Origin of the sequence: Pseudomonas putida (assembly GCF_030159595.1) — a bacterium.
In the GTDB taxonomy this organism is placed as follows: Bacteria; Pseudomonadota; Gammaproteobacteria; order Pseudomonadales; family Pseudomonadaceae; genus Aquipseudomonas; species Aquipseudomonas putida_AC.
In genome coordinates this window covers 394,974-854,989 of sequence record NZ_BSKJ01000001.1, presented here as the reverse complement: position 1 = coordinate 854,989, position 460,016 = coordinate 394,974, and the positions used below count along the sequence as shown (strand labels likewise).

417 protein-coding genes, 5 tRNA genes, 4 pseudogenes and 1 riboswitch (1 of these 427 only partly in view) are annotated in these 460,016 nt (G+C 62.2%); of the genes and pseudogenes, 159 read left to right on the top strand and 267 right to left on the bottom strand.

All coding sequences use genetic code 11. The annotated features are described in order from the left end of the window. Positions 1–531, bottom strand: partial view of a LysR family transcriptional regulator gene (locus QQL85_RS03920; RefSeq protein WP_284355261.1) — the 5' portion only. The gene continues 354 nt to the left of window position 1, outside the view; the window shows 531 of its 885 coding nt (coding positions 1–531); the start codon lies at positions 529–531; its stop codon lies beyond the left edge, outside the window. Positions 532–637: 106 nt separating this feature from the next. Here QQL85_RS03920 and QQL85_RS03915 point away from each other — a divergent pair, with 106 nt between their 5' ends. The 3 genes from QQL85_RS03915 (at position 638) to QQL85_RS03905 (ending at position 4,522) form a co-directional block, all read left to right on the top strand. Further along, positions 638–1,807 (top strand): MFS transporter, encoded by a 1,170-nt coding sequence (locus QQL85_RS03915; protein WP_284355260.1) that lies wholly within the window; start codon positions 638–640, stop codon positions 1,805–1,807. Positions 1,808–1,923: 116 nt separating this feature from the next. Further along, positions 1,924–2,304, top strand: coding sequence for a hypothetical protein (locus QQL85_RS03910; protein WP_284355259.1), 381 nt, complete (start codon positions 1,924–1,926; stop codon positions 2,302–2,304). Between the two features lie 76 nt (positions 2,305–2,380). Next, positions 2,381–4,522, top strand: a complete 2,142-nt coding sequence (locus QQL85_RS03905; RefSeq protein WP_284355258.1) for a TonB-dependent siderophore receptor — start codon at positions 2,381–2,383, stop codon at positions 4,520–4,522. A gap of 197 nt (positions 4,523–4,719) precedes the next feature. Here the strand turns inward: QQL85_RS03905 and QQL85_RS03900 are convergent. Then, a tRNA-Ser gene (locus tag QQL85_RS03900) sits at positions 4,720–4,809 on the bottom strand. 198 nt (positions 4,810–5,007) lie between these two features. Here QQL85_RS03900 and QQL85_RS03895 point away from each other — a divergent pair. The 3 genes from QQL85_RS03895 (at position 5,008) to QQL85_RS03885 (ending at position 7,633) form a co-directional block, all read left to right on the top strand. Next, the gene (locus QQL85_RS03895; RefSeq protein WP_284355257.1) at positions 5,008–5,697 is read left to right on the top strand and encodes a crotonase/enoyl-CoA hydratase family protein; all 690 of its coding nucleotides are present in this window, start codon (positions 5,008–5,010) and stop codon (positions 5,695–5,697) included. Positions 5,698–5,878: 181 nt separating this feature from the next. Then, positions 5,879–6,592: a lysophospholipid acyltransferase family protein gene (locus tag QQL85_RS03890; protein WP_284355256.1), complete on the top strand. Its 714-nt coding sequence runs from the start codon at positions 5,879–5,881 to the stop codon at positions 6,590–6,592. Between the two features lie 69 nt (positions 6,593–6,661). After that, entirely contained in the window at positions 6,662–7,633 is a 972-nt protein-coding gene (locus QQL85_RS03885; protein ID WP_156859385.1) for a magnesium and cobalt transport protein CorA, read from the top strand. Positions 7,634–7,751: 118 nt separating this feature from the next. Here QQL85_RS03885 and QQL85_RS03880 read toward each other — a convergent pair whose 3' ends face one another. Further along, positions 7,752–8,465 (bottom strand): amidotransferase, encoded by a 714-nt coding sequence (locus QQL85_RS03880; RefSeq protein ID WP_284355255.1) that lies wholly within the window; start codon positions 8,463–8,465, stop codon positions 7,752–7,754. 528 nt (positions 8,466–8,993) lie between these two features. On the opposite strand from QQL85_RS03880, the gene QQL85_RS03875 reads away from it, so the two are divergent. Further along, entirely contained in the window at positions 8,994–9,794 is an 801-nt protein-coding gene (locus QQL85_RS03875; RefSeq protein ID WP_284355254.1) for a cytochrome c, read from the top strand. Positions 9,795–9,839: 45 nt separating this feature from the next. On the opposite strand, the gene QQL85_RS03870 is transcribed toward QQL85_RS03875, so the two are convergent. The 4 genes from QQL85_RS03870 to QQL85_RS03855 form a co-directional block, all read right to left on the bottom strand. Further along, the gene (locus QQL85_RS03870) at positions 9,840–10,172 is read right to left on the bottom strand and encodes a ribonuclease E inhibitor RraB (RefSeq protein WP_016715077.1); all 333 of its coding nucleotides are present in this window, start codon (positions 10,170–10,172) and stop codon (positions 9,840–9,842) included. A 179-nt stretch (positions 10,173–10,351) separates the two neighbouring features. Beyond that, a complete protein-coding gene (locus tag QQL85_RS03865; RefSeq protein ID WP_016715076.1) occupies positions 10,352–10,588 on the bottom strand; it encodes a hypothetical protein in 237 nt (78 codons plus the stop codon). Positions 10,589–10,792: 204 nt separating this feature from the next. Continuing rightward, a complete protein-coding gene (locus QQL85_RS03860) occupies positions 10,793–12,850 on the bottom strand; it encodes an LTA synthase family protein (protein WP_284355253.1) in 2,058 nt (685 codons plus the stop codon). Positions 12,851–12,991: 141 nt separating this feature from the next. Beyond that, positions 12,992–13,183: a PLDc N-terminal domain-containing protein gene (locus tag QQL85_RS03855; RefSeq protein WP_012271091.1), complete on the bottom strand. Its 192-nt coding sequence runs from the start codon at positions 13,181–13,183 to the stop codon at positions 12,992–12,994. A 126-nt stretch (positions 13,184–13,309) separates the two neighbouring features. On the opposite strand from QQL85_RS03855, the gene QQL85_RS03850 reads away from it, so the two are divergent. Then, complete coding sequence (locus QQL85_RS03850) at positions 13,310–14,248, top strand: ZIP family metal transporter (protein WP_284355252.1); 939 nt, start codon at positions 13,310–13,312, stop codon at positions 14,246–14,248. Between the two features lie 62 nt (positions 14,249–14,310). Here QQL85_RS03850 and QQL85_RS03845 read toward each other — a convergent pair whose 3' ends face one another. Together QQL85_RS03845 and QQL85_RS03840 are read right to left on the bottom strand one after the other, a co-directional pair. After that, the gene (locus QQL85_RS03845) at positions 14,311–14,841 is read right to left on the bottom strand and encodes a hypothetical protein (RefSeq protein ID WP_284355251.1); all 531 of its coding nucleotides are present in this window, start codon (positions 14,839–14,841) and stop codon (positions 14,311–14,313) included. A gap of 60 nt (positions 14,842–14,901) precedes the next feature. Beyond that, the gene (locus QQL85_RS03840; protein WP_284355250.1) at positions 14,902–15,426 is read right to left on the bottom strand and encodes an ankyrin repeat domain-containing protein; all 525 of its coding nucleotides are present in this window, start codon (positions 15,424–15,426) and stop codon (positions 14,902–14,904) included. Between the two features lie 265 nt (positions 15,427–15,691). On the opposite strand from QQL85_RS03840, the gene QQL85_RS03835 reads away from it, so the two are divergent. Next, positions 15,692–15,964 carry a DUF3509 domain-containing protein gene (locus tag QQL85_RS03835; protein ID WP_016715071.1) on the top strand — a complete coding sequence of 91 codons (273 nt, stop codon included), beginning with the start codon at positions 15,692–15,694 and terminating at the stop codon, positions 15,962–15,964. A 123-nt stretch (positions 15,965–16,087) separates the two neighbouring features. Here the strand turns inward: QQL85_RS03835 and QQL85_RS03830 are convergent, their stop codons facing one another. From QQL85_RS03830 to aroC, 3 genes are all read right to left on the bottom strand, one after another. Further along, the gene (locus QQL85_RS03830) at positions 16,088–16,624 is read right to left on the bottom strand and encodes an oxidase (protein WP_284355249.1); all 537 of its coding nucleotides are present in this window, start codon (positions 16,622–16,624) and stop codon (positions 16,088–16,090) included. Beyond that, a complete protein-coding gene (locus QQL85_RS03825; RefSeq protein ID WP_284355248.1) occupies positions 16,624–17,778 on the bottom strand; it encodes an MFS transporter in 1,155 nt (384 codons plus the stop codon). Before QQL85_RS03825 ends, QQL85_RS03830 begins: the two co-directional genes overlap by 1 nt. A gap of 132 nt (positions 17,779–17,910) precedes the next feature. Beyond that, complete coding sequence (gene aroC / locus QQL85_RS03820) at positions 17,911–19,002, bottom strand: chorismate synthase (RefSeq protein ID WP_284355247.1); 1,092 nt, start codon at positions 19,000–19,002, stop codon at positions 17,911–17,913. A 175-nt stretch (positions 19,003–19,177) separates the two neighbouring features. Between aroC and QQL85_RS03815 the strand changes: the two genes are divergently transcribed. Then, on the top strand, positions 19,178–20,140 hold the full coding sequence (locus tag QQL85_RS03815; protein ID WP_284355246.1) for an alpha/beta hydrolase: 963 nt from the start codon (positions 19,178–19,180) through the stop codon (positions 20,138–20,140). Positions 20,141–20,205: 65 nt separating this feature from the next. Next, on the top strand, positions 20,206–20,988 hold the full coding sequence (locus QQL85_RS03810; protein WP_284355245.1) for a hypothetical protein: 783 nt from the start codon (positions 20,206–20,208) through the stop codon (positions 20,986–20,988). A 112-nt stretch (positions 20,989–21,100) separates the two neighbouring features. Here QQL85_RS03810 and prmB read toward each other — a convergent pair whose 3' ends face one another. Next, positions 21,101–22,009 (bottom strand): 50S ribosomal protein L3 N(5)-glutamine methyltransferase, encoded by a 909-nt coding sequence (gene prmB, locus QQL85_RS03805; RefSeq protein ID WP_284355244.1) that lies wholly within the window; start codon positions 22,007–22,009, stop codon positions 21,101–21,103. A gap of 180 nt (positions 22,010–22,189) precedes the next feature. On the opposite strand from prmB, the gene QQL85_RS03800 reads away from it, so the two are divergent. From QQL85_RS03800 to QQL85_RS03780, 5 genes are all read left to right on the top strand, one after another. Continuing rightward, a complete protein-coding gene (locus QQL85_RS03800; RefSeq protein WP_284355243.1) occupies positions 22,190–22,780 on the top strand; it encodes a cysteine hydrolase family protein in 591 nt (196 codons plus the stop codon). Positions 22,781–22,866: 86 nt separating this feature from the next. Then, positions 22,867–23,187: a hypothetical protein gene (locus tag QQL85_RS03795; protein WP_060497502.1), complete on the top strand. Its 321-nt coding sequence runs from the start codon at positions 22,867–22,869 to the stop codon at positions 23,185–23,187. A 123-nt stretch (positions 23,188–23,310) separates the two neighbouring features. Then, entirely contained in the window at positions 23,311–23,871 is a 561-nt protein-coding gene (locus tag QQL85_RS03790) for a Smr/MutS family protein (protein WP_043201135.1), read from the top strand. A 70-nt stretch (positions 23,872–23,941) separates the two neighbouring features. After that, positions 23,942–24,487, top strand: a complete 546-nt coding sequence (gene folE / locus QQL85_RS03785) for a GTP cyclohydrolase I FolE (RefSeq protein ID WP_012271077.1) — start codon at positions 23,942–23,944, stop codon at positions 24,485–24,487. A 59-nt stretch (positions 24,488–24,546) separates the two neighbouring features. Next, positions 24,547–24,918 (top strand): glutaredoxin family protein, encoded by a 372-nt coding sequence (locus tag QQL85_RS03780; protein ID WP_012271076.1) that lies wholly within the window; start codon positions 24,547–24,549, stop codon positions 24,916–24,918. A gap of 69 nt (positions 24,919–24,987) precedes the next feature. On the opposite strand, the gene QQL85_RS03775 is transcribed toward QQL85_RS03780, so the two are convergent. Beyond that, positions 24,988–25,590 (bottom strand): glutathione S-transferase family protein, encoded by a 603-nt coding sequence (locus QQL85_RS03775; protein WP_012271075.1) that lies wholly within the window; start codon positions 25,588–25,590, stop codon positions 24,988–24,990. 145 nt (positions 25,591–25,735) lie between these two features. Here QQL85_RS03775 and QQL85_RS03770 point away from each other — a divergent pair, with 145 nt between their 5' ends. Further along, positions 25,736–26,926: a benzoate/H(+) symporter BenE family transporter gene (locus QQL85_RS03770; RefSeq protein WP_284355242.1), complete on the top strand. Its 1,191-nt coding sequence runs from the start codon at positions 25,736–25,738 to the stop codon at positions 26,924–26,926. An 84-nt stretch (positions 26,927–27,010) separates the two neighbouring features. Here the strand turns inward: QQL85_RS03770 and QQL85_RS26700 are convergent, their stop codons facing one another. The 3 genes and pseudogenes from QQL85_RS26700 to QQL85_RS03760 all read right to left on the bottom strand — a co-directional run bounded on the left by QQL85_RS26700 (position 27,011) and on the right by QQL85_RS03760 (position 29,890). After that, positions 27,011–27,874, bottom strand: a complete 864-nt coding sequence (locus QQL85_RS26700; RefSeq protein WP_434482147.1) for a methyl-accepting chemotaxis protein — start codon at positions 27,872–27,874, stop codon at positions 27,011–27,013. Then, positions 27,872–28,399 (bottom strand): annotated as a pseudogene (locus QQL85_RS26695) (HAMP domain-containing protein); the annotation flags it as partial. The pseudogene QQL85_RS26695 and the gene QQL85_RS26700, both read right to left, overlap by 3 nt. Before the next feature lie 729 nt (positions 28,400–29,128). Continuing rightward, positions 29,129–29,890 carry an SDR family oxidoreductase gene (locus QQL85_RS03760; protein WP_284355240.1) on the bottom strand — a complete coding sequence of 254 codons (762 nt, stop codon included), beginning with the start codon at positions 29,888–29,890 and terminating at the stop codon, positions 29,129–29,131. Positions 29,891–30,067: 177 nt separating this feature from the next. Between QQL85_RS03760 and QQL85_RS03755 the strand changes: the two genes are divergently transcribed. Beyond that, positions 30,068–31,069 carry an NADP-dependent oxidoreductase gene (locus QQL85_RS03755; RefSeq protein WP_284355239.1) on the top strand — a complete coding sequence of 334 codons (1,002 nt, stop codon included), beginning with the start codon at positions 30,068–30,070 and terminating at the stop codon, positions 31,067–31,069. 98 nt (positions 31,070–31,167) lie between these two features. Here the strand turns inward: QQL85_RS03755 and pyrF are convergent, their stop codons facing one another. Further along, a complete protein-coding gene (pyrF, locus tag QQL85_RS03750) occupies positions 31,168–31,869 on the bottom strand; it encodes an orotidine-5'-phosphate decarboxylase (protein WP_284355238.1) in 702 nt (233 codons plus the stop codon). A 182-nt stretch (positions 31,870–32,051) separates the two neighbouring features. Between pyrF and QQL85_RS03745 the strand changes: the two genes are divergently transcribed. Next, a complete protein-coding gene (locus QQL85_RS03745) occupies positions 32,052–32,219 on the top strand; it encodes a DUF2897 family protein (RefSeq protein ID WP_003252762.1) in 168 nt (55 codons plus the stop codon). Between the two features lie 223 nt (positions 32,220–32,442). Here the strand turns inward: QQL85_RS03745 and QQL85_RS03740 are convergent, their stop codons facing one another. Next, a complete protein-coding gene (locus QQL85_RS03740) occupies positions 32,443–32,778 on the bottom strand; it encodes a ComEA family DNA-binding protein (protein ID WP_284355237.1) in 336 nt (111 codons plus the stop codon). A gap of 687 nt (positions 32,779–33,465) precedes the next feature. Here QQL85_RS03740 and wecB (QQL85_RS03735) point away from each other — a divergent pair. The 7 genes and pseudogenes from wecB (QQL85_RS03735) to QQL85_RS03705 all read left to right on the top strand — a co-directional run bounded on the left by wecB (QQL85_RS03735) (position 33,466) and on the right by QQL85_RS03705 (position 47,617). Then, positions 33,466–34,608, top strand: coding sequence for a non-hydrolyzing UDP-N-acetylglucosamine 2-epimerase (gene wecB, locus QQL85_RS03735; protein WP_284355236.1), 1,143 nt, complete (start codon positions 33,466–33,468; stop codon positions 34,606–34,608). Beyond that, positions 34,605–35,868 (top strand): annotated as a pseudogene (gene wecC / locus QQL85_RS03730) (UDP-N-acetyl-D-mannosamine dehydrogenase). Before wecB (QQL85_RS03735) ends, wecC begins: the two are co-directional and overlap by 4 nt. Before the next feature lie 13 nt (positions 35,869–35,881). After that, entirely contained in the window at positions 35,882–42,808 is a 6,927-nt protein-coding gene (locus QQL85_RS03725) for a glycosyltransferase family protein (protein WP_284355235.1), read from the top strand. 31 nt (positions 42,809–42,839) lie between these two features. Beyond that, complete coding sequence (locus QQL85_RS03720) at positions 42,840–43,280, top strand: hypothetical protein (RefSeq protein ID WP_284355234.1); 441 nt, start codon at positions 42,840–42,842, stop codon at positions 43,278–43,280. 60 nt (positions 43,281–43,340) lie between these two features. After that, on the top strand, positions 43,341–44,570 hold the full coding sequence (locus QQL85_RS03715; RefSeq protein ID WP_284355233.1) for a glycosyltransferase: 1,230 nt from the start codon (positions 43,341–43,343) through the stop codon (positions 44,568–44,570). 55 nt (positions 44,571–44,625) lie between these two features. Beyond that, positions 44,626–45,747, top strand: a complete 1,122-nt coding sequence (locus QQL85_RS03710; RefSeq protein WP_349816496.1) for a glycosyltransferase family 4 protein — start codon at positions 44,626–44,628, stop codon at positions 45,745–45,747. A 223-nt stretch (positions 45,748–45,970) separates the two neighbouring features. Continuing rightward, positions 45,971–47,617 (top strand): hypothetical protein, encoded by a 1,647-nt coding sequence (locus tag QQL85_RS03705; protein ID WP_284355232.1) that lies wholly within the window; start codon positions 45,971–45,973, stop codon positions 47,615–47,617. Positions 47,618–47,912: 295 nt separating this feature from the next. Here QQL85_RS03705 and QQL85_RS03700 read toward each other — a convergent pair whose 3' ends face one another. The 3 genes and pseudogenes from QQL85_RS03700 to QQL85_RS03690 all read right to left on the bottom strand — a co-directional run bounded on the left by QQL85_RS03700 (position 47,913) and on the right by QQL85_RS03690 (position 51,843). Further along, a complete protein-coding gene (locus QQL85_RS03700) occupies positions 47,913–48,995 on the bottom strand; it encodes a DUF6270 domain-containing protein (RefSeq protein WP_284355231.1) in 1,083 nt (360 codons plus the stop codon). Between the two features lie 482 nt (positions 48,996–49,477). Beyond that, positions 49,478–49,636: pseudogene (locus QQL85_RS03695) on the bottom strand (transposase); the annotation flags it as partial. A gap of 65 nt (positions 49,637–49,701) precedes the next feature. Beyond that, on the bottom strand, positions 49,702–51,843 hold the full coding sequence (locus tag QQL85_RS03690; RefSeq protein ID WP_284355230.1) for a heparinase II/III domain-containing protein: 2,142 nt from the start codon (positions 51,841–51,843) through the stop codon (positions 49,702–49,704). A gap of 1,067 nt (positions 51,844–52,910) precedes the next feature. On the opposite strand from QQL85_RS03690, the gene QQL85_RS03685 reads away from it, so the two are divergent. Then, positions 52,911–53,990, top strand: coding sequence for a DUF6270 domain-containing protein (locus QQL85_RS03685; RefSeq protein WP_284355229.1), 1,080 nt, complete (start codon positions 52,911–52,913; stop codon positions 53,988–53,990). A gap of 311 nt (positions 53,991–54,301) precedes the next feature. On the opposite strand, the gene rfbA is transcribed toward QQL85_RS03685, so the two are convergent. The 6 genes from rfbA to QQL85_RS03655 form a co-directional block, all read right to left on the bottom strand. Continuing rightward, positions 54,302–55,183 (bottom strand): glucose-1-phosphate thymidylyltransferase RfbA, encoded by an 882-nt coding sequence (gene rfbA / locus QQL85_RS03680; protein ID WP_284355317.1) that lies wholly within the window; start codon positions 55,181–55,183, stop codon positions 54,302–54,304. Positions 55,184–55,188: 5 nt separating this feature from the next. After that, a complete protein-coding gene (gene rfbD / locus QQL85_RS03675) occupies positions 55,189–56,085 on the bottom strand; it encodes a dTDP-4-dehydrorhamnose reductase (protein ID WP_284355228.1) in 897 nt (298 codons plus the stop codon). After that, complete coding sequence (rfbB, locus tag QQL85_RS03670; RefSeq protein WP_284355227.1) at positions 56,082–57,152, bottom strand: dTDP-glucose 4,6-dehydratase; 1,071 nt, start codon at positions 57,150–57,152, stop codon at positions 56,082–56,084. The genes rfbD and rfbB overlap by 4 nt, the downstream gene beginning before the upstream one ends. Positions 57,153–57,345: 193 nt before the next feature. Then, positions 57,346–59,349, bottom strand: coding sequence for a polysaccharide biosynthesis protein (locus QQL85_RS03665; protein ID WP_284355226.1), 2,004 nt, complete (start codon positions 59,347–59,349; stop codon positions 57,346–57,348). Positions 59,350–59,409: 60 nt separating this feature from the next. Further along, positions 59,410–60,423 (bottom strand): MraY family glycosyltransferase, encoded by a 1,014-nt coding sequence (locus tag QQL85_RS03660; protein WP_284355225.1) that lies wholly within the window; start codon positions 60,421–60,423, stop codon positions 59,410–59,412. Next, complete coding sequence (locus tag QQL85_RS03655) at positions 60,420–61,382, bottom strand: UDP-glucose 4-epimerase family protein (protein WP_434482145.1); 963 nt, start codon at positions 61,380–61,382, stop codon at positions 60,420–60,422. Before QQL85_RS03655 ends, QQL85_RS03660 begins: the two co-directional genes overlap by 4 nt. A 325-nt stretch (positions 61,383–61,707) precedes the next feature. Here QQL85_RS03655 and QQL85_RS03650 point away from each other — a divergent pair, with 325 nt between their 5' ends. From QQL85_RS03650 to QQL85_RS03640, 3 genes are all read left to right on the top strand, one after another. After that, complete coding sequence (locus QQL85_RS03650; protein WP_284355223.1) at positions 61,708–63,081, top strand: lipopolysaccharide biosynthesis protein; 1,374 nt, start codon at positions 61,708–61,710, stop codon at positions 63,079–63,081. Then, on the top strand, positions 63,071–63,976 hold the full coding sequence (locus tag QQL85_RS03645; protein ID WP_284355222.1) for a glycosyltransferase: 906 nt from the start codon (positions 63,071–63,073) through the stop codon (positions 63,974–63,976). The genes QQL85_RS03650 and QQL85_RS03645 overlap by 11 nt, the downstream gene beginning before the upstream one ends. A gap of 149 nt (positions 63,977–64,125) precedes the next feature. Beyond that, positions 64,126–65,760: a hypothetical protein gene (locus tag QQL85_RS03640; RefSeq protein ID WP_284355221.1), complete on the top strand. Its 1,635-nt coding sequence runs from the start codon at positions 64,126–64,128 to the stop codon at positions 65,758–65,760. Positions 65,761–65,786: 26 nt separating this feature from the next. Here the strand turns inward: QQL85_RS03640 and QQL85_RS03635 are convergent, their stop codons facing one another. From QQL85_RS03635 to mtnA, 17 genes are all read right to left on the bottom strand, one after another. Beyond that, positions 65,787–66,950: an O-antigen ligase family protein gene (locus tag QQL85_RS03635; protein WP_284355220.1), complete on the bottom strand. Its 1,164-nt coding sequence runs from the start codon at positions 66,948–66,950 to the stop codon at positions 65,787–65,789. A gap of 233 nt (positions 66,951–67,183) precedes the next feature. Then, the gene (locus QQL85_RS03630; protein ID WP_284355219.1) at positions 67,184–68,314 is read right to left on the bottom strand and encodes a glycosyltransferase family 4 protein; all 1,131 of its coding nucleotides are present in this window, start codon (positions 68,312–68,314) and stop codon (positions 67,184–67,186) included. Beyond that, positions 68,311–69,237 carry an NAD-dependent epimerase/dehydratase family protein gene (locus tag QQL85_RS03625; protein WP_284355218.1) on the bottom strand — a complete coding sequence of 309 codons (927 nt, stop codon included), beginning with the start codon at positions 69,235–69,237 and terminating at the stop codon, positions 68,311–68,313. Before QQL85_RS03625 ends, QQL85_RS03630 begins: the two co-directional genes overlap by 4 nt. A 124-nt stretch (positions 69,238–69,361) precedes the next feature. Next, the gene (gene wecB, locus QQL85_RS03620; RefSeq protein ID WP_241106367.1) at positions 69,362–70,486 is read right to left on the bottom strand and encodes a non-hydrolyzing UDP-N-acetylglucosamine 2-epimerase; all 1,125 of its coding nucleotides are present in this window, start codon (positions 70,484–70,486) and stop codon (positions 69,362–69,364) included. Continuing rightward, positions 70,479–71,489 (bottom strand): polysaccharide biosynthesis protein, encoded by a 1,011-nt coding sequence (locus QQL85_RS03615; RefSeq protein ID WP_284355217.1) that lies wholly within the window; start codon positions 71,487–71,489, stop codon positions 70,479–70,481. Before QQL85_RS03615 ends, wecB (QQL85_RS03620) begins: the two co-directional genes overlap by 8 nt. Positions 71,490–71,510: 21 nt before the next feature. Further along, positions 71,511–72,371 (bottom strand): dTDP-4-dehydrorhamnose reductase family protein, encoded by an 861-nt coding sequence (locus QQL85_RS03610; RefSeq protein ID WP_284355216.1) that lies wholly within the window; start codon positions 72,369–72,371, stop codon positions 71,511–71,513. Continuing rightward, complete coding sequence (locus QQL85_RS03605; protein WP_284368762.1) at positions 72,368–73,600, bottom strand: glycosyltransferase family 4 protein; 1,233 nt, start codon at positions 73,598–73,600, stop codon at positions 72,368–72,370. Before QQL85_RS03605 ends, QQL85_RS03610 begins: the two co-directional genes overlap by 4 nt. 527 nt (positions 73,601–74,127) lie before the next feature. Then, entirely contained in the window at positions 74,128–75,561 is a 1,434-nt protein-coding gene (locus QQL85_RS03600) for an MBL fold metallo-hydrolase (RefSeq protein ID WP_284355214.1), read from the bottom strand. Positions 75,562–75,663: 102 nt separating this feature from the next. Continuing rightward, the gene (locus QQL85_RS03595) at positions 75,664–75,927 is read right to left on the bottom strand and encodes a lipopolysaccharide assembly protein LapA domain-containing protein (RefSeq protein ID WP_003260859.1); all 264 of its coding nucleotides are present in this window, start codon (positions 75,925–75,927) and stop codon (positions 75,664–75,666) included. Between the two features lie 19 nt (positions 75,928–75,946). Beyond that, positions 75,947–76,243, bottom strand: a complete 297-nt coding sequence (ihfB, locus tag QQL85_RS03590) for an integration host factor subunit beta (RefSeq protein ID WP_003252675.1) — start codon at positions 76,241–76,243, stop codon at positions 75,947–75,949. A gap of 215 nt (positions 76,244–76,458) precedes the next feature. Beyond that, on the bottom strand, positions 76,459–78,135 hold the full coding sequence (rpsA, locus tag QQL85_RS03585) for a 30S ribosomal protein S1 (RefSeq protein ID WP_003252673.1): 1,677 nt from the start codon (positions 78,133–78,135) through the stop codon (positions 76,459–76,461). A gap of 124 nt (positions 78,136–78,259) precedes the next feature. Beyond that, positions 78,260–78,946, bottom strand: a complete 687-nt coding sequence (gene cmk, locus QQL85_RS03580) for a (d)CMP kinase (RefSeq protein ID WP_284355213.1) — start codon at positions 78,944–78,946, stop codon at positions 78,260–78,262. Continuing rightward, positions 78,943–81,162: a bifunctional prephenate dehydrogenase/3-phosphoshikimate 1-carboxyvinyltransferase gene (locus tag QQL85_RS03575; protein WP_284355316.1), complete on the bottom strand. Its 2,220-nt coding sequence runs from the start codon at positions 81,160–81,162 to the stop codon at positions 78,943–78,945. The genes cmk and QQL85_RS03575 overlap by 4 nt, the downstream gene beginning before the upstream one ends. Positions 81,163–81,271: 109 nt before the next feature. Next, the gene (gene pheA, locus QQL85_RS03570) at positions 81,272–82,366 is read right to left on the bottom strand and encodes a prephenate dehydratase (RefSeq protein WP_016485356.1); all 1,095 of its coding nucleotides are present in this window, start codon (positions 82,364–82,366) and stop codon (positions 81,272–81,274) included. Beyond that, entirely contained in the window at positions 82,366–83,451 is a 1,086-nt protein-coding gene (gene serC, locus QQL85_RS03565; protein ID WP_284355212.1) for a 3-phosphoserine/phosphohydroxythreonine transaminase, read from the bottom strand. The genes pheA and serC overlap by 1 nt, the downstream gene beginning before the upstream one ends. A gap of 147 nt (positions 83,452–83,598) precedes the next feature. Beyond that, positions 83,599–86,364, bottom strand: a complete 2,766-nt coding sequence (gyrA, locus tag QQL85_RS03560) for a DNA gyrase subunit A (RefSeq protein ID WP_284355211.1) — start codon at positions 86,362–86,364, stop codon at positions 83,599–83,601. Positions 86,365–86,665: 301 nt separating this feature from the next. Then, positions 86,666–87,742, bottom strand: a complete 1,077-nt coding sequence (mtnA, locus tag QQL85_RS03555) for an S-methyl-5-thioribose-1-phosphate isomerase (RefSeq protein WP_284355210.1) — start codon at positions 87,740–87,742, stop codon at positions 86,666–86,668. A gap of 110 nt (positions 87,743–87,852) precedes the next feature. Here mtnA and ubiG point away from each other — a divergent pair, with 110 nt between their 5' ends. Genes ubiG through QQL85_RS03540 form a run of 3 tightly spaced genes read left to right on the top strand, consistent with a single transcriptional unit; the run spans position 87,853 to position 89,995 of the window. Next, positions 87,853–88,551 (top strand): bifunctional 2-polyprenyl-6-hydroxyphenol methylase/3-demethylubiquinol 3-O-methyltransferase UbiG, encoded by a 699-nt coding sequence (gene ubiG, locus QQL85_RS03550; RefSeq protein WP_284355209.1) that lies wholly within the window; start codon positions 87,853–87,855, stop codon positions 88,549–88,551. Positions 88,552–88,553: 2 nt separating this feature from the next. Beyond that, positions 88,554–89,225 carry an N-acetylmuramic acid 6-phosphate phosphatase MupP gene (gene mupP / locus QQL85_RS03545; protein ID WP_284355208.1) on the top strand — a complete coding sequence of 224 codons (672 nt, stop codon included), beginning with the start codon at positions 88,554–88,556 and terminating at the stop codon, positions 89,223–89,225. Between the two features lie 29 nt (positions 89,226–89,254). Beyond that, entirely contained in the window at positions 89,255–89,995 is a 741-nt protein-coding gene (locus QQL85_RS03540) for a YciK family oxidoreductase (RefSeq protein WP_284355207.1), read from the top strand. Between the two features lie 126 nt (positions 89,996–90,121). Here the strand turns inward: QQL85_RS03540 and QQL85_RS03535 are convergent, their stop codons facing one another. From QQL85_RS03535 to QQL85_RS03505, 7 genes are all read right to left on the bottom strand, one after another. After that, positions 90,122–90,907 (bottom strand): TenA family transcriptional regulator, encoded by a 786-nt coding sequence (locus QQL85_RS03535; RefSeq protein ID WP_284355206.1) that lies wholly within the window; start codon positions 90,905–90,907, stop codon positions 90,122–90,124. 30 nt (positions 90,908–90,937) lie between these two features. Then, the gene (locus QQL85_RS03530) at positions 90,938–93,394 is read right to left on the bottom strand and encodes an EAL domain-containing protein (RefSeq protein ID WP_284355205.1); all 2,457 of its coding nucleotides are present in this window, start codon (positions 93,392–93,394) and stop codon (positions 90,938–90,940) included. Between the two features lie 124 nt (positions 93,395–93,518). Next, the gene (locus tag QQL85_RS03525; protein ID WP_284355204.1) at positions 93,519–95,351 is read right to left on the bottom strand and encodes an ABC transporter ATP-binding protein; all 1,833 of its coding nucleotides are present in this window, start codon (positions 95,349–95,351) and stop codon (positions 93,519–93,521) included. Then, positions 95,344–95,976: a DsbA family protein gene (locus QQL85_RS03520; protein ID WP_284355203.1), complete on the bottom strand. Its 633-nt coding sequence runs from the start codon at positions 95,974–95,976 to the stop codon at positions 95,344–95,346. The genes QQL85_RS03525 and QQL85_RS03520 overlap by 8 nt, the downstream gene beginning before the upstream one ends. A 3-nt stretch (positions 95,977–95,979) precedes the next feature. After that, positions 95,980–96,912 (bottom strand): rhodanese-related sulfurtransferase, encoded by a 933-nt coding sequence (locus QQL85_RS03515; protein ID WP_284355202.1) that lies wholly within the window; start codon positions 96,910–96,912, stop codon positions 95,980–95,982. 220 nt (positions 96,913–97,132) lie between these two features. Next, positions 97,133–97,429 (bottom strand): BolA family protein, encoded by a 297-nt coding sequence (locus QQL85_RS03510; RefSeq protein ID WP_003252644.1) that lies wholly within the window; start codon positions 97,427–97,429, stop codon positions 97,133–97,135. A 10-nt stretch (positions 97,430–97,439) separates the two neighbouring features. Continuing rightward, on the bottom strand, positions 97,440–97,964 hold the full coding sequence (locus tag QQL85_RS03505) for a DUF2059 domain-containing protein (protein ID WP_284355201.1): 525 nt from the start codon (positions 97,962–97,964) through the stop codon (positions 97,440–97,442). Positions 97,965–98,118: 154 nt separating this feature from the next. Between QQL85_RS03505 and QQL85_RS03500 the strand changes: the two genes are divergently transcribed. Further along, positions 98,119–99,513: a class II fumarate hydratase gene (locus QQL85_RS03500; protein WP_284355200.1), complete on the top strand. Its 1,395-nt coding sequence runs from the start codon at positions 98,119–98,121 to the stop codon at positions 99,511–99,513. 123 nt (positions 99,514–99,636) lie between these two features. On the opposite strand, the gene QQL85_RS03495 is transcribed toward QQL85_RS03500, so the two are convergent. Both QQL85_RS03495 and pap read right to left on the bottom strand, forming a co-directional pair. Next, complete coding sequence (locus QQL85_RS03495; RefSeq protein WP_284355199.1) at positions 99,637–100,599, bottom strand: DMT family transporter; 963 nt, start codon at positions 100,597–100,599, stop codon at positions 99,637–99,639. 179 nt (positions 100,600–100,778) lie between these two features. Further along, positions 100,779–102,272: a polyphosphate:AMP phosphotransferase gene (gene pap / locus QQL85_RS03490; RefSeq protein WP_284355198.1), complete on the bottom strand. Its 1,494-nt coding sequence runs from the start codon at positions 102,270–102,272 to the stop codon at positions 100,779–100,781. A gap of 135 nt (positions 102,273–102,407) precedes the next feature. Here pap and mnmC point away from each other — a divergent pair, with 135 nt between their 5' ends. The 5 genes from mnmC (at position 102,408) to QQL85_RS03465 (ending at position 109,767) form a co-directional block, all read left to right on the top strand. Continuing rightward, complete coding sequence (gene mnmC, locus QQL85_RS03485; protein WP_284355197.1) at positions 102,408–104,372, top strand: bifunctional tRNA (5-methylaminomethyl-2-thiouridine)(34)-methyltransferase MnmD/FAD-dependent 5-carboxymethylaminomethyl-2-thiouridine(34) oxidoreductase MnmC; 1,965 nt, start codon at positions 102,408–102,410, stop codon at positions 104,370–104,372. Between the two features lie 232 nt (positions 104,373–104,604). Continuing rightward, positions 104,605–106,392 (top strand): N-acetylglutaminylglutamine amidotransferase, encoded by a 1,788-nt coding sequence (locus tag QQL85_RS03480; RefSeq protein ID WP_284355196.1) that lies wholly within the window; start codon positions 104,605–104,607, stop codon positions 106,390–106,392. A gap of 3 nt (positions 106,393–106,395) precedes the next feature. Next, positions 106,396–108,141: an N-acetylglutaminylglutamine synthetase gene (ngg, locus tag QQL85_RS03475; RefSeq protein WP_284355195.1), complete on the top strand. Its 1,746-nt coding sequence runs from the start codon at positions 106,396–106,398 to the stop codon at positions 108,139–108,141. Positions 108,142–108,273: 132 nt separating this feature from the next. Beyond that, positions 108,274–109,458 carry an osmoprotectant NAGGN system M42 family peptidase gene (locus QQL85_RS03470; RefSeq protein ID WP_284355194.1) on the top strand — a complete coding sequence of 395 codons (1,185 nt, stop codon included), beginning with the start codon at positions 108,274–108,276 and terminating at the stop codon, positions 109,456–109,458. Positions 109,459–109,539: 81 nt separating this feature from the next. Beyond that, positions 109,540–109,767 carry a YheU family protein gene (locus QQL85_RS03465; protein WP_004575803.1) on the top strand — a complete coding sequence of 76 codons (228 nt, stop codon included), beginning with the start codon at positions 109,540–109,542 and terminating at the stop codon, positions 109,765–109,767. Between the two features lie 4 nt (positions 109,768–109,771). Here the strand turns inward: QQL85_RS03465 and csrA are convergent, their stop codons facing one another. After that, the gene (csrA, locus tag QQL85_RS03460) at positions 109,772–109,951 is read right to left on the bottom strand and encodes a carbon storage regulator CsrA (RefSeq protein WP_019096990.1); all 180 of its coding nucleotides are present in this window, start codon (positions 109,949–109,951) and stop codon (positions 109,772–109,774) included. Positions 109,952–110,071: 120 nt separating this feature from the next. Next, the gene (locus QQL85_RS03455) at positions 110,072–110,881 is read right to left on the bottom strand and encodes an SDR family oxidoreductase (RefSeq protein WP_284355193.1); all 810 of its coding nucleotides are present in this window, start codon (positions 110,879–110,881) and stop codon (positions 110,072–110,074) included. 220 nt (positions 110,882–111,101) lie between these two features. Here QQL85_RS03455 and QQL85_RS03450 point away from each other — a divergent pair, with 220 nt between their 5' ends. After that, positions 111,102–111,254, top strand: coding sequence for a DUF3309 family protein (locus QQL85_RS03450; protein ID WP_012271016.1), 153 nt, complete (start codon positions 111,102–111,104; stop codon positions 111,252–111,254). Here QQL85_RS03450 and QQL85_RS03445 read toward each other — a convergent pair. The 9 genes from QQL85_RS03445 to QQL85_RS03405 all read right to left on the bottom strand — a co-directional run bounded on the left by QQL85_RS03445 (position 111,237) and on the right by QQL85_RS03405 (position 121,018). Then, positions 111,237–111,959, bottom strand: coding sequence for a response regulator (locus QQL85_RS03445; protein WP_284355192.1), 723 nt, complete (start codon positions 111,957–111,959; stop codon positions 111,237–111,239). The genes QQL85_RS03450 and QQL85_RS03445 overlap by 18 nt on opposite strands. Before the next feature lie 45 nt (positions 111,960–112,004). After that, positions 112,005–112,631, bottom strand: a complete 627-nt coding sequence (locus tag QQL85_RS03440; protein WP_019096993.1) for a response regulator transcription factor — start codon at positions 112,629–112,631, stop codon at positions 112,005–112,007. Positions 112,632–112,654: 23 nt separating this feature from the next. Next, on the bottom strand, positions 112,655–113,851 hold the full coding sequence (locus tag QQL85_RS03435) for a hypothetical protein (RefSeq protein WP_284355191.1): 1,197 nt from the start codon (positions 113,849–113,851) through the stop codon (positions 112,655–112,657). Beyond that, entirely contained in the window at positions 113,848–114,579 is a 732-nt protein-coding gene (locus QQL85_RS03430) for a molecular chaperone (protein ID WP_284355190.1), read from the bottom strand. The genes QQL85_RS03435 and QQL85_RS03430 overlap by 4 nt, the downstream gene beginning before the upstream one ends. 111 nt (positions 114,580–114,690) lie before the next feature. Continuing rightward, positions 114,691–117,189 carry a CS1-pili formation C-terminal domain-containing protein gene (locus QQL85_RS03425; protein WP_284355189.1) on the bottom strand — a complete coding sequence of 833 codons (2,499 nt, stop codon included), beginning with the start codon at positions 117,187–117,189 and terminating at the stop codon, positions 114,691–114,693. An 86-nt stretch (positions 117,190–117,275) separates the two neighbouring features. Further along, positions 117,276–117,755 (bottom strand): CS1 type fimbrial major subunit, encoded by a 480-nt coding sequence (locus tag QQL85_RS03420; RefSeq protein ID WP_284355188.1) that lies wholly within the window; start codon positions 117,753–117,755, stop codon positions 117,276–117,278. A 194-nt stretch (positions 117,756–117,949) separates the two neighbouring features. Continuing rightward, a complete protein-coding gene (locus QQL85_RS03415; protein ID WP_284355187.1) occupies positions 117,950–119,608 on the bottom strand; it encodes a cation acetate symporter in 1,659 nt (552 codons plus the stop codon). Further along, complete coding sequence (locus tag QQL85_RS03410; RefSeq protein ID WP_284355186.1) at positions 119,605–119,916, bottom strand: DUF485 domain-containing protein; 312 nt, start codon at positions 119,914–119,916, stop codon at positions 119,605–119,607. Before QQL85_RS03410 ends, QQL85_RS03415 begins: the two co-directional genes overlap by 4 nt. A gap of 241 nt (positions 119,917–120,157) precedes the next feature. After that, entirely contained in the window at positions 120,158–121,018 is an 861-nt protein-coding gene (locus QQL85_RS03405; protein WP_016715534.1) for a glycine betaine ABC transporter substrate-binding protein, read from the bottom strand. A gap of 197 nt (positions 121,019–121,215) precedes the next feature. Between QQL85_RS03405 and QQL85_RS03400 the strand changes: the two genes are divergently transcribed. Then, the gene (locus QQL85_RS03400; RefSeq protein WP_284355185.1) at positions 121,216–122,781 is read left to right on the top strand and encodes a beta (1-6) glucans synthase; all 1,566 of its coding nucleotides are present in this window, start codon (positions 121,216–121,218) and stop codon (positions 122,779–122,781) included. A gap of 43 nt (positions 122,782–122,824) precedes the next feature. On the opposite strand, the gene QQL85_RS03395 is transcribed toward QQL85_RS03400, so the two are convergent. Continuing rightward, complete coding sequence (locus QQL85_RS03395; RefSeq protein ID WP_284355184.1) at positions 122,825–123,178, bottom strand: hypothetical protein; 354 nt, start codon at positions 123,176–123,178, stop codon at positions 122,825–122,827. Positions 123,179–123,368: 190 nt separating this feature from the next. On the opposite strand from QQL85_RS03395, the gene QQL85_RS03390 reads away from it, so the two are divergent. Both QQL85_RS03390 and QQL85_RS03385 read left to right on the top strand, forming a co-directional pair. Beyond that, positions 123,369–124,667, top strand: a complete 1,299-nt coding sequence (locus tag QQL85_RS03390; RefSeq protein WP_284355183.1) for a serine/threonine protein kinase — start codon at positions 123,369–123,371, stop codon at positions 124,665–124,667. Then, positions 124,660–125,484 (top strand): MlaA family lipoprotein, encoded by an 825-nt coding sequence (locus QQL85_RS03385; protein WP_284355182.1) that lies wholly within the window; start codon positions 124,660–124,662, stop codon positions 125,482–125,484. The genes QQL85_RS03390 and QQL85_RS03385 overlap by 8 nt, the downstream gene beginning before the upstream one ends. A gap of 115 nt (positions 125,485–125,599) precedes the next feature. Here QQL85_RS03385 and QQL85_RS03380 read toward each other — a convergent pair whose 3' ends face one another. Both QQL85_RS03380 and QQL85_RS03375 read right to left on the bottom strand, forming a co-directional pair. Then, positions 125,600–126,748, bottom strand: coding sequence for a patatin-like phospholipase family protein (locus tag QQL85_RS03380; protein ID WP_284355181.1), 1,149 nt, complete (start codon positions 126,746–126,748; stop codon positions 125,600–125,602). A gap of 64 nt (positions 126,749–126,812) precedes the next feature. Next, positions 126,813–127,748: a lipid A biosynthesis lauroyl acyltransferase gene (locus QQL85_RS03375; protein ID WP_284355180.1), complete on the bottom strand. Its 936-nt coding sequence runs from the start codon at positions 127,746–127,748 to the stop codon at positions 126,813–126,815. Between the two features lie 111 nt (positions 127,749–127,859). On the opposite strand from QQL85_RS03375, the gene minC reads away from it, so the two are divergent. The 7 genes from minC to QQL85_RS03340 all read left to right on the top strand — a co-directional run bounded on the left by minC (position 127,860) and on the right by QQL85_RS03340 (position 134,543). Then, a complete protein-coding gene (gene minC, locus QQL85_RS03370) occupies positions 127,860–128,621 on the top strand; it encodes a septum site-determining protein MinC (RefSeq protein WP_060514534.1) in 762 nt (253 codons plus the stop codon). Positions 128,622–128,730: 109 nt separating this feature from the next. After that, positions 128,731–129,543 (top strand): septum site-determining protein MinD, encoded by an 813-nt coding sequence (gene minD, locus QQL85_RS03365; RefSeq protein ID WP_012271005.1) that lies wholly within the window; start codon positions 128,731–128,733, stop codon positions 129,541–129,543. Positions 129,544–129,546: 3 nt separating this feature from the next. Continuing rightward, positions 129,547–129,801, top strand: a complete 255-nt coding sequence (gene minE, locus QQL85_RS03360) for a cell division topological specificity factor MinE (protein WP_003252572.1) — start codon at positions 129,547–129,549, stop codon at positions 129,799–129,801. A 156-nt stretch (positions 129,802–129,957) separates the two neighbouring features. Next, positions 129,958–130,593, top strand: coding sequence for an RluA family pseudouridine synthase (locus QQL85_RS03355; RefSeq protein WP_284355179.1), 636 nt, complete (start codon positions 129,958–129,960; stop codon positions 130,591–130,593). 107 nt (positions 130,594–130,700) lie between these two features. Further along, on the top strand, positions 130,701–131,990 hold the full coding sequence (locus QQL85_RS03350; protein WP_284355178.1) for a M18 family aminopeptidase: 1,290 nt from the start codon (positions 130,701–130,703) through the stop codon (positions 131,988–131,990). A 187-nt stretch (positions 131,991–132,177) separates the two neighbouring features. Continuing rightward, positions 132,178–132,345 carry a hypothetical protein gene (locus QQL85_RS03345; protein WP_016501052.1) on the top strand — a complete coding sequence of 56 codons (168 nt, stop codon included), beginning with the start codon at positions 132,178–132,180 and terminating at the stop codon, positions 132,343–132,345. A 44-nt stretch (positions 132,346–132,389) separates the two neighbouring features. Continuing rightward, a complete protein-coding gene (locus QQL85_RS03340; RefSeq protein WP_284355177.1) occupies positions 132,390–134,543 on the top strand; it encodes a mechanosensitive ion channel family protein in 2,154 nt (717 codons plus the stop codon). A gap of 117 nt (positions 134,544–134,660) precedes the next feature. Here the strand turns inward: QQL85_RS03340 and QQL85_RS03335 are convergent, their stop codons facing one another. Beyond that, positions 134,661–135,374: a UTRA domain-containing protein gene (locus QQL85_RS03335; protein WP_284355176.1), complete on the bottom strand. Its 714-nt coding sequence runs from the start codon at positions 135,372–135,374 to the stop codon at positions 134,661–134,663. 328 nt (positions 135,375–135,702) lie between these two features. Between QQL85_RS03335 and QQL85_RS03330 the strand changes: the two genes are divergently transcribed. The 6 genes from QQL85_RS03330 to QQL85_RS03305 all read left to right on the top strand — a co-directional run bounded on the left by QQL85_RS03330 (position 135,703) and on the right by QQL85_RS03305 (position 141,006). Beyond that, positions 135,703–136,761, top strand: coding sequence for an ABC transporter substrate-binding protein (locus QQL85_RS03330; protein WP_284355175.1), 1,059 nt, complete (start codon positions 135,703–135,705; stop codon positions 136,759–136,761). A gap of 147 nt (positions 136,762–136,908) precedes the next feature. Then, complete coding sequence (locus tag QQL85_RS03325) at positions 136,909–137,715, top strand: alkaline phosphatase family protein (RefSeq protein WP_284355174.1); 807 nt, start codon at positions 136,909–136,911, stop codon at positions 137,713–137,715. Continuing rightward, a complete protein-coding gene (locus QQL85_RS03320) occupies positions 137,712–138,563 on the top strand; it encodes an ABC transporter permease (RefSeq protein ID WP_284355173.1) in 852 nt (283 codons plus the stop codon). The genes QQL85_RS03325 and QQL85_RS03320 overlap by 4 nt, the downstream gene beginning before the upstream one ends. Next, positions 138,553–139,347, top strand: coding sequence for an ABC transporter permease (locus tag QQL85_RS03315; RefSeq protein WP_284355172.1), 795 nt, complete (start codon positions 138,553–138,555; stop codon positions 139,345–139,347). Before QQL85_RS03320 ends, QQL85_RS03315 begins: the two co-directional genes overlap by 11 nt. A gap of 1 nt (position 139,348) precedes the next feature. Beyond that, positions 139,349–140,338 (top strand): ABC transporter ATP-binding protein, encoded by a 990-nt coding sequence (locus tag QQL85_RS03310; protein WP_284355171.1) that lies wholly within the window; start codon positions 139,349–139,351, stop codon positions 140,336–140,338. 14 nt (positions 140,339–140,352) lie between these two features. Continuing rightward, positions 140,353–141,006, top strand: a complete 654-nt coding sequence (locus QQL85_RS03305; protein ID WP_284355170.1) for an HAD family hydrolase — start codon at positions 140,353–140,355, stop codon at positions 141,004–141,006. A 122-nt stretch (positions 141,007–141,128) separates the two neighbouring features. On the opposite strand, the gene QQL85_RS03300 is transcribed toward QQL85_RS03305, so the two are convergent. Beyond that, positions 141,129–142,091 (bottom strand): NAD(P)H-quinone oxidoreductase, encoded by a 963-nt coding sequence (locus QQL85_RS03300; protein WP_284355169.1) that lies wholly within the window; start codon positions 142,089–142,091, stop codon positions 141,129–141,131. 140 nt (positions 142,092–142,231) lie between these two features. Between QQL85_RS03300 and QQL85_RS03295 the strand changes: the two genes are divergently transcribed. After that, complete coding sequence (locus tag QQL85_RS03295; protein ID WP_284355168.1) at positions 142,232–144,313, top strand: carboxy terminal-processing peptidase; 2,082 nt, start codon at positions 142,232–142,234, stop codon at positions 144,311–144,313. Positions 144,314–144,431: 118 nt separating this feature from the next. After that, complete coding sequence (locus tag QQL85_RS03290) at positions 144,432–145,361, top strand: EAL domain-containing protein (RefSeq protein ID WP_284355167.1); 930 nt, start codon at positions 144,432–144,434, stop codon at positions 145,359–145,361. Positions 145,362–145,382: 21 nt separating this feature from the next. Here the strand turns inward: QQL85_RS03290 and QQL85_RS03285 are convergent, their stop codons facing one another. The 8 genes from QQL85_RS03285 to QQL85_RS03250 form a co-directional block, all read right to left on the bottom strand. Beyond that, positions 145,383–145,751: a hypothetical protein gene (locus QQL85_RS03285; protein ID WP_003252539.1), complete on the bottom strand. Its 369-nt coding sequence runs from the start codon at positions 145,749–145,751 to the stop codon at positions 145,383–145,385. Continuing rightward, positions 145,748–146,086: a helix-turn-helix domain-containing protein gene (locus tag QQL85_RS03280; RefSeq protein WP_284355166.1), complete on the bottom strand. Its 339-nt coding sequence runs from the start codon at positions 146,084–146,086 to the stop codon at positions 145,748–145,750. The genes QQL85_RS03285 and QQL85_RS03280 overlap by 4 nt, the downstream gene beginning before the upstream one ends. A 111-nt stretch (positions 146,087–146,197) precedes the next feature. Continuing rightward, positions 146,198–146,638 carry a YkvA family protein gene (locus QQL85_RS03275; RefSeq protein ID WP_284355165.1) on the bottom strand — a complete coding sequence of 147 codons (441 nt, stop codon included), beginning with the start codon at positions 146,636–146,638 and terminating at the stop codon, positions 146,198–146,200. 288 nt (positions 146,639–146,926) lie between these two features. After that, positions 146,927–147,703, bottom strand: coding sequence for an FKBP-type peptidyl-prolyl cis-trans isomerase (locus QQL85_RS03270; RefSeq protein ID WP_019097094.1), 777 nt, complete (start codon positions 147,701–147,703; stop codon positions 146,927–146,929). A 229-nt stretch (positions 147,704–147,932) separates the two neighbouring features. After that, complete coding sequence (gene pcaQ, locus QQL85_RS03265; RefSeq protein WP_284355164.1) at positions 147,933–148,865, bottom strand: pca operon transcription factor PcaQ; 933 nt, start codon at positions 148,863–148,865, stop codon at positions 147,933–147,935. 54 nt (positions 148,866–148,919) lie between these two features. Further along, the gene (nirD, locus tag QQL85_RS03260) at positions 148,920–149,282 is read right to left on the bottom strand and encodes a nitrite reductase small subunit NirD (protein ID WP_284355163.1); all 363 of its coding nucleotides are present in this window, start codon (positions 149,280–149,282) and stop codon (positions 148,920–148,922) included. Next, positions 149,282–151,834, bottom strand: a complete 2,553-nt coding sequence (nirB, locus tag QQL85_RS03255) for a nitrite reductase large subunit NirB (protein WP_284355162.1) — start codon at positions 151,832–151,834, stop codon at positions 149,282–149,284. Before nirB ends, nirD begins: the two co-directional genes overlap by 1 nt. A gap of 303 nt (positions 151,835–152,137) precedes the next feature. After that, positions 152,138–156,154: a bifunctional nitrate reductase/sulfite reductase flavoprotein subunit alpha gene (locus QQL85_RS03250; RefSeq protein WP_284355161.1), complete on the bottom strand. Its 4,017-nt coding sequence runs from the start codon at positions 156,152–156,154 to the stop codon at positions 152,138–152,140. A 319-nt stretch (positions 156,155–156,473) separates the two neighbouring features. On the opposite strand from QQL85_RS03250, the gene map (QQL85_RS03245) reads away from it, so the two are divergent. Then, complete coding sequence (gene map / locus QQL85_RS03245) at positions 156,474–157,265, top strand: type I methionyl aminopeptidase (protein WP_284355160.1); 792 nt, start codon at positions 156,474–156,476, stop codon at positions 157,263–157,265. 87 nt (positions 157,266–157,352) lie between these two features. Here map (QQL85_RS03245) and QQL85_RS03240 read toward each other — a convergent pair. The 4 genes from QQL85_RS03240 to QQL85_RS03225 all read right to left on the bottom strand — a co-directional run bounded on the left by QQL85_RS03240 (position 157,353) and on the right by QQL85_RS03225 (position 157,854). Continuing rightward, positions 157,353–157,429: transfer RNA gene (locus tag QQL85_RS03240), tRNA-Asp, on the bottom strand. Positions 157,430–157,442: 13 nt separating this feature from the next. Further along, positions 157,443–157,518 (bottom strand) — tRNA-Val (locus QQL85_RS03235). Positions 157,519–157,688: 170 nt separating this feature from the next. Next, positions 157,689–157,765, bottom strand: a tRNA-Asp gene (locus QQL85_RS03230). A 13-nt stretch (positions 157,766–157,778) separates the two neighbouring features. Further along, a tRNA-Val gene (locus tag QQL85_RS03225) sits at positions 157,779–157,854 on the bottom strand. A gap of 215 nt (positions 157,855–158,069) precedes the next feature. Between QQL85_RS03225 and rdgC the strand changes: the two genes are divergently transcribed. After that, on the top strand, positions 158,070–158,990 hold the full coding sequence (rdgC, locus tag QQL85_RS03220; RefSeq protein WP_003252510.1) for a recombination-associated protein RdgC: 921 nt from the start codon (positions 158,070–158,072) through the stop codon (positions 158,988–158,990). A gap of 368 nt (positions 158,991–159,358) precedes the next feature. Then, entirely contained in the window at positions 159,359–159,676 is a 318-nt protein-coding gene (sugE, locus tag QQL85_RS03215; protein ID WP_012270979.1) for a quaternary ammonium compound efflux SMR transporter SugE, read from the top strand. Between the two features lie 9 nt (positions 159,677–159,685). On the opposite strand, the gene QQL85_RS03210 is transcribed toward sugE, so the two are convergent. The 4 genes from QQL85_RS03210 to QQL85_RS03195 all read right to left on the bottom strand — a co-directional run bounded on the left by QQL85_RS03210 (position 159,686) and on the right by QQL85_RS03195 (position 164,636). After that, positions 159,686–161,563 (bottom strand): 1-acyl-sn-glycerol-3-phosphate acyltransferase, encoded by a 1,878-nt coding sequence (locus QQL85_RS03210; RefSeq protein WP_284355159.1) that lies wholly within the window; start codon positions 161,561–161,563, stop codon positions 159,686–159,688. Positions 161,564–161,672: 109 nt separating this feature from the next. After that, entirely contained in the window at positions 161,673–162,506 is an 834-nt protein-coding gene (locus QQL85_RS03205; RefSeq protein ID WP_284355158.1) for an amidohydrolase family protein, read from the bottom strand. Between the two features lie 24 nt (positions 162,507–162,530). Further along, positions 162,531–163,805 (bottom strand): MFS transporter, encoded by a 1,275-nt coding sequence (locus QQL85_RS03200; RefSeq protein ID WP_284355157.1) that lies wholly within the window; start codon positions 163,803–163,805, stop codon positions 162,531–162,533. Positions 163,806–163,904: 99 nt separating this feature from the next. Continuing rightward, positions 163,905–164,636 carry a GntR family transcriptional regulator gene (locus QQL85_RS03195; RefSeq protein WP_284355156.1) on the bottom strand — a complete coding sequence of 244 codons (732 nt, stop codon included), beginning with the start codon at positions 164,634–164,636 and terminating at the stop codon, positions 163,905–163,907. 153 nt (positions 164,637–164,789) lie between these two features. Between QQL85_RS03195 and QQL85_RS03190 the strand changes: the two genes are divergently transcribed. Both QQL85_RS03190 and QQL85_RS03185 read left to right on the top strand, forming a co-directional pair. Then, positions 164,790–165,965 carry an MFS transporter gene (locus tag QQL85_RS03190; RefSeq protein ID WP_284355155.1) on the top strand — a complete coding sequence of 392 codons (1,176 nt, stop codon included), beginning with the start codon at positions 164,790–164,792 and terminating at the stop codon, positions 165,963–165,965. 125 nt (positions 165,966–166,090) lie between these two features. Next, positions 166,091–169,564: a hybrid sensor histidine kinase/response regulator gene (locus QQL85_RS03185; protein WP_284355154.1), complete on the top strand. Its 3,474-nt coding sequence runs from the start codon at positions 166,091–166,093 to the stop codon at positions 169,562–169,564. On the opposite strand, the gene rmuC is transcribed toward QQL85_RS03185, so the two are convergent. Both rmuC and QQL85_RS03175 read right to left on the bottom strand, forming a co-directional pair. After that, a complete protein-coding gene (gene rmuC, locus QQL85_RS03180; RefSeq protein ID WP_284355315.1) occupies positions 169,536–170,906 on the bottom strand; it encodes a DNA recombination protein RmuC in 1,371 nt (456 codons plus the stop codon). The genes QQL85_RS03185 and rmuC overlap by 29 nt on opposite strands. A gap of 231 nt (positions 170,907–171,137) precedes the next feature. After that, positions 171,138–171,557 (bottom strand): tetratricopeptide repeat protein, encoded by a 420-nt coding sequence (locus QQL85_RS03175; RefSeq protein ID WP_284355153.1) that lies wholly within the window; start codon positions 171,555–171,557, stop codon positions 171,138–171,140. Positions 171,558–172,506: 949 nt separating this feature from the next. Here QQL85_RS03175 and QQL85_RS03170 point away from each other — a divergent pair. The 3 genes from QQL85_RS03170 to QQL85_RS03160 all read left to right on the top strand — a co-directional run bounded on the left by QQL85_RS03170 (position 172,507) and on the right by QQL85_RS03160 (position 174,876). Next, on the top strand, positions 172,507–172,731 hold the full coding sequence (locus QQL85_RS03170; RefSeq protein WP_284355152.1) for a hypothetical protein: 225 nt from the start codon (positions 172,507–172,509) through the stop codon (positions 172,729–172,731). Positions 172,732–172,980: 249 nt separating this feature from the next. Continuing rightward, the gene (locus QQL85_RS03165) at positions 172,981–173,463 is read left to right on the top strand and encodes a hypothetical protein (protein ID WP_284355151.1); all 483 of its coding nucleotides are present in this window, start codon (positions 172,981–172,983) and stop codon (positions 173,461–173,463) included. A 147-nt stretch (positions 173,464–173,610) separates the two neighbouring features. Continuing rightward, complete coding sequence (locus QQL85_RS03160; protein ID WP_284355150.1) at positions 173,611–174,876, top strand: OmpP1/FadL family transporter; 1,266 nt, start codon at positions 173,611–173,613, stop codon at positions 174,874–174,876. A 42-nt stretch (positions 174,877–174,918) separates the two neighbouring features. Here QQL85_RS03160 and QQL85_RS03155 read toward each other — a convergent pair whose 3' ends face one another. Next, entirely contained in the window at positions 174,919–175,848 is a 930-nt protein-coding gene (locus QQL85_RS03155) for a LysR family transcriptional regulator (protein ID WP_284355149.1), read from the bottom strand. Positions 175,849–175,962: 114 nt separating this feature from the next. On the opposite strand from QQL85_RS03155, the gene QQL85_RS03150 reads away from it, so the two are divergent. Next, positions 175,963–176,223: a DUF2798 domain-containing protein gene (locus QQL85_RS03150; RefSeq protein ID WP_284355148.1), complete on the top strand. Its 261-nt coding sequence runs from the start codon at positions 175,963–175,965 to the stop codon at positions 176,221–176,223. Between the two features lie 122 nt (positions 176,224–176,345). Here QQL85_RS03150 and QQL85_RS03145 read toward each other — a convergent pair whose 3' ends face one another. The 14 genes from QQL85_RS03145 to cobO all read right to left on the bottom strand — a co-directional run bounded on the left by QQL85_RS03145 (position 176,346) and on the right by cobO (position 187,570). Further along, positions 176,346–176,897, bottom strand: coding sequence for a glutathione peroxidase (locus QQL85_RS03145; protein WP_284355147.1), 552 nt, complete (start codon positions 176,895–176,897; stop codon positions 176,346–176,348). A 46-nt stretch (positions 176,898–176,943) separates the two neighbouring features. Beyond that, positions 176,944–177,066 carry a hypothetical protein gene (locus QQL85_RS03140; RefSeq protein WP_284355146.1) on the bottom strand — a complete coding sequence of 41 codons (123 nt, stop codon included), beginning with the start codon at positions 177,064–177,066 and terminating at the stop codon, positions 176,944–176,946. Beyond that, positions 177,063–178,265 (bottom strand): MFS transporter, encoded by a 1,203-nt coding sequence (locus QQL85_RS03135; protein ID WP_434482144.1) that lies wholly within the window; start codon positions 178,263–178,265, stop codon positions 177,063–177,065. The genes QQL85_RS03140 and QQL85_RS03135 overlap by 4 nt, the downstream gene beginning before the upstream one ends. A 62-nt stretch (positions 178,266–178,327) precedes the next feature. Further along, complete coding sequence (locus QQL85_RS03130; RefSeq protein ID WP_284355145.1) at positions 178,328–178,732, bottom strand: MarR family winged helix-turn-helix transcriptional regulator; 405 nt, start codon at positions 178,730–178,732, stop codon at positions 178,328–178,330. A 71-nt stretch (positions 178,733–178,803) separates the two neighbouring features. Continuing rightward, on the bottom strand, positions 178,804–179,538 hold the full coding sequence (locus QQL85_RS03125) for an adenosylcobinamide-GDP ribazoletransferase (RefSeq protein WP_284355144.1): 735 nt from the start codon (positions 179,536–179,538) through the stop codon (positions 178,804–178,806). Between the two features lie 2 nt (positions 179,539–179,540). Next, positions 179,541–180,107 carry a histidine phosphatase family protein gene (locus tag QQL85_RS03120; protein WP_284355143.1) on the bottom strand — a complete coding sequence of 189 codons (567 nt, stop codon included), beginning with the start codon at positions 180,105–180,107 and terminating at the stop codon, positions 179,541–179,543. Continuing rightward, positions 180,104–181,159, bottom strand: a complete 1,056-nt coding sequence (gene cobT, locus QQL85_RS03115; protein WP_284355142.1) for a nicotinate-nucleotide--dimethylbenzimidazole phosphoribosyltransferase — start codon at positions 181,157–181,159, stop codon at positions 180,104–180,106. The genes QQL85_RS03120 and cobT overlap by 4 nt, the downstream gene beginning before the upstream one ends. After that, a complete protein-coding gene (gene cobU / locus QQL85_RS03110) occupies positions 181,156–181,677 on the bottom strand; it encodes a bifunctional adenosylcobinamide kinase/adenosylcobinamide-phosphate guanylyltransferase (RefSeq protein ID WP_284355141.1) in 522 nt (173 codons plus the stop codon). Before cobU ends, cobT begins: the two co-directional genes overlap by 4 nt. A gap of 1 nt (position 181,678) precedes the next feature. Next, positions 181,679–183,133, bottom strand: coding sequence for a cobyric acid synthase (locus QQL85_RS03105; RefSeq protein ID WP_284355140.1), 1,455 nt, complete (start codon positions 183,131–183,133; stop codon positions 181,679–181,681). Beyond that, the gene (gene cobD / locus QQL85_RS03100; protein WP_284355139.1) at positions 183,130–184,122 is read right to left on the bottom strand and encodes a threonine-phosphate decarboxylase CobD; all 993 of its coding nucleotides are present in this window, start codon (positions 184,120–184,122) and stop codon (positions 183,130–183,132) included. The genes QQL85_RS03105 and cobD overlap by 4 nt, the downstream gene beginning before the upstream one ends. Beyond that, the gene (cbiB, locus tag QQL85_RS03095) at positions 184,115–185,023 is read right to left on the bottom strand and encodes an adenosylcobinamide-phosphate synthase CbiB (protein WP_284355138.1); all 909 of its coding nucleotides are present in this window, start codon (positions 185,021–185,023) and stop codon (positions 184,115–184,117) included. Before cbiB ends, cobD begins: the two co-directional genes overlap by 8 nt. Continuing rightward, positions 185,020–185,670 (bottom strand): 5,6-dimethylbenzimidazole synthase, encoded by a 651-nt coding sequence (bluB, locus tag QQL85_RS03090; protein WP_284355137.1) that lies wholly within the window; start codon positions 185,668–185,670, stop codon positions 185,020–185,022. The genes cbiB and bluB overlap by 4 nt, the downstream gene beginning before the upstream one ends. Beyond that, positions 185,667–186,962, bottom strand: coding sequence for a cobyrinate a,c-diamide synthase (locus tag QQL85_RS03085; protein ID WP_284355136.1), 1,296 nt, complete (start codon positions 186,960–186,962; stop codon positions 185,667–185,669). The genes bluB and QQL85_RS03085 overlap by 4 nt, the downstream gene beginning before the upstream one ends. Beyond that, positions 186,959–187,570, bottom strand: a complete 612-nt coding sequence (gene cobO / locus QQL85_RS03080; protein ID WP_152954129.1) for a cob(I)yrinic acid a,c-diamide adenosyltransferase — start codon at positions 187,568–187,570, stop codon at positions 186,959–186,961. The genes QQL85_RS03085 and cobO overlap by 4 nt, the downstream gene beginning before the upstream one ends. A 120-nt stretch (positions 187,571–187,690) precedes the next feature. Further along, positions 187,691–187,909: riboswitch (cobalamin riboswitch) on the bottom strand. A 159-nt stretch (positions 187,910–188,068) separates the two neighbouring features. Between cobO and QQL85_RS03075 the strand changes: the two genes are divergently transcribed. Continuing rightward, the gene (locus tag QQL85_RS03075; RefSeq protein WP_284355135.1) at positions 188,069–188,647 is read left to right on the top strand and encodes a hypothetical protein; all 579 of its coding nucleotides are present in this window, start codon (positions 188,069–188,071) and stop codon (positions 188,645–188,647) included. A gap of 9 nt (positions 188,648–188,656) precedes the next feature. Here the strand turns inward: QQL85_RS03075 and QQL85_RS03070 are convergent, their stop codons facing one another. The 6 genes from QQL85_RS03070 to QQL85_RS03045 all read right to left on the bottom strand — a co-directional run bounded on the left by QQL85_RS03070 (position 188,657) and on the right by QQL85_RS03045 (position 195,791). After that, positions 188,657–191,200 carry a dermonecrotic toxin domain-containing protein gene (locus QQL85_RS03070; protein WP_284355134.1) on the bottom strand — a complete coding sequence of 848 codons (2,544 nt, stop codon included), beginning with the start codon at positions 191,198–191,200 and terminating at the stop codon, positions 188,657–188,659. 143 nt (positions 191,201–191,343) lie between these two features. Next, entirely contained in the window at positions 191,344–191,877 is a 534-nt protein-coding gene (locus tag QQL85_RS03065) for a C40 family peptidase (protein ID WP_284355133.1), read from the bottom strand. A gap of 140 nt (positions 191,878–192,017) precedes the next feature. After that, complete coding sequence (locus QQL85_RS03060) at positions 192,018–192,659, bottom strand: C40 family peptidase (RefSeq protein WP_284355132.1); 642 nt, start codon at positions 192,657–192,659, stop codon at positions 192,018–192,020. Between the two features lie 127 nt (positions 192,660–192,786). After that, positions 192,787–193,494, bottom strand: coding sequence for a DnaA regulatory inactivator Hda (hda, locus tag QQL85_RS03055; RefSeq protein WP_003252443.1), 708 nt, complete (start codon positions 193,492–193,494; stop codon positions 192,787–192,789). Between the two features lie 152 nt (positions 193,495–193,646). Then, positions 193,647–194,720, bottom strand: a complete 1,074-nt coding sequence (locus QQL85_RS03050) for an AI-2E family transporter (RefSeq protein ID WP_284355131.1) — start codon at positions 194,718–194,720, stop codon at positions 193,647–193,649. Between the two features lie 12 nt (positions 194,721–194,732). Continuing rightward, on the bottom strand, positions 194,733–195,791 hold the full coding sequence (locus tag QQL85_RS03045) for a DUF2066 domain-containing protein (RefSeq protein ID WP_284355130.1): 1,059 nt from the start codon (positions 195,789–195,791) through the stop codon (positions 194,733–194,735). Between the two features lie 255 nt (positions 195,792–196,046). Between QQL85_RS03045 and purM the strand changes: the two genes are divergently transcribed. The 4 genes from purM to QQL85_RS03025 all read left to right on the top strand — a co-directional run bounded on the left by purM (position 196,047) and on the right by QQL85_RS03025 (position 198,844). Further along, entirely contained in the window at positions 196,047–197,105 is a 1,059-nt protein-coding gene (gene purM / locus QQL85_RS03040) for a phosphoribosylformylglycinamidine cyclo-ligase (RefSeq protein WP_056796553.1), read from the top strand. Continuing rightward, on the top strand, positions 197,105–197,758 hold the full coding sequence (gene purN, locus QQL85_RS03035) for a phosphoribosylglycinamide formyltransferase (RefSeq protein WP_284355129.1): 654 nt from the start codon (positions 197,105–197,107) through the stop codon (positions 197,756–197,758). The genes purM and purN overlap by 1 nt, the downstream gene beginning before the upstream one ends. A gap of 8 nt (positions 197,759–197,766) precedes the next feature. Beyond that, complete coding sequence (locus tag QQL85_RS03030; RefSeq protein ID WP_284355128.1) at positions 197,767–198,477, top strand: DUF3108 domain-containing protein; 711 nt, start codon at positions 197,767–197,769, stop codon at positions 198,475–198,477. A 184-nt stretch (positions 198,478–198,661) separates the two neighbouring features. Next, positions 198,662–198,844 (top strand): hypothetical protein, encoded by a 183-nt coding sequence (locus tag QQL85_RS03025; RefSeq protein WP_016715461.1) that lies wholly within the window; start codon positions 198,662–198,664, stop codon positions 198,842–198,844. A 46-nt stretch (positions 198,845–198,890) separates the two neighbouring features. Here QQL85_RS03025 and QQL85_RS03020 read toward each other — a convergent pair whose 3' ends face one another. From QQL85_RS03020 to QQL85_RS02990, 7 genes are all read right to left on the bottom strand, one after another. Beyond that, complete coding sequence (locus tag QQL85_RS03020) at positions 198,891–199,430, bottom strand: DUF2058 domain-containing protein (protein WP_284355127.1); 540 nt, start codon at positions 199,428–199,430, stop codon at positions 198,891–198,893. Between the two features lie 26 nt (positions 199,431–199,456). After that, positions 199,457–200,287, bottom strand: a complete 831-nt coding sequence (mazG, locus tag QQL85_RS03015) for a nucleoside triphosphate pyrophosphohydrolase (RefSeq protein ID WP_434482146.1) — start codon at positions 200,285–200,287, stop codon at positions 199,457–199,459. A gap of 127 nt (positions 200,288–200,414) precedes the next feature. Next, the gene (gene relA / locus QQL85_RS03010; RefSeq protein WP_284355125.1) at positions 200,415–202,655 is read right to left on the bottom strand and encodes a GTP diphosphokinase; all 2,241 of its coding nucleotides are present in this window, start codon (positions 202,653–202,655) and stop codon (positions 200,415–200,417) included. 96 nt (positions 202,656–202,751) lie between these two features. Further along, complete coding sequence (gene rlmD / locus QQL85_RS03005) at positions 202,752–204,110, bottom strand: 23S rRNA (uracil(1939)-C(5))-methyltransferase RlmD (protein WP_284355124.1); 1,359 nt, start codon at positions 204,108–204,110, stop codon at positions 202,752–202,754. Further along, entirely contained in the window at positions 204,111–205,010 is a 900-nt protein-coding gene (gene cysM / locus QQL85_RS03000) for a cysteine synthase CysM (RefSeq protein WP_025754883.1), read from the bottom strand. A 94-nt stretch (positions 205,011–205,104) separates the two neighbouring features. Further along, on the bottom strand, positions 205,105–206,478 hold the full coding sequence (locus tag QQL85_RS02995) for a sensor histidine kinase (protein WP_284355123.1): 1,374 nt from the start codon (positions 206,476–206,478) through the stop codon (positions 205,105–205,107). 3 nt (positions 206,479–206,481) lie between these two features. Continuing rightward, positions 206,482–207,201: a response regulator transcription factor gene (locus QQL85_RS02990; protein ID WP_284355122.1), complete on the bottom strand. Its 720-nt coding sequence runs from the start codon at positions 207,199–207,201 to the stop codon at positions 206,482–206,484. A gap of 193 nt (positions 207,202–207,394) precedes the next feature. Here QQL85_RS02990 and QQL85_RS02985 point away from each other — a divergent pair, with 193 nt between their 5' ends. Genes QQL85_RS02985 through QQL85_RS02970 form a run of 4 tightly spaced genes read left to right on the top strand, consistent with a single transcriptional unit; the run spans position 207,395 to position 212,039 of the window. Then, entirely contained in the window at positions 207,395–210,148 is a 2,754-nt protein-coding gene (locus QQL85_RS02985; protein WP_284355121.1) for a response regulator, read from the top strand. A gap of 31 nt (positions 210,149–210,179) precedes the next feature. After that, positions 210,180–211,169, top strand: coding sequence for a 2-hydroxyacid dehydrogenase (locus tag QQL85_RS02980; RefSeq protein ID WP_284355120.1), 990 nt, complete (start codon positions 210,180–210,182; stop codon positions 211,167–211,169). A gap of 31 nt (positions 211,170–211,200) precedes the next feature. Continuing rightward, the gene (locus tag QQL85_RS02975) at positions 211,201–211,638 is read left to right on the top strand and encodes a hypothetical protein (protein ID WP_284355119.1); all 438 of its coding nucleotides are present in this window, start codon (positions 211,201–211,203) and stop codon (positions 211,636–211,638) included. After that, the gene (locus tag QQL85_RS02970; RefSeq protein ID WP_019099308.1) at positions 211,635–212,039 is read left to right on the top strand and encodes an META domain-containing protein; all 405 of its coding nucleotides are present in this window, start codon (positions 211,635–211,637) and stop codon (positions 212,037–212,039) included. Before QQL85_RS02975 ends, QQL85_RS02970 begins: the two co-directional genes overlap by 4 nt. Positions 212,040–212,073: 34 nt before the next feature. On the opposite strand, the gene QQL85_RS02965 is transcribed toward QQL85_RS02970, so the two are convergent. Continuing rightward, positions 212,074–212,538, bottom strand: coding sequence for a TlpA disulfide reductase family protein (locus QQL85_RS02965; protein WP_016715449.1), 465 nt, complete (start codon positions 212,536–212,538; stop codon positions 212,074–212,076). Between the two features lie 85 nt (positions 212,539–212,623). On the opposite strand from QQL85_RS02965, the gene arsC reads away from it, so the two are divergent. The 3 genes from arsC to QQL85_RS02950 are packed head-to-tail and all read left to right on the top strand — an operon-like array spanning position 212,624 to position 213,985. Beyond that, positions 212,624–212,977 (top strand): arsenate reductase (glutaredoxin), encoded by a 354-nt coding sequence (gene arsC / locus QQL85_RS02960; RefSeq protein WP_284355118.1) that lies wholly within the window; start codon positions 212,624–212,626, stop codon positions 212,975–212,977. Next, a complete protein-coding gene (gene wrbA, locus QQL85_RS02955; RefSeq protein ID WP_284355117.1) occupies positions 212,974–213,579 on the top strand; it encodes an NAD(P)H:quinone oxidoreductase in 606 nt (201 codons plus the stop codon). The genes arsC and wrbA overlap by 4 nt, the downstream gene beginning before the upstream one ends. After that, the gene (locus tag QQL85_RS02950) at positions 213,572–213,985 is read left to right on the top strand and encodes a DUF2069 domain-containing protein (protein ID WP_284355116.1); all 414 of its coding nucleotides are present in this window, start codon (positions 213,572–213,574) and stop codon (positions 213,983–213,985) included. Before wrbA ends, QQL85_RS02950 begins: the two co-directional genes overlap by 8 nt. A gap of 122 nt (positions 213,986–214,107) precedes the next feature. Here QQL85_RS02950 and QQL85_RS02945 read toward each other — a convergent pair whose 3' ends face one another. Then, on the bottom strand, positions 214,108–214,779 hold the full coding sequence (locus QQL85_RS02945) for a DNA-3-methyladenine glycosylase I (RefSeq protein ID WP_284355115.1): 672 nt from the start codon (positions 214,777–214,779) through the stop codon (positions 214,108–214,110). 4 nt (positions 214,780–214,783) lie between these two features. Further along, entirely contained in the window at positions 214,784–215,608 is an 825-nt protein-coding gene (gene ttcA, locus QQL85_RS02940) for a tRNA 2-thiocytidine(32) synthetase TtcA (RefSeq protein ID WP_019472621.1), read from the bottom strand. A gap of 261 nt (positions 215,609–215,869) precedes the next feature. Between ttcA and QQL85_RS02935 the strand changes: the two genes are divergently transcribed. Next, positions 215,870–216,469, top strand: a complete 600-nt coding sequence (locus QQL85_RS02935; protein ID WP_284355114.1) for a Yip1 family protein — start codon at positions 215,870–215,872, stop codon at positions 216,467–216,469. Positions 216,470–216,600: 131 nt separating this feature from the next. Next, positions 216,601–217,095 carry a SprT family zinc-dependent metalloprotease gene (locus QQL85_RS02930; protein WP_284355113.1) on the top strand — a complete coding sequence of 165 codons (495 nt, stop codon included), beginning with the start codon at positions 216,601–216,603 and terminating at the stop codon, positions 217,093–217,095. Between the two features lie 186 nt (positions 217,096–217,281). Here the strand turns inward: QQL85_RS02930 and fpr are convergent, their stop codons facing one another. Further along, entirely contained in the window at positions 217,282–218,061 is a 780-nt protein-coding gene (gene fpr / locus QQL85_RS02925) for a ferredoxin-NADP reductase (protein WP_016501130.1), read from the bottom strand. Between the two features lie 118 nt (positions 218,062–218,179). Between fpr and finR the strand changes: the two genes are divergently transcribed. After that, positions 218,180–219,106, top strand: coding sequence for a LysR family transcriptional regulator FinR (finR, locus tag QQL85_RS02920; RefSeq protein WP_284355112.1), 927 nt, complete (start codon positions 218,180–218,182; stop codon positions 219,104–219,106). Here finR and QQL85_RS02915 read toward each other — a convergent pair. The 3 genes from QQL85_RS02915 to QQL85_RS02905 form a co-directional block, all read right to left on the bottom strand. Then, on the bottom strand, positions 219,103–219,468 hold the full coding sequence (locus QQL85_RS02915) for a diacylglycerol kinase (RefSeq protein ID WP_010952700.1): 366 nt from the start codon (positions 219,466–219,468) through the stop codon (positions 219,103–219,105). The genes finR and QQL85_RS02915 overlap by 4 nt on opposite strands. A 73-nt stretch (positions 219,469–219,541) precedes the next feature. Then, positions 219,542–220,192, bottom strand: coding sequence for a response regulator transcription factor ErdR (gene erdR, locus QQL85_RS02910; RefSeq protein WP_003252375.1), 651 nt, complete (start codon positions 220,190–220,192; stop codon positions 219,542–219,544). A gap of 179 nt (positions 220,193–220,371) precedes the next feature. Next, positions 220,372–221,082: a tRNA-uridine aminocarboxypropyltransferase gene (locus QQL85_RS02905; RefSeq protein ID WP_284355111.1), complete on the bottom strand. Its 711-nt coding sequence runs from the start codon at positions 221,080–221,082 to the stop codon at positions 220,372–220,374. A gap of 217 nt (positions 221,083–221,299) precedes the next feature. On the opposite strand from QQL85_RS02905, the gene QQL85_RS02900 reads away from it, so the two are divergent. Then, positions 221,300–221,719: a quorum-sensing-regulated virulence factor family protein gene (locus QQL85_RS02900; protein WP_284355110.1), complete on the top strand. Its 420-nt coding sequence runs from the start codon at positions 221,300–221,302 to the stop codon at positions 221,717–221,719. Between the two features lie 10 nt (positions 221,720–221,729). On the opposite strand, the gene QQL85_RS02895 is transcribed toward QQL85_RS02900, so the two are convergent. Continuing rightward, positions 221,730–221,939: a hypothetical protein gene (locus QQL85_RS02895; RefSeq protein ID WP_284355109.1), complete on the bottom strand. Its 210-nt coding sequence runs from the start codon at positions 221,937–221,939 to the stop codon at positions 221,730–221,732. A gap of 160 nt (positions 221,940–222,099) precedes the next feature. Here QQL85_RS02895 and QQL85_RS02890 point away from each other — a divergent pair, with 160 nt between their 5' ends. Beyond that, the gene (locus QQL85_RS02890) at positions 222,100–223,218 is read left to right on the top strand and encodes an LOG family protein (protein WP_284355108.1); all 1,119 of its coding nucleotides are present in this window, start codon (positions 222,100–222,102) and stop codon (positions 223,216–223,218) included. Positions 223,219–223,269: 51 nt separating this feature from the next. Here QQL85_RS02890 and recX read toward each other — a convergent pair whose 3' ends face one another. From recX to QQL85_RS02870, 4 genes are all read right to left on the bottom strand, one after another. After that, on the bottom strand, positions 223,270–223,740 hold the full coding sequence (recX, locus tag QQL85_RS02885; protein WP_284355107.1) for a recombination regulator RecX: 471 nt from the start codon (positions 223,738–223,740) through the stop codon (positions 223,270–223,272). A 21-nt stretch (positions 223,741–223,761) separates the two neighbouring features. Next, positions 223,762–224,829: a recombinase RecA gene (recA, locus tag QQL85_RS02880; RefSeq protein WP_284355106.1), complete on the bottom strand. Its 1,068-nt coding sequence runs from the start codon at positions 224,827–224,829 to the stop codon at positions 223,762–223,764. Between the two features lie 103 nt (positions 224,830–224,932). After that, a complete protein-coding gene (locus tag QQL85_RS02875) occupies positions 224,933–225,415 on the bottom strand; it encodes a CinA family protein (RefSeq protein WP_284355105.1) in 483 nt (160 codons plus the stop codon). Between the two features lie 198 nt (positions 225,416–225,613). After that, positions 225,614–226,267 (bottom strand): hypothetical protein, encoded by a 654-nt coding sequence (locus QQL85_RS02870; RefSeq protein ID WP_284355104.1) that lies wholly within the window; start codon positions 226,265–226,267, stop codon positions 225,614–225,616. 264 nt (positions 226,268–226,531) lie between these two features. Here QQL85_RS02870 and mutS point away from each other — a divergent pair, with 264 nt between their 5' ends. Both mutS and fdxA read left to right on the top strand, forming a co-directional pair. Then, positions 226,532–229,105: a DNA mismatch repair protein MutS gene (gene mutS / locus QQL85_RS02865; RefSeq protein WP_284355313.1), complete on the top strand. Its 2,574-nt coding sequence runs from the start codon at positions 226,532–226,534 to the stop codon at positions 229,103–229,105. 140 nt (positions 229,106–229,245) lie between these two features. Beyond that, entirely contained in the window at positions 229,246–229,569 is a 324-nt protein-coding gene (fdxA, locus tag QQL85_RS02860) for a ferredoxin FdxA (RefSeq protein WP_012270863.1), read from the top strand. A gap of 522 nt (positions 229,570–230,091) precedes the next feature. Here the strand turns inward: fdxA and rpoS are convergent. From rpoS to QQL85_RS02820, 8 genes are all read right to left on the bottom strand, one after another. After that, on the bottom strand, positions 230,092–231,099 hold the full coding sequence (gene rpoS, locus QQL85_RS02855; protein ID WP_009686059.1) for an RNA polymerase sigma factor RpoS: 1,008 nt from the start codon (positions 231,097–231,099) through the stop codon (positions 230,092–230,094). A 108-nt stretch (positions 231,100–231,207) separates the two neighbouring features. Next, the gene (locus QQL85_RS02850) at positions 231,208–232,071 is read right to left on the bottom strand and encodes a peptidoglycan DD-metalloendopeptidase family protein (RefSeq protein WP_284355103.1); all 864 of its coding nucleotides are present in this window, start codon (positions 232,069–232,071) and stop codon (positions 231,208–231,210) included. A gap of 215 nt (positions 232,072–232,286) precedes the next feature. After that, on the bottom strand, positions 232,287–232,925 hold the full coding sequence (locus tag QQL85_RS02845) for a protein-L-isoaspartate(D-aspartate) O-methyltransferase (RefSeq protein WP_003252348.1): 639 nt from the start codon (positions 232,923–232,925) through the stop codon (positions 232,287–232,289). Between the two features lie 35 nt (positions 232,926–232,960). Then, positions 232,961–233,710 carry a 5'/3'-nucleotidase SurE gene (surE, locus tag QQL85_RS02840; protein WP_284355102.1) on the bottom strand — a complete coding sequence of 250 codons (750 nt, stop codon included), beginning with the start codon at positions 233,708–233,710 and terminating at the stop codon, positions 232,961–232,963. Next, positions 233,698–234,756, bottom strand: a complete 1,059-nt coding sequence (truD, locus tag QQL85_RS02835; protein WP_284355101.1) for a tRNA pseudouridine(13) synthase TruD — start codon at positions 234,754–234,756, stop codon at positions 233,698–233,700. Before truD ends, surE begins: the two co-directional genes overlap by 13 nt. Beyond that, entirely contained in the window at positions 234,753–235,226 is a 474-nt protein-coding gene (ispF, locus tag QQL85_RS02830) for a 2-C-methyl-D-erythritol 2,4-cyclodiphosphate synthase (protein WP_016501146.1), read from the bottom strand. Before ispF ends, truD begins: the two co-directional genes overlap by 4 nt. A gap of 76 nt (positions 235,227–235,302) precedes the next feature. Then, positions 235,303–236,157, bottom strand: a complete 855-nt coding sequence (gene fghA, locus QQL85_RS02825; protein ID WP_284355100.1) for an S-formylglutathione hydrolase — start codon at positions 236,155–236,157, stop codon at positions 235,303–235,305. 8 nt (positions 236,158–236,165) lie between these two features. After that, positions 236,166–237,278: an S-(hydroxymethyl)glutathione dehydrogenase/class III alcohol dehydrogenase gene (locus QQL85_RS02820; RefSeq protein WP_016712915.1), complete on the bottom strand. Its 1,113-nt coding sequence runs from the start codon at positions 237,276–237,278 to the stop codon at positions 236,166–236,168. Positions 237,279–237,385: 107 nt separating this feature from the next. Here QQL85_RS02820 and QQL85_RS02815 point away from each other — a divergent pair, with 107 nt between their 5' ends. Further along, entirely contained in the window at positions 237,386–238,282 is an 897-nt protein-coding gene (locus tag QQL85_RS02815) for a LysR substrate-binding domain-containing protein (protein ID WP_284355099.1), read from the top strand. A gap of 131 nt (positions 238,283–238,413) precedes the next feature. Here QQL85_RS02815 and ispD read toward each other — a convergent pair whose 3' ends face one another. From ispD to rpsB, 23 genes are all read right to left on the bottom strand, one after another. Continuing rightward, positions 238,414–239,121 carry a 2-C-methyl-D-erythritol 4-phosphate cytidylyltransferase gene (gene ispD, locus QQL85_RS02810; protein WP_284355098.1) on the bottom strand — a complete coding sequence of 236 codons (708 nt, stop codon included), beginning with the start codon at positions 239,119–239,121 and terminating at the stop codon, positions 238,414–238,416. Continuing rightward, positions 239,118–239,399, bottom strand: a complete 282-nt coding sequence (ftsB, locus tag QQL85_RS02805; RefSeq protein ID WP_016712918.1) for a cell division protein FtsB — start codon at positions 239,397–239,399, stop codon at positions 239,118–239,120. The genes ispD and ftsB overlap by 4 nt, the downstream gene beginning before the upstream one ends. Positions 239,400–239,567: 168 nt before the next feature. After that, positions 239,568–240,857: a phosphopyruvate hydratase gene (gene eno, locus QQL85_RS02800; protein ID WP_016485223.1), complete on the bottom strand. Its 1,290-nt coding sequence runs from the start codon at positions 240,855–240,857 to the stop codon at positions 239,568–239,570. Between the two features lie 152 nt (positions 240,858–241,009). Beyond that, the gene (kdsA, locus tag QQL85_RS02795) at positions 241,010–241,855 is read right to left on the bottom strand and encodes a 3-deoxy-8-phosphooctulonate synthase (RefSeq protein ID WP_284355097.1); all 846 of its coding nucleotides are present in this window, start codon (positions 241,853–241,855) and stop codon (positions 241,010–241,012) included. Between the two features lie 3 nt (positions 241,856–241,858). Continuing rightward, complete coding sequence (locus QQL85_RS02790; protein WP_284355096.1) at positions 241,859–243,487, bottom strand: CTP synthase; 1,629 nt, start codon at positions 243,485–243,487, stop codon at positions 241,859–241,861. 268 nt (positions 243,488–243,755) lie between these two features. Further along, the gene (gene tilS, locus QQL85_RS02785) at positions 243,756–245,039 is read right to left on the bottom strand and encodes a tRNA lysidine(34) synthetase TilS (RefSeq protein ID WP_284355095.1); all 1,284 of its coding nucleotides are present in this window, start codon (positions 245,037–245,039) and stop codon (positions 243,756–243,758) included. A 146-nt stretch (positions 245,040–245,185) separates the two neighbouring features. After that, positions 245,186–246,133 carry an acetyl-CoA carboxylase carboxyltransferase subunit alpha gene (locus QQL85_RS02780; RefSeq protein ID WP_284355094.1) on the bottom strand — a complete coding sequence of 316 codons (948 nt, stop codon included), beginning with the start codon at positions 246,131–246,133 and terminating at the stop codon, positions 245,186–245,188. Positions 246,134–246,240: 107 nt separating this feature from the next. After that, a complete protein-coding gene (dnaE, locus tag QQL85_RS02775) occupies positions 246,241–249,765 on the bottom strand; it encodes a DNA polymerase III subunit alpha (protein WP_284355093.1) in 3,525 nt (1,174 codons plus the stop codon). A 187-nt stretch (positions 249,766–249,952) separates the two neighbouring features. Next, positions 249,953–250,576: a ribonuclease HII gene (gene rnhB, locus QQL85_RS02770; protein WP_284355092.1), complete on the bottom strand. Its 624-nt coding sequence runs from the start codon at positions 250,574–250,576 to the stop codon at positions 249,953–249,955. 1 nt (position 250,577) lies between these two features. After that, positions 250,578–251,705, bottom strand: coding sequence for a lipid-A-disaccharide synthase (gene lpxB / locus QQL85_RS02765; RefSeq protein ID WP_284355091.1), 1,128 nt, complete (start codon positions 251,703–251,705; stop codon positions 250,578–250,580). Between the two features lies 1 nt (position 251,706). Further along, the gene (gene lpxA, locus QQL85_RS02760) at positions 251,707–252,483 is read right to left on the bottom strand and encodes an acyl-ACP--UDP-N-acetylglucosamine O-acyltransferase (protein WP_284355090.1); all 777 of its coding nucleotides are present in this window, start codon (positions 252,481–252,483) and stop codon (positions 251,707–251,709) included. Beyond that, positions 252,480–252,920 carry a 3-hydroxyacyl-ACP dehydratase FabZ gene (fabZ, locus tag QQL85_RS02755; protein ID WP_284355089.1) on the bottom strand — a complete coding sequence of 147 codons (441 nt, stop codon included), beginning with the start codon at positions 252,918–252,920 and terminating at the stop codon, positions 252,480–252,482. Before fabZ ends, lpxA begins: the two co-directional genes overlap by 4 nt. A 114-nt stretch (positions 252,921–253,034) precedes the next feature. Continuing rightward, positions 253,035–254,090, bottom strand: a complete 1,056-nt coding sequence (gene lpxD, locus QQL85_RS02750; protein ID WP_284355088.1) for a UDP-3-O-(3-hydroxymyristoyl)glucosamine N-acyltransferase — start codon at positions 254,088–254,090, stop codon at positions 253,035–253,037. A 1-nt stretch (position 254,091) separates the two neighbouring features. Next, complete coding sequence (locus tag QQL85_RS02745) at positions 254,092–254,595, bottom strand: OmpH family outer membrane protein (RefSeq protein WP_012270843.1); 504 nt, start codon at positions 254,593–254,595, stop codon at positions 254,092–254,094. Positions 254,596–254,639: 44 nt separating this feature from the next. Further along, a complete protein-coding gene (gene bamA, locus QQL85_RS02740; RefSeq protein WP_284368761.1) occupies positions 254,640–257,000 on the bottom strand; it encodes an outer membrane protein assembly factor BamA in 2,361 nt (786 codons plus the stop codon). 73 nt (positions 257,001–257,073) lie between these two features. Continuing rightward, positions 257,074–258,426: an RIP metalloprotease RseP gene (rseP, locus tag QQL85_RS02735; protein ID WP_284355081.1), complete on the bottom strand. Its 1,353-nt coding sequence runs from the start codon at positions 258,424–258,426 to the stop codon at positions 257,074–257,076. A gap of 33 nt (positions 258,427–258,459) precedes the next feature. Beyond that, positions 258,460–259,650 (bottom strand): 1-deoxy-D-xylulose-5-phosphate reductoisomerase, encoded by a 1,191-nt coding sequence (gene ispC, locus QQL85_RS02730; protein WP_284355080.1) that lies wholly within the window; start codon positions 259,648–259,650, stop codon positions 258,460–258,462. Then, positions 259,647–260,462: a phosphatidate cytidylyltransferase gene (locus tag QQL85_RS02725; RefSeq protein WP_284355079.1), complete on the bottom strand. Its 816-nt coding sequence runs from the start codon at positions 260,460–260,462 to the stop codon at positions 259,647–259,649. The genes ispC and QQL85_RS02725 overlap by 4 nt, the downstream gene beginning before the upstream one ends. Then, positions 260,462–261,217: a polyprenyl diphosphate synthase gene (gene uppS, locus QQL85_RS02720; protein ID WP_284355078.1), complete on the bottom strand. Its 756-nt coding sequence runs from the start codon at positions 261,215–261,217 to the stop codon at positions 260,462–260,464. Before uppS ends, QQL85_RS02725 begins: the two co-directional genes overlap by 1 nt. 15 nt (positions 261,218–261,232) lie before the next feature. Further along, positions 261,233–261,790: a ribosome recycling factor gene (gene frr, locus QQL85_RS02715; protein WP_060512640.1), complete on the bottom strand. Its 558-nt coding sequence runs from the start codon at positions 261,788–261,790 to the stop codon at positions 261,233–261,235. Then, on the bottom strand, positions 261,787–262,530 hold the full coding sequence (gene pyrH / locus QQL85_RS02710; protein WP_012270836.1) for a UMP kinase: 744 nt from the start codon (positions 262,528–262,530) through the stop codon (positions 261,787–261,789). Before pyrH ends, frr begins: the two co-directional genes overlap by 4 nt. 180 nt (positions 262,531–262,710) lie before the next feature. After that, positions 262,711–263,574, bottom strand: a complete 864-nt coding sequence (tsf, locus tag QQL85_RS02705; RefSeq protein WP_284355077.1) for a translation elongation factor Ts — start codon at positions 263,572–263,574, stop codon at positions 262,711–262,713. A gap of 185 nt (positions 263,575–263,759) precedes the next feature. After that, a complete protein-coding gene (gene rpsB, locus QQL85_RS02700; RefSeq protein ID WP_012270834.1) occupies positions 263,760–264,497 on the bottom strand; it encodes a 30S ribosomal protein S2 in 738 nt (245 codons plus the stop codon). A 345-nt stretch (positions 264,498–264,842) separates the two neighbouring features. On the opposite strand from rpsB, the gene map (QQL85_RS02695) reads away from it, so the two are divergent. Genes map (QQL85_RS02695) through dapC form a run of 3 tightly spaced genes read left to right on the top strand, consistent with a single transcriptional unit; the run spans position 264,843 to position 269,596 of the window. Next, positions 264,843–265,625 carry a type I methionyl aminopeptidase gene (gene map / locus QQL85_RS02695; RefSeq protein WP_152959005.1) on the top strand — a complete coding sequence of 261 codons (783 nt, stop codon included), beginning with the start codon at positions 264,843–264,845 and terminating at the stop codon, positions 265,623–265,625. Between the two features lie 41 nt (positions 265,626–265,666). Continuing rightward, positions 265,667–268,369, top strand: a complete 2,703-nt coding sequence (locus QQL85_RS02690; protein WP_284355076.1) for a [protein-PII] uridylyltransferase — start codon at positions 265,667–265,669, stop codon at positions 268,367–268,369. Between the two features lie 30 nt (positions 268,370–268,399). Continuing rightward, on the top strand, positions 268,400–269,596 hold the full coding sequence (gene dapC, locus QQL85_RS02685) for a succinyldiaminopimelate transaminase (protein WP_284355075.1): 1,197 nt from the start codon (positions 268,400–268,402) through the stop codon (positions 269,594–269,596). Positions 269,597–269,736: 140 nt separating this feature from the next. On the opposite strand, the gene QQL85_RS02680 is transcribed toward dapC, so the two are convergent. Then, on the bottom strand, positions 269,737–271,383 hold the full coding sequence (locus QQL85_RS02680) for a Na+/H+ antiporter (RefSeq protein WP_284355074.1): 1,647 nt from the start codon (positions 271,381–271,383) through the stop codon (positions 269,737–269,739). Positions 271,384–271,624: 241 nt separating this feature from the next. Between QQL85_RS02680 and QQL85_RS02675 the strand changes: the two genes are divergently transcribed. The 6 genes from QQL85_RS02675 (at position 271,625) to QQL85_RS02650 (ending at position 275,441) form a co-directional block, all read left to right on the top strand. After that, entirely contained in the window at positions 271,625–271,903 is a 279-nt protein-coding gene (locus QQL85_RS02675) for a type II toxin-antitoxin system RelE/ParE family toxin (RefSeq protein WP_284355073.1), read from the top strand. Between the two features lie 8 nt (positions 271,904–271,911). Continuing rightward, complete coding sequence (gene graA / locus QQL85_RS02670; protein WP_105946806.1) at positions 271,912–272,211, top strand: type II toxin-antitoxin system antitoxin GraA; 300 nt, start codon at positions 271,912–271,914, stop codon at positions 272,209–272,211. A gap of 125 nt (positions 272,212–272,336) precedes the next feature. Next, on the top strand, positions 272,337–272,684 hold the full coding sequence (locus tag QQL85_RS02665; protein ID WP_003252272.1) for an ArsC family reductase: 348 nt from the start codon (positions 272,337–272,339) through the stop codon (positions 272,682–272,684). Positions 272,685–272,715: 31 nt separating this feature from the next. Beyond that, a complete protein-coding gene (gene dapD / locus QQL85_RS02660) occupies positions 272,716–273,750 on the top strand; it encodes a 2,3,4,5-tetrahydropyridine-2,6-dicarboxylate N-succinyltransferase (RefSeq protein ID WP_284355072.1) in 1,035 nt (344 codons plus the stop codon). An 81-nt stretch (positions 273,751–273,831) separates the two neighbouring features. Continuing rightward, positions 273,832–275,037, top strand: a complete 1,206-nt coding sequence (locus QQL85_RS02655; RefSeq protein ID WP_284355071.1) for a cysteine desulfurase — start codon at positions 273,832–273,834, stop codon at positions 275,035–275,037. Further along, complete coding sequence (locus QQL85_RS02650) at positions 275,034–275,441, top strand: SufE family protein (RefSeq protein WP_284355070.1); 408 nt, start codon at positions 275,034–275,036, stop codon at positions 275,439–275,441. The genes QQL85_RS02655 and QQL85_RS02650 overlap by 4 nt, the downstream gene beginning before the upstream one ends. A gap of 110 nt (positions 275,442–275,551) precedes the next feature. Here the strand turns inward: QQL85_RS02650 and tcdA are convergent, their stop codons facing one another. Beyond that, a complete protein-coding gene (gene tcdA, locus QQL85_RS02645; protein WP_284355069.1) occupies positions 275,552–276,361 on the bottom strand; it encodes a tRNA cyclic N6-threonylcarbamoyladenosine(37) synthase TcdA in 810 nt (269 codons plus the stop codon). Between the two features lie 119 nt (positions 276,362–276,480). Between tcdA and QQL85_RS02640 the strand changes: the two genes are divergently transcribed. From QQL85_RS02640 to QQL85_RS02625, 4 genes are all read left to right on the top strand, one after another. Continuing rightward, complete coding sequence (locus tag QQL85_RS02640) at positions 276,481–279,072, top strand: glycosyltransferase (protein ID WP_284355068.1); 2,592 nt, start codon at positions 276,481–276,483, stop codon at positions 279,070–279,072. A gap of 97 nt (positions 279,073–279,169) precedes the next feature. Further along, positions 279,170–280,321 carry a succinyl-diaminopimelate desuccinylase gene (gene dapE, locus QQL85_RS02635; protein ID WP_284355067.1) on the top strand — a complete coding sequence of 384 codons (1,152 nt, stop codon included), beginning with the start codon at positions 279,170–279,172 and terminating at the stop codon, positions 280,319–280,321. Beyond that, entirely contained in the window at positions 280,321–281,133 is an 813-nt protein-coding gene (locus tag QQL85_RS02630; RefSeq protein ID WP_284355066.1) for a putative RNA methyltransferase, read from the top strand. The genes dapE and QQL85_RS02630 overlap by 1 nt, the downstream gene beginning before the upstream one ends. Before the next feature lie 17 nt (positions 281,134–281,150). After that, the gene (locus QQL85_RS02625; protein WP_284355065.1) at positions 281,151–281,528 is read left to right on the top strand and encodes a hypothetical protein; all 378 of its coding nucleotides are present in this window, start codon (positions 281,151–281,153) and stop codon (positions 281,526–281,528) included. 64 nt (positions 281,529–281,592) lie between these two features. On the opposite strand, the gene QQL85_RS02620 is transcribed toward QQL85_RS02625, so the two are convergent. Further along, positions 281,593–281,802: a cold-shock protein gene (locus tag QQL85_RS02620; RefSeq protein WP_284355064.1), complete on the bottom strand. Its 210-nt coding sequence runs from the start codon at positions 281,800–281,802 to the stop codon at positions 281,593–281,595. A gap of 233 nt (positions 281,803–282,035) precedes the next feature. Between QQL85_RS02620 and plsB the strand changes: the two genes are divergently transcribed. From plsB to QQL85_RS02605, 3 genes are all read left to right on the top strand, one after another. Then, positions 282,036–284,522: a glycerol-3-phosphate 1-O-acyltransferase PlsB gene (gene plsB / locus QQL85_RS02615; RefSeq protein WP_284355063.1), complete on the top strand. Its 2,487-nt coding sequence runs from the start codon at positions 282,036–282,038 to the stop codon at positions 284,520–284,522. Positions 284,523–284,599: 77 nt separating this feature from the next. After that, complete coding sequence (locus tag QQL85_RS02610; protein ID WP_284355062.1) at positions 284,600–284,998, top strand: YbaY family lipoprotein; 399 nt, start codon at positions 284,600–284,602, stop codon at positions 284,996–284,998. A 33-nt stretch (positions 284,999–285,031) separates the two neighbouring features. Beyond that, positions 285,032–285,721: a DUF4197 domain-containing protein gene (locus tag QQL85_RS02605; RefSeq protein WP_012270813.1), complete on the top strand. Its 690-nt coding sequence runs from the start codon at positions 285,032–285,034 to the stop codon at positions 285,719–285,721. 136 nt (positions 285,722–285,857) lie between these two features. Here QQL85_RS02605 and QQL85_RS02600 read toward each other — a convergent pair whose 3' ends face one another. Both QQL85_RS02600 and QQL85_RS02595 read right to left on the bottom strand, forming a co-directional pair. After that, positions 285,858–288,923: an efflux RND transporter permease subunit gene (locus tag QQL85_RS02600; protein WP_284355061.1), complete on the bottom strand. Its 3,066-nt coding sequence runs from the start codon at positions 288,921–288,923 to the stop codon at positions 285,858–285,860. A 6-nt stretch (positions 288,924–288,929) separates the two neighbouring features. Continuing rightward, positions 288,930–290,030 carry an efflux RND transporter periplasmic adaptor subunit gene (locus tag QQL85_RS02595; RefSeq protein ID WP_284355060.1) on the bottom strand — a complete coding sequence of 367 codons (1,101 nt, stop codon included), beginning with the start codon at positions 290,028–290,030 and terminating at the stop codon, positions 288,930–288,932. Between the two features lie 283 nt (positions 290,031–290,313). Here QQL85_RS02595 and QQL85_RS02590 point away from each other — a divergent pair, with 283 nt between their 5' ends. After that, the gene (locus QQL85_RS02590) at positions 290,314–291,555 is read left to right on the top strand and encodes an acyl-CoA dehydrogenase family protein (RefSeq protein WP_284355059.1); all 1,242 of its coding nucleotides are present in this window, start codon (positions 290,314–290,316) and stop codon (positions 291,553–291,555) included. Between the two features lie 44 nt (positions 291,556–291,599). Here QQL85_RS02590 and QQL85_RS02585 read toward each other — a convergent pair whose 3' ends face one another. The 11 genes from QQL85_RS02585 to QQL85_RS02535 all read right to left on the bottom strand — a co-directional run bounded on the left by QQL85_RS02585 (position 291,600) and on the right by QQL85_RS02535 (position 303,614). Next, positions 291,600–291,977, bottom strand: coding sequence for a hypothetical protein (locus QQL85_RS02585; RefSeq protein ID WP_284355058.1), 378 nt, complete (start codon positions 291,975–291,977; stop codon positions 291,600–291,602). 10 nt (positions 291,978–291,987) lie between these two features. Further along, on the bottom strand, positions 291,988–293,223 hold the full coding sequence (locus QQL85_RS02580; RefSeq protein WP_284355057.1) for an SfnB family sulfur acquisition oxidoreductase: 1,236 nt from the start codon (positions 293,221–293,223) through the stop codon (positions 291,988–291,990). 168 nt (positions 293,224–293,391) lie between these two features. Beyond that, positions 293,392–294,735, bottom strand: a complete 1,344-nt coding sequence (locus QQL85_RS02575; RefSeq protein WP_284355056.1) for an OprD family porin — start codon at positions 294,733–294,735, stop codon at positions 293,392–293,394. 207 nt (positions 294,736–294,942) lie between these two features. Next, a complete protein-coding gene (locus QQL85_RS02570) occupies positions 294,943–295,719 on the bottom strand; it encodes an ABC transporter ATP-binding protein (RefSeq protein ID WP_284355055.1) in 777 nt (258 codons plus the stop codon). Next, the gene (locus tag QQL85_RS02565) at positions 295,716–297,065 is read right to left on the bottom strand and encodes an ABC transporter substrate-binding protein (RefSeq protein ID WP_284355054.1); all 1,350 of its coding nucleotides are present in this window, start codon (positions 297,063–297,065) and stop codon (positions 295,716–295,718) included. The genes QQL85_RS02570 and QQL85_RS02565 overlap by 4 nt, the downstream gene beginning before the upstream one ends. Positions 297,066–297,094: 29 nt before the next feature. Continuing rightward, positions 297,095–298,435, bottom strand: a complete 1,341-nt coding sequence (locus QQL85_RS02560; RefSeq protein WP_284355053.1) for an ABC transporter substrate-binding protein — start codon at positions 298,433–298,435, stop codon at positions 297,095–297,097. A 79-nt stretch (positions 298,436–298,514) separates the two neighbouring features. Then, positions 298,515–299,579 carry a branched-chain amino acid ABC transporter permease gene (locus QQL85_RS02555; protein ID WP_284355052.1) on the bottom strand — a complete coding sequence of 355 codons (1,065 nt, stop codon included), beginning with the start codon at positions 299,577–299,579 and terminating at the stop codon, positions 298,515–298,517. Between the two features lie 4 nt (positions 299,580–299,583). Next, positions 299,584–300,465 (bottom strand): branched-chain amino acid ABC transporter permease, encoded by an 882-nt coding sequence (locus QQL85_RS02550; protein ID WP_284355051.1) that lies wholly within the window; start codon positions 300,463–300,465, stop codon positions 299,584–299,586. After that, entirely contained in the window at positions 300,462–301,232 is a 771-nt protein-coding gene (locus QQL85_RS02545; protein WP_284355050.1) for an ABC transporter ATP-binding protein, read from the bottom strand. The genes QQL85_RS02550 and QQL85_RS02545 overlap by 4 nt, the downstream gene beginning before the upstream one ends. Further along, positions 301,229–302,191: an AMP-binding protein gene (locus QQL85_RS02540; RefSeq protein WP_284355049.1), complete on the bottom strand. Its 963-nt coding sequence runs from the start codon at positions 302,189–302,191 to the stop codon at positions 301,229–301,231. Before QQL85_RS02540 ends, QQL85_RS02545 begins: the two co-directional genes overlap by 4 nt. A 19-nt stretch (positions 302,192–302,210) precedes the next feature. Then, positions 302,211–303,614: an LLM class flavin-dependent oxidoreductase gene (locus QQL85_RS02535; RefSeq protein WP_110742236.1), complete on the bottom strand. Its 1,404-nt coding sequence runs from the start codon at positions 303,612–303,614 to the stop codon at positions 302,211–302,213. A 239-nt stretch (positions 303,615–303,853) separates the two neighbouring features. On the opposite strand from QQL85_RS02535, the gene QQL85_RS02530 reads away from it, so the two are divergent. Continuing rightward, positions 303,854–304,495, top strand: coding sequence for a TetR/AcrR family transcriptional regulator (locus QQL85_RS02530; RefSeq protein ID WP_284355048.1), 642 nt, complete (start codon positions 303,854–303,856; stop codon positions 304,493–304,495). 194 nt (positions 304,496–304,689) lie between these two features. Here QQL85_RS02530 and QQL85_RS02525 read toward each other — a convergent pair whose 3' ends face one another. Beyond that, positions 304,690–305,466 (bottom strand): class I SAM-dependent methyltransferase, encoded by a 777-nt coding sequence (locus QQL85_RS02525; protein ID WP_284355047.1) that lies wholly within the window; start codon positions 305,464–305,466, stop codon positions 304,690–304,692. Between the two features lie 104 nt (positions 305,467–305,570). Between QQL85_RS02525 and QQL85_RS02520 the strand changes: the two genes are divergently transcribed. Beyond that, complete coding sequence (locus QQL85_RS02520) at positions 305,571–306,191, top strand: energy transducer TonB (protein WP_284355046.1); 621 nt, start codon at positions 305,571–305,573, stop codon at positions 306,189–306,191. 2 nt (positions 306,192–306,193) lie between these two features. Here the strand turns inward: QQL85_RS02520 and QQL85_RS02515 are convergent, their stop codons facing one another. From QQL85_RS02515 to ppc, 6 genes are all read right to left on the bottom strand, one after another. Next, complete coding sequence (locus QQL85_RS02515; RefSeq protein WP_284355045.1) at positions 306,194–307,024, bottom strand: isocitrate lyase/PEP mutase family protein; 831 nt, start codon at positions 307,022–307,024, stop codon at positions 306,194–306,196. Positions 307,025–307,052: 28 nt separating this feature from the next. Continuing rightward, positions 307,053–307,922 carry a DUF72 domain-containing protein gene (locus tag QQL85_RS02510; RefSeq protein ID WP_284355044.1) on the bottom strand — a complete coding sequence of 290 codons (870 nt, stop codon included), beginning with the start codon at positions 307,920–307,922 and terminating at the stop codon, positions 307,053–307,055. 3 nt (positions 307,923–307,925) lie between these two features. Continuing rightward, a complete protein-coding gene (locus QQL85_RS02505) occupies positions 307,926–308,216 on the bottom strand; it encodes a hypothetical protein (RefSeq protein WP_284355043.1) in 291 nt (96 codons plus the stop codon). Positions 308,217–308,347: 131 nt separating this feature from the next. Continuing rightward, positions 308,348–309,022 (bottom strand): tRNA (adenosine(37)-N6)-threonylcarbamoyltransferase complex dimerization subunit type 1 TsaB, encoded by a 675-nt coding sequence (gene tsaB, locus QQL85_RS02500; protein ID WP_284355042.1) that lies wholly within the window; start codon positions 309,020–309,022, stop codon positions 308,348–308,350. Between the two features lie 91 nt (positions 309,023–309,113). Beyond that, positions 309,114–309,764, bottom strand: a complete 651-nt coding sequence (adk, locus tag QQL85_RS02495; protein WP_284355041.1) for an adenylate kinase — start codon at positions 309,762–309,764, stop codon at positions 309,114–309,116. 257 nt (positions 309,765–310,021) lie between these two features. Further along, complete coding sequence (gene ppc, locus QQL85_RS02490; RefSeq protein ID WP_284355040.1) at positions 310,022–312,649, bottom strand: phosphoenolpyruvate carboxylase; 2,628 nt, start codon at positions 312,647–312,649, stop codon at positions 310,022–310,024. Between the two features lie 165 nt (positions 312,650–312,814). Between ppc and QQL85_RS02485 the strand changes: the two genes are divergently transcribed. The 3 genes from QQL85_RS02485 (at position 312,815) to QQL85_RS02475 (ending at position 314,691) form a co-directional block, all read left to right on the top strand. Continuing rightward, positions 312,815–313,159: a pilin assembly protein gene (locus QQL85_RS02485; RefSeq protein ID WP_105946832.1), complete on the top strand. Its 345-nt coding sequence runs from the start codon at positions 312,815–312,817 to the stop codon at positions 313,157–313,159. 276 nt (positions 313,160–313,435) lie between these two features. Then, entirely contained in the window at positions 313,436–313,849 is a 414-nt protein-coding gene (locus QQL85_RS02480; RefSeq protein ID WP_284355039.1) for a DUF4398 domain-containing protein, read from the top strand. A gap of 50 nt (positions 313,850–313,899) precedes the next feature. Then, on the top strand, positions 313,900–314,691 hold the full coding sequence (locus QQL85_RS02475; RefSeq protein WP_284355038.1) for an OmpA family protein: 792 nt from the start codon (positions 313,900–313,902) through the stop codon (positions 314,689–314,691). Positions 314,692–314,869: 178 nt separating this feature from the next. Here QQL85_RS02475 and QQL85_RS02470 read toward each other — a convergent pair whose 3' ends face one another. The 15 genes from QQL85_RS02470 to QQL85_RS02400 form a co-directional block, all read right to left on the bottom strand. Further along, the gene (locus tag QQL85_RS02470) at positions 314,870–315,196 is read right to left on the bottom strand and encodes a hypothetical protein (protein ID WP_198753276.1); all 327 of its coding nucleotides are present in this window, start codon (positions 315,194–315,196) and stop codon (positions 314,870–314,872) included. Then, on the bottom strand, positions 315,193–316,116 hold the full coding sequence (locus QQL85_RS02465) for an alpha/beta hydrolase (RefSeq protein WP_284355037.1): 924 nt from the start codon (positions 316,114–316,116) through the stop codon (positions 315,193–315,195). The genes QQL85_RS02470 and QQL85_RS02465 overlap by 4 nt, the downstream gene beginning before the upstream one ends. Next, on the bottom strand, positions 316,088–317,365 hold the full coding sequence (locus QQL85_RS02460) for a flavohemoglobin expression-modulating QEGLA motif protein (RefSeq protein WP_284355036.1): 1,278 nt from the start codon (positions 317,363–317,365) through the stop codon (positions 316,088–316,090). Before QQL85_RS02460 ends, QQL85_RS02465 begins: the two co-directional genes overlap by 29 nt. Positions 317,366–317,500: 135 nt before the next feature. Then, entirely contained in the window at positions 317,501–318,049 is a 549-nt protein-coding gene (locus QQL85_RS02455; protein ID WP_284355035.1) for a hypothetical protein, read from the bottom strand. A gap of 29 nt (positions 318,050–318,078) precedes the next feature. Next, the gene (locus QQL85_RS02450; RefSeq protein ID WP_016712971.1) at positions 318,079–318,783 is read right to left on the bottom strand and encodes a TetR/AcrR family transcriptional regulator; all 705 of its coding nucleotides are present in this window, start codon (positions 318,781–318,783) and stop codon (positions 318,079–318,081) included. A gap of 204 nt (positions 318,784–318,987) precedes the next feature. Next, entirely contained in the window at positions 318,988–320,490 is a 1,503-nt protein-coding gene (lysS, locus tag QQL85_RS02445; protein ID WP_012270790.1) for a lysine--tRNA ligase, read from the bottom strand. A 93-nt stretch (positions 320,491–320,583) separates the two neighbouring features. Beyond that, positions 320,584–321,679 (bottom strand): peptide chain release factor 2 gene (gene prfB / locus QQL85_RS02440; RefSeq protein WP_284355034.1). Its coding sequence is split into 2 segments (ribosomal slippage): positions 320,584–321,606 and positions 321,608–321,679, totalling 1,095 coding nucleotides; the frame shifts between segments, so codons are not numbered across the junction. Positions 321,680–321,879: 200 nt separating this feature from the next. Further along, positions 321,880–322,884 (bottom strand): Wsp signal transduction system regulator diguanylate cyclase WspR, encoded by a 1,005-nt coding sequence (gene wspR, locus QQL85_RS02435; RefSeq protein ID WP_284355033.1) that lies wholly within the window; start codon positions 322,882–322,884, stop codon positions 321,880–321,882. A 51-nt stretch (positions 322,885–322,935) separates the two neighbouring features. Continuing rightward, on the bottom strand, positions 322,936–323,949 hold the full coding sequence (gene wspF, locus QQL85_RS02430) for a Wsp signal transduction system protein-glutamate methylesterase WspF (protein ID WP_284355032.1): 1,014 nt from the start codon (positions 323,947–323,949) through the stop codon (positions 322,936–322,938). Further along, the gene (locus QQL85_RS02425) at positions 323,946–326,249 is read right to left on the bottom strand and encodes a hybrid sensor histidine kinase/response regulator (protein ID WP_284355031.1); all 2,304 of its coding nucleotides are present in this window, start codon (positions 326,247–326,249) and stop codon (positions 323,946–323,948) included. Before QQL85_RS02425 ends, wspF begins: the two co-directional genes overlap by 4 nt. After that, entirely contained in the window at positions 326,246–326,911 is a 666-nt protein-coding gene (locus QQL85_RS02420) for a chemotaxis protein CheW (protein ID WP_284355030.1), read from the bottom strand. The genes QQL85_RS02425 and QQL85_RS02420 overlap by 4 nt, the downstream gene beginning before the upstream one ends. Continuing rightward, positions 326,908–328,182: a CheR family methyltransferase gene (locus tag QQL85_RS02415; RefSeq protein WP_284355029.1), complete on the bottom strand. Its 1,275-nt coding sequence runs from the start codon at positions 328,180–328,182 to the stop codon at positions 326,908–326,910. Before QQL85_RS02415 ends, QQL85_RS02420 begins: the two co-directional genes overlap by 4 nt. Beyond that, positions 328,179–328,685 carry a chemotaxis protein CheW gene (locus QQL85_RS02410; RefSeq protein ID WP_284355028.1) on the bottom strand — a complete coding sequence of 169 codons (507 nt, stop codon included), beginning with the start codon at positions 328,683–328,685 and terminating at the stop codon, positions 328,179–328,181. The genes QQL85_RS02415 and QQL85_RS02410 overlap by 4 nt, the downstream gene beginning before the upstream one ends. Positions 328,686–328,690: 5 nt before the next feature. Continuing rightward, positions 328,691–330,313: a methyl-accepting chemotaxis protein gene (locus QQL85_RS02405; RefSeq protein ID WP_284355027.1), complete on the bottom strand. Its 1,623-nt coding sequence runs from the start codon at positions 330,311–330,313 to the stop codon at positions 328,691–328,693. A 156-nt stretch (positions 330,314–330,469) separates the two neighbouring features. Further along, positions 330,470–331,153: a tellurite resistance TerB family protein gene (locus QQL85_RS02400; RefSeq protein ID WP_284355026.1), complete on the bottom strand. Its 684-nt coding sequence runs from the start codon at positions 331,151–331,153 to the stop codon at positions 330,470–330,472. 216 nt (positions 331,154–331,369) lie between these two features. On the opposite strand from QQL85_RS02400, the gene ydcS reads away from it, so the two are divergent. From ydcS to QQL85_RS02375, 5 genes are all read left to right on the top strand, one after another. Beyond that, the gene (gene ydcS / locus QQL85_RS02395) at positions 331,370–332,521 is read left to right on the top strand and encodes a putative ABC transporter substrate-binding protein YdcS (RefSeq protein ID WP_284355025.1); all 1,152 of its coding nucleotides are present in this window, start codon (positions 331,370–331,372) and stop codon (positions 332,519–332,521) included. Between the two features lie 74 nt (positions 332,522–332,595). Then, the gene (locus tag QQL85_RS02390) at positions 332,596–333,627 is read left to right on the top strand and encodes an ABC transporter ATP-binding protein (protein WP_284355024.1); all 1,032 of its coding nucleotides are present in this window, start codon (positions 332,596–332,598) and stop codon (positions 333,625–333,627) included. A 1-nt stretch (position 333,628) separates the two neighbouring features. Next, positions 333,629–334,540 (top strand): ABC transporter permease, encoded by a 912-nt coding sequence (locus tag QQL85_RS02385; protein WP_284355023.1) that lies wholly within the window; start codon positions 333,629–333,631, stop codon positions 334,538–334,540. Next, positions 334,530–335,336, top strand: coding sequence for an ABC transporter permease (locus QQL85_RS02380; RefSeq protein WP_264361975.1), 807 nt, complete (start codon positions 334,530–334,532; stop codon positions 335,334–335,336). Before QQL85_RS02385 ends, QQL85_RS02380 begins: the two co-directional genes overlap by 11 nt. A gap of 17 nt (positions 335,337–335,353) precedes the next feature. Further along, the gene (locus QQL85_RS02375) at positions 335,354–336,778 is read left to right on the top strand and encodes a gamma-aminobutyraldehyde dehydrogenase (RefSeq protein ID WP_284355022.1); all 1,425 of its coding nucleotides are present in this window, start codon (positions 335,354–335,356) and stop codon (positions 336,776–336,778) included. 63 nt (positions 336,779–336,841) lie between these two features. On the opposite strand, the gene QQL85_RS02370 is transcribed toward QQL85_RS02375, so the two are convergent. The 3 genes from QQL85_RS02370 to QQL85_RS02360 form a co-directional block, all read right to left on the bottom strand. After that, the gene (locus QQL85_RS02370; RefSeq protein WP_284355021.1) at positions 336,842–337,948 is read right to left on the bottom strand and encodes an NADH:flavin oxidoreductase/NADH oxidase; all 1,107 of its coding nucleotides are present in this window, start codon (positions 337,946–337,948) and stop codon (positions 336,842–336,844) included. Positions 337,949–338,105: 157 nt separating this feature from the next. Beyond that, positions 338,106–339,815 (bottom strand): single-stranded-DNA-specific exonuclease RecJ, encoded by a 1,710-nt coding sequence (recJ, locus tag QQL85_RS02365; protein ID WP_284355020.1) that lies wholly within the window; start codon positions 339,813–339,815, stop codon positions 338,106–338,108. An 8-nt stretch (positions 339,816–339,823) separates the two neighbouring features. Further along, positions 339,824–340,366, bottom strand: a complete 543-nt coding sequence (locus tag QQL85_RS02360) for a YaeQ family protein (RefSeq protein ID WP_049275619.1) — start codon at positions 340,364–340,366, stop codon at positions 339,824–339,826. Positions 340,367–340,497: 131 nt separating this feature from the next. Between QQL85_RS02360 and QQL85_RS02355 the strand changes: the two genes are divergently transcribed. Next, positions 340,498–341,697, top strand: coding sequence for a CaiB/BaiF CoA transferase family protein (locus QQL85_RS02355; protein WP_284355019.1), 1,200 nt, complete (start codon positions 340,498–340,500; stop codon positions 341,695–341,697). 21 nt (positions 341,698–341,718) lie between these two features. Next, positions 341,719–342,594, top strand: a complete 876-nt coding sequence (locus QQL85_RS02350) for a TIGR02285 family protein (RefSeq protein ID WP_284355018.1) — start codon at positions 341,719–341,721, stop codon at positions 342,592–342,594. Between the two features lie 138 nt (positions 342,595–342,732). Here the strand turns inward: QQL85_RS02350 and QQL85_RS02345 are convergent, their stop codons facing one another. The 6 genes from QQL85_RS02345 to xerD all read right to left on the bottom strand — a co-directional run bounded on the left by QQL85_RS02345 (position 342,733) and on the right by xerD (position 348,386). Then, positions 342,733–343,014: a DUF3509 domain-containing protein gene (locus QQL85_RS02345; protein ID WP_284355017.1), complete on the bottom strand. Its 282-nt coding sequence runs from the start codon at positions 343,012–343,014 to the stop codon at positions 342,733–342,735. Between the two features lie 79 nt (positions 343,015–343,093). Then, positions 343,094–343,513, bottom strand: a complete 420-nt coding sequence (locus QQL85_RS02340; protein ID WP_284355016.1) for a histidine kinase — start codon at positions 343,511–343,513, stop codon at positions 343,094–343,096. Between the two features lie 220 nt (positions 343,514–343,733). Next, entirely contained in the window at positions 343,734–345,143 is a 1,410-nt protein-coding gene (thrC, locus tag QQL85_RS02335) for a threonine synthase (RefSeq protein ID WP_284355015.1), read from the bottom strand. A gap of 61 nt (positions 345,144–345,204) precedes the next feature. Continuing rightward, positions 345,205–346,509: a homoserine dehydrogenase gene (locus QQL85_RS02330; protein WP_060485691.1), complete on the bottom strand. Its 1,305-nt coding sequence runs from the start codon at positions 346,507–346,509 to the stop codon at positions 345,205–345,207. An 83-nt stretch (positions 346,510–346,592) separates the two neighbouring features. Then, positions 346,593–347,336 (bottom strand): thioredoxin fold domain-containing protein, encoded by a 744-nt coding sequence (locus tag QQL85_RS02325; protein WP_284355014.1) that lies wholly within the window; start codon positions 347,334–347,336, stop codon positions 346,593–346,595. Between the two features lie 153 nt (positions 347,337–347,489). After that, positions 347,490–348,386: a site-specific tyrosine recombinase XerD gene (xerD, locus tag QQL85_RS02320; protein WP_190870029.1), complete on the bottom strand. Its 897-nt coding sequence runs from the start codon at positions 348,384–348,386 to the stop codon at positions 347,490–347,492. Positions 348,387–348,454: 68 nt separating this feature from the next. Between xerD and QQL85_RS02315 the strand changes: the two are divergent. Further along, positions 348,455–350,261: pseudogene (locus QQL85_RS02315) on the top strand (cation:proton antiporter). A 3-nt stretch (positions 350,262–350,264) separates the two neighbouring features. Here QQL85_RS02315 and QQL85_RS02310 read toward each other — a convergent pair. The 6 genes from QQL85_RS02310 to ffh form a co-directional block, all read right to left on the bottom strand. Continuing rightward, on the bottom strand, positions 350,265–350,672 hold the full coding sequence (locus QQL85_RS02310) for an acyl-CoA thioesterase (protein ID WP_284355013.1): 408 nt from the start codon (positions 350,670–350,672) through the stop codon (positions 350,265–350,267). A gap of 94 nt (positions 350,673–350,766) precedes the next feature. Continuing rightward, positions 350,767–351,117: a 50S ribosomal protein L19 gene (gene rplS / locus QQL85_RS02305; RefSeq protein WP_003252148.1), complete on the bottom strand. Its 351-nt coding sequence runs from the start codon at positions 351,115–351,117 to the stop codon at positions 350,767–350,769. Positions 351,118–351,159: 42 nt separating this feature from the next. Further along, the gene (trmD, locus tag QQL85_RS02300; RefSeq protein WP_003252146.1) at positions 351,160–351,912 is read right to left on the bottom strand and encodes a tRNA (guanosine(37)-N1)-methyltransferase TrmD; all 753 of its coding nucleotides are present in this window, start codon (positions 351,910–351,912) and stop codon (positions 351,160–351,162) included. A 3-nt stretch (positions 351,913–351,915) separates the two neighbouring features. Beyond that, positions 351,916–352,452 carry a ribosome maturation factor RimM gene (rimM, locus tag QQL85_RS02295; RefSeq protein WP_284355012.1) on the bottom strand — a complete coding sequence of 179 codons (537 nt, stop codon included), beginning with the start codon at positions 352,450–352,452 and terminating at the stop codon, positions 351,916–351,918. Positions 352,453–352,457: 5 nt separating this feature from the next. Then, complete coding sequence (gene rpsP / locus QQL85_RS02290; protein ID WP_008094480.1) at positions 352,458–352,709, bottom strand: 30S ribosomal protein S16; 252 nt, start codon at positions 352,707–352,709, stop codon at positions 352,458–352,460. Between the two features lie 248 nt (positions 352,710–352,957). Next, entirely contained in the window at positions 352,958–354,334 is a 1,377-nt protein-coding gene (gene ffh / locus QQL85_RS02285) for a signal recognition particle protein (RefSeq protein WP_103445462.1), read from the bottom strand. A 256-nt stretch (positions 354,335–354,590) separates the two neighbouring features. Between ffh and QQL85_RS02280 the strand changes: the two genes are divergently transcribed. The 3 genes from QQL85_RS02280 to QQL85_RS02270 all read left to right on the top strand — a co-directional run bounded on the left by QQL85_RS02280 (position 354,591) and on the right by QQL85_RS02270 (position 358,190). Beyond that, on the top strand, positions 354,591–355,400 hold the full coding sequence (locus QQL85_RS02280; protein ID WP_284355011.1) for a cytochrome C assembly family protein: 810 nt from the start codon (positions 354,591–354,593) through the stop codon (positions 355,398–355,400). 9 nt (positions 355,401–355,409) lie between these two features. Next, positions 355,410–356,615: a transporter associated domain-containing protein gene (locus tag QQL85_RS02275; protein WP_284355010.1), complete on the top strand. Its 1,206-nt coding sequence runs from the start codon at positions 355,410–355,412 to the stop codon at positions 356,613–356,615. A 273-nt stretch (positions 356,616–356,888) separates the two neighbouring features. After that, positions 356,889–358,190 carry an MFS transporter gene (locus QQL85_RS02270; protein ID WP_284355009.1) on the top strand — a complete coding sequence of 434 codons (1,302 nt, stop codon included), beginning with the start codon at positions 356,889–356,891 and terminating at the stop codon, positions 358,188–358,190. 39 nt (positions 358,191–358,229) lie between these two features. On the opposite strand, the gene purT is transcribed toward QQL85_RS02270, so the two are convergent. The 5 genes from purT to QQL85_RS02245 form a co-directional block, all read right to left on the bottom strand. Further along, positions 358,230–359,411, bottom strand: coding sequence for a formate-dependent phosphoribosylglycinamide formyltransferase (gene purT / locus QQL85_RS02265; RefSeq protein WP_016501237.1), 1,182 nt, complete (start codon positions 359,409–359,411; stop codon positions 358,230–358,232). 76 nt (positions 359,412–359,487) lie between these two features. Then, a complete protein-coding gene (locus QQL85_RS02260) occupies positions 359,488–359,955 on the bottom strand; it encodes a VUT family protein (protein WP_284355008.1) in 468 nt (155 codons plus the stop codon). 64 nt (positions 359,956–360,019) lie between these two features. Next, on the bottom strand, positions 360,020–360,217 hold the full coding sequence (locus tag QQL85_RS02255) for a DUF1289 domain-containing protein (RefSeq protein ID WP_284355007.1): 198 nt from the start codon (positions 360,215–360,217) through the stop codon (positions 360,020–360,022). Beyond that, the gene (locus QQL85_RS02250) at positions 360,207–360,731 is read right to left on the bottom strand and encodes a gamma carbonic anhydrase family protein (protein ID WP_016713007.1); all 525 of its coding nucleotides are present in this window, start codon (positions 360,729–360,731) and stop codon (positions 360,207–360,209) included. The genes QQL85_RS02255 and QQL85_RS02250 overlap by 11 nt, the downstream gene beginning before the upstream one ends. A 44-nt stretch (positions 360,732–360,775) precedes the next feature. Then, a complete protein-coding gene (locus tag QQL85_RS02245) occupies positions 360,776–361,375 on the bottom strand; it encodes a CoA pyrophosphatase (RefSeq protein ID WP_284355006.1) in 600 nt (199 codons plus the stop codon). Positions 361,376–361,499: 124 nt separating this feature from the next. Here QQL85_RS02245 and QQL85_RS02240 point away from each other — a divergent pair, with 124 nt between their 5' ends. Both QQL85_RS02240 and QQL85_RS02235 read left to right on the top strand, forming a co-directional pair. Continuing rightward, positions 361,500–362,057, top strand: a complete 558-nt coding sequence (locus QQL85_RS02240) for an NUDIX hydrolase (protein ID WP_284355005.1) — start codon at positions 361,500–361,502, stop codon at positions 362,055–362,057. 25 nt (positions 362,058–362,082) lie between these two features. Next, positions 362,083–362,637, top strand: coding sequence for a L,D-transpeptidase family protein (locus tag QQL85_RS02235; RefSeq protein WP_284355004.1), 555 nt, complete (start codon positions 362,083–362,085; stop codon positions 362,635–362,637). A 144-nt stretch (positions 362,638–362,781) separates the two neighbouring features. Here QQL85_RS02235 and QQL85_RS02230 read toward each other — a convergent pair whose 3' ends face one another. From QQL85_RS02230 to QQL85_RS02175, 12 genes are read right to left on the bottom strand one after another with little or no spacing between them, the layout of a single operon-like run. Further along, positions 362,782–363,441 (bottom strand): general secretion pathway protein GspN, encoded by a 660-nt coding sequence (locus QQL85_RS02230; RefSeq protein WP_284355003.1) that lies wholly within the window; start codon positions 363,439–363,441, stop codon positions 362,782–362,784. Continuing rightward, positions 363,438–363,824 (bottom strand): type II secretion system protein GspM, encoded by a 387-nt coding sequence (gene gspM, locus QQL85_RS02225; RefSeq protein ID WP_284355002.1) that lies wholly within the window; start codon positions 363,822–363,824, stop codon positions 363,438–363,440. The genes QQL85_RS02230 and gspM overlap by 4 nt, the downstream gene beginning before the upstream one ends. Next, the gene (gene gspL, locus QQL85_RS02220; RefSeq protein WP_284355001.1) at positions 363,821–364,897 is read right to left on the bottom strand and encodes a type II secretion system protein GspL; all 1,077 of its coding nucleotides are present in this window, start codon (positions 364,895–364,897) and stop codon (positions 363,821–363,823) included. The genes gspM and gspL overlap by 4 nt, the downstream gene beginning before the upstream one ends. Continuing rightward, complete coding sequence (locus tag QQL85_RS02215) at positions 364,894–365,484, bottom strand: prepilin-type N-terminal cleavage/methylation domain-containing protein (protein WP_284355000.1); 591 nt, start codon at positions 365,482–365,484, stop codon at positions 364,894–364,896. The genes gspL and QQL85_RS02215 overlap by 4 nt, the downstream gene beginning before the upstream one ends. Then, complete coding sequence (locus QQL85_RS02210; protein ID WP_284354999.1) at positions 365,481–365,849, bottom strand: type II secretion system protein GspI; 369 nt, start codon at positions 365,847–365,849, stop codon at positions 365,481–365,483. The genes QQL85_RS02215 and QQL85_RS02210 overlap by 4 nt, the downstream gene beginning before the upstream one ends. Beyond that, positions 365,846–366,283 carry a type II secretion system minor pseudopilin GspH gene (gspH, locus tag QQL85_RS02205; protein ID WP_284354998.1) on the bottom strand — a complete coding sequence of 146 codons (438 nt, stop codon included), beginning with the start codon at positions 366,281–366,283 and terminating at the stop codon, positions 365,846–365,848. Before gspH ends, QQL85_RS02210 begins: the two co-directional genes overlap by 4 nt. A 2-nt stretch (positions 366,284–366,285) precedes the next feature. Then, the gene (gene gspG, locus QQL85_RS02200) at positions 366,286–366,720 is read right to left on the bottom strand and encodes a type II secretion system major pseudopilin GspG (RefSeq protein WP_284354997.1); all 435 of its coding nucleotides are present in this window, start codon (positions 366,718–366,720) and stop codon (positions 366,286–366,288) included. A 17-nt stretch (positions 366,721–366,737) separates the two neighbouring features. Continuing rightward, positions 366,738–367,940, bottom strand: a complete 1,203-nt coding sequence (gene gspF / locus QQL85_RS02195; RefSeq protein WP_284354996.1) for a type II secretion system inner membrane protein GspF — start codon at positions 367,938–367,940, stop codon at positions 366,738–366,740. Positions 367,941–367,943: 3 nt separating this feature from the next. Then, on the bottom strand, positions 367,944–369,392 hold the full coding sequence (locus QQL85_RS02190; protein ID WP_284355087.1) for a GspE/PulE family protein: 1,449 nt from the start codon (positions 369,390–369,392) through the stop codon (positions 367,944–367,946). Beyond that, positions 369,392–371,146, bottom strand: coding sequence for a type II secretion system secretin GspD (gspD, locus tag QQL85_RS02185; RefSeq protein ID WP_284354995.1), 1,755 nt, complete (start codon positions 371,144–371,146; stop codon positions 369,392–369,394). The genes QQL85_RS02190 and gspD overlap by 1 nt, the downstream gene beginning before the upstream one ends. A gap of 3 nt (positions 371,147–371,149) precedes the next feature. After that, positions 371,150–371,575 (bottom strand): pilus assembly protein PilZ, encoded by a 426-nt coding sequence (locus tag QQL85_RS02180; protein WP_284354994.1) that lies wholly within the window; start codon positions 371,573–371,575, stop codon positions 371,150–371,152. Next, positions 371,572–373,212, bottom strand: a complete 1,641-nt coding sequence (locus tag QQL85_RS02175; protein WP_284354993.1) for a lipoprotein UxpA — start codon at positions 373,210–373,212, stop codon at positions 371,572–371,574. The genes QQL85_RS02180 and QQL85_RS02175 overlap by 4 nt, the downstream gene beginning before the upstream one ends. Before the next feature lie 224 nt (positions 373,213–373,436). On the opposite strand from QQL85_RS02175, the gene QQL85_RS02170 reads away from it, so the two are divergent. After that, on the top strand, positions 373,437–375,512 hold the full coding sequence (locus QQL85_RS02170; RefSeq protein WP_284354992.1) for a PhoX family protein: 2,076 nt from the start codon (positions 373,437–373,439) through the stop codon (positions 375,510–375,512). Between the two features lie 139 nt (positions 375,513–375,651). Here QQL85_RS02170 and gspK read toward each other — a convergent pair whose 3' ends face one another. Further along, positions 375,652–376,617, bottom strand: coding sequence for a type II secretion system minor pseudopilin GspK (gene gspK / locus QQL85_RS02165; RefSeq protein WP_284354991.1), 966 nt, complete (start codon positions 376,615–376,617; stop codon positions 375,652–375,654). Positions 376,618–376,762: 145 nt separating this feature from the next. Here gspK and tatA point away from each other — a divergent pair, with 145 nt between their 5' ends. Genes tatA through tatC form a run of 3 tightly spaced genes read left to right on the top strand, consistent with a single transcriptional unit; the run spans position 376,763 to position 378,044 of the window. Further along, entirely contained in the window at positions 376,763–376,996 is a 234-nt protein-coding gene (gene tatA, locus QQL85_RS02160) for a twin-arginine translocase TatA/TatE family subunit (RefSeq protein ID WP_284354990.1), read from the top strand. Continuing rightward, complete coding sequence (gene tatB / locus QQL85_RS02155) at positions 376,996–377,286, top strand: Sec-independent protein translocase protein TatB (RefSeq protein WP_284354989.1); 291 nt, start codon at positions 376,996–376,998, stop codon at positions 377,284–377,286. The genes tatA and tatB overlap by 1 nt, the downstream gene beginning before the upstream one ends. After that, the gene (gene tatC, locus QQL85_RS02150) at positions 377,283–378,044 is read left to right on the top strand and encodes a twin-arginine translocase subunit TatC (protein WP_284354988.1); all 762 of its coding nucleotides are present in this window, start codon (positions 377,283–377,285) and stop codon (positions 378,042–378,044) included. The genes tatB and tatC overlap by 4 nt, the downstream gene beginning before the upstream one ends. A gap of 103 nt (positions 378,045–378,147) precedes the next feature. Here the strand turns inward: tatC and QQL85_RS02145 are convergent, their stop codons facing one another. Together QQL85_RS02145 and purL are read right to left on the bottom strand one after the other, a co-directional pair. Continuing rightward, the gene (locus tag QQL85_RS02145) at positions 378,148–378,459 is read right to left on the bottom strand and encodes an NGG1p interacting factor NIF3 (RefSeq protein WP_284354987.1); all 312 of its coding nucleotides are present in this window, start codon (positions 378,457–378,459) and stop codon (positions 378,148–378,150) included. A 3-nt stretch (positions 378,460–378,462) separates the two neighbouring features. After that, positions 378,463–382,362, bottom strand: coding sequence for a phosphoribosylformylglycinamidine synthase (gene purL / locus QQL85_RS02140; RefSeq protein WP_284354986.1), 3,900 nt, complete (start codon positions 382,360–382,362; stop codon positions 378,463–378,465). Positions 382,363–382,595: 233 nt separating this feature from the next. On the opposite strand from purL, the gene mltF reads away from it, so the two are divergent. Continuing rightward, positions 382,596–384,053: a membrane-bound lytic murein transglycosylase MltF gene (mltF, locus tag QQL85_RS02135; protein ID WP_284354985.1), complete on the top strand. Its 1,458-nt coding sequence runs from the start codon at positions 382,596–382,598 to the stop codon at positions 384,051–384,053. An 11-nt stretch (positions 384,054–384,064) separates the two neighbouring features. Here the strand turns inward: mltF and tadA are convergent, their stop codons facing one another. The 3 genes from tadA to QQL85_RS02120 form a co-directional block, all read right to left on the bottom strand. Next, positions 384,065–384,544: a tRNA adenosine(34) deaminase TadA gene (tadA, locus tag QQL85_RS02130; RefSeq protein ID WP_284354984.1), complete on the bottom strand. Its 480-nt coding sequence runs from the start codon at positions 384,542–384,544 to the stop codon at positions 384,065–384,067. Further along, positions 384,544–385,926, bottom strand: a complete 1,383-nt coding sequence (locus tag QQL85_RS02125) for a multicopper oxidase family protein (protein ID WP_284354983.1) — start codon at positions 385,924–385,926, stop codon at positions 384,544–384,546. The genes tadA and QQL85_RS02125 overlap by 1 nt, the downstream gene beginning before the upstream one ends. A 148-nt stretch (positions 385,927–386,074) precedes the next feature. Further along, entirely contained in the window at positions 386,075–387,112 is a 1,038-nt protein-coding gene (locus tag QQL85_RS02120; protein WP_284354982.1) for an NAD(P)/FAD-dependent oxidoreductase, read from the bottom strand. A 216-nt stretch (positions 387,113–387,328) separates the two neighbouring features. On the opposite strand from QQL85_RS02120, the gene QQL85_RS02115 reads away from it, so the two are divergent. Beyond that, positions 387,329–387,796 carry a GNAT family N-acetyltransferase gene (locus QQL85_RS02115; RefSeq protein ID WP_284354981.1) on the top strand — a complete coding sequence of 156 codons (468 nt, stop codon included), beginning with the start codon at positions 387,329–387,331 and terminating at the stop codon, positions 387,794–387,796. A 75-nt stretch (positions 387,797–387,871) separates the two neighbouring features. Here QQL85_RS02115 and guaA read toward each other — a convergent pair whose 3' ends face one another. The 4 genes from guaA to QQL85_RS02095 all read right to left on the bottom strand — a co-directional run bounded on the left by guaA (position 387,872) and on the right by QQL85_RS02095 (position 392,444). After that, entirely contained in the window at positions 387,872–389,449 is a 1,578-nt protein-coding gene (gene guaA / locus QQL85_RS02110; RefSeq protein ID WP_284354980.1) for a glutamine-hydrolyzing GMP synthase, read from the bottom strand. A 78-nt stretch (positions 389,450–389,527) separates the two neighbouring features. Beyond that, positions 389,528–390,997: an IMP dehydrogenase gene (gene guaB, locus QQL85_RS02105; protein ID WP_016501267.1), complete on the bottom strand. Its 1,470-nt coding sequence runs from the start codon at positions 390,995–390,997 to the stop codon at positions 389,528–389,530. A gap of 86 nt (positions 390,998–391,083) precedes the next feature. Continuing rightward, entirely contained in the window at positions 391,084–391,641 is a 558-nt protein-coding gene (locus QQL85_RS02100) for a sugar ABC transporter ATPase (protein ID WP_284354979.1), read from the bottom strand. Between the two features lie 47 nt (positions 391,642–391,688). Next, positions 391,689–392,444, bottom strand: coding sequence for a sulfite exporter TauE/SafE family protein (locus QQL85_RS02095; protein ID WP_284354978.1), 756 nt, complete (start codon positions 392,442–392,444; stop codon positions 391,689–391,691). A gap of 97 nt (positions 392,445–392,541) precedes the next feature. Here QQL85_RS02095 and QQL85_RS02090 point away from each other — a divergent pair, with 97 nt between their 5' ends. The 4 genes from QQL85_RS02090 to leuA all read left to right on the top strand — a co-directional run bounded on the left by QQL85_RS02090 (position 392,542) and on the right by leuA (position 397,784). Then, a complete protein-coding gene (locus QQL85_RS02090) occupies positions 392,542–393,498 on the top strand; it encodes a LysR family transcriptional regulator (RefSeq protein WP_434482143.1) in 957 nt (318 codons plus the stop codon). Further along, positions 393,458–394,837 carry an exodeoxyribonuclease VII large subunit gene (xseA, locus tag QQL85_RS02085; RefSeq protein ID WP_284354977.1) on the top strand — a complete coding sequence of 460 codons (1,380 nt, stop codon included), beginning with the start codon at positions 393,458–393,460 and terminating at the stop codon, positions 394,835–394,837. The genes QQL85_RS02090 and xseA overlap by 41 nt, the downstream gene beginning before the upstream one ends. A 3-nt stretch (positions 394,838–394,840) precedes the next feature. After that, entirely contained in the window at positions 394,841–395,668 is an 828-nt protein-coding gene (locus tag QQL85_RS02080) for a M23 family metallopeptidase (RefSeq protein WP_284354976.1), read from the top strand. A gap of 442 nt (positions 395,669–396,110) precedes the next feature. Next, positions 396,111–397,784, top strand: a complete 1,674-nt coding sequence (gene leuA, locus QQL85_RS02075) for a 2-isopropylmalate synthase (RefSeq protein WP_284354975.1) — start codon at positions 396,111–396,113, stop codon at positions 397,782–397,784. A 137-nt stretch (positions 397,785–397,921) separates the two neighbouring features. Here the strand turns inward: leuA and QQL85_RS02070 are convergent, their stop codons facing one another. From QQL85_RS02070 to zwf, 3 genes are read right to left on the bottom strand one after another with little or no spacing between them, the layout of a single operon-like run. Next, positions 397,922–398,602, bottom strand: coding sequence for a bifunctional 4-hydroxy-2-oxoglutarate aldolase/2-dehydro-3-deoxy-phosphogluconate aldolase (locus QQL85_RS02070; protein WP_049275724.1), 681 nt, complete (start codon positions 398,600–398,602; stop codon positions 397,922–397,924). 17 nt (positions 398,603–398,619) lie between these two features. Continuing rightward, on the bottom strand, positions 398,620–399,333 hold the full coding sequence (gene pgl / locus QQL85_RS02065; RefSeq protein WP_284354974.1) for a 6-phosphogluconolactonase: 714 nt from the start codon (positions 399,331–399,333) through the stop codon (positions 398,620–398,622). Beyond that, complete coding sequence (gene zwf, locus QQL85_RS02060; protein ID WP_284354973.1) at positions 399,320–400,789, bottom strand: glucose-6-phosphate dehydrogenase; 1,470 nt, start codon at positions 400,787–400,789, stop codon at positions 399,320–399,322. Before zwf ends, pgl begins: the two co-directional genes overlap by 14 nt. Before the next feature lie 211 nt (positions 400,790–401,000). Between zwf and hexR the strand changes: the two genes are divergently transcribed. Next, positions 401,001–401,864, top strand: a complete 864-nt coding sequence (gene hexR / locus QQL85_RS02055; protein WP_284355086.1) for a DNA-binding transcriptional regulator HexR — start codon at positions 401,001–401,003, stop codon at positions 401,862–401,864. On the opposite strand, the gene QQL85_RS02050 is transcribed toward hexR, so the two are convergent. From QQL85_RS02050 to edd, 10 genes are all read right to left on the bottom strand, one after another. Next, positions 401,857–402,711, bottom strand: a complete 855-nt coding sequence (locus tag QQL85_RS02050; RefSeq protein WP_284354972.1) for a D-hexose-6-phosphate mutarotase — start codon at positions 402,709–402,711, stop codon at positions 401,857–401,859. The genes hexR and QQL85_RS02050 overlap by 8 nt on opposite strands. Before the next feature lie 117 nt (positions 402,712–402,828). Continuing rightward, on the bottom strand, positions 402,829–404,172 hold the full coding sequence (locus QQL85_RS02045; protein ID WP_284354971.1) for a carbohydrate porin: 1,344 nt from the start codon (positions 404,170–404,172) through the stop codon (positions 402,829–402,831). Positions 404,173–404,213: 41 nt separating this feature from the next. Beyond that, positions 404,214–405,368, bottom strand: coding sequence for an ABC transporter ATP-binding protein (locus QQL85_RS02040; RefSeq protein WP_284354970.1), 1,155 nt, complete (start codon positions 405,366–405,368; stop codon positions 404,214–404,216). Between the two features lie 3 nt (positions 405,369–405,371). Then, positions 405,372–406,217, bottom strand: coding sequence for a carbohydrate ABC transporter permease (locus QQL85_RS02035; RefSeq protein WP_284354969.1), 846 nt, complete (start codon positions 406,215–406,217; stop codon positions 405,372–405,374). Further along, positions 406,210–407,118: a carbohydrate ABC transporter permease gene (locus tag QQL85_RS02030; RefSeq protein ID WP_284354968.1), complete on the bottom strand. Its 909-nt coding sequence runs from the start codon at positions 407,116–407,118 to the stop codon at positions 406,210–406,212. Before QQL85_RS02030 ends, QQL85_RS02035 begins: the two co-directional genes overlap by 8 nt. Before the next feature lie 133 nt (positions 407,119–407,251). Then, a complete protein-coding gene (locus QQL85_RS02025) occupies positions 407,252–408,538 on the bottom strand; it encodes an ABC transporter substrate-binding protein (RefSeq protein WP_284354967.1) in 1,287 nt (428 codons plus the stop codon). A gap of 145 nt (positions 408,539–408,683) precedes the next feature. Continuing rightward, positions 408,684–410,138, bottom strand: a complete 1,455-nt coding sequence (locus QQL85_RS02020) for an ATP-binding protein (protein ID WP_284354966.1) — start codon at positions 410,136–410,138, stop codon at positions 408,684–408,686. Continuing rightward, a complete protein-coding gene (gene gltR / locus QQL85_RS02015; protein WP_284354965.1) occupies positions 410,119–410,844 on the bottom strand; it encodes a two-component system response regulator GltR in 726 nt (241 codons plus the stop codon). The genes QQL85_RS02020 and gltR overlap by 20 nt, the downstream gene beginning before the upstream one ends. A 70-nt stretch (positions 410,845–410,914) precedes the next feature. After that, positions 410,915–411,874: a glucokinase gene (locus QQL85_RS02010; RefSeq protein WP_284354964.1), complete on the bottom strand. Its 960-nt coding sequence runs from the start codon at positions 411,872–411,874 to the stop codon at positions 410,915–410,917. Continuing rightward, entirely contained in the window at positions 411,871–413,697 is a 1,827-nt protein-coding gene (gene edd / locus QQL85_RS02005; protein ID WP_284354963.1) for a phosphogluconate dehydratase, read from the bottom strand. The genes QQL85_RS02010 and edd overlap by 4 nt, the downstream gene beginning before the upstream one ends. Before the next feature lie 264 nt (positions 413,698–413,961). Here edd and gap point away from each other — a divergent pair, with 264 nt between their 5' ends. From gap to QQL85_RS01975, 6 genes are all read left to right on the top strand, one after another. Beyond that, the gene (gene gap, locus QQL85_RS02000) at positions 413,962–414,963 is read left to right on the top strand and encodes a type I glyceraldehyde-3-phosphate dehydrogenase (protein ID WP_284354962.1); all 1,002 of its coding nucleotides are present in this window, start codon (positions 413,962–413,964) and stop codon (positions 414,961–414,963) included. A 190-nt stretch (positions 414,964–415,153) separates the two neighbouring features. Beyond that, complete coding sequence (locus QQL85_RS01995) at positions 415,154–415,666, top strand: RNA polymerase sigma factor (RefSeq protein WP_284354961.1); 513 nt, start codon at positions 415,154–415,156, stop codon at positions 415,664–415,666. Positions 415,667–415,754: 88 nt separating this feature from the next. Next, entirely contained in the window at positions 415,755–416,717 is a 963-nt protein-coding gene (locus QQL85_RS01990; protein WP_284354960.1) for a FecR family protein, read from the top strand. A gap of 126 nt (positions 416,718–416,843) precedes the next feature. Next, positions 416,844–419,432, top strand: coding sequence for a TonB-dependent receptor (locus QQL85_RS01985; RefSeq protein ID WP_284354959.1), 2,589 nt, complete (start codon positions 416,844–416,846; stop codon positions 419,430–419,432). 203 nt (positions 419,433–419,635) lie between these two features. Next, positions 419,636–420,229 (top strand): biliverdin-producing heme oxygenase, encoded by a 594-nt coding sequence (locus QQL85_RS01980; RefSeq protein WP_264316854.1) that lies wholly within the window; start codon positions 419,636–419,638, stop codon positions 420,227–420,229. Positions 420,230–420,283: 54 nt separating this feature from the next. Continuing rightward, on the top strand, positions 420,284–420,697 hold the full coding sequence (locus tag QQL85_RS01975; RefSeq protein ID WP_284354958.1) for a YbaN family protein: 414 nt from the start codon (positions 420,284–420,286) through the stop codon (positions 420,695–420,697). Here QQL85_RS01975 and arcD (QQL85_RS01970) read toward each other — a convergent pair. Next, entirely contained in the window at positions 420,677–422,104 is a 1,428-nt protein-coding gene (gene arcD / locus QQL85_RS01970) for an arginine-ornithine antiporter (RefSeq protein WP_284354957.1), read from the bottom strand. The two genes, QQL85_RS01975 and arcD (QQL85_RS01970), sit on opposite strands and share 21 nt — an antisense overlap. A 435-nt stretch (positions 422,105–422,539) precedes the next feature. Between arcD (QQL85_RS01970) and arcD (QQL85_RS01965) the strand changes: the two genes are divergently transcribed. From arcD (QQL85_RS01965) to gltS, 7 genes are all read left to right on the top strand, one after another. After that, positions 422,540–423,967: an arginine-ornithine antiporter gene (gene arcD, locus QQL85_RS01965; protein ID WP_284354956.1), complete on the top strand. Its 1,428-nt coding sequence runs from the start codon at positions 422,540–422,542 to the stop codon at positions 423,965–423,967. Positions 423,968–424,000: 33 nt separating this feature from the next. Beyond that, complete coding sequence (gene arcA / locus QQL85_RS01960) at positions 424,001–425,254, top strand: arginine deiminase (RefSeq protein ID WP_284354955.1); 1,254 nt, start codon at positions 424,001–424,003, stop codon at positions 425,252–425,254. Positions 425,255–425,323: 69 nt separating this feature from the next. Then, positions 425,324–426,334, top strand: a complete 1,011-nt coding sequence (locus tag QQL85_RS01955; RefSeq protein ID WP_284354954.1) for an ornithine carbamoyltransferase — start codon at positions 425,324–425,326, stop codon at positions 426,332–426,334. 70 nt (positions 426,335–426,404) lie between these two features. Further along, the gene (gene arcC, locus QQL85_RS01950; protein ID WP_284354953.1) at positions 426,405–427,334 is read left to right on the top strand and encodes a carbamate kinase; all 930 of its coding nucleotides are present in this window, start codon (positions 426,405–426,407) and stop codon (positions 427,332–427,334) included. Positions 427,335–427,390: 56 nt separating this feature from the next. Further along, positions 427,391–427,759: a DUF5064 family protein gene (locus QQL85_RS01945; RefSeq protein WP_284354952.1), complete on the top strand. Its 369-nt coding sequence runs from the start codon at positions 427,391–427,393 to the stop codon at positions 427,757–427,759. Positions 427,760–427,841: 82 nt separating this feature from the next. After that, entirely contained in the window at positions 427,842–429,350 is a 1,509-nt protein-coding gene (locus QQL85_RS01940; RefSeq protein WP_284354951.1) for a sigma-54-dependent transcriptional regulator, read from the top strand. 127 nt (positions 429,351–429,477) lie between these two features. Next, positions 429,478–430,683, top strand: a complete 1,206-nt coding sequence (gene gltS, locus QQL85_RS01935; protein ID WP_284354950.1) for a sodium/glutamate symporter — start codon at positions 429,478–429,480, stop codon at positions 430,681–430,683. A gap of 53 nt (positions 430,684–430,736) precedes the next feature. Here gltS and QQL85_RS01930 read toward each other — a convergent pair whose 3' ends face one another. Beyond that, positions 430,737–431,231, bottom strand: coding sequence for a RidA family protein (locus QQL85_RS01930; protein ID WP_284354949.1), 495 nt, complete (start codon positions 431,229–431,231; stop codon positions 430,737–430,739). Positions 431,232–431,309: 78 nt separating this feature from the next. Continuing rightward, complete coding sequence (locus QQL85_RS01925; protein WP_284354948.1) at positions 431,310–432,725, bottom strand: NAD(P)/FAD-dependent oxidoreductase; 1,416 nt, start codon at positions 432,723–432,725, stop codon at positions 431,310–431,312. A 595-nt stretch (positions 432,726–433,320) separates the two neighbouring features. Between QQL85_RS01925 and gcvH the strand changes: the two genes are divergently transcribed. The 6 genes from gcvH to QQL85_RS01895 all read left to right on the top strand — a co-directional run bounded on the left by gcvH (position 433,321) and on the right by QQL85_RS01895 (position 440,389). Further along, a complete protein-coding gene (gcvH, locus tag QQL85_RS01920) occupies positions 433,321–433,704 on the top strand; it encodes a glycine cleavage system protein GcvH (protein WP_284354947.1) in 384 nt (127 codons plus the stop codon). 11 nt (positions 433,705–433,715) lie between these two features. Beyond that, the gene (gene gcvP / locus QQL85_RS01915; RefSeq protein WP_284354946.1) at positions 433,716–436,571 is read left to right on the top strand and encodes an aminomethyl-transferring glycine dehydrogenase; all 2,856 of its coding nucleotides are present in this window, start codon (positions 433,716–433,718) and stop codon (positions 436,569–436,571) included. 142 nt (positions 436,572–436,713) lie between these two features. Further along, positions 436,714–438,090 carry an L-serine ammonia-lyase gene (locus tag QQL85_RS01910; RefSeq protein WP_284354945.1) on the top strand — a complete coding sequence of 459 codons (1,377 nt, stop codon included), beginning with the start codon at positions 436,714–436,716 and terminating at the stop codon, positions 438,088–438,090. A gap of 27 nt (positions 438,091–438,117) precedes the next feature. Beyond that, entirely contained in the window at positions 438,118–439,239 is a 1,122-nt protein-coding gene (gcvT, locus tag QQL85_RS01905) for a glycine cleavage system aminomethyltransferase GcvT (RefSeq protein ID WP_284354944.1), read from the top strand. Between the two features lie 356 nt (positions 439,240–439,595). Next, positions 439,596–439,808 (top strand): cold-shock protein, encoded by a 213-nt coding sequence (locus tag QQL85_RS01900; protein WP_284354943.1) that lies wholly within the window; start codon positions 439,596–439,598, stop codon positions 439,806–439,808. A gap of 92 nt (positions 439,809–439,900) precedes the next feature. Further along, complete coding sequence (locus tag QQL85_RS01895; RefSeq protein WP_284354942.1) at positions 439,901–440,389, top strand: RDD family protein; 489 nt, start codon at positions 439,901–439,903, stop codon at positions 440,387–440,389. A gap of 67 nt (positions 440,390–440,456) precedes the next feature. Here the strand turns inward: QQL85_RS01895 and lptG are convergent, their stop codons facing one another. Further along, positions 440,457–441,518 (bottom strand): LPS export ABC transporter permease LptG, encoded by a 1,062-nt coding sequence (lptG, locus tag QQL85_RS01890; protein ID WP_284354941.1) that lies wholly within the window; start codon positions 441,516–441,518, stop codon positions 440,457–440,459. Continuing rightward, positions 441,511–442,626: an LPS export ABC transporter permease LptF gene (gene lptF, locus QQL85_RS01885; RefSeq protein WP_284354940.1), complete on the bottom strand. Its 1,116-nt coding sequence runs from the start codon at positions 442,624–442,626 to the stop codon at positions 441,511–441,513. Before lptF ends, lptG begins: the two co-directional genes overlap by 8 nt. 301 nt (positions 442,627–442,927) lie before the next feature. On the opposite strand from lptF, the gene QQL85_RS01880 reads away from it, so the two are divergent. The 5 genes from QQL85_RS01880 (at position 442,928) to rlmF (ending at position 449,308) form a co-directional block, all read left to right on the top strand. After that, entirely contained in the window at positions 442,928–444,421 is a 1,494-nt protein-coding gene (locus QQL85_RS01880) for a leucyl aminopeptidase (protein ID WP_284354939.1), read from the top strand. A gap of 50 nt (positions 444,422–444,471) precedes the next feature. Beyond that, the gene (locus QQL85_RS01875) at positions 444,472–444,900 is read left to right on the top strand and encodes a DNA polymerase III subunit chi (protein WP_284354938.1); all 429 of its coding nucleotides are present in this window, start codon (positions 444,472–444,474) and stop codon (positions 444,898–444,900) included. A gap of 5 nt (positions 444,901–444,905) precedes the next feature. Further along, a complete protein-coding gene (locus tag QQL85_RS01870; protein ID WP_284354937.1) occupies positions 444,906–445,271 on the top strand; it encodes a DNA polymerase III subunit chi in 366 nt (121 codons plus the stop codon). Positions 445,272–445,393: 122 nt separating this feature from the next. Then, the gene (locus QQL85_RS01865; protein ID WP_284354936.1) at positions 445,394–448,240 is read left to right on the top strand and encodes a valine--tRNA ligase; all 2,847 of its coding nucleotides are present in this window, start codon (positions 445,394–445,396) and stop codon (positions 448,238–448,240) included. Between the two features lie 117 nt (positions 448,241–448,357). Then, positions 448,358–449,308 (top strand): 23S rRNA (adenine(1618)-N(6))-methyltransferase RlmF, encoded by a 951-nt coding sequence (gene rlmF / locus QQL85_RS01860; protein WP_284354935.1) that lies wholly within the window; start codon positions 448,358–448,360, stop codon positions 449,306–449,308. Between the two features lie 50 nt (positions 449,309–449,358). On the opposite strand, the gene QQL85_RS01855 is transcribed toward rlmF, so the two are convergent. Then, complete coding sequence (locus QQL85_RS01855) at positions 449,359–449,640, bottom strand: HU family DNA-binding protein (RefSeq protein WP_003255106.1); 282 nt, start codon at positions 449,638–449,640, stop codon at positions 449,359–449,361. A 370-nt stretch (positions 449,641–450,010) separates the two neighbouring features. Between QQL85_RS01855 and yejK the strand changes: the two genes are divergently transcribed. Then, complete coding sequence (gene yejK / locus QQL85_RS01850) at positions 450,011–451,018, top strand: nucleoid-associated protein YejK (RefSeq protein WP_284354934.1); 1,008 nt, start codon at positions 450,011–450,013, stop codon at positions 451,016–451,018. Here yejK and QQL85_RS01845 read toward each other — a convergent pair. From QQL85_RS01845 to QQL85_RS01830, 4 genes are all read right to left on the bottom strand, one after another. Next, entirely contained in the window at positions 450,966–451,307 is a 342-nt protein-coding gene (locus QQL85_RS01845) for a GIY-YIG nuclease family protein (RefSeq protein ID WP_284354933.1), read from the bottom strand. The genes yejK and QQL85_RS01845 overlap by 53 nt on opposite strands. Next, positions 451,300–451,776: a nuclear transport factor 2 family protein gene (locus QQL85_RS01840; RefSeq protein WP_284354932.1), complete on the bottom strand. Its 477-nt coding sequence runs from the start codon at positions 451,774–451,776 to the stop codon at positions 451,300–451,302. The genes QQL85_RS01845 and QQL85_RS01840 overlap by 8 nt, the downstream gene beginning before the upstream one ends. A gap of 176 nt (positions 451,777–451,952) precedes the next feature. Continuing rightward, positions 451,953–453,233: a CynX/NimT family MFS transporter gene (locus tag QQL85_RS01835; protein ID WP_284354931.1), complete on the bottom strand. Its 1,281-nt coding sequence runs from the start codon at positions 453,231–453,233 to the stop codon at positions 451,953–451,955. Positions 453,234–453,245: 12 nt separating this feature from the next. Next, positions 453,246–453,896, bottom strand: coding sequence for a FadR/GntR family transcriptional regulator (locus QQL85_RS01830; RefSeq protein ID WP_284354930.1), 651 nt, complete (start codon positions 453,894–453,896; stop codon positions 453,246–453,248). A gap of 139 nt (positions 453,897–454,035) precedes the next feature. On the opposite strand from QQL85_RS01830, the gene QQL85_RS01825 reads away from it, so the two are divergent. Next, a complete protein-coding gene (locus QQL85_RS01825) occupies positions 454,036–455,220 on the top strand; it encodes an alkaline phosphatase family protein (RefSeq protein WP_284354929.1) in 1,185 nt (394 codons plus the stop codon). Positions 455,221–455,259: 39 nt separating this feature from the next. On the opposite strand, the gene hisC is transcribed toward QQL85_RS01825, so the two are convergent. The 5 genes from hisC to QQL85_RS01800 all read right to left on the bottom strand — a co-directional run bounded on the left by hisC (position 455,260) and on the right by QQL85_RS01800 (position 460,016). Further along, a complete protein-coding gene (gene hisC / locus QQL85_RS01820; RefSeq protein WP_284354928.1) occupies positions 455,260–456,306 on the bottom strand; it encodes a histidinol-phosphate transaminase in 1,047 nt (348 codons plus the stop codon). Between the two features lie 2 nt (positions 456,307–456,308). Then, positions 456,309–457,634 carry a histidinol dehydrogenase gene (gene hisD / locus QQL85_RS01815; RefSeq protein WP_284354927.1) on the bottom strand — a complete coding sequence of 442 codons (1,326 nt, stop codon included), beginning with the start codon at positions 457,632–457,634 and terminating at the stop codon, positions 456,309–456,311. A 126-nt stretch (positions 457,635–457,760) separates the two neighbouring features. Continuing rightward, the gene (gene hisG / locus QQL85_RS01810) at positions 457,761–458,396 is read right to left on the bottom strand and encodes an ATP phosphoribosyltransferase (RefSeq protein ID WP_284354926.1); all 636 of its coding nucleotides are present in this window, start codon (positions 458,394–458,396) and stop codon (positions 457,761–457,763) included. Between the two features lie 91 nt (positions 458,397–458,487). Then, positions 458,488–459,753: a UDP-N-acetylglucosamine 1-carboxyvinyltransferase gene (gene murA / locus QQL85_RS01805; RefSeq protein ID WP_284354925.1), complete on the bottom strand. Its 1,266-nt coding sequence runs from the start codon at positions 459,751–459,753 to the stop codon at positions 458,488–458,490. Positions 459,754–459,776: 23 nt separating this feature from the next. Next, positions 459,777–460,016 (bottom strand): BolA family protein, encoded by a 240-nt coding sequence (locus QQL85_RS01800; RefSeq protein ID WP_003255121.1) that lies wholly within the window; start codon positions 460,014–460,016, stop codon positions 459,777–459,779.

The window sequence follows — 460,016 nt, the reverse complement described above, 5'->3', positions numbered from 1 at the left end:
CAGCCGATGCCCCAATGGCAACAATGCCACCAGTTCCTCCCTGGCCAGCAAACGATGCTGCACACCCTGCACCACCTCACCCTGCCACAGACCAATAAAGCCCACGTCCAGGCGCCGCTCGATCACATCGGCGATCAGCAATTCGCTCTTGGCCGTGAGCCAGCGTACATCCACGTCCGGATAGCGACCGTGGAACACGGCCAGCAGGTCAACCAGATCCAGTGCGGTAAGCGAGCTGATTTCACCAATCGCCAGCCGCCCGCGCACCTGCCCGCAGGCCGCCGCCACGTCATCGGCAATGCGCCAGGCCGCTTCCACCGCCGGCCGGGCACTGAGTACGAACGCTTCCCCGGCAGGCGTCAGGCGCACTCGCCGCGAACTGCGCTCGAACAGGCTCACCCCCAATTGTGCCTCAAGCCTCGCCACCTGGTGGCTGAGCGCCGACTGCACCACATGACAACGCTCGGCTGCGCGGGTAAAGCTGCCGGTGTCGGCCACGGCAAGGGCGTACTCAAGCTGCTTGAGATTCATGCATCTATCTGCTTTCAAGATGGATAAGTTGAAAACTATACATTGGTGTCATGCCTGACACTTCTTGATAATCCACCCACTGACTACTGCCCGCCACGAGAACCGCATGAAAGCCCCCACTCTCAGCCGCGCCCTGATCCTGCTGATGGCCACCGCCACCGGCCTGGCCGTGGCCAGCAACTACTACGCCCAACCGCTGCTGCATAGCATCGCCGAGCAGTTTGGCCTGAGCACTGCCAGCGCCGGCAGCATCGTGATTGCCGCGCAACTCAGTTATGGCGCCGGCCTGTTACTGCTGGCACCGCTGGGTGACCTGTTCGAACAGCGCCGGCTGATTACCGTGATGACCGTTATCTCCACCCTAGGGCTGGTCATCAGCGCCTGTGCGCCAAGCCTGCCCTGGCTGATCCTCGGCACAGCGCTGACCGGGCTGTTCTCGGTGGTGGCGCAGATCCTCGTGCCGATGGCCGCTACCCTGAGCGAGCCGCATCAGCGTGGGCGCGCGGTCGGCACGCTGATGAGCGGCCTGCTGCTGGGCATCCTGCTGGCGCGCACCGCAGCCGGCTTCATGGCCGAGTTGGGCGGCTGGCGCAGCATCTATGTGCTGGCCGCCGTACTGATGGCGATCACCGCCGTGGCGCTGTACCGCAGCTTGCCACAGCATCACAGCCACGCCGGGCTGAAGTACCCGGCGTTGATCGGCTCGGTGTTCCGCCTGTTCCTCGAAGAGCCCGTACTGCGCCTGCGTTCACTGCTCGGCCTGCTGTCGTTCAGCCTGTTTGCGCTGTTCTGGACACCGCTGGCGTTTCTGCTGGCAAAAGGTCCCTACCATTATTCGGATGCCGTGATCGGCCTGTTCGGCCTGGCCGGCGCGGCGGGTGCGCTGTCGGCCAACTGGGCCGGGCGACTGGCCGACCGTGGCAAGGGCTCACTGGGCACCACCGTGGGCCTAGTGGTGTTGCTGCTGTCGTGGGTGCCGTTGGGGTTTGCCGAACAGTCACTGCCAGCGTTGCTGCTGGGCGTGCTGATGCTCGACCTGGCAGTGCAACTGGTGCACGTCAGCAACCAGAACGCAGTCATTGCCCTACGGCCCGAGGCGCGTACACGGCTGAATGCCGGGTACATCACCTGCTACTTCATTGGCGGGGCGCTGGGGTCGCTGCTGGGTACACAGTTGTTCCAGCACCAGGGTTGGAAGGGCATTGTAGTAGCAGGCCTGGTGATAGGCGGGCTGGCGTTGCTGGCGTGGGGATTGGCTAATCGAAAGGCAGCTTGATCCTTACAAGGGCGACATCGTACCGCACTACCCTCCGTCGTATTGCCGTTGACTTGCCTGCCCGGGCAGCGCTCAGTAGGCGCTGGTCAATGCCCTTTCCCTGACAGGACGACGTTATGACAAGACTCACGGTGCAATCCGGCGATTTCTTGCAAGGTGAAGGCGAGTATCGCAACGGATCGCTCACACTCAAGACCCCGCGCAGCCCCTCCCCGGGTGAGCGGATTTCCCTGGCCCGCATCAGCGACTTGCGGTTGGCCAGCCTGGAACCCAGCCGCAGCCTGGGCAGCGCCCTTGGCTGGGGCGTGGCCGGCGCCCTGGTGGCCGGGCCCGTGGGCTTGCTGGCCGGGCTGTGGCTGGGTGGCAAGGAAGAAGAAGCCACCTTCCTGGCCACCTTCAAGGATGGGCGCAAGCTCATGGCGATAACTGACGGCAAAACCTGGTCAAAAATCGATGACAGTTGGCGGCAGCACAAGCGGCCAGCCAACCAGGACTGAATATCGCGGGGCCCGGATCGTTTTATGCTGAGGGCGGCTGTTAAGATGCCGCCTTTTTCATGGTCGGAGCCCTCGCATGCCCCCGCGTCACCCCCGCCTGCCCCTGAGCCTGCTCAGCCTGGGCCTGGCCCTGCATTGCCCCCATGTGCTTGCCGAAGACAGCGTGGTGCTGGCGCCGCTGCAGGTATCCGACACCTATTCCAACGATGGCTACCAGGCACGCCAGGCAGCAGTGGGTGGCTTGCAGCCCGCACCCTTGCTCGATACGCCCGCCTCGGTCAGTGTGTTCAGCCAGCCACTGCTGGAAGACCGCCAGGTGCGCAAGCTCAGCGAAGTCCTGCAAAGTGACGCCTCTGTGGGCGAAAGCTATGCCCCCATCGGCTACTACGAAAACTTCAACGTGCGCGGCTTCGAGCTGAATGCCGCCAGCAGCTACCGCATCAATGGCCAGACCATCGCCGGCGAGCAGAACGTGGCGCTGGAAAACAAACAGCAAGTAGAACTGCTCAAGGGCCTGTCAGGTTTGCAGAGCGGCGTGTCTGAGCCAGGCGGCCTGGTCAACTATGTGACCAAGCGCGCCGAGGAGGTGCGCAGCGTTACCGTGTCGACCAACGCACAAGGCGAACGCTACCTGGCCACCGACCTGGGCGGTTGGTTCGGCAGCGAAAAGCAGTTTGGCCTGCGCGCCAACCTGGCCCATGAAGACATCCGCGCCTACGTCGACCACGCCGACGGCAAGCGCGATTTCGCCTCGCTGGCCTTCGACTGGCAAATCAACCCGGATGCCACCTTGCAGCTGGATGCCGAATACCAGCACCGCGAACAGTACTCGGTGCCGGGTTACCAACTGCTGGGCGGTACCGACGTGCCCCACGGCATAGACCCGGCTGACCGCCTGGCTTACCAGGATTGGGCCAAGCCCGTGCAGAACGACTCGCTGAACCTGGGCGGGCGCTTCGAGTACCGCTTCAACGAGGCCTGGACGGGCACTTTGAGCGCCTCTCGCAGCAAGGTGGTGATCGACGACTACAGCGCGTTTGCCTGGGGAAGCGAAGATGGCTGGCAGTCTCATTTCAGCCCGGAAGGCGACTACGATATCTATGATTTCCGCAGCCCTGACGACACCAGGCGCGTCGATGAGGCACAGGCGATGGTCAACGGACGGTTTGACGTTGCCGGCAACAGCCATGAGTTGACCGTGGGGACCAGCGCTCAACGTCGGACGCTGGATCAACGCACCTACTACAACGAGCTTCTGGAACACCCCGGAAATATCGACACAGGCTCCCCAGCCCAACCACCTTCCGACAAACCCATTGGCGCCAGCGAACGCCGCCTGGACAGCCGCCAGTATGGCCTGTTCGTCAGCGATCGCATCAGCTTCAACGAGCAATGGCAAACTGTACTGGGCGCCCGCGAAGTGCGCCTGGATGAAAAGACCTGGGACGAGAACGGGGTTGCCGGGCGCCATACCCGCCAGTATGAGTTGCTGCCCAATGCTGCGCTTATCTATAAGCCGCAGCCGAACACCACGGTATACGCCAGCTATGCCAAGGGCCTGTCGGCCGGCGGCACAGCGCCGTGGTTTGCGCTGAACAAATTCGAAATCCTTGCCCCCACGACCTCCCACCAACTGGAACTGGGCCTCAAACATGACTGGCAAGGCCTGAGCCTCAGCGCCGCGCTGTTCCAGATCCGCCAGGCCTACCAGTACGCACGCCCCGACGACACGGGCTACTTCACCTATGTGCAGCAGGGCCAGCAGAAAAACACCGGCCTGGAACTGGGCGCCAGCGGCTGGGTGACCCGGAACCTGCAAGTGCAGGCCAGTGCCGCAGCCATTCGGGCGCGGGTGCAGAACAGCGGTACCGATGCTTATGAAGGCCATCAGGCAATCAATGTGCCCAGGTTCCGGGCAGCGCTGCACGCGGAATACACGTTGCCGGTGCCGGGGCTGGCGCTGCTGGGCGGGGCACGGTACAGCGCCAGCAAGTATGCAAGCCAGGCGGGGAACGTGGAGGTTGGCGGGTATACCGTGTTCGACGTGGGTAGCCGCTACCGCACACATATCGGCGGGTATGACACGGTGCTGCGCCTGACCGTGGATAACGTGTTCGACAAACGCTATTGGCGCGATGTGGGGGACTACCTGGGGGATAACTACCTGTTCCAGGGCGCGCCACGTACCGCTCGGCTGTCGGCTTCGGTCAGCTTTTAGCTAGCAGGGGCTACCTGTGGGAGCGGGCTTGCCCCGCGAACACCGGCAAAGCCGGTGCCATACACCGCGTCGCCTGCTTCGCGGGACAAGCCCGCTCCCACAAACAGGTATCCCGCCGGCCTTTGAGTATTGCCCGCCCAAAGGCCCAGAATGCAAAAAGCCCCCGGCTTTTCAGCGCGGGGGCTCTTCGCAGAATGTGGCGGTGAAGAAGGGATTTGAACCCTTGATACGATTTCTCGTATACACACTTTCCAGGCGTGCTCCTTCGACCACTCGGACACTTCACCGTTTCTCTTCAAGCCTTGCAGCCCGTCGAGGTGCGCTAATTTAGTGAAAGCGCTTTCCTTTGGCAAGCATTTTTTTCAGTTTTTTCATGTATTTGCATTTGAGCCACGGTGAACACTGACCGACCAGTCAGCCTTGCTGCTTTACCTGGCCTCTGGCGCTGGGTAACGTCGTCGCCACGCCAACAAAAGGACTCTGCCATGAGCGAGCTGATTACCTACCACGCCGAAGACGGCATCGCCACCCTGACCCTGAACAACGGCAAGGTCAACGCCATCTCGCCGGACGTCATCACCGCCTTCAACGCCGCGCTCGACCGCGCCGAACAGGAGCGCGCCGTGGTGATCATCACCGGGCAGCCGGGCATTCTGTCTGGCGGTTACGACCTCAAGGTGATGACCAGCGGCCCGAAAGAAGCCATCAGCCTGGTCACTGCTGGCTCCACCCTCGCCCGCCGCCTGCTGTCGCACCCGTTCCCGGTGGTGGTCGCCTGCCCTGGCAATGCCGTGGCCAAGGGCGCCTTCCTGCTGCTGTCGGCCGACTACCGCATTGGCGTCGAAGGGCCGTTCAAGGTGTGCCTGAACGAAGTGCAGATCGGCATGACCATGCACCATGCCGGCATTGAACTGGCTCGCGACCGCCTGCGTCGTTCGGCTTTCCATCGTTCGGTGATCAACGCCGAGGTGTTCGACCCGCACGCGGCGGTGGATGCCGGATTCCTCGACAAGGTGGTGCCGGCTGAACAATTGCAGGAAGCGGCGCTGGCGACGGCGCGGGAGTTGAAGAAGCTGAACATGCTGGCGCACAAGAACACCAAGTTGAAGGTGCGCAAAGGGCTGCTGGAAGCGCTGGACAAGGCGATCGAGCTGGACCAGCACCCTATGGGCTAACCGCACCGGCCCTTTCGCGGGTAAACCCGCTCCCACAGGGATAGCGCCAGACCTGAAGGCAGCGCAGCACCTGTGGGAGCGGGTTTACCCGCGAAGAGGCCGGAACAGGCTCACACCAGGGTTTGCCGCAGCCAGTGCACACCCGTACACTGCCCGGCGACTGTCTGGTGTGAGTCGTACCATGCTTTATTCGTTGCGCATGCTCCTGCTGGCGCTGCATTTTCTTGCCGTTGGCGCCGTGGGCCTGGTCATTGGCCTGTGCCGCCCCTTCAATCCCGACAACAGCCGGGTGTTTGCCCACCTCTACAGCCGGCCAGCCACCTGGCTGATGCGCATCAAGGTCAAGGCCGAGGTCGGGCCGCTATGGGACCAGCCGCCCGGTTGCGTGATCATTGCCAACCACCAGTCCAACTTCGACCTGTTCGTGATCGGTCAGGTGGTGCCGCAGCGCACCGTGGCTATCGGCAAGAAAAGCCTGGGCTGGATCCCGCTGTTCGGCCAGCTGTTCTGGCTGGGCGGCAACGTGCTGATCGACCGCAAGAACGCCTACCAAGCGCGCAAGGCGCTGCAGAAGACCACCCGCGTGCTGCATGACGACACCTCGATCTGGATTTTCCCTGAAGGCACGCGAAACGCTGGCGAACAGTTGATGGCCTTCAAGAAAGGCGCGTTTCACATGGCCATCGAGGCTGGAGTGCCCATTGTGCCAGTGTGCGTCAGTCGCTATGCCAAGCGCATGAGCCTCAATAGCTGGCGCCAGCGCTCGGTGATCGTGCGCTCGCTGCCACCCATTGCCACCACTGGCATGACCCAACAGGACATCCCGGCACTGATCGAGCAGTGCCGGGTGCAGATGCAACAGTGCATCGACCGCATGGAGCACGAGCTGGCCTGATGCGGGTTGCTCTTGGGCCGGGTACGGCCCAAGCTGTAACCCGTGTTCAACCGGAATAAGCGGGCAACCATGGGGCGAGTCGTGGCATCGGCGGTGTATAGCGCCGGTAGAAAGGTCACCAACATCAGTATCGATGAAGGCAGCGAGTGGGCACGCAAGCCGGGGCACTTCGTGTGGATCGGCCTGGAAGAGCCCAACGCCGAGGAGCTGGCCAACCTGCAGTGCCAGTTCAACCTGCACGAACTGGCCATCGAAGACGCCCTCGAAAAGCACAGCCGACCAAAGCTTGAAACCTTCGGCGATGCGCTGTTCATCGTCACCTACTCGCCTGTGCGCCACGAAGGCAAGCTTGAGTTCATCGAAACCCATATCTTCGCGGGGAACGGCTACATCATCACTTGCCGCAACGGCCACTCCAAGTCCTACGCCCTGGTGCGCCAGCGCTGTGAAGCGCGGCCATTGCTGCTGGAACACGGTGAAGACTTCGTGCTGTACGCCCTGCTCGACTTCGTGACCGAGAACTACCAGCCGGTCAGCGAAGCCATTCATGGCGAGATCGAAGCGCTGGAGCAAAGCGTGCTCGGCGGCTCGCTTCAAGAGGATGACATCCGTCGCCTGCACAGCCTGCGCCGCGATATCCTGCGCCTGCGCCGCTATGTGGCACCGATGGTGGAAGTAAGCGAGGAACTGCAACGCCTGAGCTTCCCGTTCATCGACAAGAACATGCGGCCATACTTCCGTGATGTGCAGATTCATGTGACGCGGCAGATGGAAGACCTGGCCGGCATCCGCGACATCGCCAGCCAGACCATCGAGATCGGCATGCTGCTGGAGTCGTCACGCCAAAGCATCGTGCAGCGCAAGTTCGCAGCCTGGGCGGCGATCCTGGCGTTCCCTACAGCGATTGCCGGGATTTACGGGATGAACTTCCAGAACATGCCAGAGCTGGGGTGGCACTACGGGTATTTCGGGGTACTGGGGGTGATCGTGCTGGGATGTACGGGGTTGTTTGCCAGCTTCAAGAAGTCAGGCTGGCTTTGAGAATACCGGGGGCGTTGTGGGAGCGGGCTTGTCCCGCGAACACCGGCGAAGCCGGTGCCATCCACCGCGCCGCCTGATTCGCGGGACAAGCCCGCTCCCACAGGGTAGGTAGCCGCGCCTACGCCGACTGCTGGATAAAGCGCAACATCCACTCCCCCACCAGGTCGCCCTGGTGCTCGCTGGCCAGGCTGGCCACGGCCTTGTGGTACACCTCATCCCCCAGGGATTGCTGGCGCGCATCCAGCAGCGCACGGGAATAGTCGTGCACGAACTCCGGATGGCCCTGGAAGCACAGCACCTGGTCACGAATGTGGTACGCCGCGTTCGGGCAGAAATCGCTGGAAGCAATCACCGTGGCGCCTTCCGGCAATTCGGTCACCTGATCCTGGTGGCTGATCAGCAAGGTCAGCTCCGACACCTCCGGGTCCATCCACGGCGCATGGGCCGCCAGCGAGTAGCGATGGATACCTACGCCCCAGCCCTTATCGGCCCGCTCGGCCTTGCCACCCAGGGTCAACGCCAGCAACTGATGACCAAAACACACCCCCAGCAGCTTCTCGCCACGCTCGTACAGTTTCAGCAGGTAGGCCTTGAGCGTCTGGATCCATGGATCGGCCCCGAACGAATCGGCCTTGCTGCCCGTCACAAGGTAGGCATCGAACACCTCATTGTCGGCGGGGTAATCGCCGTGCATCACGTTGTACACACAAAATTCGGCGGCAATCGGCTGACGCGAGAAGAGCTGCTCGAACATCCTGCCGTAGCCCTGGTACTGCGGGGTCAACTCCGGTCGCAGGACATCGGTTTCAAGGATGCAGACGCGTAACGACATAGGGGTAGTCCTGAACGACATGGGTGGGAATCTGCTGTAGAGACTGACGCGAAAGACACGTACAAGCAAGTAGGCTGTACTGACGAACGGTCACATTTTGTCGGCACCCGCCTGGCACTTGCGCCACTGTCTAGTCAGAGCATGCCAGCCGACTGGCACATGGCCTCATAGCGAAAAGAAATCATCGACCAAACCCATTAGAAGAAAGGGTTCTCAAACATGGATGCCGCACCCCCTACTGTTGGTTGTATATCCACGTTCAAGAGGCAGGCAGTCCAAGCGCCACGCCGCGCCGTTGCGATCGACCCGAAGTGCGACAAGGAAGCCAACGGGTATTCAGGAATAACAAAAAGAAGGCGGTCCGCCATGTTCAGACAATCAAAAATTCGCCAAGCTGGGCTTATTCTCTTCGCCACCACTTTGTTGCTGATATTGCCGAACCTGACACGTTTGTTCGGCTGACAGTCGCGATGGCGCCAATGGGCAGGACACAGGTAACCTGCTGGCCTTGATGGTCGGAGATTGCCCATGCGTCACTGCCTTGCCCTGTTAGCGTTGCTCCTGAGCCTGCCGCTGTCGGCGGCGCAACTGCACCTTGAACTGGGCGCTGATGCGCGCCATTGGAGCAGCGCCGAACTGCTTGGCCATCCGCAGGCTCGGGATATCAGCATCGAACAAGACGTTTCCTACAAACGCCCCATGCGCTATCGGGCGGTGCCGTTGGCCACGCTACTGAAAGGCGTGAACGCCAGCGATCACCTGCAAGCCGTGGCCGAGGACGGCTTTGCCGCCGAAATGCCCGCTGCGCCACTGCTGCAGCAAGGGCCGGCACAGGCCTGGCTGGCTGTAGAAGACCCCGCCAGGCCATGGCCACCACTGGGCCAGGGCAAGCCGAGCGCGGGGCCGTTCTACCTGGTGTGGACCGCGCCGCAGGCCAGCGGCATCCGCCCGGAACAGTGGCCGTTCCAGATTTCCACCCTTCGCAAGTTGGCGCCGGTGGCGCAGCGTTTTCCGGCGCTGCTGCCCGACCCGAAGTTGCCGGCCGACAGCCCGGTGCGCCTAGGCTTTGCCTTGTTCCAGCAGAACTGCCTGGCGTGCCACCGGCTGAACGGCGCTGGCGATGCGCAGGTGGGACCGGATTTGAATGTGCCGCATAATCCTACCGAGTATTTTCAGCCGCAATACCTGCGCAAGCTGATTCGGGACCCGCAAAGTCTGCGGCGATGGCCGCAGGCGAAGATGCCGGGTTTTGCTGAACGTGTGTTGAGTGAACAGGAGCTGGATGCGTTGTTGGCCTATTTGGGGCATATGGCCAAGCGTAAGCCTTGAGGCCCTCTTCGCGGGCAAACCCGCGAATCAGGCCACACACAACCTTCAGGCAATCGGCCGTTCATGCTTGACGCCCCACCCTTCCACCTCCCCTCCATAAGGTGTCACCAACTGCTCGAAGGCCTCTTCAAAGTCGCCAATCCCGCCATAGGTGGCATACATGACCTTGCTCAGTTCCAAGTGCCAGGCACCGTCGCCCAGCTCCTTCACCTGGGCATTGAGCGATTCACCACGAAACTGCCCGGCCGCGCGGCGGGCCCCTGCTTCGTCGGGGAATACGGCATAGAACTCGATGGGGTGGATCTGGGTGAAGTCGAACCCGCCTGCTTTCATCTGGCGCAGGACGTTGCTGCTGATATCGTCGTTCTGGCTGCTCATGAATCGTCCTCCTGAATAAAGCTATGGATAGACTTTCCGTGCACTACGCACCTGCCGGCAGTCATTGGCCGGGCAGTTCGAGCTGATGCAAGACGCGAATTGAAGCGGTGCCAACCCGCAGAATAGGCGGCACCCTCCAGTAGCGTAGTGCCTGCAAAGGCACCACGCAAACGTGTGGGTCAGGGCGCTTCGTGAATGCTGGTGATGGTCACCCCGCTATGCTCTTTCAGCCAGCGGGCGGTGGGGGAAATGGTGCGGTCCTGGAAGTCGTTGAGGTCCAGCTCGTCCATCACCGGGAACAGGTGCGAACGGATGGCCCGCGCGGCGTCCTCTTCGCTGGGGCAGTGCTCGGCCCGCAGGGTCATGGTGGACGGTTCGCCTTTCTGATCGGCAAAGATGACTTCCCACGCTTTCATTGAACGAGCCCTCTCAATTCAAGAACACCAGTTGGTGTGATGCCTGAATAACTGACCTTTGGGCTGAGAGAATGTTCAGTCTGTGCTGGCCTCTTCGCGGCTAAAGCCGCTCCCACAGGGGTATCACAGGCCTCGAAGGCGATGATATCCCTGTGGGAGCGGCTTTAGCCGCGAATGGGCCGCAATGCGGCCCTTGTTGCAGCGTTACTTCGGTGTGCCGTGCACCACGCCAGCGGTGTTATCCAGCAGGCTCTTGGTCGCGGTCTGAATGTACGCTTCGAGCTTCTTGAGCATTTCCGGCTGGTCCGGGCTTTCGATCAGCTCAGCCTTGAACTCGCTGCCCAGCTGGTAGCGGTACATGCGCGGGCTCATGTCCTTGGACTCGATCAGGATGCGGTCGCCTTGCACCAGGCCAACAATCTGCTCGCTACCCGACGGTTTGATCATGCCCACGCCCTGATCGCCCTCAGGCAGGTTGAGCAGGTCGCGGCCCCAGCACTGGTGGCGGGCCTGGCCACCCAGGCGGCCCATGATGGTCGGCACGATATCGACCTGCGTGCCCACGGTGTGGTTTACCGCACCGAACTTATCCTGAATGCCTGGGGCAATCAGCAGCAGCGGCACGTTGAAGCGGCCCAGATCCAGCTCGGTGACCTGCTGGTGGTTGCCGAAGCCATGGTCGCCGACGATGACGAACAAGGTTTCCTTGAAGTAAGGTTCTTTACGCGCCTTCTCGAAGAACTGGCCCAGCGCCCAGTCTGAATAGCGCATGGCGGTCAGGTGCTCGTCCAGGCGGCCCTGGCCAGTTACCTTCTCGACCGGCAGGTCCTTCGGCAGCGCATACGGGGTGTGGTTGGACAGCGTCTGCAGCAGCGCGTAGATCGGTTTCTTGCCATCGTGCTTGGCCAGTTCCTCGTTGCCGCGGTCGAACATGTCCTGGTCGGACACGCCCCAGGTCGGGTCGGAGAACACCGGGTTGACGAAGTCGTTACGGCCGATGAAGGTGGTCATGCCCTGATTGCCGAAGAACCCGGACTGGTTGTCCCAGGCAAAGTCGCCGTTGTAAACGTATACGTCGTCGTAGTCGCGGGCGCTGAGCAGGGCCGGCAGGCCAGACAGCTTGTGGCCGCCTTCCGGGGTCTGCATCAGGTATTCGAAGCCTGGCAGGTTGGGGAAGCAGGCCATGGTGGCGAACATGCCCTGGTGGGTATGGGTGCCGTTGGAGAAGAAGCGGTCGAACAGCAGGCCTTCTTTGGCCAGCTTGTCGAAGTACGGGGTGATGTTGTTGGGGCTGCCCAGCGCGCCCACCGAGTGGCCGGCAAAACTCTCCATCAGGATCACCACCACGTTCTTGATCGGCAAGGTGCGCTCAGCCGGCGGCACGAAGTCGCGACGGATGGCAGCCTCGTCGGCATCGACCAGGGTGTCGTTGGCGGTCAACAGCTGTTCGCGCACGCTTTGCGTGGCCACGTTCTGCTCCAGCACCGGTTTCCAGATGTTGGCGCGGTCCTCACCGAAGCGGCTCTTGGCAGCGTCGATCAGGGTCAGGGTACCGTTCAGGCCCAGCTGGTTGACGAAGTTGGAATCGGTCGTGAAGGCATCACCCCAGCGCATCGGCGGGCCCTGGCGCAAGGTGCCACGGGCGGCGACCACAGCCACCAGCAAAATGACCATGAACACCGCCAGGCGGTTGTACCACGGTGCAACGCGCTGCACGCCGTCACCCCGGGTGATACGGTCGATGCCCTTGAACAGCAGGCTCAGCAGCCAAGTGCCGAAGGCCCAGGCCAGCAGGTAGCGCACCACCGGGAAGCCGTACCAGAGCATGCTCATGACGGTTTTCGGGTCTTCCTTGATGTACTGGAAGACCAGGCCGTTGAGGCGCTGGTGGAACTCGCGGTAGAAGTCCATTTCCATCAGACCAAGGAACATCACCACGCTCGAGGTGAGGGTCAGCCAGAAACGGAACACGCCACGACGGGCCATGGCCCACGGACTGAGGATAGCCAGCAGCAGCGGGATGCTCAGGTACACCACCACCCGCAGGTCGAAGCGCAAGCCGTTGAGGAAGCCTTCGGCAACGGTGGAATACGGCGTATCGCCGACCATGTCGCTGTTGTAGACCAGCAGCGCCAGGCGCACCAGGCTGAGCATCAGCATGATCACCAGGCCGCTGAGCAGCGTGTAGGCCAGGTGGGATTTCAGGGTCGGCGAAAACGACGTTCGCGCGCCCTGTTGCTTCAAGGCGTCCGTGTTAGCCATGAATGGGAGGATCCTAGGATTGCGGTTTGCGGAGAGGCGGTGGCGCTAGACCAACGCAGCATTGTGCGGGTGCGGATTCTGTTTAAACCAATGTGAAAATTTTGTCACTGGGGTGTTGCGGGTTTTGTCTGTGCCAGCCTTTCAGATGCGCACATTCCCCCGCGGCCCCGCGATGGCCCAAATCACCAGGCCCACCACCGGCAACAAAGCGATCAGCAAGATCCACAACACCTTGATACCCACCTCGCTGCCACTCTTGATCACATTGAGGATGGCCCAGATATCCAGCGCCAGGATGATCAGCCCGACCAGGCTGTTGAATGTCGACCCCATGCTAAAACTCCTGTCAAAAGGCTTTGCTGCACAGCATAGTCAGCTATCGCGCCAATAGAAGCGAATCCTTGGCGGCTGGCGCAGGTCTCTGAGTAGACTGCCGGTATTCATTGATTCGAGGTTCGTATGCCCCCCGCCCACACGCAAAGCGCCGCCCCACCCTCACTGCTGCACGCCTGGCGCCAGCAAGCCGTGAACACCCCCTGGCTCAGCGCCGGCCTGGGCCTTAGCCTGCTGGCGGTGGTCGTGCTGCTGGGCGCCAGCGTGTGGAACGCGGTAAACGGCGACCACGCCGACAACCTGCACCTGGCCTTGCTGGGCGGGCTCTCGGGCTTTGGCGCCACGGCTTTGGGCGCTGTGCTGGCGGTGGTGCTGCGTGACGTTGGCGCACGCGCCCAGGACGTGATGCTGGGCTTTGCCGCCGGCATGATGCTGGCGGCCAGCTCGTTTTCGCTGATTCTGCCGGGCTTGGATGCGGCCCGCGAGATTACCGGCAACGGCCCGGCTGCGGCCTTTACCGTGGTGCTGGGCATGGGTTTGGGTGTGCTGTTGATGCTGGGACTGGACCGCTTCACCCCGCACGAGCATGAAAGCACCGGCCCGTGTGGCCCCGAAGCCGAGCGCATCAGCCGGGTGTGGCTGTTCGTGCTGGCGATCACCCTGCACAACCTGCCTGAAGGCATGGCCATTGGCGTGAGCTTCGCCAATGGCGACATGAGCATCGGCTTGCCGCTGACCAGCGCCATCGCCATCCAGGACATCCCCGAGGGGCTGGCCGTGGCGCTGGCCTTACATGCCACTGGGCTGTCGAGCCTGAAGGCTGCGCTGGTGGCGATCGGGTCGGGGTTGATGGAGCCGCTGGGGGCGGTGATCGGGCTGGGGATTTCCACCGGCTTTGCCCTGGCTTACCCGATTAGCATGGGCCTGGCAGCGGGGGCGATGATCTTTGTGGTCAGCCACGAGGTGATACCCGAAACCCACCGTAATGGGCACCAGACAGCAGCGACGCTGGGATTGATGGGTGGGTTTGCGGTGATGATGTTTCTGGATACGGCGCTGGGGTGAAGTTAAAAGTCGCCTGTGCCGGCGTCTTCGCGTGCTTGCCCGCGAAGACGCAATCGCCGAAATCAGATGTGGACAGCGACTTTCAGTGCTTCCAGCGCCGGTTCGACCTTGATGCCCACCTCTGCCCCCAACGCCAGCACCCGCGCCAGGTCATGCTGCCCGACCATCACCACCTGCAATTCATCATCCAGCAACTGGCTGAAGTTAAGCAGCACATAACCGCCGGCCTCTTTGTTCAACGCCCCCATCTGCACCTGAATGCGGTTAAGGGCGGTCAGTGGCTCGGTACGGGCCAGCTGTTTGGGCTTGAGGGTGAACGGCACGCTGTTGTCGAACGAGTCGCTGATCTGCTGGAACAGCGCTTGATAGCTGTCAGCCTGGAACACCACGGTGTCCGGCAGGCTGCCCAGCACCACCCATTCGCCCAGCGGGATCGGGAAGGAGTCGTCGTAGTTGATATCTGGGTTGGCAGCCAGGAAGGCAACCGGGTCGGCGTAAGCCTGGGCGGCCTCGTCGGCGATGCGCTCGATGTCGGCCTCGCGCATGCAGCCGGCACCAATGAGGCTGATGAGTTCGAGCAACTGAGTTTTCATGAAAGGGGGCCTGCGACGGGTGAAAAGTCGCCAAGGATAGCCGCAAATGCCCCCAGATGGTTAGCCGGCCAGCGTTTGCAGGCGTGCGGCGGCGTCTACCGCCCCCATGGTTTGCGCCGCCATCAGCGCAGTGGCGCCGCGGGCATCCTGACGCGCCGGGTCGGCGCCTTGGGCCAGCAGATAATCGAGGATCTCGCTGCGGTTGAACATGGCCGCCAGCATCAGCGCGGTACGCCCATCCTGTGCGGCAGCGTCCACCGGCACGCCATGCTCCAGCAGCAGGCAGATCATCGTCAGGTCCCCCTTGAACGCAGCCCCGGCAATAGGCAACTGGCCGCTGTCGTTGGCAATCAACGGGTCGGCACCGTTGGCCAGCAACACACGCACTGCGTCGTGGTGGCCGTGGTAGCTGGCCAGCATCAGCAGAGTATCGCCCTTATGGTTGCGCAGGTTGGCCGGCAGGCCGCTGGCGAGCAGGCGCCCAAGCATTTCGGCATCGCCCTGGCGGGCACGTTCGAATACCTGTTCGGCGAATGCGGCGGTTTCGTCGTCGGTCATGGTGGCGGGAGCGGTTTGGCGGGTCATCGGAACCTCCTGGCATAAAGGATTGCCCAAGTGTTTGTCAGGCACGCCAGTGGGGTCAAAGGTTCAGTTTCTATGGGGCCGATAGGCAATGCCTGACTCGTGCAAAATGCACTGTGCAAAATGCATGACCATGCAACCTGCACGGTGGCGCCTTCGTAGAGCTTCCGTAAAACCCTGTATTTACTGGATTTTTTATGGATTCAGGATCTGGCACGGTCGCTGCAATTATCTACTCATGTCTGCCACACAACAGCCAGGAGTTGATATGGACCTCATCCAGCAAAAGTTCGTCTCGGTATTTTCTGCTTACCAGGTCAATACCCAGGCCCGCCCCGATGGCGGCGTGCTGCTGACCCTGCGCGCAGCCGATGGCAAGGTTACCCGCCGGGTGCTCACCTATGCGCAACTGCACAGTGCCGAGCAGTTGTCCTGGGCGATCAGCGCCATTCGCCGTGACCTGGCTGAACAGGCCAGTGAACTGCCGGTGATTTCGATGCTGCAAAGCCAGCAGCGGTTTGCCCTGCCGACCTATCGCTGAGTTTTGTGTTGCTTCACCTGGCCTCTTCGCGGGCAAGCCCGCTCCCACAGGTACAGCGCTGTCCTCAGGTCTTGCGCAATCCCTGTGGGAGCGGGCTTGCCCGCGAAGAGGCCAGCAAGGCCACTACAACTCATCAATCCCCAGAAACGCCCGCGCAGTCACATCCCCGGTAAACCGCGCCTGCACACCCTGCTCGCTGCCATACAACCGCAGCGCCAAGCAAAACGGCGTATCCCCCAGCTCTACCCAGCGCCGCGTCCCCGCCGGCACCACCAACCGGTCACCCTTCTCGCACAGCACCGAATACACCCGGTCGCCCAAACGCAGGCCAACCTGCGCACGCCCGCTGACTACGGCAAACACCTCTTCGGCATCATGCACATGTTCATCGCGCACATCGACCTGCGCCGGGTCTTCACCGTCGCGGTTCAACAGCACGAATGCCTTGCAGCCATGCGCCGTCATCAACTGGTCCAGATGCTCACGGCATGCGTCCAGCGCCTCGCCTTCGGCCGTACCAGGGCGCACCCGCAAGCCATGCCCGGCATGCACAAAACGCACGCCCTGCTCGGCCAAGGTGGCGACGATATCGTCGTGGTGGGTCAGCACCTTGTTCGGCAGTTCCGGGCTGGAGGGGTGGAAAACACTGAGAATGCTCATCAGGGACGGGTCCTGGTCGGTTGCGAACAAAGGGCAATGATAACGGCTGCGGCCAAGGCTGCGGCACTGGCCATACCAAAGGTGAAGGTGGGGCCCAGCAGTTTCCAGCTGTAGCCCGAATACAAAGCCCCCAATGCCCCCCCGGTACCCGACAACGCCGCATACAACGCCTGCCCTTGGCCCTGCTGACGTGCGCCGAAGCTGGACTGCACGAACGCAATGCTGGCAGCGTGGAAGCAGCCAAAGGTGGCCGCATGCATTAACTGGGCAAGGATAAGCACCGCCGGCTCACCTGCCAGGTTGCCCAACAGCAGCCAGCGCACGGCCGCCAACAGGAAACTGGCCAGCAACACCCGCTGCACGCTGAAGCGGGCAAACAGGCGGCTCATGACCATGAACATCAGCACTTCGGCCACCACCCCCAGCGCCCACAGCAAGCCGATGGCTCCACGGCTATAGCCCAGGTGCTCCAGGTGAAGGGTCAGAAAGGTGTAGTAAGGCCCATGGCTGAGCTGCATCAGCGCCACGCAAGCGTAGAACGCGATCACCCCGGGGGCGCGCAACTGCTGCAAAAAACCACCGGCGCTGCTGCGCTCACCTTGCTCCACCGGCTGGGCATTGGGTACCCACAGGCTGGCGGCGACAATGCCGGCCATGATGGTGACCAGCGCCACCGGGTAGATGTCCAGGCTCAACCATTCGAACAGGCGGCCCAGGCCGACCACGGTCAGGATGAAGCCGATCGAGCCCCACAGGCGCACCTGGCTGTAGCGCGACGTTTGCCCGTGCAGGTGAGCCAGGGTAATGACCTCGAACTGGGGCAGTACCGCGTGCCAGAAGAACGCGTGCAGGGCCATTACCAGCGCCAGCCACGCGTAACTTTTGCCGAAGAAGATCAGGGCGAAGGTGGCCAGGGTGCACAACGCCCCCAGGCGCACGATCAGCAGGCGCTGGCCGGTGCGGTCGCCCAGCCAGCCCCACAGGTTGGGGGCAACGCAGCGCATCAGCATGGGGATGGCCACCAGCTCGCCGATGCGTGCCGGGGAGAAACCCAGGTGGTCGAAGTACAGCGCCAGGAAAGGGGCAGTGGAGCCTAGCAGAGCGAAGTAGAAGAGATAGAAGCTGGACAGGCGCCAGTAGGGAATGGGTTGCATGGGATGGCCTTGTGGGGACCTGGGCCGGCCTCTTCGCGGGTAAACCCGCTCCCACAGGGATTTCGCTGCCCTCAGGGTTTGCGAGATCCCTGTGGGAGCGGGTTTACCCGCGAAGAGGCCGGTACAAGTGAATCAGAGCTGGCCCAGCACCGGGGTACTCACTTTTACATCAGCATTCTGCGCACGGTGACGCAGCAGGTGGTCCATCAGCGCGATGGCCATCATCGCCTCGGCGATCGGCGTAGCTCGGATGCCCACGCACGGGTCGTGGCGGCCTTTGGTGATGACGTCCACCGGGTTGCCGTCGATGTCGATCGAACGGCCCGGGGTGGTGATGCTGGAGGTCGGCTTCAATGCCAGGTGAGCAACGATCGGCTGGCCCGACGAAATGCCACCCAGGATGCCGCCGGCGTTGTTGCTGAGGAAGCCTTCCGGGGTCAATTCGTCACGGTGTTCAGTACCACGCTGGGCAACGCTGGCGAAGCCGGCGCCGATTTCCACGCCCTTGACCGCGTTGATGCTCATCAGCGCGTGGGCCAGCTCTGCGTCCAGACGGTCGAAGATCGGTTCGCCCAAACCCGGCATCACGCCCTCGGCCACCACGGTAATCTTGGCACCCACCGAGTCCTGGTCACGGCGCAGCTGGTCCATGTAGGCCTCAAGCTCCGGCACCTTGTCCGGGTCGGGGCTGAAGAAGGCGTTCTGCTCTACCGACTCCCAGGTCTTGAACGGGATTTCGATCGGGCCCAGCTGGCTCATGTAGCCGCGCACGGTGATGCCCTGGGTGGCCAGGTACTTCTTGGCGATGGCACCGGCAGCCACGCGCATGGCGGTTTCGCGGGCCGAGCTGCGGCCACCGCCGCGGTAATCGCGGACACCGTATTTGTGGTGATAGGTGTAGTCGGCGTGGGCGGGGCGGAACAGGTCCTTGATGGCCGAATAGTCCTTGGACTTCTGGTCGGTGTTGCGGATCAGCAGGCCGATCGAGCAGCCGGTGGTGCGGCCTTCGAACACGCCGGAGAGGATTTCCACCTCGTCGGCTTCCTGCCGCTGGGTGGTGTGCCGGCTGGTGCCGGGCTTGCGCCGGTCCAGGTCGTGCTGCAGGTCGGCCAGGGAAATTTCCAGGCCCGGAGGGCATCCATCGACAATGGCGACCAACGCCGGGCCATGGCTTTCGCCAGCGGTGGTGACAGTGAACAGCTTGCCGTAGGTATTGCCGGACATGGACGCTCCGCGAGTTCTGCCTGAAATGGACGAAAGGAGCAGTATACAGATGCTTTGCTCGCCTGTGCTGGCCTCTTCGCGGACTGGCCCGCGAAGAGGCCGGGCCTGCCATGCACACGGCGAGAACCTTCCCACAAACATTGGGTCAAACCACCATCTCCCCATGTAGTACCGCATGATGTCGCGCCTCGTCGCCCTCCTCTTCCTGCTATGCACCGGCCTGGCCCAGGCGGCCGCCCCTACCGTGCTGCAACGCCCCATCGACCTGGACACCGGCCAGGGCGTGCTGCACGGCAGCCTGCTGTTGCCACAACAGGCCACCCCACCACCAGTGGTACTGATCATCGCCGGCTCCGGCCCCACCGACCGTGACGGCAACAACCCCGCGTCGGGCCGGGTCGACAACCTCAAGCGCCTGGCCCTGCTACTGGCCAACGAGCACATCGCCAGCGTGCGCTACGACAAGCGCGGTGTGGCCGCCAGCCAGCCGGCCACGCCCGACGAGCGTGACCTCAGCGTGGAGCGCTATGTGGCCGACGTGGTCGCCTGGAGCCACAAACTCAAGGCCGACTCGCGCTTCGGCCCGCTGATCCTTATCGGCCACAGCGAAGGCGCGCTGATCGCCAGCCTGGCCGCCGAGCAGGCAGGTGCCAGCGCGGTGATCACCCTGGCCGGCAGCGGGCGGCCGCTGGCCGAGGTGCTGCGTGAACAACTGGCCCATCGCCTGCCGCCTGCCCAACTGGCGGGTGGCAGCGCCCTGCTCGACCGCCTGCAGGCCGGGCAGACCAGCCTGGAAGTGCCCGCACCGCTGCGCCAGGTGTTCCGCCCCAGCGTGCAGCCGTACCTGATTTCGCTGTTCCAGCAAAACCCGGCGGCCGCCTTTGCCCGCCTGCCCATGCCCGCATTGATCGTACAGGGGCGCAACGATGTGCAAGTGGACGTGGCCGATGCCGAACGGCTGAAGGCAGCCAAGCCGGATGCACAGCTGGTGCTGATCGACGGCATGAACCACATGCTGCGCATCAGCCCCAAGGGCATGAGCCAGCAGCGTGACAGCTACCTCAACCCGGAGCTGCCTCTGGCACGCGAGTTGGGTGAGCGAATTGTGACGTTCATCCAGCATTTGCCTTCGGCATAAGCGATACGGGCTCAGGTCCCGGGCATGCCTGCCGATACAGCAGGCATAGCCGAGGACAAGCCCTGATGACCACAGCCCCCGCCGCCGTAGAGCCGGCCGAAGACCCCCAGCCAAGCGCCGCCCTGCCCTGGGCCGACCTTGCCCCCGAACATTTCCAGCTGCTGCGCCTGGCAGCCCTGCCCACCGACCGCAGCACTGGCGCACGACCACTGCGTTTTGTGCAGTTCGGCTATGCCGAGCGCCACGACAAGGCGCACAGCCTGCTGCGCCTGGAAATCCAGCTGCCCGGACAGAAAGTGCACAAAGAGCAGAACCGCCTGGACATCCGCGTCGACCATGCCGAACGCCTGGTGCGTATCGGCAATGAGCATGGCCTGCAACTGGAGCCGGTGAACCGTGGTATCGGCCGCTTCATGCTGGCCCAGGCCGTGCAGTGGCTGCAGCGCAAGTGGTCGCACTACCAGGTGGAGGGTATGACGCTGCCAAGCAAGGATGCGTTGAACGAGGACTCACGCCTACGCCGTGACCACTGCTTGCGCGGGGTGGGTATCGAGGTGGAGTACGAGGACAGCCAGCATTTGAAGGGCCGTACCGTGGGCATGACCGTGGGCCAGCTCAAGGCCGCCTGGAGCAGCGAGCGCCTGCAACGCGTGGAGATTCTGGATGCCGCCAACCTGCTGCAGCAGGCCGACCACCAGTTGCAGGAAAAGGAAGGGCAACTGCGCGAGCGCGATGAGCGGGTGGCCAAGTACCAGCGCGAAGACGGCGGGTTGCGCTTTACCATCACCTGCCTGGTGGCGTTTGCGGTGTTCCAGGCGGGGTTGTTGATCTGGATTGCTACACGTTAGAAAAAATCGCGTCGTCTGCTTCGCGGGCAAGCCCGCTCCCACAGAAATACCACAGGCTTGAAGATTGTGGTTTACCTGTGAGAGCGGGCTTGCCCGCGAAGGGGCCTTACAGTCAGACCCGGGCTTTGAACAGTTCCTGATGCTGGCGGCACTGCTCGGCCGTCAGCATGAACACTCCATGCCCGCCACGCTCGAATTCCAGCCAGGCGAAGTCCACCTCGGGGTACAGCGCCTCGACATGCACCTGGCTGTTGCCCACTTCAACAATCAGCAAGCCCTTTTCAGTCAGGTGGTCGGCCGCTTCGGCCAGCATGCGCCGCACCAGGTCCAGGCCGTCGTTGCCGCAGGCCAGGCCCAGTTCGGGTTCGTGGTGGTACTCAGCCGGCATGTCGTCGAAGTCTTCGGCATCGACATACGGCGGGTTGGACAGGATCAAATCGAAACGCTGTCCTGGCAAACCGGCAAAGCCATCGCCCTGCACGGTGTACACACGGCCGTCGAGGCCGTGGCGCTCGATGTTCTGGTTAGCCACTTCAAGGGCCTGGAACGACAGGTCGGCCAGCACTACCTCGGCCTCGGGGAACACGTCGGCGGCAACGATACCGATGCAGCCCGAGCCGGTGCACAGGTCGAGAATACGCGCAGGCTCGCTCGCCAGCCACGGCTCGAAACGTTTTTCGATCAGTTCGCCAATGGGTGAGCGCGGCACCAGCACCCGTTCGTCGACGACGAACGACATGCCGCAGAACCAGGCCTCGCCCAGCAGGTAGGCGGCCGGCACACGCTCTTCGATACGGCGCTTGAGCAGGTGCTGCAGGCGTACCCGCTCGTCGTCCTCAAGCATGCAGTCCAGGTAGCTGTCGGCCACCTCCCATGGCAGGTGCACCGCACCCAGCACCAGCAGACGGGCCTCGTCCCAGGCGTTGTCGGCTCCGTGGCCGAAGAACAGGTCGTGCTCGTGGAAGCGGCTGACCGCCCAGCGGATGTAGTCGCGCAACGTGCGCAGACGGGATGTGATCACGGGGTACTCCTATTTCAGACCGGACAAAAGTCTAACAGCCCCACCCGCACATTTGTTCCTTTGCCTAACCCAAAGGCTAGCCACAGGCCAGTAACCATGCCGCTTGCGTTGTCAACCATTCCCATTGACGCCAAGGCAGGGGACAATAGGTATACAAAAGCCCTATCCAAGGAGCCCTTGATGTCCGTTCCAACCACGATGCTCCGCCTCACTGGCCGCGACTACCCGCCGGCCAAGCTGAGCCACGCCAGCCTGATCATCATCGATGCGCAAAAGGAGTACCTCAGTGGACCCCTGCAGCTGTCGGGCATGGACGAGGCCGTGGCCAACATCGCCAGGTTGCTCGACGCCGCGCGCAAAAGCGGCCGTCCGATCATCCATGTACGCCACCTGGGCACTGTCGGTGGCCGCTTTGACCCCCAAGGACCTGCTGGCCAGTTCATCCCGGGGCTGGAGCCGCTCGACGGTGAAATCGTCATTGAAAAACGCATGCCCAATGCATTCAAGAACACCCCGCTTCACGAGACGCTGCAGGCGCTGGGCCACCTGGACCTGATCGTGTGCGGTTTCATGAGCCACTCCAGCGTCAGCACCACCGTACGCCGCGCCAAGGACTATGGTTACCGGTGCACCCTGGTGGAAGACGCCTCGGCAACCCGCGACCTGGCCTTCAAGGATGGGGTTATCCCAGCCGCGCAGATCCACCAGTGCGAAATGGCCGTGATGGCCGACAACTTCGCTTGCGTGGCCCCCACCGCCAGCCTGATCTAAGCGGCTGGGCACGACCGCCCGGCAGCCGGGCGGAACCCGATGGGCGGCAGCAGGTCGAATTCCGGATATCCACAGAGGAGAGCGGAATGAAGCTTAAAGGCAGTTTCGACGCCAAACGCCTGCGCCCGCGCCAACCGCGTAACTGGGGCGCCCGCCTGGCGGCCGGCCTGTCGGCCCTGCTGGCGACCCTGGGCGTGCTGCTGGCCATGGCCGGCGTTGCCGGCCTGCTGGGCAACTACCCTGCCCTGCAAGAACTCAATACCAACAAGCCGTTGTCCAGCATCCTCACCGGGGCTGGCCTGTTGCTGCTTTGGCTGGGGGTGCGCTTCTGGCGGCGCAGCCGTATCCGCTTGCGTCGTGGGCGGGAGTTGAACCTGTCGCCGCACCTGATGAAAAAACACGACTGACCGTTTTTTATCGCCTGTGCGGGCCGCTTCGCGGGACAAGCCCGCGATGCGGCCCGCACAGACGACACAAGGCTGCGCACTCACCTCCTCTCGGGTAAACTACGCCGCCCATGTGGAGGCATCATGCAAGACGACGATTTTTCCCTGTTCAAGGCCGAAGTGCGCGGCGTAAAGCAAATCCGCCACGACCGCGCCGAAGTCGGCAAGCCCAAGGCAGACCGCCAGAAGCTGGCCGGCCTTCGCCAGGCCGCAACCGTGCGCAGTGACAAGGCCCTGGTCATCGACGGCATGTCCGACCAGTTCGTCATCGACGTTGGCGCCGAAGACGAGCTTATGTGGCGCCGCGATGGCGTGCAGGAAGGCCAGCTACGCAAGCTGAAACTGGGTCAGATCCCGTTCGAAGGCAGCCTCGACCTGCACGGCATGACCGTGGAAAAGGCCCGTGAAACCTTGTGGGACTTCATCGCCGAAGCCACCAAGCTGGAAGTGCGCTGCGTGCGGGTGACCCACGGCAAGGCTGCACGCCTGGACGGCAAGCGCCCAATGATCAAGAGCCACGTCAACACCTGGCTGCGCCAGCACCCGCAGGTGCTCGGTTTTGCCTCGTGCAGTGCCCGCCACGGTGGCACCGGCGCGGTGTATGTGATGCTCAAGCGAACCATGCTCGAAGGCCGCGACGAGTAACGCCGCGCTTGCAGCGCCGCCCGCACCGCCGTACCCTTCGTTTTTGCGATTTTTTCCCACAGGTAGATCCATGTCCCTGGAACAGAACTACACCGAGATCCTCAGCCAGATTGGCGAGGACGTCTCCCGTGAGGGCCTGCTCGACACGCCCAAGCGGGCTGCAAAGGCGATGAAGTACCTTTGCCGCGGTTATGAGCAAACACTGGAAGAAGTCACCAACAACGCTTTGTTCAGCTCTGACAACAGCGAAATGGTGCTGGTCCGGGACATCGAGCTGTATTCGATGTGCGAACACCACATGCTGCCGTTCATCGGCAAGGCACATGTTGCCTACCTGCCCAAGGGCAAGGTGCTGGGCCTGTCCAAGGTCGCGCGTATCGTCGACATGTACGCCCGCCGCCTGCAGATCCAGGAAAACCTCAGCCGCCAGATCGCCGAAGCCGTGCAGCAAGTTACCGGTGCTGCCGGTGTGGCCGTGGTGGTCGAAGCCAAGCACATGTGCATGATGATGCGCGGTGTCGAGAAGCAGAACTCGACCATGATCACCTCGGTGATGCTGGGTGAGTTCCGCGAGAACGCCGCCACCCGCAGCGAGTTCCTCAGCCTGATCAAGTGATTGGCTGCTGACCCCAAGCCGACCCTTGTGGGTCGGCTTTTGCATTTCAGGAGTTGCCCATGATCGTCAAAGCCCTGCGGGTTGGCCTCGGCCAGCTCATCGTGTTCGGTGACTGGATCAGCCGCCCGGCCAAGCGCAAACGCGACGCCGCCGCCCAGGCGCGCGTCGAGCAAGCGGCCAAGGGCCTGGCGCTGTACCAGTTCCACGCCTGCCCGTTCTGCGTCAAGACCCGCCGCACCCTGCACCGCCTGAACGTGCCAGTGGCGCTGCGCGATGCCAAGAACGACCCGGTGCACCGTCAGGCCCTGCAGGAAGGTGGCGGCCGGGTGAAAGTGCCATGCCTGCGCATTGAAGAAGCCGGCAAGGTGACCTGGATGTATGAATCCAAGGCCATCATTGCTTACCTGGATGAGCGGTTTGCTTCGGTCTGATGGTTAGTCGTTTGCCTGTACCGGGCTCTGCGCGGATTCATCCGCGAAGAGCCCGGTACAGGCTGAAGATCAACCCACCATTGGCACATGCCGCGGGTGGCTGCTGACCCGCTCCAGCCAAGCCCTTACCGCCGGGTAATCGGCCAGGTCGAACCCGCCCTGCTGTGCCACATGGGTGTAGGCATACAATGCCACATCGGCAATCGAGTACTGCTCACCCACCAGGTACGGCGTCATCTGCAACTGCCGCTCCATCACCTTCAATGCCTTGTAACCGCCCTTGTGCAGCTTGCGGTACTCCTCCAGGCGCTCGTCCGGCAGCCCCAGGTAGAACTGGATGAAGCGCGCCACGGCAATGTACGGCTCATGGCTGTACTGCTCGAAGAACTGCCACTGCAACACCTGCGTACGCAGGCGCGGCTCGCTGGGCAGGAACTCGCTGCCATCGGCCAGGAAGTTGAGAATGGCATTGGACTCCCACAGGTAGCTGCCGTCTTCCAGCTCCAGCACTGGCACCTTGCCATTGGGGTTCATCGCCAAGAACTCAGGCGTTTCGGTCTCGCCCTTGAGGATGTCCACCGGGTGCCATTCATACGGCCGGCCCAGCAGGCTCAACATCAGCTTGACCTTGTAGCAGTTGCCCGACTGGTAGTCGCCATAGACCTTGTACATCGCACCTCCCCTCCCAAGCAGTTTTGCATTTGCGCCCAATAGTTGGCGACTGTACGGCTAAAAGCAATGGCCGCTGTATGGCAAGGATCAACCTTACGCGCTGTAGTCTGAAAAAACTGCTTACACCTTTACAAGGACTTTGTTCATGACCGATGCCACTTCCGCACGCCTGCGGCCCCTGGCAGACAGCTCCCCGTCGGCGGTAGTCGCCGGCTTTATCGCCATGCTTACCGGCTATACCAGTTCGCTGGTGCTGATGTTCCAGGCCGGCCAGGCAGCCGGGCTTACCACTGCGCAAATTTCCTCATGGATCTGGGCGCTGTCAATCGGCATGGCGGTGTGCAGCATCGGCCTTTCGTTGCGCTACCGCACGCCTATCACCGTGGCCTGGTCCACCCCCGGCGCTGCCTTGCTGATCACCAGCCTGGGCGGGGTGAGCTATGGCGAGGCCATTGGCGCCTACATCACCTGTGCCGTGCTGGTGCTCATCTGCGGCCTCACTGGCAGCTTCGAGCGCCTGGTCAAACGGATCCCGGCCTCACTGGCATCGGCACTGCTGGCAGGCATCCTGTTCAAGATCGGCAGCGAAATCTTCGTTGCCGCCCAACATCGGACGCTGCTGGTGCTGGGCATGTTCTTCAGTTATCTGCTGGTCAAGCGCCTGTCACCACGCTACTGCGTACTGGCCGCGCTGCTGGTGGGCACTGCGTTGTCCGGCGCCCTGGGCCTGCTGGACTTCAGCGGCTTCCACCTGGAAGTGGCCAAGCCAGTGTGGACCACGCCGAGCTTCTCGCTGGCAGCCACCATCAGCATTGGTATTCCACTGTTCGTGGTGGCCATGACCTCGCAGAACATGCCCGGCGTGGCCGTGCTGCGTGCCGACGGCTACCCGGTGCCAGCCTCGCCGCTGATCTCGGCTACCGGCTTTGCCTCGCTGCTGCTGGCGCCATTTGGCTCGCACGGGGTCAACCTGGCGGCGATCAGCGCGGCGATCTGCACCGGGCCGCATGCCCATGAAGATCCGGCCAAGCGCTACACCGCAGCAGTGTGGTGCGGGATTTTCTACGGCATTGCCGGGGTGTTCGGGGCGACCTTGGCGGCGTTGTTTGCGGCGCTGCCGAAGGAGCTGGTGCTGTCGATTGCCGCCTTGGCGCTGTTTGGTTCGATCATGAACGGGCTGACCGTGGCCATGAGCGAGGCGCGTGAGCGGGAGGCAGCGCTGATTACCTTCATGGTCACGGCTTCGGGGCTGACACTGTTTTCGATTGGCTCGGCGTTCTGGGGGATTGTGGCGGGGGTGTTGACCTTGATGATCCTGAATCCGCGTAAAGCCTGACAGTTTTATGTCGCCTGAACCGGCCTCTTCGCGGGACAAGCCCGCGAAGAGGCCGGTTCAGGCAATAGACATTCCGGGCCAGGCTCACAACCTGAAATGCCCCACCATCCCTTTCAAATCCGTACCCAACTGCGCCAGCTCCACACTGGACCTGGCATTGTCCTGCATCGCCAACGCCGCCTGATCCGCACTGCCGCGAATCTGCGTGACGCTGCGGCTGATCTCCTCCGCCACCGAGCTCTGCTGCTCGGCCGCTGCGGCAATCTGCTGGTTCATCTGCTGGATCAATGAAACCGCTGCGGCAATGCTGCCCAGCGCGCGCTCAGTCTGCAGCGCATCGGCCACCGCCAACCGTACAAGCTCGGTACTGCCGCGAATCTGCGCCACCGACTGCTGGGCGTTGCCGCGCAGGCTGGCGACCAGTGTCTCGATCTGCTCGGTAGACTGCCGGGTACGCCGTGCCAGCGCGCGTACCTCGTCGGCCACCACGGCAAAACCACGCCCCTGCTCGCCAGCGCGGGCGGCCTCGATGGCAGCATTCAGCGCTAGCAGATTGGTCTGCTCGGCCACGCTCTTGATCACTTCCAGTACGTCACCAATGGTGTGGATTTCGGTACTGAGGCTGTCGATACCGGCACTGGCCGTTTCTGCCGCCGCCGCCAACTGCTCGATCCGCTGCATGCTCTGGCGCACCACCTGCTGCCCCGACTCGACCTTGTCGTCCGCTGCCTGTGCCGCCTGCGCCGCTTCCTCGGCATTGCGCGCCACATCGTGCACGGTGGCGGTCATCTGCTGCATGGCGGTGGCCACCTGTTCAGTTTCTTCCTTCTGGCTACCGACCTCGCGGTTGGTCTGCTCGGTCACTGCCGACAACGCCTGGGCGTTCCCCGCCAGTTGCTCGATGCCTTGTTGCAGGCCACTTACAATACCGGACAGGCCCGCCGCCATCTGCTGCATGGCTTGCATCAGCTGCCCCACTTCGTCACGACGCGGCGCCTGGGCGTCAAAGCCCAGCTCGCCAGCGGCAATGCGCTGGGCGCGGGCGATCACATGCTTGAGCGGGCCGACTACCGCACGGGTAATCAGCCAGGCCGCCAGCAAACCGACAACCAGTGCCAACGCCGTGGCCAGGCCAATCGCAATAGCATTGCGCTGCAGCTCGCCCTGCAGAACCTGCTCCTGCCCCAGATAAGCCTGGTCGACCCTCCCGGTGACTTGTTCGGCGCTGGCTTGCAACTGGGCCTTGAGGCCCTGCTCGCGAGCCAACTGGTCGGTGTATTCGTTGAGTTTTTCCGAGAAGCTGCCAATGTGCCCGGCCACCTCCCCCAGCACACTCTGGTAGCCGGCATCACTGACAGCGCCCTGCAACTGGCCAACCAGGCTGGCGGCCTCCACCGTCTGGGCAATACGTTCCTGGCTTACGTCATCTTCGCCCTTGCGGCTTTTTTCCAGGCGTACCCGCGCTTCGTCCATGGCCTGCAACATCAGCCGCGACACCTGCGCCACCTGCGCGGCCTGCTCCAGAAACTCGCCGCCCTGCTGGCCCTGGGACTGCTTGAGGGTATACACACCGTCATCGGCCAGGCCGGCCTGCAGCACATCGAGGTTATTGGCCACGCTGGACACCGACCAGCTGGCCATGTCCAGCGCCAGCTCTTTGGCCTGCACCGCCGCCACAAAGGCCTCGAATGCCTGGCCATAGGCTGCCAGGTCACTTTCGGCCGCCGCCAGCAACGGCAAGCCACGGGCGCGTTCGGCCAGGCCCTGCAGGCCGCTGCGCAAGGCCTCGGCCTGCTGGATGTCGGAGCGCAGGGCAAACGCCTGCTCGTGCTGGCGCAGGCGCAGCAGGTCAGTATTGAACTGGGCCAACTGGCGCAAACTGTCAAAGCGCTGACCAACGCTATGCAGTGCCGCAATACCGATGGCCGCCACTGCCAGGGTAAGCACCAACACCAGGGCAAAGCCCAGGCCGAGTTTGCGGGCCATGCCCAGGTTGGCCAGCACACCGTGCTTGCTCGCGCCCATGCCGATTCCCCTTCTGCGTGCGAGGTTATCCCGAAGGCCAAGGGTGGCAACGTTGCCAACCGGTGGACAAGGGCCTGGCGTCAGAATAGTGTCAAATAGCTATATGCATGTCGCTATCAGCTTGCTGGAAGTCGTACTGCGTGCTGTAGGCAGGCCTGGCCTTTATACGGTATCCGCTCAAATCGCCGTCGCCCCACCATCCACCGTCAGGCAATGCCCGGTGGTAAATGCCGCGCCGTCACTGCACAGGTACAACACGGCGCTGGCAATTTCCTCGACCTTGCCGATCCGCCCCACCGGGTGCATGGCGGCGGCGAACTCGGCCTTGCGCGGGTCAGCCTCATAAGCACGGCGGAACATGTCGGTGTCGATCACTGCCGGGCAAACGGCGTTCACGCGGATGCCCTTCTTCGCGTACTCGATGGCCGCCGACTTGGTCAGGCCGATTACCGCATGCTTGCTGGCGCTGTAGATGCTCATCTTCGGTGCCGCCCCCAGCCCCGCCACCGAAGCGGTATTGACGATTACCCCACCGCCCTGGGCCAGCAGCAAAGGCAGCTGGTATTTCATGCACAACCACACGCCCTTCACGTTCACGCCCATGATGGCATCGAACTCAGCCTCGCTGCCCTCGGCCAAGCGGTTTTGCTCTATCTCGATGCCGGCGTTGTTGTAGGCGTAGTCCAGCCGCCCGTAAGCGGCAATCAGCCGCTCATGCAACTGACGCACTTCGGCGTCGCGGGTAACGTCGCAGGCAATGAACCGTGCTTCACCGCCCGCCGCGTGGATCAGCGCCACGGTCGCTTCGCCGCCAACCGGGTCGCGGTCGGCCACCACCACTTTCAGGCCCTCGCGGGCGAAAGCCAGGGCAGTTGCCCGGCCAATACCGGCGGCGGCGCCGGTAACCAGTGCTACCTGGCCAGAAAAGGTCATGCTCATCGCGTGCTCCTGTGAGGACTGTGTGGGGGTTCAGAGCATAGTCAGCCACCGCTGGGCCGGGCAGCATCATCACACCAACAGTTGGGCTACCATGCTTGTCAGTGATGTTAAGGACCTGCCTACATCAACAAGGTAGATTGAACGCCTGATTCCCTCCACTGCCCACAAGGACCCGCCATGACCCAGACCAACCGCCGCTTCCTGCTCGCCAAACGCCCGGTCGGCGCCGTGCGCCGTGAAGACTTCAGCTTCGAGAGCGTGCCCGCCGAACAACCCGGCGAAGGCCAGGTACTGGTGCGCAACCTGTACCTGTCACTGGACCCGGCCATGCGTGGCTGGATGAACGAAGGCAAGTCTTACATCCCGCCCGTGGCCCTAGGCCAGGTGATGCGTGCGCTGGGCGTGGGCGAGGTAGTTGCTTCCAACCATCCCGCTTTCCAGCCAGGCGACCACGTTAGCGGCGCACTTGGCGTACAGGACTACTTCACTGGCGAGCCCCAGGGCCTGCACAAGATCGACCCCCACCTGGCGCCCCTACCCCGCTACCTTTCGGCACTGGGCATGACCGGTATGACCGCCTACTTCGCCTTGCTGGACGTCGGCCAGCCCAAGGCCGGTGACACCGTGGTCATCTCCGGCGCAGCCGGTGCGGTGGGCAGCATTGTCGGGCAAATTGCCAAGCTCAAAGGCTGCCGCGTGGTCGGTATTGCCGGCGGCGCCGAGAAATGCCAGTACCTGAAGGACGAACTGGGCTTCGACGGGGTGATCGACTACAAGGCCGAAGACGTGCTGGCCGGCCTGAAGCGAGAATGCCCCAAAGGCGTGGACGTGTATTTCGACAACGTGGGTGGCGACATCCTCGATGCCGTGCTGACGCGCATCAACTTCAAGGCGCGTATCGTGATTTGCGGTGCGATCAGCCAGTACAACAACAAGGAAGCGGTGAAAGGCCCAGCCAACTACCTGTCGCTACTGGTGAACCGTGCGCGCATGGAAGGTTTTGTAGTGATGGATTACAGCAAGGACTACGGCAAGGCCGCGCTGGAAATTGCCGGGTGGCTGGCGAGTGGCCAGGTGAAGAGCAAGGAGGATGTGGTGGACGGGCTGGAGACGTTTCCCGAGACGCTGTTGAAGCTGTTCAGTGGGGAGAACTTTGGCAAGCTGGTGTTGAAAGTTTAACCCTTGGCAAGCCTGCTGGCCCCATGTGGGAGAGTGAGACGGTACCCATGAAAAAGGCCAGCACGCTCGTGCTGGCCCTTTTCATTAACGCAGGCTATTTACCCACGAATCTCCGCCACCACCGCCGCCAGCGCTTGTGCCGGGTCTGCCGCCTGGCTGATCGGCCGGCCGATCACCAGGTAATCCGAACCCGCATCCAGTGCCTGGCGCGGGGTGAGGATACGGCGCTGGTCATCCTGCGCACTGCCCGCCGGGCGAATACCCGGGGTTACCAGTTGCAACGACGGGTGCGCGGCCTTCAGCGCCGGGGCTTCCAGCGCCGAACACACCAAACCGTCCATGCCCGCCTTCTGCGCCAATGCCGCCAGGCGCAGCACCTGCTCTTGCGGGTCGATATCCAGGCCGATACCGGCCAGGTCTTCACGCTCCATGCTGGTCAGCACGGTCACGCCAATCAGCAACGGCTGCGGGCCGCTGCGCTTGGTCAGTTCTTCACGGCAGGCGGCCATCATGCGCAGGCCACCAGAGCAATGCACGTTGACCATCCACACGCCCATCTCGGCAGCCGCTTTAACCGCCATGGCCGTGGTGTTGGGAATGTCGTGGAACTTGAGGTCCAGGAACACTTCAAAGCCCTTGTCGCACAGGGTTTCGACAATGCCCGAGGCGCTGCTGGTGAACAGCTCCTTGCCAACCTTTACCCGGCACAGCGCAGGGTCAAGCTGGTCAGCCAGCTTCAGGGCGGCCTCACGGGTAGGGAAATCCAGGGCGACGATCAGGGGCGTCTGGCAGGCGGACATGAGCAGGGTCTCTTGGCAAGTCGAAAACGGCGCGCATTGTAAACGAAGTCACGCAGGCTTTGGGGCCCGCGGGTCACTGAATTGGCCCGACAGCGGCTGACTCCTATAATTGAACCAACGGAACGGGCTACGGCTCAAATTTCGTACAAACACTGCTCCCCACCCGCTTAAGGAGAATGACAATGCCCTGGTATGCCTGGCTGATCCTCATCATAGCCCTTGGCTCCATCGTCGGCGGGCTAATGATGCTGCGCGACACAGCAAAAAAACTGCCACTGACCGAAGAGCAACTGCGCAAGGTGCATGAGCGCAATGCCGAAGCGGATGCCAAGGATGCGCAGGACCGCTAAATGTCCAAGCAACGGGTTTAAAACCCAAGATTACGGGCAACTTTTTGACGCCCGCAAAAATAATGGCTAAGCCATTGTTTTATTGAATTTTTATGACCGTAAGCCTTACCCCGTCAAAACATAAAGCCGCCCCCACATAAACCACCCATTCAACAATGAACGCGGTCCCTGCAGGAGCGGCCCTGTACCGCGATGGGCTGCAAAGCAGCCCTTGCTACCCCGCTTACTCCACCATCACCTTATCCCGGTTGCGCTCCAGCAACGCGTTCCCGATCCCCTTTATCTCCAGCAGCTCATCCACCGAAGCGAACGGCCCATTGGCCTCGCGGTAGGCCACGATGGCCTCGGCCTTGGCCTTCCCGATGCCGCTCAGCTCCTTCTGCAAGGTCAGCGCATCGGCCTTGTTCAGGTCCAGCCGTGTCGCCTCCTGGGCCTTCACTTGCGCCACGACCGGCACCGGCTCGGGCGACGTCGTGGCGCTGGCTGGGGCCGCGCTAAGGGAGAACGACAGGCTGGCGAACAGCGGCAGCAGCAGGTACGACAGAACGTTGTTACGCATGAGTGAACACTCCTTGGGTTGGTCATTTCCAGCAGCCGTTTTCCTTCGGCTGCGCAATCAACCCTAGCGGTTCTGCCATTTTGCAAACAGGTACTTGGCCTGGTTAATCGTTACCGAATCAAACATTAAAAAAACCAACTTCGACCACCCAAAAATGATGGCGTTCAGCCATATTTCGAGTTAACTTCATGAAAAAAAAGCGATAGCAAATCGCCGCTAGGTAAATTCCCGTTTAACCTGGCTTTCATTCAGACCAAACGCTGTTGTTTTTCCTACAAGCCTTGCTGGACAAGGCCCCCGCCCGTTCGTCGCATACGATAGTGATATTGACTTCGTTGGCATGATGTCTGTATAGCATCAAACAATCGTTTTATCCGATATATATAACTGCGATAGGATCCAATCATTCGATGTTTAAGGTCAAATTCGCTAGAACAGGGGAAAAAAACGTGCCAGACGGGATGCCATACTGATGACAAAATGATAAATTCGCGGCCATAGGACAGCCGCTTCGCTTGAAGGATCCGAGCAGAATGAATTTTTTTTCACCTCCCCCCACTGGCCCTGCCCGATTTCGGTCGTGCTGCGCCAGTCAGGCCAACCCCCGGCCGACTTGAGCAACAACCGAGATCCTCACCCGTAGTCCCTGTCTCAACCGCCTTTACTCACATACAGAAGACCGTCGCCGTGTCCCTCAAGACCCTCATCGTATTTGGCACCCGCCCAGAAGCCATCAAAATGGCACCACTGGCCCTCAACCTTGCCCAGGACGACCGTTTCGAGTCGCGCGTCTGCGTAACCGGCCAGCACCGCCAGATGCTTGACCAGGTACTGGAACTGTTCGAGATCACGCCCGACTACGACTTGAACATCATGAAGCCAGGCCAGGACCTGACCGACGTGACCACTGCCATCCTGCAGGGCCTGAAACCTGTGCTGGCCGAGTTCAAGCCCGACGTGGTGCTGGTGCACGGCGACACCGCAACAACCCTGGCCACCAGCCTGGCCGCCTACTACCAGCAGATTCCGATCGCCCATGTGGAAGCAGGCCTGCGTACCGGCAACCTGTATTCGCCGTGGCCGGAAGAAGGCAACCGCCGCCTGACCGGCGCCCTGGCCGCCCTGCACTTCGCGCCAACCTCCACCTCGCAGGACAACCTGCTGCGTGAAGGCACTGACGCCGCGACCATCTACACCACCGGCAACACGGTGATCGATGCGCTGCTGGAAGTCGTCCGCAAGCTGGAAAGCCCAGCCCTGAAAAACCATTTCGAAGCCCAGTTCGGCTTCCTGAACCCTGAACGCCGCATGGTGCTGGTCACTGGCCACCGCCGCGAAAACTTTGGTGACGGCTTCGAGCGCATCTGCCAGGCGCTGGTACACACCGCACGTCAATTCCCTGACGTGGATATCGTCTACCCGGTGCACCTCAATCCGAACGTGCGCGAACCGGTGAACCGCCTGCTGGCCGACGTCAACAACATCCACCTGATCGAGCCGCTGGACTACCTGCCGTTCGTCTACCTGATGACCCGCTCGTACCTGATCCTCACCGATTCCGGCGGCATCCAGGAAGAAGCCCCAGCCTTGGGCAAACCAGTGCTGGTCATGCGTGACACCACCGAGCGCCCGGAAGCCGTGGCCGCTGGCACCGTCAAGCTGGTGGGCACCGACGTGGAATCGATCACCGAAAACCTGGCAAAACTGCTCACCGACGATGCGACCTACCGCGAGATGAGCGTCGCCCACAACCCCTACGGCGATGGAAAAGCGTGCGCGCGAATCCTCGACGCACTTTCCGCATTCTCTAACTCCAAGGACGCAGCATGAGCTTCAACAAGATTTCCGTCGTAGGCCTGGGCTATATCCGGCCTGCCAACCGCCGCCGTTTTCGCAGCACGCAAAAAGCACGTGATCGGTATCGATGTGAACCAGCACGCGGTCGACACCATCAACCGCGGTGAAATCCACATCGTCGAGCCTGAGCTGGACATGGTGGTACACGCCGCCGTAACCGAAGGCTACCTGCGCGCCTCCACCGTGCCAGAAGCTGCCGACGCCTTCCTGATCGCCGTGCCGACCCCGTTCATGGATGACCACCAGCCGGACCTGAGCTACATCGAGTCCGCCAGCAAGGCCATTGCGCCCGTGTTGAAAAAGGGCGACCTGGTCATCCTGGAGTCCACCTCTCCGGTCGGCGCCACCGAGCAGATGGCCTTCTGGCTGGCACAAGCCCGCCCGGACCTGAGCTTCCCGCAAACCCACGGCGAAGCCTCCGACATCCGCGTTGCCCACTGCCCTGAGCGCGTACTGCCAGGCCATGTGCTGCGCGAACTGGTGGAAAACGACCGCATCATCGGCGGCATGACCAAGAAGTGCTCGGAAGCGGCTGTACGCCTGTACCGCACCTTCGTTGAAGGCGAGTGCATCGTCACCAACGCCCGCACTGCCGAAATGTGCAAGCTGACCGAAAACAGCTTCCGTGACGTGAACATTGCCTTCGCCAACGAGCTGTCGATCATCTGCGACAAGCTGGACATCGACGTGTGGGAGCTGATTCGCCTGGCCAACCACCACCCGCGCGTAAACATTCTGCAGCCAGGCCCAGGTGTTGGCGGCCACTGCATTGCGGTAGACCCATGGTTCATCGTCAGCCAGACCCCAGAGCAGGCTCGCCTGATCCGCACTGCCCGTGTGGTCAACGACAGCAAACCTGAGTGGGTGATCGACAAGGTCAAGATGGCCCTGGCCAACTTCCTGATCAAGAACCCGGGCAAGTCGGCCCAGGAAGTGAAAGTCGCCTGCTACGGCCTGGCCTTCAAGGCCGACATCGACGATCTGCGCGAAAGCCCGGCCCTGAGCATTGCCGAGCGCCTGGGCAACGAGCTGGAAGCCACCCTGCAACTGGTCGAGCCGAACATCGAAGCCCTGCCGCAGCGCCTGGCGCGCCACGAGCATGTGGACTTCGACTTTGCCCAGGACAGCGCCGACATCCATGTGCTGCTGGTGAAGCACCGCGAATTCCGCGGCACCTTCAACGTACGCGAAGCAGCCTTTGTGATCGACGCCGCTGGCGTTACCCAGGCCTGATGGACCCAACCGCATGAACAACCCCACGCTTGAGAAACCTACCGTGAACACAGAGCTGCCTTCACCTTTGGCCGATATTCATGACCGCGTGATGGAAGCCTATTACGGCAAGCTGGGGGATCAGTTCATGCGGGAAACGCAGTCCCGCATCCACTGGATCTGCGCCCAGGTCAAAGGGCGCCGGATCCTGGATGTCGGCTGCTCGCAGGGCATCGTGCCCCTGCTGCTGGCACGTGAGGGTTGCCAGGTCACCGGCGTGGACACCAGCCCGCAGGCCATCGAAGAGGCCAAGGGTTACCTGTCTACGGAACCTGCCCACATCCAGCAAAACGTCACGTATATCAATTCAGACTTCCTCGCGCTGGATACGCTCGAGGTTGAACCGGACACCGTTGTCATCAGCGAAGTGCTCGAACACCTGGTACGCCCGGAGCTGTTCGTCGAAAAAGCCTACGACCTGCTCAAGCAGGGTGGCCGGCTGGTGATCACTGTACCGTTCGGGGTCAATGACTTCATTGACCACAAGCACACGTTCTACCTGATGGAGCCGTTCCGGCTGCTGGCCGAGTACTTGCAAATCATCGAAGTGAAGATGCTTGGCAAGTGGCTGGGCATTGTGGCCGTCAAGAACGAAGCGCATAAGCCGGGGACCATCGACTCGCTCACGGTTGATCGAGTACGCGAGCTTGAAAAGGCGTTTGAGTCTATTGAGCGCACCTTGCGGGAGAATCTGGGGTCGATAGGCGCCCGGCTGGCAGATGCGAACAAGAAGTACCGCAGCGCCAACGAGCAGATTGCCCAACTGAAGCCTGAAGCGCAGAAAGCCGAAGCGCTCGCCAAGCAACTGCAAACGCGTGACGCAGACATTACGACGTTACAGCAGGCTAACCGCGAGATTCTCGACGCCAAGGCAAAGCGGGTGCAAGAACTTGAGGAAATCAAGGAGCGCCTGGACGACGCCAACAGAAAGTATCGCCTGGCTACTGAGCAGCTCTCCCTGCTGAAGCCTGAGGCCCAGAAGGCCGAGTCCCTGACTCGCCAGCTTCAAGATCGCGACGCGCATATCGTCTCTATCGAGAAAGCGAACCGGGAAGCACTCGAAGCCAGCGCCCGTAGCATTCAAGAGCTGGATGCAGAGCTGGACTCGCTTAAATCCCAACTGGGTGAGGCTAATGAAAAATGCCTCGCGACAGCAGAGCAGTATGCCCAGCTGCAGCAGCAGATCGCAGTGCTTGAAGAAGCTCAGGGGCAACGGGATCAGGAACTGGACACGCTACAGCAGTCACTGCTTTCTCTAGAGGAACAATTGCTGGCTACTGACCAGCAACGCGCGGTTGCAGAAGAGCTGGCCGCCAACGAGACGGCAAAGATTGCAGCATTGCAGGCTCAGCACGAGGCGCTGGAAAGCCAGCTTCTGCAAATGACTGAGCTTCAAGCCCAAGGGCAAGCGGACAACACGGCACTGAACGAAACCGTGTCAGGACTGCAGGAGCAGCGTAACGAGCTGGAAAACCAGCTTGAAGTGCTATCTGAACAGCTCGTCCAGGCTCAGCAGCTCAACGATGGTCATGTAGAAACCATCACGATGCTCCGAGCGCAGCAGGCTGCCTTGCAAGCCAAACTGGATAATCAGCGGCAAGCTGCAGTTGAACTGCAGTCGCAAGCTGAGCAGACCAATGCAGGCCATGTAGACACCATCACTGCTCTGCGTGCTCAGCAGGCCGCGCTGCAGGCTGCCCTGGAAAATCAGCGGCAAGCTGCTGTCGAACTGCAGTCGCAAGCTGAGCAGACCAACGCAGGTCATGTAGATACCATCACTGCATTGCGCGCTCAGCAGACCGCGCTGCAAGCTGCACTGGAAAATCAGCAGCAGGCTGCAGTTGAACTGCAGTCGCAAGCTGAGCAGACCAACGCAGGTCATCTAGATACCATCACTGCACTGCGCGCTCAGCAGACCGCGCTGCAGGCTGCACTGGAAAACCAACAGCAGGCTGCAGTTGAACTGCAGTCGCACGCTGAGCAGACCAATGCAGGCCATGTAGATACCATCACTGCACTGCGCGCTCAGCAGACCGCGCTACAGGCTGCACTGGAAAACCAACAGCAGGCTGCAGTTGAACTGCAGTCGCACGCTGAGCAGACCAATGCAGACCATTTAGACACCATCACTGGTCTGCACGCTCAGCAGACCGCGCTGCAGGCTGCACTAGAAGACCAGCAGCAGGCTTTAGCCAATGCCCAGGCCAAAGCAGATGAGGCGAATGCAGCGTATGAAGGCACTATTGCGGCCCTGCAGGCCCAACAAGTAGAGCTGCAAGCCGAATTAGAACGTCGGGCTGAACTGCAGACTCAAACAGAACAGACGAATACCGGCCATGTAGAAACAATCACTACCCTGCGCGCCCACCAAACAGCTTTGGAAGCTGAACTGGAAGGCCAAGCACAGGCAATGCTTGAACTACGCGAACACGCCGAGCTCGTCGATGCATCCCGTCTCGAAACCATTTCTTCACTGCAATCCCGTGTCGACGAACTGGATGCGCTGATAGGCACCGCCGTCGAGTCAAGAGACAAGACGCTTCAAGCCAACACCGATTACGTCAATACCATTGAAAGCTTGCGCGAACTCCAAACGGCGATGGAGACCGCGCTAGAGAATCAGAAACAGGCATTGAGCATCCTGCAAACCGAGAGCAGCCAGGATATTGCCGAGAAAGACGAATGCATCGCCACGCTACGCAAGCGCCAAGCGGAACTGGAAGCCGAACTTGAAAGCGAGTTGGAGTATATGAACGAATTGCAGGCCCAAACCCAGCGGGCCGACGCTGCACAGGCCGAAACCATTGCCCTGTTGAAAGCACGTCAAGCTGAACTGGAAGCCGATCTGGGTGATCAGCGCCAAGCGATGAAACAGGCTTATGCAGCCCAGGCGGAAACAGTAACTGCTCTGCAAAACCGCCAGACTGAACTGGAAAGTCAGTTGCTGGAAATGAGCGAAGCGCAAGCACGCGGCGAGCGTGAGCATGCTGCCCAGGCGAACACCATCAATACACTGGTGGAACTGCGCAATGGCCTTGAAGAGCAAGTGCATGCACTGACCCACGCCAACGCGCAGGCGCAAGAAGCGCAGGCTGAACAAGCAGAAATGATCGCCTCGCTGAATCAGGCCAAGGACACACTGGTCGAGCAGCTGACGCTCGAAACCGCCAGCCGTGAGGCAACAGAAGCGAGCCTGGCAGCCACCAATGAGCAGTGGCAAGGCCTGCGCATGCAACTGGAGAACGAGCTCAACTCCTCGAAAGCAGGCCTGGGTGCGGCTAACATGAAGTACCGCGCTGTCAGCACTGAGCAGATCCCTCAACTGAAGGCGAATCTCAATCAGTTGCTTGAGCGTAGTGCCGCGCAGCAGCGCAAGATCGACGAGCTCAATGCCAACCTGGAGCGAGCCAATACGCAGCGCCATCTGGCAGAGCAGCGTCTGGTCAAGACGCGCACCAGCATGACCTACCAGTTGGGCTATCAGATCAAGAACAGCGCCAGCTCGCTGGGCGGGCTGGTCAAGCTGCCCGCACGCCTGCTGCGCCTGTACCGCAAGGCCAACCAGCAACGCCAGCAGAATGAACAGAAGCGCATCGCCAACGAGCCGATGAAGGCGCTGCTGCCTCCAGCACCAGCCATTCAGGATGAGAACTACCTGAAGTTGCCTGAAGCCCTGCCGACCAGCGAGCAGAGCCGCTCTATCCTGCTGCGCCAAGCCGACCAACCCGCAAGCCGCCTGAAAGTGGCATGTGTAATGGACGAGTTCACCTTCGGCTCCTACCGCTACGAATGTGACCTGATGCAACTCACACCTGCCAACTGGAAAGCAGAACTGGAAGGTTTCCGTCCTGAGCTGCTGTTCATCGAATCCGCCTGGCGTGGCAAGGATGAACTGTGGGGCAGCAAAGTTGGCCACAACAGCCAGGAACTGCAGGACATCCTGAACTGGTGCCGTCAGAACAAGGTACCGACCGTATTCTGGAACAAGGAAGACCCGGTTCACTTCGAAACCTTCCTGACCACCGCCAAGCAGTTCGACCATGTGTTCACCACCGACATCGACTGCATTCACCGCTATAAAGGTGCGCTCGGCCACGACCGCGTCTACTTGCTGCCATTCGCTTGCCAGCCAGCGCTGCACAACCCGATCGAGCTGTACGAGCGCAAAGACGCGTTCTGTTTCGCCGGCGCCTACTACGCCCGCTACCCAGAGCGTACCCGCGACTTGGGCAACTTCGTATGCGAGCTGCCGAAGTTCCGCCCACTGGAAATCTTCGACCGCAACTTCGGCAAGAACGACGCCAACTATCAGTTCCCCGAGGAATATCAGCCGTACATCGTCGGCACCCTGCCCTTCGAAAAAATCGACACGGCTTACAAAGGCTACCGCTACGCGATCAACCTGAACTCGATCAAGCAGTCGCAATCGATGTTCGCGCGTCGGGTGTTCGAGCTGCTGGGCTGCAACACCATCACCGTCAGCAACTTCTCGCGCGGTGTACGCCTGCTGTTCGGTGACTTGGTAGTCACCACCGACAACGGCGAAGAAATGCTGCGCCGCCTGCAGCTGCTGGCCGAAGACCCGCTCAACAGTGACAAGCTGAAGCTCGCTGCCCTGCGTAAGGTGATGCAAGAGCACACTTATACCCAGCGCCTGGAATATGTGCTAAGCAAGGTTACTGGCACCGTTAAGGCTCAGCGCCTGCCGGAAATCGTGGTCGTTGCCGAAGCACAGGATCGTCAGCAGTTCGACATGCTGCGCGCCCACCTGAACCGCCAGACCTACAGCCAGGTACGCATGGTCATCATCACCGATGCTTACCAAAGCAGCATCGTGAGCGACGACCCACGCATTCTGGTGCTCAAGCCTGCCCAGTTGAAGAAAACCAGCCTTGGCGAGTTGGTCGGTAATACACCTTGGGTTGCCGGCTTTGTACCAGGAGACTACTACGGCCCTAACTACCTGCTGGACCTGGCGCTTGCTACCCGCTACAGCCAGGCGCAGGTTGTTGGTAAAGCCGCTCACTTCACCTGCAATGGGCAAAATGCACAATTGCAATCGAATGGGTTGGCGTACCGCCCGGCTCAATCGCTGAGCGCGCGCCGCTCGCTGGTGGCGACCGAGATCGTTGCCGGCCAGCCACTGCGCAGCTGGTTGAAGAGCCTGCCTTCACTGCAATACACCCACGAGCAGGGCTTGGCGATCGACCCGTTCAACTACTGCGAGAACGGGGCAGCACAGCACGCGGTTATCAGCGCCAAGGTGGACGACCTGGAGCTTAACCTTGGCATGACCATCGACCAGCTTCAGGCTCGCGCACAGGCCATTGCCCCCTTGGAGGACAGCCACGACTCTCCGGAAATCACCGGCCGTGAGTTGGCTGAGATGTTCGGTGCCAAGCACAGCAAGTTCCTTAACCTGTCGGTCGATGTAGATAACTGGCGCGTGAGCTCCACGCTGGCAGACGGCAAGCATGAATATGTGTACGCCCTCAAGGAAGTCAGCCTGGACCAACTGAATCTCGAGGACCGCCAGCTCAAGCTGTACCTCGACTGCACGCCTGGCCTGAACCTGCAATTGGTGGTGCTGTTCCTCGATGCTGAAAAGCAGCGGATCAGCCATGTGATGCAGCATGCCAACCGCAACCAAACCTCCGAGGTACCGCCGGAAGCCGCCTTCGTGCGCTTTGGCCTGCGTGCCTACGCGGCTGGCAGTAGCGAAATCAAGGCACTGGTGCTTGGCCACCGCGACCTGCAACCTTCGGAGATGCTGGGCCGCTCGAAACACCTGGTCGTTACCAACCACTACCCGGCTTACGCGGACCTGTATCGCAACGGCTTTGTACATAGCCGAGTGATGGCTTATCAGGAACAGAACCTGAATGTGGACATCTTCCGCCTGCGCAAGAACGAGGCTGTCAGCTATCACGAGTTCCAGAACGTAGACGTGGTAACCGGTTGCCAGGCTACCCTGACCAAGATGCTCGAAAGTGGTCAGTACAAGAGCGTACTGGTGCACTTCCTGGACCCGGAAATGTGGGAGGTGCTCAAGCGCTTCACGCACATGGTCAAAGTAGTGGTTTGGGTACACGGTGCAGAAGTACAGCCTTGGTGGCGTCGCGAGTACAACTACTCGGACGAGAGCCAGTTGGCAGTGGCGAAAGTCGAAAGCGAGAAACGCATGGCGTTCTGGCGCGAGACGCTGAGCAACATGCCAGCCAATCTGAAGCTGGTCTTCGTATCCCGCTACTTCGCCGAAGAAGTGATGGAGGATGTGGGCTTCCGGATTCCGGAGGAGAGCTACGAGATCATCCACAACCCTATTGATACCGACATTTTCGATTACAAGAAAAAGCCTGAGAACCAACGCTTCAAGGTGCTTTCCATCCGCCCTTATGCCTCAGCAAAATATGCAAATGACTTGAGCGTCGCTGCAATCAAGCTGCTTTCGAAAGAGCCATTCTTTGAAAAAATGGAGTTCCGAATGATTGGCGATGGCGCCCTTTTCGAGGAAACCCTGGAGCCACTAAAAGGCTTCTCAAACGTCAAAATCGAGCGTGGCTTCTTGAAGCACAACCAAATCGCGGCATTGCACAAAGAGTATGGGATGTTCCTGTGCCCCACTCGCATGGATGCCCAAGGTGTTTCTCGCGACGAAGCGATGTCATCCGGGCTCATTGCAGTGACCAACGGTGTTACAGCCATTCCGGAATTTGTAAGCAACGACTGCGGCGTTCTTGCAGGCGCAGACGATGCACAAGGGATGGCCGATGGCATTAAGAGAGTTGTCGACTCTCCGGAGTTGTTCAACAAGATGTCCGCTGCCGCTCATCACCGCGTCATGAGCCAAACAGCGAAGAAAAATATTATCGACAAAGAATTGGCACTGATCGCCCAATAAAACCCACCCCTCACTTTTAATGACGAATAACATGACCATGAAAACCAACATCAAAACCGCAGCAGCACTTCTTATGTCCCTGGCTCTTTTCGGCTGCGGAGCTGAGAAAGAACAAAAAGCAGCCCAAGCGCCTTCCTCGCAAAGCGCTCAAAGCAACGCTATCGTTCTTCAGACCGGTGAAAAGCTGAATACCAATGGCGAGGTGCTCAAAGAGTACGAGAAAGAAACCTCGAACGGTAAGATGAAGCACTATGAAGTCAACGCCAACACGCTTGCCAAAGTGGCTGAGAACGCCATCTACAGTCAATTGAAGAGCCAAGGCTTCCAGCGCACCGTAATGGAAGATAGCCCAACCCAGTTCAAAGTTCACTACAAGAAATCCGGCTACGCCACCATTGGTGCAATTTACACAGAATCCAGCGTCAACAACGTCAACACGACAAAAATGAAAATCTACTGGACCGAGAGCTGAGTCTTACCAGAATAACGCCCTGAATACCCTAGCGGGCATAATCGAACAGCAGGTAAAGCAGTGAAAAAAGTTGCAATGATTGTGTGGAATGAATTCGTCAATGACGCACGAGTATTAAAAGAAGCACAAACACTTGCTAACTCAGATTATGCCGTTAGGGTCTTCGCACTGCATACGCCAGGGAAAACTGCGAAAACAGAGACCCTACAAAAGAACCTGGATGTATGCCGGGTAGAAAGGTCGCCTTTGTGGCGCTGGAGGAAATCGAAACAACTCGATTCCAAAACACCATCGTCTTCAACTGGAAAAGCCTCTAATAATGCCCACCTCTCAGCTTTCAGGGTGATCAGTCGCGCCTGGACTCATTTGATGCTGCTTCTCAACATCATACGTTTTCGGCCGACTGTCGTTCATTCCCACGATGTAAACACCCTGCCTACTGCCTGGCTGGCCTCGATCATCAGCCAAGCCAAACTCATTTATGATGCACACGAAATAAGCACGAGCAGAGAAGGCTACGGAAAACTCTCAAGGCTCGTTGCGCACGTTGAAAAACTATTGATTCCTCGCGCTTCCGCGGTCATTACGACAACTGAAACCCGAGCCAAATACCTTGCTCGACTTTATAAAATAGCGAGACCAGCAGTACTTCAAAACCGCCCCAGATATGTGGCCAGCCAGAAAAGCCGCTTACTTCATCAAGCGCTAGGCATACCAGAAGCGTGCCCAGTGGTCCTTTACCAAGGCGGACTTCAAAGCGGCAGAGGCTTGGAAAAATTAGTGCGTTGCACTTCACGCCTAAAAAACGCTCACGTCGTACTTATTGGCGGGGGACGTTTAACACAGCCTCTTATCGACTTGCGTGACAGTCTTGGTTTACAGGACCGTGTTCATTTCATTCCAACGGTAGCACTGTCCGAACTTCCAAAATACACTGCAGCGGCCGACATCGCTGTGCAGCCAATAGAAAACACTTGTTTCAATCATTTCAGCACTGATTCCAACAAACTGTTTGAGTACATCATCGCAGGTGTGCCATCAGTAGCCACTAACTTCCCTGAAATCCGGAAGATAGTAAATCAATATGGCATTGGACTGTTGGCTACCGAAGGCAACGAAGACGACCTCGTGAACTGCCTTAACAGGCTCATCGAGGATCCTGAGTTACGCGCAAAGCTGGCCGAAAACTCAATGATTGCTGCAAAGGACCTCTGCTGGGAAAGTCAGGAAAACCTATTGGCAGAAATGTACAAAAAAGCCACCTCTAACGGCAAATTTGAAGCGGCCTGAACGTGAACATCCTGATACTGAGTTTTTACTATCCTCCTGATCTTTCTGCTGGTTCATTCAGGACGAAAGCATTAGTCAATTCACTTTTGCAAAATTCTCAGAAAAAATCACGATAACCGTACTGACGACACAACCGAGCAGATACGATAATTATGCCCCGAGTGCTTCCTCTATAGAAAGCCGCGAGGGGCTAACGATCAAACGAATTCCAGTTTTTTCGCGTGGTGGTGGAATCCTTGGCCAGGCCCATCTATTCGCCCAATATGCGCGAGGTGTACTGAAAGCGGTCAAATCGAATGAGTATGATCTTATCTTTGCTACCTCCTCACGCATGATGACCGCTACCTTAGGTGCCTGGGTAGCCAAACGTGTCAATGCACCGCTTTATTTAGATTTTCGAGACCTACTGACTGATATATTGCCAGATATGCTACCTTATCCAATCGGAGCGCCCACAGCATGGTTCTTCCGCCACATTGAGCGTTGGACAGTGAAGCAATCACACTCAGTCAACTTAGCCTCTCCAGGGTTCGTCAACTACTTTAAATCACAGTACCCGAACAAACCATTTACTGTTTACACAAACGGCGTTGATGACCTATTCATTGAGAACCCAGCCGCAATGGAAGAGCGCACCTCACGCCAGATCCGTATTTTATACGCAGGCAACATAGGCGCGGGACAAGGTCTGCATCATATTTTGCCAAAATTGGCAAATAGACTTTCCAACAAAGCAAAATTTATCGTAGTCGGCAGTGGCAGTGCAATGAAGCAACTGAAAACTGCTCTGCTTCAGCACAACGTTACAAATGTAGACCTCATTGAACCCATGAAACGAACTGACTTGCTGTCATACTACAACACGGCAGACGTTTTGTTTTTGCACCTCAATGATCTTCCCTCGCTGAAGAATGTAATACCTTCAAAATTGTTTGAGTACGCCGCCACCGAGAAACCTATTCTTGGAGGGCTTAGCGGCTACTCTGCGAAGTTTGCAACTGACAACATCAAAAACATGAGCATTTTCCCCCCTTGCGATATAGAGTCAGCAATTACGGCACTCGAAAGCTTGAATATTGAAAAAACTGATCGGCGCGATTTTGTAAAAAAATATTCGCGAAAGTGCATTGTGGCAAGTATGGCGACTGAACTTCTAAACCACACACAAAACACTTAATATTTTTTCTTATCAGGCACCGCACTGAGAAGGGGAGCTTCAATTGGTGACAAGAGATCTCAAGAGTGAATTTTTTGAGCCATTCAAATCGACGTATATATTCTGCGCCAAAACACCGGTCATTTGTTAAACAATCCTTATGAAAGCACACCTTAATACAGAGCTAAGCCAATGCTTGCGCTGGTCTTATTCCTTAGGAAAAAAATTCCTGAGGAAAGCGCCCTTGCATACCGTATCAGTGCAGTTCATCTACATACTTAGCCAATTACTTTTGCTTTTAGCCTTCTTTCTTCCTTTAAAAGCAATTATCGTCCTCAGCTCTGGCGGCATCCCGAGTTACTTCCCTGAATTCCTGAAAGCTTACGCTCAGGACACCGTGGTAATCTGGTTGAGTTTAAGCTCCCTGGTGGCATTTGCAGCACACCTGACACTTGAATTAGCTGCCACCAAAATTACTGCACGGGGCGCACGCCTACTTATAATCAGAACAAAGAAAATTGTTCTTTTCGACAACCAAGACTCCATCGCAATCAACGCATATTCAAAATTCACGCGCGGACTTTCAGAATTACTGTTCTTTTTAATATCAGTCGCAATTTTATGCGCAATTTACCCGCTAATTTTCTCCTTGATCGCCACAAGCATCACTGTCTTTTATATATTGACCTGCTTGGCATACAGCACCTCATCGAGAGTACGAGCCGCGCTAACAATTCACCACCAGGTAGTGCTCAACTCAATATCCGGATTTATTTTTTTAGTTGTATTTTTCGGAATAATCGGGGATTTTCTTTACTTATCCCCACCGTCAGCTTTCATGGCGATAATATCACTACTACTTATCAGGCAAGCCCTGCAGCGACTCGTGGGCTTTTCTAGCAAACTGATTTTATTGAGATCGCAACATTCGCGAGTCAGTGCACTATTCTTCCACAACCAGCCACTATTACTGGAAACCGCTCAAAAAAGTGATGAAATTCACTCTCTCTTCTCACCAGAGCAGCGCGAGCGCTGGATTCCGCAGGTCTTATCCCCTCTTTTCAAAACTGCATTCACTGTCGAAGGCGTTAAAAACTTTCAGTTAGGCCAACCTGACATATATTGCTATGAAGTCAACTGCAGCTCCGAGAGCACACTAAAAACTTACATTATCAAACTTTTTGATGAGAGCCGAACTTACCCTGCCACTCAAGAGAGCGCACTAATCGCTCAATTCAAAGATTTGCCCTGTCCACCTCTTAGAGAGACTGGGAAATTACAGAATGTGACTTATCATATCTTTGAGTGGTCTAAAGAATGCAAGATGACCGGCAGGGAGTATAATCAAGGCGCCTTGACGCTTCTCGGGGACTTGATGAAGCTGACGCCACCCAAGTCTCTTCTCAATAAATACGAGCGTTCCAAAAGCTATTTAGAGTCTCGCCTAAACATCGAGATGCTGGAAAGCCTAAAACTCTATGCCGTGACCGCAGACGACCAGAAAAACATAGAACAACTGGCAGACAGCCTTGGCAGTATAAAACTACACCTCAGCAAACTTCCGAGGCAGCTTATTGCTCTTGACCTCAGCACTGATTCTTTGCTCAAGAAGGAGACTGGAGAGCTATCAGTTCTCCATTGGGGAAACTGGCTTCTAGAGCCCGCAGGTACATATTGGCCTCTTACCGCCCACTCGAAACTTATTGAGTATACCCGAGAAGCTCAAGGTACCAGAACTGACGCACAGAGCCTAAGCAGTGACGGCACCATACTTGCTTCTTATATGTTCTCTTTTGAAAGACATATCAATCGACGCGATTACCAGGCGGCGCTGAACCTCATTCCGGATGTGTTAAAACATGCACAAAACCTCGACGAGCAAAAAATATAGCTCGTCGCCACATAGCCGGACGCACTACACAACATCCTCTTTTGCTTGAGCGGTTTCCTGAGCAAATGAGGATGTGGCCACCGATTACTTATTGACCTTTTCGTCATTACCAACGTCGCAACAGAGGCAGCGCCACAACACGTCTACTTGACTGTACGTCCGAAATAAATTAATTACGACTAAAAATCCTTTAGGCGTACGCCAGTGCAAAACATCGGGCACACTGCTGAGATGATTTGGTACTGATCACTATCAAGAGCAATAACTACATGCTGTGAACAACCTGCAGCACCTTTCAAGAAGAAGACGCCAACGTTATATTCTCTTTAGAACATAACTTTTCATCAAACTCATCCTTATAAAATGCGGCAACTTCCAACTTCCCAGGATGATCAGGGATAGCAAAGCGAGCATTCGGTGACTTTTCATACCATCGCGCGGCATGACGAACGCCATCAACCAAGAGATAAAATGCAAAATCACCGCCCTCACACGCCTGATCATTCATACTCAAAGAGCAGTGCGCATAGATTTCATCATCAACAATGTGTGCAGCCACATTAAGCTCGACCCCAGAACAAACCGGAGGAGGCTTTATCGGCGCACGTTCCACACCGGGGGATAGCACAGCCCTATTTTTCTCAGATTTCTTTACAATCTGAGCCAGTGCTTCACGGTAATACATTTCGCAATAATGAAATGGCGACACACCCCAACGATGGAATTCATCCGCTGTCAAAAGGGCCTTATCAAAATTCAAAAACTGACTGCTATCAAGCACCCTTTCCATGGCACCATACATCCACTCAAGATCTTCGTTAGCCTTATCGATTTCCCCACGACCCACAGGGAAAACAGACTGAGTATCAAACTCAAAGCTCGATGCCCAATACACCTTATTGACCAGCACAGCGTCAAGCTTGTTAAGGCTCTTCAACAAACCGAGAAACCTATGCATTCCTTGCAGCCACAGCTCACGGCGTTCGAAACTGCCTTGTGGTATAACCTTATACCCTGCAACCCCCTCCTCAGCTAACAAGCCGCTTTCAGCAAGCTCATTTGAATGAGTAATCATTTCACCTGTAGGCAATGCTACGAGATCAAATCGCTCATCAATCAAATCGATAAGAATCAAGTCTGCAGACGCTAGCTTATCAACCGCAGCTAGCAAGTCTTTGGAGAAATCATTGGCGACCATCCTTCGCCGGAAAGCTGACTGGATACGCTCTAGTGCCTCTGTATTGCTGTAAGGTGCGCTACACAAGGAAGCCATCGAAGATCTAGCGAAATAATCTGAAATCTTGAAACTGGAGCTTTCTTCCAGATTAAAAATATCTCTCGAAACACAGCTACCATAAATTAATAAATTCTTGACCACTACTAACGACCTTATAGGATTTATACTTGACAACTAAATAACCTAGCCAAATCGCAACATCAACAACCTACCAAACCGCAGAGTTCTGCTCATCAACTACACAAAGACTGACTGGAGCACAAGCATACGGTTGATTATAGCACCAAGCCCCCCCCTCCCTGACAGCTTTGAGTTCCACTGAGAGCCAGACCCCATAGTGGTGTGGCATACCATGAACATCTTGCGTTTGGTATGAGAGCGACTGCCGCAGACAGCGCAGCAGCTGCGCAACCGGACCAGCGAGGCTTAGGTGTTCAGTTCCAGAGAGTCATGATGCATCCTTGACACCTCACGAGGAGGATGCATTTTGGAAGGACGTATCCATGGCTCAGCCCGAACGACACCGCGAATCCGAGCCGAGCTCCAAACGTCGAAAGACGTCGAATCGAAAGCTCAGCACTACCGCCAGGTACAGCCATCCTGCTCGGCTTGCTGGTCATCGTCTGCTGCTCTTGGGGGTTGCTGTAGAGCTTGATCCAGGCGTAGAGGTTGTGAGCGGACATACCTAGGCGCTGGGCAACATCGGCGACAGGATTCCCTTTCTCGGTCACTTGCTTGATCGCTTCGATCTTGAATTCTTTGGGGAAACGCTCACGACTCATGACACCTCCTATTTGGGCCTCATTATGAGACCTGGAGGTGTCTACGAAACCAGAGGCTATTCACCTTACATGCGATCAGTTGAAAGGCGCTCGAATGCATGCCGAGAAAGCTGGCTCATTGTTGCTCCCTCCGACAACTTCAAGGCGACAGTGAAACTAGCGACAGGTTCGGTGGAAATAAATTCTAGACAAGCATTTTCACGAGTCTCTCCAAACTTAATGGAATGCCACCCACGGATGTCGGGCTCGGTCTGACCGAAGATTAGTCGACCACCGACGGAGTTGAGCGAAAACAAACGTCCACTGATGCCGCCTCCGTGGAGAGTGAAAGTTTCCGGGCCGCATTGACTGATCATGACATCAGGTCCAAAAAGAAATCTTTGGACTTTGGCCTCCGAAAGCCTCCAAGAGGATAACGTTGTATCTATTTTAATAATGTCGTTTATCCAAATTTCATCGGGCCAACAGACTATTATGTTTCTAGCCGCTAAAACAGTGCCATCCTGCGTGGCGTAGTGGCACTTCAGCTCAAAGCCTGAATCAGTCTCGCAAAAATGATCAATCGCCCCCAGAACCCGGCCGAAGGTCTTGATAATTTCTCTTCGACGAAGGTGATCGAAAGCTAATGGATATACACCTGTGTGTCCAGTCGCTGACTCAACATACCTACCAAAACCAGCCTCTCTATCGTAAGAGTAAGAGCCCGCATCAATTAGAACATCTACACCTTTATACCTTAACGTAATGCTGGCGTCGTCCATCTGTTTATGGACTTCTGCCCTAGACCCGCACTGCAAGGAAAGATAGAAATCATCGTTCTTAACAACTGCAAATCCAGAGTCTGGGAAAAAAATTGACTGGTTGATAGATGATTTTTTCAAAAAAAATACAGGAGAATCCCCTATGGGGGGAACACTGCCGTCTTGGCGCACGCAATGGCGCAACGCAATTTCGGCGCGATTTGTGATATTTCTTAAATTTGAAAACTCAGGTGATATCAATTCCTCTGCATCAAGTAAACTGCAAAAGATCTGATAAAGCTGGAGATTGTAATTATGGTAACCTATGGTGTTTTCATTACATAATCCGTCTTTACAAAAAGCTTTCGCTGCAAGCTTTAAGGTTCTTGACGCGGCGATGTCATAATATTTTTTCCTTAAGTCACTGGACAAAGAGAAGCAATGACTTGCAGCGGCAAGTGCTATGTTGCACATGAGCCCGTGATTATTTTCATGGAAGTTATCATCAGAAGAGAGCCACTCCAAACATCGGTAAAGTTCACAAAAAACTTGAAAACGCATGTCTTCGCATTCTATCCCAGCGCCATGCGTGACTTGCAGGTATTTAATAAGCACCTTAACGCGGGTGGCTGCCGAGTGATCGCCAGACGGAATCGATTCAACATACACCCTATTTTCTGGCACAGTTACAAACCGCAAGAAACTTTCAATGCTTTGAGTTGCCATCGAAAGAAAAACTGGCTTACTACTCACTTCAAAAGTTGACAACAAGCAGCCTGCGAAGTTAAGGGATAGCAGCCACATGACATTGGAATTATTGCTATTCTTAAATTTTCGCCTCCAATCGATCCGCGTCAACTCTCCGAGTTCAATTTTTTCGCAATATTTAGCCAGAGCGAAGCGTAGAAAACCGCTTTCGTTGAAGTTTTGATTGACTATAGGATCAAAATCTTGCGGAATTCTAATGAAAGACTGAGAAAATGAAGCGCTAAACTCAGCTGTTAAATCTTGTAGATTTTTCCGTGGAATCTCATTGTGATTGGATTCATATAAATCCATGAGAACCCGATTAGACTTTTCAACCTCGACGATCTCTTTTTCGACTCTCAAAAAGCCTACAACTTGATAATCGCCTGTAAAATTTTCGACGTCAAAGTCAAATGATGGACTTGGTGAATACCAGGAAGTATGAATCCTCTCATCATTCCTCAAAATATAGTATGCAAACTGGGCATTCTCTAAGCCTTCATTTAGCAGAATTAAGCATTTTATCTTCCCGTCAATGAACTCTGCTTGCACCTTTTTGATTCTCTTCATTTTCCTTCCTGGATGACTTTGAGTTTCTGTGTGATCCATTTTATAGAAAAAATGATCACACAACGCAATGCAGCTTGCGTTCTGATCGTGTAGTGCGTGGCCGTTTGCTGCTGCCGGGCGAAGAGAAATGACTGGAGTGGGGCGGCGCACCTAGGGATTCTCCGATCAAGTCATTACAGGTCGCCTGACCTGTGCTGAAAATGCCCCCCATTCAACCAGCCCCGTACAAGCCTTACCCATGAGTCAGATGAGCTTTTCCGATTTCGAGTACGCCGGTGAGCGCAAGCAGACCCGCGGTAAGCGTTTCCTGGCCAAGATGGAACAGGTATGGCCGACGCAACGATTGTGCCGTCGGGACGTTGGTTATTCCGGGTTCAGGGAAACTTATTCGGCGTTTCCCTAGCGAAACCAGGGCGCCGTCAGCGGCGCCTCAAGTTTGTCCCAATATCCAAAATCGGTTACCGGGCCCGCGGGCAAGCGCTTTCAACATCTGCACGCGGGTTTCATCGCAATGAATGATGCGACCGCACAGCAGACTCTCACACATCAAATTCAGCAGCAGCTGAAAGCATTGCGAGAAGATGAGATCGACTTATCGTGCAAAGTACACTGACGAATTAAATGAAGACAACGGATTGAACCGCACCCAAAACCAATAGCTCACTCAACACAGAGACAAATACACATTTAGCACAATGAAAATGCGACTTCGATTACTACGCCTTACCAGAAGCACAAATGACGATACCCCAATTCAACGTCAACATCCTTACTTAACAGTTAGACTATTGGAACCACTCTCTCCTCTTTATTTAACCATAAATTTCCTTGAGCAACCCTCACACCACAAAGCCGCTATCAATGTGACAGACTTCACACATTTTACCTGCGCTAACGCCCCGCTGACGATAATTGTGGGCAGCATCGCGCGAACCGACAATTTTCATACCGAATGGTTCAAATATCGTTCAACACCTACGTCAATTGGATCCGATATTTTCTGATTTCTACTGTCCAACCAGAAAAATCGTCAGGTTGTCGCAGGGCCCGCGTTGCATTCCTAAGCCACCTATGGATAATGAAATTCTGCTACCGCTGCGTGACATTTTGGTTACTGCCATGCTGCCCTACACGTTGGGCACAGAGCAAACTGAAAGACCTGATGGAACAGGACCCACACCCTTTTATGTGAAGCAAGAAAAAGGCTGAAGAAGACAGTGATCAAAAACTTAACTATTTACGGCAGCTGCGTATCTAGAGACATATTCAATCTAGAGGAAAGCCAATCATTTAAGTTAACAGATTACTTTGCAAGATCTTCAATGGCTTCGCTATGCAGCGCTTCATACGAAAATGAAGAAGCACTTAACCGCATACCTTCTGCATTCAGACGGCGCATGGTTGCATATGATTTTTCTAAGCAAATCCTCACGCAGCCTACAGCATTTCAGGATGCCGACTTAATACTAATAGACCTAATCGATGAGAGGTTTGATCTTGTAGCCCTGCCCTCCGGACATCTCATTACGAACTCTAACGAACTCGCTGAGAGCGGTCTATTAAATGACAGCAGCGCCAAAGGCTTCCAATTAATTAAATCCGGCTCACCTGAGCGCCGAGACCTGTGGATTCAAGGAATGCACAAGTTTCTTGCAGTCCTAAGTCAGCACAATAAGCTTGACCGCCTGATCATTAACAAAGTCTATTGGGCTTCATGTTTTGAAAATGCAAGCGATACAAATTTCCCAGTTTCTTTAGCGACCATTGAAAAGGCCAACCAAGAGCTGGACTGGATGTACAATGAACTGGCAAAGAAGCTCCACAAGCATCAGTTCTTACATTTCTCGCCACAGACTTTAACATCAGATGAACATCACCACTGGGGTGTCTCCCCCTTCCACTATTGCAAGCAATACTACAAAGACGCTCTCGCACAGTTAATTTCGATAACATCTGAAAACAGCACCAAGGGCCTGTTGCGTGAAGGTCCTGCACCGGAGAAATCGCTACTTATTTCTGAAGGTGCAACCATCACTGTCGCTGCATACAAATCTGAGCATGGTATCTTCGCGCAGTGCTCATTGGTAATGAATGGAAGCATACACGAGAGCGGCGAATTTGCGTTCTATTTACTAGTCGACGGCGATCGACATGACGTCCGTTGGTATGAAGCACTACCGAATGCGTGCTTCCCTATTCCTGACACGCTTGGAGAGCTAACGGTAATAGCTTTCTATCAGGACTCTTCAGGTGAAAAATATTCTTGCCAATGCAGCGTAAGCGCTCTAAATCTCTAAGCGAGTAACCATTGACCATTGTATCGACGGCATATAAGTGGCACTCACCACTGAGCGTTAGGGACACTCCGAAAAAGGCGTCCAGCAACCGGCATGGACGACTTTGGATATCAGGAGAGCTCGAACCCTAAGGCGCTGACGTTTGAAAAAACCGGACAGAACCTTGGTTATCAGGCCATACGGGCGAATCGCTCCTGCAGCAGCCAATAAGTACCAGATCAGACAAAGAGCAGACGATGAAGGCGTGTATGCACGCTCATACTTCATCGTCACCTTCACAGAGTCGCATATATTAGGGTTACGGGCCTGTTTCAATAAACCCTATCCCCCACCAACCGCTTCAAATACTGCCCATACCCATTCTTGGCCAACGGCTCCGCCAGCTTCAACAACGCCTCCGCCCCAATCCACCCCTGTCTGTACGCCACTTCTTCCGGGCAAGCCACCTTCAACCCCTGCCGTCGCTCAATCGTGGCGATATACCCGCTGGCTTCCAGCAACGAGTCATGTGTCCCGGTATCCAGCCAGGCATACCCACGTCCCATGATCTCCACCGACAGTCGGTGCTGCTCCAGGTAGGTGCGGTTCACATCGGTAATTTCCAGCTCACCGCGCGCGGAAGGCCGAATGCCTTTGGCAATCTCGATCACGTCGTTGTCGTAGAAATACAACCCGGTCACAGCATAGTTGGACTTGGGTTTAGCCGGTTTTTCTTCCAGGCTGATGGCATTGCCCTGCCCGTCGAACTCGACCACGCCGTAACGTTCAGGGTCTTGTACATGGTAGGCAAAGACGCTGGCGTTGCCGCGGCGGTCCATGGCGCTGCGCAGCAGCTGCTGGAAGTCGTGGCCGTAATAGATGTTGTCGCCCAATACCAGCGCGGTGGGGTCGTTGCCGATGAAGTCCTCACCAATCAGAAAGGCCTGGGCCAGGCCATCGGGGGATGCCTGCACGGCGTAGGTGATGTTGATGCCCCAGCGGTGGCCGTCACCCAGCAGTTGCTCGAAGCGTGGGGTGTCTTGTGGGGTGGAGATGATCAGGATGTCCTGGATGCCCGCCAACATCAGGGTAGTCAGCGGGTAGTAGATCATCGGTTTGTCGTACACCGGCAGCAGCTGCTTGGAAATTGCCAGGGTCGCCGGGTGCAGGCGGGTACCCGACCCGCCCGCCAGAATGATGCCTTTACGGTTCATGGTGGTCATTTCTCGTAAATTTCCGTGAGCATGCGGGCCACTCCCTGGCGCCAGTCCGGCAGGGTCAGGGCAAAAGCCTTTTGCAGTTTGTTGGTATCAAGACGCGAGTTGGCCGGCCGCGTGGCCGGGGTCGGGTAGGCGTCGGAGGTCAAGGGACTGACCTGCTCGGCCTGGGCTTTCAACGCCACGCCTTTTGCCGCCGCCTGCTCCAGCACGAAGCGGGCGTAACCGCACCAGGTGGTTTCGCCAGCGGCCGCCAGGTGATACAGGCCGGCCAGCGCCGGGTTGCGACGGGTAGCGGTAATGGCGTGGGCAGTGATGTCGGCGATCAGTTCCGCGCCGGTGGGGGCACCGTGCTGGTCGTCGATCACACCCAGGCTGTCGCGTTCGGCAGCGAGGCGCAGCATGGTCTTGGCAAAGTTGTTGCCGCGGGCGGCGTACACCCAGCTGGTGCGCAAGATCAGGTACTGGCAGCTGGCGGCCTGGATGGCTTGTTCGCCAGCCAGTTTGCTTGCGCCGTAGGTGTTCAGCGGGCCGACGTTATCGTCTTCGCGCCAGGGCTGGCAGCCCTGCCCGGGGAAGACATAGTCGGTGGAGTAATGCACCAACAATGCGCCGCAGTCGGCGGCAGCGTGGGCGAGCACGCCGACGGCTTCGGCGTTTACCTTGAAGGCTTGCTCGCGGTCGCTTTCGGCCTTGTCCACGGCGGTGTAGGCGGCGGCGTTGACGATCACATCGGGGGCATAGGCGCGCACGGTTTCGGCCAGGCCTGGCAGGTTGGCCAGGTCACCGCAGTGCACCTGGCTGCGGCGGTTCAGTGCCAGCACCTGCCCAAGCGGGGCCAGGCTGCGTTGCAGCTCCCACCCTACCTGGCCATCCTTGCCCAGTAGCAGAACCCTCATGCCGAGCGCCCTGCGTAGTTTTTTTCAACCCACTTCAGGTAACTACCCGACTGCACGTTCTGCACCCACTCCTGGTTTTCGAGGTACCAGGCAACGGTTTTGCGAATGCCGGTTTCGAAGGTTTCTGCGGGTTTCCAGCCCAGCTCACGCTCCAGCTTGCGGGCGTCGATGGCATAGCGGCGGTCGTGCCCGGGGCGGTCGGTCACATAGCTGATCTGCTCGGCGTAGGGCTTGCCGTCGGCGCGGGGGCGCAGTTCATCCAGCAAGGCACACACGCGGTTGACGATTTCCAGGTTCGGTTTTTCGTTCCAGCCGCCCACGTTGTAAACCTCACCGGTGGTGCCGGCCTCCAGCACACGGCGGATGGCGCTGCAGTGGTCCTTGACGTACAACCAGTCGCGAATCTGTTGGCCGTCACCGTATACCGGCAGTGGCTTGCCAGCCAGGGCGTTGACGATCATCAGTGGGATGAGCTTTTCCGGGAAGTGATACGGGCCGTAGTTGTTCGAGCAGTTGGTGGTGAGCACCGGCAGGCCGTAGGTGTGGTGGTAGGAACGCACCAGGTGGTCGCTGGCGGCCTTGCTGGCCGAATACGGGCTATTGGGCTGGTATTGGTGGGTTTCAGTAAAGGCCGGTTCGTCGGCGGCCAGCGAGCCGTACACTTCGTCCGTGGACACATGCAGGAAGCGGAACGCCTGGCGCGCGGACTCATCCAGGCTGCTCCAATAGGCGCGCACGGCTTCCAGCAGCTGGAAGGTACCGACCACGTTGGTTTCGATAAAGGCTTGCGGGCCGTGGATCGAGCGGTCGACGTGGGACTCGGCGGCGAAATTGACGATGGCGCGGGGCTGATGCGTTTTCAGCAGCTCTTCGACCAGCCGGCCATCCGCTATGTCGCCGTGCACAAAAATGTGGCGCTTGTTGCCTTGCAGGCTGCTCAGGGTTTGCAGGTTGCCTGCGTAGGTGAGTTTATCGAGGTTGACCACGGATTCATCGCAGCCGCCCAACCAGTCCAGAACGAAGTTTGCGCCAATAAATCCTGCACCGCCGGTTACCAGAATGGTCATTGTTGTCTGCTTCCGCTGTCGTTATGTGCGCTTCCACTTTCAGGATTCTAGCCTGTCGGCGGTAGATTCGAGAGCGAAGACGATGTCAATGTGACATTCAAGGAGGGATAGAGGAACGGGAAGGCCGCGAGTGGGATGCATTGAGCATGCGCTCCCACTAGGCCCTGCCAGTTCGATGAGGTATCTCGGCAGGTCAGGGCTCCAGACGCCGTTGCTGGTAAATCCAGTCAACGATCTCGCCTTCCGGCGAATAACCGCTCACCGTCTCGCGCAGCAGCTGACGTACCCGCACAAAATCATCAGCCGCCGCTGCCGCCATCAGTTGCCGCAGGGACTCTTTGAGCGTGTCCCAGGCCAGGAGATCCTCGTTGGCACTCATGATCATCGGGTGACGCGTGGCAATCACGTTGTCGCCGATCAGCAGTTCCTCATACAACTTTTCCCCTGGCCGTAGCCCGGTAAACTGGATGGCGATGTCACCCATCGGGTTACGCTCGGAGCGCACGCTGAAACCAGACAGGTGAATCATCTTCTCGGCCAGCTCCACGATTTTTACCGGCTCGCCCATGTCCAGCACAAACACATCACCCCCCTTGCCCATGGAGCCAGCCTGAATCACCAGCTGCGCGGCCTCGGGAATGGTCATGAAGTAGCGGGTGATCTTCGGATGGGTGACGGTCAGAGGGCCGCCTGCCTTGATCTGTTTATGGAACAGTGGAATCACCGAGCCCGACGACCCCAGCACGTTGCCGAAGCGCACCATGGTGAAGCGCGTCTTGTTGACCTGGGAAACGTTGCCGCTGTCGCCGAACAGTACCGGCGCCACTTCGCGGCTAAGGGCTTGCAGGGTCATTTCGGCCAGGCGTTTGGTGCTGCCCATCACGTTGGTCGGCCGCACGGCCTTGTCGGTGGAAATCAGCACGAAGTTGGCAACCCCGGCCTGCAGCGCGGCCTGGGCGGTGTGCAGGGTGCCGATGACGTTGTTCATCAGACCTTCGGTGATGTTGTGCTCCACCATCGGCACATGCTTGTAGGCGGCGGCGTGGTAGACGGTATCGACCCGCCAGGTCTTCATGATGTCGAACAGTTGCTGCTGATTGCGTACCGAACCCAGGATCGGCACCAGGCACACCGACAGCGATTCACGCGCAATGCGCTGCTCCAGCTCGGAGAGAATGCTGTAGAGGTTGAATTCGCTGTGATCGAACAGCAGCAGCGTTTTTGGCGACTGGCCCAGAATCTGCCGGCACAGTTCCGAGCCGATCGAGCCGCCGGCACCCGTCACCATCACGGTCTGTTCGACAATGCAGCGCTCCAGCAGGTCGGATTGCGCAGGCACCGCATCGCGGCCCAGCAGGTCGGCAATGTCCACTTCCTGGATGTCGTCCACCTTCACCTTGCCGCTGGCCAGGTCCATGAAGCTGGGGATACTGCGCACATGCAGTGGGTAGCCTTCGAGGAAGTTGAGAATCTCGCGGCGGCGAGTGCGGGTGGAGGACGGTATGGCCAACAGGATTTCCTGGGCGCCGGTGGCGTCGATCATGTCTTGCAGTTGGTCGGGGCGGTAAACCTGCAGGCCGGCAATTACCCGGTCGGTGATGCTGGGATCGTCATCGATGAAGGCCACCGGGCGCAGCGCTCGGTCGGACCGCAGGGCAGCAACCAGCTGGTTGCCCGCGCCGCCGGCGCCGTAGATAGCCACCCGCGGCAAACCGTCGCCACGGCCTGTACCCGTAAAGGGTACATGCTGCACCGCCGCAGCAAACCAGTCGCCAAGGAAGTATTGGCGCATGGCCAGGCGCAGGCCGCCAATCATGATCAGGCTCAGCCACCAGTAGTTGAAGGTGATGGAACGTGGCACCACGTTCTGGTGGTTGCTGGCCCAATAGATGATGAAGCCGAGGATAAGCGCAGACAGCGTAACGGCCTTGGTGATGGCAATCAGTGCGTCGGTGCCGAAATAACGCATGACCGCCCGGTACAGGCCAAAGCGGATGAACAGGGGGATGCCTACCACCGGCGCGGTGAGGAACAGCCAACCGTGGTCGCGGATGGGGTTGGCCAGGTCGTCGATGCCAAGGCGCACCACGAATGCAAGCCACAGTGCGACCCAGATCAGCACGACGTCGGTCAACACCTGCAGCAAGCGTTTGTGCCTACGAGGTAGAGCAAGCAGTTTAGCGCGCACCTTATCCATCGCTCCTCTGAGACGTTTCCAGAAATTCCCTGACATCGACTCGCTCACATTACCTTAGTGTCAATCTTCAATTTCGCCCGCGCGAAAGCGCACTGCCAGCAGCACCAGCGGGATATAGGCCAGCACCACGCCCACTGCGCCATCCAGGCCCAGCCGCGCAACGCAAAAGGCTATCGGCAGCAGCCAGCACAGATTCAGTCCGGCAACCGCCAATGTCACCGGCAAGTGCTTGCCGAATTTGCGCGAGGCGAACTGATAGGCATGGCTGCGGTGGGCCTCGTATACCTTGTCACCACGAAGCAGGCGGCGCACCAAGGTGTAGGTTGCGTCGACAATGAACACGCCGAGCAGGATCAACCAGCACCAGAGCATCTCTGGCGCCACCCAGGCGGCCTGCAGCGACAGGCCGCCGAGGACGATGCCGAGGAAACCACTGCCGGCGTCACCCATGAAAATCTTGGCCGGAGGGAAGTTCCAGAACAGGAACCCGGCCACTGCGGCGGCCAGCAGCATGGGCAGCACCGCGTGGCTGCCCAGCCCCGCCAATGAGTATAGCGAGGCTGCGCCCAGGCACACAGTGATAGCCTCGATGCTGGCAATGCCGTCGATACCGTCCATGAAGTTATACAGGTTCAGCAACCACACCAGGTACACGGCGGCGAGCACGCCCCCCAACCAGCCCAGGTCCACTTGCCAGCCGAACAGCGTCAGCGGCGGCAGGCCGCCCATCCACGCCAGCATCCACGCAGCCGCGATGAAATGCCCCAGCAGGCGCCAGCGAGCCGGGATGTGACCATGGTCGTCCATGAAACCAATGATGGCGATCAGCGCACCGCCACCGCCCAACGCCACCAGCGCGCGACTGTCCCCTGCTCCGCTGAGCATGAGGCCTGCAATGGCCAACAGAAACGTCAGCACGATGGCGACTCCGCCTCCGCGCGGTGTCGGTACGGTGTGCGAGCTACGCGCATTGGGCACGTCGATGACACTTCGCGCCAACGCGTAGCGACGCAGGCCAGCGGTCATCAGCAAAGACAGCAGCAGTACGGCAGGTAAAGCCCACAAAAGCATCATTGGTCGTTGTTTTCCTGATAGTGCCTGGCAGCAGCCAAAAGGGCCGCGTCCACCTGCACCGGGGGTTGCCAGCCTAGCAGTTCACGCGTTTTGCCGATGTCCACCTGCAACGAGCCGCACAGCCGCTGGGACAGGGCGCCTTTGCCTAACGCCTTGGCGCCACTGCTCAGGAGCCAGGCCGGCACCGGCAGCAGGCGCGCGGGCTTGCCCAACGCGTTGGCCATGCGCGCCAACAGTTGTGTGGTGGACAGGTCTTCGCCATCACTGACCAGAAACACCTGGTTGGCCGCCGCCGGGTGCTCGATACAGGTCAGCACCAAGTCCACCAGGTTGTCCAGCGCCACCAGGCTGCGGCGGTTGTGAATGGCACCGAATGGCAACGGCACGCCACGGTCCAGCCAGCGCATCATGCTGAGGAAGTTGGCCTTCACACCTGGGCCATACACCAGCACCGGGCGGATGATGACGATCTCCATGCCGGTTTGCGCACCCAGCGCCAGCAAGCCCTGCTCTGCTTCATGCTTGGAGATGCCATAAGGGTCGACTGGATGCGGCGTGTCATCGGCACGGTAAGCATGGCCAGGACGAGTCTGTTCACCATTGACCTTGATCGAGCTGACAAACACGAAACGGCGGGCACCCGCCGCACTGGCGGCACGGGCGAAGGCCAGGGTGCCGTCGACGTTGATCCGGCGAAACTCAGCCAGCGGGTCGGCGGCAGTGTCCATCATGATGTGCACGCGTGAAGCGCAGTGCACCACCACGTCGGGCCGGTGGGCGAGCAACTGTGTGCTCTGGTCATCGGTGAGGTCGCCAATCGGGTAACTGACCACGCCAGCAGGCATGTGGCGCAAAGGTGAACGCAAAGGTACGACTGTTTCAACGTTTGCGTTGCGACTGAGCGCTTTCAGTACAGCCCCCCCGACAAAGCCGGACGCACCCGTCAAAATTACTCTCATTCTCACCTGATCGCTTTTCTTGGTTTATTGATTATTAACTATCGGACAGATCGCATGAAAACAGAAGGCGCACACGCAACTTACAGAAATTTCTCACAAAATTGGCTCTGAGACGCCCACACAATAGCTTATTGCACAGGTTTGAACAGCGTGATTACACACGACCCTAATGAATCCGGAGCAAAACCACAAATCGGCTGTCAACATCCCCGTTCATATCGCTGACCGATATCAAAAGGCCGCGATGTCGATGCATGCAGAGCATGGACAGCCTATGCAAAACAAAACAGAATCCCTCCTCCCCTCCAGGTACCTATAAGAACTCATGTCCACAGGGAAAGTCACCAACGCGCTCTCCTCCCCCATTGCCGCAAGTATCGCCGCCATATTTGGCCGCTTCCTGCTGTTGGGCACCGGCGCCCTGACGGGCATCATCATCCCCCTGACCATGCCACAAACTTCGGTGGGGCTGTTCTTTCTGGCCCAATCGCTGATTGCAGCGCTAGCGACTCTGGGCCAGCTAGGCCTGAGCATCACGGCACCGGCCTGTATTTCCACGGCGCAGGGGCACCGCGACGGCGGGCAGGTCAAACAAGTGCTGCGCCGCTCCTTGTTGCTGGCAGTGCTGTCGACCATTGCCCTGGCCATCGGTTTCAACGTTTTCATGCAGGTGCTGTCGCGTTACGAAGGGGCCGACCTGCTGCGGCTGCTGCACGGTATCGCCCCGCTGGTGTCGCTAAGCATGATCCTGGCGGCGTTGAGCACCATCCTGTCCGAGCAGCACCGGGCTCTGGGCCACTTCGTGCAGGCCAGCTTCCTGACCACCGGGGCCAGCCTGGCCAGTGCGGCAACGGTGATCCTCGCCTGGCGCGGCGAGCTGCACATCGATCTCGACACCCTGATCCTGGCCGGCGTGATCGGGGCCGGCTGCACCACCCTGCTCGGCGCCTGGAGCCTGCGCCGCTGGTACCGGGCGCAGCGCCAGGACCCGCCAACCACCAGCATCGGCTATGCCACGCTGCTGCGCGAAACCCGCCCCAACCTTACCACCACAGTGGTGCTGTTCGTCATGTCGCAAGCCGACCTGTGGATCATTGCCTGGTTTGGCGATGCGGCCGGGCTGGCCATTTATGGCCTGGCTTCGCGCCTGGCAGCCTTGGTACTGATACCACTGGCGGTCATCAATACCGTGGTGGCCCCTTCCATCGGGCGCATCTGGGTGCGGGGCAAGAAGCGCTACCTGCAGCGCGTCATGGGGGTGGGTGCCGGCGCAGCGACTGTACTCGGCCTGACGGGCTACCTGCTGTTCATACTGTGTGGCCAGTTCCTGCTGGCCCATGTGTGGTCCAGCGAATACGCCAATGCGTACTATATTTTTGCCATCCTCGGGGTTTCGCAACTGGCGCAAACTTATGCTGGCCCTGCCGGCTTCGTCCTGATGATGTTGCAGAAACAACATGTGGCCATGCGTATTTCGGTGGTCAGCGGGGTTTGCATGATTGCCGCCGGGCTACTGGCTATGGGGTTGTATGGAATCATCGGTTTGGCCGTGGTATACAGCCTCGGCGGGGTGTGCCAGTCGCTGGCGCAAATCTACTGCGTAAACCGCATATTCAACCTCAGCACCACCGCGAATTACTCTTCATTGCGCAGGTTCGTGCGCTTCTATTACCGTCGAAAGGTATCTCATGGTCGCTAGCAACATAATGCCCAAGGTTTCGATCGTCATCCCTACCTACAATACCGGGCGCTATGTGCTGGATGCGATCGACAGCGTGCTGCAACAGACCTACACGAACGTGGAACTGATCGTCGTCGACGATGGCTCCAGCGACGACACACCGGCACTGCTGGAGCAACACCCGGGCAACTTCATTCGTTTCCGCCAAACCAACGCCGGGCAGAGTGCCGCAATGAACTTTGGCTGGCAGCAGAGCAGCGGCGAGCTGCTGGGCTACCTCAGCGCCGACGACCGCTTGCACCCGCGTGCCGTGGAGGCCATCGTCGCGGCCATGGCCAAGGCACCCGAGGCTGTGCTGGCCTACCCGGACTTCTGCGTCATCGACGAAGACTCCAAGCTTGTACGCACGGTGCAGACACCCGATTACGAAGAGCGCCTACTGATCGCCAACTTCCAGTGCCTGCCAGGCCCCGGGGCATTGTTCCGCCGCTCGGTGTGGGACAAGGTTGGCGGCTGGAACACTGGCCTGCGAAACATCCCGGACATGGACTTTTTCCTGCGCCTTTGCCAGTACGGGCCCTTCACCCGGGTAGCCGAACCGCTGGCGGACTTCCGCATCCACTCCGGCTCGACCACTTACAACCCGTGCAACGCCGAACGCTCCGATGAGCCGTTGCGCGTCATCAACAGCCTCTACCAGACCAGCGGGCTGTCGCCGTCTATCCTGGGCTGGAAGCGCAAGGCGGTTGCCAATGCGCATATGTTGTCTGGTTTCATGCATGGCTTCTCCGGGCGCTATGCGATGTTCGTGGTACGCATGGGCAAGGCCGCCCTGCTCGATCCACCATCGATCATTTCACGCAAGATGGTCAGTTATGTGCTGACCATCTTCAGGCCCAAGTCCAAGGCCTGAGTAACCAAGGCAAGCACTGGCTTGCCCAAGACCCAGGGATGGCTCCCGCTCCCAGCCAGCAATGCAATTACTCATTGCCGGCTGGGAGCCCAAGTGACTGCGAACAGCAACAATAATTCAGTCAGCACGGGTAACCTTGGAGCACGTCAATGAGCCAAACTGTTCATGGCCACCTGCTGGGCAACCACTACCTGCATGCCACTGCGATGCTGGTGGTTGCCGTAGCCACGCTCGCAGCCGCCGTACATTACCCAGCGTCCCTGCCGCTGCTGTTGCTCAATGGTTTACTGACCGGCTTGCTGGTGCGCAGCGTGCTTAACAACCGCTCCAGCTTCTTCTCGTTCTTCCTGTTGGCATTCCTGATTCTCGGTTGCTGGGCAAAGCTGGTGTTGCATTTCATCCTCGGCACGCAATTCATCGAGCCCATCGGGGCCTTCGATGAGTCACCACAGGCCTGGGACTCGGCCATGCTGGCGCTCAACATCGCATTCGCCACGCTGCTGGCCTGCCAGGCCATTGTCGCGCGCCTGCCCCCGCCAGCCGTCATCCACATCAAACACCCGCGCGCACTGCTCATGCCATCCATGTGGCTGGCCATGCTGCTTACCGCCCTGCTGCTGGCATTCAACTTCAAGTTCGCCATTCTCAAGGTTGGCACCGAACCGCTGCTGAAGCTGCACAGCTATGCCTATGTGTTGGTGTCGTTCATGCTTGCCTGGGGCAACCTGATCCTGCTTGCCACGTTGGGCTATTGGCTGGTGCAGGCGCGGCAGATGAAGCTGGAGACGCTGTTCTACATTCTCATTCTGGAAGGCGCTGTAACAGCGGTGTCGATGGGCAGCCGGGCACAGATGATCTTGCATGTCGCGGCCCCGTTTGCCGTGTATCTGGTGCATGGCCGCGAACTGGTCAGTGGGCTGCGCCTGGCTCAATGGGTAAGGATCCTGCTGGTAACCGCAGCGCTCTTTGTGGCTTCGCTGCTACTGGTGTCTGCCGACCGCCTGCAGTCGTTTGCCCAAGCTCGGCCGGTTAGCGCCCCGGCTGCCACTTCGGCAAGTAGCCCCAGCTTTGCGCCGGGCGCTTCCCCATCGTCCAAACTGCTCGTCGCCCCCGCTGACGCCGCTCAAGCGGTCGCAGGAGCGCTGTTACCGGCCATGCCATTGCTACGCATCGCCGCTCAGGGCATGCCGTTGCCACCTGTATCCAACGAGGCAGCCTCTGTGCCTGTCGTTCGCCCGGAAGTCAGCGAAGAGGTCGAGCGCGCCCGCTGGAAAGGCATGCTTATGGAAATGAGCAAGCTGGTAGTAGATCGCTGGATCGGCCTGGAAGGGGTGCTGGCGGTGGTCAGCCATGATAGCACCGGCTGGCCGCTGTTCCTGCGCAGCCTGGTAGAGCTCCCGGAAAGCGGTACCGAGGCCATCTACCAACGAATGTCGAATGCCCAGTATCAGGCTTTCGAAAACTTCACCTTCATGACCATCCCCGGCCCAATGGCCATCCTTTTATACAGTGGCAAATTGACGGTATTGGCTGGCGGTCTGGCGATGTTGTTTCTGACCGGAATCCTGGCCGAGCGCCTGGCCAACTACCTGGTCGGCAATATTTTTGCCCGCGCGACCATCGGGGTGGCCCTGGCCTATCTGGTGGTGCAGACCAACTTCCCGCGCGTGCAATTCTTTTTCCTCATCGAACTGCTCGGGTTCATTGCAGGGCTATACCTTGCGCGGATCATAGTAACCGCCCCCCGCAGTGGAAAGGCCACCCCAGCGCCGGCTTTTGAGTGACCACCCGTGTGAGCGACAAACGCCCACTACCTAGGCACGACTTGACCAACAGAAGGCGCTTCAACCTCAAGCGCGGCTGGCGAGGGCGCCGCGCCGAGCCGCGAGCTTCGGGCGATGGCCAGCGCAAACAGAGAGGCCAGCAACGTATCAAAAGCCGGCGTGAGCAAAATGACTTCGAAGCAACTCCACAGCAACGTAACAGCTGATGCCATGAACACCGAACGCCAAAACCTTGAGCCCCTTGCCATCTGCGAGAACAGGCTCATTACGCAGTAAAGGTAGAACAGATAGATGGCCGTACCGCCCACCCCCAGCAACAGAAGCATGTTAAGAATCGAATTGTGCGGGTCCCATGCCAAACCATTGAATATATAAAAATATTCTGAGCGTGGCGCACCGATCAGCGGATTGTCTGCAATGTGATACAGCGCCGCATGCCACAGCCCCACGCGGATGGACAGGGACTCGGGCAGCCCGCTCTTCATGAAAAATGCTGCGAGGAAAACTGCAAGGCCGCCGCTAATGAACGCAAAGGCAAACAATTTGGGGTATCGGGCAAGCAGGGCTGTTCTCGTGTCCAGCAACCAGATGGCCACAGCGAGTATCAACATCGCGTACCCAGTGCGAGAAAAGGTCAGCATGAAAGCTCCGACCAGTGCAACTGCACACAGGTACTGCCTGGCGTACAAAGCCACCACAGTGCCAACCAGCAGGAAGACGGCCAGATAGTTGGAGCTTCCCAACGGGGTAGCGATCAGATTCTTCAGTGTGTAGAAATCCAGGTGCTCCCGATAGCCGAAAGCGGCATTTGCAAGCATGATGAACGCGGTCAACACACTCCCGAACAAGATGCAATTCTGTACCAACGACTCATCCGCGTGGCACCTGCTTAGCACCAGAATCGACACCGCTGAATAGAAGAAGCAGAAATAAACCGAGATATCATTCTTGATAGGCGGGTACGGGCCGAAGAATTGGAACACCACCGGAAGGCAAGCCAGCGCAGGCACCACGGCCTGCCATTTGATCGTTCGGATCTTCAAGCGCAGTGCCAGCATCGGCAAAATGTACATCGCAAGTGGCAGCGTCACCCTTGCATAGATGTTTCCGTAGAAGATCGCCAGGAAAAACGCCGCGAGCAGCACATGCTCTTGGGTAGCATTTCTGTAATAACGCGCTAGCACCGACATTTTCAAACCTATCAGGTATCAATCATTGATGAAGAACGCTTTGCGCTGACCGGCGGTAAGGCTAGTGTCCGGCCATCCTGTGCAATCGACTTGGCGCATCTGTCAACAGCCGTGGAATCTTGGCGTTATTTACGTTGGCGATAAAGCTCCATCCATCTATAAAATTCAGTTAGCCCGCTTTACTGACGATGACTGCAACAGCGTCACCCGTCGCCCTGCCCGACGGGTAACACTTATTCGGTCATGGAGCCCGTGTTTAGCAGCCGACTAAAACGCCGCAGCATGACCTGCACTGTGGCAGACCAGGTGTAGTGCTCCAGAATGAAGGCTTTGAGCCGCCCCCCCTTGGCTTTCAGCTCCGCAGGGTCGGCCAGCATGCGTTCCAGGCCCTGCGCGATACCTGCAGCACTGGCAGGGACAACCAGGCCGCCCTGCACCTGCTCGACCTGGTCGAAACCGCAGGTGTCGGTCAACAACACCGGCAAACCGACCACTCCGGCCTCCAGGGCCACAAGCGACATCGCCTCCGAGCGCGAAGGAATGACCAGCATCATCGCCTGGCGATACACCTGGGTACGCTGAGCCTCGTCGAGAAAACCGATGAAGTGAATGCGCCCTGCCAGCACTGAGGCGTTCACCAGAGCCTGCAGCTCTTGTTGCATGCCAAAGTCAGGCCCGGCCATCACCAACGGATAACGCTGCGCCGCTGGCGTATCGAGGTAGGCCTGGATGAGAAAATCAGGCCCTTTTACCGGAGCCAATCGCCCCATGAACAGAATGAAAGGCTCATCTGGCAGCGGCACATTGCTGGCTTGTTGCACCGCGCCGGGCTCGGCTACGGCATTGCCGATGACCGGGATCGAAGCAACCGGTACGCCGGCCACTTGGGCGATCAGTTCCTGTTCCAGGTCGGTGATCGCGATAAAGCCCGAGGCCGCCTTGATCAGCCAGCGGCCCAGCAACAGGTGAAACACCTTCATGATCGGCCGCGGAGAGGCCACCGAGGCAAACTCGCCTGCCGGGCACAGAATGTAGGGGCGCCTGCCGATCAGGGCCAGCAGGCCCATCGCAACGCTCAGCAGATTCCAATAGCCCATGATGTGCAGCACATTGGCTTTGCGCACTGCACGCCAGGCGCGCCAGGGGTTGACTAGCGGAATGGGGAAACGGTGGCCTATACGGCCGGTTATGTAGCTTTTCACCCCAAGCTCATCGAAGTCGCGCTGCCAGGAGTTACCAGTCATGGCTATGGCTTCACAGTCACTCCCCGCCTTTGCCAGATGAAGCGCCAAATGACGGGTGCGTTCGGCTGTGCCGCCGCCAAGTTTGGCATCCAGCGAAATATTGACCAGCAGTACCCTCATGCCGACGCCCTCAGCAGTGCAATGTAGCGCTGCAGTTGCTGCTTGAAGTCGGCCGTGGCGGGCTGTTGCCACTCGGCAAGGCGCTGCTCGCTGAAGCGGCGCATGGGGTTGGCATTGCTGATACGGCGCAGCCGCAACAGCAGGCCGAGCAAGGCCTGCGGCAGGTGCGGCAAGTAGCTGATCGAGGGGCGGCCAAACGCCTGCATCAAGGCATCCTGCAGGTAACCAAAATTATTCTCCGGCGCGGCGTCGTCGGTAACCAGCACCACTTCGCCCTGCCGTACCTGTGCCACCTGAGCCACGAATGCCAAGGTCTGCGCCACCTTCTCGACGCTGACCAGGTGCATGCGGCGCGGGCCATACAGCACGCGCCGCAATGCCAGCTTCCACGCCGGCGCACCCGACACTTCACGCACAAACGACACGATGTTCAGCCCACCGTCGCCAAACACGGCTCCCAGACGCAACACTACCACCTCGAAACTGGCCGCCGGCACTGCGCGCGCCAGCGCTTCTGCCCCTGCGTGCTCACGCTCATAAGGTGTTCTGGGCTCCAGTTGAGTGTTGGCATCGACCACTGCGTCCGGCGCGGCACCAAACACGTCAATGCTCGACACATGCACATAACGCTTGATATGTGACTGTTCGCAGGCCTTGAGCACATTGACGATGCCCGGTTCGAACCAACCACTGCCATCGGGCCGCAACAGGTTGATCACCGTGCAACCTGGAACAAGGATCGCCGCGAGCGTACCGGGGTCATCCACGTCAAAGCGCGCAACACGGACCTTGGCAGCGCTCAACCAGTCGGGTTCGGTACGGTGGATTGCATAGATGACCTCGGTGTCATCCAGCCCGTTGCATACATCCAGGAAGTGCCGGCCAACAAAGCCGCTTCCCCCAATCACCACCAGCGTGTTCATAGGCCGTTCGCTTCTCCATCAGCCAGGGCGGGGTTCAATCGAGGGCACGCCGAAGGCATGCCAATACCAGGCGGGTACTCAAAAGGGCTGCAGGTGATCGCTCGCCATGCAGCCCATGGCCTGGTTACTTGGACCAGACCGTGCGGTTGATGTAATCGGTGTAGCTGTAGACAATCCGCACCACTTGCTTGGAGACCGGGCCGCCCAGATAGTCCTGCACCACCGGGATCACTCGCTGGTTGCGGTCATGCTGACTGATGACCACGCGCACGGCATCCAGCACGCGATCCGGGGTCAGGCCGCACATGATCAAAGTACCCTCGTCCATGCCTTCCGGGCGCTCGTGGGCATTGCGAATGGTGACCGCCGGCAGGTTCAGCAGCGACGCCTCTTCGGTGATGGTGCCGCTGTCCGAGAGTACACACAGGGCGCCCATCTGCAGGCGGATGTAGTCCAGCAAACCGTAAGGTTTGACGAAGCGGATCAACGGATGTTCCAGGCTTTCGCCCAGGTCTTCGAGGCGCTTACGGGTGCGCGGGTGGGTGGAGACAATGATGGGGTGGCCATAGGTGTCGGCCAGCGCACGCAGCGATGCCAGCAGGTCTCGCAGGTTTTGCGGAGTGTCGACGTTTTCTTCGCGGTGGGTGCTGACGATAAAGTACTTGCCCTCTTCCAGCCCCTCGCGCTCCAGCACCGTGGAGGCGTCGATCCGCGGCCGGTAGTAGTCCAGCACTTCCTGCATGTGCGAGCCGGTCTTGATGATGGTTTCCGGGCGGATGCCTTCATCCAGCAGGTAACGCCGGGCATGCTCGGTCAACACCATGTTGATGTCGCTGAGGTGATCGAGCACCTTGCGGTTGAGCTCTTCGGGTACGCGCTGATCGAAGCAGCGGTTACCCGCTTCCATGTGGAACACCGGAATCTTCCGACGCTTGGCGGCGATCACCGCCAGGCAGGTGTTGGTGTCACCGTACAGCAACAGGGCATCGGGCTTCTCCAGCTCGAAGATTTCATCCGACTTGGCGATGACCTCGGCAATGGTGCCGGCTGCCGTGGCCCCGACCGCACCCAGGAAGTGGTCCGGCTTGCGAATGCCCAGGTCATCGAAAAATACCTGGTTGAGCTCGTAATCGTAGTTTTGGCCTGAGTGCACCAGCACATGGTTGGCCTGCTCGTCGAGTTCGGCGATAACACGGCTCATCTTGATCAGTTCGGGCCGTGTGCCGACCAGGGTCATGACCTTAAGCATTGAGTTGTTCCTGGATATAGTCGAGTTTCAGCAGCAGGGCCTTGATGCCCTCGATGTCGAGCCGCTCGGTATTGTGGGAGGTGTAGTCATCCAGCTCGGAGATATGCTGCTCGCCTTCGACAAAGTACTTTTTGTAGTTCAGGTCGCGGTTATCGGCAGGGATACGGTAGTAACGGCCCATGTCGTCGGCCTTGGCCATTTCCTCACGGGAAATCAGCGACTCATACAGTTTTTCACCATGCCGGGTACCGATCACCTTGATCGGGTTTTCCCGCTTGAACAGCTGGCGCAACGCTTCTGCCAGCTCCTGCACGGTGGAGGCAGGCGCTTTCTGCACGAAGATATCGCCTTGCTGGGCGTTCTCGAAGGCGTGCAACACAAGATCAACGGAGTCTTCCAGCGACATGAGGAAACGGGTCATGTTCGGATCGGTCACGGTCAGTTCGTTGCCAGCCTTGAGCTGATCGACGAACAGAGGAATCACCGACCCCCGCGAGGCCATGACATTTCCGTAACGGGTCGCGCAGATAACGGGCCCCTGCTGCGGGATCATCCGCGACTTGGCCACCATCAGCTTTTCGGCCATGGCCTTGGAAATGCCCATCGCGTTGATCGGGTACACCGCCTTGTCGGTGCTCAGTACCACCACCCGCTTCACGCCATTGGCGATGGCCGCGTTCAGCACGTTTTCCGTACCGATGACGTTGGTCTTCACTGCTTCCATCGGGTAGAACTCGCAGGACGGCACCTGTTTCAACGCCGCTGCATGGAAGATGTAATCGACCCCGACCATGGCCTCTGCCACGCTCTGATAATCCCGGACATCGCCGATATAGAACTTCACCTTGTCGTTGGACAAGGCAATACGCATGTCTTCCTGCTTTTTCTCGTCACGGCTGAAAACGCGGATTTCCTTGACGTTGGTATTGAGAAAACGCTTGAGTACCGTATTACCGAAAGAACCGGTACCCCCGGTGATCATGAGAATCTTGTTATCGAACACGTGTGCGCTCCTTGTAATTCGTTATTGACGCTGTTCGTGCATGAATTTTATGAGCGCCGGCCAGGTTGGCGGCTGATAGCCTGCATCCGCACGGAAACGGGAAGAGTCCAGCGAACGATCGATCACCAGTTTGTCATCTGGCACGATCTGGATGTCCTTGCCATAAACCTTCGCCACCTGCTTGAGCAGTTCGTACTTATCGATAGGCTCGGCAGACACATGGTAAAGCCCTTTCAGCGAAGGGTTGGGAATCACGTAATCCAGCATGACCCTGGCAAGCTCGGCAGTTGGCAAGCCCGAGAAGATGGCCTGGGTGAAGCCTTTGACACTGCCTTGCTGGGACAGGAACCAGTCGACCAGCGATGCATTGCTCTGCAGTTCGTGACCGATGATGGAAGTACGCAGGGTCACGGCATCGTCCAGGTCGTGCAACTCACCAATGTACTTGGACTTGCCATACAGGTCGGTGCAATCGGACTCATCCTGTTCACGGTACATGCCCTTGGTACCCGAAAACACGCAGTCGGTACTGACATGGATCAGTCGCGCGCCGGCCACGCGGCACAGGGTGGCCAAGCGGTGCGGCAGCATGGCGTTGATCGGCAACGCAGTGAGCGGGTCTTTGGCATCGGCCAACTGCTTGATCAGGCCCACGCAGTTGATCACCACATCCGGGCTGGCCTTGGCGAACGCAGCCATCAGTGCGTCAGCATCGAGCACATCGACACCGCACAGCAACTGCTCAGCCTGTTCTGGCGAGAAAAACCTGCGCCCGGACGACGAACGCAGCGTGCCCATGACGCGGTGTTGCGAATTCGCCGAAAAATAGCGGAAGACGGCGTTGCCGAGCATGCCCGAGACACCCAGTACCAATATGTTCATTGCGTCGCCTTGTCCTGTTCAATCCGTTGTTCGAACATGCGCACCAGTGTCTTGCACTGGGCCTTGAGCTCGAAGTGTTTCAAGAAATAAGCCCTTGCCTGTATGCCCATCTGCTCACGCCGCGCTTGCGGCAACGCCTGCATCGACCGTATGCAGGCTGCAAGCCCGGCCGCGTCCTCTGCCGGGCAGGTAATGCCAGCAGCAGCATCGTTGATGACCCGCGCGCCCTCACCGTCGAGGCTGCCAATGATCGGCCTGCCAGCTGCCAGGTAAGCCTGCACCTTGCTCGGGATGGTAAAACTGAAAATCTCGTCGCGTTTGAGTGTAACCAGCAATGCTGCACTGAGCTCGAACAGTTCAGCCATGGCCGTGCGTGGGTAGGCGCCGGCAATGATCAAGTTGTCCAGCCCCCATTTTAGTTTCTGTTCGGCCAGCCAGTCCGCCTTGCTGCCGGTGCCAACCATTACGATACGGACCTGCGACTGTTCGGCCTGCAGCAGTTGTGCGGCTTCCACGACTGTTGCCAACCCTTGTGCGCTACCCAGGTTGCCGGCGAACACTACGCAGAAATGGCTACGCAACAAACGGGTCAGCGATTCTGGCAGCTTGCAAGCGTCACCGGATTCTTCCTGCTGCAGGTAGGAGTTGGGGTAATAGTTGATTTTGTCAGCGCGCGCATAGCGCTTGACCGGGTCGATGAACGCCCGCGACTGCACCAGCAATACATCCACAGCCCAGTAAAGGCCACGCACCAGCAAACCGACAATCGACAGCAGGAATTTGTTACGAACGAAGCCCGTAGCGGCGAGGCTTTCCGGCCACAGGTCCTGCACCCACAGGAACACCGGTGCCCGATGGGCACGCTTCATGGCCAGCGCAGGAATCACGGAAATGATCGGCGACGGTGCAAACACGAAATACACATCGAACTTGCCGCGCTTTGCATGGCGGGTGAAGTACCTGATGCCATTCGCCACAAATGAAAAATAATTAAGGATGAGGTTTTTTGCACCGCCCTTTTTGCGCGGACGCAGGGGTGCCCGATGCACAGTAATCGTTTCAGCAAATCGGTCTTCGATTGCACCGTGGGCGGTATAACCCGGAAAAACCTCACCACTTGGGTAGTTAGGCTTACCGGTAAAAACTTCAACATGCACACCCAACGCACTCAGTTCCCGAACAATATCATTGATGATGAAGTTCTCTGGAAAGAAATACTGGCTGACCACAGCAATTTTCAAAGGTGCTTGCGTCACACTGACTTATCCTTCTGGGCGTGGCGATATCGGTGCTGCATGAAATGCCCTGAACCCTCATGGTGGCGCGCACGGCCATTAACAAGTCGCAAACGCTGACCCGCTGGATACCGGCACTGCGCCGTGGTAACTGCCCCGCCGGCATTCCGCAAAGCTCGGAATACCAGAAGACAAGCACCCCACTACTATTGTCCATGTCACTTTCCGATGTTGGCGCATGTTATTGTAGTTATCCAGGCTTCGCCATCCTTTGGCCATCATTTAAAATATGTAGCTAGCTATTGTTTTGCCACATCCAATGCGTCGTTACGGCCAACAAGCTACTATCCTGCGCGACCGGCTTCAAGTCCTCGGCCGACACCCTCGATAAGTCACCGGGTTCCTTTGGCAAGTTCCTCAAAAAACTGTAAAAATGCCGCCATTCATCGGATGCCCCATGGCACAGCCATAAACCCCAAACACCCGCAGCCCCATGAATGCCCGTACCCCACCCGGCGTTATCACCTTGGCACAGTGACCGTAGCTACGCGCCCTCGCTGACTGAATGCCGCCTCGATGGCCCGGCCCAGCGCCACCTTGGCATTGCCGTCCCCGTGAACCAGCACCACACGCCTGGCCACTTCGCTGCCCTGCGACGCGAAAGCTACAAGCCCCGCCTGGTCGGCATGCCCTGAATAGCCGTCCACCGTCAGTACCTTTGCACGAATCTCATACATCTGCCCGTCCAGATCCAGCTGTACGAACCCCTGCGCGCCCTCACTCGCCTGGATTACCGCACCTGGTGTGCCTTTCGCCTGGTGCCCGACAAAAAGCACCTCATGACGCGGGTCACCCAACATCGCCTTCAGGTAATTGACAATACGCCCACCCGAACACATACCATTGCCCGCTATGACGATCGCCGGGCGACCGGTACTTTTCAGGTAATTGACTACCTGCAGGTGCTGGGCGTGACTATCGACTGTAATCAGCTGGCCAAACCCGAGCGGCTTGCGTCCTTCACCCAGGCGCGCTCTCGCCTCTTCGCTCCAGTAGGCATGTAACTCACGATAGGCACCAGTGATGCGCTGGGCCAATGGTGAATCGAGAATAACCGGCAACTGTGACCAATCGAGTGGATTATCGCTGTTTTTCTCAGCGGCTTTTCCCGGCAAAACCTTGCGATGAAGGATGTCCTCAAGCTCGTACAGCAACTCCTGGGTGCGACCAAGGCTGAACGCGGGTATAAGCAAAGTGCCGCGATCTGCCAGAGCACGGTCGATGGCGGCCTCCAGTCGGCCTGGGCGCTCGTCGCTCAAAGGGTGCAGACGATTGCCGTAGGTACTCTCAAGCACCAGCAGGTCAGCACGCACGGGTGGCTCGATGGCTCGAAGCATCGGGTTGCGGCCACTCCCAAGGTCCCCCGAAAACACCCAGCGCAAGTTCCCTTCACCCACTACCAAGTCACACTCGACGTAAGCAGAGCCTAGCAGATGGCCAGCACGCTGCAGGCGAATGCGACAGCTCAGGCCAGGCTGGTCGACAATGCCATGCCAATGCCCGAAAGGCAGAGGCACGATAAGATCGCGAATGAATTCGAGGTACCTCGCCACTTGGGCGGGCTGGCTACTGATGTTCAGTTTGTACGCATCTTCCAGCACCAATGGCAGTAGCTTGGCGGAAGGCTCACTGCACAGGATGGGACCCCGGTAGCCAGCGGCCAGCAGCGCAGGGATGCGCCCAACGTGATCCAGATGCACATGGGTGATGATCAAGGCCCGAATGCCCTGCACGTCAAAACCGAGCGGCGCAGCTTCTGCACCGTGCGCTGCCTCGGCGCCCTGTTCGAGACCACAGTCGACCAGCAGACTGGTGAATGGGTCGAGGTGCAGCTGGTGGCAAGACCCGGTAACGCTGCGGGACCCACCGTGATGGGAAAGGCTGGGATATTCCATGCTGCGCACACTCACCTGAAGCGAAAATGAAGTGCGCTATTACTCCACGACGCCCCGTGCATGCACAGGTGAGACTTTCCTAAGTGAGCGTAGGAAATGTCCTTAGTTACCGTTCAGTGCCGCCTGCCGGGCAGACGCCCTGATCTTGCGCTTGCTGCGCTGCACACCGTAGGCACCCAGCAAAGGCCCGACGGCCAAGCCAATGACCAGCGCGGCCAATACCAGCACGGCAACCGGCATTGCCGGCGCAGCCCAGCCGAACAGGACCAACGACACGGTTTGCTGGTTCTCCAGCACGAAGAACAGCACCACAGCCGCCAACAGCAGCACAAATACCGCCGCCAGGGCGCGCTTGAGGTTACGCATCAGATTGCTCCTTGATTGATCAGGCTTCAGCCTCGTCTTCTTCGTTGACCCGGTCTCGCAGCTCTTTGCCGGGCTTGAAGTGCGGCACGAACTTGCCTTCGAGGCTGACCGACTGCCCGGTCTTCGGGTTACGCCCCACGCGAGGGGCACGATAGTGCAGCGAGAAGCTGCCAAAACCGCGAATCTCGATGCGATCGCCGGTAGCCAGGCATTGCGACATCTGTTCAAGCATGGTCTTGATGGCCAGCTCCACATCCTTGGACGAGAGCAGCCCCTGATGGGTGACAATACGTTCGATCAGCTCCGACTTCGTCATATTTTTCCCTTCGTTATCAAGCAGCTAGATCATTGCTTAACCAGTTTGTAGCACGCCGGGAAGGATTTGAACAGGGTGGTTCTTGACTTAATAAAAAAATTCAAGATTGAAGTTTTACAAGAATGGTCTAGCCAGAGGGTGACGCCAGGGCCACTTTAACGGACGCACAAAAAAGGGCGACCCGAGGGTCGCCCTTTTTACCGATCAAACAGAACTCAGTTCTGCTTGGCCATTGCTTCGCGCAGCAGCGCAGCCATGGTGGTATCGGCAGCCGCTTCCGGAGCGTTTTTCAGGCTCTGGATGGCTTCGCGCTCTTCAGCGTCGTCTTTCGATTTGATCGACAGGCTGATAACGCGGGACTTGCGGTCAACGCTGATGATCTTGGCTTCGATCTCTTCGCCTTCCTTCAGGACGTTACGCGCGTCTTCAACGCGGTCACGGCTGATTTCGGAAGCTTTCAGAGTGGCTTCGATGTCGTCGGCCAGGGTGACGATGGCGCCTTTGGCGTCAACTTCTTTCACGATGCCCTTGACGATAGCGCCCTTGTCATTGACAGCAACGAAGTTGGAGAACGGATCGTCTTCCAGCTGCTTGATGCCCAGGGAGATGCGCTCGCGCTCTGGGTCGACCGACAGGATGACGGTTTCCAGCTCGTCGCCCTTCTTGAAACGACGTACGGCTTCTTCGCCGGTTTCGTTCCAGGAGATGTCGGACAGGTGAACCAGACCGTCGATGCCGCCGTCCAGACCAATGAAGATACCGAAGTCGGTGATCGACTTGATGGTACCGGTGATCTTGTCACCCTTGTTGAACTGGCCGGAGAAGTCTTCCCATGGGTTGGACTTGCACTGCTTGATGCCCAGGGAGATACGACGACGCTCTTCGTCGATGTCCAGAACCATGACTTCCACTTCGTCGCCAACCTGAACGACTTTCGACGGGTGGATGTTCTTGTTGGTCCAGTCCATTTCGGAAACGTGTACCAGACCTTCAACGCCTTCTTCCAGCTCAGCGAAGCAGCCGTAGTCGGTCAGGTTGGTAACGCGAGCTTGTACACGAGTACCTTCTGGGTAACGGGCAGTGATAGCTACCCACGGATCTTCGCCCATTTGCTTCAGACCCAGCGAAACGCGGTTGCGCTCGCGGTCGAACTTCAGAACGCGTACGTCGACTTCGTCGCCAACGTTAACGATTTCCGATGGGTGCTTGATGCGCTTCCAGGCCATGTCGGTGATGTGCAGCAGGCCGTCGATACCGCCCAGGTCCACGAATGCGCCGTAGTCGGTGAGGTTCTTGACGATACCTTTGACTTGTTGGCCTTCCTGCAGGGTTTCCAGCAGGGCTTCGCGCTCGGCGGAGTTCTCGGCTTCCAGCACGCTGCGACGCGAAACAACAACGTTGTTGCGCTTCTGGTCCAGCTTGATGACCTTGAATTCCAGCTCTTTGCCTTCCAGGTGGGTGGTGTCGCGCACTGGGCGGACATCAACCAGGGAGCCCGGCAGGAACGCACGGATGCCGTTAACGTCGACAGTGAAGCCGCCCTTAACCTTACCGTTGATAACGCCCTTGACCACTTCTTCGGCGGCGAAAGCTGCTTCCAGAACAATCCAGCACTCGGCGCGCTTGGCTTTTTCACGGGACAGTTTGGTTTCGCCAAAGCCGTCTTCGACCGCGTCCAGCGCAACGTGAACTTCGTCACCGACCTTGATGGTCAGCTCGCCAGCTTCGTTGTAGAACTGCTCGAGCGGGATGACACCCTCGGACTTCAGGCCAGCGTGTACGGTAACCCAGTCGCCGTCGATGTCGACAACGATACCGGTGATGATCGCACCCGGCTGAAGATTGAGGGTTTTCAGGCTTTCTTCAAAGAGTTCTGCAAAGCTTTCGCTCATTTTAATTCCTGTAGATTCGGGCGAAACAAACGCCCCTCGCCACATTCCAGACAATGTGGGTCTGTTTTAAGTAAAGGAACGCCGGCAAGACGTTGACTGGTGAACCTGCCTGCTTTCCTGGCTATCAGAGAAGGTCGCGCTGGGCGATCTCGCTCCTGATACGTTGCAACACCTGCTCGATGGACAACTCGGTAGAGTCCAACTGAATGGCATCAGCCGCTGGCTTCAGCGGGGCCACTGCACGTTGGGTGTCGCGCTCATCACGCGCACGAATCTCATCCAGCAGACTCGACAGACTAACATCTTCACCCTTGCCCTTCAACTGCAAGTAGCGTCGACGTGCACGCTCCTCCGCACTGGCGGTGAGGAAGACCTTCAACGGGGCGTCCGGGAACACCACGGTACCCATGTCACGACCGTCAGCAATAAGGCCCGGCGACTCGCGAAACTCGCGCTGACGCACCAGCAGCGCGTCACGCACTGCCGGCAACGAAGCCACCATCGACGCACCCGCACCGACAGTTTCGGTACGGATGACATTGCTGACGTCTTCACCCTCAAGGATGATCTGTTGAAGCTTACCGGGCTCGGCAGCCTTGAACTGCACATCCAGATGGGCGGCAAGTTTGGTCAACAGCTCTTCGTTGGTGAGGTCGACGCCGTGATTGCTGGCGTTGAACGCCAGCAAGCGGTACAGCGCGCCAGAGTCCAGCAGCTTCCAGCCCAGCTCGCGGGCCAGCAGGCCGGCGACCGTGCCCTTGCCCGAACCGCTAGGCCCGTCGATGGTGATGACCGGTGCCAGCGAACTCACGACTTGCCCTCTTCCGCCACGCGGATACCCACTTCGGCACACAACGCCAGGAAGTTGGGGAACGAGGTGGCGACGTTGGCGCAGTCATGAATACGGATTGGCGCACTGGCGCGCAGCGAGGCAACACTGAAAGCCATGGCAATACGGTGGTCACCGTGACCATGCACTTCGCCACCACCCAACTGACCGCCGTCGATGATGATACCGTCCGGGGTCGGCTCGCACTTGATGCCGAGGGTGATCAGGCCGTCAGCCATCACCTGGATACGGTCGGACTCCTTCACCCGCAGCTCTTCGGCGCCACGCAGCACGGTGCGCCCTTCGGCGCAGGCGGCGGCCACGAACAGCACCGGGAATTCGTCGATGGCCAGCGGCACCAGCGCTTCCGGGATGTCGATACCCTTAAGCTTCGCACCGCGCACGCGCAGGTCAGCCACAGGTTCGCCGCCGACTTCACGCTGGTTTTCCAGGGTGATGTCGCCGCCCATCAGGCGCAGGATGTCGATTACGCCGGTACGGGTCGGGTTGATGCCAACATGCTCCAGCACCAGCTCGGAGCCTTCAGCGATCGAAGCTGCCACCAGGAAGAACGCTGCCGAGGAGATGTCGGCCGGCACTTCGATGCGGGTAGCGGTGAGCTTGCCACCAGACTGCAGCGAGGCGACCGGGCCGTTCGACTCGACTGCATAGCCAAAGCCGCGCAGCATGCGCTCGGTGTGGTCGCGGGTAGGTGCAGGCTCGGTGACAGTGGTTTTGCCTTCGGCGTACAAGCCGGCCAGCAGCAGGCAGGATTTGACCTGGGCACTGGCCATCGGCAGCGTGTAGGTCAGCGCCTTGAGCTTGCTGCCGCCGCGGATGGTCAGCGGCGGGCGGCCTTCCGGGCCAGTCTCGACCACAGCACCCATTTCGCGCAGCGGGTTGGCCACACGGTTCATCGGGCGCTTGGACAGCGAGGCGTCGCCAGTCATGGTCACGTCGAACGACTGACCAGCCAGCAGACCCGACAGCAGGCGCATCGACGTGCCGGAGTTACCCACATAAAGCGGCCCAGGTGGCGGCTTGAGGCCGTGCAGGCCAACGCCGTGAATGGTCACGCGACCGTGATTGGGGCCTTCGATGACCACACCCATGTCACGGAATGCTTGCAGGGTCGCCAGCGCGTCCTCACCCTCGAGGAAGCCTTCAACCTCGGTAGTACCTTCGGCCAGCGAGCCGAGCATGATCGAGCGGTGAGAAATCGACTTGTCGCCCGGTACGCGGATCCGCCCGTTCAGGCGGCCACCCGGTTGGGCCAGGAAAATCAGATCGTTGGCGTTCATAGCGTCCACATAGGCCCGGCGGGCCAGGATTTTACTGAAATGCTCGCGGGCAACCCGTGCGCGGGTGAACACACCCAGCAGCTGGTGCCCGTCCCCTTCAGCGATCGCGTCGCGCAAGGCATCGAGATCGCTGCGATATGTATCTAGTGTGCGCAGGACAGCATCGCGGTTGGCGAGGAAGATGTCGTGCCACATGGTCGGGTCGCTGCCCGCGATTCTTGTGAAATCGCGGAAGCCTCCCGCAGCGTACCGGAAGATCTCGAGGTTTTCATTGCGCTTGGCCAACGAGTCGACCAAGCCAAAGGCCAGCAAGTGCGGCAAGTGACTGGTGGCTGCCAGCACTTCGTCATGGCGCTCGACCGACATGTGCTCCACGTCGGCATCCAGTGCACGCCACAAGCGGTCGACCAAGGCCAGTGCGGCCGGGTCGGTTTCCGCCAACGGCGTAAGGATGACCTTGTGGCGGCGGAACAGGGTGGCGTTGGAGGCCTCTACCCCGCTCTGCTCGGAACCGGCGATGGGATGACCGGGGACGAAGCGCGGCAGGCGCTGACTGCTCTCGTTAACAAAAACGGCTCGCGCCTCACGGACGACGTTGCCCTTGGCGCTGCCGACATCGGTGATGATGGCATCACCCAGGTCAAGCCGGGCCAGGCGGGCCAAGACTTTTTCCATGGCCAGGATCGGCACGGCCAGCTGGATGACATCGGCCCCCACGCAGGCTGCAGCGAGGTCTTCTTCGCAGCGGTCGACCACGCCCAGGGCCACGGCTTGCTTGCGCGAAGGGGCATCCAGGTCGACACCGACCACTTCGTGGCACAGGCCGCTTTCACGCAGGCCCTTGGCGAAGGAGCCGCCGATCAGGCCGAGGCCGACCACGACCAGGCGGTTGATGATGGGTGCGGGTTTGGTTTTTGCTGCATTTACCACTGGTGCGAACCCTGTTCTGAAATCTGGACAGCCTGCGAGACCGTAGGGGCTGCTTTGCAACCCCGTCAATCTTGAATCAAAGCACCGCCTTCGGATACGAACCCAGCACCTTCAGCGCCACAGCCTCCTGGCTGATCTGCTCCAGCACCGCCTTGATCAGCGGGTCGCGGTGATGGCCAACGAAGTCGATGAAGAAGACGTAGGTCCACTTGCCACTGCGCGACGGACGGGTCTCGATGCGAGTCAGGTCGATACCGTTCTGGTGGAACGGCACCAGCAGCTCGTGCAAGGCACCTGGCTTGTTGCTCATCGAGACAATGATCGAGGTCTTGTCGTCACCGGTCGGCGGCACTTCCTGGCTACCGATCATCAGGAAGCGCGTGGAGTTGTCCGGACGGTCTTCGATCTTTTCGGCCAGGCGGGTCAGACCATACAGGTTGGCCGCCATGTCACCGGCGATCGCCGCCGAGTTCCACTCACCCTTGACGCGCTTGGCCGCCTCGGCATTGCTCGACACAGCCACGCGCTCCACGTTCGGGTAGTGCGCGTCCAGCCACTTGCGGCACTGGGCCAGCGACTGGGCGTGGGAGTAGATGCGGGTGATGCTGTCGGTCTTGGTGTTCTCGCCCACCAGCAGGTGATGGTGGATACGCAGTTCGACTTCGCCGCAAATCACCATGTCGTGTTCGAGGAAGCTGTCCAGGGTGTGACTGACCGCGCCTTCGGTGGAGTTTTCCACCGGCACCACGCCGAAGTTGACGGCGCCAGCCGCCACTTCACGGAACACTTCGTCGATGGCCGCCATCGGTCGGCTGATCACCGCGTGGCCAAAGTGCTTCATGGCCGCTGCCTGGGTGAAGGTACCTTCAGGGCCGAGGTAGGCGATTTTCAGCGGCTCTTCCAGGGCCAGGCACGACGACATGATTTCGCGGAACAGCCGCGCCATCTCTTCGTTGCCCAGCGGCCCCTTGTTGCGCTCCATCACGCGCTTGAGCACGGCGGCCTCACGCTCGGGACGGTAGAACACCGGCTTCTCGCCTTCTTTAAGCGAGGCGGTCTTGACCCGAGCCACTTCTTCAGCGCAACGGGCGCGGTCGCTGATCAGCTCGAGGATTTTCTCGTCGAGGCTGTCGATGCGTACGCGCAGCGCCTTGAGCTCCTGTTCGGACATCAGCCGTGCTCCTTCTCGAATTCAGCCATGTAGCCCACCAGTGCTTCCACCGCCTCCAGGCCCAGGGCGTTGTAGATGGAGGCGCGCATGCCACCCACCGAACGGTGACCCTTGAGGTTGAGCAGGCCACGCGCATCGGCACCCGCGAGGAAGGCCTTGTCCAGGCGCTCGTCAGCCAGGCGGAACGGCACGTTCATCCACGAACGGGCGTTGACGCTGATCGGGTTGGTGTAGAAATCGCTGTTATCGATGAATCCGTACAGGCGCTCTTTCTTGGCGCGGTTGCGCTGCTCCATGGCATCGACACCACCTTGCTCTTTCAGCCACTCGAAGACCAGGCCCGAGAGGTACCAGGAGTAAGTGGCGGGGGTGTTGTACATCGAGCCGTTGTCGGCCGAAACCTTGTAGTCGAGCATGGTCGGGCAGCTGCTGCGGGCGCGACCCAACAGGTCTTCGCGCACGATCACAACCACCAGGCCGCTAGGGCCGATGTTCTTCTGTGCGCCGGCATAGATCAGGCCGAACTGCGACACATCGATCGGGCGCGAGAGGATATCGGACGACATGTCGACGACCAGCGGCACATCACCGGTTTCTGGCACCCAGTCAAACTGCAGGCCACCGATAGTCTCGTTGGACGCGTAGTGCACATAGGCGGCGTTTTTGGTCAGGCTCCACTCGTTCTGACCCGGGATGGCCAGGTAGTCGTAGGGCTTGGCGCTGGCAGCAACGTTGATGTTGCCGAAGCGACGCGCTTCCTCGATGGCCTTTTTCGACCAGATGCCGGTTTCGATGTAGTCGGCAGTGCCGTTTTCCGGCAACAGGTTCAGCGGAATCTCAGCGAACTGCTGGCTGGCGCCGCCTTGCAGGAACAGCACCTTGTAGTTGGAGGGGACGGACAGCAGGTCACGCAGGTCCTGCTCGGCCTTTTCGGCGATGGCCACATAGTCGTCGCTGCGATGGCTCATTTCCATCACGGACAAACCTTTGCCGTTCCAGTCCAGCATCTCGGCCTGGGCGCGCTGCAACACAGCGTCAGGAAGCGCGGCAGGGCCTGCGCAGAAGTTAAAGGCTCGTTTGCTCACATCCACTCTCGCTCTAATAGATCTAAACAGCTAGTTCTGCGGGAACCCCGTGGGAGCGGACAAGCCCGCTCCCACGGGGCCAGGCATTGCCCGGCCTAATCAGTCAAACGGGGCGACCTTGGTCGCCCCGCTCGGGTTTACGCTTGCTTACTCCTGCGGGGCCTCTTCGGCACCAGCAGCTTCGTCATTGTCTGGCGCTTCAGCCTCGACGCCCTCCGCGTCCGTCTCGATCACATCATCGAGTTCGTCCTCGGACGGCTCCTGGATACGCTCCAGACCTACCAGTGTCTCGTCAGCCGCCAGCTTGATCAGCGTAACACCCTGGGTGTTACGGCTCAGGCTGGACACCTCGCCAACCCGGGTACGCACCAGCGTGCCCTGGTCGGAGATCAGCATGATCTCCTCGCCTTCCTGCACCTGGATAGCCCCGATCAGCAGGCCGTTGCGCCCCTTGGTACCCATGGCGATCACACCCTGGCCACCACGGCCGCGGCGCGGGAACTTGGACAGCGGAGTGCGCTTGCCGAAGCCACGCTCGGAAGCGGTGAGGATTTGCGAGCCGGACTCCGGGATCAGCATCGAAATGATCTGCTGGCCTTTGCCCAGCTTCATGCCTCGCACGCCACGCGCAGTACGACCCATTTCACGCACCACGCTTTCGGCGAAGCGGATGACCTTGCCGGCGTCGGAGAACATCATGACTTCTTTGGCGCCGTCGGTGATGGCCGCCGCAATCAGGGTGTCGCCTTCCTTCAGCTTCAAGGCGATCAGGCCGTTGGAGCGCGGACGAGCGAACTGCACCAGCGGGGTCTTCTTGACGGTACCGGAGGCGGTGGCCATGAAGATGTAGGCGCCAGTCGGCTCTGCAACCCACTCCGGGGTGTCGCCGTCTTCTTCGTCGACTTCCTCGGCCTCTACCAGCTCACCCTCGAGCACGGCGTCATCAGCGTCTTCCAGCTCTTCGTCGAGGTCGGCGTTCTGCTGCAGCGCTTCGAGGTCGATCTGCAGCATGGCGGTGATGCGCTCACCCTCCTCCAGCGGCAGCAGGTTGACCAGCGGACGGCCACGGGCTGCGCGCGACGCCTCGGGGATTTCGTAGGTCTTCTTCCAGTACACCTTGCCCTTGCTGGAGAACAGCAACAGGGTGGCATGGCTGTTGGCGACCAGCAGGTGCTCGATGTAGTCCTCGTCCTTCACGCCAGTCGCCGACTTGCCTTTGCCGCCACGGCGCTGGGCCTGGTAAGCGGACAATGGCTGGGTCTTGGCATAACCACCGTGGGAGATGGTTACCACGCGCTCTTCTTCCGGGATCATGTCACCGTAGTTGAGGTCGTGGCTGGCATTGAGGATTTCGGTGCGGCGGGCATCGCCGTACTCGGCACGGATGGCTTCCAGCTCTTCGCGGATCACTTCCATCAGGCGCTCGGCGCTGCTGAGGATGCGGATCAGCTCGCCGATCTGCTCGAGGATTTCCTGGTACTCGGCCAGCAGCTTCTCGTGCTCCAGACCCGTCAGGCGGTGCAGGCGCAGGTCGAGAATGGCCTGAGCCTGTTCCGGCGACAGGAAGTACTTGCCATCATGCAGGCCATACTGCTCCGGCAGGTCCTCAGGGCGGCAGGAGTCGGCGCCAGCGCGCTCGACCATGACCTGCACGGCACTGGATTCCCACGGCGTGGAAACCAGGGCTTCCTTGGCTTCGGACGGGGTCGGCGAGGCCTTGATCAGGGCGATGACCGGGTCGATGTTGGACAGCGCGACCGCCTGGCCTTCAAGGATGTGGCCGCGCTCACGGGCCTTGCGCAGCTCGAATACGGTACGGCGGGTCACCACTTCACGGCGGTGACGAACGAACGCTTCAAGCAGGTCCTTGAGGTTGAGCAGGCGCGGGCGACCGTCGACCAGGGCCACCACGTTGATACCGAACACGCTCTGCAGCTGGGTTTGCTGGTAGAGGTTGTTGAGCACCACCTCCGGCACTTCGCCGCGACGCAGCTCGATGACGATGCGCATGCCATCCTTGTCGGACTCGTCGCGCAGTTCGGTGATGCCTTCGATCTTCTTCTCTTTGACCAGCTCGGCGATCTTTTCGATCAGGCGTGCCTTGTTCAGCTGGTACGGCAGCTCGGTCACGACGATCTGCTGGCGGCCGCCAACCTTGTCGATGTCTTCGATTTCGGAACGGGCACGCATGTAGATGCGGCCACGGCCGGTACGATAGGCCTCGATGATGCCCTGGCGACCGTTGATGATGCCGGCAGTCGGGAAGTCCGGACCCGGGATGAACTGCATCAGCTCATCGATGGTGACTTCGGGGTTGTCGATCAGCGCCAGGCAGCCGTCGATGACTTCACCAAGGTTGTGTGGCGGAATGTTGGTCGCCATACCCACGGCGATACCGCTGGAACCGTTGACCAGCAGGTTGGGAATACGGGTCGGCATGACCGCCGGGATCTGCTCGGTGCCGTCGTAGTTGGGCACCCAGTCGACGGTTTCCTTGTGCAGGTCGGCCAGCAACTCGTGGGCCAGCTTGGTCATGCGCACTTCGGTGTATCGCATGGCGGCGGCGTTGTCGCCGTCCACCGAACCGAAGTTGCCCTGGCCGTCGACCAGCAGGTAGCGCAGCGAGAACGGCTGGGCCATACGCACGATGGTGTCGTAGACCGCAGTGTCGCCGTGCGGGTGGTACTTACCGATCACGTCACCGACCACACGGGCGGATTTCTTGTACGGTTTGTTCCAGTCGTTGCCCAGTTCGCTCATCGCATAGAGAACGCGACGATGCACGGGCTTCAAGCCGTCACGCGCATCGGGCAGCGCTCGCCCGACAATCACGCTCATCGCGTAGTCGAGGTAAGACTGTCTCAGTTCGTCTTCGATATTGACCGGGAGGATTTCTTTGGCCAGTTCGCCCATGAGAAGCCTGATTCCTTTTTCTGGTGAAACTTCGCAGCTCCATCAAGGGCCGAACGAAGCTCGCCGCCGCAACGCATAAGGGTGCGACGACTTACGACAAATCAATGAGTTGTGCCATGGATCTGCGCAATGAAGGCCGCCGTGATGGGCGGTCTTGGAAACTGCCGGATGTTATCACAAAGGCGGGGGCGGTGGGGAGATGTGGCAGGTGGCCTCACACTGGCATGAATCCAGGAAACCTCATCGCCTGTGCCGGTGCTTTCGCGGGCTTGCCCCGCGAAAGCACCGGCACAGGCAAAAATCAGTGCAGGCGCTTGCGGCAAATCAGCTGGGCCAGCTTGGCGGCATCCGGGCGCTCTACGATGCCACGTTCGGTCACGATCACGTCGATCAGGTCGGCCGGGGTCACATCGAACACCGGGTTGAACACTTCGACATCCGGCGCCACCCGGGTACCGGCAATGTCCAGCAACTCGTCGGCCGCGCGCTCTTCCAGCGGAATATCCTCACCCGTGGCCAGGTTAAGGTCGATGCTGGTACTCGGTGCCACCACCATGAAGCGCACGCCGTGGTGCATGGCACTGACCGCCAGCTGGTAGGTGCCAATCTTGCTGGCCATGTCGCCATTGGCCGCAATGCAGTCCGCGCCCACCACCACCCAGGTGATGCCCTTGGTCTTCATCAGATGAGCCAGCGCCGAGTCCGCGCACAGGGTCACCGGGATCCCTTCGTTGGCCAGCTCCCACGCGGTCAGGCGCGAGCCTTGCAGCCAGGGGCGGGTTTCGCCGGCATACACCCGCTCGACCATGCCTTCGAGGTAGCCGGCACGAATCACCCCCAGCGCAGTGCCAAAGCCGCCACTGGCCAGCGCACCGGCATTGCCGTAGGTCAGCAGGGTCTGGGCATTTCCCTGGTGACGGCGGATCAGTTCGATGCCTTGCTGGGCCATGGTCAGGTTGGCTTCGCGGTCGCTTTCGTGGATAGCCACCGCTTCAGCCTCCAGCGCCGCCAGCACATCTTCGTCCGGGCGCAGGCGCTGCAGGCGCTCACGCATGCGGTTCAACGCCCAGAACAGGTTGGCAGCCGTGGGGCGCGCTTCGGCAAGGCAGAGGAAGTCTTCTTCCAGGTCCATTTCCCAATCGCCACCTTCGGCCAGCCGCTCTTCAAGGGCCAGCACCAGGCCATACGCTGCGGCAATGCCGATCGCCGAAGCACCGCGCACGGCCATGTCGCGGATCGCCGTCGCCACCTGCGCGACATTGTCGCAGGCCAGCCAGCGTTCATCCGACGGCAGCAGGCGCTGGTCGAGCAGGTGCAAGATGCCGCCCTGCCAGCGGATCCCGGTCACCTTCTCCGCCGCCAAAAGTCGCTCGCGCATCGCCTCTCCCCGTCGTTCGGATATCAAAAGCCGGCGATTATAGCGACCCTCGGGGCCGAGCGCTCGGGTATACTCCGGCGCAATTTTGCGAAGTTTCAGAGGACTGTTCAATGAGCAACGTCGACCGCGCCGAAATCGCCAAGTTCGAAGCGCTGGCCCACCGCTGGTGGGACCGCGAAAGCGAGTTCAAGCCGCTGCACGAAATCAACCCGCTGCGCGTCAACTGGATCGACGAACGCGCCAGCCTGGCCGGCAAGAAAGTGCTGGACGTAGGCTGCGGCGGCGGCATCCTCAGCGAAGCCATGGCCCTGCGTGGCGCCACGGTGACCGGTATCGACATGGGCGAAGCCCCCTTGGCCGTGGCCCAGTTGCACCAACTGGAGTCCGGCGTGCAGGTGGAATACCGGCAGATTACCGCCGAAGCCCTGGCCGAGGAAATGCCCGAACAGTTCGACGTGGTCACCTGCCTGGAAATGCTCGAGCATGTGCCCGACCCGTCGTCGGTGATTCGCGCCTGCTACCGCATGGTCAAGCCGGGTGGCCAGGTGTTCTTTTCCACCATCAACCGCAACCCCAAGGCCTACCTGCTGGCCATCGTCGGCGCCGAGTACATCCTGAAGATGCTGCCGCGCGGCACCCACGACTTCAAGAAGTTCATCCGCCCATCCGAACTGGGCGCCTGGAGCCGCGATGCCGGCCTGCAGGTGAAGGACATCATCGGCCTCACCTACAACCCGCTGACCAAGCACTACAAGCTCAGCAGCGACGTTGACGTCAACTACATGATCCAGACCCTGCGCGAGGAATGAGCATGCGTTTGCGAGCAGTACTCTTCGACATGGATGGCACCTTGCTCGACACGGCGCCAGACTTCATCGCCATCTGCCAGGCCATGCTCGCCGAGCGCGGCCTGCCGGCGATTGACGATAACCTGATCCGTGGCGTGATCTCTGGCGGCGCCCGCGCCATGGTCGCCACCACGTTTGCCATGGACCCGGAGGCCGAAGGCTTCGAGGCCCTGCGTCTGGAGTTCCTCGAGCGCTACCAGCGCGACTGCGCGGTGCACAGCAAGTTGTTCGACGGCATGGCCGAGCTGCTGGCCGACATCGAGAAAGGCAACCTGGTGTGGGGCGTGGTCACCAACAAACCGGTGCGTTTCGCTGAGCCGATCATGCAGCAACTGGGCCTGGCCGAGCGTTCGGCACTGCTGATCTGCCCGGACCATGTGAAAAAAAGCAAGCCTGACCCCGAGCCGCTGATTCTGGCCTGCAAAACCCTGGACCTGGACCCGGCCAGCGTGCTGTTCGTCGGCGACGACCTGCGCGACATCGAGTCTGGCCGCGATGCCGGCACCCGTACGGCGGCGGTGCGTTACGGCTATATTCATCCAGAGGACAACCCGAACAACTGGGGTGCCGACGTGGTGGTGGACCACCCGCTGGAACTGCGCAAAGTGATCGACAGCGCGCTGTGCGGCTGCTGAACCCCGCCAACGAACACGAAGGACCTACCATGTTCGACTACAACGCCCGCCCCGATCTGCTGCAAGGCCGGGTCATCCTGGTTACCGGTGCCGGCCGCGGCATCGGCGCTGCTGCTGCCAAGGCCTATGCCGCGCTGGGCGCTACCGTGCTGCTGCTGGGCAAGACCGAGGCCAACCTGAACGAGGTCTACGACCAGATCGAAGCCGCCGGTCACCCGCAACCGGTGGTCATCCCGTTCAACCTGGAAACCGCCCTGCCCCACCAGTACGACGAGCTGGCCGTGATGATCGAAGACCAGTTCGGCCGCCTCGATGGCCTGCTGAACAATGCCTCGATCATTGGCCCGCGCACGCCGCTGGAGCAGTTGTCGGGCGACAACTTCATGCGCGTGATGCACATCAACGTCGATGCCACGTTCATGCTCACCAGCACCCTGCTGCCACTATTGAAGCTGTCGGAAGACGCCTCGGTGGTGTTCACCAGCAGCAGCGTTGGGCGCAAGGGGCGGGCCTACTGGGGCGCCTATGGCGTGTCGAAGTTTGCCACCGAGGGGCTGATGCAGACCCTGGCTGACGAGCTGGAAGGCGTGGCACCGGTGCGCTCCAACAGCATCAACCCGGGCGCCACACGCACGGCGATGCGTGCCCAGGCCTACCCGAGCGAGAACCCGCAGAACAACCCGCTGCCTGAAGAAATCATGCCGGTGTACCTGTATCTGATGGGGCCGGACAGCAAAGCCGTGAACGGTCAGGCGCTCAACGCCCAGTAAGCTCTGCGTTGCCTGTACTGGCCCTATCGCCGGCAAGCCAGCGCCCACAGGGATCCCACATTGCCCTGGCCTGTGGTGATCCTGTGGGCGCTGGCTTGCCGGCGATAGGCCGGTACAGGCAAATGATCAGCCCGCCGCCAACGCCGGGCGCAAACGGCCCTGCTGGCGCCCTTCCAGCTGCATGCACCGCTCCAGGAACAGGAACATGCAGTCGTAACTCTTGCAGATCGCCCTGCGCAACTCGGTGCGCAGCCCCAGGGTCGGATTCTCGCCCGCCAGGGTACAGATGATCTCCAGCGCCTCCCACGGGTGCGCGTCGTCATACTGGGCATGCATCTTCAGCCACTTCATCGCCCGCTTACGCTGATCCTCCGGGAAGCCCAGTGCATAGGTATCGGTCGAGCACACCACCGCCGACCACTCTCCGGTCGCGCCTTCAATGGCGTAGTTGGTCGCCGCCATGGAAATGGCCAGGTTCTCAGTGGCACACACACGCCAGCACCAGTCGTTCAACCCGTTCAGCTCGGGCGGCACTTCCTGGGCCTGCAGCTCATGCAGGTGCACCCCATGCGCCTGGCACCAGTTCACCCAATAGTCGGCATGGTTGAGCTCTACCCGGATATTGCGCATCAGCCAGCGCCGCGCCATGTCTTCGCCTTGATGGCGGCCATAGCGGGTCTTGGTCAGGTTGTGGGCCATGTACAGAGAGAACTGTTCCACCACTGGCCAGCCACCGATCAGGTACTGGCGAATGGTCGACGGCTTGAGCTGGCCGTCGCGCAGGCGCGCGTAGAACTCATGCTCAACCACCCGGCGCTTGCTCTCGCGACAATCTTCAATCAGTTGCTGGGCCCATTGGGGATAGCTGGCGGGGTCCATCAAAGGCCCGATACGAACGAATGCATCAATCACTTTCAGCTCCTTGATCCTTGTGATTTCTAGCTAGCGAAACGTGCCAGGTGCCCGCTGCAACAGAGGCCGGGCGGCGATCCGTTGGCGCTGCAGACTGTCACAGGTGAACACCTGGGGGCGTTCGATCAGGTAACCCTGGGCGTAATCCACGCCTATTTCCTGTAGGGCCTGCTCGATCAAGGGTGTTTCGACGAACTCGGCGATGGTGCGTTTTCCCATGACATGGCCGATATGGTTGATGACCTCGACCATGGCCCGGTTGACCGGGTCGTCGAGCATGTCCTTGACAAAACTGCCGTCGATCTTCAGGAAGTCCACGGGCAAATGCTTGAGGTAGGCGAACGAAGACATGCCAGCGCAAAAATCATCGAGCGAGAAGCGGCAGCCCAGCCCCTTCAACTCGTTGATGAAGCGGATGGCGCTGCCCAGGTTGGCAATGGCGCTGGTTTCGGTAATTTCGAAACAGATCATCCGTGGCGGGATGGCGTATTCGATAAACAGCCGCTGCAGGTATTCGAGGAACTTGTCATCGCCGATGCTCGACCCTGACAGGTTGATCGCACAGATCGACAGCGGCCCTTCGCGCCCTTCGTCCAGGCACTGGCGGATGACCTGGAACACATTGCGCACCACCCAGCGGTCCAGCGCGGTCATCAGGCCGTAGCGCTCGGCCGCCGGAATGAAGCTACTGGGCAGGATGGTACGGCCGCTTTCGTCATGCAGGCGCAGCAGGATCTCGATATGCCCAGGGCCCTCGAAGGTTTTCAGCGGAGCAATTTCCTGGGCGTACAGGCAGAAGCGGTTTTCCTCCAGGGCCACATGCAAGCGCTGGATCCAGGCCATTTCACCAAAGCGCATGGACAGTTCGCTGTCATCGGCGTGGTACACCTGCACGCGATTGCGCCCCTTCTCCTTGGCCATGTAGCAGGCCATGTCGGCGGCGCGTAGCGAGGTTTCGAGTGTGCCGGGGGCCTGGGCCATGTGCACCAAGCCAACACTGACCGTGGTGACGAACGGCCGCCCCTTCCACACGAAATGCAGGCTTTGCACCATCTGGCGCAATTGTTCGGCAATGCGCTCGGCCTGGTCGGGCGGGCAATTCTCCAGCAGTACACCAAATTCGTCGCCGCCCAGCCGCGCCAAGGTGTCGCCTTCGCGCAGGCCGGATTGCAGCACGGCGCAGATGTGCCGCAGCAACTCGTCGCCGGCGGCATGCCCACAGGTATCGTTCACCAGCTTGAACTGGTCGAGGTCGAGGAACATCAGCGAATGCCGACCAGCCTGTCGCGCCAGGCCGTTCAGCGCCTGCTCCAGGCGGTATTCGAACTCGCGGCGGTTGGCCAGGCCGGTCAGCGCGTCGTGGGTGGCCTGCCAGGACAGGTTGGCGATGTACTGACGCTCCTGGGTCATGTCGTGCAACACCAGCACGATACCGCTGACTTGGCCATCACTGACGATCGGCGAGCCCACCAGATTGATCGACACGGTGCTGCCGTCCAGGCGCTGGATCAGCCGGGCATGCTCCGCACCACCCTTGAGGCTGCCGCTGAGCACCTGCTCTACCAGGCTTCGGCCATCGTCCTCGGCCGGCTCATCCACCAGGCTGAACAACGCCGACAGCGGCAGACCCTGGGCCTGACCGGCCTGCCAGTGGGTCAATTGTTCGGCGGCCGGGTTCATGTAGCCGATGCTGCCGTCCACATCAGTGGTGATCACCGCGTCACCAATGGCCTGCAAGGTGATCTGCGCCCGCTCCTTTTCTTCCTGCAAGGCACTGGCAAAGGCCTGACGCTGGGCCAGCAGCTTGCTGGAGCGGCGCCAGGCGATGGTAATGAGGAACATCGCCGTCAACAGGTTGGTGATCATCAGCACCCGCAGCAGCATGCGCGAGCCTTCACCCAAGGCATCGCTGAAGGCCTTGGCGGCGGGTGTGACGCCCTCGTTGATGGTGACGATACGGGCCTTCCAGGCGCTAACGGTCTGGGCATCGACCGGGGCAGTGGCAAAGCTCAGGCGCATCTCGCCAGCCAGCACATCCAGCTTGGCCAGGTAATCGTCACCGATGTCCCAGTAGTCGATGGCTGTCTGCATGTAGCTGACATTGCGGAAGTTGCGGTAGAACCAGATGATCCGCGTGACATCCTCGGGGTGGTTACCGCCTTGCAGCACCGCTTGGCGCGCGGCCTCCAGGTCAGGGCTGGGCTGGTCTAGCACCTCGCGCAACTGGTGGTCGCCCTGAGGCACGGTGATGGCCTGGCGATAGCGCTGGTAGGTGCTGTCGTCGCGGGTTTCGGCGTACAGGTTGAGGTAGTAGATGGCGTCTTTCTGCGCCTTGGACCACAGGCTTTCGCCCGCGACATAGGCGCGCACGGCCGACAGCGTATAAAGGCTGAGGCTGCCCAGCGCCACCTGGAAGACCACGACGGCGATGAAGGGCCAGGTGATACCGAGCAACTTTGGCGCTTCTAGAGTGCGATGTCCCTTCATGGATTCCCTGTCACAGAGCAGATAAGGCGCAAATCAACCCAGACAAGCACAGCGTAGGCCATTTGCCATCGTTGTGGAGGGGATTTTTATGACAGGGAATCGGGGGATTTGTACAGTTTGAACGTCAGCTTTGCTGCAGGTGCCCATAAAGTTTGGCATACAACCCACCCTCGGCAATCAGTTGCTGGTGGTCCCCCTCTTCGGCCACATGCCCGCCATCGAACACCAGCACCCGGTCGGCCTGTTTCACCGCCGACAGGCGGTGGGCGATGATCAGCGTGGTACGGCCGCTGAGAAAGCGCGCCAATGCCTGATGCAGGTTGTACTCGGTGGCAGCATCCAGCGCCGAGGTGGCCTCGTCGAGGATCACCACCTTGGGCTCTGCCAGCACCATACGTGCAATGGCCAGGCGCTGACGCTGGCCGCCGGACAAGCGCACACCCGAGCGCCCCACCACGCTGTCCAGGCCCTGCGGCAAAGCAGCGATGGTGGCGTCCAGCTGGGCGATGCGCAGCGCTTGCCAGCAGGCATCGTCGCTGCAGTCACGGCCCATGGCCAGGTTGGCGCGCACGGTATCGTTGAACAACGACGGGTGCTGCAACACCACCGCGACGTTTTCGCGCAGGGTTTCCAGGCCGATCTCCTGCAAACTGGCGCCGCCGAAGCGAATGGTCCCGGCCTGGGCGCTGTACAAGCCCAGCAGCAGCTGCACCAGGGTGCTCTTGCCGCCACCACTGGCACCGACGATCGCTACCTTCTCGCCCGGGGCGATGGACAGGTCGAGGTTGTCCAGCACCGGCTCATCGGCATAGGCAAAACGCAGGTCGCGCACGTCGATGCCCACCGTTTCGCGCCCGGCGAACGGATCGCTGGCGGCCGGGTACTGCGGCTCGTCGGCACGCGCCAGCAACTCGTTGAGGCGGCTAAGCGCACCGCCAGCGGCGTAGTAGGCGTATTGCAGGTTGAGCAGTTGCTCCACCGGGCCGATCATGAACCACAGGTAGCTGAACACCGCCAGCATCTGGCCGATCGACAGGTCAGAGAACAGCACGGTGAGCATCGCCGCAGCGCGGAAGATGTCGATGCCGAACTGGAACAGCAGGCCACTGGCACGGCCACTGGCGTCGCTTTTCCACTGCGAATCCACGGCGTAGTCGCGCACTTCGCGGGCACGCAGGCCCAGGCGACCGAGGAAATAACCCTGGCGGTTACCGGCGCGGATTTCCTGGATAGCGTCGAGGGTTTCCGCCAGCGCCTGGGTAAAGCGCGCGGTGCTGTCATTTTCGAGCTTTTTCAGGTGTTTGACGCGCTTGCCCAACTGCACGGTGAAATAGATCACCAGCGGGTTGAACAGCAAGATCAGCAAGGCCAACTGCCAGTGCATCCAGATCAGGATGGCCGCCGTGCCGGTCAACGTCAGCATGGCCACCAGGAAACGGCTGAGGGTTTCGCCAACGAACTTGTCGAGGGTGTCCAGGTCGGTGACCAGGTGGGTGGTGACCGTGCCGCTGCCCAGGCTTTCGTATTCCTTCAGCGAAATGCGCTTGAGCCGCTCAATCAAGCGGATGCGCAGGCGGTAGACGATGTCCTTGGCCAACCCGGCAAACAGCTTGGCCTGCACCACGTTGAACGCCAGGGCAGCCAGACGCAGGCACAAGGTGAGCGCCAGCATCAGCCCGATATAGCCCGCGGCCACCTGCCAGCTGGACGGCAGCAGGTGATTCATCCACTTCAGCGCGGCATCGCCATGGCCCAGTAACACTTCGTCCACCAGCAGCGGTAGCAGCAGCGGAATCGGCACGCTGCAGCAGGCTGCCAGTACGGCGATGAAATTGGCGGACCAGAGGTTCTTCTTGTGATGCAAAGCCAGGCGACGGATTTCCGCCCAGCTCAGTCGATCGCCCGCAGTGTGAGGCTTGCCCGGCACCGGGTCGGGTGACCCAGGCACATCAAGCACAGGCGGCCTGCTGCAGCCAGCGGCCGAGCAAAGGTTGCAGGCGCTCCAACGGCTGGTAGCCGTTGGTCAGCAAGGCCAGCTGGCCTTTACGCTCGGCCAGCAGGGTCGGGAAACCGGCGATACCCAGGTCCTGGGCCCAGCTGAAGTCGGCCGCAGTGACAGCACGCGTGTCGGCACGGGCGAAGGTCTCGGCGAACACGGCACGGTCGAAGCCTGCCTGTTCAGCCAGCTCCACCAGCTGTGGTGCGGTGGTCACATCCACGCCCTGCTCGTAGAACGCGCGCTGGATCAGCGCGAGCAGCGGCCAGGCGCGCTCGGCATCCAGCTCGCGGGCAGTGACCAGGGCGCGACAGGCCGGCTCGGTGTCGTAGACGAAGCCGTCGGGCATGGCCCCCTCGAAGCGAAACGGCTGGCGGGTAGCGTCAGCCACTGCCTGCCAGTGTTCGAGGATGTACTTGCGGGTCGAGTTGTCGAGCGCACTGCCGCCGGTGCGCAGCCCACCCACCACCAGGCGGGTGGCAACGCCCGACTCACGCGCCTGGGCGATCAGGGCCGCCGCCACTGGCGCGAAACCCCAGCACCAGGAGCACATCGGGTCCATCACATAGATCAGGCGTGCAGACATGCATCAAGCCTCGGCTTTGTAGTTGTAACCGATCGGGTGCGGCAGGTTGCGGGCCTTGGCCAGCTCGATCTGCTTCTGCCGGTCGATGGCACTGCGCCGGGTCTTTTCGCTCAGGGTGTCCCAGCAATGCGGGCAGCTGACACCTGGCGAATAGTGCTCGGACGCGCGCTCCTCTGCATTGATCGGGTGGCGGCAGGCGTGGCACTGGTCGTACTCGCCTTCGCTCAGGTCATGGCGCACCGTGACGCGGTTGTCGAAGACGAAGCAGTCGCCATCCCACAGGCTTTCTTCCTGAGGTACTTCCTCGAAGTATTTCAGGACGCCGCCTTTAAGATGATAGACCGCCTCGAAGCCTTCACCGAGCATGTAGCTGGAGGCTTTTTCGCAACGGATGCCGCCGGTGCAGAACATGGCGACCTTCTTGTGCTTGCTCGGGTCGAAGTTGGCCTTGATGTAGTCCGGGAATTCGCGGAAGGTTTCGGTCTTCGGGTCGATGGCACCCTTGAAGGTACCAATGGCCACTTCGTAGTCGTTACGGGTGTCGATCAGCAGCACTTCGGGGTCGCTGATCAGGGCATTCCAGTCCTTGGGCTCGACATAGGTGCCGACCGTCTGGTTCGGGTCGACGCCCGGCACGCCGAGGGTGACGATCTCTTTCTTGAGCTTGACCTTGGTGCGGTAGAACGGCTGCTCGTCGCAGTACGACTCTTTATGGTCGACATCGACCAGACGTGGGTCATTGCGCAGCCAGGCCAGTAGGCCATCGATGCCTTCGCGGGTGGCCGACACGGTGCCGTTGATACCCTCGTGGGCCAGCAGCAGGGTGCCTTTGACGTCATTGTCGAGCATGGCCTTGAGCAGCGGCTCGCGCAGCTCGACGTAGTCTTCCAGGGTGACGAACTTGTACAGCGCCGCAACGACGATGGCTTGGGACATGAAGCAGGTTCTCCAGGTGGTTGCCCTCGTAAGGGGCGGACCGGGTTTCACAATAAACAAGGGGGCCGCTGCGCGCCCCATCGCCGGCAAGCCACCTCCCACAGGTACTGCGCCACTTTCAAGAAGGGTGCCTTACCTGTGGGAGCTGGCTTGCCGGCGATGGGCTGCACAGCAGCCCCCTTTGGGATGAAGCGGATTCTACCAGAACAACAGCAAGGTTTCAGTGCCCGCCGCCCGCACACACCGGCGAGGCCGGTGCAACGCCGACCTTGGCCCACTCTTCGGCGGTGTAGGTATGGATGGCCAGGGCATGGATCTCGCCCATCAGCTCACCCATGGTGGCGTATACCTTCTGGTGGCGCTTGACGCTGTTCAACCCGGCAAACTGCTCGCTGACGATCACTGCCTTGTAGTGGGTCTCCTGACCACGACTGTGCATGTGGCTTTCGTTGAGCACTTGCAGGTGTTGCGGCGCCAAGGCGGCCAGTTGCTGTTCGATACGCTGTTGCATGGTCATTGCGGCGTGCTCACTTCTTCGCCGGGACGGCGGCCTTGCCTGCGTTCGGGTCCAGTTCCTTGGTCATGTCTTCCAGCAGCTTGTTCACCACCGGCACCGCAGGCTCCAGGCTCTGTTGAGTCAGCTGCGCCGACTGCTGGGTGACCTTGGGCATTTCACGCAGCACTTTCTTGCCCAGCGGCGACTCGTAGAACTTGACCAGGTCTTTCAATTCCTGCTCGGTGAAGGTCTGGGTGTACAGGTCGACCATCTTCGGCTTCAGCTTGTTCCAGCCGATGGCGTTGTCCAGCGCGGCGTTGGCCTTGGCCTGGTAGCTTTCCAGTACCGGCTGCTTGGTGGCCGGGGCCTTGGTCTGGGCGAAACGCTGGGCAAACATCTGCTGCACTTGCATGTACACCGGGGTGCCCAGCTTGTCGGCGTTGGCCAGGGTCAGGAATTTCTCGGCAGCAGCGTTGTGGCTGGCGGTGGCAGCGAGTACCTGGCCGCTGGCGCAAACCAGGGCAACGGCGGCACAAAGGACACGGAGACGGGTCATTGCATTTCCTTCAAGGAGAGGGAGGCGGGTACCTCAGAGTAGAGCATTCTGCGCCGTGGTGGCGATGTGCTCAAGTGGCACGACGAGCGACGGAACCGCTCGGTCGATTCAGGGCCTAAACTGCGAATTCGAACTACACAGGAGTGAGTACAGAATGAGCCGTATCGAGACAGACAGCCTGGGCCCGGTCGAAGTTCCGGAGGACGCCTACTGGGGTGCGCAGACCCAGCGTTCGCTGATCAACTTCGCCATTGGCAAGGAACGCATGCCCCTCGCGGTGCTGCACGCCCTGGCGCTGATCAAGAAGGCCGCTGCACGCGTCAACGACCGCAATGGCGACCTGCCAGCCGACATCGCCCGGCTGATCGAACAGGCTGCCGACGAAGTGCTCGATGGCCAGCACGACGATCAGTTCCCGTTGGTCGTCTGGCAGACCGGCAGCGGCACGCAAAGCAACATGAACGTCAACGAAGTGATCGCCGGGCGCGCCAATGAGCTGGCCGGCAAGGGCCGTGGCGGCAAAGCGCCAGTTCACCCCAACGACCACGTCAACCGCTCGCAAAGCTCCAACGACTGCTTCCCCACGGCCATGCACATTGCGGCGGCCCAGGCAGTGCATGAAAAACTGCTGCCAGCCATCACCGAACTGTCGTCGGGCCTGGCCGAGCTGTCGGCGCGCCACCAAAAGCTGGTGAAGACCGGCCGCACGCACATGATGGATGCCACGCCGATCACCTTCGGCCAGGAGGTATCGGCCTTCGTCGCCCAGCTCGACTACGCCCAGCGCGCCATCCGCGCCACCCTGCCGGCGGTGTGCGAGCTGGCCCAGGGTGGCACCGCCGTGGGCACCGGGCTCAATGCCCCGCATGGCTTTGCCGAAGCCATCGCTGCCGAGTTGGCGGCGGAGTCTGGCCTGCCGTTCGTCACGGCACCGAACAAGTTCGCCGCCCTCGCCGGCCATGAACCGCTGACCAGCCTGGCGGGCGCCCTGAAGACCCTGGCCGTGGCCCTGATGAAAATCGCCAACGACCTGCGCCTGCTAGGGTCCGGCCCGCGTGCCGGGTTGGCCGAGGTACGCCTGCCAGCCAACGAGCCAGGCAGTTCGATCATGCCGGGCAAAGTCAACCCAACCCAGTGCGAGGCGCTATCGATGCTGGCCTGCCAGGTGCTGGGCAATGACGCAGCCATTGGTTTTGCCGCCAGCCAAGGGCATTTGCAGCTGAACGTGTTCAAGCCGGTGATCATCCATAACCTGTTGCAGTCAATCGAGCTGCTGGCCGACGGCTGCAGCAACTTCCAGCTGCACTGCGTGGCGGGCATCGAGCCGGATGCCGGGCAGATGGCTGCGCACCTGGAACGCGGCTTGATGCTGGTGACGGCGCTTAACCCGCATATCGGGTATGACAAAGCGGCGGAGATTGCCAAGAAGGCCTACAGCGAGGGCAAGACCTTGCGCGAGGCTGCGCTGGAATTGAAGTACCTGACCAATGAGCAATTTGACCAGTGGGTAAGGCCGGAGAACATGCTGGCACCGGGTGGCAAGGAGTGAACCCGCTGTAACCTGTCCCGGCCTCTTCGCGGGCAAGCCCGCTCCCACAGGATCACCACAGGGCTGAATGTTGTGCAGTCCCTGTGGGAGCGGGCTTGCCCGCGAAGAGGCCGGGACAGGCAATCAGTGAACTTGAGCCAACCGCGCCTTCCGCGCCCGCCACCCGGCCACCAGCGACGGCCCCAGCGCCACCAGCGCCGAGCCGAACACCACGGTCACCGCCCCCACATACCCCAGGGCATTGATGTCCTCAGCCTGCACATACTCAGGCCACACCAAGGCCGCCACGGCCACCGCGACAAAGGTCACCAGCGGCGTCAACGCCAGCGTGGCACTCACCCGCGATGCCTCCCAATGCGCCAGCGCCTCGGCGAACGCGCCATAGGCCACCAGTGTGTTCAGGCAGCAGGCCAGCAGCAGCCACCCCTGCACCGGGGTCAGTTGCAACGCCTCCAGCGGGTGTACCCAGGGCGTGAGCAGCGCGGCGCAACTGAGGTAGATCACCATCATCACCTGCTGCGAATGCCACACGGTCAGCAACTGCTTTTGGCTCAGTGCATAGAACACCCAGATGCTGGTGGCCAGCAGAATGGTCAGCACGCCGGTGGTGTAGGTGCCCAGCGAGGTCAGCAGTTCTTCCAGGCGCTGGTTGAAGAACAGCCCGAACCCAGTCAGTAAAATCAGCAGGCCCACGCCCTGCCCCAGACTGAAGCGCTCGCGGAACACGAACACGCTGGCCACCAGCAGCAACACTGGGCCGATCTGTACCACCAGCTGCGCGGTGCCCGGGCTAAGCAGGTTGAGCCCGATCAGGTACAGCACGTAGTTACCCATCAGGCCAAACACGGCAACCGCCACCAGGGCTTTGCCCTTGGGCGCCAGTTTGCGTATGGACGGCAAGCGCCGCTGAGCCGCCAGCCAGGCAAACAGCAAGCCACCTGAAACCAGCAGGCGGTACCAGGTGACGGTGATCGGGTCGACCACTTGCAGCACCTGCTTGAGCTTGATTGGCAAAATACCCCAGAGCAGCGCCGTCAGAAGCGCCAGGAACAGGCCATAGCCCCAGCGGCCGGAAGTAGTGTGCATAGTGTCCTCGATCAAGCCCGTGGTGGGGGGTGGTTGAATTCTACGGGCTTCGAGGGTAACGACGGTGGGGAGTGCCGAGAAAAGAATTCATCAGGTCATTCTTTCGGGGCATGGCTTGGCGGGTGTGTTGCCTGCATTGGCCCTATCGCTGGCAAGCCAGCGATAGGGCCAATGCAGGATTACTTCTTGTCCTTGGCAAACGCCGCCTCAAGCGCCTGGTTGATGGTGCGCAACACCTTCACCCGCGCCCATCGCTTGTCGTTGGCCTCCACCAACGTCCACGGCGCGATCTCGCTGCTGGTGCGGTCGACCATGTCGCCTACGGCCTGGACGTAGTCGTCCCACTTGTCGCGGTTGCGCCAGTCGTCCTCGGTGATCTTGTAACGCTTGAACGGGATCTGCTCACGCTCCTCGAAACGTTCCAGCTGGGTCTGCTGATCAATCGCCAGCCAGAACTTGACCACCACCACGCCGGCATTCACCAACTGCTCTTCAAAGTCGTTGATCTCGCTGTAGGCGCGCATCCAGTCGGCCGGGCTGCAAAAGCCCTCGACGCGCTCCACCAGCACCCGGCCATACCAGGAGCGGTCGAAGATGGTGAACTTGCCGCGTGCCGGGATATGTCGCCAGAACCGCCACAGGTAAGGCTGCGCGCGCTCTTCTTCGGTGGGCGCGGCAATCGGTACGATACGGTACTGGCGCGGGTCCAGCGCCGCCGCCACACGGCGGATGGCGCCGCCCTTGCCGGCGGCGTCGTTGCCTTCGAACACCGCCACCAGAGCGTGTCGGCGCATGTGCTTGTCGCGCAGCAGGCCGGCCAGGCGGGCCTGTTCGGTGACCAACTGCTCCTGGTAGTCGGATTTGTCCAGCCGCAGGGTCATGTCCAGGGCGCCGAGCAGGCTGCGGTCGTCGATGGCTCGGCCGAGCGGGGCCACGTTACCCTTGTGCTTGCCCTTGGGGTTGTTGGCCAGCGCGGCTTGCAGGCTTTCCAGCAGGATGCGCCCCACCGCCAGGCTACGGTAGTTCGGGTCGACGCCCTCGATGATATGCCACGGTGCATAGTCGCGGCTGGTGCGGCGCAGTACGCGCTCGCCGAAGCGCACGAAACGGTCGTAGGTTTCTGACTGCTGCCAGTCCAGCGGGCTGATCTTCCAGCTGTGCAGCGGGTCATCCTTGAGCGACTTCAGCCGTGCCTTCATCTGCTTCTTCGACAGGTGGAACCAGAATTTGATGATCAGCGCGCCTTCGTCGCACAGCATCTGCTCCAGGCGCTCGGCGCCCATGATGGCCTGGTCGAGCACGGCATCCTTGAATACCCCATGCACCCGCCCCTGCAGCATCTGGCTGTACCAGTTGCCGAAGAACACGCCCATCCGCCCCTTCGGTGGCAAGGCCCGCCAGTAGCGCCAGGCGGGCGGGCGAGCCAGCTCTTCGTCGGTCTGCTGGTCGAAGGTGAGCACATCGATCATGCGCGGGTCCATCCACTCGTTGAGCAGTTTTACCGTCTCACCCTTGCCGGCACCTTCGATGCCGTTGATCAGCACGACTACCGGAAAGCGCGCCTGCTGCTTGAGTTCGTACTGGGCTTCGAGCAGGGCCTCGCGTAAAGCGGGTACCTCGGCGTCGTAAGCCTCCTTGTCGATGCTGTGGCCGATTTCGGCGGATTCGAACATGCACTGGCTCCTTCAATGGATAAGCAAGACTAGCGGATTTCATTTCTGCCTGTAGGCCCTCTTCGCGGGCGAACCCGCTCCCACAGAGCAGGCGGATGGCATAAAATCCCGCCATCCGCTGCAACCGAGCCCACCATGTCCACCCTCCTCCAGCACGCCCAGATCGACTGGGACGACCAGGGTCGCCCCCATTCGCGGCAATACGACGACGTCTATTTCGCGGTTAACGAAGGCATCGAAGAAACCAAGCATGTGTTCCTCGGCCAGACCCGCCTGGCCGAGCGCTTCGCCAACCTTGAGCCGCACGCCTGCATGGTGATCGGCGAAACCGGTTTTGGCACCGGCATGAATTTTTTCTGCGCCTGGCAGCTGTTTGACGAACATGCGCACAGCAACGCGCGCCTGCACTTCGTCAGTGTCGAAAAATACCCCCTCGGCCACGACGACATGGCCCGTGCAGTGCGCCTGTGGCCAGAGCTTGCCGCCTATACCGAGCCGCTGCTGGCGCAATATGTGGCGGTACACCAAGGCTTTCAGCAGTTCACGTTTGCCGATGGCAGGGTCACGCTGACGCTGCTGGTCGGTGATGTACTGGAACAGCTGCCGCAGCTCGATGCACAGATTGACGTGTGGTTCCTCGACGGTTTCGCCCCGGCCAAGAACCCCGAAATGTGGACCCCGGAACTGTTCGCGCAACTGGCGCGGTTGTCGCACGCAGGCACCGTACTGGGCACCTTCACCACCACCGGCTGGGTACGCCGCAGCCTGGTCGAAGCCGGTTTTGCCATGAAGAAAGTGCCGGGCATCGGCAAGAAGTGGGAGGTGATGAGCGGCGCTTATGTCGGCCCCCTGCCCGGCCCCTGCGCGCCTTGGTATGCGCGCCCGCCTGCCGCATCTGGGCCGCGCGAGGCCCTGGTGATTGGTGCCGGGCTCGCGGGCAGCACAACCGCTGCCAGCCTGGCCCGGCGTGGCTGGCGAGTGACCGTGCTGGAACGCCACGACGCTCCGGCTCAAGAGGCTTCGGGCAACCCGCAGGGGGTGCTGTACCTCAAGTTGTCTGCCCATGGCACAGCGCTGTCGCAGATGATCCTGTCCGGTTTCGGCTACACCCGGCGCCAGCTCGAGCGCCTGCAGCGTGGTCGTGACTGGGATGCGTGTGGGGTGCTGCAACTGGCTTTCGATGGCAAGGAAGCTGAGCGCCAGGGCAAGCTGGCCGCCGCCTTCGACCACAACCTGCTGCAATCACTGCAACGTGAACAGGCTGAAGCCGTCGCCGGGGTGGCCTTGCCGGCAGGTGGGTTGTACTACCCCGAAGGCGGCTGGGTGCATCCACCGGCGCTGTGCCAACAGCAGTTGCTGCACCCGGGCGTCAGGCTGGTGACGCACCAGGAAGTGCTTGAGCTGCGCAAGGTCGATGAGCAATGGCAAGCCTCGGCGGGTGACCGCCTGCTGGCCAGCGCACCCGTGGTTATCCTCGCCGGGGCCGCCGAGGTACAGCGTTTCGAGCCTTGCGCACAGCTGCCGCTCAAGCGTATTCGCGGACAGATCACCCGCCTGCCGGCCAATGCCAGCAGCCGGGCGCTACGCACCGTGGTGTGCGCGGAGGGTTATGTTGCGCCGCCGCGCGAGGATGAACATACCCTGGGCGCGAGCTTTGATTTCCACAGCGAAGACCTGGCACCGACGGTTGCCGAGCACCAGGGCAACCTGACGTTGCTGGACGAGATCTCCGTCGACCTGGCGCAGCGCCTGGGTGTGGCCGAGCTGGACGCTGAGCAGTTACAGGGCCGCGCGGCGTTCCGCTGCACCAGCCCGGATTACCTGCCAATCGTAGGGCCGGTGGCTGATGCGCAGGCGTTTGCCGAGGCCTATGCAGTGCTGGGCCGGGATGCCCGGCAGGTGCCGGAGATGGCCTGCCCCTGGCTGGAGGGGTTGTATGTGAACAGTGGGCACGGTTCGCGTGGGTTGATCACGGCGCCGTTGAGTGGCGAGTTGGTGGCGGCCTGGGTGTGCGGGGAGCCGCTGCCGTTGCCGCGGTCTGTCGCAGAGGCTTGTCATCCGAACCGGTTTGCGCTGCGTAAGCTGATTCGAGGCAAGTGATCGGGCCGGGGGTCTGCTTCGCAGACCAATCGCCGGCAAGCCAGTTCCCACAGGGATCGCGCAAGGCTCAGGCCTGTGGTAATCCTGTGGGAGCTGGCTTGCCGGCGATTGGGCCGCGAACCGAAAACATATAACAAATTGTTCTAAAACTCTCAAAAAGCACACAGGTCAGTTCCTGAAGGTGCCCTGATCCGGGGTACCCCCTCCCCAACGGAAAAACCGGTAAGGACTTATGTGCGGATTAGCAGGAGAGTTGCGTTTCACCCCCATCGACCAAGCCCCTCGCCCAGCCGACCTGGCTGCGGTAGAGCGCATTACCCATCACCTGGCGCCTCGCGGCCCGGATGCCTGGGGCTTCCATAGCCAGGGCCCGATCGCCCTGGGCCACCGGCGCCTGAAAATCATGGACCTGTCCGATGGCTCGGCACAGCCCATGGTCGACAACACCTTGGGCCTGTCACTGGCGTTCAACGGTGCCATCTACAACTTCCCCGAACTGCGCCAGGAACTGCAGGACCTGGGCTACACCTTCTGGTCCGACGGCGACACCGAGGTGCTGCTCAAGGGCTACCACGCCTGGGGCGCGGCCTTGCTGCCCAAGCTCAACGGCATGTTCGCCCTGGCCATCTGGGAGCGTGACAACCAGCGCCTGTTCCTGGCCCGCGACCGCCTGGGCGTCAAACCCCTGTACCTGTCACGCAACGGTGAACGCCTGCGCTTTGCCTCGACCCTGCCGGCCCTGCTCAAGGGGGGCGATATCGACCCTGTGCTCGACCCGGTCGCGCTCAACCACTACCTGAACTTCCACGCCGTGGTACCCGCGCCGCGCACCTTGCTGGCCAATGTGCAGAAACTGGAGCCCGGCACCTGGATGCGTATCGACCGCCATGGCGAAGTGGAGCGCCAGACCTGGTGGCAGCTGAAATACGGCGCCAACCCGGACGAGCGCGAGCTGGACCTGGAGGGCTGGACCACCCGCGTGCTCGACGCCACCCGCGACGCCGTGGCCATCCGCCAACGTGCCGCCGTCGACGTCGGTGTGCTGCTGTCCGGCGGGGTCGACTCCAGCCTGCTGGTCGGCCTGCTGCGCGAAGTGGGCGTGGACGACCTGTCGACCTTCTCCATCGGCTTCGAAGATGCCGGCGGCGAGCGTGGCGACGAGTTCCAGTATTCGGACCTGATCGCCAAGCACTACGGCACCCGCCACCATCAGTTGCGTATCGCCGAACACGAGATCATCGACCGACTGCCAGCAGCATTCCGCGCCATGAGCGAGCCGATGGTCAGCCACGACTGCATCGCCTTCTACCTGCTGTCGCGGGAAGTGGCCAAGCATTGCAAGGGCGTGCAAAGCGGCCAGGGCGCGGACGAGCTGTTCGCCGGTTACCACTGGTACCCGCAGGTGGACGGTGCCGACGATGCCTATGCGGCCTACCGCGACGCGTTCTTCGACCGCAGCCATGCCGAGTACCGCGACACCGTGCAGGCGCCCTGGCTGCTGGAAACCGACGCCGCAGGCGACTTCGTGCGCGAGCACTTTGCCCGCCCCGGCGCCCGTGATCCGGTGGACAAGGCCCTGCGCCTGGACAGCACCGTGATGCTGGTGGACGACCCGGTCAAGCGCGTAGACAACATGACCATGGCCTGGGGCCTGGAAGCGCGCACGCCGTTCCTCGACTACCGCCTGGTGGAGCTGTCGGCGCGCATCCCGGCGCGCTTCAAGCTGCCCGATGGCGGCAAACAGGTGCTCAAGCAGGCAGCGCGACGGGTGATCCCGCATGAGGTGATCGACCGCAAGAAGGGCTACTTCCCGGTGCCGGGCCTGAAGCACCTGGAAGGCGCCACCTTGGGCTGGGTACGCGAACTGCTGACCGACCCCAGCCAGGACCGTGGGCTGTTCAACCCGGCCATGCTCGACCGCCTGCTGAGCAACCCGCACGGCCAATTGACGCCGCTACGCGGATCCAAGCTGTGGCAACTGGCGGCGCTGAACCTGTGGTTGAGCGAACAAGGAATCTGACCGATGAAAGCCCACGAAATCGCTTACGGTCAGCGCCTGCTGCGGGGCCAGACGCCGTCCTATGAGCGTCTGCAGGCACGCCTGGCCGGTGATGGCAGCCAGCCCCACGACCAGCCGCGTGCCGTGCATTGCGGCTGGGGCCGGCTGCTGATCGGCCACACCTACCCCAACCCTGCCGACCTGGCTGCGGACCTGCTCGATGAACGCCCCGGCGAGCGCGACATCGCCCTGTATGTGGCGGCGCCGCAGCAGTTGCTGGCCCAGGCCCCACAACAATTGTTCCTCGACCCGTCCGACACCCTGCGCCTGTGGTTCACCGACTACCGCCCCGCTCAGCGAGTGTTCCGAGGCTTTCGCATACGCCGGGCACAGAACCCGGCCGACTGGCAGGCCATCAACACCCTGTACCAGGCACGCGGCATGTTGCCGGTCGACGCCGAACTGCTCACCCCCAGGCACCTGGGTGGCCCGGTGTACTGGTTGGCCGAGGACGAAGACAGCGGCGCGGTGATTGGCAGCGTCATGGGCCTGAACCACGCCAAGGCCTTCGACGACCCGGAGCACGGCAGCAGCCTGTGGTGCCTGGCGGTGGACCCGCACTGCACCCGCCCCGGCGTGGGTGAGGTGCTGGTGCGCCACCTGATCGAGCACTTCATGAGCCGTGGTCTGGCCTACCTGGATTTATCGGTGCTGCACGACAACCGCCAAGCCAAGCGCCTGTACCAGAAACTGGGGTTTCGCAACCTGCCCACCTTTGCGGTCAAGCGCAAGAACGGTATCAACCAGCAGCTGTTCCTGGGCCCTGGCCCTGAGGCCGAGTTGAACCCCTACGCACGCATCATCGTTGACGAGGCCCTGCGCCGTGGCATCGATGTACAGATCGATGACGCCGCTGGCGGCCTGTTTACCCTGTGCCTGGGCGGGCGTCGCATTCGCTGCCGTGAATCGCTCAGTGACCTGACCAGCGCCGTGACCATGACCCTGTGCCAGGACAAACGCCTGACCCGGCACACGCTGCACAACGCCGGGTTGCTGGTACCGGCGCAGCAGCTGGCGGGCAATGCCGACGACAACCTGGCCTTTCTTGACGAGCATGGCGCGGTGGTGGTGAAGCCGGTGGATGGCGAGCAAGGCCAGGGCGTGGCGGTGAACCTGACCTGCATCGATGACATCACCCGCGCCGTGGCACACGCCCGCCCGTTCGACAGCCGCGTGCTGCTGGAGAGCTTCCATGCGGGGTTCGACCTGCGCATCGTGGTGATCGGCTACGAAGTGGTGGCCGCCGCCATCCGTCACCCGGCCCAGGTGCTGGGCGACGGCAGGCACAGCGTCCGCCAGTTGATTGAAGCCCAGAGCCGCCGACGCCAGGCCGCGACCGGGGGGGAAAGCCGCATTCCGCTGGATGACGAAACCGAGCGCACCCTGCGTACGGCGGGCTTTGCCTACGACGACGTGTTGCCCACTGGCCAGCGCCTGGCCGTGCGGCGCACCGCCAACCTGCACACCGGCGGCACCCTGGAAGACGTGACCGACCGTTTGCACCCGGTGCTGGCCGATGCAGCCGTGCGCGCAGCGCGGGCACTGGAGATACCGGTGGTGGGGCTGGACTTCATGGTGCGCGATGCCGGGCAGCCGGAATATGTGATCATCGAAGCCAACGAACGTGCCGGGTTGGCCAACCATGAACCACAGCCAACGGCCGAGCGCTTTATTGACCTGCTGTTTCCGCATAGCCGGCCTTTGACGTAACCGCTGATGGCCCTATCGCCGGCAAGCCAGCTCCCAGAGGCCCTCCCAGGTCTTGAAGTCTGTGGGGACCTGTGGGAGCTGGCTTGCTGGCGATAGGGCCAGTCTGGTCAGCACAAAATCCAAGGAGCACCCATGTCCGACCGACACCCCGAACCCGATCTCGACTACCTCAAACGCGTGCTGTTGGAAATGCTCGCCATCCCCAGCCCCACCGGTTTCACCGACACCATCGTGCGCTATGTGGCCGAACGCCTGGACGAACTGGGCATCCCCTTCGAGCTGACCCGTCGCGGCACCATCCGCGCCACCCTCAAGGGCCGGCAGACCTCCCCCGACCGTGCCGTGTCCGCCCACCTGGACACCATCGGCGCCAGCGTGCGCCAGCTGCAGGACAACGGTCGCCTGGCTCTGGCACCCGTGGGTTGCTGGTCCAGCCGCTTTGCCGAGGGCAGCCGGGTCAGCGTGTTTACCGACACGGGCGTGGTGCGTGGCAGCGTGCTGCCGCTGATGGCCAGCGGGCACGCCTTCAATACCGCCATCGACCAGATGCCGGTCAGCTGGGACCATGTGGAGCTGCGCCTGGACGCTTACTGCGCCACCCGTGCCGACTGCGAGGCATTGGGCGTGAGCATTGGTGACTTCGTCGCCTTCGACCCATTGCCCGAGTTCACCGAGAGCGACCATATCAGCGCCCGCCACCTGGACGACAAGGCAGGCGTGGCGGCGCTGCTGGCAGCACTGAAAGCCGTGGTGGAAAGCGGCCGCCAGCCGCTGATCGACTGCCACCCGCTGTTCACCATCACCGAGGAGACCGGCTCGGGCGCTGCCGGCGCCCTGCCCTGGGATGTGAGTGAATTCGTCGGTATCGACATCGCCCCGGTAGCCCCTGGGCAAGCCTCCAGCGAGCATGCGGTTAGCGTGGCCATGCAGGATTCGTCGGGGCCTTACGACTACCACCTGTCCCGGCATTTGCTGAAACTGGCCGGCGATCACGACCTGCCGGTACGGCGCGACCTGTTCCGTTATTACTTCAGCGATGCCCACTCGGCGGTGACCGCAGGGCACGATATTCGTACAGCGTTAGTGGCATTCGGTTGCGATGCCACCCACGGCTACGAGCGCACACACATCGACAGCCTGGCGGCGTTGAGCCGGTTGCTGTCGGCGTACCTGCTGAGCCCACCGGTGTTCGCCAGCGACTCGCAACCGGCCAATGCCTCACTCGAACGCTTCAGCCACCAGCTGGAACATGATGCGCAGATGGAGAGCGATACACGCGTGCCGGCGGTGGACAGCCTGGTTGGCAATAAAGGCTGAGGGCCCCGAGGGCTGCTTTGCAGCCCCCAATCTCGGATGTTTCGCGTAGCATGCCCACACTTACCTCAGACAACACCCACCATGCTGATCCCCTACGACCAACTGCAAGCCGAAACCCTGACCCGCCTGATCGAAGACTTCGTCACCCGCGACGGCACCGACAATGGCGACGACACCCCACTGGAAACCCGCGTGCTGCGGGTACGCCAGGCATTGGCCAAGGGGCAGGCGTTCATCCTGTTCGACCTTGAGAGCCAGCAGTGCCAGTTGCTGGCCAAGCATGACGTGCCGCGTGAGCTACTGGAGTAGCGGGTCAGGCCTTGCCCTGCTTCGCCGCTTTGATGCGCTTGTACACCTCGGCCCGATGCACCGGCACCTCACGCGGGGCATCGACGCCAAAGCGCACGACCCCGTCCCGGGTCTCTACCACCATTATCCGGATGTCATCACCGATCACGATGATCTCGCCTACTTCGCGCCCGATTACCAGCATGTTCCGTTCCTCCAGCGAAAGGGAAAAACGGAGCCTGACGCGTAAGTATTCGGCTACTCAATAGCTCCACTGCGATTCAGAAGAGCCCTACATTTCTGAGTAACTTCTCCTACAGAAGATTCATCGCGGCAGGGCTTTTACCCGCATTTTTACGGCCATTTCGGCCATCTCGTCATACAGCCGCTCCGGGGCCTGGCGCTTCAATTGCCAGGCCTGTCGCCCTGCCTCGTGAGGCAGGATGAGGAACTCGCCAGCAGCGACTTGCTGGTAGAGGTATTCGGCAATGTCCGCCGCGCTGATCGGCGAGCTTTCCAGCAACTTGCCAACCTGCGCCTTCATCGCCGGGTTCGGGCCACGGAACGAGTCCAGCAGGTTGGTCTGGAAGAACGAGGGGCACACCACATGCACCGCCACCTCCAGCTGGCGCAGTTCCACCAGCAGGCTTTCCGACAGGGCCAGCACGCCGGCCTTGGCCACGTTGTAGTTGCTCATGCCTGGGCCCTGCATCAACGCGGCCATGGAGGCGACGTTGATGATGCGTCCCTTGCTGCGCTCCAGCAGTGGCAGAAAGGCCTTGCAGCCCTTGACCACGCCCATCAGGTTGACCGCGATCTGCCAGTCCCAGTCTTCCAGCGACAATTCGGCGAAGAACCCGCCCGAGGCGACACCGGCGTTGTTGACGATCACGTCGATACCACCGAACTGCTCGGTGCAGGCCTGGGCCAGGGCAGTCAGCTGGCTATAGTCCCGCACGTCACAACGCTGAACGAAGCCATCGCCGCCCGCTGCACGGGCCAGCGCCAAGGTTTCGCGCAGGCCGGTTTCGTTGACATCGGCCAGCGCCAGGCGCCAGCCCTCACGCGCCCAGCGCAGGGCGATCTCGCGACCGAGGCCGGACCCGGCGCCAGTAATCATGATGCGGTTTTGCATGGTGGCTGGCCTTGTTCCAAGTGGTTGTGCAGCGAGTCTAATCAAGACCAGGATCACAGGCAGGGTTCATCAGGGTAGTGAATGGGGGGGCATGACTGCATGGTCAGTTCCGGCCACTTGGCTGCACACAAATGGAATCTTTCACAAGCGGCGCGGGTCCTTACTTACAAGAGGCCAGCAGTCAAAGGCCCTTGAACCTCAACCACGCAAGGATTCCGTCATGACCACGATTCTCATCATCATCCTGATCCTTCTGCTGATTGGTGGCTTACCGGTCTTCCCGCACTCGCGCAGCTGGGGCTACGGCCCTTCGGGCATCGTGGGCGTGGTACTGGTGATTCTGCTGGTGCTCTTGTTACTCGGCATGATTTGACCACCCGGCGTGTGAGGCCAGTTGGCGATCCAGGTACAGCATCGCTTGGCGAAGTGCCTCCACGTCCCTTTTCAGGTCTTCGGGTGCGAGCGTCTTGTCGCTACATCGGCGTTCCAGGCACTCGCACTGGTAAACCACCTCCCTGGCGCGGGCGATGCGTGCGGCCCCCTTGATGCGATGGGCGAGTAGGCCCAAGGCCTCAACGTTCTCCTGTAACTTGCTCAGTTGCTGAAGGTCTTGAACGTTGCTGGTGCGCAACGCTTCCAGTAACGCGTGCAGTGCCGCCTTGTCGTAACCCACAAGGCGCTGCACATGTTCAATGTCGAGCACTGCCGGGCTGATCGGGGCCAACATTTGCACCAGGCGCTTCAGGCTCAGCGGCTTCAACAGGCAGTCATCCATCCCGGCTGTTCGGCAACGCGCCCGAACCGCGGGTGTAAACGTAGCCGTCATGCCGATAACCCGGCACTGTGGCCGGCCACTGCGCCGCTCGTGCTCACGGATGGCGCGCGCCAGGGCATACCCGTCAAGCCGGGGCATGCTGCAGTCAGTGATCACCCCATCAAAATGACCACCAAGCCACAGGCGCAGCGCCTGTGCGCCGTCCTCGGCCAGTTGAACCTGATGCCCGAGATGATCGAGCTGTTGTGACAGCAACAAGCGGTTGATCAACGCATCATCTACCACCAGTACACGCAACGACATGGATCAACGCCAACGACATGGCTTCAGCGTCACGCAAAAGCACGTTCAGATCAGTTGATTGCGGCGAGCGAAATCCGCCAGGTCAACGACCGAAGTGAGCCTGAGCTTTTCCAGCAGGCGCGTTTTGTAGGTGCTGATGGTCTTGTTGCTCAACAGCATGGTTTCACCGATGGCCTTGTTGCCATAGCCACGGGCCAGGTACAGCAGCACCGTCAATTCACGGTCGGTGAGGCTGGCAATGCACTGGGCTTCACTGGTGCGCAGGTCGCGCCTGCAAACCGAGCTCATCGCCACTTCAGGGTAGTAGGTGAAGCCCGACAGCACGGCAGCGACGGCCTTGCCCAGTTCGTCCAGGTCATCGGTCTTGGCCACATAACCTGCGGCACCGGCCTGCAGGCAACGCAGTGAGTAAGCTTCGGCCAGTTGCGAGGTCAGCACCACGACCTTGCACGCAAGGCCGCAGGCCTTGATCCGGGCGATCACTTCCAACCCGTCCAGGCCTGGCATCGCAATGTCGAGGATCACCAGGTCCGGCGCCAACTCGCGTACCAGGCGCACGGCGTCTATGCCATTGTCCGCCTGGCCAACCACCTGCACACGCTGCTGGCGCAACAGCATGCAGACGGTAGCGCGGATAAAGGGGTGGTCATCGACCACCAGGGCTGTGTGCATGGTGCCTCTCTCGTTGGTGATGCCTACAGTTCAGCATCGAAGACGACGGTTACCTGCCCGGTGTAAGTACTGCCGGGATGCTTCAGCATGTTTTGCACCTGGCTCCTGTCAACGTCGAAATGCAGCTGGCCGCGACGGTTGAGGGTCGGTGTCACAGCGTCGAACTGCAGCGCCGCCTGAGCGCCGCTTGGCAGGGCAAGGCGTTCAACCTGCCCCCCAGCGTGCTGGATACCCCCTGGGAGCGTGAGTGCGACCAGTACTGGCACCTGATCATTGTGCTCGTTGCGAATCCCGCACTCGGGACCCACATCGTACTGGCAGAGCTTGTAAACCTTGAACGGGCCTGTCGACCAGGCCCTGAATGGCAGGTCGCGATTGAGCCGCTGCGGTGGCTTGCCGCCGGCCAGCCAGGCTTGCCAGCCACCTGGCGGCTCCAGCACCGCACGCTCGGAGCCTGGCGGGAACTCGAAGAGGAAGGCGTGCTGCACATCAAGCACAAAGTTCACGGTCAGGCTGTTGCCACTGAGGGCAGTAACGTCGTTGCCGAAGTCGAAGTCGCCGCCAGGGCCGATGCTGTAAGTTACGCTGCCACGGTATATGCCGCTTGGCATGCGAAAAGGCGGCGTGACGGTCATTTCATAGGCGACGCTGGTTTCCAGCACCGAGGCGATTTCCACCCGTCCTTCCGGGGCTGTTCGACTGTAGCTCCAACAGGGAGAAGGGGCTGCCGGCTCGATGACGTCCCAGAGGTAACTGACTTTGGCAGGACGCTCCTGGGACACGGACCCTACGCCACGGCACCCACCGTTAAGGGTACGATTGTAAAGCGGATGATGGTACAGGGAGCCGCCGGTCTGTACACGTTGACTGAGCGCAGTCCACTCGAAAGCCAAACGACGTGATTCACCCGTGGTGTCGTGATACACATCCACCTCACGCTTGGTCGGCAAACCGACGTAGAAATTATCGCGAGGGTCGACAGCGCCCTTGGTGGTCTTCTTGTCATAGGTGATGGGTAACGTCACCGTAGTACGTTTTTTGCAGGTACTGACCCAACTGCTACATAGCCCGCCTGGCGGGGTAGTGTTGTCGAACCGCCCCGTTCCTCCTCCCAGATACTGTGCCGAGATCGTCACATCGAGTGCCATGGCGACGGACGCGACCAGCCAGAGGGCGGCTCCTAACCCGGTACATCCCAGGTGCTTGATCGACACATTCATCGCTCCACCATGGCCGTGCGCTTGTCACCTTCGTAAAGCTCGAATTGGTGAACATGTGCCGCATCCCCCTCGAACTGGCGACTACGCCCCGGCAGCAAGTGATGCTTGGTGGCTGGTTCACAAGCCTCCTGCGGTGCTCGGCACTGACGGAAGTGGTCAAGCACGACGGTGGCATTGCCCTCGTTAGCCACGGTCAACTGCCCGCCGTCCCGCCTGACCGGCGTCTGGTAGTGCGCCTGCGCAGGCCTGACGAACAGCAGCGAGCCAAAGCCGGCCAGCAGGTTGACGCCTGCCCTGAGGCTGTCGCGGTACTGTTGTGACTGCTGCTCGTCCACGGCAAACCCGTCACCCAACTCTGGCAACACGGGCATGAAGCGCAGGCGGAAGTAGCGTTCTTCGGCCCGCGAGCCGCGGTACAGCAGGCGCACCGCCTGCATGCCCTTGGCCGGCACGATCAGCCGGGCGGGGCTGGCCACCAGGCCGCGTTGCTCCAGCGGCAGGCCTTCGGTGTCGACCTCCCGCGCTACACCGGCTTCGTCATACACCAGCTCGACGACACTGACCTTGACGAACGCCGTGCTGTCGCCACCATTGCGCACCTTCTTGAGCAGGGTACTTCTGTTGCCGTCCAGGTAGTCATACAAACCACCTATATTCAGCTCGGGGGCGGCCGCTGCAGCCAGCGGCATGGCCAACAGTGCGATGGCCAGTAACTGGGGCACTCTCATTGCTAAGCTCCCTGGGTCCATTGGGTTAGGGTATTGCTCTGCGCAGCCTGCGGCCACGACAAAAGCAGTAAGAAGTTTCTGAAAACTCATCGAAAAAGGCGCTGCCGGTATTCATTGCGCTTGCTCCCCCGCCATGCCCACCGACGTCGCATACTCAGGCAGGCAACGCTGATCGCCGGCCAGCAGCACATCGCCTTCACGAGGCAGGGCGGCCAGGTCCAGGCGCAACAGACACAGCGCCTGGCCACGCAGGCGAACGTCCAGAGTGGGTGTGGCGTGGCTCATTTCCACGGCGAAGAAGCCATCAGCCTCGCTGACACTGCGGCTGGCGTGGTTGACCACCTGGGCGCCGCGCAGCGGTTGCCCCTGGCCATCGAGCAAACGCCCCAGTACAGTCACCGTGCGCAACACACGCAGCTGGCGGTATTCGATGCCCCCACGGTTAAGGTGATAATCCATGCTCGACGGCTGGATCACCGCCGCCGTGGTATCGCCATCGTCGAGATCGAATTGCACATGCCCAGCCTTGTATGGCGTCACCGGGATAATGTTGCGCCCTGGGTGCAAGTGGGCGCCCAGCGCATCGTCGGCACGCAACTTCAGGCCGTCGATGTCGCTGTCCACATCAACGATCAGTGCCGCCTGGTGGGGCAGGTACTGGCCACTGACGGCAGCTTTGCCAGCACCGATCGCGAGCATGCTCTCCAGGTTCAGGCCACCGCTGAAGTCACCGTTGAACGAGGAACGCTGCACATAGGCATCGCCATGCAGCACTTGGCTCTCGAACTGTGTCTCGCCCCCCAGCCCTGCGCCATAGCGATCGGCACTGAGGGTGGCGCCAACGCTGCGCAGGGGCCCAAGTTCGACGTCCTGCTGATAGCCAAGCGATGTATTGAGATCGCGGCCGCCATCGCGTGATGTACGGCTGCCGACGCTGGCAGAAACACGCCGACCATTGCCACCCAGGCTCATGCTGAGGCTGAGGTTGATGCCTCGGCTGCGCGCATCACCGGTGGCGCTGTTGCCGGGGCGGTCGAACAGCGTCAGGCGCCAGTTGGCGTCAGAGCCCAGCAGCCGACCGTAGTAGGACCAACCCAGATCGACACCCGTACCGGCGTCACCGCCACTGCTGTGGGACAGGCGCACACTGGCGGTGTTGCGCGGGTCCAGCCGGTGGCTCAGCGACAAGGACGATTGCGTCTGGCGCGTCTGGAATGGCCGCGTCGGCTGGTCGTCCGGTCGATCCCGTTGCGGCCGGGCCAGCCAACTGCGGCTGTGGCTGGCGACCAGCGAACCACCTTCATAGGCATGGATCAGCTGCAAGTCATAGCCGTTGCCCTGGCCCTGGACCTGGAACAGGTTGCCGTACAACTTGAAACGGTCACGCACGTCCCAGTCCAGCGACGTTCCATACTGCATGGCATCGTCGATACGCTGGGCAGACAACCCAAGGACTGCGCGCGGGTGCAACAGGTAATTGGCCAGCACCCCGGCAGCGAGGGTGTCGTCTTTGTCATGCTGCCAGTTGCTGAACTGGCGGGTCTGCTGCCCGAGGTACAGGTTGTAGCGCCAAGGGGCATCGGTGCTGCGCCAGTTGCCTGGTTTGTAGATGAATGCCTGGCTGCGCGAGCTTTCCTGGCCATCTTCGACCAGGCGTACCTCGACTTCGTAGATGCCGCCAGGCAGCACCTTGGTGTCGAGTGTCTGCAAACCGGGTTGCACGGGCTGGCTGTTGATCAGCACGCCGTTGCGATAGATTTCGGCGATTGCCGGGCGGTTGGGGGTGACATAAATCGGCGTGGCGCTGGGCGCGGCACTGTCGACCAGCAAGCTGTCGCTGCTGCCGAACATCACCCCCACGGTCGTTTCGGGGCTGGCTCCCATCAGCCTGGGCTGGCGGGTCAACCCTTGGGCGCCCGGGGTGAAATACCCCAGGCGGTAAAAATGGTCCTCCACCAGGCGCTCACCATACAGCTGGTCGACCCGGTAGCGGGTGCCCTGGCGGTTGTCACTGCCACGGTCGAGCTGGCCTTCGGCCATGGCGGTCCATTGCCCGACACTGCCCTGCCCTTGCAAGGCATAGCGGCCACTGGTGGCCTGGCCGTCATTGAGCAGGTTGAGCTGGTTGCGCAACAGCAGGCCATGGCTGCCCTGTTCCGGCAGGCGATGATAGCGCTGTTCAGCATCGGAAACTTCGGCCTGGTCGGTCAGCAAAGACAACTGCGAATTGACTAGGCTGTAATGCACGGCACGCAAGCCGTCAGGGCAGTCTCCCCGGCAATCCCCCAGGTATCGAGGATTGGCCAGCCGCTCCCGCCAGCGGCGGCGCAGGCTTTCGGGCTCGCGGCTTTCGAGGGTGTCGGTGAATTCAAGTAGCTGCACACGCTGATCGCGGTCGAGGACTACCATGGCGTCGCCCAAGTAGCGGCCATCCAAGTCGACCCGAACGGCCAATGGCACGTCGAAGAAATGCGACTCGAATTCCTTCGGCAATCCTTCGGCCGCCCCCAGGGTAGCACTCACTGCCGGGCCTGTTACGGACCACAGAGCAAGGATGGCAGCCAGCGTCAGCCGGCAGCGTGTGGCAGCGATGAAAGAGTGATCGGTCATGGGCATCGCTTGCAGGCAAGACCTGCCCGCCCCTCGCTAGAAGCGAAGGCCGGTGCAAGAAACGTTGATGAACGCTGGGGGCGGAATCAGGGCGCAGCGGTTTCGAAAATCATGCTCACCAAGCCCTGGTAGTTGCCTGGCTCATACCCGGTCGAGGGGGCCGCCTGGGCCGCGACGTTGAAACCGACGGTGGCGCCCGAGGCCGCTTGCGCAGCGCTGACGACCTCAGCTGGCGTTGTCTGCAGGACGGTATCGCCCACTGTTACGTCCAGGCCGATGTTGTGGGTGCCGCTGGCGATCACTGCCGGCGATACCAGGTAGGCACTGATCGGGCCGACGGTGCTCTTGACCTGCAATTCCTTGCGGATTGGATCTAGTTTTTGCTGATAGGAGTTCCAGGCCATTTCTTGCGGGTCATTCATCCAGTTGCCGCCGACGGGCTCAACGAAGAAGGCGTCGGTCGGCACCTGCGCGACGATTTGCACTTGTTTCTCGATAGGGTCAACGGCAAAGGCCGCACCGGCAAACAACAGGGTCAGGGGCAGGGCAAGCAGCGAACGATTCACGGGGGACTATCTCCTTGACAAAGTAATGCCTACCGGACATTTCCGGTGAGCAAGGAGATTGTTCAACATTGCAGCCCGCCACCCACTAGGACCGTTCCGAACGGGCCTCGGAAATTTCCCAACGGCTTTAACGACGATCAGCCAGAAACGACAACGCCCCGACGGGCGGGGCGTTGTGTATCAGCGTTCAAGCGTTAGTGAGACACCGCCCCACTGGCACCCAGGCCTGTTTGCGAACGCACGAACTGCGGGAAGAACAGCGCGCGTTCGTCTTCAGCCGCCTTGGACTTGTCGGTGACGGAGAAGAACCAGATGCTGACGAAGGCAATGGCCATCGAGAACAGCGCCGGGTACTCGTACGGGTAGATGGCTTTCTCGTGGCCGAGGATCTGCACCCAGATGGTCGGGCCGAGGATCATCAGGCCCACTGCACTCACCAGGCCCAGCCAGCCGCCGATCATGGCGCCACGCGTGGTCAGCTTCTTCCAGTACATCGAAAGCAGCAGTACCGGGAAGTTGCAGCTGGCGGCGATGGAGAACGCCAGGCCGACCATGAAGGCAATGTTCTGCTTCTCGAACAGGATACCCAGGCCGATCGCCAGCACGCCCAGGGCGACCGTGGTGATCTTCGACACGCGGATCTCGTCCTTGTCGTTGGCCTTGCGCCATACGCTGGCGTACAGGTCGTGGGACACCGCCGAAGCACCGGCCAGGGTCAGGCCGGCAACCACCGCCAGAATGGTGGCGAAGGCCACGGCCGAGATGAAGCCGAGGAACACGCTGCCACCCACGGCATTGGCCAGGTGCACCGCTGCCATGTTGTTGCCACCCAGCAGGGCGCCTGCGGCGTCCTTGAATTCCGGGTTGGTGCTGACCAGCAGGATGGCGCCAAAGCCGATGATGAAGGTGAGGATGTAGAAGTAGCCGATGAAGCCGGTGGCGTACAGCACGCTCTTGCGCGCTTCCTTGGCGTCACTGACGGTGAAGAAGCGCATCAGGATGTGCGGCAGGCCGGCGGTACCGAACATCAGTGCCAGGCCCAGGGAGAACGCCGAGATCGGGTCTTTGACCAGGCCACCCGGGCTCATGATCGCTTCGCCCTTGGCGTGTACCTTGATGGCTTCTGAGAACAGGGTGTTGAAGTCAAAGCCCACATGCTTCATCACCATCAGTGCCATGAAGCTGGCACCCGACAGCAACAGCACGGCCTTGATGATCTGTACCCAGGTGGTGGCCAGCATGCCGCCGAACAGCACATACAGGCACATCAGGATACCCACCAGGATCACCGCCACATGGTAGTCCAGGCCGAACAACAGCTCGATCAGCTTGCCGGCGCCGACCATCTGCGCGATCAGGTAGAACGCCACCACCACCAGCGAACCGGAAGCCGACAGGGTGCGGATTTCCTTCTGCCCGAGGCGGTACGAGGCCACGTCGGCAAAGGTGTACTTGCCCAGGTTGCGCAGGCGTTCGGCAATCAGGAAGAGGATGATCGGCCAGCCGACCAGGAAGCCGATGGAGTAGATCAGGCCGTCATAGCCGGACGTGAACACCAGCGCGGAAATACCCAGGAACGAGGCGGCCGACATGTAGTCACCGGCAATCGCCAGGCCGTTCTGGAAACCGGTGATCTTGCCACCAGCCGCGTAGTAGTCGGCGGCCGACTTGTTGCGCTTGGAAGCCCAGTAGGTGATGCCAAGGGTGAAGGCGACGAAGGCCACGAACATGGCGATGGCGGAAACGTTCAGCGGTTGTTTCTGCACCTCGCCGGTCAGGGCATCGGCGGCCCACACGGCGGGTGCGAAGGCTCCGCAGGCCAGTACGGCCAGGGTTTTGGCGTGGCGAATCATTGTTGCGCCTCCTTCAGGATGGCCTTGTTCAGCTCATCGAATTCGCCGTTGGCGCGGCGTACATAGATGGCGGTCAGGACGAATGCCGATACGATCAGGCCAACGCCCAGGGGAATGCCCCAGGTAATCGACGACTCAGGGCTGAGCTTGGCGCCCAGTATGTGAGGACCATAGGCGATCAGGAGGATGAAAGCGCAGTACAGGCCGAGCATGATCGCCGAGAGAATCCAGGCGAACCGTTCGCGTTTGGTGACCAGCTCCTTGAAGCGGGGGCTGTTTTGTATCGAGAGGTAAATGCTGTCGTTCATTGTTTTTGTCCTAGCAGCACAGGTAGGGGATATAACCCACACCCTTACTTTATGCGGCTGTTGGACGCCAACCAGACGACCTTAGTCTTAGATGCAACGGTGTTTTACCGATTGCGTAACAAAGTGACGGCCCTTTCGCGGGTAAACCCGCTCCCACAGAGACATCACAGGCCCGAGAGCATTGATATTCCTGTGGGAGCGGGTTTACCCGCGAAGAACCAAAACTGGCCCTTGAACGTGATTACTTGCCAGTCCACTCCTTCACACGATCAGGGTGCTTGGCTACCCAATCCTTGGCCGCCGCTTCAGGCTTGGCGCCTTCCTGGATCGCCAGCATCACCTCGCCAATCTCGTCCTTGGACTGCCAGTTGAACTTCTTCAAAAACTCCGCCACTTCCGGCGCCTTGGTCGCCAGTTCCTTGCTGCCGATGCTGTTCACGGTTTCCGCCGCGCCATACACGCCTTTCGGGTCTTCGAGGAACTTCAGCTTCCACTTGGCGAACATCCAGTGCGGCACCCAGCCAGTGACCGCGATCGACTGCTGCTTGGCATAGGCTCGGCCCAGTTCGGCGGTCATCGCCGCGCCGGAGCTGGCCTGCAGCTTGTAGCCGGTCAGGTCGTAGTCCTTGATCGCCTGGTCGGTCTTCAGCATGACGCCAGAGCCGGCGTCGATGCCGACGATCTTCTGCTTGAAGCTGCTGTCGGTCTTGAGGTCGGCGATGCTCACCGCCTTGACATACTCGGGGACGATCAGGCCGATCTTGGCGTCCTTGAAGTTGGGGCCATAGTCGACCACGTTGTCCTTGTTCTTGGTCCAGTACTCACCATGGGTCACCGGCAACCAGGCCGACAACATGGCATCGAGCTTGCCGGTTGCCACGCCCTGCCACATGATGCCCGTGGCCACGGCCTGCAACTTCACGTCGTAGCCGAGTTTCTGCTTGATCACTTCTGCAGCCACGTTGGTGGTGGCCACACTGTCGGCCCACCCATCCACGTAACCGATGCTTACTTCTTTGGCCATTGCCTGTGCAGCGCTCATGGCCATTACCAGGGCGGTGCCCACACCCAGGAAACGTCGCATTCTTTTCATAGCAGCCATCAAAGCATCCCCTCGTCAGGTCTAGGAGATTGCATCATCTGCCTGCAACACAGGGCGACCTGATCCACCTGCGACCTGTAGCCGCCCCATATGCGACAGCACTGTGCCATTAGCGCCATCGGCTTACGCCGGCCTGCGCGATCCTTGCATGCCAAAGCTTTGGCGCCGGGCTACTATCTACCCTTTTGCGCCTGACGATGGACCGCCCGATGCCCAGCTCTACCCGCCTGCTGTTGCCGTTGTACCTGTTCGCCTGCCTGTTGGCCCTGCTCGGGCTTGCAGGGCTCTGGTACGGGCTTGGCAAGCCGGTGCACCTGCCGGATGCGGCCAGCCCGACGCACAAGTTGCAGTGTGCGTCCTACACGCCGTTCGACAAGGACCAGTCGCCCTACGACCATCCATTTCGCCTGCGCCCGGCCCGTATGGACGCCGATCTCGCGTTGCTGGCTGAGCGATTCAAGTGCATCCGCACCTATTCCCAGACCGGTCTTGAGGCAATCCCGGCGTTGGCCCGCAAGCATGGCCTGAAAGTGATGCTGGGCGCCTGGGTCAACGCCCACCCGGCCGACACCGAAAAGGAAATCGAGCTGCTGATTGCCGCCGCCAACGCCAACCCCGACGTGGTCAGCGCGGTGATCGTGGGCAACGAGACATTGCTGCGCAAAGAAGTGACCGGTGCGCACCTGGCCACGCTGATCGCCCGGGTGAAAAGCCAGGTGCAGGTGCCGGTGACCTACGCGGATGTATGGGAGTTCTGGCTGCAGCACCCGCAGGTGGCGCCGCAGGTGGACTTCTTGACTATCCACCTCTTGCCCTACTGGGAAGATGACCCACGCGGCATCGACGAAGCCTTGGCCCATGTGGCCGATGTGCGCCGGGTGTTCGGCACGCGCTTTGCGCCCAAGGATATCCTGATCGGCGAAACCGGCTGGCCCAGCGAAGGCCGCCAACGCGAGACCGCGGTACCCAGCCGGGTCAACGAGGCGCGCTTCATTCGCGGTTTCGTGGCCATGGCCGAGAGCAACGGCTGGCACTACAACCTGATCGAAGCGTTCGACCAGCCCTGGAAGCGCGCCAATGAGGGGGCGGTGGGTGGTTACTGGGGGCTTTACGATGCCGACCGGCAGGACAAAGGCGTGCTGGAGGGGCCGGTGAGCAACCTGCATTACTGGCCGCAGTGGTTGCTGGCGAGTGCATGGTTGATGGCGGGCATGCTGCTGCTCGCCGGGCGCCCTGCGACGTCGCAGGCGGCCTTGCTGCTGCCATTGCTGGCGGCGTTTGGCGCGGGCTGCCTGGGGTTGTGGGGCGAGCTGATGCGCACCCACGCGCGCTTTGCCGGGGAGTGGGTGTGGGCCATTGCGCTGGCCGGGCTGAACGTGCTGGTACTGGCCCACGCGCTGCTGGCGTTGGCACAGCGGGCCGGTTGGCGCGAGCGCCTGTTCGCCTGGCTGCAGGCGCGGGCCGGCTGGCTGTTGCTGACAGCGGGCTTTGCCGCGGCAGTGAGCATGCTGGCGATGGTGTTCGACCCGCGCTACCGCAGCTTCCCTAGTGCGGCGCTGGCGTTGCCAGCGCTGGTCTATGTGCTGTGGCCGGTACGGGCACGGCGAGCTAAGGTGGCATTGCTGGCGTTCATTGTCGGGGCCGGGGTGGCGCCGCAGTTGTTTGTCGAAGGACTGGAGAACCAACAGGCCTGGGCTTGGGCGGTGGTGAGTGTGCTGATGACAGCGGCTTTGTGGCGAAGCTTGCGGCTGCGTCCAGCCTGATATCCTTGGGGCCGCAAAGCGGCCCCTGTCAGCCTTGCTCCGGTTACCTGACCAGCCGCAATCCCGCCAGCACCAGTGCAAACACTGCAAGGCTGGCGGTGTACAACACCAGCGCCGGCACCGCCAACACCAATGCCAACACTGCCAGCCACCAGCCGGCCCGCGCGGGAACGAACTGCGCCAACAGTGCCAGGCCCAGCCCGCCCCAGGCCATCACCTGATGGTGAATGCCCAACCCCAGCAACGACCGCACCTCACACTGCCAGTACGCCGCCGGTGGCGTGCACAACCCCACCCACTGGCCATCCTCCATCAGCCCATAGCGCACGCCATAACTGGCAGCGAGCCACAACGCCAGAAACAGTAGCAGTAGAGCTGCCGGCAGCGAACGAGACATCCTGTTCTCCAATAGCGGTAATCGAAAGCATCCATGATCGCTTATGCCTCGTAGTAAGGCAAAATCACAACCCTGCAGCTATGTTGCAGATAACCAGCACACCAAAGGCCACCGCGCCCGGCAACTTTGCCTGCGTTGATGTGGTCCTAGCCTGCACACTGCTCGACCTTGCGTTCTTTTGGGGGATTACATGCTTCGATCTTTGCGCCTCGCTGCCTTGCTCGGCAGCCTGCTCATGGCTGTGGCCGCTTCGGCGCGGGATATCGACGCCGCGAGCTACGGCTACCCCTTGACCAACCCGTTCGAGGCCACCATCGCCACCACGCCGCCGGACCAGCGCCCTACCCTGCCCAGCGATGATGAAATCAACCAGTCGGACTACAGCCTGAACCTGCGCCCGGAGCGTGAGTTCACCCTGCCCGACAATTTTTGGGCCGTGAAAAAGCTGAAGTACCGGCTGGCCCGTCAGGACCGCGAGGCGCCGCTAATCTTCATCATCGCGGGTACCGGCGCGCCGTACACCAGCAGCATCAACGAATACCTGAAAAAGCTGTTCTACCAGGCCGGCTTCCATGTAGTGCAGTTATCGTCGCCCACCAGCTACGACTTCATGAGCGCCGCTTCGCGCTTTGCCACCCCTGGTGTCAGCAAAGATGACGCCGAAGACATGTACCGGGTGATGCAGGCCGTGCGCGCCCAGCACCCGCGCCTGCCGGTCAGTGACTTCTACCTCACCGGCTACAGCCTGGGTGCGCTCGACGCTGCCTTCGTCAGCCACCTGGACGAAACCCGCCGCAGCTTCAACTTCAAGCGCGTGCTGCTGCTGAACCCGCCGGTCAACCTGTACACCTCGATCAACAACCTCGACAAACTGGTGCAAACCCAGGTCAAAGGCATCGACCGCAGCACCACCTTCTATGAGCTGATGCTGAAAAAGCTCACCCGCTACTTCCAGGACAAGGGCTACATCGACCTGAACGATGCCCTGCTGTACGACTTCCAACAGTCGCGCCAGCACCTGTCCAACGAACAGATGGCCATGCTGATCGGCACCTCGTTCCGCTTCTCGGCGGCCGACATTGCCTTTACTTCCGACCTGATCAACCGCCGTGGCCTGATCATTCCCCCGAAGTTTCCAATCACCGAGGGCAGCAGCCTCACCCCGTTCTTCAAACGCGCCCTGCAGTGCGACTTCGACTGCTACATGACCGAGCAAGTGATTCCCATGTGGCGCGCCCGCACCGACGGCAACAGCATCCTGCAACTGATCAACCAGACCAGCCTCTATGCACTGGAAGGTTACTTGCGCAGTACTGACAAGGTCGCCGTGATGCACAACGCCGACGACCTCATCCTCGGCCCCGGCGACATCGGTTTCCTGCGCAAGGTGTTTGGTGACCGCCTGACCCTTTACCCCCATGGCGGCCATTGCGGCAACCTCAATTACCGCGTCAACAGTGACGCCATGCTGGAGTTCTTCCGTGGTTAACAAACTCCTCTTCGCCACTGTCATGCTTGCCGCCGGCCACACGCTGGCCGCCGAAACCGCTCCCCGGGCCAGTGTGGTCGAGGCCGACCCGCAGGTGACTGCAGCACCGCTGGCGCCCGAAGCCGATGGCTTTCTCGACCCACTGCGCGAGCTGAAATTCAACCCCGGGCTGGACCAGCGCGAATTCGAGCGCTCCACCCTGGAAGCGCTGAACGTGTACGACCCGCTGGAGTCGATCAACCGGCGCATCTACCACTTCAACTACCGCCTGGACCAATGGGTACTGCTGCCACTGGTGAGTGGTTACCAGTACGTCACCCCGCGCTTCGTGCGCACCGGGGTGAGTAATTTCTTCAACAACCTGGGCGATGTGCCGAACCTGTTCAACAGCGTGTTGCAGTTGAAAGCCAAGCGCTCGGCGGAGATCACGGCGCGGCTGATGTTCAACACCATCATTGGTGTGGGTGGGCTATGGGACCCGGCCACCCGCATGGGCCTGCCGCGCCAGAGTGAAGACTTCGGCCAGACCCTGGGCTTCTACGGCGTGCCGGACGGGCCGTACCTGATGTTGCCGGTGCTGGGGCCATCGAACCTGCGCGATACCACCGGGCTGGTGGTGGACTATGCGGGCGAGCAGGCCATCAACTACCTGAACGTGGCCGAAGCCAGCACCGACCACCCGGAAATCTTTGCCTTGCAGGTGGTGGACAAGCGCTACACCACCAAATTCCGCTATGGGCAGCTGAACTCGCCGTTCGAGTATGAAAAGGTGCGGTATGTGTATACCCAGGCGCGCAAGTTGCAGATAGCCGAGTAAGCAGGCCCGGCCTCTTCGCGGGCAAGCCCGCTCCCACAGGGACTGCACAATGCCTGAAGGTTGTGCGGTTCCTGTGGGAGCGGGCTTGCCCGCGAAAGGGCCAGTGCAAGCAATATCAAATCCCCAGGAACTGACAAAGTTCCCGCTTCTTGGCCAGGGCATCCCTTCGCCCAAGCTCGATCAGCTCACTGCAATAGCTCGCCTCGAACAGCAAATAGCTCAACACCCCCGCCCCGCTGGTCCGCGTCGCCCCCGGCCCACGCAGGAACAAGCGCAACGCCGCCGGCAGCTCACGCCGGTGCCGCGCGGCAATCTCGTCCAGCGGCTGGCTGGGCGCCACCACCAGTACGTCGATCGGCGCCAGCCCCAGGCGCCGGGCATCCAGGTGCGCCGGCAGCAGCCGGCTCAGGTGGTTGAGCCGCTGCAGCAGTTCGATATCGTCTTCCAGGCTGTCGATGAACGTGCTGTTGAGCATGTGCCCGCCAATCTGTGCCAGGCTCGGCTGCTGCCCGCTGAACACGCGCTGGGTCGGCAACGGCGGCGCTGGTCGCTGCGGGTTGCCACTGACCCCGACCACCAGCACCCGGCTGGCCCCCAAGTGCAAGGCCGGGCTGATGGGCGCTGACTGGCGCACCGCGCCGTCGCCGTAATACTCGTCGCCCAGTTGCACCGGGGCAAACAGCAGCGGGATAGCCGCGCTGGCCAGCAGATGGTCGATGGTCAATGGCGTGGGTACACCGATGCGGCGGTGGCGCAGCCAGGCCTCGATGGTGCCGCGGCCCTGATAGAAGGTCACTGCCTGGCCAGACTCGTAGCCAAAGGCGGTGACTGCCACGGCGCGCAACTGCTCGGCGGCCAGGGAGTGGCCGATGCCATCCAGGTTCAGGTGCGCTTCCAGCAGACCGCGTAACGGGCTGCTGTCGAGCAACGCCACCGGCGCCTGGCCGCCCAGGCCAAGCAGGCTGTGGCCGACGAAGCGGCTGGCCTGGCGCACCACGCCGGGCCAGTCACTGCGAATGACCAGGTGGCTGCGAAAGTTCTGCCAGAAGGCGGTGAGCCGTTGCACAGCGTCGTTGAACTGGGTCGCGCCGCTGGCCAAGGTGACGGCGTTGATGGCTCCGGCGGAGGTGCCGACGATAACCGGAAAGGGGTTGTGCGCACCGGCAGGCAGCAGCTCGGCGATGCCGGCCAGTACGCCGACCTGATAGGCAGCGCGGGCGCCGCCGCCAGAAAGGATAAGACCGGTTACCGGGGGTGGGGCCATGGATTCCTTCCTGGGTCAGCTGTTTTCAGGTCCGGCCCTATCGACGGCACTGGCAGCACCTGATTCAGCGCTTCTTCTTGTCATACAGCCGCGGCGCCCCTTCGGGCCGCGACTTGAACCGGCGGTGCGCCCACAGGTACTGCTCGGGGCACTCGCGCAACACACTTTCAACCCACTGGTTGATGCGCAGGCAATCAGCCTCTTCACTCTCGCCAGGGAAGTCTTCCAGCGGCGGGTGGATCACCAGACGATAGCCGCTGCCATCCTCCAGGCGCTTCTGGGTGAACGGAATCACCTGCGCCTTGCCCAGCCGGGCAAACTTGGTGGTGGCCGTTACCGTCGCCGCCGGGATACCGAACAGCGGCACGAAAATGCTCTGTTTGGCGCCATAGTCCTGGTCCGGTGCGTACCAGATCGCGCGGCCCGAGCGCAGCAGCTTGAGCATGCCGCGCACGTCCTCGCGCTCTACCGCCAGCGAGTCCAGGTTATGCCGCTCGCGGCCGCTTCGCTGGATGAAATCGAACAGTGCGTTGCCATGTTCGCGGTACATGCCATCGATGGTGTGCTGCTGGCCCAGCAACGCCGCGCCGATTTCCAGGGTGGTGAAGTGCACCGCCATGAGGATGGCGCCCTGCCCCGCCTGCTGGGCGGCCTGCAGGTGCTCCAGCCCCTCGATATGGGCCAGGCGCGCCAGCCTGGCCTTGGGCCACCACCAGCTCATGGCCATTTCGAAGAAGGCGATGCCGGTGGAGGCGAAGTTGGCCTTGAGCAAACGCTGCCGTTCGTCGACCGACAGCGCCGGGAAGCACAGCTCCAGGTTACGCGCGGCGATACGTCGACGCTCACCGGCAAAGCAATACATAACGGCACCCAGCCCGGCACCGATTTTCAACAGGACCTTGTACGGCAACTGGACCACCAGCCACAGCAGGCCCAGGCCCAGCCACAGGCCCCAGAACTTTGGGTGAAGGTAATAGGGACGAAAACGCGGGCGTTCCATTGAAGCTTCCGGAAAGACAAAGGCTGCGCATTCTACAACGGATCAGCGTATGTTGCGGGCAACCGATGTTCTCGTTATAAGTCAGGGCACTTTTTTCGCAACAAGCCGTCTATGCAGACCATGAGCCCAAACCACACACCCGACACCGCCTCCGTGTTCCAGCTCAAGGGCAGCATGCTCGCCATTACAGTGCTGGAACTGGCGCGCAATGACCTTGAAGCCCTCGACCGCCAGCTGGCGGCCAAAGTCGCCCAGGCACCGAACTTCTTCAGCAACACGCCGCTGGTGCTGGCGCTGGACAAGCTGCCCGCCGACGAAGGGGCAATCGACCTGCCCGGCTTGATGCGGATCTGCCGCCACCACGGCCTGCGTACCTTGGCGATCCGTGCCAACCGCATCGAAGATATCGCGGCGGCCATCGCCATCGACCTGCCGGTGCTGCCGCCTTCCGGCGCCCGCGAACGGCCGCTGGAGCCCGAACCCGAGGTTGTCAAGAAGCCCGAGCCGGCCCCCGCGCCCCCCCCCGCCCCCGAGCCTGAGGTGCGCCCGACCCGGATCATTACCGCGCCGGTGCGCGGCGGCCAGCAGATCTATGCTCAAGGGGGCGATCTGATCGTTACCGCCTCGGTCAGCCCGGGCGCGGAACTTCTGGCCGATGGCAACATCCATGTGTACGGCGCCATGCGCGGTCGCGCTTTGGCCGGCATCAAAGGCAACACCAAGGCGCGTATCTTCTGCCAGCAGATGACCGCCGAAATGGTCTCCATCGCCGGCCAGTACAAGGTCTGCGAAGACCTGCGCCGCGACCCGCTGTGGGGCACCGGCGTGCAAGTCAGCCTGTCTGGTGACGTGTTGAACATCACCCGTCTTTAACGGATACTTGCCAGCATTTTTAGAGCAACTTTTTTACCGTTGCCGTTATTTAAGCTATTTCAGTTATTTGCAGGGACCCGTGTCCCGACTATTTTAGGGGTGAAACACCTTGGCCAAGATTCTCGTGGTTACTTCCGGCAAGGGGGGTGTGGGCAAGACCACCACCAGCGCCGCCATTGGTACCGGTCTCGCACTGCGTGGCCACAAGACCGTCATCGTCGACTTCGACGTGGGCCTGCGTAACCTCGACCTGATCATGGGCTGCGAACGCCGCGTGGTGTACGACTTCGTCAACGTGGTCAACGGCGAAGCCAACCTGCAACAGGCCCTGATCAAGGACAAGCGCCTCGAGAACCTGTATGTGCTGGCCGCCAGCCAGACGCGTGACAAGGACGCGCTGACCCAGGAAGGCGTGGAAAAGGTGCTGATGGAGCTGAAGGAAACCTTCGACTACGTCATCTGCGATTCGCCGGCCGGTATCGAAAAAGGCGCGCACCTGGCCATGTACTTCGCCGACGAAGCCATCGTGGTGACCAACCCCGAGGTTTCCTCGGTACGTGACTCCGACCGCATGCTGGGCATCCTGTCGAGCAAGTCGCGCCGCTCCGAAAACGGCGAAGAGCCGATCAAGGAACACCTGCTGATCACCCGCTACCACCCCGAGCGCGTGGAAAAGGGCGAAATGCTGAGCATCGCTGACGTCGAAGAAATCCTGGCGATCAAGCTCAAGGGCGTGATCCCCGAGTCCCAGGCCGTACTCAAGGCATCCAACCAGGGTATCCCGGTCATCCTCGACGACCAGAGCGATGCCGGCCAGGCCTACAGCGATACCGTCGACCGTCTGCTGGGTAAAGAAAAGCCCCTGCGGTTCATCGAAGTGCCGAAGCAAGGATTCTTCGCGCGCCTGTTTGGAGGCAAGTAAACCATGAACCTTTTTGACTTCTTTCGTGGCAGACAGAAACAGACCAGCGCGTCGGTAGCGAAAGAGCGTCTACAGATCATCGTGGCGCACGAGCGCGGCCAACGCAGCGAACCGGACTACCTGCCGGCGCTGCAGAAAGAACTCCTGGAAGTGATCCGCAAGTATGTGAACATCGGCAACGATGACGTGCACATCGAGCTGGAAAACCAGGGCAGCTGCTCGATTCTGGAGCTGAACATCACCCTGCCGGATCGCTGATTCAGCGACCTGCCTGGATCATTGGGGCTGCTTTGCAGCCCATCGCCGGCAAGCAAGCTCCCACAGGGTCCGCGCTGCACCTGTGGGAGCTGGCTTGCCGGCGATGGGCCGCAAAGCGGCCCCAATGGTTTTCCCCGATATCTCAGAGATACTGCAATGCCGCTGTCCAACATCCAGATCCTGCACGAAGACGCCGCCATCCTCGTGATCAACAAACCGACCCTGCTGCTGTCGGTACCTGGCCGCGCCGAAGACAACAAGGACTGCCTGATCACCCGCCTGCAGGAAAACGGTTACCCCGATGCGCTGATCGTGCACCGTCTGGACTGGGAAACCTCCGGCATCATCCTGCTGGCCCGCGATGCGGATAGCCACCGCGAACTGTCGCGCCAGTTTCACGACCGCGAAACCGAAAAGGCCTACACCGCGTTGTGCTGGGGCCAACCGGTGCTGGACAGCGGCAGCATCGACCTGCCACTGCGCTACGACCCGCCAACCAAGCCGCGGCATGTGGTGGATCACGAACAGGGCAAGCACGCATTGACCTTCTGGCGCATCGTCGAGCGCTGCGGTGATTACTGCCGGGTGGAACTGACGCCGATTACCGGGCGTTCTCACCAGCTTCGCGTGCACATGCTGTCGATCGGGCATCCGCTGCTGGGTGACCGGCTGTATGCCAACCCCGAGGCGCTGGCGGCCCACGAGCGACTGTGCCTGCATGCCTCGATGCTGAGCTTTACCCACCCGGTGTCCGGGGAGCGGTTGAAGTTCGAGTGCCCTGCCCCCTTCTGATTATCGGTTGGCTGTACCCGCCTCTTCGCGGCTTGCCCCGCGAAGAGGCAGACACAAATTGTCGACTTAATACGCTAAACTCGCGCCACTGCTGTCTGGAGTGAGCTATGCGCGACGCACTGAATACTGGCCTTATCGACTTCCTCAAGGCCTCCCCCACGCCCTTCCACGCCACCGCCAGCCTGGCCCAGCGTCTGGAGGCTGCCGGCTACCAGCGCCTGGACGAGCGCGACAGCTGGGCCACCGTGCCTGGCGGCCGCTATTACGTCACCCGTAACGACTCCTCGATCATCGCCATCAAGCTGGGCAAGCAAGCCCCACTGCTGAATGGCATCCGCATGGTCGGCGCCCACACCGACAGCCCGTGCCTGCGGGTCAAGCCGCAGCCGGAGCTGCAGCGCCAGGGCTTCCTGCAACTGGGTGTGGAAGTGTATGGCGGCGCCCTGCTAGCGCCGTGGTTCGACCGCGACCTGTCTTTGGCCGGACGCGTCACCTACCGCCGTGACGGCAAGGTTGAAAGCCAGCTGATCGACTTCAAGCTGCCGATCGCGATCATCCCCAACCTGGCCATCCACCTGAACCGCACCGCCAATGAAGGCTGGGCAATCAACCCGCAGAACGAGCTGCCGCCAATCCTGGCCCAGGTGGCGGGTGACGAGCGTATCGACTTCCGCGCCCTGCTCACCGAGCAACTGGCCCGTGAGCACGAACTGATCGCCGACGTGGTGCTGGACTACGAGTTGAGCTTCTACGACACCCAGGACGCCGCACTGATCGGCCTGAACGGCGACTTCATCGCCGGCGCCCGCCTGGACAACCTGCTGTCGTGCTACGCCGGCCTGCAAGCCCTGCTGGCTGCTGACAGCGACGAGACCTGCGTCCTCGTGTGCAACGACCACGAAGAGGTCGGCAGCTGCTCGGCCTGCGGCGCCGATGGCCCGATGCTGGAGCAGACCCTGCAGCGCCTGCTGCCGGATGGCGACGCTTATGTGCGCACCATCCAGCGCTCGCTGATGGTGTCGGCGGACAACGCCCACGGCGTGCACCCCAACTACGCCGACAAGCACGATGGCAACCACGGGCCCAAGCTGAACGCCGGGCCGGTGATCAAGGTGAACAACAACCAGCGCTACGCCACCAACAGCGAAACCGCCGGCTTCTTCCGCCACCTGTGCATGGCCGAGGAAGTACCGGTGCAGAGCTTTGTGGTGCGCAGCGACATGGGTTGTGGTTCGACCATCGGGCCGATTACCGCCAGCCACCTGGGTGTGCGCACGGTGGACATCGGTTTGCCGACCTTTGCCATGCATTCGATTCGCGAGCTGTGCGGCAGCCATGACCTGGCGCACCTGGTGAAGGTGCTGACAGCCTTCTACCGTAGCCGCGAGTTGCCTTGATGTAAGCAGGTCCGGCCTCTTCGCGGGTAAACCCGCTCCCACAGGATGATCACAGGATTCAGGCCTGTGCGGTCCCTGTGGGAGCGGGTTTACCCGCGAAGAGGCCGGACCTGCTCAAGGTCAATTCCGCTTCACTCGCTACCCGCTATGCTTGTTACATGGCCCCACTGCAAAAGGATTGCTGTCCATGTCCCCGTTTCTGTCCCTGTTCGTGCCGGTGTTCCTGTTCCTGATGCTGCTGACCATCGGCTTCAGTATGCGCGAGCGCAATATCGGTGTACTGATGATGTGGATCGGCACCTTGGGTATCTTCGGCCTCACCTGCTGGAAGATCCTTGAGAAACTGCCGACATAAACCTCTACACTCGGTCAATCGTTTGACCTGAGGTAGATTTGCCAGTGCCTGCCCTCCTGCGTTACCTGTTCCTGCTGCTATTGCTGTTCATCACACCGGTACAGGCGGCGGGCCTGCCCGGCCTGCTGGGTGGCAGCGCCCCCGCACAACCGGAGGCCACCGAGCCGCTGGGCAAGTCGCTGGACGAAGTCATCAAGAACCTGGAAAACGACCAACAGCGGGCCAAGCTGCTGGCCGACCTGAAAAAGCTGCGCGACGCGACCAAGCAATCGCAACCCAGTGTCGAGCAGGGCGTGCTCGGGCTGATCGGCGGCGCCCTGCATGATTTCGAAAAACAGTTCAGCGGCGATGCCAGCCCTTTCCACCGCTGGGCGGCGGAAATCGAACAGGCCCAGGCGGAATTGACCGAACTGATGGTGCCGGTGCACCAGTGGCCAGCAATCCTGTTCGGCTTTGCCGCTGTCATTGCCGTGTGGAGTGTGCTGGCCTACGCCTTCAACTGGGTCGGCCACCGGATACGCCTGCGCTTTGGCCTGAGCGAAGAACTGCCTCAGCACCCGCGCACCTGGGACCTGGTGCGCTTTGCCTTGCGCAAGCTCGGCCCATGGCTGGTGGCGTTGGTTTTCACCGTGTACCTGAGCTTCGTGCTGCCGCCTTCGCTAGGCAAATCGCTGGCCATGGTGCTGGCCTACGCGCTGGTGGTGGGCACTTGCTTCTCGGCCATCTGCGTCATCGCCTTCTCGCTGCTGGACGGCCCGCACCGCCACCGCGCCCTGCATATCCTGCGGCGCCAGGCATTCCGCCCGTTGTGGCTGATCGGCAGCTTCGCTGCGTTCGGCGAGGCGATGAGCGACCCGCGCATGCTGGTTGCACTGGGTACCCACCTGGCCCATGCCCTGGCGACCCTGGCCAACGTCATCGCCGCGCTGTGCACCGGGCTGTTCATCCTGCGCTTCCGCCGCCCCATCGCCCACCTGATCCGCAACCAGCCGCTGTCGCGGCGACTGACCCGGCGGACCCTGAGCGACACCATCGAGATTCTCGGCAGCTTCTGGTTCATTCCGGCGCTGATCCTGGTGGCCGTCTCGCTGTTCGCCACCTTCGTCTCGGCTGGCGACACCAGCACCGCCCTGCGCCAGTCACTGATGTGCACCGTGCTGGTGGTGGTGTGCATGGTGCTGAACGGCCTGGTACGCCGCCATGCTGCCAACCCCAAGCGCGCCAACAAGCGCCAGGCCGTGTATGCCGAGCGCCTGCGCAACTTCGGCTACCTGCTGGTGCACCTGTTCATCTGGCTGGTATTCATCGAGCTGGGGCTGCGCGTGTGGGGTCTGTCGATGATCCGTTTCGCAGAGGGCGACGGCCACGACATCAGCCTGCGCCTGCTGGGCCTTGCCGGCACGCTGATCGTCGCCTGGCTGGTGTGGATTCTTGCCGACACCGCCGTACACCATGCCCTGGTGCGCTCGCGCCGGGGCCTGGCCAACGCCCGCGCGCAAACCATGATGCCGTTGATCCGCAACGTGATGTTCGTGGTCATCTTCATCATCGCGGTGATCGTCGCCCTGGCCAACATGGGCATGAACGTCACCCCGCTGCTGGCCGGTGCCGGTGTGATCGGCCTGGCCATCGGCTTTGGCGCACAGTCGCTGGTGGCCGACCTGATCACCGGGCTGTTCATCATCATTGAGGACTCGCTGGCCATCGACGACTATGTGGACGTGGGTGGGCACCTGGGCACGGTAGAGGGGCTGACCATTCGTACCGTGCGCCTGCGCGATATCGACGGCATCGTGCATACCATCCCGTTCAGCGAGATCAAGAGCATCAAGAACTACTCGCGGGAGTTTGGCTACGCGATCTTCCGCGTGGCGATCCCGCACAGCATGAACATCGACCAGGCGATCACGCTGATTCGCGAGGTGGGACAAAAGCTGCGCAATGACCCGCTGATGCGCCGCAACATCTGGTCGCCGCTGGAGCTGCAGGGGGTGGAAAGTTTCGAGTCGGGGTCGGCAATCTTGCGGGCACGGTTCAAGACCGCGCCGATCAAGCAGTGGGAAGTGTCGCGGGCGTTCAACCTGGCGCTGAAGCGGCAGCTGGATGAGGCGGGGCTGGACCTGGCCACGCCGCGGTTGTCGGTGCAGGTGGTGACTGCCGGAGGTGGTGGAGCAACAGAGGCCAGTGCCTCCAGTTAGGGCCCTATCGCCGGCAAGCCAGCTCCCACAGGTACTGCACTGATCCTGAAGCCAATGCAGTACCTGTGGGAGCTGGCTTGCCGGCGATGGGCTGCAAAGCAGCCCCAAAATCCACTATCAACCCGCCTGGGCACGAATGCGGATGGCATCATGCCGCCAGTACTCCAGGTCACAGTCGATCAGGTGCCCATGCTGATCACTGTTGACCCGCGTGATGTGCAGCCCCGGGCTGCCCGTCGACACCTTCAACGCCCCCGCCGCCTCCACCGGCAACGCCGTCGGCAGGATCTCGAAGCACACCTGCCCGTACCGGATGCCATACACCCGCCCATATATCTCGGTCAGCGACTGTGCCAGGTCCTGTTCGAGAATCCCCGGGAAGTACCGGGGGTTGAGGTAGTGCTCGGCATACAGCACCGCACGCCCGTCAATCCGCCGCAACCGGCAGATACGCACCACGCTGGACAACGCCGGTAGCTGCAAGCGCGCACATATTGCTGCCGAGGCCGGTTGCAAACGCGCCGACAGCAGTTCGGTACTGGCCGCCCGCCCTTGCTCGCGCACCATGGCATGGAAGTGACTGCGCTCGATCAGGTCATAGGTCAGCCGCTCGGGCGCGACAAACCAGCCACGGCGCTCTTCACGGTAGATCAAGCCCTGGGCCTCCAGTTGCGCCAGCGCCTCGCGCAGGGTGATGCGCGTGGTGTCGAACACCTCGCTAAGCTTGCGCTCGGCTGGCAGCTTGCCCCCTGGCGCCAGCAGGCCGTGCTCGATCTGCTCCTGCAGGGCATGGCAGATGGCTGTTACCGCACGCGGTGGCATCGACTGCATCAAAGGTTACCTATCTGGACTAGTCCAGCCCCAGAACAGGGCACTTGGAGAATAGTGCAAGCCTAGGCAGGGCTGATGAACATCGCGTGACAAAGCTGCGAACGGGGTACTGCCAGAATCGGGCCAGCCCAGCAAAACCGGGGCTGTGGCATGGTCTACGCTGTACTGCCAAGGGCTCGAAGTCACCTGTACAGGCCCTTCCCTACATCAAACTGTCACGCAAGCGGCCTACCTTGGCTCAAGGTTTGCTGACCTAGACCAAAGGTTCCAGGCAACGGTCTCACTCATAACAACGATCAGTAAAAGGCACCCACCCAAGGAGCTACGGATGAAAAAGTTGTTCATGGCGTCACTGCTCGGTTCGGCCATCGCGTTCTGCACCTCGGCCATGGCCGAGGACCTCAAGGCCCTGGAAGATGCCGCCCGCAAGGAAGGCACCGTCAACAGCGTGGGCATGCCCGATGCCTGGGCCAACTGGAAAGGCACCTGGGAAGACCTGGCCAGCAAGTACGGCCTCAAGCACAGCGACACCGACATGAGCTCTGCCCAGGAAATTGCCAAGTTCGAAGCCGAGAAGGAAAACGCCAGCGCCGACATCGGCGACGTGGGCGCCGCCTTCGGCCCGATCGCCGTGACCAAGGGCGTCAGCCAGCCGTACAAGCCAAGCACCTGGGACCAGGTGCCAGCGTGGGCCAAGGACAAGGACGGCCACTGGGCGCTGGCCTATACCGGCACCATTGCCTTCATCATCAACAAGGACCTGGTGAAGGAGGGCGAACGCCCGACTTCCTGGCATGACCTTGAAAAAGGCAAGTACAAGGTCGCCATCGGTGACGTCGGCACCGCCGCACAAGCCGCCAACGGTGTACTGGCGGCGGCCATTGCCTACAAGGGCGACGAAACCAACGTGGCGCCGGGCCTGCAGCTGTTCACCAAACTGGCCCAGCAGAAGCGCCTGTCGCTGGCCAACCCGACCATCCAGACCATCGAGAAAGGCGAGGTCGAGGTCGGCGTGGTGTGGGACTTCAACGGCCTGAGCTACCGCGAGCAGATCGACCCCAAGCGTTTCGAAGTGCTGATCCCGTCGGACGGTACGGTGATCTCCGGCTATACCACCATCATCAACAAATACGCCAAGCACCCCAATGCGGCCAAGCTGACGCGTGAATACATCTTCAGCGATGCTGGGCAGATCAACCTGGCCAAGGGACATGCCCGGCCGATCCGTGCCGAGCACCTGACGCTGCCGGCGGATGTGCAGGCCAAGTTGCTGCCAAACGAGCAGTACAAGGCGGCGCAGCCGATCAAGAATGCCGAAGCGTGGGAAGCGACCTCGAAGAAACTGCCGCAGATGTGGCAGGAGCAAGTGATCATCGAGATGGAGTAAGGGCCTAGTTTCTCTAGCGCCTGGACGGGCCCTTTCGCGGGTGAACCCGCTCCCACAGGTACAGCGCACAGCTCAAAACTGGCGCATATCCCTGTGGGAGCGGGTTTACCCGCGAAGAAGCCAACGCGGTTTACGACTGGAGCAATCATGCAACACAACGTCATCCTGGTCCTGCTCGACGGCCTCAACTACCAGGTCGCCCACCACGCCATGGGCCACCTGCACGCCTACGTCGAGGCCGACCGCGCCGCACTGTACCGCGTGGAATGCGAACTGCCGTCGCTGTCGCGCCCGCTGTACGAATGCATCCTCACCGGCGTGCCGCCCATCGACAGCGGCATCGTGCACAACAACGTCAACCGCCTGTCCAACCAGCGCAGCGTGTTCCACTACGCCCGCGAGGCCAACCTGGGCACCGCAGCAGCGGCCTATCACTGGATGAGCGAGCTGTACAACCGCTCGCCCTTCGACCCGCAGCGCGACCGCCACACCCACGCGCCGAAGCTGCCGATCCAGCACGGGCTGTTCTACTGGGACGACCGCTACCCCGATTCGCACCTGCTGGCCGATGGCGAATACCTGCGCCGCCGGCACGCACCGAACTTCCTGCTGGTACACCCGATGAGCGTCGACGACATTGGCCACCGCCACGGTCTGGACAGCAGTCAGTATCGCAACGCCGCACGCAGCGTCGACATCCTGCTGGCCGACTACCTGCCGGGCTGGCTCGAAGAGGGCTACCAGGTACTGGTCACCGCCGACCATGGCATGAACAACGACCGCTCGCACAACGGCCTGCTGGCCGAGGAGCGCGAAGTGCCGCTGTTCGTCTTTGGCGAGGCCTTCAGCCTGGACCCGGCAGCCAAACCGCTGCAGACCGAGCTGTGCGGCACCATCTGCGAGCTGCTTGGCGCTGCGCACGACAAGACCGTCTGCCGGGAGCTGTTGAAGTGACCACACCCAAGCGCAGCGGGGCCCGTGGCCGCTACCTGGCCCTGCTCTGCCTGCTGCCGTTTGCAGTGTTCTTCGTCATTTTCCAGATCGCCCCGCTGGCCTGGGTGGCAGTGAGCAGCCTGCAATCGGAAGCTGGCTGGGGCGTGGACAACTTCAGCAAGGTGTTCGCCTCGAAGTTCTACCTGCAAGCGCTGCAACGCAGCCTGGAGATCAGCTTCTGGTCGAGCCTGTTCGGCATCGTCATCGCCACCCTCGGCGCCTATTCGTTACGCCGGGTGGATTCGAAGCTGCGCGACTTCGTCAGTGCCTTCGCCAACATGACCAGCAACTTTGCCGGGGTGCCGCTGGCCTTCGCCTTCATCATTCTGCTCGGTTTCAACGGCGCGCTGACCCTGTTGCTGAAGCAGGTCGGCCTGCTGGAAGACTTCAGCATCTATTCCAAGAGCGGTCTGATCCTGGTGTACACCTACTTCCAGATCCCGCTGGGGGTGTTGCTGCTGTACCCCGCCTTCGACGCCCTGCGTGAAGACTGGCGCGAGTCGGCCGCACTGCTCGGCGCCAGCCACTGGCAATACTGGCGACACATCGGCCTGCCGGTACTGACCCCGGCACTGCTGGGCACCTTCGTCATCCTGCTGGCCAACGCACTCGGTGCCTACGCCACCGTGTACGCGTTGACCACTGGCAATTTCAACGTACTGCCGATCCGCATCGCCGGCCTGGTGGCCGGCGACATCAGCCTCGACCCCAACCTGGCCAGCGCCCTGGCGATGGTGCTGGTGGGGCTGATGACGCTGGTCACGGTGGTGCATCAATGGCTGCTGAAGAGGAGCTACCATGCGCGCTGACGCCCGTTCCGGCGGCGGGTACCACCGCGCCGTGGTCTACCTGCTGTTCCTGATCCTGCTGCTGCCACTGGCCGGCACCCTGCTCTACTCGCTGGCCACCAGTTGGTCGGCCAGCCTGTTGCCCAGCGGCCTGACCCTGAAATGGTATGCGGCGCTGTGGAGCGAGCCGCGCTTCCTGGCGGCCTTCGGCCAGTCACTGCTGGTGTGCGTTGGGGCGCTGCTGCTGTCGGTTGTGCTGATTTTGCCACTGCTGTTCGTGGTGCATTACCACTTCCCGCGGCTGGACGCGCTGATGAACATCCTCATCCTGCTGCCCTTCGCGGTGCCGCCGGTGGTGTCGTCGGTGGGGTTGCTGCAGCTGTACGGCAGCGGGCCGATGGCAATGGTTGGCACGCCGTGGATCCTGATCGGCTGCTACTTCACCATCGCCTTGCCGTTCATGTACCGGGCCATCACCAACAACCTGCAAGCCATCAACCTGCGCGACCTGATGGACGCCGCCCAGTTGCTGGGCGCCAGCACCTGGCAGGCCGCGCTGCTGGTGGTGCTGCCAAACCTGCGCAAGGGCCTGATGGTGGCGCTGCTGCTGTCGTTCTCGTTCCTGTTCGGCGAGTTCGTGTTCGCCAACCTGCTGGTCGGAACCCGCTACGAGACCCTGCAGGTGTACCTGAACAACATGCGCAACAGCAGCGGCCACTTCAACAGCGCGCTGGTGATCTCCTATTTCGCCTTCGTGCTGGTACTGACCTGGGTCGCCAACCGCTTGAACAAGGACAAGACCTGACATGAGCTTCGTCAGCGTACAGAACCTGCAAAAAAGCTACGCCGGCAGCCAGGTGTTCGAGAACATCGACTGCCACATCGAACGCGGCGAGTTCGTCACCCTGCTCGGCCCGTCCGGTTGCGGCAAGTCTACCCTGCTGCGCTGCATCGCCGGGCTGACCCCGGTAGACAGCGGTCAGATCCTGCTCGACGGCCACGATATCGTGCCCGTGAGCCCGCAAAAGCGTGGCATCGGCATGGTGTTCCAGAGCTATGCGCTGTTCCCCAACATGACCGTGGAGCAGAACGTGGCCTTTGGCCTGCGCATGCAAAAAGTGAAGGCCGACGAAAGCCAGGTGAGGGTGCGCGAGGCGCTGGACCTGGTGGAGCTGGGCACGTTTGCCGGGCGCTACCCTCACCAGTTGTCCGGCGGCCAGTGCCAACGCGTAGCCCTGGCCCGTTCGCTGGTCACCCGCCCACGCCTGCTGCTGCTCGACGAGCCGCTGTCGGCACTGGATGCGCGTATTCGCAAGCACCTGCGCGAGCAGATCCGGGCCATCCAGCGTGAGCTGGGACTGACCACCATCTTCGTCACCCACGACCAGGAAGAAGCGCTGACCCTGTCTGACCGCATCTTCCTGATGAACCAGGGGCGCATCGTCCAGAGCGGCGATGCCGAAACCCTCTACACAGCACCGGTGGACCTGTTTGCCGCCGGTTTCATCGGCAACTACAACCTGCTCGACGCCGACAGCGCCAGCCGCCTGCTACAGCGTCGGGTGGCCAGCCGCCTGGCAATCCGCCCGGAGTCGATCACCCTGAGCGTCAATGGCGAACTGGACGCAGAAGTCCGCAGCCACAGCCTGCTGGGTAACGTGATTCGCTACCGCGTGAAAGTACGCGAGGTGGAGCTGGTGGTCGACGTGCTCAACCGCTCGCCGGCCGACCTGCACGCGGACGGAAAACGGGTAAGCTTGTCGATCGACCCCACGGCGCTGCGGGAAGTGGCCTAAGGAGATTCAACACGATGGCACTGGCAATTTTCGATCTGGACGAAACCTTGATCCACGCGGACTGCGCGTCGCTGTGGAGCGAGCAGATGGCCCGGCTGGGCTGGGTCGACGGCAAGGACTTCCTGCGCCGTGACCGTGAACTGATGGAAGCCTACGGCAAGGGCCACCTGCAGATGGAGGAGTACATGGCCTTCAGCCTGGAGCCGATGGCCGGGCGAACCCTGGAAGAAGTCGAGCATCTGGTGGAGCCCTGGGTCGAAGAAATGATCGAGCCGATCATCTACGGCGACGCCTGCCGCTGCATTGCCGAACACCGCAAGCGCGGGGACCGCATTCTGATCATTTCCGCTTCGGGCACGCACCTTGTCGGGCCGATTGCGGCGCGCCTGGGGGTGGATGAATACCTGGCGATCGAGCTGGAGGCGGTGAACGGGGTGTATACGGGCAGGACCCACGGAGTGCTGACCTACCGCGAGGGCAAGATCACCCGGTTGCTGGAGTGGCTGGATCAGGAGCAGGAGAACCTGGAGGGGGCGAGTTTCTATTCCGACTCACGGAATGATTTACCGTTGTTGTTGAAGGTGGATCACCCGCATGCAGTGAACCCGGATGCGGTGTTGCGCGAGCATGCCCAGACCAATGGCTGGCCCATTCTGAGCTGGACCTGAGAGTAATTTATTGCCTGAACCGGCCTATTCGCGGGTGAACCCGCTCCCACAGGGATCGCACACATTTCGAATCTGTGGTGATCCTGTGGGAGCGGGTTTACCCGCGAAAGGGCCAGGCCTGCTTACACCAGGCTAGGGTCGATCACCATCACCAGCTTGCCAGAGACCTGATTAGTCTCAAGCTCGGCATACGCCGCCTGAGCAAACGCCACCGGGTAGGTATCCACCAGCTGCGGCGACAAGCGCCCTTCGGCAAACAGCGGCCACACCTGCTGTTGCAGCTCGCGCAGCAACTCGGCCTTGAAGCCGTCATCGCGGTTACGCAGCGTGGAGCCGGTAATTTCCAGGCGTTTGCCCAGCACCTGGGCCAGGTCCAGCTCAAACTTGCGCCCGCCCATCAGGCCGATGATCACCCAACGCCCGTCACGGGCCAGCAGCTTGAGGTTGAGTTCGCCGTAGCTGGCGCCCACCGGGTCGAGAATCACATCGAACGGCCCGAAACCCTCCAGTGCATCCAGGTTCTCGTTACGCACCACACCACCCGCAGCACCCAGCGCTTCGCAGTAGGCCAGGCGATCCGGCGAACCGACACTGACCCACACCGGGCTGCCGAATGCCTTGCACAGCTGGATGGCGGCCGAGCCGACACCACTGGCGCCAGCGTGCACCAGCACCTTCTCACCTGCCTTCACAGCCCCAAGCTGGAAGATATTCAGCCAAGCGGTGGCGTACACCTCCGGCAGCGCCGCTGCCTCATGGAGGCTCAGGCCCTCAGGCACCGGCAAGACGTGGCGTGCATCGACCACCACTTCCTCGGCCATGGCGCCACTGGCCAGCAGTGCACAAACGCGGTCGCCCACACGCCAATCCGCACCAGCGCCCACCTCTTCAACCACCCCGGCACACTCCAGGCCCATGTAAGGGCTGGCACCTGGCGGTGGCGGGTACAAACCTTTCATCTGCAGCAGATCGGCGCGGTTCAGGCCCGCAGCAGCCACGCGAATGCGCACTTGGCCCGCGTCACAGGCCGGGCGCTCGGCCTCAACCCACTCCACATGTCCGTCAACGCCTTGCAATGCCTTCACAGTGCCTCCATAGTTGAATCATGACTGGGCCTGGGGAACGCACACCCCAGGCTTTTTGCAGTATTTGCCCGGTTCCATGGAACCGGCAACGGAAAAGACGGCCTACTATGCGTGATCAATTGCCTCCACGTCGAATCAGCATGAAGCATTTCCTCCCAAGCACCGCCCTCGCCGTCATGATCGGCCTGGGCAGCCTCACGCTCGGCGGCAATGCGGCGGCCGCCAACAAGTGGGACAGCCTGCAGCCGGATCGCGACGAGATCGTCGCCAGCCTCAACGTGGTGGAGTTGCTCAAGCGCCACCACTACAGCAAGCCGCCGCTGGACGATGCACGTTCGGTCATCATCTATGACAGCTACATCAAGCTGCTGGACCCGGCTCGCAGCTACTTTACCGCCGCCGACATTGCCGAATTCGACAAGTGGAAAACGCAATTCGACGATTTCCTCAAGAGCGGTAACCTGGACCCGGGCTTCACCATCTACAAACGCTACCTGGACCGCGTCAAGCAGCGCCTGGACTTCGCCCTGGCCGAGCTGAACAAAGGCGTGGACAAGATCGACTTCAACACCAAGGAAACCTTGCTGATCGACCGCAAGGACGCACCGTGGATGAAGGACCAGGCCGAGCTCGACGACTTGTGGCGCAAACGCGTGAAAGACGAAGTGCTGCGCCAGAAGATCGCCGGCAAAGAACCCAAGCAGATCCAGGAAACCTTGACCAAGCGCTACAAGAACCAGCTGGCGCGCCTGGACCAGACCCGTGCCGAGGACATCTTCCAGGCCTACATCAACACCTTCGCCCAGTCCTACGACCCGCACACCAATTACCTGTCGCCCGACAACGCAGAAAACTTCGACATCAACATGAGCCTGTCGCTCGAAGGCATCGGCGCGGTGCTGCAAAGCGACAACGACCAGGTCAAGATCGTACGCCTGGTGCCGGCAGGCCCGGCGGCCAAGACCAAGCAGGTAGCCCCGGCCGACAAGATCATCGGCGTGGCCCAAGGCAACAAGGAAATGGTCGACGTGGTCGGCTGGCGCCTGGACGAAGTGGTCAAGCTGATCCGTGGCCCGAAAGGCTCGGTGGTGCGCCTGGAGATCATCCCGGCCAGCAATGCGCCAAGCGACCAGACCAGCAAGATCGTGTCGATCACCCGTGAAGCAGTGAAGCTTGAAGAGCAGGCGGCGAAGAAGTCGGTGCTCAAGCTGAAGCAGGACGGGCGTGACTACAAGCTAGGCATCATCGAGATCCCGGCCTTTTACCTCGACTTCAAGGCGTACCGCGCTGGCGACCCGGAATACAAGAGCACCACGCGTGACGTGAAGAAGCTGCTCACCGAACTGCAGAAAGAGAAAGTCGACGGCGTGGTCATCGACCTGCGCAACAACGGTGGCGGCTCGCTGCAGGAAGCCACCGAGCTGACCAGCCTGTTCATCGAGAAAGGTCCGACCGTGCTGGTGCGCAACAGCGATGGCCGCGTCGACGTGCTGGAGGACGAAAACCCGGGTGCCTTCTACAAAGGTCCGCTGGCGCTGCTGGTGAACCGCCTGTCTGCTTCGGCATCGGAAATTTTCGCCGGTGCCATGCAGGACTACCACCGCGCGTTGATCATCGGTGGCCAAACCTTCGGCAAAGGCACCGTGCAGACCATCCAGCCGCTCAACCATGGCGAGCTGAAGCTGACCCTGGCCAAGTTCTACCGGGTTTCCGGGCAGAGCACCCAGCACCAGGGCGTGCTGCCGGACATCGACTACCCGTCGATCATCGACACCAAGGAAATTGGCGAAAGCGCCCTGCCCGAGGCCATGCCATGGGACACCATCCGCCCGGTGGTCAAGCCTGCGGTCGACCCGTTCAAGCCGTTCCTGGCCCAGCTCAAGGCGCAACATGAAGCCCGCAGCGACAAGGATGCCGAGTTCACCTACATCCGCGACCGCCTGGCCCTGACCCAGAAGCTGATGAACGAGAAGACTGTCAGCCTCAACGAGCAGGAGCGCCGCGCACGCCACGATGATATCGAGGCCAAGCAGTTGGCACTGGAAAACATCCGCCGCAAGGCCAAGGGTGAAGAGCCGCTGAAAGAGCTGAAGAAAGAGGACGAGGACGCACTGCCAACCGAGGATGAAAACACCAAGCCGGAAGACGACGCCTACCTGTCCGAAACCGGTCGCATCCTGATCGATTACCTCAGCGCCAGCACCAAGGTGGCCAAGAAATAAGGCGTTGTGGCAATGATGGCAGAATAGTGTGACCTGTCATCAAACAGTCATCGCGCTGTCGTGAAATACAGGGGCCGGGCATGCAGATGCCTGGCCCTTTCATTTTCAGGAATACGTCATGACCGTCGCCGAACAGCTCAGTGCCTTGAGTGCCATTTTGGCTCAACGCAGCATTCACAGTCTGTTCCAGCCGATCATGTGCCTGAGTGAGCAGCGGGTGTTCGGCCACGAGGCACTTAGTCGCGGCCCGTCCAACAGCCCGCTGCACGCGCCGCTGAACCTGTTTACCATCGCCCGCCAGGCCGGCCTCCTGACCGAGTTGGAGGCCGCCTGCCGGGAAAGCGCCTGCCGGCGCTTCAGCGAGCAGCAGCTGCAGGGCAAGCTGTTTCTCAACATCTCGCCAGAGTCGCTGCTGGAGCCACACTACCCGTCCGGCCAGACCCTGAAACTGCTGGAGCAAGTCGGCCTGCCGCCAAGCCGGGTGGTGATCGAACTGACCGAACACACCCCCACCGACGACTTCCAGTTGTTGTCCAATGCCTTGCACCACTACCGCGACATGGGCTTTTCGATTGCCATCGACGATCTTGGAGCGGGCTATTCCAGCCTGCGCCTGTGGTCGGAGTTGCGCCCCGAATACGTGAAAATCGACCGCCATTTCATCGACGGCATCCACCGCGACCCGCTCAAGCGCGAATTCGTCGGCTCGATCCTGCAGATCGCCCGGGCATCGAAGGCGCAAGTGATTGCCGAAGGGATCGAGCTGGCGGAGGAGCTGGCGGTGCTGACCGAGATGGGCGTGGACCTGGTGCAGGGCTACCTGCTGGGGCGACCACAAGCGACGGGGGTGCGCGCGCTACCGGCACTGATGAAAACACCGCCGGCCGAGCAGCCGACAGTGCGGTTGAATGCCACGATCGGGCAGTTGCTGGAGCTGTTTGGCCAGCATCAACACTTGGATGCATTGCAGGTGCTGGATGCTGATGGCAGGGCTTGCGGAATGATCCACAGGCATGCACTGCCCCTAACGACGGCGCACAGCCTGTAGGACCGCGTCCCACGCAGAAACTCAGGCTGTTTCGGGGTAGCTGTACTCGAACACCCGAACCACCTCAGAGGCATGCCACGAGGCAGCCTCCATGCCATCGACCGGCCCGGTAAACCGCCCCAGTCGTTCAACACATTCAAAGAAGCCGGTACGCGGCAAGCGGCTGGCGCCCTGGCTGATCACCAGCGAGCTGCGCAAGGGCTGCTCGGCACGGGCATCCAGCACCGCCAGGTATTCCAGCGCAGCGGTCAGCGTTTGCATGGCCGGGCTGGGCAGTTGCAGGCGCTCGATCAGCGCTCGGTAAGTCAGCAAGTGACGTTGACGACGGGCCAGGTCAAGCTCGCCCAGCAGGTTATCCCAGTGCTGACGGCTGATCCTGACCTGGCTCATGATGGCTCGCTCCAGCCAGCCACGCCCAGATGCCAAGCCAAGGCGCGGCGGATGGCTGCGTCCGGTAGGCGTTCGCCCGACTCGATCATGGCCAGATACGCCGGGCTTACCCCGACATTGCGCGCCAGTTGCTCTGGGGCAATGCCCTTGGCCTGACGAATCCGTGAAACTTCACTGAACGCTGGCAGCGGCGCAACGTCGGCGGCAGCGGCCTGTTCACTGACAACCACTTCGGCAGGCGCCTGCCCTGCCGCCTTGAGCAACGCCTGGTACTGCTCCCAGGGAACTACGGCGTACTCGGGTTGACCGTCCCGGCTGATTACCTGAATACCCATTACAAACCCCTTTAAAAAGGATTACAGCATGTAATCCGTAGGCATAACCCTTATGCCAATTATATTACCAACTCCGGGGTCTGTCCGGTTGAGGTGCGGTTCAGTCTGTCTTCACTGCGTATTGCGCTCCAGCTGCAGCGTTTCCTGGCTTGCCGGAAGGCGCTCGACCACGCGCAGCCGCTCAGGTGCCTGGCTTTCACGCCAGGCCTTGAAGCGCGCCAACTCGTCGGCCACGGTCTTCAGCACCCAGCCCAGTACCGCAATGTCATCAAGGAAGCCCACGCCCAGCAGCCAGTCCGGGATGGCATCGATGGGGCTGACGAAATACAGCAGGCCGGCCACGATGGTAACCAGTGCCCCGGGGCTGATGGCACGGTACTCGCCACGCCACCACGCCAGGCACAGTGACTGCAGCAGTTTCACATCCTCGCGCAGTTGGCCGAGGCGTGGCCCTTTGCGGGCCACGGCGAACAGCAGGGCCGGCAACCGGCCACGGCTGAGCAGGCGCTCGGCCAAGGGCAGGAAACGGGCGAAATTCCAAGGTGCGCTCATGAAGCCTCCACGCGGAACAGGTTATCCACATTTATTGTGGATAACCTTGTGAACAGGGCCACGATTCTGACCCCGGGTGCCTGCCAGGCAAGGGCCCCGGTCAGATCGGGCGTTTTTTACACAGCCGTTTCAATTCGTGGGCAGCTGGCCGCAAACGATTTGCACCAGAAACATCCTACAGCAACAAGCTGCATTTCCTCGGACAGTATCAGCTGTTGCAGGTTCGTCCAATCGCCACAAACGAAAACGCCCCGTCAGGACGGGGCGTTTTGCAAGAACCTGCCAGTGTTACTTGGCGGGTGCTTCAGCGGGTGCTTCTGCAGGCGCTTCGGCCGGGGCCTCGGCTTCCGGCTCGGCGCCTTGCAGCTGGGCCGGGTCCTTGATGGCGATCAGTTCCAGATCGAACACCAGTACCGAGTTGGCCGGGATCAGCGGGCTTGGGCTTTGTGCGCCGTAGGCGAGTTCAGCCGGGATGAACAGCTTGTACTTTTCGCCAACGTGCATCAGTTGCAGGCCTTCGACCCAACCCGGGATCACGCCGCTGACGGGCAGGTCGATCGGGCTGCCGCGCTCGACGGAGCTGTCGAACACCTTGCCATCGATCAGCTTGCCTTCGTAGTGGACGGTAACCACATCAGTTGGTTTGGGCTGTGGGCCGTCGGCCTTCTTGACCACTTCGTACTGCAGGCCCGAGGCGGTGGTGACCACGCCTGGCTTCTTGGCGTTTTCTTCGAGGAACTTCTTGCCTGCGGAGGCAGCTTCTTCGCTGGCCTTGGCCAGGCGTTCTTCGGCACGTTTCTGCAGCGCAGTGAAGGCTTCTACCAGCTCTTCGTCCTTGATGCGTTGTTCTTTCTTGCCAACGGCGTCTTCGATACCAAGTGCCACTGCTTTCGAATCAAGGTCTTCCATGCCTTCCTGAGCCAGGCTCTTGCCCATGTTCAGGCCGATACCGTAGGAGGCTTTCTCTGCCGGAGTCTTCAGCTCGGGGCTGCTAGCTTGTTGGTCGCAGCCAGCCAGTACCAGGCCTACCAGGGCAACCGCAGCCGCCAAACGATGCTGTTTCATGCTATTTCCTTGTTCATGCGCCATGAGGGCAATCAGGGTAAAGCCGCGAGCTTAGCAGGCGGCCATGACCAATGGCTACCGGCATAGGAGCGGGATTTGGTAAGGAAGTTCAGTAGTTAAACGCTTATTCATGAATGCGTTTGCAGCCATTGGCCAGTATTGCCCGATTGTGTCGATTTTGCCCGGTACTGCAGGGGATTTATTTCGTTGAATGCTCAGAGGCCTGCACTCAAGGGTAGTGACCTTCGCGGTACTGCCCCGCTACCTCGCGCAGCACTTCGCACACCCACTGCCCTGGCAGGCTCTGCGGCAAGGCGGCATTGCGACAGATGCCGACCGAGCCACCCGGCTCACGCACGCCTAGGTCAAGCTCGACCAGCTCGCCACGGCGCAGGTCGAGCAGCACCGCATCGCGTGGCGCTACCCATAGCCCATCGCTGCCCAGCAGGTAGCGCCGGCTCAGCGCCAGCGACAGGGTTTCCAGGCGCTGCGCCGGCATCTGGATGCCGCATTGCACGAACAGGCTGTCGGCATGCTGGCGGATGGTGGTGCCCGCCGGCGGCAACACCAACGGGTAACACCCCACCTGGCCCCGCTCGACAGGCGAGGTGGCCAGCAGCGGGTGGCCCGGGCGTACCACCAAGCTCATCGACTCGCTGTACAGGTGCTCGAACGACAGGCCCTGGATCTGCGGGCTGTCGGTCATGCGCCCGACCACCAGTTCCAGTTCGCCCAGGTGCAGCTGGCCGAGCAGTTGCGCGCTGACCCCGGTGACCACACTGATCACCAGCGCCTCATGGCGCTGGTGCAGGCGGCACAGCACTTCGGGCATAAGCAGGCCTTCGACCGTCGACAGCACGCCGATGCGCACCTGCGACGGTGCCCGCGCCTCGCCACGCAGGCTGCTGACGCCATCGCGCAGGGCCTGCACACTGGGCCCGGCATAGCGCATGAAACGCGTGCCGGCCGGGGTCAGTTCGACACCTTGGCGGCTGCGCGCGAACAGGCGCGCTTCCAGCAGGTCTTCAAGTTCCTTGAGGGTTTTGGAAATGGCCGGCTGGCTGATGGCGAGCACGTCGGCAGCCCTTGCTAGGCTGCCCTGCCGGGCAATCTCCAGGAAGCACAGCAGGTGGCGGTACTTGATGCGGGTGTCGAGGTTCATGCAGCAAGCTTAACGCATTGCCGCATGCAGATAACCTGCGCCGGCAGATGAATATCAGGCCACCGCCAATTCCACAGCCTCACCGTTCAAGCGCACCGGCCACACCCGCAGCTGCTGTCCGGCGTCCTCCAGGCACACCCCGCTCTGCAGGCTGAAGTGCTGCTTGTACAACGGCGCCGCCACCACCAACTCGCCCTGCACACTGCCCACCAGCCCACGGCCGATGATGTTGGCGCCGGAACGCGGGTCACGATTGTCCACCGCGTACAGCGGCTGGGCGTGCCCCGGCAGGTAGAACAGCGCCACCTGTGCCCCGTCGTGCCACACCACCACCCCGGAATCGGCCACCAGGTCTTGCGCCAGGCACACCACCTGCCAGTTCTCACGGGCTTTCACAGCAACATTGGACAGGTTCATCAGACAGCCTCCTCGACAGTGGGGATCAGGTGCAGCGGCGCAGCAGGCCGGCGTTGTTCGCGTTCACGCACGAAGTGCACGTCCGGGTCGGCGCGTCGGTCGTTGACGAAGGTACGGAAGCGCTTGAGCTTCTCGGGGTCGTTGAGGGCGTTGGCCCATTCGCATTCATACTGGTCGACCACATGCTGCATCTGCGCTTCCAGCTCGCTGGCCAGGCCCAGGCTGTCGTCGAGGATCACTTGCTTCAGGTAGTCCAGCCCGCCTTCCAGGTTCTCGCGCCACACCGAGGTGCGCTGCAGCTTGTCGGCCGTGCGGATGTAGAACATCAGCACGCGGTCGATCAGGCGTACCAAGGTTTCGTCGTCCAGGTCGGTGGCGAACAGCTCGGCATGCCGTGGGCGCATGCCGCCATTGCCGCACACATACAGGTTCCAGCCTTTGTCGGTAGCGATCACGCCGATGTCCTTGCTCTGCGCTTCGGCGCATTCGCGGGTGCAGCCGGACACCGCGAACTTGAGCTTGTGCGGGCTGCGCAGGCCTTTGTAGCGGTCTTCCAGGCGCAGGGCCATGCCGACACTGTCCTGCACACCGTAGCGGCACCAGGTACTGCCGACGCACGACTTCACCGTGCGGGTCGACTTGCCGTAGGCGTGGCCGGTTTCGAAGCCGGCCTCGATCAGCTCGCCCCAGATCAGCGGCAGCTCGTGCAGTTGGGCGCCGAACAGGTCGATACGCTGGCCGCCGGTGATCTTGGTGTACAGGTCGTACTTCTTGGCCACCTGGCCGATGACGATGAGCTTGTCGGGGGTGATTTCACCACCGGGAATGCGCGGCACCACCGAGTAGGTACCGTTCTTCTGCATGTTGGCCATGAAGGTGTCGTTGGTGTCCTGCAGCGGTACCAGCGCCGGGTCCATGATCGGCTGGTTCCAGCACGAGGCGAGGATGTTGCCCACTGCCGGCTTGCAGATGTCGCAACCCACATGGCCCTTGCCATGGCGTCCGAGCAATTCGCTGAAGGTGCGGATGCCTTCCACGCGCACCAGCCCGTACAGCTCCTGTCGGGTGTAGGCGAAGTGCTCGCACAGGCTCTTGTCCACCGCGACGCCTCGGGCAGTCAGTTCATGCTCGAACACCTGCTTGAGCAAGGCTGCACAACCACCGCAGCCCGTGGCGGCCTTGGTACAGCCCTTGACCGCAGCCAGATCGCTGCAGCCGTTGTCGATGGCGGCGCACACCGCGCCCTTGCTGACGTTGTGGCATGAGCAGATGGTCGCGCTGTCGGGCAGCGCATCGGCGCCCAGTGCCGGTGCACCACCGCCTTGCGGCAGAATCAGCGCGGCCGGGTCGGCCGGCAGGGCAATGCCGTTCTGGGCGTATTGCAGCAGGGTGTCGTAATAGCTGTTGTCGCCGACCAGCACCGCGCCGAGCACATGCTTGCCGCTGGCATCCACCACCAGCCGGCGGTAGGCGCTGTTGGCTTCGTCGATGAAGCGGTAGCTGCGCGCACCTGGGGTGGCGCCATGGGCATCGCCGATCGAGCCGACATCCACGCCCAGCAGCTTGAGCTTGGTCGACATGTCGGCACCGGTGAACGCGACCGCTGCTTCCCCCATCAGCAACGCTGCCAGGTTGCGCGCCATGCTGTAGCCCGGGGCGACCAGGCCAAACACGCTACCGTTCCACGAGGCGCACTCGCCGATGGCAAAGATGCGCGGGTCGCTGCTGCGGCAGTGGTTGTCGATCACAACCCCGCCCCGCGCGGCAATGTCCAGTCCACAGGCCCGGCCCAGGGCATCCTGCGGGCGAATACCGGCGGAGAATACGATCAGGTCGGTTTCCAGGTGCTCGCCGCCGTCGAAGTTCATGCGGTAGCGGTAGGCGTCACCGGCGCTGATCGACTGGGTGGCGCGTGACAGATGCACACCGACGCCGAGGGCTTCGATCTGCGCCTTGAGCGCGGCACCGCCCTCTCCGTCCAACTGCACCGGCATCAAGCGTGGGGCGAATTCCACCACATGGGCCTCCAGGCCCAGTGATTTGAGCGCGTTGGCAGCCTCCAGGCCGAGCAGGCCACCGCCGACCACCACGCCACGGCGGGCACTGGCTGCGGCCGCACGAATGCCGTCGAGGTCGTCGAGGGTGCGGTAGACCAGGCGGGCGTTGCCGCTGGAGCCTTCGATCGGCGGCACGAAGGGGTACGAGCCGGTGGCCAGCACCAGTTGATCGTAGCCGTAACGGCCCTCGGCGGTGACCACCTCACAGCGCTCGCGGTCGATTTCCAGTACGCATTCGCCGAGGTGCAGGTGCACGCCGTTGGTGGTGTAGAAGTCGTGCTCGCACAGGGCCAGGGTTTCGGCACAGCTGCCGCCGAAGTATTCGGACAAGTGCACGCGGTCGTAAGCGCGTTGGCGCTCTTCGCCGAAGACATGCAGTTCGAAGCGCTCGTGGGCGCCGCGGCTGACCAGTTGTTCGACACAATGGTGGCCGACCATGCCGTTGCCGACGATGACCAGTCGCTCTCGTTGCCCGCTGCTCGCTGTTGCCTTCATAAGCCGATCCTCGATCAAAAAAAAAGCGCCTGGAGCCGAAGCTCCAGGCGCCTTTGCCTGTATTCATCACGGTGTGCCCCCAGGTTGATCGCCGTTGATCAGCGGGGCTTGTTGTAGTGCAGATAAAGCAGGGACTGTGCCAATTGTTTACCTGTACCGGCCTCTTCGCGGGCAAGCCCGCTCCCACAGGGACTTCCACAGGTCTACAGGCTTGCACCATACCTGTGGGTGCGGTTTTACCCGCTAAGAGGCCGGTGCAAGCCGTGCACACTCAAGGTGCAACGCTCCCCATCCTGGAGCACTTCAGTAAACATCCCGCCGATACCGTTTGGCCTTGCTCAAGGCCTCCATATAGGCATCCGCATCCACGCGCCCATGCTCGACAATGACCGCGCGCAGCGCCGCATCGACATCCTTGGCCATGCGCTGGGCATCACCACAGACATAAAAATACGCACCGGCTTCCAGCCATTGCCAAAGCTGCGCGCCCTGCTCAAGCATGCGCTGCTGCACATAAATCTTCTCGGCCTGGTCGCGGGAAAACGCTGTATCCAGCCGCAGATGGCCGCTTGCCTGCCAGGCCTGCAACTGCGCCTGGTAGTAGAAGTCGGTCGCCGCGTACTGCTCGCCAAAGAACAACCAGTTCGCGCCTTTCGCCCCCCGCGCCTCGCGCTCTTCGAGGAACGCACGAAACGGCGCGATGCCGGTACCCGGGCCGACCATGATCACCGGCACGCGGTCGTCCTCGGGCAGCCGGAAATGCTTCGACACCTGGGGGAAAATGGCCACTTTCAGCGCCTGTGCACGGTCGGCGAGGAAGGTTGAACACACGCCTTTGCGCTCGCCATACCGCACCGTGGAAACCGTCAGGTGCACTTGGCCCGGATGCGCCAGTGGGCTGGAGCTGATCGAGTAGAGCCGTGGCTGCAAGGGCTTGAGCAGGTCGAGCCAGCCGGCCAGCGGCAACTGCTGAGGGAAGGCGCGCAACACATCGACCAGCTGCCGGCCCCACAGCCAATCCTGCAGTTCGGCCTTGTGCTCGGGCTGCATCAGGCGCTGCAGGTCCGGGGCGTTGCCAGCGAAGGCCTGCAATTGCTGTGAGGTGACCTTGGCAATTTCCAGATGCGCTTGCAGGGCTTCGGCCAGTGGCATAACGGGCAGGCCTTTCAACTCGACCAAGGTCTGGCCATCGAGCTGCATCAGTGCCAACAGTTCCTCAACCAGGCTCGGGCAGTTGCGCGGCCATACGCCCAAGGCATCACCGGCGGCGTAGGTAAAGCCGCTACCACTCAGGTCAAAGACCAACTGGCGGGTTTCCTTGCTGGCACCGGGGCCGTTCAGCAGCCGGTTTTCCAGCAAGGTAGCGGTCCAGGGTTGCTGCTTGCTGTAAGCCGCCACGGCTGCGGGCTCAGTCGCCGGTTGCGGCGCGCTGGCATTGCCCAGCGTGGGTAGCAAGGCATCGAGCCAGCCCGCAAAGGCCTCGTCAAAGTCCGGCTCGCAGTCCACCCGTTGCAGCAGGCGCCGCCCACCCAACTCGGCCAGACGCTGGTCGAGCTTGCGGCCGAAACCGCAGAACTGATCGTAACTGGAGTCGCCCAAGGCCAGAACGGCATAGGGCAGTTCGGCGCAGTGGCTGCCCTCCTCGCCCTGCAAGGCCTGCCAGAACGTCGCAGCACTGTCTGGCGCATCGCCATCGCCAAAGGTGCTGGCAATCAGCAGCACGCTGGCGGCCCCCAGCAGTTGGCCTGGGCTGACCGCCTCCATGCAACTGAGCTGCACGTTCAAGCCAGCACTGCGCAAGCGTTCGGCGCAACGCTCCGCCAGCAGTTCACCGTTGCCGGTCTGCGAGGCCCACAGCACCTGATGCCGTGGCGCCACCAACGCCGCAGCGGGCAATGCCGTAGCCTGGGCAAACAGACCGGCCAGCAAGCCGTCGACGAACAGCCGGCGGTTGGCTGCCAGCGGTGCATGGGCCGGCAGGCTGGGCACGCCCTCAGCTCGGCTTTGGTCCAGGCCCAGCAGAAAACCGTGCAGGTAATGGCGCTCTTCCTCGGTAAGCACCGGAGTTGGCAGGGTGTTCAGGCCTAGCAGACGAGACAGGGTGGCAGTCGGCATACGGGCTGGCTCCGCAACGGAAGTGTTCAGTTCAAGGGCATCGATTCGCTCGCCTGCGACCCGTTGCAGGACCACGGCGCAGTGTTTGAAGGCGGGCTGCAGTGACAGCGGGTCGACCGCATCGCAGGTGACGGCATTGATTGCCAACTGCTCGCCAATCAGATCGTTCCAGTGGAACGGCGCGAAGCAGTTGCCTGGCATGACCCGGTCGCTGATGCGGGCGGGCAGCACGGCATGGCCACGACGGGAGCGAATGGCCACTTGGTCCTTTTCTGCGATGCCCAAGCGTGCGGCGTCGTCTGGGTGAATCTCGACGTAGGGGCCGGGCTCCAGCTTGTTTAGTGCCGGCACTTTGCCGGTCTTGGTCAGGGTGTGCCATTGGTGCTGCACGCGGCCGGTGTTCAACACCATGGGGTAGTCGTCATCCGGCAACTCCGGTGCCGGCAACCAGGGCCGGGCGAAGAAACGGGCCTTGCCGCTGGCGGTGGGGAAGGCCAGCGCCGGTCGCTCGCCTTGGGCATCGCGCCGCAGCGTCTGGCTGCTGCCGTCGTTCAGGTAGCGCAACGGGCTGCGGGGGTTGTCACGCCCTGGCGCGCAAGGCCACTGATGCGGTTGCTGACGCAGTTCGGCATAACCGATGCCACGCAGGTCGTAACCCGTCGCCGGGTTGTTGAAGCGGCGGATTTCTTCATACACCGCTTCGGCATCGGGGTAGTCGAACGCTTCGGCGTAGCCCATGGCACAGGCCACGCGGGCAATGATCTGCCAGTCTGGCAGGCTCTGCCCCGGCGGTTCGACGGCGCGGGGCATCAGGGAGAGGTTGCGCTCACTGTTGATCATCACACCCTCGCCTTCGGCCCACAGCGCAGCCGGCAACAGGATGTCGGCGTAGCGGTTGGTTTCGGTGTCGAGGAAGGCATCTTGAGTGATCACCAGCTCGGCCTGGTGCAGGCCGTCGATCACTTGCTGGCGGTTGGCGACACTGGCCACCGGGTTGCTGCAGATGATCCAGCAGGCTTTCACTTCACCAGCTTTCATCTGTTCGAACAGCGCCACCGTGCCCTCGCCGCCTTCACTGCGCAGGCTGCCGGGCGCCAGTTGCCATTGCTGTTCGACGAACGCACGGTCTGCCTCCACCAGTGCCGAGCGCTGGCCCGGCAGGCCGGGCCCCATGTAGCCCATCTCGCGGCCGCCCATGGCATTGGGTTGGCCAGTCAGCGAAAACGGCCCGCTACCCGGGCGGCAGATGGCGCCCGTGGCCAGGTGCAGGTTGCAGATCGCATTGCTGTGCCAGGTACCGTGGATGCTCTGGTTCAGGCCCATGGTCCAGCAGCTCATCCAGTTGCTGGCGCCGCCGATCCATTCGGCGGCCTTGATGATGTCGGCCTCGGCCAGCCCGGTGATGGCGGCCACGCGCTCGGGACTGTAGTCGTCGAGAAAGGCTGGCAGTTCGTCCCAGCCTTCGGCGTGGCGGGCAATGAAGGCGGGGTCGGTGTGACCGTTGCGGTGCAGCAGATGCAACAGGCCGTTGAGCAAGGCCATGTCACTGCCGGGGCGCACTTGCAGGAACAGGTCGGCCTTGTCGGCGGTCGCACTGCGCCGCGGGTCGACGACGATCAGCTTGGCGCCGGCCTTTACCCGGTCGAGCAGGCGCAGGAACAGGATCGGGTGGCAGTCAGCCATGTTGGCGCCGATCACCAGGAACACGTCGGCGTGCTCGAAGTCCTGATAGCTGCCGGGTGGGCCGTCGGCACCGAGCGACAACTTGTAGCCGCTGCCGGCGCTAGCCATGCACAGACGCGAGTTGGACTCGATGTGGCGGGTACGGATGAAGCCCTTGGCCAGCTTGTTGGCCAGGTACTGGGCTTCCAGCGACATCTGCCCGGACACATACAGCGCCACGGCGTCGGGGCCGTGCTGGTCGACGATGCCGCGCAACCGTGCAGCGGTTTCGGCGATGGCCTGATCGACGCCGGTGCGTACCGGCTGCTGGTTGCGCTGCTGGCGTACATAGGCGTCTTCCATGCGTCCGGCGGCGGTCAGCGGCAGGTGTGCGGTGAGGCCTTTGGTGCACAGCCGGCCAAAGTTGCTGGGGTGTTGTTTGTCGCCGCTGATCTTGCTGACCTTGCCATCGGCAACGCTCATGACGATGCCGCAGCCGACGCCGCAATAGGGGCAGACGCTGCGTACTTCGCTGTTGGCCATGGGCGGGCTCCTGTTGGAAACGCAAAAAGGCGCCGGCTGCCCCGGCTTGCTGAAGCAAGCGGGGCAACACGGCGCCTTTGTCGTGAGGTTTTGTGGGCTGTCGACGTTGATAGCCCTGGGTGAGGGGTTAGTCAGCAATTAATAGGCCAGCTGTGCCGGCCCTTTCGCGGGCAAGCCCGCTCCCACAGGGATATCACAAGGCCTGAGGGCGGTGCTGTACCTGTGGGAGCGGGCTTGCCCGCGAAAGGGCCGGCACAGGCTACGCACCATCCAGTGGCAACCTCATACCCCCTGGCGCTATGCTGGGGCACATTCCAACATGAGCCACTGCCCTCCCCCCATGTCCCAGGTGATCCTCAAAACCCCCGCCCAACTCGACCTGATGCGCCGCGCCGGCCAACTGCTGGCCCAGGTGTTCGCCGACCTCGACAGCTTCATCCGCCCCGGCGTCACCACCCTGCAGATCAACGACCGCGCCGATGCATTCATCGTCAATACCCTCAAGGCGCGGCCAGCGAGCAAGGGCCAGTACGGCTTCCCCTACTCGCTCAATACCTCGGTGGACCATGTGGTGTGCCATGGCATCCCCAAAGCCGATGAAGTCTTGAAAGAAGGCTCGATCATCAACGTCGACATCACCCTGGAGCAAGGCGGCTACATCGCCGACTCGTCGAAGATGTACTGCATCGGGCAAATCAGCGATGACGCCCGGCGCCTGGTCGACACCACCTACGAGGCGCTGTGGAAAGGTATCGAACAGGTGCGCCCCGGGGCCACGCTGGGCGATATCGGCCATGCCGTCCAGGCCCATGCCGAGGCGGCGGGTTACAGCGTGGTGCGCGAGTATTGCGGGCACGGGATTGGCCAGCAGATGCATGAAGGGCCTGAGGTACTGCACATTGGTCAGCGCGGCATGGGCATGAAGCTGAAGCCGGGGATGGTGTTTACCATCGAGCCGATGATCAATCAGGGTGGGCGTGGGACGCGAGAGCTGAAAGATGGCTGGACGGTGATTACCCGAGACCACAGCCTGTCAGCGCAATGGGAGCATACGGTGGCGGTGACTGAAGACGGGTTTGAGGTGCTGACGTTGCGGGAGGAAGAACGCTGACGCCCTGAATGCAGAAACAAAATAAGCGACCCTTAGGTCGCTTTCTTTGTTACTTCCGGGTGTTCAGTGGGCCCTGGAAGTGGAATATGGCGCAGCGGACGGGACTCGAACCCGCGACCCCCGGCGTGACAGGCCGGTATTCTAACCGACTGAACTACCGCTGCGCTATACATCGAGTGGTGGGTGATGACGGGATCGAACCGCCGACCCTCTGCTTGTAAGGCAGATGCTCTCCCGGCTGAGCTAATCACCCATGTCTCTCGGTGTGGCGCGCATTCTACGGGCGACTTGCAGCTCTGGCAAGCACTTATCGCAGTTTTTTCAAACTTTGATCAAACATCAAATTTCAGGCACAAAAAAAGCGACCCTAAGGTCGCTTTCTCTGTTACTTCCGGGTGTTCAGTGGGCCCTGGAAGTGGAATATGGCGCAGCGGACGGGACTCGAACCCGCGACCCCCGGCGTGACAGGCCGGTATTCTAACCGACTGAACTACCGCTGCGCTATACATCGAGTGGTGGGTGATGACGGGATCGAACCGCCGACCCTCTGCTTGTAAGGCAGATGCTCTCCCGGCTGAGCTAATCACCCTTCGTCTCGGTGTGGCGCGCATTCTACGGACGGCCCTGCACCCTGGCAAGCACTTTTTAAACTTTTTTCAAAAAAAACTTTATGCCTTTCAAAGACCTAGCGTTGCCGGGTGTTTCTTTGAGGCAGAAGCCGCTGCTGGCCCTGTGACAGGGCTGGCCTCAGATCACCACACGGAGAATAATGCCCGCCTTATGCATTAAGGAGAGTTGCCCCTCATGTGGTTCAAGAACCTGCTGACCTACCGCCTGACCCAGGAAGTCCCGTTCGAGCCTGAAGCGCTGGAAGCCGCACTGGCCAGCAAGCCGGCCCGCCCCTGCGCCAGCCAGGAGCTGACCACCTATGGTTTCGTCGCGCCGTTCGGCAAAGGCGAAGACGCTCCCCTGGTGCATGTCAGCGGCGAGTACCTGTTGATTGCCGCGCGCAAGGAAGAACGCATCCTGCCGAGCAGCGTGGTCAACGACGCGGTCAAGGAAAAGGTCGAAGAGATCGAGACCGAGCAGATGCGCAAGGTCTATAAAAAGGAACGCGACCAGATCAAGGACGAGATCATCCAGGCCTTCCTGCCGCGCGCGTTCATCCGCCGCTCGATGATTTTCGCCGCCATCGCCCCGCGCCTGGGTGTGATTCTGGTGAACTCGGCCAGCGCCAAGCGTGCCGAAGACCTGCTGTCGACCCTGCGTGAAGTGATGGGCTCGCTGCCGGTGCGCCCGGCCACGGTCAAAATTGCACCGGTTGCGACCATGACCGACTGGGTCAAGTCGCAACAGGCCGCCGAAGGCTTCTATGTGCTGGACGAATGCGAACTGCGCGACACCGCCGAAGACGGCGGTATTGTGCGCTGCAAGCGCCAGGACCTGACCGGCGAGGAAATCCAGCTGCACCTGAGCACTGGCAAGGTGGTGACGCAGTTGGCCCTGGCTTGGCAGGACAAGCTGTCGTTCATCCTGGACGACAAGATGGTGATCAAGCGCCTGAAGTTCGAAGAGCTGCTGCAAGAGCAGGCCGAGCAGGATGGTGGTGACGAGGCGGCGCAGCAGTTCGATGCCAGCTTCCAGTTGATGATGATGACCTTCGCCGAGTTCCTGCCGGTGCTGTTCGAGGCGCTGGGTGGAGAGGAAATTCCACAAGGGGTCTGATGTGACTTGAAGTGCCGGTGCTGGCCTGAAAGACATGTTTCTGCCCGTACCGGCCTTCCCGCCAGCGGAGGCTGACTGATCCTCCGATAATTTTAGCGTTCCAGGAAAAGCTTCTGTCTGCGTATCGTTCTGCCATGTAGATACGTTCGGTGTGCGGTGGCGGGCGCCGTTGCCTGCCGTTTTAACCACATGACTGAATGGTGGAGATGACAATGGATTGTGCCGATTCTGATCGGCTGGCGCTCAACGGGAACTTGCCTCGCGGGGAACGGTTGGGCACCATGGCGTCCACTGTGAGGACGGCCTCACGACGCACCGCGTGACCATTCCGGGGACGGCCCCATCATTCAAACGATGGAGACACACACATGTCCTGGATCATCCTGTTCTTCGCCGGCCTGTTCGAGGTCGGCTGGGCCGTTGGCCTGAAATATACCGACGGCTTCAGCAAGCCGATTCCCACTGTACTCACGGTTGGCGCCATGGTCATCAGCCTTGGCCTGCTGGGCCTGGCCATGAAAGAGCTGCCGCTGGGCACTGCCTATGCCATCTGGACCGGCGTTGGCGCAGTCGGCACGGTCATCGCCGGGATTATCCTGTTCGGCGAATCCATGGCTCTGGTGCGGCTGGTCAGCGTGGCGCTGATCGTCTGCGGCCTGGTCGGCCTCAAAGTCAGCGCCAGCTAACCCCCTCCCCTAGCGCAGGTTGCCGCGCAAGCGGCTGACCTGCTCGCGCAATGCTTCTGGCTGCGCCGCCTCCACCTGGATGGCGGCGCCCGCCACGATGGTCACCCGCGACCACAGTCGCTTGAAGAAGCCCTTGGCCGGGTCACGGCTGAAGAAACTCCCCCACAGCCCCTGCAACGCCAATGGGATCACCGGCACCGGCGTCTCCTCAAGGATACGGTTGACGCCGCCCTTGAACACATCGATCTCTCCGTCGCCGGTCAGTTTGCCTTCCGGGAAGATGCACACCAGCTCGCCATCGGCCAGGTATTGGGCAATCCGCGAAAAAGCGCGTTCGTAGGTAGCAGCGTCTTCATTGCGCCCGGCAATCGGGATGGCACCGGCAGTGCGGAAGACGAAGTTGAGCACCGGCAGGTTGTAGATCTTGTAGTACATGACAAAGCGGATCGGCCGACGGATCGCCCCGCCCAGCAGCAGTGCATCGACGAACGACACATGGTTGCACACCAGCAGCGCCGCGCCTTCATCGGGGATGCGTTCCAGATCGCGGTGCTGCACGCGGTACATCGAATGGCTCAGCAGCCAGATCAGGAAGCGCATGGTGAACTCGGGCACGATCCTGAAAATGTAGGCGTTGACCGCGATGTTGAGCAGCGACACCACCAGGAACAGCTGCGGGATGGTGAAACCTGCCAGCCCCAGCAGGATGATGGTGAGCACCGCCGACACCACCATGAACAGGGCGTTGAGGATGTTGTTGGCCGCGATCACCCGGGCGCGCTGGTCTTCGGCCGTGCGCGCCTGGATCAGCGCATACAGCGGCACGATATAGAAACCGCCGAATACGCCCAGGCCAACGATCGACAGCAGGATCCACCAGGCCTGCCCCAGGCCCAACAGCGCCAGCCAGTCGTGCGGCGCCGCAGCAACCGGCACATCGCCCGAATGCCACCACCACAGCAGGCCGAACAGGGTCAGGCCGAACGAGCCGAACGGCACCAGGCCGATCTCCACTTTGCGCCCGCTCAGCCGTTCACACAGCAACGAACCCAAGGCGATACCCACCGAGAACAGCGTCAACACCAGGGTCACTACCGTGCCATCGCCGTGCAGCCAGTCCTTGGCGTAGGCTGGGATCTGCGTAAGGTAGATGGCACCGACAAACCAGAACCACGAGTTACCCACGATCGAGCGCGACACGGCGGGCGGCTGGCCCAGGCCCATGCGCAGGATCGCCCACGACTGCCTGAAGATGTTCCAGTCCAGCGGCATGTGCGGCGAGGCGGCCGCAGCCCGCGGGATCCAGCGGCTGGCCAGGTAACCGAGTACTGCAGTGCCGACCACGCCACCCGCCACCACGGTGGCATAGCTGTCGGCCGACATCATTACCCCGGCACCGATGGTGCCGGCCAGGATGGCCAGGAAGGTGCCGGTTTCCACCAGCCCGTTGCCGCCGACCAACTCCTCTTCGCGCAGGGCCTGCGGCAGGATCGAGTACTTCACCGGGCCGAACAAAGCCGAATGGGTACCCATGCCGAACAGCGCCACCAGCATCAGTGCCAGGTGGTTGGTGATGAAGCCGAGCGCGCCGATTGCCATGATCACGATCTCGGCCAGTTTGATCGCACGGATGAGCGCGTCCTTGGCGAATTTCTCACCAAATTGCCCGCCCAGCGCCGAGAACAGGAAGAACGGCAGGATGAACAGCAAGGCGCACAGGTTGACCCAGATCGAACGGTCACCGTCGCCCAGGCTGAGCTTGAACAGGATCGCCAGGATCAGCGACTGCTTGAACAGGTTGTCATTGAAGGCACCCAGCGACTGGGTGATGAAAAACGGCAGGAAGCGCCGCTTGCCGAGCAAGGTGAATTGCGAGGAATGACTCATCGTCCTTGGTCCTGGGGGCTTTTCAATTGGAGGCACGCCGGGCGCGTCAGGCCACAAATCTGCATGGAAAATGCCTTGGCTGGCAAGCATGGCCAGAACAGGCGCTGCCTCACTCGAAGCCGAACAAAGCCCGAGCAGTATCCACCAACAACGCCCGGCGCAACTCCGCCGAACAACCCAGCGCCTCGAACTGCTCCACAACAGCACCAAAACTCACCGCCGACTCGTGCTGGGTATGTGGCCAGTCACTGCCCCACATCAGCCGCTCGGCGCCGTAATGCGCTTCCAGCGCGCACAGTGCCTGCCGGGCGAAGGCAAGGTTCTGTTCAGGCGAGCCTTCCAGCCGATAAATACCCGATACTTTCACCCATACCTTGCCCCGCCCGCCCAGGGTCAGTAACTCGGCGAACCCCGGCTGGCCCAACCCTCGGCGGGCATCAGGCCGGCCGAAATGGTCTACCACAATGTCCAGACCATAAGGTTCGAGCGCCCGCACCAGCGACGGAATATCCGCCACATGGCGGTGCAGCTCCAGGTGCCAGCCCTGCTCGCCAATACGCTCCAGCAAGGGCCGCCACTCAGCACCGGTGAGGTCGGGAAACGCCTGGCCCATGAGATTCAGGCGCACGCCCCTCACCCCCAGCCGGGCCATTTCATCCAAGGTTTCGCGCTCGACGTCTTGCGCCAGCATCACCACCCCGCGCAACTGCCCCGGCACCGTTTGCAAGGCGCTGAGCAAGTAGCGGTTATCGGTACCCAGGAAGCTGGGCTGAACCAGCACGCCATGGCTGAAACCCTGGGCCAGCAACTGGCCCAGGTAGTCGCCCAGCGGCGCATCGTAGCTGGGCGCGTAACGCCGCTCACTGGCCAGGTTCAGCCCACGGCTGAAGACATGGGCGTGGCTGTCGATGGCGGTCAGGTGTAAAGCAGGAGCGTCGGGCATGGTTCTCATACAAACAAGGTGAAGTTATTTGGTGACAGCGCCAGCCATTTCCGGGGCAGGTGCAGACTCAAGGTTACGGCCACGCGTTTCCGGCAGGCACAGAGCGGCGATCACAGCCACGCCATAGGCAATGCCGGCGTCGATGCCGATGGCACTGCCCAGCGACATCGATTCACTCATGTGGCCGACCAGGAACGGGAACACCGCCGACAGTACGCGGCCGAAGTTGTAGCAGAAGCCCACCCCGGCGCCGCGCACATCGGCCGGGTACAACTCATTGAAGAACGCGCCCAGGCTGGCCGGAATACCGGCGGCGAAAAAGCCCAGCGGGAAGCCTAGGAACAGCATCTGCATGTTGCTCAGCGGGAAGAACACATAGGCCTGCACGGTGAGCACACAGCACAGCGCGAACAACAGGATGTTCTTGCGCCGACCGATGCGGTCGATCAGTAGGCCGCTGACCACGCAACCACACCAGAAGGCCAGGATGATCACCGCCAGGTAGCCGCCCGAGTTCAGCACCGAGAGGTTACGCTCGGTCTTGAGGAAGGTCGGCAACCAGGTCATCACCGCGTGGTAGCCACCGTGGGCACCGAGGCCGAGCAAGCCGCCAAGCAGGGTCACGCGCAGCAGTTCCGGGCGGAAGATGCCGGCCATCGACTGCAAGAAGCTGGCGGGGATGGCCTTCTCTTTTTGCAAGCGCTGGAAGCTGTCCGGTTCAGGCACGTTGCGGCGTACCCAGATGATCAGCAGCGATGGCAGCAAGCCGACGAAGAACATCACCCGCCAGGCGAACTCCTGCGGCACCAGCGAGTAGATCAGCGTGAACAGCGCCACGGCCAGGCCCCAACCCACGGCCCAGGCGCTCTGCACCGTGCCCATGACCTTGCCACGGTATTTCGGGTTGATGGTTTCGGCCATCAGCACCGCGCCGGCAGCCCATTCGCCACCAATGCCGAAGCCCTGCATGGCCTTGACGAACAGCAGCGGGTAGAAGCCTGTGACAAACGCCGAGAGGAAGGTGAAGAAGGAGAACCAGAGGATCATCCACTGCAGGGTACGCACACGGCCATAGCGGTCAGACAGGGTACCGCCCAGCCAGCCGCCGATCGCCGAGGTCACCAGGGTCAGGCCGCTGATCAGGCCTGCATCACCCTTGGTCAGGGAGAAGGCCGCGATCAGCGCGGGGATGGCCAGGCCGAACATCTGCACTTCCAGCGCGTCGAGCGACCAACCGCCGAAGCAGGCCCAGAACGTTTTGCGTTCCCGCGAGGTGATCTGGCGATACCAACTGAACATGATTGTTATCCTTCTAATTGTGTGTGTTACGGCCGGGCAGGCAAAACCACTGCGCCGTGGCAGCACGGCGCAGACAGGTAAAAGGGTGAAGCAGCCGGCTTAGCGGATGTCGATGCGGTAGCGGAAGTGCTGCGCATGGCCGCGCGAGCGGCGCCATTCCAGAGGCTTGCCGGCGTAATCTCGGGCCAGCCGCTCGATCACCACCACCGGGCTATCGGCCGGCAGTTGCAGCAAGCGGCCATGCACCGCGTCGACCGCTTCGGCAGTCAGGGTCTCCTCGGCATAGGCAACCACCTGACCGCACAGTGCTTCGTAGATCGGATACAGCAGCGGCCCCTTGCTGTTCAGCTCCACCTCCAGCAGTGGCTGGAAGGTCTGGCGCGGCAGCCAGATTTCTTCGGCCAGCACGGGTTGGGCGCCGAGCAGACGGGTACGGACGATGCGGATCACTTCGGCGTCCACCGCCAGCCCCAGGGCCTCGGCCACCGCCGATGGCGCTGTCAGTGGCTCGATGGAAAGGATGCGGCTTTCGGGCATCACGCGCTCGCCATTGGCGGCCTCGAAGCGAAAGAAGCGGAACAGCGAAGACTGGAACTGCGGGCGGCGGATGAAGGTGCCACGGCCCTGCTGGCGTTCCAGCACGCCTTCGGCGACCAGCACATCGACGGCCTTGCGCACGGTGCCGACCGACATGTCGAACTCGGTGGCCAGGGCCGCTTCGGTCGGGATCGCCTCACCCGGGCGCCAGCGGTTATTGGCAATCTGCTCGACCATGTGGTCGCGCAGTTGTTGGTAGCGGGGCAGTCGAGCATCACCGGTCAATGGGTGCATGGGTCTCGCTCTCGTCTTGTTATATAAACATATATATGAATCTGGCGAGAGTATTCCCCCTGGGTGATGGGCTGTCAATCCTCCGCCTGTCGCCAATGCCTGCGCCTGGCTTATGCTTGTGGCCGGGAAACCCAGAACAACAAGGACGTGGCAATGCTCGCCGCCATCAAACGCTACCCGCACACCGTACGCCTGTTGCTGTTGACCACATTCACCCTCACCGTCGCCCGTGCCATCACCCTGCCCTACCTGGTGGTGTACCTGGCCGACAATTTCCAGCTGCCGATCAGCCAGATCGGCCTGCTGATCGGTGGCGCGCTGATCATCGCCTCGCTGCTGAGCCTGTATGGTGGCCACCTGGTCGACACCTTGCGTAACCACACCCTGGTCAGCGCCAGCACCCTGCTGTTCGCCCTGGCCTTCGTCGGCGCGGTTGCCAGCCGTTCGGCGCTGTTGTTTTTCCTGTGCCTGGTTCTGATCAACTTGGCCCTTGCGGTGGTCGACATCGCCGCCAAGGCCGGCTTCTGCGCCCTGCTGCCGGTAGAGGAACGGGCCGAAGTGTTCGCCATCAAGTACACCCTGAGCAACGTTGGTTACGCCGCCGGCCCTTTACTGGGTGTGGCCATGCTGGAACTGAACGACCACATGCCATTCATCGCCTCTGCCCTGCTTGGCCTGGCCATGTGCCTGGCCTATTGGCGCCTGGGCGATCGCAACCTGCAGGCGAGCGCAGACAAGCCCGCGGCCGGTTTCGGTCAAGTGGCGCTGGGGCTGGCGCGTGACCGCCGGCTGGTGTGTTTCACGTTGGGCGGGGTGTTGAGTGCGGTGGTGTTCGGCCAGTTCACGGCCTACCTGTCGCAGTACCTGGTCGTCACCAGCAGCCCGGCCGAAGCGGCGCGACTGGTGGGCTACCTGGTGACCACCAACGCAGTCACGGTGATTGCCCTGCAGTACCTGATTGGCCGGCGTATCAGCCGCCAGCGCCTGATGCCCTGGTTGCTGGCCGGTATGGCCCTGTTCATCGCCGGGCTGCTGGGCTTTGCGGCGGCAGGCTCGGTGCTGGCCTGGTGCCTGGCGATGCTGGTGTTCACCTTGGGCGAGATCATCGTGATCCCCGCCGAGTACATGTTCATTGACCTGATTGCGCCGGAAAACTTGCGCGGGGTGTATTACGGCGCGCAGAACCTGTCCAACCTTGGCGCGGCACTGGGGCCGGTGATGGTGGGGTTTGCCCTGGTGCACCTGTGGCCGGGGGCGATCTTCTACCTGCTGGTGTCGTCGGTGATACTGGCAGGGGTGTTTTATGGGTTGGGTACCCGAAAAGATTGATGTGTTGTTTCAGGTCAATCGCGAGCAAGCTCACGCCTACAACCATCGTCTGCGCTGACGAAGCGGCACCTGCGTGCCAGACTGATTGATCGGGACCGCGTTATCTTTTTTGCTTCGGAGTCTTCATGTCGTTGTCCAGTGGGCTGATCGCCGTGGTCGCCCTGGCCTATATGGCCGTCATGTTCGCCATCGCCTTCTATGGCGACCGCCGCAGCACGCCGTTGCCGCCGAAGCTGCGTGCCTGGGTCTACAGCCTGTCGCTGGCCGTGTACTGCACCAGCTGGACCTTCTTCGGTGCGGTCGGCCAGGCCGCGGAACAGCTCTGGGCGTTCCTGCCAATCTACCTGGGCCCGGTGCTGCTGCTGATCTTCGCGCCCTGGGTGCTCCAGAAGATGGTACTGATCAGCAAACAGCAGAACATTACCTCGATCGCCGACTTCATCGCCGCCCGCTATGGCAAGTCGCAGTCCCTGGCGGTAGTGGTAGCGCTGATCTGCCTGGTTGGCGTGCTCCCGTACATCGCCTTGCAGCTCAAGGGCATCGTGCTGGGCGTCAACCTGTTGATTGGTGCCAATGCCGACGCCACCGGTACCCGCGTGCAAGACACCGCACTGGTGGTGTCGCTGGTGCTGGCGCTGTTCGCCATCGTGTTCGGCACCCGCAGCCTGGACGTGACCGAGCACCACCGGGGCATGGTGCTGGCGATTGCCTTCGAATCGCTGATCAAGCTGCTGGCCTTCCTGGCCGTGGGCATCTTCGTCGTCTTCAACCTGTATGACGGCTTCGACGACCTGTTCAGCCAGGCCCGCCAGTCGATCCACTTGCAGGACTATTGGCAAGAAACCATCAACTGGCCGTCGATGGTGGTGCAAACCGCCGTGGCGATGATGGCGATCATCTGCCTGCCTCGGCAATTCCATGTCACCGTGGTGGAGAACATCGAGCCCCAGGACATGCGCCTGGCCCGTTGGGTATTCCCGATGTACCTGGCGCTGGCCGCGCTGTTCGTGGTGCCGATTGCCCTTGCCGGGCAGATGCTGCTGCCGGGCACGGTGATTTCCGACTCGTTCGTCATCAGCCTGCCACTGGCCGAGGCACACCCAAGCCTTGCCCTGTTGGCGTTCATTGGCGGCGCTTCGGCGGCCACCGGCATGGTCATCGTCGAAGCCGTGGCGCTGTCGACCATGGTGTCCAACGACATGCTGCTGCCCTGGCTGCTGCGCCGCAACAACGCCGAGCGGCCGTTCGAGGCGTTCCGCCACTGGATGCTCTCGGTACGCCGGGTAACCATCGTGGTGATCCTGTTGCTGGCCTACGTCAGCTACCGCCTGCTGGGGTCCACCGCAAGCCTTGCAACCATCGGCCAGATCGCCTTCGCCGCCGTCACCCAGCTCACCCCGGCCATGCTCGGCGCGCTGTACTGGAAGCAGGCCAACCGTCGCGGCGTGTTCGCCGGGCTGGCTGCAGGCATCTTCCTGTGGTTCTACACCTTGGTACTGCCGATAGCCGCGCACAGCCTGGGCTGGTCGCTGCAACTGTTCCCGGGGCTGGCATGGCTGCACGGCAACCCGCTGAACCTGCCGATCAGCCCGCTGACCCAGGGCGTGGTGCTGTCACTGGCGGGCAACTTCACCCTGTTTGCCTGGGTCTCGGTTCTGTCGCGAACTCGAGTTTCCGAGCACTGGCAAGCCGGCCGCTTCATTGGCCAGCAAACCGCGCGGCCCAGCAGCAAGCCGCTACTGGCGGTGCAGATCGACGACCTGTTGACCCTGGCCTCGCGCTTTGTCGGCGAAGAACGCGCGCGGCAGAGCTTCATCCGCTTCGCCTACCGCCAAGGCAAGGGCTTCAACCCCAACCAGAATGCCGACGGTGACTGGATCGAACACACCGAACGCCTGCTGGCGGGGGTACTTGGCACCTCGTCAACCCGTGCAGTGGTCAAGGCGGCCATCGAAGGCCGTGACATGCAGCTGGAAGACGTGGTGCGCATCGCCGACGAAGCCAGCGAGGTGCTGCAGTTCAACCGCGCGCTGTTGCAAGGTGCCATCGAGAACATCAACCAGGGTATCAGCGTGGTCGACCAGAACCTGCACCTGGTGGCCTGGAACCGACGCTATCTGGAACTGTTCAATTACCCCGACGGGTTGATCAGCGTGGGCCGGCCGATTGCCGACATCATCCGCTACAACGCCGAGCGTGGCCTGTGCGGCCCGGGTGAAGCGCAAGTGCATGTGGCGCGGCGCCTGCACTGGATGCGCCAGGGCCGCGCACACTCCTCCGAACGGCTGTTCCCCAATGGCCGGGTGATCGAGCTGATCGGCAACCCGATGCCTGGCGGCGGCTTCGTCATGAGCTTCACCGACATCACCCCGTTCCGTGAGGCCGAGCAGGCCCTGCGCGATGCCAACGAAGGCCTGGAACAACGGGTGGCAGAGCGCACCCATGAACTGTCGCAGTTGAACCAGGCGTTGTCTGAAGCCAAGAGCCAGGCCGAAGCGGTAAGCAAGTCCAAGACCCGTTTCCTGGCTGCGGTCAGCCATGACCTGATGCAGCCACTGAACGCCGCACGGCTGTTCTCCGCCGCCTTGTCGCAGCAGGCCGAAGCCATGAACGAAGAGGCCCAGCAGCTGGTGCAGCACATGGACAGTTCGCTACGCTCGGCCGAAGAGCTGATCAGTGACCTGTTGGACATCTCGCGCCTGGAAAACGGCAAGATCACCCCAGACGCCAAGCCCTTCGCCCTCAACGAACTGTTCGACACCCTGGGGGCCGAGTTCAAGGTGCTGGCCGCCGAAAAGGGGCTGGAGTTCCGCCTGCGTGGCAGCCGTCTGCGGGTGGACAGCGACATGAAACTGCTGCGCCGGGTACTGCAGAACTTCCTCACCAATGCCCTGCGCTACGGCAAGAGCCCGATCTTGCTGGGCGCTCGACGCCAGGGCGAACACCTGTGGCTGGAAGTATGGGACCGTGGGCCGGGCATTGCGGACGACAAGCTGCAGGTGATCTTCCAGGAATTCAAACGCCTGGACAGCCACCAGACTCGCGCCGAGAAGGGGCTGGGCCTGGGCCTGGCGATTGCCGATGGCCTGTGCCGAGTGCTGGGCCATACGCTGGAAGTGCGCTCATGGCCGGGCAAGGGCACGGTGTTCCGCGTCTGCGTACCGATTGCCCGCCAGGCCGCCCCGGCGCCAAGCGCCCCGGTGGAACAGGGTGGCCAGCCGCTGGCCGGGCTTCAGGTGCTGTGCGTGGACAACGAAGACAGCATTCTGATCGGCATGAACAGCCTGCTCAGCCGTTGGGGTTGCCAGGTATGGACCGCGCGCGACCAGGCCGAATGCGAGGCCCTGCTGGCCAAAGGCATGCGCCCGCACCTGGCGCTGGTGGACTATCACCTGGATGACGGCGAGACCGGCACCGGGCTGATGGGCTGGCTACGTGCACGCCTGGGTGAACCGGTGCCAGGCGTGGTGATCAGCGCCGACGGCAGCAAGGAAACCATCGCCATGGTGCATGCGTCAGGGCTGGATTACTTGGCCAAGCCGGTCAAGCCGGCAGCCCTGCGCGCCCTGCTCAATCGCCATCTGAGCCAGGTTCAGTAACCGCTGCATCCGGCACTTCATCGGACAGCGCCCGCTCCAGCAAGTCTGCCGGCAGGCTCTTGCTAGCGCGGGCGCCCAACAGCTTCAACTGCTCGCTGCGGCTGACCAGGTTGCCGCGCCCTTCGCACAGCTTGTTACGCGCAGCAGCATAGGCCTTGTCCACCTGCTGCAAGCGGTTGCCCAACTCGTCCAGGTCCTGGATGAACAACACGAACTTGTCGTACAGCCAACCCGCACGCTCGGCAATTTCCCGGGCGTTCTGGCCTTGGCGCTCCTGCTTCCACAGGCTGTCGATAACCCGCAAGGTCGCCAGCAAGGTGGTGGGACTGACAATCACGATCTGCCGGTCGAAGGCCTCCTGGAACAGGTTCGGCTCGGCCTGAAGGGCGGCCGAAAAAGCCGCCTCGATGGGCACGAACAGCAGCACGAAGTCCAGGCTGTGCAGGCCTTCGAGGCGGTTGTAGTCCTTGCTCGACAGGCCTTTTACATGGCTGCGCAGTGACTGCACATGCTGCTTGAGCGCGGCCTCGTCGTTGCCTGCCACGAACTGCTGGTAGGCCGTTAGGCTGACCTTGGCGTCCACCACCACCTGCTTGTCGCCGGGCAGCATGATCAGCACATCGGGCTGAAAACGCTCGCCGTCGGCACTCTTCAGGCTGACCTGGGTCTGGTACTCGCGACCCTTTTCCAGGCCCGCATGCTCCAGCACCCGTTCAAGAATCAGTTCACCCCAGTTGCCCTGGGTTTTCTGGCCCTTCAGGGCCTGGGTCAGGTTGGTGGCTTCATCGGACAGGCGCAGGTTGAGCTGTTGCAGGCGCTCCAGCTCCTTACCCAGCGAGAAGCGTTCGCGGGCCTCCTGCTGATAGCTTTCTTCCACGCGTTTTTCAAACGCCTGGATGCGCTCTTTGAGCGGGTCGAGCAACTGGCCCAGGTGCTGCTGGCTGGTCTGGGCGAAGCGCTGCTCGCGCTCGTCGAAGATCTTGGTGGCCAGGTCGGCAAACTGGGCGCGCAGTGTGTCACGGGCCTCTTGCAGGTCTTCCAGGCGTTGCTGATGGCTTTCCTGCTGCTCATGCAGTTCGGCCTCAAGGCGCGCGGTCTGAGCTTCAAGACGGCGCAGTTCGGCCTCACGGTTGGCGCGTTCCAGGCTCCAGGCGTGGGCGGCGTCGCGGGCGTTGTCGCGGTCGATTTGCAGCAGCTCCAGTTCACGGCCCTGGGCGGCCAACTGGGTCTGTTTGACCGTGTTGGCTTCGCTGAGGTCGCTCACCTCATCGCGGTTGGCCTCTAGCTGCGCCTGCAAGCCGGCCTGGGCCAGCTGGGCGGCGTTGAGGCGTTCTTCAAGCAACGCCTGCTCACTTTGCCGGGCGCCCTGGCGGCGCTGCACCTGCATGACCCACCCCAGGCAAGGTAACGCGCCTGCCACCAAGCCCAGCAGAATGCTGGCCAGATCCACTGTCATGCTTACCCCGAACGATCCTGGATGATTGATGCGCAGCTTATCAGCCTGGGCGGTGCGTTGCCTGTGCCGGTCCTTTTGCGGGCTTACCGATGAAGAGGCCGGCGCAGGCAACACACTTCAAGCAGGAAACCACTGCCGCAGCAGCCGCCGCGCTTCCTGCGACCCCTGCCCTGCAGCCAGCTCCAACCAATACCGCGCCTGCTCCGGCTCGCTGTGCTGGCACAGCCGCGCATACTCCAGCTGCGCCCGTCGGTCCCCGGCACGGGCGGCCTGGCGCAACAGTTCATGGCCAATACGCCGGTCGCGGGCATTGCCGCAATCGCGGCACAGCATCTGCCCCAGGCGGCTTTGCGCAACGACCACACCCTGACGCGCCGGCTGTTTCAGCAGGCGCCCGGCCAAGTGCTTCACCTGGGGTTTGTCACCCAGACGCGGGTTATCGAGCAGCCAGAGGGCCACTTTAAGGGAGAAGCGTTTGGTAGGAGGCGCAGGTTTCGATGCCGCGGGGCTGGCGAGGTGTTTACCGCGAAACTTCATGAGCAACAGACTGGGTAACTCGAAAGGCGCGCCACTCTACCCTTTTTTTTCCGCCGTGGCCTGTCGATTTCTGGAGAATTGAAAAAATTTCTGATGATCTTTTCTTGACGTTTTCAGGTGGATGACCAACCGGTCCGTCTGAGCATGTCGATTGTCGGACAGTTCACTCCGTTGCTTGCACGCCCGTACTAGAGCAAGCGCTTGGGACAATCCACAGTTCCTGTGGATAACTCGGTGGACAACCCCCTCACACACCCCGCAAACCCCCGTGAACAAGGGGCTTCAGTCAAACTGACGATTTTTTCACCAGCTAAAAATAGTGTTTTTTTTCATTGACTTAACCTCGCAGTCAAGGCATTGGCGAGGCTGCTGGCGGGTGTTGCCAAGCTGTTACAGGCACTGCCCCGAATGTGAACAAGTGCACCATAAACCTCCATTTGGGTGCACGAAAAGGGCACATCAGCCCGGATACGGGCCATTTGCCCCCTCTTCACAGCGATGTAAATACGCGCCATACTGCGCGGCTCACCTGAACAAACGCAGTGCTTGCCAAGCGTATGCACTTGCTGTAAGGTGCGCCTCGTTAGTACCAAGCTGAAAGTCAATTCTGGCCGCAAGCGTCCTTGCAGACCCCTCCTCCCAAGCGTGGCACTGCTGAAATCAGGACCGGCCCAATCGATGATTCCCTCGCCAGCCTCAGGCTGCTCAAGCACGAATCACGTGACAGATTGATCAGGATTCCACCCCGATGGCCTAGAACCTTGGCCCCGGCGTGCTGCCTGCCTTCCGAAGTACCTACCAGTCAGCCCAAGCGCCCACTTTTGATTGCGCTCCCTCTGGCTGCCCTGTTCCAGTCAGGTTCGTTCGTCCCTTAATAAAGGCGTCACTGGAACGTTTCTATCATGCACGGATCATATCCCCCGTGTTTAAAGCAGGAACCTCCAACAATATGCATACCCATCATCAGATTCAGGCTGCCATTGGCACCCTCTCCCAGGCCTTCTCGCCGTTGAAGTGCCTTATCGTTGCCCCACGCAAGGGCAGCTTCAGCTTCACCCTGGTAGACGAACACGGCGTCGCTTGCCACACCGAGCGCCTGTACCCTGAACAGTACAGCCGCAATGAACCGCTGCAGGCGGTCATCGCCCGAACCCGGCAGTCGCTCACCGCGTGAGCGGCGAATACCGTGGCATTCAAGCGCTGAATTACCCTACCGCAAGCCTGCCTGAACGTTCTTGGCGTAATTGCCTGCGGGCATATAGCTCGTTACGTCAGGCAGCAATCGATTTAAAAACAGCTCTTTACACCATGATTATCACACTACACTTCAACTCGAGCGGTGCTTACCGCTTCCGGCGGGCCTGATCCTTCACCAGCTGCCAAGCTCCAGCGCCCGTCCGGCCCTTATCTGCTCGAGGGCATCATGGGTATCGCGGCGAATGAATTGTGTCAGTATGTGATCCGACCGACCCTGGTCTACCTGAACCGTCACTGCGCCAGCGCCGAGGCCCTGCTGCTGGGCATCGCAGCCAGCCAGTCAGCTCTCGGGTCAGCCTTGCACGACCGCCGTGGGCACGGCCTTTACCGAATCGGCGAGCACCGTCACCAGGCGCTCTGGGATGACTACCTTGCCCGTGACCCCGACCTGGCCAGCTTGATCCGCGGCCTGGCAAGCCAGCACGCCTTTCTCGGCGGCCCGCACCTGGAACTCACCGTCAACCTGCGCTACTCCACCGCCATTGCCTGGATGCTCGTCGAAGAGCAGGCCACAACGCTGCCCGCCGCAGACGATTTGTTGGCACTGGCACGAATCTGGCGGCAGATTTTCAACCCACAAGGCCGTCTGCGCGACTTCACCCGCGCCTGGCATACCTGCATAGATCAGAAATTGCCACAAGCATCTTAAGAAGCGTCCTACAACATTACCGGAAAAAAGGGAATTTTGGTCGGATTGTCCTACAAAAGCGCTCTATCTTCTGCGATCGAGCCTATGGCGCGACGCGTGATTTGTTGGTAGCTTTTCGCCCCGGAGATCCCAAGGAGTTTTCTAATAATGAAAAAAGTAATGCTCAAAACCTCCCTCGGCGTAGCCGTTGCTCTTGCTTCCAGCCAACTGCTCGCCAGCGGCTTCGCGCTCAACGAGCAGAGCATCAGCAGCATGGGGACAGGTTTCGCGGGACGTTCTTCTTCTGCCGAAGATGCCAGCACCGTGTTTGGCAACCCGGCAGGCATGTCCCGCCTCAAACGCGAACAATTCACCGTGGGCGGCGCTGCCGTCATTGCCAAGTCCGACATCTCGGGCCCGGGTAGCAACCTCGGGGGGGAAACCGATGGTGACATGGTGCCTTTCGTTGGCGTACCCATGGGTTACTACGTCAAGCCGATCGACGATCACTGGAGCGTCGGTTTCGGTGTTTATGTACCGTTCGGCCTGGTAACCGACTACGGCAGCGATGACGCCGCACGCTACTGGGGCAAGAAGAGCCACGTCGAGGTAGTCACCTTCCAGCCAACCGTCAGCTACGCCTTCAACGACAAGATTTCGATCGGTTTCGGCCCTACGATCAACCATATCAAGGGCGAACTGGGCTCGAGCCTGATCAACCCGTTCACGCCTGGTCGTAACGACGGCGAAGTGAAAATCAAGGGTGACGATACCGCCGTTGGCTACAACATCGGCGTCCTGGTACAGGCCACCGACCGCACGCGCGTCGGCCTGACCTACCACTCGATGGTCGACTACAAGCTCGAAGGCAAGACTCGCGTCAGCACCCCGCTGATCGGGCCGTTCAACGGCAACAAGTTCGACGCCACGCTGAAGATCAAGACGCCTGAATCGGTCGACCTCTCGGTTACCCACGAGCTGGACGACCAGTGGACCCTGTACGCAGGCAGCACCTGGACCCGCTGGAGCCGCCTGAAGGACATCACCGTGCAGAACGATGTCCCAGCCCCACTGGCAGGCTCGGCATTCCAGACCATCAGCGAAGAGCAGAACTGGCATGACACCTGGGCTCACGCGATTGGTGCGTCGTACAAGGTCAACAAGGAGTGGGTGCTGCGCACCGGCTTCACCGTCGACCAGTCTCCGACCAACAACCACGACCGTTCGCCACGTATCCCGACTGGCGACCGCAAAGTGTTCAGCCTGGGTGCTGGCTGGAGCCCGAACGACGACATGACCATCGACGTGGCCTACTCCTACTTGTGGGAAGAAGACACCAAAGTCAATCTGGCGAGCGCAACCAAAGGCCGCTACCAGGCCAAGTACGAGAACAGCGCCCACGGTATCGGTGCTTCGCTCACCTACCGCTTCTGATTCGTACCCGCATCATGGAAAACCGCCCGCGTGGCGGTTTTTTCATGCCTGCACCTGCCAACTGTCGCCCAGGCATTCGCGCAGATAATCCATGAACACACGCACCTTGGTGGTCATGGCAAAGCGGTCGGCCAGGCACAAGTAGATGTCCATGGGCTCAGTCTGGGCGTAGGCCTGGCCGCTGTCGCTGTATTCGAACAAGGGCACCAGCGCTCCAGAGGCCAGGTGCGGCCGCACGATGAACTCGGCCAGGCGGGTGATGCCACCCTCGTGCAGGGCCATCTGGGTCAGGGCATCGATGTCATCGCTGATCAATACACTGCCGAACTCCGCCTCGAAACGCAGCCCGTCGCGCATGAAACCCCAGCGCAAAAAGCGCCCGTCCACCGGATAACGGAACACCAGACAGCGGTGCTCGCGCAACGCCTCGGGCGTGGCAGGCACACCGGCGTTTTGCAGGTAACCGGGCGCAGCACAGCAAATGAACGGGATGCGGGCAATGTGCCGGGCCATTAGCTGGTCCTCCAGCTGAGGGGCAATGCGAAGGCTCACGTCGACGTCTTCACGCGCATGGTTTACCCGGCGATCAGTCGTTACCAACTCTATCGAAAGCAGTGGGTAGCGGGCACTGAAGGCGGGGATCAGCGGAGCCAGGACGTGACGGCCAAAGGCGGAAGTCGAGGCAATACACAGCCGCCCCTGGGGCTCGCTGTCTGGGGTAGTGATCGCCTGTTCGGCCAGCGCCAGGTCACGTTCGATGTGCTTCACACGCTCGTAATACTGGGCGCCAGCGGGGGTCACAGCCATGCTGCGTGTAGTGCGGCTGAGCAGTCGCACCTGCAAGTGGCCCTCCAGCCGGGCCAGGTTCTGGCTGACCGCTGCCGGGCTGAGCCCCAGATTGCGGGCGCCAGCGGCAATGCTGCCGGCTTCGACAACCTTGATGAAACTGCGGATAGCGTTGAGCAGGTCCATTTTGAGCCCTTGGATTCGTAAGAATCTCTTTATAAAGAACTCAATACTGCGGGTCTACAGGTGCCGACAGGTGCGTTGCTAACCTGCGCATCCACTTACTTTTCAGGAGTTCGCATGAGCAACCTGTCCCAGTCGCGCAGCCGACGCAAATTGCACCCGGGCGCCACGCCCTACGTTTTCGCCTTTTACATGTCGTCAATCATGGCACTGCTGATGTGCTTCGTGATCACTGCGGCCAATGCCGGCGTTAACCCGGCGTACTTGAGCAATGTGCTGAAGGCCTATCAATTGGCAATGCCGGTGGCGTTTGTATGTGTGTTGATGGTGAGGCCGCTGGTGGTGCGGCTGGTGGCGATTACGGTGCATGCGAAGTGAAGTAACAACAGCGGACGCATCTCCCGCTCTTGATCTTCGCGACTTCAGGAGGCCGAACGATCGCGCGCTTAAGAAGCAAAAGCCGAAACAAGAGCAAGAGCAAGAGCAGCCAAAGGACTGCATCACCGCTGCGACGCTATGGCCTTTTCGATTGCAGCCCGGAACTCCGGGTCATCCGGTTTGGTCAGGCTGGAGAAGTTGCCAATCACCTTACCCTTACGGTCCACCACGTATTTGTAGAAATTCCACTTCGGCGCACTGCTCTGGCTGGCCAATTCAGCGAACAGTGGTATCGCATCCTTGCCCCGTACCGGCTGCGTCTTGGTCATGGTGAAGGTGACGCCGTAGTTGGCATAGCACACCTTGGCGGTCTTCTCGCTGTCGGCGTCTTCCTGCTTGAAGTCATTGGACGGCACGCCCAGCATCTCCAGGCCTTGCTCGTGATACGCCTTGTACGTCGCCTCAAGCCCCTCGAACTGGGGTGCAAAACCGCAATAGCTGGCCGTATTGACCACCACCAAAGGCTTGCCGGCAAAGCGCTGACACAGGTCAACCTGACCCTTCCCACGCAATTCCGGCAGGCTGCCCTGCAATAATGCCGGGCAATCGGCAGCCCAGCTCGATGTGCTGGCAAGCAAGGCCAGCACCGGCACCATCAACCAATGTGCACGCATGATTCGTTTCTCCCGCAAGACAATCCTTGAGCTTGCAGGGTAGCGCCTAACAAACACTCATGCCCAGTTGCATCAACGCCATCCCTCCCTGATGCCAGCCCCACCACACCAGCGCCAACAGCGCCAGAGCAGCAAGGGCCAGCAGCCCGCGGGCCAGATAGCGGTTCATGCGGCCTGGGCCTGCAAGCGGGCAACCGGGCGTTCGCGCACGGGCCAGTTGAGGGCGGCGGCCAACAGGCTGAGCAGGATGGAGATCTGCCAGACCAGGTCGTAGCTGCCGGTGCGGTCATACACCACCCCGCCCAACCAGCCACCCAGGAAAGCGCCCAACTGGTGGAACAGGAAGACGATACCGCCGAGCATGGACAAGTTGCGCACCCCGAACAGCGTGGCCACGGTACCATTGGTCAGCGGCACCGTGGAAAGCCACAGCAGGCCCATGGCGATGCCGAACAGATAGGCGCTGAACGCGCTGACCGGCGCCCAGAGAAACAGCACGATCACGACTGCACGCAGCAGGTAAAGCCCGGTTAACAGGCGCGGTTTGGACATGCGCCCACCGAGCCAGCCGGCGGTGAAAGTCCCCACGATATTGAACAGGCCAACCAGCGCCAGCACCGTGGTACCCGTGGTCGCGGCCAGGTGCTGGTCTACCAGGTAGGCCGGCAGGTGCACGCCAATGAACACCACCTGGAAGCCACAGACAAAAAAGCCCAGCGCCAGCAACCAGAAGCCGGAATGCGAGCACGCCTCGCGCAACGCCTGACCCAGGGTCTGTTCGGCGCCATGGCTGGGCAGCGGGCGGTCTCGCAGCAGGCCGACGAAGGGCACGATAAACGCCACCATCAGGCCCAGTACCAGCAACGCGGCCGACCAACCCAACCACTGGATCAGGCCCAAGGTACCGGGCAGCATGGCGAACTGGCCAAACGAACCGGCGGCGCTGGCGATCCCCATCGCCATACTGCGCTTCTCGGCAGGCACAGCACGCCCGACCACGCCGAGGATGACCGAGAACGAGGTGCCGGACAGGCCGATGCCAATCAGCAAGCCGGCACTGAGCGACAGCGACCAGGCAGAATCGGCCATGCCCATCAGGATCAAACCGACGGCATAGAGAATGCCGCCGATGATCACCACCCGCGCTGCACCCAGGCGGTCGGCCAAGGCACCGGCGAAGGGCTGGGCCAGCCCCCAGATCAGGTTCTGCAAGGCAATGGCAAAGGCGAACACCTCACGCCCCCAGCCAAAATCGGCGCTCATCGGCGCCAGGAACAGGCCAAAGCCATGCCGTACACCCAAGGAAAGCGCCAGGATGAACGCCGCCCCCACCAATACCCAACCGCTGGTTCGCCACACCGAAGTCATTGTCGTTATCTCCAGCACATCGCAAGGTTTACGCGTATATACCCGCTTACAGTCGTATCAATTCAGGCCAGTTGGCCCAGCAAACGCACCAGTTCATCCCGCTGCTCTACCCCCAGTCGCTCCACCAGCTCCGTTTGTGCCTGCTCCCAAGCTGGATGAGCGTCACACAACAGCTGCTTACCGGCTTCGGTCAGCAGCACTACGCGATTGCGCTGGTCATCGCCATCCACCAGGGCCAGCAACCCCTCGGCCTCAAGCACCCGCAGGTTACGACCCAAGGTGCTGCGTTCCAGGCCCATGGCTTCGGCCAGGGTAGTGATACTGGGACGGTCAAGCCGCTGCAGATGGCGCAGCAGGGAAAACTGGGCGACATTCACCCCGAAGCCGGCAAGCGCTTCGTCATAATGCCGGCTCACCCCACGGGCGGCACGACGTAGATGGGTACAGATGCATTCACTGGTCAGCATGGATACGTGTATATACCCGTGTCATAGGTGTTGCAAGAGATTTCGCCCCTAGAGGTGACAGCAACCGGCACTCAAAGCCCCATGGCCAAACCCAGTATCACGGCCAGCTCCAGCAACTCCAGCATCGCGCCAGCGGTATCCCCGGTGGTCCCGCCAAGGCGTCGGCACATCAGTTGCCGCAACCCTGCAAATACAGCGAGTGCCAGCAACAGTATCCAGCACGCGCCCCAGCCACCTGCAACCAGACACACGACACTGCTGCCCAGCAAAGCCCATGAGGCTTCACGACGCGGCAGATGATCCGCCAAGGCTTGTCCCAGGCCACCCGAGCGTACATAGGGTGTACCGAGGAACAAACCCAACATTGCCGCCCGACCGATCAGCGGCGCCAGCAGCAACTGGGCCCCGATGCCTTGCTCCACCAGCACCCACAAGGCACAGAACTTCAGCAACAGCACCAGCACCAGCGTGACCACGGCAATTGGCCCGCTGCGAGGGTCTTTCATGATCTGCAGGGTGCGCTCACGGTCGCCGAAACCGCCCAGCCAGGCGTCAGCACTGTCAGCCAGGCCATCCAGGTGCAAGGCACCACTGAGCAATACCCACAACGTCAACAGCAACGCTGCATGCAACGGTGCTGGCGTACCTTGCAGCAGATGGCTGGCAAACCACAGCAGAAGGCCGAACAGCAGCCCGACCAGCGGGTAGAACAGCAGTGAACGCCCCATTTCGCGTGGTGCTGGCATGCCTGGCAGGCTCACGGGCAGGCTGCTGAGAAACTGCAGGGCAATCCAGAATGGCAACATCCTCAGCACGCCTCGACCCACTGGCCATCGTCACCCGGTATCAGCCGCATCAGCGCACCGTGCCCGACTTCAACCTGCAACAGCTGCGCCCTTGGCAAGCCACGGGCTCGGGCCAGCAATAGCCGCATCACACCGCCATGGGTGACCAGCAATACGCGCTTGCCGGCATGCTGACGGCTCAGCCGCTCGACAGCAGCCAGTACACGTTCGGCAAACGCCTCGACTGGCTCGCCATTGGGCGGCGTAAAGGCGTAAGGGTCCGCCCAGAAACGCCCCAGTGCATCCGCCTGGTCTTCCATGATCTGCGCGGCGCTTCGGCCCTCCCAGTCGCCAAAATGCAGCTCCTGAAGATGGGGTTCTCGCTGGACCGGCAGATTCAACTGCGCCCCCAGCTCATCGGCAAAGCGTGCGCAGCGCTGCAGTGGCGAGCTGACCAGCACCTGCCAGGGCCCCGCCTCTGCCACGGCACCCCGCATCTGCGCCCAGCCCTTGTCAGTCAACGCATCGTCAAGGCTGCCGCGCAGGCCGCCCTGTTCGGTTTCACCGTGGCGCAGCAGGTCGAGAATCATGCCGGACGGTCCGCCACGGCGGCTTCGGCGAACGTCGCTATCTGCGCGTGGAGCGCACAGGCGAGGCGCAGCAGCGGCACAGCCAGCGCAGCACCACTGCCCTCGCCCAAACGAAGGCCCAGCGCCAGGAGCGGGTCAGCCTGCAATGCCTCGAGCAACGCGTTATGCCCAGGTTCTGCGCCCTGATGAGCGAACAGCAACCACACGCGGCACTGCGGATTGAGGCGCACCGCAGCCAGCGCGGCAACGCTGCAGATAAAGCCGTCCACCAGTACGGCGATACCCGCCTGTGCGCAACCGATGTAGGCCCCCGCCAGCGCGGCGATCTCGAACCCACCGACGCAGCCCAATGCTTGCAAAGGGTCTGCAGCCTGCAACGTATGCAGGCTCAACGCGCGCTCGATGACCTCGGCCTTGTGCCGCACACCCGCGCTGTCCAGGCCTGTGCCCGGGCCGCTCAGTTCAGCAGGCGGGCAGCCCAGCAGGACGCTGGCCAGGGCGGCGGCGGCCGTGGTGTTGCCTATACCCATCTCGCCACCGATGAATAGCTGCGCACCCTGTTCGGCAGCACGCAGCGCGCTGTCGCGGCCAGCCTGCAGAGCAGCTTGCAGTTGGCCTTCGGTCATTGCCGGCTGGCGCGCGAAGTTGGCAGTACCGGCCCCAAGGCGCAGGTGGCGCACACCAGGCAGATCCAGATCAGGGTCGATGGTACCCAGGTCGACCACCTCAAGGCTGGCCTGCAGTTGGCGCGCCAGCACGCTGATCGCTGCACCACCGCCAACGAAGTTGCGCAGCATCTGCCCGGTCACCGCCTGCGGGTAGGCTGAGATACCTTCCTCGACCACACCATGGTCACCGGCAAAAACAGTGATGGCGGCCTGATCCAGGGTCGGCCGTTCACGCCCTTGCATGCCGGCCAGCTGAATCGCCAGGCCTTCAAGCTGACCAAGCGAACCGGCAGGCTTGGTCAGCTGCTGCTGACGGGCGCGGGCCTGGTCCATGGCGGCGTTGTCGAGGGGTTGGCAGGCATCACGCCACCAGGCTTGAGTCATAGTACAGGTCCTTTAAGCATTAAGGGCAGGCCGGCCACGGTCAGCACCACACGCTGACAACGCTCGGCCACAGCCTGATGAAGCCAGCCGGCCAGGTCGACATAACGCCGGGTCAACTCGCCCATGGGCACCACGCCCAGGCCCGTTTCGTTACTGACCAGAATGAGTGTCCCGGGCAACTGCTCCAGGCAGGCCAGCAGGGCGTCACGCTCGTCAGCCAGTCGCTGGTCGTCTTCGAGCATCAGCAGGTTGGTCAGCCACAGGGTCAGGCAGTCCACCAGCAGGCAACGGCCTTCGGCCGCTTCGGTGCGCAGTACAGCGGCCAGGGCCAGCGGCTCTTCGATCAGCCCCCAATCAGCAGGGCGGCGCTGGCGGTGCAGTAACACGCGTTCGTTCATTTCACCATCCAGCGGCTGGCTGGTGGCGATGTAGGTCACCGGCAGGCCACTGGCGCTGGCCAGCTGTTCGGCGAGGCGGCTTTTGCCAGAGCGGGCGCCACCGAGGATCAGGCTGTGCATGTCAGGCCACCCCACAGAGTTGGCGCAAGCGCATGGTGTCCAGGTGTTTTTCCACCAGGTCTGCCAGGCGCTCGATATCGCGCTCGCGCAAGGCTTCGTAATCGATGGTCTGCACATCGTCCAGGCCCGCCCAGCGCAGCAGTGCGGCGCACGAGTCGCCGCCCTCGAACAGGCCATGCAGGTAGGTGGCAAGGATCTGCCCATCATCGCTTACAGCGCCATCACAACGACCATCGGCCAGTTGCACGGCAGGCTGTTCCAGCGCGGGGCCGGTGGTAACGCCTGCATGAATCTCATAACCGGCAACCGGCGCCGCTTCGAGGTTCAGCAACCCGGCAACGTTGCGCAACTGCTTCTCGGCTTCGAGCACCGTGGCGAAATCCAGCAGGCCAAGCCCCGGGCTCGACCCGGCAGGCCCCTCAAGGCCAAGCGGGTCATGCACTTCACGGCCCAGCATCTGCAGGCCCCCACAAATGCCGATCAGCTTGCCGCCGTAGCGCAGGTGCCGCTCGATGGCTTTGTCCCAACCGCGCTCGCGCAGTTGCGCCAGGTCGCCACGCACGCTCTTGGAGCCCGGCAGGATGATCAGGTCGGCAGCCGGAATCGGCTGCCCCGGGCCAATAAACTGCAAGTCCACCTGCGGGTGCAGGCGCAGCGGGTCGAAGTCGGTGTGATTACTGATGCGCGGCAAGACCGGCACGATCACCTTGAGCACACGCTCACTTTTGGCGCCCTGGCGCACATCGATGCCGTCTTCGGCCTCCAGGTGCAGGTCGGTGACGTATGGCAGCACGCCCAGCACTGGCTTGCCGGTACGTTGCTCCAGCCAGTCCAGCCCCGGCTGCAACAGGGCGATGTCGCCACGGAAGCGGTTGATGACAAAGCCTTTGACCCGCGCCTGTTCACTGGGCGAAAGCAGTTCCAGCGTGCCAACAAGGTGCGCGAACACGCCGCCACGGTTGATGTCGGCGACCAGGATCACCGGGCAATCGACCGCTTCGGCAAAGCCCATGTTGGCGATGTCGCCGGCCCGCAGGTTGATCTCTGCCGGTGACCCGGCGCCTTCGACCATGACCACCGGCCAGGCGGCACTCAAGCGCTGGTGCGACGCCAGCACCGCCTGCATGGCGATGGCCTTGTAGTCGTGGTAGGCCACCGCATTCATGCTGGTGACTGCGCGGCCATGAATGATCACCTGGGCGCCGGTGTCGCTGTTGGGCTTGAGCAGCACCGGGTTCATGTCAGTGTGCGGCGCCAGCCGGCACGCCTGGGCCTGCACCGCCTGGGCGCGGCCGATCTCACCGCCGTCGGCGGTTACCGCGCTGTTCAGCGCCATGTTCTGCGGTTTGAACGGCACCACAGCGACACCCTGGCGCAAGAGCCAGCGGCACAGTGCGGTCACCAGCGTGCTCTTGCCGGCATCGGAGGTGGTGCCTTGCACCATGAGAGTGGTCATGCCGATTCCTTTTGATAGTCCGCCAGGGCCTGGGCCAGGCGCTGTTCGTCCGCCGCACACTCGGGTAGCCCCAGGCGCACGGCCGGCGGGTGTTCGAACAGGCGCACCAGAATGCCGCGACGGGCGAGAAATTCATGCAACGCCGCGGCGCGCTCGCTGCTCACATACTGGAACAGGTCGCAACCGCCGCTTGGCGCCAGGCCAGTGCTAGCCAACAATCTGGCTAGGCGCTGACTGGCGGCGGCACAACGTTCGGTCTGCACGCGCTGCGCAGCTTCGTCGGCCAAGCTTGCCTGGGCCAGCACCCGAGTCGGGCCGTTGACGGTCCACGGGCCGAGCAACTCGGCCAGGCGTTGCAGCAGGCTGCGCTCAGCGGCGACGAAACCCAGACGCACCCCGGCCAAGCCGAAGAACTTGCCGAATGAGCGCAGCACGATCAGGCCCTCGCGACCCGTGCAGTCCACCACGCTGTCTGCCGGGGTGTTGTCCATGAACGCCTCATCAACCAGCAGCCAGCCGCCGCGCTCAGCCAGGCGCGCATGCCAGCCCAGCAGTTTCTCACGCGACACCCGCCGCCCGGTCGGGTTGTTGGGGTTGACCAGCACCAGCACGTCGAGGCTATCGAGCACTGCATCGACCTGCGCCTCGTGCAGCTCAACCAACTGATGCCCCGCCCGCTGCCAAGCGTACGGGTGCTCGGCATAACACGGTGTCAGCACCCCTACCCGGCCAGCGGCGCGCAACAGCGGCAAAGCCTGGATCGCGGCCTGAGAGCCCGCTACCGGCAGCAGCTGGCTGGCACCGTAGTATGTGCGTGCAGCCTCTTCCAGGCCGTCCTCGGTCTCCGGTAGACGGGCCCACGCATCAACAGGGATCGGAGGGATCGGGAATGGCCAGGGCGCGATGCCACTGGACAGGTCGAGCCAATGCGCGCGAGGAATGCCGTACTGCTGCACCGCGCGCAGCAGGCGGCCACCGTGTTCAAGCATTGATGTAAGCCCCCAGGCAGATCAACAACAGCCACAACCACACACCACGCTGCACCAGGGCCCACCCGCGCTCGATGGCGTCGGCATCGGCCACTGGCCCCTCGCCCAAACGCGGCCGCTCATGAAGCTCACCGTGGTACACCGCCGGGCCGCCCAGTTCCACACCCAACGCACCGGCACCTGCAGCCATCACCGGCCCGGCGTTCGGGCTGTCCCACAGGGGGCCCTGCTTGCGCCAGCAGGCCAGGGCCTGACGGGTCTTGCCCAGCAGCGCATAGGTCAACGCCACCAGCCTTGCGGGAATATAGTTGAGCACGTCGTCGATACGCGCCGCGCACCAGCCGAAACGCTCGAAGCGTTCATTACGGTAGCCCCACATGGCATCCAGTGTGTTACACAGGCGGTACAGCACCACGCCCGGCGCACCGGCCACCACAAACCAGAACAGCGCGGCGAACACCGCATCGCTGCCGTTCTCCAGCACCGACTCGGTGGCTGCCCGGGCCACCGCTGGCTCGTCCAGCTCGCGGGTTTCGCGGCTGACCAGATAGCCAACGCGGCGCCGCGCCTCTTCCAGGTCGCCTTGGCGCAACGCGTTGGCCACCGGCAGCACATGCTCGCCCAGGCTACGCAGCCCCACGGCGCAGTACAGCGCCAGCACATCCACCAGCCAGCCGATGTAAGGCAGCCACGACAGGACCAGCGCCACCAGGGTCAGCGGCACCACCGCCAAAATCCACGCGCTCACGCCATGGCTACGCCAGCCGCGCCCGCCGGCATTCAGGCGGCGCTCGAGGTTACTGGCCATATTGCCGAAAGCCACCAACGGGTGGCGTCGCTGCGGCTCGCCCAGCAAAGCGTCCAGGGCTACCCCGGCCACGGTCAGCAAGGCCACGCTCATTGACGCTCTCCCCATTGGTTCTCGTAAAGCATTTCACTCAAGGGCCGCTCTTCGGCCCAGTTTTCCTGCACCAGCATCGGCACCGGGTAGAACTCGGTGACTGGCCCCAGACATAGCACCGCCACCGGCTTGGCGCCTGCCGGCATGCCCAGCAAAGCGGCCAAAGCCTGCGGGTCGAACAGCGACACCCAGCCCATGCCCAGCCCTTCGCCACGCGCGGCCAGCCACAGGTTCTGGATGGCACAGGCCAGCGAGGCCAGGTCCATTTCCGGCAGCGTGCGGCGGCCGAAAATGTGCGGTTCCCGGTTATCCATCAAGGCCGCCACCAGTAGCTCGGCACAGTCGTTGATACCTTCAACCTTCAGCTTCATGAAGGCATCGGAACGCTCACCCAATGCCTCGGCGGTGCGTACCCGCTCCGCCTCCACCAACGCCTGGATGCGCCCGCGCAGGTCACGCTGGGTGATGCGGATAAAACGCCACGGTTGCATAAGCCCGACACTGGGCGCCTGATGCGCGGCGCCCAGCAAACGGCCAAGCAGCTCCGGCGCCACCTGGCCACCTGCAAAATGGCGCATGTCGCGTCGCTCGCCAATGGCCCGGTAGATCGCGGCGCGCTCGGCGTCGCTGAAGGCATGCTCGCTCATGGCCGCAACAGCGCCGCCGCCGCATCCGGGTTGGAAGGGAAGTAGAAGTGCACATATGAGGCCGTCAGCCGGCCCTGACGATACACCGCTTCGTTGCCACGCCCGCCATTAGGGCTAAGGCCACGGGCGATCGGTTCCAGCGCGGTGCTGGTCAGCGAGTGATGATAGGTATGACCACGCAAGGTGCCCTCCGGCAGCTCTACCGCCTGCAGCGCCAGGGCCGCCAGGCGCTTCTGCATGGTTGCCTCGCCTGGCAGCAGGCCCAATAGTTCGGCACGCTCACCTGCCACGTCGGTCAAGGCATCGAGCAGGTACAGCATGCCTCCGCACTCGGCCAGCAACGGCTTGCCCTGAGCGTGATGGGCGCGGATTGCCTCGCACATTGGCGCATTGGCGGCCAGGGCATGGTGATGCAGCTCGGGATAACCACCCGGGAGGTACAGGCTGTCCACCGCCGGCAGTTCGCGGTCATGCAACGGCGAGAAGAATTCCAGCTGCGCCCCGAGGTTGCGCAGCAGTTCGAGGTTGGCCGCGTAGGTAAAGGCAAACGCTTCGTCGCGTGCCACACCAATGCGCACACCCGCCAACGTGGCAACACACGCTTGTGTTTCGGGCTCGGCAAAGCCCACCGGCGGTGGCAAGGCAGCGTCGCAGCTGGCCCCGAGTGCTTCGGCGGCAGCATCCAGACGGGCATCCAGGTCGTTCAGCTCGCTGGCCTGGACCAGCCCAAGATGGCGGCTGGGCAGCTCGATGCCGCGCTCGCGCGACAAGCCGCCATACCAACGCAATCCTTGGGTCAGGCTGCCTTCCAGCAGTTGCGCATGGCGCAGGCTGCCCACCCGGTTGGCCAACACCCCGGCAAACGGCAAGTCAGCCTGGTAGCGCGCCAGGCCCAAGGCCAGTGCACCGAAGGTCTGGGCCATGGCCGTGCCGTCGATCACTGCCAGCACCGGCACGCTGAAGTGGCGCGCCAGGTCGGCGCTGGAGGGGGTGCCGTCGAACAGCCCCATCACCCCCTCGATCAGGATCAGGTCGGCCTCGCCGGCGGCGTCCCACAGCAGGCGACGGCTTTCTTCGGCACCGATCATCCACAGGTCCAGTTGGTACACCGGTGCGCCACTGGCGCGTTCCAGGATCATCGGGTCAAGGAAGTCCGGGCCGCACTTGAACACGCGCACCTTGCGCCCGTGGTTGCGGTGCAGGCGGGCCAGCGCTGCGGTGACGGTAGTCTTGCCTTGGCCAGAGGCCGGCGCCGCGATCAAAACAGCGGGGCAATGGCGAGGTTGACTCACAGTTCGACGCCCTTCTGTGCGCGGATGCCAGCCTGGAAGGCGTGCTTGAGCATGCCCATCTCGGTCACGGTATCGGCCAGTTCGATCATTTCAGGTTTGGCCGCACGCCCCGTGACGATCACATGCTGCATCGGCGGGCGGGCCTGGATGTCGGACAGTACCTGGTCCAGGTCGAGGTAGCCGTGCTTGAGGGCGATGTTCAACTCATCCAGCACCACAAACTGCACACTCGGGTCTTGCAGCAGCTGGCGCGACACCGCCCAAGCGGCTTCGGCGGCAGCGATGTCACGCTGGCGATCCTGGGTTTCCCAAGTGAAGCCCTCGCCCATCACATGGTAGCGCACCTGCTCGGGGAAGCGCCGGAAGAACAGTTCTTCGCCGGTGCTGTTACGGCCCTTGATGAACTGCACAACACCGCACTGCATGCCATGGCCCAGCGCGCGTGCGAGCATGCCGAAGGCCGAACTGCTCTTGCCCTTGCCATTGCCGGTCAGCACCAGCAGCAGGCCGCATTCGTTGGGGGAATTGGCGATACGTTCGTCGATGACCGCCTTCTTGCGCTGCATGCGCGCCAGGTGGCGTTCGTCACGTTCGGTGGATTCGCTCATCAGGGTTCTCCGCAGGCTGACACCGTGACAACGCACGGTGACAGGTAATAGGCAGGCAAACGGAGAACGCGCAGGGGCCATGGCAGGGCGCCACGGTGCACCGCGCATCACCCTCCGTGATGCCGTTGGCAGTAACAGGCCGGTCTCCGGGCTTGTGAGCGGGCCTTTGCCCGGGCCTGCGCGCCTTCCCGGGTACCTGTACCCAGTGGCCCTGCGCGGCCGCGACTCACCTACCGTTGCGGGGGCAGCGCCGGAATCGCGCCTGCTGGCGCCCACCGGCTTCCCAGTTTCACCCTGCCCAGTCGGGGCTGGCAGGGCACCTGAAACACGCGCGAAGGTTAGAGGGTTGTACCCGGAGCGTCAATCGAAGCGGGCGCCACAGGGGACGAACAGGCAACGCGGTAATCAATGGCCAATTCGCCAGCCTGTGCCACACTGATATCACATAGCCATCACTCTCGACTCTACGCCACCACAATTACAACAGGAGAGCGCAGCATGCGAGGCCAGATCATTAACAATGAAAACCTTGAGTTCATCAGGCCCGTGCTGGAGCGCTGGGTCGACTGTATCGACCGCTTCAACCAGTTTGCCGGCGATGCCGAAGCCCCTTACTGGCACGGCGCGAGCACCAACACCGGGCTGCTGGCAGCGGCGGCCTGGCAAGCCGAACTGGCGGCACTGCAACAGTTTGCGGGCAAGAAGCAGCGAGACGAAGGCGAAAATGAAGGGCGCTGCGACCTTTCGATCAGCAGCGCCAACGAGGCGTTGTACCTCAGCGTCAGCCAGCGCTGGCCGAAGCTCGCCCGGCTGGACATGGCAGCCGCCTTGCAGCAAACCGCCACCCTCGCCCGCCAAGTGGCGTACCCCAGCCAGTTGAAAGCCGGGGCGTTGTTTATCAGCCCGTGGAAGGCCGGCCAGCACGCCAGCCCGGAAGAACTTCAGGACCTGGTCGATGACCTGCAAAAGCACACCGCTTGCGCCATCGCCTGGTATTTCCCTTATGCCTACCGAAAGTTGCACAACGCGCTAGGGCAGTATTTCCCCGGTGTAGCGCTGCTCATCAAGCAAGCCTGAAGGCTTTTCTCAGCCAGGGAAGAAGCGCTGCACCAATGACGGGTTATGGAACTGCGCCCGATAGGCAACTTCATCAAATGGCAGCCCAGTGCGCAAGTCGTATACAGGCCCCGACGCTGGCCTGCTGGTCTGCCCCAGCGTCACCTTGATAAAGCGGTAATGCTCGCCATACACCTGCTCCAAGCCCTCGATGCGAAAATAGTTACCCGGCAGGAACAACGTCTCGCCCTCCTTCCAGTAAATGGAAAACGCACTGATCGGCGTTGCCCCACGATAACGCCCAGCCGCCAACTCAAACACCACCGAACTGTCATCGAACAGCCCTGGCAATCCACCCGGCGCCTGGGCAAACGGAAGGCAGGCAAACTCTGTAACTTTGTAGGGGTTCTCGGTAAATGAAGTCAGGTCGGTGTTGACCAGTACATCTCCGAGTCGCAAGTGGCCATTTCGGTAATATTCGCCACTGGTGCCGCGCGAACGATGCCCACCACGGTACAAGGTAGCCTCATTACTTTTGGGCAGCAGCCCCAGGCTATCGGCCAGGTCGTTGATGTAGCTGTCTTCGTCGCCGTACTGATATCGCCCGGCACGAAATACATTATTCACAGTCGACTCGTTGCTGGTGTACCACTCAATCAGCGCATTGAAGTACTCAGGGCCATAGCGGTAAGAATAGTAAGGCCGGCCACCAACCTTCACGCAATCCAGCCCTCGCTCATCAACACCCGGTGCCTGTCCACGCGGTAACTCGGCAACCGGCCATCTCTCCAGCAACGCCTTCTGGCGCGCCAGGGCAACCTCGGCCAGCCGCGTGCTTTGCCTTTCATCGATGGATGTGTAGGCGTCCCAGAACGGTGAACGCCTGCTGGGCACACCCTCCGTGGCCAGTGGACTACCACCAGACAAACGGGGAGGCGCCAACAGCTCCCACTCGCCCGCTGCATTCAGCCGTACAGGCTGCAGCGGGCCAAAGGCAAAGATATTGTCAGCCGGCACCACCAGCCACACGCCCAGTTCGTGGCTATAGCGCACCCGGTAGACAAGGCCATTAAGGCTGATCCAGCAACTGCCATCCGGGTTGACCCGGATGCCACGCAAACGCCCGCTCTGTATCATCTCGCCTGCGAGTAAAGCATTGCTTTCCTGCCCCTCCACGGCCAGCGTGGGTGCCTGCACCGGATGCCAATCCACCAGCCTGGCACTGGCTTCGTGAGGCGGCGCTTCATACGCCAGCGAAGCAAAGCTGGTCGCAAACGCACTGTCCACCAAGTTGAAGGTCGCGAATACACTCTCGATCATCGCCGCGCGCAGAGCGGCTTTGCGTTCCTGCTCAGTGGAGGCGTGAAGGGCTTCATCCACATCGAGCGCGACCTTGCCGAGGGTCGCGCCAAGCAGGATCAACGAGATAGGCCAACCCAATGGCGCAAGCCCGCCAAACACATTCAGGAACGCCGACAGGTAGCCGTTGCACATCGCCTTGCGCAAACTGGCGTTATCCTGCAGCAATTGCCCGTTGCGGCGCATTTCCGCAGTGGCCTGGCTGGCCAACCAGACAAACAGGTCGCGGCTGAGCGGACGCTTGAACAGCGACAGGGCAAGCAGCCCAGCCTGATCGGATCGGCTGTCAGCAATACCCTGCAGGTGCACCCTGACCAACTGGTTGATTGAGCGATCACGGGGGTTGCTGTGCGCGCTAACCACAAATGCCTCCAGCGTGTTCGGCACCTGCAACTGCGCACGCACCCAGCTGGCCATTGCCAGCTCCGAATCAAACCCCCTGAGCGCCTCTTCAGCCCACGGCATGTAGACCAATGCCCGACCATCTGATGCGTGCAGGCTGTAAAGGCAGCCCCGATCCCCTTCGACAAATGCGTAACGGTTCACCGTCAGCGTGCTATTGCCGGCTTGCTGCAACTGGTCAAGCGTCGGCAATTGACCTACCGTCAGGGTTGCACAGATCAGCGGATGCAGGCGCTGCCAATCCAGCGTGGTGATCCGGCCATCACGCAGCGCTGCCGCGCCCTGCCCCAACAGATTGATTTTGGCCAGCGCAGAAAAATGTTTGCCATTGACCAACCAGAAGCGCTCGACCTGTTCGCGGTACAGCGCTGCGAAATCCAGTGCCCATAAATCCTTCTGCACCTCGCTACCCAGCATCCGCACTTCATTGCGCTCGTCAAAGGCCATGGCATGGGGCCCTTGAAGATAGAAGCCACCGCGCTGGTCGAGCTCGTCACTGGCATCCTGGAAATACAGGTCAAAGCGTTCAAGCACCAGCTCCGTCAACACCATCGACTTCTGCGGCGGACCACTGTGCTGCCACCCGGTGAATGTCCGGGGGCTGGAGCTTGACGTATTGAACTGATGCCACCAGACAAACCGGGGATCCATCGATTTGCCGGTGTGCTTGCGCACGATCCGTGCAGCATGCTGACTCGCCAGCGAGTAAAGGTCTGGGTAATCGCCCAGAATCTGGTCTACCAGGCCAACCAGAGGACGGCCAGCGTCAACCGCCTCCAGCCCGCGAAGCACTCTTTCTTTGATGGTGTTCATGCGCCACTCCACGCCTTGGCAATCGAGCGAGCATGCTTGCGCACCAAAGGCAGCCTGGAGTGGTAGGTGTATGCCACCCGCCGAAGCGGGGACAAAAAGGAACGGCAGCAGCGATACCCTCGCTACTGACCTTGAGTGCTACATCAGGGGTTCTGCGCCAGATGCCCTTGCGGAATCACCCGCTTAGCCTGCAAATACGCCTTGGACCAATAGCTGTTGGAAAGGTAGTCCAGGCGCACCGTTCCGCCTGTCGAGGGCGCATGCACAAAGCGCCCCTCGCCAACATAGATGCCAGCATGGCTGACCTGCGAGCCGCCACTGGTAGCGAAGAACACCAGGTCACCGGACTGCAGCGATTTGGCATCCACCGTGGGTGCGCGCATGACGATCATCTCCCGCGTCGAACGCGGCAGGCTGATACCGGCCGCATCACGGTAGACGTACTTGATCAGGCCACTGCAGTCGAAGCCGGAGTCTGGCGTATTGCCGCCCCAACGGTAAGGCGTACCCACCAGGCCAATGGCGCGTATCAATACGTCGTCGGCAATCGGCGAAGGGCTTGGCTGGCTATAGGTAACCTGCGGCTGAACCACAGGGGCCGGCGCTGGAGCACGGCTGGAGCAGGCAGCCAGCAAGGCTGCCAGGGAGAGAAATGCGAAGCGCGCCATCTTTACCATGGCCAGAACATCCTGTCTGAGACCGCTGCGCCGCAGCCGAAAAGAGTTGAGAATTTAGATTAGACGCTTTCTGTAAATGCGCACGGCGGCGAGCTTTTTTCAAAAGCATCGCCGCCGCGAAAGGCTACATCATTTTGCCATCAGTTGCGCGCAATGTTGGTCGGCGCCATGGCCAAGGCACGCTTGGCTTCAATGAAGGTCTTGCTCCAGTAGCGGTCACCGAGGCTGTCGATGCGCACGCCACCGCTGCGGCGGCTGCTGGAGTGGATGAACTGGTTGTCACCCAGGTAGATACCCGCATGACTGACGCGGCCGCGGCCGTTGGTGCTGAAGAACAGCAAGTCACCTGGCTTGAGCTTGTTGCGGGCCACTTTCGGGGCATCGACGTTGATCATTTCGCGCGTCGAGCGTGGCAGGGTCACGCCCGCCTCTTCGCGGAACAGGTAGCCGATGAAACCACTGCAGTCGAAACCGGACTTTTCCGAAGTACCACCGAAGCGGTAGCGGGTGCCGATCAGCGACATGCCGCGCTCGAGAATACTGTCCGCCAGCACTGGCAGCTGGTACGGCTTGCTGTTGCTGGAGAAAGCCTCCAGGTCATCTTCAGTGGCCAGCTCTTCCGGTTCGCCGAACACCGACGAGGACGAGGCCTTGATCACCGAGTGTGCGGCGATCGGGGTGTGATCCTGAGGCTGCGACTGAGAAGCTGGGCCTTGGGCCGCGCAGCCAAAAAGCAGGGTCACGAGTGCGAGTGGCACGAGGGGTGCGAAGCGCTTCAGCATGGGCACGACCGTGTCTGTAATCCTTTAGAAGGGTGAAACTATGCCCTCTATCATGGCCATTTGCAAATTTTATCGAAAAAGATGTGACTTTTTTGTTTTGCCGCTCTGGCCCAGCGTTTTCAGGGGGTTACCAGCCGAGGGTTTCCTTGAGGAATGGAATGGTGAGCTTGCGCTGAGCCTGCAGCGAGGCCTGGTCGAGGCGCTCCAGCAGGTCGAACAGCGCGCTCATGCTGCGCGCACCACGCGTGAGGATGAAGTGACCGACTTCGTCGGTGAGGTGCAGGCCGCGACGCGAAGCACGCAGCTGCAGCGCGCGCAGCTTGTCTTCGTCAGACAGGCCGCGCATCTGGAACACCAGGGCAAGGGTCAGCCGCGACTTCAGGTCTGGCAACTTGATCGGCAATTCGCGCGGGGAAGCCGAGGCAGCCAGCAGCAAGCGCCGGCCACTGTCACGCAGGCGGTTGAACAGGTGGAACATGGCCTCTTCCCAGTCGGCCTTGCCGGCGATCACATGCAGGTCGTCAATGCACACCAGTTCGTACTGGGCCAGGTAGTCCAGCAGCTCTACGCCGCGATCGAGCAGTTGTGCCAATGGCAGGTAGACAGCGGGTTCGCCGCGTTGCTGGAAGCGGTGGGTAGCGGCCTGCAGCAGGTGGCTACGGCCAACACCCTGCTTGCCCCACAGGTAGATAAGGCTCTCGGTCCAGCCGGCGTCGGCTTCGCATAGCCGCTCGACGTAGCCCAATGCCGCAGCATTGGCGCCCGGATAGTAGTTGATGAAGGTGGCGTCATCGCGCAGGCGCACACCCAGGGGCAACTGGATCGGTGGTTTCATGCTCGCGGGCGGTCAGCAGGACCGCAGGGGGCCTTTGGTGAACAATGTTGCAAAGTCTATACCCGCAACGCGGGCCGCACAATCTCGGCAACCTATAGCACAAGCAAAATCAACAAGTTGCGCTATTTTGGGGCTGCCTTGCAGCCCCAAAGTCACAAATGCGGGTCGATATCCCCGGCATACATGTCCGATTCCTTGTACATGTCGTGCACATGCCGCAGCAGCACCATGATCACGGCCGCGACCGGCAGCGCCAGCAGCACCCCGGTAAAGCCGAACAGTTCACCACCAGCCAGGATGGCGAAGATCACCGCCACCGGGTGCAGGCCGATTCGGTCCCCTACCAGCAGCGGCGTCAACACCATGCCTTCGAGTGCCTGCCCGACCATGAACACCGCGACGATGCCCAGCATCGGATACAGGTCGCCGCCAAACTGGAACAGCCCCGCCACCAAGGCCGCACCGATGCCTATGATGAAGCCCATGTAAGGCACGATGGCCGCGAGCCCTGCGAGCATACCGATGAGCAGGCCCAACTCCAGCCCGACCAGCATCAGCCCGGCAGAATAGATGACGCCCAAGGCCAGCATTACCATCAGTTGCCCACGCACGAACGCACCCAATACTTCGTGGCATTCACCCACCAGCCCAACCACCTGCGGCTCGCGCTGGCGTGGCAGCAGGCTGCGCAGCTTGGCCATCATCAGGTCCCAGTCACGCAGCAGGTAAAAGCCCACCACCGGAATCAGCACCATGTTGGCCAGCCAGGCCATCAGCGCCAGGCTCGAAGCCGTGGCGTGCGACAGCAACATGCTGACGATGTCGGTGGTCTGGCCCATGTGGGCGGCGATGGCCGTCTTGATCTTGTCGAATTTCCAGAAGCCATCAGCCAAGCCCAAACGGCTCTGCACCCATGGCAACGCGACATGCTCAAGCCAATCGAGCATCTGCGGCGCCAGCTCGTACAGACGCACCAACTGCTTGGCCAGCAGCGGCACCAGTACCAGCAGCAAGGCCAGCAACAGCAGTGTGAACAGGCCAAACACCACCACCACACCCCAAGTGCGCGACAGCCCCAGGCGTTCGAGGCGGTCTACCAGCGGGTCGGCCAGGTAGGCCAGCAAGATGCCGACCAGAAACGGGGTAAGAATGTTGTGCAAGCTATAAAGCAGCACAGCGACCAGCAGGGCAGCACCCAGCCAGATCCAGCGACGAACATCGGTCACAGTGTGCTCCTCTTACCAGCGAAAACGCAGGCCGTCGAACGGCTTGGGCGCAGGTTGGGCCGGTGCAGGTTGCTCACCCGGCGCCGGTGCTGGCGTGGCAGGTACTGCAGGCGCCTGTTCCGTGGGTACTTCCTGCAACTTGGCCAGGCCAAGCTGGGCACGCAACTGCTCGCGGTTACCCGTCACACCGTAGGTCAGGGTGGTGCCTTCGGCCATCTGCAGCCGCGGACCGTAAGGCTCAAGCACACGGGCAAGCTCGGCATAGCGCTGCAGGTTCATCCCCTGCACTTGTACCTGCATCTGGCTGCTGGCACCCGGGCGGGTGACATAACGCGGCGCCAGGCGGCTGCTGACCGCCAGCATCACCTGATCGGCCAAGGTTGCCGGGTCGGCCCCCTCGGCGGTGCCTTGCTCACGCTGGTCGCCCAGCCACAGCTGCCACTTGCCCTGCCACTTGCCGTCGGTTTCCTGGGCATGCACCGCCAGCAAGGCGTCGGCGCCATAGCGCTCGGCAGCTTCACGCAAAGGTGCCGGGTCGCTGGCTTCGATCTGTTTGGCATTGGCTACCAGTTGCTCCTGCAAGTCGGCCAGCGGCAGACGTAACGGCAGGCCACGGTGCTGGGCGGCACGACGCAGGGGCTGAGCGCTGGCCTGACCGTCACCGACCAGGCTGCTGCCCTCGGCACTGTCATTCAGCCACCAACCAAGAATCGATGGCCGATTGCTACCCCACAGGGCCAGCCCAGCCTTGCGCAGTGCGCGCTCGGTACTGCCCGGGTCGAACTCGACCACCACCGACTCGGGCGGACCGGCCTCGCTACCAACCTGATTGATGATTTGCTGCGGGTCCTTGCGCAATTCGGCAAGTGCCGGGCTTTGTGCTGCCTTTGGGTCGCCGGTCAGGCGCAGCACCAAGGTGTCGAGGGCTTTGGCAGTGGCTGCAGCACGGGCTTCGGCGCCCTGCCCGGCCATGGGCTCGCGCACCTGATAAAGGCCGGAGACACTTTCAGCCTGGGCGATAGACGCTGTCAGGGCCAGGCAACCGGCTGCCAGAATATTGAACAAACGCATGGAAGATTCCTGTCCAGTCGAGCATCAAGCTCGCTGCTTTCAGCTTATACACAAGCAACCGCATCAACCACCCCACGCCCTTTTTCAACAATTTACCGCCCTGCCCGTCGGCCTGAGGATGGCCGCTGCACGGCAACCCTGATAAAATCGCGCGCCTTCGCAGACCACTGACGTTTCAGGCAGCCGCCGCTTACCCGCCGGCCTTGGCCGTCATGGTCGTTTTTAAGAATCCCTCCCTCCTAAAGGCCTGGATCAATGAGCAAGCAACCCTCCCTGAGCTACAAGGACGCCGGTGTAGACATCGACGCCGGCGAAGCACTGGTCGAACGCATCAAGGGCGTGGCAAAACGCACCGCACGCCCTGAAGTCATGGGTGGCCTGGGCGGCTTCGGCGCCCTCTGCGAGATCCCGGCCGGCTACAAGCAGCCGGTGCTGGTCTCCGGCACCGACGGCGTCGGCACCAAGCTGCGCCTGGCGCTGAACCTGAACAAGCACGACAGCATCGGCCAGGACCTGGTCGCCATGTGCGTGAACGACCTGGTGGTCTGTGGCGCCGAGCCGCTGTTCTTCCTCGACTACTACGCCACCGGCAAGCTGAACGTTGACGTGGCCGCCACCGTGGTCACCGGCATTGGCGCCGGTTGCGAACTGGCCGGTTGCTCGCTGGTGGGTGGTGAAACCGCCGAAATGCCTGGCATGTACGAAGGCGAAGACTACGACCTGGCCGGCTTCTGCGTCGGCGTAGTGGAAAAAGCCGAAATCATCGACGGCTCCAAGGTTGCCACTGGCGACGCACTGATCGCGCTGCCGTCCTCGGGCCCGCACTCCAACGGTTACTCGCTGATCCGCAAGATCCTCGAAGTGTCCGCCACCGACATCGAGAACACCCAGCTGGACGGCAAGCCGCTGACCGACCTGCTGATGGCGCCGACCCGCATCTACGTCAAGCCGCTGCTGCAACTGATCAAGAACACCGGTGCCGTGAAGGCCATGGCCCACATCACCGGTGGCGGTCTGCTGGACAACATCCCGCGCGTACTGCCGAAAAACGCCCAGGCCGTGGTTGACGTGGCCAGCTGGCAGCGCCCGGCGGTGTTCGACTTCCTGCAAGAAAAAGGCAACGTCGACGAGCATGAAATGCACCGCGTGCTGAACTGCGGCGTGGGCATGGTCATCTGCGTAGCCCAGGATCAGGTCGAAGCCGCCCTGAACGAACTGCGCACCGCTGGCGAGCAGCCATGGGTCATCGGCCACATCGCCGAAGCCGCCGAAGGCGCCGCCCAGGTCGAGCTGCAGAACCTCAAGGCACACTGATGCCGAGCAAGACCTGTAATGTAGTGGTACTGCTGTCGGGTTCCGGCAGCAACCTGCAAGCCCTGATCGACAGCTGCCAAGGGGCGGACAGCCCAGTGCGCATCCGTGCGGTGGTTTCGAACCGCGCCGATGCCTACGGCCTGCAACGTGCCGCGGCGGCCGGCATCGACAGCGTCGTGCTCGACCACACCCAGTTCGATGGCCGTGAAGCCTTCGATGCCGCGCTGACAGCACGCATCGATGGTTTCGCGCCGGACCTGGTGGTGCTGGCCGGCTTCATGCGCATCCTCAGTGGCGACTTCGTTCGCCACTATCAGGGCCGCCTGCTCAACATCCACCCGTCGCTGCTGCCCAGGTACAAGGGCCTGCATACCCACCGCCGGGCGCTGGAGGCAGGCGACGCCGAGCATGGCTGCAGCGTACACTTCGTGACTGAGGAACTCGATGGCGGCCCACTGGTCGTACAGGCTGTGGTACCGGTGGCGTCTGACGACACCGTCGAAAGCCTGGCCCAGCGGGTACACCATCAGGAACACCTGATCTACCCGCTGGCGGTGCGCTGGTTCGCTGAAGGGCGCTTGCGCCTTGGCGAACAGGGTGCATTACTGGATGGCCAGCCCCTGGCGGCCAGCGGTCACTTGATTCGATCCTAGGAGAATTTATGCGTCGCGCCCTGCTTTTGGCTCTCGCCGTGCTCGCCCTGCCCCTCCAGGCAGCTGATCTGAAGCCTTTCTCGGCCAGCTACACCGCCGACTGGAAGCAGTTGCCCATGAGCGGCACCGCCGAGCGCAGCCTGGTCAAGAATGCCAACGGTACCTGGGACCTTAACTTCAAGGCCTCCATGATGATCGCCAGCCTGACCGAGCAAAGCACCCTGCGCCTGGAGAACGACACCCTGCTGCCGCAGAAGTACCACTTCGAGCGTGGCGGCCTGGGCAAGGCCAAGAAGGTCGACCTGACCTTCGACTGGACCGGCAAGAAGGTCACTGGCAGCGACCGTGGCGATGCCGTCAGCCTGCCGCTGAACCGTGGCGTGCTGGACAAGTCGTCCTACCAGCTGGCCCTGCAGCATGACGTGGCCGCCGGCAAGAAGAGCATGACTTACCAAGTGGTTGACGGTGACGAGATCGACACTTACGACTTCCGCGTGCTCGGCACCGAGAAGGTCACAACCAAGACCGGCCAGGTGGATGCTGTGAAGGTCGAGCGCGTGCGCGATCCAAGCCAGAGCAAGCGCATCACCGAGCTGTGGTTCGCCAAGAACTGGGACTACCTGCTGGTGCAACTGCGCCAGGTAGAGACCGATGGCAAGGAATACGTGATCGTGCTGCAGGATGGTACGGTCGATGGCAAGCCGGTGAAAGGCAACTGATCCAGCGCTGCCCGTTACACCCGAAGCCCCGCCCAGTGCGGGGCTTTTTTATGCCCTTGTGCAAAGGTCCTGGCCTTCATGAAACTTGTTTCATGCCTGTTTTATTTACTTAGCCTGCTAACAAACTCTATAAAGAGGGTGTGCGACACACTGTCGCAGCCAACTGACGAAGTGGAGTTTACCGATGACTGTCCAAGTAACCGAACGCGACGAATCGAAAATGTCCCACGAAAGCCTGGCCGCCGGCATGCGGATCTGGGATGTGCACCAACAAGGCCAACTGGTGGGGATGTTCCACAATGAACACGAAGCGCACCAGTACCGCGTAGAGCTGGAAGACCTGGAAAACCAGCGCACCACGCAATGACCCCGCCTTTAAACAAGAAACCCCGCCAAGGCGGGGTTTTTCGTGCTTACCACATCAGATCATCAGGGATCTTGTAGGCTGCGTACGGGTCGTCTTCATCCGTTTCCTCGACATGGGTATTGAGCAGCAGGATACGGCCAGGGTCGCGCTCCTGGATCTTCACCGCGGCTTCGCGGGGAATGACCTCGTAGCCACCAGCATGGGCCACCACGGCCAACGCGCCGTTGCTCAGCTTGGTGCGCATCAAGGCGTTGACAGCAATGCGCTTGACCTTCTTGTCGTCGACGAAGTTGTAGTAGTCCTCGGTGTTCAGCTTGGGCAGGCGCGTGGCTTCGATCAACTGCTTGACCTGCGCAGCACGGGCCTTCTGTTCGGCCTTTTCCTGCTGCTGGCGATTCAGCTCCTGGTCGCGCTTGGCTTTTTCGGCCATGGCCTCCTTGGCCATGCGCTGCTGGCTGTCGTCGACCTCGACCTGGCCTTTGTGCTCCATGCGCTTCTGTTTCTTTTCAGCTTTGTTGGTCTGCGAGACCTGTTTCTGGTTGACCAGACCGGCTTTGAGCAATTGGTCGCGAAGGGAAAGGCTCATGAATGTTCACTCACTTATGCAACAGCTCAGCCGCAGCTGGGCAGGTTCTTTTCCTGACGCTTGGCTTCACCCCAAAGGGCGTCCAGTTCGTCAAGGTTACAATCTTCAATGGGGCGACCACTGTCGCGCAATGCCTGTTCGATAAAACGGAAACGTCGCTCGAACTTGCGATTGGCGCGGCGCAGGGCGTTTTCCGGGTCGTGCTTGAGGTGACGGGCCAGATTGACAGTGGCGAACAGCAGGTCGCCGACCTCATCTTCGAGCGCATCGGCATCGCCGTCGGCCATGGCCTGCAGCACCTCATCCAGCTCTTCACGCACCTTGTCCAGCACCGGCAATGCCGACGGCCAGTCGAAACCGACCGTGGCCGCGCGCTTTTGCAGTTTGGCTGCCCGGGACAGGGCCGGCAAGGCTGACGGCACGTCATCGAGCAGCGACAGTTGCTCGGGCGTGCTTTTCTCGGCCCGCTCCTCGGCCTTGATCTCCTCCCAACGGGACTTGACCTGGGCCTCGCTCAGGCTGGGGGTATCCAGCGGCGCATAAAGCTCGCCGGTGGGGAATACATGCGGGTGGCGACGAATCAGCTTACGGGTGATGCCGTCGACCACGCCATCGAACTCGAAACGCCCCTCCTCCCGGGCCAGCTGGCTGTAGTAGACCACCTGGAACAGCAAGTCGCCCAGCTCACCCTGCAGGTGCTCGAAATCACTGCGCTCGATGGTGTCGGCAACTTCGTAGGCCTCTTCGAGGGTGTGCGGGACGATACTCGCGTAGTTCTGCTTGAGGTCCCATGGGCAGCCGTACTGCGGGTCGCGCAGGCGGGCCATGAGGTGCAGCAGGTCTTCGAGGGTGTAGATCATCTAAGCAGGTCCTTTAGTGGCGCCTGCTTCGCGGGTAAACCCGCTCCCACAGGTACGGTGCAAATCCTGAGATGTGCACCGTACCTGTGGGAGCGGGTTTACCCGCGAAGAAGCCGCCGCAGTATCAAGGGGTACGATTACGCCGCGTCTCGATGATGTTCGGCAACTGCGAGATCCGCCCCAGCAGGCGTCCCAGCGCGTCCAGGCCCGGGATCTCGATGGTCAGCGACATCAGCGCGGTGTTGTCTTCCTTGTTCGAGCGGGTGTTCACCGCCAGCACGTTGATCTTCTCGTTCAGCAGCACCTGCGACACGTCGCGCAGCAAGCCCGGGCGGTCGTAGGCACGAATGACGATGTCGACCGGGTAGGTCTGCACCGGGATCGGCCCCCAGCTCACCTGGATCATGCGCTCTGGCTCCTTGCCTGCCAGCTGCAGCACCGAGGCGCAGTCCTGGCGGTGGATGCTCACGCCACGGCCCTGGGTGATGTAGCCAACAATGGCATCGCCCGGCAACGGCTGGCAGCAGCCGGCCATCTGCGTCAGCAGGTTGCCGACGCCCTGGATCTGGATATCGCCACGCTTGCCAGTACGCGGGCCGGTAGGCTTGCGCGGCACCAGCTCGATCTGCTCGATACGCTCGGGCTCCAGCAATTGCTGGGCCGCGTTGACCAAATGAGCCAGGCGCAGGTCGCCCGCACCCAGCGAGGCGAACATGTCCTCGGCGGTCTTGACGTTGGTTTTCTCGGCAAGGCGCTCGAAGTCCACCTGCGGCAGGCCCAGGCGGCTGAGCTCACGTTCGAGCAAGGTCTTGCCGGCAGCGACGTTCTGGTCGCGTGCCTGCAGCTTGAACCAGTGCACGATCTTGGCCCGCGCCCGCGAGGTGGTGACATAGCCCAGGTTGGAGTTCAACCAGTCGCGGCTGGGGTTACCGTGCTTGCTGGTGATGATTTCGACCTGCTCGCCGGTCTGCAGGCTGTAGTTCAACGGCACGATACGGCCGTTGATCTTGGCACCACGGCAGTTGTGCCCGATCTCCGTGTGCACGCGGTAAGCGAAGTCCAGCGGTGTGGCACCCTTGGGCAGGTCGATGGCGTGGCCGTCAGGGGTGAACACATAGACCCGGTCAGGTTCGATGTCGACCCGCAGCTGCTCGGCCAGGCCACCGATGTCGCCCAGCTCTTCGTGCCATTCCAGCACCTGGCGCAGCCAGGAAATCTTCTCTTCGTAGTGGTTGGAGCTTGGCTTGACGTCAGTGCCCTTGTAGCGCCAGTGGGCGCACACCCCAAGCTCGGCTTCTTCGTGCATGCCGTGGGTACGGATTTGCACTTCCAGCACCTTGCCCTCAGGGCCGATCACTGCGGTGTGCAACGAGCGGTAGCCGTTCTCCTTGGGGTTGGCGATGTAGTCGTCGAACTCTTTGGGGATGTGCCGCCACAGCGTGTGCACAATGCCCAGCGCGGTGTAGCAGTCGCGGATTTCCGGCACCAGCACACGCACTGCACGCACGTCGTAGATCTGGCTGAATTCCAGGCCTTTGCGCTGCATCTTGCGCCAGATCGAATAGATATGCTTCGCCCGGCCGCTGATGTCGGCATTGACGCCCGTGGCCAGCAGCTCGTTCTGCAACTGGTTCATCACGTCGCTGATGAAGCGCTCGCGGTCCAGCCGCCGCTCGTGCAGCAGCTTGGCGATCTGCTTGTACTGGTCGGGTTCGAGGTAGCGGAAGGACAGGTCTTCCAGCTCCCACTTGATGTGGCCGATACCCAGGCGGTGCGCCAGCGGCGCATAGATATCGAACACCTCGCGCGCGACACGCAGGCGCTTCTCGTCGTCGGCAGACTTGACCGCACGGATCGCGCAGGTGCGCTCGGCCAGCTTGATCAAGGCCACGCGCACGTCGTCGACCATGGCCACCAGCATCTTGCGCAGGTTCTCGACCTGCGCCTGCGAGCCCAGCACCAGCGACTGCCGTGGGCTGAGGCTGGCACTGATGGCGGCCATACGCAGCACGCCGTCGATCAGTTTCGACACCACCGGGCCAAACCGTTGGCTGACTTCAGCCAGGGTGACCTTGCCTTCGCGCACCGAGCGGTAGATGACCGCTGCCACCAGGGAGTCCTGGTCAAGCTTGAGGTCGGCGAGGATTTCGGCGATCTCCAGCCCCGCCTGGAAGCTGGACGTACCGTCCGCCCAGGAATGCTTGGCCGGGTTGCCCTTTTTCTCGACTTCATGGGCAAACTCGCAGGCCTCTTTCAGCGCTGCGCGATCCAGTGCCGAATCGACGCTTACCACATGGTCCAACCATGCTTCGAGATTGATACTGCCGTCGGTGTTGACCGGCTGGTGCACTCTCACCTGTACCATCTTTGTTTTACCTTTCCATACAGCGCACCACGCGGGTGCGCTGGCGATCACCGTGCGACTGCCATTCCATGGAAGCCGCACCAAGGGGCCAGTCTGCTAGCCCGCTTCGAATAACGCCATGGCCTCGACATGTGCCGTTTGAGGAAACATGTCGAGAATCCCGGCCCTTTTTAACCGGTACCCTTGGCCGACCAGCACCTGAGCGTCTCGCGCCAGCGTGGCCGGGTTGCACGATACATAGACCAGCCGTTTGGCCTGGAGGCGTGCGATGCCTTGCACCACCTCGAAAGCACCGTCGCGCGGTGGATCCAAGAGTACCGCAGAAAAGCCTTCGGCGGCCCATCCGGTGCCTGCCAAAGGCTGCGATAAATCGGCCTGAAAAAACCGTGCGTTATGCACATTGTTGTTCCGGGCATTGGCCGCGGCCCGATCGACCATGGCCTGTACACCTTCCACAGCCACCACTTCGCGCGCCTGGCGTGCCAGCGGCAGGGCGAAGTTGCCCAGGCCGCAGAACAGGTCCAGCACGCGCTCGTCGGCCTGCGGTGCGAGCCAGGCCAGGGCCTGTTCGATCATCGCCGTGTTGACCTGGGCATTCACCTGCACGAAGTCACCCGGGCGCCAGGCCAGCTCCAACTGCCACGGTGCCAGGGCAAAACCCAGTTGCGCGGCAGGGTCCACCGGCGCGGGTTCTCCTTCACCCTGCAACCACAGCTGGGCATTGGCCTGCTCGCAAAACGCCTGCAGTTTCGCCAGGTCCTCTGCCGGCAGCGGCGCGACATGGCGCACCAGCACGGCCTCGGCGGTACCGCTGAACAGCTCCACATGGCCCAGCGCCTGGGGTTTGCTCAACGAACGCAACACCGTCGGCAAGTGGCGCAGAATCGACTGCAAAGGCTGTACCAGCACCGCACAGTCGTCGATGGCGATGATGGCCTGGCTGGCTTCGGCACGGAAGCCGACCTCCAGCTGACGTGCCTTGACGTCCCAGCGCACGGCCACGCGGGCACGGCGTCGGTAGCCGAATTCCGGCCCGCTCAGCGGTGCGGCCCACGCCTCGGGCTGCACGCCAGCCACCCGCTGCAGCTGTTCGGCCAGCGTGCGCTGCTTGAGCGCCAGTTGCGCTTCGTGCGGCAGGTGTTGCAGGTTGCAGCCTCCGCAGCGGTCGTAATAGCGGCACGGTGCCTCGCGGCGCTCTGGGCTGGCCTGTAGCAAGCGCTCCAGGCGGGCCTCAACCACTTTGCCACGCGCATTGAGCACCCGCGCCTCCACGGCCTCACCGGCCAGGGCGCCACTGACGAACCAGGTGCGCCCGTCGAGAAAGGCGATGCCACGGCCGTCGCCGGCCAGGCGCTCGATATCCAGGCGCTGCTTTTTGCCCACGGGGACCTGGGGGCTGCGGTTGCCGCCGGCCGGCTGGAAGCGCAGGCCGCTGTTGCTTTTTTTCTTGGACATTTAGCTCGGGTCGAACAGGCCGGTGGACAGGTAACGGTCGCCGCGGTCGCAGATGATCGCGACCATCACGGCATTCTCCACTTCGCGGGACAGGCGCAGCATGGCTGCAACCGCACCACCGGAAGACACACCGCAGAAAATGCCCTCTTCGCGGGCAAGGCGGCGGGTGGTGTCTTCGGCTTCCTGCTGCGACATGTCTACTACGCGGTCGACACGGGTGGCGTCGAAGATTTTCGGCAGGTATTCCTCGGGCCAGCGGCGGATGCCCGGAATGGCCGAGCCTTCCATGGGTTGCAGGCCGATGATCTGCACCGCCGGATTCTGCTCCTTGAGGTACTGCGAGCAGCCCATGATGGTACCGGTGGTGCCCATGGAACTGACGAAATGGGTAATGGTGCCCTGGGTCTGCTGCCAGATTTCCGGGCCGGTGCTGTTGTAGTGGGCGATCGGGTTGTCGCCGTTGGCGAACTGATCGAGCACCAGTCCACGGCCTTCGGCCTGCAGCTTCTCGGCCAGGTCGCGGGCACCTTCCATGCCCTCTTCCTTGGTTACCAGAATCAGCTCGGCGCCGTAGGCGGTCATCGCAGCCTTACGCTCGGCGGTGGAGTTGTCGGGCATGATCAGGATCATCTTGTAGCCCTTGATCGCCGCTGCCATCGCCAGGGCGATGCCGGTGTTGCCGGAGGTGGCTTCGATCAGCGTGTCGCCGGGTTTGATCTGCCCACGCAGTTCGGCGCGGGTGATCATCGACAGCGCCGGGCGGTCCTTCACCGAGCCGGCAGGATTGTTACCTTCGAGCTTGAGCAGGAGGGTGTTGCTGGTTTCGCCAGCAATGCGCTGCAGGCGAACCAGTGGCGTATTGCCGACGCAATCGGCGATGGTTGGGTACTGCAAGGTCATGGCGTATTTCACAATCCGGACGGCAGGGGTGCCTATCATACCGGCAAACCCCTCGCGGCCATATCACGCAATCTGTAGAGCATATAACTACAAGCTATAACGAGACCTGTGCCCGCGCCGAGACCGCCGCATGTAAAGGCAAGCGCATCCACAGCCGCAGCCCTCGCTTGCCATTCTGCGCCCACAGTGTCCCGCCCTGACGCTGGATAGCGCTGCGGGCAATGCTTAGCCCCAGACCAAAGCCACCATCCCCCGGCCGCGAACCGTCCAGCCGCGAGAACGGCGCAAAGATCCGTTCCAGGTCCTCTTCGGCTACGCCACCGCCTTCATCCTCCAGCCATAACCACCAGTGACTGCCTTCACGCTGCCCACCCAGGCGCACCACACCCTCGGCCGGCGAGTGACGAATGGCATTGCGCAGCATGTTTTCCAACGCCTGGGCCAGGTGGTTGAGGTTGCCCTGCACCCAGCAGTCGGCCGGCACTTCGCAGCGCAAGCGGTCAAGCGACCAGCCGCTCTCGTAGCTGGCATTCTCAGCCAGCAGCTCCCACAACGCGTGGACCTCGATCGGCTCCAGGTTCATCGGCGCACGTTCGGCGTCCTGCCAAGCCAACTGCAGGGTGTCCTCTACCAGTTGCTGCATGCAGTCCACTTCACGCGTCAGGCGCTCGCGCAGGCGTTGCAAGTCGGTTTCACCGTCGCAGGCCACCCGCAGCCGGCTCAGCGGCGTACGCATTTCGTGAGAAAGGTCGCGCAGCAACTGCTGCTGCATGGCCACGGTGCCCTGCAGTCGCTCGGCCATCTGGTCGAAGGCGCGGGCCAGCTCACCCAGCTCGTCATGCCGGGCGATCGTGCGCGAGTCGAGACGCGCCGATAACTGATCGGCACGCCAGGCATTGGCCTGTTCGCGCAGCTGGTTCAGGGGCACGATCAACATGCGGTACAGGCCTACGCACAGCAACAAGGTGAACAGGCCGGGAATGATGCCGTTGGTGACAATGCGCCACAGCAAGCGGTACTGGTCCGGATTGAACCGCTGCGGCAGCTCGATCACCAGCATGCCCTGCTCCGGCGCCCCCGGGAACGGTATGCGCACCCAAGGCTGGTCGACGCTGCGACGGCTCATAGGCCAATCGACGCCGCGCAGGCGCGTCAGCCGCTGCATGATCTGCGGGTTGAGGGTGGCACCGTCGAGGGGCCGCAGGTTGATATCCAGCACACCCACCCAGCCCCGTTCACGCTGGTGCATCGCCGCCACCCACTGGTCCAGCCCCGCCCGCCCACCGCTGCGCCAGGCCTGCTCGGCCTCGGCGGCATAGCCCCGCAACGTCTGCCGCGCCGCTTCAGAGAGGAAGGCGTTCTGGATTTCCATGTGCCGGCCCCAGGTATAACTGAGGCCGATCATCAGCAAGCAGAAGCCCACCAGCAGGATGGCCAGCTTCCAGAACAACGAATGGCGGTCGAGCATGGCTCACTCCGCCTCACTGGCGCTGAGCACATAGCCCTTGCCCCACACGGTGCGGATTTGCCGCTCGTCATAACCGATGCCCTTGAGCTTACGGCGGATCTGGCTGACATGCATATCCAGGCTACGGTCATGCCGCGAATAGCCACGTTGCAACACCTGCTGGTAAAGGAATGGCTTGCTCAGAACGTCATCGAGGTTACGGTTCAGGATATCGAGCAGGCGGAATTCGCTGGGCGTGAGGCCTGCCAGGCGGCCATCCAGTCGCACATCGCACAGCCCCTCATCGAACTGCAGATCACCGCAACCGGCCTGCTCCTGCGGGACTTGATGGCGCCGCTCAAGGGCCACCCGACGCAGGATGGCCTCGATGCGCACCTGCAACTCAGCCATGCTGAACGGCTTGGGCAGGTAGTCATCGGCCCCGCGCTGGAAGCCACTGATACGGTCGGCCTCTGCACCCAGCGCCGACATCAGGATCACGGGCGTGGCACTGCGCTTGCGTAACTGTGCCAGCGCCTCGAGGCCATTGAGCCCGGGCAACAGGATGTCCATCAGCACCACATCGAACACCTGGCGCCCTGCCGTCTCCAGACCCTCCAGGCCATTGCGGCACCAGGTCACCTGGAAGCCGCCGCGTTGCAGTTCTTCGTGCAGGTAGGCACCGAGCACCGGATCATCCTCGATGGCGAGGATATTGGAGTTGTGAATAGCTACAGGATTCATTGGCAACTGCCATGCATTCTCAATTGCGCAATTATTGAGCATCCACCACCTGTCAGGCAACCGCCCTGCGACCAATGCACCGGCAATGGCGCAAAACACATACTAAAGAGGTGCAATGGGGCGGCAGGCGGAGTAACTTCGCGGCTTGGCCGTCACCACTTGATGGCATCCAGGCACATCACAGGAGGCGAGTGTGCTCGATCGCTTGGGAATCCGCAGCCGGGTCCTGCTGCTGGCACTGCTGCCGGCCGGCCTGATGGCCCTGGTGCTGGGCAGTTACTTCACCTGGCTACAACAGAACGACCTGCGCACCCAGCTGTTGCAGCGTGGCAAGATGATTGCCGAACAACTGGCGCCACTGGCAGCGCCCGCCATGGCCCGGCTCGCGCCAGCGCAACTGGAGCGCATTGCCGCACAAACCCTGGAGCAGTCCGATGTACGGGCCGTCGCCTTCCTGGCCCCGGACCGCACGCGCCTGGCCCACGCTGGCCCGAGCATGCTCAACCAGCCACCCAGCGGCGGCACTGGCACCCAACTGCTGCAACGCAGCGGCAATGACGCCACCCGCTACCTGATGCCGGTGTTCGGCCACCACCGTGACCTGGCCACCGATGCCGTGCCGGCCGAGGCCGAGCGCCTGCTGGGTTGGGTGGAGATCGAGCTGTCGCACGACGGCACACTGCTGCGCGGTTACCGCAACCTGTTCACCAGCCTGTTGCTGATCCTCGCCTGCCTGGCGCTCAGCGGCCTGCTGGCGCTACGCATGAGCCGCACCATCAACGACCCCATCGAGCGCATCAAGCACGCGGTCAACCAGCTTAAGGACGGCCACCTCGAAGAACGCCTGCCGGCCATGGGCAGCCATGAGCTGGACGAACTGGCACGCGGTATCAACCGCATGGCCGAAACCCTGCAAAATGCCCATGAAGAACTGCAGCACAGCATCGATCAAGCCACCGAGGACGTTCGCCAGAACCTGGAAACCATCGAAATCCAGAACATCGAGCTGGACATGGCACGCAAGGAGGCGTTTGAGGCCAGTCGCATCAAGTCGGAATTCCTGGCCAACATGAGCCACGAGATCCGCACCCCGCTCAACGGCATTCTGGGCTTTACCCACCTGCTGCAAAAAAGCGAGATGACACCGCGCCAGCTGGACTACCTGAGCACCATCGAGAAGTCCGCCGACAATTTGCTCGGGATCATCAACGAGATCCTCGACTTCTCCAAGATCGAGGCCGGCAAGCTGGTGCTCGACAGTATCCCGTTCAACCTGCGTGACCTGATTCAGGACACGCTGACCATCCTCGCGCCGGCCGCCCACGCCAAGCAGCTGGAATTGCTCAGCCTGATCTATCGCGACACACCCACTTCGCTGATCGGCGACCCGCTGCGGCTCAAGCAGATCCTCACCAATCTGGTCAGCAACGCCATCAAGTTCACCCGTGAAGGCACCATCGTCGTGCGCGCCATGCTCGAAGACGAGCATGAAGACAGCGCACAGCTGCGCATCAGCGTGCAGGACACCGGCATCGGCCTCTCGCCACAAGATGTGCGCACGCTGTTCCAGGCCTTCAGCCAGGCAGACAACTCGCTGGCTCGCCAGCCTGGCGGCACCGGCCTGGGGCTGGTGATTTCCAAGCGCCTGATCGAGCAGATGGGGGGCGAAATCGGCGTCGACAGTACCCCGGGCGAAGGGTCGCAGTTCTGGATCAGCCTCAACCTGCCCAAAGCCCACGACGATGTCGAGGATTTTCCGCTACAGCCGCTGCTGGGCCGCCGTGCCGCCATCGTCGACGGCCACGAGCTGGCGCGTCAGGCGCTGGAACATCAGCTGGAAGACTGCGGCCTCAGCGTCAGCCTGTTCGCCTCCTACGACCAGTTGCTACAGGCCGTACAAGCGGCCAGCCAGGCCGGCCAGCCGTTCGAGTTCGCCGTGCTTGGGGCCAACCTGGGCAACCTGTCGCCCGAGCAACTGGGCCATTACCACCAGCAGCTTGAGCGTCATCACTGCCAATGCGTGGTGCTGTGCCCGACGACCGAGCAAGCCCTGTACCACCCGTTCCTGCCCAATGGCCATGGCCAGTTACTGTCCAAGCCGACCTGCACCCGCAAACTGCGCCGCCTGCTGCTGGAGCTGGTGCAACCACGCCGCCCGCTGAGCGAAGCGAACAGCATCAACGGCCAGCGACAGCCGAAGATCCTGTGCGTCGACGACAACGCCGCCAACTTGCTGTTGGTCCAGACCCTGCTCGAAGACCTGGGCGCCGAAGTGCTGGCTGTCGACAACGGCCATGCTGCGGTAAAAGCCGTACAGGACGAACCGTTCGACCTGATACTGATGGACGTGCAGATGCCCGGCATGGATGGCCGCGCCTGCACAGAGCAGATTCGACTTTGGGAAAATACCCAAAGTGGCAACCCGTTGCCGATCGTCGCCCTTACCGCCCACGCCATGGCCAACGAAAAACGCGCATTGCTCCACGGCGGCATGGACGACTACCTGACCAAGCCGATCAGCGAACGGCAACTGGCCCAGGTGGTGATGAAGTGGACTGGCCTGAGCCTGGGCGCACCGCTGCAGGTACAGGCCGAGCTATTGGCCAACAGCGATGAACTCAAGGTGCTCGACCCCGAAGAGGGCTTGCGCCTGGCGGCTGGCAAAGCGGACCTGGCAGCCGACATGCTGAGCATGCTGCTGGCCTCGCTGGAGGCAGACCGCAACGCTATACGTGCGGCCCGCGATGCAGAAGACCGCAACGGCCTGATCGAGCAGGTACATCGCCTTAATGGCGCTTCGCGCTATTGCGGCGTGCCGCAGCTGCGCGCTGCCTGCCAGCGCAGCGAGACCTTGCTCAAGCAAGAAAACCCACAGGCACAGCAGGCCCTGGATGAACTGGACAGCGCGATCAGCCGGTTGGCCGCTCAAGCGCGCCTGAGTGCCTGAGCATCGCGTTTTTTGTACGAGGAGCTTCACCATGCGCGCCCTGTTGTTCAGCAGCCAGCACTACGACCAGGAAAGCTTCACCCGGGCCGCCAGCGGCAATGCGCTGGCGCTGCATTTCCAGCCCGCCCGCCTCACGCTCGACACCGCCGCCCTGGCTGCCGGCCATGAGGTCGTTTGCGCCTTCATCAACGACGAACTCGATGCCCAGGTGCTGCAGCGCCTGGCCGCAGGTGGCACACGCCTGATCGCCCTGCGCTCGGCCGGCTACAACCACGTTGACCTGGCCGAAGCCCGGCGGCTGGGCCTTGAGGTGGTTCGCGTGCCGGCCTACTCGCCACACGCCGTGGCAGAGCACGCCGTCGCGCTGATCCTGGCCCTCAACCGGCGCCTGCACCGGGCCTACAACCGCACCCGCGAAGGTGACTTCACCCTCCACGGGCTGACCGGTTTCGACCTGCACGGCAAAACCGTCGGCGTGGTCGGCACCGGCCAGATCGGCGCAGCCTTTGCTCGCATCATGGCCGGTTTCGGCTGCCAGCTGCTGGCCTATGACCCCTGCCCCAATCCGGAACTGCTGGCCCTCGGCGCGCGCTACCTGCCCCTGCCCGAACTGCTGCGCGAAGCCCGCATCATCAGCCTGCACTGCCCGCTGACAGAGCACACCCGCCACTTGATCAATGCACGCAGCCTGGCCCAGTTACAGCCCGGCGCCATGCTGATCAACACGGGCCGTGGCGCACTGGTCGACACCCCGGCACTGATCGACGCACTGAAAAGCGGCCAGCTTGGCTACCTGGGCCTGGACGTCTATGAAGAAGAAGCCCAGCTGTTCTTCGAAGACCGTTCCGACCTGCCTCTGCAGGACGATGTACTGGCCCGCCTGCTGACCTTCCCCAACGTGATCATCACTGCCCATCAGGCCTTCCTCACCCGCGAGGCGCTGGATGCCATCGCTGCCACCACGCTGGACAACATCAACCGCTGGGCGGCAGGCAATCCACAGAACCTGGTGATGGGTTAATGCTAGGATACGCGGCATTTCTGGAGGACCCATGGTCGAGCACGATTTCCGCTACACCCTTTTCAACCCGCAACACACCCTGATCGAGTGCCGCGCACTGGTGCCAGGCCGCTACCAGGTCACCGGCAACGGTGGTTCGATGCACAAGGGCGACACCCTGCTGGTCACCCTCAAGGGCAGCAAAGACCTGTCCATGCGCCTGACCGTGGAGAGCGTGCGTCACCTGATCAACCCGCGCGGCCAGTGGGTTGCCGTGGCCAGCGGGCCGGTGTTCAACGAACTGGAAATCCTCACTTGGCAGGTCGAGTGCGACAGCTGCGACGCCGTGCTGGACTTCGAATTTGCCGTGGACGCCAAGCTGGGCAAGAAAGCCCGTCAGCCCGCTGCCAGCGCGCGTATTGCCGCACTGGGCTGGGCTAGCCGTGGCGAGAAACACCTGTGCCCGCGTTGCCAGGAGAGCGCCGAGTGAAAAATCTGCTGACCGGCGTGCTGATTGCCACCGGCCTGCTCGGCTGCGCCGCAGAACCTTCGAAGCTGCAGCAGGAACGCAGCTATGTGCTGGAGTGGATTGGCGAACGCCCGCTGATCGACTACAGCCACCTGACCCTGACCCTGGCCAGCGACGGCCGCGCCTATGGCAATGGCGGTTGCAACCACTGGTTTGCGCCGTACACGCTGGATGGCGAGCACCTGAGCTTCGGCAAGGTCGGCAAGACCCGCAAACTGTGCGCGCCGGCGTTGATGGAGCAGGAAAAACGCTTCCTGCAGGCGCTGGAAACAGTGCAGCGCTGGGATGTGTCGCCAGTGGAGCAGATGCGCTTCTGGCCAGCCGAGGGCAAGCCACTGCGTTTCTGGCCTGAGGAAGGCTGAACATTGTTGGGGCCGCTTTGCGGCCCCACATGCATCAGGCGCCTTTCAGGGCCTTGATCTTGGCCTGCAGCCCTTCCAGGGTCTGCTCGCCCAGCAGTTGCTCACGCACCTTGCCCTTGTCATCGATGATGTAGGTCACCGGCAGCGCCTCGCTGCGCGGCAGGTCGTAGCGCTCGGCCGGGTCCTGGGCCAGCACGGTAAAACCGATGCCCAGGGTTTCAGCGGCCTGTTTCAGGTCCTGCCCCTGCAAGCCATCGAAGTTCACCCCCACCACCTTGATGCCATCGGCCGCCCACTGCTTGGCCGCCGCGTTCAGTTCAGGTATTTCGGTACGGCACGGCCCGCACCATTCGGCCCAATAGTTGAGCACCAGCCAGTGCCCATCGATCTGTTCTGCCTTAACCGTATTGCCGTGTTGGTCCACGCCATAATCGGCACCGCAACCACCGAGCAACAGGCTCGCGGTGATGGCCAGTACTGCTGCCAGACGCCTTGCCATGGGTCAATCCTTCTCGAGTTTTAAAGCAAACTGGTCAGTCGCTGCGGTTAGAATAGCCGCCACACCCAGCTGGATGCGACCCGACATGACCGACCTCACGCTCTATCATAACCCGCGCTGCTCGAAATCCCGCGGCGCGCTGGAACTGCTCGAAGCCCGCGGCCTGGCCCCGACCATCGTGCGTTACCTGGAAACCCCGCCCGACGCCGCCACCCTCAAGGCCTTGCTCGCCAAGCTGGGCATCGCACCGCGCCAACTGCTGCGCACAGGCGAAGACGAGTACAAGGACCTGAACCTGGCCGACCCGGCGCTGACCGACGCACAACTGATCGAGGCCATGACCCAGCACCCCAAGCTGATCGAACGGCCGATCCTGGTCGCCGGTGACAAGGCCGTGGTCGGCCGCCCACCCGAAAAAGTGCTGGAGATCCTGCCGTGAGCGCGCCCTACATCCTGGTGCTCTATTACAGCCGTCATGGGTCGACCAGCGAAATGGCCCGGCACATCGCCCGTGGCATCGAACTGTCGGGCATGGAGGCGCGCCTGCGCACGGTGCCTGCGATCTCCACCGAATGTGAAGCCGTTGCTCCGGATATTCCGGCCAGTGGCGCGCTGTACGCCACCCTGGACGACCTGCGCCACTGCGCCGGCCTGGTCCTGGGCAGCCCAACCCGCTTCGGCAACATGGCGGCGCCGCTGAAGTACTTCCTCGACGGCACCAGCAGCTTGTGGCTGGGTGGCGAACTGGTCGGCAAGCCAGCGGGCGTATTCACCTCCACCGCCAGCCTGCATGGCGGCCAGGAAACCACTCTGCTGTCGATGATGCTGCCGTTGATGCACCACGGCATGCTGCTGATGGGCCTGCCCTACAGCGAGTCGGCCTTGCTGGAAACCCGTGGCGGCGGCACCCCGTACGGCGCCAGCCACCATGCCGGCGCCGATGGCAAGCGCGAACTCGACCCACATGAAATCGCCCTGTGCCGCGCCCTGGGCCAACGCCTGGCGAGCACGGCCAAGGCCCTGGAGGCCGCGCGTGGCTAAAAAGCCCAAGGTGTTGCCGCCACTGGAATGGCTGGCGCCACGCCTGCGCCTGACGCGGGCGTTGAGCCTGGCGTTCTTCTTTGGCCTGATTGCCCTGCTGGTGGTGAACAACCTGTGGTTCGCCAACCTGCACGGGGCGCGGGTCGAGGTGATCCTGGCGATCGAACTGGTGCCACTGTTGTTGTTGTTGCCAGGCATGTTGATGGGCAGCGCCCGGGCACATGCCTGGACCTGCTTCGTGGTGAATATCTATTTCATCAAGGGCGTGCTGGCGGCATTCGACCCGGCGCGGGCGGTGTTTGGCTGGGTTGAGGTGCTGGTGAGCCTGGGGCTGTTCATTGCCGGGCTGCTATATGTGCGCTGGAAGTTCCAGCATGAGCGGCGCTTGGCTGGCGAAAACAGTTGAGTTCAGGGGCTGCTTCATAGCCCAATCACCGGCAAGCCAGCTGCCACAGAGACCCCACAGGTTCTGAATGCTGTGGGGAGCCTGGCTTGCCGGCGATGGGCCGCACAGCGGCCCCGGCGATCTCAATGGTTGACGGTATGCGCCAGCATCACCGACAACTGGCACAGCGGCCGTCCACTCTCTTCATGCCACTGGTTGAACGCCTGCTGCACCAAGGCCAGGTCACGCTGGCTGGTCGGCTGCTTGTCGATCACCTTCTGTGCAATCAACGCAGCCGCCATGTCATCGGTAGGGATGAAGGTATCCTTGCCGACCATGCGCAAAAAGCGCGGCGCCGACAACCCACCCAGCTGGTTGCCATGCTTGGCCAGGTACTTCCACAGACCGACGATGTCGGTCACCGGCCAATCCGCGATGAATGCGCCAAAACTGCCCTTTTCCTTCGCCACGTCAAGCATCATCTGCGCGTTGCGCGGTACGCTCTTGAGCTTGCCCAGGTGACGGATGATGCGCTCATCCTGCATCAGCCGCTCAAGGTGCTCGGCGCCCATCAGCACCACCTTCTCCGGGTCGAAACCGAAGAACACCTGCTCGAACGCCGGCCACTTGGCATCCACGAGGCTGTGCTTGAGCCCGGCGCGAAACACGCGCAGGGCCAGGGTCGACAAGTAGCGGTCGTCACTGATGCTCCGCAACTGGGCCGGTGTGCGCGGCTGCGGCAGGAAGGCTTCCAGCGCCTGGGCCGAACCGAAGCGGTTCAGGCAGTACTCATGCAGCCATTGGTAATCGCGCATGGGCTCAGATGTTCAGCACGTCGAGGAAACGCGGGGTGGCGTTTTCGTCGATCTTCAGGCTGGTGAAGTCGAACAGGTTGCGGTCGGCCAGCTGCGACGGCGCCACGTTCTGCAGGGCACGGAAGATGCTCTCGGTACGGCCCGGGTGCTTGCGCTCCCACTCCACCAGCATGTCCTTGACCACCTGGCGCTGCAGGTTTTCCTGCGAGCCGCACAGGTTGCACGGGATGATCGGGAATTCCTTCATGTCCGAGTAGGCCTGGATGTCCTTCTCGCTGCAGTAGGCCAGCGGGCGGATCACCACGTTACGGCCATCATCGGCGCGCAGCTTCGGCGGCATGCCCTTGAGGGCACCGTTGAAGAACATGTTGAGGAAGAAGGTTTCGACGATGTCGTCCCGGTGGTGCCCCAGGGCCATCTTGGTCGCGCCGATTTCGTCGGCGAAGGTGTACAGGGTGCCACGGCGCAGGCGCGAGCACAGCGAGCAGGTGGTCTTGCCTTCGGGTACCAGCTCCTTTACCACCGAGTAGGTGTCCTTCTCGACGATGTGGTACTCGACGCCCAGCTCTTTGAGGTAGGCCGGCAGCACATGCTCGGGGAAGCCCGGTTGCTTCTGGTCCATGTTCACCGCAACGATCTCGAACTTGATCGGTGCCACCTTCTGCAGGTGCAACAGAACGTCGAGCATGGTGTAGCTGTCCTTGCCGCCGGACAGGCAGACCATGACCTTGTCGCCATCCTCGATCATGTTGAAGTCGGTGATGGCTTCGCCGGCGAGACGACGCAGGCGTTTTTGCAGTTTGTTCTGGTTGACCGAGAGGGTGCCCATAGCGCTTGAATCCGCGAGGTGTGACAAAAGGCGGCTATTTTACGCACAAACTCAGCGCCGCTGTAGGCATTCCGATAAAGACTTCAATGTAATCAACAGCGCGACCGACAGCGCAATTTGCTCTAAAAAGCCCGATTTGTGCCGGTAACGGCTTCCTATACTGCGAGATAAGGCCACATTACCGCTTGCTTTGGTGTTCGGGCCTCGGGCCGCTTGCGCTCCATCTGGGGGGCGTTTGGCAACATTGAGAGGAGTGACGGCATGATTCATCACGTTGTGGGGCTGTTTACCCATCCTGACCAGGAATGGCGGGAGATTCGTGGCGAAGAAGAAACCATCAGCCACATGTACCTGACGCATACCTTGATCCTGGCGGCGATCCCCGCCGTTTCCGCGTTTATCGGCACCACCCAGGTCGGCTGGGTGATCGGCGACCGGCCAGCCGTGATGCTGACCATGGAAAGCGCCATCTGGATGAGCATCATGTCGTACCTGGCGATGCTGGCCGGAGTGGCGGTAATGGGCGCGTTCATCCACTGGATGGCCCGTACCTACGACGCCAACCCGTCCATGGCACAGTGCATCGCGTTTGCCACCTACACCGCCACCCCCCTGTTCATCGGCGGCCTGGCGGCGCTGTACCCGCACTTGTGGCTGGGCATGCTGATCGGCACTGCCGCCATCTGCTACACGGTGTACCTGCTGTATGTCGGCTTGCCGACGTTCATGAACATACCGCCCGACGAAGGCTTCCTGTTCTCCAGTTCCGTGCTGGCGGTAGGCCTTGTGGTGCTGGTGGCGATCATGGCCGCCACGGTGATTATCTGGGGACTGGGCGTGGGGCCCGTCTACACCAACTAGAACAGATTCAACCAACACAGGGGCATCAACCGAAGGCCGCCGCAAGGCGGCCTTCGGCGTTGCGCTGACCGATGGCTCGGCACCCCACCTGCGGTTACGGCATAATGCCCGGTCAGGAGAACCACCCCGCCATGCCCGAGCTGCTCAGACAACGCGTCGAAACCTGTTACCAGCAAGCCGAAACTTTCTTCAAACGCCCCTTCCCGCGCCCGGAAGTCAGCTTCAAGCTGCGCGGGCAAAAAGCCGGGGTCGCCCACCTGCACGAGAACCTGCTGCGCTTCAACCTGCAGCTCTACCAGCAAAACCAGGAAGACTTCCTGCGCCAGACCGTGGCCCACGAAGTGGCACACCTGGTGGCCCACCAATTGTTTGGCGACCGCATCCAGGCCCATGGCGAAGAGTGGCAACTGATCATGCGCGGGGTGTACGAACTGCCGCCCAATCGTTGTCATAACTATGAAGTTCAACGGCGTGTGGTGACCCGCTACATCTACCGTTGCCCGTGCCCGCAGGGTGATTTCCCGTTTACGGCGCAGCGGCACAAGTTGGTGCGCCAGGGGCGACGGTACCTGTGCAAGCGGTGCCGGGAGATTCTGGTCTACAGCGGCGAGACGCGTGTCGAATAGATTGTGTGTTTTCTGTGCCGGCCCTTTCGCGGGCAAGCCCGCTCCCACAGGGATATCACTGACCCAGGCCCTGTGATATCCCTGTGGGAGCGGGCTTGCCCGCGAAAGGGCCGGTACAGGCGATACAAAACCTCCAGGCATAAGAAAGGCGACCCAAGGGTCGCCTTTTTCATAACAGCCTGCGCCTTACTTCTCGACGAAAGCTCGCTCGATCAGGTAGTCACCCGGCTCGCGCATGCGGGCGGAGACCTTCAGGCCGAAGCTGTCCAGCACTTCACTGGTCTCGTCGAGCATGCTCGGGCTGCCGCAGATCATCGCACGGTCGTCCTGCGGGTTGATCGGTGGCAGGCCGATGTCGCTGAACAGCTTGCCGCTGCGCATCAGGTCGGTCAGGCGACCCTGGTTCTCGAACGGCTCGCGGGTCACGGTCGGGTAGTAGATCAGCTTGTCGCGAACCGACTCACCGAAGAACTCGTTCTGCGGCAGGTGCTCGGTGATGAACTCGCGGTAAGCCACTTCGTTCACATAGCGCACGCCGTGCACCAGGATCACTTTTTCGAAGCGCTCGTAGGTTTCCGGGTCCTGGATGACGCTCATGAACGGCGCCAGGCCAGTGCCGGTGCTCAGCAGGTACAGGTGCTTGCCGGGGTTCAGGTCGTCAAGCACCAGGGTGCCGGTAGGCTTCTTGCTGATGATGATCTCATCGCCTTCCTTCAGGTGTTGCAGCTGCGAGGTCAGCGGGCCGTCCGGCACCTTGATGCTGAAGAACTCCAGGTGCTCCTCCCAGTTCGGCGAAGCGATGGAATAGGCACGCATGAGCGGACGGCCGCTTTCCTGCTGCAAGCCGATCATCACGAACTGACCGTTCTCGAAGCGCAGGCCCGGGTCGCGGGTGCACTTGAAGCTGAACAGGGTGTCGTTCCAGTGGTGCACACTGAGGACACGTTCGTGGTTCATGTTGCTCATCGATGGGGCTCCTGAAGAAAAACGCGGCGCGCAAAACGCGCAGTTGCGCGATAGTTTAGGGGCAGCGACAATATCTGTTAACTGGATTATCAAGATATGTGTTATCGGTTATATCGATATGCGATTCACACTTCGTCAACTACAGGTCTTCGTCGCCGTCGCCCAGCATCAAAGCGTCTCTCGGGCCGCTAGCCTGCTGGCGTTGTCGCAGTCGGCCGCCAGCACGTCCATCACCGAACTGGAGCGGCAATCGAGCTGCCAGTTGTTCGACCGTGCCGGGAAGCGACTGGCCCTCAACGCCTTGGGCCATCAACTGCTGCCGCAGGCGGTGGCCCTGCTCGACCAGGCGAAAGAAATCGAAGACCTGCTCAATGGCAAGTCCGGTTTCGGCTCGCTGGCGGTCGGCGCCACACTGACCATCGGCAACTACCTGGCCACCCTGTTGATCGGCAGCTTCATGCAGACCCACCCGGAAAGCCAGGTGAAGCTGCATGTACAGAACACTGCGCATATCGTGCAACAGGTGGCGCACTACGAAATTGATCTGGGTCTAATCGAAGGCGACTGCAACCACCCGGACCTGGAGGTACAGCCGTGGGTCGAGGACGAGTTGGTGGTGTTCTGCGCGCCACAGCATCCGCTGGCCAAGTTGGGCCGCGCGGATATTGAAAGCCTGTCGCAAGAGGCGTGGATCTTGCGCGAGCAAGGCTCGGGCACGCGCCTGACCTTCGACCAGGCCATGCGCCATCACCGCGCCAACCTCAATATCCGCCTGGAGCTGGAACACACCGAAGCCATCAAGCGCGCCGTGGAGTCAGGCCTGGGTATCGGCTGCATTTCGCGCCTGGCCCTGCGTGACGCCTTCCGCCGGGGCAGCCTGGTAGCAGTGGAAACACCAGAGCTGGACCTGATGCGCCAGTTCTACTTCATCTGGCACAAGCAGAAGTACCAGACCTCCGCCATGCGGGAGTTTCTCGACCTGTGCCGCAACTTCACTGCGGGCTATACCCGCAGTGATGAAATCGTGCTGCCGCCGATTGCTTAAAGCAGGATCACGCCCCAGACCAGCGCCACCATGGTCAGTGCCACCAGTTGTGCGGCGCTGCCCATGTCCTTGGCGTTTTTCGACAGGGGGTGGCGTTCCAGCGAGATGCGGTCGATGGCCGCTTCCACCGCCGAGTTGAACAACTCGACGATCAAGCCCAACAGGCACACCGCAATCATGATTGCCCGTTCCGCACGGCTGACCGGCAACCAGAAGGCAATCGGGATCAGCAGCACGTTGAGCAGCACCAGCTGGCGGAACGCGGCCTCTCCCTTGAAGGCGGCGCGCAGACCGTCCAGCGAGTAGCCGGCGGCGTTGAAAATGCGTTTGAGGCCGGTCTGGCCCTTGAATGGCGATGTCATGTGAGTCACTTCACAGCGGAAAGGCCAGCAGACTAGACCGGCACGGGTCAAAAAAGCGTGAAGCCACGCGCAGTCAGTTGCTGGCAACCGATTCAAGTTGTTGCAGCAGCAGCGCGGCCTGGGTGCGGGTACGCACACCCAGCTTGCGGAAGATCGCGGTCACATGGGCCTTGATGGTGGCCTCGGAAACGCTCAGCTCATATGCGATCTGCTTGTTCAGCAGGCCTTCGCAGACCATGGTCAGCACGCGGAACTGCTGCGGTGTGAGGCTGGCCAGGCCTTCGCTGGCGGCCTTGGCCTCGGCCGAGACATCAACCTTCTCGAACGCCTGTGGCGGCCACCAGACCTCACCATCGAGCACCTTGCGCACGGCATCCTGGATCACTTCCAGGGTGCTGGATTTGGGAATGAAGCCACTGGCACCAAACTCACGCGACTTGACCACCACGGCGGCCTCTTCCTGCGCCGAAACCATCACCACGGGGATCTGCGGGTATTGCCCACGCAGCAGCACCAGCCCGGAAAAACCGTAGGCACCCGGCATGTTCAAGTCCAGCAGCACCAAGTCCCAGTCGGCTTTCTCGCTCAGTCGGGTTTCCAGCTCGGCAATGCTCGCGACTTCGACCAGGCGTACATCCGGGCCCAGGCCGAGGGTAACGGCCTGGCGCAGGGCGCCACGAAACAGTGGGTGGTCATCGGCAATCAGGATTTCGTAAGTGGCCATCGATCTAAGGATCCTGTTCTGTGCCAGGCACTCAGGGGTAAGAGAAGCGCCCGGCGGGGAATCGGCGCCAAGGATGCCGAGCACGGTCAAGGATGGTCAAGCCAATCGCCCTGCCGTCTCGCCCACCCTGGCTGCCAGCTCCGTCATTATGAACCAAAGCAGGGGTCGTGCCCCTTGGACTATAGGAAGGTATGCAAACGTTGGTGAGTGTCGTCCTGCTCGTCCAGGGGCAGACGCCGCTTACCGCTCAGGTAATGCAGGCTGAACACATCCAGATAGGCATCCAGCGCCTGCGAAGCCGTGCTGTCACCGGCAAGGTCAAGGCACATGGCGGCCACTTCTGCCGTACAGAAGTGATCGTCACGCTTGGAGCGCCTCAGGCGGTAGCGCGACATCTGCTCGGCCTGCAGGCTCAACACCGGGAAACGGTCCAGGTACGGGCTTTTGCGAAACATCTTGCGCGCTTCGGTCCAGGTGGCATCCAGCAGGATGAACAGCGGGCGCTTGCCCGGCTCACGCACCACCTCGGTGACCACCCGCTGCTCGGCCACGAACTCGCCTGGGAAGACGATGTAGGGCTGCCAGCACGGGTCGTCCAGCAAGGCCAGCAAACGCTCGTCGACCGAGGTGCGCAACCAGCCGAAGGCTGACGTGTCTTCGATCAGGTCGGCAATCAGCCAGCCGGTGTTGGTGGGCTTCAACGGCTCGGTGTCGTGCATCAGCAGGCACACGCCTGACTCTGCCTGCACCCGGGGTTTCCAGGCGCACAGGCAATGGGTGGCAATGACCCGGCAATCCGGGCAGCGCTCGGCACGCGAGCCACGGGCGATGAAAGGTTTGATACTGCGGGCCAGGCGCTCGGCGCGCAGGCGCGCTACCGCGTGGCTCATGCCGGCAAGCCTCTGGACGGAACGGAAATCGACACTGGGATGACTCGGAAAAAACAAGACGCCAAGTCTACCAGAACAGGGGGCATTTGCTGTGCAGGTGGCAAGGCGCTCTTTATAATCGACGCTTTACCGCGCCATCACCTCATGCCGTGCGGTTTTACGGAACGCCGTCGACCCGCGCATGTCAAAGCGCCAGTCATCGAACCAGGAGAGATTCATGCTGCGCCTTATCGTCCCCGCCCTGAGCCTGTTGCTCGCCCTGCCCCTGGCAGCCCAGGCGGCTTCCAAGCAGGACTATGACCTGAACAAGACGCTGCAGAAGGTCGCCAGAGAAAGCAGCGTGGGCACCCCGCGCGCCATCAACGAGGACATCCTCGACCAAGGCTACACCGTTGAAGGCAAGGCGCTGATCAACCATCTGAGCGTACGCCAGAGCCACGCCGAGCGCATGCAGGCCAACCCGGAACAGGTTCGCAGCCAGCTGGGTGACAGCGTCTGCCGCAACAGCGGTTTCCGCAACCTGATGTCCAAAGGCGCGGTCATGGTCTACCGCTTCACGGTCTACAAGACCAACCAGCCAATCATGGATCAAGCCTTCGACAGCGCCAGTTGCGTGGCCGGCAACAAGAAAAAGTAACAGCAGCGAGTTATACCTTCTCGTCCTCGCGGGCGCGCCAGCGCCCCTCGGCGGCATCGGCGCGCATATCGGCCAGTAACGCCTGCAAGTAGCGCGACTGGCACTCGCCCCCCGCCAACCTGCGCCGGCACTCGGCCTCCAGGCTCAGGTGATGCACTTGGGCCGCACTTTCCAGCTGCTGATAAAGCCGCCGGTCCACTTCGATGGTCAAGCGATGCATACCGCCACCTCCTGCATCGACACGTTTCACTTCACCAGTTAACCAAACCCCTGCTGCCGCTGGCGGCTGGCCGACCGGCGGTTGTGCCAAACAGCCCGGCACAATCGGTCGCGAGGGTCTAGATTGAGGTCATGGGTATTGGTGCAGAAGGAGACGTTGCATGCCTTACCAATCGAATGAACTGCTGTTCAGCCACTTCCGCGATAACAATATCGACCTGAGCAACATCGACGCACAACTGCAACTGGTAGCACCCGACAGCCCCAACTTGCCGCTGTACCGCGACATGATGCTGACCATCCTGCGCATGGCCCATGACGACGGCGATCGCTGGAGCGCCAAGATCACCTTGCAAGCCCTGCGTGAACTGGACCAGTCGTTCCGCACCCTGCAACGCTACAAGGGGCGGCGCAAGGTGACCGTGTTCGGCTCGGCACGTACCCCACTGGAACACCCGATGTACGCCTTGGCCCGCGAGCTAGGCGCCACCTTGGCGCGCTCCGACCTGATGGTCATCACCGGTGCCGGCGGCGGCATCATGGCGGCGGCCCACGAAGGCGCCGGCAGCGACCATAGCCTGGGCTTCAACATCACCCTGCCCTTCGAACAACACGCTAACCCCACCGTTGGCGGCACCGACAAACTGCTGCCCTTCCATTTCTTCTTTATCCGCAAGCTGTTCTTCGTCAAAGAGGCTGATGGCCTGGTGCTGTGCCCGGGCGGTTTCGGCACCTTGGATGAAGCACTCGAAGTACTCACCCTGATCCAGACCGGCAAGAGCCCTTTGGTGCCGGTAGTGCTGCTGGACTCACCTGGCGGCAGTTTCTGGCGAGACTGCCTGGATTTCATCAGCCGCCAGCTGGAAGAAAACCGCTACATACTGCCCAGCGATCTGAAGCTGGTGCGCTTGGTGCACAGTGCCGACGAGGCGGTGGAGGAAATCAACCAGTTCTACAGCAACTACCACTCCAGCCGCTGGCTGAAGAGCCAGTTCGTGATCCGTATGCACCACCCGCTCAGCGAAGCAGCGCTGTATGACATCCAGGAAGGTTTTGCCGACTTGCGCCTGAGTGGCAAGTATCACCAACAACCTGATAGCGGCGCTGAGCATGAGGTGGGTAACTTCAGCCACCTGACCCGTTTGTCGTTCGCGTTCAATGGCAGGGACCAGGGCCGGTTGCGCGAGCTGGTGGACTTCATCAACCTGCCAGAAAACTGGGCCAAACCGCAGCCGATGCATACCACGCAGCGGGCCAGGGAGGCGTTGAAGGTGAGTTGATAACGTGTCGCCTGGGGCCATTTTTGCGCCCCAATAGCGCTAACTGGCCGATCAGTAATCGTCGAGATCACGCCCACTGAGCAGGCGGCCGATCATGTCCATGGGGAAACCCCGGTAAGCCAGAAACCGGGTTTGCTGGGCACGGCTGCGCGGATCTTGCGGGCGCTGCCCGGCAAACTTGCGCTGCCACACATCGCGCAATCGCTCCCCCCAATCCACTTCGCTCTCGCGTAATGCCTGGTCGATATCCGCACGCGCCAAACCACGCTGGCCCAGCTCTTCGCGAATGCGCGCAGGGCCATAACCAGAACTGGAACGGTAGCGGATGAAGCTTTCGAGGTAGCGGGCTTCACTCAGCAGCCCTTCTTCGGCGAGCCGGTCGAGCTCAGGCTCGATCAGTTCATCCGAAGCGCCGCGCTGACGCAACTTGCGCGTCAGCTCGACGCGACCGTGCTCACGTCGCGCGAGCAGGTCCATGGCTGTCCGCCGGATGGCGACGGGGGTGTCGAGTACGGCGGACATGTTCGGCTATCTACCGCGCAATCAATAACCGGCTTCAGCGTCGGCCATGTCATCGGCATCGGCTTCAGCTGCTGCAGCTTTGCCGGCTTCAGCAGCAGCGCCCGCTTTCAGCAGCTTCTCACGAATCTGCTTCTCGATCTCGGCACCAATAGCCGGGTTCTCAGCCAGGTACTTGGCAGCGTTGGCTTTGCCTTGGCCGATCTTGTTGCCTTGGTAGGCATACCAGGCACCCGATTTCTCGACCAGACCTTGGGACACACCCAGGTCAATGATCTCGCCGTTACGGTAGATACCTTTGCCGTAAAGAATCTGGAACTCGGCCTGACGGAACGGCGGCGAGACCTTGTTCTTGACGATCTTGACGCGGGTTTCGCTGCCGACCACCTCGTCGCCTTCCTTGACCGCGCCGGTACGACGGATGTCCAGACGCACCGAGGCGTAGAACTTCAGGGCATTACCACCGGTGGTGGTTTCCGGGCTGCCGAACATCACGCCGATCTTCATACGGATCTGGTTGATGAAGATGACCAGGCAGTTGGCGTTCTTGATGTTACCAGTGATCTTGCGCAGCGCCTGGGACATCAGGCGGGCCTGCAGGCCCACATGCATGTCACCCATCTCGCCTTCGATCTCGGCCTTCGGTACCAGCGCGGCCACGGAGTCGACAATGATCACGTCAACGGCATTGGAACGCACCAGCATGTCGGTGATTTCCAGGGCTTGTTCGCCGGTATCCGGCTGCGAAACCAGCAGGTCGTCGACGTTGACGCCCAGCTTGCCGGCGTACTCAGGGTCGAGGGCGTGCTCGGCGTCGACGAAGGCGCAGGTGGCACCGTTCTTCTGAGCTTCGGCGATGACCGACAGGGTCAGCGTGGTTTTACCCGACGACTCCGGGCCGTAGATCTCGACGATACGGCCTTTTGGCAGGCCGCCGATGCCAAGGGCGATATCCAGGCCCAGGGAGCCGGTGGAGATGGCAGGAATGCCTTGACGCTCCTGGTCACCCATGCGCATGACCGCACCTTTACCGAATTGGCGTTCGATCTGACCCAGGGCCGCAGCCAAGGCGCGCTTCTTGTTGTCGTCCATTGAAATCCTCACGTGTTCGACGTGGCCCTGACGGCCGGAATACCTGTATAAGTAGCCAGTATTATTCCACAGGCCGGCGCCCGCGCAAACCCCTGTCGTCGATTTACTCGGCACCAAGCTGTAACAAGCCGTCTAACGCGGCGATCACCGTCTGTCGGCGCACCGCTTCGCGGTCACCGTCGAACTGCCGGCGCTCGCTGAATACCCGGCTGCCATCGCCCCAGGCCAGCCACACGGTACCCACCGGCTTGGCGGGCGAGCCGCCGTCCGGCCCGGCCACGCCGCTTACCGCCACGGCAAAGCGCGCCCCACTGGCGACCTGAGCACCGCGGACCATGGCTTCGACCACTTCCTGGCTGACCGCGCCCACCTGGCCGAACAGTGCCTCCGGCACCCCCAGCTGGCGGGTTTTCTGGGCGTTGGAGTAGGTCACATAACCGGCCTCGAACCACGCCGAGCTACCAGGGATGCGGGTGATGGCTTCGGCAATACCACCGCCGGTACACGATTCGGCGGTGGTCACCTGGGCATTGAAGCGGCGCAGGTGCTCACCCAGGCGGGTGGCAAGCGTGGTGATCGGGTCCATGTCGAGGCTCCTTGAAGGCTGCTCTCTACCCTATCAGTTAGTTGCTTTCACTGATATTCAGCGAGGTCGCGAAGCGGGCAGCCACAACGGCAACAGGCCTGCCGCGAAATGACGATCTCGCCCGTGAATATGCGTTCGACCTCGACAGGTTTGTGCCGGTACAGCCGACACATCATGCGCCTCAGCCAATGGAGCATGTCAGAAGTTCAGCCGCAGTACGGTACGCCAGAAATTCCTGAGCGGTGAACGCCGGTGCTTGACCCAGTTACGCTCCCACCACTCGTCCTCATTGCGCACCACCTGCTCCAGATCGCTACCCGCCACAGCCGCTGCATGTTGGCGATACAACATCGGGAACACGCAGTGCTGACGGATCTTGTGCTTGACCACCACATCCACAGGCGTGCCATCGTAAGGCGTCTGCGCCAGGATTCGGCAGCCTTCGCGCGACAGTACATAAGCGTGCAGCGCAACCACCCGGCCCCTGGCAATGAACGGGAACCACGTCAGCCAGGTTCGTCCCATGGAATAGCCCAGATGCAGGGCCTGGAAAGAGCGGGTCTGCATGAAGCGGTTTACCCAGCGCACCCGCGAGGCCTTGAAATCATATGCCTTGGCATCGTCTTCGAAGATCAGGATTCTATCCAGCCCGTTGTCCAGTGCATGACGCGCCAACTGCTGATGCGATTCGTAGCAACCGCGCTTGGGGTCGCTGTTTTTCGCCACCACATGAAAGACCACTTCATTGTCCAGCTGCCGCCCGATGGTTTCACTGAACAGCTTGCGCCGGTCATCCCGCGTGTCGAGGGAAATACAAAAAACCGCATCGACATCAAAACGAATTCCACTCACTGCACTAACCAACCTCTATTGCAATAACCGTTAACTGGGCACGGCCAAAAGGACGCAATCTTCCATGGGAGCACCATGCTGTCAACAAGCCACCACCCCCGGTCCCGCTTGCTCAGCGTTGCAGGTTCTGCCTGTGTGGCAGCCGTGGTAACCTATGCGGCTTGAAAATTCAGGTGGGTCTCGGCGTCGCGCGTGCAACACGGAACGCCCCAATTTGCCCCACAATGTTGAGACCTACTTTCTAAGCCTTTGATGAATAAAGCAATCTCCGATCTTTCCGCACACACCCCAATGATGCAGCAGTACTGGAAGCTGAAAAACCAGCACCCGGACCAGCTGATGTTCTACCGCATGGGCGACTTCTACGAAATCTTCTACGAAGATGCGAAAAAAGCCGCGAAACTGCTGGACATCACCCTGACCGCGCGCGGTCAGTCGGCCGGCCAGTCCATCCCCATGTGCGGGATTCCGTTCCATTCGCTGGAAGGCTACCTGGCCAAGCTGGTCAAGCTGGGCGAATCGGTGGTGATCTGCGAACAAATCGGCGACCCGGCCACCAGCAAGGGCCCGGTGGAACGCCAGGTGGTGCGCATCATCACCCCCGGCACGGTCAGCGATGAAGCGCTGCTCGACGAGCGCCGCGACAACCTGATTGCCGCGTTGCTCGGTGACGAACGCCTGTTCGGCCTGGCCGTACTGGACATCACCAGCGGTAACTTCAGCGTTCAGGAAATCAAGGGCTGGGAAAACCTGCTGGCCGAGCTCGAACGCCTGAACCCGGTCGAGCTGTTGATCCCCGACGACTGGCCGCGCGACCTGCCTGCCGAGAAGCGCCCGGGGGCCCGCCGTCGCGCCCCGTGGGACTTCGACCGCGATTCGGCACGCAAAGCGCTGTGCCAGCAGTTCGCAACCAAGGACCTCAAAGGCTTTGGCTGCGACAAGCTGACCCTGGCCATTGGCGCCGCCGGTTGCCTGCTGACCTACGCCAAGGAAACCCAGCGCACGGCCTTGCCGCACCTGCGCAGCCTGCGCCACGAGCGCCTGGACGACACGGTCATCCTCGATGGCGCCAGCCGGCGCAACCTGGAGCTGGACGTCAACCTGGCGGGCGGGCGTGACAACACCCTGCAATCGGTGGTCGACCGTTGCCAGACCGCCATGGCCAGCCGCCTGCTGAGCCGCTGGCTGAACCGCCCGTTGCGCGACCTCAAGGTACTGCAAGCACGGCAGGACTCGATCCGCTGCCTGCTCGACAGCTACCGCTTCGAGAAGCTGCAGCCACAGCTGAAGGAAATTGGCGATATCGAGCGGATCCTCGCCCGAATCGGCCTGCGCAATGCCCGCCCTCGTGACCTGGCCCGCCTGCGCGATGCCCTGGGCGCGCTGCCCGAGCTGCAGAACGCCATGACCGAGCTTGAAGCGCCGCACCTTGCGCGCCTGGCAGCCATTACCGGCACCTACCCGGAACTGGCCAGCCTGCTGGAGCGGGCGATCGTCGACAACCCACCGGCGGTGATCCGCGACGGCGGCGTGCTCAAGGCTGGCTATGACAACGAGCTGGACGAGCTGCTGGCGATCAGCGAAAACGCCGGCCAGTTCCTGATCGACCTGGAAGCCCGGGAAAAGGCCCGCACCGGCCTTGCCAACCTCAAGGTCGGCTACAACCGCGTGCACGGCTACTTCATCGAGCTGCCGACCAAGCAGGCCGAACAAGCCCCCGGCGACTACATCCGCCGCCAGACGCTCAAGGGTGCCGAGCGCTTCATCACCCCCGAGCTGAAAGCGTTCGAGGACAAGGCACTGTCGGCCAAAAGCCGCGCCCTGGCCCGCGAGAAGATGCTCTACGACGCCCTGCTGGAAACCCTGATCAGCCACTTGGCGCCACTGCAGGACAGCGCCGCCGCCCTGGCGGAGCTGGATGTGCTGAGCAACCTGGCCGAGCGTGCGCTGAACCTCGACCTGAACTGCCCGCGCTTTGTGGACGAGCCATGCCTGCGCATCGAGCAAGGCCGCCACCCAGTGGTGGAACAGGTACTGACCACGCCGTTCGTGGCCAACGACCTGGGCCTGGACAACAGCACACGCATGCTGATCATCACCGGCCCGAACATGGGCGGTAAGTCCACCTACATGCGCCAGACCGCCCTGATCGTGCTGCTGGCGCACATCGGCAGCTTCGTGCCGGCAGCCAGCTGCGAGTTGTCACTGGTCGACCGCATCTTTACCCGCATCGGCTCCAGCGACGACCTGGCCGGCGGGCGCTCGACGTTCATGGTAGAAATGAGCGAAACCGCCAACATCCTGCACAACGCCACCGACCGCAGCCTGGTGCTGATGGATGAAGTAGGCCGTGGCACCAGCACCTTCGACGGCCTGTCGCTGGCCTGGGCCGCCGCCGAGCGTCTGGCGCAGTTGCGTGCCTACACGTTGTTCGCCACCCACTACTTCGAGCTCACCGTACTGCCGGAGAGCGAGCCACTGGTGGCCAACGTGCACCTGAATGCCACCGAGCACAACGAACGTATCGTATTCCTGCACCATGTCCTGCCTGGCCCTGCCAGCCAAAGCTACGGCTTGGCCGTGGCACAACTGGCCGGCGTGCCGACCGTGGTCATCCAGCGCGCCCGCGAACACCTGGGGCGCCTGGAAACCACCAGCCTGCCACATGAGCCAGCCCCGACCCAAAAGGCCAAGGACACGCCACAAGTGCCGCACCAGAGCGACCTGTTCGCCAGCCTGCCACACCCAGCCATCGAGAAGCTGGGCAAGCTGCAACTGGACGACATGACCCCGCGTCAAGCTATCGAAATGCTATATCAACTAAAGAACCTGTTATAACGGCGCCCACTACAAGCTGGTAGAATCCGCCGCGGTTTGCTGGTGCTGCAGGTTATTAGCCTGGCCTGCAGCCACATACCTGTAAACCGCGCGGCCCTGAGAGGAAGGGCCGCCGCCGTCGCCTGAGGAGAGAACTAGAAATGACCTTCGTCGTCACCGACAACTGCATCAAATGCAAATACACCGACTGCGTGGAAGTCTGTCCGGTGGACTGCTTCTACGAAGGCCCGAACTTCCTGGTCATCCACCCGGACGAGTGCATCGACTGCGCCCTGTGCGAACCGGAATGCCCAGCGCAAGCCATCTTCTCGGAAGACGAAATCCCTGCCGGGATGGAAAACTTCATCGAGCTGAACGCCGAACTGGCGGAAGTCTGGCCGAACATCACCGAGCGTAAGGATGCCCTGCCGGACGCTGAAGAGTGGGACGGCAAGACTGGCAAGATTGCAGACCTGGAGCGCTGATAGCGTCCGGACACGAAAAAGGCCCCTCGGGGCCTTTTTTGTTTTTATGCGGGCAAAAAAAGGGGCGGTTTGACCCGCCCACATTTTTTCCGTAGTCCCTGCTTGTCCCAAACATCATCCTGATGAAATCGCTTCTTGCGATGTCCTTGGCCTCCTCCCTGGAAGCCTGTGCATGTCCGTGTGCACAGTTCGAATACTAGCGGGTTGAGCCGGGCCGGCAACCGCGAAACCTCACAAGGTGTTGCGGGGGACATATTTCCTCACAGCTGAATAAGCCATGATTTTCAAGGGGTTGGAAAAATACAGGGGCTGAAAACGACAATGATTTACTGAGGCTTGCATAGATAGCTTACAAAACAAGTAAGAAAAGGCTTACATGCAATGTTACTGGGGTGGCGCGGTACATATTCGACATCTGCTGTGTCTGGCTGATTGTGGGGCTGCTTTGCAGCACAGCAATCTCAAACACGACACACAAAAACGCCCCGAGGTCATCGGGGCGCCTTGTGTAACAAGCCTTCGCTACTGGAACAAAGACTCGCTGGACAGGCCGTTCTTCTCAAGGATCTCGCGCAGACGCTTGAGCCCCTCTACCTGGATCTGCCGCACCCGTTCCCGGGTCAGGCCGATCTCCAGGCCAACATCTTCCAGGGTGCTGCTTTCGTGGCCACGCAGGCCAAAGCGGCGCACCACCACCTCACGCTGCTTATCGGTCAACTCGCCCAGCCACTGGTCGATGCTCTGAGACAGGTCGTCGTCCTGCAACAGTTCGCACGGGTCAGTCGGGCGATCATCGGTCAGGGTATCGAGCAGGGTCTTGTCCGAGTCCGGGCCGAGCGACACATCCACCGAAGACACCCGTTCGTTCAGGCCGAGCATACGCTTGACCTCGGCGACCGGCTTTTCCAGCAGCGTGGCGATTTCTTCCGGCGAGGGCTCGTGGTCCAGTTTCTGGGTCAACTCGCGCGCGGCGCGCAGGTAGACGTTCAGCTCCTTGACCACATGGATCGGCAGGCGAATGGTGCGGGTCTGGTTCATGATCGCCCGTTCGATGGTCTGGCGAATCCACCAGGTCGCATAGGTCGAGAAACGGAAACCACGCTCCGGGTCGAATTTCTCGACCGCACGGATAAGCCCCAGGTTGCCCTCCTCGATCAGGTCGAGCAGCGACAGGCCACGGTTAACGTAACGACGGGCAATTTTCACAACCAGACGCAGGTTGCTTTCGATCATGCGCTTGCGGCCAGCAGGGTCGCCCTTTTGCGACAAGCGCGCAAAGTGCACTTCCTCTTCCGGCGAGAGCAGCGGCGAGAAGCCGATTTCGTTGAGATACAACTGGGTAGCATCAAGCGCCCGGGTGTAATCGATGTACTTGTGCTGCTTGAGCGAAGAGCCCGACTTGGCCCTCGTCCGAACCGAAGATACAGCAGGTTCGTCTGACACCACATCCGTTTCCAAAACGATGCCCGTCTCCATCAGGAGGACGTCATCGTCGATGTCAAACTCCGGCACTTCTTTACTGAGAGCCATTGTTATAGTCCTTTGCTGAGTTCGAACTCAGACTCGAGCGGCACCTTTATCCCTGGCAGCGCTTGAGCCTGTCCCCTCTACATCACAGGAACAGGCCGGGTACAACGATCAACGGCGTGGCAGGAACTGGAGTGGATCGACGGGTTTGCCCTGGCGGCGAATCTCGAAATGCAGCTTCACCCGATCTGTGCCCGTAGACCCCATTTCAGCAATCGACTGCCCTGCCTTGACCTGCTGCCCCTCCCGAACCAACAGCCTGCGGTTGTGACCGTAGGCACTGACGTAGGTATCGCTGTGCTTGATGATGATCAGCTCGCCGTAGCCCCTTAAACCACTCCCGGCGTAAACCACCGCACCATCAGACGCAGCAAAAACAGGCTGTCCCAAATCACCGGCGATATCAATGCCTTTATTCAAACTACCGTTTGAAGCAAATTTTCCAATCAGCACACCGTTCGCAGGCCAGGTCCAGCCGCCTACCGCGCGCTCTGCTGCAGGCACGGTGGCAACCACCGGTGCGCTGGTGGAGGCTGCCGGAGTTGCCGGTTTACGCGTGTTGGCAGGCGTCGTGGCAGTAGTGCCCACAGGCCGTCGGGTGACCGTGGTGCGGCTCGACGAGGATGGGCTGGATACCACGGTGGTACTGCTGCTGGAACCGCTGCTGAAACGAATCGCTTGGCCTGGGCGGATGGTATAAGGCGCCGGGATGCCGTTGCGGGCGGCCAGCTCCTTGTAGTCCCAGCCATAACGGAAGGCGATGGAGAACAGGGTGTCGCCAGGCTTGACGACGTACTGCCCGGACGTCACCGCCGGGCGCTTGGGCACGGTGTTGTTGCGGTCGACCACCCGTGCGCTGCTGCTACTGCTGCTGGTGCTCGAGCAACCCACCAGTAGCGTGCCCATGGCCAGTGCAATCACCAGAAGCTTGAAACCCGACCCGTCCTTGCGCTGCCGAATGACTGTGTGACCCACCCGCGCTCCCCTCATGGTGCCTAAAAACGATATGAAGACAAGAAATGCAACATTGTTGCAATTATAACCAAGCCGGCCGGTATTGGCAGGCTGATGCAAAAGGCTGTTGCAAAGCCCCGGTGCGAGCTAGCGCTTAGTACCGCCAGATAGACAGGGCGAAGCCGCAAGAATTCGCCGCTGGCGCAAAAATACCGCGCGGCTCATACCCGCAATGCTCAGGCCAGCGGACCATTCAGCAGCGGAACGAAGCGTACGGCCCCCAGCACGCGGCGAGAGAATCCATGCTCCTCGCGCACGATCAGCATCAGTTGCTGCGCTTCGCCGGCCGGCCCCACCGGGATCACCATGCGCCCCCCGGGCGCTAGTTGGTCAAGCAGTGCCTGCGGTACCTCCGGCGCTACCGCAGTGACGATGATGCCGTTGTATGGCGCCAGCGCCGGCCAGCCTTCACAACCATCACCCCAGCGGAACACCACATTGCGCAGGTTCAACTCCACCAGGCGCTCTTTGGCCCGGTCCTGCAGCACCTTGATGCGTTCCACCGAGAATACCCGCTCGACCAGCTGGGCCAGGATCGCCGTCTGATAACCCGAGCCGGTACCGATCTCCAGCACCTTGTCCAGTGGCCCGGCCTCGAGCAGCAGCTCACTCATATGGGCAACCATGAACGGTTGAGAGATGGTCTGGTTGTGGCCGATCGGCAGCGCGGTGTCTTCGTAGGCACGATGCGCCAATGCCTCGTCGACGAACAGATGGCGCGGGGTGCGACGAATCACGTCGAGCACCTTGGTGTTCGACACGCCCTCTTCGCACAGGCGCTGGATCAGCCGCTCCCGGGTACGCTGGGAGGTCATGCCGATGCCGCGACGCAACATATCATCCTCGCGCATCAAAGCAGGCCCTCCAGCCAACCGTCGAGCTGCTCGAAGGCATCATTGAACGTGCGGTCGAGCTGCAACGGGGTGATCGATACATAGCCCTGCATCACCGCGTGAAAGTCGGTGCCCGGGCCGCCGTCCTCGGCATCACCGGCCACGGCGATCCAATAACCTTCCTTGCCGCGCGGATTGACCACCTTGGTCGGCGCCGCCGCCCGCGCCCGATGCCCGAGGCGGGTGAGCCGGATGCCGCGAATGTGCTCCAGCGGCAGGTTGGGAATATTTACGTTGAGCACGGTGCGTGGCGGCAGCGCCAGGCGCGACTGGGCCTCGACCAGACAGCGGGCGATATGGGCCGCCGTCGGCAAGTTGTCCGGCTGGCGCGACAACAGCGAAAACGCCAGCGACGTGCCACCAAGGAAGCGGCCTTCCAACGCTGCGGCGACCGTACCCGAGTACAGCACGTCATCGCCCAGGTTGGCACCAAGATTGATCCCAGACACGACCATGTCGGGCGTGTGCGGCAGCAGCCCATTTAGCCCAAGGTGCACGCAATCCGTCGGCGTGCCGTTGAGGCTGATGAAGCCATTGGCCAAGGTTTGCGGGTGCAGTGGCCGGTCCAGCGTCAGCGAACTGCTGGCGCCGCTCTTGTCTTGCTCCGGGGCGATCACCGCACACTCGGCGTAATCCGCCAGCGCAGCGTGCAGCGCGGCGATGCCGGGCGCGGTAACACCGTCGTCGTTCGAAATCAGAATACGCATGGGCTGTCCGTCTGCCCTGCCGACACCAGATCAACGACTTCACGCACCACCACGGTGGCGAAGCATCCGGCCGGCAGGACGAATTCCAGTTGCAGGATATCAGGCTCGGGATAATGCCATGTCAGGCCGCCAATAGGGAGCCGCAAAATGCGCCGTTCGTGATCCATGCCCGCCTGTGCCAACCACTGACAAAGTGCCGGCTGGCCTGCACCGACGGTGTCTTCCAATTGGGCAGTGGCCGCGCCAGCAGGCGAAGCGCCCTCGCCCCACATCGGGCCGGTCGGGTGCAGATCGAGAATCGCCAGGCGAGGGTCGACACACTCCGCCTCACCCGCCGGGAAAAAGCTACGGCTGTCGGTGAACGCCAGCAGGTCGCCGACCTGCGCCCGCGCCCAACTACCTGCTGCGACACGCGCAGCCAGCACCTGATTGAACAGGTAGCTACGCCCGGCCGAAAGCAGTCGCGAACGCACGTTACGCTGCTCGGGCAGGGCCTTGCGCGCGGCCCAGTCGAGGGCGTCATGGACGTTGCCACCGCCGTGACCGAAGCGCTGGGTGCCGAAATAGTTGGGCACACCGTGCTGCTTCAGTTGTTCCAGGCGCGCATCCACCGCCTGATGATCGGCAGCCAGGGCCGTCAGGCGCAGGGTGAAGCCATTGGCCGAATGCGCGCCACGCTGTAGCTTGCGCTGGTGGCGCACCTGCTTGAGCACCCGAAGGCTGGCATCCTCGGCACGCGACAGGTCCGGGTCGGCCTTGCCCGGCAGGTGCAGGCTGAACCACTGACGGGTCAGGGCCTGACGGTCCTTGAGCCCGGCGTAACTGATGGTGCGCACCGGCACACCGGCGGCACGGGCCAGGCGGCGGGCGGCTTCTTCGGTGTTCAGGTCACGCTTCTCGACCCACAGCCACAGGTGTTCGCCCTGGCCCGACAGCGGGATATCCAGCACTTCGTCAACCTGAAAGTCTTCAGCCACCGCCTTGAGGACGGCAGTGCCCAGTGGTTCACCCGATGCGCGCGGGCCCAGCAGTTCCAGCTCGGTCATGCTGGCAGCAGCAGGGCGACCGAATGCACGGCAATGCCCTCCTCACGTCCGGTGAAGCCCAGCTTCTCTGTGGTGGTGGCCTTGACGTTGACCTGGTCGAGTTCGACCTGCAGGTCTTCGGCGATCAACTGGCGCATGGTCTCGATGTGCGGGGCCATCTTCGGCGCCTGGGCGACGATGGTGGCGTCGACATTGCCGACCTTCCAGCCCTTGGCCTTGACGATGCCGACCACATGGCGCAGCAACACGCGGCTGTCAGCGCCCTTGAACTGCGGGTCGGTATCGGGGAAGTGCTTGCCGATGTCGCCCAACGCCGCAGCGCCCAGCAAAGCATCGCTCAGGGCGTGCAGCAGCACGTCGCCGTCGGAGTGGGCCAGCAGGCCGTATTTGTGGGGGATACGCACCCCGCCCAGGGTAATGAAATCACCGTCGCAGAAACGGTGCACATCGTAGCCGTGGCCAATACGCATAAGAAAACGCCCTGAATGAGTCAGGGCGTGATTCTACCTGCTTTGCAGCGGGTTTGGCGGCTTTTGGACCAGGCTGTTAGCCCCGTGCCAGTGCCACCGCATGATGGCGCAGGTGTTCCTCGATGAAGCTGGCAATGAAGTAGTAGCTATGGTCATAGCCTGGCTGCAGGCGTAGGGTCAGTGCATGCCCCCCTTTGCGTGCCGCCTGCTCCAGCGCTTCAGGCTTGAGCTGCTTTTCGAGGAAGTCGTCACGGTCGCCCTGGTCGACCAGCAACGGCGGGCACTCGCCGGCCGGGGTTTCAGCCAGCAACACGCTGGCATCCCACTCACGCCAGCGCGCACGGTCTTCACCCAGGTAGCGGCTGAAGGCCTTCTCGCCCCACGGGCAATCCATCGGGTTGCTGATTGGCGAGAACGCCGACACCGAGCGGTAGCGCCCCGGGTTGCGTAAGGCGCACACCAGCGCGCCATGCCCACCCATGGAGTGGCCGCTGATGCTGCGCTCGCCCGACGCCGGGAAGTGCGCCTCGATCAGGGCAGGCAACTCCTCCACCACATAGTCGTGCATGCGGTAGTGCGTGGCCCAGGGTTGCTGGGTGGCGTTGAGGTAGAAGCCAGCCCCCAGGCCGAAGTCCCAGGCACCGTCCGGGTCGCCCGGCACCTGCTCGCCACGCGGACTGGTGTCGGGGGCAACAATGATCAACCCAAGCTCCGCGGCCAGGCGTTGGGCGCCGGCCTTCTGCATGAAGTTCTCATCGGTGCAGGTGAGGCCGCTGAGCCAGTACAGCACCGGCAGCTTCTCACCCTGCTCGGCCTGCGGCGGCAGGTACACGGCGAACACCATGTCGCAGCCCAGCACCTTGGAGTGATGCCGGTAACGCTTGTGCCAGCCGCCGAAGCTCTTCTGGCAGGAGATGTTATCCAGGCTCATGACTGACCTCAGAAGTGGATCACGCTGCGGATGCTCTTGCCTTCATGCATCAGGTCGAAGGCTTTGTTGATGTCTTCCAGGCCCATGGTGTGGGTGATGAAGGTATCCAGCGGGATCTCGCCCTTCTCGGACATTTCCACATAGCTTGGCAGCTCGCTGCGGCCACGCACACCACCGAACGCCGAACCACGCCAGACGCGGCCGGTGACCAGCTGGAACGGACGGGTGGCGATTTCCTGGCCGGCACCGGCCACACCGATGATCACCGACTCGCCCCAGCCCTTGTGGCAGCACTCCAGCGCCGCGCGCATCAGCTGCACGTTGCCGATGCACTCGAAGGAGAAGTCCACGCCACCGTCGGTGAGGTCAACGATCACTTCCTGGATCGGGCGGTCGTAGTCTTTCGGGTTGATGCAGTCGGTGGCGCCCAGCTGGCGGGCGATTTCGAACTTGGCCGGGTTGATGTCGATGGCGATGATGCGCGAGGCCTTGGCTTTCACTGCACCAATGACCGCCGACAGGCCGATGCCGCCCAGGCCGAAGATGGCCACGGTGTCACCCGGCTTGACCTTGGCGGTGTTGAGCACCGCACCGATACCGGTGGTGACGCCACAACCCAGCAGGCAGACCTTCTCCAGTGGTGCTTCTTTCTGGATCTTGGCCACGGAAATTTCCGGCAGCACGGTGTACTCGGAGAAGGTCGAGGTGCCCATGTAGTGGAACAGCTGCTGGCCCTTGTACGAGAAGCGCGTGGTGCCGTCCGGCATCAGGCCCTTGCCCTGAGTGGCACGGATAGCCTGGCACAGGTTGGTCTTGCCCGAGAGGCAGAACTTGCACTTGCCGCACTCCGGGGTGTACAGCGGGATCACATGATCACCAACGGCAACCGAGGTCACGCCCTCGCCGACCGCTTCGACGATCGCGCCGCCTTCGTGGCCGAGGATCGACGGGAAGATGCCTTCCGGGTCGGCACCGGACAGGGTGTAGGCGTCGGTGTGGCAGACACCACTGGCGACCACGCGCAGCAGCACCTCACCGGCCTTGGGCATGGCCACGTCGACTTCGACGATTTCCAGGGGTTTCTTGGCTTCGAAGGCTACGGCAGCACGGGACTTGATCATCAAAGGTCTCCAGACAGAGGGTCGATTCAGTCTCACAGTGTAATTCACCGCCTTTTGATGAATAATCAGGCCAAAGACAAAACATTATTGCCACACAGGGATAATCCATGAGCAGCCGCTGGGAAGGCATCGACGAATTCGTCGCCGTGGCCGAATCGGGCCAGTTCACGGCAGCCGCCGAACGCCTGGGGGTTTCCTCGTCGCACATCAGCCGCCAGATCGCCCGGCTGGAGGAGCGCCTGCAGACGCGTCTGCTGTACCGCAGCACCCGCCGGGTAACCCTGAGCGAGGCCGGGCAGACCTTTCTGCAGCATTGCCAGCGCCTGCAGGATGGTCGCGAAGAAGCCCTGCGCGCCATGGGCGACCTGGCCAGCGAACCGAAAGGGTTGCTGCGCATGACCTGCGCGGTCGCCTACGGCGAGCGCTTCATCGTGCCGCTGGTGACACGGTTCATGGCGCTCTACCCACAGTTGCGGGTGGATGTGGAACTGAGCAACCACACCCTCGACCTGTTGCATGAAGGCATGGACCTGGCCATCCGCCTGGGCCGGCTGGCCGACTCCCGGCTGGTGGCCACTCGCCTGGCGCCGCGACGCATGTACCTGTGCGCCTCGCCGGCCTACCTGGAACGTTATGGCCGGCCGCACAGCCTGTCGGAACTGGCGCGGCACAATTGCCTGGTGGGCAGTTCGGACTTGTGGGCACTGCAACAGGACGGCCGAGAGATCAGCCAGCGGATACAGGGCAACTGGCGCTGCAACAGTGGCCAGGCGGTGCTGGATGCGGCGTTGCAGGGGATGGGGTTGTGCCAGTTGCCGGATTATTATGTGCTGGAGCACTTGAATACGGGGGCTCTGGTGTCGTTGCTGGAAGCGCACCAGCCGCCGAATACGGCAGTGTGGGCGTTGTATCCGCAACAGCGGCACCTGTCGCCGAAGGTGCGACGGTTGGTGGATTACCTGAAGGAGGGGTTGGCGGGGTTGCCGGAATATCGTTTCGGCTGAAGGGATATGCTGGCTGTACCGGCCTCTTCGCGGGCAAGCCCGCTCCCACAGGTCATGCGCAGATCTTGAGGCTGGCGCCGTACCTGTGGGAGCGGGCTTGCCCGCGAAGAAGCCAGCACCGGTTTGAGCCTTCAGCGGCGCCCAGCCCAGCGCTGGCGCAACCACTCCAGGTCTTCCGGCCGGGTCACCTTGATGTTGTCACTACGCCCTTCGACCAGCCGTGGCGCCTGGCCAGACCACTCGATGGCAGAAGCTTCATCGGTAACCACCACATCCGACACCAGGCACTCGGCCAACGCCCGGTGCAGTGCCCCAAGCCGAAACATCTGCGGCGTGTATGCCTGCCAGATGGTGCTGCGGTCCACGGTAGCACTTACCCGGCCGCTGCCATCGGCACGCTTGAGGGTATCGCGCGCCGGTACCGCCAGCAGGCCACCCACCGGGTCGTCCGACAGCTCCGACAACAGCTTGTCCAGGTCGCTGCGCGCCAAATTCGGCCGCGCAGCATCATGCACCAGCACCCAGTCGCTGTCCGAGGCGCCATGTGCATGCAGCAACAGCAAGGCATTGAGCACCGAATCAGCACGCTCGCGTCCGCCCGCTGCGCGCTGGATGCGCGGGTCGCTGGCGCAACGCAGGGCCGGCCAGTACGGGTCATCTTCAGCAATGCTGACCACCACGCCGTTGAGCGCCGGGTGGCCAAGAAAACAGTCGAGGCTGTGCTCGAGAATAGTCTGCCCGGCCAGCTCCAGGTATTGCTTGGGGCGGTCGGCAGCCATGCGGGCACCGACGCCCGCAGCAGGAATCACGGCCCAGAAGGCCGGTAAGGTATCAATCATTTCTGTGGCAACTGGAAGAGGGTTTCGCCCTCTTTGACCATTCCCAATTCGTGGCGAGCCCGCTCTTCAACGGTCTCCATGCCTTTTTTCAGCTCCAGCACTTCGGCATCGAGCACGCGGTTACGCTCAAGCAAGCGCTCGTTCTCGGCATGCTGCTCGTCAATCTGCTGCTTCAGTTCGGTCACTTGCGCCAGGCTGCCATTACCCACCCACAGGCGGTACTGCAGGCCACCCAGCAGCAGGAGCAGAACGAGGAACACCCAATAGGGACTGCGCATCACGTTATCCAGGTTAAAAAGGCTGCCGCGTACTTGTTACTTCGGGGCCTCGAATAGCACAAAGCCTGGCCGAGGCCAGGCTTCGTTGACAGAAACCCGTTGGAATGTAGGAAAGATCAGTACGAACGTTCCTACAACTCCGGCTGCTGTCTTTTTACCATCTCTTGCTTAGCCGCGAAACTCGGCACGACCACGGTATACCGCTTTGGCGCCCAGTTGCTCTTCGATGCGCAGCAGCTGGTTGTATTTGGAAACGCGGTCGGAACGGCACAGCGAACCGGTCTTGATCTGGCCGGCAGCAGTACCCACGGCCAGGTCGGCAATGGTCGAGTCTTCGGTTTCACCCGAACGGTGCGAGATGACTGCGGTGTAGCCGGCAGCCTTGGCCATCTGGATGGCTTCCAGGGTTTCGGTCAGCGAGCCGATCTGGTTGAACTTGATCAGGATCGAGTTACCGATGCCCTTCTCGATGCCTTCCTTGAGGATCTTGGTGTTGGTCACGAACAGGTCGTCGCCCACCAGCTGTACCTTTTCACCGATCTTGTCGGTGAGGATCTTCCAGCCAGCCCAGTCGGACTCGTCCAGACCATCTTCGATCGAGATGATCGGGAAGCGCTCGGTCAGGCCTTTCAGGTACTCGGCGAAACCTTCGGCGTCGAACGACTTGCCTTCGCCGGACAGGTTGTACTTGCCGTCTTCATAGAATTCGGAAGCCGCGCAGTCCAGGGCCAGGGTCACGTCAGTGCCCAGCTTGTAGCCGGCTTTTTCGACCGCTTCAGCGATAGCGCCCAGGGCGTCTTCGTTGGAAGCCAGGTTAGGGGCGAAGCCACCTTCGTCACCCACGGCAGTGTTCAGGCCACGGGCCTTCAGCACGGCTTTGAGGTGGTGGAAGATTTCGGTACCCATGCGCAGGCCGTCGGAGAAGGTCTTGGCGCCAACCGGCTGAACCATGAACTCCTGGATGTCGACGTTGTTGTCGGCGTGCTCGCCACCGTTGATGATGTTCATCATCGGAACCGGCATCGAGTACTGGCCCGGGGTGCCGTTCAGGTTGGCGATGTGCGCGTACAGCGGCAGGTCCTGGTCCTGGGCAGCGGCCTTGGCGGCAGCCAGGGAAACAGCCAGGATGGCGTTGGCGCCCAGCTTGGCCTTGTTCTCGGTACCGTCCAGTTCGATCATGGCGCGGTCCAGAGCCTTCTGGTCGGAAGGGTCCTTGCCCAGCAGCAGCTCACGGATCGGACCGTTGATGTTGCCGACGGCTTTCAGCACGCCCTTGCCCAGGTAACGGCTCTTGTCGCCATCACGCAGCTCCAGCGCTTCGCGCGAGCCGGTGGAAGCACCGGACGGCGCGCACGCGCTGCCGATGATGCCGTTGTCGAGCAGTACATCGGCTTCCACAGTGGGGTTGCCACGCGAATCGAGAACTTCACGACCTTTGATGTCGACGATTTTTGCCATTGTTGTAAGCACTCCAGAATTGACGAAAACAACTTAGCTTAAGAAATTCTTGCCGTTCACCAGGCGGACTTGCAAGGGCAGGCCGGGTGAAGGGAGCCCCTGACCGATTGGTCAGGGGTGGATCGGGCGGTACTTTACCCGAGAAATGAGCTTTACGCGGTTTCTACCGTCGGAAAACTTTTCACTAGGTCGTCCAGTTGCTTGAGCTGGGCCAGGAATGGCTCCAGCTTGTCCAGGCGCAGGGCGCATGGGCCATCGCATTTGGCGTTGTCCGGATCCGGGTGGGCTTCGAGGAACAGGCCGGCCAGGCCTTGGCTCATACCGGCCTTGGCCAGGTCGGTGACCTGGGCACGTCGACCACCGGCGGAATCGGCGCGACCACCCGGCGTCTGCAGGGCGTGGGTCACGTCGAAGAACACCGGGTACTCGAACTGCTTCATGATCCCGAAGCCGAGCATGTCCACCACCAGGTTGTTGTAGCCGAAACTCGAACCGCGCTCACACAGGATGAGCTGGTCGTTACCGGCCTCGACGCACTTGGCGAGGATGTGCTTCATTTCGTGCGGCGCGAGGAACTGCGCCTTCTTGATGTTGATCACAGCGCCGGTCTTGGCCATCGCCACGACCAGGTCGGTCTGGCGCGACAGGAAGGCCGGCAACTGGATGATGTCACACACCTTGGCCACCGGCTCGCACTGGTAGGGCTCGTGCACATCGGTGATCACCGGCACGTTGAAGGTGCGTTTGATCTCTTCGAAGATCTTCAGCCCTTCCTCCATGCCCGGGCCACGGTACGACGTGACCGACGAACGGTTGGCCTTGTCGAAGCTGGCCTTGAACACGTAGGGGATACCGAGCTTCTCGGTAACCCGCACATACGCTTCGCAGACCTTCATTGCCAGGTCACGCGACTCCAGAACGTTCATGCCGCCGAACAGGACGAACGGCTTGTCGTTGGCGATCTCGATGTTTCCGACGCGGATGATCTTCTGGGTCATTGATCAGGCCTTGTTCTTCTGAGCCAGGGCTGCCTTGACGAAACCACTGAACAGCGGGTGGCCGTCACGCGGGGTCGAAGTGAATTCCGGGTGGAACTGGCAAGCGACGAACCATGGGTGGTCCTTGGATTCGACCACTTCCACCAGCGCGCCATCTTCGGAACGACCGGAAACCACCAGGCCGCCGTCAACCAGTTGTGGCAGCAGGTTGTTGTTCACTTCGTAGCGGTGACGGTGACGCTCGGTGATCACGTCCTTGCCGTAGCAATCGTGCACCTTGGAGCCGGCAGCCAGCTGGCAGTCCTGAGCGCCCAGGCGCATGGTGCCGCCCAGGTCGGAAGCCTCGGTACGGGTTTCGACAGCACCGGTGGCATCGGCCCACTCGGTGATCAGGCCGACCACCGGGTGGCCGCTGTTGCGGTCGAACTCGGTGGAGTTGGCGTCTTTCCAACCCATCACGTTACGCGCGAATTCGATCACGGCAACCTGCATGCCCAGGCAGATACCCAGGTATGGCACCTTGTTTTCACGGGCGTATTGCACCGCAGTGATCTTGCCTTCCACACCGCGCAGGCCGAAACCGCCCGGCACCAGGATGGCATCGGCGCCTTCGAGCAGGCTGGTGCCCTGGTTCTCGATGTCTTCCGAATCGATGTAACGCAGGTTGACCTTGGTACGGTTGGTGATGCCGGCGTGGCTCATCGCTTCGATCAGCGATTTGTACGCGTCCAGCAGCTCCATGTACTTGCCGACCATGGCGATGGTCACTTCGTGCTCCGGGTTGAGCTTGGCATCGACCACCTTGTCCCACTCGGACAGGTCGGCACCATTGCACTGCAGGCCGAAGCGCTCGACGACGAAATCGTCCAGGCCCTGTGCATGCAGCACGCCCGGGATCTTGTAGATGGTGTCGACGTCTTCGAGCGAAATCACCGCACGCTCTTCAACGTTGGTGAACAGCGCGATCTTGCGGCGCGACGAGGCATCGACCGGGTGGTCGGAACGGCAGATCAACACGTCAGGCTGCAGGCCGATGGAGCGCAGTTCCTTGACCGAGTGCTGGGTCGGCTTGGTCTTGGTTTCGCCAGCGGTGGCGATGTACGGGACCAGGGTCAGGTGCATCAGCATGGCGCGCTTGGAGCCCACTTCGACACGCAGTTGGCGAATCGCCTCGAGGAACGGCTGCGACTCGATGTCACCCACGGTACCGCCGATTTCCACCAGGGCCACGTCGGCATCGCCGGCGCCCTTGATGATGCGACGCTTGATTTCGTCGGTGATGTGCGGGATGACCTGGATGGTCGCGCCCAGGTAGTCACCCCGACGCTCTTTGCGCAGCACGTGCTCGTAGATGCGGCCGGTGGTGAAGTTGTTGTTCTGGGTCATGGTGGTGCGGATGAACCGCTCGTAGTGGCCCAGGTCGAGGTCGGTCTCGGCGCCATCGTGGGTGACGAACACTTCACCGTGCTGGAACGGGCTCATGGTGCCCGGATCGACGTTGATGTACGGATCCAGCTTGAGCATGGTGACCTTCAGGCCCCGCGCTTCCAGGATGGCCGCCAGGGAAGCCGAGGCAATGCCTTTCCCCAATGAAGAAACAACACCGCCCGTGACGAATATGTAGCGCGTCATGAAAAACCCTAGAAGTCTGCGTTAAGGCGGCCAGCGCCGCCGGAGAAAGCGAAGGAAGGCCGAAGCCCCCGATCACCTGCGTCAATCACAGTGCATCTCAAAAAACTGCCGCGTCTGTACAGACCGGGACATCCCCGGCATGGAGCTCGCTCGTCATTTTCAGAATCAGCCCAGCAAAAAACTGCTTGGTAATCGGCAACCCCTGTGTTTTCGCGGAACCCACAGAAGTTGTATCAAGAAGGGAGGGTAGTCTACCCGAATGTACCCTTCAGCTCAAACCTTGTGCGCTCGTCGGCAACTGCCAGTGCAGTTGGCAATCCGCCGGCCCCCGCCCGGGCAGGTTGGCCACCGCCAGCAGGCGCTCGCCCTGGTACAGCAGCGGCAGGCGCGGGCGCAGGAAATGCGGTACCTGCTGTTCGTTGAGCAGCCGCTTGAGGTCGCGCCGGCCACGGCCGGGCATATCCAGCACTTCGCCGCCCTGGCGGTAGGCAATACGCAACTCACAAAGCGGCTCTGCGACAGCAAGACGCACACTGCCGTTGCCAGGTAGCCGCAGCGGCGTGGCGGGGTTCACCCAAGCCCGTTCACCGACGGGCTGCTGTAGCCAGTCACCGCTCAGCCACCAGATGCGCCCCTGACTGCGCAGCAGTTGCCCATCGGCCAGCCGCCAGACGGGCTGGGCATCCAGGGCAGCATCGCGCAGGTCCACCCAGCCGGCCCAATGGCGGGTGTCCGGCAAGCGGGTGCGACGGCTCAGCCAATACTGCAAGGCATTGCGTTGACGGGCGGGTGACAGCGCTACCAGGGATGCCAGGTCGAGAGAATCCACCCCAGCCCAGGCCATTGGCGCCCCCTCCCCTGCGTGCGCAAGGTCACCTTGGGCAAGCTCATCCAGCAGCCCCAAGGCCTCGCTCAGGTGCTCTGCGGCGCGAGCCAGGCTCTGGCTGGCCTGCGGCCAACGTTGCTGCAAGTGCGGAAACACCTCGCTACGCAGGAAGTTGCGGGCGAAATGTGTGTCGGCGTTTGACGGGTCTTCGATCCATGCCAGCCCATTCACCTGGGCATAGTCCTGCAGGTGCTGGCGTGAACATCCCAGCAAAGGCCTGACCAGACTGCCTTGCCCTAGCGCTCGCTGACCCGGCATCGCTGCCAGCCCTCGCAGGCCGGCGCCGCGCAACAGGCGAAACAGCAGGGTTTCGGCCTGGTCGTCGCGGTGCTGGCCGGTGAACAGGATATCGCCTGGGCCGAGGGCTTGCTTGAAAGCGGCATAGCGGGCGTCGCGGGCGGCCTGTTCAAGGCTGGCACCGGGGGCGACCTGGACGTGGATGACCTGGAGTTCGATGCCAAGGTTGTTGCAGATGGCTTGGCAGTGAGCCGGCCAGGCATCAGCGGCGGACTGCAGACCGTGATGGACGTGGATCGCACTCAGCGGGGGTGAGGCGTGATTGCGAGCGTAGTCGGCCAGCAGGTGCAGGAGGACGGTGGAGTCGAGGCCGCCGGAGAAGGCGATATGCCAGGCGGGGGCATTGAGCCAAGGGGTGAGGTTGATCATGAAGGCCTCACATGGCTTGAAATTGCCGGGGGGGGGCTTTGCACCCCTATCGCCGGCAAGCCAGGCTCCCACAGTGTCCGTGTTGACGCTGATCCTTGTGGGAGCCTGGCTTGCCGGCGATGGGCCGCAAAGCGGCCCCGGGTTTATCAGAGGCCGTAGCTCATCAGGCGCTCGTAACGACGGGCCAGCAACGCGTCGCTGTCGAACTTGCCGAGCATGTCCAGCTGCTGCACCAGGTCGGCGCGGATGCTTTCCGACATCTTGGCCGGGTCACGGTGGGCGCCGCCCAGCGGCTCCTGGATGACCTTGTCGACAATGTTCAGGCTCTTCAGGCGCTCGGCAGTGATGCCCATGGCCTCTGCCGCGTCAGCCGCCTTGTCGGCCGTCTTCCACAGGATCGACGCGCAGCCTTCCGGCGAAATCACCGAGTAGGTGGAGTACTGCAGCATGTTCAGCTGGTCGCAGACACCGATGGCCAGCGCACCACCTGAACCACCTTCACCAATCACGGTGGCGATGATCGGGGTTTTCAGGCGCGCCATCACGCGCAGGTTCCAAGCGATTGCCTCGCTCTGGTTGCGCTCTTCGGCATCGATGCCCGGGTAGGCACCCGGGGTGTCGATGAAGGTCAGGATCGGCATCTTGAAACGCTCGGCCATTTCCATCAGGCGGCAAGCCTTGCGGTAGCCTTCCGGGCGCGGCATGCCGAAGTTGCGGCGTACCTTCTCACGCACTTCACGGCCCTTCTGGTGGCCGATGACCATGACCGGCTTGCCGTCCAGGCGCGCAGTACCCCCCACAATGGCGGCGTCGTCGGAGAAGTGGCGGTCACCGTGCAGCTCTTCGAATTCAGTGAAGATGTGCTCCAGGTAGTCCAAGGTGTAAGGACGACGTGGATGACGGGCCAGGCGGGCGATCTGCCAGCTGGTCAGGTTGCCGAAGATGCTTTCGGTCAGGGTGCTGCTCTTGTCTTGCAGACGGGCAATTTCATCGCTGATATTCAGCGAGTTGTCGTTGCCTACCAGGCGCAGGCCTTCGATCTTGGCTTGCAGGTCGGCAATCGGCTGTTCGAAATCGAGAAAATTCGGGTTCATAGTCATCCGTCTTGGGTCTACGGCCAGGCGGCCGGCCGGTTGATCCGTTTGGCGCCCTACCTTAAGGGATCAGGCGCATTCAGGTCGAGATTAAATTTTTTGTCGATTCAACGATATTGCAGGAAGACGTTCTCACGCCCGAACTGGTCACGCAGCGCCTGAATCAGCCCGTCGGCCGGGTCGATCGACCACTGATCACCGAACTGCAGCATGGCCTTGGCGTCGCTGCCGGTGTACTCCAGGGTGATCGGGCAAGCACCGCGATGGCGGGTAATCAGCTCACCCAGCCACTTCAGCCGGTCGCCCTTGAGCGCTTCGTGCGCCACCTTCAGGCGCAGGCTTTCGGCCAGCTTGGTGCGCGCATCTTCCATGGTCATCACCTGCTTCACCCGCAGGCGCAGGCCACCCGAAAAGTCGTCGTTACTGACCTCGCCCTCCACCACCACCATGGCATCGTTCTGCAGCAAAGACTGTGCCGCCATGAAAGAGTCGGCGAACAGGGAAGCCTCGATGCGCCCGGAGCGATCATCCAGGGTGACGAAGCCCATCTTGTCGCCCTTCTTGTTCTTCATCACCCGCAACGCAATGATCATGCCGGCGATGGTCTGGGTTTCGCGCGACGGTTTGAGGTCGATGATGCGCTGGCGGGCGAAGCGGCGGATCTCGCTCTCGTACTCGTCGATCGGGTGACCGGTGAGGTACAGGCCAAGGGTGTCCTTCTCGCCCTTCAGGCGCTCCTTGAGCGTCAGCTCGCGCACCTTGCGGTGGTTGGCATAGACATCGACTTCAGCCGCGTCGAACATGCTGCCAAACAGGTCGACATGGCCGCTGTCAGCCGTATGGGCCGCCTGTTCGGCAGCCTTGATAGCCTCACCCAGCGCCGAAAGCAAGGTTGCACGGTTGATGTCGATATTGGCGTGATACGCCTTGATCTCGTCATGGAAGTGCGGGCCCAAGCGGTCCAGCGCGCCGCTGCGCACCAGCGCATCGAGGGTACGTTTGTTGACCCGCTTGAGGTCGATACGGTCACAGAAATCGAACAGGTCCTTGAACGGACCACCCTGAGCGCGGGCCTCGACAATCGCCTCTACCGGGCCTTCACCCACGCCCTTGATAGCGCCCAGGCCATACACAATACGGCCATCGTTGTTGACGGTGAACTTGAAGTCGGAGAAGTTCACATCCGGCGCGTCGAGGCGCAGCTTCATGCTGCGCACCTCTTCGACCAGCACCACCACCTTGTCGGTGTTGTGCATATCCGCCGACAGCACCGCCGCCATGAACGGCGCCGGGAAATGGGTTTTCAGCCAGGCTGTCTGGTACGACACCAGGCCATAGGCGGCGGAGTGGGATTTGTTGAAGCCATAGCCGGCGAACTTCTCTACCAGGTCGAAGATGTTACCCGCGAGATCCGCATCGATACTGTTAGCCACGCAACCTTCGATGAAACCACCGCGCTGCTTGGCCATTTCCTCGGGTTTTTTCTTACCCATCGCCCGACGGAGCATGTCGGCGCCACCCAGGGTATAGCCCGCCATGACCTGGGCAATCTGCATCACCTGTTCCTGGTACAGGATAATGCCGTAGGTCGGTGCCAGTACCGGCTTGAGGCCTTCGTACTGGTAGTCGGCGTGCGGGTAGGCCAGTTCGGCGCGGCCGTGCTTGCGGTTGATGAAGTCATCCACCATGCCCGACTGCAGCGGGCCCGGGCGGAACAGTGCCACCAGTGCGATCAAGTCTTCCAGGCAGTCGGGTTTGAGCTTCTTGATCAGCTCCTTCATGCCGCGCGATTCAAGCTGGAATACCGCGGTGGTTTCGGCCTTCTGCAACAGCTCGTAAGTCTTGCGGTCATCCAGCGGGATGAAGTCGATGTTGAGATCAGGCAGGTTCTTCTTGGCCTGCTCGCGGTTGATGATCTCCATCGCCCACTTGATGATGGTCAGGGTACGCAGGCCGAGGAAGTCGAACTTGACCAGGCCGGCGGCCTCGACATCGTCCTTGTCGAACTGGGTTACCAGGCCGCCGCCCTCCTCGTCACAGGCGATCGGTGAAAAATCGGTGAGCTTGGTCGGCGCGATAACCACACCACCCGCGTGCTTGCCGGTCCCCCGGGTGACGCCTTCCAGCTTCAGCGCCATGTCCCAGATTTCGCGGGCGTCCTCGTCGCCCTTGAGGAAATCACGCAGGATTTCTTCCTGCTCGTACGCCTTCTCCAGGGTCATGCCCACTTCGAACGGGATCATCTTGGACAGGCGGTCGGCCAGGCCGTAGGACTTACCCTGCACCCGCGCCACGTCGCGCACCACCGCCTTGGCGGCCATGGTACCGAACGTGATGATCTGGCTGACCGCGTTGCGGCCATAGGCCTCGGCCACATAGTCGATGACCCGGTCACGGCCGTCCATGCAGAAGTCGACGTCGAAGTCGGGCATGGAAACACGTTCAGGGTTGAGGAAGCGCTCGAACAGCAGGTCGTAGGCCAGCGGGTCGAGGTCAGTGATCTTCAGTACATAGGCCACCAGCGAGCCGGCACCCGACCCCCGGCCCGGGCCAACCGGCACGTCGTTGTTCTTGGCCCACTTGATGAAGTCCATCACGATCAGGAAGTAACCGGGGAAGCCCATCTGGATGATGATGTCCAGCTCGAACTTCAGGCGGTCCAGGTACACCTGGCGCTTCTCTTCGTAATTGGGCGTGGTCTCTTTCGGCCACAGCACAGCCAGGCGCTCTTCCAGGCCTTCGTGGGACACATACCGCAGGTAGTCGTCGATACCCATGCCGTTTGGCGTAGGGAAGTCGGGCAGGAAGTACTTGCCCAGCTGTACCTGGATATTGCAGCGCTTGGCAATTTCGACGGTGTTGGCGATGGCGTCGGGCAGATCGCTGAACAGCTCGGCCATTTCGTCGGCCGACTTCAGGTACTGCTGGTCGCTGTAGCCACGCGGACGGCGCGGGTCGTCGAGGGTCCAGCCTTCACCAATGCACACACGCGTTTCGTGAGCGTCGAAGTCGGACTGTTTAAGGAAACGCACGTCGTTGGTGGCCACCAGCGGGGCGCCGAGCTTGTCGGCCAACGCCACCGCAGCGTGCACATATTCTTCATCGCGGGCCCGGTTGGTGCGCTGCACTTCAACGTAGAAGCGCTCGGGGAACATGCCCATCCAGTCTTGCAGCAGGGCCTGGGCTTCATCGTCCCGGCCAGTCAGCAAGGCCATGCCGATGTCGCCTTCCTTGCCCGCAGAAAGGGCAATAAGGCCGTCGCTCGCCGGGGCGATCCATTCACGCTGCAGGATGACCAGGCCATTGCGCTGGCCATCGGTCCAGCCGCGCGAGATCAATTCGGTGAGGTTACGGTAACCCTTGGGGTCCATGGCCAGGAAGCAGATACGCGACAGCGGGGCCTCCGGGTCGGCGCCGGCCAACCACAGGTCGGCGCCGCAGATCGGCTTGATGCCGGCGCCCATGGCGGTCTTGTAGAACTTCACCAGCGAGCACATGTTGCTCTGGTCGGTGATTGCCACCGCCGGCATGTTCATCCCCGCCAGCGCCTTGGCCAACGGCTTGACCCGCACCAGGCCGTCGACCAGCGAGAATTCGGAATGGACGCGCAGGTGAACGAAGGGAACCGACATGGAAGATCCTGTAGCAGTGCTGAACGACAAGGGCGGGATTGTAGCTTAATTGGGCATGGGTTTTGGGGCTGCATCGCAGCCCTTCGCGGGCAAGCCCGCTCCCACAGGGATATCATCGCCCTGAGGAACAACACTATACCTGTGGGAGCGGGCTTGCCCGCGAAGGGCCGCAAAGCGGCCCCAGTGGTCAGATCAGGGAATCGATGACGCCTTCACATGCGTCCCAGGCAGCCCGCACCGGGGCAAAGGAACGCCGATGAATGGGCGTTGGCCCAAGGCGCGCCAACGCCTCAAGGTGCACCGGCGTCGGGTACCCCTTGTGCCCACCAATGCCATACCCCGGATAGATAAGCTCGAAGGCGCTCATCTCCCGGTCTCGGGTCACCTTGGCCAGGATCGAAGCCGCCGCGATAGCCGGCACCTGGCTATCGCCCTTGACCACCGGCGAGGCCGGTACAGCCAACTTCGGGCAGCGGTTGCCATCGATCAGGGCCAGTTTCGGCGTGATGTGCAAGCCTTCCACCGCACGCTGCATGGCCAGCATGGTTGCCTGCAGAATGTTCAGCCGGTCGATTTCTTCGACTTCGGCCCGAGCGATACAAAAGCTGAGGGCCTTTTCACGGATTTCGTCGAACAGAGCCTCGCGCTTGGCTTCGGTGAGCTTCTTCGAATCGTTCAGACCGAGAATCGGGCGCGCAGGATCAAGAATCACCGCCGCCGTCACCACCGCGCCGCACAGCGGGCCACGGCCCACTTCGTCAACGCCGGCGACCAGGTCTTCGACCAGGTTGAAGTCCAGTCCAATTTGCATGTCAGCGGTCCTTGAGCAAGGCCAGTACCGCCTCAGCCGCCTGGTTGGAGGCGTCACGGCGCAGGGTGCGGTGAATTTCGTCGAAACGTTCGGTCTGCTGGCTGCCATCGCGTACAAGCGGCGCAAGGGTGCTGGCCAAGGCTTCGCTGGTGGCGGCATCCTGCAACAGTTCGGGCACCAGCTCGCGCTGGGCCAGCAGGTTGGGCAATGACACGTAAGGGCTCTTCACCAGGCGCTTGAGGATCCAGTAGGTCAACGGCGCAAGGCGGTAGGCCACCACCATTGGCCGCTTGTACAACAGCGCTTCAAGGGTGGCGGTGCCCGATGCGATCAGCACTGCATCACAGGCCGCCAAGGCCTGATGCGACTGGCCGTCGAGCAGGGTCAGTGGCAGTTGCCGCCCTTCGAGCATCTGCTCGACCTGGGCCCGTCGCGAGGCGTTGGCGCAAGGCAGCACGAAGCGCACGCCAGGCACCTGCTGGCACAGGCGCTCGGCGGCATCAAGGAACAAGGCCCCCAGGCGCCCTACTTCGCCCCCGCGGCTGCCCGGCATCAACGCCACCACCGGCCCCTCGCCCAGGCCCAGCGCAGCGCGCGCAGCCGGGCGATCGGCTTCAAGCGGGATTGTGTCGGCCAACGGATGGCCGACAAAGCGCACCGGCACGCCTTGTTCTTCGTAGAACCGCGCCTCGAACGGCAGCAACGTCAGCATCAGGTCGCAGCCTTCACGAATCTTCAGCACACGCTTCTGCCGCCAAGCCCACACTGACGGGCTGACATAGTGCACGGTCTTGATTCCGACCTGGCGCAGTTTCAGTTCGATGTTGAGGGTGAAATCAGGGGCATCGATACCGATGAATACATCGGGTTTTTCGTCGATAAGGGTCTGGATCAACAGCTTGCGGCGCTTGAGCAACTCACGCAGGCGCCCCAGAACCTCAACCAGCCCCATGACGGCCAAGCGTTCCATGGGGAAATAGGATTGCAGGCCTTCGGCTTCCATCAAGGGGCCGCCAACGCCGATGAACCGTACGTCGGGGTGGCGTGCTTTCAGGGCACGCATCAAGCCTGAACCAAGAATATCGCCGCTGGCCTCACCTGCGACCAGCGCTACGCAAAGCTGGGCCATATCAGCGGGTGATGCCGCGGGCAGAATTCACGATCGACTGACGGAACAGCTCGACCTCTGGGTGTTGCGCGGCCGGCTCGGCCAGCTCCTTGAGCGCGTCTTCGACGGTCAGGCCCTGGCGGTAGACAATTTTGTAGCAACGGCGCAGTACATGGATGACATCATCACTGAAACCCCGGCGGCGCATGCCCTCGAAGTTCATGCTGCGGGCTTCGGCCGGGCTGCCGAACACGGTAACAAAGGCCGGAACATCCTTGCCAATCGCCGTACCCATGCCCGAAAACGCGTGGGCACCGATATGGCAGTACTGATGCACCAGGGTGTAGCCGGACAGGATCGCCCAGTCACCCACATGCACATGGCCGGCCAGCGCCGTGTTGTTGACCAGGATACAGTGGTTGCCAATGACGCTGTCGTGGCCGATGTGGGCATAGGCCATGATCAGATTGTGGTCACCCACGGTGGTTTCCGCGCGGTCCTGAACGGTACCTCGGTGAATGGTCACCCCTTCGCGGATCACATTGTGATCGCCGATCACCAGGCGCGTCGGCTCACCTTTGTACTTGAGGTCCGGGGTATCTTCACCGATCGAAGAAAACTGAAAGATACGGTTGTGCCTACCGATGCGGGTCGGGCCTTTGAGCACAACATGCGGGCCGATAACGGTGCCCTCCCCGATTTCCACATCGGGGCCAACGATCGACCAAGGGCCGACCTCGACGCCATCAGCCAGTTTGGCCGACGGATCGATAATGGCCCGAGGATCAATCGAATTCATAGGGACTGTTCCGCACAGGTGATCTGCGCCGAGCAAACCGGCTTGCCGTCGACCAGGGCACGGCACTCGAACTTCCAGATCATGCTCTTGCGGCTCAGGAACTTGGCTTCCAACACCAACTGGTCACCCGGCAGTACCGGCTGACGGAAACGCAGCTTGTCGGAACCGACGAAGTAGTACAGGGTGCCATCGGCCGGCTTGGCGTCAAGCATCTTGAAACCGAGGATGCCGGCCGCCTGGGCCATGGCTTCGATGATCAGAACGCCCGGCATGATCGGGTGCGCCGGGAAATGGCCATTGAAAAACGGCTCGTTGATGCTGACATTCTTGTAGGCACGAATGCTCTTGGCCTCGAAGTCCAGATCCGTCACACGGTCCACCAGCAGGAACGGGTAACGGTGAGGCAGGTATTCGCGAATCTCGTTGATGTCCATCATTTCGGGGGGGAAGCCTGTAATAAGAATAGGGAGCGCAGGTGCTGACCACACGCTCCTTTTGCAATCCAAAGAGGAGCCAGCTAGCGACTGTTCACTCTTGCTCAGGGAATGGTATCAGCCTTCTGATGTCGGCAGGCCACCTGAGGTCACGGTATCGACGCGTTTTTCCAGCTGCTGAAGACGCTTGGCCATGTCATCGAGCTGACGGATACGCGCAGCGCTCTTGCGCCAGTCAGCCAAAGGCTGCATGGCTGTGCCGGAAGAATAGGAACCGGGTTCAGTGATCGAACGGGTTACCATTGTCATCCCGGAAACAAATACGTTATCGCAAATATCAATGTGCCCAACCAGGCCTACGCCGCCGGCCAGCATGCAATGCTTGCCGATGCGCGTACTGCCGGAAATGCCCACGCAAGCGGCCATGGCCGTGTGGTCACCGATCTGCACGTTGTGAGCGATCTGGATCTGGTTGTCGAGCTTGACCCCGTCACCGATCCGCGTGTCGGACAGCGCACCACGGTCGACGGCAGTATTGACGCCGATTTCCACGTCATCACCAATGGTGACGCCGCCAATCTGGGCGATCTTGCGCCAGATGCCCTTCTCATTGGCAAAGCCGAAGCCTTCGCCGCCGATCACAGCACCCGACTGGATGACCACTCGCTTGCCGATGGTGACGTCGTGATACAACGTCACCCGCGGCGCCAGCCAGCCGCCTTCACCTACAACGCAACGCGCACCGATAAAGCAATGTGCGCCGATGCTGACATCAGCCTCGATGCACGCACCGCTTTCGATAACCGCGAACGGCCCGATGCTGGCGCTGGCGTGCACCTGCGCGCCCTCAGCCACCACGGCGCTGGGATGGATTCCCGCCACAGCCTTGGGTTTGGGGTCGAACAGGTGGGAAATACGCGCATACGCCTGGTACGGGTCGGCCACGATCAGGGCATTGCCAGCGAAGCTTTCGGCATCCGCAGCCTTGAGCAATACCGCACCCGCCTGGCAGTTATCCAGGTACTTGCGGTACTGCGGGTTGGCGAGGAAGCTCAATTGACCGGGGCCTGCCTCCTGCAAGGTGGCCAGCCCGGTAATCTGCAGCGCCTCGGGCCCCTTGAGGGTGGCACCGAGGGCCTCGGCCAGCTGGCCTAGCGTCATGGTCACACTCATATCAACGGGCTTGGTTCATGCGCTCGATGACCTGGCGGGTGATGTCGTACTGAGGTTTGACATCGATGACCGCGCCACGCTCGAGGACCAGGTCGAAGCCGCCCTTCTTGATCACTTCCTCGACGGCGCCATCCAGCTTCGGCTTCAGCTGCTTGAGCATGTCGCGATCGGCAACGGCTTTGGCTTCGTTCAGTTCCTTGGACTGGAACTGGAAGTCACGGGCCTTTTGCTTGAACTCGAGCTCCAGGCGCTCACGCTCCTGCTGCTGCATCTTGTCGCCGCCCTTGATCAGGCGGTCCTGAATGCCCTTGGCGCTGCTTTCCAGGCTTTTCAGCTTGGTCAGTTGCGGGCCGAACTTCTTCTCGGCATCAACTGCGTACTTCTTGGCGGCATCCGATTCGAGCAGGGCCATCTGATAGTTCAGCACGGCTACCTTCATTTCGGCGAATGCCGGGGTGGCGACCAGCGCCGCGGCCACTACGGCCAGTTGAGCCAATTTACGCACGATGCACTCCTGGATAAACCGTTGTCATTAAGCAGGGGCCGACCTTAGAAGGTCTGGCCCAGAGAGAATTGGAACACCTGGGTATCGGCATCGTCCGGCTTCTTCACCGGCATTGCCAAGCTGAAGCTCAGCGGGCCCAGTGCGGTAATCCAGGTCACACCAAGACCAACCGAGCTGGCCATGCCCGAGAAACCGACTTTCTCGCAATCAGGCTTGTTGCCGCAATTGGTGTCGAACACGTTACCGACGTCCCAGAACACGGAGGTGCGCAGCGAGCGCTGGTCCTTGACGAACGGCAGCGGGAACAGCAACTCGACACCACCTTGCACCAGCACGTTACCACCGAACGGCAACGGATCCTGGTCCGGGTCGCGGATGGTACCCGGCTTGCCACCCTCGGCCTCGCCGCGGCTAGGCGTACTGCGTGGGCCCAGGCTGCTGTCCTTGAAGCCACGGACGGAGTTGAAGCCACCCGCGAAGTAGTTCTCGTAGAACGGCAGGCCGGAGGTGCTGCCGTAACCGTCACCATAGCCCAGCTCAGTGTGCAGGCGCAGGGTGTAGTCGTTGGTGATCGGCTTGAACAGCTGACCACGGTAGTCGAGCTTGAAGAACGACAGGTCGCTACCCGGAATGGTGGATTCCAGAGTCAGGCTTTGCGAGTGACCACGGGTAGCCAGCACACCTTTGTTCAAGGTCGACTCGGACCAGCCGATCGAGGCCTTGAAGTTCAGGAAGTTGTCGCCTTCCTGTTCGAGGAAGTCGAAGATCTCGTCAACGGTGTACTTGCCGGTCTTGATCTTGTCCTGCTGCACGCTCAGGCCGTAGGTCAGGCGCGAGGTTTCGCTGATCGGGTAGCCCAGGCTGACGCCGGCACCGTAGCTGTCCACCGCATAGCTGGCCACGTCGACATCGAGGTCGTCGTAGTCGGTGCTGCGGTAGAAGGCGTTGTAGCCCAGGCTGACGCCATCGGCAGTGAAGTAGGGGTCCACGAAGCCGAAGTTGTAGCGGGTCTGGTATTCCGAACGGGTCAGGCCGACGGATACCTTGTTACCAGTACCGAGGAAGTTGCTCTGGCTGATCGAACCACCGAGGATCAGGCCGGCGCTCTGGGCGAAACCGACGCTGGCGGTGATCGAGCCGGAAGCCTGCTCTTCGACGCTGTAGTTGACGTCGACCTGGTCGTCAGTGCCTGGCACCGGCGGGGTCTCGACGTTGACTTCCTTGAAGAAGCCCAGGCGCTCCAGACGGGTCTTGGACTGGTCGATCAGGTAGGTCGACGCCCAGCCACCTTCCATCTGGCGCATTTCGCGACGCAGCACTTCGTCTTCGGTCTTGGTGTTGCCGCGGTAGTTGATGCGGTTGACGTAGGCACGCTTGCCCGGGTCGACCACGAACATGATGTCGACCGTGTGGTCCTGGTCGTTCGGCTGTGGCACGCCGTTGACGTTGGCGAAGGTATAGCCTTCGTTACCCAGGCGGCGGGTGATCAGCTCGGACGTGGTGGTCATCACCTTGCGCGAGAACACCTGGCCCGGCTGCACCAGCAGCAGCGACTTGACCTGGTCTTCCGGCACTTTCAGGTCACCGGACAGCTTCACGTCGCGAACGGTGTACTTCTCGCCTTCGTTGATGTTGACGGTGATGTAGACGTGTTTCTTGTCTGGCGTGATGGACACCTGGGTGGAGGCGATGTCCATGTTGATGTAGCCGCGGTCCAGGTAGTAGGAGCGCAGGCGCTCCAGGTCGCCGGAGAGTTTTTCGCGGGCGTACTTGTCGTCGTTCTTGAAGAACGACAGCCAGTTGGTGGTCTTCAGCTCGAACAGCTGCCCCAGGGTTTCATCGTCGAACACGTTGTTGCCAACGATGTTGATGTGCTGGATGGCAGCGACGGTGCCTTCGTTGATCTTGATCTTCAGCGCTACGCGGTTGCGCGGTTGCGGCACCACTTCGGCGTCGACCTCGGCCGAGTAGCGGCCCTGGGCCACATACTGGCGCTGCAGTTCGTTACGCACGCCTTCGAGGGTGGCACGCTGGAAGATCTCGCCTTCGGCCAGGCCCGATTGCTTCAGGCCCTTCATCAGGTCTTCGGTGCTGATTGCCTTGTTGCCTTCGATCTCGATGCTCGACACCGACGGGCGCTCGACCACGTTGATGATCAGCACATTACCATCGCGGTTCAGCTGGATGTCCTGGAAGAACCCGGTCTTGAACAGGGAACGGGTCGAGTCCACCAGGCGGCGGTCATCAGCCTGGTCACCGACGTTCAGCGGCAGGGCACCGAACACACTGCCGGCGGAAACCCGCTGCAGGCCGTTGACGCGGATATCGGAGATGGTGAAGGACTCGGCGTGAACTTCAGCGATCATCAGTGCGGACATGACCGCAGTTAGCAGCAGACGTTTCATGAAGTCCTTTAATTCCAACTGGCAATAAACAACCCGCCGCGACAACACGGCAGGTTCGCAATTGAGCGAAGCTTTATAGTCGACCCAGATCGTTGATCAGGGCGAGCAACATCACCCCTATGACCAAACTGATACCGATCTGGACCCCCCAACCTTGCACCCGATCAGACAGCGGACGACCGCGCGCCCACTCGACCAGGTAAAACAGCAAATGCCCCCCATCCAGTACCGGGATGGGCAGCAGGTTAAGAACCCCCAGGCTTATGCTCAGGTAGGCCAGGAAATTCAGGAAATCCCCCACACCGGACTGGGCTGAAGCGCCCGCCACTTTAGCAATGGTTATCGGTCCACTCAAGTTTTTTACCGAGAGCTCCCCGAACAGCATTTTCTTCAGCGACTCAAGGGTCAGGACGCTCATGTTCCAGGTGCGTGACAAGCCCTCACCCACCGCTTCCAGCGGGCCGTAGCTGACTTCGCGGAGCATGCTGGCAGGCCATTCGCCACCTTTTACCCCGGCACCCAGATAGCCACCGACTGCCTTGCCCTCGCCCTTGTGAGCCAGGGTCACCGGCAGATCCAGGACAGCACCATCGCGTTCCACACGCAAGGCGACCTTGGCATCCGGACGTGCGCGCACACTGTCGACAACCTGCTGCCATTCCGTCACAGCCATGCCATCGACGGCCAGCAGCTTGTCACCGGTTTTCAGGCCCGCAGCGGCAGCGGGTCCTTTCGGATCGATCTCGGCAAGCACTGGCACGATCGCCGGGCGCCAAGGGTGCAGCCCCAGGGACTGGATCGGGTCTGGCTCGTCAGCGCCCTTCAACCAGCTGTCCAGCTTGACCTGCAGTTGGCGCTCGGCGCTGGCACCTTCGTCGCGCACACCTACCTGCAAAGTACCGCTCTCGCCCAGGCGGCGAACCAGCTGCAGGTTGACCGCCGACCAACCGTTGGTCGGCTTGCCGTCGATAGAGACAATTTCCTGGCCGGCTGTCAGCCCGGCCGTTGCCGCCAGGCTGCCTGTATCGACTGCACCGATCACCGGGCGGACCTGCTGGGTGCCCAGCATTGCCAGCACCCAGAAGAACAGGATGGCCAGCAGGAAGTTGGCGATCGGGCCCGCCGCGACAATCGCGATACGCTGGCGTACCGACTTGCGGTTGAACGACTGCCCGGCCAGTGCGGGCGGCACATCGCCTTCGCGCTCATCAAGCATCTTGACGTAGCCGCCCAGCGGAATCGCCGCAACAACGAATTCGGTGCCGTGGCGATCATGCCAGCGCAGCAACGGCATGCCGAAGCCCACCGAGAAGCGCAGCACTTTGACACCACAGCGTCGCGCCACCCAGAAGTGACCAAATTCGTGGAAGGTGACCAGCACCCCCAGGGCCACGAGGGTGCCAATAATCATGTAGAGCGCTGTCATGTCCATCTCCGAATGATGTTCAGCGGGCCTGTATCAGCGACCGTGACGCCTCAGCCACTCACGCGAAAGCTCCCGGGCACGCTGGTCGGCGGCAAACACCGAATCCAGCGACGGCAGCGGCACGACGGGCTCCTGATCGAGCACTTGTTCGATCATACCCGCGATCTCCGGGAAGCGGATACGCCGCTCAAGAAATGCCTCCACCGCCACTTCGTTGGCGGCATTGAGCACAGTGGGTGCGCTGTTGCCGGCCTCGGCAGCCTGCCGCGCCAGACGCAGGCAAGGGAAGCGTTGTTCGTCGGGCGCCTGAAAATCCAGACGGGCGATGGCGAACAGGTCCAGCGGCGCGACCCCGGAGTCGATCCGCTCAGGCCAGGCCAACGCGTTGGCGATAGGCGTGCGCATATCCGGGTTGCCCAGCTGCGCGAGCACCGACCCATCTATGTAGTCGACCAAGGAGTGGATCACGCTCTGCGGGTGCACCACCACCTCGACCTTGGCCGGCGCGGCATCGAACAACCAGCAGGCCTCGATAAGCTCGAGTCCCTTGTTCATCATGCTGGCCGAATCCACGGAAATCTTGCGCCCCATGGACCAGTTGGGGTGCGCGCAGGCTTGCTCCGGGGTCACGTCCAGCAACGCCTCGACCGGCGTTTCGCGGAACGGACCACCGGAGGCAGTCAGCAGGATTCGACGCACACCGACGGCACTCAAGCCACGCGCATAGTCACCCGGCATGCACTGGAAGATCGCGTTATGCTCGCTGTCGATAGGCAGCAGCACGGCGCCATTGCGCCGTACCGCGTCCATGAACAGCGCGCCCGACATCACCAGCGCCTCCTTGTTGGCCAGCAACACCTTCTTGCCCGCCTCGACAGCGGCCAGCGTGGGGCGCAAGCCGGCGGCGCCGACAATGGCGGCCATCACGGCGTCCACCTCCGCCGCCGAAGCCACTTGGCAAAGCCCGGCCTCCCCCTCCAGCACATCAGTGGCACAACCGGCCCCGGCCAGGCCTTCGCGCAACCGTACCGCCGCCTCACTGCTCGGGACCACTGCGAACGCCGGGCGGTGGCGCACGCACAGCGCCAACAGCTCGTCGATGCGCGAGTAGCCACTGAGGGCAAATACCTGATAGCGGTCAGGATGCCGCGCAATCACATCCAGCGTGCTCAAGCCGATGGAGCCAGTAGCCCCGAGCACGGTAATACGCTGCGGGCGACTCACATCACACCCCACTCGGCAGCCCACAACAGCACGGCGAAGATCGGGATCGCTGCGGTCAGGCTGTCAATGCGATCCAGCACGCCACCATGGCCGGGCAGCAGGTTGCTGCTGTCCTTGATACCGGAGCGACGCTTGAACATGCTCTCGGTCAGGTCACCGACCACCGAGGACATCACCAGCAACGCAGCGCCCAGCAGGCCCAGCAGGATCTGACCAACACCCCAGTCGCGGCTGATGCCGACGCCCAAAGTAATCAACAGGCTGACGGCCAGACCGCCATACACGCCTTCCCAGCTCTTGCCAGGGCTGACCTGCGGGGCCAGCTTGCGTTTGCCGAAAGCCCTGCCAGAAAAGTAAGCGCCGATGTCGGCGGCCCATACCAGCACCATGACCGACAGAATCAGCCAGTTGCCCAACGGCCAGTGCTTGAGCAGCACCAACCCTTGCCAGGCTGGCAGCAACACCAGCAGGCCAATCAGCAACCGACAGGCGGCACTCGCCCACAGCTCGCTGCTGCGCGGATAGGTGAGCACCAGCCAGGTAGCCAGCCCCCACCAGATCACCGCAGCGCCCAGCACCCAAGGCGCCAGCTCCGGGAGGATATACAGCAGCATTAGCGCCCCGGCGACCACCAAGGCATAGGCAATGCGCAGCGGCTGGGCCATGAGCCCCGCCAGGCGCGCCCACTCCCAGGCGCCAAGGGTCACCACGAAGCCGATGAACAGGGCGAAATCCCCACCGTTGAGCAGGAAGAATCCGCCCAGCGCGACCGGCAGCAGGATCAGCGCAGTAATGATGCGTTGTTTAAGCATTAAGCACGAGCTCCAGCCTCGACCTGCTCGCTGGTCTTACCGAAGCGGCGCTGGCGCGAAGCGAAATCGGCCAGGGCATTGCGCATGGCCTCGTGTTTGAAGTCCGGCCAGTACAGGTCGGAGAAGTACAACTCGGCATAGGCCAACTGCCACAACAGGAAATTGCTGATGCGGCGCTCGCCACCCGTGCGGATGCACAGGTCCGGAAGCGGTAGCTCGCCGGTTGCCAGGCAGGTTTGCAGCAGGCCCGGGGTAATATCTTCCGGACGCAGGTGCCCGGCTTGCACTTCCCGCGCCAGCCGCTGTGCGGCTTGGGCGATATCCCACTGGCCACCGTAATTGGCTGCAATCTGCAGGATGAAGCGATTGTTGCCGGCGGTCAGCGCCTCGGCCTCGCGCATGGCGGCCTGCAGCTCAGGGTGGAAACGCGAACGGTCACCGATGATGCGCAGGCTGATGTTGTTCTCATTGAGGCGCTTGGCTTCGCGACGCAGTGCCGAGAAGAACAGCTCCATCAACGCACCGACCTCTTCGGCCGGACGCTGCCAGTTCTCGCTGGAGAAGGCGAACAGGGTCAATACTTCGACCCCGGACTGCGCGCACACCTCGATGACGGCACGCACCGCATCGACGCCGGCCTTGTGCCCGGCAACGCCGGGCAGCAGGCGCTTTTTCGCCCAGCGGTTGTTGCCATCCATGATGATCGCGACATGACGCGGCACCGAAGACGGTGCCGCCAACTTGGACTTTTCCATTAAAAAACCCCGGCCTTAGACGGCCATCAGGTCCTTTTCCTTGGCTTTGTATGCAGCATCGACTTCGGCAATGAACTTGTCGGTCAGCTTCTGGATCTCGTCCGCCGCACGACGCTCTTCGTCTTCGCTGATTTCCTTGTCCTTGGTCAGCTTCTTCAGGTCGCCCAAGGCATCGCGGCGCACGTTGCGCACGGCCACCTTGGCGTCCTCGGCCACGCCGCTGGCCTGCTTGGTGTAGCCCTTGCGGGTTTCCTCGGTCAGGGCCGGCATCGGCACACGGATGGTGGTACCGGCGCTGGACGGGTTCAGGCCCAGGTCGGAGGTGAGGATAGCCTTCTCGATGGCAGCGCTGAGGTTCTTGTCGTGAGCGACGATCTTCAGGGTGCGGGCATCTTCGACGGTGATCGCAGCGACCTGGTTCAGCGGCATTTCGCTGCCCCAGGCAGTGACCTTGACGGTATCCAGGATGCTTGGGTGAGCGCGACCAGTGCGGATTGCCGCCAAGTTGCGGCCAAGGGCCTCGAGGGACTTGGTCATGCGCTCCTGCGCGTCTTTCTTGATGTCGTTGATCATGCTTGGCCTTCCTCGATCAGAGTGCCTTCAGCGCCACCCACCACGATGTTCAGCAGGGCGCCAGGCTTGTTCATGTTGAATACCCGCAGTGGCATTCCGTGGTCGCGGCACAGGACGATTGCGGTCAGGTCCATCACACCCAGCTTGCGATCCAGGACCTCATCGTAGGTCAGGTGATCGAATTTCTCGGCGTGCGGATCCTTGAATGGATCGGCAGTGTACACACCATCGACCTTGGTCGCCTTCAGTACCACGTCGGCATCGATTTCGATGGCGCGCAGGCAGGCCGCGGAGTCGGTGGTGAAGAACGGGTTGCCGGTACCGGCGGAGAAAATTACCACATCGCCGGAGTTGAGGTGGCGAATAGCTTTGCGACGATCGTAATGATCGGTGACACCGACCATGGAAATGGCCGACATGACCAGGGCCGGGATGTTCGAGCGCTCCAGCGCATCGCGCATGGCCAGGCCGTTCATCACGGTGGCCAGCATGCCCATATGGTCACCGGTGACGCGGTCCATGCCGGCTGCGCTGAGCGCGGCGCCGCGGAACAGGTTGCCACCACCGATCACCAGGCCGACCTGGACACCGATCCCTACCAGCTGGCCAACTTCAAGGGCCATGCGATCCAGCACTTTCGGGTCGATCCCGAAGTCTTCCGAGCCCATCAGGGCCTCGCCGCTAAGTTTGAGCAAAATGCGTTTATAGCGAGGTTGGCGACCACTCACCTGCTGAGCCATTGCGAGTCTCTCCTGCGGCGTACTTTTAGAAAATTCGTGCGGGCTGTTTGCAGCCTGCTAACTGTAGCGTGGCACCGTTTTGGTGCCAGCGGCGGCGAGTTTTATAAACCCTTCGCCGTTTTGACAAAGAGGCTGCGCGCGTGAGCGGGCAGCCTCTTTGGGGCGACAGACGGGGCTGTCTTACTGCTTGGCAGCAGCCAGCTGGGCAGCAACTTCTTCAGCGAAGTTGTCGACCGGCTTCTCGATGCCTTCGCCTACTTTGAAGTAGGTGAACGAAACGATTTCAGCACCGGCTTTCTTGGCCAGCTCGCCGACCTTGACTTCCGGGTTCATGACGAAAGCTTGCTCTTTCAGCGAAGCTTCGGCTTTGAACTTGGTGATACGACCGTTGATCATGTTCTCAACGATGTTTTCCGGCTTGCCAGCGATCTTGTCGGCGTTCAGCTGCAGGAACACGCCCTTCTCGCGCTCGATGGCCTCGGCGGAGATTTCCGACGAATCCAGGAACTCTGGGTTCGAGGCTGCAACGTGCATGGCGATGTTTTTGGCCAGCTCGACGTCGCCGCCTTTCAGGACAACAACGGCACCGATCTTGTTGCCGTGCAGGTAGGCACCGACAACGTCACCCTCAACGCGCACCAGGCGACGGATGTTGACGTTTTCGCCAACCTTGGCAACCAGGGCTTCACGAGCAGCTTCACGCGAGGCGATCAGCGGAGCAGCGTCGGTCAGCTTCTGGGCGAAGGCTTCTTCGATGCTTTCAGCAACGAAGTTCTTGAAGTCGTCTTGCAGGGCCAGGAAGTCGGTCTGCGAGTTCACTTCCAGCAGGACGGCGGATTTACCGTCGGTCTTGACGGCGATAGCGCCTTCAGCAGCGACGTTGCCAGCCTTTTTGGCGGCCTTGATGGCGCCCGAGGCACGCATGTCGTCAATGGCTTTTTCGATGTCGCCGCCGGCCTTTTCCAGGGCCTTTTTGCAATCCATCATGCCTTCGCCGGTACGCTCGCGCAGTTCTTTGACCAGCGCTGCAGTAATTGCTGCCATTTCAAAATCCTCTTGGAAAGTTTTTCAACCATTCCACCCGCTCGTCACGGGCGTTCAATTCTGCGAATCCGCTGTTGTTATCTCAGCCAGCCCATCATGCAGGGCCCTTGCTGACAGCAGGATTTCAAGGTGGCAAAAAGGGGGCAAAGCCCCCTTTTTGCGTGCCAAGTAGACGCTAGCGCCTATTACTCAGCAGCAGGTGCAGCCGCTTCTTCAACATAGACTTCGGTGCCACCGGCAACATTGTTGCGGCCGCGGATGATGGCGTCGGCCATCGAAGTCATGTACAGCTCGATGGCGCGGATGGCGTCGTCGTTGCCTGGGATGATGTAGTCAACACCTTCCGGGCTGCTGTTGGTATCGACAACGCCGATAACCGGGATGCCCAGCTTGTTAGCTTCGGTGATAGCAATGCGCTCGTGGTCAACGTCGATCACGAACAGGGCATCAGGCAGGCCGCCCATGTCCTTGATACCACCCAGGCTGCGGTCCAGCTTTTCCAGATCGCGCGAACGCATCAGGGCTTCTTTCTTGGTCAGCTTGGCAAAGGTGCCATCTTCGGCCTGGGTTTCCAGGTCGCGCAGACGCTTGATCGAAGCACGGATGGTTTTGTAGTTGGTCAGCATGCCGCCCAACCAGCGGTGGTCAACGTATGGCGAACCAGCACGAGCAGCTTGCTCGGCGACGATCTTGCCGGCGGAACGCTTGGTGCCGACGAACATGATCTTGTTCTTGCCCTGAGCCAGACGCTCTACGAACGCCAGAGCGTCGTTGAACATTGGCAGGGTTTTTTCCAGGTTGATGATATGGATTTTGTTGCGCGCGCCGAAAATGTACTTGCCCATTTTCGGGTTCCAGTAACGGGTCTGGTGGCCGAAGTGCACACCGGCCTTCAGCATATCGCGCATGTTGACTTGGGACATGATAGTTCCTTGATAAGTCGGGTTGGGCCTCCACGCATCCCAATGACCAACCCGCAAATTCAAGAATCCGGGGCACCCAGGTCATCGTGTCGACACGTGTGTGGGTTTAGGCTTACGGGGTCGACCCCGAAAGCGGCGCATTTTATACCACAGACTGCGGCCGAACGGAACCCGGTTACTGTTGCGTCCGTCAGCGGCTTTTGCAGCACCCCGGCTTTCGCGCCAGAATGCCAGCTATGGACAACAGCATGGCCGCCTTTATCCCGACCGATCGGCGCCCTGCTCTGCTAGAATCCGGCCTTTCCCGTTTGTTCGCGCCGTGCACGGCGCCGTAGAGAGCCTGTAATGACCGTCACCATCAAGACCGCAGAAGACATCGAAAAGATGCGCATCGCTGGCCGCCTGGCCGCCGACGTGCTGGAAATGATCGAAGAACACGTCAAGCCTGGTATCACCACCGAAGAACTTGACCGCCTGTGCCACGACTATATCGTCAACGTCCAGCAGGCCATCCCGGCACCGCTCAACTACAAGGGCTACCCGAAGTCGATCTGCACCTCGATCAACCATGTGGTCTGCCACGGCATCCCCAACGACAAGCCGCTCAAGGACGGTGACACGCTGAACATCGACGTCACCGTGATCAAGGACGGCTACCACGGCGACACCAGCCGCATGTTCCACGTCGGCACCGTACCGGTGTGGGCCGAACGCCTGTCCAAGGTGACCCAGGAGTGCATGTACAAGGCCATCGAACTGGTGAAGCCGGGCTGCCGCCTGGGCGACATCGGTGAAGTGATCCAGAAGCACGCGGAAAAGAACGGCTTCTCGGTAGTACGCGAGTTCTGCGGCCACGGCATCGGCAAGGTGTTCCACGAAGAGCCGCAGATCCTCCACTACGGCCGCGCTGGCACCGGCATGGAACTCAAAGAAGGCATGACCTTCACCATCGAGCCGATGATCAACCAGGGCAAGGCCGACACCAAGGTACTGGGCGACGGCTGGACCGCCATCACCAAGGACCGCAAGCTCTCGGCCCAGTGGGAACACACCCTGGTGGTGACTGCGACCGGCTACGAGATCTTCACCCTGCGCAAGGACGACACCATCCCGCGCACCTCGGCCTGACCGTACCCCGATAGGCCACACCACGACAGGAACGTGACGCGATGCCCCAGGTGGACCCCGAGCTGTTCGATCGCGGCCAGTTCCAGGCGGAACTGGCCCTCAAGGCGAGCCCCATCGCCGCCTTCAAGAAAGCCATCCGCCAGGCAGGCGAGGTGCTCGACAGGCGTTTTCGCAGTGGCGGTGAAATTCGCCCGCTGATCGAAGCCCGCGCCTGGCTCGTCGACAACATCCTGCAACAGGCCTGGAACCAGTTCGACTGGGGCGACCAGAGCGGCATCGCCCTGGTCGCGGTGGGCGGCTACGGGCGTGGTGAGTTGCACCCGCACTCGGACATCGACCTGCTGATTTTGCTGGGCGCCGCCGAACACGAGCAGTACCGCGATGCCATCGAGCGCTTTCTCACCCTGCTGTGGGACATTGGCCTGGAAGTGGGCCAGAGCGTGCGCACCGTCGACGAGTGTGCCGAGCAGGCCCGCGCCGACCTGACGGTGATCACCAACCTGATGGAAAGCCGCACCATCGCCGGCCCCGAAGCCCTGCGCCAGCGCATGCTGGAGGTGACCAGCACCGCGCACATGTGGCCAAGCAAGGACTTCTTCCTGGCCAAGCGTGCCGAACTCAAGGCCCGCCACCACAAGTACAACGACACCGAATACAACCTCGAGCCCAACGTCAAAGGTTCGCCCGGCGGCCTGCGCGACATCCAGACAGTGCTGTGGGTAGCTCGCCGTCAGTACGGCACCCTGAACCTGCACGCACTGGCCGGCGAGGGCTTTTTGCTGGAAAGCGAGAACGAGCTGCTGGCCTCGTCCCAGGATTTCTTGTGGAAGGTGCGCTATGCCCTTCACATGCTGGCCGGGCGCGCCGAGGATCGCCTGCTGTTCGACCACCAGCGCAGCATTGCAACACTGTTGGGCTACAGCGACGAAAACCCGAAGCGGGCAATCGAGCAGTTCATGCAGCAGTACTACCGGGTGGTGATGAGCATCAGCCAGCTGTGCGACCTGATCATCCAGCACTTCGAGGAGGTCATCCTCGCCGACGATGACAGCGGCACCACCCAACCGCTGAATGCGCGCTTCCGACTGCACGATGGCTATATAGAAGCCACCCACGCGAACGTGTTCAAGCGCACGCCGTTCGCCATGCTGGAAATCTTCGTGCTGATGGCCCAGCACCCGGACATCAAGGGCGTGCGGGCCGATACCGTGCGCCTGCTGCGCGAGCACCGGCACCTGATCGACGACACCTTCCGCACCGATATCCGCAACACCAGCCTGTTCATCGAGCTGTTCAAGTGCGAAATCGGCATCCACCGCAACCTGCGGCGGATGAACCGTTACGGCATCCTTGGCCGCTACCTGCCGGAGTTCGGGCTGATTGTCGGGCAGATGCAGCATGACCTGTTCCACATCTATACGGTCGATGCGCACACCCTCAATCTCATCAAACACCTGCGCAAGCTGCAGTACACGCCGGTGTCCGAGAAATTCCCGCTGGCCAGCAAGCTCATGGGCCGCCTGCCCAAACCCGAGCTGATCTACCTGGCCGGCCTGTACCACGACATCGGCAAGGGCCGCCAGGGCGACCATTCCGATCTGGGCGCGGTGGATGCGAAGAAGTTCTGCGAGCGCCACCAACTGCCGGCCTGGGACAGCCGCCTGATCGTCTGGCTGGTGCAGAACCACCTGGTGATGTCGACCACTGCACAGCGCAAGGACTTGTCCGACCCTCAGGTGATCAACGACTTTGCCCTGCATGTAGGTGACGAGACACGCCTGGACTACCTCTATGTGCTGACCGTGGCCGATATCAACGCCACCAACCCCAGCTTGTGGAACTCGTGGCGGGCCAGCCTGCTGCGCCAACTCTACTCCGAGACCAAGCGCGCCCTGCGCCGTGGCCTGGAGAACCCACTGGACCGGGAAGAGCAGATTCGTCAGACCCAGTCGTCAGCGCTGGATATCCTTGTACGCGAGGGCACCGACCCGGACGACGTGGAGCAGTTGTGGTCACAGCTGGGCGATGATTACTTCCTCAAGCACACCGCCGCCGACGTGGCCTGGCACACTGACGCTATCCTGCAGCAGCCTGCCGATGGCGGGCCGCTGGTACTGATCAAGGAAACCACCCAGCGCGAGTTCGAGGGCGGCACGCAGATCTTCATCTATGCCCCCGACCAGCACGACTTCTTTGCCGTGACGGTGGCGGCCATGTCGCAGCTGAACCTGAATATTCATGACGCGCGGATCATCACGTCGAGCAGCCAATTCACCCTCGACACCTACATCGTGCTGGACAACGACGGCGGCTCGATCGGCGACAACCCGCAGCGGGTCAAGCAGATTCGCGACGGCCTGACCGAAGCGCTGCGCAACCCCGAGGACTACCCGACCATCATCCAGCGCCGGGTACCGCGCCAGCTCAAGCACTTCGACTTTCCGCCTCAGGTGACCATCCTCAACGATGCCCAGCGCCCGGTCACCATCCTCGAAATCACCGCGCCCGACCGCCCAGGCCTGCTGGCCCGGCTGGGGCGGATCTTCCTGGAGTTCGACCTGTCGCTGCAGAACGCCAAGATCGCTACCCTCGGCGAACGGGTGGAAGACGTGTTCTTCATCACCGATGCCGACAACCAGCCGCTGTCCGACCCGCAACTGTGCAGCCGCCTGCAGGAAGCCATCGTGCAGCAACTGCAGGCTGGCCAAGGTAGCGACGCCAGCCCGACCCGCGTGACCTTTTAACGATTAGACGATTGACGAGACCTTGCGCCGATGAACCATGCCTTGACCCAGCTTCAGCCCTACCCGTTCGAAAAGCTCCGCGCCCTGCTGGGCACTGTGAAGCCGGCGGCGGACAAACGCGCCATCGCCCTGTCGATCGGTGAGCCGAAGCACGAATCACCGGCGTTCGTCGCCCAGGCCATGGCCGACAACCTCGACAAGCTGGCGGTATACCCCAGCACCATCGGCCTGCCGGCCCTGCGCCAGGCCATCGGCCAATGGTGCGAGCGACGTTTTGGCGTGCCGGCCGGCTGGCTGGACGCCGACCGGCACATCCTGCCGGTCAACGGCACGCGTGAAGCGCTGTTCGCCTTTACCCAGGCCGTGGTCAACCGTGCCGATGACGGCCTGGTGGTCAGCCCCAACCCGTTCTACCAGATCTACGAAGGTGCAGCGCTGCTGGCCGGGGCTACTCCGCACTACCTGCCGTGCCTGGAAAACAACGGTTTCAACCCCGACTTCGACGCTGTACCGGCAGAAGTGTGGAAACGTTGCCAGATCCTGTTCCTGTGCTCGCCAGGCAACCCGACCGGCGCACTGGTGCCGATGGACACCCTGAAGAAGCTGATCGCCTTGGCCGACGAGCACGACTTCGTGATTGCCGCCGACGAGTGCTACAGCGAGCTGTACTTCGACGAAGACGCGCCACCACCGGGCCTGCTGACCGCTTGCGCCGAGCTGGGCCGCAGCGACTTCAAGCGCTGCGTGGTGTTCCACAGCCTGTCCAAGCGTTCCAACCTGCCGGGCCTGCGCTCGGGCTTCGTGGCGGGCGATGCCGAGATCATCAAGCCGTTCCTGCTGTACCGCACCTACCACGGCTGTGCCATGCCGGTGCAAACCCAGCTGGCCAGCATTGCTGCCTGGCAAGACGAGGCGCATGTGCGTGAGAACCGCGACCAGTACCGCGCCAAGTACGATGCCGTGCTGGACATCCTGCAGCCGGTGCTGGACGTGCAGCGCCCGGATGGCAGCTTCTACCTGTGGGCCAAGGTGCCGGGTGGCGATGCCGAGTTCACCCGCGACCTGTTCGAAGCCCAGCATGTGACGGTGGTGCCGGGGTCGTACCTGTCGCGTGAGGTGGACGGCGTGAATCCGGGTGCCGGGCGTGTGCGCATGGCGCTGGTTGCGCCGCTGGCCGAGTGCATCGAGGCGGCAGAGCGGATTCGCGCATTCCTGCAAAGCCGCTGATTCAACAATGCTGTAGTCTTGTGCAGAACCTGTGGGAGCGGGTTCACCCGCGAACACCGGCGCAGCCGGTGCCATGCACCGTGTTGTATTCTTCGCGGGTGAACCCGCTCCCACAGGGCTGCAAAGCAGCCCTCAATGGCCTACTTGACCGGTCCCAGGTTCGCCTCGCTCATATCCAACTCCCCCAGCACCTGGCGAACCACCTCATCTCCCACCTCGTGCTGGCGATGCAGGTTATACAGCTCCAGCCGCTGCGCCCGCAGCGCACGTAAGCGCAAACGCCGCTCCAGCAAGTCCATCTGTTCGGCCAGCGCCTTGGCCTCGGCACTGTCGTTATAGCTGTCCAGCTCATCCCGGTATTCCGCCATCAACCGCGCCTTCAGCTCGGTCGCCAGTGTCGCCTGCGCGGCGTCCTGCGGGGCATTGCTGTCAATGACCTCCTCAGCCTCCAGGGCATGGATCGCCGCCTCGGCCGTGCGCCGCCAGGCCTCCTGCACTTCCTGATGCAAACGTTCATCCGCGCTCTTGGTCACTCCGCGCAACAAGAACGGCAGCGCGATACAGGCGCTTATCAGCGACAACAGGATCACCCCTGCGGCAATGAAGATCAGCAAATCACGTTCCGGGAAGGCCTTGCCTGCCCCAATCAACAATGGAATAGACATCACACCGGCCAAGGTAACGGCACCGCGAACGCCACCCAGCGTCAGCAACCAGCAGGAGCGCGCCGTGGGCATCAGCACCAGCGCGGGCTTGCCGCGCCAGCGGCGGACCACGCCGATCGACCGCCAGATGCTCTGTACCCAGATGAACCGCAGCAAGATCAGTGCAGCAAAGATCGCCACTACATCCAGGCAACGGTAGGCCAGGGTCGGCCAAACAGTGGGTTCGTGGCTGACCACGGCCTTGATGATGTCCGGCAATTGCAGGCCCAGCAGCAGGAAGATCAGCCCATTGAAAGCAAACTCCAGCAGCGACCACACACTGCGGTTGAGCAGCCGCGTGCTGGTCTGCCGTGGCAACAGGTCGAGCCAGCTTTGCATCATGCCGGCCGCCACCGCCGAAAGGATGCCCGATACGCCCAGGCGCTCAGCCAGTACATAGGCGGCGAACGGCAGCAGCAACATGAACACGACGTGGGTGGCCGGGTCATCCCAGCCGCGGGCGATCATCCACGCGCGTAGCCGGCCGATCAGCCAGCTCAGGGCGACACCCACCGCCAGGCCGCCCAACGCCACCAGAGCAAAGGTGAAGCTCGCATCAGCCAGCGAGAACACCCCGGTGATTGCCGCCACCAGGGCAAACTTGAAGGTCACCAGGCCAGACGCATCGTTCATCAGCGCCTCGCCTTGCAACATGTGCATCAGCGGGGTGGGCAGTCGGTCCTGAGTGATGGCCGACACTGCCACGGCGTCGGTCGGCGACAGCACGGCAGCCAGGGCGAAGGCCACCGGCAGCGGGATGCTCGGCAGCAGCCAATGGATGAAATATCCGGCCCCGACCACGGTGAACAGCACCAACCCCACGGCCAGTGCCACCACCGGCCCGCGGATACGCCAAAGCTCGCGCTTGGGGATGCGCCAGCCGTCGGCAAACAGCAGCGGCGGCAGGAACAGGAACAGGAACAACTCGGGGTCCAGGGCCACATGCAGGCCCAGTGTCGGCCAGGCCAGCAAGGCGCCGGCGGCAATCTGCACCAGCGGCAAGGGCAGCGGAATCATGCGGCCAACCAGCTTCGACAGGCTGACCAGCGTCAGCAGGATGAGGACGGTGTAGGCGGACTGCATCCGGGAAAGCTTCCTTTATGAACCAGAAACGATAGCAGGGCGAAACATCGCCATTGAAACAATATGTTAGCGGCGAGCAGCGGTCTGGGGCCGCTGCACGATAGTCGCAGGTGGCCCTGGAATATGTAACATGATGATACTCATGAATGACGAAGCGGTTTAATGCGCTTGCTCAAGACTTGATCTGTCAGGAACCAGACGTATAATCAAGCTTAACGAATAACGTTAAGCATTCAAGCTCATGATTCGAAGCTTCAGCTGTAGCGAAACGGAAGCACTCTTCACGACTGGAAAGACAAGGCGTTGGTCAGATATCAAGTCGGTAGCGGAACGTAAACTGGCGATGCTCGATGCGGCATCAGAGCTGCGAGACCTTCGGTCGCCACCGGGCAACCGCCTGGAAGCGCTGAGCGGCAACCGTGTCGGCCAGCACAGTATTCGCATCAATGACCAATGGCGTCTGTGCTTCACCTGGACCGACAACGGGCCGATTAACGTTGAAATTATCGATTACCACTGAGGTGCACCATGCTCAAGAACGGTATGCGTCCCATCCATCCCGGTGAAGTCCTGCGGGAGGACTTCCAGAAAGAAATGGGCTTCAGTGCCGCAGCACTGGCCAGGGCATTGGGCGTTGCCACACCAACGGTCAACAATATCCTGCGCGAACGTGGCGGTGTTTCCGCCGACATGGCACTGCGCCTGTCCATCTGCCTGGACACCACCCCCGAGTTCTGGCTCAACCTGCAGACTGCCTTCGATCTGCGCACAGCCGAACAGCAACACGGCGATGAGATCATCGGGGCGGTACAGCGCCTGGTCGCTTGAACACACCTTGTTCATCAAACACGGGTGCCACGGGCGTGGCGCCACGATGTTCGTTCCCGCATAATCCCGCGACTGACATTCGGAAAACGGAGAGATTGGGGCAACCTGTGACCCCAATGCACACAATGACCTACACGCTCTACGGCATCAAAGCCTGTGACACCATGAAAAAAGCGCGTACCTGGCTCGAAGACAAGGCCATCGCCTACGAATTCCACGACTACAAGACCCAAGGCATCGACCGTGACAGCCTGAACCGCTGGTGCGACGAACACGGCTGGGAAGTCATCCTCAACCGTGCCGGCACCACCTTCCGCAAGCTGGACGACGCCAGCAAGGCCGACCTCGACCAGGCCAAGGCCGTCGAGCTGATGCTGGCCCAGCCGTCGATGATCAAACGCCCGGTGCTGGACCTTGGCGCGCGTACCTTGGTCGGCTTCAAGCCCGACCTGTACGCCGCTGCCCTGGCCTGAGCCCCTACCCTATTTCGCACGAGGTAATCACATGTCCAATACCCTGTTCAGCCTGGCCTTCGGTGTCGGCTCCCAGAACCGCCAGGGCACCTGGCTGGAAGTGTTCTACGCACAACCCCTGCTCAACCCAAGCGCCGAACTGGTCGCTGCCGTCGCCCCTGTGCTCGGTTATGAAGGTGGCAACCAGGCCATCGCTTTCAGCAACGCCCAGGCCGCGCAACTGGCCGAAGCCCTGAAAGGCGTTGACGCTGCCCAGGCCGCCCTGCTGACCCGCCTGGCCGAAAGCCACAAACCGCTGGTCGCTACCCTGCTGGCCGAAGACGCTGCCCTGACCTCTACTCCAGAGGCCTACCTCAAGCTGCACCTGCTGTCGCACCGTCTGGTCAAGCCGCACGGTGTAAGCCTGGCGGGTATCTTCCCGCTGCTGCCGAACGTGGCCTGGACCAACCAGGGCGCGGTCGACCTGGCCGAACTGGCCGAGCTGCAACTGGAAGCGCGCCTGAAGGGCGAGCTGCTGGAAGTGTTCTCGGTGGACAAGTTCCCGAAAATGACCGACTACGTGGTGCCAGCCGGCGTGCGTATCGCCGACACCGCGCGTGTGCGCCTGGGCGCCTACATCGGCGAAGGCACCACCATCATGCACGAAGGCTTCGTCAACTTTAACGCGGGCACCGAAGGCCCTGGCATGATCGAAGGCCGCGTGTCCGCTGGCGTATTCGTCGGCAAGGGCTCGGACCTGGGCGGCGGCTGCTCGACCATGGGCACCCTGTCGGGTGGCGGCAACATCGTCATCAAGGTGGGCGAAGGCTGCCTGATCGGCGCCAACGCCGGTATCGGCATCCCGCTGGGCGACCGCAACACCGTCGAAGCCGGCCTGTACATCACCGCTGGCACCAAGGTGAACCTGCTGGACGAAAACAACGAACTGGTCAAAGTGGTCAAGGCCCGCGACCTGGCCGGCCAGACCGACCTGCTGTTCCGCCGCAACTCGCTGAACGGCGCCGTGGAGTGCAAGACCCACAAGTCGGCCATCGAGCTGAACGAGGCGTTGCACGCCCACAACTGAGAACCTTTGCAGGTTTGAAGTGTTAAGATCGGGTCTGGCGTTCGCACGCCAGACCCGATTTTCATTCCAGGCCCCGTGAACATGTTCCAGCCCTCCCCCTGGCGTGCCGATTTCCCCGCCATCGCCGCCCTGCAACGGCAGCACCAGACCTACCTGGATAGCGCCGCCACCACCCAGAAGCCGCAAGCGTTGCTCGATGCCCTGAGCCATTACTACAGCCACGGCGCAGCCAACGTGCACCGAGCCCAACACTTACCCGGCGCACTGGCGACCCAGGCCTTTGAAACCAGCCGCGACAAGGTTGCCGCCTGGCTGAATGCCGCAGACTCACGGCAGATCGTGTTCACCCACGGCGCCACCTCGGCGCTGAACCTGTTGGCCTATGGCCTTGAACACCACTTCGAAGCCGGTGACGAGATTGCCGTCAGTGCACTGGAACACCACGCCAACCTGCTGCCCTGGCAACAGCTGGCGCACCGGCGCAACCTGCGTCTGGTGGTACTGCCGCTGGATGCCCATGGCCGCATCGACCTGGACCAGGCGCTGCAACTGATCGGCCCTCGCACGCGGGTGCTGGCCGTCAGCCAGCTGTCCAACGTGCTGGGCACCTGGCAGCCACTGCCGGCTCTGCTGGCCCATGCCCGCGCCCAGGGCGCGCTGACCGTGGTCGACGGTGCCCAGGGGGTGGTGCACGGTCGCCACGATGTGCAGCAACTGGATTGCGACTTCTATGTGTTCTCCAGCCACAAGCTGTATGGCCCGGACGGGGTTGGCGTGCTGTATGGCCGCACCCAGGCGCTGGAACGGCTGCGGCATTGGCAGTTCGGTGGCGAGATGGTGCAACTGGCCGAGTACCAGAGCGCCAGCTTCCGCCCGGCACCGCTGGGGTTCGAGGCCGGTACGCCGCCAATCGCGGGGGTGATCGGCCTGGGCGCAACCCTGGGGTACCTGGCCAGCCTGGACGCCTCGGCTGTCGAAGCCCACGAAACCAGCCTGCACCAGCACCTGCTGCGCGGCCTGGCCGACCGTGAGGGCGTACGGATACTGGGGGCACCACAGACGGCCCTGGCCAGTTTCGTCATCGAGGGGGTGCACAACGCCGATATCGCCCACCTGCTCACCGAGCAAGGGATCGCCGTGCGTGCCGGGCACCACTGCGCCATGCCGCTACTGAAAGGTTTGGGTCTTGAAGGCGCAATTCGCGTGTCGCTGGGCCTGTACAACGACAGCGATGACGTGCAGCGCTTCTTCGCTGCGCTGGATCAGGGCCTGGAGCTGTTGCGATGAGCATGCCGGAGCAAGCACGTCAGGCGCTGGAAGCGTTTGAACAGGGCAAGGGTTGGGAACAGCGAGCGCGGCTGCTGATGCAGTGGGGTGAGCGGCTAGAACCGCTGGCTGACAGTGAAAAGACCGAAGCCAACCGGGTACATGGCTGCGAAAGCTTGGTATGGCTGGTGGCCGAGCAGGCCGAGGGCTTGTGGCAGTTCAAGGCCAGTAGCGATGCACGCCTGTTGCGTGGGCTGCTGGCGTTGTTGCTGGTGCGGGTGCAGGGGTTGGCCAGTGAAGAGCTGGCTGGGCTTGATCTGCGTGAGTGGTTCTCTCAGCTGGGGCTGGAGCGTCAGCTGTCGCCGTCACGCAGCAACGGGCTGCATGCAGTGCTGCAGCGGATGGCAGAGTTGGCGTCCTGTTGAATCGGCGCTGGCTTCTTCGCGGGTAAACCCGCTCCCACAGGGACCGCGCAGTGTTCAGGCTAGCGCTGTACCTGTGGGAGCGGGTTTACCCGCGAAGAAGCCCACGCAACTCATTCAGGTTTGAGCCGTTCCGAAGGCCGCCGCGCACCGGCTACCAGCTTCTCGATCGCCTTGCTCGCCGCCACCATGCCAAAGGTCGCGGTCACCATCATTACCGCGCCAAAGCCACCCGAGCAGTCCAGCCTCACACCCTCACCCACGAAGCTCTTCTGCAGGCAAACGCTGCCATCCCCCTTGGGGTAGCGCAGCTGCTCGCTGGAGAACACGCACGGCACACCATAGTTGCGGCTGACATTGCGCGAGAAGTTGTAGTCGCGGCGCAAGGTGGAGCGCACCCGCGAGGCCAACGGGTCGTTGAAGGTCTTGTTCAGGTCGGCAATCTGGATTTGTGTCGGGTCGATCTGCCCACCCGCACCACCCGTGGTGACAATGGCGATCTTGCGCCGCCGGCACCAGGCGATCAGCGCCGCCTTGGCCATGACGCTGTCGATGCAGTCGATCACGCAATCGAGGTGCTCGGTGATGTACTCGGCCATGGTCTCGCGGGTAACGAAGTCGGCCACCGCATGCACCGTGCACGCCGGGTTGATCGCCCGCAGGCGTTCGGCCATCACCTCGACCTTGGGCCGCCCCACCTGGCCTTCGAGGGCATGGGCCTGGCGGTTGGTGTTGCTGACGCACACATCGTCGAGGTCGAACAGGGTGATCTCGCCCACACCGCTACGCGCCAACGCTTCGGCCACCCACGAGCCCACTCCGCCAATACCGACCACACCCACATGGGCCTGGCCCAGGCGTTGCAGCCCTTGGCCGCCGTATAACCGGGCAACGCCGGCGAAGCGTGGATCTTCTGTGCTCATCTTCATACCCCAAAAAACCGGCGCGCATTATATGCCAGCCGGCCCATGGCCTGCATCGTTAGGAAAGACACTGCCAACCCTGCTTTAATGTCCTATCACTTCGACACAAATGGACGACAATGTCTTCACGTAAATTCGGCCTGAACCTGGTCGTGGTTCTGGCCATCGCTGCGTTGTTCACAGGGTTCTGGGCACTGATCAACCGCCCGGTATCCGCCCCTGCCTGGCCGGAGCAAATCTCTGGCTTTTCGTATTCGCCGTTCCGCCTGGGTGAAAGCCCGCAGAAGGGCCAGTACCCCACTGACGACGAGATGCGCCAGGACCTGGAGCAGTTGAGCAAACTGACCGACAGCATCCGTATCTACACCGTGGAGGGCACCCAGGCCGACATCCCGCGCCTGGCCGAAGAATTCGGCCTGCGGGTGACGCTGGGGATCTGGATCAGCCCGGACCTGGAGCGCAACGAGCGCGAAATCGCCACGGCCATCCAGCTGGCCAACACCTCGCGCAGCGTCGTGCGGGTAGTGGTTGGCAACGAGGCGCTGTTCCGTGAAGAGGTCACCCCGGAAAACCTGATCAAGTACCTGGACCGCGTACGCGCAGCCGTGAAAGTGCCCGTGACCACCAGTGAGCAATGGCATATCTGGAAGGAAAACCCGGAGATTGCCAAGCACGTCGACCTGATTGCCGCGCACATCCTGCCCTATTGGGAATTCGTGCCGATGAAGGATTCGGTCGAGTTCGTGCTGGACCGCGCCCGCGAGCTGAAGCACCAGTTCCCGCGTAAACCTCTGCTGCTGTCGGAAGTCGGCTGGCCGAGCAACGGTCGCATGCGTGGCGGTGCCGATGCTACCCAGGCCGACCAGGCCATCTACCTGCGCACCCTGGTCAACACCCTCAACCGCCGTGGCTACAACTACTTCGTCATCGAGGCCTATGACCAGCCGTGGAAAGCCAGCGACGAAGGCTCGGTAGGCGCCTACTGGGGCGTCTACAACGCCGAGCGCCAACAGAAGTTCAACTTCGACGGCCCGGTGGTGGCGATCCCGCAATGGCGCGCCTTGGCGGTGGCCTCGGTCGTGCTGGCGATGATCGCCCTGATGGTGCTGTTCATCGACGGTTCGGCCCTGCGCCAGCGCGGCCGCACCTTCCTCACCTTCATCACCTTCCTGTGCGGGTCGGTGCTGGTATGGATCGCCTACGACTACAGCCAGCAATACAGCACCTGGTTCAGCCTGACCGTGGGCGTGCTGCTGGCCCTTGGCGCGCTGGGCGTGTTCATCGTGCTGCTGACCGAGGCCCATGAACTGGCCGAGGCGGTATGGATACACAAGCGCCGCCGCGAGTTCCTGCCGGTGCAGGCCGACAGCGCCTACCGGCCCAAGGTGTCGGTGCATGTGCCGTGCTACAACGAGCCACCCGAGATGGTGAAACAGACCCTCGATGCCTTGGCCGCACTGGACTACCCCGATTACGAAGTGCTGGTGATCGACAACAACACCAAGGACCCGGCCGTGTGGGAGCCGCTGAAGGCCCACTGCGAAAAGCTCGGCGAGCGCTTCAAGTTCTTCCACGTCGCGCCCCTGGCTGGTTTCAAGGGTGGTGCGCTGAACTACCTGCTCCCGCACACGGCCAAGGATGCTGAAGTGATCGCAGTGATCGACTCGGACTACTGTGTCGACCGCAACTGGCTCAAGCACATGGTGCCGCACTTCGCCGACCCGAAAATTGCCGTGGTGCAGTCGCCGCAGGATTACCGCGACCAGCACGAAAGTGCCTTCAAGAAACTGTGCTACAGCGAGTACAAAGGCTTCTTCCACATCGGCATGGTCACCCGCAACGACCGTGACGCCATCATCCAGCACGGCACCATGACCATGACCCGGCGCACGGTGCTGGAAGAGCTGGGCTGGGCCGAATGGTGCATCTGCGAAGATGCAGAGCTGGGCCTGCGCGTGTTCGAAAAAGGCCTGTCGGCCGCCTACGCCCACAACAGCTACGGCAAGGGCCTGATGCCCGACACCTTCATCGACTTCAAGAAGCAGCGCTTCCGCTGGGCCTACGGCGCCATCCAGATCATCAAGCACCACGCCAGCGCCCTATTGCGCGGCAAGGGCAGCGAGCTGACCCGGGGCCAGCGCTATCACTTCCTGGCCGGCTGGCTGCCGTGGGTCGCCGATGGCATGAACATCTTCTTCACCATCGGCGCGCTGCTGTGGTCGGCGGCGATGATCATCGTGCCGCACCGTGTCGACCCGCCGTTGATGATCTTCGCCATCCCGCCGCTGGCGCTGTTCTTCTTCAAGGTCGGCAAGATCATCTTCCTGTATCGCCGTGCGGTGGGGGTTAATCTGAAGGACGCCTTCGCCGCAGCGCTGGCCGGCCTGGCGCTGTCGCACACCATTGCCAAGGCGGTGCTGTACGGCTTCTTCACCAGCAGCATGCCGTTCTTCCGCACACCGAAGAACGCCGATAGCCATGGGCTGCTGGTGGCGCTTTCCGAAGCACGCGAAGAACTGTTCATCATGTTGCTGCTGTGGGGCGCTGCGCTGGGCATCTACCTGGTGCAGGGGCTGCCGAGCTCAGATATGCGCTTCTGGGTGGCAATGCTGCTGGTGCAGTCGTTGCCGTATGTAGCGGCACTGGTGATGGCCTTGCTGTCTTCGCTGCCCAAGCCACATAAAAACGCCGCTGAACCGCAGCAGGCTTGAGACGTGTGGGGCCGCAACGCGGCCCCACTGGCCCCTCTGTTTGATATAAGATAACGCCCCTCAGATTTCCCCGCCTTGCCTTGCCCCGGAGTCCCCCATGACGGCCCCTGCCGAGCTCTCGCCTACCCTTCAACTGGCCTGTGACCTGATCCGTCGCCCCTCGGTCACCCCCGTCGACGCCGACTGCCAGGCGCAGATGATGAACCGCCTGGGCGCCGTGGGCTTCCAGTTGGAGCCGATGCGCATTGAAGACGTCGACAACTTCTGGGCCACCCACGGTACCCAGGACGGCCCGGTGCTGTGCTTTGCCGGCCACACCGACGTGGTGCCCACCGGCCCGGTGCAGCAATGGCAGCATGAACCGTTCGAAGCGCTGATCGACGCTGACGGCATGCTCTGCGGCCGTGGCGCCGCCGACATGAAAGGCAGCCTGGCCTCCATGGTGATCGCCAGCGAGCGCTTCGTGCACGACTACCCGAACCATCGCGGCAAGGTTGCCTTCCTGATCACCAGCGACGAGGAAGGCCCGGCTCACCATGGCACCAAGGCAGTGGTCGAACGCCTGAAAGCGCGCAACGAGCGCCTGGACTGGTGCATCGTCGGCGAACCCTCCAGCACCACCCTGCTGGGTGACGTGGTCAAGAACGGCCGTCGCGGTTCGCTGGGTGCCAAACTGACCGTGCGCGGCAAGCAAGGCCACGTGGCCTACCCGCACCTGGCGCGCAACCCGATCCACCTGGCCGCCCCGGCGTTGGCGGAGCTGGCAGCCGAGCACTGGGACGAAGGCAACGCATTCTTCCCGCCAACCAGCTTCCAGATCTCCAACCTCAATTCCGGCACCGGCGCCACCAACGTGGTGCCGGGCGAGCTGACCGCCCTGTTCAACTTCCGCTTCTCTACCGAGTCCACCGTCGAAGGCCTGCAGGCGCGCGTCTCGGCGATTCTCGACAAGCATGAACTGGACTGGTCGATCGACTGGGCGCTGTCTGGCCTGCCATTCCTCACCGAACCGGGCGAACTGCTCGACGCCGTGGCGCACAGCATCAAGGGCGTCACCGGCCGCGACACCCAGCCGTCCACCAGCGGTGGCACTTCCGATGGCCGCTTCATCGCCACCATGGGTACGCAGGTGGTCGAGCTGGGCCCGGTCAACGCCACCATTCACCAGGTGGACGAGCGGATTTTGGCCAGCGACCTCGACCTGCTGACCGAAATCTACTACCAGACCCTGGTCCGGTTGCTCGCCTGATGCTCGCCTGCCCTCTTTGCCAGGCGCCGCTGAGCCGGCTCGACAACGGTGTGGTGTGCCCAGCCGGCCACCGCTTCGACCGCGCCCGCCAGGGTTACCTGAACCTGCTGCCGGTGCAGCACAAGAACAGCCGTGACCCGGGTGATAACCAGGCCATGGTCGAGGCCCGCCGCGACTTTCTCGACGCCGGCCACTATGCCCCGGTGGCCCGTCGCCTGGCCGAGCTTGCCGCCGAACGTCAGCCCGGTGCCTGGCTGGACATCGGCTGTGGCGAGGGTTACTACACCGCGCAAATCGCCCAGGCCTTACCGGCCGCCGAGGGTTACGCGCTGGACATCTCCCGCGAGGCGGTCAAGCGTGCCTGCCGCCGCGCACCAGAGGTCACCTGGATGGTCGCCAGCATGGCCCGCGTGCCGTTGGCCGACGCCAGCTGCCAGTTCATCGCCAGCGTATTCAGCCCATTGGACTGGGCCGAGGCCAAGCGCCTGCTCAGCCCTGGCGGCGGCCTGATGCGCGTCGGTCCCACCAGCGGCCACCTGATGGAACTGCGCGAAGTGCTCTACGATGAAGTACGCCCTTACGCCGACGACAAGCACCTGGCCCTGGTCCCCGAAGGCATGGCCCATGCCCACAGCGAAACCCTGGCGTTCCGCTTGAGCCTGGCCGCCCCAAAGGCCCGCGCTGACCTGCTGGCGATGACCCCGCACGGCTGGCGCGCCAGCGCCGAAAAACGTGCGTTGGTGATCGACCAGCCCGAGCCGTTCGAGGTTACGGTTTCCATGCGTTATGACTATTTCGTGCGCCAAGACTGAGCACACCCGGAGCCCTTATGCGTCAACCTGATATCGAGATCTACCTGAAGGACGCCGACGTCGACCACAAGCAGATTGCCGAGTGGCTCACCCAGGCAATCGGCCCGTGCAACGAATGGACACAGAAAGGCCATACGTTCAAATGCAAGGCCGGTAACATTCCGGTCACATGGTTACCCAAAGCTGTAGGGAAATGGAACAGCCTGTACCTGGAGAGCGACCAGACGCCGTGGGCCGATGATATCGCCTGCGCCCGCGCCGCGTTCGCCGCACTGGGTGTGGAAGTGCGCTGCGCGCCGGGTGGCTGGGTTGAGGAAGACGGGGAAGAAGATGCCGACCGCTGGGTCCGCATCAGCGCCGATGGTGAAGAGGAAATCACCTGGCGCACCAGCTGAAACAGGTTGCTTCAGGCTGCAAGTTACACGGTCAACTTGCAGCTTGAGGCCTACCGCATGAGGCTCAGAGGCCCACTACGTCCTCGGCTTGAAGGCCTTTCTGGCCCTGCACGCAGACGTACTCCACCCGCTGCCCTTCGACCAGGCTACGATGCCCCTCACCGCGGATCGCCCGATAGTGGACGAAGACATCCGCACCACCTTCGCGCTGAATGAAGCCATAACCCTTGGCATCGTTGAACCACTTTACATTCCCAGTCTCACGAGACGACATCTGAACTACTCCGGATTTTTATTGTGAAGATCGCCTTGCAGGCATGAGGTCACCTGCCCCGTGCCAACGCCGCTTGCTGAAATATCCTGCAAGTGGCAGGCCGAGTATATGACACAGAACAAAAAAAATTGATGACGGCCCCGCAGTTGGCCGATTTTTGCTGAACTTACGCCGATACGGCAGACTAATTAGCTGGATACTCACCTGAAAATCTCACCCAGGGCACACACCCCATGACCCGTTCCCCCCTGCACCGCCTGATCTTCGGCGGCCTGCGTCGCCTGTTGTACCTGTGGGTGCGCTCCGAGACCATCAACCAGTCGTCCATGACCCTCAACCTTGACCGCAGCCGGCCGGTGTTCTATGCGCTGCCCTCGCCCGCGCTCACCGACCTGGCCGTGCTCGACCACGAGTGCACCAAGGCGGGGCTGCCGCGCCCGGTGCTGCCGGTAGCCGTCGGTCCACTGCAGGAGCCAGCAGGGTTCTTCTACCTGACCCCCGACCCGGACTGGCTTGGTCGACAGGACAAACGCGGCGCCCCGCCAACGCTTGAACGCTTGGTCGCTGCCGTCACCCAGCATGCCGAGGAAGACGCGCAGATCATTCCAGTCAGCGTGTTCTGGGGCCAGACTCCAGCCAGTGAGTCCAGCCCGTGGAAGTTGCTGTTCGCCGACAGCTGGGCCGTTACCGGGCGCCTGCGCCGGCTGCTGACCGTACTGATCCTGGGGCGCAAGACCCGGGTGCAGTTCTCCGCGCCGATCCACTTGCGCGAACTGGTGCAGCACAACAAGGGGCACGAGCGCACCGTGCGCATGGCCCAGCGCCTGATGCGCGTGCACTTTCGCAACCTCAAGACAGCCGTTATCGGCCCGGACATCTCGCACCGACGCAACCTGGTCAAAGGCCTGGTGCACGCCCCACAAGTACGCCAGGCGATCATCGACGAGGCTCAGCGCGAGAACCTGCCGCTGGCCAAGGCCGAAGCCCAGGCTCTGCGCTACGGCAACGAGATCGCTTCGGACTACACCTACACGGTCATCCGTTTTCTCGAAGTGGTGCTGAGCTGGTTCTGGAACAAAATCTACGACGGCATCAAGGTCAACCATATCGAACAGGTTCAGGGCATCGCCCCCGGCCACGAAGTGATCTATGTGCCGTGCCACCGCAGCCACATCGACTACCTGCTGCTGTCGTACTTGCTGTTCCGCAACGGCCTCACCCCGCCGCATGTGGCCGCAGGGATCAACCTCAACATGCCGGTAGTCGGCAACCTGCTGCGCCGTGGCGGCGCCTTCTTCATGCGCCGCACGTTCAAGGGCAACCCGCTGTACACCGCCGTGTTCAACGAGTACCTGCATACCCTTTACACCAAAGGCTTCCCGGTCGAGTACTTCGTCGAAGGCGGCCGTTCGCGCACCGGGCGGATGCTGCAACCACGTACCGGAATGCTGGCCATCACCCTGCGCAGTTTTCTGCGCTCGTCGCGTACGCCGATCGTGTTCGTGCCGGTGTATATCGGCTACGAGCGCGTGCTCGAAGGCCGCACCTACCTGGGCGAACTGCGCGGTGCCAGCAAGAAGAAAGAGTCGGTGTTCGACATCTTCAAGGTGTTTGGCGCGCTCAAGCAGCGTTTTGGCCAGGTCTACGTCAACTTCGGCGAACCCATCCGCCTGGCCGGTTTCCTCGACCAGCAGCAGCCCGGCTGGCGTGAACAGGATCATGGCCCACAGTACCGCCCTGACTGGCTCAACGCCACCACCACCCGCCTGGGCGAAACCGTGGCCCGCCACCTCAACGAAGCAGCTGCGATCAACCCGGTCAACCTGGTGGCCCTGGCGCTGCTGTCCACCAGCCGCCTGGCCCTGGACGAACGCGCTTTGACCCGCGTACTGGACCTGTACCTGGCCCTGCTGCGCCAAGTGCCCTACTCGCCGCACACCACCCTGCCCGACGGCGACGGTCAGGCACTGATCGAACATGTGCGCAGCATGAACCTGGTGGCCGAGCAGAAGGACGCCCTGGGCCGCATCCTGTACCTGGATGAAGGCAACGCGGTCCTGATGACCTATTACCGCAACAACGTGCTGCACATCTTTGCCCTGCCGGCGCTGCTGGCCAGCTTCTTCCTCAGCAACTCGCGCATGAGCCGCGAGCTGCTGGGCCAGTATGTGCACGCGTTGTACCCGTACCTGCAGGCCGAACTGTTCCTGCGCTGGACGCCAGAGCAGTTGGACGAAGTAATCGACCAGTGGCTGGCCGCGCTGGTTGAACAAGGCCTGCTGCGTCAGGACAACGACCTGTACGTCCGCCCCGCGCCCAGCTCGCGTCAGTTCGTGTTGCTGACCCTGCTCGCCCGCACCATCACCCAAACCCTGCAGCGCTTCTACATGGCCACTTCGCTGCTGCTCAACAGCGGGCAGAACAGCCTCAGCGCCGAAGCGCTGGAAGACCTGTGCGTGATGATGGCCCAGCGCCTGTCGATCCTGCATGGCCTGAACGCCCCGGAGTTCTTCGACAAGACCCTGTTCCGTCACTTCATCCAGACCCTGCTCCAGCAAGGCGTGCTGCACACCGATACGCAAGGCAAACTGGGTTATCACGACAAGCTAGGCGAACTGGCCGAAGGCGTGGCCAAACGTGTGCTGTCGGCCGAGCTGCGCCTGTCGATCCGCCAGGTGGCCCTGCACCGCGACGATGGCCTGGAAACTTCGACCCTCTAACGCTTCATCAGCCGGGAAAATCCGCTAAAGTCCCTGGGGTTGGCCACAAGCCAGCTCCAAGGACCCCCGGAGATTCCATGAAAAAGCTCTTTATGCTGTGTTGCGCATCCCTGCTCGCAGCCTGTTCCAGCCAAACCCCATCCACCCAGGCCAGCCTGGACGGTGAAGTCTTCTACCTGCAGCGTATTGCCCTGCCGCCTGCTGCTACCTTGAGCGTGGAGTTGCAGGATGTTTCGCTGATGGACGCCCCCGCCGTGACCCTGGCCCGCCAGGCCGGCCCGGTCAAAGGCAACGTGCCCTTGCCGTTTCACCTCACCTACGACCCGGCCCAGGTCAAACCTGGCCACCGCTATTCGGTAAGCGCGCGCATCGAACTGGATGGCAAGCTGCTGTTCATCAACACCGAACACCATGGTGTCATGCTCGACGGCAGTGACCCGCAATCGGTACGCATCAAGGTCGACCCGGTTCGCTGACACCCGTATTTATCTGTTTACAAGGAAAGCTCCATGATCCGCACTTCCCTGCGTTTCACCACCCTGTGCGCCGGCCTGCTGTTGTCTGCCAGCGCCCTGGCCCTGTCGCTGGGCGACCTGAGCCAGAAAGACGCCACTGGCGGCCTGAAAGATACCCTGACCCAAGGCGCGCAACTGGCCGTCAAACAACTGAGCACCCCGGGCGGTTTCAGCAACAACCCGGACGTGCGCATCGAATTGCCGGGCAATTTGGGCAAAGCCGCCAAGGCGATGAAAATGTTCGGCAAGGGTGAACAGGTCGACGCCCTGGAAGCCAGCATGAACAAAGCCGCTGAAGCAGCTGTGCCGCAGGCGCAGGCGATTCTGGTCGATGCCGTGAAGAACATGAGCGTGACCGATGCCAAAGGCATCCTCAGCGGCGGTGACGACTCGGCCACCCAGTACCTGAACAAAAGCAGCCGCGAGCAGATCCGCGCCAAGTTCCTGCCAATCGTCAAGCAGGCTACCGACAAGGTTGGCCTGGCCCAGCAGTACAACAACTTTGCCGGGCAGGCCGTGGCCTTGGGCGTGGTGGATGCCAAGAGCGCCAGCATCGAGAACTATGTGACCGAGAAGGCGCTGGATGGCCTGTTCGAGATGATTGGCAAGCAGGAGCAGAGCATTCGCCAGAACCCGGCGCAGGCCGCTACCAGCCTGGCCAAGAAGGTCTTCGGCGCCCTGTGACAGCCCCGGGGGCTGCTTTGCAGCCCATCGCCGGCAAGCCAGCTCCCACCTCGATTGCATTGACCTTAAGCCATGTGCAGCACCTGTGGGAGCTGGCTTGCCGGCGAAGGGAGGGCAAAGCCCTCCCCTGCAGTCTTCAGTCCTTCCTGACCCTGAACCACGCCGCATACAACGCTGGCAGGAACAACAGGGTCAACGCCGTGGCCACGATCAACCCGCCCATGATCGCCACCGCCATCGGCCCGTAGAACACACTGCGTGACAACGGAATCATCGCCAGCACCGCCGCCAGGGCGGTCAGCACGATCGGACGGAAGCGCCGCACCGTGGCTTCGATGATCGCCTGCCAGCGCTCCATGCCCGCCGCGATGTCCTGCTCGATCTGGTCCACCAGGATCACCGAGTTGCGCATGATCATCCCAGCCAGGGCAATGGTCCCGAGCATGGCGACAAAACCGAACGGCTGGCGGAACACCAGCAGGAACAGGGTCACGCCAATCAGCCCCAGCGGCGCGGTGAGGAATACCATCACCGTACGCGAGAAGCTGCGCAGCTGGATCATCAGCAAGCTCAGCACCACCACCACGAACAGCGGCATGCCCGCGTTGACCGATTTCTGACCGCGCTCGGAGTCCTCTACCGTACCGCCGACCTCCAGCAGGTAGCCATCCGGCAGCTTGGCGCGGATGTCACGCAGGGTAGGCTCGATCTGCTTCACCAGCGTGGCCGGTTGCTCCTTGTCGTAGATATCGGCGCGCACGGTCACCGTCGGCAAGCGGTTGCGGTGCCAGATGATGCCTTCCTCGAAGCCGTATTCCAGGGTGGCTACCTGTGACAGCGCCACGCTCTGGCCATTGTCGGTGGGCAGCGCCAGGCTGCCGAGGTTACCCAGCTCGCCGCGCTCCTGCTGGGTGCCGCGCAGCAGGATCTCGATCAGCTCGTTGTCCTCGCGGTACTGGCTGACCGTGGTGCCGGTCAGCGAGCTTTGCAGGAAGCTGGACAAGTGCGCGGTGCTCACGCCCAGGGCGCGGGCGCGGTCCTGGTCGATCTCCAGAAACACCGCCTTGCTCGGCTCTTCCCAGTCCAGGTGCACGTTGACCACATGCGGGTTCTCACGCACCTTGTCGGCCACTTCACGCGCCAGCGCACGGGCCTTCTCGATGTGCTCGCCGGTAACCCGGAACTGCACGGGGTAACCCACGGGCGGGCCGTTTTCCAGACGCGTCACCCGCGCGCGCAGGTCGGGGAATTGCTGGTCCACGGTGCTGATCAGCCAACTGCGCAGACGCTCGCGGTCTTCCATCGACTTGGCCAGCACCACGAACTGGGCAAAGCTGGCGGCCGGCAGTTGCTGGTCCAGCGGCAGGTAGAAGCGCGGCGAACCGGTGCCCACATAGGCCACATAGTTGTCGATGCCGTCCTGCTGCTTGAGCAATGCCTCCAATTGCTTGACCCGCTCGGCGGTATTGGCCAGCGAGGCGCCTTCGGCCAGCTTCAGGTCAACCATCAGCTCCGGGCGCCCGGAGGCCGGGAAGAACTGCTGGGGCACGAAGCGGAACAACAGGATGCTGCCGACAAAGGCGGCGATGGTCAGCAGAATCACCGTCTTGCGGCGCCGCACGCACCACTCCACCACACGCCGCACACGCTGGTAGAACGGCGTGGCATAAGGGTCTGGCGCGTGGCCATCCTTGCCGTGACGTGCGGCATGCAGCTTGGCCAAGTCCGGCAGCAGGCGCTCGCCCAGGTAAGGCACGAACACCACGGCCGCCACCCATGAGGTGAGTAGCGCGATGGTCACCACCTGGAAGATCGAGCGGGTGTATTCGCCGGTGCTGGAGGCAGCCGTGGCAATGGGCAGGAAACCCGCCGCGGTAATCAGGGTACCGGTGAGCATCGGGAAGGCAGTGCTGCTCCAGGCATAGCTGGCCGCCTTGAGGCGGTCGTAGCCCTGCTCCATCTTGATCGCCATCATCTCCACGGCAATGATCGCGTCGTCCACCAGCAAGCCCAGCGCCAGCACCAGCGCGCCGAGGGAGATCTTGTGCAGGCCGATGCCGAAGTAATGCATGGCGGCGAAGGTCATGGCCAGCACCAGCGGGATGGCCAGCGCCACCACCAGGCCGGTGCGCAGACCCAGCGAGAAGAAGCTCACCAGCAGCACGATGACCAGCGCCTCGACCAGCACCTGCACGAACTCGCCCACACCGGCTTTCACCGCTGCCGGCTGGTCCGACACCTTGCGCAGTTCCATGCCGGCTGGCAGGTTACGCGCCGCGCGCTCGAACTCGCCTTCCAAGGCCTTGCCCAGCACCAGAATGTCCCCGCCGTCCTTCATCGACACGGCCAGGCCAATGGCATCCTCGCCCATGAAGCGCATACGCGGCGCGGGCGGGTCATTGAAGCCACGGTGCACCTCGGCCACATCGCCGATGCGGAAGGTGCGGTCACCCACACGAATGGGGAACTGGCGAATCTGCTCGACGCTATCGAAGCGCCCGCTCACCCGCAGCTGCAGGCGCTCACTGGGTGTTTCGAAGAAGCCGGCGGTGCTGACCGCGTTCTGCTCCTGCAGGGCCTGTTGCACAGCCTGCAACGGCACCCCGAGCGTAGCCAGCTTCAGGTTGGACAGCTCAATCCAGATTTTTTCGTCCTGCAGACCGACCAGCTCGACCTTGCCCACATCCTTGACCCGCTGCAGCTGGATCTGGATACGGTCGGCGTAGTCCTTGAGCACCGCGTAATCGAAGCCTTTACCGGTCAGTGCATAGATGTTGCCGAAGGTGGTACCGAACTCGTCGTTGAAGAACGGGCCCTGGATTTCCGGCGGCAAGGTGTGGCGAATGTCCGCGACCTTCTTGCGGATCTGGTACCACAGCTCGGGAATGTCCTTGGAGTGCAGCGAGTCGCGGGCCATGAAGGTGACCTGCGATTCGCCCGGGCGGGAGAACGAGACGATCTTCTCGTACTCGCCGGTTTCCATGAGCTTCTTCTCGATGCGTTCGGTGACCTGACGCGACACTTCCTCGGCACTGGCGCCAGGCCACAGGGTACGGATGACCATGGCCTTGAAGGTGAATGGCGGGTCTTCACTCTGGCCCAACTTGGTGTAGGACATGGCGCCAATGGCCGCCAGCAGAATCATCAGGAACAGGACGATCTGGCGGTTGCGCAGCGCCCAGGCAGAAAGGTTGAAACCCATCGGGACTTACTCCTTGGCCGTCAGCTTCACTACACGGTTGCTGCGGTCCACGGGGCGGACTTCCTGGCCCTCGCGAAGTACATGGCCACCGGCGGCGACTACCCAGTCGCCCGGGGCGAGGCCTTCGAGCACTGGCACACTGTCGCTGCCATACGCGCCCAGGCGCACCGCTGTCCGCTCCAGATGACTGTCCTTGTTGACCCGCCATACATAAGCCTGACCATTCTCTGCGGTAACCGCCGACAGCGGCACCGACAGCGGAATCAGCCCCTCATGGGCAATGAACACACGGGCGCTCTGGCCCAGCTCGGCTGGCGCGGCGGCCGAGGTAAAGGCGATGCGCGCAGCGAAGGTACGCGAGCGTGGGTCCGCGGCCGGTGACAGCTCGCGAATACGCCCTTGGAAGCGTTCTTGCGGGTGTGACCACAACTCCACACTCACCGGTTGGCCCACGGCAAAGCGGGCGAACTGCTGCTCCGGCAAGCCGATGACCACTTCGCGCTCGCCATCGGCGGCCAGGGTGAACACGGTTTGCCCGGCGGCTACCACCTGGCCCACTTCAACCTGACGCTTGGCGACCACCCCGGCCTGCGGCGCGCGCAGCACGGCATATTCGGCCTGGTTACCCGCCACATCGAACTCGGCCTTGGCCTGTTTCAGGCGCGCAAGGCCGGCGCGGTAGAGGTTTTCGGCATTGTCGAACTGGGAATGACTGACCATCTGCCGGTCGAGCAGCTTCTGGTAGCGATCACGTTCGGCGCGCACCAGCGCCAGGTTGGCCTCGGCAGCCGCCATCTGGGCGCGGTTGGCTTCCAGTTGCAGGCGCACGTCTTGTGGGTCCAGCTCGGCCAGCGGCTGGTCGGCCTTGACCCGCTGCCCCTCCTCGACCAGGCGCTTGCTGACCTTGCCGCCAATGCGGAAGGCCAGCTCCGGCTCGAAGCGCGCACGCACTTCGCCAGGGTAACTGTCGGCAGCGGCTTCGGCCGGCTGCGGCTGCACCACCAACGCCGGGCGCGGCGCTGCAGGTGGGGTGGCTTCCTGGCCGCACGCCGCCAGTAACAGCACGGCAACAGCGGGCAGAGCGATGGACAAGGCATGGCGCAACATGATGAATCCTTTCGCGAGGTGCACATCGAATATTTATACTGGCAAGTATATTAAATCAGCCAACCGATGCCGGGAAGCCAGCTTTACAAAGAAATCCAGGCGGTTTTCCAACGAGCCTCAGGTGTTGACCAGCCCACAGCCAATCAACAACTTGCCCCGCCCCGCCACAGCCCGAGCCCCCGAAAACACATCGCAAGCCCCGCCCTACGGGCCTTCCACCGCCCGGCACGACCTGTGCAATCACCGGTACTTACCCCCTCCTTCATGTACCTGGAGTATTCCGATGACCGCGCTCGAACAACACCTTCCCACCCCCGCCAACGGCACCGACTACGCAACGCTCGCCGCACGTTTCCGGCCCATCTTCACCCGTATTGCCGAAAGCAGCGTGGAACGCGAACGCAACCGCACCTTGCCCCATGAACCCATTCAATGGCTGAAGGAAGCCGGCTTTGGCGCCGTGCGCGTACCGGTCAAGCATGGCGGTGGCGGCGCGTCCTTGCCGCAGTTGTTCCAGTTGCTGATCGAACTGGCCGAAGCCGACTCCAATGTGCCGCAAGCCCTGCGCGGCCATTTCGCCTTCGTCGAAGACCGCCTCAACGCCCATGCCAGTGCACCGCAGGCTGTGTGGTTCAAACGCTTCGTTGCGGGCGACCTGGTGGGCTGCGCCTGGACCGAGATCGGCGCGGTGAAGATTGGCGATGTCATCACACGCGTTTCGCGCCAGGGTGAGCAGTGGGTGGTCAACGGCACCAAGTACTACAGCACTGGCAGCCTGTTCTCCGACTGGATCGACCTGTTCGCCCGCCGCGACGACAACGGGGCCGACGTGATCGCCGCCATCCGCACCCAACAGCCCGGCATTCGCCAAAGCGACGATTGGGATGGCTTTGGCCAACGCACCACTGGCAGCGGTACCTCGGTGTTCGAAAATGCCGTGGTCGAGGAAGAGAACATCATCGACTTCGCCACCCGCTTCAAATACCAGACCGCGTTCTACCAATTGGTGCTGCTGGCGGTGATCACCGGTTCCGGGCGTGCCGCCGTGCGGGATTTCAGCCACGAGACCCGCAAGCGCACCCGAGTGTTCAGTCATGGTAATGGCGCGGCAGTCAGCGAAGACCCACAAGTGCTGCAAGTGATCGGCAAGGCCTCGGGCCAGGTGTATGCCGCAGAAGCCGCGACCCTGCGCGCCGCCGAGGCCAGCCAACAGGCTTACCTGGCACGCTTTGCCAATGACCCGGGTGCTGAGCAGCAGGCCAATGTGCTGGCCGAACTGGAGTCGGCCCAGGCCCAGGTGGCGGCCATCGACCTGGTGCTGCGCGCCACCAGCGACCTGTTCAATGCCTTGGGTGCCTCAACCACCAGCACCAGCCGCCAACTCGACCGCCACTGGCGCAACGCCCGCACGGCGGCCTCGCACAACCCGGTGATCTACAAGGAGCGGATCATTGGCGACTGGCATGTGAACGGTACTGAACCGCCGTATGTGTGGCAGATTGGTGGGGGTGCCAAGCAATCCTGAATAACCGCATTGGGGCTGCTGCGCAGCCCCGGCACTATCAGCAGCTAGCCCAAGCCGTCGGCCAACGCCGCACCATTGAGGTAGTGATCCCCCAGCAACCGCCGCTGGGTCGCCAGCACAGGCTCACCACCGCTCACCTCAGGCCGCGCCAAGCGGCGACCGGCCAACTCGAAATACGCCTCGCCAGCAAGCCGAGCACCCTCAGCAGCCGCCAAGCGAAACGCAATCGCCGACGCCTGCGAATCATCGACCCGCTCCAGCAATGCATCGGCAGCATCAATGGCGATGCGCACTTCACCCACCGTGGCAATCACCAGGGTTTCGTGACGGGCACTGTGTCCACGCAGGTATTCAAGCAATGCCGCCTCGACCTGGCGGGCGTGTGCCAGGTCGTTCCGGCCGTGGGAATGGGTATTGGACATGTGCGCCTCCTTAGTTCCAAGCGTGACGTTGCGGCTTGATGCCGTTGAGCAGTTGATTGCCGACCAGGTGGTACTTCCAGCGCACCGGGTCGTGCAGGGTGTGGGTACGCGCATTGCGCCAGAAGCGATCCAGCCCCTGACTGGCCGACACACTGCGCGTGCCCCCCAGCTCCAAGAGGCGGCTGGAGGCCTCAAGCGAAATGGCGGTGGACAGCACCTTGGCCTGGCCGACGACCACCGAAGCCTGCGCTACATGCTCCTCGTCAGGCTGGGCAACTGCCAGGTCCACGGCCTGCGCCGCACGGCGCAGGATGGCTTCGGCGGCCTGCAGGCGCCAGGCCAGTTCACCGATCAGCGACTGGCTCAAGGGGTCCTGCCAGCCATGCTGCAGGCCGCTGTCAGCCCACGGGCGTGCCTGGCGGGCCACCTGCAAGGTCGCAGCGAAAGCGCCACGGGCGATACCGGTGTCCACCGCGGCCTGGATGATCTGCGAGATCGGGCCATCAGCCGTGGGCTGGTCGTAGGCCTTCCAGGCGGGTATCACATCGTCCGCGGGAACCCGCACGCCTTCGAGGCGCACCTGGCCACTGGCGGTGATGCGCTGACCAAAACCGTCCCAGCTGTCGATCACGGTCAGGCCCGCCGCATCGCGAGGCACAAAGGCAATATGTGGCCGCCCTTGTTCATCGACGCCAGCAACGGGAACGATGTGGGCAAACAAGGCCCCGGTACAGTAGGCCTTCTCACCGTCGATCACGGCGCTGCCGCCCTCGAAGCGGATTTGCGTCTGGAAGGTGGTCACATACTGGCCGCGCGATTCGGAAAAGGCATTACCGAAGCGGTAGCCCTGCAGCACCTTGGCGAAGTAGGCGCGCTTCTGCGTTTCACTGCCGGTCAGGCGCAGGTTGCTGAGTACGCCAAAGTGGTTTTGCGGCAGTTGGCCTAGGGAGGAATCGGCCGCCGAGATGGTCGCAATCACTTCGCTGAGCGTGGCGTAGGACACGCCTGCGCCGCCGTACGCCTTGGGCACGGTGATTGCCCAAAGGCCGCTGTCGGAAAAGCGGTCAAGTTCATCCCACGGCAAGCGCCGCTCACGGTCGCGCAAGGCGGCCTCCTGGGCAAATTCCTCGGCCAGGCGCTGCGCGACTTCGATGGCCTCGGCGTCGCTGCGGATGACATGGGCGGCGCGCCGTGGCGCCGAACGGGCCTGCGCAGGCAGGCTGGATACGGGTGAAAGGGTCGTCATGTGCTGCTCCATGCGTAACAGGTTCCACAGGTGTTCAGCAGAACCTGTGCCAACCTTATAAAGTCTTTAAATTCATATAGTTATGAAAAATTCACGGTCACTCGGAAAGCCCCAGGACCGACAAACTGCAGATTGCCTGTTGCCCCGCGAACAGTTCGCCGGGCCCACTCAAAGGCTGATGTCCAGCGGGTACTCGACGATCACCCGCAGCTCGTCGACGTTGGCCTCGGCGGTATGACCTCCACCCACCCGGTGGGTGGCCTGCATCACGTTGAACGACAGGTTTTTGGCCGGCCCGCCCTGCACCACATAGCGCACCCACAGGTTGCGCTCCCAATGGCGGCCATCCGCGATGCCGTTGTAGTAGCTGTAGGCGCCGCCCGCCCGGGTGCCGTCAATATCGCTGCCGCGCACATAGCGAGCGGTAAGCGACAGCCCAGGCAGGCCGAGCACGGCGAAGTTGTAGTCGTAGCGCGCTTCCCAGGCCCGTTCGTTGGGGTTGTTGAAGTCGGATACCTGCGATGCCGCGTCCAGTTGAATGTCGTAGGTGTTCCACACATAGTCGAACGGCGTGTCGCCGTCGATGCGCGTATACGACAGCTTGAAGCCATGCCCGCCTGCATTGATGCCGGCATGCACGCTCCATGAATCGTTGTCGATCTTGCCGGCCAGCGCCTGGCCGCTGTCGCGGGTGCGGTAGTAATCCAGGCCGGTCTTCAGGGCCAGGCTGTCACCCAGTGGCTGAACATAGTCAACGTTGAAGAACTGCTGGTTCCACACATCGTCCAGCCGGCTGGCGTGCAGGCGCAGGTTCAGCTGGTCGTTGAAGCGGTAGTCGCCGCCCAGGTACACCACGTCATTGGCGCCCTTCAGCCGCCCGGCGTACACGGTGCCAAGGTCGCCACGGTGGTTGCTGGCGTTGCGGTCGCTGCTGGACTCCAACTTGCCACCTTGCAGGGTCAGGCCTTGCAGCGAGTGGTCGTTGAACATGAAACCGCGCAGGGTCTGCGGCAGCAGGCGGATGTCGCTGGCATGCAGCACCGGGCTGGTCGGGCTGACATCGCCATAGCGCAATTCGGTATCCTGCACGCGCGCCTTCAGCGCCACGCCGACCTTGCCGTAGGCATCCTTGGGCTCGCCATCGAAGTTGCTGCCCGAGCGCGAGACGATGCCCGGCACCCCCACGCCATTGCCCACCGTGCCATTGCCACCGTCCAGCTTCAGCCCGACCAGGCCTTGCACGTCCAGGCCCAGACCTACCGTGCCCTGGGTGAACCCCGACTGCAGGTTGGCGATGATGCCGTGGCCCCATTCGCGGTGCTGGCTCTGGCGTTCGCCGGTGTTGGGGTTACGGGTGAAATCGCCGTTGCGGTAATCCTGGCTGAAGTAATAGTTGCGGTTGATGATTTGCAGTTGAGTGCCGTCGAGGAAACCTTCGTCGTCGGCGAATGCCGGTGTGCTCAGGCCGATGGCGAGGGCGAGGGTGACAGGTGGGTAGTTGCGCGAGCGCATGGCAGAACGTCCTTATGGGCTGGATAACCCCGCCGGGGTGGTGGGGTGTTCTGCTATTCCAATAACTGTGCCACCCATAAAATGCTTATATTTCAGGTACTTATATAAGCTAAAGAAATCGCTTGAATGTTCTTTACAGGCAAATTGTTCAGTTGCTGTTGCGTGCGATACAACACTTCCGGGGCTGCAAAGCAGCCCCGGAAACTTTCAGTCAGCCTTGCCTCCCAAGTAGAAGTGCCTCAGGTCTTCCCGCATTGCCAGCGCCGCTGCAGCGCCCTCACCCGCCACCCGGCCGTTCTCCAGGATGTAGGCATAGTCGGCATGGCGCAGGGCAACGTTGATGTTCTGCTCAGCCACCAGAAAGCTCATGCCCTCCTTGGCATTGAGCTGGGCGACGATGTCGAAGATTTCCTCGACGATGATCGGCGCCAGCCCCATCGAGGGCTCGTCCAGCAGCACCAGCCGTGGCTGGGTCATCAGCGCACGACCGATGGCCAGCATCTGCTGCTCGCCACCCGAGGTCAGCCCGGCCTGGGTCTTGCGCTTGGTTTTCAAACGCGGGAACCAGGCATAGATGCGCTCCAGCGCCTGCTCCAGCTCGCGCCGCGCCGGCTTGCGCAAAAAGCCCCCGGTACGCAGGTTTTCCTCGATGGTGAGGTGGGCGAACACATGTCGCCCCTCCAGCACATGCACGATGCCTTGGGCTGCCAACCGGTTGGCTGCGATGCCGTCGGTATCTTGGCCCTGGAAGCGGATATGCCCACGGCTGACCCGTGCGCGGTCAGCCTGCAGCAACCCGGAAATGGCCTTGAGCGTGGTGCTTTTGCCAGCCCCGTTGGCGCCCAGCAAGGCGACGATATCGCCCTGCCCGACCCGCAGGGAAACCCCGGCCACGGCCAGGATCGCGCCGTCGTAGATCACTTCGATATCCTGCACGCCCAGCAACTCATTGGCGCGCTCGGCAGCAAGCGAGGCATGGGTCATGGGGCCGCCTCGTCTTTAGCGCATTCGCGGGCGGTAACGCCCTTCTCACGGGCATACTCACCCGCCTTGGCATCGATCAGCGGGCGCAGGGTGGCGCGGTCGGCCTGTACCCAGTCGGTCACCAGCGTCCACTTCTGGCCATCCCACTGCTGCACCTTCGCCGCGCCCCCGCCTTCGTGGTCGCTGCACGACAGCTTCAATGGCTGCATCAGGCCGAGGAAGCCGATTTCCTTCAGGCGGGCATCGCCCAGGTCCAGGTGCTCCAGGCCCCAGCGCCCTTCCTCGCCGTTGAGCGGGCGGTTGCCGAACCTCTTCTGCCCGGCGCGGATGGCCTCGACGGCGATGGCCGCATTCACCAGGCCAGAGTTGTAGTACACGCTGCCAAAGCTTTTCGGGTCCTTGAGGTCGCTCTTACCCGTGTCGACGATGTACTTGCGGATGCGCTGGTGAATGTCGAAATCGGCGCCACCCGGATAGGGCGTCAATGCCAGGTAACCTTTGCCGGCCTCGCCTGCCGGCAGCACGTCTTCGTTGGAACTGGCCCAGATGTCGCCGACGATACGGTCCACCGGGAAGCCGAAGCGCGCCGCCGTCTTGATCGCTACCGGCGTGGACACACCCCAGGTACGCAGGAACACCCAGTCCGGCTTCTGCTGGCGCACCTGGCGCCATTGACCAGCCTGTTCATTGCCCGGGTCGGCCACCGGTATCTGGATATTCTCGAAGCCGTATTTCTGCGCCAGCAGCGCCATTGGCCCCTGGGTTTCGCGCCCATAGGCGGAGTCGTGGTAAACGGTGGCAATCTTTTTGCCCTTGAGCTTGTCCAGCCCGCCTTCGCGCTCGGCCACATAGTTGATGAAAGCCGACGCCTCGCTGTAGAAGGTCAGCATCACCGGGAAGTTGTAGGGAAACACCCGACCATCGGTGGCTTCGGTGCGGCCGTAGCCCAAGGTGATCAGCGGGATCTTGTCGGCCTCGGCCTTTTCCGCCAGGGCGTAGGCGGCCGGTGCGCCGTTAGGCTGGTACAAAGCCACCGGCGCGCCGTTCAGGCCGTTCTTGAAGCGCTCGTAGCATTCGATGCCCTTCTCGGCCGTCCATTCGGTTTCGCATTCCTGCCAAACCAGCTTGACGCCGTTGATGCCGCCTTCGACCTCGTTGATGTAGCGCAGGTAGTCGATCATCCCGGCCCATACCGGAATGCCACTGGAGGCATAGGCACCCACCCGGTAGGTGGCCAACGGGAAGAACTGTTCGTTGCTGGCGGCCTGGACAACCGGCAGCCATGCAGAAGCAATGCCCAGTGCAAGGCCGAGCGCGGCGCCGTAGCGTTTGAAAGGTGCGTACATGATGATTTCCCTGAAGTGTCGTTGAGTGTTCACTGCTCGCTGGCGCAATCGCGTGGCGTGATGCCTTTTTCCTTGGCGTAGGCGGCCGACTTGGCCTCGATCAGCGGGCGCAAGGTGGCCCGGTCGGCCTGCACCCAGTCGGTCACCAGTACCCATTTTTCGCCGTCCCACTGCTGCACGCGCGCCGCGCCGCCGCCTTCGTGGTCCGAGCAGGACAGTTTCAGCGGCGGCAGAAGGCCTTCAAAGCCAATGGCTTTAAGCCGTGCCGCGTCGATGTTGAGGTGTTCGAAGCCCCAGCGCGCCTCCTCGCCGTTAAGCGGGCGGTTGCCAAACTTGCCCTGCGCCGTGCGCAGCGCCTCGACGGCAATGGCGGCGTTGATCAGGCCGATGTTGTAGTACACCTTGCCGAAGTAGCTCGGGTCCTTGAGGTCGCTCTTGCCAGTATCGAGGATGTGCTGGCGCAGGCGCTGGTGGATGGCAAAGTCGCTGCCACCCGGGAATGGTGCCAGCGCCTGGTAGCCCTTGGCCGCAGTGCCGGCCGGGATTACATCGGCCTCGGAGCCGGCCCAGACGTCACCAATGATGTGGTCGACCGGAATGCCGAAACGGGCCGCCGTCTTGATGCCGACCGGGGTCGACACACCCCAGGTGCGCAGGAACACCCAGTCCGGTTTCAGCTGGCGTACCTGGCGCCACTGCGCCGACTGTTCGTTGCCCGGGTCGGCCACCGGGATCTGGATGTTTTCGAAGCCATACTTCTGCGCCAGCAATTGCATCGGCGCCTGGGTTTCGCGGCCATAGGCCGAGTCGTGGTACACGGTGACGATCTTCTTGCCCTTGAGCTTGTCGAAACCACCCTCGCGCTCAGCGATGTAGTTGATGCCCACCGAAGCCTGGCCGTAGTAGTTCAACAACAGTGGGAAGGCATAGGGAAACACGCTGCCATCGGTGGACTCGGTACGCCCACCGGCACCGTCGATCAACGGAATGCGGTCGGCTGCGCCCTTCTCCATCAAGGCATACGAGCCCGGCGTGCTGTGGGTGAAGAAGAACGCTGTGGGCGCCCCGTCCTGGCCGTTCTTGTAGCGCTCGTAGCACTCGACGATGCGGTCGACGTTCCACTCGGTCTCGCATTCCTGCCAGGTGAGCTTGACGCCGTTGATGCCGCCCTCCACTTCGTTGATGTAGCGGAAATAGTCGATTTCACCGGCCCACCACGGGATCCCGCTGGAGGCATAGGCGCCAACCCGGTAGGTGGCCATGGGTACGAATTGCTGGTTGTCTGCAGCGGCGGCAATAGCCGGCAGCAAGGTAGGCGCGCCCAGCAGGAACAGGCTGGCGAGCAGGTGACGACGCAAGGTTTTACGCATATTCGGTTCTTTTGAGTGAAGGGTTTGAAACCTCCTTTCCCGTGGCCGGGTCAAGGCGCCTGAAAGTATTGGTTTGGGGTCAGAAGCGCAGCGGCCAGACGCGAATGCGTTCACGCAGGTTGCCCAGCAGGCGCACCAGGCCCTCGGGTTCCTTGATCAGGAACCAGATGATCAGGCTGCCAAACAGGATCTTCTGCAGGTTCTGCAATTGCCCGGCATCGACATGGCCGTTGAACAGCCACTGCCCGGCATGGCTGAGCAGGATCGGCGTGAGGCTGATGAAGGCTGCGCCAATGAAGTTGCCGGCAATGCTGCCCATGCCGCCGATAATGATGATGAACAGGATCTGGAATGAGCGGTTGATGTCGAAGCTGCCGGCACTGGCCGTGCCCAGGTAGGCGAAGGCCCACAGCGCCCCGGCAATGCCCAGGTAGAACGCGCTGACGGCAAAGGCCAGGCGCTTGTAGCGCTCCACCTGGATGCCGATGACTGCGGCGGCGGTGTCCATGTCGCGGATCGCCATCCAGTTGCGGCCCACCTGGCTACGCACCAGGTTTACCGCCACCCAGGTCAGCACCACCACGCAACTGAGGGTCAGCAGGTAGCGCCCCACCGGCGTGGCCAGGTTATGCCCGAACAGTTCCAGGCGCGGCGCGCTGATGGTGCCGGACGAGGCGTAGTTGTAAAACCACGCGAACTTGGCGAACACCCACTCCAGAAAGAACTGCGCGGCCAGCGTAGTGACCATCAGGTAGAAACCCTTGATGCGCGAACTGGGCAGGCCGAACACCAGCCCCACCACCCCGGCGATCAGGCCACCGCCCAGTAGCGCCAACGGCAACGGCAGCCCCGGCACGCGCAGCAGCAAGCCATAGGTGGCAAACGCCCCGACCGCCATGAAGCCCGCCGCCCCCACCGAGGTCTGCCCGGTGTAGCCGGTCAGCAGGTTCAAGCCAAGGCCTGCCAGCGACAACACCAGGAACGGGATGAGGATCGCATTCAGCCAGTAGTCGCTGCCCAGCAAGGGCAAGACAACAAAGGCCAGCAGCAGCAACAGCGCCAGGCCCAGTGGGCGATGGCGGGCCACCAAGGTCAAGGGTGCATCGTCGAAGCGCGCTGTCAGGCGCGCAGCAGTCGTGGTCATGCGGTCATACCCGTTCGATGGCCCGATCGCCGAACAGGCCGGCGGGGCGGATGTAGAGGAAGATCAACGCCAGGAAATAGGCGAACCAGGGGGTGATGCCTCCGCCGATCAAAGGCCCGATATAGGCCTCGGCCAGGTTCTCCGCAGCACCCACGATCAGGCCGCCGACAATCGCCCCGCCAATCGAGGTGAAGCCCCCGATAATCAGCACCGGCAGTGCCTTGAGTACCACCAGCGACAGCGAGAACTGCACCCCTTGGCGTGCGCCCCACAGCAGCCCGGCCACCAGCCCGACCACGCCCGCCACGGCCCACACCACCTGCCAGATGCGGTTGAGGTTGATGCCCAGCGACAATGCGGCGCGGGTGTCGTCGGCCACCGCGCGCAAGGCCAGGCCGATGCGGGTGCGGTTGAACAGCAGGGCCAACAGCGTCACCAGTGCGGCGGAAACACCAGCGGCCACCAGGTCGAACTGGCTGATCATGATGTCGCCGACGAACAGCGGCACGTCTTCGATGCCCAGGTCCAGCGCACGCACCTGAGCCCCCATCAGCCCTTGGGCGAGCCCTTCGATGATGAACGACAGGCCCAGCGTGGCCATGAACAAGGTGATTTGCGAGCGGTTGACCAGTGGCCGCAGCACCAGCCGTTCGATCAGCAGCGCGCCGATGATCATCACCACGACGGTAATGGCCAGCGCCACGGCAAACGGCAGGCCTTGCTGGTGCAGGCTGACGAAGGTCAGCGCAGCGAACAGCAGCATGGCGCCCTGGGCAAAGTTGAACACGCCGCTGGCCTTGTAGATCAGCACGAAGCCGATCGCCACCAGCGAGTACATGGTGCCGGCGAGCAGGCCGCCGATCAGGGTTTCGAGAAAGAAGTTCATCCGTGCGGCGCCCCCAGGTACGCAGCTATCACTTCGGGATTGGCCTGCACTTCGGCGGGCGAACCATCACCCACCTTGCGCCCGTAATCCAGCACCACCACATGGCTGGACAGGCCCATCACCACTTGAATGTCGTGCTCGATCAGGATCACCGTGGTGCCCAGATCACGATTGATATCGGCGATGAAGCGGCTCATTTCCTGCTTCTCCTCGGCGTTCATTCCGGCCATCGGTTCGTCGAGCAGCAACAGCGTCGGATGGGCGATCAGCGCACGGCCCAGCTCCACGCGCTTCTGCAGGCCGTAAGGCAGGCTGCCAACGGCCACATCGCGCCAGGCCTGCAGTTCGAGAAACTCCAGCACCTGCTCGGCGCGTTCGGCAAATGCCCGCGCCTCACGGCGGGCACGCGGCAAACCCAGCGCCTGCTCAAGGAAGAAACTGCGCTGAAAGCGCGACAGCCCGGTCAGCAGGTTGTCGAGCACGCTCATCTTCTTGAACAACGCGTTGTTCTGGAACGTACGGCCAATGCCCAGCCGTGCGGCGGTCAGCGGGTGCGGGCGACGCAGCGGCTGTTCGGCGAAAAACAGCTGGCCGGCATCGGCGCGATAGACCCCGTTGAGGATGTTCAGCAGCGAGCTTTTACCCGCGCCATTGGGCCCGATCAGGGCGCAGATCTCCCCGCGCCTTACGCTGAACGACAAATCGGAAATCGCCTTCACGCCCTTGAACGACAGCGACACGTTGCGCACCTCCAGCAAAGCGCTCATGCCGCACGCTCCAGGTAATCACGCAGCCATGCCGGCTGTGCATTTCCCGATGCAACTGGGGCGCTTGGCACGTCGATGCGCTGCAGGCGCTGAAAACCGAGCAAGTGCCGCACCCGTGCTTTCAGCCAACGGCGCAGACCGCGCTGCGGGTCTTGCTGTACCCAGTCGCACAGCCGCCGTTGCCAACTGCCGGCAGGCGGCAGCCGTGCCTCTATTTCGTCGGCCAGTGTCTGCACCCGTTCGGCGGACAGCAGCAGCGCCGTCGGGGCGATTTCACGGCGATCGCGGCTGGCCGACTCGGCCGTTTCCGGAAACGCCAGGCCTTCGCCCCGCTCCAGCCAGCGGTCAAGCAGGTGCGCCAGGCCTTCGCGCCATTCGCTGCCTTCATCAACCCAGAGCACCTCGTCCCGGGTGACCTGTGCCCAACCCAAACGCTGCGCTGCAGGTGCAGCACCGACAAACAGCGCCGACAGCGGCAGAACTTGCCATTGGCCTGTGAGCACGGCATCGGCTTGCGGCGTGAACAAGCGCAGCGGCCATTGGGTATGCAAACCCGTTTGCAGCCACTGCGCCACTTGCTCGCGGCGCTGGACAAAGGCGAACCCCGGGTGGGCCAGGCGCAGCTGGCGTTGCAAGTCTTCGCCACGGCTGTTGGCGGGGATCAGCAGGGCGTGGCCATTCAGGCGCCGCGCGGCCAGCGCAAGCAACACCAGGCTGGGCTCGTAGGCACCGCTCAAGGCCAGCCGCGCGCCTGCCACGAAGCCCTGCTGGCTCAAGCCATCGGCCAGGCGTTCGACCTCTCGCTGTACGTCGATCCAGCGCCAGGCCTTCCACACGCCCAAGCGCCGATGGCGCAGGGCGACTCGGGTTGGGCGCTCCCGGGCCCAGCGCTGCAGGGCCTGCAAGTGGCTGTCGGCCACGGCATCAGCCTGCGGCGGGGTAAATTCATGCACATTCATCGCGTGGCTCCCTGTCGGCTCAGGCCGGCTCGGTAATGCTGGCCGGGGTGGGTTGGCGGCTCAGGTCGCGGTAACCGGCAGCCGGGTGCGTGGCCGGCAGCCGTGGGCCGTCACCGAACAGCTTCTCGCGCAGGGTGCCGGGGCGGTATTCGGTCTTGTAGGCCCCCCGTTGCTGCAGTTCGGGCACCAGCAACTCGACCACATCGCGGAAGGTTTCGTGGGCCAGGGCATAGGTCAGGTTGAAGCCGTCGACATCGGTTTCTTCAACCCAGGCCTGCAACTCGTCCGCTACGGTCTGCGCACTGCCGACGATCAGCGGGCCAAAGCCGCCGATGCCGACCCAGTCGGCCAGCTCCTGCACGGTCCAGCGCTTGTTCGGGTCGGCGGTGGAAAACGCTTCCACCGCCGACTGGATGGCATTGGTGTGGATATGCTCCAGCACCTGGTCAGGCTGGTACTTGCTGAAGTCGATGCCGGTCCAGCCGGAAATCAGCGCCAGGGCGCCTTCGTAGCTGGCGTAGCTTTTCAGCTCCTGCCATTTGGCCTGGGCCTTGGCGTCGGTTTCGTCGACGATCACTGTCTGCATGTTGAAGATCAGCACCTTGCGCGGGTCGCGCCCGGCCTCGGCGGCACGGCGGCGAATGTCGGCCACGGTCTTTTTCAAAATGACCTTGGACGGCGCGGCGACGAACACGCATTCGGCGTGGCCGGCAGCGAAATTTTTGCCGCGGCTGGACGCACCGGCCTGGTAAAGCACCGGTGTACGTTGCGGCGACGGCTCGCACAGGTGGATGCCCGGGACCTGGAAGTGTTTGCCGTGGTGGCGGATCTCGTGGACTTTGCGCGGGTCGGTGAACAGGCCGGTTTCGCGGTCGCGCACCACCGCACCGTCTTCCCAACTGCCTTCGAACAGCTTGTACAGCACCTCCAGGTACTCGTCGGCGTAGTCGTAGCGGGCGTCATGGTCGCTCAGCGCCTTTTGCCCAAGGTTGCGCGCACCGCTGTCGAGGTAAGAGGTGACGATGTTCCAGCCGATGCGGCCCTTGGTCAGGTGGTCGAGGGTTGATAGCCGACGGGCAAACGGGTACGGGTGCTCGAAGGTGAGCGAGGCCGTCAGGCCGAAACCGAGGTGTTCGGTGACGAGCGCCATGGGTGTGATCAGTGCCAGCGGGTCGTTCACCGGCACCTGGGCCGCCTGGCGGATGGCCGCGTCGCCATTGCCGCCCAGCACATCGTAAATGCCGATCACGTCGGCAATGAAGATGCCGTCGAACTTGCCGCGCTCCAGCAGCTTGGCCAGGTCTGTCCAATAGTCCAGGTCCTTGTACTGCCAGGCACGGTCCTTGGGGTGCCGCCACAGGCCGGGCGACTGGTGGCCGACACAGTTCATTTCGAAGGCGTTCAAACGAATTTCGCGTGGCATGGAGACTCCTGTTCGATAGGCTCGGCACCCTTTTCAGGTACCCTTACAGCTCTATCAACACGATTCATGCCAACAAATTAATCGTTATAAATCATTAACTTACAAAACAAAGCAACACTAGCAATGCCTGCGTGACGACACCAGTGTCGATCAACTGTCTACTGGCGAACAGCAGGTTTTGCGGGTTGGTTTTAGCCGGATGGCGCCTGACCCGTTAAGATGAACGACTCTTCAACCAGATGCAGACCACAATGTCCAACGACGCACCCATCGGCCCAGGCCGGCCAAAGGACCTGGCCAAGCGCGAGGCAATTCTTGAAGCGGCCAAGGCGCTGTTCCTCAGCCTTGGCTACGCCAACACCAGCATGGATGCGGTCGCTGCGGCGGCAGGTGTTTCAAAACTCACCGTGTACAGCCACTTCACCGACAAGCAGACCTTGTTCTGCTCGGCGGTCATGGCCACCTGCCAGATCCAACTGCCCGACTTGCTGTTCGAGTACCCCGAGGGGGTACCGGTGGAGGAGGTGCTGCTGACCATTGCCCGTGGTTTCCAGGCACTGATCAGCAGTGACGAAGCGGTCAAGCTCAGCCGCCTGATCATGGCCCAGGGCAGCCTGGACCCGAGTTTTGGCGAGTATTTCTACGAGGCCGGGCCCAAGCGCGTGCTGGCGGGGATGGAAGCGCTGCTGCGCGGGGCGCATGAGCGCGGGCTGCTGCATATCGACAACCCGCTGTGGGCGGCGGAGCACTTTTTCTGCCTGGTGAAAGGCGCGCCGGATTATCGGCTGCTGCTGGGGTGCGCGGGGCCGCTGGAGGGCGAAGAGGCCGAGGCGCATGTGCGGGAGGTGGTGGGGGTGTTCTTGCGGGCATTCAAACCCTGAGCGCTGCCAGGCAGAGAACAGTGGTCATTGTGGGAGCGGGCTTGTCCCGCGAATGGAGCCACGCGCTGCATGGCACCGGCTTCGCCGGTGTTTGCGGGACAAGCCCGCTCCCACAGTAATCGCGCAAACTTTCAACGTTTAAGCAAGGCAGTTGCTCCCACAATGACCGCGCTAGCCGGCCAGTTGGGGGAAAATCAGGCCTTCAAGGCTTTCTTCGGGTAAATATCATACCGGCTCGACTTACCCTCCAGGCTATGGCTCGGCTTCGGCCCGTCAATGATCGGCGCCTTGCGCGGTCGCTTCACCACCACCCGGTGGCTGGCCAGCGCAAGGGCAGCTTCGAGCAGGGCCGGGGCGTCCAGGTCGTCACCCACCAAAGGCCGGAACACGCGCATTTCCTTTTTCACCAAGGCGCTCTTGTCGCGGTGCGGGAACATCGGGTCAAGGTAGATCACCTGCGGCGCCTCCCCTTCCCAGGTGCGCATGCGCTCGATGGCGTTGCCGGTCAGCAAGCGCATGCGCCCGACAATCGGCCCCACTTCTTCATCCACACGCGCCCGCGCAAGGCCATCCTCCAGCAACGCGGCAATCAGCGGTTGGCGCTCGATCAGGGTCATCTGGCAGCCCAGGCTGGCCAGCACGAATGCATCCTTGCCCAAGCCTGCCGTGGCATCCAGCACCTGCGGCCGCACGCCTTGGGCAATGCCCACGGCCTTGGCGATCATCTGCCCGTTGCCACCGCCAAACTGGCGCCGGTGCGCAGCCTGGCCTTCGACGAAGTCCACACGCACCGGCCCGGGTGCCTGCGGGCCCAGTTGCTGAATCTGCAAGCCCTCGGCACCGACCTGCACGGAGAAGCCAGCGGCATCGTCCTGCAGCGGCAAACCCAGGCGCTCGGCCCATACCTTGGCCTGTTCCGCATACTCAGCCGACATCGCCTCGACCCTGATACCCGTGCCTTGCTCTTCCATCGTCCACACCTAAAAAATCAGACCAAGCCCTTAATGAATCGGCACTCACGGCCGATACAGGCAATATCCCGCTATTCTGCCAGAGCACAACGCGCGCGACTGCCATGTCAGATACTCTTCCCATCGGCTTGACCTATTTGTCGCCTGTCGGCAACTACAGTCAGCACAATACCCAGGCACTTGGGGGCGTCAGCCACCTGTGGCAGGATTTTTTTGCCCGGGCCATGGCCGAGCAGCAGGAAGAGCGCGTAGACAGCGTCAGCCAGTCGTTCGTGCAGTACGACCACGACAGCGGCGAGCCTATCGGCGGCGCCCGTGCACTGGCCCTGATCGACGCCCAGCGCGCCTGCCCGGTGCAGGACACCGAGGTGGCACCGCCAGAGCCGCTGTTCCTCCCCAAGGCAGAGCTTGAAGCCAAGCTGCTGCCCCCTGCTCCCGAGCCGTTCAGTGCCCTGGAACTGATCGAGCAACAGCGTCAGCTGGATATCAGCAACAACTGGACGCGCCCGGTGGTGATGAGCCAGGGCCAGCCAATTGCCGAGCCCGGCCCAGGCCCTACTCCGCGTTCATTGTTCCTGCCCATCGCCGAATTCGAAACCGACCTGCTGGACCCGGCGCCCGAACCGTTCGATGACACAACCCTGGCCAAACAGCAGAATGACCTGGAGTTCGACATCCATTGGGCGCGCCCGGTGGTGCTGAACAACGTGCGCGTTCACGCCTGAAGTCAGCGGCGGAACAGGTCGTTCAACTGCGCGAACGGCAGTGCCTGCTCCCCATAGCCGAATGTACCCTCATCGCGGATTTCCAGCGCCGCCTGGTGGAACGCCCCCAAGGCTGCGCGAGCCAGCGATGAGCCAACGCTGATACGGCGCACACCCAGGTCCTGCAACTGGTTCACGCTCAGCGGCACACCCGCCATGCCCATCAACACGTTCACCGGGCGCGGCGCCACGGCCTGCACCACAGCACGAATTTCCTCGACGGTACGCAGGCCCGGGGCGTAAAGCACATCGGCACCGGCTTCGGCGTAGGCCTGCAGGCGTTTGATGGTGTCGTCCAGGTCCATGCGCCCGTGCAGCAGGTTTTCTGCCCGGGCGCACAGGGTGAACGGGAAAGGCAGGCTACGCGCAGCCTGCACGGCGGCGCGAACGCGCTCCACCGCCAGCCCGAAGTCATAGATGGGCGATTCGTTGCGTCCACTGGCATCCTCGATGGAGCCGCCCACCAGGCCCGCCTCAGCGGCGCGCAGAATGGTATTGGCGCAATCCTCGGGCAGGTCGCCAAAGCCGTTTTCCAGGTCGGCAGCCACCGGCAAAGGGGTGGCATCGACAATCTCCCCGGCATTGTCCAGGGTATCCTCCAGGCTCAAGGCACCTTCGGCATCCGGGCGGCCCAGGCTGAAGGCCAGGCCGGCACTGGTCGTGGCCAGTGCCTCGAAACCCAGGCTGGCCAACAACTTGGCGGAGCCGGCATCCCACGGGTTGGGGATGACGAACGCGCCATGACGTTCATGCAGCGCCTTGAAGGCTTCGGCTCGCAGGGTTTGCACATCCATGAATCAACCTCCGGCAGTCAGGGAAAGGTCAGAGTAGCCCCAGTTGTTCGACCTCGGGCGCGCGCGGCAATTCAGGCAAAGAAGCGAGGCCCGGCAGGCGTGCCATCAGGCGTTGATGAAACCGCTGGGCCAGCGCTGCGGCCAGGCGATTGTCCGAGGTGTGCAGGAAGATGTAGGGGGTGCGGCCCTCTTCAATCCAGGTGGCGACTTTTTCTACCCAAGGGGTAAGGAAGGCCTCATTAGCCTCCAGCGCCGGGTGGCCGATGAAGCGCACCTGCGGGTGCTGGCTGAAGGCTGCAGGGCGTGGTGGCACCTTGGGTTTCTTGGACTGCGCGTGCAGTACGGCAGCGTCGCGCGAGGTGCAACTGAACAGCGCTCGCGGGTCCAGGCAAATGCGCTCCACGCCACGCTCGTGCAGCAGGCGGTTGAGCAGGCGCTCTTCCTCACCTTTGGCGAAAAAGGCCTGGTTGCGCACTTCCACTGCCACTGGCACACCGATTTCATCCAGGAAGTAGCCAAGCTCATCCAAACGCGCCGGGCCGAACTGGGCCGGTAACTGCAGCCAGTACGGCGATACGCGCTGGCCTAGCAGAGCCATCAGACGGGTGAAATCGAAGGCAGGCTCAAGCTGATCACGCAGGTCGCCCTCGTGGCTGATGTCCCTGGGAAACTTGGCGGTGAAACGGAAGTGCTCGGGCATCACCTGCGCCCAGCGTGCAAGGGTGCCGGGGGCGGGGCGTGCGTAGAAGGTGGTGTTGCCCTCGACGGCGTTGAAAACCTGACTGTAGAGGCCCAGCATTTCATTGCTGTTGGCGTCGGCGGGGTACAGGTAGTCGCGCCAGGCGTTTTCACTCCACGACGGGCAACCGAGAAAGTAAGGCAGTGGTGATGGATTCATCCACTAAATGTACAGGTCGAGCCCCAGCACTTCCATGTCCCAATCGGTGAAACCGGCAGTATTGAGGTAGCTGGCCAGTGCGGTGGCTGTGCGGCGGTCACGGGCGCGCGGGAATATCATGTCCTGCTGGCGGGCGGGCAGGCCACCGCTGCGACGGCGGGCGGTGGCTTCCTGAGGCGCCGTGGCGTTCTCTTCGATCACCTCGGCATCATCGATGGCCTCGTCACGCACCGCTGCCTTGCGCGGCGTGCGCTTGATCGGGTAGGACTGCGATGAGAAACCGTCGATACGCATGGCATGAATACTCAGGACCAATGATGGCAATTTAGCAGCATCAGGGTTCTGTCGCTAATGCTTAAGTGATAACTGGACCACAGATCGCACAGAAGGTTTAAGTGTTACCGGAGATAACCGACGAACAGCATTCAGCTCTTCTTGGGCGTAGCTACATTGTCGCGCAGGTACACCGGTTGCGCCTGCTCGGCGACAATCGCCTCGCCCCGGGCCCAGGCGAAACGGGCCAGGCTGAGGATGTCCAGCGCATTAGGCAAGGCACTGGCATTACTGGCAGATGCTTGCACAGCCAGGCGCTCGGCATAGCCCCAACCGGTGCCGGCACCAAACCACTCGCCACTGCTACCCGCTGGCAGCGCCACCTGCTCGGGCGGCAAGACCGCCTCGCGGCCGACCAGGCGCATTTCGCCCGCCGTAGCCTGATAGCAACCCCAGTACACTTCATCCATGCGCGCATCGATGGCGGCTGCCACCTGCTGCACGCCCTGCTCGCGCAGCGCGCCCTGGGCTAGCGCGGCCAGGTTGGATACTGGCAAGACCGGGCGCTCCAGCGCGAAGGCCAGGCCCTGGACCACACCGATGGCGATGCGCACGCCGGTGAAGGCACCTGGACCACGGCCGAAGGCGATTGCATCCAGCGCATTCAACGCAACGCCCGACTCGGCCAGCAGCTGTTTGATCATCGGCAGCAGCTTCTGCGCGTGCTGACGTGGGATCACCTCGTAATGGCTGGTTACCTTGCCGTCATGCAGCAGCGCGACGGAACAGGCTTCGGTGGCGGTATCCAGGGCCAGCAGGGTGGTCATCGAACGGGTATCCAGGTGCAGGGAAAAGAGCGGCAGTATAAACGACAACGGCCCGCAAGCGGGCCGTTGTCGATGGGCGTCGGGCGCTGGATCAGCTCAGGGCTGCCAGGACCTTGGCCGTGATGGCGTCGACCGAACCGACACCTTCGATGTGGCTGTACTTCGGCTTGCCGGCATTGGCGGCCGACAGCTTCTGATAGAAGTCCACCAGCGGCTTGGTCTGGGTGTGGTAGACCGACAGGCGATGACGAACGGTTTCTTCCTTGTCGTCGTCACGCTGGATCAGGTCTTCACCTGTCTGGTCGTCCTTGCCTTCCACTTTCGGCGGGTTGTACTGAATGTGGTAGGTACGGCCCGAGGCCAGGTGCACGCGACGGCCCGCCATGCGACCGACGATTTCTTCGTCGTCCACGGCGATTTCGACCACGGCGTCGATGTCGACACCGGCAGCGACCATGGCTTCGGCTTGCGGGATGGTGCGTGGGAAGCCGTCGAACAGGCAGCCGTTGGCGCAATCAGGCTGGGCGATGCGCTCCTTGACCAGGCTGATGATCAACTCGTCGGAGACCAGTTGGCCGGCATCCATGACTTTCTTCAGCTCCAGGCCCAGCGGGGTACCGGCCTTGACGGCGGCACGCAGCATGTCACCGGTGGAGATCTGTGGAATACCGAACTTTTCGGTGATGAACTTTGCCTGAGTACCTTTACCGGCCCCGGGAGCTCCCAGCAGAATTACGCGCATCTTGTGCTCCTCAAATTTTTTTATGAAATTCAATGGATTCGGCAACCAGGGCCAAGTCCGGAAAATCGGGTATGACCATAAAACGGTCAGAAGGCTGCTCAAGATACACAGCGCCCGGCAGCCATACAAGCGTCCCAAAGTTGCAGGAATGCGCCACTTGTGGCCGACCGGGCAGGTGGTTGCGCCCGGCGCAACCACCCTCCCCTTGCCCGTGCATGACCTGCGCACCACTCAACCTGACGGGCTTGGGCACTCCCTCAACCGGTATTGCGCAGCCCGGCGGCAATACCCGCCACAGTCACCAGCAAGGCCTGCTCCAACGGGCTGTCCAGAGCGGCTTCGCGGCTGCGCGAACGGGCCAGCAGCTCGGCCTGAAGGCGGTGCAGCGGGTCCAGGTAGGTGTTGCGCAGGCTGATGAATTCCAGCGTTTCAGGGCTGTGCGCCAGTAGCACCGGCTGCCCGGTCAGGCCCAGCACCACCCGGCACGACTGCGACAATAGGTCGCGCAGGTGCGCACCTAAAGGAAGCAAGTGCGGTTGCACTAGACGTTCGTCGTAGGCCTGGGCAATTTGCGCATCGGCCTTGGCCAGCACCATTTCCAGCATGTCGATGCGCGTGCGGAAGAACGGCCAGTGCTCGCGCATCTGCGCCAGCAGCTCGCCTTGGCCACGGGCCAGGGCATTGCTCAACGCCGTTTCCCAGCCCAGCCAGGCTGGCAGCATCAGGCGCGTCTGGGTCCAGCCGAAAATCCACGGGATGGCCCGCAGGCTTTCGATGCCCCCGGCGCGGCGCTTGGCCGGGCGGCTGCCCAGTGGCAGGCGCCCCAACTCTTGCTCTGGCGTCGACTGGCGGAAGTATTCGACAAAGTCGGGGTTGTCCCGCACCACACTGCGATAGGCCTTGACGCCATCGGCAGCCAGCTGATCCATCACCTCGCGCCACGCGGGTTGCGGGGGCGGTGGTGGCAACAGGGTAGCTTCGAGCACGGCGGCCAGGTACAGGTTGAGGTTTTGCTCGGCGATACCCGGCAAACCGAACTTGAAACGGATCATCTCGCCTTGCTCGGTGGTGCGCAAACGCCCCGCCACCGAACCCGGCGGTTGCGACAGGATCGCCGCGTGGGCCGGGCCACCGCCGCGCCCAACGGTGCCGCCACGGCCGTGGAACAACAGCAGTTCAACCTGGTGCTCGGCGCAGATGCGCACCAGGTTTTCCTGGGCCCGGTACTGCGCCCAGGCCGCCGCCGTGGTACCGGCATCCTTGGCCGAGTCGGAGTAGCCAATCATCACTTCCTGCGGGCCGCGCAGCCCGGCGCGGTAGCCCGGCAGGCCGAGCAGTCGTTGCATCACCGGGCCAGCATTGTCCAGGTCGGCCAGGGTCTCGAACAGCGGCACCACACGCATGGGTCGGGTCAGGCCAGCTTCCTTGAGCAGCAATTGCACCGCCAGCACATCCGAGGCGGCACCCGCCATGGAGATGACGTAAGAGCCCAGCGAGGCAGCTGGCGCGGCAGCCACCTCCCGGCAGGTGGCCAGTACTTCTGCAGTATCCGCCTGCGGTTTGAAATGCGCGGGCAATAGCGGCCGGCGGTTTTTCAGTTCGGCCTGGAGAAACGCGATACGGCGATCCTCATCCCAGTCGGCATAACGCCCCAGGCCCAGGTAGTCGGTAATCTCGGTCAACGCGTCACGGTGGCGGGCAGCGTCCTGGCGCACGTCCAGGCGGCCAAGGAACAAGCCGAAGGTGACCGCGCGGCGCAGGCAGTCGAGCAACGGGCCTTCGGCAATCACGCCCATGCCGCATTCGTGCAGCGACTGGTAGCACAGCTCCAGCGGCGCGATCAGGTCACGGTTATCCACCAGCACCTCGGCGCTGGCCGGCTGACTGCTGGTCAATGCCGAATGCGCCCAGGCACGCGTCGCGCGCAGGCGGTCGCGCAGTTGCTTGAGCACGGCACGGTAGGGTTCGGCACTGTCGCCGACCCGGGCGCGCAGGGCATCGTTGGCCTGCTGCATGGACAATTCGGCGGCCAGCGCATCGATGTCGCGCAGGAACAGGTCGGCGGCCATCCAGCGCGCCAGCAACAGTACCTCGCGGGTGACCGCAGCGGTCACGTTGGGGTTGCCGTCCCGGTCACCGCCCATCCACGAGGCAAAGCGAACAGGTGCGGCCTCCAGCGGCAGGCGCAGGCCGGTGGCCTCCAGCAGGGCCTTGTCGACCTTGCGCAGGTGGCTGGGGATGGCGTGCCACAACGAATGTTCGATGACCGCAAAGCCCCATTTGGCTTCATCTACCGGGGTCGGCCGGGTGCGGCGGATTTCTTCGGTGTGCCAGGCCTCGGCAATCAGCCGGCGCAGTCGCTCTCGCACCTGCTGGCGTTCGTCCGGGGTCAGGTCGCGATGGTCCTGGGCGGCCAGCTGGCCGGCGATGGCGTCGTACTTCTGGATGAGGGTGCGGCGGGCCACCTCGGTGGGGTGCGCGGTGAGCACCAGCTGGATGTCGAGCTTGGCCAACTGTCGGGCCAGGGCATCATCGCTGTGCCCGGCCTGCTTCAGGCGCGCCAGCAGCTCGGGCAGCACACGGGCCTCGAAGGGGTCGGGCTGGTCGGCGTCGCGGCGGCGGATCAACTGGTACTGTTCTGCCATGTTGGCCAGATTGAGGAACTGATTGAAAGCCCTGGCCACGGGAAGCAGGTCTTCTTCGGCCAGGTCCGCCAGGGTCGAGCTCAGTTGTTCGCCGGGGCCTCGCCGGTCGGCCTTGGCACTGTGGCGGATGTCCTCGATTTTCTGCAGGAACGCATCACCCTGCTGCTGGCGAATGGTTTCACCCAGCAGCTCACCCAACACATGGACATCTTCACGCAAACGCACATCGATATCGGTCATTGGCCCTCTCTTTGGCGCGGCTCTGGCGCACTCCTGTACACAGCTGTACCGAAGAGTGCCCCCACGCTGGCGGCGATGGCAAGCCGTGATCGGCCAAAGCAAACTAAAGTGAAGGCATAGCACTCCCATGCCATGCAGCCTTAGCAGGCGTAACCAGAGGTCATCATGAAAATCCGTGAACTCGCCCAGCACTGGGAACAGAATGCCGCCGGCACCCTCAGCCGCACGGGCCATGTATTGCATCTGGACCTGGAGTCCGAGGCGCGTCTGGCCGCGCTGATCGACATGTACCCCAAGCGCACCGCCGAGGAATTGCTCGGCGAACTGGTAGCCGCCGCCCTTGAAGAAGTGGAGGCCAGCTTCCCCTATGTGCAGGGCCGTCAGGTCATCGCCACCGATGAAGAAGGCGACCCACTGTACGAAGATGTAGGGCCTACCCCACGCTTCCTGTCGCTCTCGCGACAACACCTGCACAGCCTGAGCAACACCGCTGCCGACAGCGACAAATAGCCCCCGCGCCACCGTTCCGGGCCTGTTCAAGGCCCGGAATACCGCTCCCGCACGCGAAAGTTCAAACAAATCCTCGCTGACCAGTCAGTCAGAAATAATTGCCCACCCAGCGCACTTTTTTCTGAACCATTCGAAAAACGATCGAGTCGGAGCCAATAGCCATCACGCTAAAACCCTGCACACCTGCCCTTGTGCACCGTTCAGCTGAAGCGCACGGATTTGTCAGGGAATGAGCGATGGACTGCTACGGACATCGTCGTAATCAGGAGTGATCCAATGGAGCTGACCACCATGAAGACCCGCACCAGCAAACTGTCATTCACCCATGTGCGCGGGCTCAAGCTGGCCGCGCTGGCCCTGGGCAGTAGCCTGGTCCTGGCCGGCTGCGCGGGCAACCCGCCTACCGAGCAGTATGCCGTTACCCAGTCCGCCGTGAACGCCGCTGTCAGCGCTGGCGGCACCGAGTTCGCGGCTGTGGAAATGAAAGCGGCCCAGGACAAGTTCAAGCAGGCCGAAATCGCCATGCACGACAAGAAGTACGACGAAGCGAAACTGCTGGCCCAACAAGCCGAATGGGACGCACGCCTCGCCGAACGCAAAGCCCAGGCGGCCAAGGCCGAGAAGGCCGTACAGGATGCCCGTCAGGGCGTTCAGGACGTACGTGAGGAAGGCCTGCGCAGCGCTCAGTGAGCCCTGCCCCGCCAACCTCAGCTTTCGCACACGATCAAAGGATGAACACTATGCGCAATTTCGTCATGATTCCCGCCCTGCTGGCCCTCAGCGTTGGTCTTGCTGCCTGCTCGCACGACCCTAACGCCAACCTGGAAGCGGCCCGTACCAATTTCTCCTCGCTGCAGAGCGACCCACAATCGAGCAAGGTGGCGGCGCTGGAGACCAAGGACGCCCAGGACTGGCTGAACAAGGCCGACAAGGCCTACATGGACCGTGAAGACCAGAAGAAGGTCGACCAGCTTGCCTACCTGACCAACCAGCGTGTTGAGGTGGCCAAGCAGACCATCGCCCTGCGCACTGCCGAGGGCGAGCTGAAGAACGCCTCGGCCCAACGCGCCCAAGCCAAACTGGACGCCCGCGACGCACAGATCGCCAAGCTGCAGGACAGCCTGAACGCCAAGCAGACCGACCGCGGTACGCTGGTGACCTTCGGTGATGTGCTGTTCGACTTCAACAAGGCCGAGCTCAAGAGCAACGCCTACCCGAATGTCACCAAGCTGGCGCAGTTCCTTCAGGAAAACCCTGAGCGTAAGGTGATCGTCGAGGGCTACACCGACAGTGTCGGCTCGGCCAACTACAACCAAAGCCTGTCCGAGCGCCGCGCGGGCGCCGTGCGCATGGCGCTGGTACGTGCCGGCGTGGACCCTGCGCGCATCGTCGCCCAGGGCTACGGCAAGGAGTACCCGGTAGCGGACAACGGCAGCAACTCGGGCCGGGCGCAAAATCGCCGGGTGGAAGTGACCATCTCCAACGACAACCAGCCGGTGGCACCGCGTACGGTGAGCCAGGTTCAGCAGTAAGGCTGGCTAGCTGAAATGACAAGCCCCGCGATCTACGCGGGGCTTCCTTTTGCCTGTTCCGGCCCTTTCGCGGCTAAAGCCGCTCCCACAGGGACTGCGCCAGTTTCGAGCTTTGCGCAATCCCTGTGGGAGCGGCTTTAGCCGCGAAGAGGCCGGAACAGGCTATAGAGAGGCTGGCTCACTGCACCTGCTGCGGGGTTTCTTCGCCCATGCAGCGCACAGCACGCTTGCGGTTGTCCACCAGCACGCCGGTCAGGCCTTTCTGCTCGGTGTCGAACAGCACAAGCACACCATCGATGCACTGGGCCACTTGCGGCGCCGGGTCCAGCGATACCTTGTAGTCCTCGCCCGGGATGGTCTTGAGCATGGTGAAGTCCTGCAACAACAGGGCATCCTCGGGTTTGGCGAAATGCAGGTAACCGTAGTACCACAAGGCCCCCACCGTCACGATGATGCTGCCGACGCCGGTCAGGATCAGCGGGATGGCGTTGCGTTCTTCACTCATTGCTCGTTCTTCTCGTCAGGGAAATTGGGCACTTCGGCAAGGCGCCGAAGGCCGTTGAAATGGCTGGGGTCGTCGAGGAAACGCAACATCACCTGGCGCCATGTGGGGTCGGCGAAGGTCTGCACATGGCCGCCGCGGGTCAGTTGCAGTACGCGTGGTGGTGGTGCGTGCTGGTACAGGCGGATGCCGTTGTCCATCGGCACCAGGTTGTCGTCGATGCTGTGGAAGAACAGCTTGGGCGGGCTGCTCAGTTGCTCGATGGAGCGAATGGCGCTGTCGCCGTCCGGCACCAGCCACGACAGCGGCACCTGCAGCGGCCAGGTCATCCACGACGTGCTGAGGGCATAGCGCCCCACCCCACGGTAACTGGCCGGCACGCCATCGAACACCAGGGCGCTGAAGCGCTGGCGTTGCTCGGGATGAGCGGCCAGGTAATGAATGGCCATGGCGCCCCCCAGACTCTGCCCCAGCAGCACCAGCGGCTTGCCCTTGACCTCGGGTGCCTGGTCCAGCCAGGCCATGGCCGCCGCAATGTCCTCGTACACGTCAGGCAGGCTCGGCGTGCCCTGCGACAGGCCATAGCCACGGTAATCGATCATCAGCACCTGGTAGCCCTGCTCCGGCAGCCAGTAACTGCCACCCAGATGCCCAGGCAGGTTGCCGCCGTTGCCGTGCAAGTGCAGTACCGTGCCCTTGACCGCGACACCCGCCTTGGCCGGCAACCACCAACCGTGCAGGCGCAGGCCGTCCGACGTGACCAGGGAGACATCGCGGTAGTCAAGCCTGGCCCGTTCGGGGGTAAAGGCCTGGCCACGCTCGGGGTAGAACAACAGGCTGCTGCAGCCGCCAAGGCCCAGCAGGACCAGGCCAAACACCAGCAGGCGGCAGCACTCAGAGAATGTTCGCGTAGTCGGCTTCAATGCGATCCAGGCTCAGGTGGTTGAGGAAGTTGGAGAAGCACATCCAGGCCGACAACGCGTTAAGGTCGCGGAACTGTTCGGGCAGGTACTTGGGCGGCTCGACCAGCCCCTCCTCCACCAACTGGCGCAGGGTGCGCATGTCTTCCAGCGTGGTCTTGCCACAGAACAGCAACGGGATCTGTTCGAGCTTGCCCTTCTTCACGGCCAACTGAATGTAGTTGTAAACCATGATGAAACCCTTGAGGTAGGACAAGTCCTTGGTAAACGGCAGGCCATTGGGCACCGAGCCGCGGAATACCCGGCTGGCGTTGCTGTAGCTCTGCGCCATCTCGAAGCCTTGCTCGCGGAAAAAATTGAACACCTGAAGAAAATCCGCGCCCTCCTCGACCATGTGGATGGCGCGGGTGCGGTTGGTGAGTTTGCGCAGACGACTAGGGTAGGAGGCGAAGGCGATGACCTCCATGAGGATAGCCAGGCCTTCCTGGGTTACCGTCGACGAGGGCGGGCCCTTGGCCAGGAAGGTGCAGATCGGCTGGTTCAGGCCATTGAGCGTGGTACCGACGTGCACCAGCCCTTCGTGTACCTCCAGGGCGCGCACGTCGCGGCTGTTGAACATGGCATCGGCGCGCACCTTGATGTAGTCGGCACCGGCTGCGGCGTCGGCGACGATACCGTCAGACTCGAACACGCGGATGGTTTCCTCGGCTTCACCGAACACTTTGTTCAGGCGGCGCTGGAGGATATCCACGGCTTCCTTGGCGGTGAGGTTCTTGGGTTCGTCCTTCAGGTCGCCACGGCCATCGATGTTGTTCAGGTAATCAGAGAGCATCAAGCCGAGGTCGGCCAGGGTCGGATCACCGGCATGGAAGGCATCGGAGGCTGCGCCATAAAGCTCCTGAGAGATCAGGCCGAAGTCCTCGGTGCCGCGCGCTTCGAGCATGCGCACCACCATGCGGTATTCGCGGCACATGCGCTTCATGATCTGCCCGACCGGGTTGAACTGGCCAAGCTGGCGGATGATGTCACGCTCGATGCCCTGGAACTCGGCCTTGACCGCACCGGAGTCGAACGCCAGCGGGCGCGACTGGTAATAGGCACGGTCGACGGCTGGCGGCTCCTTGCCCTTGGCCTTGAGGAAGCCCTGACGGATATTGTCGTCCCACTTCACCGCGTCCAGCACCCGGATCGGGGTCTGCGCCGCAACGATGCGGTCGGACAAGGCGCGGATGGTTTGCTGGTATTCGTCCACCGGGGACTCCTTTTTAGTACACGAAACCTGCACCGGCCTCTTCGCGGGCAAGCCCGCTCCCACAGGTACACCACAGGATCAAAGACCTGTGAAATACCTGTGGGAGCGGGCTTGCCCGCGAAGAAGCCGACGCGGTCATTTGCCAGTACGCTGGAACCGCGCCACTTCAACGAACAGGTCGGAGTTGGCCGGGTCGTCCAGGTAGGCCAGCACCCGCGCCGACGGGCTGTCGATCAGCACGCCGTCGCCGTTGTCTTCCGGCACTTCGGTGCCACGCCCGGTCAGTTCCTTCTTGTCCACCGCCTGCTGCACCTGCTCGACGTCCAGGTTGTACACCACCAGTTCCTTGCCATCGACGATATCGAAACCGCCAATCAGGAAATTGCCGCCCAGCCGCTTGGGCACGCCGGCCGACAGGTACCAGCGGTTGCCGTGCCGGGATACGGTGAACACATACTCCTCGGGTTTCTTGCCCTTGGCCGTTGCCACCGCCTTATAGGCATCTGCACCACTGCGGCTGATGGTCAGCTTCAGCGGCTCCCCCCAGGCGTCCTTGCTGCTCCACTTGCCCAGCAGGGCCTTGGGCGCCGCCTGGTTGCTGGGCAAGGGCTCATGGAAAGTCACCAGACAACCGCCCAACAGCAGGAATGACAAAGTCAACAGCACCACACGCCAGGCTTTCATCAGGTTCTCCTTGAGAAGTCGGTCTCGGCTCAGGCCGATGCCAGCACCAGCTGCAGGTATCGGGTAAGCATAGCGAGCATCTGCCCATCGGCTTGCGCATTCGCATCCTTGAGCAGGCCCTGATATTCCATCTGCTCGATAATCGCCGTCAACATTTGGGCGTCCTGTTCCGGTTGCCGCGAGCCCACCACTTGCAGCAATTGCCGGGTGCCGTGCAGCAAAATCTGCTCATGAGCGCGCACCAGCTCGGCCAGGCGTGGGCACAGCAGTGCCTCCTGGCGGAAGGCTTGCTCGGCCATCAGGAAGTCGCGGCGGGTCAACAGTTGCCGCTGTACATAGTCGGCGGTCATGCGCGCCACATCGTCAGCCAGCCGTGCCCGTGCCTGCGGGCTGCCGTCGCCTTGAGCCAGCAGCTGGCGCAACACCACCTCGGTGTTGGCCCACAGCTTGGCCATGTAGGCGGCGCTGCGCTCGACGTACTGGGCAAAGGTGTCGGTGAGCAGGTCTTCGATGTCCTTGAAGTAGTAGGTGGTGGCCGACAGCGGCACACCGGCCTCGGCGGCCACGGCGCGGTGGCGCACACCGCGTACGCCATCGCGCACGACAATGCGCATGGCAGCGTCGAGAATCAGCTGGCGGCGCTGTTCGCTGCCTTGGCGGGCAGTCTTGCGGCCTTGGTATTGCACGCTTTCGGCGACGGCGGTGGCGATGCCGGCGGCGCCTTGGTCAGGCATGGCGGGTGTCACGGGGATACCTCATGGATATGGGGTGTCAGTACCGGCCTCTTCGCGGGCAAGCCCGCTCCCACAGGGACCCCACAACATTCAGGACCTGTGCAAGACCTGTGGGAGCGGGCTTGCCCGCGAAAGGGCCGGTACAGCCAATACAAGTGTACAGGCAAGAAAAAGCCGCCTCGAAAGGCGGCTCGTTCACATCACTCAGGCCTGCGGACGCATGTGCGGGAACAGGATCACGTCGCGGATCGACGGCGAATTGGTCAGCAGCATCACCAAACGGTCGATGCCGATGCCTTCACCGGCGGTCGGCGGCATGCCGTACTCCAGGGCGCGGACGAAGTCGGCGTCGTAGTGCATGGCTTCGTCGTCACCGGCGTCCTTCTCGGCCACCTGGGCCAGGAAGCGCTCGGCCTGGTCTTCGGCATCGTTGAGCTCGGAGTAGGCGTTGGCGATTTCGCGGCCACCGATGAACAGCTCGAAGCGGTCGGTCACAGCCGGGTTGTCGTCGTTGCGACGGGCCAGCGGCGACACTTCGAACGGGTACTCGGTGATGAAGTGCGGCTGCTCCAGCTTGTGCTCGACCAGCTCTTCGAAAATCATCACCTGCAGCTTGCCCAGGCCTTCGTGGCCCAGCACCTTGGCACCGGCCTTCTTGGCGATGTCGCGGGCGCGGTCGACGTCTTGCAGGTCGGCAGCGGTCAGCTCGGGGTTGTACTTGAGGATCGAGTCGAACACCGACAGGCGCACGAACGGTTCACCGAAGTGGAACACCTTGTCGCCGTACGGCACGTCGGTGCTGCCCAGTACCAGCTGCGCCAGCTCACGGAACAGTTCCTCGGTGAGGTCCATGTTGTCACGGTAGTCGGCGTAGGCCTGGTAGAACTCAAGCATGGTGAATTCTGGGTTGTGACGCGTCGAGACACCTTCGTTACGGAAGTTGCGGTTGATCTCGAACACCTTTTCAAAGCCACCTACCACCAGGCGCTTGAGGTACAGCTCCGGCGCGATACGCAGGAACATGGCCATGTCCAGGGCGTTGTGGTGAGTTTCGAACGGCTTGGCCGCTGCGCCACCCGGAATGGTCTGCAGCATCGGCGTCTCGACTTCGAGGAAGTCGCGCTCGATGAGGAACTTGCGGATGTGCGAGATCACCTGCGAACGCACACGGAAGGTGTGGCGGGTTTCTTCGTTGACCATCAGGTCGACGTAACGCTGGCGGTAGCGCTGTTCGGTGTCGGTCAGGCCGTGGTGCTTGTCGGGCAGCGGGCGCAGCGACTTGGTCAGCAGACGCACATTGGTCATCTCGACGTACAGGTCGCCCTTGCCGGAGCGGGCCAGGGTGCCTTCAGCGCTGATGATGTCGCCCAGGTCCCAGGTCTTGACGGCAGCCAGGGTTTCTTCCGGCAAGGTCTTGCGGTTGACGTAGACCTGGATGCGACCGGTCATGTCCTGGATCACCATGAACGAGCCACGGTTGAGCATGATGCGGCCGGCAACCTTGACCGGAATCGCGGCTGCTTCCAGCTCTTCCTTGGTCTTGTCCGCGTACTGTTTCTGCAGGTCGTTGCAGTAGCTGTCGCGACGGAAGTCGTTGGGGAAGGCGTTGCCTTTGGCGCGCTCTGCGGCAAGTTTTTCCTTGCGCAGGGCGATCAGGGCGTTTTCTTCCTGTTGCAGGTCTTGCGATTCGGTCTTGAGGTCGCTCATGTCGTCATTCTTTCCATCAGGTATTCGTTGCCCCTTTCGGGCAGGGCACGCGATACCGGCGGGTAGCCAGGTATCGCGGCAGTGGTGTGCGGCTTACAGCCCTTGCTTGAGGCTCGCTTCCAGGTACTGGTCGAGGTCGCCGTCCAGCACCTTCTGGCAATCGCTGCGCTCGACGCCAGTACGCAAGTCCTTGATGCGCGAGTCATCCAGCACGTACGAACGGATCTGGTGGCCCCAGCCAATGTCCGACTTGCTGTCTTCCAGCGCCTGCGAGGCAGCGTTGCGCTTCTGCATTTCCAGTTCGTACAACTTGGCCCGCAGCATTTTCATGGCGGTGTCTTTGTTGGCGTGCTGGGAGCGTTCGTTCTGGCAGGCCACCACGGTGTTGGTCGGTACGTGGGTGATACGTACGGCCGAGTCGGTGGTGTTGACGTGCTGACCACCGGCACCGGAGGAGCGGTAGGTGTCAACGCGCAGATCGGACGGGTTGATATCGATCTCGACCTTGTCGTCGATCTCGGGCGACACGAACACCGCCGAGAACGAGGTGTGGCGACGGGCACCGGAGTCGAACGGGCTCTTGCGCACCAGGCGGTGCACGCCGATTTCGGTGCGCAGCCAGCCGAAGGCGTACTCGCCCTTGATGTGCACGGTGGCGCCTTTGATGCCGGCAACTTCACCTTCGGACAGCTCGATGATGGTGGCGTCGAAACCGCGCTTGTCGGCCCAGCGCAGGTACATGCGCAGCAGGATGTTGGCCCAGTCCTGCGCTTCGGTACCACCAGAACCGGCCTGGATATCCAGGTAGGCGTTGTTCATGTCCATCTCGCCGCTGAACATGCGACGGAACTCAAGCTGTGCCAGGCTTTCTTCCAGGCCTTGCAGCTCGGTCACGACGTCGCTCACGGCGCCTTCGTCATTTTCCTCGACGGCCATGTCGAGCAGGTCCTGGCAGTCGGCCAGGCCGCCGGACATCTTGTCCAGGGTATCGACGACCTGTGCCAGCATGGCACGCTCGCGGCCCAACGCCTGGGCGTACTCGGGCTTGTTCCAGACGTTAGGGTCTTCGAGCTCGCGGTTGACTTCGATCAGGCGGTCATGCTTTTGATCGTAGTCAAAGATACCCCCGAATGGACTGGGAACGCTCGGTGAGGTCCTTGATGGTGTTCAGGATCGGTTGGATTTCCATGGGCTGGCTACTCGTGCGAATTCGGTGAAAAGCCCGCGAGTATAACCGAGTCCGCTGCACGGCGGCAGACCCGCCGGGCGGTAGCTTATTCAGAATGCTGCACACACCCGCGAACACCGGCAAAGCCGGTGCCATCCACCGCGTCGCATTCTTCGCGGGTGAACCCGCTCCCACACGGAATGCGCGCTGTTCTCGCTAAATCAAGCTATACCCACCTGATTACGCCCGCTGTTCTTGGCCTGGTACAGGCCTTTGTCCGCCGCCGAGATCAACTGCCGGCAATGGCTGCCGACGGCCGGGGTCTGGGTGGCCAGGCCAATACTTACGGTCAAGCGTGCATCGGCCACCGGGGCGGTGTGCGGGATGCCCAGGCCCAGCACGGTCTGGCGCAGTTTTTCGGCCACCAGGCGTGCTCCGCCTGGCGAAGTGTTGGGCAGCACCAGGGCAAACTCCTCGCCGCCGTATCGTGCCGGCAGGTCGGTGGGGCGCGAACACGAAGCACGAATCGCCTCGGCCACCTGACGCAACGCCTCGTCGCCGGCCAGGTGACCAAAGCTGTCGTTGTAGGCCTTGAAGTAGTCGACGTCGATCATCAGCAACGACAGTTGCTGCTGTTCACGCATCGCCCGGCGCCATTCCAGCTCCAGGTACTCGTCGAAATGGCGGCGGTTGGACAGCCCGGTCAGGCCATCGGAGTTCATCAGCCGCTGCAGCATCAGGTTGGAATCAAGCAGCTGCTGCTGGCTGACGCGCAGGGCGCGGTAAGCCTCGTCGCGCTGCAACAGGGTAAGGTAGGAGCGCGAGTGGTAACGAATGCGCGCCACCAGTTCGATGGTGTCCGGCAACTTGACCAGGTAATCGTTGGCCCCGGCGGCAAACGCCGCACTCTTGACCAGCGGGTCTTCCTTGGTCGACAGGACAATGATCGGGATGTCCTGGGTTGCCGGGTTGTTGCGGTACTCGCGCACCAGGGTAAGCCCGTCCAGTCCAGGCATGATCAGGTCCTGGAGGATGACCGTGGGCTTGATGCGCATGGCCTGGGCCACCGCCTGGTGCGGGTCGGCGCAGAAGTGGAAGTCGATGTTGTCTTCATTGGCCAGGCCACGCCGCACCGCCTCGCCGATCATCGCTTGGTCGTCGACCAGCAGCACCATCGCCGAGTTCTCGTTGGGGGTGGCGAAACCTTCGATCGGCAAATCATTCATTCCAGTTCACCCGAACACGACCGGCCTGGCGGCGTGACTCAATACAGTTCGTCATTTTGCGAAAAATTCCATCAAGCGCCCGGCTATGCGTTCCAGCGGGCGGATTTCCACTGCGGCATCGATTGCTGCAGCGGCCTTGGGCATGCCGTACACCGCGCTGCTGGCCTGGTCCTGGGCAATGGTCAGAAAACCCTGCTGACGCATCAGCTTCAGGCCCTGGGCACCGTCGCGCCCCATGCCGGTAAGCAGCACGCCCACCGCATCGCCATTCCAGTAACGTGCCACGCTCTCGAAGAACACGTCGATCGAGGGCCGGTAGATTTCATTGACAGGTTCGGCAGTGTAGGCCAGTTGGCCGTTCTGTAGCAGCCGAATGTGGTGATTGGTACCCGCCAGCAGCACTTGGCCGGGCTGCGGCGGTTCGCCTTCACGCGCCAGCCGCACCGGCAGGCCGGCAGCACTGCTGAGCCATTCGGCCATGCCGGCGGCAAACACCTGGTCCACATGCTGGACCAGCACGATGGCCGCCGGAAACGCAACCGGCAGGCCCTTGAGCAACACTTCAAGCGCTGCCGGGCCACCTGCCGACGAGCCGATCGCCACCAGCCCACGGCGCTGCGAAGCCTCGCGCAGCGGCGCGGCTACCTGGCGCGTCGCCGGGGCACGCTGCTGGCCGATCAGCCAGCCGATATTGAGAATTTTGCGCAGCAACGGCGCCGCCGCTTCGCGCGCATCGCCAGCACCCAGCGCCGGGGTGTCGACCACGTCGAGGGCGCCGTGGCCCATGGCCTCGAACACCCGATGTACGTTCTGCTTGCGGTCGACCGTGACGATGACGATGGCACACGGGGTTTCAGCCATGATCCGCCGGGTAGCCTCCACACCGTCCATTACCGGCATGATCAGGTCCATCAGGATCAGGTCCGGCAACTGTTCGGTGCAGCGCTGCACCGCCTCGGCGCCATTGCTGGCCACCCACACCACCTGATGCGCAGGCTCCAAGGCAACTGCCCGGCGTAGTGCCTCTACGGCCATGGGCATGTCATTGACGATGGCGATCTTCATCCTTGAGCACCTCCGATCAGCTCGACCACAGCCTCCAGCAACGCATCGTCGTGGAAACTGGCTTTCGCCAAATAGTAGTCGGCGCCAGCATCCAGGCCACGCCGTCGGTCCTCCTCACGGTCTTTATAGGACACCACCATCACGGGCAGCGATTGCAGGCGCTGATCGCGGCGCACCAGGGTAACCAGTTCGATACCGTCCATGCGCGGCATGTCGATGTCGGTGATCAGCAAGTCGAAGTCCTCGCCGCGCAGGGCATTCCAGCCGTCCATCCCGTCTACGGCCACCGCCACGTCGTAGCCACGGTTGCCCAGCAGTTTGCGTTGCAGCTCGCGCACGGTCAGCGAGTCATCGACTACCAGTACGCGCTTGCGCGCCACGCCACGAACGCCACTGCTGCCGCGCTCGATGCGCTCCAGGCTGCCGGTACTGAGCAGTTTTTCCACCGAGCGCAGCAAGTCTTCGACATCGACGATCAGTACCACCGAGCCATCATCAAGCAAGGCGCCGGAGGAAATGTCCTGCACCTTGCCCAGCCGGGGGTCGAGTGGCATCACCACCAACACACGCTCGCCCACCAGGCGCTCCACGGCCACACCGTAGAGTTGCTCGCGCTCACGGATTACCACCACCCGCAGGCTGGCTTCGTCACTTTGCCCGGCTGGGCGGTTGAGCAACTGGCTGGCCGCCACCAAGCCAATATGCCGGCCTTCGTGCCAGAAGTGCTGACGCCCTTCGATCTGAACGATCTGTTCAGCGGTCACTTCCAGCGTGCGTTCGATATGGGCCAGCGGGAAGGCGTATGCTTCACCGCCCACCTCGACCACCAGGCTACGCACCACCGACAGGGTCAGCGGCACCTGCAAATGGAAGCGACAGCCCTGCCCCGCCACCTGCGTCAGCTCGATCGAGCCGCGCAGTTCGCGAACCATGTGCTGCACCGCATCCAGCCCCACGCCGCGCCCGGACACTTCGGTGACCTTGTCACGCAAGCTGAAACCGGGCAGGAACAGAAACGTCAGCAACTCCGCATCGCTCATCCGTGCCACCGTGTCGGCAGGTGACAGGGCGCGTTCGACGATGCTGCTGCGCAGGCGCTCCAGGTCGATGCCGGCACCATCGTCGATCAACTCAAGGCTGAGCATGCCGGCCTGGTGTGAAGCGCGCAGGCGGATCACACCCTCGCCTGGCTTGCCGGCCAGCAGCCGCCTTTCTGGCAGCTCGATGCCGTGGTCGACGGCATTGCGTAACAGGTGGGTCAGCGGCGCTTCGAGCTTTTCCAGCACATCGCGGTCGACCTGGGTCTTCTCGCCGTCCACCACCAATCGCACCGGTTTGCCCAGCGAGCGCCCAAGGTCACGCACCATACGGCTTTGCCCGGTCAGCACGTCGGCGAACGGGCGCATCCGGCAGGCCAGGGCTGTGTCATACAGCAACTGCGCACGCTGGCTGGCCTGCCAGCCGAACTCGTCCAGATCGGCCGCCTGCTGCTGCAGGATTTGCTGGGTTTCCGCCAGCAGCCGCTGGGTTTGCGCCAAGGCTTCGAGCACCTCGTTGCTTTGGCCACTGTCCTCCAGTTGCATGCGCAGGCCGTCGAGCGCCTGCATGCCCTGGCCGTGCATGCGCTTGAGGCGCTGCAGGGTGGCCAGGTACGGCTTGAGCCGCTGGGTTTCCACGAGCGACTTGCTGGACAGGTCGAGCAGGCTGTTAAGGCGGTCGGCGGTGACACGCAGGACCCGCTCAGCACCTTCGCCAACGCGCTTGCCAGGCTTGCGCCGCAGGACAGGCTCGGGCTCCGGCTCGGGTTCAGCCGGGTCGACTGGCAATACCAGCGGTTCGGACGGCAAGGTTGCCACCTGCGGTTGCGCTTGCAGGGGGGCAGCCAGCGGAACCGCAGCCACGGTCGCAGCGCCTGGGTCGAGCAAGCTGGCCATTTGCGCAAGAAATACCGGCAAGGTCGCCTGCGCCACGGCATCGCCTGGTGTGGCGATGCGCATCAGCAAGTCAGTCCCCTGCAACAGTGCGTCGATATGCTCGGCGCTCAACCGCAAGCGGCCTTCCTGGGCCGCGACCAGGCAATCCTCCATGACGTGGGCGACACTCACGCCAGCATCCACCCCGACAATACGCGCGGCCCCCTTCAGCGAGTGGGCGGCGCGCATGCAGGCCTCAAGCTGGTCGGCCTGAGTGGGGTTGCGCTCCAGTGCCATCAGGCCGGCGCTGAGCACCTGGGTCTGCGCCTCGGCCTCCAGGCTGAACAGTTCGAGCAACGATGCGTCGCGCATTTGCTCTGGGGTCATGACAGGCTCCGCTGCACGGCAGACAGTAAGTGTTGATCGTCCAGCACTCGCACGCTACGGCCGCGCCACTGCAGCACTGCGGCAGTGAAGCGCGTGGCGTCCTGGCCACTGCCCAGCAGCAGCGGGTCGAGCCGGTGAATACCGTCAATTTCCTCTACGGCCATTACCACAGGGCCACCTTCGGCAGCCAGAATCAGCATGCGTGGCATCGCCCTGCCGCTACGTTGCTCGGCGGTGCCGGCTTGTACCCCCAGCAAATCGGCCAGTGACAGGCACGGCACCAATGCTCCGCGAACATTGGCAACACCCTGCAACACCCGCGAGCGCTGGTGCGGCAGCGAATGCACAGCCTGCAACGGGGCGATTTCGGCCAGGCTGGCGGTGGCCAGCGCCAACCACTCCTCGCCCAGACGGAACAACAGCATGGAACGACCGGTGTTTTCCTCGACCGGCTGCGCCGCTGCTGCCTGGTGGTCCTGCATCAGCGCGTAGCGGTCAAGCAGGCGTGTGGCCGCAGCCGCATACACGTCGCAATTGCGGCAGTGAACATGACGCGCCAGCAGTGGGCATTGCTTGTCGCCGTGCACACCCATGCGGTTCCAGCAATCGTCGATGTGCGCGTCGTCTTCGGCGAGTAGCTGCATCGCAGTTTCACCCTTCATCGTTCAGGCTCCCGGCCAACCCGCGCTGCACGCTCCTGCAGGCGTCGGGCACCGGCCTGGTCGCCCTGGGCCGCCAGCAAGGCCGCCAGGTGCACCAGCGCCTCAGGGTGTTGTGGCTCAAGGTACAGCGCCTTGCGGTAGTGGGTCAGTGCCTGTTGCGCATCGCCGTCGGTATCACTGAGCAACCCCAGCCAGTAGTAAACCTGTGCCGACGGCGCGTACTGGCCCAGGTAGCGCTGGCATTCGGCACGCGCCTGCTCGCTGGCGCCAGCATTGGCAAGCCGGGCGATGCTGGCCAGCAACTCACTTGCGTCGTCGCGCGCGTGCTCGCGCGCCGGCGCTGGCTTGGCCGCCAACGGCAGCACACGCAGCGGACGCGGCGGGGGGGCGCCGGGTGGCACATACCCCGCAGTGGCCAGCGGCGGCAAGGTACGCCGCGCGGGTTGCGCCGGAGCCATTGCCAACGGGGCGCTACCAGCCTCATGGCGCACATAGGCGAATGATTGGGGAATCCCCAGCGGGCGCATGCCCAACCGCGCCAGCAAGCTGCCCTCGGCCGGGCCGATAAACAGCACACCCTGCGGATGCAGCAGGCGCTTGAGCACTTCGAATACACGCTGCTGGGTCGGCACATCAAAGTAGATCAACAGGTTGCGGCAAAACACGAAGTCATACAGGCCGTCGCGGCTGGCCAACGCCGGGTCGAGCACGTTGCCCACTTGCAGGCTCACTTGCTGCTGCACCCGTTCATGCAGGCGGTGACCTTCGTCGAGGGCAACGAAGTAGCGCTCGCGAAAACCCAGGTCGCTGCCACGGAAGGCATTGCGTCCATACTCGGCCTGCCCGGCCTTGGCCACCGAATTGGGGCTGATGTCCATACCATCGATCAGGAACGCCCCCGGCGCGATACCGGCATCGAGCAAGGCCATGGCCAGCGAATAGGGTTCCTCACCCGTCGAGCATGGCAGGCTGAGCAGGCGCAGTGGCCGTGCCCCGGCCAGCTCGGCCAGACGCTTGTGTGCCAGGCTGGCCAGGGCGGTGAAGGATTCCGGGTAACGGAAGAACCAGGTTTCCGGGACGATCACCGCTTCGATCAACGCCTGTTGCTCATCGGCCGACTGCTGCAGGCGCAGCCAGTAATCGTCGAGGTCGATGGCGCTTACGGCCACGCAACGCTGACGCAGCGCGCGCTCGACCATGGGCGCGCCCACCGATTCAACGTCCAGGCCGATGCGCTCGCGCAAGAAGCGGAAGAAACGCTGTTCGTTCATGTCGGCATCCCTGTTGGCTCATCCGTATACAACAGCTGGTGCACGGCATCGGGCAGCAGATCGTTGACTTCGATGCGCTGCAGCAGGCCTTGGTCATCCTGGCGTACAGGTCCCAGGTACGGGGCTTCACCGCTGTCCACGCCATAGGGCTGGAACTCGTCGGGGCGGCAGCGCAACGTCTCGGTGGCCTGCTCCAGGATCAGGCCAAGCTGCAGGCCATCACGATAATGCACCAACACCAGGCGGGTGCTGGTGCGGTGCGCCGCTGGCTGGCCAAAACTCAGCGCAGCAAGGTCGATCACCGGTACCAGTTGCCCACGATGGGAAAGGATGCCCGCGACCCAGGTCGGTGCCTGGGCTATCGGTTTCAGCGGCTGGCGCGGCAACACCTCGATCACCTCGTGCACGCTCAGGGCAAAGCGCTGCTCCCGGATACGAAACTGCAGGTACAGCGCCCCTTTGGCGTTGTCCGCCCGCGCAGCGCGCGGTTGCAAGTCGTTCATCGCGGTCAGACTTTGAAGCGCGACACGCCGCCACGCAGGCCGGCGGCCACCTGGCTCAGCTCATCGATGGCAAAACTGGCCTGGCGCAGCGATTCGACGGTCTGGGTGCTGGCATCGCTGAGCTGGGCCAGCGCCTGGTTGATCTGCTCGGCACCGGTGGCCTGGGCCTGCATGCCTTCGTTGACCATCAGCACACGCGGCGCCAGGGCCTGCACCTGGTGAATGATCTGGCTGAGCTGCTCGCCCACCTGCTGCACCTCGAACATGCCGCGGCGTACTTCTTCGGAAAACTTGTCCATGCCCATGACCCCGGCCGACACCGCCGACTGGATCTCGCGCACCATCTGCTCGATGTCGTAAGTGGCCACGGCGGTCTGGTCGGCCAGGCGGCGCACTTCGGTGGCTACCACGGCAAAGCCACGGCCGTACTCGCCGGCTTTTTCCGCCTCGATGGCAGCGTTGAGCGACAGCAGGTTGGTCTGGTCGGCGACTTTGACGATGGTCACCACCATCTGGGTAATGTTGCTGGCCTTTTCATTGAGGATGCCGAGCTTGGCGTTGACCAGGTCGGCAGCGCCCATCACCTGGTGCATGGTCTCTTCCATGCGCGCCAGGCCCTGCTGACCGGAACCTGCCAAGCTGGAAGCCTGGTCGGCGGCCGAGGTGACTTCGGTCATGGTGCGCACCAAGTCACGCGAGGTGGCGGCGATTTCACGCGAGGTGGCGCCGATCTCTGTGGTTGTGGCGGCCGTTTCGGTGGCGGTGGCCTGCTGTTGCTTGGACGTGGCGGCGATTTCAGTCACCGAAGTGGTTACCTGCACCGACGACCGCTGGGCCTGGGCCACCAGGTTGGCCAGCGCCTCGGCCATTTCGTTGAAACCGCTTTCGATGGCGCCGAACTCGTCCTTGCGGTCCAGGCTCAGGCGCATGCTCAGGTCACCCGAACGCAGCTTGTCGAGGGCATGGACAATGCGCTGCATGGGGGCGGTGATGGCGCGCATCAGCAACAAGCCGCAAATGCCTGCGGCGATGATCGCCAACAATAGCGAGATCATCATGCTGCCTTTGGCCGTATTAACCGCACTGACAATTTCGTGGGTCGCGCTGTCAGCGGCAGCGCGGTTGAACTCGATAACCTCGTTCAAGTGCTTGCGACCATCCACCCAGACGGGGGTCAGTTCCTCGACGATCAGGCGCTGAGCTTCGGCATAGTTGTGCCCACGGTAGGCATCCAGCACTTCTCCAACGACCTTGATGTAGCGCTGCTCAAGCTCGACGAAACTGTCGAACCGCGTTTGGTCGTCACCGTCCTTGATGGTGCTCTGGTAGCTCGCCATGTGCTGTTTCAAGCGGTCCTCGAAGCTTTTGAACAGTTCCATGTCAGCCGAAGTGATTTCGCGGTGGTTGGACAGGCCCACCAGTTGCTGGCTGGTGACATAGCCGTCAACCCAGGCACTGCGGATCATCGAGCTGTAATAGACCCCGGGAATGCTGTCGGTCCCCACCGCCTCTTCGGCGGTTTCGATGGTGACCAACCGCGAGTAGGCGGCCACGATCATCAGCAGCATGATGGCGATGATCACGGCAAAACTTGCCAGGATCCGTTGGCGCAAGGTCCAGTTCTTCACGTTCAGCCCTCAGGAATTCACAACGAGCGGGAAAAATCGCCGAAGTATAGCCCAGAGGCCTTACAGATTTGCGGGTGAAATGAGGGGTAAACAGGCATCCCTGCTGATGGACATGCCATTCGTGCAATGGCCACTGGGGCTGCGTTGCAGCCCCAGTCACTGGCCTGCAGCAAGTTTCGCTTGGCGTTCCAATTCCCGGAGCAGCGCCGGGTCCAGGCGCAGCTGGCGGGCCAGTTCATCCAGGTAGGCACGTTCCATGAAGTTTTCCTGGTCGACCATCATCACACTGGCCAGGTACATCTCGGCAGCCATCTCTGGCGTTTGCGCGGCGCGGGCCACTTCGGCCGGGTCCAGCGGCTTGTTCAGCTCCGCATGCAGCCAGTGCTGCAGTTCGCGGTCACTGTCCAGGCGGGTGAATTCACCTTCGATCAACGCCCGTTCGCGCTCATCGATATGGCCATCGGACTTGGCCGCCGCCACCAGCGCCCGCAGCACGGCCTGGCTGTGCTGCTCGGCTTGGGCCGGCGGCAGTCGGTCGACGGTTTGCGGTTCGGCCGCGGCCACCCGCTGGTTGGCCTGCCAGTTGCCGTAGGCTTTATAGGCCAGCACACCCAGCGCGGCCAAGCCGCCATAGGTCAGGGCCTTGCCACCGTACTTGCGAGCCTTCTTGCTACCCAGCAACAGGCCCAGGGCACCGCCACCCAACAGGCCGCCGCCAGCACCGGACAGCAGCCCGCCAAGCCCACCGCTAGTGCTGCCAGAGGTGTTGGCGCGCCCCTGTTTCTCGAGCATTTGCTGGCCGGATTTGAGCAGTTGATCAAGCAAGCCGCGGGTGTTCATTCGCGTGCCTCCACATAAGAAGATTCAAGCGCCAGAGTAAGGCTTGGCGCAGCACACGCCATCGTGGATTTGCTTCCGGATGTTGCATTGGCTGGCAAAAAGCCAACTAGACTCGATATCGCCAATACTTCGCGCCACCGCACTACGCTTATAACAATCGTTTCACGGCTTGCTTGATGACTGCCCCGACCAAGATCTCCAAGAAGAGGGAACACCATGTCAGTGCACAAGACCGCATTGCTCGGCGCCACCACCTGCGCCGTGCTGGCCAGCGCCAGCCTTCAGGCTGCCGAACCGCCCAAGGCCCTGGGGCCTGGCGAGGGGCGCCTGGATATCGTCGCCTGGCCCGGCTACATCGAGCGCGGTGAAAGCGACAAGGCCTACGACTGGGTCACCGGCTTCGAGAAGGAAACCGGCTGCAAGGTCAGCGTCAAGACCGCTGCCACCTCGGACGAGATGGTCAGCCTGATGACCAAGGGCGGCTACGACCTGGTCACCGCCTCGGGCGACGCCTCGCTGCGGCTGATCGTGGGCAAGCGCGTACAGCCGATCAATACCGCACTGATCCCCAACTGGAAAAACCTCGACCCACGCTTGCAGAACGGTGGCTGGTATGTGGTCGACAAGCAGGTTTATGGCACCCCGTACCAGTGGGGGCCGAATGTGCTGCTGTACAACACCAATACCTTCAAGCAGGCACCTACCAGCTGGGGGGTGGTGTTCGAGCCGCAGAACCTGCCCGACGGCAAGCCGAACAAGGGCCGCGTGCAGGCCTACGATGGGCCGATCTACATCGCCGACGCGGCGCTGTACCTGAAGTCGGCCAAGCCCGAACTGGGCATCAAGGATCCGTACGAGCTTAACGAGGAACAATACAAGGCCGTGCTGGAGCTGCTGCGCCAGCAGCAACCGCTGATCCACCGTTACTGGCATGACGCCACGGTACAGATGAGCGATGTGAAGAACGAAGGCGTGGTCGCCTCCAGCTCCTGGGGCTACATGGTCAACGGCCTGAAGGCCGAGAACCAGCCGGTGGCCTCGACCATTCCCAAGGAAGGCGCGACCGGCTGGGCCGACACCACCATGCTGCACAGCGAAGCCAAGCACCCCAACTGCGCCTACAAGTGGATGGACTGGTCGCTGCAGCCGAAGGTGCAAGGTGACGTGGCCGCCTGGTTCGGCTCGCTGCCAGCGGTGCCAGCGGCGTGTACCGGCAGCGAGTTGCTGGGCGCCGAGGGGTGCAAGACCAACGGCTTCGACAACTTCGACAAGATCGCCTTCTGGAAAACCCCGCAGGCCCAGGGGGGCAAGTTCGTGCCGTATAGCCGCTGGACCCAGGATTACATTGCGATCATGGGTGGGCGCTAGAGGTTAATTGGCCTGTACTGGCTTGCCGGCGATAGGGCCAGTACAGGCAATACAAAGACAACTGAGTAGAGCCAATGCCCCTAGCCGTCCAGTTCACCCAGGTTTCCCGCACCTTCGGCGAGGTCAAGGCCGTCGACCAGGTCAGCATCGACATCATCGATGGCGAGTTCTTCTCCATGCTCGGCCCTTCCGGGTCGGGCAAGACCACCTGCCTGCGCCTGATCGCAGGCTTCGAGCAACCCAGCAGCGGTTCGATCCGCATCCACGGCGTCGAGGCCGCCGGCGTGCCGCCCTACCAGCGCGACGTCAATACTGTGTTCCAGGACTACGCGCTGTTCCCGCACATGAACGTGCTGGACAACATCGCCTATGGCCTGAAGGTAAAGGGCGTGGCCAAGGCCGAACGCCACAGCCGCGCCGAAGAGGCCCTGGCCATGGTAGCCCTGGCCGGCTATGGCGCACGCAAGCCGGCGCAGTTGTCCGGCGGCCAGCGCCAGCGCGTGGCCCTGGCCCGGGCGCTGGTCAACCGGCCACGCGTGCTGCTGCTGGACGAGCCGCTGGGCGCACTGGACCTGAAGCTACGCGAACAGATGCAAGGCGAGCTGAAAAAACTGCAGCGCCAATTGGGCATCACCTTCATCTTCGTCACCCACGACCAGACCGAGGCGCTGTCGATGTCTGACCGGGTTGCCGTGTTCAACCGTGGCCGAATCGAACAGGTCGATACGCCGCGCAACCTGTACATGAAGCCTGCCACCACCTTCGTTGCCGAGTTCGTTGGCACCTCCAACGTGGTGCGCGGCGAACTGGCCACGGCACTCAATGGCAGCTCGGCGCCCTTCTCCATCCGCCCCGAGCACATCCGCTTGGGCGATCCGGTGGTAACCAGCCATGAGGTGCAGGTCACCGGCGTGCTGCGCGATATCCAGTATCAAGGCAGCGCCACCCGCTATGAACTGCAACTGGACAGCGGCCAGCTGTTGGCGATAAGCCAGGCCAACGACCGCTGGCAAGCACAGGCGCAGGCCTGGCAACCTGGGCAACGGGTACTGGCACACTGGCCCCGCGAAGCCATGACGGTGCTGCAGGAAACCGAGGTTCGCTGACATGAGCACACTGCGCAGCCTCTCCAACCTGCTGTACCGGCGCCCCAACCTGTACCTCGCCTTGCTGTTGATTCCGCCGCTGACCTGGTTCGGCGCAATCTACCTGGGCTCGCTGCTGAACCTGCTGTGGCAAGGTTTCTATACCTTCGACGACTTCACCATGGCAGTAACCCCGGACCTGACCCTGGGCAACTTCGCCGCGTTGTTCAACCCGTCGAACTTCGACATCATCCTGCGCACCCTGGGCATGGCGGTGGCCGTGTCGCTGGCCAGCGCGGTGCTGGCCTTTCCCATTGCCTACTACATGGCGCGGTACACCAGCGGCAAGACCAAGGCGTTTTTCTACATCGCGGTGATGATGCCCATGTGGGCCAGCTACATCGTCAAGACCTATGCCTGGACCCTGCTGCTGGCCAAGGGCGGTGTGGCGCAGTGGTTTGTCCAGCAGCTGCACCTGGACGGCCTGCTGCAAGCGGTGCTGGCCGTGCCGGGCGTGGGCGGCAGCACGCTGTCGACGTCGCACCTGGGGCGCTTCATGGTGTTCGTGTACATCTGGCTGCCGTTCATGATCCTGCCAATCCAGGCCTCACTGGAGCGCTTGCCGCCTTCGCTGCTGCAAGCCTCGGCAGACCTCGGCGCACGGCCTGGGCAAACCTTCGTACAGGTAATCTTGCCGCTGTCGATCCCGGGCATCGCTGCCGGCTCGATCTTTACGTTCTCGCTCACCCTGGGTGACTTTATCGTGCCGCAACTGATCGGCCCGCCTGGCTACTTCATCGGCAGCATGGTCTATGCCCAGCAAGGGGCGATCGGCAACATGCCGATGGCCGCGGCGTTCACCCTGGTGCCGATCGTGCTGATTGCGGTGTACCTGTCCATCGTCAAACGCCTGGGGGCCTTCGATGCACTCTGAAAAAGCATCAACAGGGTTGCGCCTGGCGGCCTGGGGCGGCCTGGTGTTCCTGCACTTCCCGATCCTGATCATCTTCCTGTACGCCTTCAATACCGAAGACGCGGCGTTCAGCTTCCCGCCCAAGGGCTTTACCCTGAAATGGTTCGCCGTGGCCTTCGCCCGACCCGATGTCCTGGAGGCGATCAAGCTGTCGTTGCAGGTGGCCTGCCTGGCCACACTGATCGCCCTGGTGCTCGGCACACTGGCGTCGGCGGCGCTGTACCGGCGCAGCTTTTTCGGCAAGGAGAGCATTTCGCTGATGCTGATCTTGCCCATCGCCCTGCCCGGCATCATCACCGGTATCGCCCTGCTCTCGGCGTTCAAGACGCTGGGCATAGAACCTGGCGTGTTCACCATCGTGGTCGGCCACGCCACGTTCTGCGTGGTCATCGTCTACAACAACGTGATCGCCCGCCTGCGGCGCACCTCGCAAAGCCTGATCGAAGCCTCGATGGACCTGGGCGCCGATGGCTGGCAGACCTTTCGCTACATCATCCTGCCCAACCTCGGCTCGGCGCTGCTGGCCGGGGGCATGCTGGCCTTCGCCCTTTCGTTCGATGAAATCATCGTCACCACCTTCACGTCCGGCCACGAGCGCACCCTGCCGATCTGGCTGCTGAACCAGCTCAGCCGCCCGCGCGACGTGCCGGTGACCAACGTGGTCGCCATGCTGGTGATGCTGGTGACCATGCTGCCAATCCTTGGCGCCTATTACCTGACCCGTGGCGGCGAAAGCGTCGCGGGCAGCGGCAAATGACCCTGGAGGAGCCCCCGATGCAAACGCAAATGCTGATCAATGGCCAGCTGGTCGCTGGCCAAGGCCCGGCCTGGACCGTGCTCAACCCGGCGCTGGGAACGGCCTTGGCACAGATCAACGAAGCCACCGAGGCCCAGGTGGACAGCGCCGTGCGCGCCGCTGACCAGGCTTTTGACAGCTGGTCGCAAACCAGCCCCAAGGACCGCTCGCAAACCTTGCTGGCGCTGGCGGACGCCATCGAAGCCCATGGCGATGAACTGGCCCGGCTGGAATCGCAGAACTGCGGCAAACCCCTGAGCGCCGCGCTGAACGACGAAATCCCGGCGATTGCCGATGTGTTCCGCTACTTTGCCGGTGCGGCGCGCTGCCTGGGCGGCTCGGCGGCCGGCGAATACCTGCCGGGCCACACGTCGATGATCCGTCGCGACCCGTTGGGCGTAGTTGCGTCCATCGCGCCGTGGAACTACCCGTTGATGATGCTGGCGTGGAAGATCGCCCCGGCCTTGGCAGCCGGCAACACAGTGGTGATCAAACCCTCCGAACTGACCCCGCTGACCGCCTTGCGCCTGGGTGAGCTGGCCCAGGACCTGCTGCCACCTGGCGTCCTGAACATTCTCTTTGGCCGCGGCCAGACCGTCGGCAACCCGCTGGTCAACCACCCCAAGGTGCGCATGGTGTCGCTGACCGGCTCGATCCCCACGGGTGCACACATCATCAGCGCCACCGCCGACAGCGTGAAACGCATGCACATGGAGCTGGGCGGCAAGGCCCCTGTGCTGGTGTTCGACGATGCCGACATCGACGCCGCCATCGACGGCATCCGCACCTTCGGCTTCTACAACGCCGGCCAGGACTGCACCGCAGCCTGTCGCCTGTATGTGCAGGACGGTATTTACGAACGCTTCGTCGAACGACTGGGTGCAGCGGTGGCCAGCCTCAAACCAGGCTTGCAGGACGCCGAGGACACTGAACTAGGGCCACTGATCAGTGCCCAGCACCGCGACAAGGTCGCCGGCCTGGTGCAGCGGGCCATCGCCCAGCCGCACATTCGCCTGGTGACGGGCGGCAAGGCGATCGACGGCGAAGGCTTCTTCTTCGAGCCAACCGTGCTGGCCGATGCCCAGCAGGACGACGAGATCGTGCGCAACGAAGTGTTCGGCCCGGTCGTATCGGTCACCCGCTTCACCGACGAAGCGCAGGCGCTGGCATGGGCCAACGACTCCAACTACGGCCTGGCCTCATCGGTATGGACCCGCGACACCGGCCGCGCCCATCGCCTGGCGGCGCGCTTGCAGTATGGCTGCACCTGGGTGAACACCCACTTCATGCTGGTGAGCGAAATGCCCCATGGCGGGCAGAAGCATTCGGGGTATGGGAAGGACATGTCGATGTATGGGCTGGAGGATTACACCTGTGTGCGGCATGTGATGATCAAGCACTAGCCGAAGTTGAATCTACCAGCCTCTTCGCGGGCAAGCCCGCGAAGAGGCTGGCACAGGTAGAACCTAATCGCGCAGATCCGACTCGTGAATCGGGTTGGCCCGGCTGGTGGCACGCTGGTACTGGGCCGGCCAGGTGGCCTTGTTGCCGCCCAGGTCGTCGTCGGCATGCAGCGGCCAGTAAGGGTCGCGCAGCAGTTCGCGGGCGAGGAAGATGATATCGGCCTGACCGGTACGCAGGATGTGCTCGGCCTGGGCCGGTTCGGTGATCATGCCCACGGTTCCGGTGGCAATTTCCGATTCCTTGCGCACGCGCTCGGCGAAGCGGGTCTGGTAGCCGGGGCCGGTGGGAATTTCGGCGTTTACCGAGGTGCCGCCAGAGGATACGTCGATCAGGTCCACACCCAACCCTCGCAGGCGACGGGCCAGTTCGACCGTTTCATCCGGGTTCCAGCCGTCCTCCACCCAGTCGGTTGCCGATACCCGCACCAACAGCGGCAATTCGGCAGGCCACACCTTGCGCACGGCCTCGACCACTTGCAGGGTCAGGCGGATGCGGTTTTCAAAGCAACTGCCGTACTCGTCGCGGCGCTGGTTGCTTAATGGCGAGAGAAACTGGTGCAACAGGTAGCCATGGGCGGCGTGGATTTCGACCACCTTGAAACCGGCCTTCAAGGCGCGCTCGGTCGAGGCGACGAAGGCCGCGATCACGCCCTGGATCTCGTCCTGGTTCAACTCATGTGGTGCCGTGTGCTGCGGGTCAAATGCGATCTTCGACGGGCCTACTGGCTGCCAACCACCGTCTTCAAGTTTCACACTGCCCTGCTTGCCCAGCCAGGGGCGATAGGTGCTGGCCTTGCGCCCGGCGTGGGCCAGCTGGATGCCGGGCACTGCGCCTTGAGCCGCGATGAAGCGGGTGATGCGTTGCAACGGGGCGATCTGCGCATCGTCCCACAGGCCGAGGTCTTCGGCGGTGATGCGGCCATCGGCGGTCACCGCCACGGCTTCAGTGATCACCAGGCCCGCACCACCGACAGCGCGGCTGCCTAAATGGACAAGGTGCCAGTCGTTGGCCAGGCCATCGATGGCGGAATACTGGCACATCGGCGAGACGGCGATGCGGTTGGGCAGGGTCAGCTGACGCAGGGTGTAAGGCTCGAGCAGCAGGCTCATGAGGGCACCTCCCAAGGACTCCAATGGTGATCCGGCCCGGACACTCAATTGCACGTCCCTGGCCCAGGTCCGGTCATAACTTCAGACTAGACCAGAATGGTTCAGGGGGATGCTCCTTGGGCGTTGTGGGGCCGGACTGGCCCCAACGCGGGTGTCGTCAGCGCGGCTCCATGTGGGCAATCATCAACTGCACACTTTCATTGCCACGAAACTCGTTCACATCCAGCTTGTACGCCAGCTCGACCCAGCGCACGGTCGGGTTCGGCCACACTTCGCGGTCGACACCGAAGGCAATGCCGTCCAGTCGCACCGAGCCACATTCGCTCTTGAGCACCACCTTCAGGTGCCGCTCGCCCACCACGCGTTGCTCCACCAGCTGGAACACGCCATGGAACAGCGGTTCGGGGAAGTGCTGGCCCCAAGGTCCGGCGTGGCGCAGAGCCTTGGCCAGGTCGAGGTGGAATTCCTCCACGGCCAGGCTGCCATCGGACAACAGCCGGCCTGTCAGGTCTTCCTCACGCAGCTGGCGCCGCACTTCTTCATCGAACGCCTCGGCAAACGCCGGGAAATTACCCTCAGGCAACGACAACCCTGCCGCCATGGCGTGGCCGCCGAACTTGCTGATGAGCTCGGGGTGACGGGCCGCCACGGCATCCAGCGCATCGCGAATATGGAACCCGGGTACCGAACGCGCCGAGCCTTTGAGCATGCCCTCGCCGGCATCAGCAAAAGCGATGGTTGGCCGGTGATAACGCTCTTTCAGGCGCGAAGCCAGAATACCGATCACGCCTTGGTGCCAGTCGGCATCGAACAGGCACAGGCCGTACGGCATCGACTCGACCGGCAGGTCCTTGAGCTGGGCCAGGGCTTCGCGCTGCATGCCCTGCTCGATGGACTTGCGGTCCTGGTTCAGGTCGTCCAGCTGCTGAGCCATGTCCTGGGCCAGGGCCGCGTCTTCGCACAGCAGGCATTCGATGCCCAGGCTCATGTCGTCCAGGCGCCCGGCAGCGTTCAACCGAGGGCCAAGGATGAAACCCAGGTCGGTCGAGGTGATGCGCCGGTGGTCACGACGGGCCACTTCCAGAATGGCTTTCAGCCCTGGCCGGGCACGGCCGGCCCGAATACGCTCGAGGCCCTGGTGCACCAGGATGCGGTTGTTGGCATCCAGCGGCACCACATCGGCGACGCTGCCCAGCGCGACCAGGTCGAGCAGTTCGCCGATGTTCGGCTGCGGTTGCGTCTCGTAGCGCCCCAGGCTGCGCAAGCGGGCGCGCAGGGCCATCAGCACATAGAAGATCACCCCGACCCCGGCCAGCGCCTTGCTCGGGAACGTACAGCCCGGCTGGTTGGGGTTGATGATGGCGTCGGCGTCAGGCAGTTGCTGACCCGGCAGGTGGTGGTCGGTGACCAGTACCTTGAGCCCGGCAGCCTTGGCAGCGGCCACACCCTCGACACTGGAAATGCCGTTGTCCACGGTAATCAGCAATTGCGGCTGGCGCTGCAGCGCCACCTCGACGATTTCCGGGGTCAGGCCGTAGCCGTATTCGAACCGGTTGGGCACCAGGTAATCGACATGGGCCGCGCCCAGCAGGCGCAGGCCCAGCACGCCAACGGTGCTGGCTGTGGCACCATCGGCATCGAAGTCACCCACAATCAGGATGCGCTGGCGCTGGTCGAGCGCCTCCACTAGCAGGTCCACGCCCGCTTCGATGCCCTTGAGCTGCTGATACGGCAGCAGACGCGCCAGGCTTTTGTCTAGCTCGGCCTCGCTTTGCACGCCACGCGCGGCGTACAGGCGGGTGAGCAAAGGTGGCAGGTTACCCAGAAATGGCAGGGTCGGCGGCAGGGGGCGAGGTTCGATACGCATGGGTTGCTTCAGCCACGCTCACCCAGCAACCACTGCAGTTGTACTTCGTGCTGGCCACGGTCGTCAGTCACGAATACCGTGCCTTCGCTGATCATCACGTCCCACTTGATGCTACGCGGCATGTCGGTCGCCAGGGTTTCCAACACCTCTTGCGGCACAGCGGCAATGTTCAGGTTCTTCAGGTTCTTGACCGCGCTCACCACTTTACCTTCCCAGACGCGCAGGCTGCCGTAGGCCAGCAGGCTGGTGCGTTCGGTACGACGCGAGCACCAGGTCAGGCGGTCGGCATCGGGTTGGCCGACTTCGATCCAGTGCAACACGCGATCGTCCAGGCTCTTTTCCCACAGCGCGGGCTCATCGACATCCGAGAGGCCACGGCCAAACGACAAGTTCTCGTTGTACCAAAGCGCATACGCCAACAGACGAACCGCCATGCGCTCTTCGGTTTCCGACGGGTGGCGAGCGATCGTCTGCTTGACGCTTTCGTAGACGTTGCGATCGAGGTCGGTAAGATTCAATTCGAACTTGTAGGTGGTGGACGGCTGGGCCATGGTCGACGGGCTTCGTGCAAAAGAAAAGTGGCACAGTCTAACCCATCCGCACCTTCCATGCGCCGCAGCAGTACCCGGCGAAACCGACGTGTGATAAAACCACGGCTCTGCCCAGCTGCCACGGATGCCCCATGTCGACGCCCAGCAAACCCCTCGCCGGCCTTAAAGTTGTCGAACTCGGCACACTGATTGCCGGGCCGTTCGCCTCGCGTATCTGTGCCGAATTCGGCGCCGACGTGATCAAGGTCGAGTCACCGGACGGGGGCGACCCGCTGCGCAAGTGGCGCAAGCTGTATGAGGGCACTTCGCTGTGGTGGTTCGTGCAGGCGCGCAACAAGCAGTCGCTCACCCTCAACCTCAAGCACCCCGAAGGCCGCGAGGTACTGAAGAAGCTGCTGGCCGAAGCCGACATTCTGATCGAGAACTTCCGCCCGGGCGTGCTGGAAAAACTCGGTCTGGGCTGGGATGTACTGCATGCCCTGAACCCGCGCCTGGTCATGGTGCGCCTGTCAGGCTTTGGCCAGACCGGGCCGATGAAAGACCAACCCGGCTTCGGCGCGGTGGGCGAGTCGATGGGTGGCCTGCGCTACATTACCGGCTTCGACGACCGCCCGCCGGTGCGCACGGGCATTTCCATCGGTGATTCGATTGCTGCCCTGTGGGGCGTTATCGGTGCGCTGATGGCGCTGCGCCACCGGGAAGTCAACGGCGGCCAGGGCCAGGTGGTGGACGTGGCGTTGTATGAGGCGATCTTTGCCATGATGGAGAGCATGGTCCCGGAGTTCGATGTGTTCGGTTTTATCCGCGAGCGCACCGGCAACATCATGCCGGGCATCACGCCCTCCTCCATCCACACCAGCGCCGACGGCAAGCATGTGCAGATCGGGGCCAACGGCGATGCGATCTTCAAGCGCTTCATGCAGGCCATTGGCCGCGCCGACCTGGCCGACGATCCGGCATTGGCCAGCAACGATGGCCGCGACCTGCGTCGTGACGAGCTGTATGGGGTGATCGACCGCTGGGCCAACAGCCTGCCGCTGGAGCAACTGATGCAGGTGCTGACCACCGCCGAAGTGCCGGCCAGCCGTATCTATTCGGCCGAGGACATGTTCAACGACCCGCAGTACCTGGCGCGGGAGATGTTCCTGCAGGCCAAGCTGCCGGACGGCAAGCCGTTCCGGATGCCGGGCATCGTGCCCAAGCTGTCGGATACGCCCGGCTCCACCGAGTGGGTCGGTCCGGCGCTGGGCGAACACACCGAGGCACTGCTCACCCGCCTGGGCTATGACGCGGCGGCCATTGCCGGCCTGCGCGAAGCCGGTGCGGTCTGACGCCTGCCGCTGCCCTTGCCGATGCGCGCTGCCCGCTGGCTACGCCACCTGACCCTGCTGTGCGGGCTTCTGCCCGCATTGCTACTCCAACCTGTCAGCGCCAAGGAACGCATCTTCTGGCTGGTGCGCGACCTTCCGCCATTCACCATTTTCGAAGGCCCGGAGAAAGGCCAAGGGGTGATCGACCAGCTGTTGCCGCTGCTGATCAGGCAGATGCCCGAATACGACCACAGCATCGTGCGGGTTAACCGTGCTCGCGGCATCCAGATGCTGCAAGACCGAAACACCTTCACCTGCGACCCGACCCTGCTATGGACACCGGAACGGGCCGAATATGCGCTTTTTTCCATGCCGACGCTGGGTGTGCTCAGTGGTGGCCTGGTGCTGCGCAAGGAAAACCAGGCGTTGGTGGCGCCCTACCTCGACCGTCAGGAAGTGGACCTGCATGGCCTGCTGAGCAACGCCGCACTGAAACTGGGAATTGTTGCCGAACGCAGCTATGGCACGCAGATCGACGCCATCCTGCAGCAACTACCTGATACCGCGCTGAGCCGGCACTATGGCAACGACGCCACCGCTAACTTGCTACAGATGCAAAAACTGGGACGCCTACGCATGGTGCTCGGCTACTGGCATGAAGTTCGTTACTTGCTTCAGCAGCAAGGCGGCTCACTGGCCGACTATGAGTTTCATCCTGTCCAGGGGGTGAAGCACTACCAGTTTCTCCATATAGCCTGCTCTGACAACCCCTTTGGCCGCGAAGCGGTAGCGCATATCAACCAGCTATTGCCGGCCTTGCGCCGAGACGTGCTGCCTGGCCTGTATGCGCACTGGTTGGATCCGTCGTTGCAAGATGACTACCTGGAAGACAGCAAGCGCTTCTTCGAGGCCCCTTGATCGCCTGAAAAAAGAAACCCCGGACGCTGGGGAGGACGCCCGGGGCCAAGCGAAAGCCCTTGGGGATTTCGCGTGACAGCCTTGCCAGCGCCGGAGCAAAGCGCTGGCCGGCTGCCCCTACAGTCTCTGATAAACCACTCAGGCAAAGGTTCCCTGCGGTTGCTGTCGCTGTTGCAGTGCCGCAATCACACAAGGCTGCAAACGCCCTTCAGCTATCTGCAGGTCACGGTGCAGGCCATCCACCAGATCGATCAACAGGCGTTGCTCCTGCAACTGGCGCTCGCTGACCATACGCCGCAAGCCAATGCCGGTGAGGCGGTCATGAACGGTCAGTTGGCGATTGCCATTGGCATCGGTGATGCCGAGGTGAGTCTGATAGGGGGTCAGGGCGTCGTTGAGCAGGCTGCAGATTCTTTCCATCCGGATCACTCGCTGCGTGGTGGGACATAAAGGAACTGACCAGCAGGCGCCGCAGAAAGTTCGTCAAACCGCGCCCGCTTCAGTGAGCATGCGGGGCTGAGATGACAGTTTGAATACGCTGCCCCGGGCGTACCTGCAATGTTTGCAGGGCATGCTGCAGGCGCGGCATCGACAGCGGCCAAGGCAGCTCGGCGAGCACCCACAGCCCCCGGCTTTTGGCTGCCTGGGCAAGGTTATGGCGCTTTGGGGTGGGCTGACCGACGAACAACAGCGCACGCGCCCGGTGCTGCTGGGCGAGCAAGGCGAGGCCTGAGCGAGTTGGCATGGCATGGTCGAGAATCAGCAGGTCGGGGCGACGCTCAGCGTTCAGGCAGGCGTCCAGGTCGTTGGCGTTTGCGCTGATGCGCACGTTGAACACGCCTTGGGCGTTGAGGGCCTGGTGCAGAAGGATCTGGTGGGATGGGCGAGCCTGGTGAATCAACACATAGGGCTGGTGCATGAGCCGCTCCTGGTGGGAGGACCGGCTAAGTTAGCTTTGCGCTCGGCATGGAAGAATGAGATTTTTCCTGCGCAGCCCAAGAAAAATCTGAGATTTTGGGGCTGCTTTGCAGCCCATCGCCGGCAAGCCAGCTCCCACATGTATTGCACATGACCTTGGATCTACGCGATCAAGGTGGGAGTTGGCTTGCCGGCGATGGGCCGCAACGCGGCCCCGGCTGTTACAGAGGTTTGCCGCGATTACCGTGCTGGCTGACAAAGCCCTGAACAGCTTTCAGGTCATTGGCCAGTACCGTGCAACGCTCTTCACGGCTGAACAGGTCGCTGAGGTGTGCTGGCAGCTCCAGCGCCTTGCCCACACCGGCTTTCTCCACCGCTTCCGGGAACTTGACCGGGTGTGCGGTACCCAGCACCACCATCGGCGTGTCCAGGCTGCGACGGCACTCACGGGCGGCCTTGACACCGATTGCGGTATGCGGGTCGAGTACTTCGCCAGTGGCAGCAAACACGTCAGCGATGGTCTCGCAGGTTTGCTCGTCGCTCACGGCCAGCGAGTCGAACAATTTGCGGGTTTCGGTCCAGCGGTCTTGCTCGACGCTGAAGCCGCCACCTTGCTTGAAGCTGGCCATCAACTCTGCAATGGCGCCGCCATTGCGGCCATGCATGTCGAACAGCAGGCGCTCGAAGTTGGACGAAACCATGATGTCCATCGACGGCGACAGGGTCGCGTGCAGGGTTTCCTTGACGTACTGGTTGCCGCTCATGAAGCGGTGCAGGATGTCGTTGCGGTTGGTGGCGACGATCAGTTGGCTGACCGGCAGGCCCATGTTGCGGGCCAGGTAACCGGCGAAGATGTCGCCAAAGTTGCCGGTAGGTACCGAGAACGCGACCGAACGCGCCGGGCCACCCAACTGCAGGGCTGCATGGAAGTAGTAGACGATCTGGGCCATGATGCGCGCCCAGTTGATCGAGTTGACCGCCACCAGGCGGGTGCCCTTGAGGAACGACTGGTCAGCGAAGCTGGCCTTGACCATTTCCTGGCAGTCGTCGAAGTTGCCTTCGATGGCGATGTTGTGGACGTTGTCGCCGAACAGCGTGGTCATCTGGCGACGCTGCACCTCCGATACACGCTGGTGCGGGTGCAGGATGAAGATGTCGACGTTCTCGCAGCTGCGGCAGCCTTCGATGGCAGCGGAACCGGTATCGCCGCTGGTGGCACCGATAATCACCACGCGCTCGTTGCGCTTGGCCAGCACATGGTCGAGCAGGCGGCCTAGCAACTGCAGGGCAAAGTCCTTGAACGCCAGGGTCGGGCCGTGGAACAGCTCCAGCACCCACTCGTTGCTGTTCAGCTGACGCAGCGGGGCGACTGCGGCGTGGGCGAACTCGCCATAGGTTTCTTCAAGGATTTTCTTGAAGTCGGCGTCTGCGATGCTGCCTTCGACGAACGGGCGCATCACCCGGAAAGCCAGCTCGTGGTACGGCAGACCGGCCCACGAGGCGATTTCTTCCTGGGTGAAGCGTGGCAGATTCTCAGGCACATACAGGCCGCCGTCGCTGGCCAGGCCAGCCAGCAGCACGTCTTCGAAATTCAGGGCCGGTGCCTGGCCGCGGGTACTGATATAGCGCATGGGTGCAAACCTTCGATGCTGAGGCCCGGGCCGCGCTGGCGGCCCGACGGCACTAATTCTGTTAGTTGAGCTGTTCGACGCGGATACGCACGACCTTGCCGACCACATCCTGCAGGGCTTCCAGGGCGACGATGGCATCGTTGATCCGCTGCTCGACCACGCCGTGGGTCAGCAGGATCATCGGCACCAGGCCATCCTGTTCCTCCGCTTCCTTCTGCATGATCGACTCGATGTTGATGCCACGCTCCGACAGGATGCTGGCCACCTGGGCCAGTACGCCCGGGTGATCCTTGGCCTGGATGCGCAGGTAGTAGGCGCTTTCGCACGCTTCGATCGGCAGGATCGGGTGGGCCGACAACGAATCTGGCTGGAAGGCCAGGTGCGGCACACGGTTTTCCGGGTCGGAGGTCATGGCACGCACCACATCCACCAGGTCGCCAACCACCGACGAAGCGGTAGGCTCCATGCCAGCGCCCGCGCCGTAGTACAGGGTGGAACCGGCGGCGTCACCGTTGACCATCACGGCGTTCATCACGCCGTTGACGTTGGCGATCAGGCGGTCGGCCGGGATCAGCGTCGGGTGTACGCGCAGCTCGATGCCTTCGGCGGTACGACGCGCCACACCCAGGTGCTTGATGCGGTAGCCCAGGGCCTCGGCATAGTTAACGTCAGCGGTGGTCAGCTGGGTGATGCCTTCGGTGTAGGCCTTGTCGAACTGCAGCGGGATGCCGAACGCAATGGAGGCCAGGATGGTCAGCTTGTGGGCGGCATCGATGCCTTCGACGTCGAAGGTCGGGTCGGCTTCGGCATAACCCAGCGCCTGGGCTTCGGCCAGCACGTCCGGGAAGGCACGGCCCTTCTCGCGCATTTCGGTGAGAATGAAGTTGCCGGTGCCGTTGATGATACCGGCCAGCCAGTTGATGCGGTTGGCTGACAGGCCTTCGCGGATGGCCTTGATCACCGGGATGCCGCCAGCCACGGCCGCTTCGAAGGCGACGATCACGCCCTTCTCGCGGGCCTTGGCAAAGATTTCGTTACCGTGCACGGCAATCAGCGCCTTGTTGGCGGTGACCACATGCTTGCCGTTTTCAATGGCCTTGAGTACCAGGTCGCGGGCGATGGTGTAGCCACCGATCAGCTCGATGACAATGTCGATCTCCGGGTTGCTCGCAACTTCGAACACGTCAGCGGTAATGGGGGTACCGGTAATCTGGCAGTTCGGGTTCTGCGAGCGCATGGCGATCTGTGCCACTTCAATACCGCGCCCGGCACGGCGGGCAATCTCCTCGGCGTTGCGCTGAAGTACATTGAAGGTTCCGCCACCGACGGTCCCCAACCCACAGATGCCTACTTTGACCGGTTTCACTGTGAACTCCCCATTGAACGGCCGGCACGTTTGCCGACCGTGAAACATGCCGTCACCCCATGACGACGGCGTACTGAATTGGATTACTTGGCCAGTGCCAGCTTGGCGACTTGCGGCGCCGGCTGGTAGCCCGGAATGACCTGGCCGCTTTCAAGCACGATGGCCGGCGTGCCATTGACGCCGATCGACTGGCCCAGCTGGAACTGCTTGCTGACCGGGTTGGTGCACTTGGCAGCCTTGATCTCTTCGCCTTCGACCATCTTGTCCATCGCCGCACGACGGTCGCTGGAGCACCACACAGCCTGCAATTGCTGGTCGCCTGGCGAGCCGAGGCCCTGACGCGGGAAGGCGACGTAGCGCACTTCGATACCGCGGCGGTTCAGCTCGGGCACTTCGGCGTGCAGCTTGTGGCAATACGGGCAGGTGGTGTCGGTGAACACGGTAATGTGCGACTTGGTCTCGCCCTTGGCAGGATAAACCACCATCTCGGCGGCTGGAATGCCATTGATGAGCTTGGCGATGCCTTGGCGTTCGGTTTTTTCGGTGAGGTTGACCGGCTTGCCGTCCTGGATCTGGAACAGGTAGCCCTGCATCACGAACTGGCCGTCGGCACTGGCGTACAACACGCGGCCACCCTGCAGTTTCACTTCATAGAGGCCGTTGAGCGGGCTGCTGGCCACGCTTTCCACGGGCACTTCCAGCTCAAGGTTCTGCAACGATTTACGGATGGCCTGCTCGGCACCGGCATTGCTATCGGTTGCCGCAGCAACGGCAAAGGTACTGGCCAACGCCAACGCGGCGGCGGCGAAAAACTGGGTCACGCGCATGGGAACTCCTGAAGGCGGACAGGGGCCGGAGGGCGCCACCTGCGGAAAATACGCGGTGACCGTGCGGCCCTTGGTGCAAACCGCCCAAGCCTACCACATCACACCGCCAGTGAAGGGCCTTGCAAGGACCAGTCGGCGGAACATGAAAAACATTCATCCACGCGGGTGGTGCTGGGCGTGCAGCTGCTGCAGGCGGGCCTTGGCGACGTGGGTGTAGATCTGCGTGGTCGACAGGTCGCTGTGGCCGAGCAGCATCTGTACCACGCGCAGGTCGGCGCCATGGTTGAGCAGGTGGGTGGCAAAAGCATGGCGCAGCGTGTGCGGCGACAGCGGTTTGTCGATGCCTGCCACACGGGCATGGTGCTTGATACGGTGCCAGAAGGTCTGGCGGGTCATCTGCTCGCCACGCTGGCTGGGGAACAGCACGTCGCTGGGGCGGCCATTGAGCAGTTCGGCGCGGCCATCACGCTGATAGCGCTCCAGCCACACGACCGCCTCTTCGCCCATCGGCACCAGGCGCTCCTTGCTGCCTTTGCCCATCACCCTCAGCACACCTTGGCGCAGGTTGACCTGATCGAGGGTCAGGCTGACCAGCTCGGTGACGCGCAGCCCACAGGCATAGAGCACTTCGAGCATGGCGCGGTCGCGCTGGCCGATGGCTTCGCCCAGGTCCGGGGCCTGCAGCAAGGCTTCAACGTCGGCCTCGGACAACGACTTGGGCAGCGGTTTGCCCAGTTGCGGCATGTCGACCTGCAGGGTCGGGTCTACTGCCACCAGCTTTTCCCGCAGCAGGTAACGGAAGAAACCGCGCAAGCCGGACAGGAAGCGCGCCGTGGAACGTGGCTTGTAGCCCTGGTCGAGGCGCCAGGCCAGGTGGTCGAGGATCAGGTCACGGCCAGCGTCGGGCAGGGAAACCGAATGCTCCTGCAGCCAGCCATTGAACAGTGCCAGATCGCTGCGATAGGACACGCGGGTGTTGTCGGACAGGCCTTTTTCAAGCCACAGGGCATCAAGGAACTGGTCGATCAGGGGGTGGTCGAGGGCGGGCATGAAAACTCGGTGGCAAACGGCGGATTGACGCTTAGTCTTTCATAACAGCGCAGGCATAGGGAGCCCACATGAGCGAAGAGCAGATACTACTAAGCGTCGGCGGCATCGGCGCCGCTGCACTCGCGTGTCAATGGCTGGCCTGGCGCCTGAAGCTACCAGCGATTCTGTTTCTGCTGCTGGCCGGGATCGTCGCCGGCCCAACGCTGGGCTGGCTCGACCCCGAGGCATTGTTCGGCCCACTGCTGATGCCGCTGGTGTCGCTGGCAGTGGCGCTGATCCTGTTCGAAGGCAGCCTCACCCTGCACTTGTCGCAATGGCGCGAGATCGGCAGCGTGGTGCACCGCTTGGTCACGGTGGGCGCGCTGGTCACCTGGCTGGTGATCGCCCTGGCAACCCACTCGCTGCTGGGGTTCGACTGGCCGCTGGCGATTCTGTTCGGCACCCTGACCCTGGTCACCGGCCCCACGGTGATCGTGCCCATGCTGCGCGTGGTACGGCCAAAGTCGACAATCGCCAACATCCTGCGCTGGGAAGGGATCATGATCGACCCGATCGGCGCTCTGCTCGCCGTGGTGGTGTACAGCTTCATCATTGCCAGCGGCGACGGCAACGGCTTGGTCCAGAGCCTCACCACCTTCGCCGGCGTCATTTTCTGCGGCACAGCCCTGGGCGCAGCCGGGGGGTTGGCTGCTGGGGCAGATCATGCGCGAGCAGTGGCTGCCGGAGTACCTGCACAACCTCGCATCACTGGCGGCGGTGCTGGGTATTTTCATCGCCGCCAACCAGATCGTGCACGAGTCCGGGCTGTTGGCGGTGACCGTGATGGGCATGTGGCTGGCCAACATGCGCGGGGTGGATGTGCGGCAGATCCTGCACTTCAAGGAAAACCTCAGCGTGCTGCTGATTTCCGGCCTGTTCATCCTGCTGGCCGCGCGCCTCGACCTGCATGCTCTTCTCGGCCTTGGCCCAGCGGTACTGGCGCTGTTGCTGGTGATCCAGCTGCTGGCGCGCCCGCTCAACGTATGGCTGGCCACACTGGGCTCGACACTGAGCTGGCGGGAACGTGCATTGCTGGCCTGGATAGCGCCACGCGGCATCGTTGCCGCCGCGGTTTCGGCGATCTTCGCCATCCGCCTGCACCAGGCCGGGCATCAGGATGCCCTGCTGCTGGTGCCGCTGACCTTCGCCGTGATCATCGGCACCGTGGTTTTGCAAAGTGCCACGGCCAGGCCGCTGGCACGCCTGCTTCAGGTCGCTGAACCGGCCCCCAGCGGGTTTCTCATCGTCGGGGCCAACGGGCCAGCCCGGGCCATCGCCAAAGCCCTGCAACAATTGGGCTGCCGGGTTTTGCTGACGGATTCCAGCTGGGAAAACATTCGCGCCGCGCGCATGGACGGGCTACCGACCTATTTTGGCAACCCCGCCTCGCAGCATGCCGATGCCCACCTGGACCTGGTCGGCCTCGGGCACTTGCTGGGCCTGTCCCCCGCCGGCGAAATCAATGCGTTGGCCTGCGCCAGGTTCCGCCATGACTTCGGGCACGGCCGGCTGTTCGTGCTGGCCAGCGGCCTGGAGAAGCAGCGTAGCGACAAGCACCGAGCTGCCGAAGAGCATCGGGGGCATCTACTGGGGGCCAGCCCGATGACCTATCTGCAACTGGCCAACCGCCTGCATCAGGGCGCCGAACTGTACAGCACCAACCTGACCGAAGGCTTTGGCTGGGATGCCTACCAGGCACTGCATGGCGAGCGTGCGCATGTGCTGTTCGCTCGCGACGGGCATGGCTGGGTACATGTAGCCAGCCCCGACAACCCGTTACAGCCGCAACCGGGATGGACCCTGGTGGCGTTGATCGAGCCAGCCCCGGAGCCCTGACACTCAGGCGCCCGGCAGCACCGGCACCGGGCGCTTGTCCTCATCGATCGCGACGAAGCTGAACACACCGTGAATCGCCCGTTCGCGGCCGTCCAGGTACATGTTCTCGACAAACACGTCCACCTGCACCTGCAGGCTGGTATTGCCAACCTTGATCACCGTGCCCACCAGTTCGACGATCGAGCCCGCCGGAATCGGGTGCTTGAAGTCGATACGGTCGGTGGACACGGTCACCAGCGGCAGGCGGCAGAAGCGCGTGGCGGCAATGAACGAGACTTCGTCCATCCAGGCCAGGGCAGTGCCGCCGAACAAGGTGTTGTGGTGGTTGGTGGTGTTGGGGAACACCGCCTTGGTCACGCGGGTCACCGACATCTCGGTGCGGCGCTGGATTTCCTGGTCTCGGGTAGTCATGGTATTCACATTTTCGGGGGTTCAAAACGCAAAAAAGCAGCCCGAAGGCTGCTTTTTTCTCGCTAGGCGGCCTCGGCCACCAGGCAAACTGTACTCAGGACAGTTTTTCCTTGATGCGAGCGGCTTTGCCGGACAGGTCGCGCAGGTAGTACAGCTTGGCTTTACGCACGTCACCACGACGTTTCACGGCCAGGCTGTCGATTTGCGGGCTGTAGGTCTGGAAGGTACGCTCTACGCCAACGCCGCTGGAGATCTTGCGCACGGTGAAAGCGCTGTTCAGACCGCGGTTACGCTTGGCGATAACAACGCCTTCGAACGCCTGCAGACGGGAACGCTCGCCTTCCTTCACTTTAACCTGAACGACAACGGTGTCGCCTGGTGCGAAGGTCGGGATTTCCTTGCTCATCTGCTCGGCTTCGAGCTGCTGGATGATCTTGTTGGTCATGCTGTGCTCCTAAGATGGATACGCGATCCACCATCGATACGTTTAACTATCGTCCCGCTCGCGGAGGTATTCCTCGAGCAGCTTCTTCTCTTCTCCAGAAAGCGAGCGACTTTCCAGAAGATCGGCGCGTCGTTCGAAGGTCCTACCAAGGGACTGCTTCATCCTCCAACGCCGGATATGTGCATGGTTGCCACTTAGCAACACGTCGGGAACACGCTGATCCGCATACACCTCAGGTCGGGTGTAGTGCGGGCAATCGAGCAGACCGTCGGTGAAGGAATCCTCTTCCGCCGAGTCCACATGCCCTAAAGCTCCGGGCAGCAGCCGTGTAACCGCATCGATCAGTACCATGGCCGGCAGCTCGCCACCTGAAAGCACATAGTCACCAATCGACCACTCCTCATCGACATGAGCCTCGATAAAGCGCTCGTCGATGCCTTCATAACGACCGGCGATCAGGATCAACGATTCCTGTTCGGCCAGGCCTTTGACCGCCTGCTGAGTCAGCTTGCGGCCTTGTGGCGAAAGGTAGATCACCTTCGCCGCTGCTCCGGTCGCTTGCCTGGCGCTAACCAAGGCGTCTTCCAGAGGCTTGATTTTCATCACCATGCCCGGACCACCGCCAAACGGCCGATCATCTACCGTGTGGTGACGATCTGTGGTGTAGTCCCGCGGGTTCCAGCAAGTCACCTGAAGCAACCCCTGTTTCACCGCGCGGCTGGTAATGCCGTACTCCGTGATGGCCGAGAACATCTCGGGGAACAACGTGATGACGTCTACGCGAAGGTTACCCATCGTTTAGAAGTCCGCGTCCCATTCAACCCGCATCACGCCTGCTTCCAGGTCGATGTTGAGCACGCATTGCGCCGTATAGGGCAACAGACGCTCGCGATCATCCAGGCTGCCTGCGCAGGGCTTGACCACCATTACATCGTTCGCACCGGTCTCCAACAGGTGATCGACCTTGCCGAACAGCTGTTCGTCCTGGTTGATGACCTTCAGGCCTTCCAACTGGTACCAGTAGTACTCGTCGGCAGCCAAGTTGGGCAAAAGGCTCCGCGCAATGCAGATTTCGTAACCGCTCAGAAGACGGGCTTCGTCACGATCCTCGAGACCTTTCAGCTTCACGACCAGGCCCTTTTGGGAGCCACGACCGCTGACCAGCTCGACCTGCTTTACCTTGCCTTCGTGCCGAAGCGTCCAGCGCGGATAATCCAACAGGTTTTCAATCGGATCGGTAAAGGAATACACCTTCACCTCGCCGCGAACGCCGTGAACCGAAAAAATCTTGCCAACGACGATGAGGTCATCAGCCTTTTCTGGCGTCGCGTTCATACTGTTCAGGCAGCGGCCTTGGCAGCGTCCTTCAGCAGCTGAGCAACGCGCTCAGACGGCTGTGCGCCCTGGCTCAGCCAGTAGGTGACGCGCTCTTGGTTGACCGACAGCTTGACTTCGGCGCCCGATGCGATCGGGTTGAAGAAGCCAACGCGCTCAACGAAACGGCCGTCACGGGCGTTACGCGAGTTGGTCACGGTCAGGTGGTAGAATGGGCGCTTTTTCGAGCCGCCACGGGCCAGACGAATGGTTACCATGTGAACATCGTTCCTATAGTCGGTGTTGCAGTTTGTACTGCAAATCTGAATGCCAAATAGGCACACGGGTGCCCAAAAGGCCGCATATTCTCGGGGAATACACGGACATTTGCAAATGACTTTTTCGGCAAGGCATTGCCCCACCGTCCAGATTTGCCGGTTGCGCCGCGAAATCCGCGGCCGTTGCCCCGCCAAGGCGGGGGTTCTGGGCGCCTGCCCGACAAAAGGCAGGCGCCCGGAATAGAGGTTTACAGCTTCGGCATACCGCCGCCAGGCAGCATACCGCCCAGGCCGCGCATCATCTTGGCCATGCCGCCTTTGGCAGAGAATTTCTTCATCATCTTCTGCATCTGCTTGTGCTGCTTGATCAGCCGGCCGATGTCCTGCACCTGGGTGCCGGAACCCAGGGCGATACGGCGCTTGCGCGAACCGCTGATCAGGTCAGGGTCGCGGCGCTCGGCCGGGGTCATGGAGTTGATGATCGCTTCCATCTGCTTGAACTGCTTCTCGGCCGCGCCTTGTGCGTTGCCCATCTGCGACAGGTTGACCCCACCGATGCTCGGCAGCTTGTCCATCAGGCCGCCCAGGCCGCCCATGTTCTTCATCTGTTGCAGCTGGTCACGGAAGTCTTCGAGGTCGAAGCCCTTGCCTTTCTTCAGCTTCTTGGCCAGCTTGTCAGCCTTGGCCTTGTCGATGTTCTGCTCGGCCTGCTCGATCAGGCTGAGCACGTCGCCCATGCCGAGGATGCGCGAGGCGACGCGGTCGGGGTGGAACGGCTCAAGCGCCTCGGTCTTCTCACCCATACCGATGAACTTGATCGGTTTGCCGGTAATGGCACGCACCGACAATGCGGCACCGCCACGGGCGTCACCGTCAACCTTGGTCAGCACCACGCCGGTCAGTGGCAGCGCCTCGCCAAACGCCTTGGCAGTGTTGGCGGCGTCCTGGCCGGTCATGGCGTCGACCACGAACAGGGTTTCGATCGGCTTGACTGCAGCGTGCAGCGCCTTGATCTCGTCCATCATGTCGGCGTCGATGTGCAGACGGCCGGCGGTGTCGACGATGACCACATCGATGAACTTCAGCTTGGCTTCGCGGATGGCCGCTTCGGCAATGGCCACCGGCTTCTGGCTGATGTCGGACGGGAAGAACGTGACGCCAATGTCGTTGGCCAGGGTTTCCAGCTGTTTGATCGCCGCCGGGCGGTAGACGTCGGCGGACACCACCATCACGCTCTTTTTCTTGCGCTCTTTAAGGAAGCGCGCCAGTTTGCCGGCGGTGGTGGTCTTACCCGCGCCCTGCAGGCCGGCCATCAGCACCACGGCAGGCGGTGCAGCATTGAGCGCCAGGTCTTCGTTGGCCGCGCCCATCAGGCTTTCCAGCTCGGCCTGGACGATCTTCACGAACGCCTGGCCTGGGGTCAGGCTGCGCGACACTTCGGTGCCGACCGCACGTTCCTTGACGCTATTGACGAAATCCTTGACCACCGGCAGGGCAACGTCGGCCTCGAGCAGGGCCATGCGCACTTCGCGCAGCGTGTCCTTGATGTTGTCTTCGGTCAGCTTGGCCTTGCCGGTGACATGGCGCAGCGTCTGTGACAGGCGGTCGGTCAGGTTTTCGAACATGGTGATCCTTTCAGGCCCAGTAAAAGCCGAGGTTTGTCAGGCACCCTGGGGGAAATACACACCCGCCGGGCACAGCAAGGCGGCGATTATAGCGAAGTGCGACGGCGGCGCACACCTTGGTGGTGGTCTGGGGGATATTCGGTGGCTGTAATGGCCTCTTCACGGGCAAGCCCGCTCCCACACGGTCTGCCAGTCTTCCTAGAGCGGCGGAATCTATGCCAAACTCCGTCTCTTTAAGGCTCTCCACCCAGGACTTATGGTCTCCTCACCCAGCCTCATCCCCAACCTGATCGCCGCTGGCCTATATATAGCCGCAGCCATCTACCAGGGCACGCACCTCGCCCAGGGCCGCAAGGCCGACAAGCGCCTGCTTGGCCTGCTGGGCGCCTTCGCGGTGCTGGCCCAGGCCGGTGCGCTGTTCTTCCAGCTGATCACCCCGCTGGGCCTGAGCCTGGACTTCTTCAGCGCCGCCAGCCTGATCGCCGTGGCGGTCATCACCCTGACCCTCATCGCCTGCCTGCGCATCCCGGTGGAAAACCTGCTGGCGCTGCTGTTTCCACTGGGCGCGGTGACGGCGCTGCTGGCGCAGTTCGCGCCACCTGGCACAGTACCGCTGATCAACGAAGAGCCGGGCATCCTTGCGCATATCCTGCTGTCGATCCTTGCGTACGGGCTGTTCACCATCGCGGTGTTCCAGTCGCTGCTGCTGCTGCTGCAGGACCGCCAGCTGAAGAACAAGCACCCGTCCGGACTGATCCGCAACTTCCCGCCCCTGCAAACCATGGAAAGCCTGCTGTTCGGCTTCCTCTGGGCCGGCTGGTGCCTGCTGTCGCTGTCGCTGATCTCCGGCTGGCTGTTCCTCGACAACCTGTTCGCCCAGCACCTGGTACACAAGACCTTGCTGGCCTGTGTCGCCTGGGTGGTGTTCAGCGTACTGCTGTGGGGCCGTACCCGCCTGGGCTGGCGTGGCCACAAGGCCATCCGCTGGACGCTGGCCGGCTTCTGCCTGCTGATGCTGGCCTATTTCGGCAGCAAGCTGGTTCGCGAATTCATCCTGCATATCTGACGGCCGCTCATGGACACACTGCCGTACGCACCGCTAATCGGCACCCTGGCACTGGCACTGCTATGGTCGGCGCTGTTCACCACGGTGGATGCCGCCCGCCTGCTGCTCAATGGCTCGCTGCGCACCCTTGATGACGGCCAGCCCGTGCTCCCGGCACAGGCCCTGGTGCTGTGCGCCAGCCTGGGCAAACTGCTGGTGCTGGGCCTGGCCTGCCTGGTAGGCCAGCGCCATAGTGGCGAACACGGCTTCTGGCTGGCAGGGCTGGCCGCCACCCTCACCTTGCTGGTGTTTGCCGAGTACATGCCGCGGCGCCTGGCCCGGCGTAACCCGCAAGCCTGCGTCAGCCTCGGTACCAGCCTGCTGAAAGTGCCCCTCGCCCTGCTGCAGCCGCTGGCCTGCCTGCTGGACGGTTTCGCCAAGCTGCTCCTGCGCCCGTTCCGCGTGCAACCCACGGCCGTGGCCCTGCATCCGCAGGAAGCCGACGATTACGACGAAGACGAGGAGCACGAAACAGCCCGCCACGGCCTGCTCGACGGCCTGCAGTCGCTGGACAAGGTCACCGTCAACGACATCCTGGTGCCGCGCAACGAAGTGGACGGCATCAACCTCGACGAGCCGATCGAACGCATCATCGAGCAGTTGATCGTCAGCCGCCACACCCGCCTGCCGGTCTACCACAACGATATCAACCAGGTTGAAGCAATCCTCAACACCAAGCTGATCAGCCACCTGCTGCCCAAGGCTGAACTGACCCTGGAAGCGCTGCACAGCGCCTGCTACGAACCCTATTTCGTGCCGGAAAGCACGCCCCTGCAAATGCAGCTGCTGAACTTCCACAAGCAACAGCGCCGGCTGGGTGTGGTGGTGGACGAGTACGGCGAGGTGCAGGGCATCGTCACCCTGGAAGACATCCTCGAAGAGATCGTTGGCGAGTTCGAGGACGAACAGAGCCTGGAAAACCCCCACGTCCACCCGCAGCCCGATGGCACCTTCGTCATCGATGGCAACGCCTCGCTGCGCGAAATCAACCGTACCCTGGGCTGGCACCTGCCCTGCGACGGCGGGCCGAAAACCCTCAACGGGCTGGTGACCGAAGCGCTGGAAAGCATCCCGGAAAGCGCCGTTTGCCTGAAGATCGGCCGCTATCGCCTGGAAATCCTCGAAACAGAGGACAATTGTGCCAGCAAGGTACTGGTGTGGACCGTGACCCGATAGCTATACTCGGGTCACGCTTACCCAGCCCCGCCGTCACGCCTGCTACCCGCACCCGGCGTTCCACGGCCAGTCCGCTCCACTGACACGCCCCGCGGTCCTGCTTCAACACCCCGAACAGTGCCCGCCCCGCCCCTACCCCCCTTGGGCTATCGTCAGTCGGGCGCACACAACAACAAAACGCTCCGGCGTCCGCGCAACCCTGCCTGCCCTTTGCTCAGCGCAGCGCGCGGGCCATGCCCATGGAGCTGGACCAGACTGTCAGGGACCTACTTAATGACAACCAGCAGCACTTATGCCGAAGCGCCTGCAGCGCCGGTCAACTCGCCGGCACGGGTGGCCACTGCCAGCTTCATCGGCACTGCCATCGAGTTCTACGATTTCTACGTCTACGCCACCGCCGCGGCCCTGGTGATCGGCCCAGTGTTCTTCCCGTCCGGGTCGGGCACCGCGCAAATGCTGGCAGCCTTCCTTACCTTCGGCATCGCCTTCCTCGCCCGCCCGCTGGGCTCAGCGCTGTTCGGCCACTTTGGCGACCGCATCGGCCGCAAATCGACCCTGGTCGCCTCGCTGTTGCTGATGGGCGTCTCCACCACGGCCATCGGCGTGCTGCCGGGCTATGACAGCATTGGCGTGTGGGCGCCGATCATCCTCTGCCTGCTGCGCTTTGGCCAAGGCCTGGGCCTGGGCGGTGAATGGGGTGGCGCGGCGTTGCTGGCCACCGAGAACGCCCCGGAAGGCAAGCGCGCCTGGTTCGGCATGTTTCCGCAGTTGGGCCCTTCGATCGGCTTTTTGGCCGCCAACGGCCTGTTCCTGACCTTGGCCCTGACACTCAGCGACGAGCAGTTCCGTGAGTGGGGCTGGCGTATACCGTTCCTGCTCAGCGCCGCGCTGGTGCTGGTGGGCCTGTATGTGCGCCTGAAGCTCGAAGAAAGCCCGGTGTTCGCCAAGGCTGTCGCTCGCCAGGAGCGGGTGAAAATGCCAGTGTTCGAGCTGTTTTCCAACTACTGGGTGCCCACCCTGCTGGGCGCTGCGGCGATGGTGGTGTGTTACGCGCTGTTCTATATCTCCACGGTATTCTCGCTGAGCTATGGCGTGACCACGCTGGGTTACAGCCGCGAAACGTTCCTTGGCCTGCTGTGCTTCGCGGTGGTGTTCATGGCCCTGGCCACGCCGCTGTCGGCCTGGCTCAGCGACCGTTACGGGCGCAAGCCGGTGCTGATCGTCGGCGGCCTGCTGGCGGTGGCGTCGGGCTTTACCATGGAACCGCTGCTGACCTCGGGCTCGACCACGGGTGTGGCGCTGTTCCTGGCCATCGAACTGTTCCTGATGGGCGTGACCTTTGCGCCGATGGGGGCACTGCTGCCCGAGTTGTTCCCGACTCAGGTGCGTTATACCGGGGCTTCGGCGGCGTATAACCTGGGGGGGATTGTCGGGGCCTCGGCGGCACCGTTCTTTGCCCAGAAGCTGGTCAGCATGGGCGGGTTGAGCTGGGTAGGGGGTTATGTATCGGTGGCGGCGGTGATCAGCCTGATTGCCGTACTGTGCCTGAAAGAGACCCGTAATACCGAACTTTGAGAAAGCCGGGGCTGCTTTGCAGCCCCATACAGTCTCAGATCAGAACTCGACCTTGACCGCCTGCGATGCACGGGTCGCCTTGGCGCGCGCCAATTCAACCGATTCATCACGCGCCAGGCACACGCCCATGCGGCGGGTGCCATTGATTTCCGGCTTGCCGAACAGGCGGATGGCCGTATCCGGCTCGCTCAGCGCTGCGCCCAGGTTGGCGAAGCTGGTCTGCTGCGACTGCCCTTCCGGCAGGATGACCGCCGATGCCGACGGGCCAAACTGACGTACCACCGGAATCGGCAGGCCGAGAATGGCACGGGCATGCAGGGCGAATTGCGACAGGTCCTGGGAAATCAGGGTTACCAGTCCAGTGTCATGCGGGCGCGGCGACACTTCGCTGAACCACACCTGATCGCCCTTCACGAACAGCTCAACGCCAAACAACCCACGGCCGCCCAGGGCATCGGTAACCGCCTTGGCCACACGCTGCGACTCGGCCAGCGCTTTCGGGCTCATGGCTTGCGGCTGCCACGATTCCTGATAGTCGCCCTTCTCCTGGCGGTGGCCGACGGGCTCCAGGAAGGTGGTGCCACCGACGTGGCGCACGGTCAGCAGGGTGATTTCGTATTCGAAGTCGATGAAGCCCTCGACAATCACCCGGCCCTTGCCGGCGCGACCGCCTTCCTGGGCATAGTCCCATGACTTCTGCAGGTCGGCATCGCTGCGCAGCAGGCTCTGGCCTTTGCCCGACGAGCTCATCACCGGCTTGACCACGCATGGGTAACCGACATCGGCCACGGCCTTGGCGTAGTCTTCATAGGTGTCGGCAAAGTGGTACGGCGAGGTCGGCAGGTCCAGCTCTTCAGCGGCCAGGCGACGGATGCCTTCGCGGTTCATGGTCAGCTGGGTGGCGCGGGCGGTCGGCACCACGTTGAAACCTTCGTTTTCCAGCTCGACCAGGGTGGCGGTGGCGATGGCTTCGATTTCAGGCACGATGTAGTGCGGCTTCTCGGCCTCGATCACCGCACGCAGGGCAACGCCATCGAGCATGTTGACTACATGGCTACGGTGCGCCACCTGCATGGCCGGAGCATTGGCGTAGCGGTCGACGGCGATCACTTCGACGCCCAGGCGCTGCAGCTCGATCACCACTTCCTTGCCCAACTCGCCACAGCCGCAAAGCAGTACACGGGTCGCGGTGGGCGACAAGGGGGTTCCGATACGGGTCATTTCAGGTCCTCGAAGGCATCCGGGGCCGCACCTGGCTTGGCACCGCCCGCTGAAAAAGGACCGCTATTCTACACCATCAGCCCGCAACGGCGGCCCGCCGGGCGCGAAATGCCATGGCCAGCCACACGGCCGTGACACCGGCGAACTTGGAGGCCATGGCGGTGCCGACCACCGCCGGGGTCAGGGCGCCGATCATGCCGAAGAAGATGAAGGTATCCACCGGGATGCTCAGCGCCGAGCTCAGCCACAGGCGGTCGCGCAGCGGCCGGCGGGTGACGCTGAACACCAGCCAGTCGATCAACTCGGAAATGAAGAACGCGGTGGCGCTGGCCAAGGCGATGGCCGGCTCCGAGGTGACGTAGGACAGCACCAGGGCCACCAGCATGGCCACCAAGGCGCCGTGGCCGAAGCGGGTCTGCACCATGTCGCGCAGGATGAACACCAGGCCGCCCCAAGCGGACCAGATGATGTCCAGGTGCGGGGCGCTGGAAAAGGCGTAGTTGATCAGCACTACGCTGCTGATGTAGGCAATCAGATAGAACATGGCGGGTCGTCTGTGGGCAAGCCGTACAGATTACCGCTGGCGTCTTCGACAGGCAACGCCGCGCCTACATGACCAGGCCGGCTTCTACTGCCCGTTCATGGCAAAGCTTCAACACCGCCCGCCGCTCGTCATTGTCCATCCGCCCCCAGCGGCCAATCTCCGCCACGGTTCGCTGGCACCCGGTGCAGATATCCTGCTCGTCCAGCGCGCAGATGCTCACGCATGGCGAGGCCACCGGCCGTTCTGCAACATCACTCATCATCAACCACCAGTTCTTGCGCATAACGCCGGGCATTATGCACATAGTGCGCGGCGCTGGCTTCGAGCATGCGTTTCTGTTGCTCGGTCAATTCACGCACCACCTTGCCCGGCGAGCCCATCACCAGCGAACCGTCGGGGATTTCCTTGCCCTCGGCGATCAGTGCATTGGCGCCGATGATGCAGTGTTTGCCGATGCGCGCACCGTTGAGGATCACCGCATTGATACCCACCAGGCTGTAGTCGCCCACCGTGCAGCCATGCAGCATCGCGTTGTGACCAACGGTCACGCCCTTGCCCAGTGTCAGCGGCGAGCCCATGTCGGTGTGCATCACCGTGCCATCCTGCACATTGCTGCCTTCGCCGATATCGATCAGCTCGTTATCCCCGCGCAGTACCGCGCCGAACCATACGCTGGCATCGGCCTGCAGGCGCACGTTGCCAATCAACGTGGCGTTGGGTGCGGCCCAACTGGTGGGGTGGCTTTCGACCCGCAGGTCGCCCAGGCGGTATTTCATGCTTGCTCCTCAGGCTGGAACACAGACGGCGGGGTTGGCCCCGCTCAGTTTTCGATGTAACGCTCAGGGGGCTGGTGCAGGCTGATGCCGGCATCGAACAGCAGGTTGACCAGTTCGACGATCATGATCGCCGACAACCCCCAGATCTTGTATTCGCCATAGCGGTAGCTGGGCACATACCAGCTGCGCCCCTGGTAATCGATACGGTGGGTATGTTCGCGCGGGTCTTGGCGGAAGAATTCCAGCGGCACGGTGAATACTGCCGCGATTTCGGCGTCGTTGGCGCGGTATTCGACGAAGTCGGGAATAACCCCGACGAATGGCGTCACTTTAAGACCATGCAGCGAAATCAGCGGGCTGAGCGGGCCGATCACCTCCACCAGCCCCGGCGGCAAGCCGATTTCTTCTTCGGCTTCGCGCAGGGCGGTGAACACCAGGTCCGGGTCTTCCGGGTCGCGTCGGCCACCCGGAAAGGCCACTTCGCCACCATGGGTGGACAGACCCTTGGCGCGCAAGGTCAAAACCAGTTCGGGCGCTTCGCTGCGAGTAATGGGCAAAAGGACCGCCGCTTCTGGGAACCGTCGGTCGGTTTCCAGTGATGCGGGTTGGTGGTTGCTCATTCGGCGAAGTAGCTCGTCCAGCATTGCGCACGCTCGTATCCAAGGCCTGTCTTGCATGATGCACCAAAGCCGCGAAGCACCCAAGCCCCAGCGCTTGCGCAGCGCCATGCCGGCGCGCCAAGATAGCCTTGAACAAAAGGAACCTCACATGAAATTCTGCAGTGCGTGCGGCCAGCCAGTCACTCAGCGGATTCCCGAGGGCGATAGCCGCCTGCGGTTTGTCTGCGAGTCATGCCAGACGATCCATTACCAGAACCCCAACATCGTCGCCGGCGTGCTACCAACCTGGGGCAGCCTGGTACTGCTATGCCGCCGTGCCATCGAGCCACGCCGCGGCTTCTGGACCCTGCCCGCCGGCTTCATGGAGAACGGCGAAACCCTCGACCAGGCCGCCCGTCGCGAAACGGTCGAGGAAGCCTGCGCCCGAGTCGGGTCGATGAGCCTGTACCAGTTGTTCGATTTACCGCACATCAATCAGGTGCATGTGTTCTTCCGCGCCGAACTGGCGGACCTCGCCTTCGATGTGGGTGTCGAAAGCCTGGAGGTGCGGTTGTTCGAAGAACATGAGATACCGTGGAGTGAGCTGGCTTTCCGCACCGTCACGCGCACACTAGAATGCTACTATCGCGACCGCATCGGGCAGCAATACCCCATAGGCCATGAGTACCTGCCACCGATGAACGTCTCGACCACTACCTCTACATAAAAGAAGCCTTCAGGGATACCGTTACATGCGCTGGTTGCTTGCCCTTTTCTGCCTTTGCGTTACCTCGGTGTCCCAGGCGGCCTTCACCGAGACCCTCATCCGCAAGCCCGTGCCGGCAGCGCAAACGCCATCGCCTTCGCAGCAGGCCATGCAGCCGTTGATCGACAAGGTGCTGGTGATCAAGTCCGAGCGCCGCCTGCAACTGATCAGCCGTGGCGAGCCGCTGAAAACCTACCGCATTTCCCTGGGTAAGCAGCCCAAGGGCGCCAAGGAACGCGAGGGCGATAAGAAAACCCCTGAAGGCCTGTACTGGCTGGACTGGCGCAAGCAAAGCGACCGCTTCAACCTGGCCATGCACATCAACTACCCGAACATCAGCGATGCCGCCCGCGCCACCCGCGAAGGGGTAAGTGCCGGCAGCATGATCATGATCCATGGCACGCCGATCAATGACGAGTACCCCGAATGGTACTTCCATACCCTGGACTGGACCGATGGGTGTATTGCCATGCGTAACCGTGACATGCAGGAAGTGTGGGAGCTGGTGCGCGATGGCACACTGATCGAAATCCGGCCCTGAGGCTTGTAGCGCCTAGCTCCTGGCCGGAAACACGATCCCCTGTAGGAGCGGCCTTGCCGGGGCGCCGGACCGGTCGGAAAGGGCCGCAGAGCGGCCCCGACAATTGATGTACAAACTCCGAAATCCGGGGGCCGCTCCCACAGCTTACCAGCGCAAATCGTGTTGCCCTGCCAGCGCCTGAGGCCCCAGCCACTGCGCGCCACGCAGCAAGGGCGTCAACGCCGCCTCCGGTTGCAGCTCGAACACCACCTGGGCCTGCCGACCTGGCAGGTCAGCCTCCACGGCCAACTGATGCTGCCCCTGCTGCGCCAGCTGACCACGCAGGCGCCAGCCACCGCGGCAGTCCATTTCCAGCCAGCCCTGCCCCAGGCCCAGCGACCACGGCTCGCTGAGCGCCAGGTCGCTTACCGTTACACGGCCTTCGCTGCCCAGGCATTGGCGCCCTGCCCCCTGCAGGCGGACTGCGCCCTGCCACAGCCCGGCCAGGCGGTAATCCGTAGCCACCGTCGTCTGGGCACCCATCGCCGTTGCCTCCAGCCGCCAACGCCACGGCCAGCCTTCGGCGCGCAACTGCCAGGCCTGCCCTTGGAAACCCAACTGCGCAGTCGCCTGCAAGCGCCAAGGCTGCACCGACCAGCGCAGAGGCCCCACCGGCCCCAACTGTTGCGCGTGGCCCTGCCACAGGCTGCCACTGGCATCACGCACCGGCAGAGCTGCCCCGCGAGCCACCCAGGCGGCGGGGAGCTCAACGAGCAAGGTCAGGCCGAAAACCAGCAGCACCCACGCCACACCTTTGCGGCTCATGGTTGCACCACCAGGTCGAAGCGCAACGCCTTGCCATCCTGTTCCAGCCCCCATTGCAACGGCGTTGCGCCCTCCGCATGCAGGGACTGCAACCAGCCTTGCAGCACCCGCTCATCAGCCACCAGGCCACGCAGTTGCCAGGCCTTGCCTTGCGCATCGACCTCGGCCAATACAACACGCCGCGCCTCGGCCGACTGCTTCAGACGCTCCAAGCCCAAGCCCGGGCCGCCATGCAGGCTGGCGGCTTGTTCTGCCAGCCCCCGCCATTGGCTAAGCTCGCGCCATTGCGCCAAGCCCTCGCGCAGGGCCAAAAAGGTCAGCAACACCGTAATCAGCAGCCAGGCGAACGTCAGCCGATGGCGCTGCATCCAGTCCCGGTTCATGCGGCGGCTCCCAAGTCGAAGATCACTTCGCCACCTTGTACCTGTACGGCAGCACCGGCAGCGTTGGCCATGTCTTGCCAGGGCGGCGCAGCACCGTCGCCCTCCAGCCGCAGGTGCCAGCGCTGGCCATCAAAGCGCACCGCTTGCAGGTGCCAGCCGGGGTGCGCCTGCAGCCAGGCCTGCAAGGCCGCCTGCAAGTCTTCGAGCTGGCGGGTGCGGACTTGCTGTTGAAGCTCGCTTTCGCGCAGGCGTTTGAGAGCCTGCGCGGCGTGCCGTGGGCTGGCCTGCTCGCCCGTCACGGCAAACACCTGGGCACGCCAGAGTTGTGCCTGGCGCCATTGCTGGCTCAGCCACAACCCGCTCCAGATTGCCGCCAATGCCAGGCAGGCAGCCAACAGCCGTTGCTGTGGACGTGAAACGACAGGCAATGAAGGTGCCTTGCGGGCACGCTCGAACAAGCCAGGCATCGAATCGAGGGGGGCCAGCGTGCTTGGCCAGTCGCCACTCAGTGGCACCCTTTTCAGCTGTGCCCACGGTTGCTGCGGCAGTTCTCCCAATGCATCGGGCCACGCCAACCAGCGTTCCTGCTCGTCCTCGGGGAACCCTTTGTACAAGGACATGCCGGGCGTTCGCTGCCAGTGCCAGGCAGTACCCACCTCTGCTGCGGGCAGCAACTGCAACTCTGCCCAGCAACGCTCAACCTGCAACCCCCATGCGGCACACTGCTCGCGCCAGCCCTCCAATTGCTGTCGTGCCACAACCAGCAGGCGAAGGTAACCCGGTTCACGGGCCAGGCAGGCACAAGTCACTTCGTCTGGCGGTTGCAACAAGCGGTCTTCGAGCAACAACGACCACTCTTCACGCTTGAGCCCGGGTGGGGCTGGCACGCGGAAGAGGCTGCACGCCTCGGCAGGCAGAATCAGTGCAACCCGGCCTTGCAGGTTCGCCGGTGGTTGGCCCTGCCCTTGACGCAGCACGATGCCGCCTTCGGCCAGTGCCCAGAGCCAGACAACACCCGGACGCAGCAGCAACCACGGCTGAGCAGGTGTGCGCCGCCGCCATTCAAATCTCATGAGCGCCCCCACGGGAGGGCGAAGGTGCAAACATAGGGAGCTCCATCACGCTGCAATTCCAGGCGCACGCCGCGGCCGGGGTGCGCAGGTTGGTCGGAAGGCCAGGCCAGCCAGCGGCCGCCTTGGTAGTACAGGACATTCATCGCGCTAACCCGATCGAGATGCTCGCGCTGTACCCAGCGCGGGACGGTAGCCGCGTACAAGTCGGCCGAGCTTTCCAGCAGCAGGCGCTGCTCACGCGCCTCGAAGCGCAGACGTTGGCGTTGCAGGCGCGCACCCCCTTCGGCTTCCGGCAGGCCAGTGCTGGCGACCCACTGCAGCTGGTTGCTGGCTGGCTGCCAGTCCAGCCAGCGGCTGGCCAAAGGCAGGCGCTGGTCGTAGACGCGACGCAGCACGGGGCTGTCGAAACGGCGCTCCAAAGCCAGGCAGAAATCCAGCACCGAGGTTTGCTGTGTGGTGACTTGCAAGCGCTCGCGGACCTTGAGCCAACCGTTGACCAATGCGGCGAGCATGATGGCGAGCACAGCGGTCAGGGCCAGGGCGACCATAAGCTCGATCAGGGTCAGGCCTGCCTGGCGGCGCTTCATGGGCGCTCCAGAAACACGGTGTACTGACCCAGCGGCAGGCGCTGGTCACGGTCGGCGAACAGTTGCAGCTCGCCCCGGCGCAGGTCGCGCACACCCGTGCGGCGCAGTTGCAGTTGCCAATGGCACGGCTGGCCACCTTGACTCAACTCGCCATTCACCTGGTTGGCGACAGGCCAGAACTGCTCGACGGCAAAGCGGGTTTGCAGTTCGCGGGCGCACAACAGGCCAAGGCGGTGTTGTTGCAGGTTGTCCTGCACGGCCAGGCGCTGACGCAGGACCTGGCTGGTGATCACCGCCAGCACGGCAGCAATCGCCAGGGCCACAGTGACCTCCAACAAGGTGAAACCACGCTGACGTTGCTTCATGGCGCAACCGCCACCTGCAAGCGGCCATCGCGGCCCCAAGCCCATTGCTGGCTGCCATCGGTCCAGCGCCAAAGCACGCTGCCCGGCTGTGCCCAGCCATGCGGCGTGAACATCAGGCGCGGCTGCGGGCTGGCGGGCCAGTCCGGACGCAGGCCCTTGGGCCAGTCGCCAAGCCTGACCGCTTCGACTACCCAGGCATTCCCCTCACGCCGCACGAACTCCGGTCGTTGACCATTCCAGCGCAACCCACGCAGCTGCCCGGCATGCCGGGCCAGCGCCGCCTGGGCCCGGGTTTCGCTGGCCAGGCGTTGCAGGGCCTGGTCGACATGGGCCTGGCCGCTGCCAAGCCCGGCCACCGCCAGGCCCGTCATCAGGCCGGCGATGGCCAGCACCACCAGCAACTCAATCAGGCTGAAGCCCCGCTCACGGCGCACCCTTACAGCGCCCAGTTACCCAGGTCTGCATCCTGACCTTCACCGCCTGGCTGGCCATCGGCACCCAGCGAGTACACATCGACCCGGCCATGCTCACCAGGCATGCGGTACTGGTACGGGGTACCCCACGGGTCTTCCGGCAGGCGGCGCACATAGCCGTCGCTACGCCAGGCCCGAGGCAGCGGTTCCTGGCTCGGTTTTTTCACCAGTGCAGCCAGGCCCTGCTCACTGCTGGGAAAACGCAGGTTGTCCAGCCGGTACATGTCCAACGCCTGCTCCAGAGTGGCCAGGTCAGCCATTACCTTCTGCTTCATGGCCTTGTCCTGGTTGCCCAGCACGCTGGGCGCGACCACCGCGATCAGCAGGCCGATGATGAAGATCACCACCATGATTTCCATGAGGGTGAAACCGCGCTGGCGGTTGCTTCGATACTGCATGGCAAAACTCCTTGTCGTCACAGTTGCAGGCCCTGGTTGAGTTGCATGATCGGCAGCAGCACCGCCAGCACGATGAACAGCACCACGGCGCCCATCACCAGGATCATCAGGGGTTCGAACAGCGCCATGGCGGTATCCACCTGGCGGGCAAAGCCGCGCTCCTGGTCGTCGGCCACGCGCTCAAGCATGTCGGCCAACGTGCCGCTGGCCTCGCCACTGCCGACCATGTTCACCAGCAGCGGCGGGAATTGCTGGCTGGCATCCAGTGCTCGGTGCAGGCTGGTACCCCCCTGCACTTGCTGGCGCACCTGCTCCATGGCCAGGCGGATGCGCCGGTTGCCAACGGTTTCGGTGGCCACTTGCAAAGCCTCGAGCAGAGCCACGCCACTGCCACTGAGAATCGCCAGGCTGCGTGCCAGGCGTGCGCTTTCCAGCACCTGCAACAAGCTGCCGATGCGCGGCAAGCGCAGCAGCAGTTGGTCGCGGCGCAGGCACCAGTGCGGCTTGCGCAGCAACCAGCCGCCGAGCACGCCAAGCATCAACACCAGCCCCAGCAACCACGGCCCGGCGTGCACCAACCCTTGGCTCAGGCCGATCAGCAGCGAGGTGATCAGCGGCAGGCTTTGCCCGGCGTGGGCGAATTGTTCGGTGAGTTTGGGCACGACGAATGTCATCAGGCCGACGACCACGGCGAGCGACACACCCATTAATACGGTGGGGTAAATCAGTGCAGTACGGGCTTTGTGCTGTTGCCGTTGCACCTGCTCCAGATGGTCGGCCAAGCGCGTCAGCACCTGAGCCAGGCGCCCGGAACGTTCACCGGCCTCGACCAGCGCACAATACAAACCCGTGAACGGCGCCCCTTGGCGCGCCAGGCTGCGGGCCAGGCCCAGGCCTTCGGCGAGCGAGCCGCGCAGGGCCACCAACACGCTCTGCAAGGCAGGCTCACGCAGCTGGCGCTCAAGCGTGGCCAACGCATCGACCAAGGGGATGCCGGCACCGGTCAAGGTAGCCAGCTGTCGGGTCAGCTCGCACAGCTGGGCACGGCTCAGCCGCTGGCGACGGGGTTGTCGCATGCCGGTTTCATGCCGCTGCAACTGGCGGGCGAACAGGCCCTGTTCACGCAACAACTGGCGCGCATGGCGTTCGCTGTCGGCTTGCAGGCTGGCCTTGTGCGCTTTGCCGGTGAGGTCGACGGCCTGGTAGCGATACGTCGGCATGCGTCAGCCCTGCACCACACGCAGCACTTCGGCCAGGCTGGTCTCACCACGGGCCAGACAATCGCTGGCCATCGCCACCAGGCTCTGCCGGCGCTCGGCCAGGTAATCCTGCATGGCCAGCTCGCTGGCGCCGTCGTACAACAAGCCGATCAGCCCGGCATCCAGCTCGATGAATTCATACAGGCCCAGGCGCCCGACATAGCCGCTGCCCTGGCACTGCTCGCAGCCGACTGCATGGTAGCTGGTGCCCAACGCTGCCAGTTCTGGCCACAGGTCACGCTCGGCGGGTTGCAGCGGGTGTGCCACGGCGCAACGGCACAAGCGCCGCACCAGGCGTTGGGCAAGCACACCACGCAGGCAGGAAGCGATCAGGAACGGCTCGATGCCCATGTCGCGCAGGCGGGTCACCGCCCCCACGGCACTGTTGGTGTGCAGAGTGGATAGCACCAAGTGGCCGGTGAGGCTAGCCTGCACGGCGATTTGCGCGGTTTCCTGATCGCGGATTTCACCAAGCATGATCACATCGGGGTCCTGGCGCAGGATGGCGCGCAGACCGGTGGCGAAGGTCAGGCCGGCACGCGGGTTGATGGCCGTCTGGCCGATGCCGGCGATGGCGTACTCCACCGGGTCTTCGACAGTCAGGATATTGCGGCTGCCGTCGTTGAGGCTGTTGAGGCAGGCGTACAGGGTGGTGGTCTTGCCCGAACCGGTCGGCCCGGTGGACAGCACGATGCCATTGGGCCGCGCCAGGCAACTGCGCAGGCCCTGCAACACGGCAGGTGGCATACCCAGGTTATCCAGCGCCAGCAGGCTGGCCTGCTTGTCGAGCACGCGCATGACCACGCGCTCGCCATGGATGCCGGGCAGGGTCGAGACCCGCACGTCCACTTCGCGTCCCGCCGCACGCAAGGTGATGCGGCCGTCCTGGGGCTGGCGCTTTTCGGCGATGTCCAGGCGCGCCATGACCTTGATCCGCGACACCAGCATGGCCGACAGCGCTCGCGGCGGGCGCAGCACTTCGCGCAGGTGGCCATCGACCCGCAGGCGCACCACCAGGCTCTGCTCGAAGGTTTCGATATGGATGTCCGAAGCGCGCAGGCGCAAGGCCTGGCCGAAGAGGCCGTTGATCAGGCGGATCACCGGGGCTTCGTCATCGCTTTCCAGCAGGTCTTCGATGCGCGGCATCTCGCTCATCAGGCTGTCCAGGTCTACCTGGTCACCAATACCTTCAATCAGCGCTTCAGTGGCGGCATCACCGGCCTGATACAGCTGGCCGAGACGTTCATCGAACACCGCAGCTTCCAGATACTCAAGCGCACTGGGCTGGCCATGCACACGCAGCAGCTCCTGCAACTGGGCACTGTCGGCATCGGGCCGCAGCCACAGCTGCCAACCCTGCTCCGCCGGGGCCATTGCCACCCCGCTTTGTCGTGCCTGGCGATAGGGCAGCATCACCAGTCACCGCCTTCCAGGCGCGCACGGCTGGCGGGGAACACCTGCAACAACGGGGTGCCTTCTGCCAAGTCTGGCAGTTGCAGCGGCGTGGTCTGCTGCAAGGTGCGGTACTTGTCTTCGCTAAGCCCCGCCAGGCTTGGCCCGTCGCGCAGGATGCGCGGGCGGATGAACACCATCAGGTTCTGCTTGGTGTTCTTGGTGGCATCGGAGCGGAACAGCCGGCCCAGATAAGGGATATCGCCAAGCAGCGGCACGCGCTGGTTGCTGGTGCTCAACTCGTCACTGATCAGGCCGCCAAGAATGACCAGGCCATTGTCTTCGACCATGACCTTGGTCTTGATCTCGCGCTTGTTGGTGATCACGTCGCTGGCCGCACTGGACTCGGCGATCGACGACACTTCCTGGACGATGTCCAGGCGCACGCTGTTGTCGACGTTGATCTGCGGCTTGATGCGCAGCTTCACCCCGACCTCTTTACGTTCGATGGTCTGGTACGGGTTGGCGTTGTTCTGCGTGACCGAGCCGGTGACGAAGGGCACTTCCTGGCCGACCAGGATGGACGCTTCGGCGTTGTCCAAGGTCAGCAAGGTGGGCGTGGACAGCAGGTTGAAACCACTCTTGCCCTTCAGCGCATTGACCAGCATGGCGAAGTTGAATCCACCGCCGAAATGGCCGATGCCCGCCGTGGCGCCGGCGGTAGTCGACAAGAGGTCACCCAGCGCCTCGTTGTCGCCACTGGCGGCAGCCCCGGCGATGCTGGCAATATTTACCCCGTTGCTGCCGAAGTTGACGATACCGGCACCGAACTTTTCGTCGGCAAACAGCCATTGCACGCCCAGCTCCTGGGCGCTGCTGTCAGACACCTCCGCGATGATCGCCTCCACCACCACCTGGGCTCGGCGAATGTCCAGCTGTTCCACAATGGCGCGGTAGGCGGCCAGCTCGCTGTCGGGGCCGACCATGACCACAGCGTTGGTGCCTTCTTCGTATTCAAGGCGAATGCCCGGGCCACCACTGGTAGCCACCACGGGCCTGTCCTTGCCCTCACCTTCACCCGCCCCTTCAGCCGGCACCGCACCTTCCTGGCTGAGCCCGCGTAACACCTTGACCACTTCACCAGCATTGGCATGGCGCAGGTAGATCACCTGGGTGCTGCCATTGCTCGGAGCCTCTTGCGGGCGGTCGAGCTGGCGCAGCAGGCTGGCGATGCGGTCGAGGTTACTGCGCCAGTCGGTGACCACCAGCTGGTGCGCTGCCGGGTACGGGGTGATCACCCCAACGCGTGGGTCGATCAGGGGTTTGAGGATACCCAGCACCTGTTCGTTGGCGGCGTTGCGCACATTGAATACGCGGGTAGCCACGCTGTCGCTGCCTTCGCCTTGCTGCCCGCCCGCCTCCACCGGCACCGGCTCCAAACGCGCAGCCTGGTCGGGGACGATCTTCACACTGCCGTTGGGCAGGTCGACGGTGGCGTAGCCCTGGGCACGCAGTTGCGCCAGGAAAATGTCGTAGATGGCATCGGCGTCATGCAGGTCGACGGTACGCACGGTGACCTTGCCCTTGACCCGGGGATCGACGATGAAGGTGGTGCCGGTGATACGCGACACGCTGTCGATGAACTCGCCCAGCTCGGTGTCAACGAAGTTCACCTCGTACATCGGCGTACCGTTGTCATCGAACACCGGCTCTTCGGCGTAGGCCATGGACAGGGCCAGGCTCAGCGCGGCCGCCACGCAGTATCTAACAGGCATCGTTCATCCTTGCCGCTTGAAGCCGGTCACGGCGGGGCGTGGCGGCCAGGGCAGGCGCTCACGCCGCCCCTGGTTGTTGAAAATCAGGCCATCGCTGTCGATGTCCTGCAGCACGATCCCCGGCGCCAGACGTTGGCCACGCGCCAGCGTGCGTACTTGCTCGCCGTAGCGCAGCACCACCACGCTGGAGCTCAATGGCTGGGCCTTGAGGCCGCCAAGGTAGTGCAGTGGCAGGCGGGTCATGGCGATTGCACCGTCGTCGATGGGCGCCTGCCAGTGGCCAACCATCAGCCCAGGCAGCGGGCTGGCAGCGGGCGCCGGTGCCACGGCGGGTTGCGGCTGGCGGCTCAGTTGCAGCACGCACTGGGCGGCCAGCCAGCCGACCAGGGTCAGGCCAGCGCCCGAAAGCAGGCGCGAAGCGAGTGTCACGAGGCAAGCTGCCGTGGGTGCCAGCCCGGGTGCCCCTGCACATAGCGCACTTCAGGCCATTGCAGCGGCGCCAGTTGCCAGCCGGGCACTTGGCGAGCGAGCCAGGCCTCCACTCGCTGCCACAGGGGTTCGCCCGCCTGGCTTTCAAACTGCAGGCCGAAGGTGCGGCACAGGCCCTGCACCGGCTCCAGCCCAGTGATGCGCTTGCCTTGCGGGCTGTAGCTGACACCCCAGGCCTGGCCCTGCCAGCGCGGTAGGTCCTGGCTGTTGTCCAGCAGCAGCGGATCGCCGAACAGCTGCTCTGCAGCGTTTTCCAGCACTTGCTCCACCTGCCGGGCCGGCGCTTCGACCACGGGCGCCGGGTAGCCACCAGTCAAGCTGATCAGGTGTTCGCGAGTGATGGACGCACCCGCAGGCAGCGGGTAGTCATAGCGCAGGCCCGGCAGCAGCACGGGCATGCTGCTGTCGTCGGCCAAGGCTTGATGAAGCAGGCGGTCCCAGCTGCCACCTCGGGTATCGCGACGCCACAAGGCCTGTGGTGCGCGGGCCAGCGGTTGGTCGAGCCAGGCCGCGTGGCCGGCGCGCTGTTGGCGCAAGGTTGCCTGCAGTTGCCCCACGCGTTGTTGCGCGGCGGGGACAAGTTGCGGCTCGAACGCGGGGAAGAAACGCCCGTCGAACTGCCACTGCCCGGCCACGCGCTGGCAGCGCAGGCGGAAGGCACCACTGCCCCGGCATCCGGCAAACAGCACCGGCACGCGGCGGCCGCTGGCCTGGGTCACCTCTACCGGCGCTGGCCACAAGTCCTGGCCACGAGCGCACAACACGACATCAACCTGCGGCATCCGCTCAGCCAGCCACAAACCAGGGCCTGTGCCCACGTCGACCATGGCCACCACCAGGTCGGCCTCACGCCGGGCCTGCTCGAATACGGGTTGAAGTGACTGGTACCACTGCTTGAGAGAGGCTTTCTGATCCTGGGCGTAAGGGTCGGTCACGCCGACCACGGCAATACGGGCACCGCCGCGCTCGAAGACGTGCAAGGCCTCCAGCCCCAATGCCTGACGCTGCGCATCCGCCAGCCCGGCAGCCAAGGTAATGGCGGTGGCCTGACGGTACAGCCCTTGGCTGCGCTGCGGCCACAGCACGCGTTCGTCACTGCTGACACGCGCCTCGCTGCCCAGCAGCTGGCTACCTTGTACGCCGCTCTCGCCTTGGGTCAGGTAGGCCAGGCCGCTGCCATTCCAGCCTTGGCCGTTTTCCAGGGTCAGGCTGTTACCTGCGCCGGCCTCTGCGCGCAGTTGCTCCAGCAGCGCCGCCAGCACCGCATAACCGCCCAGCTGGGCTGTACTTGCCTGGCTGGCATCGAGTAACGGCGCCAGTTGCGGGTAGGCCAGGCTGGCGCTGCTGCCGGTCATCCAAGGCGCACGGCCCAGGTGGCTGACCGGCCCCAGGCGAGTCGCCGGCACCACAGCCTGGCCGGGTTGGCGGGCATCGAGGGTATCGGCCACATACAGCAGGTCGACGCGGGCGTTACCACCCTGCTGTGCCGGAAAAGCAGAACAGGCGCCGAGCAGCGGGGCCAAGGCCCCGACACCCATCCAGCTGATCACTTCGCGCCTGTGCATGCTGCTTGCCATCGAACCCGCCATCCTTATCCATGTTCATTCAGGGCTCCGGATGTTGCGGCGTTGGCATTACAGTTTGATGGCAGAATTCCGACAGTCATTCCAAATTGATCTGTCAGAGAATGTTCTAAGAGCGGGCCGTTTTAAAAGCCCGTTAACATTTCTGCCAATGAATCATCATATTTGCGCACTAAAGTCGCGGTTTCCTCTAACTCAGCCAACATAAGGACACCCTGATGAGTCGAGATACCGGCGACAACCTGGACCGGAACCAAAGCGGCAACCTGCCGATGGCCAACGTCATGGACGCCTACCTGAGCCGCCGCAGCGTGATGCGCGGTAGCCTGGGCGCCGCCATCGCCATGATCGCCGGTACCGGCCTGACAGGCTGCTTCGACGGTGGTGGTTCCGATCACGATGATCCGGTCACCGAGCCACCGGTGACCGAGCCGCCTGTTACCGAACCGGAAGTGCCGAAACTGGCGCTGGGCTTCCAGTCCATCCCGGGCTCGCGTACCGACGCCTGCGTGGTGGCCGCCGGCTACAGCGCCTATGTGCTGGCCCCTTGGGGCACGCCGATCAACAGCAACGGCAACCCGTGGAAATCCGACGGCAGCAACACCTCGACCGACCAGGCCAACGCCATGGGCATGCACCATGACGGCATGCACTTCTTCCCCATCAACGGCAGCTCCGAAGACGGCCTGCTGGCGATCAACTTCGAGTACATCGACACCGCCGCGCTGCACCCGGCCGGCCCGACCACCGATGTCAACGGCAAGCGCCCGGTCGAAGAAGTGCGCAAGGAAATCAACGCCCATGGCGCGGGCGTGGTACGCCTGCAGAAGGTGAGCGGCCGCTGGCAGGTGGTCGACAACGACCCGCTGAACCGCCGCTTCACCACCGCCTCGCGCATGGAAATCACCGGCCCGCTGCGTGGCACCGACCACGTCAAGACCAAGTACTCCACTGCGGGTACGCACTGCCGTGGCACCAACAACAACTGCGGCAACGGCTACACCCCATGGGGCACCTACCTGACCTGTGAAGAGAACTGGCCAGGCATCTTCGTCAACAAGAACACCCGCCCCGAAGACCAGCGCCGCATCGGCGTAGGGACCTCCAGTGGCCAGTACAAATGGGAAACCGCTGCGGGTGATAGCACCGAAGTGGCCGACGAGTTCGCCCGTTTCGATGTGACCGTCAAAGGCGCCAGCGCCACCGACGACTACCGCAACGAAGCCAGCACCTACGGCTACATCGTCGAGATCGACCCGTACAACAGCAGCACCCTGGCCACCAAGCGCACCGCACTGGGCCGCTTCCGCCACGAGGGCTGCGCCCCAGGCCTGCCGGTCGCCGGCAAGCCGCTGGTGTGGTACATGGGTGACGACTCGAATAACGAGTACCTGTACAAGTGGGTATCCACCGCTGTGTGGGACGCCGCCGACGCCAACCCAGCCGACCGCCTGGCCACCGGCGCCAAGTACCTCGACCAGGGCAAGCTCTATGTGGCCCGCTTCAATGCCGACGGCACCGGCGTCTGGCTGCTGCTGGACGTGGCCACCGCCACCACGGGCGGCAGCACATTGGGAGCGCTGTACGGTGACCTGCCCGGCATCATCCTCAACACCCGTGGGGCTGGCGATGCAGTGGGCGCAACACCGATGGACCGCCCGGAATGGACCACGGTCAACCCGCTGAACGGCGATGTGTACCTGACCCTGACCAACAACAGTGCACGCACCCCGGAAAAGGTCGATGCAGCCAACCCGCGCGGCCCGAACCGCCATGGCCACATCATTCGCTGGCACGACAGTGACGACCAACTGAGCTTCACCTGGGACATCTTCGTGTTCGGCGCCAACGCGGCCGGTACTGCCGACATCAACCGTTCCGGCCTGACCGAACTGAACCAGTTCGCCAGCCCTGACGGCATGAGCTTCGATAGCCGTGGCGTGCTGTGGTTCGAGACTGACAACGGTGAAAGCACCCTCACTGACTACACCAACGACCAGCTGCTGGCAGTGATTCCTTCTGACCTGGTGGATGCCAGTGGCAAGCAGGTGCCGGTGAACGCGCAGAATCAGGTGAACCTGCGCCGCTTCTTCGTTGGGCCGAATGAGTGTGAGGTGACCGGGATTACCTTTACCCCGGACAACAAGACGCTGTTCGTGAACATTCAGCACCCGGGCAACTGGCCTTATACCGACAAGGCGACCGATGCTACGCCGGCGGGGGCCACGGTACGGCCGCGAGCTTCGACGGTGGTGATTCAGCGTAATGATGGCGGGGAAATAGGCACCGCCTGATCTGCGATGACACAGCCAGCCTTGTGCTGGCTGTACTGGCCTCTTCGCGGGTAAACCCGCTCCCACAGGGACTGCACAGGTTTTGAATTCTGTGCGGTCCCTGTGGGAGCGGGTTTACCCGCGAAGAGGCCAGTGAAACTTACCAGGCGATCGGCTCGCGGCTACGCACCCGCACCTGCTGCGCCGGCACCCGGGCATGCCATTGCACCACCCCCAACGCCTCCACCTGAAACTCGCTGCGTATCGCCCGCCCCTCTTCCTCGAACGACAACTGCAACAGGAAATACCCGCTGTTCAGCAGCAACCCTTCGCTTAGCCGTTCGAACGTTTCGTCATCCACCGCCCCCAACGCCTGACGCAAGGCACCTGCATCCACATACCCCGACGCCGGCCGCCCGCTGATGATGCGGCTGAGCAAGGACCGCGAATAGCGCCCTTCGTACAGTGCTTCCAGCAACGGAAGGTGCTCCAGCCCGAGGGCGTTGGCGTTAAGGCGCCAACCGGTGACTTGGGGCAAGGCGCACAGCATCGGGTAACGAGCCTGGCGGGCCGCATCGGGCTCCAGCAGCAGGTTCAGTTCACTGGTGTCGAGCATCGGCTGGTTGGCCGCCAGGCGTGGTCGTTGCTGACGCAGGTACTGGGCGCTTTCGGCGCCTTGCAGGCGGGTATCGCTATCGGCGTCTAACCAGTCGGCAAGCGCATCGACCAGGCGCTCGGCCGCCATGTCGTCACCCAGCAAGTAGCGCAACTGGCGCTCTGCACGCTCGCCATCGGCGCCGAGCAGCGTATTGACGTTAAAGCAGGTGTGCTGGTCGCGCACCCGCAACTGTGCCTGGCCGGCGCCAAAGTCATAGTTCAACGGCTGCCCACGCAGGGCCTGCCAAAACAACGGGCTAAGCCGCCAGGCGGGGTCGCGAAGGGCTTGCTCGGCATACGCCAAGCCGGCCTGCTCCATGGCCCGCGCCTGCACCCGCTGATGCAGCAGGCGCACTTCATCCACCTGACGCCGGCCGTCTTCCACCAGCCAGGCCATGCCCGCCGCCAGCATCGCCAGCACCACCATCACCATCAGCAGGGCCGCCCCCTGCTGTTGCCTGCCACCCATCCGTGCGTGCCTCGCTCGCAGAATAAAGACGCCAGTCAACACCCGGCGTGTTGCAGGTAGATGGCAATGACCGTCCGTCATGTGTACGTCATCTACACGAGGCAGGATTACCCTTCCTTTTCATGACCTTACAGGAGTGGTCGCAATGGGTGGCATTGGAATCTGGCAACTGGTGATCGTACTGCTGATCGTATTCCTGCTGTTCGGTACCAAGCGCCTCAAGGGCCTGGGCAGCGATGTGGGCGAGGCGATCCAGGGCTTTCGCAAATCCATGGGCGGTAACAGCGACGACAATGGCGCTGGCCAGGCGCAGGTACAGCAGCAGGCTCCGCTGACCGGCCAGGCCACGCAGCAGCCTCAAGCGGACCGTCAGGCCTGATGTTCGAGGTAGGCTTCAGCGAACTGCTGCTAGTCGGCGTCGTCGCGCTGCTGGTGCTGGGCCCGGAACGCCTGCCGGTGGCGGCGCGTACCCTGGGGCGCGGACTGGGCCAGGCGCGCCGGGCCATGCACGCCTTACGCACGCAAGTAGAGCGCGAGATCGAACTGCCCAACCTCGACAGTGCGCCTTTGCAGCGACTGGAACAGGAAATCCGCCAAGGCATCAGCCTGAACGCGGAATCGGCCAATGATGCGGCCACGGTCGCGGTGCCTCGGGAGAGCGCCTCATGAGTATTGCCATGGACTCGGCGGCCAGCATGCCGCTGACCGAGCACCTGCGCGACCTGCGCAAACGCCTGGTGCGCTGCCTGGCGTTGGTGGCATTGGTGTTCGCCGGTCTGTTCCCTTTCGCCCAGACGCTGTACACACTCATTTCCGAGCCACTGCGGCGCTTTTTACCGGAAGGCGCCAGCATGATCGCCACCAGCGTCACCTCGCCGTTTCTGACGCCGTTCAAGCTGACGGCAATGTGCGCGGTATTCGTGGCCATGCCGCTGTTGCTGCACCAGGCCTGGGGGTTTCTGGCGCCGGGGCTGTACCGCCGTGAAAGGCGCATTGCCCTGCCGCTGCTGGTGTCGAGCATCGTGCTGTTCTATGCCGGCATGGCGTTCGCGTTCTTCCTGGTGTTCCCGATGATGTTCGGCTTTTTCGCCAGCGTGACGCCGGACGGCGTGGCGATGATGACCGACATCAGCCAGTACCTGGACTTTATCCTGGCGCTGTTTCTGGCGTTCGGGCTGGCGTTCGAGATCCCGGTGGCGACGTTCATCGTGGTCTGGGTGGGATTGGCGGATGTGGCCACATTGCGGCGCAGCAGGCCCTACGTGATTGTCGGGTGCTTTGTGGTGGGGATGATATTGACGCCGCCGGATGTGTTTTCGCAGACGATGCTGGCAGTGCCGATGTGGGTGTTGTTCGAGGTGGGGTTGCTGGCTTGTGCCTGGTTGAAGCGGCCGGAGCCTGGCAAGGACATTGTGGCTGGATTGTAGGGCCTCTTCGCGGCTAAACCCGCTCCCACAAGTACCCCACCGTTCTCAAGGGCGGCGCAGTACCTGTGGGAGCGGGTTTACCCGCGAATGGCCGTGATGCGGTCTAGAACTCGGCGAGCCGCCAGACTTCATAGGCTGGCGTCTCGTACGGGTGGCTCTGCTTGAGCGCAGCGACGACCTGAACAATCAGGTCGTCCGCCACCACCAGCTCCACCTTCCACTCTTCCACCACCTCGACCTGGCCGGTTTGCCCGAGGTACGGCTGACTGCCGTCCAACGGGCGGAACTGGCCCTGACCCAAGGTTTGCCAGGCGCAGTGGTCATAGTCACCGATGCGCCCGCCACCGACGGCGAACACAGCGGCCTTGACCCCTTCGACATGGCTGTCGGGGACGAAGAAGGCGAGCTTGTACACGCCTTAGTTCACCCACACCCGCGCGTTGCGGAACATACGCATCAACGCGGCATCTTCCTGCCACTCGTCCGGGCGCCACGAGTTCTGCACGGCGCGGAACATACGCTCCGGGTGCGGCATCATGATGGTCACGCGGCCGTCGCGGCTGGTGAGGCCGGTGATACCACGCGGCGAGCCGTTCGGGTTGGCCGGGTAGGCTTCGGTGACCTTGCCGTGGTTGTCGACGTAGCGCAGGGCCACGCAACCGGACACGTCGGCTTCCAGCAGTGCCGCTTCGTTGGCGAACTCGGCATGGCCTTCGCCGTGGGCGATGGCGATCGGCATGCGCGAACCGGCCATGCCCTGCAGGAAGATCGAGTTGGACTTCTGCACCTCGACCATGGCTACACGGGCTTCGAACTGCTCCGAGCGGTTACGCACAAAGTGCGGCCAGTACTCGGTGCCCGGGATCAGCTCGTGCAGGTTGGACATCATCTGGCAACCGTTGCACACGCCCAGGGCGAAGCTGTCGGTACGCTCGAAGAAGGCCTGGAAGGCGTCACGGGCACGGGCGTTGAACAACGCCGACTTGGCCCAGCCTTCACCGGCACCCAGCACGTCACCGTACGAGAAGCCACCGCAGGCGACCAGGCCCTTGAAGGCCTCGAAGTCGACACGGCCCGCGAGGATGTCGCTCATGTGCACGTCGATGGCGGCGAAGCCGGCGCGGTCGAAGGCTGCGGCCATCTCGACCTGGCCGTTGACGCCCTGCTCACGCAGGATGGCCACTTGCGGGCGCACGCCCTTCTTGATGTAAGGCGCGGCGATGTCGTCGTTGACGTCGAAGCCCAGCTTGACCGACAGGCCCGGGTTGTCTTCCTCAAGCAGCAGGTCGAACTCCTGGTCGGCACAGTCGGCGTTGTCGCGCAGGCGCTGGATCTGGTAGCTGGTCTCAGCCCACTGGCGCTGCAGCATGCGGCGGTCGTCGTCGAACAGCACTTCGCCGTTCAGGCTGATGGACACTTCGGCGTTGTTGACCGGTTTGCCGATCACCGCCACGCAACCTTCGCCCAGGCCGGCTGCGCTGAACTGGGCGAGCACGTCCGGGGTGGCATCCTGGCGAACCTGGATGACCGCGCCCAGCTCTTCGTTGAAGAGGATGGCCGGCACGTCCTTGCGGTTATCGGTCAGCGGATCGAGTTGCAGGTCGAGGCCACAGTGGCCGGCGAAGGCCATTTCCAGCACGGTGGTCACCAGGCCGCCGTCGGAACGGTCGTGGTAGGCCAGCAGGTGGCCGTCGGCGTTCAGGCCCTGGATCACGGCGAAGAAGGCCTTGAGGTCTTCAGCGTCGTCGACGTCCGGTGCCTGGGCAGCGATCTTGCCGAAGGTCTGGGCCAGGATCGAGGCGCCCATGCGGTTTTTGCCACGGCCCAGGTCGATCAGGATAAGGTCGGTTTCACCCTTGTCCATGCGCAGTTCCGGGGTCAGGGTCTTGCGAATGTCGGTGACCGGGGCAAAGCCAGTGATGATCAGCGACATGGGCGAGGTGACGCTCTTCTCGCCGCCTTCATCGCTCCACTTGGTCTTCATCGACATGGAGTCTTTGCCGACCGGAATGGTGATGCCCAGCTCCGGGCACAGCTCCATGCCGACAGCCTTGACGGTGTCGTACAGGCGGGCGTCTTCACCCGGGTGGCCAGCGGCGGACATCCAGTTGGCCGACAGTTTGATGTCGGACAGCTTCTCGATGCGCGAGGCCGCCAGGTTGGTCAGGGTTTCGCCGATGGCCATGCGGCCGGACGCCGGGGCATCCAGCAGTGCCAACGGGGTACGCTCACCCATGGCCATGGCTTCACCGGTGTAGACGTCGAAGCTGGTGGCGGTGACGGCGCAGTCGGCCACCGGTACCTGCCACGGGCCGACCATCTGGTCGCGGGCAACCAGGCCGGTGATGGTGCGGTCGCCGATGGTGATCAGGAAGCTCTTGCTGGCCACGGCCGGGTGGTTCAGCACGCGCTGGACGGCGTTGTCCAGGTCCAGCTCGCTTGGGTCGAAGTCATCGCCCAGTTCGGCTTCGCGGGTAACCGAACGGTGCATGCGTGGCGGTTTGCCCAGCAGCACGTCCAGCGGCATGTCCACAGGCGTGTTGCCGAAGTGGCTGTCGCTTACCGTCAGGTGCGGCTCTTCAGTCGCTTCACCGACTACGGCAAACGGGCAACGCTCACGCTCGCAGATGGCCTGGAAGCGCTCGAAGTCGACCGCGCTGACGGCCAGCACATAACGCTCTTGCGATTCGTTGCTCCAGATTTCGTGCGGGGCCATGCCCGGCTCGTCATTGGGCACGTTACGCAGCTCGAAGCGGCCACCACGGCCACCGTCGTTGACCAGCTCAGGGAAGGCGTTGGAGATACCGCCCGCGCCGACGTCATGGATGAAGGCGATCGGGTTGTTGTCACCCAGTTGCCAGCAGCGGTCGATAACTTCCTGGCAACGGCGCTCCATTTCCGGGTTTTCGCGCTGTACCGAAGCGAAGTCCAGGTCAGCCGAGCTGGCACCGGTCGCCACCGACGAAGCGGCGCCGCCGCCCAGGCCGATCAGCATGGCCGGGCCACCGAGCACGATCAGCTTGGCGCCGACAGTGATCTCGCCCTTCTGCACATGGTCTTCACGGATGTTGCCCATGCCACCCGCCAGCATGATCGGCTTGTGGTAGCCGCGCACTTCTTCACCGTGCGGGGTGTTGATGGCTTGCTCGAAGGTACGGAAGTAACCGGTCAGGGCCGGACGACCGAATTCGTTGTTGAACGCCGCGCCACCCAGAGGGCCTTCGATCATGATGTCGAGGGCGTCGACGATACGCTCAGGCTTGCCGTAGGCCTGCTCCCAAGGCTGCTCGAAGCCCGGGATGCGCAGGTTGGACACAGTGAAGCCGGTGAGGCCAGCCTTGGGCTTGGCGCCACGGCCGGTAGCACCTTCGTCGCGGATTTCACCGCCGGAGCCGGTGGAGGCGCCAGAGAACGGGGCGATGGCAGTCGGGTGGTTGTGGGTTTCCACCTTCATCAGGATGTGCACCGGCTCCTGCACCGCGCCGTACTGGCGGGTTTCAGGGTTCGGGAAGAAACGACCGGCCACGTTACCGACGATGACCGAAGCGTTGTCCTTGTAGGCGGACAGCACGCCTTCGTTGTGCATCTGGTAGGTGTTCTTGATCATGCCGAACAGGCTTTTTTCCTGAGCCTGGCCGTCAATGTCCCAACTGGCGTTGAAGATCTTGTGGCGGCAGTGCTCGGAGTTGGCCTGGGCGAACATCATCAGTTCGATGTCGTTCGGGTTACGCTTGAGGCCCTGGAAGGCATTGACCAGGTAGTCGATCTCGTCTTCGGCCAGGGCCAGGCCCAGGTCGATGTTGGCCTTGGCCAGCGCGTCACGGCCACCTGCCAGGATGTCCACCGAGGTCATCGGCTTGGGCTGGGCGTGGCTGAACATGTCGGCCGCCTGCTCCAGCTGAGCCAGCACGCGCTGGGTCATGCGGTCGTGCAGTTCGGCGGCGACCCATGCAGCGTCAGCGTCGCTCAGGGTGCCGGCAACGTAGTAGGCGATGCCGCGCTCCAGGCGCTGGATCGACTGCAGGCCGCAGTTGTGGGCGATGTCGCTGGCCTTGCTGGCCCAGGGCGAAATGGTGCCCAGGCGCGGTACGACCAGGAACAGGCGGCCGGTCGGCTCCTGTACCGGCACGCTCGGGCCGTACTTGAGCAGACGGCCCAGCACCTGCTGCTGGTCGGCGGTCAGCTCGCCGTCGACATCGGCGAAGTGGGCGAATTCGGCATACAAACCAGTAACAGCGGGGACTTTCTGGCTCAGTTGCTCGAGTAATTTACCGTGGCGAAAGGCAGAAAGGGCAGGAGCGCCGCGCAGGATCAACATCGTCGGGACAGCCTCAGGAAGGGGTGTGCTTAGAGGCCGTGCATTCTAGCCTAATTCGATGGCTTTCGGCACCCGCTCTACGCCACGGCTGCCGGGCGGTGGAACCGGACTTGCGAGTCAGAAAAAAGGGCTGCCCTTGGTGGTTCCCATAGGGGCAGCACAGAATGCGCTACCAGACAAGCTAACCGTTGTCGAGATATGGTTGGGCCGGTCCTTTGCGTATACTGCAACCTATGTTCGCCCACACTGCTTTGCGCCAGCGTTGCGCCAAATGGCTTTTCGCAACCGGACTCTTTTTGCTGCTCGGTGCCTGCGTTGAAAAACCCAGCACCCTCGAGCGCGTGAAGGAGGATGGCGTGCTGCGCGTCATCACCCGCAACAGCCCGGCCACCTACTTCCAGGATCGCAACGGCGAAACCGGTTTCGAGTACGAGTTGGTCAAGCATTTCGCCGACGATCTCGGGGTGAAGCTGGAGATCGAGACTGCCGACAACCTCGATGAGCTGTTCGACGACCTCGGCAAACCCTCCGGCCCGGTGCTGGCAGCAGCTGGCCTGGTCAGCAGCGAGCGGCGCGCCGCCCAGGCGAAATTCTCGCACCCTTACCTGGAAGTGACCCCCCAGGTCATCTATCGCAACGGCCGGCCCCGCCCGACCAATGCCAAGGGCCTGGTCGGCAAGAAAATCATGGTGCTCAAAGGCAGCAGCCATGCCGACCTGCTGGCTGAACTGAAAAAGCAGAACCCCGGCCTGGACTATGAAGAGTCCGACGCCGTCGAGGTGGTCGACCTGTTGCGCATGGTCGACGAAGGCCAGATCGACCTGACCCTGGTCGACTCCAACGAGCTGGCGATGAACCAGGTGTACTTCCCCAACGTGCGGGTTGCCTTCGACCTGGGCGATACGCGTGACCAGCGCTGGGCAGTGGCTGCGGGGGAAGACAACAGCCTGCTCAACGAAATCAACGAATTTCTCGACAAGGCACAGAAGAACGGCACCTTGCAGCGCCTGAAAGACCGTTATTACGGCCATGTCGACGTGTTGGGCTATGTGGGTGCCTACACCTTCGCCCAGCACCTGCAGCAACGCCTGCCCAAGTACGAGAAGCACTTCAAGAGCTACGCCAAGGTCGAGCAGGTAGACTGGCGCCTGCTGGCCGCTATCGGCTACCAGGAATCGATGTGGCAGCCAGAGGTCACCTCCAAGACCGGCGTGCGCGGCCTGATGATGCTGACCCAGCGCACCGCCCAGGCCATGGGCGTGTCCAACCGCCTGGACCCGAAGCAGAGCATTCAGGGCGGCGCCAAATACTTCATGAAGATCAAGGAAGAGCTGGACGACAGCATTCAGGAGCCGGACCGCACCTGGTTCGCCCTGGCTGCCTATAACGTCGGCAGCGGCCACCTGGAAGACGCCCGTACCCTGGCCAAGCGCGAGAAGCTCAACCCGAACAAGTGGCTGGACGTGAAAAAGATGCTGCCGCGCCTGTCGCAGAAGCAGTGGTATCGCCAGACCAAATACGGCTATGCGCGTGGCGGCGAGCCGGTGCACTTCGTGGCCAACATCCGCCGCTACTACGACATCCTCACCTGGGTGACCCAGCCGCAGCTCGAAGGCCAGGTGGCCGAGGGCAACCTGCATGTGCCAGGGGTGAACAAGGACAAGCCAGCGGATCAGTCGCCGCCGATGTGAGCCTGTACAGGTTAAGCCTTGGCCCGGCGAGCCTTGAAGAAATCACTGAGGATCTGCCCGCACTCTTCAGCCAGCACCCCGCCTTCCACCATCACCCGGTGGTTCAGGAACCCCTGCCCGAAAAACTGCCCTTGGCTCTGCACGATCCCCGCCTTGGGTTCCAGTGCGCCAAACACCACGCGCATCACCCGCGAATGCACGATCAGCCCCGCACACATGCTGCAGGGCTCCAAGGTCACATACAGGGTGCTTCCGGGCAGCCGGTAATTGCTGGCTGATTTCGCCGCTGCGCGGATGGCCACCATCTCGGCATGCGCACTCGGGTCACTGTCGATGATCGGCCGGTTGAAGCCCTGGCCGATCACCTGCCCATGCTGCACCAGCACCGCACCCACCGGCACCTCCCCCATGGCGGCGCCTTCAGCAGCCAGGGCCAGTGCCAGGCGCATGAATTCCTGATCGCGGCTGCGATCGATGATCTGCGGGCGCATCAGACCACCGCGATCGCGGCCATCAGGCCGGTTTCCATGTGGTCGATGACGTGGCAGTGGAACATCCAGGTGCCCGGATTATCCGCCACCAGCGCCACCTGGGCGCGTTCGTTCTTGCCCAGCAGGTAGGTGTCGGTGAACCACGGCTCCTTGATGTCGTGGCGATTGGAGCCGATCACCTTGAAGCTCATGCCGTGCAGGTGGATCGGGTGCTGGTACTGGGTCATGTTCTTCAGCTCGAAGATGTAGCTCTTGCCCTTCTTCAACGTGGCGATGGGGCGGTCGGCGCAGGTCTTGTCGGTGATGTCCCAGGCCTGGCCGTTGATCTGCCACATGCTCGACGGTTTGTCCGGGTCAGTGGTGACGGAGACTTTGGCCGCCCACTCGAAATTGAAGTTGAGCTTTTCGGCATTCTCCAGGTCTGGCTCAGCGATCGGGTTAGGCGGCAACGCTGGCGGCCAGTCACCCGGCGCATCGTTGCTGGCCACCGAACGCAGGGTGCCCAGACGCACGAAACCGTCGCGCAGGGAGATTTCCGCCCCCGCCTCGGGAATACGGATGGCCAGACAGATACGCATGCCCGGGCCGAGCCAGTACTCGTCGTCCAATGGGCGCGGGGTCACCGGGTTGCCATCAAGGGCATAGATTTTTGCCTCGCAGTTGCCCTTGAGGTTGAGGCGGTAGGTCCAGGTATTGTCCAGATTCAGCAGGCGCACCCGCACCACCTGGCCGGCCGGCAACTCGGTGACCGAGTCGGCCTGGCCATTGATGGTGATCAAGCGCCCAGCGGTGCCGTTGCGCGCGGCCTCACGCGGAATGCTGAAAGGCAGCCAGGCGCCCTGCTCGTCCACATGCCAGTTTTTCAGGCTCAGGGTGCGCTCATGCTGGAAGCCCGTCGGCTCGCGCTCCTCGACGATCAGCGGGCCGACGAGGCCGCGCCCCAGCTCTTCGGAGCTGCTGACATGCGGGTGATACCAGTAGCTGCCGGCGTCCGGCACACGGAACTTGTAGTCGAAGTACTCGCCCGGCTTGACCGGTAACTGCGACACATAGGGCACGCCGTCCATTTCCAGCGGCAGCCGGATGCCGTGCCAGTGGATGGTGGTCTCCACCGGCAGGTGGTTGATGAAGCGTACCCGCAACCAGGTGCCCTGGCGCACGCGCAGCTCGGTACCCGGCGCCGACGGGCCGAATGCCCAGGCCTCGGTCTTGAAGCCTGGCACCAGCTCGACGTCCAGCGGCGCCGCGATCAACTCATAATCGTGGCCGGCGTTTTCGTCTTCGACCTTGCCCAGCCAGTAACGCGCCGCGCCACCGGCGCCCAGGCCAACCACAACCAGGCCAGTCAGGCCCTTGAGCATTTGTCGACGGGTGAAGGACATCGGTGCGGGTACCTCGTGTTTTGCGCAATCAAGCTGCCAGCATGGCTGACGGTGAAGGGCGAATACGATACACCTGCAAATGGGAAAGATTAAGTGAAGTCTTGTCGCAGTCGATGCCCACTGCGCAGGACCTCATCATCGACGTCACTCATAAACCCAGAATGTCTTCACTTACAAGCCTTCCGAGCAAGGGCGCGAGAATCACTCCAGGGTGCGCGACAGCGGCGTACAAGCCTTCGACCTTCGGCAAAAAGGTCCGCAGGGGCGTGCCGTCGCGGGTCTTGGGCCGCGCCACCGCCTTGATCGACTGCAGTACGATATCACCTTGCAACCCAAACAGGTCGCTGATTGCCCTGACACTGTCGCGGCCCAACTCAGCCAGCCCAGCCTCGCCATCGAGCGGCAAATCGGCGGCCGAGACCAACCCTCCCCCCAGGCCCGGTCGCAGCTCCAACGCGTCGGCACAAAGAAGGTGACGCAAGGCTACCCCCGCCGCCTCGAAACGCAGCAATACCGCAGCTTCTTCATAAATGGGCAAGTTTATGCCCAGTGGACTGGCAAGTGCTTGCGCGCCCATGGCATTAGCGAGCACGACGATATCAGCGCCAACCACACCTTGCGTCGTACGCACGCCAATCACACGCTCGCCCCGCATCTCGACGGCCAACACCCTCGTATCGCCCCGCACAACGGCGCCCTTGTCCTGAGCGGCGCTCAGCAGGCGGCAGGTCAATACGTCAGGCTCGACAGCAAAATCATCCGGCGCCCAGAGGGCCATTTCCGGTACGTCCACCAACCCAGGCTGCAATTGGTGAACAGCCTCCCTACCGACAGCGACCATATTCACCCCCGCCGCTTGCTGCTCGGCGAGCATGGAACAGGTTTGCTGTTGATCGTCGAGCCATATCAAGGCCCCTTGAGCGGCGACAGGCAAAGGCCCGAGCAACGCCTCCAAGAGGGGAAACTCAAGCAGCGCATGCTGTTCCAAGGCGAAACTGGCAGGCTGCTCGGAGGGGATACGGCTGCCAGTACCCACCCAACCATAAGAGTGCCCGGTAACGCCCTTGGCGGGGGCACTCTTGACTTCGAGCACCGTAACGCGGGCGCGCCCGGACAGATGCCAGGCAATCGATGCCCCAAGGATGCCAGCACCGATCACGATCACATGGGGGGCTTTGCCTGCCATGGCGGGTTGCGCTCCTGAAAAGCTAAAGCAAAGCAGTGTGCATAAAGGCAGGGCTTTAGTCTGTGAAAAAGCGTATTCGCCCTACACGCAGGCCAGATACGAGAAAGGGCCTTGCGGCGCGCGCGTCCACACGCGTTGTCCAGCGGCTTACGTTTGCTCACAGACTCGCAGACCGTTGCATACGCACAATAGCGCTTTCAACGTGAGGCCAGAATCATGACAGCCATAACCTTTCGCCCCGCAGCACCTGACGACGCCGCAACCTGCATGGTCATCCGGGCATTGACCCGGGAAAACGCGTTCACAGAAGAAGACCTGCGCGCCCTGGGCATCACCGTCGACTCCTGGAGCAACGGCATTCGCGATGGGAGCGGCCCAGGCTTTGTGGCTTGCAAGGACGACCAGATAGTGGGCTACTGCTTTGCTGACAAGGACAGCGGCGAGGTCACCGTGCTCGCACTGTTGCCGGCATTTGAGGGCCAAGGGATTGGCAAACGCTTGCTCCGGCTGGTCGTCGATCACCTGCGGGAACTGGGGGTCGAGCGATTTTTCCTGGCATGCTCCAGCGACCCGAACGTGCGCTCGTATGGGTTCTATCGCCACCTGGGCTGGACTTCGACAGGCGAGCACGATGAAGCGGGAGATGAGATCTTGCAGCTCGGGATCGATATCAGTGTTCGGTAAACGCAAAAAGCCCGCAATCAAGCGGGCTTTTTGTTGCTTCCTGCTATCGGACGCCGGCCATGGCCGTGCGCGGGATCATTCCCACTCGATAGTCGCCGGCGGCTTGCTCGACACGTCGTAGGTCACGCGCGAGATACCGTCGATTTCGTTGATGATACGGCCACTGACGGTTTCCAGCAGTTCGTACGGCAGGTGTGCCCAGCGCGCGGTCATGAAGTCCACGGTCTCGACGGCACGCAGGGCCACGACCCAGGCGTAGCGACGGCCGTCGCCAACAACGCCAACCGACTTGACCGGCTGGAACACCACGAACGCCTGGCTGGTCTTGTGGTACCAGTCGGCCTTGCGCAGTTCCTCGATGAAGATGTGGTCGGCGCGACGCAGGATGTCGGCGTATTCCTTCTTCACTTCACCCAGGATGCGCACGCCCAAGCCCGGGCCCGGGAACGGGTGACGGTAGACCATGTCGTACGGCAGGCCCAGCTCCAGGCCGATCTTGCGCACTTCGTCCTTGAACAGTTCACGCAGCGGCTCGACCAGCTTGAGGTTCATCTCTTCCGGCAGGCCGCCCACGTTGTGGTGCGACTTGATCACATGAGCCTTGCCGCTTTTGGCGCCAGCCGACTCGATCACGTCCGGGTAGATAGTGCCCTGGGCAAGGAACTGGATGTTATCCAGCTTGCTGGCTTCGGCATCGAAGATATCGATGAAGGTACGGCCGATGATCTTGCGCTTCTTCTCCGGGTCGGCTTCGCCTTCCAGGTTGTCGAGGAACTGCTTTTCAGCGTCGGCGCGGATCACCTTGACGCCCATGTTCTCCTTGAACATGGCCATCACCTGGTCGCCTTCGTGCAGGCGCAGCAGGCCGTTGTCGACGAATACGCAGGTCAGCTGGTCGCCGATGGCGCGGTGCAGCAGCGCGGCAACCACCGAGCTGTCAACGCCGCCGGACAAGCCCAACAGCACATTGGCCGAACCCACTTGCGCACGCACCTGAGCGATGGCGTCTTCAACGATGTTGGAGGCGGTCCACAGGGCTTCACAACCGCAGATGTCCTGCACGAAGCGGGACAGAATGCGACCGCCCTGCTTGGTGTGGGTCACTTCCGGGTGGAACTGCACACCGTAGTAGCCGCGGGTGTCGTCGTACATACCGGCGATCGGGCAGCTTGGGGTGCTTGCCAGGATGCTGAAATTGCCCGGCATCTGGGTGACCTTGTCGCCGTGGCTCATCCACACGTCCAGGCCCAGTACGCCGTCGTCGTCAACGTGGTCTTCGATGCCGTCGAGCAGGCGGCTCTTGCCGACCACGTCTACGCGGGCATAACCGAATTCACGCAGGTCGGAACCTTCTACCTTGCCGCCCATCTGCTCGGCCATGGTCTGCATGCCGTAGCAGATGCCCAGCACCGGTACGTTCAGGTCGAACACGGCCTGCGGGGCGCGTGGGCTGTTGGCTTCGTGGACCGACTCGGGGCCGCCAGCGAGGATAATGCCGCGCGGGTTGAACTCGCGGATCGCTTCATCGTCCATGTCGAACGGGTGCAGTTCGCAGTACACGCCGATTTCGCGCACGCGGCGCGCGATCAGCTGGGTGTACTGGGAACCGAAATCGAGGATCAGGATGCGGTGAGCGTGAATGTCGAGGGCCATGACTCAATCTCGTCAGTGGAAATCGGAAACGACGCGGGGCTGTCGTGACAGCCCCGCATGCTTATATTGCTGGAAGCCTCAGCCTACGCGGTAGTTAGGGGCTTCTTTGGTGATTTGCACGTCATGCACATGGGACTCGGCCATGCCGGCACCGGTGATGCGTACAAATTCCGGCTTGGTGCGCATCTCTTCGATGGTTGCGCTGCCGGTGTAGCCCATGGACGAACGCAGGCCGCCCATCAGCTGGTGGATGATCGCGGCCAGGGCGCCCTTGTAAGGAACGCGGCCTTCGATGCCTTCCGGTACCAGCTTCTCGGCGCCGGCCGAGGAGTCCTGGAAGTAACGGTCGGACGAGCCTTGCGCCTGTGCCATGGCACCCAGCGAGCCCATGCCGCGGTAGGCCTTGTAGGAACGGCCCTGGAACAGTTCGACTTCACCCGGGGCCTCTTCGGTACCGGCGAACATCGAACCCATCATCACGCAGGAAGCACCGGCAACGATGGCCTTGGACAGGTCGCCGGAGAAGCGGATGCCGCCGTCGGCGATCAGTGGCACGCCAGTGCCTTCCAGTGCAGCGGCGACATTGGCGATGGCGCTGATTTGCGGCACGCCGACACCGGCAACGATACGGGTGGTGCAGATCGAGCCTGGGCCGATACCGACCTTGACGGCGTCAGCGCCCGCTTCGGCCAAAGCCTTGGCTGCGGCGCCGGTGGCGATGTTGCCGCCGATCACCTGCACTTGCGGGTAGGTTTCCTTTACCCAGCGAACGCGGTCGATAACGCCTTTGGAGTGACCGTGCGCGGTGTCGACAACCACCACGTCAACACCCGCGGCAACCAGGGCGGCAACGCGCTCGCCGGTATCCTTGCCGGTGCCGACCGCAGCGCCAACGCGCAGGCGACCTTGGTCGTCCTTGCTGGCCAGTGGGTAGGCCTTGGCTTTTTCGATGTCCTTGACGGTCATCATGCCCTTGAGGCTGAACTTGTCGTCAACGATCAGGACTTTTTCCAGGCGGTGCTTGTGCAGCAGCTCGCGGACTTCGTTCTTGTCGGCGCCTTCGCGGACGGTGACCAGACGCTCTTTTGGCGTCATCACGTCGCGGACCTTGGCGTCCAGGCGGGTTTCGAAGCGCACGTCACGCGAGGTGACGATACCGACCAGGTCGCCGTTCGCCAGCACCGGAACACCTGAAATGTTGTTCAGGCGGGTCAGGTCGAACAGGTCACGCACGGTGGCGTCGGCCTCGATGGTGATCGGGTCCTTGACCACGCCAGCCTCGAACTTCTTGACCTTGCGTACTTCGCCGGCCTGCTGTTCGATGGTCATGTTCTTGTGGATGATGCCGATGCCGCCTTCCTGGGCCATGGCAATGGCCAGGCGCGCTTCGGTCACGGTATCCATGGCGGCGGAAACCAGCGGAATGTTCAGCTCGATGCCACGGGTCAAACGGGTCTTGAGACTGACTTCATTGGGCAGTACCTCGGAATAGCCAGGTACAAGGAGGATATCGTCGAAGGTCAGGGCTTCTTGGCTGATACGCAGCATCGCGGGGGCTCCCGGGCGGGAAAAATGGAAGCGCGCCATTATACTCATGCACGGCGCGCCGCTCAATGCAAAATAAGGGCCTTCGGTCAGCCTTGTGGCAGTTTTACCTGCACCACGGTCACCGGCTGGTCGAGCCAGTCGGCGAAGCTGTCGAGAAAGGCCTGGGTAAACCCGGCCTCGCCCCAGTTGTTGAAGATGAACCCCAGGTTGGAAAAGGCACATGGCTGCAGGAAAATGAAGCCATTGATGTCATCTTCGAAGCCACACAGCGGGCAGGTGAAGTTGTCACTGACGCCGGGCATCCACTCTTCCAGGCTTTCGAACAGCGGCTCGCCCACCTCGCGCCGGCACTCCGGGCAACCGGCTTCTTCAAGAAAGCCTTCGGTAGGGGTATAGATGCATCGCTTGAGCATCACCTCCAACCCGTTGACCTGCTCGCCGAATGGCAGTTTTTCGGGGTGCAGGGCCACTTTGCGTGCCCCGGCGGCCAGGGCATGCCCCATGCGGTTACCAGTGCGACCACAGGTAGTGAGTTGCTCCTCGACGACCTTCTCGCGCACCAGCCAACGCAGGATGGCGCGGGCGCGGGCTTCATGCACCGGGACGGTGGACAGCTTGGGAACGATGATGCTCTGGGTGTTCATGAACAGGAAAAACCTGAAAAACTGCGGTAATGACGCAATTCTACCGCTCAGGCGCTCAGGTAGCGACCAATCAACGCCAGGCCGCTGGCCAGCACCAGCCAGGTGACCAAGCGTACAAAGGCTTCACGTGACAGTCGATTGGTTAGTCTGCGCCCCACCCAGAGGCCGACGAACATGACGGGTAGCAAACAGACGGCGAGCAGCAACAGGCTTTGGTCGGCATAGACACCGGCAATCAGGAACAGGGACAACCGGACGATGGTACTGCAACTGATCAGTGCACTCTGCGTCGCGCGCACCTGCTCCTTTACGTCAAGACGTGCACTCAGGTAGATCGCATAAAGGAAGCCACCACTGCCGAACAGCGCGCCGAACAACCCGCCTACCGTGCCCATCGGCACTGCCCAGATGCCCGATAGTTTCGCTGGCCGTACCTTCATCGCCAGGCCATAAACGGCGTAGGCAGTCACGAACAGCCCCATCAGCAGCAACAGCAGATCGGACTTCAGTTGCAGCAGGAATACCACGCCCAGCGTACAGCCCACAGCCATGAACGGCAGCAGCCGCAACAACTCGCTGCGCACCACATCCCGGCGCGATGGCAGCAGGTTGCCGAACGCGGCAACGAAGTCCAGCAACACCAGCAGCGGGATGATGCGTGACAACGGCATGAAGTGGATCAGCACAGGGCCGGCCACCAGCGCTGTACCGAAGCCGGCGATGCCAAAAACGATGTAGGCAGCACCGACACCGAACAGGATGGGCAGCCAGTCAAGGCCGGATAACGACAGTTGGGCAAACATGGCAGCAGTTCCTGGAAAGACAGGCCAAGGTTAGCCAGCCATGAGCCATGCCGACTAATATACCTTTCTCACCATAGCCATCTCGAAAAGGCATGACATGACGTCGATCCGCCAGTTGCGTTACTTCGTGGAAATTGCCGAGTGCGGCAGCTTCAGCGGCGCCGCCGAACGGCTGTACATCGCCCAGTCGGCGCTGAGCCGGCAGATCAAGGAACTGGAGCAGCAACTGGGCACGCCACTGTTCGAACGCACTGCACGCCTGCCGCGCCTGACACTGGCCGGCCAGGCCTTGCTGGAACGCGCACGCCGCTTGCTGGCCGACCTGGCGCAAGCAGAGCGGGTAACCCGCGACATTGGCGAGGGGTTGCAGGGCAGCCTGCGCCTGAACCATTCCAGTACCGTGCCACTGACCGGCCCGTTGCTGGCTCGCCTGGGGGGCTATCTGCGGGACAACCCTGGGGTTTCGCTGGAAATCGCGCAGCAGTCTTCAGAGGCCCAGCTGGAGGATATTGCTGCCGGGCGGCTGGATATCGGCCTGCTGCGCTTGCCGGTGCTGCGCCAGCATGATGGCGTGGTGCTGCATGAACTGTTCAGCGAACCGTTGTTGCTGGCGGTCGCCGCTGGGCATCCGCTGGCCAACGCGCAGCACGTTCAACTGGAGCAGTTGAGGGAAGAACGCTTCATTTCCATCCCGCATCGCGACCGTGGCGGGCTGAGTTACCTGTCGGCTTCGTTGTGCATGGAGGCAGGCTTTTTCCCGCAAGCCGCGCAAGTGCTGTCACGCAAGACGACGCAGTTGCAGCTGATTCAGGCGGGGTTCGGGGTGGCATTGCTGCCGGAATGCATGCGCGATATTGCGCCGGTTTCGGTCCGCTTCGTGACGCTGGAAGGTGATTGCCAAAGCACCGTGGCGCTGGCTTGTCGGCGCGATTCAGGGCGGATGGTGCGCCAGTTCGTGGCGGCGATGGAGCCGGGACAGACAACCGGGGCCGATGTCCTTTATGATGCCCGCCATGATCAAAGACCCCTTCGAACGACTCGGCCTGGACCGTGAGGTCCTTACCGTCAGCCAACTCAACGGCCGCGCCCGCGTGCTGCTGGAAGACGTGTTCCGCAGCGTCTGGGTGGAAGGCGAGATCTCCAACCTCGCCCGCCCAGCGTCCGGCCACATGTACTTCACCCTCAAGGACAGCGGCGCCCAGGTGCGCTGCGCGCTGTTCCGGCAAAGCGCCACGCGGGTGCGCCAGGCCCTGCGCGACGGCCTGGCAGTGCGGGTACGCGGCAAGGTTTCACTGTTCGAGGGACGTGGCGACTATCAGCTGATTCTCGACACCGTCGAGCCAGCCGGCGATGGCGCGCTGCGCCTGGCGTTCGAGGCGCTGAAAGAAAAGCTCGGGACGGAGGGGCTGTTCAGCGCCGAACGCAAGAAACCGCTGCCGGCCCACCCGCAGCGCATCGGCATCATCACTTCACCCACCGGCGCAGTGATCCGCGACATCATCAGCGTGTTCGGCCGCCGTGCCCCGCAGGTGGAACTGAACCTGATCCCCACCGCAGTACAGGGCCGCGAAGCCATTGCACAGATCGTGCGCGCCATCCACCTGGCCGACAGCCTCGGTTTCGATGCGCTGATCCTGGCGCGTGGTGGTGGCTCGCTGGAAGACCTGTGGTGCTTCAACGAAGAAGCCGTGGCGCGTGCGGTTGCCGCCTGCGTTACACCAATTGTCAGCGCCGTGGGCCATGAAACCGATGTGTCGATCAGCGACTTTGTCGCCGACGTACGCGCGCCCACACCGTCTGCTGCCGCCGAACTACTGGCCCCCGACAACAGTGGCTTGCAGCAGCGACTGGACGGCCTGCAACGGCGCCTGCTGCTGCGCATGCAGAACCGCCTGACCCACGACCGCCTGCGCCTGGATTCACTGGCTCGGCGCCTGCGCCACCCAGGCGAGCGTTTGCGCCAGCAGGCGCAGCGCCTGGACGACCTGGACATGCGCCTGCGCCGCGCCTTCATGCTCAGCCTCAACCAGCGCCGCGAGCGCCTGGCACGCCTGGATACCCGCTTGGCTGCACAGCACCCGGGGCGCAACCTGAAACTGCTGAGCCAGCGCCTGGACAGCCTGGCCGAGCGCCTGCCACGGGCCATGCGCGACGTGCTCAAAGACCGCCGCCAACGCTTCCAGGCCCAGTTGCAGACACTGCAGGTGGTCAGCCCGCTGGCCACCCTCGCCCGCGGCTACAGCATTTTGCTGGATGAACAAGGCCAGGCCATCCGCAGCGCCGAACAGACGCGCAACGGCCAGCGCCTGACCGCCCGCCTGAACGAAGGCGAACTGCAAGTGCGGGTCGAAGACAACCACCTGACCCCGGTCACCCTCTCACTACTGGACTGACACATGCCCCGCCTGTTCGCGCCCCTGCTTGCCCTTTCCCTGTTGCTGCTGGCCGGCGGCGCCCAGGCCAGCTACATCACCCGCACGTTGAACAAGCCGGTGCCCGGCGGCGTTGCAGTGGTCGACCTCGGCCCCGGCGCCAGCGCGCCCAGTGCCCGCTTCGACGGCAAGCCGGTACTGGTGGTGAAGGAGCAGGACACCTGGCTGGCCATCGTCGGTATCCCGCTGACCCAGAAGCCCGGCACCGCCACGCTGAACCAGGGCGGACGCACGCTACCCTTCAGCGTGGGGAGCAAGAAATACCCCGAACAGCGCATCACCCTGAAGAACACCCGTCAGGTCAACCCGAACCCGGCCGACCTCAAGCGCATCGACCGCGAACTGGCCGAGCAGATCAAGGCCTACCGCAGCTTCAGCCCGAGCCTGCCAAGCAACCTGATCCTCGACAAGCCGGTCAACGGGCCACTGTCGAGCAAGTTTGGCGTACGCCGGTTCTTCAATGGCGAAGAACGCAACCCGCATGCCGGGCTGGACTTCGCGGTGCCGGCGGGCACACCGATCAAGACCCCGGCCAATGGCAAGGTGATTCTGGTGGGGGACTACTTCTTCAATGGCCGCACAGTGTTCGTCGACCATGGGCAGGGCTTCATCAGCATGTTCTGCCACATGTCGAAGATCGATGTGCAGGTGGGGCAGCAGCTGCGTCGTGGCGAGGTGGTCGGGCGTGTGGGCTCCACCGGGCGGGCGACCGGGCCGCATATGCACTGGAATGTCAGCTTGAATGATGCGCGGGTGGACCCGGCGATTTTCATTGGCGCGTTCCAGCCCTGAAACCTGTGCTGCCTATGTCGGCCTCTTCGCGGGTAAACCCGCTCCCACAGGTGCAGCGCAGCTTTCAGACGCGGCGCGATACCTGTGGGAGCGGGTTTACCCGCGAAGAGGCCAGCACAGGCAGCATCAAATGCTCTGGCTTGCGCCATCGAAAAATACCACGCAAGAATCAAGAAGCACTCAAAGAACATAAGCTATAAAATCTCGCCAAAGAGCTTTTTTTAAGCATTCCTCTCAATTTTCCCCGAACGCTTGCCATCCCCCATCTCACTGGTTAAGTTTGAAGGCATGAAAACCTTCAGCACCCTCATCCTGCTCCGACAACATCGCAGCCTCTGCCTGGTCAGCGCCCGACTACCAGGTTGAATCGCGTCGCCTCGCCTCTTCATCTCGTTATCGCTCGGCAGGCCCGATCTCGGCCGCACACAAAAGGATTGCTTCCATGACCATGCTCAAAGACCCTTCGAAGAAGTACCGCGCTTTCCCGACCATCGACCTGCCTGACCGCACCTGGCCGTCGAAGACCATCACTGCCGCGCCGATCTGGTGCAGCTCCGACCTGCGTGATGGCAACCAGTCGCTGATCGAGCCGATGGATTCGGAGAAGAAACTGCGCTTCTGGAAGACCCTGGTGCAGGTGGGCGTGAAGGAAATCGAAGCCTCGTTCCCGTCTGCCTCGCAAACCGACTTCGACTTCGTGCGTACCCTCATTCAAGACGGCCATATTCCGGATGACACCACCATCCAGGTGCTCACCCAGGCCCGTGAAGACCTGATCGCCCGTACCTTCGAATCGCTGCGCGGTGCCAAGAAAGCCATCGTCCACCTGTACAACGCCACCAGCCCGTCGTTCCGCCGCATCGTCTTCAACCAGGACAAGCAAGGCGTGAAGGACATCGCGGTGAACGCGGCCAAGCTGTTCGTCAAATACGCTGCCCAGCAGCCGGAAACCCAGTGGACCTTCCAGTACTCGCCAGAAACCTTCAGCGCCACCGAAATGGAGTTCGCCAAGGAAGTCTGTGACGCAGTCATCGAGGTGTGGAACCCGACGCCTGAGCACAAGATCATCCTCAACCTGCCGGCCACCGTGGAAGTGTCCACGCCGAACATCTACGCCGACCAGATCGAGTGGTTCTGCCGCAATGTCAGCCGCCGTGACAGCGTGATCATCAGCCTGCACTGCCATAACGACCGTGGCACCGGCATCGCTGCCACCGAACTGGGCTTGATGGCCGGTGCCGACCGCGCCGAAGGCTGCCTGTTCGGCAACGGCGAGCGTACCGGTAACGTCGACCTGGTGACGCTGGCACTGAACCTCTACACCCAGGGCATCGACCCGCTGCTGGACTTCTCCGACATCGACGGCGTGCGCAAGGTGGTCGAAGAGTGCAACCAGCTGCCGGTGCACCCACGTCACCCGTATGTGGGCGACCTGGTTCACACCGCGTTCTCCGGCTCGCACCAGGACGCCATCCGCAAGGGCTTCGCCAAGCAGCAGGAAGGCGAACTGTGGGAAGTGCCGTACCTGCCGATTGACCCGGCCGACATCGGCCGCAGCTACGAGGCGGTAATCCGCGTCAACAGCCAGTCGGGCAAAGGCGGCATCACCTACCTGCTCGAGCAGGAATACGGCATCAGCCTGCCACGCCGCATGCAGATCGAATTCAGCCAGGTCGTCCAGGGTGAAACCGACCGCCTGGGCCTGGAAATGACCGCCCAGCAGATCTACAGCCTGCTGCACAAGGAATACCTCCAGGCCAACGCGCCATACGCGCTGGTCAGCCACCGCCTGCAGGAAGAAAACGGCCACAGCGCCGTGGAAGTGGAAGTTGCCGGTGAAGGCGAGACCACCCTGCACTGGCGCGGCAAGGGCAATGGCGCCCTGGAAGCGCTGGTGGCCGGCCTGCCGATTGCCGTGGAAATCATGGACTACAACGAACACGCCATTGGTGCGGGCACCAATGCCAAGGCCGCGGCCTACATTGAACTGCGCGTGGCCGGTGGCCGTCCGGTGCATGGTGTGGGTATCGATGAAAACATCACCACGGCCAGCTTCAAGGCGCTGTTCAGCGCACTGAACCGCTCGCTGAGCCAGCAGGAAGCCAAGGCGGCCTGAGCCCTGGTGTGATGAATGAAGAAGCCCGCATCGTTTGATGCGGGCTTTTTTGTTGCCTGTTCTGGCCCTACAAGAATTACAGGCAAAAAAAGGGGCGCCGACCAAGCGCCCCATAAGCCGTAAAGCACACAACAAATTCAGTTGGCGTCCAGCAGCGCCATCGCCTCCGCGCTGCACGCTTCGATTCGCGCCCAGTCGCCGTTCTTGATCCAGCTGCTGTCGAGCATCCAGGTCCCGCCCACGCACATCACATTAGGCAACGCCATGTAATTGCGTACGTTGGCTGGGTTGACGCCACCGGTTGGGCAGAAGCGAATATCACCGAACGGCCCGCCAAAGGCCTTGATCGCTGCAACACCGCCGCTGATTTCCGCCGGGAACAACTTGAAGCGGCGGTAACCCAAGGCGTAGCCCATCATGATTTCGGACGGTGTGCTGATACCTGGCAGCAGCGGGATTTCACTGTCCACGCCGGCCTCTAGAATGTCCTGGGTTATGCCCGGGGTAACGACGAACTGCGCACCCGCTGCTTCAACAGCAGCGAACATGCTGCGATCGAGCACGGTGCCTGCGCCTACGCACAGCTCCGGGCGCTGCTCACGCAGCACCTGGATGGCCTTCAGGCCATGCTGCGAGCGCAGGGTCACTTCCAGGGTACGGATGCCGCCAGCGGCCAGGGCATCAGCCAGCGGCAGGATGTCTTCCTCACGGGCGATGGTGATCACCGGCAGGATGCGCGCCTTTTCGCAGATGGCATCGATCCGGGCGGCCTTGTCGGCCATCGAGAGCTTTGGCTGTGGGCGTTCGAGGGTGGTCATGACAGTGGATCCTTGGCTCATGGGCACCAGTAGATGTCCAGGGGGTCGTGAAGAAAAGCGCGAATCGGCATTTCAGTGAGGTCGTTGCCAGCCAGCGCGGCGCGCAGGGTAGCGAGTTTGCCCGGGCCTTGCACGGACAGCGCGATGAAGGCTGCGCTGGCCAGCAGCGAGCGGGTCATCGACAGCCGCTGGTGTGGCACGCTCGGTGCCAGCAGCGGCAGGCAGCGGCGCGGGCTGGACAGGTCCAGGCCTGCTTCCAGGTTGGGGCTGGCCGGGAACAACGAGGCGGTATGGCCATCGTCGCCCATGCCCAGCACCAGTACATCGATAGGCGGCAGCCCCGCCAAGGCCTGGTCGGCCTTGAGTGCAGCGGCATCGAGGTTCTCCGCCTGCTGGTACAGGCCAACGAAACGGGCCTTGGCCGCTGCGCCCTTGAACAGGTGGCGGGCCAGCAGGCCGGCGTTGCTGTCGGGATGCTCCACCGGCACCCAGCGCTCATCGGCCAAGCTGACGGTGACCTTGGACCAGTCCAGGTTTTCACTGGCCAGCTTCTCCAGGAACGGCACCGGGCTGCGGCCGCCGGACAGCACCACGCAGGCTTGGCCCTTTGCAGCGATGGCCGCACGAAGGCGCTCGGCCACGTCATGGGCCAGGGTTGCGGCCAGTGCCTTGGCATCCGCCAGGCTATGAGCCTTCACGGCCGCTGGCAATTTCAGTTCAGATATCCCCATACCACGCCCTCCCATCGCGTGTGATCAGTGCAATCGAGCTCATTGGCCCCCAGGAGCCCGCCGCGTATGGCTTGGGCGCATCGCCTGCGTTACGCCAGCCAGCGATCAACTGGTCGCACCACTTCCAGGCATATTCGATTTCGTCCTTGCGCACGAACAGGTTCTGATTGCCGCGCATCACTTCGAGCAACAATCGCTCGTAGGCATCCGGAATCCGCGCACTGCGCCAGGTATCGGAAAAATTCAGCTGCAACGGGCCGCTGCGCAGTTGCATCCCCTTGTCCAGGCCCTGCTCTTTGGTCATCACGCGTAAAGAAATGCCTTCGTCCGGTTGCAGGCGGATGATCAGCTTGTTACCGATCTGCAAACGCTGTTCCGGGGCGAAGATGTAGTGCGGCGTTTCCTTGAAGTGGATAACGATCTGCGACAGCTTTTGCGGCATGCGCTTGCCGGTACGCAGATAGAACGGCACGCCCGACCAGCGCCAGTTGCGAATGTCAGCGCGCAGGGCGACGAACGTTTCGGTGTCGCTCTGCGCGTTGGCGTTGTCTTCTTCCAGGTAACCGGGCACCGGTTTGCCTTCGCTGTAGCCGGCAATGTACTGGCCGCGCACCACACGGGTGCTTAGCCCGTCGCCGGTGATCGGTGCCAGGGCCTTGAGCACTTTCACCTTCTCGTCGCGAATGGCATCGGCAGACAGTTCGCTGGGCGGGTCCATGGCGATCAGGCACAGCAGCTGCAGCAAATGGTTCTGAATCATGTCACGCAGCTGGCCGGCCTTGTCGAAATAGCCCCAACGGCCTTCGATACCGACCTTTTCCGCGACGGTGATCTCCACATGGGAGATCGAATTCTGGTTCCACTGGGTTTCGAACAGGCTGTTGGCGAAGCGCAGGGCAATCAGGTTCTGCACGGTCTCCTTGCCCAGATAGTGGTCGATGCGATAGACCCGACTTTCCGGGAAGAAGCGTGCCACGGCATCATTGACCCGGCGCGACGACTCCAGGTCGTGGCCAATGGGTTTTTCCAGCACTACCCGGGTGCGCGCGGCCAGGCCGGCCTTGTCGAGGTTCTCGCAGATGGCCCCATACACCGCCGCCGCCGTGGCGAAGTAGGCGATCAACGGCAGCTCACCTGGCAACTGCTCGGCCAGGGCCAGGAAGCCCTCGGGCTGCAGGAAATCCAGGTGCTGGTAATTCAGCCTGGCGAGAAAGCGCCCCAGTGCCGCAGGCTCGATATCCGCCTCGGGCACATGCCGGCGCAAGTGCGCCTCGATGCTGTTCAGGTGCTCCTGCGCGCTGCCGGCTTCGCGAGCCAACGCCAACAGGCGGGTGTCCGGGTGCAACAGGTTGGCCCGGTCAAGCTGGTAGAGCGCAGGAAAAAGCTTGCGCAATGCCAGGTCGCCGAGGGCGCCAAACAGGGCAAAGGTGCAAGGTTCGACACTGATCGCAGCCATGATGTTGGTTCTTTCCTAAAGTTGGTCTAGGAATACCGCTTTCAGATGCGGTTTTCAAGGGATAATGTAGTAAAAACCACAACATTACACACAAGTGTTACAGACAAGTGGTACGCCAACCGCGCCGACAGTACGATAGACGACCGTGCAAAAAGCCTGCTGCTTCCACAGCCGGCTGTCTTCCCGACCCAAGGACACACCCATGGACCGCGTGCGAAACCTCCTGGAACAGATCCAGGGACGCCTCGACGAGCTGAACAAGGCCGAACGCAAAGTCGCCGAAGTCATCCTGCTCAACCCGCAACAAGCCACCCGTTTCAGCATTGCTGCGCTGGCCCAGGCGGCCAAGGTCAGCGAACCGACCGTCAACCGCTTTTGCCGCTCGTTCGGCGTCAGCGGCTACCCAGAACTCAAGCTGCAACTGGCACAGAGCCTGGCCAGCGGCGCCGCCTACGTCAGCCGTGCGGTAGAAGCTGACGATGACCCGGCCGCCTATACCCAGAAGATCTTCGCCAGTGCCATCGCCTCGCTCGACAGCGCCTGCCAGCAGCTGGACCCGCAGCAGGTCAGCCGCGCCGTGGACATGATGATCCAGGCCCGGCAGATCCACTTCTTTGGCTTGGGCGCCTCGGCCCCGGTGGCTCTGGACGCCCAGCACAAGTTCTTCCGCTTCAACCTGGCAGTATCGGCCCACGCCGATGTGCTGATGCAGCGCATGCTGGCCTCGGTGGCGCACACTGGTGACCTGTTCGTGATCATTTCCTACACCGGGCGCACCCGCGAACTGGTCGAAGTGGCCCGCCTGGCGCGTGAAAACGGCGCCTCGGTGCTGGGCCTGACCGCCGCCGGCTCGCCGCTGGCCAACGCCTGCAGCCTGAGCCTGCACATTCCGTTACCAGAGGACACCGACATCTACATGCCGATGACCTCGCGGATCATCCAGCTGACCGTGCTCGATGTGCTGGCCACCGGCATGACCCTACGCCGCGGCGTGGACTTCCAGCCGCACCTGCGCAAGATCAAGGAAAGCCTGAACGCCAGCCGCTACCCGGTCGAGGACGACGAACTCAACTGAGCCTGTGCGCCTGCAAGCGCAGGTGGGCACGCTGCCCCGGCGCCAGGCTCAGGCCCTCGCCACTGCCGCTGGCAGCCTCGACGCAGACAAAGCGCTGAGTTTCACGGCCAGTCACGCCCATCAGCGGGCGGTTGCCCGGGTGCCAGACCACGGTGTCGTCGCTGTCACCGGTATCGATGCACAGCTCGCGCTGCCAAGCCGGGTCTTGTAGCTGCACCCGGGGCGTACCCGGGTAGACCTTCTGGCAGCCGCCCTTGAGCTTCAGCGCGCCCTCTTCACGGCAGGCCTGGCGATTGAGGCGGTCGTAGCCTTCGATATCCTCAAGCCCAGACAGCGCTATCTCGGACACGTCACTGATGCGCCAGTAGGCCAGCAGCGCATGGCTCAACTGGCAAGGCTCGCTGTCCTGGTGCTCGGTGCTCAGGCTCAGCTCCATGCGGCTGCCGAGTCTTGCATGCAGGTCGACCTGCCAGTCGCACAGGTCCAACCGCCATTTCAGGGTGACGCCCTCCTCGTCCTCGCGGCTGTCCACCAGTTTCCAGTCCAGCAGCCGTGCCCAGCCATGCGCAGGCCACAAGTCCTCGCTGGGGTGGCGGCCATACCACGGCCAGCACACCGGCACGCCCCCACGGATCGCCCCCACCTGCGGCCACTGCTCGGCGCACCACAGCCAAGGCCGCTCGCCCGCCGGTTGAAAATGCAGCAGTTGCGCGCCTTGGCGGCTGAATACCGCCTGGCAACGGGGATGATCGATGATCAGCACATCACGCTGCTGGTAACGCTCCCACTCGAATGTCGGCCTTGGCCGCTGCGAGACAAAGAAGCGATGGAGCGGATGTTCGGGCATGGTTCAGAGCTCTTGTTGTTTGAGATAGCGCTGTCTCGGCCTATCCCCGACAACCACTGCAGGCCAGTGGATGCCGGGAACCGATAAGGGATTGGCGTAAATTTACAACAAATGCCCTCAGAATGACGACTGAATCTTCAGGCCTGCGACCAACGCGTTGTCCACCTCGTCCACCCCGCCGGGGCTTTTGATGTACTGCAGGTTAGGCCGTACGGTCAGCCAGTTGGTGACGTGGAAGCCGTAGTAGAGCTCGGCGTTGTACTCGGTACGCTGCAGCGGCACGAAGCCTGGATTGTCGTAATCGTTGATACCGCTCTGGGCGTTGAGCAGCTCGGCGCGCTTCTTCACGTCGTCATTTACATGAATACGCGCCACACCGAAGCCGATGTCATCCTTGGGCCGGGCATCGAAGGCGCCTTTGTAGACCAGCCCCACCTGCTGGTAGTTGTCGACCACGTTGGTGGCCTTGTCGTGCACGGTGAAGTTGGCGAAGAGGCTGAGGCCGCGGTTGACGTCGCCGCCATGGGCAGTGACCTGCTGCTGCGCCACTACCCACCAGCCGTGCTTGCTGGAGTGCGACTTGAAAGCCTCACCGGTCAGCGCTTGCGGGTTGCCATTGACGTCATCGAACACGTCGTCGGCCTTGGCCGTGCTGTAGTAATAACCCAGGCGATACTCGCCCGGCAGCCCGTTGACCTTGGGCGACCACACCGCCTCCACCGGCAGGATCGCGCCCTTGGTGCCGCTGCCGCTGAGTTTGAAGCCGTTGCCGGTTTCCAGGTTGGAGGGGTTCTGCTCGAAGGCGCCGACCTGCACGAAGAATGCCGGGGTGATGTTGTATTTCACTCGCAGCGCCCACTGGCTGACCGGCCAGTTGTACCAGATGCCGCCAACCCAGTTACCCACCTGTGAGCCGCAGAAGGCCAGGTTCTGGAAGTCGCAAGGGAAGCTGTTGAAGTCTTCGCCTTCGCCAAACTGGCCGAATTTCACGTCCAGGGCGCCGTCGAAGTACTTCTGCTTGATCCACATCTGGGTCAGGCGCCAGGTCTGGCCGCGCCCCCACACCTCCTGCACCGAACTGAACTGCCCGGCACGCGGGTCGCTGATGCGGTCGTTGGACAAGTTGCGGCCACTGCGCTCGGTGATCGCCAGCTTGAACTCGGCATCGTGCCAGCCAAGGATCTTCTGCAGGTCCAGGTGTGCGCCAAGGGCAAACTGGTCGCTGTAGCGGGCCGTCTTGTCGTCGTTGTAGCCGCCGTGAAGGTTGCCGGCCACCTCGCCGACGTAGTCGAGGGTGAAGTCGTACCCCTTCTCCAGTAACTCGGTACGGGTACCGCCCCAGTCGCCGGTCATCCATTTCGATTCGCTGGAGAAAGCTTCGGCAGCCTGCGCGCCGCTGCTGCCGACCACGGCGAGCAAAGCCAGCGAGCCCAATGTCCTGATGCGTTTGCGCTGTTCCATCCCTTTGCGTCCTCTTTTTTCTTATTGATGGTGTAGACGAGTCAACGGCCTTTGAAGTGAGCCACGTTGTCCTTTACCGCTGCGCCAGGGCTCGCGAGGTGCAGACGCACACCCGTACCGGCATCGAACAGCAGCGCCCTGGCCGGGTCGAATTGCAGGTTGAGCTTGTCACCGACCTGGCACGCCACATCTGGCGCCAGGCGGCAGCACACCTTGGTCTGGTTGAGGGTGACGAACACCAGCAAATCCGGCCCGGTGGGTTCGGTTACTTGCACTTCGGCGCGGATGCCCGGCAGGCCGTTGCCCTCGGCGGCGCCCAGGGCGATCTGCTCGGGACGGATGCCGAGGATGATGTCGCGGCCATCCAGCTCGTCAGCGGCCAGCCCCAAGGGCAGCTCGCAACGCGCCTGGCCGCTGTCGAGCACGGCCAGCAAGCGCCCCTCCTGCTGGGTGAGGCGCACCGGGATGAAATTCATCGGCGGCGACCCGATGAAGCTGGCGACGAACTGGTTGGCCGGATCGTTGTAGATCTGCTGCGGGGTGCCGAACTGCTGGATGATGCCGTCCTTCATCACCGCCACCTTGTCGCCCAGGGTCATGGCCTCGATCTGGTCATGGGTGACGTACACGGTGGTGGTCTTCAGGCGCTGGTGCATCAGCTTCATTTCGGTGCGCATCTCGACCCGCAGCTTAGCGTCGAGGTTGGACAGAGGCTCATCGAACAGGTAGATCTTCGGCCGCCGCGCCAGCGCGCGGCCCATGGCCACACGCTGCTGCTGACCACCAGACAGTTGCGCCGGCTTGCGCAAAAGCAGGTGCTCGATCTGCAGCAGCTTGGCCACCCGCGCCACCTCTTCGTCGATCGCGGCCTGCGGCAGCTTGCGGATCCTCAGGCCGAACTCGATGTTCTCGCGCACGCTCATGGTCGGGTACAGCGCGTAGGACTGGAACACCATGGCGATGTCGCGGTCCTTGGGGCTCATGCCACTGACGTCCTGGTCATCGATGAGGATGGCGCCGCCCGTGATCTGCTCCAGGCCGGCGATGCAGTTCATCAAGGTCGATTTGCCGCAACCAGAAGGCCCGACCAGGATCAGGAACTCGCCGTCCCTGATCGACAACTGGATGTCCTTGAGGGTATCCGGCAGGCCGCTGCCGTAGGTCTTGTTCACATTGCGAAGTTCGAGCGTTGCCATGACTTACCCCTTGACCGCGCCGGCGGTCAGCCCGCGGACGAAATATTTGCCTGCCACCACATAGACCAGCAGGGTTGGCAGGCCGGCGATCATCGCTGCCGCCATGTCGACGTTGTATTCCTTGGCCCCGGTGCTGGTGTTGACCAGGTTGTTCAGGGCCACGGTGATCGGTTGCGAGTCGCCACTGGAGAACACCACGCCGAACAGGAAGTCGTTCCAGATCTGGGTGAACTGCCAGATCAGGCAGACCATGATGATGGGCGTGGACATCGGCAGGATGATGCGGCGGAAGATGGTGAAAAACCCGGCACCGTCCAAGCGTGCCGCCTTGACCAGCGCATCAGGGATGCTCACATAGAAGTTGCGGAAGAACAGCGTGGTGAAGGCCAGGCCATAGACCACATGCACCAGTACCAGGCCGCTGGTGGTGCTGGCCAGGCCGAGCTTGCCGAGGGTGAACGAGGCCGGCAGCAGCACGGTCTGGAACGGCAGGAAGCAGCCAAACAGCAGCAGGCCGAAGAACAGCTGCGAACCACGAAAGCGCCACATCGACAGCACATAACCGTTCAGCGCACCAATGGTGGTGGAGATCAGCACCGCTGGCACGGTGATCATGATCGAGTTCCAGAAGTAGCCGCTGACCGTGCCCCAGGCCTTGACCCAGCCAATGCCGGTGATCACCGCCGGCCAGCTCAGCAGATTGCCGGTGCTGATGTCGTCCGGGGTCTTGAAGCTGGTCAGCAGCATCACCACCAGCGGCACCAGATACAGCAGCACCGCGATCAGCAACACCGCGTGGATGGCAATGCGGCTCAGACTCAGTGCCGGTTTGTCGACAGGGCTATGCATGGCGTTTGCTCCGCAGCTCCGAGTACAGGTAAGGCACGAGGATCGCCAGGATCGCCCCGAGCATGAGGATGGCACTGGCCGAGCCCATGCCCATCTGGCCGCGGCTGAAGGTGAACGCGTACATGAACATTGCGGGCAGGTCGGATGAGTAACCCGGGCCACCGGCGGTCATCGCTGCCACCAGGTCGAAGCTCTTGATGGCGATGTGCGAAAGGATCATCAGCGCACTGAAAAACACCGGACGCAGGCTGGGCAGCACCACGGTCCAGTAGATGCGCGGCAAGCTGGCGCCATCCATCTGCGCAGCGCGGATGATCGATGGATCGACGCCACGCAGGCCGGCCAGGAACATCGCCATGATGAAGCCCGAAGCCTGCCACACGGCGGCGATCACCAGGCAGTACACCACCCGGTCGGGGTCGATCAGCCAGTCCAGGCGAAAGCCCTCCCAGCCCCAGTCGCGCAGCAGCTTGTCCAGGCCCATGCCGGGGTTGAGCAACCACTTCCAGGCGGTGCCGGTGACGATCATCGACAGCGCCATGGGGTACAGGTAAAGGGTGCGGATGAAGCCTTCACGGCGAATGCGCTGGTCCAGCAGCACCGCCAGCAACACACCGATGGCCAGGCTGATGGCGATGAACAGGCCACCGAACAGCAGCAGGTTCTTGCTCGCCACCCACCAGCGGTCGTTGTCGAACAGCCGTGCGTATTGCGCCAGGCCGGCCCATTTGTAGGTGGGCAGGAAGGTCGAGGTGGTGAAGGACAGCACGAAGGTCCAGAGGATGTAGCCGTAGAACCCCACCAGGACGATGAACATGCTGGGTGCCAATACCAGTTTGGGCAGCCAGCGCTGAAGCGCGTCCAGGGGCGAGGCCCGCAGTTGGGCGGTAGTTGTGGTCATAGATAGGATCCCGAGGTAGTGGCGGTGCTGCGCACCGCTTCGCGGGCACGCCCGCTCCCACATGGGCCCTGCTCGCCGCAGGTCTTAGGCAGGGCGCCAGACCCGTGGGAGCGGGCATGCCCGCGAATAGCGGTTACTGGGCAGCCTTGATCGCCGCCGCCAGTTTCTTCGCCGCATCGGCCGGGTCGGCCTTGGGGTCGTTGATGTAGTTGGTCACCACATCGAAGAACGCACCCTGCACGGCCAGCGTGGTGGCCATGTTGTGCGCCATGCTTGGCTGCAGGCCGCCGGTTTTGGCATCCGCCAGGAAGTCTTTGGCAGACGCCTGCGCGCAGGCGTCGAAACCATACTTGCCCATATCGGCGAGCATGTCGTTGCGCACCGGGATCGAGCCTTTGTTGGTGCTGAAGACCTTCTGGAATTCCTCACCCAGCACCTTGCGGGCAATGTCCTGCTGGCCGGCGGACGTGCCGGGGTTGTTCTGCTTGAACACCACCAGCGAATCGATGTTGTAGAGGAAGGCCTTTTCGGTGCCGGGGAACGGCACGCACTGGTAATCCTTGCCGGCGGTTTTCTTCGCCAGGGTCCACTCGCTCTTGGCCCAGTCGCCCATGATCTGCATGCCGGCCTTGCCATTGATGACCTTGGCCGCTTCCAGGTTCCAGTCCTGGCCTTTGCCATCCGGGTCCATGTAGGTGGCGACCTTTTTCAGCTCAGTCAGCGCCTTGACCATGTCCGGACCGGTCAGTGCGGCGCTGTCGAGGTCGACCATGGCCTTCTTGTACCCTTCAGTGCCCATGACCGACAGCACCACGCTTTCGAACACGGTGCTGTCCTGCCACGGCTGGCCGCCATGGGCAAGCGGGATGAAACCTCCGGCCTTGAGCTTGTCGGCGGCGGCATAGAATTCGTCGAGGGTGACGGGCGCCTTGTCGATACCGGCCTTCTTGAAGACTTCCGGGTTGATCCACAGCCAATTGGTACGGTGGATGTTTACCGGTACGGCGACGTAGTCACCGTCGTACTTCACGGTGTCGGCGACCTTCTTGTCGAGCAGCGAGTCCCATTTTTCTGCCTTGGCCACATCCTTGAGCACATCGGCGTCCAGCAAGCCGGTTGCCGCCCAGTCCTGGATGTCCGGGCCTTTGATCTGTGCAATACCGGGTGGGTTGCCGGCCACGGCGCGGCTCTTGAGCACGGTCATGGCCGTGGCACCGCCTCCGCCAGCAACGGCGCCATCCTTCCACATGAAGCCGTCTTTTTCGACCTGGGCCTTGAGCACATCGGCGGCCGCTTTTTCACCCCCTGAGGTCCACCAGTGCACCACCTCGACACTGCCTTTGGGTTCGGCAGCCTGGGCACTGAGCGGAAGTAGGGAAGCCAGGGAGATTGCGGCAGCGAGACGGAGCGTGGAATTCATCGAAGCACCTTTCTTGTTGTTATGCCGTGCAAGTCGATCGCTTGCGTTGCATGAAGTCTAAACAGCGTGCCCACCTCGGCAGGTAACGAAGCGATGCGTGAATGTCATCGTTTGGTTACATTGCCGGTACAGGCCACACAACGATTCACTCCATGCCGCGTGGCAGATACAAGGTCACCCGCAACCCACCGTCTCTCAGGTTCAGCAAGCTCACCTCGCCCGCGTGGCTGTGAGCGATGTTGCGGGCAATCCCCAGCCCAAGCCCATAACCCTGCTGCTGCCCGGCCAGGCGAAAATGCGGCTCGAAAACCTGCTCCAGCTGCTGCTGCGGCACACCCGGCCCCTGGTCATCCACCTGCAGCACAACCCCCTCGGCACTGTCGATGATGCGCAGCCGCGCACGCTCGCCATACTTGATGGCGTTGTCGATCAGGTTGCCAATGCAGCGCCGTAGCGCCAGCGGCTTGCCGGGGTATGGCGCCAGCGCCCGGCCTTCAACCGTGATGCGGCCATCACGCAGATAGGGCTCGGCCAGTATTTCCAGCACCTGGTTGAGGTCCACCGGCTCGATGTTTTCGTGAATATCGGTGTCTTTCACACACTGCAGGGCGCCTTTCACCAGCAGTTCCAGTTCATCCAGGTCCTGACTGAACTTGGCCTGCAGACGCTCATCCTCCAGCAGTTCGACGCGCAGGCGCAGCCGCGTGATGGGTGTGCGCAAGTCGTGGGAAATGGCGCTGAACAGCTGACTACGTTCAGTCAGGTAACGGCTGATACGCTCGCGCATGCTGTTGAACGCCCGGCCCACCTCGACCACCTCACTGCCGCCGCCTTCAGCCACCGGCGCCACATCGGCGCCCAGCGACATCTCCCGCGCGGCCCGTGCCAGGCGCTTGAGCGGCCAGCTCTGCCAGTGCACCAGCAAACCGATGAACAACAGCAGCATGGCGGTGGTGAGCACGATGAAACCGATCTGCTGGCGTGGCAGGCGTTCGGCCTCAAGGCTGGTATAGGGCTCGGGCAGCAGCGAGGCGATGTACAGCCACTCGCCCTCGCCCAAGCGGATCTGCGTTACCAGCACAGGTGGGTTGAGCGGCTCCAGGGTCAGCGAGTAATGCGCCCAGGAGCGTGGCAGCTCGTCGAGCTTCAAGCCGCTGTTGAAAATGCGCAGGTCATCGGGCGCGACAAACTCGACAGAGATGTCCATCTGCGAGCCCAGCCGTTCGTGCAGCACCTGCTGGAATACATCGACCACCGCCTGCTTGCGTGGGGTGATGGGCAGCACGGGCATCTCCAGCGGCTTGGCGTTGAGCGAGACGAAAAAGCGCGTGCCGCCCATGCTGCGCAACTGGTCAAGCACCATCGGCCGATAGGCCACAGGCAGCGAGCGAAAGTAACTGACACTGGCGCTCATCGAGTGGGCCAGGCTGCTGGCGCTGGCGCGCAGCCCCTGCAACTGGCTGGCACGCAACTGGGCCACCCAGATGATGCTCGACAGGCCCTGGGCCAGCAGCACCACCAGCAACGTCAGCAGCAGCATGCGCCCCAGTAGCGAACGTGGTAGCACGCGCCAACGCCGCTCAGGGCGCATTGCAGACATGCGTCGCCAACAGGTAGCCGCTGCCACGCACCGTGCGGATCAGCCGAGGGGGTTTGTCGGTATCACGCAAGCGCTGGCGCAAGCGGCTGACCGCCATGTCGACGATGCGGTCCAGCGGCATCGGCTCGCGGCCACGCGTAGCGTTGCCGATGGTGTCGCGGTCGAGAATCTGCTGCGGGTGGTCGAGGAACAGCTTGAGCAGGGCAAAATCGGCGCCGGAGAGGATCACCTCTTCGCCATCGCGGTGGAACAGCCGATGGCTGACTGTGTCCAGGCGCCAGTCATCGAAGGCCAGCACAGCACTGCCCGGCGCCGCCTGGCCGAATTCGGTGCGACGCAACAGGGCCTTGATCCGCGCTTGCAGTTCGCGCGGGCTGAAGGGTTTGCCCAGGTAGTCGTCAGCGCCCAGTTCCAGGCCAATGATCCGGTCGGTTTCGTCGGAGCTGGCAGTGAGCATGATGATGGGTACCCGTGCCTGCCGCGGGTGCTGGCGTACCCAGCGGCACAGGCTGAAGCCGTCTTCGTCAGGGAGCATGACGTCGAGGATGACCAGGTCGCAGGGAGTGGTCTCCAGCGCGCGGCGAAAGCCCTTGCCGTCGGCTTCGGCATGCACCTGGAAGCCGGATCGGCTCAGGTAGGTTTGCAGCAGTTCGCGGATTTCCTGGTCGTCGTCGACCATCAGTATCGATTTGCCGGCCGTGCTCAAGGTGGTCCGTCCTCTTGTTATTCACAGGTCTTCATTGCCTGTTTTTATTGAGGCCGCTTTGCGGCCCCAGTCAGTGATCCAGCGCTTGCTGCAAGGCCACGCCAGCCCCCAGCAACCCGGAAAACTCCGCCGTCACCAGCCACACCGGCACCCCGGCAAAGTAGCCACTCATGCAGCCCTTGTCGGCAAAGCTCGCGGCAAACCCGCTACGCAGGAACAGTTCGGCAAAACGCGGGATCACGCCGCCAACAATGTAGACCCCGCCCCGCGCGCCCAGCGTCAGCACATTGTTACCCGCCACACGTCCAAGGAACCGGCAGAACTGCTCGACCACCGCCAGCGCCCGTGGCTCACCACCCAGCGCTGCGTCGGTAATCTGCGCCGGGGTTTTGTGCCTGGGTGTATCGCCATCCAGCGCACAGATTGCCTGGTACAGCCGCACCAGGCCACCGCCACTGAGCACGGTCTCGGCACTGACATGGCCGATCTGCCCGTGGATCTGCTGGTGGATCGCCGCTTCGCGGGCATTGCCCACCGGCAGGTCGACATGCCCGCCCTCTCCCGGCAAGGCTTGCCAATGCTGTTCGCCCAGGCGCAGCAGCGACCCCACGCCCAGGCCAGTACCTGGCCCGATCACCAGCGCCGGCCTCGATGGGTCGGCCAGGCCTGGGCACACGTCGCGGTACTCGCCTTCCCGCAGGCGGGTCATGCCCAGCGCCATGGCGGTGAAATCGTTGATCAGCAGCAGCCGCTCGACCTGCAAGGTCTTGCAGAAGGCCACGCGGCTCAGGCGCCAGTGGTTGTTGGTGAAGCGGAACTCATCGCCATCGACCGGCCCGGCTACTGCCAGGCACACCGCCGCCAGGCCGCCGCGGGCAATACCCTGGCTTTCCAGATAGGCTTCGATGGCCTGCTCCGGGCTGGTGTAATCCGCCGTGGCGAAGACGTTGACCTCATGCAGCTGGTTGTCACGCCACAACGCAAAACGGGCATTGGTGCCACCGATGTCGCCAACCAGCAGGCCCTTCATTTGAGGTTCTCCAGGGCCGAGGTGAAGGCACTGGCGCCCTGCTCTGCCGGGCTGAACGCCATGCGCATGAAGCCGAACAGCTCGCGCCCGCAGCCCAGGTCGTTGCCTTGGGGCGCCGGTGGCAGGTCGCGGCTGGCCAGCGCTTCGGCCGACACCATCACCCGCAGCGTGCCTTCGACACCGTCGACCCGCACGATATCACCATCGCGCACCCGCGCCAGCGGGCCGCCGTCATAGGCTTCGGGGCATACATGGATGGCTGCCGGGATCTTGCCCGAGGCACCGGACATGCGCCCGTCGGTAACCAGCGCCACTTTGAATCCACGGTCCTGCAGTACACCAAGGAATGGCGTGAGCTTGTGCAGTTCGGGCATGCCATTGCAACGCGGGCCCTGGAATCGCACCACGGCAACGAAGTCACACTCCAGTTCGCCAGCCTTGAACGCGTCGGCCAGCGACTGCTGATCGTGGAACACCCGCGCCGGGGCCTCGACCACTTGGTGCTCAGGGGCCACGGCAGACACCTTCATCACGCCACGGCCCAGGTTACCCTCCATCACCCGCAGGCCACCTTCGGCCGAGAACGGCCGCGCCACCGGGCGCAGGATGGTTTCGTCCAGGCTCTGCTGCGGCCCTTCGCGCCACACCAGCTTGCCGTTGTCGAGGAACGGCTCCTGGGTGTAGCGGCGCAGGCCGTGGCCGGCCACGGTGTTGACGTCCTCGTGCAGCAGCCCGGCATCCAGCAGCTCGCGGATCAGGAAGGCCATGCCGCCAGCCGCCTGGAAGTGGTTGATGTCGGCCTTGCCGTTGGGGTAGACGTGCGACAGGGTCGGCACCACCTCGGACAAGTCGGCCATGTCCTGCCAGGTCAGCTGAATACCCGCAGCCTGGGCAATCGCCGGTATGTGCAGGGTGTGGTTGGTCGAGCCGCCTGTGGCGTGCAGGGCAACGATGGAGTTGACCAGTGCCTTTTCGTCGACGATTTCGCCCAGCGGCATGAAGTTGCCACTGGCCTTGGTCATGCGCGTGACCTGCTGCGCGGCTTCGGCAGTGAGTGCATCGCGCAGCGGGGTATACGGGTTGACGAACGAGGCACCCGGCAGGTGCAGGCCCATCACTTCCATCACCAGCTGGTTGGTGTTGGCGGTGCCGTAGAAGGTGCAGGTGCCAGGGCTATGGTAGGAGTTCATCTCCGACTCCAGCAGCTCTTCGCGGCTGGCCTTGCCTTCGGCATAGCGCTGGCGCACATCGGCCTTCTGCTTGTTGGAGATGCCGGAAACCATCGGCCCGCCTGGCACGAAGAGGGTCGGCAGGTGGCCGAAGCGCAGCGCCCCCATCATCAGTCCGGGGACGATCTTGTCGCAGATGCCCAGCATGAGCGCGGCATCGAACATGTTGTGCGACAGCGCTACCGCAGTGGACATGGCGATGACTTCACGGCTGGCGATGGCCAGCTCCATCCCCGGCTCGCCCTGGGTCACGCCGTCGCACATGGCCGGCACGCCACCGGCGAACTGGCCGACCGAACCGACTTCACGCAGGGCCTGCTTGATCTGCTCGGGGAAGTGCAAGTACGGCTGGTGGGCAGACAGCATGTCGTTGTAGGCCGAGACGATGGCCACGTTGGCCGCGTTCATCAGGCGCAGGGTCTGCTTGTCCTCGCTGCCGCAACCCGCCACGCCATGGGCGAAGTTGGCGCACTGCAAGCTGGCACGCATGGGGCCTTCACTGGCCGCGCCGCGAATCAGCTGAAGGTAGCGTTCGCGGGTGGCACGGCTGCGTTCGATCAGCCGCTGGGTGACCTCAAGGATGCGCGGATGCATGTACTGGACTCCAGGCTAATTGTAAGGGCGGTTTACCAGGCATTTCCCCTCCAAACGATTGCGGCCTAGGCTCAAGGTAAGGAGCCCGCTGCATCGGTGGAGGCACATCGCCCAACCACTCGTTGTATGTTTAAACAAAATACTGCCACTAAAAAGGCTTGTTTTCTATCGGCCAGTGAATAATCTTGTAATTCCAACAACAAAACCGTTTCAGTGAAGCTCCTTTTTGCCACAGGTTTCACTCGGACTGCCAGAGGTACTGCCATGACCCTACGCATCGCCATCAATGGATTCGGCCGCATCGGGCGCAACGTCCTGCGCGCACTGTATACCCAAGGCTACCGCCAGGACCTGCAGGTCGTCGCCATCAACGACCTGGGCGACAGCGCCATGAATGCCCACCTGCTCAAGTACGACAGCGTACACGGCACCTTCGACGCCACGGTCGAGGCCGGCCACGAAAGCCTGACGGTCAATGGTGACCGTATCGCGGTCAGTGCCATCCGCAATCCGGCCGAGTTGCCCTGGAAGGCCGAAGCGATCGACGTGGTGTTCGAGTGCACCGGGCTGTTCACCGACCGCGCCAAGGCCGCTGCGCACCTTACCGCAGGGGCTGGCAAGGTGATTGTCTCAGCGCCGGCCAAGGGCGCCGATGCCACCGTGGTGTACGGCGTCAACCATGACATCCTGCGGGCCTCGCACCAGGTCATTTCCAACGCCTCCTGTACCACCAACTGCCTGGCGCCGATCGCCCAGGTGCTGCACCGCGAGTTCGGCATCGAACAAGGCCTGATGACCACCATTCACGCCTACACCAACGATCAGGTGCTGACCGACATGTACCACAGCGACCCGTACCGCGCGCGCTCGGCCACCCAGTCGATGATCCCGAGCAAAACCGGCGCCGCCGAAGCCGTAGGACTGGTGCTGCCGGAGCTGGCCGGCAAGCTGACCGGCATGGCGGTGCGGGTGCCGGTGATCAACGTGTCGCTGGTGGACCTCACCGTCAACCTCAAGCGCGAGGCCACGGCCGAGCAGGTCAACCAGTTGTTCCTCGACGCCAGCAAGCATTCCAAGGTATTGGGCTACAACGCCTTGCCGTTGGTTTCCTGCGATTTCAACCACAACCCGCTGTCGTCCATTTTCGATGCCAACCATACCCGGGCCAACGGGCGCATGCTCAAGGTGCTGGCCTGGTATGACAATGAGTGGGGGTTCAGCAATCGGATGCTGGATAACTGTTTGGCGTTGTGCCAGGCCCGCTGAGCCGGGCACAGCATCTTCGGCGCCTATGAGATCGAGCGCCGCCCGCGCGGCGCTCGATCTCAAAAGCACAGGATGTCCGCCGTCATACACACGCCATTCACAATCTTTACCTTTTCTTAACATTCTCACACTTGACCTCCGGCATAGATGATAAGCATTATCATTAACCTTTCGTCGGCCAGGTCCCCCCGTGAGTCAGTCCCGGTTCAACTCCGTCTTCCTCGTCCAGCGCCTTACCCTGCTGCGCACCTTGCAGCGCATGGTCGGTAACCCCAGTACGGCCGAAGACCTGCTGCAGGAAACCTACCTGCGGGTTTCCCGCGCCCTGGGTGAGCGGCCCATCGAGCATATCGAGCCGTTCGTGTTCCAGACCGCGCGCAACCTGGCGCTGGACCATCTGCGCGCACGCCGGGTACAGGCCCGCATGCTGGTCGACGACGTGCCCGACGAGGTCCTGCACAGCGTGGCCGCGCCCGCTACCAGCAGTGAGGATGCCGCACATGCCGAGCAGTTGCTCAAGCACTTGAGCGTCAGCCTCAACCAGCTGAGCGAGCGCCAGCAGCGCATTTTCATCCTCAGCCGCCTGCATGGCGCCACCTACCCGGAAATTGCCGAACAACTGAATGTGTCACCCAGCACGGTCCAGAAGGAGCTGAAACTGATCATGGCAATCTGCATGGGTGTCGCCGACCGCCTCAAGTGAGCCCAGCCCAGCCCGGCGGTTACGCAAAGCCCTTGCCACACCCCGCCTTAGCCTTGATCATTCGCGAAAAACCATTCAAGGACTCACCGTGACTCACAGCCCCGCCCCACGCCCGTCACCTGCCGGGCCCAGCGCCCGTGCTCGTGCCATGGACGAGGCGCTGGACTGGCTGGTGCGCCTGCAATGCGCCAATGCCGAGGACACCCAGGCCTTCGAAGCCTGGCTGAGCGCCGCGCCGGAAAACGCCGAGGCCTATGTCGAGGCAGAGGCACTGTGGAACGGTACGCCATTGCACCAGGTAGCCACGCAACTGCACCAGCAGCAACGCCGTTCGTGGCGCGGGCGCCTGCGCAGCCACTGGAAACCTTTGGCCACCGCCGCAGTGCTGCTGGTCGGGCTGTTCACCGTCGGCAACCTGCCCACCCGCTTGCAGGCCGACCACCTGACTGTGGTAGGCGAGCGCCAGCGCCTGCAACTGGAAGACGGCTCGAAAGTGCTGCTCAACACCAACTCGGCATTTGCCAGCGACCGCCGGGACGGCCACCAGGTCGCCCGACTGCTGCAGGGTGAGGCCTACTTCCAGATACCCGAGGGCGCGCTGCTGCCACTTGAGGTAGAGGCCGGGCCGTTGCGCGCACAGGTACGCGACACCGATTTTGCCGTGCGCTACCTCGATGGCGAGGCCCAGGTGCGGGTGCAACGCGGCGATGTCGACTTGCAGGGCGCACGCGACCAGCGTATCCGTTTGAGTGCCGGTGACAGCATCAGCGTCGGCCCGCAAGGCTTTGGCCAGCGCCAGCGCCCCGACATGCACAAGGACCTGGCCTGGGTCGATGGCCGCCTGGTGTTCGAGAACTGCCCGTTGAGCCAGGTGCTTGCCGAAGTGCGGCGCTACTACCCAGGCTGGATCATCAACCGCAACGCGCAGTTGGAAGACGTTGCCGTTACCGGCAACTACCGGCTCGACCAGCCGCTGGAAACCCTGCGCGCACTGGCCCATATCACCTCGGCACAGCTGCATGAGTATCCCGCCTTGGTCATCCTGAACTGACCGCGAAATTATTTTTACGCGATCGCGCTACCCCGCCCGTCTCGTTATAGCCAATGCAACTGATTCTTGTTTGAAAACGAGAACAGCCATCACCTATAACAGTCCGCGCATCTGGGAGCGCTTCCGATGTCCACTGGTCTTACCCGCTCGTCCACCCTTCCCCGCCGTACAGGGCAACTGTCCCTCTTGACCCTGGCCCTGCTCGCCAGCGGCGCCTGCAGCCTGCCAGCGCTGGCTGCCGAACCGGCCCAGGCCAGCAGCCCGCGCATGGGTGAGTACCGCTTCAGTATCGGCCAGCAGCCGCTCGTGTCAGCGATCAACGCCTTCAGCCAGGTCACCGGCTGGCAGGTCGGTTTCAGCGCCGAACTGGCCGACGGCGTGGCCTCGCCAGGGGTGCAGGGCGCGTTGCCGCCAGAAGCTGCGCTCAAGCGCCTGCTACAGGGTACCGGCCTGGGTTATCGCAAGATCAGCAACGGCAATGTGGTACTCGAACGCCAGGCCAGCAGCAATGTGATCGCCCTGCAGCAGGTGACCGTCAGCGCCACGCGTAGCGCACAGGACGTCAGCCAGGTGCCGAGCACCGTCAGCGTGCAGACCCGCGAACAACTGGACCGGCAGAACGTCAACAACATCCAGGACCTGGTCCGCTACGAGCCAGGCGTGTCTGTGGCTGGTACCGGCCAGCGCAGCGGCCTGAACGGCTACAACATCCGCGGTATCGACGGTGAGCGGATCCTCACCCAGGTTGACGGCGTGTCGATCCCGGACAGTTTCTTTTACGGCCCCTACGCCCAGACTCAGCGCAACTACGTCGACCCGGAAATCGTCAAGCGCGTGGAAATCCTCCGCGGCCCTGCCTCGGTGCTGTACGGCAGCAACGCCATCGGCGGCGCCGTAAGCTACTTCACCCTCGACCCAGACGACATCATCAAGCCTGGCAAGGACGTGGGCGCGCGCCTGAAAACCGGCTACAGCTCGGCTGATGAAAGCTGGTTGACCTCCGCTACCGTTGCCGGCCGCGAGGGCGATTTCGATGGCCTGCTGCACCTGAGCCAGCGCAACGGTCACGAGACCGAAACCCACGGCAGCCACAGCGGTGACGGCCTGTCGCGCACCGAAGCCAACCCGATGGACGTGCGCACCACCAACGTGCTGGCCAAGCTGGGCTGGAACTATGCCGACGACGCGCGCCTGGGCTTCACCTACGAACGCTACAAGGATGACCGCGACCAGAACATCCTCAGCGCGGTGGGCGGGCCGTTCATTCCTGGCTTTGGCGGCATGGGCTACTACAAGGCGCGTAATGGCAACGACACCATCACCCGCGAGCGTTTCGGCATCAATCACGAATTCGGCCTGGACTCGCTGGTCGCCGACCATGTGAAGTGGAGCCTGAACTACCAGATCGCCAAGACCGACCAGCACACCGAGGAAGTCTACGCACCGCCTGGCCGCCAGGTGCTGCGTACCCGCGACACCACCTACAAGGACCGCCAGTGGGTGTTCGACGCTCAGTTGGACAAGGCTTTCAGCATCGGCGCGACCGACCACCTGCTGACTTATGGCACCACGCTCAAACATGAAAAAGTCACCGGTTCGCGCAGCGGCACCGGCACCTGCCTGACCATTGGCTCTGGTTGCACCGCCATCGGCGCCGACCGCCCGGCAGACGGCCAGACACTGGTCAGCGACTTCCCGGACCCGACCGTGAACACCTACAGCCTGTTCGTGCAGGATGAGATCCGCTGGAACAACTGGACCTTCATGCCAGGCGCGCGCTACGACTACACGCGCATGGAACCCAAGTTCACCGACGAATTCCTGCGTGGCCTGGCGTCCACCGGCACGGCGCCTACCTCCCAGGACGATTCGGACAAGAAGTGGCATCGCGTCTCGCCCAAATTCGGCCTGACCTACGCCTTCAACGACAACTACACCTGGTACGGCCAGTATGCCGAAGGCTTCCGCACCCCGACCGCCAAGGCCATGTACGGTCGCTTCGAAAATATCGAGCAAGGCTACCGTGTAGAGGGCAATCCGAACCTTGAACCGGAGAAGAGCAAAAGCTACGAAACCGGCCTGCGTGGCAACTTCGACGCTGGTAACTTCGACGTGGCGGTGTTCTACAACAAGTACCGCGACTTCATCGATGAAGACGCCGTGCAAAGCGCCAACCTGGAACAGACCTTCCAGGCCAACAACATCAAGCACGCCACCATCAAAGGTGCCGAGGTCAAGGGCCGCCTGAACCTCGACCACTTCGGTGCGCCGCAAGGCCTGTATACCCAGGGCTCGATTGCCTACACCTACGGCCGCAACGATGACACCGGAGAGCCGCTGAACAGCGTCAATCCGCTGAAAGGCGTGTTCGGCCTGGGTTACGAGCAGCAGAACTATGGCGGCCTGCTGAGCTGGACGCTGGTCAAGCGCAAGACCCGTGTCGACGACAGCACCTTCTACTCGCCTGACGGCTCGACCTCGAAGTTCCGTACCCCGGGCTACGGCGTGCTGGACCTGACCGGCTATTACAAGGTCACCGACGACGTCACCATCAACGCCGGCCTGTACAACCTCACCGACAAGAAGTACTGGCAGTGGGACTCGGTGCGCAGCTACGACGGCCAGGGTGAAGCGGCTGTGACCCAGCCGGCCAACATCGACCGCCTGACCATGCCAGGGCGCAACTTCGGTATCAATGTGGTGTGGGATATCTGATTCCACTCGCCTGTACCGGCCTCTTCGCGGGCAAGCCCGCTCCCACAGGAATATCACAGGCCCAAGGCCAACGTTGAACCTGTGGGAGCGGGCTTGCCCGCGAAGAGGCCGGTCCTGGCAACACAAATACCGGCTTTTTTTACTGTACCGCCCCCGCTGTTTCGTCTTGTATCTAGACGCCCCTTTTTCCAAGGATTGCCCCCATGACCGAACGCCCAGCCCTGCGCTCCCAGCGCCTGAACCAGATCACCCACGCCCCCCACGCCGAGCTGGATGCCCTGGTCAAGTCCCACGCGCCTTTCGACAGCCGTGAAAGCTTCGCCCGTTTCGTCGTTGCCCAGTACCTGTTCCAGTCCGAGCTACAAGCCCTGTACAACGACCCGCAACTGATCGCCATCGTCCCCGACCTGGCCGAGCGCTGCCGCGCCGACCAGGCCCGCCTGGACCTCGCTGACCTCGACACCGAAGTGCCAGCCGCCGTGCCGGGTGCCGTGGGCAACCCGAGCCTGGGCGAGGCAATGGGCTGGATCTTCGTCTCCGAAGGCTCCAAACTGGGCGCTGCGTTTCTGATCAAGCGTGCCGTGGCCCTGGAACTGTCCGACAGCTTCGGTGCCCGTCACCTGGGCGAGCCTGCCGGTGGCCGTGCCGAGGGCTGGAAGCAGTTCACGCGTATCCTTGATGGCCTGGAATTGTCGGCCGAAGAGGAAGCCGCTGCCGAACGCGGTGCAGTCGCCGCCTTCGAGCGCTTCACCGAGCTGCTCAAGCACGCCTATGCGGCGGATGCCGCGCTGGTCTGATACGCCGTACCCGGCCACCCTACCGGTGGCCGAACCGTTTTATGCAGTGAGACCATGACCCGACCTGCCCGCTCGAAACTCGCCCGCCTGTTGTATGGAATCCTGGCTTATGTGAGCCTGGGGGTAGGCTTGGTCGCCATTGTGATTCCCGGCTTGCCAACCACCGAATTCATCCTGCTGGCGGCCTGGGCGGCGACCCGCAGCTCGCCGCGCCTGTCTGCCTGGCTGGAGAACCACCGGCTGTTCGGGCCAATCCTTTATAACTGGCGCAATGGCAAGGTGATCCAACGCCGGGCCAAGGTAAGCGCGACCATCAGCATGCTGCTGTGCGCAGGCCTGATGCTGACGTTTCTGGAACACCACTGGCCGGTGTTCCTGGCAATCGCCGGCATGACCCTGGGCAACCTGTGGATCTGGTCACGCCCAGAGCACACCTGCCCTGCTCCCTCACAAGCTCAGCAACCCTGAGTACAGGGCGTAGGCTGCCAGCGCGGCCCCTACCAGCACAGCGGCGAAAATCAGCTTTTCCCAGGCAGTGAACAACGCTTGCCCCTGCTCGTGCTTGGCCCTTGCGAACAGGATCACGCCCGGGGCATACAGCAGGGCCGACAGCAGCAGGTACTTCAGCCCACCCGCGTACAGCAGCCACACGGCATACAACAGGGCAACCAGCGCCACCAGCAAGTCCTTGCGGCGCAGGCCCGGCTGCCCGGCGTATGTTTCTGCACGCACCGCCAGCAGCACGGCATAGGCCGCTGACCACAGGTAAGGCACCAGAATCATCGACGAGGCCAGGTAGATGAGGCTGGTGTAGGTACCGGCCGAGAACAGCGTAATCAGCAAGAAGCCCTGGATCATGCAGTTGGTCAGCCACAGCGCATTGGCCGGCACATGGTTGGCGTTTTCCTTGGCCAGAAAGCGCGGCATGGTCTTGTCCCGCGCCGTCGCGTACAGGATCTCGGCACACAGCAGCGCCCATGACAGCAAGGCGCCGAGCAACGACACCGCCAGGCCGAGACTGATCAACAAGGCGCCCCATGGGCCGACGATATGCTCCAGCACCGAGGCCAGTGACGGGTTTTGCAACCCGGCAAGTTCCGGCTGGGTCATCACCCCCAGCGACAGCACGTTGACCAACACCAGCAGCGCCAGCACGCCAACAAACCCGATGACCGTGGCCTTGCCCACGTCCGAGCGGTGCTGGGCGCGCCCGGAATACACGCTGGCACCCTCGATACCGATGAACACGAACACGGTCACCAGCATCATGTTGCGCACCTGCTCCAGCACGCTGCCGAACTGCGGGTTGCTCAGGCCCCAGATGTCACGGGTGAAGATATCGGCGCGGAAGGCGAACGCCGCAATCACCACGAACATCAGCAACGGCACCACCTTGGCCACGGTGGTCACCTGGTTGATGAACGCCGCTTCCTTGATGCCGCGCAGCACCAGGAAGTGCACCGCCCACAACAGCAGCGAGGCACAGCCAATGGCAATCGGGGTGTTGCCTTCGCCGAAGACCGGAAAGTAGAAGCCCAGGGTGCTGAACAGCAGCACGAAGTAACCGACGTTGCCCAGCCAGGCACTGATCCAGTAGCCCCAGGCCGAGGAAAAGCCCATGTAGTCCCCAAAGCCGGCCTTGGCGTAGGCATACACCCCAGAATCCAGCTCCGGCTTGCGATTGGCGAGGGTCTGGAACACGAAGGCCAGCGCCAGCATGCCGACAGCGGTAATGCTCCAGCCGATCAGCACCGCCCCTACATCGGCACGCGCGGCCATATTCTGTGGCAGCGAGAAGATCCCGCCACCAATCATCGAGCCGACCACCAGCGCGATCAGCGCGCCCAGGCGCAGCTTCTGTCCCGGTTCGCTCATGAGCCTCCCTTTTTTCATCCGCTGTCATGCGTTTGAAACGGCCTTGAGGGCCATATAAATGCTGTCACTTATAATGAACCATGGCGTTGAAGCTATAGCACTAATAACCGCTTTGTCTATGCACCCTCTCTGTAAAAACTAGCAGCTGTGCGGCAACTAGAAAAGAAACTGATAAAACTCGAAATTCTTGTGAAAAATTTGCGAAAGCGGCAAAAACGGCTAGCTTCAAGCATCGCAGGCTGAACAGAGCGTTTGCTCTAGAAAGACATGGAGGTGCCAGCGCGCAAGGCCTGCAGCTTAAGCTGTCGGCACTCTCCAGGAGCACCGTGAAGGAAAATTCCCACCTTCACGTCGCCTTAAACTGACACAAGTCAGGTTACGGCAAAGGCGTCAGATTTATTCTTACGTCAACTTTCTCCTGGCAGGAGTTGTTAAATGTCTGATACATCCGGAAAACTAAAGCTCGGCGCGTTAGTTGCACTTGTCGTCGGCTCGATGATTGGTGGCGGGATCTTCTCGCTGCCGCAAAACATGGCCGCCAGCGCTGGGGTTGGTGCTGTGCTGATCGGCTGGGGCATCACGGCTGTCGGCATGCTGACCCTGGCCTTTGTGTTCCAGACCCTGGCCAACCGCAAGCCTGACCTGGATGGCGGGGTGTATGCCTACGCCAAGGCCGGGTTTGGGGACTACATGGGCTTTTCCTCGGCCTGGGGCTACTGGATCAGTGCCTGGCTGGGCAACGTCGGTTACTTCGTGCTGCTGTTCAGCACCCTGGGCTACTTCTTCCCGATCTTCGGTGAAGGCAACACGCCGGCCGCCATCGTTGGCGCGTCGATCCTGTTGTGGGCGGTGCACTTCCTGGTGCTGCGCGGCATCAAGGAAGCGGCATTCATCAACCTGGTCACTACCGTGGCCAAAGTGGTGCCGCTGGTGTTGTTCGCCCTGATCTGCCTGTTCGCCTTCAGGCTCGACATCTTCACCGCCGATATCTGGGCCTTGGGTACGCCAGAGCTGGGCAGTGTGATGAACCAGGTGCGCAACATGATGTTGGTCACCGTGTGGGTGTTCATCGGCATCGAGGGCGCGAGCATCTTCTCGTCACGGGCGGAAAAACGCTCTGACGTGGGCAAGGCCACGGTCATCGGCTTCGTCACCGTGCTGCTGTTCCTGGTGCTGGTCAACGTACTGTCGCTGGGCATCATGACCCAACCGGAACTGGCCAAGCTGCAGAACCCGTCGATGGCGGCCGTGCTGGAACATGTGGTCGGCCACTGGGGCGCGGTGCTGATCAGCGTCGGTCTGATCATCTCGCTGCTGGGGGCCCTGCTGTCGTGGGTGCTGCTGTGCGCCGAGATCATGTTCGCCGCCGCCAAGGACCACACCATGCCCGAGTTCCTGCGCCGCGAAAACGCCAACCAGGTGCCGGCCAACGCCCTGTGGCTGACCAACGCCATGGTGCAGATCTTCCTGATCATCACGCTGTTCTCCAACAGCACCTACCTGTCACTGATCTACCTCGCCACCTCGATGATCCTGGTGCCTTACCTGTGGTCGGCGGCTTACGCCTTCTTGCTGGCACTGCGCAGCGAAACCTACGAACAGGCCCTGGCCGAACGCAAGAAAGACCTGATCATCGGTGGTATCGCTCTGCTGTACGCCATCTGGCTGCTGTACGCCGGCGGCGTGAAATACCTGCTGCTCTCGGCCCTGCTCTACGCACCTGGCGCCATCCTGTTCGCCAAGGCCAAGCGTGAGGTAGGCCAGCCCGTTTTCACCAACGTGGAAAAACTGATCTTCGCAGCCGTGGTCGTCGGCGCCCTGGTGGCAGCCTTTGGCCTGTACGACGGCTTCCTGACCCTTTGACCCACGTCTTCGTTCAATTGGAGGAATGAAACCATGTCCGCTGAAAAACAGAAGTACGGTGTCCACTCCGAAGCCGGCAAACTGCGCAAAGTGATGGTTTGCTCGCCGGGCCTGGCGCACAAGCGCCTGACGCCGAGCAACTGTGACGAACTGCTGTTCGACGATGTAATCTGGGTCGACCAGGCCAAGCGTGACCATTTCGACTTCGTCACCAAGATGCGCGAGCGCGGCGTGGATGTGCTGGAGATGCACAACCTGCTGACCGACATCGTGCAGAACAAAGAGGCCCTGAAGTGGATCCTCGACCGCAAGATCACCCCCGACACCGTGGGTGTGGGCCTGACCAACGAAGTGCGCAGCTGGCTCGAAGGCCTTGAACCGCGCCATCTGGCCGAGTTCCTGATCGGCGGTGTGGCGGGCCAGGACCTGCCACAGAGCGAAGGCGCCGACGTGGTCAAGATGTACAACGACTACCTGGGCCACTCCAGTTTCATCCTGCCGCCGCTGCCCAACACCCAGTTCACCCGCGACACCACCTGCTGGATCTACGGTGGCGTGACGCTGAACCCGATGTACTGGCCGGCGCGACGCCAGGAAACCCTGCTGACCACCGCCATCTACAAATTCCACAAGGAATTCACCGGCGCCGACTTCCAGGTGTGGTACGGCGACCCGGACAAGGACCACGGCAACGCCACCCTCGAAGGCGGTGACGTAATGCCGATCGGCAAGGGCATCGTGCTGATCGGCATGGGCGAGCGCACCTCGCGCCAGGCCATCGGCCAACTGGCGCAGAACCTGTTCGCCAAGGGTGCCGTCAAGGAAGTGATCGTCGCCGGCCTGCCGAAATCCCGCGCCGCCATGCACCTGGATACCGTGTTCAGCTTCTGCGACCGCGACCTGGTCACGGTCTTCCCGGAGGTGGTGAACGAAATCGTGCCGTTCATCATTCGCCCGGACGAAGGCAAGCCCTACGGCATGGACGTACGCCGCATCAACAAGTCGTTCATCGAAGTGGTGGGCGAGCAGTTGGGGGTCAAGCTGCGCGTGGTCGAGACCGGCGGTAACAGCTTCGCCGCCGAGCGCGAACAGTGGGATGACGGCAACAACGTGGTGGCCCTGGAGCCGGGCGTGGTCATCGGCTACGACCGCAACACCTACACCAATACCCTGCTGCGCAAGGCCGGCATCGAGGTCATCACCATCAGCGCCGGCGAACTGGGCCGGGGCCGGGGCGGCGGCCACTGCATGACCTGCCCGATCGTGCGCGACCCAATCGACTACTAACGCCCATTACCCCCGGCCGCCCTCACAAAGCGGCGGCCGGTGCGTTCACCAAACTCAAGGAGAAAAGTCATGGCGTTCAATATTCACAACCGCAACCTGCTCAGCCTGGAACACCACACCACGCGCGAGTTGCGCTACCTGCTGGACCTGTCCCGCGACCTCAAGCGCGCCAAGTACACCGGCACCGAGCAGCAGCACCTGAAGGGCAACAACATCGCCCTGATCTTCGAAAAAACGTCCACCCGTACCCGCTGTGCCTTCGAAGTGGCTGCCTATGACCAGGGCGCCAACGTTACCTACATCGACCCCAACTCCTCGCAGATCGGCCACAAAGAGAGCATGAAGGACACCGCCCGCGTGCTCGGGCGCATGTACGACGCCATCGAGTACCGTGGTTTCAAGCAGGAAATCGTCGAAGAGCTGGCCAAGTTCGCCGGCGTGCCAGTGTTCAACGGCCTGACCGATGAGTACCACCCCACCCAGATGATCGCCGACGTGCTGACCATGCGCGAGAACAGCGACAAGCCGCTGCACGACATCAGCTACGCCTACCTGGGCGACGCCCGCAACAACATGGGTAACTCGCTGCTGCTGATTGGCGCCAAGCTCGGCATGGACGTACGTATTGCCGCGCCCAAGGCGCTGTGGCCGCATGACGACCTGGTCGAGCGCTGCAAGCAATACGCTGAAGAAAGCGGCGCCCGCATCACCCTCACCGAAGACCCGAAAGCAGCGGTCAAGGGTGTGGACTTTGTCCATACCGACGTGTGGGTATCGATGGGCGAGCCGATTGAAGCCTGGGGTGAGCGCATCAAGCAGCTCAAGCCTTACCAGGTGAATGCCGACCTGATGAAGTCCACCGGCAACCCACGGACCAAGTTCATGCACTGCCTGCCGGCGTTCCACAACTCCGATACCAAGGTCGGCAAGCAGATCGCCGAACAGTACCCGGACCTGGCCAACGGCATCGAAGTGACCGACGACGTGTTCGAGTCGCCAGCCTGCATCGCCTTCGAGCAGGCGGAAAACCGCATGCACACCATCAAGGCGATCCTGGTTTCGACCCTGGCTGACCTCTGACGGAGCAGCTCGCCTCCCTTGTGGGGGGGGCGAGCTGTACCCCTCTTCTGCAAATGCAAAGGACATTCCCATGCGTATCGTTGTTGCATTGGGCGGCAACGCCCTGCTGCGTCGCGGCGAGCCCATGACCGCTGAGAACCAGCGCGCCAATATCCGCACCGCCACCGAACAGATCGCCAAGATCCACCCCGGCAACGAGCTGGTCATCGCCCACGGCAACGGCCCACAAGTTGGCCTTCTGTCGCTCCAGGCGCTGTCCTACAAACCCGATGAGGCCTACCCGCTGGACGTGCTGGGTGCCGAAACCGAGGGCATGATCGGCTACATGATCGAACAGGAGTTGGGCAACCTGCTGGCCTTCGAGGTGCCGTTCGCCACCCTGCTGACCCAGGTGGAAGTGGACGCCAACGACCCCGCCTTCAAGGACCCGACCAAGTTCATTGGCCCGGTCTATAGCAAGGAAGAGGCCGAGCGTCTGGCCAAGGAAAAGGGCTGGGTGGTCAAGGCCGATGGCGACAAGTACCGCCGTGTGGTGGCCAGCCCGAAACCCAAGCGCATCTTCGAAATCCGCCCGATCAAGTGGCTGCTGGAAAAGAGCAGCATCGTGATTTGCGCTGGCGGTGGCGGCATCCCCACCATGTACGATGAAAACCGCAAGCTCAAGGGCATCGAGGCGGTCATCGACAAGGACCTGTGCTCGGCACTGCTGGCCGAGCAATTGGAAGCCGACCTTCTGATTATCGCCACTGACGTCGATGCGGCTTACATTGACTGGGGCAAACCCACACAGAAAGCCATTGCCCAGGCCCATCCCGACGAACTTGAACGCCTGGGTTTTGCCGCCGGTTCCATGGGGCCGAAGGTACAGGCCGCCAGTGACTTTGCCCGCAACACCGGCAAAGTGGCGGTGATCAGCTCGCTGGAGAACATCGAGGACATCGTCAAGGGCATCGCCGGCACCCGCGTTTCCACTGAGAAGCCTGGGATCAGCTACCGTTGAATGCAGTCGGCGGGCTTACGGTGCCCGCCATTTTCTACCTTCCAAAGGAGCTAGCCATGGCCCAGTACCACCCCGGTCATGTACATATCGAGCGCACGGCGCTGAACAATGCCGACCACAGCTATGACCTGAACATCGAGTACGAGGCAGTGTCGGACCCCAAGGAAGGCAGAGGTATTCAGTTCCACATGCATGGCAGCATCGAAGGCAAGCCAGTGGAAGAAAAGTTCTTCCTGCCCAAGGACCAGGTCTTGCCCAGCTTCCTCATGCTGCTGACCCGCAAGGCACAGTCGTATCTGGCGCCGCCGAAGAAATTCGAGACCCTGAGCTCGCCACACAAGCTTTATGACTATATGTTCGCGGACATTCGCGAAAAGCTCGATGTGAAATCAGGCGACCCGATCAAGCCTGAACATCTGGAGTGATTTCAAGAACCGGGGCCGCACAGCGGCCCCGGCGATGTTGAGGCATACTACCGCCTTCCCCGGCCACCACCTCCCCCTCCCCATGCGCATCCACGTCAGCTTCATCGACCGCGTCGGCATCACCCAGGAAGTCCTCGCCCTGCTCGGTGCCCGCAACCTCAACCTGGATGCCGTGGAGATGGTCCCGCCGAACGTCTACATCGACGCCCCTACCCTCAGCCCCGCCGTGCTCGAAGAACTGCACGACGCGCTCTTCGAGGTGCATGGCGTGCAATCGGTGGACGTGGTCGACATCCTGCCCGGCCAGCGCCGCCACCTGCAGCTCGATGCCCTGCTGGCCGCCATGAGCGACCCGGTGCTGGCGGTGGACAGCGCAGGGCTGGTGCTGCTGGCCAACCCGGCGCTGATCGAACTGTGCGGCCGCGAATCCGCCGGGCGCTCGGTGGGTGAACTGTTTGGCGACCCGGCGCTGCTGCAAGCCTTGCTGGACAACAACTTCCACCTGCCCATGCGCGAGATGCAACTGAACGGCCAGAGCCTGCTGCTGGATGCCATGCCGATCACCAATGCAGGTGGCCTGCTGACGCTGTACCCACCCTCGCGCATGGGCGAACGCCTGTCGGCCCTGCACCACGATCACGCCGAAGGCTTCGATGCCTTGCTGGGCGAGTCGCCCGCCATCCGCACCCTCAAGGCCCGCGCCCTGCGTGTGGCGGCGCTGGATGCCCCCTTGCTGGTGCATGGCGAAACCGGCACCGGCAAAGAACTGGTGGCCCGCGCCTGCCATGCCATCAGCAGCCGCCACGCGGCACCGTTCCTGGCCCTGAACTGCGCCGCGCTGCCCGAGAGCCTGGCCGAGAGCGAGTTGTTCGGTTACGCCCCTGGCGCGTTTACCGGCGCGCAACGGGGCGGCAAGCCCGGGCTGATGGAGCTGGCCAACCAGGGCACGGTGTTCCTCGACGAAATTGGCGAAATGTCGCCGTATCTGCAAGCCAAGCTGCTGCGTTTTCTCAGCGATGGCAGCTTCCGCCGGGTGGGCGGTGACCGTGAAGTGAAGGTGGATGTGCGCATCATCAGCGCCACCCACCGCGACCTGGAGCGCATGGTCGCCGATGGCAGCTTCCGCGAAGACCTGTTCTACCGCCTGAACGTGCTCAACTTGCAGGTACCGCCACTGCGCGACCGGGGCCAGGATATCCTGATGCTGGCACACTTCTTCATGCAGCAAGCCTGCACGCAGATCCAGCGCCCGCCCTGCCGATTGACTCCAGCCACCCATTCCGCATTGCTGGCCAACCCTTGGCCAGGCAACGTGCGCCAGTTGCAGAACGTGATTTTCCGGGCAGCAGCCATCTGCGAGGACAACCTGGTGGACATCGGCGACCTGGACATCGCCGGCACCTCGGTGGCGCGTGGGCAGGATGGCGAAGTGGCCAGCCTGGAGCAGGCCGTGGCCGACTTCGAGCGTGAGTTGCTGCAGCGTTTGTATGCCAGTTACCCGTCGACGCGGCAGTTGGCCGGGCGCTTGCAAACTTCACATACCGCTATTGCCCAGCGACTGCGTAAATATGGAATACCCGGGAAACCCTGACACCTGTCGTCAAAACTTACGGTTGATTCAGATTTTTCCTAGCCGCTCGACCGCAATTGACTGGAGTGCTCGCCGTAGAATGGTGACATTGTAATTTTGCATGTCACCCTGAGCGAAGAGTACCCTGATGTTTGAACTCGATTTTTACGGGACACTTGTAGCCGCCTCCTTGGTACTGCTACTGGGGCGCGGTCTGGTCGCACGTATTGGCTTCCTGCGCGCTTATAATATCCCGGAGCCGGTTGCAGGCGGCTTGGTCGTTGCCCTGTCACTATTGGCATTGCGCAGTTTCGATGTACAGGTCCAGTTCGATACCTCGTTGCAAACACCGTTGATGCTGGCATTCTTCGCCACCATCGGTTTGAGTGCAGACTTTGCCAGCCTGAAGAAGGGCGGACGCGTGGTTGCAGTGTTCCTGCTGGTGGTGACGGGCTTGCTGCTGGTTCAGAACGCCATGGGTATCGGGCTGGCAACGGCATTGGGGCTCGACCCACTGATGGGCCTGCTGGCCGGCTCGATCACCCTGTCAGGTGGCCACGGCACTGGCGCTGCCTGGAGCGCGACCTTCACTGAAAAGTTTGGGTTGGCTTCGGCCTCGGAACTTGCACTGGCCTCTGCCACGTTCGGCCTGGTGTTGGGCGGCTTGATTGGTGGCCCGGTCGCCCGGTTGCTGATCAAGCGTGTCAAAACCCCAGGTCTGGAAGAAGAAGTGCCGCAGTTACCCAAGGGCTTTGAGCAGCCGGACAAAGAGCGACTGATCACGTCGTTTTCATTTATTGAAACGTTGGCACTTATTGCCGTCAGCTTACTGGCCGGTACGCTACTTAACGGTTTGCTGAAAGGTACGGCATTCGAACTACCGACGTTCGTTTGCGTACTCTTCGTGGGTGTATTGTTGCGCAACGGCCTTTCGGCGTTCGGCTTTTATCATGTATTCGAACGGGAAGTCTCGGTACTGGGCAACGTCAGTTTGTCGCTGTTCCTGGCCATTGCCTTGATGTCACTCAAACTGTGGGACCTGGCAGCACTGGCTTTACCGTTCTTTGTACTGCTGGCCGCACAAACAATGGTCATGGCACTGTTTGCGATCTTCGTGACGTTCCGGGTCATGGGCCGCAACTATGATGCCGCGGTGCTAGCTGCCGGGCACTGTGGTTTCGGCCTGGGCGCAACGCCCACTGCGATTGCCAACATGCAAGCGGTGACCCAGCGCTATGGTGCCTCGCACATTGCCTTTCTGGTGGTGCCGATGGTGGGGGCCTTCTTCATCGACATCATCAACGTGATCGTGATCAAGCTGTACCTGGCCTTGCCGTTGTTTATCACCGGCTAAACCCACCGGCCAGTCCCGGGCATGGCTAGCCCAGGACTGGCGCACACCTGGGTTCAGGGACGAACCGCTGTCACTTCGATCTCGACGCGCCAGGCAGGGTCGGCCAAGCCGGCAATCTGGAACGCCGAGCGTGCAGGAAGGACCGGCTGCTTGGCGGCTGGCCCGAAGAATTGGGTATAGCCGGCCATGAAACCGTCGAAGTCCATTTTCCCGCCGTTCTCCGGCCCGCCCACCAGGAACACTTGCATCTTCACCACGTCGGCAAGACCAAGGCCCAGTTCTTTCAACTGCTGCTGGATGTTTCCAAGCACACTGATGGTTTGTGCCTTGGTATCACCGTAGGCTTCCAGCGAGTCCTTGGGTGCGTCAGGGTGGATAACCGACGGGACAGAACCACTCAGGTAGACGACCGTCCTCCCGGCGGGCACCTCTACAGCCGCTGAGATAGGGAAACTACCTGCGCCATGGCGCACGATTTCTTGTGCATGGACGCTCCCGGCACCCGCGAGTGCCACGGCCATTGCTGCGGTCGTGAAAGCCACTTTCATACTGTTCTCCTGGTGATTGCCAAAAATGTGCACGCATCGACGATGCGCGCACGGGTCATTCCATTGCGCCTGGTGTGCTTAGAACCGATACAGGCTGAAGGGTTTGGGGTCCAGCACCGGCGCCTTTCCAAGCAGCAAGTCCGCCGACAGTTCGGACGACACCGGGCTTTCCGTCATCCCCCAACCGGTTGCAGTGTTGAGGACCAGACCCGGGTACTCATTGACCTGCGAAATGATGGGGTTTTCGTCGGGTGCGATAGCCATGGCACCGCTCCACTGATCGATCAGCTTCGCATCGCTGAACGCGGGGAACTCGACCTTGAGTTTTTCCAGTGAGGCATTCAGTTCTGGCAGGTCCGGGGCTGCGGTCATCAGCCGGTTTTTCTCGAAAGGCGAAACCTCGTCCAGCTTCCAGTGGGTTGGCTGAATGAACGAATCGATCAGTTGCTTGTTGAGTGAGATGTGTACCGGGAAGTCGGGGATGGCCAGCAGTGGCAGGTATTTATAGCCATACATGAACGATTCTTTGACCACCGGCGCAACGACGACGCGTGGCGAGGTGGCATATGTACCGTCAGCCTGCTCGCGGAAGTAGATGTTGCCTGGCAATGCAACGTTGCCCCCAGGTGCACGGGGTGCCGCGCTGATGATTTGCTGGGACTGGTAGGCGGGCAAGGTGGGCACATCGACGCCCAGGTTCTGCATGAACAACCGGGACCATGCGCCGCCCGCCACGATCACGCGAGAGGCCCTGATGGCGCCCTTTTCCGTCACCACATCGGAGATGGCACCTGCCTGGGTTTCCAGGCCCCGGGCGGCGCAGTGGGTGTAGATCCGCACCCCCACTTTCTTGGCATACTCTGCCATGACAAACGAGGCGCGCTCGGCATCCAGGCTACCCGAGTCTTCCTCGAAACCTGCAACCGTCCAGCGCGATGACGCACCACGCAGGCGCTGTTCGAGTTCACTGCCTTGAATGATTCGCGTCTTGAAAGGAATGTCTGCGCCCACTTCGCGTGTTTTGACATCGATCCACTTTCTGACGCCGTCCAGGTCTTCTTCATCGAAAGGCACTTCGACCCGACCTTGTGTGCGATAACTTGTGTCCGCCCCCACTTTGGCATTCATCTCGCGCCAACGTTGCTTGGCAAGATGGTGCAACTGGAAGGTCGCATCAGGCATCTTGTAGGTCATGACCTGACCATAGAACCTGCACGACTGTTCGCCGGCAATCTCTCCCTTCTCAACGACAACGACCGAGAGGCCACGCTCGACCAGATTGATTGCAGTCATGAGCCCCAGAATACCAGCGCCAACAACGACGACGTCTGCCTGTTTGGGAAGCACCCCTTCGGTGCCTTCTACATAACCGAACCGGGGTTTGCCGGGAATTAATCGGCCTTCCCGGGTCAACAAGGGGGTCAGAATCCCTGCGCCACCTGCGATAGCCACGACGCCGCCGCCAATCAAAAATTTACGCCTTGTCATTCCCATGACACTTTCCTTTCCTGAAATTCGGTGCTGGTTGCATGAGCCCAAGCAGCGAGACACACGCTTGGCCGACAGCCGAATTACCAACTTTGTGGCGATTGCGTCAGGCTGACGACTCCAACTAAAGGTGGCCATTCTGGTGACGCGCAACTGGCGAGAAAATCGTTGGAGGCAAATACTTAGTTCAGCCATTTGAAAACTATCCTGCAGGTGACACAAATAGTTGATATGGCGACACGGCATATTCGTAAGAGGAAAGTTTGCAACGTCTTGCAAGTATCGAACTTGCTTAAGTCATTCCAGCTTGCCGGCAACAGCGCCGCTCTCCACGACTCCGTATCGATTTCACTACGCCGTAACGAAATCAGTACACATCCGTTCGAGTGCTATTGCGCAAGGGTTTGATCCCCAAACCCTTTTTCACCCCCACATCCTCTGTATCGTTTTCGTTCCACTGAAGCGCTTCGCCAATCTTTAAAAATAATTAACATATTGTTTTTAAAGGATTTTTTACGATTGGCCGCATTATTGCTAAGGGAAAGCCAACCCAAGAGCGCGGAGCCACCGCGCCCAACGCCCTGCTTCCCGAGGATTCCCCATGAGCGAGTTGCGTTTCACTGAAGATCACGAATGGCTACGTGTCGAAGCCGATGGCAGCGTTACCGTGGGCATCACCGCCTACGCCCAGAACGCCCTTGGCGATGTGGTTTTCGTGCAACTGCCAGAGTTGCAGCAGTATGAGAAAGGCAGCGAAGCGTCCACCGTCGAGTCGGTCAAGGCTGCCAGCGGCGTGTACATGCCCCTGACTGGCGACGTGGTCGAGGTCAACGGCCAGCTCGAAAGCAGCCCGGAACTGGTCAACGAAGACCCGATGGGCGAAGGCTGGTTCTTCCGCTTCAACCCGGCCGACATGAGCGAAGTCACCGCCCTGCTCGACCAGGACGCCTACGACCGCCTGATCAAAGCCAACGACGACGCCTGAGGAAGCCCGCCATGACCATCAACCTCGGCACCGCCAACGAATTCATCGCCCGCCACATCGGCCCGCGCACCGCTGACGAGCAGGCCATGCTCGCCGCCCTGGGCTTCGACTCGCTGGAAGCCATGACCGCTGCGGTCATCCCCGACAGCATCAAGGGCACCAGCGTGCTCGGTTCGCACGACGGCCAGAGCGAAGCCGATGCACTGGCCGCACTCAAGGCCATCGCCGGCAAGAACCAACTGTTCAAGAGCTACATCGGCCAGGGCTACTACAACACCCACACCCCGGCACCGATCCTGCGCAACCTGCTGGAAAACCCGGCCTGGTACACCGCTTACACCCCGTACCAGCCAGAGATTTCCCAAGGCCGCCTGGAAGCGCTGCTGAACTTCCAGACCCTGATCAGCGACCTCACCGGCCTGCCGATCGCCAACGCCTCCCTGCTTGACGAAGCCACTGCGGCGGCCGAGGCCATGACCTTCTGCAAGCGCCTGTCGAAGAACAAAGCCAGCCACGCCTTCTTCGCCTCGGTCCACTGTCACCCGCAAACCCTCGACGTACTGCGCACCCGTGCCGAGCCACTGGGTATCGAGGTGGTAGTTGGCGACGAGCGCGAGCTGGGCGATGTCAGCGCCTTCTTCGGCGCCCTGCTGCAATACCCGGCCAGCAACGGTGAAGTGTTCGACTACCGTGAAGTGGTGCAGCGCTTCCACGCCGCCAACGCCCTGGTCGCCGTCGCGGCCGACCTGCTGGCCCTGACCCTGCTGACCCCACCCGGCGAGTTCGACGCCGACGTGGCCATCGGCAGCGCCCAGCGCTTCGGCGTGCCACTGGGCTTCGGTGGCCCGCACGCGGCCTACTTCGCCACCCGTGACGCGTTCAAGCGCGACATGCCGGGCCGCTTGGTCGGCGTATCGATCGACCGTTTCGGCAAGACCGCTTTGCGCCTGGCCATGCAAACCCGCGAGCAGCATATCCGCCGCGAGAAGGCCACCAGCAACATCTGCACTGCCCAGGTGCTGCTGGCCAACATCGCCAGCATGTTCGCCGTGTACCACGGCCCGGCCGGCCTCAAGCGCATTGCCGAGCGCACCCATGCCCTGACCGCGATCCTGGCCGCCGGTCTGAAAGCACTGGGCCTACAGGTAGTGGGCGCCAGCGCCTTCGACACCCTGACCTTGGCCACCGGCACTGCTACCGCCAGCCTGCATGACAAGGCACGCATCCAAGGCATCAACCTGCGCCAGGTCGATGCCACCCACCTGGGCCTGTCGCTGGATGAAACCAGCAGCCAGGCTGACGTCGAGTCGCTGTGGCAATTGTTCGCTGGCGACCAGGCCCAACCAGACTTCGCCGCGCTGGCCGCCAGCACCGGTTCTCTGCTGCCTGCCGCCCTGCTGCGCCAGTCGGCCATCCTCGAACACCCAGTGTTCAACCGCTACCACAGCGAAACCGAGCTGATGCGCTACCTGCGCCGCCTGGCCGACAAGGACCTGGCGCTGGACCGCAGCATGATCCCGCTGGGCTCGTGCACCATGAAGCTGAACGCCGCCAGCGAGATGATCCCGGTTACCTGGGCCGAGTTCGGCAACCTGCACCCGTTCGCCCCGGCCGAACAGAGCCAAGGCTACCAGCAGATGACCACCGAGCTGGAAGCCATGCTGTGCGCAGCCACTGGCTATGACGCCGTGTCGCTGCAGCCCAACGCTGGCTCCCAAGGCGAGTACGCAGGCCTGCTGGCCATCCGCGCCTACCACCGCAGCCGTGGCGAAAGCCACCGCGACATCTGCCTGATCCCGTCGTCGGCCCACGGTACCAACCCGGCCACCGCACACATGGCTGGCATGCGCGTAGTCGTCACCGCTTGTGACGCCCGCGGTAACGTCGATGTCGAGGACCTGCGCGCCAAAGCCATCGAGCACCGCGAGCGCCTGGCCGCGATCATGATCACCTACCCGTCGACCCACGGTGTGTTCGAAGAAGCGATCGGCGAAATCTGCGCGATCATCCACGACAACGGTGGCCAGGTGTACATCGACGGCGCCAACATGAACGCCATGGTCGGCCTGTGCGCCCCGGGCAAGTTCGGCGGCGACGTGTCCCACCTGAACCTGCACAAGACCTTCTGCATCCCGCACGGGGGCGGCGGCCCGGGCGTCGGCCCGATTGGCGTCAAGTCGCACCTGGCGCCGTTCCTGCCTGGCCACGCGCAGCTGGAAAACACCAAGGGTGCGGTGTGCGCCGCGCCGTTCGGCAGCGCCAGCATCCTGCCGATCACCTGGATGTACATTCGCATGATGGGCGGTGCCGGCCTCAAGCGTGCCTCGCAGATGGCGATCCTCAACGCCAACTACATCGCCCGTCGCCTGGAAGAGCACTATCCTGTTCTGTATACAGGTGGCAACGGCCTGGTGGCCCACGAATGCATCCTCGACCTGCGCCCGCTGAAGGACACCAGCGGCATCAGCGTCGACGACGTGGCCAAGCGCCTGATCGACTTCGGCTTCCACGCCCCGACCATGTCCTTCCCGGTGGCCGGCACGCTGATGATCGAACCGACCGAAAGCGAGTCCAAGGAAGAGCTGGACCGCTTCTGCAACGCGATGATCCAGATCCGCGAAGAAATTCGCGCGGTCGAGAACGGTAGCCTGGACAAGGACGACAACCCGCTGAAAAACGCCCCGCACACGGCGGCCGAGCTGGTTGGCGAGTGGGCCCACGGTTACAGCCGCGAACAGGCGGTGTACCCGCTGCCAAGCCTGGTGGAAGGCAAGTACTGGCCACCGGTCGGTCGGGTCGACAACGTGTTCGGCGACCGCAACCTGGTGTGCGCTTGCCCATCGATCGAGAGCTATCAGGACGCCTGATCCGGCTCACTGGCCTCATCGCCGGCAAGCCAGCTCCCACAGGCTTCCCACTGCTCCCAAGGCTTGTGCAGTACCTGTGGGAGCTGGCTTGCCGGCGATCGAGTGCGCAGCACTCGCCTTTACCCTCTGGAGGGAACGAGCAATGTCTTTGAGCGTCTTTGACCTGTTCAAGATCGGCATCGGCCCCTCCAGCTCACACACTGTAGGCCCGATGCGCGCCGCCGCGCGGTTCGCCGAGGGGCTGCGCCGTGATGGCCTGCTGACCCGCACCACCAGCATCAAGGCCGAGTTGTATGGCTCGCTGGGCGCTACCGGCAAGGGCCACGGCAGTGACAAGGCCGTGCTACTGGGCCTTGAAGGTGAACACCCCGACACGGTCGACACCGACATCATCCCCGCCCGCCTGCAGGCCATCCGCGACAGCGGCCACATCAACCTGCTGGGCGAGCGCAGCATCGCGTTCATCGAAAAGCAGCACCTGGCGATGATCCGCAAGCCACTCGACTACCACCCCAACGGCATGATCTTCCGCGCGTTCGACGATGCCGGCCTGCAGATCCGCAGCCGCGAGTACTACTCGGTGGGCGGCGGTTTCGTGGTGGACGAAGACGCCGCCGGCCACGACCGCATCGTCGAGGACAGCACCGTGCTGCCCTACCCGTTCAAGACCGCCAAGGAACTGCTCGGCCACTGCACCACGCAAAACCTGTCGATCAGCCAGGTGATGCTGGCAAACGAGGCCGCCTGGCGCCCGGAGGCAGAAACCCGCGCCGGGCTGCTGCGCATCTGGCAGGTGATGCAGGATTGCGTCGAAGCCGGCTGCCAGCATGAAGGCATATTGCCGGGCGGGCTGAAGGTCAAGCGCAGGGCTCCGGCCCTGTACCGTCAGCTGAGTAGCCACCCGGAGGCAAGCTTGCGCGATGCCCTTTCGGTACTCGACTGGGTCAACCTCTACGCCCTGGCAGTGAACGAGGAAAACGCCAACGGTGGGCGTGTGGTTACCGCACCCACCAACGGTGCGGCAGGCATCGTCCCTGCGGTGCTGCACTACTACATGCGCTTCGTACCGGGTGCCAGCGAGGACGGGGTGGTGCGTTTTCTGCTCACGGCTGCGGCCATCGGCATCCTCTACAAGGAAAACGCCTCCATCTCCGGCGCCGAAGTGGGCTGCCAGGGCGAAGTCGGCGTGGCCTGCTCGATGGCTGCCGGGGCACTGTGCGAAGTCATGGGCGGTAGCGTGCAACAGGTGGAAAACGCCGCCGAAATCGGTATGGAACACAACCTGGGCCTCACCTGTGACCCGATCGGCGGGCTGGTCCAGGTGCCGTGCATCGAGCGCAATGCCATGGGTTCGGTGAAAGCGATCAACGCGGTGCGAATGGCGTTGCGGGGCGACGGGCAGCACTACGTGTCGCTCGACAAGGTCATCCGCACCATGCGCCAGACCGGCGCCGACATGAAAAGCAAATACAAAGAGACCGCCCGTGGCGGCCTGGCTGTCAACATCATCGAATGTTGACCCGACAACAACACCAAGGAGTCACCGATGTCCGAAACACTGCTCAAGACCCCACTGCACGCTCTACACCTGGAACTGGGTGCGCGCATGGTGCCGTTCGCCGGCTACGACATGCCGGTGCAGTACCCGCTGGGCGTGCTGAAAGAGCACCTGCACACCCGCGAGCAGGCCGGCCTGTTCGACGTCTCGCACATGGGCCAGATCATCCTGCGCGGCGCCGACGCCGCCAAGGCCCTGGAAAGCCTGGTACCGGTGGACATCATCGACCTGCCGGTGGGCATGCAGCGCTATGCCATGTTCACCCACGAACAGGGCGGTATCCTCGATGACCTGATGGTTGCCAACCTGGGCGACGACACGCTGTTCCTGGTGGTCAACGCCGCCTGTAAGGACCAGGACCTCGCTCACCTGCAAAAACACATTGGCAACCGTTGCGACGTGCAGCCGCTGTTCGAGCAACGTGCCCTGCTCGCCCTGCAAGGCCCGGCTGCGGTCACGGTGCTGGAGCGCCTGGCCCCGGAAGTGGCCGGCATGACCTTCATGCAGTTCCGCCAGGTGAAACTGCTGGGTGAAGACTGCTTCGTCAGCCGCTCGGGCTACACCGGCGAAGACGGCTACGAAATTTCGGTACCGGTCGACGCCACTGAAGCCTTGGCCCGCCGCCTGCTGGCCGAGCCCGAAGTGCAGCCTATCGGCCTGGGGGCGCGCGACTCGCTGCGCCTGGAAGCCGGCCTGTGCCTGTATGGCCACGACATGAATACCGAGACCACCCCGGTGGAAGCCAGCCTGCTGTGGGCGATTTCCAAGGTACGCCGTGCCGACGGCGCACGTGCCGCAGGTTTCCCTGGCGCCGAGGCAATTTATGCCCACCAGCGCGATGGCGTGGCACGCAAACGCGTCGGGCTGTTGCCGCAAGAACGTACCCCCGTTCGTGAAGGTGCGGACATTGTCGATGCAAACGATAAACCCGTAGGTAAAGTCTGCAGCGGCGGCTTTGGCCCGACACTCGGTGCACCTGTAGCAATGGGTTATATCGATAGCGAACATGCTGCACTCGACACCCCACTGTTTGCCGTGGTGCGTGGCAAGAAGGTTGCCCTGAAAGTCAGCAAAATGCCTTTCGTGGCACAACGTTACTTCCGTGGCTGAAGCCACTTTGTGAAGGTTGCAGACAGGGTCGACATATTCGTTTTCGAACCTGTCCAATAACTTTTGAACATGGCGCCAGGCCAGGCGCCATGCCGTTTCCGACAAATCGGTCGGTTATCGGCAAACGGCCAGTTTTCCATACGACCAAGGGCTTGTTTTTCGCTCGGGAGTTGGCGTAGAGTCACTGCACTGTGTTTGCATGGGTCGCAACAGTTCGTGACCTGGGCCAGTAGCCGCAATCAGCTACAACCCGTTCGACGTCTCTTACTTTCCTGCAACCCAGCCCAGTAATCTTTTGCTTACAAACAATGCAGAAGAAACTGTCATCAAAATTAAGCTTCATAGGAAATAAGACAATGGCTGAGCGTCAGAACGGTACCGTCAAGTGGTTCAATGACGAAAAAGGTTACGGCTTCATCACCCCAGAAAGCGGTCCGGATCTGTTCGTGCACTTCCGCGCTATCGAAGGTAATGGCTTCAAGAGCCTGAAGGAAGGCCAGAAGGTCACCTTCGAAGCTGTTCAGGGCCAAAAAGGCCAGCAGGCTGACAAGGTCCAAGTCCTCGGCTAAGCCGAACAAGACTTCGAGAAAAAGCCCCTGCCAAGTGCAGGGGCTTTTTTTTGCCCGTAGAATAGAGGCTTCATCTTCTGGAGCCGTCCTGCATGTCCAAGCCTCTGCTCATACCCCAGGGTGATTTTCCACCGGTCGGCCTGGGCCGGCGCCTGGCGGCCATGTTCTATGACTTTTTACTGTGCACGGCGCTGCTGATCGTGACCGCCGGCACCTACAAGATGATCCAGATGGCGATCATCGGCGAAGCACATATGCGCGAGCTGACCGAGGCCGGCGCACTGGATGGCGACCCACTGCTGTCTACGGTGTTGCTGTTCGCCCTGTTCGGCTTCTTTGCCAAGTTCTGGACCCATGGCGGTCAGACCTTGGGCATGCAGGTGTGGGGCGTGCGGGTGCAAAACACCGATGGTTCGGCCATCAGCCTGTGGCAGGCGCTATTGCGCTTTGTGGTCTCGATCGCCTCGTGGCTGTGCCTGGGGCTGGGTTTTTTCTGGGTACTGATCGACAAGCGCAAACGCGGTTGGCATGACATCTATTCGGAAAGCCAGCTGGTGCGGGTACCGAAGCAGAAGAAATGACCCGGGACAGGTTGAGCCCCATGAAAAAGCCGACCCTAAGGTCGGCTTTCTTGTGCAGCTCAGGCGATCAACCCGCCCGGCGCAACAACCACACACCCGCCAAGGCACAGATGCCCGCCGGAATCACCACCGCCAGCAGCGGCGGGAAACCAAACACCTGGCTTGAGGGCCCCAGCAGGTCCTGACCGATACGGAACACGAAACCCACCAGCACACCAGTGAACACGCGCTGGCCGAGGGTTACCGAGCGCAGCGGACCGAAGATGAAGGAAATCGCCATCAGCACCAGTGCCGCTGTCACCATCGGCTGCAGCACCTTGGTCCAGAACGCCAGCCAGTAACGGGCATTGTTCAGGCCTTGGTCTGACAGATAATGGATGTAGTCCCACAGCCCGGTAATCGATAGCGATTCCGGCGCCAGGATCACGGTATTGAGCAGTTCTGGCGTGAGCGAAACATCCCAGCGCTCCTGCGGCGCGCGGACGACTTCGGTGTGGTCGCCACGGAAATAAGTAGTACGCACGTCAGCGAGCAGCCAATGATCGTTCTGGTACTGGGCACGGCGGGCGAAGCTCGACGTGACGATCTTGCGCTCGTTGTCGAAACGGTAACGGGTCACCCCCAGCAGCAGGCCGTTAGGCTGCACGGCGTTGATGTGCACATACTCCTCGCCCTGGCGGTGCCACATGCCACGTTTGGAACTTTGCGCCTCACCACCGCCCTGGGCCAGGGAACGGTCGGCCTGGGCCTTGTTCTCGGTCACCGGTGCCACATACTCACCGATCAGCAGGCCGACCAGCATCAGCACCAGCATCGGCTTCATCACAGCCCAAACGATACGGCCGATGGAAACGCCGGCCGCACGCATGATGGTCAGCTCGCTGCTACTGGCCAGGCTGCCCAGGCCAATCAGGCAACCGATCAATGCCGCCATCGGCAGCATTTCGTACAGCCGCCGCGGTGCGGTGAGCAAGACGAAGTTGCCAGCCTCCATCACCGTGTAGGTATCACTCAGGTCGCTCATCTCGTCGATGAAGGCGAACAGCGAAGCCAGGCCGAGGATGATCCCCAGCACAGCCAGGATGGCCAGCAGCACGCTCTGGCCGATATAGCGGTCGAGCTTAGCCATGGGCCACCTCCGCACGACGGGCAGCGCGCTTGAGGCGCAGCGGCTCCCAGTACATCAGCCCCAGGCCGATCAGCAGGAACAGACCGTGGACCCACCACATGCCCAGGCCGATCGGAAGTTTGCCCTTCTCGAGGGCGCCGCGTACGGAAATCAGCATTGTCAGGTAGGCCATGTACAGAAGAATTGCCGGCAGCAGCTTGAGGAAGCGGCCCTGACGCGGGTTGACCCGGGACAGTGGCACCGCCAGCAGGGTGACGACGAACACCAGGATCGGCAGCGACAACCGCCATTGCAACTCGGCGCGCTCACGCAGGCCCTTCTTGCCGATCAACTCGGAGGTGGGGATGGCTTCGCGTTCGGTGACTTCCTCGCTGACTTCCGGCTTGGGCAGCAGTACGCCGTAGGTGTCGTACTTGATGGCGCGGTAATCGGCCTGGCCCGGGTTGCCGTCGTAGCGGTAGCCGTTCTCCAGCACCAGGTAGCGGTTGCCGTCAGCCTGGATTTCCTGGTGGCCTTTTTCCGCGACCAGCACCGAAGGCGCGCGGTCCTTGGTTTTGTCCTGATTGAAGCGCTTCTCGGAGATGAACACCCCGGCCAGGTTGATGCGGTCGTCCGACAGCTGCTCGGTGTAGGTTACCCGCGAGCCGTCACGCAGCGTCTGGAAACGACCCGGCACCAGGGTGTCGAACTCGGTCAGCGCGTCCTGCTGGGCGATGATCTGCTGCACCTGGGCCACGCCCAGCGGTGCCAGGCTCAAACTCAGCCAGGCCACCAGCAGGGCGACCAGGGCGGCCGGCACCATGGTCAGGCCCAGCAGGCGCTGCTGGCTCATGCCGGTTGCGGACAGCACGGTCATCTCGCTTTCCAGGTACAAGCGCCCGTAAGCCAGGAGAATGCCGAGGAACAGCCCCAGAGGCAGGATCAGCTGCAGGAAACCCGGCATGCGGAAACCCATGATCAGGAACAGCACGCCCGGGTCGAGCACACCTTGGGCAGCCTGGGCCAGGTACTTGATGAAGCGCCCGCTCATGATGATCACCAGCAGCACAGCGCTGACGGCGCTCAAGGTCACCAGGACCTCGCGGGACAGATAACGAAAGACGATCAAACCAGACACTCCTGGGTTGTCAGGGCGGACTGCCAAACAATGGCGCCAAACAATGACTTAGTACAGCCAAGACCAATGCCGGTTCGCCAAAGGCGAACCTCCATGTAAAGTGCGCGCATTATCCTGTGATTGACCGCCCCTGTCACTTGGCCGCGCATGAAGGCGCACAACGGGGTTGTCAGCACGCTTGCCGCAGGCTCAAACTGGCAGCTTTTCCGCTGGCGCGCGACGACGCCGCCAGGCCCGTCCAGAGCGCTGCAACACACAGCGCCATTCGTATCGATCATTCGGGGATCCTGACATGGAACTGGTTGTAAAAAGCGTAGCTGCTGCATCGGTAAAAACCGCCACCCTGGTCATTCTGGTAGGTGAAAACCGCAAGCTCGGTGCTGTTGCCAAGGCTGTCGACCAAGCCTGCGAAGGTGCCATCAGCGCCGTGCTCAAGCGCGGTGACCTGGCCGGCAAGCCGGGCCAGACCCTGCTGCTGCAAAACCTGCCTGGTCTGAAGGCCGAGCGCGTGCTGCTGGTGGGCAGTGGCAAGGACGAAGCCCTGGGCGACCGCGCCTGGCGCAAACTGGTTGCCAGCGTGGCCGGCGTGCTCAAGGGCCTGAACGGCACCGATGCAGTGCTGGCCCTGGACGATATCGCGGTCAGCAACCGCGATGCCCATTACGGCAAGTACCGCCTGCTGGCCGAAACCCTGCTGGACGGCGAGTATGTGTTTGACCGCTTCAAGAGCCAAAAAGCCGAGCCACGCGCCCTGAAAAAGGTCACCCTGCTGGCCGACAAGGCCGGCCAGGCCGACGTCGAGCGCGCCGTCAAGCACGCCAGCGCCATTGCCACCGGCATGGCCTTCACCCGCGACCTGGGCAACCTGCCGCCTAACCTGTGCCACCCGAGCTTCCTGGCCGAACAGGCCAAGGACATGGGCAAGGCACACAAGGCCCTCAAAGTTGAGGTGCTGGACGAGAAGAAGATCAAGGACCTGGGCATGGGCGCGTTCTATGCCGTGGGCCAGGGCAGCGACCAGCCTCCACGCCTGATCGTGCTCAACTACCAAGGCGGCAAGAAGGCCGACAAGCCATTCGTGCTGGTGGGCAAGGGCATCACCTTCGACACCGGCGGCATCAGCTTGAAACCAGGCGCCGGCATGGACGAAATGAAGTACGACATGTGCGGCGCCGCCAGCGTGTTCGGTACGCTGCGTGCCGTGCTTGAATTGCAGTTGCCGATCAACCTGGTGTGCCTGCTGGCCTGCGCCGAGAACATGCCGAGCGGCGGCGCCACCCGCCCGGGTGACATCGTCACCACCATGAGCGGCCAGACCGTGGAAATCCTCAACACCGACGCCGAAGGCCGCCTGGTGCTGTGCGACGCCCTGACCTACGCCGAGCGCTTCAAGCCACAGGCGGTGATCGACATCGCCACCCTGACCGGCGCCTGCATTGTCGCTCTGGGCAGCCACACCTCCGGCCTGATGGGCAACAACGACGACCTGGTTGGCCAACTGCTGGATGCCGGCAAGCGCGCCGACGACCGCGCCTGGCAGCTGCCGCTGTTCGACGAATACCAAGAGCAGCTGGACAGCCCGTTTGCCGACATGGGCAACATCGGCGGACCGAAGGCCGGCACCATCACCGCCGGTTGTTTCCTGTCGCGCTTTGCCAAAGCTTACAACTGGGCGCACCTGGACATCGCCGGTACCGCCTGGGTCAGCGGCGGCAAGGACAAGGGCGCCACTGGCCGCCCTGTGCCCCTGCTGACCCAGTACCTGCTGGACCGCGCGGGCGCGTGACGCCGTGAGGCCGGTGGTGCCTTATGCGCCACCGGCCGGCGATTCTCATCATGAGCAAAGTCGACTTCTACATCTTGCCCACCGACTCGCTGTCGGCGCGGCTCGATTTCGCCTGCAAGCTGTGCGAAAAGGCCTGGCGCCTCGGCCACCAGGTCTACCTGCACTGCCAGGACTCGGAACAGCGCAGCGAGCTGGACCAACGCTTGTGGCGCTTCAAAGGCGAGGCATTCGTGCCCCACGACTTGGCCGAGGTGCATGCCGATGCCAGCGTGGCCTTGGGCTTGGCAGACAGCGCGGGCGAGCACCGCGACCTGCTGATCAACCTGGGCGCCAGCGTGCCGGGCTTTGTCGGTCAGTTCGAGCGGGTGGCCGAAATCGTGGTCGAGGCGCCTGGCATCCGCCAATCGGCCCGAGAGCGATTCCGTTTCTACCGTGAACAGGGCTATGCTCTGCAAGACCACCGCTTACAGCGACTTTGACGACGATGGACAAGCCCTCCCCTTTGCCCGACTCCGCCCATCTGCTCGATGATCTCGAGTCGATCCGCCAGCTGCTTGGCGACGCCGACCTGCAACCGCCGCTGCTGACCGAGACGGTGGAGCAGATCCCATTGCTGCTGGAAGAACCTGCCGGCAACCCTGCACCGGTTGTCGAAACGGTAGCTGCCGAAGCCGAGGAAGACCCGCAGACCCGCCGCCAGGACACCCTGCTGCACCTGGAAAGCGAGTTACGTGCGGCAGCGCAGATGATCATGCAGGACGTGATCAACGACTTTACCCCGCATATCGAGAACGAGATCAAGCGCCGGCTGGATGCGCGGATCGAGCGGTTGATCAAGCGTTCAGAGTAAGCCTGAATTTCGGCGGTGCCTGCTTCACGGCACTGCCAGATAGCAGCAGCTTGTCGCCTGCGGCACCCAGCTTGGTTATACTTCCCGGCTTTCCCGAATAAATGCACAGGGTCCCGCCGCGCATGGATAAGACCTACCAGCCGCACGCCATCGAAACTTCCTGGTACAACACCTGGGAGTCCGAGAACTATTTCGCCCCACAAGGTGCAGGCGAGTCCTACACCATCATGATCCCGCCGCCGAACGTGACCGGCAGCCTGCACATGGGCCACGGGTTCAACAACGCGATCATGGACGCCCTGATCCGTTTCCGCCGCATGCAAGGCCGCGACACCCTGTGGCAGCCAGGCACCGACCACGCCGGTATCGCCACGCAGATGCTGGTCGAGCGCCAGCTTGAAGCCAAGGGCCAGAACCGTCATGACCTGGGCCGAGAGAAGTTCCTGGAAAAGGTCTGGGAATGGAAGGATCAGTCTGGTGGCAACATCAGCCGTCAGATCCGCCGCCTGGGCTCGTCGGTTGACTGGAGCCGCGAGCGCTTCACCATGGACGACGGCCTGTCCGAAGCGGTCAAGGAAGCCTTCGTTCGCCTGCACGAAGACGGCCTGATCTACCGCGGCAAGCGCCTGGTCAACTGGGATACCAAGCTGCACACGGCCATCTCCGACCTCGAAGTGGAAAACCATGACGAGAAGGGCCACCTGTGGAACCTGCGCTACCCGCTGGCCGACGGTGCCAAGACCGCCGAAGGCAACGACTACCTGGTGGTTGCAACCACCCGTCCGGAAACCCTGCTGGGTGACGCTGCCGTTGCGGTCAACCCGAACGATGAACGCTACCAGGCACTGATCGGCAAGTTCGTCGAACTGCCGTTGGTCGGCCGCCGCATCCCGATCATTGCCGACGACTACTGTGACCCTGAGTTCGGTACCGGCTGCGTGAAGATCACCCCGGCTCACGACTTCAACGACTACGAAGTCGGCAAGCGCCACAACCTGCCGCTGCTGAACATCTTCGACAAGAACGCCTTCGTGCTCGCCAGCGCCCAGGCCTTCAACCTCGACGGCAGCGTCAACGAGCAAGTTGATACCCAACTGCCGGCCCAGTACGCCAACCTTGACCGCTTCGTCGCGCGCAAACAGATCGTTGCCGACCTGGATGCCCAGGGCCTGCTGGTAAGCATCGACGACCACGCCCTGAAAGTGCCGAAAGGCGACCGTTCGGGCACCGTCATCGAGCCGTGGCTGACCGACCAGTGGTACGTCTCCACCAAGCCGCTGGCAGAACCTGCCATCGCCGCCGTGGAAGATGGCCGCATCCAGTTCGTGCCCAAGCAGTACGAGAACATGTACTTCTCCTGGATGCGTGACATCCAGGATTGGTGCATCAGCCGCCAGCTGTGGTGGGGCCACCGCATCCCGGCGTGGTACGACGAGGCCGGTCAGGTCTACGTTGGCCGCGACGAGGCAGAGGTGCGCGCCAAGCACAACCTGGGCACCGACGTGGTCCTGCGCCAGGACGACGACGTACTCGACACCTGGTTCAGCTCGGGCCTGTGGACCTTCTCCACCCTGGGCTGGCCGGAGCAGACCGAGTTCCTGAAGAAGTTCCACTCCACCGATGTATTGGTGACTGGCTTCGACATCATCTTCTTCTGGGTTGCGCGCATGATCATGTTGACCATGCACCTGATCAAGAACGAAGACGGCACCCCGCAGGTACCGTTCAAGACCGTGTATGTGCACGGTCTGGTACGGGACGGCCAGGGCCAGAAGATGTCCAAGTCCAAGGGCAACGTGCTGGACCCACTGGACATCGTCGACGGCATCACCCTCGACGCCCTGCTGGAAAAACGCACCAGCGGCATGATGCAGCCCAAGCTTGCCGAGAAGATCGCCAAGCAGACCAAGGCCGAGTTCCCGGAAGGTATCGCCAGCTACGGCACCGACGCCCTGCGCTTCACCTTCTGCTCGCTGGCCTCGACTGGCCGCGACATCAAGTTCGACATGGGCCGCGTCGAAGGCTACCGCAACTTCTGCAACAAGATCTGGAACGCCGCCCGCTATGTGCTGGACAAGGGCGAGGACTGCGGCCAGAACGGCGAAGCCTGCGAACTGTCGCTGGCTGACCGCTGGATCATCTCGCAACTGCAACGCACCGAAGCCGAAGTGACCCGCCAGCTGGAGCAGTTCCGCTTCGACCTAGCCAGCCAGGCGCTGTACGAGTTCATCTGGAACCAGTACTGCGACTGGTACCTGGAGCTGTCCAAGCCGGTACTGTGGGATGAAAACGCCCCGGTCGAGCGTGCCCGTGGCACCCGTCGCACCCTGGTGCGCGTGCTGGAAGTGGCGCTGCGCCTGGCGCACCCGTTCATGCCGTTCATTACCGAAGAAATCTGGCAGCGCATCGCGCCGCTGGCCGGTATCGAAGGCAAGACCATCATGCTGCAGCCGTGGCCGGTGGCCAATGAAGCACGCATCGACGCCGCTGCCGAAGGCGACATCGAGTGGCTGAAAGAGCTGATGGTCGGCCTGCGCAACATCCGCGCCGAAATGAACATCGGCCCGGGCAAACCGCTGCCGCTGTTCCTGAAGAACGCCAACGCCGAAGACCAGCGTCGCCTGCAAGAAAACGAAGCACTGCTGAAGAAGCTGGCCAAGGTCGAGTCGTTCACTGTACTGAGCGATGCCGATGAGGCGCCGCTGTCGGCTACTGCCCTGGTCGGTGACCTGCAAGTGCTGGTGCCAATGGCCGGCCTGATCGACAAGGATGCCGAGCTGGCGCGCCTGAACAAGGAGATCCAGCGTCTGCAAGGTGAAGTCCAACGCGTCGGCGGCAAGCTGTCCAACGCCGCCTTCGTCGACAAGGCTCCGCCTGCGGTGATCGAGAAGGAACGCGCCAAGCTGGCCGAGTCCGAACAGGCCCTGGCCAACTTCACCGAGCAGCACGCGCGGATTGCAGCGCTGTAATCAAAAGTGAAGCCATAGCGGGCTGCTTTGCAGCCCATCGCCGGCAAGCCAGCTCCCACAGGAATGCACCGTACCTGTGGGAGCTGGCTTGCCGGCGATGCTTTTCAGGACCCCACCATGACCCAAAAACCCACCCTGCACCCGCGCAACCGCCACCAGGGCCGCTACGACTTCCCCAGCCTGATCAAGGCCCACCCTGACCTGGCCCGCTTCACCATCACCAACCCTCACGGCAAACCCAGCATCGACTTCGCCAACCCCGAAGCCGTGCGCGTATTCAACCGCGCCCTGCTCAAGGCCCAGTACGGCATTCAGCACTGGGACATCCCCGCCGATTATCTGTGCCCGCCCATTCCTGGCCGCGCCGATTACATCCATGTGGCCGCCGACCTGCTGGCCGCCGACAATGCCGGTGAGGTGCCCAAGGGCGCCCAGGTGCGTGCGCTGGATATCGGCGTTGGCGCCAACTGCATCTACCCGCTGCTGGGCTACAGCGACTACCGCTGGCGCTTTCTCGGCTCGGACATCGACCCTGTTGCCCTGGCTTCAGCCAAGGCCATCGTTCAGGCGAATGGTCTTGGCAAGGCCATCACCCTGCGCCAACAGGCCAACCGCACGCATATCCTCAGCGGGCTGCTGCAGGATGACGAGCACTTTGACCTGACCCTGTGCAATCCGCCCTTCCATGCCTCACGCGACGAAGCCACCCGTGGCAGCCAGCGCAAGTGGAAGAACCTCGGCAAGCAGGACCCTAAGCGGAAGTTGCCCGTGCTGAACTTCGGCGGCCAGAACAATGAATTGTGGTGCGAAGGCGGCGAAATCCGCTTTGTCACCCAACTGGTTGGCGAAAGTGTGCAATACGCCGAGCGGGTGCTGTGGTTCACCAGCCTGGTGTCCAAGGCCAGCAACCTGCCAGGCATCGAGACGGCACTGAAGAAGGCAGGGGCCAAGGCTGTGCGTGTCATCGAAATGGGCCAAGGGCAGAAACAGAGCCGCATGGTCGCCTGGAGCTTCCACGACGACGCTGCGCGCCAGGCCTGGGTGGCCAAGGGTAAATCACAGGCATGAAAAAACCGCGCCCGGGCAAGCCGGGCGCGGTTTCGTCAACACATCAACAATTACTTGTTGATGGCGTCGGTCAGCACTTTGGCTGGAACGAACTTGACGACTTTCTTGGCAGCGATTTCGATGGCAGCGCCAGTCGAAGGGTTGCGGCCGGTACGGGCAGGACGCTCGGAGACTTTCAGCTTGCCGATGCCTGGCAGGGTGATTTCAGCGCCATTTTCCAGTTGGTCGGCAACGATCTGGCCCAGCTGCTCCAGAGCGTTCTTGGCGGTGGCTTTTGGCGCGGCGATCGATTCGGCGATGTCGGCAATCAGTTGGTCTTTGGTCAATGCCATGGTGATGTTCCTTCCCTATCAAATTCGATGGTTATGCAGCGAACTACGACGTTATCGGGCCAGCCCCTGAAAGTGGAGGGCCGCGCCAATCGCGTATGTAGATACGTAAATCGGCGTTTGGTTCGACACGACGACAGCACGCTGCCAGCAATGCGCCACACGAGGGGCACAAGACCGCGCAAAACTACCACAGGAGCGGATAAATATCCGCTGCGCACTTCGATTTAATGCAGGTTTTTCGGGGGTTTTAGCCTAAAACGCACTAAATTGAACAAAAAACGAACAACCGACATATCCGCCAACATACGGCCACTGCATCACCTTGTGTCTAAGGTAAACTTGGCAACTTTTGCAGCTCGCCGAGAATCCCATGCCAATTCGTCATTGCATCGTTCACCTGATCGACAAAAAGCCCGATGGCAGCCCCGCCGTGCTGCATGCTCGCGACTCCGAGCTGGCCGCCTCCGATGCCATCGAGAACCTGCTTGCCGACCTCAATGACAGCTACAACGCCAAACAAGGCAAGGCCTGGGGGTTTTTCCACGGTGAGTCGGGCGCCTACCCCTTGAGCGGCTGGCTGAAGCAGTACCTGGACGAAGAAAAGGACTTTACCGCCTTCAGCCGCATTGCCGTGGAACACCTGCAGAAGCTGATGGAAGAGTCCAACCTGTCCACCGGCGGCCACATTCTGTTTGCCCACTACCAGCAAGGTATGACTGAGTATCTGGCCATTGCCCTGCTGCACCACAGCGAAGGTGTGGCGGTAAACGCCGAGCTGGACGTGATGCCTTCGCGTCACCTCGACCTCGGCCAGTTGCACCTGGCAGCGCGTATCAACCTGTCGGAGTGGAAGAACAACCAGAACTCCAAACAGTACATCTCGTTCATCAAGGGCAAAAACGGCAAGAAAGTCTCGGACTATTTCCGCGACTTCATCGGCTGCCAGGAAGGTGTAGACGGCCCTGGCGAAACCCGCACCCTGCTCAAAGCCTTCAGTGACTTCGTCGAGAGCGAAGACCTGCCGGAAGAGTCCGCGCGTGAAAAGACCCAGACCCTGGTCGACTATGCCACCAGCCAGACCAAAATGGGTGAGCCAGTGACACTGGAAGAGCTGTCCAGCCTGATCGACGAGGACCGGCCCAAGGCGTTCTACGACCACATCCGCAACAAGGACTACGGCCTGTCGCCGGAAATTCCAGCGGACAAACGCACCCTCAACCAGTTCCGCCGCTTCACCGGGCGTGCCGAGGGGCTGTCGATCAGCTTCGAGGCGCACTTGCTGGGCGATAAAGTGGAGTATGACGAGGCGGCGGGCACCCTGATCATCAAGGGGCTGCCGACAACGCTGGTGGATCAGCTGAAGCGGCGCAAGGACTAATCCCCTCAAAGCCGGTAAAGGAGGCCACCAGCGCCTCCTTTGCCGATTTGCGCAGCCGCTTTACCAGCCGCTCCTGGCGCAAAGCCTCGCCTTTATCCGGCCATTGCTCCACATACACCAGCGCCTGGGCCGGGCTGGTCTTGAAGTAGCGGGCGCCCTGCCCTTTCTGGTGCGCCGCAAAACGCCGCTGAGGGTCATCGCTGATGCCGCAGTACAGCGAGCCGTTGGCGGCCCTTACCAGATAGACATACCAGGGTTTGCCAACAACGGATTCGACGGTTTCACTCACCTTGGGCCTGCTGGAATGCGCGCAATCCCTTGAATGCCTGCAGGCGGACCTTGTTCTGCACCAGCGGCGACCAGCCCAGCAATACGCCAGGCATACCCAAGGCCTGCCGCGCCCAGCGCCACAGGTCGAAGGTATCGTCATGCTGGCAGATCAGCCCATCGCGGATGACAAAACGCGCCTGGATGTCGTTGATCACAATGCGGCCGGTCTGGCTGAACAGGTAGGTGGCCACCCAGTGCGCGCCGCCACTGCGCTCGTCGGCGCGCACACTGTCGAAGGCCAGGGTGAAGTTCTTGGCGCGAGTCGTGAGCATCCGCCACATGTCACCCGCATCCTTGCCGCGCAGGGTGCCGAAAACCGGGTCGCTGAAAACGACATCGTCGCTGTAACAGGCCACCATGGCCTCGGCATCCAGGCGCTGGAAGGCCTGGTAGAAACGGGTGATCAGGTCGCGGTTGGCGTCGCTCATGGGGCAGGTCCGTCCTGGGTGGAAAGCAGCACGATAATCCGCCCCGGCTGCTTATGCCAGTACCGGCCCTTTCGCGGGCAAGCCCGCTCCCACAAGATTTGTACGAACTTCGAACCTTTCGCTTTCCTGTGGGAGCGGGCTTGCCCGCGAAGAGGCCAGTACTGCAAATACATGCCTCAGACTTTTTCGCTATCCACCTGCACATGCAACGCCCGCCCGGCACCCAGTCCGAACACGATGGCACCAATCCCCAATACCGCAAAAATCCAGCCCAGCGCCGCCCAGCCCCCGGTCAGGTCATGTACCAGCCCCACCGCAAACGGCCCCATCGACGCCAAGGTGTAGCCCACGCCCTGCGCCATGCTCGACAGGTTTGCCGCCACATGGGCGTCCTTCGAACGCAGCACGATCAAGGTCAGCGCCAGGGCAAAGGTGCCGCCCTGCCCAAGGCCCAGTACCACAGCCCAGCCCCACAGCCCGGAAATCGGTGCATACAGGCAACCGAACAGGCCTACCAGCGTCAGCAGCATGACCAGCACGATCGCCAGCCGCTGGTCCTTGCCACGAGTGGCCAGCCAGGGCGCGCTGAGCGAGCTGACCAGTTGTACAATCACCGACCCCGACAACACCAGCCCCGCCTCGGTCGGGCTCAGGCCGCGGCCGATCAGGATCGATGGCAACCAACCGAACACGATGTAAGCCAGCGATGACTGCAAGCCCATGTACAGGGTCACCTGCCAGGCCAGCGGGTCACGCCAGAGGCCACGCACGCGATAGGCCACCTTATGCAGACCATGCCCTTGGCGCGCCTGCGGCAGCCACACCAGCATGGCCAACAGGGCAGGTAGCATCCAGAAGCCCAACCCCAACGCCCAACTGCCCTCAAAATGTTGGGCCAACGGTACGGTGGCACCCGCTGCCATGGCTGCCCCCAAGCACAAGGCCATCGTGTACACACCGGTCAACGTGCCTGCGTGCTTCGGGAAGTCGCGTTTGACGATACCCGGCAACAGCACGCCGATAATGCCGATGCTAGCCCCCGCCATCAGGCTGCCGAGAAACACCCCAATTGGACCAAAGGCGCTTCGAACCACAATACCCAGCGCCAGCGTGACGAGAATGCCGAGGATCACCCGCTCGCTGCCAAAACGCCGCGCCAGCACCGGCGCCAGCGGAGCGAACAGCCCCAGGCACAGCACCGGCAAGGTGGTCAGCAAGCCGGCCTGCGAAGCATTGAGCCCCAGGCCTTCGGACACCTGCCCCAGCACCGGCGCCATGCTCGACAACGCCGGGCGCAGGTTCAATGCCACCAGCACCAGGCCGAGCAACAGCAGCCAGGGCCGCCGCAGCTTTACGGGTTGCTGCTGCACCTGTTCGTCGTCAGCCTCTGCATCGATCAGCAGCTCATCGAGGTCCCGCTCATTCGGCGGGGTATTGCGGGTGATGGATTCAGCCATGGCCTTCTCGGGTCAGGATTCGATGAGGGTGCGGCTCAGGCGCTTGGCCCGCTCCGCGTCGCGTTGTTCGATGGCTTCGAGGATCTGACCGTGCAGGTCGAACGTGGCCTGGCAACGGGGCACAGTCGCCATGTTGTGGTGCAGCGCAGCAGCCACCACTCCGGAAAAGTACCGGTACAGCTCGCTCAATGCCGGGTTGTGAGCGGCATCCACCAGCCGCTGATGAAACACCAGGTCGCACGCCACATAAGTATCAACATCCGCGTGAAAGTGCCCGGCACTGCTGGCCAGCGCATCGCGTAGCGCCTGCAAATCGGCATCGGTACGGCGCAGCGCCGCCAGCCCGATGGCTTCGGCTTCGAGGATGTGACGGGTTTCCCGGGCCTGCTCGGCGGTGCAACGGGACATCGCCTGCACCGCCAGCAATGGGTCCTGGGCCGTCCGCAGATAGCTGCCATCGCCTTGGCGTATTTCCACCAGGCCACTGAAAGCCAGTACACGCATCGCTTCACGCACAGTGTTGCGGCTTATGCCCAGTTGCAGGGCCAACTCAGGCTCGGTGGGTAAACGCTGGCCCACCTGCCAATCGCCTAGCACGATGCGTTCACGCATACGCTCCACAGCAAGCTCAACCAGAGAACGCTTGGTCAGCTCGGTATTCATTGCACTCAACCAATCATCCGATGAATTTGTACAGCTTACTGGAGGTCGGGCAATGCCGTAAACCACCTGGCATTTCTGCCAGTTGTGGACAAATACCTTTATTGCAACGCTCGTGGGGTACTTTCAAGGGCGTACTTACATGCGACTGACGAGCCTGCTGTTACTGCTGCTCCTGGCCATATTGCCGGGTTGCGAACCCGCCCAACACCCGAGCCGCCCCAAGGCCTTGTTGATCGGCCTCGATGGCGTGCAACTGGAGCATTACCTGCAACTGGGTGACGCCACCAACCTGAAGCAGCGGCTGCATTACGGCAAGGCCTACGCTGGCGGCATCAATGGCAAGGCCAGCGAGCAACCGACCTTGAGTGGCCCCGGCTGGGTCACGTTACTGACCGGCGTGTGGAGCAACAAGCATGGCGTTGGCTCGAACGCCGAGTCATTGCGGGTAGACCCGGCGTTTCCCAGCGTGTTCAAACGGCTGCGCCTGGACATGCCCAATGCCTACCTGTCCAGCGTGGTCGGCTGGTCACCGCTGAACACGGCCTATCTGCTGGAAGATGCCCATGGCGCCGATGTACGTGAGAGTGGTTTATCAGATGCGCGAGTCATCGCGCGAACGCTTCAGATCCTGGACGATACACCCGCCGACTTCACCTTCATTCAACTGGATGAAGCGGACCAGGTTGGGCACGACAGTGGCTTTGGAGAACGCTATCAACGGTCGTTGCGCACGCTCGACAGCCAGATCGGGCAGTTGCTGGACAAGGTCAACGCGCGTCAGCGCCTGAACCCGCAAGAAGACTGGCTGGTGATCGTCAGCACGGACCATGGGCGGGATTATTGGGGCAAAGCGCACGGCGGTATGTCGGAGCAGGAAAAAACCACCTTCATTGCCAGCAACAAGCCATTGAACCTGGAGCTTACGCAACCCAGTATCCCGGCGGAAAACCCTGGGCCGAACCACCTGTACAGCCTGCCCGCGCAAACCTCGGTCGCCCCTACCCTATTGCGGCACATGGGCTTGAAGCTGTTACCAGAATGGCTACTGGACGGCACGCCGTTGCTGGGTGACACCGGTGTGCGCAAGCTGCGGGTCGAGGAGGCCAAGGGGCGGGTACGCTGGAACAGCAATGCCAGTGGATACCTGACGATAATCAAGAACGAGCATGTGGTTGCGCAGGTACCGGCCAAGGACGGGCAATGGACTGATCCCGATGGCATGGGGCAAGAGAACGACTATGTGCTGGTACTCGATGGAATACCGGCGGCAGTGCGCAACCGGCCGGCTGGCAAAGCGTTTGTTATCGAAGAAAACAGCTATTGAGCCGGGCGCGCTCTTGGTGGAAGCGCGCCCGACAATGCCTCAGTTCAACGCGTCGAGCAACGCCTGGTTCATCTCTGGCGTGCCGATGGTGATGCGCAGGAACTGGGCGATGCGTGCCTGCTTGAAGTGGCGCACGATCACGCCCTGTTCGCGCAGGCGTGCTGCCAGCTCACCGGCATCCTGCTGCGGGTGCCGTGCGAAGATGAAGTTGGCAGCCGATGGCAACACTTCAAAGCCCTTTGCTTGCAACTGCCCGACCAACACCTCGCGGCTGTCGATCACCTTGCGGCAGGTTTCCTCGAAGTACTCGCGGTCCTCGAACGCCACCGCCGCGCCTACGATCGCCGCACGGTCCAGCGGGTAGGAGTTGAAGCTGTTCTTGATTCGCTCCAGCGCCTCGATCAAATCCGGGTGCCCCACCGCCAGGCCAACCCGCAGGCCGGCCAGCGAGCGCGACTTCGACAGCGTCTGGGTGACCAGCAGGTTGTCGTAGCGGTCCACTAGGCTGATGGCTGTCTCGCCGCCGAAATCGATGTAAGCCTCATCGACCACCACCACCGAATCACGGTTGGCCTGCAGCAACTGCTCGACAGCCTGCAAGGGCATCAGGCAGCCGGTCGGCGCATTGGGGTTGGGGAATATGATGCCGGCGTTGGGCTTTTTGTAGTCCTCGATGCGGATCTGGAACTGGTCATCCAGCGCCACCTGCTCGAAAGCGATACCGTACAGGCCGCAATAAACCGGGTAGAAGCTGTAGCTGATATCCGGGAACAACAGCGGTGCATCGTGCTGGAACAGACCGTGGAAGATGTGCGCCAGCACCTCATCCGAGCCGTTGCCGACGAATACCTGGGCCGGCGTTACGCCGTAATACTCGGCAACCGCCTGCTTCAACCGATCACCGTTCGGGTCCGGGTACAGGCGCAGGTTGTCGTTCAGCTCGCCGCGCATGGCCTCCAGCGCCTTGGGCGATGGGCCGTAGGGGTTTTCGTTGGTGTTCAACTTGACCAGGCGGGCCAGCTTGGGCTGCTCGCCCGGCACATAAGGCACCAGGTCCTTGACGAAGGGGCTCCAGAATCGACTCATGCTCAGTTCCCCTTCTCTTGGGTCAGGATACGGTATTCAGCGCTGCGGGCGTGGGCAGTCAGCGACTCGCCACGCGCCAGGACCGATGCGGTGTGGCCCAACTCGGAGGCACCCTGCTCGGAGCAGAAAATGATCGACGAACGCTTCTGGAAGTCATACACCCCCAGCGGCGACGAGAAACGTGCGGTACCGGAGGTCGGCAGCACATGGTTGGGGCCGGCACAATAATCGCCCAGCGCTTCGCTGGTGTGACGGCCCATGAAGATCGCGCCAGCATGGCGAATGTGCGGCAGCCAGGCTTGCGGGTCGGCCACCGACAGCTCCAGGTGCTCCGGTGCAATGCGGTTAGCCACGTCCATGGCCTGTTGCATGTCACGCACCTGAATCAGCGCACCACGGCCATTGATCGACTTCTCGATGATCTCGGCACGCTCCATGGTCGGCATCAGCTTGTCGATACTGGCGGCAACGCGGTCGAGGAACGCGGCATCCGGGCTGACCAGGATGGCCTGGGCGTCTTCGTCGTGCTCGGCTTGGGAGAACAGGTCCATGGCGATCCAGTCCGGGTCGGTCTGGCCGTCACATACCACGAGAATTTCCGACGGACCGGCGATCATGTCGATGCCTACCTGGCCAAACACATGGCGCTTGGCGGTGGCAACGTAGATGTTGCCCGGGCCGACGATCTTGTCCACCTGTGGCACGCTTTCGGTGCCGTAGGCCAGCGCGGCGACTGCCTGGGCACCGCCGACAGTGAACACTCGGTCGACACCGGCAATGCAGGCGGCCGCCAGCACCAGTTCGTTGACCTCGCCACGCGGGGTCGGCACCACCATCACCACCTCGGCCACACCGGCAACCTTGGCCGGGATGGCGTTCATCAGCACCGACGACGGGTACGACGCCTTGCCGCCTGGTACATACAGGCCAGCACGGTCCAGCGGGGTGACTTTCTGACCAAGCACGGTGCCATCGGCCTCGGTGTACTGCCAGGAGTCCTGTTTCTGCCGCTCGTGGTACATGCGCACACGGTTGGCGGCCTTTTCCAGGGCTTCGCGTTGGGCCGGGGTGATGCGGGTCAGCGCCAGCTCCAGGCGTTCACGATTGAGGATCAGGTCATCGATCGACTTGGCGTCAACGCCGTCGAAACGCTGGGTGAATTCCACCAGTGCCGCATCGCCGCGCTCACGCACGCCCTTGATGATGTCGAGCACGCGCTGGTTGACCGCGTCATCGGACACACTTTCCCAGCTCAGCAGATGATCCAGATGTCGGGCGAAATCCGGATCAGCGGCGTTGAGACGGGCAATTGCAGTGGACACGGTCATGGCGAGGGCCTCGATTATTAGCGAATGCTCAGGCGCCCTAGGCTACCAGTCCATCCGCGCGGGCACCCGAGAAAAGTGGCTATGACGCGGATAGACGGGCGCGACAGCGAAGGCCGCGCGCAGGAGTCAGCCGCGGTGTCGCGATTCGACCGCTTGACGCAGCGTGTCGATCAGGCTCTGGATACGGGCGTGCTGCATTTTCATGGAGGCCTTGTTGACCACCAGGCGCGAGCTGATCGTGGCGATCAGTTCCTGGGGCTCCAGGCCATTGGCACGCAGGGTGTTGCCGGTGTCGACCACGTCGATGATCTTGTCGGCGAGGTTGATCAACGGTGCCAGCTCCATCGAGCCGTACAGCTTGATGATGTCGACCTGGCGGCCCTGCTCGGCATAGTAGCGCTTGGCTACGTTGACGAACTTGGTGGCAACACGCAGGCGGCCCTTGGGCTCAGGAGCACCCACTGCGCCAGCAGTCATCAGCTTGCACTGGGCAATCTGCAGGTCCAGTGGCTCGTACAGGCCCTGGCCGCCGTACTCCATCAGCACGTCCTTGCCGGCCACACCCAGGTCGGCGGCACCATGCTCGACATAGGTCGGCACGTCGGTGGCACGCACGATCAGCAGGCGCACATCTTCCTGCGTGGTAGGGATGATCAGTTTGCGGCTCTTGTCCGGGTTCTCGGTCGGCACGATGCCGGCCTCGGCCAGCAGCGGCAGGGTATCGTCGAGAATACGGCCTTTGGAAAGCGCGATGGTCAACATTGGAACGTCGGTCCTTAAGCGGCTACTGCCGGCCAGGTCATCGACCTGGCCGCATTCAATTCGAAAGGTGCATCCTTGCACCGGCGGGCTACTAGCCCGGTACGCGGCGGATTTTCGCGCCGAGCATCTGCAGTTTCTCTTCGATGCACTCGTAACCACGGTCGATGTGGTAGATGCGATCGATCAGGGTATCGCCTTCGGCAACCAGCGCCGACAGCACCAGGCTGGCGGAAGCACGCAGGTCGGTGGCCATGACCGGGGCACCTTTGAGTGCCTTGACGCCAGTGACGATGGCCGTGTTGCCTTCGACCTGGATCTGCGCGCCCATGCGGTGCATTTCGTAAACGTGCATGAAGCGGTTTTCGAAGATGGTCTCGATCACCGCGCCAGTGCCTTCGGCAATAGCGTTCAGCGAAATGAACTGCGCCTGCATGTCGGTCGGGAATGCCGGGTACGGGGCGGTACGCAGGTTAACGGCTTTTGGCCGCTTGCCGTGCATGTCCAGTTCGATCCAGTCTTCACCTGTGTTGATGTCGGCGCCGGATTCCTTGAGTTTTTCCAGTACGGCCTCAAGGATGGTCGGGTCGGTGTCCTTGACCTTGACGCGACCACCGGTCACGGCAGCAGCAACCAGGTAGGTACCGGTCTCGATACGGTCCGGCATCACACGGTAAGTGGCCGAGTGCAGGCGCTCGACGCCATCGATGGTGATGGTGTCGGTACCCGCGCCTTCAACTTTGCCGCCCATGGCGTTGATGAAGTTGGCTAGGTCGACCACTTCCGGCTCGCGCGCGGCGTTTTGCAGCACGCTGCGGCCCCTGGCCAGAGCAGCGGCCATCATGATGTTCTCGGTACCGGTCACGCTGACGGTGTCGAAGAAGAAGTGCGCACCGCGCAAGCCGCCTTCAGGCGCCTTGGCCTTGATGTAACCGCCTTCGACTTCGATTTTCGCACCCATGGCTTCAAGGCCGCGGATGTGCAGGTCGACCGGGCGCGAGCCAATGGCGCAACCGCCTGGCAGGGCCACTTCGGCCTCACCGAAACGGGCGACCATCGGGCCCAGCACCAGGATCGAGGCGCGCATGGTCTTGACCAGTTCGTAAGGCGCTACCAGGGTTTTGATGGTGCGTGGGTCGATCTCCACCGACAGCTTTTCGTCGATCACAGGCTCGATGCCCATGCGCCCGAACAGCTCGATCATGGTGGTGATGTCGTGCAGGTGCGGCAGATTGCCCACGGTGACCGGGCCGTCTGCCAACAGGGTCGCCGCCAGAATCGGCAGGGCAGCGTTTTTCGCGCCCGAAATGCGGATCTCGCCGTCAAGGCGAGCACCGCCAGTAATAATCAGTTTGTCCATTGGAATCTCGCCGCCAAGTTGGCTCAGGTGCGCTCAGCCCAGGCTGCGCTGCTGAAAAATTTCATGGTTACCGCATGGATGCTGCCATTGGCGATCCACGGATTCAGGTGAGCATAGATCGCCTGCTGGCGTTTGACCGGGCTCAGGCCAGCCAACTCGTCGCTGATCACGTTCAACTGGAAGTTGCAGCCTTCGCCTTCAACTTCGACCCGGGAACCCGGCAATTTCTCTTCAAGGAAGCTTTTAACTTCTACGGCCTGCAT

Coding starts and splice junctions, on each gene's coding strand:
- QQL85_RS03610 (WP_284355216.1), bottom strand. CDS start 72,371: ATGAACATATTGGTACTGGGTGTCTCGGGCATGCTCGGCAACGCCGTC.
- QQL85_RS02475 (WP_284355038.1), top strand. CDS start 313,900: ATGCGCAATTTCGTCATGATTCCCGCCCTGCTGGCCCTCAGCGTTGGT.
- rplS (WP_003252148.1), bottom strand. CDS start 351,117: ATGACCAACAAGATCATCCAGCAGCTCGAAGCCGAGCAGATGAGCAAG.
- xerD (WP_190870029.1), bottom strand. CDS start 348,386: ATGCCCGCCCTCGACCACCCCCTGATCGACCAGTTCCTTGATGCCCTG.
- QQL85_RS02605 (WP_012270813.1), top strand. CDS start 285,032: ATGATCCGCACTTCCCTGCGTTTCACCACCCTGTGCGCCGGCCTGCTG.
- QQL85_RS03835 (WP_016715071.1), top strand. CDS start 15,692: ATGGACCTCATCCAGCAAAAGTTCGTCTCGGTATTTTCTGCTTACCAG.
- pgl (WP_284354974.1), bottom strand. CDS start 399,333: ATGGGGATATCTGAACTGAAATTGCCAGCGGCCGTGAAGGCTCATAGC.
- cobD (WP_284355139.1), bottom strand. CDS start 184,122: ATGCTTGAACACGGTGGCCGCCTGCTGCGCGCGGTGCAGCAGTACGGC.
- QQL85_RS02690 (WP_284355076.1), top strand. CDS start 265,667: ATGCCCCAGGTGGACCCCGAGCTGTTCGATCGCGGCCAGTTCCAGGCG.
- QQL85_RS03135 (WP_434482144.1), bottom strand. CDS start 178,265: ATGACTTCGGTGTGGCGAACCAGCGGTTGGGTATTGGTGGGGGCGGCG.
- QQL85_RS02630 (WP_284355066.1), top strand. CDS start 280,321: ATGCTCGCCTGCCCTCTTTGCCAGGCGCCGCTGAGCCGGCTCGACAAC.
- gspD (WP_284354995.1), bottom strand. CDS start 371,146: ATGCCTGTTAGATACTGCGTGGCGGCCGCGCTGAGCCTGGCCCTGTCC.
- uppS (WP_284355078.1), bottom strand. CDS start 261,217: ATGGAAAAGTCCAAGTTGGCGGCACCGTCTTCGGTGCCGCGTCATGTC.
- guaB (WP_016501267.1), bottom strand. CDS start 390,997: ATGCTGCGTATCAGCCAAGAAGCCCTGACCTTCGACGATATCCTCCTT.
- eno (WP_016485223.1), bottom strand. CDS start 240,857: ATGGCAAAAATCGTCGACATCAAAGGTCGTGAAGTTCTCGATTCGCGT.
- QQL85_RS03285 (WP_003252539.1), bottom strand. CDS start 145,751: ATGAGCCAGGTCAGGATCAGCCGTCAGCACTGGGATAACCTGCTGGGC.
- QQL85_RS03875 (WP_284355254.1), top strand. CDS start 8,994: ATGCGTCACTGCCTTGCCCTGTTAGCGTTGCTCCTGAGCCTGCCGCTG.
- QQL85_RS02375 (WP_284355022.1), top strand. CDS start 335,354: ATGCAAACGCAAATGCTGATCAATGGCCAGCTGGTCGCTGGCCAAGGC.
- QQL85_RS03745 (WP_003252762.1), top strand. CDS start 32,052: ATGCCCTGGTATGCCTGGCTGATCCTCATCATAGCCCTTGGCTCCATC.
- ngg (WP_284355195.1), top strand. CDS start 106,396: ATGAAAGCCCACGAAATCGCTTACGGTCAGCGCCTGCTGCGGGGCCAG.
- arcA (WP_284354955.1), top strand. CDS start 424,001: ATGTCCGCTGAAAAACAGAAGTACGGTGTCCACTCCGAAGCCGGCAAA.
- QQL85_RS03330 (WP_284355175.1), top strand. CDS start 135,703: ATGAAAAAGTTGTTCATGGCGTCACTGCTCGGTTCGGCCATCGCGTTC.
- graA (WP_105946806.1), top strand. CDS start 271,912: ATGCTCAAGAACGGTATGCGTCCCATCCATCCCGGTGAAGTCCTGCGG.
- purM (WP_056796553.1), top strand. CDS start 196,047: ATGAGCAAGCAACCCTCCCTGAGCTACAAGGACGCCGGTGTAGACATC.
- wspR (WP_284355033.1), bottom strand. CDS start 322,884: ATGAATGATTTGCCGATCGAAGGTTTCGCCACCCCCAACGAGAACTCG.
- truD (WP_284355101.1), bottom strand. CDS start 234,756: ATGACCGAGCTGGAACTGCTGGGCCCGCGCGCATCGGGTGAACCACTG.
- ftsB (WP_016712918.1), bottom strand. CDS start 239,399: ATGCGCAGTCCCTATTGGGTGTTCCTCGTTCTGCTCCTGCTGCTGGGT.
- QQL85_RS03380 (WP_284355181.1), bottom strand. CDS start 126,748: ATGGCCCCACCCCCGGTAACCGGTCTTATCCTTTCTGGCGGCGGCGCC.
- QQL85_RS03840 (WP_284355250.1), bottom strand. CDS start 15,426: ATGACCCGCCAAACCGCTCCCGCCACCATGACCGACGACGAAACCGCC.
- QQL85_RS03660 (WP_284355225.1), bottom strand. CDS start 60,423: ATGATGCTTTTGTGGGCTTTACCTGCCGTACTGCTGCTGTCTTTGCTG.
- arcC (WP_284354953.1), top strand. CDS start 426,405: ATGCGTATCGTTGTTGCATTGGGCGGCAACGCCCTGCTGCGTCGCGGC.
- QQL85_RS03795 (WP_060497502.1), top strand. CDS start 22,867: ATGAAGCTTAAAGGCAGTTTCGACGCCAAACGCCTGCGCCCGCGCCAA.
- mupP (WP_284355208.1), top strand. CDS start 88,554: ATGCGTTTGCGAGCAGTACTCTTCGACATGGATGGCACCTTGCTCGAC.
- bamA (WP_284368761.1), bottom strand. CDS start 257,000: ATGAAACGTCTGCTGCTAACTGCGGTCATGTCCGCACTGATGATCGCT.
- QQL85_RS02520 (WP_284355046.1), top strand. CDS start 305,571: ATGTCAGATACTCTTCCCATCGGCTTGACCTATTTGTCGCCTGTCGGC.
- QQL85_RS02070 (WP_049275724.1), bottom strand. CDS start 398,602: ATGACCACCCTCGAACGCCCACAGCCAAAGCTCTCGATGGCCGACAAG.
- QQL85_RS02280 (WP_284355011.1), top strand. CDS start 354,591: ATGGTCTCCTCACCCAGCCTCATCCCCAACCTGATCGCCGCTGGCCTA.
- zwf (WP_284354973.1), bottom strand. CDS start 400,789: ATGGCTGCGATCAGTGTCGAACCTTGCACCTTTGCCCTGTTTGGCGCC.
- QQL85_RS02360 (WP_049275619.1), bottom strand. CDS start 340,366: ATGGCCCAGCCGTCCACCACCTACAAGTTCGAATTGAATCTTACCGAC.
- guaA (WP_284354980.1), bottom strand. CDS start 389,449: ATGGCCCTCGACATTCACGCTCACCGCATCCTGATCCTCGATTTCGGT.
- pap (WP_284355198.1), bottom strand. CDS start 102,272: ATGTTCGAATCCGCCGAAATCGGCCACAGCATCGACAAGGAGGCTTAC.
- QQL85_RS03630 (WP_284355219.1), bottom strand. CDS start 68,314: ATGAGGGTACTGCTGGTCAATATTTCGCTGGATGCCAAACTTGGCGGC.
- QQL85_RS03885 (WP_156859385.1), top strand. CDS start 6,662: ATGGGGCGAGTCGTGGCATCGGCGGTGTATAGCGCCGGTAGAAAGGTC.
- gltS (WP_284354950.1), top strand. CDS start 429,478: ATGTTTGAACTCGATTTTTACGGGACACTTGTAGCCGCCTCCTTGGTA.
- QQL85_RS01855 (WP_003255106.1), bottom strand. CDS start 449,640: ATGGCATTGACCAAAGACCAACTGATTGCCGACATCGCCGAATCGATC.
- QQL85_RS02895 (WP_284355109.1), bottom strand. CDS start 221,939: ATGCATCGCTTGACCATCGAAGTGGACCGGCGGCTTTATCAGCAGCTG.
- QQL85_RS03495 (WP_284355199.1), bottom strand. CDS start 100,599: ATGCACACTACTTCCGGCCGCTGGGGCTATGGCCTGTTCCTGGCGCTT.
- gspL (WP_284355001.1), bottom strand. CDS start 364,897: ATGAGATTTGAATGGCGGCGGCGCACACCTGCTCAGCCGTGGTTGCTG.
- rimM (WP_284355012.1), bottom strand. CDS start 352,452: ATGAACGCGACGCCAGAAAAGGCTGATGACCTCATCGTCGTTGGCAAG.
- gcvH (WP_284354947.1), top strand. CDS start 433,321: ATGAGCGAGTTGCGTTTCACTGAAGATCACGAATGGCTACGTGTCGAA.
- QQL85_RS03500 (WP_284355200.1), top strand. CDS start 98,119: ATGAGCCGTATCGAGACAGACAGCCTGGGCCCGGTCGAAGTTCCGGAG.
- erdR (WP_003252375.1), bottom strand. CDS start 220,192: ATGGCCACTTACGAAATCCTGATTGCCGATGACCACCCACTGTTTCGT.
- arcD (WP_284354956.1), top strand. CDS start 422,540: ATGTCTGATACATCCGGAAAACTAAAGCTCGGCGCGTTAGTTGCACTT.
- QQL85_RS03335 (WP_284355176.1), bottom strand. CDS start 135,374: ATGCAGTCGATGCCACCGCGTGCGGTAACAGCCATCTGCCATGCCCTG.
- sugE (WP_012270979.1), top strand. CDS start 159,359: ATGTCCTGGATCATCCTGTTCTTCGCCGGCCTGTTCGAGGTCGGCTGG.
- QQL85_RS03280 (WP_284355166.1), bottom strand. CDS start 146,086: ATGGGTATTCAGGTAATCAGCCGGGACGGTCAACCCGAGTACGCCGTA.
- QQL85_RS02030 (WP_284354968.1), bottom strand. CDS start 407,118: ATGACCACAACTACCGCCCAACTGCGGGCCTCGCCCCTGGACGCGCTT.
- QQL85_RS01975 (WP_284354958.1), top strand. CDS start 420,284: ATGACCCGACCTGCCCGCTCGAAACTCGCCCGCCTGTTGTATGGAATC.
- surE (WP_284355102.1), bottom strand. CDS start 233,710: ATGCGTATTCTGATTTCGAACGACGACGGTGTTACCGCGCCCGGCATC.
- QQL85_RS03905 (WP_284355258.1), top strand. CDS start 2,381: ATGCCCCCGCGTCACCCCCGCCTGCCCCTGAGCCTGCTCAGCCTGGGC.
- QQL85_RS02915 (WP_010952700.1), bottom strand. CDS start 219,468: ATGACATCGCCATTCAAGGGCCAGACCGGCCTCAAACGCATTTTCAAC.
- QQL85_RS02650 (WP_284355070.1), top strand. CDS start 275,034: ATGAGCATGCCGGAGCAAGCACGTCAGGCGCTGGAAGCGTTTGAACAG.
- QQL85_RS01830 (WP_284354930.1), bottom strand. CDS start 453,896: ATGAATACCGAGCTGACCAAGCGTTCTCTGGTTGAGCTTGCTGTGGAG.
- QQL85_RS02485 (WP_105946832.1), top strand. CDS start 312,815: ATGAAAATCCGTGAACTCGCCCAGCACTGGGAACAGAATGCCGCCGGC.
- QQL85_RS03155 (WP_284355149.1), bottom strand. CDS start 175,848: ATGGACCTGCTCAACGCTATCCGCAGTTTCATCAAGGTTGTCGAAGCC.
- lpxA (WP_284355090.1), bottom strand. CDS start 252,483: ATGAATTCGATTGATCCTCGGGCCATTATCGATCCGTCGGCCAAACTG.
- lptG (WP_284354941.1), bottom strand. CDS start 441,518: ATGGCTAAGCTCGACCGCTATATCGGCCAGAGCGTGCTGCTGGCCATC.
- adk (WP_284355041.1), bottom strand. CDS start 309,764: ATGCGCGTAATTCTGCTGGGAGCTCCCGGGGCCGGTAAAGGTACTCAG.
- rfbA (WP_284355317.1), bottom strand. CDS start 55,183: ATGAACCGTAAAGGCATCATTCTGGCGGGCGGGTCGGGTACCCGCCTG.
- nirD (WP_284355163.1), bottom strand. CDS start 149,282: ATGAACCTGTCCAATGTTGCTGTGAAAGCCCGTGAGAACTGGCAGGTG.
- QQL85_RS01840 (WP_284354932.1), bottom strand. CDS start 451,776: ATGAGCGACGCCAACCGCGACCTGATCACCCGTTTCTACCAGGCCTTC.
- QQL85_RS03445 (WP_284355192.1), bottom strand. CDS start 111,959: ATGTCGTTGCGTGTACTGGTGGTAGATGATGCGTTGATCAACCGCTTG.
- QQL85_RS02505 (WP_284355043.1), bottom strand. CDS start 308,216: ATGCGTATCGACGGTTTCTCATCGCAGTCCTACCCGATCAAGCGCACG.
- QQL85_RS02595 (WP_284355060.1), bottom strand. CDS start 290,030: ATGTTGCGCCATGCCTTGTCCATCGCTCTGCCCGCTGTTGCCGTGCTG.
- QQL85_RS02545 (WP_284355050.1), bottom strand. CDS start 301,232: ATGAGCGCTTTGCTGGAGGTGCGCAACGTGTCGCTGTCGTTCAAGGGC.
- QQL85_RS03600 (WP_284355214.1), bottom strand. CDS start 75,561: ATGGAATATCCCAGCCTTTCCCATCACGGTGGGTCCCGCAGCGTTACC.
- QQL85_RS02585 (WP_284355058.1), bottom strand. CDS start 291,977: ATGTCCAATACCCATTCCCACGGCCGGAACGACCTGGCACACGCCCGC.
- gcvP (WP_284354946.1), top strand. CDS start 433,716: ATGACCATCAACCTCGGCACCGCCAACGAATTCATCGCCCGCCACATC.
- QQL85_RS03200 (WP_284355157.1), bottom strand. CDS start 163,805: ATGTTCAGTTGGTATCGCCAGATCACCTCGCGGGAACGCAAAACGTTC.
- QQL85_RS02540 (WP_284355049.1), bottom strand. CDS start 302,191: ATGAATGTGCATGAATTTACCCCGCCGCAGGCTGATGCCGTGGCCGAC.
- QQL85_RS01870 (WP_284354937.1), top strand. CDS start 444,906: ATGGACAAGCCCTCCCCTTTGCCCGACTCCGCCCATCTGCTCGATGAT.
- dapE (WP_284355067.1), top strand. CDS start 279,170: ATGACGGCCCCTGCCGAGCTCTCGCCTACCCTTCAACTGGCCTGTGAC.
- QQL85_RS03470 (WP_284355194.1), top strand. CDS start 108,274: ATGTCCGACCGACACCCCGAACCCGATCTCGACTACCTCAAACGCGTG.
- gspK (WP_284354991.1), bottom strand. CDS start 376,617: ATGGGTGGCAGGCAACAGCAGGGGGCGGCCCTGCTGATGGTGATGGTG.
- QQL85_RS03520 (WP_284355203.1), bottom strand. CDS start 95,976: ATGTCTGCACGCCTGATCTATGTGATGGACCCGATGTGCTCCTGGTGC.
- QQL85_RS03125 (WP_284355144.1), bottom strand. CDS start 179,538: ATGTTGCCATTCTGGATTGCCCTGCAGTTTCTCAGCAGCCTGCCCGTG.
- rpoS (WP_009686059.1), bottom strand. CDS start 231,099: ATGGCTCTCAGTAAAGAAGTGCCGGAGTTTGACATCGACGATGACGTC.
- QQL85_RS03175 (WP_284355153.1), bottom strand. CDS start 171,557: ATGAAGTTTCGCGGTAAACACCTCGCCAGCCCCGCGGCATCGAAACCT.
- minC (WP_060514534.1), top strand. CDS start 127,860: ATGCAGACCATGAGCCCAAACCACACACCCGACACCGCCTCCGTGTTC.
- QQL85_RS03755 (WP_284355239.1), top strand. CDS start 30,068: ATGACCCAGACCAACCGCCGCTTCCTGCTCGCCAAACGCCCGGTCGGC.
- QQL85_RS03635 (WP_284355220.1), bottom strand. CDS start 66,950: ATGTCGGTGCTAGCGCGTTATTACAGAAATGCTACCCAAGAGCATGTG.
- QQL85_RS02610 (WP_284355062.1), top strand. CDS start 284,600: ATGAAAAAGCTCTTTATGCTGTGTTGCGCATCCCTGCTCGCAGCCTGT.
- QQL85_RS03185 (WP_284355154.1), top strand. CDS start 166,091: ATGTCGTTGTCCAGTGGGCTGATCGCCGTGGTCGCCCTGGCCTATATG.
- QQL85_RS03170 (WP_284355152.1), top strand. CDS start 172,507: ATGCATACCCATCATCAGATTCAGGCTGCCATTGGCACCCTCTCCCAG.
- cobT (WP_284355142.1), bottom strand. CDS start 181,159: ATGACTCAAGCCTGGTGGCGTGATGCCTGCCAACCCCTCGACAACGCC.
- QQL85_RS02345 (WP_284355017.1), bottom strand. CDS start 343,014: ATGGAAAGAATCTGCAGCCTGCTCAACGACGCCCTGACCCCCTATCAG.
- QQL85_RS01800 (WP_003255121.1), bottom strand. CDS start 460,016: ATGCAGGCCGTAGAAGTTAAAAGCTTCCTTGAAGAGAAATTGCCGGGT.
- tsaB (WP_284355042.1), bottom strand. CDS start 309,022: ATGACCACCCTGCTGGCCCTGGATACCGCCACCGAAGCCTGTTCCGTC.
- QQL85_RS03150 (WP_284355148.1), top strand. CDS start 175,963: ATGAGCAACCTGTCCCAGTCGCGCAGCCGACGCAAATTGCACCCGGGC.
- QQL85_RS02260 (WP_284355008.1), bottom strand. CDS start 359,955: ATGTTCTATCTGATTGCCTACATCAGCAGCGTAGTGCTGATCAACTAC.
- QQL85_RS03515 (WP_284355202.1), bottom strand. CDS start 96,912: ATGTCCCAAGCCATCGTCGTTGCGGCGCTGTACAAGTTCGTCACCCTG.
- QQL85_RS03895 (WP_284355257.1), top strand. CDS start 5,008: ATGAGCGAGCTGATTACCTACCACGCCGAAGACGGCATCGCCACCCTG.
- QQL85_RS03410 (WP_284355186.1), bottom strand. CDS start 119,916: ATGAACGACAGCATTTACCTCTCGATACAAAACAGCCCCCGCTTCAAG.
- QQL85_RS03060 (WP_284355132.1), bottom strand. CDS start 192,659: ATGCTGAAGCGCTTCGCACCCCTCGTGCCACTCGCACTCGTGACCCTG.
- QQL85_RS02325 (WP_284355014.1), bottom strand. CDS start 347,336: ATGCGCGTGACCCAGTTTTTCGCCGCCGCCGCGTTGGCGTTGGCCAGT.
- QQL85_RS02965 (WP_016715449.1), bottom strand. CDS start 212,538: ATGGCAAGGCGTCTGGCAGCAGTACTGGCCATCACCGCGAGCCTGTTG.
- QQL85_RS02245 (WP_284355006.1), bottom strand. CDS start 361,375: ATGCTGGACGAGCTACTTCGCCGAATGAGCAACCACCAACCCGCATCA.
- tatA (WP_284354990.1), top strand. CDS start 376,763: ATGGGTGGCATTGGAATCTGGCAACTGGTGATCGTACTGCTGATCGTA.
- QQL85_RS03065 (WP_284355133.1), bottom strand. CDS start 191,877: ATGGTAAAGATGGCGCGCTTCGCATTTCTCTCCCTGGCAGCCTTGCTG.
- QQL85_RS02905 (WP_284355111.1), bottom strand. CDS start 221,082: ATGAGCCACGCGGTAGCGCGCCTGCGCGCCGAGCGCCTGGCCCGCAGT.
- QQL85_RS03030 (WP_284355128.1), top strand. CDS start 197,767: ATGCGTCGCGCCCTGCTTTTGGCTCTCGCCGTGCTCGCCCTGCCCCTC.
- QQL85_RS03725 (WP_284355235.1), top strand. CDS start 35,882: ATGAACAACCCCACGCTTGAGAAACCTACCGTGAACACAGAGCTGCCT.
- purT (WP_016501237.1), bottom strand. CDS start 359,411: ATGACCCGTATCGGAACCCCCTTGTCGCCCACCGCGACCCGTGTACTG.
- nirB (WP_284355162.1), bottom strand. CDS start 151,834: ATGAAGGCAACAGCGAGCAGCGGGCAACGAGAGCGACTGGTCATCGTC.
- gspF (WP_284354996.1), bottom strand. CDS start 367,940: ATGCCGACGTATCGCTACCAGGCCGTCGACCTCACCGGCAAAGCGCAC.
- QQL85_RS02515 (WP_284355045.1), bottom strand. CDS start 307,024: ATGGATGTGCAAACCCTGCGAGCCGAAGCCTTCAAGGCGCTGCATGAA.
- QQL85_RS03070 (WP_284355134.1), bottom strand. CDS start 191,200: ATGAACACCATCAAAGAAAGAGTGCTTCGCGGGCTGGAGGCGGTTGAC.
- wspF (WP_284355032.1), bottom strand. CDS start 323,949: ATGAAGATCGCCATCGTCAATGACATGCCCATGGCCGTAGAGGCACTA.
- rseP (WP_284355081.1), bottom strand. CDS start 258,426: ATGACAGCGCTCTACATGATTATTGGCACCCTCGTGGCCCTGGGGGTG.
- QQL85_RS03800 (WP_284355243.1), top strand. CDS start 22,190: ATGTCCGTTCCAACCACGATGCTCCGCCTCACTGGCCGCGACTACCCG.
- edd (WP_284354963.1), bottom strand. CDS start 413,697: ATGCATCCGCGCATCCTTGAGGTCACCCAGCGGCTGATCGAACGCAGC.
- QQL85_RS03425 (WP_284355189.1), bottom strand. CDS start 117,189: ATGACCGATCACTCTTTCATCGCTGCCACACGCTGCCGGCTGACGCTG.
- QQL85_RS02010 (WP_284354964.1), bottom strand. CDS start 411,874: ATGAAGGGCCTGCTGGTTGGCGACATCGGTGGCACCAATGCCCGTTTT.
- QQL85_RS02845 (WP_003252348.1), bottom strand. CDS start 232,925: ATGACCTCCCAGCGTACCCGGGAGCGGCTGATCCAGCGCCTGTGCGAA.
- csrA (WP_019096990.1), bottom strand. CDS start 109,951: ATGCTGGTAATCGGGCGCGAAGTAGGCGAGATCATCGTGATCGGTGAT.
- lpxD (WP_284355088.1), bottom strand. CDS start 254,090: ATGAGTGTGACCATGACGCTAGGCCAGCTGGCCGAGGCCCTCGGTGCC.
- pheA (WP_016485356.1), bottom strand. CDS start 82,366: ATGTCCGAACAGGAGCTCAAGGCGCTGCGCGTACGCATCGACAGCCTC.
- QQL85_RS02665 (WP_003252272.1), top strand. CDS start 272,337: ATGACCTACACGCTCTACGGCATCAAAGCCTGTGACACCATGAAAAAA.
- pyrF (WP_284355238.1), bottom strand. CDS start 31,869: ATGTCCGCCTGCCAGACGCCCCTGATCGTCGCCCTGGATTTCCCTACC.
- QQL85_RS02230 (WP_284355003.1), bottom strand. CDS start 363,441: ATGAGCCGCAAAGGTGTGGCGTGGGTGCTGCTGGTTTTCGGCCTGACC.
- QQL85_RS02120 (WP_284354982.1), bottom strand. CDS start 387,112: ATGGCAGGCAAAGCCCCCCATGTGATCGTGATCGGTGCTGGCATCCTT.
- rpsA (WP_003252673.1), bottom strand. CDS start 78,135: ATGAGCGAAAGCTTTGCAGAACTCTTTGAAGAAAGCCTGAAAACCCTC.
- tcdA (WP_284355069.1), bottom strand. CDS start 276,361: ATGAGCACAGAAGATCCACGCTTCGCCGGCGTTGCCCGGTTATACGGC.
- tatB (WP_284354989.1), top strand. CDS start 376,996: ATGTTCGAGGTAGGCTTCAGCGAACTGCTGCTAGTCGGCGTCGTCGCG.
- QQL85_RS02640 (WP_284355068.1), top strand. CDS start 276,481: ATGTCTTCACGTAAATTCGGCCTGAACCTGGTCGTGGTTCTGGCCATC.
- fdxA (WP_012270863.1), top strand. CDS start 229,246: ATGACCTTCGTCGTCACCGACAACTGCATCAAATGCAAATACACCGAC.
- map (WP_152959005.1), top strand. CDS start 264,843: ATGACCGTCACCATCAAGACCGCAGAAGACATCGAAAAGATGCGCATC.
- QQL85_RS03395 (WP_284355184.1), bottom strand. CDS start 123,178: ATGTCTCGTTCGCTGCCGGCAGCTCTACTGCTACTGTTTCTGGCGTTG.
- QQL85_RS03415 (WP_284355187.1), bottom strand. CDS start 119,608: ATGATTCGCCACGCCAAAACCCTGGCCGTACTGGCCTGCGGAGCCTTC.
- QQL85_RS02400 (WP_284355026.1), bottom strand. CDS start 331,153: ATGAACACCCGCGGCTTGCTTGATCAACTGCTCAAATCCGGCCAGCAA.
- wecB (WP_241106367.1), bottom strand. CDS start 70,486: ATGCTTAAGGTCATGACCCTGGTCGGCACACGGCCCGAACTGATCAAG.
- QQL85_RS02675 (WP_284355073.1), top strand. CDS start 271,625: ATGATTCGAAGCTTCAGCTGTAGCGAAACGGAAGCACTCTTCACGACT.
- QQL85_RS02380 (WP_264361975.1), top strand. CDS start 334,530: ATGCACTCTGAAAAAGCATCAACAGGGTTGCGCCTGGCGGCCTGGGGC.
- QQL85_RS02190 (WP_284355087.1), bottom strand. CDS start 369,392: ATGCTGCCCTATCGCCAGGCACGACAAAGCGGGGTGGCAATGGCCCCG.
- gap (WP_284354962.1), top strand. CDS start 413,962: ATGACCCTACGCATCGCCATCAATGGATTCGGCCGCATCGGGCGCAAC.
- QQL85_RS02235 (WP_284355004.1), top strand. CDS start 362,083: ATGCGCTGGTTGCTTGCCCTTTTCTGCCTTTGCGTTACCTCGGTGTCC.
- QQL85_RS03355 (WP_284355179.1), top strand. CDS start 129,958: ATGCCGCTGTCCAACATCCAGATCCTGCACGAAGACGCCGCCATCCTC.
- cysM (WP_025754883.1), bottom strand. CDS start 205,010: ATGACCTTGCAGTACCCAACCATCGCCGATTGCGTCGGCAATACGCCA.
- QQL85_RS02045 (WP_284354971.1), bottom strand. CDS start 404,172: ATGGAACAGCGCAAACGCATCAGGACATTGGGCTCGCTGGCTTTGCTC.
- QQL85_RS02590 (WP_284355059.1), top strand. CDS start 290,314: ATGACCGCGCTCGAACAACACCTTCCCACCCCCGCCAACGGCACCGAC.
- yejK (WP_284354934.1), top strand. CDS start 450,011: ATGCCAATTCGTCATTGCATCGTTCACCTGATCGACAAAAAGCCCGAT.
- ispF (WP_016501146.1), bottom strand. CDS start 235,226: ATGCGTATTGGCCACGGCTACGATGTGCACCGTTTCTGCGACGGTGAT.
- QQL85_RS26700 (WP_434482147.1), bottom strand. CDS start 27,874: ATGGCGGCGGGCCTGTCCGGTATTGTAAGTGGCCTGCAACAAGGCATC.
- QQL85_RS03825 (WP_284355248.1), bottom strand. CDS start 17,778: ATGCAACCCATTCCCTACTGGCGCCTGTCCAGCTTCTATCTCTTCTAC.
- QQL85_RS03505 (WP_284355201.1), bottom strand. CDS start 97,964: ATGACCCGTCTCCGTGTCCTTTGTGCCGCCGTTGCCCTGGTTTGCGCC.
- ihfB (WP_003252675.1), bottom strand. CDS start 76,243: ATGACGAAGTCGGAGCTGATCGAACGTATTGTCACCCATCAGGGGCTG.
- pcaQ (WP_284355164.1), bottom strand. CDS start 148,865: ATGAACCTCGACACCCGCATCAAGTACCGCCACCTGCTGTGCTTCCTG.
- QQL85_RS01835 (WP_284354931.1), bottom strand. CDS start 453,233: ATGGCTGAATCCATCACCCGCAATACCCCGCCGAATGAGCGGGACCTC.
- QQL85_RS02310 (WP_284355013.1), bottom strand. CDS start 350,672: ATGACTACCCGAGACCAGGAAATCCAGCGCCGCACCGAGATGTCGGTG.
- QQL85_RS03440 (WP_019096993.1), bottom strand. CDS start 112,631: ATGCACACAGCCCTGGTGGTCGATGACCACCCCTTTATCCGCGCTACC.
- finR (WP_284355112.1), top strand. CDS start 218,180: ATGCGATTCACACTTCGTCAACTACAGGTCTTCGTCGCCGTCGCCCAG.
- QQL85_RS03720 (WP_284355234.1), top strand. CDS start 42,840: ATGACCATGAAAACCAACATCAAAACCGCAGCAGCACTTCTTATGTCC.
- gspM (WP_284355002.1), bottom strand. CDS start 363,824: ATGAACCGGGACTGGATGCAGCGCCATCGGCTGACGTTCGCCTGGCTG.
- QQL85_RS02420 (WP_284355030.1), bottom strand. CDS start 326,911: ATGAAGGGTGAAACTGCGATGCAGCTACTCGCCGAAGACGACGCGCAC.
- mnmC (WP_284355197.1), top strand. CDS start 102,408: ATGTCCACCCTCCTCCAGCACGCCCAGATCGACTGGGACGACCAGGGT.
- ydcS (WP_284355025.1), top strand. CDS start 331,370: ATGTCAGTGCACAAGACCGCATTGCTCGGCGCCACCACCTGCGCCGTG.
- QQL85_RS02980 (WP_284355120.1), top strand. CDS start 210,180: ATGCGCGCCCTGTTGTTCAGCAGCCAGCACTACGACCAGGAAAGCTTC.
- rlmD (WP_284355124.1), bottom strand. CDS start 204,110: ATGTCCAAGAAAAAAAGCAACAGCGGCCTGCGCTTCCAGCCGGCCGGC.
- QQL85_RS02535 (WP_110742236.1), bottom strand. CDS start 303,614: ATGCCACGCGAAATTCGTTTGAACGCCTTCGAAATGAACTGTGTCGGC.
- QQL85_RS02240 (WP_284355005.1), top strand. CDS start 361,500: ATGAAATTCTGCAGTGCGTGCGGCCAGCCAGTCACTCAGCGGATTCCC.
- recJ (WP_284355020.1), bottom strand. CDS start 339,815: ATGCGTATCGAACCTCGCCCCCTGCCGCCGACCCTGCCATTTCTGGGT.
- QQL85_RS03145 (WP_284355147.1), bottom strand. CDS start 176,897: ATGCGTGCACATTGGTTGATGGTGCCGGTGCTGGCCTTGCTTGCCAGC.
- recX (WP_284355107.1), bottom strand. CDS start 223,740: ATGTCCGCCGTACTCGACACCCCCGTCGCCATCCGGCGGACAGCCATG.
- QQL85_RS02210 (WP_284354999.1), bottom strand. CDS start 365,849: ATGAAGCAACGTCAGCGTGGTTTCACCTTGTTGGAGGTCACTGTGGCC.
- QQL85_RS03655 (WP_434482145.1), bottom strand. CDS start 61,382: ATGAGAGTAATTTTGACGGGTGCGTCCGGCTTTGTCGGGGGGGCTGTA.
- QQL85_RS01825 (WP_284354929.1), top strand. CDS start 454,036: ATGCGACTGACGAGCCTGCTGTTACTGCTGCTCCTGGCCATATTGCCG.
- QQL85_RS03480 (WP_284355196.1), top strand. CDS start 104,605: ATGTGCGGATTAGCAGGAGAGTTGCGTTTCACCCCCATCGACCAAGCC.
- fabZ (WP_284355089.1), bottom strand. CDS start 252,920: ATGATGGACATCAACGAGATTCGCGAATACCTGCCTCACCGTTACCCG.
- QQL85_RS02655 (WP_284355071.1), top strand. CDS start 273,832: ATGTTCCAGCCCTCCCCCTGGCGTGCCGATTTCCCCGCCATCGCCGCC.
- QQL85_RS01980 (WP_264316854.1), top strand. CDS start 419,636: ATGACCGAACGCCCAGCCCTGCGCTCCCAGCGCCTGAACCAGATCACC.
- tadA (WP_284354984.1), bottom strand. CDS start 384,544: ATGCGCCCGCAGATCATCGATCGCAGCCGCGATCAGGAATTCATGCGC.
- QQL85_RS02385 (WP_284355023.1), top strand. CDS start 333,629: ATGAGCACACTGCGCAGCCTCTCCAACCTGCTGTACCGGCGCCCCAAC.
- QQL85_RS03850 (WP_284355252.1), top strand. CDS start 13,310: ATGCCCCCCGCCCACACGCAAAGCGCCGCCCCACCCTCACTGCTGCAC.
- QQL85_RS03845 (WP_284355251.1), bottom strand. CDS start 14,841: ATGAAAACTCAGTTGCTCGAACTCATCAGCCTCATTGGTGCCGGCTGC.
- leuA (WP_284354975.1), top strand. CDS start 396,111: ATGACCATGCTCAAAGACCCTTCGAAGAAGTACCGCGCTTTCCCGACC.
- QQL85_RS02250 (WP_016713007.1), bottom strand. CDS start 360,731: ATGAAATACCGCCTGGGCGACCTGCGGGTCGAAAGCCACCCCACCAGT.
- QQL85_RS03165 (WP_284355151.1), top strand. CDS start 172,981: ATGGGTATCGCGGCGAATGAATTGTGTCAGTATGTGATCCGACCGACC.
- QQL85_RS02790 (WP_284355096.1), bottom strand. CDS start 243,487: ATGACGCGCTACATATTCGTCACGGGCGGTGTTGTTTCTTCATTGGGG.
- QQL85_RS03390 (WP_284355183.1), top strand. CDS start 123,369: ATGCTTCGATCTTTGCGCCTCGCTGCCTTGCTCGGCAGCCTGCTCATG.
- cobU (WP_284355141.1), bottom strand. CDS start 181,677: ATGCACAGCCTGATCCTCGGTGGCGCCCGCTCTGGCAAAAGCCGCCTC.
- QQL85_RS03270 (WP_019097094.1), bottom strand. CDS start 147,703: ATGAAACAGCATCGTTTGGCGGCTGCGGTTGCCCTGGTAGGCCTGGTA.
- QQL85_RS02600 (WP_284355061.1), bottom strand. CDS start 288,923: ATGGGTTTCAACCTTTCTGCCTGGGCGCTGCGCAACCGCCAGATCGTC.
- QQL85_RS03510 (WP_003252644.1), bottom strand. CDS start 97,429: ATGACCATGCAACAGCGTATCGAACAGCAACTGGCCGCCTTGGCGCCG.
- QQL85_RS01910 (WP_284354945.1), top strand. CDS start 436,714: ATGTCTTTGAGCGTCTTTGACCTGTTCAAGATCGGCATCGGCCCCTCC.
- QQL85_RS03450 (WP_012271016.1), top strand. CDS start 111,102: ATGACCACGATTCTCATCATCATCCTGATCCTTCTGCTGATTGGTGGC.
- QQL85_RS02370 (WP_284355021.1), bottom strand. CDS start 337,948: ATGAGCCTGCTGCTCGAGCCTTACACCCTGCGTCAGCTGACCCTGCCC.
- QQL85_RS03625 (WP_284355218.1), bottom strand. CDS start 69,237: ATGAACACGCTGGTGGTGATTGGGGGAAGCGGCTTTGTTGGCCGGCAC.
- map (WP_284355160.1), top strand. CDS start 156,474: ATGAGCCACTGCCCTCCCCCCATGTCCCAGGTGATCCTCAAAACCCCC.
- pyrH (WP_012270836.1), bottom strand. CDS start 262,530: ATGGCTCAGCAGGTGAGTGGTCGCCAACCTCGCTATAAACGCATTTTG.
- QQL85_RS03650 (WP_284355223.1), top strand. CDS start 61,708: ATGTCCACAGGGAAAGTCACCAACGCGCTCTCCTCCCCCATTGCCGCA.
- QQL85_RS03400 (WP_284355185.1), top strand. CDS start 121,216: ATGGACCGCCCGATGCCCAGCTCTACCCGCCTGCTGTTGCCGTTGTAC.
- folE (WP_012271077.1), top strand. CDS start 23,942: ATGTCCCTGGAACAGAACTACACCGAGATCCTCAGCCAGATTGGCGAG.
- cobO (WP_152954129.1), bottom strand. CDS start 187,570: ATGAGCGAATCCACCGAACGTGACGAACGCCACCTGGCGCGCATGCAG.
- QQL85_RS02275 (WP_284355010.1), top strand. CDS start 355,410: ATGGACACACTGCCGTACGCACCGCTAATCGGCACCCTGGCACTGGCA.
- QQL85_RS02995 (WP_284355123.1), bottom strand. CDS start 206,478: ATGCTCGACCGCCATTCGTTGTTCTGGAAGCTGGCCATCCTGCTGGTG.
- QQL85_RS01925 (WP_284354948.1), bottom strand. CDS start 432,725: ATGGGAATGACAAGGCGTAAATTTTTGATTGGCGGCGGCGTCGTGGCT.
- rdgC (WP_003252510.1), top strand. CDS start 158,070: ATGTGGTTCAAGAACCTGCTGACCTACCGCCTGACCCAGGAAGTCCCG.
- QQL85_RS03310 (WP_284355171.1), top strand. CDS start 139,349: ATGAGCTTCGTCAGCGTACAGAACCTGCAAAAAAGCTACGCCGGCAGC.
- recA (WP_284355106.1), bottom strand. CDS start 224,829: ATGGACGACAACAAGAAGCGCGCCTTGGCTGCGGCCCTGGGTCAGATC.
- rfbD (WP_284355228.1), bottom strand. CDS start 56,085: ATGAGGGTTCTGCTACTGGGCAAGGATGGCCAGGTAGGGTGGGAGCTG.
- QQL85_RS03405 (WP_016715534.1), bottom strand. CDS start 121,018: ATGGCTGCTATGAAAAGAATGCGACGTTTCCTGGGTGTGGGCACCGCC.
- mltF (WP_284354985.1), top strand. CDS start 382,596: ATGTTCGCCCACACTGCTTTGCGCCAGCGTTGCGCCAAATGGCTTTTC.
- QQL85_RS02510 (WP_284355044.1), bottom strand. CDS start 307,922: ATGAATCCATCACCACTGCCTTACTTTCTCGGTTGCCCGTCGTGGAGT.
- frr (WP_060512640.1), bottom strand. CDS start 261,790: ATGATCAACGACATCAAGAAAGACGCGCAGGAGCGCATGACCAAGTCC.
- QQL85_RS03305 (WP_284355170.1), top strand. CDS start 140,353: ATGGCACTGGCAATTTTCGATCTGGACGAAACCTTGATCCACGCGGAC.
- QQL85_RS03295 (WP_284355168.1), top strand. CDS start 142,232: ATGAAGCATTTCCTCCCAAGCACCGCCCTCGCCGTCATGATCGGCCTG.
- QQL85_RS02550 (WP_284355051.1), bottom strand. CDS start 300,465: ATGAACTTCTTTCTCGAAACCCTGATCGGCGGCCTGCTCGCCGGCACC.
- QQL85_RS02450 (WP_016712971.1), bottom strand. CDS start 318,783: ATGCCTGACCAAGGCGCCGCCGGCATCGCCACCGCCGTCGCCGAAAGC.
- QQL85_RS03430 (WP_284355190.1), bottom strand. CDS start 114,579: ATGAGAGTGCCCCAGTTACTGGCCATCGCACTGTTGGCCATGCCGCTG.
- ttcA (WP_019472621.1), bottom strand. CDS start 215,608: ATGGGCACCCTCTCGGTCAACCAGAACAAACTGCAAAAACGCCTGCGT.
- QQL85_RS02425 (WP_284355031.1), bottom strand. CDS start 326,249: ATGACCCCAGAGCAAATGCGCGACGCATCGTTGCTCGAACTGTTCAGC.
- QQL85_RS02175 (WP_284354993.1), bottom strand. CDS start 373,212: ATGGCAAGCAGCATGCACAGGCGCGAAGTGATCAGCTGGATGGGTGTC.
- QQL85_RS02565 (WP_284355054.1), bottom strand. CDS start 297,065: ATGTACGCACCTTTCAAACGCTACGGCGCCGCGCTCGGCCTTGCACTG.
- QQL85_RS03855 (WP_012271091.1), bottom strand. CDS start 13,183: ATGGGGTCGACATTCAACAGCCTGGTCGGGCTGATCATCCTGGCGCTG.
- QQL85_RS02020 (WP_284354966.1), bottom strand. CDS start 410,138: ATGTCTGCAATGCGCCCTGAGCGGCGTTGGCGCGTGCTACCACGTTCG.
- QQL85_RS03740 (WP_284355237.1), bottom strand. CDS start 32,778: ATGCGTAACAACGTTCTGTCGTACCTGCTGCTGCCGCTGTTCGCCAGC.
- QQL85_RS03830 (WP_284355249.1), bottom strand. CDS start 16,624: ATGAGCATTCTCAGTGTTTTCCACCCCTCCAGCCCGGAACTGCCGAAC.
- QQL85_RS01985 (WP_284354959.1), top strand. CDS start 416,844: ATGTCCACTGGTCTTACCCGCTCGTCCACCCTTCCCCGCCGTACAGGG.
- QQL85_RS02410 (WP_284355028.1), bottom strand. CDS start 328,685: ATGAACGACTTGCAACCGCGCGCTGCGCGGGCGGACAACGCCAAAGGG.
- QQL85_RS02095 (WP_284354978.1), bottom strand. CDS start 392,444: ATGTTTGCCCAACTGTCGTTATCCGGCCTTGACTGGCTGCCCATCCTG.
- rfbB (WP_284355227.1), bottom strand. CDS start 57,152: ATGACCATTCTGGTAACCGGCGGTGCAGGATTTATTGGCGCAAACTTC.
- QQL85_RS03205 (WP_284355158.1), bottom strand. CDS start 162,506: ATGCCCGACGCTCCTGCTTTACACCTGACCGCCATCGACAGCCACGCC.
- rnhB (WP_284355092.1), bottom strand. CDS start 250,576: ATGCAAATTGGACTGGACTTCAACCTGGTCGAAGACCTGGTCGCCGGC.
- QQL85_RS02570 (WP_284355055.1), bottom strand. CDS start 295,719: ATGACCCATGCCTCGCTTGCTGCCGAGCGCGCCAATGAGTTGCTGGGC.
- QQL85_RS03160 (WP_284355150.1), top strand. CDS start 173,611: ATGAAAAAAGTAATGCTCAAAACCTCCCTCGGCGTAGCCGTTGCTCTT.
- QQL85_RS02530 (WP_284355048.1), top strand. CDS start 303,854: ATGCAGACCACAATGTCCAACGACGCACCCATCGGCCCAGGCCGGCCA.
- QQL85_RS03315 (WP_284355172.1), top strand. CDS start 138,553: ATGCGCGCTGACGCCCGTTCCGGCGGCGGGTACCACCGCGCCGTGGTC.
- QQL85_RS02125 (WP_284354983.1), bottom strand. CDS start 385,926: ATGTCCTTCACCCGTCGACAAATGCTCAAGGGCCTGACTGGCCTGGTT.
- QQL85_RS02480 (WP_284355039.1), top strand. CDS start 313,436: ATGGAGCTGACCACCATGAAGACCCGCACCAGCAAACTGTCATTCACC.
- QQL85_RS03780 (WP_012271076.1), top strand. CDS start 24,547: ATGATCGTCAAAGCCCTGCGGGTTGGCCTCGGCCAGCTCATCGTGTTC.
- xseA (WP_284354977.1), top strand. CDS start 393,458: ATGATCAAAGACCCCTTCGAACGACTCGGCCTGGACCGTGAGGTCCTT.
- ubiG (WP_284355209.1), top strand. CDS start 87,853: ATGAGCAACGTCGACCGCGCCGAAATCGCCAAGTTCGAAGCGCTGGCC.
- tatC (WP_284354988.1), top strand. CDS start 377,283: ATGAGTATTGCCATGGACTCGGCGGCCAGCATGCCGCTGACCGAGCAC.
- relA (WP_284355125.1), bottom strand. CDS start 202,655: ATGGTACAGGTGAGAGTGCACCAGCCGGTCAACACCGACGGCAGTATC.
- fghA (WP_284355100.1), bottom strand. CDS start 236,157: ATGAGCCTGGATAACATCTCCTGCCAGAAGAGCTTCGGCGGCTGGCAC.
- QQL85_RS03915 (WP_284355260.1), top strand. CDS start 638: ATGAAAGCCCCCACTCTCAGCCGCGCCCTGATCCTGCTGATGGCCACC.
- QQL85_RS03665 (WP_284355226.1), bottom strand. CDS start 59,349: ATGGATAAGGTGCGCGCTAAACTGCTTGCTCTACCTCGTAGGCACAAA.
- QQL85_RS02470 (WP_198753276.1), bottom strand. CDS start 315,196: ATGAGTGAAGAACGCAACGCCATCCCGCTGATCCTGACCGGCGTCGGC.
- QQL85_RS02930 (WP_284355113.1), top strand. CDS start 216,601: ATGCCCGAGCTGCTCAGACAACGCGTCGAAACCTGTTACCAGCAAGCC.
- QQL85_RS03210 (WP_284355159.1), bottom strand. CDS start 161,563: ATGAGTCATTCCTCGCAATTCACCTTGCTCGGCAAGCGGCGCTTCCTG.
- QQL85_RS03190 (WP_284355155.1), top strand. CDS start 164,790: ATGCTCGCCGCCATCAAACGCTACCCGCACACCGTACGCCTGTTGCTG.
- QQL85_RS03640 (WP_284355221.1), top strand. CDS start 64,126: ATGAGCCAAACTGTTCATGGCCACCTGCTGGGCAACCACTACCTGCAT.
- QQL85_RS03810 (WP_284355245.1), top strand. CDS start 20,206: ATGACCACAGCCCCCGCCGCCGTAGAGCCGGCCGAAGACCCCCAGCCA.
- QQL85_RS01955 (WP_284354954.1), top strand. CDS start 425,324: ATGGCGTTCAATATTCACAACCGCAACCTGCTCAGCCTGGAACACCAC.
- mtnA (WP_284355210.1), bottom strand. CDS start 87,742: ATGCGCGAGCGACTTTTGGCGGCGGAGAAGGTGACCGGGATCCGCTGG.
- QQL85_RS02390 (WP_284355024.1), top strand. CDS start 332,596: ATGCCCCTAGCCGTCCAGTTCACCCAGGTTTCCCGCACCTTCGGCGAG.
- QQL85_RS01940 (WP_284354951.1), top strand. CDS start 427,842: ATGCGCATCCACGTCAGCTTCATCGACCGCGTCGGCATCACCCAGGAA.
- lpxB (WP_284355091.1), bottom strand. CDS start 251,705: ATGGCCCAGCTTTGCGTAGCGCTGGTCGCAGGTGAGGCCAGCGGCGAT.
- dnaE (WP_284355093.1), bottom strand. CDS start 249,765: ATGTCGGTTCCCTTCGTTCACCTGCGCGTCCATTCCGAATTCTCGCTG.
- QQL85_RS02050 (WP_284354972.1), bottom strand. CDS start 402,711: ATGCCCGAACATCCGCTCCATCGCTTCTTTGTCTCGCAGCGGCCAAGG.
- QQL85_RS03790 (WP_043201135.1), top strand. CDS start 23,311: ATGCAAGACGACGATTTTTCCCTGTTCAAGGCCGAAGTGCGCGGCGTA.
- QQL85_RS02090 (WP_434482143.1), top strand. CDS start 392,542: ATGACGTCGATCCGCCAGTTGCGTTACTTCGTGGAAATTGCCGAGTGC.
- QQL85_RS03775 (WP_012271075.1), bottom strand. CDS start 25,590: ATGTACAAGGTCTATGGCGACTACCAGTCGGGCAACTGCTACAAGGTC.
- QQL85_RS01865 (WP_284354936.1), top strand. CDS start 445,394: ATGGATAAGACCTACCAGCCGCACGCCATCGAAACTTCCTGGTACAAC.
- QQL85_RS02415 (WP_284355029.1), bottom strand. CDS start 328,182: ATGAACGAACAGCGTTTCTTCCGCTTCTTGCGCGAGCGCATCGGCCTG.
- QQL85_RS03325 (WP_284355174.1), top strand. CDS start 136,909: ATGCAACACAACGTCATCCTGGTCCTGCTCGACGGCCTCAACTACCAG.
- plsB (WP_284355063.1), top strand. CDS start 282,036: ATGACCCGTTCCCCCCTGCACCGCCTGATCTTCGGCGGCCTGCGTCGC.
- QQL85_RS03815 (WP_284355246.1), top strand. CDS start 19,178: ATGATGTCGCGCCTCGTCGCCCTCCTCTTCCTGCTATGCACCGGCCTG.
- QQL85_RS03290 (WP_284355167.1), top strand. CDS start 144,432: ATGACCGTCGCCGAACAGCTCAGTGCCTTGAGTGCCATTTTGGCTCAA.
- QQL85_RS02525 (WP_284355047.1), bottom strand. CDS start 305,466: ATGGAAGAGCAAGGCACGGGTATCAGGGTCGAGGCGATGTCGGCTGAG.
- ppc (WP_284355040.1), bottom strand. CDS start 312,649: ATGACCGATATCGATGTGCGTTTGCGTGAAGATGTCCATGTGTTGGGT.
- hisG (WP_284354926.1), bottom strand. CDS start 458,396: ATGTTGACCATCGCGCTTTCCAAAGGCCGTATTCTCGACGATACCCTG.
- cbiB (WP_284355138.1), bottom strand. CDS start 185,023: ATGAGCGTGGCCTTGCTGACCGTGGCCGGGGTAGCCCTGGACGCTTTG.
- QQL85_RS02555 (WP_284355052.1), bottom strand. CDS start 299,579: ATGACCACGACTGCTGCGCGCCTGACAGCGCGCTTCGACGATGCACCC.
- QQL85_RS03350 (WP_284355178.1), top strand. CDS start 130,701: ATGCGCGACGCACTGAATACTGGCCTTATCGACTTCCTCAAGGCCTCC.
- QQL85_RS02115 (WP_284354981.1), top strand. CDS start 387,329: ATGACAGCCATAACCTTTCGCCCCGCAGCACCTGACGACGCCGCAACC.
- fpr (WP_016501130.1), bottom strand. CDS start 218,061: ATGAGCAACATGAACCACGAACGTGTCCTCAGTGTGCACCACTGGAAC.
- QQL85_RS03195 (WP_284355156.1), bottom strand. CDS start 164,636: ATGCACCCATTGACCGGTGATGCTCGACTGCCCCGCTACCAACAACTG.
- QQL85_RS02560 (WP_284355053.1), bottom strand. CDS start 298,435: ATGCGTAAAACCTTGCGTCGTCACCTGCTCGCCAGCCTGTTCCTGCTG.
- rpsP (WP_008094480.1), bottom strand. CDS start 352,709: ATGGTAACCATTCGTCTGGCCCGTGGCGGCTCGAAAAAGCGCCCATTC.
- QQL85_RS02455 (WP_284355035.1), bottom strand. CDS start 318,049: ATGAAAGCCTGGCGTGTGGTGCTGTTGACTTTGTCATTCCTGCTGTTG.
- QQL85_RS02035 (WP_284354969.1), bottom strand. CDS start 406,217: ATGCATAGCCCTGTCGACAAACCGGCACTGAGTCTGAGCCGCATTGCC.
- gcvT (WP_284354944.1), top strand. CDS start 438,118: ATGTCCGAAACACTGCTCAAGACCCCACTGCACGCTCTACACCTGGAA.
- QQL85_RS02780 (WP_284355094.1), bottom strand. CDS start 246,133: ATGAACCCGAATTTTCTCGATTTCGAACAGCCGATTGCCGACCTGCAA.
- QQL85_RS03870 (WP_016715077.1), bottom strand. CDS start 10,172: ATGAGCAGCCAGAACGACGATATCAGCAGCAACGTCCTGCGCCAGATG.
- QQL85_RS03465 (WP_004575803.1), top strand. CDS start 109,540: ATGCTGATCCCCTACGACCAACTGCAAGCCGAAACCCTGACCCGCCTG.
- QQL85_RS01895 (WP_284354942.1), top strand. CDS start 439,901: ATGTCCAAGCCTCTGCTCATACCCCAGGGTGATTTTCCACCGGTCGGC.
- QQL85_RS03120 (WP_284355143.1), bottom strand. CDS start 180,107: ATGATTCTCGACCTGCTGCGCCACGGTGAAACCGAACAGGGCGGCCTG.
- QQL85_RS03760 (WP_284355240.1), bottom strand. CDS start 29,890: ATGAGCATGACCTTTTCTGGCCAGGTAGCACTGGTTACCGGCGCCGCC.
- QQL85_RS02820 (WP_016712915.1), bottom strand. CDS start 237,278: ATGATCAAGTCCCGTGCTGCCGTAGCCTTCGAAGCCAAGAAACCCCTG.
- QQL85_RS03880 (WP_284355255.1), bottom strand. CDS start 8,465: ATGTCGTTACGCGTCTGCATCCTTGAAACCGATGTCCTGCGACCGGAG.
- QQL85_RS03770 (WP_284355242.1), top strand. CDS start 25,736: ATGACCGATGCCACTTCCGCACGCCTGCGGCCCCTGGCAGACAGCTCC.
- QQL85_RS02340 (WP_284355016.1), bottom strand. CDS start 343,513: ATGCACCAGCCCTATGTGTTGATTCACCAGGCTCGCCCATCCCACCAG.
- murA (WP_284354925.1), bottom strand. CDS start 459,753: ATGGACAAACTGATTATTACTGGCGGTGCTCGCCTTGACGGCGAGATC.
- QQL85_RS01945 (WP_284354952.1), top strand. CDS start 427,391: ATGGCCCAGTACCACCCCGGTCATGTACATATCGAGCGCACGGCGCTG.
- ispD (WP_284355098.1), bottom strand. CDS start 239,121: ATGATTGATACCTTACCGGCCTTCTGGGCCGTGATTCCTGCTGCGGGC.
- QQL85_RS01880 (WP_284354939.1), top strand. CDS start 442,928: ATGGAACTGGTTGTAAAAAGCGTAGCTGCTGCATCGGTAAAAACCGCC.
- thrC (WP_284355015.1), bottom strand. CDS start 345,143: ATGCGCTATATCAGTACCCGCGGCCAGGCACCGGCCCTGAATTTCGAA.
- minE (WP_003252572.1), top strand. CDS start 129,547: ATGAACCTTTTTGACTTCTTTCGTGGCAGACAGAAACAGACCAGCGCG.
- bluB (WP_284355137.1), bottom strand. CDS start 185,670: ATGAGCGAGCATGCCTTCAGCGACGCCGAGCGCGCCGCGATCTACCGG.
- dapC (WP_284355075.1), top strand. CDS start 268,400: ATGAACCATGCCTTGACCCAGCTTCAGCCCTACCCGTTCGAAAAGCTC.
- aroC (WP_284355247.1), bottom strand. CDS start 19,002: ATGTCCGGCAATACCTACGGCAAGCTGTTCACTGTCACCACCGCTGGC.
- QQL85_RS03105 (WP_284355140.1), bottom strand. CDS start 183,133: ATGACCACTCTCATGGTGCAAGGCACCACCTCCGATGCCGGCAAGAGC.
- QQL85_RS02680 (WP_284355074.1), bottom strand. CDS start 271,383: ATGCAGTCCGCCTACACCGTCCTCATCCTGCTGACGCTGGTCAGCCTG.
- QQL85_RS03250 (WP_284355161.1), bottom strand. CDS start 156,154: ATGGCCAACAGCGAAGTACGCAGCGTCTGCCCCTATTGCGGCGTCGGC.
- QQL85_RS02040 (WP_284354970.1), bottom strand. CDS start 405,368: ATGGCAACGCTCGAACTTCGCAATGTGAACAAGACCTACGGCAGCGGC.
- QQL85_RS02875 (WP_284355105.1), bottom strand. CDS start 225,415: ATGGACCCGATCACCACGCTTGCCACCCGCCTGGGTGAGCACCTGCGC.
- QQL85_RS02975 (WP_284355119.1), top strand. CDS start 211,201: ATGGTCGAGCACGATTTCCGCTACACCCTTTTCAACCCGCAACACACC.
- QQL85_RS03130 (WP_284355145.1), bottom strand. CDS start 178,732: ATGCTGACCAGTGAATGCATCTGTACCCATCTACGTCGTGCCGCCCGT.
- ffh (WP_103445462.1), bottom strand. CDS start 354,334: ATGTTCGAAAACCTGACCGACCGCCTGTCACAGACGCTGCGCCATGTC.
- QQL85_RS02990 (WP_284355122.1), bottom strand. CDS start 207,201: ATGAATCCTGTAGCTATTCACAACTCCAATATCCTCGCCATCGAGGAT.
- QQL85_RS02080 (WP_284354976.1), top strand. CDS start 394,841: ATGCCCCGCCTGTTCGCGCCCCTGCTTGCCCTTTCCCTGTTGCTGCTG.
- QQL85_RS02170 (WP_284354992.1), top strand. CDS start 373,437: ATGAGTCGAGATACCGGCGACAACCTGGACCGGAACCAAAGCGGCAAC.
- kdsA (WP_284355097.1), bottom strand. CDS start 241,855: ATGACCCAGAAGATCATCCGCGTCGGAAACATCGAGATCGCCAACGAC.
- QQL85_RS02350 (WP_284355018.1), top strand. CDS start 341,719: ATGCGCGCTGCCCGCTGGCTACGCCACCTGACCCTGCTGTGCGGGCTT.
- purL (WP_284354986.1), bottom strand. CDS start 382,362: ATGTTGATCCTGCGCGGCGCTCCTGCCCTTTCTGCCTTTCGCCACGGT.
- QQL85_RS03865 (WP_016715076.1), bottom strand. CDS start 10,588: ATGAAAGCGTGGGAAGTCATCTTTGCCGATCAGAAAGGCGAACCGTCC.
- QQL85_RS03910 (WP_284355259.1), top strand. CDS start 1,924: ATGACAAGACTCACGGTGCAATCCGGCGATTTCTTGCAAGGTGAAGGC.
- QQL85_RS03540 (WP_284355207.1), top strand. CDS start 89,255: ATGTTCGACTACAACGCCCGCCCCGATCTGCTGCAAGGCCGGGTCATC.
- QQL85_RS02215 (WP_284355000.1), bottom strand. CDS start 365,484: ATGAAGCGCCGCCAGGCAGGCCTGACCCTGATCGAGCTTATGGTCGCC.
- QQL85_RS02580 (WP_284355057.1), bottom strand. CDS start 293,223: ATGACGACCCTTTCACCCGTATCCAGCCTGCCTGCGCAGGCCCGTTCG.
- QQL85_RS03375 (WP_284355180.1), bottom strand. CDS start 127,748: ATGGAACGCCCGCGTTTTCGTCCCTATTACCTTCACCCAAAGTTCTGG.
- QQL85_RS02945 (WP_284355115.1), bottom strand. CDS start 214,779: ATGCGCGATTACCAATGGCTGCATGAGTACTGCCTGAACCGCTTCGGT.
- tilS (WP_284355095.1), bottom strand. CDS start 245,039: ATGATCAACCTCACCCCTTGGCTCAATGCCCCCGCCTGGCATATCGCC.
- QQL85_RS03025 (WP_016715461.1), top strand. CDS start 198,662: ATGACTGTCCAAGTAACCGAACGCGACGAATCGAAAATGTCCCACGAA.
- trmD (WP_003252146.1), bottom strand. CDS start 351,912: ATGGGTAACCTTCGCGTAGACGTCATCACGTTGTTCCCCGAGATGTTC.
- QQL85_RS03020 (WP_284355127.1), bottom strand. CDS start 199,430: ATGAGCCTTTCCCTTCGCGACCAATTGCTCAAAGCCGGTCTGGTCAAC.
- QQL85_RS03345 (WP_016501052.1), top strand. CDS start 132,178: ATGTCCCCGTTTCTGTCCCTGTTCGTGCCGGTGTTCCTGTTCCTGATG.
- QQL85_RS02815 (WP_284355099.1), top strand. CDS start 237,386: ATGAGCAGCCGCTGGGAAGGCATCGACGAATTCGTCGCCGTGGCCGAA.
- QQL85_RS03530 (WP_284355205.1), bottom strand. CDS start 93,394: ATGAAGGGACATCGCACTCTAGAAGCGCCAAAGTTGCTCGGTATCACC.
- QQL85_RS02100 (WP_284354979.1), bottom strand. CDS start 391,641: ATGAACACCCAGAGCATCATCGTTCCCAAGCTGTCCACCGTCCCGGTG.
- QQL85_RS02625 (WP_284355065.1), top strand. CDS start 281,151: ATGCGTCAACCTGATATCGAGATCTACCTGAAGGACGCCGACGTCGAC.
- gyrA (WP_284355211.1), bottom strand. CDS start 86,364: ATGGGCGAACTGGCCAAAGAAATCCTCCCGGTCAATATCGAAGACGAA.
- QQL85_RS03275 (WP_284355165.1), bottom strand. CDS start 146,638: ATGAGCGCACCTTGGAATTTCGCCCGTTTCCTGCCCTTGGCCGAGCGC.
- tsf (WP_284355077.1), bottom strand. CDS start 263,574: ATGGCAGCAATTACTGCAGCGCTGGTCAAAGAACTGCGCGAGCGTACC.
- QQL85_RS03045 (WP_284355130.1), bottom strand. CDS start 195,791: ATGCGTTTGTTCAATATTCTGGCAGCCGGTTGCCTGGCCCTGACAGCG.
- QQL85_RS02620 (WP_284355064.1), bottom strand. CDS start 281,802: ATGTCGTCTCGTGAGACTGGGAATGTAAAGTGGTTCAACGATGCCAAG.
- QQL85_RS02575 (WP_284355056.1), bottom strand. CDS start 294,735: ATGCGCTCGCGCAACTACCCACCTGTCACCCTCGCCCTCGCCATCGGC.
- QQL85_RS02900 (WP_284355110.1), top strand. CDS start 221,300: ATGCTGCGCCTTATCGTCCCCGCCCTGAGCCTGTTGCTCGCCCTGCCC.
- rpsB (WP_012270834.1), bottom strand. CDS start 264,497: ATGTCCCAAGTCAACATGCGCGATATGCTGAAGGCCGGTGTGCACTTC.
- dapD (WP_284355072.1), top strand. CDS start 272,716: ATGTCCAATACCCTGTTCAGCCTGGCCTTCGGTGTCGGCTCCCAGAAC.
- QQL85_RS01900 (WP_284354943.1), top strand. CDS start 439,596: ATGGCTGAGCGTCAGAACGGTACCGTCAAGTGGTTCAATGACGAAAAA.
- QQL85_RS02355 (WP_284355019.1), top strand. CDS start 340,498: ATGTCGACGCCCAGCAAACCCCTCGCCGGCCTTAAAGTTGTCGAACTC.
- QQL85_RS02270 (WP_284355009.1), top strand. CDS start 356,889: ATGACAACCAGCAGCACTTATGCCGAAGCGCCTGCAGCGCCGGTCAAC.
- rlmF (WP_284354935.1), top strand. CDS start 448,358: ATGACCCAAAAACCCACCCTGCACCCGCGCAACCGCCACCAGGGCCGC.
- QQL85_RS03075 (WP_284355135.1), top strand. CDS start 188,069: ATGCGAGGCCAGATCATTAACAATGAAAACCTTGAGTTCATCAGGCCC.
- purN (WP_284355129.1), top strand. CDS start 197,105: ATGCCGAGCAAGACCTGTAATGTAGTGGTACTGCTGTCGGGTTCCGGC.
- lysS (WP_012270790.1), bottom strand. CDS start 320,490: ATGAGCGACCTCAAGACCGAATCGCAAGACCTGCAACAGGAAGAAAAC.
- QQL85_RS03455 (WP_284355193.1), bottom strand. CDS start 110,881: ATGCAAAACCGCATCATGATTACTGGCGCCGGGTCCGGCCTCGGTCGC.
- QQL85_RS02935 (WP_284355114.1), top strand. CDS start 215,870: ATGATTCATCACGTTGTGGGGCTGTTTACCCATCCTGACCAGGAATGG.
- hda (WP_003252443.1), bottom strand. CDS start 193,494: ATGAAACCACCGATCCAGTTGCCCCTGGGTGTGCGCCTGCGCGATGAC.
- QQL85_RS02725 (WP_284355079.1), bottom strand. CDS start 260,462: ATGCTTAAACAACGCATCATTACTGCGCTGATCCTGCTGCCGGTCGCG.
- QQL85_RS03860 (WP_284355253.1), bottom strand. CDS start 12,850: ATGGCTAACACGGACGCCTTGAAGCAACAGGGCGCGCGAACGTCGTTT.
- arsC (WP_284355118.1), top strand. CDS start 212,624: ATGACCGACCTCACGCTCTATCATAACCCGCGCTGCTCGAAATCCCGC.
- QQL85_RS03140 (WP_284355146.1), bottom strand. CDS start 177,066: ATGAACCGCTATCTGGCCCGCGGGCTGCTGGCCCTTGCTGCTCTGGCG.
- QQL85_RS02890 (WP_284355108.1), top strand. CDS start 222,100: ATGCCTTACCAATCGAATGAACTGCTGTTCAGCCACTTCCGCGATAAC.
- QQL85_RS02255 (WP_284355007.1), bottom strand. CDS start 360,217: ATGATGAGTGATGTTGCAGAACGGCCGGTGGCCTCGCCATGCGTGAGC.
- QQL85_RS03595 (WP_003260859.1), bottom strand. CDS start 75,927: ATGCGTAACCTCAAGCGCGCCCTGGCGGCGGTATTTGTGCTGCTGTTG.
- QQL85_RS03890 (WP_284355256.1), top strand. CDS start 5,879: ATGCTTTATTCGTTGCGCATGCTCCTGCTGGCGCTGCATTTTCTTGCC.
- gspG (WP_284354997.1), bottom strand. CDS start 366,720: ATGCAGTATCGAAGCAACCGCCAGCGCGGTTTCACCCTCATGGAAATC.
- hisC (WP_284354928.1), bottom strand. CDS start 456,306: ATGAGTCGATTCTGGAGCCCCTTCGTCAAGGACCTGGTGCCTTATGTG.
- QQL85_RS03435 (WP_284355191.1), bottom strand. CDS start 113,851: ATGAATGTGTCGATCAAGCACCTGGGATGTACCGGGTTAGGAGCCGCC.
- QQL85_RS01875 (WP_284354938.1), top strand. CDS start 444,472: ATGAGCAAAGTCGACTTCTACATCTTGCCCACCGACTCGCTGTCGGCG.
- arcD (WP_284354957.1), bottom strand. CDS start 422,104: ATGAGCGAACCGGGACAGAAGCTGCGCCTGGGCGCGCTGATCGCGCTG.
- hisD (WP_284354927.1), bottom strand. CDS start 457,634: ATGACCGTGTCCACTGCAATTGCCCGTCTCAACGCCGCTGATCCGGAT.
- QQL85_RS01930 (WP_284354949.1), bottom strand. CDS start 431,231: ATGAAAGTGGCTTTCACGACCGCAGCAATGGCCGTGGCACTCGCGGGT.
- QQL85_RS02025 (WP_284354967.1), bottom strand. CDS start 408,538: ATGAATTCCACGCTCCGTCTCGCTGCCGCAATCTCCCTGGCTTCCCTA.
- QQL85_RS03645 (WP_284355222.1), top strand. CDS start 63,071: ATGGTCGCTAGCAACATAATGCCCAAGGTTTCGATCGTCATCCCTACC.